Origin of the sequence: Sciscionella marina DSM 45152 (genome assembly GCF_000379465.1) — a bacterium.
In the GTDB taxonomy this organism is placed as follows: domain Bacteria; phylum Actinomycetota; class Actinomycetes; order Mycobacteriales; family Pseudonocardiaceae; genus Sciscionella; species Sciscionella marina.
Genome location: NZ_KB905403.1, coordinates 1 through 454,677 on the forward strand (window position 1 = coordinate 1; position 454,677 = coordinate 454,677).

Below are 454,677 nucleotides of genomic sequence, written 5' to 3' on the forward strand. Positions count from 1 at the left end.
CGGCCCAGCGCGCCCGCACACGATGATCTGGTGCGTCGGGAGTTCACCGCCCACGCGCCGAATCGCCTGTGGTTGACAGACATCTCCGAACACCCGAGCAACGAAGGCAAGGTCTACCTCTGCGCGGTCAAGGACGTGTGGTCCAACCGGATCGTCGGCTACTCTATCGCTGACCGCATNAGCGCCCAGCTCGCCCTCGACGCCCTGGAATCCGCCGTCGCCCGACGCGGCGGCACCGTCGCCGAGTGCACGCTGCACAGCGACCGAGGAGGTCAATTTCGCTCGCGCAAGCCGCAACAATCGCTGTGGCGCCACCAGATTCGCGGCTCGATGGGCCAGGTCGGCTCAGCCGGTGACAACGCGGCCATGGAGAGCTTCTTCAGCCTCCTGCAACGCAACGTTCTCGACCGCCGTAAGTGGACCAGCCGCCAGGAACTCCGGACCGCGATCGTGACCTGGATCGAGCGCACCTACCACCGGCGACGCAGACAAACCCGACTCAGCCGCCTGACCCCCATCGAATACGAAACCATCATGACCCAAACCGCCCCAACCACGGCCTAAACAACTGTCACAGAAACGTTCAGCAGCCCCGTCGGGATTGTCGGACGATGCGTGCTGCTCGCAGTGTCAGGCTTGCTCTATTTCGAGTCGAGTTTGCCCAGCGGTTCGGCGGTCGCCGCCAGGGCCGCCCGGAACTCGGGCCACGCACCGTCTTCGAGGCCCAGCGCGGTGCGCAGATATGCCAGCGTGGCGCGTTGCACGAGCGCGACGCGTTCGGGGTTTTCGTCGGTGGTGCGCGTGTCGTGGGCGCCCTGGATGCCGCCGAGCCCGTGTTCGGCACCGAAAAGGGTCAGCAGATCGGTGGCCCCCGGGGCGAGGCGGAAGCCGTCGGTGAACCAGTCCGGGCCGCGCACCGTCAGTGGGGACTGGTCGGCGTCACCGGCGACGATCAGACTGGAGGTCTTCATCTCGGCGAACTCAGGACTCATGAATGGGAAGTACTCGGCCGCCATCGGGCTCAGGTCGGGGCCGCCGGTACCAGGCAGACATAGCAGCACCGCAACCCTGACCCGAGGGTCGGCCATGCTCTCGCCGGGCGTGCCGTCGGCGTCGATGACCCGCGCACCCACGAGCGTGCTCGCAGTCTGCGCGCCCCACGAGTGGCCGGCGGCCGCGATACGGTCGCGGTCGATGCGCCCGGCCAGTCCGGGCACCTTGGTTTCGATGACGTCGAGCTGGTCGATGATCCGGGTCAGGTCGGCGGTGCGGATGCGCCAGACGCGCGGGGTGCGCGGGTCGTCGGGGGTGAGCCCGAGCGAATCGAGGTGAGTGGGCTGAATGACAACGAACCCACGAGCGGCCCAGTACCCGGCCAGCGGCACGTAGTCGTCCATGCCCAGGGTCATGCCGTGCGAGAATACGATGACCGGCAGGTCACGGCCCGTCGCGGGTGCGGTGACGCGCACCTGCAAGTCCTGCCCGCGATCAGGGGCCGCGAGCGAGACCGGCCTGACCGAGATGACGGGAATCGTTGTGTCGTTCATGTGATGAAGACCTTCCTGATAAAGATGTGCCAGGTCTCCGATCCGGGCCACGCGTCTGAGATCATGGACTGATCCGGATCGGTGTTCCACATCAGGATAGCGGAACATTGATCCGATTAACAGTGAGGAGGGAGGCACCGTCGAATGACGACTGCTGACACCACGCCATCCGGCAGGCGTAAGCGCTCCGACGCGCGTCGCAACCAGCAGACACTCCTGGATGCCGCCGCTACTGTGTTCGTCCGCGCGGGCGTCGACGCTCCGATACGGGACATCGCCGCGGAAGCGGGCGTCGGTATCGCCACCATGTACCGGCATTTTCCCACCCGCGCGGATCTGGTGGTTGCCGTCTTCCGGCACCAGGTCGACGCACTCGCGGCCACTACTGCCGCGGACGGAGAGTCTCCCGAGGACGCCCTGCGGAGCTGGGTGCACCGCTTCGCCGACTTCCTGGTCACCAAGCACGGTCTGGCCGAGGCGCTCCATTCCGATCAGGCGGGGTTCGAGAGTCTGCACTCCGAGTTCGTCGACCGCCTCCTGCCCGTTCTCGACCGGCTCCTGAAGGCGGCGGCCGCGACCGGACATACACGCGACGACATTCGGGCCTTCGACCTGATGCTCGGCATCGGCAACCTCTGCATAGGAGCAGACACCTTCCCCGATTACCAGGCACGCCGCATGATCGACCTGCTCCTCACCGGCCTCGCGCGAACCGACTAAAATTGAAGATGTGGAACATGGCGAGCGGGCAGGCATGGTTTCACTGGGGCGGTCCCGACGATCCTGCTAACCAGACACAACAGAGTGTGACCGATGCCAAGGCTGCGGGCTTGTATCCGGGACTGGGGCAGACTTTCGCGCAGATGCTGGCAGGGCCACAGGACTCCCCGGACGGGAACGCCGCAGCCGAGGCGGCTACGCCTCCTGAGCGTGGGACCGGGGAAGTCCTGATCCGGTACCCGTGGGAACGGCATCCGCACTGGCAAGCCAGCTGGCTGGCCGACCAGGGGCCCCGCAGCGATCATTTCGAGTCCGAATACTTCTGGGAAGTCCTGCACTGGGCTCTGGCCCGCACCCCACGGGTGTTCCTCATCGAATCCGACCAAGGCAAAACGCCCCTACCCGGTAGCGAGACCGAACACGCTGCTGATGGTTCCTGCGTGGTCGGTGAATGCCGCGTGCGCGAACACCTCGCCAACGATCACGCCGCTTCGCATCAAAACTATCTTCAACTCACCCAAGCCATCGATGACCTCGCCGAACGCATCCACGAACTCCGCGCCGAACAACGCGAGCACACCCTGCGGTTCGACGACATCGACACCCAACTCCGCTCTCTGACCCGCACGATCGAACAACTACACCCGAACCCAGCAGAAACCCAGCGCTCCGACCAACCCGGCAGTTGAACCGGTCCATCTTGTCGATCTCTTCATCGAAGGGGCCTGCCGACGGAGCTGCATGCCGCGTCCGCGAAGGCCGTCATGCTCGCCGAGGTGCTGCGTCTCCTGTACGGATCACAGGTTCCGAGCGGGATTCGGGCAACGCGGGGTGAGTGTGGTGGCGCAGCAGTACGCATGGATCGTCGGTAGTCAGCGTGTGGTGCATCTGGCGCCACGTTCGACAGCCCGTCCGGTGACCGCGCTGTGTGGCACCACGCTCTACGTGAGCACCACCTTGAGCGGCGCGCCTCAATCTCTGCGCGTCTGCACCAGCTGTCGCCGAGCGGCGCAATGACCCACGATTAAACACATCCTTCCTCAACAACGACGACGGGCACTGCCAAGCAGCCGCCGCCCACCGAGCGCCGCAAAATATCGATATATCCCCTTTTCTGGTCAAGGGAGTCTGGGATACCGCCGGATCCCCGGGAAGGCACCGTGTCCAGCACGGACGCAGTGTTGCGGGGGTTCCGTCTTAGGCGCAATCCGGAGCGGGCATCGCAGCGGCCGGACCGTTGGTACCCGAGATGCCAGGACCGTGTCAGCTATCCCCGGTCGTGGCGCGGTTGCTCTTGGTTTGGTCGCGGTTGATCAGGCGTAGGCGGTTGGGGTTGAAGCGGCGGCGTCCGCCGCGTTCGGTGGCGGGGTCCAGGAGTAGGCGCGAGGTGCCAAGGGCGCGTTCGAGCATGGCGCGTCGGGTGTCGGTGTCGCCTGCGTCCCACTGGGCGACGATCTTCTCGCGGGGTAGCGCGCGGACGGGTCCGTCGGGTGCGCCGCCTTCGGCGAGGAAGCTGGTCGCGTTCGGCTTCGAGGTTGGCCAGGGACTCGGCTAGGGGTGTGTTTCCTGTGTCGAAGGCGGTGATGGTGATCTCGCGGCGCCCGAGCCGATCCGAGAGTGCCTGTTGGATGCGCTGGCATTCGGCGATCTCGGCCTTCACCGCCTCCAGCCGTTCAGCGACCTGGGCGCGCGCGACCTCCACGGCGGCTGCGTGTCGGGGATCGGAGAGCCGTGCCGCCACCTGCATGCGCAACTCAGCGTCCACCGACCGTGCGTCGGCGGCGACACCGCCACAGCCGCCGCTGGCCTTGCGGCAGTGATACTGGCGCCGCTGCTGCCCGTCGGCATAGAAACCCGACTGCGTACGCCCGGAGAGCGGGCGCTTGCACACGCCACACCGCAGCACCCCCGACCCGGGATACACCCGACCGACCCGGGCGGCGGCCACGGCGGCGTCCGGCGAACTTCGCCTGCAACCGTTTGAACTCGTCCGGGTCCACGATCGGCTCGCCCGGCATCCGGCCCACCACCTGCCCGTTATGCACAATCAGCCCCGCATTGCGCGGCCGCAACAGCACCTGGCGCACCGCGACCGGGGTCCACGCCTTGCCCTCAGCCGTCAAGAGGCCTTCGCGGTTCCAGTCGGCGGCGATCACCGCCTGGAATACCCCCGCCAGCGCGTCCCGCGTCCCGTCCCGCAACGCCTGCCGCTCCCGGGCCACCAGCTCGGCGGGAACCTCCTCGCGTTCCTTGCGCGTGTCGCGGGTGCCGCGCTCCAGGCCGGGGAACCCGAAGCTACGGCCACCCGAGTGCGGGACTCCGCGTTCGCGCATCGTGGCGAACCGGCGCTGAATACGCCGCTGCGTGTCATCTGATGAGCGGGCCGCGTGGGCGACCTCGACCCGCAGAATGAACCGATCGTCCGGGTCTGACAAGTCCCGTGATCCTCGGGCTGAGTAGATCCGGTAGCCCTTGTCCGCCAGATCGATCAGGCGTTCCAGGTCTCGGGGTTGGCGGAACAAGCGGTCGGTATGCCACACCACGATCCCGTCCGAGGCACCCGACTCCACCCGCTCCAGCAGCCGCTCCCAGCCTTTACGGCGGGTACCGCGCTGCCACGCCGACACCCCATCATCCAACTGGACACCCAGCATGCCGCCAACCCGGTCGATCACACGCCGGTTATCCGAATGCTGGGTCTCAACCTTCTCCCACTCACCCGTCTCCGGAACCTGCGACAACCGACCATACGAATCCAACACCAACCGACCCGCACGGCCATCCTGCCCCTGCTGACCAGCGGTAACCTGCCCATCGTGACCCACAACAACCACCGTAGGTCACCAAATAAGAGTCCGCTAGAACCAACACAACCACGCACGAAGCCCGTTTTACGAGGTCAGCGGGGTTTCCTCGGTCTCACTGCTGGGCTCATCGGCCTGCTCGCTCGCGGGTGCCTCACGCTTCACGGAGTTGAGCAGCAGCTGCGCCACGTCGAGCACCTCGACGGATTCGGAGGCGAGCCCATCGGACTGCCGGGATGTCACCCCGTCGCTGAGCATGACCCGGCAGAACGGGCAGCCGGTCGCGATCTTCGAGGGTGCGGTGCCCAGTGCTTCGTCCACGCGCTCCACGTTGATGCGCTTGCCGATCTTCTCTTCCATCCACATGCGCGCCCCACCAGCGCCGCAGCACATCGACCGGTCACCGTGCCTGGGCATCTCGCGCAGGTTGGCTCCGGCCGCACCGGCGAGTTCGCGCGGTGCGTCGTAGACCTTGTTGTGCCGCCCCAGGTAGCAGGGGTCGTGGTAGGTGATGTCGGTGGCACTCCCGCCGACCGGCGCGATCGGCACCAGTTGCCGCTCTCGCACCAGGCGGTTGAGCAGCTGCGTGTGGTGTACGACCTCGTAGTGCCCGTCGAGCTGCGGGTACTCATTGGCCAGCGTGTTGAAGCAGTGCGCGCAGGTGACCACGATCTTGCGCTTGCCCGGCTCACGGTCCTCGAACACCGAGTTGAGCACTTCGACGTTCTGCATGGCCAGCTGCTGGAACACGAACTCGTTGCCTGCGCGCCGTGCCGGGTCTCCGGTGCAGGTTTCCTCCGGCCCGAGCACCACGTACTTGACGTCGGCCATGTGCAGCAGTTCCGCGACCGCGCGGGTGGTCTTCTTCGCGCGGTCCTCGAAAGCGCCCGCGCAGCCGACCCAGAACAGGTACTCCGCGTCCCCGAGGTCCCCGTCGAACACGGGCACCTCGAAGTCGAGGTCCTCGGTCCACTGCAGGCGGTCCTTGGCGTTCTGTCCCCAGGGATTGCCCTTGTTCTCCAGGTTCTTGAACATCCCGTTGAGCTCGCTCGGGAAGTTCGACTCGATCATGACCTGGTAGCGGCGCATATCCACGATGTGGTCGACGTGCTCGATGTCCACCGGGCACTGCTCGACGCAGGCGCCGCAGCTGGTGCACGACCAGAGCACCTCGGGGTCGATGACGTCGCCGACGAGCGATTTCTCGGACTCCGCGAGCGCGAGCACGTCGATGCCGGCGTGCGGGTCCTCACCGGTGAGCCCGACCTCGTCGCCGGCCATGTCCCGCTTGCCGCCCGCGAGCAGGTAAGGGGCCTTCGCGTAGGCGTGATCGCGCAGCTGTGTGATGACCAGCTTCGGGGACAGCGGCTTACCGGTATTCCATGCGGGGCATTGCGACTGGCAGCGCCCGCATTCGGTGCAGGTGGTGAAGTCGAGGAATCCCTTCCAGGAGAAGTCCTCGATCTGCCCGGCGCCGAACACGTCCTTGTCCGGGTCGGCCTCCTCGAAGTCGAGCGGTTTGCCGCCGCTCATCATCGGCTTGAGCGCGCCGAGCGCGACATCGCCGGAGTCCTCGCGCTTGAAGTAGATGTTGAAGAACGCGGAGAGCCGGTGCCACGCGACGCCCATGGTCAGGTTGCGGGAGACCACGGCGAGCCAGAGCATTCCGGAGGCAAGCTTGATCAGCGCCATCACCGAGACCAGCACCGGGCTCGGGGGCAGCACCGAGGACAGCGGCTTGGTCACGAAGCTCGACCACAGCGGCATGTCCTCGAGGCCGCTGGATTCCTTGAAGGCCTTCACGCCGAGCATGCCGAGACCTTCGATGATCACGACCGCTTCGACGAAGTAGGCGGCGCCGAAGTTGGACCCGGCGAACCGCGACTGCCGATCGGCCCGGCGCGGGTGGTTGAGCTGCCGGATCACGGCGAGCGCAACCCCGCCGACAATCGTGCCGAGCCCGAGTAGCTCGACGAGCAGGCTCCACACCGACCAAGCGCCGAGGTAGGGCCAATGCCAGGACGGAACGAACGCCTCGCCGTAGGCTTCGAAGACGAGCAGGACGCCGAGCAGGAAGCCCCACATCACCATCCAGTGCCATGGGGCGACATGCCGGAATTTACTCATCCGCGTGTGCGCGGCGAATTCCTTGATCAGAGTCTTCAGGCGGGGAATGAAGGGGCCGTTGCGCGTCGAGTCCGGCTGGCCGAGCCGGATGATGCGCACCATCCGCCAGGCGCCGGAAAAGAACATCGCCCACGCGACCAGGCTGATCGCCACGCCGGCAGAGCCGAGCGTGATCTGCCACGCACTCATGGTCCGGGCCTTTCGTCAGGAACCGTTGATCCGAGCACCTTAAAGCTCATTACCGATGAGTAACTGATCGGCATGCCCACCGTCCCGCGAATGTGGTGCATGCCTCCTGGATATTGGGACTATCGTTCAGGTAATTTGACGTGACCTGCGAGAGGAAGGTGGAGCGGAGTGAGTCCGCGTTCGGGAGCGCGCAGTGGAGTGGACGGCCGCAAGGTGCGGGGTGAGAAGCGGCGCGCCGAGATCATCGAAGCGACCCTGCGGGTCATCGAGCGGGACGGCGTCGCAGGGGTCACGCACCGGACCGTGGCGAGTGAAGCCGGGATCCCGACCGCGTCCACCACCTACCACTTCGCGACCCTCGACGAGCTGCTGATCGCCACCCTGCTCACCGGCGCCAAGGACATGGCGACCGAGGTCTACTGGATGATCGACCACGTGCGCTCGCACGGCAGGCGCGCGGCAGCCGAGATCGCGGCCCTGATCGCGCACGCGCTCGGCCCGCAACGTGGGCGGACCATGGCCGAATACGAGCTCTACCTCCTCGCTGCCCGGCGCCCCTCGCTCCGTCCCGCCGCACGACGCTGGCTCGACGTGCTCACCTCGATGGTGCGTCACGACGACGAGGTCGCCTTCCGCGTCTTCCTCGCGGCCATCGATGGGCTACTCATCCAGGGCCTCATCGACGACGAATCCCCCCGAGCCGCCGACCTCGAACCGGTCATAGCCGCCCTCCTCCGCTCAGCGGGCCAGTCTTCGTGAGTGGTTGTGTTGGTTAGAACCCGCACAATCACTCACGAATGCGTATGCGTCCCGTTGTGGACAGGAAGTGGTTATCCACAACTGAGGATTAGGGTGCTCGCCGTTTTATCGGGATCGCGCGATAGTGAGGTATGCCGAGCAATGAGCGCTGGTCCGAGGAGCGGTTGACGCCGCGTCGTCGGCAGGAATGGCGCGCGATGCTCGCTCGGCAGCATGGAGTCGTGCATGTGCGCCAGCTGCGTGAGTTCGCGATCACGAGGGGCGTGTTGCAGGCGAATCTGGATGCGCGGCGATGGCAACGGGTGGTCCGCGGCGTCTATGCGACATTCACCGGTCCGTTGACGCATTCGGCGAAGGTGGCCGCGGCGCTGCTCTATGGCGGGCCGACGGCGATGCTCAGCCATACGAGTGCGGCTGATCGTTGGCAAGGCAAAACGGAACAACGGCGGCCGGCCGAGGTCGAGATCACCGTCGCCTATGGACGTTCGGCGATCTCCCAGCTGCCCTTGGTCAAGGTGCACCGGTCGCGCGCGATCCGGCATATCGGCGCCGGTAATGATCCGGAGCGTACGAGGAGAGTGGACACGCTCACGGACCTCGCTGTGGCGGAACCGAGCGTGGCGGATGCCACCACGATGTTCATCGGCCTCGCCGGACGCTGGCCGGTGACCGTCCGCCAGCTGGGGAGAAACCTCGAGGTGCGGCCGCCCTATCGGTACCGCAAGGCATTGAACGGGGCGCTCAGGCTCGTTGCCAGCGGATTGATGTCCGAGTTGGAGCGCGAATACCTGGAGCTGGTCGAGCGCGCGCACGGCATACCGCCCGCGCGAAGGCAGCAACCGTTCCTCGTGGATGATCGGATTCTCTACGAGGACGCGACCTACGATCACCTGGGTGCTTTGCTGACCGTGCGCCTGGACAGCCGAACCTGGCACGCGATGCCGTGGGTGGCTTTTCGGGACCGGCGAAGAGACAACGCCGCCGAACTGGCCGGCCGGTCACGACTGACCTATGGGTGGAACGAAGTCCACACCGATCCCTGTGGGGTCGCCGAGGAAGTCATCAGCGTCCTTCGCCGCAGTGGAGTGCTCTTCCTTGCCCGCCGCTGCCCGCGGTGCACGGTGAACACCCGCGCCGAGGCCGGCTGACCCCGCCGAGGGCCACTGAATCCGGACGGTCACCTACTCTGTGCCCCGCTGATCCCTCGCTACCGCCTCCGGCCTCGCCTGGAGAACCCTTCGTGAGCGGATGTGCGGGTTCTAACCAACACAACCACTCACGAAGCACGGAAAATCCCAGGTCAGCCCTTGACGATGTAGGTCTCGAGTTGTTCGCGGTCGGTTTCGAGTTTGGCGATCATGTGTTTGACGACGTCCCCGATCGAGACGATTCCGGCGAGCTGCTCGTCGTCGATGACCGGGATGTGCCGGACGCGCCGCTCGGTCATGGTGACCATGACACTGTCGACGGTGTCCTTCGACGTACACGTCACGATCGGCGTCGCCATGATCTGGCTGACCGGCCAGTCGAGCACTCGTTCGCCACCGGCATGCAGATGTCGCACGATGTCGCGCTCGGATACGACACCGGACGGTTGCTGATCGGTGAGCACGACGACCGCGCCGATGTTGCGCTCGGCCAGTTCGGCCAGCAACTCGCGCACGGTGCTCCGCGATTCGACCGAGGCGACGTTTGACCCCTTACGTTGCAACACATCCGAGATGTACATAACACGCTCCCGACAAGCGCTCAGCGGTGTGATCTCGGTTACAGTGTGCAGCGTTATGGAGTGGACGTAAATCCCCCATATCGCCCTAATCCCGAGGGACGGCACAGGCCTGGGTGGAGAGGTCAGAGGTACAGGCCGGTCCCGTGGTCGGTCCGCTCGGTCGCGGTCGCGTGGACGTCGCGCTCGCGCATCACGAGGTAAGTTTTGGCCCCGATCTCGACCTCGAGCTGTTCCTCGGGGTTGAACAGCACCCGGTCGCCGACCTTGACGTTGCGCACGCTGTTGCCCACGCCGAGCACATCGCCCCACTCGAGCCGCTTGGCCATCTGGGCGGTCGCCGGAATCACGATCCCGCCGCCACTACGCCGCTCGCCTTCCTCGGGTGTGGTTCGCACGAGGAGGCGGTCGTGCAGCATCTGTATCTCGAGTTTCTGGTCGGCCACCTGCGGCATGGTATCGGTGCCCCGGTCCGGGCTTTCCGGGTCGGTACGGTCCAGCGTGCTAGGCATCGAGTCCTCCGAGGGGCAGCGCGAGGCGGTCGGTGCCGGTCGTGGTCACGGTGACCGGAACACCCCAGTCCTGTCTGGTCAGCTGGCAGGCAGGGTGTTCGATGGCCGGATCATCGGCGCAACTCGCGGCCTGCGCGACGACGTGCAGCACGCCCTCGCCGATGGTTTCGTCGATCACCAGTTCACGGGACAGGTCGGTGTTCGTGCCCTTCCCGGACACCAGCAACTCGGGTGGTGAGGCGGAGACCTCGACCCTGGTGGACGGTCCGTATCGAGTGTCGAGCCGCTGGCCCGGTGCCGCCGCGAAGATCACGTCGAGCCGGATCCGGCCGGGGCGTATTCCGGTCGCCGGCCTGCTGATCCGCATCGCCTCGCCGCGCACGAGTTGTTGGGCGACACCGGGTGCCACGGGCCGCTCGATGCGGTGCGCCGCGGACGCGACGGTCAGGATCGATTCCTCGACGAGGAGTACATCCGATGGCTCGGCAAGGTCTTCGGCGAGGGTCGATACCTCGTCCGTCGCGGGGTCGTACCGGCGCAGGGCACCGTTGTAGGTGTCGGCGATGGCGATCGAGGCGTCGCCGAGGACGCCGACACCGAGCGGATGCTGGAGTAGCGCCTCGGCAGCGGTGCCGTCCCGGTGTCCGAAGTCGAAGAGCCCGGTGCCGATCACGGTGTGCACCTGTCGATCGGTGTCGACGTAGCGCAGTGCGGAGGTTTCGGCGTCGGCCAGCCACAGCCGGTCAGCGGTAGCCGCGAGCCCGGACGGCTGGGCGAAATGCGCTTCGCCTGCCGGGCCGTCCTTCAGCCCTTCCACCGTGGTTCCCGCGAAGCGCCGCACCGTACCGGCGATCGGATCGAACACGCTCAGGGTGTGGTTGCCCGCCATCGCGATCACGACGCCGCCGGTGGGGTGCCACCAGGCCACGTCCCACGGGCTGCTCAGTTCGATGTCGGTGGCCGGGCCGTCGGTGGCGCCGGCACGCCATTGACTGCCGACCCCGGCCACGGTGCGCACGGTTCCCGTGTCGAGATCGAGTCCGCGCAGCAGGTGATTGGCGGTGTCGGTGATGACCACGTCATAGCCGACTTCCCGGGCGATTTCCGTTGGCAGTGGCGTGATCCCGGACGGCTCAGCGAACTGGGCGGGCTCGTCGGCGCTGCCGCGTTCCCCCGTTCCGAATCGGCGCAGCTCGGTCACCCCGTCCGCGTCTAGTTCCACGACCGCATGCCGCGCCGAATCGGTGACGAGCAGCGTGCCTCGCGGTGTGTTCGCTACTTTCGCGGGGAAGCGGAGCGTCGTTGCCGGTGGTGGCGGTGGCACATAGGGGCCGTCGCCGCGGTGCAGGGTTCCGGCGGCCTCGTGCGTGGCGAGCTGCGTTTCGAGCACCGCCCGCAGCGCCTCGGCGTGGCCCTCGCCCGCCGCGACATGCACCAGGTACCCCTCCGGGTCGATGAGGGCGAGGGTCGGCCAGGCGCGCACGGCGTATTGCTGCCATGTCGTGAGCTCGGGATCATCGAGAACGGGATGGTGGACTTCGTAGCGTTCGACCGCGGCGAGCAACGCGTCCGGGTCCGCCTCGTGTTCGAACTTCGGGGAGTGCACGCCGATGGTCACCAGCACGTCCGTGAATTCGGCCTCGAGTTCGCGCAGCTCATCGAGCACGTGCAGGCAGTTGATGCAGCAGAACGTCCAGAAATCGAGCAGAACGAACTTTCCCCGGAAATCGCGGAGCTCGTAGTTCTTCCCGCCGGTGTTCAGCCAGCCGCGTCCGCTCAGCTCCGGGGCCCGGCTTTTCGCACGTTCACTCGTGGTTCGCACGTCTATCGGCAACGCGCGTTCCAGCGTGCGTGTTCCTTCCGGCTGCCAGCCGGGAAAGCGGTCCAGGATGTGGAAAACCCCGCGGTGCTGTCAGGTCGGGGGTCCGACAGCATCACGGGGTCATCCAGTACATCGACGGAGCGTCGTGCTGCGTTACAACCTCGGCGAAATTCGCTTGAATTCGTGCGGTACCGCGGATTTTCGGGCAGTTCAGCGCATCCGCGCGTGCTGTGCGTGAGCGATGGTCGCCAGTTCGTGACGCATGCGGGCGCGGTCGATGCCCGCCTTTCTCGTCTTGTTCGTGCGGTTGCGCTCCTTGCGGGCACGAATCTTCGCGGTGATGTTCATGGGTGCGCTCCTCAGTTCTCGTCTGTCCCCTGCTGTCCAGTATGACGCAATCCGTACGCACGTGCCACTTATTCGATGGTAATTTGGCGCACGGGCCATTGATTATGCGGCTAATCAAGCTATTTGCAGCAGTTCATCCGGACACGTTCAGTCGCTAAGGCTACCTACCTATTTCTAGTGTTCATGCTAGATAACTGCAGACAGGGGTAGATCCACTCGTGCGTGGTTGTGTTGGTTCTAACCAACACTTCCACGCACGAAGCGGTGTTCGCGCAGGTCAGCGGGTTAGCAGGAAGCGGCCGAAGTGGGGGACGGTGAAGGCGATGTGGCCGCGTTCGGCGGAGTAGACGAGCCCCTTCTTGATGAGGCTGTCCCTGGCTGGGGAGAGGGAGTTGGCGCGCCGACCGAGATGCCGGGCGACTTCGGTGCTCGCCGCGCCCGCGTCTGCGCCTTTGGTGAGCTCGGCCATGGCGTGCAGGTATTCGCGTTCGGCGGGGGTGGCGCGTTCGTAGCGGGACCCGAAGAACCCGACGGCGAGCTCGGTTTCGGCTTCCGGGGCGGCCATCTGGACGTCTGTGACGGTGATCGGGTTCTGCGGTGCGGCGTCCCAGGCTGCTTTGCTGTAGGCCTGCACGAAGTAGGGGTACCCGCCGGATGTGTCGTAGAGGGCGTCGAGTGCCTCGGGCTCGATGTCGGCCTCTTCGCGTTCGATGGGGGCGAGTACCGCGCGGTCGGCGTCCTCGCGTTCGAGCCGGTCGATCCGTACGAAGCGGAAGAGGCGTTCGGAGTAGGACTTGGAGGCCGAGAGCACGGTCGGCAGGTGGGGCAGGCCCGCGCCGACCACGACGAGCGGCGCGCTGGACTGGGAGAGTTCGTGGCAGGCGGCGCACAAGGCGGAGACGTCCTCGGGGCGCACGTCCTGCATCTCGTCAATGAGCAGGGCCACCCCGCTGCCCACATCGGCGGCGAGCTCGGCGACATCGGTGAACAGTTCGACCAGGTCGATCTCGATGTCCCCGGAATCGGCGCGGCCGCTCGCGGCGGGTACGTCGATCCCCGGTTGCCATCGGTCCCGCAGTTTCGCGTCGCTCGGTGCGCTGCGCAGCGCGAATGCCTTGAGTACGGCGAGCGTGGCCTCGACCCGGTCCGGAGCACGATGGCGCACGGCGAGATCACGGATCGCGCGGTGCAACGCCGCGGAAAGGGGTCTGCGCAGTCCGGCGTCCGGGCGGGCCTCGACCTTGCCCGCGCCCCAGCCGTGCCGCATCGCCATCGAACGCAGCTCCGCGAGCAGCACTGTCTTGCCGACGCCGCGCAGGCCGGTGAGGACCAAGCTGCGTTCCGGTCGTCCTTTGGCGACCCGCTCCAGGACCACGTCGAACGCGGCGAGTTCACGGTCCCGGCCGGCCAGTTCGGGTGGGCGCTGTCCCGCTCCCGGAGCGAACGGATTGCGGACCGGATCCATATCGAGGACTGTATCGGGGTTTCTAGGATCGATCCAAGATTTTGGAATACGTGTCGAGAGTAGGTTCTCGGGAGGAAGCGGACTCATCGAGAACGGGACAGGTGGACTGAACATGCTTCGTCGGATCGCTCGACCACTGCTTGCCTGGGTCTTCGTCAGCGGCGGAATCGACACACTGCGGCACCCGGCTGGGCGGGTCGAGCTCGCGCGCCCACTGCTGGACAAGACCATCGGCGACCGCTCGCTCCCGGTACCGACCGACCCGGAGACGCTGGTCAAGATCGACGCGCTGGTCAAGACCGGGGCCGGGCTCGCGCTCGGATTCGGGAAATGCCCGCGGTTGGCGGCGCTGCTGCTCGCCGCGAGCCTGGTACCGACCACGCTCGCCGGTCACTCCTACTGGGAACACGATGACGAGGCCTCGCGGGCCACACATCGGATCCACTTCGACAAGAACCTGGCATTGCTCGGCGGGCTGCTCATCGCCGCTCTCGACAAGGGCGAAAACCGAAAGCGGCCTTCGTGAGTGGTTGTGTTGGTTAGAACCAACACAACCACTCACGACCGGGCAAAACCCCAGTTCAGGCTGGGTTTGTCGAGCTCGCCTTCTCGGGGAGAGGGGTGTCCTCGTCCACGTGGTAATCGTCGGCGGTGGTCTCGTCACCGCTGTCCTTGGCCCCGAACGCGCGGGCGATCAGGGTGACGAGGACGGCGACCACGAGGTTCGCGATGAGGGCGACGAAGCCGACGTAGATCTGTACCTGCGAACCTTCGAAGGGGTGCCAGCCGAAGATCGACAGGTGCCCGAGTGGGAGTGCGGAACCACCGAAGTGTCCGGTTCCGTTCGCCCGGGGGATGCCGTAGAGCATGATGATCCCCCAGCCCATGCCGACGATCCAGCCCGCGATCAGGCCGGCTTTGTGCAGCCAGCGGGTGAACAGGGCGATCGCGACCGCGGGCAGAGTCTGCAGGATGAGCACGCCGCCGATCAGCTGCAGGTCGATGGAGAACTGCGGGTCGATGAAGACCACGAAGGCCACGGCACCGAATTTCACGATCAGTGAGGCGAGCTTGGCCTGTTTGGCTTCCTGGGCCGGGGTGGCATTGCGGCGGAGGTAGGACTTGTAGATGTTGCGGGTCCACATGTTCGCCGCGCCGATGGACATCACCGCTGCGGGCACGAGCGCACCGATCCCGATCGCGGCGTAGGCGATTCCGGCGAACCAGGACGGGAACTGGGTGCCGAACAGGTTGGGCACCACGGTGTTCGTGTCCGGTTCACCGGTCGCGTTGTTGGTGATCGGGCTGGTGCCCGCGGCCAGCGCGATGAACCCGAGCAGGCACAGCAGGCCGAGCACGAAGGAGTACGCGGGAAGGGCGACCATGTTGCGTTTGATCACCCGGCGTCCCTTGGAGGCGAGCACGCCGGTCACCGAGTGCGGGTACAGGAACAGTGCCAGTGCTGAGCCGAATGCCAGGGTCGCGTACTGCAGCTGGTTGTTCCCGGTGAGCAGGATCGAGCCCTTCGGTTTGCCGGTCTTCGGGGAGATCTCACTCAGTTTCTGCTGCGAGATGTCGAAGATGTGGCCGAATCCGCCGAACTTGATGGGCAGGTAGATGACCGCCACGATGATCACGATGTAGATCAGTGCGTCCTTGACCACCGCGATCAGCGCGGGCGCGCGCAGTCCCGACTGGTAGGTGTAGAGCGCGAGGATCACGAACGCGATCAGTAGCGGCAGGTGCCCGAGCAGGCCCGAGGCGTTGATCCCCATCGTGCGCAGTACCGCTTCGAGCCCGGCGAGCTGCAGCGCGATGTAGGGCATGGTCGCGACGATCCCGGTGATCGCGATCAACAGCGCGAGGGTCGGCGAGTTGAACCGACCGCGCACGAAATCGGCCGGGGTGACGTAACCCTTCGCGCGGGAGACCGACCACAGGCGAAGTGCGGGAAGCAGCACGATCGGGTAGGCGATGATCGTGTACGGCAGGGCGTACATGCCCAGCGCCCCGCTGCCGAAGATCAACGCGGGCACCGCGACGAAGGTGTATGCGGTGTAGAGGTCCCCGCCGAGCAGGAACCAGGAGATCCAGGCGCCGAATCGGCGGCCGCCGAGTCCCCATTCGTCGATGTGGTCGAGCGAGGCGGACTTCCATCGTGCGGCGACGAAACCGAGCACGGTCACGAACGCGAACAACACGACGAAAACAACCAGTTCGACGATCTGTCCGCCGTTCACTTGCCGTCCTCCCCGGAATTCTCTTGCGTGTCCTGCTTCTTCGGCTTCTTGTCCCTGGTCGCCAGGTAGACGATGGCGACGCTGATGACACCGATGAACACGAACAGGAACTGGTGCCAGTAGAAGTACGGCATGCCGAACAGCCGGGGCCGATCCGCGTTGTACATCGGGGTGAAGAGGACGATCAGCGGAACCAGTAACACCAGGTTCCACCACGACAGACGCAGCCCGGAATGGCCGCGCCGCCTCGGCTCGGACGACATCGGTGACCTCCAGCGGTTCGCAAGTGCCGGAATCATATGAGGTACGTGTGAAACCCCAAAACTGTCCCCAGCTGTGGACAGTTCCGGTACCTAGCTGTGGATAACCCCGGTTTCGATACTCTCGGCAACCCCCGAATGGCCTAATCACCGCACTTCGCCAAGGGTTTGCCCGCTATTCACTTTCAGCTGAGTGATCCACAAGCGAGCCCTGGGACTGCTTGTGCGTGGTTGTGTTGGTTCTAACCAACACAACCACGCACGACCGCTTCGACCTGCGGGAACGGGTCAGATTTCGGTGGTGAGGCGTTCGCGGTGGATGGGTCCGTCGAGGGTGGACAGTCGGATGCCGCGGCCGCCCCAGCGCAGGGCGACGATCTCGGCCGCGATGGAGATGGCGGTCTCTTCCGGGGTGCGGGCGCCGAGATCGAGGCCGATCGGTGAGGAGAGCCGTTCGAGTTCGTGTTCGCCGAACCCGGCCGCGCGCAGCCGGTCGAGCCGTTCCTCGTGGGTGCGCCGGGAACCCATGGCGCCGACGTAGCCGACCTCGGCGCGCAGGGCGACTTCGAGCAAGGGCACGTCGAACTTGGGGTCGTGGGTGAGCACGGTGACGACGGTGCGCTCGTCGATCCGTCCTGCTTCGAGTTCGGCGTGCAGGTATCGGTGCGGCCAGTCGACGATGACCTGGTCGGCGTCCGGGAACCGGCTCGTGGTGGCGAAGATGGGCCGTGCGTCGCAGACGGTGACGTGGTACCCGAGGAAGGATCCGATCCGCACCATGGCGGCGGCGAAGTCGATCGCGCCGAACACGAGCATCCGCGGCGGCGGTTCGAAGGTGGCCACGAAAACGGTGCACCCTTCGCCGCGGCGCTGGCCGTCCGGCCCGTAGTGCAGGGAGCCGCTGCGCCCGCTTGCCAGGCGTCCGCGCGCGTCATCGGTGACCGCGTCGTCGAACCGGTCCCCGCCGAGGGTGCCGGTCCGCCGCCCCGGCCACACGAGCAGGTGCGCGCCGATCCGCGCCGGATCGGGGTGTTCGACGACGGTGGCGAGGGCGACCGGTTCGCCGGAACGGACCGATTCGGCGAGTTCGAGCACCCAGTCCCCGGCCGGCTCCACGAATACGTCGAGGATCCCGCCGCAGGTCAGCCCGACGGCGAACGCATCGTCATCGGAGACCCCGTACCGCTGCAGTACCGGCGCCGATTCGGTGATCACCTGCTGGGCGAGCTCGTAGACCGCGCCTTCGACGCAGCCACCGGAAACGCTGCCGCGCACGGTGCCGTCCTCGGCGACGAACATCGCCGCTCCGGGCGCACGTGGTGCCGAATGGAAGGTCGCGACCACGGTGCCGAGCCCGACCCGTTCCCCAGCGGCCACCCTGGTGGCCAGTTCTTCGAGTACGTCACGCATCGCGCACCTCTCGCAGCAACATCCGCAGTGTTTCCAGGCTATGCCCGGCAAGCAGGCGGTCGATGTGCCCGAGCGCGGCCGCGATCCCGGACTGCACCGGCTCGTAGCCTGCCCTTCCCGCATGCGGGTTCACCCAGAAAACCTTGTGTGCCAAGCGATGTAACCGGGCCATCTGCTCGCCGAGCCGATCGGTTTCACCGCGTTCCCAGCCGTCGGAGTAGACCACGACCACCGCGCCGCGCGCGAACCCTCGTTGCCCCCAGCGATCGCAGAACACTCGGAGTGACTCGCCGATCCGGGTTCCACCCGCCCAGTCCGGGACCGTCCGGGCAGCCGCGGCCAGGGCCAGCTCGGGATCCCGGGCGCGCAGGGCCGGGGTGAGCCTGGTCAGCCGGGTGCCGATGGTGAACGTTTCGGTGGCCGCGCGCTTGGTCACCACGTGCGCGAACCGCAGAAGCGCGTCGGCGTAGGGACGCATCGATCCGGAGATGTCCAGCAACAGCACGATTCTGCGCGGTCGCGGTGTGCTTGCCCGGTGGCGGAGGTGCACCGGTTCCCCACCACTGGCGAGCATTCCGCGCAGGGTCCGCCCCGGATCGAGTTCGCCGCGATGCGCGGGGCGGCGGCGCATGCTCGAACGCAGTGGTGGCCGCACATCCAGCTCGGCGAGCAGGGCGCGCACCCGTTCCCGTTCGGCTTCGGTGAGCTCGGCGAGATCGCGGTGGCGCAGTATCTCGGTGTCGTCCGCCGCGACCCGCAGCGACTCCCCCGGTTCGCCGCTCGCCGTTCTCCTGTCGAGCGCGGCGATTCGCGGGCGCGCCGGTTTCTCGGTCGCCGGCGTGGTCCCGGGATATCCCGCGCCGAACCAGGCCGCGAAAACCCGTGCGTACACCGGAAGATCATCCGGTTTCCCGCACAGAGTCGCGCGCCCGGCCGCGTAGAGCTGGCGAGGGTCCGCGATATCGATGTGCCCGATGGCCTCGGTGAACGCCATGGCCCGGTGCGGATCGGCGGGGACCCCGGCCGCGGCGAGCGCGTGCGTGAAACCGAGCAGTCCGGGAAGCGGTTCCATCAGCTCGCCAGCAGGTTTTCCAGACCGGCCGCCAGGACCCGGTCGGTGTCCTCGTGGTACTTCAGCACGGCGCCGAGGGTGCGCGCGGCGGTCTGCGCGTCGAGCACATCCCGGTCGAGAGCGAGCAGGGCACCCGCCCAGTCGATCGACTCGGCGACCCCGGGTGGTTTGAGCAGCTCCAGTTCCCGGAGACCGCGCACCGCCGTGGCGATCTGATGGGCGAGCGCGTCCCCGATTCCGGGCACCCGGCTGTGCAGGATCGCCACCTCGCGGGTCAGGTCCGGGTGCTCGAGCCAGTGGTAAAGACAGCGGCGTTTCAGCGCATCGTGCACCTCGCGGGTGCGGTTCGAGGTCAGCACGGTGATCGGCGGCTGCCGCGCGGTGATCTCGCCGAACTCGGGGATGCTGACCGAGGACTCGTCGAGTACCTGCAGCAGGAATGCCTCGAACTCGTCGTCGGCGCGGTCGATCTCGTCGACCAGCAGCACACACGGTGCGGTACGCAGCGCGCGCAGTAACGGCCGGTCGAGCAGGAATCGTTCGTCGTAGAGTGATTTCTCCGCCTGTTCGGCATCGAGGTGGCCGTCCGATGCGGCCTCGAGCGCGCGCAGGTGCAGCAGCTGACGCCCGAAATCCCAGTCGTAGAGTGCCTGCGCGGCATCGATTCCCTCGTGACACTGCAAGCGGATCAGGGAAAGGCCGAGCGCTTGGCCAAGTGCTTTGGCCAGCGAGGTCTTGCCGGTGCCCGGCTCACCCTCGCAGAACAGCGGCTTCCCCATCCGCATCGCGAGGAATGCCGTGGTCGCGAGCTCCGGGTCGGCGAGGTAACCGGTGGCCTCGAGGCTGCGGGCCAGTTCGTCCTGGCTCAGGGTGGGGCGCTCCACAGACCGAGCCTAACCCCGTCCTCGGGTGTGTCCAGGTCTTCGCCGTGACCGAACCCCGCGCACTCCACCAGGCGCACGGCCCGCTCCCGCAGCCAGGTCTTCGCCCCGTGCGCGCCCCGCAACGTGGCAGCCAATTCGGTGAGGTGATCGGCCCCGATGAGCACCGGATGTCCCGGTTTTCCCTGGTAACCGGCCCGTGCGAGGACCGAGCGGGTGGCCAGGGCGCCGACCTCGCGCACCGTCTGTGCGGTCACTCCCGGCAGGTCGACCAGGTGCACCAGAACCGCACAGGCCCGCTCGGGTACCGCGGCGAGACCCGCGCGCAGCGAAGCACCCATGCCCGTTTCCCAGTCCGGCGCGTGCACGGACCGCACCTCAGGCGGTAGCAGAGCGTGAACCTCAGAAGCCGACGCGCCGAGCACCACGAGCACCTGGGCGCACCCACCATCACGCAGTGTGCGTATCGCGCGGAGCACGAGCGGCTCGCCCCCTACCTCGACGAGCGCCTTCGGACCACCGAATCGGGTCCCCGCCCCCGCGGCCAGCAACAACCCGACGACCTGCGGTTTCTCCGTCACCCATCCCAGCCTAGCCGTGCTTGTGCGTGGTTGTGTTGGTTCTAACCAACACAACCACGCACAAGCGGTCGTGGCACGATGGGAGCATCATGTCTGGGCAGAATGAGTCGGGGCACCGGGACAGTGAGCACCGAGAGTCAGGGGCGGCGAGCACTCCGAAGGGTGAGCGGAGGCGGCAGCAACTGATCGAGGCGGCTTCCGCGCTGCTCGTGGAGGGCGGCTTCGATGCGGTCCGGCATCGTGCGGTGGCCGAGCGTGCGGGGTTGCCGCTGGCCTCGACCACCTACTACTTCGATTCGCTGGACGACCTGATCACCGCGGCGGTGGCGCATCAGGGCCGGACCGAGCTGGATCGCAGTGAGCGGCAGTGGCGGGATGTGCCCGAGGAGGAACGCACGGTCGAGGCCACGGTCCAGGTGCTGCTCGATCACCTGCTCGGGCACCGGCAGCCGGACCCGGAGGCGGATTACGAGGCGGTGCTCTCCCGTTACGAACGGCTGGTGGCCACCGGCCGCCGTCCGTTCCTCCGCCCGCTGATGCGTGAGATGGGTGAGCAGATGGACTCCCTGCTCTTCGATGTACTCAGCCGCTGCGGTTTCGCCACGGACCGGGCCGCGGTGGATCGGCTGGTCGCTCTCGTGGACGGCACGGTGGTCAACGCGCTGATCGAGGTGAACCCGAATCCGCGCGAGGCGGCGGCACAGGCGCTGCTCGCCGAGCTGCGGGGCTGAGGTTAGGCTCAACGGTTGTGATCGCGAATGTGCTGGCGAACCGGTATGCCTCGAATGAGATGACCACGGTGTGGTCGGCTGAGCACAAGGTGTTGCTCGAACGGGAACTATGGCTGGCGGTGTTGCGCGCGCAGTCCGAGCTCGGGGTCGCCGTTCCGGACGGGGCGCTCGCCGATTACGAGCGAGTGGCCGACCGGATCGATCTGGACTCGATCGCCGCGCGGGAACGGGTCACTCGCCACGATGTGAAAGCGCGCATCGAGGAGTTCAACGCGCTCGCCGGGCATGAGCATGTGCACAAGGGCATGACGTCTCGGGATCTGACCGAGAACGTGGAGCAACTCCAGGTCCGCCGCAGCCTGGAACTGGTGCGGGACAAGGTGATCGCGGTTCTCGGTAGGCTGACCGGGCTGGCCGCGGAGCACGCGGAACTGGTGCTGGTCGGGCGCTCGCACAACGTCGCGGCGCAGGCGACGACGCTCGGCAAGCGGTTCGCTACCGCGGCGGACGAGCTGCTCACCGGTTACTGCAGGCTCACCGAGCTGCTGGAGCGCTATCCGCTGCGTGGGGTGAAGGGCCCGGTCGGCACCACCCAGGACATGCTCGATCTGCTCGGCGACGAGGAGAACGTGGCCGAGCTCGAGCGCCGGATCGCCGGGCATCTCGGGTTCTCCGAGGTACTCACCAGCGTCGGCCAGGTGTACCCGCGCTCGCTGGACTTCGAGGTGCTTTCCGGCCTCGCCCAGCTCGCCGCGGCGCCGTCGAGCCTGGCGAAGACGATCAGGCTGATGGCCGGGCACGAGCTCGCCACCGAGGGGTTCCAGAAGGGGCAGGTCGGTTCCTCGGCCATGCCGCACAAGATGAACACCCGGTCCTGTGAGCGGGTCAACGGGCTGATGGTCGTACTGCGCGGATACCTTGCCATGACCGGGGAATTGTCCGGGGACACCTGGAACGAGGGGGATGTCTCCTGTTCGGTGGTGCGCAGGGTGGCGCTGCCGGACGCGTTCTTCGCCTTCGACGGGCTGCTGGAGACCTTCCTGACCGTGCTCGAGGAGTTCGGTGCCTACCCGGCGGTGATCGGCCGCGAACTGGACCGGTACTTCCCCTTCCTGGCGACCACGAAGGTGCTGATGGCCTCGGTGCGTGCCGGGGTCGGCCGGGAAACCGCGCACGAGGCGATCAAGGAGCACGCGGTCGCGGTCGCGCTCGCGATGCGCGAACAGGGCCAGGAGCGCAACGATCTCACCGAACGGCTCGCGGCCGATGACCGGATTCCCTTGGCACAGAACGAGATCGAGGAACTGTTCGCCGACCGGCTCGCGTTCACCGGGCTCGCCGCTCGCCAGGTCCAGTCCGTTGTGGACGGTGTGGAGGAGATCGTGAAGCAGCACCCGGAGGCGGCCGGGTACCGGCCGGCACCGATCCTGTGAGTGCGCGGATTTCCGGGCTTTACCGGTATATCGTGAAGGGCTGCGCCGCGGAACGGCTCGATACCGCCGAGGTGCGCACCGAGGGCCTTGCCGAGGACCGGCGGTTCATGCTCGTCGAACCGGATGGTTCGTTTCTGAGCCAGCGCAAGGCTTCCGGGCTCGCGGTGCTCGTTCCCCGGCTGCTCGGCGACCGGCTCCAGGTCAGCGCCCCGGACACCGAGCCGTTGGAGATTCCGGTTCGCTACACCGGATCGCGGCGTCCGGTGAGCCTGTTCAACCGCTGGTTCGGCGAGGGGATCGATCAGGGTGAGGAGGCGGCCACCTGGTTCGCGGACCGGATCGGGCGCGAATGCCGGCTGGTGCGCACCCCGGCGGACCTGAACCGGCCGGGCTGGGGCGATACCCCGGGCAAGGTCGGTTTCGCCGACGCGCACGCGATCCTCGCCTGCAGCACCGACTCGCTCGCCGAGCTGAACCGGCGGATCACCGAGAGCGAGGGCGAACCCGTTCCGATGAACCGGTTCCGGCCCAATATCGTGCTGGACGGTTTCGGTGCGCCGCACCGGGAGGACCGGGTGCGCAGCATGCGCCTTGGCGGCTGCGCGTTCGCGCACTCGGTGCGGGCGATCCGCTGTGCCGTGCCGACCGTGGAGCAGTCGACCGGCCGCCGCAGTGGCCCGGAACCGACGAAAACCCTTGCCACGTATCGCAAGGAACCCGAACTGCGCGGCGGGGTGAGCTTCGGAGTCAAGCTCGCCGTGGTCCGCACCGGAAAACTCTGTGTGGACGACGAGGTCACCGTGGATGACTGGCTGCCGGAGGGCTTCACGGCGGCCCTTCCCTGAGCCGTCCACGGGTATCCTCGCTCCCATGACGAATATCGAACGAGTCGGAGTGGTCGGTGCCGGGCTGATGGGCTCGGGGATCGCCGAGGTCAGTGCGCGCGCCGGGCTCGATGTGCTGGTGGCCGAGCAGTCCGCGCCCGCACTGGCGGCGGGCCGGGAGCGCATCGAGCAATCACTCGAGCGGGCGGTGCGCCGGGGCAAACTCGAGGCGGCCACGCGCGACGAGACGCTCGCCAGGCTCCGCTACACCACCGATTTCGCCGATTTCGCCGACCGGCAGTTCGTGGTCGAAGCGGTCGTGGAGGACGAACAGGCCAAGGTCGAGGTATTCGCCGAACTGGACAAGATCGTCCAGGACAAGGACGCCATTTTCGCCTCGAACACCTCCTCCATTCCGATCATGAAACTCGGTATGGCGACCACGCGTCCCGCCCAGGTGATCGGGGTGCACTTCTTCAACCCGGTTCCGGTGCTCAAGCTCGTCGAGCTCATTCCCTCGCTGCTCACGGGGGAGGAAACCGCGCAGCGCGCCTCGGCGTTTGCCGCGGAGACGCTCGGCAAGATCGTGGTCCGTTCGCAGGACCGCGCCGGATTCGTGGTGAACGCGCTGCTGATTCCCTACCTGCTCTCCGCGATCCGGATGTTCGAATCCGGGTTCGCCTCGGCGGACGACATCGACAACGGCATGGTGCAGGGGTGTTCGCACCCGATGGGTCCGCTCGCGCTCACCGATCTGATCGGGCTGGATACCACGAAGGCCGTCGCCGAATCCATGTACACGGAATTCAAGGAGCCGCTCTACTCCCCGCCCCCGCTGCTTTCCCGGATGGTCGACGCCGGGCTGCTCGGCAAGAAATCCGGGCGCGGTTTCTACGATTACGCGAGCTGACCTCATCTCGGCACCGGGCTGGCGGCCTTGAGGTTGCGCAGCACCGGTGCCGTTTCCAGGGTGCGGATGCCCTCGAGCGCGCCGACCCGGCCGATCAGGTAATCGTGCAGTTCCGCCGGATTCGCGCACAGTGCGGTGGCCATGAGGTTCGTCGGCCCGGTCGTCGCGATCACGCTGGCGAGTTCGGCATGGGTGGTCATGGACCTGGCCACCGCGTCCAGCCGCGCCGGATCCACGGCCAGCCACAGCAGCGCTTCGGTGCGCACCCCGAACAGCGCGTCGTCGATCTCCAGGTCGAAGTACACTGCGCGGTCGGCGCGGAGTTCGGTGAGCCTGCGCGCCACGGTGGCCTGGGACCATCCGGTGGCCTCGGCGAGCTCGACATAACTGGCCCGCCCATCCCGTTGCAGCGCGGTGAGCAGGGCGCTGTCCGATTCCTCCAGAGGGCGCGCGGTGCCCGGTTCGGGTTCGGGCCCGGCGAGCGCGCGCTGCTGGTGTTCGCTGAGCATCCTGGTGAATCCGCCCCAGGTGGTCGGCCCGCCGAGATACATGTGCAGCATGCAGTGCGCGCTCACCGCGGTAACGCTCGCGGTGCGCGGGATGTCGTGCAGCAGCATCGCGCGAGCCGTGTCCGCTTCGGGTGCGGCGTTGACGATCGCGAAGATCTCGGTGCCCCCGGAGGTCAGCTTGACCCACTGAGTATCGCTGCGGCGAACCAGTGATTCGGCGACCGGGCGCGCGTTCGCCGGTGCCACGGTCAGCCGGATCATCCACTGGGTGAGCCCGGCCCGGTCCGGGAACGGCATGCCGATCACCCGCAGCCCGGCCCGTTCGCGCAGCCTCCGGTAGCGGCGGGCCACGGTCTGCGTGGAGACACCGAGTACCTCGCCGATCCGTGCGTAGCTCGCCCGCCCGTCGATCCGCAGTGCGTGCACGAGGGCCGAATCCAGCTGATCGAGCATGTGAGAATCCTTCAGTAGATCGGGTTCCGCGTGGAATAATATGCCGAACTGATCGCTGTTCGCGTGCCGATCGCTCAACCGCTGCTTAGCGTCGGCCGCATGACGACGACCGCACCGCCGCGGACCCGGGCGGCAGCGCTCGCCACGTTGCTGCTCGCCGAGGCGATGAACCTGCTGGACACCACGATCGTGCAAGTCGCGGCGCCGGTCATGCGGGCCGGACTGCGCGGCGATGCCGGTGATATCCAGTGGTTCAGTGCCGCGTACACGCTCGCCTTCGCGGTGCTGCTGATCACCGGCGGGCGCCTCGGTGATATCGCGGGCCGCAGGCGGATCTTCCGACTCGGCGTCGCCGGTTTCGTGCTCGCCTCACTGATCTGCGCGCTCGCGGTCGGCCCGGGCATGCTGATCGCCGCGCGTGCCGTGCAGGGCGCGGGTGCGGCACTGGTCATTCCGCAGACGATCGGGCTGATCAAGGCCATGTACGCGGGCCCGGAACTGGGCAGGGCGTTCGGCGCGATCGGACCGGTGATGGCGCTGTCCGCGGTGTGCGGCCCGATCCTCGGTGGGGCGCTGACCAGTGCGAATCTGTTCGATACCGGCTGGCGTGCGGTGTTCCTGGTGAACATCCCGTTCGGGCTCGCGGTGCTCGCGTGTTCTCGGCTGCTTCCCGAGGACCGGGCGCCGCACCGGCCCCGGCTCGACCTGCCCGGCACCGTGCTGGTGACGGTCGGTTCCGGGCTGTTGATCTACCCGCTGATCGAGGGGACGGGCTGGGTGCTGCTCGTTCCCGGGGTGCTCGTGCTGCTCGGATTCGCGGCGAGCCAACGGAATCGCCGCGCACCGCTGGTCGAGCCCAGGCTGTTCGGGAACCGGCGGTTTCCGGCCGCGCTGCTCGGTTCGACGCTGTTCTTCGCGGCCATGCAGGGATTGATCCAGGTGATCGTGCTGCACCTGCAACTCGGCGAGCACGCGGGTTCGCTGGCCTCTGGGCTGAGCCTGCTGCCCTGGTCGCTCGCGATGGGTGCCGCTTCACTGCTCGCGGGCCGGTTGGTCGTCCGCTACGGGGACCGGGTCATGTTCGCCGGGCTGCTCGTGCTCGGTGCCGGGGTCGCCCTGGCGCTCACCGGGCCCGCCGTGCTGTTCACCGGGCTGGGTATCGCCGGGTTCGGGATCGGCCTGTTCACCGCCTCGTTCTTCAGTTCCGCGCTCGCGAAGGTGCGCCCGCAGGAGAACGGCTCGGCCGCCGGTCTGCTCAACGCGGTGCAGCAGTTCGGCGGGACACTCGGCGTCGCGGTGCTCGGCAGCGTGTTCTTTGCGGTCTTCGACGGGTCCGCGGGGTCCTCGCTCGGCGGGCTGCGCCTCGCGTTCGCGTCTGCGTGCGTGCTGGTGCTGGGTACCGCGCTGGCCGTCGGCCTTATGCGCGCACGCACTCGCTGAGCTTGCGCTCCGGGTCCGCGAGCAGGTCCGCGTCCATGGTGTGCTCCTTGGCGAACAGCATGCGGGCCTGCACGATCTCCTTGGGCAGCTTCGCGGCGAGCACCGCGGTCAACGCACCGTCGCGCAACCAGCACGCCGACCACTTCTCGCCCGCCGGATCACCGCGCAGCACCAGGGTGTCGTCATCGGAGTGCCTGCCGAGGTACTGCACCATGCGGCCGAACTGGCGGGACCAGAAGTAGGGCACATCGTCGTACTCGGCCTCGCCGCCGAGGATGTTCTCCGCGATGGTGCGCGGCGAGGCCTGTGCGTGTGTCCAGTGCTCGAGCAGCAGCGGGCCACCGTAGCGGCGGGAGGTGTACGCGGCGCAGTCTCCGGTCGCGTACACCTGTGGAAGACTCGTGCGCAGTCGTGCGTCCACCTCGATCGCCCCGCGTGCATCGCGGTCGATCGGGCTCTGTTCGAGCCAGCCGGTGTTCGGGACGACGCCGATACCGACGACCACGGTGTCCGCCGGAATCCGGGTGCCGTCCTCGAGCTCAACGGCATCCGCGGCGATCCCGCGGACCTTGGTGTCGAGCCGCAGCCGGACCCCGGCCTCCGCGTACCAGGGTTCGAATGCCGTGGCCAGTTCGCCGAAGCCACAGCTGGGCAGCACCGTCGAGGCGGCCTCGAGCACCTCGACCCGGCACCCGAGCGCGGCGGCGGTGCCCGCGACCTCGGCGCCGATCCAGCCAGCCCCCACCACGACCAGGCGATGCCCCTCGGTCAGCCGGGAGCGCAGCGCGCGGGCATCGTCCACCGTGCGAATGGTGAACACCGCGGCACCGTCCTCGGCGGGCAGTGTGCGTGGTTTTGCCCCGGTCGCGATGACCAGGTGATCGTAGGCGAGCGCGCCGTCCGTGGTGCGCACCTCGCCGTCCCCGAGCCCCGTCGCCGCGCGGCCGGTGCACAACCGCGCATCCAGCTCCGGCAGCGTCGTATCGTCCACCTCACCCGCGAGGAACTGCTTGGTCAGGGGTGGCCGGTCATACGGCGCGTGCGGTTCCTCCCCGAGCACCGTTATCGGACCCGCGAAGCCCCGATCACGCAGCGCCTTCACCGTGTGCACCCCGGCAAGCCCAGCACCGACCACAACCACACCGCCAGTCATGCCGCCGATCTTCGCACGGAATCGGACGTGCGTGATTGTGTTGGTTCTAACCAACATTTCCCCTCACGAGGGGTTGTTTTAGCTGGTCAGGGGTTTGGCGATTAGTTGTATGGTGCAGGTTTTCAGGTGGCGAGGACGAGCTTGCCGAAGGCGGAGCCCTCTTCGAGCATGCGGTGAGCGCGGCCGGCCTCGGGCATGGGCACGACCTCCTCGATGATCGGGCGCACCGAACCCTGCGCGATCAGCGGCCAGAGGTGTTCGAGCAGTTCATGGGTGAGCTCGGCCTTGTCGGCCAGCGGTCGCCCCCGCAGTCCGGCGGCGTGCACGGTGCCGCGCTTGCCGAGCAGCTTGGCGATGTCGAGTTCGCCGAGGCGCCCGCCTTGCATGCCGATGATCAGCAGCCGGCCGTCGGTGGCGAGCGCGGACAGGTTGTCCCCGAGGTACTTCGCGCCCATGTTGTCCAGGATGACGTCGGCGCCGTGGCCCTTGGTGGCCTCGCGCAGGACCTCGGTGAAGGACTGGGTGCGGTAGTTGATGGTGATATCGGCGCCCAGCTCGGCGCATCGAGTGAGCCGTTCGTCGGAGCCCGCGGTGCAGGCCACCCTCGCCCCGAGGGCACGGGCGAGCTGGATGGCGTGGGTGCCGATCCCACCGGCGCCACCGTGCACGAGGAACACTTCGCCCGCGCGCAGCTTGCCCGCGCGCGCCACCATCGACCAGACGGTGTACGCGACCTCGGGCAGTCCCGCAGCGCTGACCAGGTCGACTCCTTCGGGGACCGGGAGCAGCTGACCGGCGGGCACCGCGACCTTCTCGGCGTACCCGCCCCCGGCGAGCAACGCGCACACCGGGTCTCCGACCTGCCAGCCCTCGACGCCCGCGCCAAGCTCGGCGATCACCCCGGAGCACTCCAGCCCGATGATCTCCGAGGCTCCCGGAGGCGGTGGGTAATTCCCCTGGCGCTGCAACAGATCCGCTCGGTTCACCGCGCTCGCCGCCACTTCGACGAGCACCTCGCCATTGCCAGGGACCGGGTTCGGGGTCTGCGCCCATTCCAGGACCTCGGGTCCACCCGGCTCACGAACGCTGATCGCATGCATACCCCGACCGTATCCGTTCTGGCCGGTTTTCGTTCGGTACCCTCCCCAGTGGAAGCGTGGCAGAGCGGCCTAATGCACTCGCCTTGAAAGCGAGCGTCGGGTGATACCGACCGGGGGTTCGAATCCCCCCGCTTCCGCTCTCATCCTCGACCGCGGTGCCGGGCAAGGAACTCCCGGACCAGTTCTTCGGTGAACGCGCGCGGCACCGGTTGTCCGGTGACCAGGACGCGGTAGTAGATCGGCCCGAGCAGTTGATCGATCGCGCGATCCAGGTCGAGTTCCGCGGGTAGTTCCCCGCGGGATACCGCGCGCCGCAAGGGAAGGCGGTCTCGTTCGCGTTGCCGGGCGAGGTGTTCGGTGCGTAACCGCTCGGCGATCGCGGAGTCGTGCAGTGCCACCCCGGTCAGGGCGCGCAGCATGGCCCCGGCATCGGATTCGGCGAGGAATTCGGCGACCGCGGCGAGGTGCGCGGTCAGCTCCTGTTCGAGGTCACCGTGCTCGGCCGGGGTCAGGTGCTCGGCGAGATCATCACCGAGCGCGTCCAGCAGGATGTCCACTTTGGACGGCCACCAGCGGTAGATGGTCTGTTTCGCGACCCCGGCCCGGGTGGCGATGCCCTCGATGGTCAGTGCGGCGAACCCGACCTCGACGAGCAGGTCGTCGACCGCGGCGAGTACGGCCCGCCTGGCCTGTTCGCTGCGGCCGTACCGGTTCCCCGAGTGTTTGGCACCGGACGCGTCCTGCCGAGTCTCGCTGCTGGCCTGGTCTGTCATGGGCGAACCGGGGCGCTGCCCGTCCTCCTTGTCCGGATCTTCCGCTTGTCCGGGCGAGTGTACTCGGCACTAGACAAGACGCAACGTTGCGTCTATTCTAACCTTATGACGAACACACTACGTACTCCGAAGGTGCAGGCTGTACTCGAGCGGCTGTTCGAGGCGGCCGCTCATGATCGGTCAGTGGGTCAGGACCCCGCGGCCTCGGCGCTCGAGCAGGCCGAGGCGAACTCCGGGGTCTACATGCCGATCTCGGCAAGCGGCGGGGAACTGCTCTACAGCCTGGTGCGGGCGATCCGGCCGGGCACCATCGTGGAATTCGGTACCTCGTACGGGATTTCGACGCTGTACCTGGCCGCGGCCGTGCGGGACAACGGGATCGGCGCGGTGCTCAGTACCGAGCTGAGCGAGCGGAAGATCGACGCTGCCCGGGCGAACCTGGCCGAGGCGGGGCTCGACGGACAGGCCACGATCCTGGCCGGGGACGCGCGAGAGACCCTTTCCGGGGTCAGCGGGCCGATCGGACTGGTGTTACTGGACGGATGGAAGGACCTTTGCCTTCCGGTGCTGCGTGCGCTGGAACCCGAACTCGCCCCGGGCGCGCTGGTGATCGGCGATGACAGCAGTTTCGCTTCGATGGCCGACTATCTGCGGTATGTCCGCGCGCCGGAGAACGGCTATGTGAGCGTGCCGTTCCCGGTGGAGGACGGCATGGAGATCAGCTGTTTCACCGGGCGCTGACCGTCCACTAGGGATACTCGGCGCGTGCTTCTCTCGGCGACATGCCGAACCGGCGGTTGAACAGCCTGGTGAAGTGCGGCTGGCTGGTGAACCCGCAGTAGGCGGCGATGTTCCCGATGGTGCGCGGGTCCCCGGCGCGCAGCCGGGAGCGGGCCGCCTCGAGCCGGCGCGTGGTGATCCGGGCGGCGATGGTGTCTCCGTCCGTGGCGTTCCCTTCCGCGGCCAGCAGGCGGTTGAGGTGCCTTGCGGTGATCCCGGCGGCCCTGGCGACGTGCGCTGGGGTGAGCCGGTCGTCGGTGAGGTGGGCATCGATATAGGCGTTGGCGAGCAGGATGTGCGAGTTCGCGGTGGGCGAACCGAGCAGCGCACCGCCGAGTGCCCAGACGCGTTCGGCGAGCTCGGCAGCACTGATCGCGCCGGATTCGCCGAGCAGTTCGGCGCGTAGCCGCTGCACCAGGGCGCGTTCGGTCGTGGTGGTGCCGAGCTTCACGGGTTCGGTCAGCGCCGAGGGCAGGCACCGTTCGCGGAACGGGGCGGATGGCAGGTCGAGCAGGATTTTCTGCATGGTTCCGCCGAACCCGAACAGGTAGGGCTTCGCGGGGTCGTAGAGCAGCGCTTCCCCGCTGCCGACCGGGATGTGCCCACCGCCGTGGTAGAAGAAGGCGTTGCCGCGCACGATGATGCTCAGGAAGACCGAATCCGAGGGCAGCCTGCGCACATGGGCCGGGGTGCGCTCGATGACGTGTTCATTGCCGGTGATCTCGGCGATCCGCATCCCGCCGAGGTCGGTATTGGCCTGGTCGGCGCGCAGCCCGCGGGCGGCGAAGGCGGAGCAGCGCAGCCCGACGAGCGCGGCCGCGTTGTAGTTCTCCCAGTACTCGATGCGTTCGGCAGGCGGCACATCGGTGGTGGAGATACGTGTGGTGCTTGCTTCCTCGCATGCCCGCATGGTCGCTCCCGGCGTCCGTCCGTCAGTGAGGATAAGCGCTCACCGGCCGTTCCGGGAGGGGTCACATACTCGAATACCCACCGTCAACGGGCAGTGTCACACCCGTGATGTAGGTGGCCGATGAGGTGGCGAGAAAGGCGATCACTTCCGCGACATCCTCGGGTGTGCCCCAATGCCCGGCGGGGATGCGATCGAGCACGGACTGCCGGGCGACCGGGTCGGCGCGCAGTCCCGCCGAAAGCGGGGTGTTGATCCAGCCGGGGGCGACGGCGTTGACCCGGATCCCTTCGCGCGCGTACTCCACGGCGAGTGCGCGGGTGAGCGCGGCGATTCCGCCTTTGCTTGCCCCATAAGCGGGCCGGTCGGGCGCACCGAAATAGGTGTACATGGAGGCGAGGTTGACGATGCTGCCGCCGCGCACGGCGAGCAGTTGCCGTGCGGCACTCGCGGTGCGCATGGCGGCCGTGAGGTTCACCGCGAGTACGTGATCCCAGGAATCGGGCCGGTACTCCGCGCGATCCAGGCTCAGTCCCGCGCAGTTGACCAGCACGTCCAGCCGGGTGAGCCGGGCGAGGATGGCCGCGATCCCGGTCTCCTCGGTGACATCCTGTTCGTACACGCTGATCCGCGGCCCACGCGGTGCCTCGGGGCCGTGCGCGCCGAGCCCGACGGCGTGCACCTCGGCGCGGAGTTCGGCGAACAGTCGCGCGGTGGCCGCGCCGATTCCGGATGTGGCCCCGGTGATGAGCACGGTCGCCGAGCTGAACAGGCCGGGCTGAAAATTCATGGCCGCACCAGGATCTTGATTTCCTCGCGTGCGCCGAGCAGTCGCTCGAATCCCTTGTCCACCACCGATTCCAGTGGAATCACCGAGGTGATCAGGGGCGCGAGATCGAGCGCCCCGGCCGCGAGCAGCGCGATGAGTTCGCCGTGCGCGTTCCGATAGCCGACGCTGGTGGTGAGCTTCTGTTCGGCGTTGATCAGCGCGAGGGCGGGCAGGGCAAGGGAATCGGTGAGTCCGAGCAGCACGCATTCCCCGCCGGGTTGCAGTGTCGCCAGTGCGGTGTCGAACGCTGTTTGGCTGCCGACCGCCTCGAAGGCGAGCGGAACCGTTGTCCCATCGGGTTTTTCCAGGGTTCGGGTGAAGCCGAGCGTGGGTGCGACGGCCCGGCGGTTCGCAGACGGGTCCACGCCGATCACCTCCCGGGCCCCTGCCTTGCGGGCGAGCAGGCCGAGCAGCAACCCGATCGGGCCGAGGCCGACGATCAGGCAATCCGTTCCGGGAACCAGTCCGCTGCGGCGGATCGCGTGCAGTGCCACCGCAGCCGGTTCGAGCACGGCCGCCTGCGCGAGGTCGATGTGTGGTGGCAGCCGGTGCACCATGTACTCGGGAACGCAGGCGAATTCGGCGAGCCCACCATCGCCCATCAGACCGGCGAATCCGAAACCGGCGCAGATGTTGTACCGCCCGGAACGGCACTGCGCGCAGGTTCCACAGCGGTAGTGCGGTTCCACGGCAACCGGATCGCCCTCGGTCACGCCGCGCACGCCGTTCCCGGTCGCGGCGACGGTTCCGGAGAACTCGTGGCCGAGGGTGAGCGGGGCGGCCCTTCCGGAAACCGGATGGGCGTGCCTGACCGGGATGGCGTGTGGACCGTCGAGGTATCCGTGCAGATCGCTGCCGCAGATGCCGCAGTAGGCCACCTGGACGAGCACTTCGCCGTCCCCGGGCTCCGGGCGATCGAGTTCGACGAGGCGCACCGAGCGCGCGGCGAACCAGCGGGCCGCCCTCACCGGTGCACCACCCGAGGCGCGGTCTCGGTGAGCAAAGTGGACAGTGCCAGCACGATCAGCGCGGCACCCGAGGCGATGAACATGGTCAGGCGTACTCCGTAGGAATCGGCGAGCCCACCGGCGACGGTCGGCACCACGAACCCGCCGATCGCCTCGCCGAGCCCCATGATCAGGCCGAGCGCGGTGGCGACGAGGTGCCGCGGCACGGTCTCGGCCGGAATCGTCGCCATGTACAGGGTGAAACAGCCCATCCCGGTGAACGTGAGCACCAGCACCGGAAGCAGCACGTACGGCGAATCGAGGTAGATGATCGCGAGTGGGCACAGCACGGCGAGCGCGGTGAACAACAGCATGGCCGGTTTGCGGCCGAACCGGTCGGAAAACCCGGGAACGAGCGCGCCCCACAGCACCCAGGCGATGCCCATTCCCGTCGAAACCAGGCTCATCGTGGTCGGCGAGTAGCCCTTGACCTGAGTCAGGTACAGCGGGGCGAAGGTCTGCGTGGTGATGAACCAGGAGATGTAGAACACCGCGATCACCAGGCACAGCAACACGTTCCGCTCGCGCAGTACGATCCGGATACCGCCGCGCCGGTGTTCGGATCGTTCCGGGTCCAGTTTGCGGTTACGGACGAACCGGGCGATGAGCGCGAACATGATCGCGCCGGGGATGATCGTGAGGTAGAAGGCGGTCCGCCAGCCGTAGTGTTCGCCGATCCACACGGTGACGATCGGCGCTACGATCCCGCCGAGCAACCCGGCCGAGGATCCCTGCAACAGTCCCATGTTCAGCCCGCGGCGGCGGGGCGTGGATTCGGCGAGCATCAGCGGCTGGGCAAGCGGGAGCACTGCACCTTCCGAGGCGCCCATGAGCAGCCGGAAGATGAACAGGCCGAGGAATCCCGCCGCGAACCCGGAGAGCGCGGAGAACACCGTGAAGCAGGCGACCGCGCCGAGCAGGAGCGGCTTGCGCGAATCGAAGCGGTCGGAGAGGGCACCTATTCCGGCCCCGGTCACCGCCCAGGCGAGCGCCGGAATTCCGCCGAGCAACCCGATCTCGGTATTGTCGAGGTGCAGTTCGTCCTTGGCGAACGGGATGAGGAAATTCAGCGCGAGCCGGTCGAAGAACACGAATCCGAACGTGGTGAACAGGATCGCGAGCAGGCCGTTTTCATAGGTGGCGAACCGGGTCCGGGACATGGGGACTCAACGGAAGAGGGTGTCCACGTAATCCGCCCCGATACCGACTTTCGCGTAGTGCTCGCGGCACAGCGCGATGTAGTCGTGCACGTCGAAAAACCCTTCGGTGTCCCCGTTCTCGTCCAGCCAGACGAGTGGTCCGGCGACCACGAACATCGCCTTCATCGGTTCGCCGGAATCATAGGCGACCAGGGTGTGCCCCTCGCCCGGAGTTTCGTACACGAAACTGCCCGGTGTCGCGGTCCACGGTCGTTCCAGATAACCCCATTTACCGGAAATGGTGTAGGCGAACACCTCGCGCGGATGATAATGCCGGTTCACCAATCCCGCCGAGGTGGCGCGCAGAATATCCGACCACATGTTCTCCTTGATCGAGATCCACAGTGGCCGGGAGCCGACGGTTTCGGTGAACGGTACGTAGTAGTCGTCATCGTCGACGGGCGCGTACTGGTGAAACACCTCGGGAAGGGCGTCCGGTCGCATGGAGTTCTCGATCGGCTTGATGTTCCGCCAGAATTCCGTTGTCGCTTCTTCGGGCATGGCAGCTCCTCTCCTTGCTGGGCAACGCTAGGCCGCTGTCGCCGATGCGGTCTTGCTCCTGGCGGACATCCCCGTTGTCCGAACCGGACACGGCCCATACGCTGCCGGGTATGAGTGATCAGGTGAGCCGCTTCGGCGCCGTCGAGTTGGAGGACCTTCCCGAGGATCTGCGCGGGCGAATCGGCGCGATCGCGGAGAAATCGGGCTTCGTGCCGAACATCTTCCGCGCACTCGGGCGCCGCCCGGCCGAACTGCGTGCCTTCCTCGACTACCACGACGCGCTGATGGAGCGCACCGATGGACTGAGCAAGGCCGAGCGCGAACTGGTCGTGGTCGCCACTTCCGCGGCGAACCACTGCACCTACTGCATCGTGGCGCACGGGGCGATCCTGCGGGTGCGCACCAAGGACGGCGAGCTCGCGGACAAGGTCGCGGCGAACCCCTGGCAGGTGGAGCTGGACGAGCGTGGCCGGGCGATCGTGGACCTGGCGCTCGCCGTCGCACAGGATTCCGAACGATTCGGACAGGCCGACCTCGACCGGGCGCGAACGGCTGGGCTGACCGAGGACGAGATCTGGGACATCGGCGCGATCACCGCCCTGTTCGCCATGTCCAACCGGCTGGCCCATTTCACCGCGCTCGCCCCGAACCCCGAGTTCTACCTCATGGGACGCACCCCGCGAGGCGCCTGAACACTCGTCGTGGCCGGTACTCACCCTGCGAACAGGGATTGTGCGCGGTTGTGTTCGTTCTAACCAACATTTCCGCGCACGAAGTCAGGTTCGTGCTGGTGAGGGCGTTTCTGGGTAGGGTGCCGCCATGGATGAGCTGGCGGTCGCGCGGCGCGAGGTCGCGGTGTGGCGGAACCGGTTCAGGGCGTTGTTCGACCGCACCCCGGCGCCGACCGCGATCTGTTCGATACGCGGTGAGCTCACCTCGGTGAACCCGGCGTTCGCCAGGCTGTTCGGGGTGAGCCCGGGTCGGCTGCTGGCGCGGGAGATCACCACGCTGCTGCGCCCGGTAGCCGAACGCGAGTTCGTCCGGGTGGTCACCGAGCTCGAACGGGGCAAGCGCAGCAGGCGCGCGCTGCGGATGAGCTGGTCGGGTGCGGGGATCCGGCACACGGCCCGGGTGACGGTGCAGCCGGTGCACGACGAGGACGGCATTGCCCTGCTGGTCACGATCGATCCGGATTCGGCGGTCGACGATGCCGTTCCGGTGCTCTCCGACCGGGAGGCGCAGGTGTTGCGGGCGAGCGCGCAGGGCAAGACCTCGGCCGCGATCGCCACCGAGCTCGGCATGACGACCGACGGGGTGAGCTACTACCTGACCAGGCTGACTCGCCGCCTCGAGGTCGCGAACCGGGTCGCGCTGGTGGCCCGGGCGTACACCCTCGGCCTGCTCGACGCCGAGGAATGGCCGCCGCGCTGATGGGTGCTCAGCCGAGGTCGGCCAGGGCGGAGACCAGCCGGTAGACGTCGCCCGCGCTGGTGTAGTGGGCGAGTCCGAGCCGGACGGCCCCGCCGACCTCGCCGACGCCGAGGGCGCCGAACACCCCGGTGGTGCCCGGGTCGGCGAAGGCGTAGACGCCATGCCGGGCCAGATGCGCGACGGCGTCCTCGGCTTTCATGCCGTCCACGGTGAACGCGAGCACCGGAACCCGGTCGGTGGCGTTGCCGATGACGTGGATACCCGGCAGCGCGCGCAGCTCGATGAGCAGGGTGGCGAGCAGGTTCTCGTGGTAGGTGCGCACTGCCCGCATGGTGGCGCCGAGGCGTTCGCGCCGGCCACCGCGGTGCGCGTCGTCCATCCCCGCGAGGTGGTCGATGGAGGCGGTGAGCCCGGCGAGCAGGGAGTACGGGTAGGCGCCGACCTCGAGCCGTGCCGCACCGGAGGCGTCGGGCAACAGGGCGGCGGACGGGAGCCGGTCGAGCATGCCGGGGTCCGCGAAGGCGAGCGCCGCCAGCGGCGGGCCGCCCCAGGCACCCGCGGAGACGATGAGCACATCGGCGCCGAGCTCGCCGATGTCCAGTGGGGTGAACGGGGCCGCGGCGCAGGCGTCCACGACGAGCATCGCCGAGGAACGCTTGGCCAGTTCGGCGATCCACGGGATGTCCGGGCTGGTGCCGACGACCGGGGAGGCGGCGGTGACCGCGACGACCTTGGTGCTCGTCGAGATCAGTCGCTCGTATTGCCACGCGGGTAGTTCGCAGTTCTCGATGTCGATCTCGGCCCAGCGGACCCCGGCACCGGCACGCTGGGCGGTCCTGCGCCACGGTTCGATGTTGGTGGGATCGTCGAGCCGGGAGACGAGCACCTCGTCACCGAGTACCCAGGATTCGCCGGCCGCGTTCGCCAGCCGCTGGACGAGCTCGGCGGGGTTCGAACCGAGCACGATCCCTTCCGGTTTCGCGCCGACCAGATCGGCGATCGCCTCGCGCGCCTCGCGCAGGATGGTGGATGCGCGCTGAGAAGTCGGATATATCCCCATAGGCCCGGATCCGGGGGCGCGCAATGCCGTGGACACGGCGGCGGCGACGGTCTCCGGCACCTGCATCCCGGCCGGCGCGTCGAGGTATGCCCAGCCATCGCCCAGTGCGGGGAACAAACCACGAACCCGGGCGATGTCGAAGGCCATGTGCCTACCGTAGACAGGGGCGCAACCGTTGGCGGTTCGGGGACGGTCCGGCGGCTACAGTGGAAGCTATGACCGAATCCAAGGACGGCAAGGGTGGGGAAACGGTGATGGTGGTCGGCCCGGACGGAACACCGGTCGGCGCGGCCATGATGCCCGAAGCCGGCGAGGAGGCCGAGGGCGGTGTCGGCGACATGGTCGAACAACCGGCCAAGGTCATGCGGATCGGCACCATGATCAAGCAGCTGCTCGAGGAGGTGCGAGCGGCTCCGCTCGACGACGCGTCCCGGGCGCGGCTGCGCGAGATCCACACTCGCTCGATCCACGAGCTCGAAGAGGGGCTCGCGCCCGAACTGCGCGAGGAGCTGGAGCGGCTCTCGCTGCCGTTCACCGGCGAGGGCAACCCCTCGGACGCGGAGCTGCGGATCGCGCAGGCGCAGCTGGTCGGTTGGCTCGAGGGACTGTTCCACGGTATTCAGACCGCGTTGTTCGCCCAGCAGATGAGCGCACGGCAACAGCTAGAGCGGATGCGCAAGGGCCTGCCGCAGGGCTTCGGTGAGGACGAGGGCGAGACCGGTCACGGACACGGGCCCGGCCAGTACCTCTAGCACGCGAGTTCGAGCAGGACGAACCCGTCCTCGGCGCGGTACCGCCGGTATCCGGCGCGCGCGAACAGCGCGAGGGAGGCGGTGTTCCCGGTGCGCACTCTGGCCCGGATGGACCGCACCCGCCGCTGTTCGGTGAGATAGTCCTGGGCGGCCTGCAGTACCGGCCCGGCGCGCCCGTGCCCGCGCCTGTCCGGGGCGAGCGTGATGCTCAGTTCCCAGGTTTCCGGTTCTTCTAGATCGAAGCGGACCGTGCCGATCGGCGCGCCGTCCTGTTCGGCGATCAGCAGCATCCGGTCGGTCCGGGTGAGGCTCTGCTGTAGCCAGGCGCGGTGTTCCTGCTCGGTGACGACTCCGGTGTGCACCGAGGACCGGCGGGTGTCGGGGTCGTTGCGCAGTTCCAGCAGTAGCGCCGCGTCCTCGGCACGCGCGGGGCGGATCCGCATCAGGCGAACAGGTCCCAGGTGAGGATCTCGTCCGCCTCGATGTCCCGGCTCGCGATCTTGCCGACCAGCCGGTCCAATTCGTGTACCGCGATCCCGTAGCCGGGGCGCTTCACCGCGATATCCGCGCGGGCCAGCGGTTTCCCGGCCGCGATGTCACCGGCGGCGACCAGGCTGCGCCTGCCGAGCCGGAACAGTTCGTGCTCCGCCTCGGTCACCCGCTTCACCGAGGAACCGAGCGAGTCCTCGGCCTCCCGGATCGCGGTCACCATCGCCGTCAGCTCGTCCGGTTCGAGCGCGAACGGATGGTCGGGTCCGTCCTGGTCCCGGGAGAGCGTGTAGTGCTTCTCCACCACGCTGGCGCCGAGTGCTACCGCCACCACATCCGCGGTATGCCCCATCGTGTGGTCACTCCAGCCGATGGGGATGCCGAACGCCGAGGTCAGCGTGCCGATCGCGCGCAGGTTCAGATCCTCGAACCGCGGCGGATAGTTCACCGCGCAGTGCAGCAGCACGAGCTGACTCGCCCCGGCCGCGTTCGCCGTGTCCAGCGCCCGTTCGATATCGGTCAGCGAAGCCATTCCCGTGGAGATGATCAGCGGCTTCCCCGTGGCCGCGCACCGCTCGATCAGCGGTAGATGGTTCACCTCGTACGAAGCGATCTTGTACGCCGGGATATCCAGTCGCTCCAGCAGATCGACCGCCTTCTCCTCGAACGGCGTGGACAGGAAGTCGATCCCGGCCCGGCTCGCGTGCTCGGCCAGCTCGTCGTGCCATTCCCAGGGAATCTCGACCCGCTTGATCATCTCGAAAACCGATTCCTGATTCTCGAGCAGATCCGCATCCGTCAGGTACGACATCGTCGGCGTCTTGCGACTGTAAAGCCCCTCCGCCGTGTAGGTCTGGAACTTCACCGCGTCCGCGCCCGATTCCGCGGCCACGTCGATCAGCCGGAGAGCCGTGTCCAGATCCCGGTTGTGATTCGCCCCCGCCTCCGCGATCACATACGTCGGACGGCCCGGGCCCACCTCGCGCGAACCGATGCGGACCTGCTGATCACCATAGCTGCGTGCACCCACGAGCCCAGTCTCTCACGCCCGGGTTATGGCCCCTGTTCACTTCGCTGCTCCGGACTCCGAGCGTCTGCGTGGTTGTCCACAGCGGCGGCGGTTGTCCCCAGATTTTTCGCGCCCCGCCATTCGCTGCCGTGCACCGATATACTGGATGCGGGGTCGCCCCCCGGTGAGGGTGGGGGATGTCGGGGTGGGGATTTGTTCGCTTTTGGCTCAGTGGAGCCGTCTTTCGATGGTGTCCAGTATCCGGTCGGCGCCTGCGCCGTCTACGGTGTTCCGGGCACGGGCGGCGCGCTCGGCGAGGCCTGCCCGGTCGCTGAGGATTTCGGCGAGCGTTTCAGCGGGCAGCAGTTCGCCGGGGTGTCCGAGTCCGGTGGCGAGGCCGAGCTCGACGGCCCGTTGGTAACCGACTTCCTGGTTGTCGACAAGGCAGATTATTGCGAGTGGGGTGCCTATGCAGCAGCCTTCGAGCAGGGTGATGCCCGCGCCCGCGCAGACGAGATCGGCGGCGGCGAGCCGGACCGGCAGGTCGGGTGTCGGTGGGCGAACGCGCACCCAGTCCGGACAGTCGAGTTCGCCGAAAACGGTGCAGTGCAGGGGAAGTCCGCTGTCGGCGAGCCGGTCGAGCAGCTCGGCGACCACGGGGGCGGCCAGTGTCGAACCGCCAAGGGTGATCGCCACCTTGAGAGGTAAACCGGTCGGCTTAGATCCCCGCCGGGCACTGCGAACCTTACGGCGCACCAGGGCATATTCGGGGCCGCGCAACAGGATCGGGGAACCGTCCGCGGGGCGCGGGGACGATGCGAGGTTGGGATCCACGACGATGTCGGCGCGCCGTCGGCCGAATGTCCCGTCCTCGATGTTGACCACGAGCGCGGAACCGGGCGCAGGTGCGTCGGTGTAACTGTCCGCGAGCACGACATCGGGCTGGCCGAGCTGCCCGGAAGCGACACCGAGCGCGTCGAATTCGGTGCGCAGCCAGTCCACCCCGACCGGCGGTTCGATGCCGACGGTCCACCCGCGGGCCACGGCTTCCTCGGCGAGCGCGAGGCAGCGCACGAGATGGCCGACACCGATCCCGGGGCCACCGCGCGCGTGCAGCGCGAGCCGGACGCTCACCCCGCGGCCAGTGGCTTCTGCGGGACGACGGAGTTGCCTTGCGCGATGTCCGGGCGGGACCGGAGAAAGTCGACCACGGCGCGCACATCGCTCGACGAGCTGCCGAGTTCGTCGACGATCGCCTGCACCACGGCATAGTCCTCGGCGGTGTCGACGGTCACGCGCAGGTCCGAATCGTCTCGTCCGCCGTGCACGCCGGCGCACCGGTACCGTTCCGGTGCGTGATAGACGGCGGAAGTGACGTGGATCCGGTCGCTGCCGCTGGCCTCGACCGTGTTCAGCACCTCCGCGCGCACGAGTTCGGTGTCCAGCCCGCGCGGGTAGGTCCGGGTGAGCACATTGGACACGTAGTCGAGGCTCGGGTCGGAGCGCCACAGTGCGACGACCTGACCGATCAGGCGAGGATCCAGCAGTGGACAGTCGGCGGTCAACCGGACGACCGCGTCGCAGGGGAACTTCTCGATCGCGAGCCGGTAGCGCTCGAGCACGTCGTCCAGGGGGCCCCGGACGACCGGTGCGGCACAGGCATCGGCCTCGGCTGCCACGGCGTCGTCGTCCGCGCTGGTCGAGGTGGCCACTATCACCTCGGCGATTCCCGGGGCCCGCCGCGCGGCGTCGACCACCCAGCTCAGCACGCTCGCATTGCCAAGCGGCTCGAGCACCTTGCCCGGTAGCCGCGAGGACGACAGGCGTGCCTGAATGACAGCGTTGACCAGCATGGGTGCCATGATGACGTACGGAGGTCATCGCCAACGCGAAAGGGTGAGGTACGTGGGGCCGCTGCAAGGCGCAAGCATCCTGCTCACCGGGGGAACCGGTTCATTCGGGAAGGCGTTCATCACGTACGCGCTCGAACACCTCGACCCGCGCAGGCTGGTCGTCCTCTCCCGGGATGAGCTCAAACAGTACGAGGCGCGCCAGCAGTTCGGCGACGATCCCCGGCTGCGCTGGTTCATCGGTGACATCCGGGACCGGCGGCGGCTCGAACGCGCCATGCACGGGGTCGACTACGTGGTACACGCCGCCGCGCTGAAACAGGTCGACACCGGGGAATACAACCCGTTCGAATTCGTGCAGACGAATGTGACCGGTTCGCAGAATGTCATCGAAGCAGCGATCGACACCGGCGTGAAAAAGGTCGTCGCGCTTTCCACCGACAAGGCGTCGAGCCCGATCAATCTGTACGGGGCGACAAAACTGTGTGCCGACCGGATGTTCATCAGCGCGAACCACTACGCGGCCACGCATCCGACACGATTCGCTGTCGTGCGTTACGGCAACGTCATGGGTTCTCGGGGAAGCGTGATCCCCTTCTTCAAACGGATCGCCGCTGAGGGCAAGCCGCTTCCGGTGACACACAAGGAAATGACCCGCTTCTGGATCACTCTTCCACAGGCTGTTCAGTTCGTTGTGGACAGTTTCGGGATGATGCACGGTGGCGAGCTCTACGTCCCGCGCATTCCGAGTATGCGACTGCTGGATCTCGCGGAAACGATCGCGCCCGGCGCGGAGGTGACCGAGGTCGGTGTGCGCCCCGGCGAGAAACTGCACGAGGAAATGATCGCCCCGGACGATTCCCGGCGCACCCTGTTGCTCGAGGATCGGTATGTGGTGTGCCCGCATATCGCGGGATGGGGATACGAGCCGCCGCAGGACGGATCGCCCGTTCCGGAAGGATTCGCCTACCGCTCCGATACGAACGATCTGTGGCTCACGCATGAGGAATTGCGTGAACTGGTCGACAATGGCTGAATTCCTCCCCTATGGTCGGCAGTCCATTGTGGACTCCGATATCGAAGCGGTGCGTGCGGTACTCGAATCCGACTGGTTGACCACGGGCCCCGAGGTGACCGGTTTCGAGGCGGACCTGGCCGAGTGGACCGGTGGTGTGCCGACCGTGGCGGTGACCTCGGGAACGGCCGCGCTGCACGTCGCCTATGCGGCCGCGGGGATCGGCCCTGGGGATGAGGTGATCACCAGCCCGCTCACCTTCGTCGCCACCGCCGCCACCGCTGTCCAGCGCGGCGCACGGGTGCGGTTCGCCGATGTCAGCGCGGACACCGGGAACCTCGACCCCGAGGCGGTCGCGGCCGAGTGCGTGCCGTCCACCGCGGTCATCGCTGCCGTCGACTACGCCGGACACCCGGCACCGATGGATGAGCTGCGATCATCGGCGCGCAAGGCATCCGCGCTGTTGCTCGAGGATGCCGCGCACTCGATCGGCGCCGCGCTCGGGGGGCGACCGGTCGGTTCACTCTCCGACCTCACCACGTTCTCCTTCTTCCCCACCAAGAACCTCACGACCGCCGAAGGTGGCGCGGTGGCCGCCGCGGATCCGGAGCTGCTCGATCGTGCCCGCAGGTTCCGCAACCACGGACTGGTCCGGGATCCCGCGCAGCAGCGCTTCCCGGACGAAGGGCCGTGGCACCAGGAGGTGCACGAGTTCGGCCTGAACTACCGGCTGCCCGATGTGCTGTGCGCACTCGGACGCGCACAGTTACGGCGGCTCGCCGCGTTCAAGACCCGGCGCGCCGACATCCACGCCCGCTACACCGCGGCCTTCGCCGAAGTGGACGGGCTGCGTGTCCCGGCGTGCCGCGCGGGCGCCGACCCGGTCTGGCACCTTTACCCACTGCGGGTGCCCGCTGAACGACGGCGAGTGATCTTCGAGGCGCTGCGTGCCCAAGGGATCGGCGTGCAGGTCAACTACATCCCCGCGTACTGGCACCCGGTGTTCGCCGACCTCGGGTACCGCAGGGGATTGTGCCCGAACGCCGAGCGCTACTACGCCGAGGAAATTTCCCTCCCCCTGTTCCCGGACCTCACGGACAGCCAGGTCGACCGGGTCATCGAAGCCGTCCTCGCCCAGCTCTGACCGGCCCGCGATCGCTCGATCACTCGTGCGTGGTTGTGTTGGTTAGAACCAACACAACCACGCACGAGACCCTGTTCGACCAGGTCAGGAGCTTGCCGGTTAGCTGTATGATGCAGCTTTCAGGAGACTACCCAGGAGCCGAGAACGGGGCGCCACTGGCGGATGGTGCGCTCCTGGGAGACCCCGGCCTCGGTGTAGGGATCGTCGGCCAGCAGGATGGCGAGCTCGCTCTCGTCCGCGGCGGCATAGATCACCAGCGATCCGGTGTCGTCGTTCCAGGGCCCCGCAGCGAGCACGTTCCCGTCCTCGGTCTTGGCGTGCAGGTACTCGCGGTGCCGGTCGCGGGTGGCAAGCAGCACCTCGCGATCGGAGCTGTACACGGTTTGCACGGCGAAATACTGCATGGGGCAACTCATCCGTTCTACGTGGCGTCATCAACACGGGAAGTGCTTCACCGTAGTGGCGTAGTACGGTCTACCACCAGTGATGAGGAGGGGTTGTGAACGACGGGACCCAGTCGAGCATGCATAACGTGGAGAGCTCGGTCGAACAGACACTCGGACACTTGCGCGTGCTCGACACATCTGGGCAGCCCGCCGATGTTCCGCTCACCCTGGAAGACCTGTACAAGGCGCACCGGATGCGGTTGGTGCGGCTGGCGATTCTGCTCGTGGACGAACAGGCGACCGCCGAGGATGTGGTGCAGGAGGCGTTCACCGGGCTGCATCGCAACTGGCGTAATCTCCGAGACGCCCAGGCTGCGGTCGGCTATCTGCGCACGGCGGTGGTGAACGGTTCGCGCAGCGTGCTCCGGCGCCGCAAGACTGCCCGTGAGTACACGCCACCGCACCAGGTCAACGCCCGGTCCGCGGAATCACTGGCCATGCTCTCCGCCGAGCACCAGGCCGTGGTGCAGGCGCTCGGCACCCTTCCCCCGCGGCAACGCGAGGTGCTCGTGCTGCGCTACTACGGCGGGCTGTCCGAGGCGGAGATCGCCGAGGCGGCCGGAATCTCCAAGGGCACCGTGAAGTCCACGGCGAGCCGGGCCCTGGAAACGCTCCAGAAGGCCATGGGTTCCAAGTGATTCTGGGCGGCGCGAAGGTCGTCACTCCTGACGGGGTGCTCGACGATGGATGGGTACGTGTCGAGGGCGAACGGATCGCCGGGGTCGGCAGCGGGCCGGTCGACGGTGAATCACTCGGAGGCTATGTCGTCCCCGGATTCGTGGACATGCACTGCCATGGGGGTGGTGGCGCGGACTTCGCCGAGGCGACTCCCGAGCGGGTGGGCACCGCGGTCCGCACGCATCGGGCGCGTGGCACCACGAGCATGCTCGCCAGCCTGGTCTCCGCGCCGATCGAGGTGCTGACCGGCCAGCTCACCGCGCTCGCCCCGCTCGTGGAAGAGGGGCTGATCGCCGGGGTGCACCTGGAGGGCCCGTTCATCTCCGACAAGCGCCGCGGGGCCCACAATCCGGCCGCGCTGCGGGACCCGGAACCGGATGCGGTGCGCGCGCTGCTCGCGGCGGGCGGGTCCGCGCTGCGCATGCTGACCATCGCCCCGGAGCGCGCGGGCGCGATCGCCGCGATCGAACTGGCGGCCGCCGAGGGAGTCACCGTCGCCCTCGGGCACACCGATGCGGTCGAGGAGCAGGTGCGCGCCGGGATCGAGGCCGGGGCCAGGGTTGCCACCCACCTGTTCAACGGGATGCGCCCGCTGCACCATCGGGAACCGGGGCCCATCGGAGCACTGCTCGACGACGAACGGGTCGCCGTCGAACTCATCTGCGATCTGGTGCACCTCGCCCCGACCACCATTCACCTGTCCGCGACCCACGCCGGACGGGCGCGCACCGTGCTGATCACCGATGCGATGTCGGCGGCCGAGCTCGGCGACGGCGACTACGAGCTCGGCGGGCTGGCGGTCACCGTGACCGAGGGCGAACCCCGGCTCCCGGACGGTTCGCTGGCGGGCAGCGTGCTGACCATGGACCGCGCCTTCGCGAACTTCGTACGCTCGGGCATGCCGATCACCGAGGCGGTGCAGGCGAGCTCCACGCTGCCCGCGCAGTTGCTCGGCCTCGGCGAAGTGGGCGCGATCGCCCAGGGACGGCGCGCTGACCTGGTGCTGCTCGATGAGGACCTGCGACTGCGGCGAGTGCTCCACCGGGGTTCGTGGGTATAACCTCGGCACTACCGTGAGCGAGAAGACACCGGAACAGCTGCTTTCCGAGGCGCTGCGCGCCAAGGCCGTGCAAGCGCCAGGGCAGGCGCGTGCCGAGGAACAGGTCCCTGTCGAGGCGGCGACCAGCCAGGACAGCCTGTTCACCGACAACGACGCCAGTTTCGAACTGCTCTCCGGTCAGGACTACCGGCTCTCCCCCGAACTGTTCGGCGAGCAAACCCCCGAACCGGCGACGACCCCGGCAACCTCGGCAACCGCCGACCCCGCCCGGCCACGCCCGCGCCCCGAACCGCCGCCACTTTCCGCGCGCTGGATCCTCCTGCTCGCCCTGCTGCTCGGTGCCGCGGCCGGTGCCGTCGCCGGCCTGCTGACCCTACGCTGACCTGGCCAAACAGATGCTCGTGCGTGGTTGTGTTGGTTCTAACCAACACAACCACGCACGATGGGTTTGCTTGTGCGACGCGCTACGGTCGAGCTATGAGCATCACCGAGGCATTGGTCGCCGAACTGGGGCGGGACGCGGTACTGACGGATTCAGATGTGACCGCGGGGTACGCGCGGGACATGATGCCGCTGGCGGACAGTGGTTCGCCAGCGGTGGTCGTGTTCCCCTCTTCGGTGGAGCAGGTGCAGGCGGTGGTGCGGATCTGCGCGGCGAGCGGGGTGCCGATCGTGCCGCGCGGGGCGGGCAGTGGCCTCAGCGGTGCGGCGAATGCGATCGACGGCTGCGTGATGCTCGTGCTGACCCGGTTCACCGAGATCGAATCGATCGATGTGGACAACCGGACTGCGGTGGTGCAACCCGGGGTGGTGAATCTCGACCTGCGCACGGAGGTGGAGAAGAACGGGCTGTTCTATCCGCCGGATCCGTCCAGCTATGACTGGTGCACCGTCGGCGGCAACCTCTCCACGAACGCCGGCGGGCTCTGCTGTGTGAAGTACGGGGTGACCACGGATTCGGTGCTCGGCCTCGAAGTGGTGCTCGCGGACGGGACGCTGCTGCGCACCGGGCGGAACACGGTCAAGGGCGTTGCCGGATACGACCTGACCAAGCTGTTCATCGGCAGCGAGGGCACCCTCGGGGTGATCACCAAGGCCACCCTCGCGCTCCGGCCGCTCCCGCAGGCCCCGTGCACGTTCGTCGCCGGGTTCCCGAGTCCTGCGGCCGCGGGCGAAGCGGTGACCAAGGCGGTGCGCGCGGGCGCGGTTCCCTCGCTGCTCGAGATCATGGACGCGGCCTCCATCAAGGCCTCCGAGCAGTACCTCAACACCGATATCGGGGCGGCCGAATGCGCTGCGCTGCTGCTCGCCCAGTCCGATAGCGGTGGTGAGGCGGCGATGCGCGAACTGTCCGTGCTCGAGGGCATCGCCAAGGACTGCGGGGCCTCGATGATCTACTCCACCGACGACCTCGAGGAGGGCCGGATGCTGTTGCAGGCGCGCCGTGTGGTGCTGCTCGCGCTGGAGACCTACGGCTCCTGGCTCACCGATGACGTGTGTGTTCCGCGCACCAGGATCAGCGAGCTCATCACCGAATGCGAGCGAATCAGTGCGGAGGTCGGCCTGCGCGTCGCCGTGGTCGGACATGCCGGGGACGGCAACATGCACCCGACGATCGTGTACGACGCCGACTCGGAGGGTGAGCTCGAGCGCGCGCAGCGGGCCTTCGACGAGATCCTCGGGGTCGGCCTTTCGCTCGGCGGCACGATCACCGGTGAACACGGGGTCGGCAAGATCAAACGCGACTGGCTCGCCCGCGAGATCGGCCCGGCCGGCCTGCGCGTGCACCGCCAGATCAAGCAGGCGCTCGACCCGGGGAACCTGTTCAACCCGGGTTCGATGTTCGCCCTGCGCGACTAGGCGCGATCCTCCAGGCGGTGGGCTCCGCCGGTCGAGCTCACGGCTGCTTCGCGCTTTTTCCGGCGCCTGCTGAGCAGGTACTCGATCACGATCGGCAGGACCGAGACCAGCACGATCAGCACGAAGATCAGGTCGATGTTCCTGCCGATGAAGTCGATCTGGCCGAGGAAGTAGCCGAGCACCGTGATCCCCGCGGCCCACAGCACCCCGCCGATCGCGGTGTAGGTGAAGTAGGTCTTCGGGTCCATCCGGCCGATCCCGGCGATCCAGGTGATGAAGGTGCGCACGAACGGGACGAACCGGGCGAGCACCACCGCCTTCGGTCCGTGCTTCTCCAGGAACGCGTGCGTCTTGTCCACGTGTTCTCGTTTGAAGATCTTCGAGTCCGGCCGGTTGAACAGCCGTGGACCGCTCTTGTACCCGATGAAGTAGCCGAGCGCGTTCCCGATCAGCGCGGCGACCGTGACCGCGAGACACACCACCCACAGCGGGGTCTGAATGTGCCCGCTCGCGACGAACAACCCCACCGTGAACAGCAGGGAGTCGCCGGGCAGCACCGGGAAGATGCTGCTCTCGATGAAGATCACCAGGCACACCCCGATCACCACATAGGTGCCGAATGTGTGCAACCACCACACCGGGTCGAGGATGCCGATCGCCTGCGTGGCCGTGGTCTGCGCGTCGATCACGTGACCACGGTACAGGCGCACGGATTTTGCCCTTGTGAGTGGCAGGGTCCGTTGTGAGGGCTTGTGTTGGTTAGAACCAACACAAGCCCTCACAAGCACCTGTTCGTGCAGGTCGGAATGGGGTTGGCCGGGGTGGGGCCAGCGGCCGTAGGATGGCGCGGTGACCTCACGTGGTAGGCGATGAGCGGCGAGCTGACCAGGCGCAAACGTTCGCATATCGACGTTTGCCTCAACCATGAGGTGGCGTATACCCGGCGCGCGACCGGGTTCGAAGAGATCGAACTGCCCTACCGCGCGCTGCCCGAGACGGATCTCGCCGTCGTCGACACCGGGACGGAGTTCCTCGGTAAACCGCTGCGCGCCCCGGTGCTGATCGGCGCGATGACCGGGGGCGCGGAGCTGGCGGGCACGATCAACGCGAACCTGGCCGTCGCGGCGCACCGGCTGGGGATCGGGCTGATGCTCGGTTCGCAGCGGGTGATGCTGGAGGACCCGGAGGCGGCGCGCAGTTTCCAGGTGCGCGAGCACGCCCCGGACGCGCTGCTGATCGGCAATCTCGGGGTCGCCCAGCTCGCGAAGGGCTACGACGCGACGCAGCTGCGCAGGGCGGTCGCCGAAATCGGGGCCGATGCGCTCGCGCTGCACACGAACCCGCTGCAGGAGGCCAACCAGCCGGGCGGGGACACGAACTTCACCGGGCTCGCGCACGCGATCCGCACCGTGGTCGGCGAGGTGGAGTTTCCGGTGCTGCTCAAGGAGGTCGGGCACGGGATCTCGGCGGGGTGCGCCCGCTCGGTCGCGGACGCGGGGCTCGCGGCACTGGATGTCGCCGGGGCGGGCGGTACCTCCTGGGCGAAGGTGGAACAGCTGGCCGCGTACGGCACGGTGGTTTCCCCCGATCTCGCCGAGTGGGGTATCCCGACCGCGACCGCGCTGCGGGAGGTGCGGGCCGAACTGCCGGAGCTGCCGCTCGTGGCCTCGGGCGGGATCCGTTCCGGACTGGACGCGGCGAAGGCCATCGCTTCGGGTGCGCGGGTGGTCGCGGTGGCCTATCCGCTGCTGCATCCCGCCGTCGAGTCCGCCGATGCCGTGACGGCCTGGCTCGAACGGTTCATCACCGAGCTGCGGGTCGGCATGTTCTGCGCGGGGTGCCCGGATCTGGCCGCGCTCTCCGGGGTGATCCCCTGTGGTACACCCCAGGGGTAAATCGGGGGTTTCCCGGATCGCGCCGAGCACCGGCCGCCTCTAGCGTTGCTGACCAGAAAAGCTGGGTGAAGGAGTTGCGGTAATGCGGAGAATCGTGCTTGCGTGCGGGGGTCTGGCCCTGCTCGGCGTGGCGCTCGCACTGTTCCTGGGGAACCCGTCGAGCTGGTTCCACGGTTTCAACGTGGACAAGGTGACGCGGTCCAGTCAGGACCTCAGCGAACGGGTGGCACGGGTGGACCTGGATGTGCCGAGCGGGGACGTGCAGCTGCACGGAACGAATGACGGCAAGACCCGGATCGTCCGTGAGCTTCGGTACTGGGGCGACAAGCCGTCGGATCAGACCTACCGGCTCGACGGGGATGCGTTGCGGCTCGGGGGCTGCGGGGACAACTGCACCGTCGACTACCGGGTCTATCTGCCCCGGGGTGCGGCGGTCGGTGGTGGGCTCGGCAGCGGGAACATGCTCGCCAACGCGGTCGGCGATGTCCGGCTCGACAACAGCTCGGGTGATATGCGATTCACCGATGTGAAATCCGCGCAGCTGTCCGTGGGATCCGGGAATGTCACGGTGGCCAAGGACGCCGGGGCGGCGAACGTGCGGAGCAGCAGCGGCGAGGTCGAGCTGCGCGATATCGCGGGCCGCGCGGATGTGCACGCCGGTTCGGGGAACGTCACCGCGCGGGGGATGCGCGGCCCGGTCAAGATCGGGAACAGCAGCGGTGAGGTCGCCGTGCAGTCGGTCGCGGTGGCGAACGTGAATGTCGATGCGGGCAGCGGGAACGTGGACATCCGGGTGCCGAGCGCGCCGTATCAGGTGCACACCGAGGACAACGACCGCGCTCGGGTCGATGTGCCCGACACCGCTTCCGCGCCGAATACGATCACGGTGCGCAGCGGTTCCGGTGATGTCTCTGTCGCGAAGTCCTGAGGGACCGGATCGGTGGGAAGGCTGTCTTGCGCTACCAGGGAATAGCGGCGGCCGCCCTGGTCACCGCCGGGGTGCTCGGTTTCGTCTCGCCCGCGGATGCGGGGCAGCGAGCGGAATGGCGGAGCTGCCCGAGCCAGGCACATCCGGACCTGCAGTGCACCCGGGTCTCGGTACCGGTGGACTGGTCGAAACCGGACGGGGACAAGATTTCCCTTGCGGTGAACCGGATTCCGGCAGGTGGCCAGCGGAGCGGGGCGCTGCTGACGAACCCGGGAGGGCCCGGTGGTTCCGGGACCGCCTCGGTGGCCATGGGCATGTTCGACCAGCCCGAGTTCGCCGAGCTGCATCGCCGCTTCGACATTCTCGGCCTCGATCCGCGCGGTGTCGGTTCGAGTAAACCGGTGCCCGGTTGTTCGGCGGGATTCGGCGCGGCAGACCGGTTTCCGGTGACCGCGGCCGGATTCGACCGGCTGCGTGCCGTCAACCGCAGCGGTGCGGAATCCTGCGATCAGCGGCTGCTCGCGCAGATGGACACGACGAGCGTGGCGCGGGATATGGACGCGGTCCGCGCCGCACTGGGCGCGTCGCGGATCAACTATCTCGGCATCTCCTACGGTTCCGAGCTCGGCGCGAAGTACGCGGAGCTTTTCCCCGGCCGGGTGCGCACGATGGTGCTCGACGGGATCGTCGACCACGGCCGCTCGCTGCGTTCCGATGTACTCCTCGGCGCGCGGGCGCACGAACAGTCCTTCGACCGGTTCGCGCGCTGGTGCGCGGACAATTGCCGGACCAGGAATGTGCCCGTGGCCCTGCGAACGCTGACCGAACGGGCCGCGGCCGGGCAATTGCACGCGGGCAACCGCACGGTCGGCGAAGCGGCGGTACGCGAAGGGGTGTACAGCGGGCTCACCGTGCGCGCGGGCTGGCCGGCACTCGACAAGGCGCTCACCGCGGCCGGTTCCGGGGACGCCAGCGCGCTCGTCGGCGCCAACGGTTCCGCGGATCCCGCGTACGCCCAGCCGTATCGGGCCGTCGGCTGTCAGGACTTCGGTACGTTCCTGCGCGGTCCGGGAGATGTGCGGGCGATGCGCGCGGCCTTGCGTTCGATCGCGCCGAACACTTGGCGCTACAGCGAATGGTGGGACTGGGCGAGCGGCTGCGTCGGCTGGCCAGCCCCGATCAGCAATCCGCCGAGCCCCGCGCGCATCCACACCAGCGCGCCGATCCTGCTCGCCAACGGTTTGCATGATCCGGCCACCCCCTACGCCTTCGCTATGGGAGTGCGGGCTCGTATCGACAACAGCGCACTTCTCACCTATCACGGCGATGGCCACAGCCTCCTGCTCAATTCCGCGTGCGGCCGCGCCAAGGAGGCAAGGTATCTGGTCACCGGAACGCCGTCGGCGCGCGCGGACCAGTGCCCGCCTCATCGTGAACCGGTTGGCGCGCAACGGGAAAAGTCGGTCCGGTCGGAACAGCCCGCGGCGCAGGTCTTCGCGGGTCGCGGAGGAATTCAGCAGCGCGGATACAAGGGCGGGCGCAGGAGTGCCGGATGATCGGTGGATCCGGGCGGTCCGTGGAATGCGTGGCTCCCATTCTGCCCCGGATGGAATGCGACCGTCCGGTGCGGCAGTAGGTGAAAAAGATCGCCAAGGAACACATGGCGTCGCGGGAAAGGTGCCTCCGGCTCCGTGCCATCGCGAAACTCCGCGCGGCGAAATTGCGGTTCTTCGTATTCGATTTCGCCGAGGAATCGCACTGATTGTCGACCTGTCGATGCGGCAGGACCCGGGATCCGGGTGCTCCATCTCGTCTCGTATAGTGGGAGTTCTGTTGCAAAATATGGGATACGTGCATACTGTGCCGAAGCATGACGAGTGCTGAACAGGCATACGGGCAGGGCCATGCGGAGAGCGTGGTCCGCTCTCAACAATGGCGGACGGTGGAGAACTCGGCGGGCTATCTCGCGCCGGAACTGCGGCCCGGACTGAGCGTGCTCGATATCGGTTGTGGGCCCGGCACGATCACGGTGGATCTCGCGGAGCGGGTCGCTCCGGGCCGGGTGCTCGGGGTGGACCCTTCGGCCGCGGTGCTCGAGGAGGCGCGCGCGAACGCCGAGCAGGCGGGCCGGGGCAATGTGACCTTCGAGCAGGGCGATGTCTATGCCCTGGATATCCCGGACGACTCCGTCGACGTGGTGCACGCGCACCAGGTGCTGCTGCACCTGACGGATCCGGTCGCCGCGCTGCGCGAGATGCTGCGGATCGCGCGGCCGGGCGGGCTCGTCGCCGTCCGGGACACCGACTACGCGGGCGCGTTCTGGTGGCCCGCCGATGAGCGGCTGACTCGCTGGCAGCAGGTGTACCGATCGGTCGCCCAGGCGAATGGTGCCGAACCGGACGGCGGTCGGCATCTGCTGGCCTGGGCGAACGCCGCCGGGGCGAGTGAGGTACTGCCGAGCGCCTCGATCTGGTGTCATTCCACCCCGGCCGAACGCGCGTGGTGGGGCGGGATGTGGGCACAGCGCATCGTCGACTCGCGGATCGCCGAACAGGCCGTGGAAGGTGGGCACGCCACCCCGGCCGAGCTCGAGGAGATCTCCGCGGGCTGGCGGGAATGGGCCGCGCATCCGGACGGCTGGTTCGCCATTCCGCACGGCGAGATCCTGTGCCGGGTCGATGACTGAGGCCGGATACCAAGATGTGATCAGTTCGACGGGCGCCGCGTGCCGGGATACGGCGCCCCGTCCGCTGGCGGCGCCCGGAACCGGTATCCGCCCAGGGTGGCGGCCCGATGCGGCGGCGGTGCCCACGGTGACCGGGTGCCACGGTCGACTACGAAGCGCAGGTAACCGGTGACGACGGGCATATCGGACACGCCGTCGCTTGCGCTTCCCCCTTGCCGCGGGGCTTGCCATTCCGCGTGATTCTCCGATTCCCTTGTCCGGCCGATACGGCAGCACGCCGTAGCAGAGCCGGAAGGAGCCCGCCTTGGCGGACAGGGAGCTCGATGTCTTCGCGCAGTCGCCGCCGGACTGGGCCGTGCTTCCCGCGGCCGAGGTGATCAAGGGCGTCGTCGAGCCGGAGACCGGGATGCGCACCTGGCGCCGCCGCCCGAACAATCCACCGGTCGTCCGGGTCGCCGACCGGTATCTGACCGGGGTGCTCGACCTGCGCGCTATCGAGTTCCCCTATGTGCTCGAATTCGTCCGCTGCCGGTTCGAGAACGCACCCGACCTGCGCCAGTCGAAGCTGGCCGGCGCGGAGTTCCACGGTTGCCACCTGCCGGGCCTGGAAGCGCGGAATCTGCGCTGCGACAACGACATCGTGATCCTCGAGACCACTGTGGACGGCGCCCCGATCAATCTGACCGATGCCGCCATCGAGGGTTCGCTCACCCTGGAACACAGCACGCTGAACAACCCGGGAGGGCGCGCGCTCTACGGAAACCGGCTCACGATCTCCGGCGCGCTGCTCGCCTCGGGACTGACCGCGCGTGGCGAACTGCGCCTGCCGAGCCTGCGGGTCGGCGGCAATCTCACCCTGCGCGGCGCCGACCTGGTCAATCCGAACGGGCTCACGATCACGCTCAACGCCGCGAACGTGGACGGCAACCTGATCTGCGGCCAGATTTTTGATGCCCCGGAACCGAAACCGTTCACCTCGACCGGCCTGATGTTCTTCAGCAACGCGCAGGTGTCCGGCGCGTTCGTGCTGCGTGGTGCCATGCTGCGGCCGAAGACCGAGGACGCCGATCCACCGCCGAACGACGACCCCTACTACGACATCCGGGCCACCGTGGTCGCCGACCGCGTCCAGGTGCGCGGCAACGTGCTCTTCGATCTCGGCCTGCACAGCACCGGAACCATCCGGATGGTCAACGGGCGGATCGGTGGCTCGCTGCGCCTCGCCGGTGCCGAGTTCGACATGTCCGAGGGGCCCGGGACCCGGCTGCGGGCGCTCAACATCGACGGCGCGAGCATCGACGGCGATCTCAACGCGCGGCAGCTGACGGCGCACGGGCAGCTGCGCATGGTCGGGGTGACCGTGCACGGGCACGCCAACTTCGACCTGGCCAATGTGGACAATCCGGGCGACGATGTGCTGGAGGCCCGGCATCTCGTGGTCCGTGGCAACCTGGAATGCCAGGCGCTGCGGGTACGCGGAACCGTGTCCCTGCAGGGCGCGGACATCGCCGTGAAGTTCGATCTGCGCGGCGCGCACATCAGCGAGCCCGGCCACCACTCCCGGGACGGGCGCCCCAAACCCCTGCTCGACATGCGGGCCGCGCGCGTCGGCAGAGACCTGATTCTCGGTTCCTCCCTTGACCCGTGCGTGATCGAGGGCGGACTGCGCATCGACCGGTGCACCGTCGGCGGCACCGCGAACCTGGCCGGGGTCACCGTGGGCGCCGAATGCACCGAGGACCGGATAGCGCTCGACGCGACCGCGTTCACCGCACAGCAGCTGCTGCTCACCCTCGGCGCCCCGGCGCGCGGAGCAGTCCGGTTACGGCACGCCAGGTGCACCTCGCTCGAGGACAACGAGCACCTGTTCGACGCGCACGGCGGGGTGGACCTCGAGGACTTCCGCTTCGAGGCGTTCACCGATCCCGTGCACGTCGTCGACGACGAAGCGATCGAGCAGAGACTGGAATGGCTCGCCCGGTCCGGCGAGTACCGGCCAGGGCCGTACGACCAGCTGGCCAGCGTGCTTCGCGCCTCCGGTAACGATGAGCACGCCGCCACCGTCCTGTTCACCAAACAGCGGCGCCGATACGTGGCACTGGCCAGTGGTTATCAGCGGCTCAACTTCCTGCCGCTGATCTGGAGCTGGTTGCAGCGGGTCCTGCTCGGCTACGGCTACCGGCCGATGCGCGCGCTCGCCTGGCTCATCGGCCTGTTCGCCGCAGGGTGCCTGTGGTTCTCCCTCGCCGGGCCGCTGCACGAGGTCAACTCCGACGACCACCTCTCCTGGAACCCCGTCCTCTACACCCTGGACCTGCTCGTGCCCATCGTGGACTTCGGCAACAAGGGACGGTGGTACGTCGACGGCCCCTCCCAGGCATTCGCCGAGATCCTCACCGCGAGCGGGTGGATCCTCGCCACCACGGTCGCCGCCGCGCTCACCCGGATGCTCCGCCGCTCCAACTGACCGGCATATGGTTTCCGGCCCGTCCGGCAGGCAGGATGGAGGCGTGATCGGTGACCGATGGGGTGTGCGCGACGGCGAGGTCGCGCGTTCCTACCCGTGCGATGACTTCGTCACCGCTTCCGCCGTGCAAGCATGGCGAGGTGTGACCGTGGAGGCGCCTGCCGAACTGGTGTGGCCGTGGGTGGCGCAGATCAGGCTGGCGCCGTACTCGTATGACTGGTTCGACAACTTCGGCCGCCGCTCACCGCGCGAGCTGGTGGGCCTTCCGGAGCCCAGGGTCGGGGAACGGTTCACGGCCGCGGGCGGCCGGAAACTGGGCCGGATCGTTTCGGTGGAGCCGGGGAGACAGCTGACCGGCACCATCATCGGCGCCTTCATGTCCTATGTGGTCGTGCCGCAGGAGCACGGCACGACCCGTCTGTTGCTCAAGGTCGTCATTCAGACCAACCGCTTACTGGGGATCGGGCTCTCTGTTGGTGATCTGGTCATGGCCCGACGGCAGCTGCTGAACTTCAAACGACTCGCCGAGCAGCATCAGCAGTGAGCCGACCGCGCGGCCGCTCGTCCTGAACCGGTCAGGCGGCCGAGCGGGCGTGCGCGTCGAGCAGTACGGCGATCGCTTTGGTGACCTTCGTGGCGAACGGGACGTTCAGCGATTCGTCGGCCACGTGCATGTTGGAGTCCGGGCCGAGCGCGCCGGTCACCAGGAACTGCGCGGCCGGGTAGCGCTCCGCGAGCAGGCCCATGAACGGGATGGACCCGCCCATGCCGAGCGCGCGCCACGGGTCGTCGAAGATGTCCGTGGAGACCTCATCGAGTCCGGTGGACAGCCATCCGGCGAGGGTCGGGGCGTTCCAGCCGTCCGCGGCCTCCACCCCGGACAGTTCGACGTGCGCGCCGTAGGGCACGTCGGTGGTGAGCAGTTTGCGCACATCGGCGAGTGCCGCGGTGGAATCGGCGGTCGGCGGGAGCCGGAAGGACAGGCACAGCGTGGTCGAGGCGCGCAGCACGTTGCCCGCGTCCGCGGGTGCGGGCATGCCGTCGGCGCCGATGATCGACAGTGTCGGCCGCCAGGTGGTGTTGAGCGCGAGCTCGAGGTCGTCCTCGGTGACCGGGGAGACCCCGGGAGCCAGCGCGACACCGGCCTTTGCGTACCCCGGAATGTCCGCGACCATGTCCTGTACCTCGGCGAGCCGGTCGGCGGGAACCTGCACGTTCATCGCGTCGACGAGGCATTTCCCGGTCGCGGAGTTCTCCAGCCGGTCCAGCAGCACGCGCAGCACGCGCATGGAACTCGCGACCGCGCCGCTGGCCACCCCGGAGTGCTGTGCGGCGTCGAGCACCTTCGCGGTGACGTGCACCTGCAGCAGCCCGCGCAGCGAGGTGACCAGCCAGAGCCGCCGGTAGTCCGCACCGCCCGCGTCGAGGCAGATCACGAAGGCCACGGTGCCGAGCCGTTCGCTGAGGTGCTCCAGGTAGGCGGGCAGATCCGGGCTCCCGGACTCCTCACCGGTCTCCAGCAGCAGAACGCAGCGACCGTGTTCGCCGCCGTTACGCTGGATGGCCTCGATCGCAGCGGTGGCCGCGAAGCCGGAGTACCCGTCGTCCACGGCACCGCGGCCGAACAGCTGATCGCCCTTGCGTACCGGTTCCCAGGCGGAAAGCCCTTCGGACCAGCCGTCGAACGGAGGCTGCTTGTCCAGGTGGCCGTAGAGCAGCACGGTGCCCGCCTCCGCGGCCGCGGAACTCGACGCGGGAACATCCACGAGCAGCAGCGGTCCCCTGCCCGGCAGCGTCACGACCTCCACCTGGGCCTCGCGCAGCCCGCGCGCCTCGATCCAGGCCCGCATGTGCTCGACCGCGCGCCCGAGATGTCCGCTCTCCTCCCACTGGGCGTCGAAGGCGGACGATACGGCGGGAATCCTGACCAGTTCGGTCAGCCCGTCCATGACGGCGGTGTCCCACAGCTCGGAGACGGTCTTGCTCAGCTCGGCGCGATCCATGCACCCGATCTTGCCACTCGGCAGGCGAGCCGGTTGTGCGTGGTTGTGTTGGTTCTAACCAACACAACCACGCACAACCTCATGTTTGCCCAGGTCAGCCGATCGATGGGTGGCCGTTGAGCAGGTTCCAGTTCAGCGGGCGGACGAACATCTGCCGTCCCTTGCCGGTGTCGGCGTGGAACACGATGCGGTCCCCGAGCACGGTGGAGACGATGTCCTGGCCACCGGGATCGGGCAGGCGCATGCCGTAGGTGTTGCCGTCGAGCAGGGTTCCCGGTGCCTTGGTGTACGGGCCGTACGGGGATTTCGCGGTGGCGTAGTTGACGAAGTAGTGCCCGCTGTTGAACGGGGCCGCCGAGTAGAACAGGTAGTAGGTGAACCCGTGCTTGATCAGGGTCGGTGCCTCGATGACACCGCGTTCCTCGGGGCGGTCGGCGGCCAGGGCGGCGCGCGGTGTCCCGGTGACGCGCAATCCGTCCGCGGAGACCTCGGCGACGTAGATGCGCGCGTTCGTCCCGCCGGGCCCGGTCGAGGCTTTGTAGGCCAGGTAGTGCTTGCCGAGGAATTCGTCGAAGGTGGCCGGATCGATCTCCTCGAAGGCGCTCCTGGTGCACACGATGGGTTTCTGCACGGGTTTGAAGGGCCCGAGCGGGGTCCAGGAGGTGGCCGCGCCGATGCACTGGTGGTTGTCCGCCTTGTTGTTCGCGGCGAAGTACATGATGAAGGTGCCGTCCGCGCGCCGGGAGACATCGGGCGCCCACACGTTGTAGCTGCCGGTTCCCTGGTACCGGCCCACCCAGCCGGGCAGATTCGGCAGCGCGTCGCCCCGATCGGTCCACTGTCCGTCCATGGTGATCGAGGCCTGCCGCACCGGGACGTTGCGCACCCCGTCGGAGTAGCCGACGTTCGTGGAGTAGGCGTAGTAGGAGATGCCGTAGGAGAGCACATCGGGATCGGGGAACGCCGCGCCGATGGCGGGTTTCGGTGCGGTCGCGGCACTCGCGGTGACCGGAAGTACGAGCCCCGCGACGGCGAAGCAGGCGGCGAGGGCGATCTTGCGGGCGGACGATCTCGGTGGCACGGGAGCTCCCGGTTCGGCTCGGTGATTCACTGATTACTCGGTGATATCGCGGCGGTCGTTAACCGGAAAACCCCGGAATCCGTGTTCTGGGCGCGGTTTATCCCCGCTACGGGCGAGCCGGGGGACTCTCGGGCGATCGGTCCCACTGTGTATGGCGTCACACGGTCACGGATTTGCGATCCACGCCTCCATTCGAGTGACCGACGGGTCGCCATCACCAGCGGGAAACGGGCAACGCTTGGACTGTCAAGTATTGAATGTCCAAGCATTCGTGCAGCTCAGGCGACTTCTCGTGGTTGGAAAGAGACCGGCCGGCGTGCACACTGTGAGTGAAGTCATGTCAGGATGGAAGGCGACACCGCAGAACGCCGAGCCACCCCACGGCGTGGGCCACCGACCGTGGTCGCGCAGGGACGACTCGGTGCGGCAGGGCGGTCGCCACAAGTGACCGTCAAGCCTTGGCAGCAAAGGAGAACCACGCCATGCCACCACCCGAACCAACGCCAATGGTGCCGGGTTCGCGGACGGCAGCCCCGAGTCCTCACCAGGTCATTGAGGGACTGAAGGCCACGGATGATCCCCGTGCGCTCGAACTGCTCACTCCGGAAGGTGAACGGGTCGCCCATCCCGAATTCGACCCCTATCTCAGCGATATCGGGCCCGAGGAACTCAAGGGCTTCTACCGGGACATGGTGCTCGTGCGCCGTTATGACCGGGAGGGCAACGCACTGCAGCGGCAGGGGCAGCTGGGGATCTGGGTCCCGCTGCTCGGTCAGGAGGCCGCGCAGATCGGGGCGGGCCGCGCGCTGACGCCGAAGGACATGGCGTTCCCCTCGTACCGGGAACACGGTGTGGCCTGGTGCCGCGGCGTGGACCTGAAGGACCTGCTCGGCATCTTCCGGTGCAGTGACCACAGTTCCTGGGACTACCAGGAGAAGCGGTTCACCCCGTACACGATCGTCATCGGCAACCAGGTGCTCAACGCGGCCGGGTACGCCATGGGGCAGCGCTTCGACGGCAAGGTCGGCAACACCGACGAGGCCGAGAACGAGGCCACCATGGTGTTCTTCGGGGACGGCGCCACCAGCCAGGGCGATGTGCACGAGGGCTTCGTGTGGGCCTCGGTCTACGACGCTCCGCTGGTGTTCTTCTGCCAGAACAACCAGTGGGCGATCTCCGAGCCGACCGAGCGCCAGTCGCGGCTTCCGCTCTACAACCGGGCGCGCGGCTACGGCTTCCCCGGGGTCCGGGTGGACGGCAATGACGTGCTCGCCTGCCTCGCGGTCAGTCGCTGGGCGCTCGAACAGTGCCGCGCGGGCAACGGGCCGGTGCTCATCGAGGCGTTCACCTACCGCATGGACGCGCACACCACCACCGACGACCCGACCAGGTACCGGCTCTCCGATGAGCTCGAGACCTGGAAACTGAAGGACCCGATCGAGCGGGTGCGCGTGCATCTGGCGCGCAATGGCTTGGCGGACAACGAGTTCTTCGATTCGGTGCAGGCCGAGTCGGACGCGCTCGCCGAACAGATCCGCGAGCACTGCTTCGCGATGCCGCAGCCGGGCCCGGAACGGGTGTTCGCGAACGTGTACCACGATCCGCACCCGGTGCTCGACGCCCAGCGCGACGAGTACCTCGACTACCTCGCCGGGTTCGAAGAGGAAGGGGTGCACTGATGGCGGCACCGGTCATCTCGCGCGCGGCCGAGCAGAGCCCGAGCGCGACCCAGAAACTCACCATCGGCAAGGCGCTGAACCTCGGGCTGCGCACCGCGATGGAGAACGACCCGAAGGTCATCGTGATGGGCGAGGACGTCGGCAAACTCGGCGGCGTTTTCCGGATCACCGACGGACTGCAGAAGGACTTCGGGGAGCACCGGGTGCTCGACACGCCGCTCGCCGAGTCCGGGATCATCGGCACCGCGGTCGGGCTCGCGATCCGCGGTTACCGCCCGGTGTGCGAGATCCAGTTCGACGGGTTCATCTTCCCGGGATTCGACCAGATCGTCTCCCAGGTGGCGAAGGTGCATTTCCGCTCGGAGGGCAGGCTGCGCATGCCCATGGTGATCCGGGTGCCGTTCGGCGGCGGAATCGGCGCGGTCGAGCATCATTCCGAGTCCCCGGAGTCCTACTTCGCGCACACCGCGGGATTGCGCGTGGTCTCCTGCTCGAACGCGGTGGACGCGTACTGGATGCTGCAGCAGGCGATCCAGTGCGAGGATCCGGTGCTGTTCTTCGAGCCGAAGCGGTACTACCACTCGGGCGCGCTGCGTGCCGAGGTGGACACCGCGGTCACGCCCGCTCCCCTGTTCAGCTCGCAGGTGCTGCGCACGGGGAACTCCGCGACCCTGGTCGCCTACGGCCCCTCGGTGAAGGTGTGCCTGGACGCCGCGGCCGCCGCGGATGAGGACGGGACCTCGCTCGAGGTCATCGATCTGCGCACACTGTCCCCGCTGGACCTGGGCCCGGTTTTCGAATCGGTGCGCAAGACCGGCAGGCTGATCGCGGTCTCCGAGGCGCCCGCGAACTCCTCGCTCACCAGTGAGATCGCCATGCGCGTACAGCAGGAGTGCTTCTACTCCCTCGAGGCGCCGGTACTGCGGGTCACCGGGTTCGACACCCCGTACCCGCCGACCAAGCTCGAGGAGCACTTCCTGCCCGATCTCGACCGCGTGCTGCACGCCGTCGACCGCGCCCTGGCCTGGTGAAGGGGACCGAATGCCGAACTACAAACAGTTTCCCCTCGCCGATACCGCGGAGGGGCTGACCGAGGCCGACATCCTCAACTGGCACGTCAAGCCGGGCGATCGGGTTTCGGTGAACCAGATTGTCGTGGAGATCGAGACCGCGAAGGCCGCCGTCGAGCTGCCGATCCCGTGGGCGGGCCTGGTCACCGAGCTGCTCGTCGAACCGGGCCAGACGGTGGAGGTCGGCACCCCGATCCTCACCGTCGACCTCGATCCGGACGGTGCGGCCGCCCCCGAAACCCCGCAACCGGAACCGGAGCCCGCCGCCGAGGAGGAGATGAAGCCGCTGGTCGGGTACGGCTCGAAGACCGTGGTCGCGAAGCGGCGGGCACGCAAGGGCGCCGAACCGGTCGCTGCGGTGAACGCGGTGGCCGAACCGGCTCCGGCAGCTGAACCGGCCGGTGGCTATGTCCCGCTGGCCAAACCGCCGGTGCGCAAGCTCGCCAAGGACCTCGGCGTCGACCTGCGTGCCCTGCGCGGCACCGGGGAAGGCGGCGTCATCACCCGCGAGGATGTGCGCGGCTCGACCCCCGAGGCCCCCGCTGCGGCCAAACCGGTGACCAGCGGTGACCGGGAACGGCGGGTGCCGGTCAAGGGGGTGCGCAAGGCGACCGCGCAGGCCATGGTGTCCAGCGCGTTCACCGCCCCGCACGTCACCGAGTTCCTCAGCGTGGACGTCACCCCGATGATGGCCTTCCGCGAGCGGGTGACGAACCGGCCGGAGTTCCGCGAGGTCAAGCTCACCCCGTTGGCGTTCGCGGCGAAGGCGGTGTGCCTCGCGGCGCGGCGCACCCCCGATGTGAACGCGGTCTGGGACGAGGAAGCCCAGGAGATCGTCTACAAGGATTACGTGCACCTCGGGATCGCCGCGGCCACCCCGCGCGGTCTCATCGTGCCGAAGGTCCGGGACGCGGATTCGCTGTCGCTGGCCGAGCTGGCCGCCGCGATCGGCGAGCTCACCGCGACCGCGCGGGAGGGCAAGACACCGCCCGCGGACATGCGCAGCGGCACGTTCACCATCAGCAACGTCGGCGTGTTCGGGGTCGATTCCGGTACCCCGATCATCAACCCCGGCGAGTCCGCGATCCTCGCGCTCGGTGCGATCCGGGAGATGCCCTGGGTGGTGGACGGTGAGCTCGCCGTGCGCCAGGTCTGCCAGCTCTCCCTGTCCTTCGACCACCGCGTGATCGACGGTGAACAGGGTTCGCGATTCCTCGCCGACGTGGGTGCCGTGTTCGCCGACCCCGCCAACGCGATCACCTTCTAGAGGCCGAACCAGCTGTATCATACAGCTAATTTGAGGCATTATGATCTGCGAAAAGACCCCTCGTGAGTGGAAATGTTGGTTCTAACCAACACAACCACGCACGAGGGGTCTTCGCTGGCGCTCAGCCCCTCGTGCGTGACACGGCTGTGTCTTCGGTTCGCCTCGCAAGCTCGGCGAACGAGGGGTCTTGTGCGTTCGGGCGCCCGATCAGAAGGCCGCTTCGGGCACGTCCATGAGCGCGTTGTCGGCGTTGTCCACGATGGCGCGGCGCGCGGTCAGTTCGGGCAGCACGTTCTTCGCGAAGAACGAGGCCGCGGCGAGCTTGCCCTCGTAGAAGGAGCGGTCGCGGGCCGAGACCTCACCGCTGAGCTTGTCCTGGGCGATCGTGGCCTGGCGCAGCAGCAGCCAGCCGATGAGCAGGTCGCCGACCGACATGAGCAGCCGCACCGAGTTCTGCCCGACCTTGTAGGCCTCGGACCGGTTCTCCTGCGCGGCACCGAGGAAACCGAACAGGGTGCCGAGCATGCCCTGCACATCCTCGAGCGCGGTGCGCAGCAGCGCCCGCTCTTCCTTGAGCCGCCCGTTTCCGGTGTCGGCGTCGAGGAACGCGGTGATCTCGTTCGCGACGTGGGTCAGCGCCTTGCCGTTGTTCTTGACGATCTTGCGGAACAGGAAGTCCATGGACTGGATCGCCGTGGTGCCTTCGTAGAGCGAGTCGATCTTGGCGTCCCGGATGTACTGCTCGATCGGGTAGTCCTTGAGGTACCCGGACCCGCCGAGGGTCTGCAGGGAGTGGTTGAGCATCTCGTAGGCCCGCTCCGAGCCGACGCCCTTCACGATCGGCAGCAGCAGATCGTTGACCGCGGTGGCGAGCTCGACGTCCCCGTCGCCGTTCTGCATCTGGTCGGAGAAGGTTGCGGTGTACGTGTAGACCGCGCGCAGTCCTTCGGTGTACGCCTTCTGCAGCATCAGGATGCGGCGCACATCCGGGTGGTGGGTGATGCTCACCCGCGGCGCGGTCTTCGAGGTCTCGGTCATGTCGGCGCCCTGCACGCGCTCCTTGGCGTACTCGAGCGCGTTGAGGTAACCGGTGGACAGAGTACCGATCGCCTTGGTGCCGACCATCATCCGCGCGAACTCGATGACCTGGAACATCTGCGCGATGCCGTCGTGCACCTCGCCCATCAGCCAGCCCTTGGCGGGGGTGCCGTGCTGGCCGAAGGTCAGCTCACAGGTGGAGGAGCAGGCCAGCCCCATCTTCTCTTCCTCGTTGGTGACGAAGGCACCGTTGCGCTCGCCCAGTTCACCGGTCTGGCTGTCGAAGTGGAACTTCGGCACGAGGAACAGGGACAGTCCCTTGGTACCCGGCTTGGTCTCGATGCCCGGTCCCTCCGGACGGGCGAGCACCAGGTGCATGATGTTCTCGGTCATGTCCTGGTCGGCACAGGTGATGAAGCGCTTGACGCCGTCGATGTGCCAGGAGCCGTCCTCTTGCTTGGTCGCCTTGGTGCGGCCGGCGCCGACATCGGAACCCGCGTCCGGTTCGGTGAGCACCATGGTGGCGCCCCAGCCGCGCTCCACCATCAGCTCGGCCCAGTGGCGCTGTTCCTCGGTGCCGTTGTCGTGCACGACGCCGGCGAAGTTGGCCGCGCCGAGGTACATGAACACCGCGGGGTTTGCGCCGAGGAAGAGTTCGGCAGCGGCCCACTGCACCGAGGGCGGGATCCCGAAACCACCGAGCTCGCTCGGCAGTCCGAGGCGGTACCACTCGCCGTCGTGCGCGGCCTGGTACGAGCGCTTGAAGCATTCGGGAAGGGTCACCGAATGCGTCGCCGGATCGAATTTCGCACCCTCACGGTCGGACTCGGCGAACGAATCGGCGAGCGGTCCGACCGCGAGGTTGTTGACCTCGCTGAGCACGCCGCGCACCGTGTCCTCGTCGACCTGGTCGAACGCGCCCGTGCCGAGGCGCTCCTGAATGTTGAACACCTCGAACAGGTTGAATTCGAGGTCGCGCACGTTGCTCTTGTAGTGACCCATGTCGTCAACTCCCCTGGCCATGTTCCGACCGACCGCTATTACTCGCCGGTAACTTCAGGATATTACCCGAGGGTAAGTTCCGGCAAGCGGGCCAAGGGGTGCGCGCGATCACGTCACCCGGTGGGTCGACCGGATGACCTGGAAAAATCGGTTTTTCAGGCGCGTGCGGCACGCAGCGGGCGGGCCGGCGCGGGGACGGCGAGCCCGGTGGCGGTTCCCGGAGCGGTCCGCGCCGGGGCACTGGGCGGCTCGGGCTGCGTGCTGAGCACGGCGAGCCGGAACGCGATCGCGACCGCGTGCGCCCGGTCCCTGGCGTGCAGCTTGCGCAGGATGCTCTTCACGTGCGTGCGCACGGTCTCCACGGACACGAAGAGGGTTTTCGCGATCGCCTGGTTCTCCAGGCCGTCCGCGATGAGCTGCAGGACCTGGTGCTCGCGCCGGGAAAGCGGCTGACGGGAGCTCGGTGTGCGCCCGTTCGCCCCGCGCACGAGCGAGACCAGCGCCGGATCGAGGTAGCGGCGTTCGCTGTGTGCGCGCCGGACCGCCTCGACGATCTGGGTCGGCTCGGCCGCGCGTAGCACGATCCCGTGCACGCCTGCCGCGGTCGCGTCCGAGATATAGGGCGCGGCGCGGTGCGGATCGCGGACGAAGGACACGACCGTCAGCGTCGGAGCGGACGAGACGAGCAGCTTCGTCAGCTGCCCGCGTGGGTCGAGACCGGCGTCGATGAGTGCCACATCCGGGCCGAACCGTTCGACGAGCTTCGCTGCCGCATGCACATTGTGCGTCGCGCCGAGCCAGCGAAGGCCTGGTGCGTGATTGACCAGGTTCGCCATCCCATCGCGGAACAACGGAGTCTGGTCGATGAGCACGACGCCGAGCCCACGGTCGTGCGGTCGTTGTGCGCCGGGCTGGGTACCCGCACGCGATCCCGTCACGCGGAAGGGATTCGAATTAGCGCTGCCAGCCATCCGTCCTCCGATCGGTATTCCACCCGTGCGGGCGATCAAGTGTGCCGCAAACAGGTGTTGTTGACCTACGAGTAGGTATCAGCTCGGGTGACGGGACAATCTCCCCCTTTTGGGTTGTCCTACCCGCCCGTAACGGAAACCTCTGACTCCGAGCTTTCCATGCGGTCCGCAACTCATTGCATCACCGATATTACATGTGGTGCACATGAGACGAACGTTTGTGCATGATTCCGTAGTGCGTGGTTGTGTTGGTTAGAACCAACACAACCACGCACGACCAGTGTTGACCTGCGGATTTACGTGGGGCTTCGAGGCGCCTGGAGATCGCCTTTGATCTTCTTGCTGTTTCTAGGGTTCTTGCTAGATAGCTGAATAGGAAAGGAGAAATGGTCGGCCGTGAGGCGAAACGACCGACTGCCGCGGACGTTTGGTTGCGAGGGCAATAACCGAAGAAACCCTCAGAAGGGGGAGGCCGTTCGGCGCAACCCGTATAAGGGATATTTGAGGTTGCCTGACCTCCCTCGTACCGGTTACCGCTCGAGGATGGCCGTGATGCCCTGTCCGCCGGCCGCGCAGACCGAAATGAGGCCGCGTCCGGAGCCCTTTCCGGCGAGCAGTTTGGCCAGTGTCGCGACGATCCGGCCGCCGGTGGCCGCGAACGGGTGACCCGCGGCGAGCGAGGAGCCGTTCACGTTGAGCTTGGCCATGTCGATGGAGCCGAGCGCGGCGTCGCGGCCGAGCCTCTCCTTGCAGAAGCCAGGGTCTTCCCAGGCGGCGAGGGTGGACAGTACCTGGGACGCGAACGCCTCGTGCACCTCGTAGAAGTCGAAGTCCTGCAGTCCGAGCCCGGCGTTGTCCAGCATCTCCGGAACCGCGTACGCGGGCGCCATGAGCAGGCCCTCGTCCCCGTGTACGTAGTCGACGGCCGCGGTGCGCGCGAAGGTCAGCCGCGCGAGCACCGGAAGGTTGCGCTCGGCGGCCCATTCCTCGGTGGCCAGCAGCACGGTCGAGGCACCGTCGCAGAGCGGGGTGGAGTTCCCCGCGGTCATCGTGCCGTTCTCGCCGCCGAAGGTGGGCTTCAGCTTGGCCAGCTTCTCGGCGTTCGAATCGGGGCGCAGGTTCTGGTCGCGGGTGAGCTTCTGGAAGGGGGTGAGCAGATCGTCGAAGAAGCCCCGTTCGTAGGCGGCCGCGAGTTTCTGGTGCGAGGCCGCGGCGAGCTCGTCCTGCGCCTCGCGGGTGATGCTCCAGCGCTTCGCTGTGATCGCGGCGTGGTCTCCCATGGACAGCCCGGTGCGCGGCTCGGCGTTGCGCGGGAAATCGGGCACGACCTGGGTCGGGCGCAGCGCGGTGAGCAGCCGCAGCCGTTCCTGGACGGACTTCGCCGCGTTCAGCTTGACCAGGATGCGGCGCAGATCGTCGTTGAGTCCGAGCGGCGCGTCCGAGGTGGTGTCCACACCGCCTGCGATGGCCGAGTCGAGCTGGCCGAGCGCGATCTTGTTCGCCACGTTGACGATGGCCTGCAGGCCGGTGCCACAGGCCATCTGCACATCGGAGGCGGGCGTGTTCGGGGACAGCGTCGAACCGAGCACGCACTCGCGGATGAGGTTGAAGTCGCGGCTGTGCTTGAGCACTGCACCGCCCGCGACCTCGCCGATCCGTTCCCCCTGCAGATTGAAGCGGCTGACCAGTCCTTCGAGGGCCGCGGTGAACATGTCCTGATTGGACGCGCTCGCGTACGGCCCGTTTGAGCGAGCGAACGGAATTCGGTTACCACCGATCACGGCTACAGTACGGACCGTGCTCGGAGTCGGCTTCGCGGCCATCTGGTCCTCCTGGGTGTGACGAACCTGCTTGTTACTGTCGACAATAACCTACCCGTGAGTAGACTTGCCCCACTCGTACTTCGTGCGTGGTTGTGTCGACGCTGACCAACACAACCACGCACGACCGGGGCGGAGAGAGGTGCACATGGCGAAATCGACAGATCGGTACCAGTGGTTCGCGAACTCGGGACCGGGAAAACTGCTGGTCGGCAAGCTGGGCTTACCCGAGCCGACGCCGTTGCGCCGATATGAGCCCGGCCAGGCGCTGCTGACCGGGCCCGCGCTCGTCGCGGGTGACGGCAGGCTCGCGAAGCAGGTGACCGGGCAGCTGCGCGGCGCGGGCGCACACGTGCTCGAGGAACCGGGCAATGATCGCTACGGCGCGCTCGTGTTCGATGCGAGCGGGGTGAGCGGCCCGGAGGGGCTGCGCGAGATGTACGAGTTCTTCCACCCGGTGATCCGCTCGCTGGCACCGAACGCGCGGGTGCTGGTGCTCGGTACGCCACCCGAGTCGGTGAGCCAGGTGCCGGGCAAGGTCGCGCAGCGGGCCCTCGAGGGCTTCGTCCGCTCGGTCGGCAAGGAGCTCAAGCGCGGGGCGACGGCGCAACTGGTCTACGTGGCGCGCGGCGCCGAGGAGTCTGTCGAGTCGACGATTCGGTTCCTGCTCTCCGCGAAGTCGGCCTATGTGGACGCGCAGGTGGTGCGGGTCGGCACCAAGAACGGTGCGCCGGTCGAGCTCCCGGAGAACTGGGAGCGCCCGCTCGAGGGCAAGACCGCGGTCGTCACCGGGGCCTCGCGGGGTATCGGTGCCGCGATCGCGGAGGTGTTCGCCAGGGACGGGGCGCACGTGATCGGGGTCGACGTGCCCGCGCAGGGCGGTGACCTGGCGAAGACGATCAACAAGGTCGGTGGTTCGGCCCTGCAGCTGGACATCACCGCCGAGGACGCCGGGCAGAAACTGATCGAGTTCTGCGTGCAGCGCCGCGGCGGGCTGGACATCATCGTGCACAACGCGGGGATCACCCGGGACCGCACGCTGGGCAAGATGTCCGACGCCGAATGGGACTCCGCGCTCGCGGTGAACCTGATCAGCCAGCTGCGGATCAACGATGCCCTGCTCGCGAGCGAGGCGTTCGGCAACGGCGGCCGGATCATCGGGGTGTCCTCGATGGCCGGGATCGCGGGCAACTTCGGTCAGACCAACTACGCCACGACCAAGGCCGGGGTGATCGGCATGGTCGACGGGCTCTCCGGAAAGGTCGCGAAGGCAGGCGCCACGATCAACGCGGTCGCGCCGGGCTTCATCGAGACCAAGATGACCGCCGCGATGCCACTGTTCACCAGGGAGATCGGCAGGCGGCTCAACTCGCTGTCCCAGGGCGGGCATCCGGTCGACGTCGCCGAGACGATCGCCTGGTACGCGAACCCGGCCTCCGGCGCGGTGAACGGCAATGTCGTGCGCGTCTGCGGTCAGAACCTGCTCGGAGCGTGATCATGGCGACCAAGGAACTCGCGGCGGCACCGAAGCTGCCCGTGCTGTTCGGCAAGGCGGCGCTGACCGGGTTCACCCGCAAGGGCGGCGAGCTGCCGAGCACCGAGTACACCCGGCAAGGCGTGGCGATCGATCCGCAATCGCTTGCGGAGTACGACCACGTGTGCGGTTTCCGGCTCTCCGATGTGCTGCCCGCGACCTATCCGCACATGCTCACCTTTCCCATGGCGGCGAAGCTGATGTCCGATCCGGGCTTCCCGTTTCCGCTCGTCGGGCTGGTGCACGTGCGCAATGTGATCACGGTGCACCGGCCGCTGCTGATCGGTGACCGGCTGGATCTCGCGGTGCACGCGGCCGACCTGCGCGAACACCCGAAGGGGCAGCAGTTCGACCTGATCTCGCAAGCGTTTGCGGGCGGCGAGCTGGTGTGGGAGGACGTGTCCACCTACCTGCGGCGCGGCGGCGGGAGCGGTGGTGCGCGTGAGCCGAAGCGGGAATCCGCTCCGGCCGAACCGAAGGCGATCTGGCGGGTTCCCGAGGACATCGGCCGCCGGTACGCCGCGGTTTCCGGGGACGCGAACCCCATCCACCTGCACGCGCTGACTGCGCGGACGCTCGGGTACCGGAAGGCGATCGCGCACGGCATGTGGTCCAAGGCCCGTTGCCTCGCCGCGTTCGAAGGGCAGCTGCCCGGGGCCTACCGCGTGGACGTGAAGTTCCAGCTGCCGATGTTCCTGCCCGCGAAGGTCGCCTTCAGTGAGGCGCCCGAGGACACCGGGACCCGGTTCGCCTTGCACGATCTGCGCTCCGGGAAACCCCACCTCAGTGGCACGGTAACCCCGCTCTGAGCTGTGATTACCCATCTCGTGCGTGGTTGTGTTGGTTCTAACCAACACAACCACGCACGAGATCTCGGGAGCGATTTGGCCGGTTCGTTCGTTGACCGGATGTGGCCGTATTTCTGCTTGTCTATGTGGTGCTCGAACTGGCCGCGATCGCGGCGGTGAGCTGGGCGATCGGGTTCTGGTGGATGCTGCTCGCCCTGATCGTGGGCGCGCTGCTCGGTTCGTGGCTGGCCCGCCGGGAAGGGCGCAGGGCGTTCGCGGCGCTCGGCGCGGCGACCCGTTCGGGTGGCACGGGACACGAGGAGTTGACCGATGGCGTGCTGATCGCGATCGGCGGGGTGGCGATCATGCTGCCCGGTTTCCTCAGCGATCTGCTCGGCTTCGCGTTCCTGCTGCCACCGACCCGCAAGCTGCTGCGCGGGTACTGGCTGCGGCGGCTGGAGCGGCGCTCCCCCGGGTTGCGCACCGCGAGGATGCGGGGAACCGGGACCGTGGTGGATGGGGAGGTCGTGGACATGCCCGCGGACACTCCTGGCGAACGGAAGGACCGGCCCGCGGACGAGCACACGGTGATCGAGCTGCCGCCGAACTGACCCGGTCAGTCGGCCTTGGGCAGGTCGAACAGGCCCATCATCCCCGCCGCGAACGCGAGGTCGCCCTTGACCTTGAGCTTGCCGGTCACGAACAGCAGCGGGGCGGAGGCCTTGCCGGTGATCAGCTGGAGGAAGTCCGCGGGCGCGAGCGTGATGCTCACCCGCGGTGTCGCGCCCCGGCCCTGGGTATTCGGGCATTTCCTGACCGCACAGCTGCCGTTCTCGATGACCGTTTCGTACCTGTCGTAACCGCCCTCTCCGGATCCGCCGGTGAAGCGCCAGTGCACGACGGCCCGGGTGTCTGCCGCCCGATCGGCCCGCAGGTGTTCACCCATTCGGCGGAAAATCTCGTCGAGAATGACGGTGCGAAGGCGCGGCTTCCCGAGTACGTCGGCGAGCTGACCTTTACTTGCCCGGCCGATGAGCCTGGCAAAGGTGGCGGGCTGTACCTGGGTGACGTCCACGTTCCCACCCCCGGAGCTGAGCCGGTCGATGGCGAGCAGCAGCCGGGTGAGGTCGCCTTTGCCCAGCGTGTTGGGGTCGATGTTGGCCGCGACGGCCTCGGTGTCGAGCGCGGCGAGCTCCGGGCTCTCCGGCCCGAGCGTGTCCAGGAGATCGAGTAGCTGCTTCGTGCGCAGCGACGCGGGGTTCGCCAGCGCCTCGGCACGGTCGTTGTTCGCCATGCCAATAAACTTACTGTCGAGTAGGTACGGCTTTCAAGACGGTAAAGTACCGTGTTCACGCATCGGCCTGTGCAACTTGCGAGGGGTTGAGGAATGGAGCTGGTCAACGAGGAGGCTTCGGGGCGTCCGAAGCGGTTGCCGAGAGAGGTTCGGGAACGCCAGATCCTCGACGCCGCGGTGAGTGTGTTCTCCGTGCATGGCTACCACGCGGCTTCGATGGACGAGGTGTCCGCGACCGCGGGGATCTCGAAGCCGATGATCTACTCCTACCTCGGTTCGAAGGAGGACCTGTTCGCCGCGTGCATCCGCCGTGAACTCGACCGCCTGCTCGTGGCGATAGCGGACCGGGCCAAACCGGGACTGCCCGCCGATCAGCAGCTCTGGTACGGGGTGCTGGCCTTCTTCGAGTTCATCGGGGCGAACAAGGACTCCTGGTCGGTGCTGCACCGGCAGGCGAGTGAGCACGGTGGACCGTTCGCCGCAGAGCACCGCCTGCTGCGCACCAGGGCGATCGAGCTCGTCGCGGCACTGGTGATCAGTGCCGCCGGGCGTTCGGAGCACAGCGAGATCGGTGCGGCGGCACAGCGCACGGGTGAGTCGCTGGCGGCCGCCGTCGTCGGCGCGGGCGAGTCGCTCGCCGACTGGTGGCTGGACAATCCGCAGGAATCGGCGCGGCATCTGGCCGAGCGCATGATGAATGTCGTCTGGGCCGGGTTCGGGAACCTGATGGACGGCAAGGTGTGGGCGCCCCCGCCGGAGGCGGATGAGTGAGCTCAGGGCGTGGCGAAACCCGCTGGCTCATGGTTAGATGGCCTTGGTCGTATCGGATCGCCGTGCACGCCATGTGCGGGGGTCCGAAAATATTGTGGTAAGTCGTAGCTTTCCTCCAGATGTCAATTCGGAGAAGTCGCGGTTTGACACTCCGACCAGGAAGCCGTAACCCTCGGCTTCTTATTGTTTCGCCGGCATGTTGTGAGGAGACAACAGTGGCACAGGGCACCGTGAAGTGGTTCAACGCGGAAAAGGGCTACGGCTTCATTTCCCCGGAGGGCGGCGGCTCGGACGTATTCGTGCACTACTCGGAGATCCAGGGCAGCGGCTTCCGCACCCTCGAGGAGAACCAGCGCGTTGAGTTCGAGGTCGGTCAGGGCCAGAAGGGTCCGCAGGCGCAGAACGTTCGCGCCCTCTGATACCGAGACTTCGCATGATGAGAAACCCCCGGCGGATTCCGATCCGCCGGGGGTTTCTCGTGTGTGCCCTGCTGCTCGCCGGCACGGTGACCGCGGCGCCGTCCGCCATCGCGGCCGAATCGCCGAGTATCCAGCAGATCCACGGCACGACCTTCCGTTCTCCCTATGACGGGCAGCGAGTCGTGGGCGTCCGCGGCATTGTGACTTCGGTCACCACGAAGGGGAGCGCGCAAGGGTTCACCTTCGCGAACTCCGCCCGCGCCGCACGGTCGAGCTCCGCGCTGGTCGTTTTCACCGGTGCGCAGACCCCTCGGGTGCGCACCGGGGACGCGGTCAGCGTGTCCGGTACGGTCACCGACCATTTCGCCGATGCGGCCCCGGAACGTAGTCTCGATCTGCCGCTCACCGAGATCACCGCGGCCACGTGGACGGTGACCGGGAGCGGGCCGATTCCTCTCCCGGTGCTGCTCGATCACCGCACGGTCCCCCGTGCGTTCACCGCTTCGGCCGGTGGACGCAGCATCGAATACCACCGGCTGCGCCCCGATCGGTACGCGCTCGACTTCTACAAGGCGCACGAAAGCGAACTCGTCGCGGTGCGCGATGCGCGCGTGGTCGGGCCGACCAACTCGCACGGCGAATTGTGGGTGACCGCGCGCGAACGGGACAACCTGACCCCGCGCGGGGGTACCCGTTATGGGTCCTACGCGCGGCCCAACTCGGGGCGGCTGCTGGTGAGTCCGTTGCCGGGGACCGCACCCTTGCCCGCGGCCGATACCGGTGACCGGCTCGGTGGCCTGACGGTCGGCCCGCTCGGCTACTCCCAGTTCGGCGGTTACGAGCTGCGCGCGGCGCGGCTCGGGGTGTTGCGGCACGGCGGCCTGGCGCGGGAGACGACCCGGACACAGCGCCCGAACGAGCTCGCGGTCGCCACCTACAACGTGGAAAACCTTTCCCCGCAAGATGATCCGGCCAAGTTCGACCGGCTGGCCGAGGGGATCACCGGTAACCTCGCCGGACCGGACATCGTCTCGCTCGAGGAGATCCAGGACGACGACGGGCCGGCCGACGAGGGGGTCACCTCGGCCGGAGTCACCCTCGACAAGTTCACCGAGGCGATCGCGGCCGCCGGTGGACCGCACTACCGGTGGCGTCAGATCGATCCGGCCGATGGCGCCGATGGTGGCCAACCGGGCGGGAACATCCGCACTGTGTTCCTCTACAACCCCGCGCGAGTGTCCGTTGTGGACCGTCCGGGTGGCTCGGCGACCGAAGCCGTGCGGGTGCTCGGCGAACCCGGCAGGCCCGAGCTCTCGGCTTCTCCCGGCCGGATCGCGCCGCGTTCCCCGGCCTGGCTGGACAGCAGGAAGCCGCTCGCCGGCGAGTTCGTCTTCCGCGGTCATCGCGTGTTCGTCCTCGCCAATCACTTCAATTCCAAGGGCGGCGACCAGCCACTCGCCGGTCGATACCAACCACCCCAGCGGTCCTCTGAATCGCAACGGCTCGCCCAGGCCGAGCTCGTGCGCGGTTTCGTCGGTGAACTCGAGGCCAAGGATCCGCTCGCGAACATCGTCGTGCTCGGCGACCTGAACGACTACCAGTTCTCACCGGCCGCGCGCACCCTCACCGGCGGCGGCGCCCTGACCGATCTGGTCGATACGCTGCCACCCGCACAGCGGTATTCCTATGTGTATCAAGGGAATTCGCAGGTTCTCGATCACATCCTCACCAGTCCGGGCCTGGGCAGGCCGGATTACGACATCGTGCACCTCAACGCGGAATTCGCCGATCAGGTCTCCGACCACGATCCCCAGGTGGCCCGACTGCGGCCGCTGCGCTAAGCGCTCGTCGCCCTGCTGGGATCGATGAGCCGGAACGCCGCACCGGTCGGGTCGGCCACATCGGCGAGCCTGCCGTGCGGGCTGTCCGAAGCGGGGCTGAGCACGGTCCCGCCGAGCTCGGGTACCCGGGCCAATGCGCCGTCCACATCCTCGATGCCGAAGTAGTTCAGCCACCGCGAGGTGCCCGGATCGGGTTCCATGGTGCGCAGATCCGCCATGCCCGCCACGACGTTCTCGCCGATCCGCATGGTCGAGTAGCGGAACTCATCGCTGTCGGCCATCGACTCGAACACGCCCCCGAGGACCTGGGCGTAGAAGTCCGTGGACCGCTGGAAATCGGCGCTGTGGTACTCCGTCCACACCACCGACCGGTTTTCCGCCACCTTCTCGAAACCGTTGAAGTCACCCGGTTCCCAGAGCCCGAACGCCGCGCCGAGCGGATCGATGAGCACCGCCATCTTGCCCAGATCGCCGACCGGCATCGGTTCGACGGTCACCGTCGCCCCGTGCTCGCTCGCGGCCGCGGCGGACGCTCCGATGTCCGCGGTCGCGAAGTAGGTGCTCCAGGAATCCGGAATACCATCGCCGGGATCGTGCCCCATCAGACCGGCGACCTGAGCCCCGTCCGCGCGGGCGCTCGAGTACCCGCCGAACTCCGCGTTGTCCGGGTCCACCGCCCAGCCGAGCAGGCCCTCGTAGAACTGTCTCGCCTGTTGTTTGTCCGAGGTGAACAGGTCGACCCAACAGGGTGTCCCCGGTGCGAATACACGTTCGCTGATGGTCATCTTCTCGCTCCGTTGCGATACGCGCCCGGCTGCTCGCCGCCGGGCTGGTGTTTCGAAGATAGACCTGGGTGCCGACGAAAACCGGCCGGTGAAGCAAGGGATGACTTTGGTCCCCGGCCGGAAGGGCCCGGTGTTCGAGCACCGGGCCCTCGGCTCAGGGCGGAGGATGCGGGATTTGAACCCGCGAGGGTGTTAACCCAACACGCGTTCCAAGCGTGCGCCATAGGCCACTAGGCGAATCCTCCGCGAAGAAGTATACGCGCCGGGTTTCGTGAACCCGCATGGGCATCGACAGCCGATGGTGACTACACTCGACGGCGGACCTCGTGCGGCGTCCATCCTGTGAACCTCCCCAGGGCCGGAAGGCAGCAAGGATAAGCGGGCTCTGGCGGGTGCACGGGGTCCCCTTTTTCGCCTACACACAGGGGGCGCGGTGAACCGTCCAGCACGCCGGGATCCGAGCAAGCTGACCGAGGCCGATGGGTTCCGCGAGTTCGTCGCGGACGGTTGGGGCGCCGCCGACCGGACACCGAGCGTGCTCGACGGACAGTCCGCGGCGGCAGCCGAGCACCGGGCGCGCCTGTCCCACGAGTTCGCCGGGCAGCGGATCGCGGTCGCGGCCGGGCGCGCGCCGGTCCGGGCGAACGACACCGACTTCGACTTCCGGCCGGACTCGGACTTCGTGTGGCTCACCGGCTGCCGTGCCGAGGGGGCCGTGCTGGTCATGCACCCGAGCGGGGACCGCCACGACGCGGTGCTCTACCTGCGCGCCCCGGCGGGCCCGAGCGAGGCGGACTTCTTCGCCAGCGCCCGCGACGGCGAGCTGTGGATCGGCGCGGTCCCCGGGCTCGCCGAATGGGAGCAGGCACTCGGCATCACCTGCCGCCCCATCGAGGAGCTGGCGAACGCGCTGCGCGGCAACTACCCGCCGGTACTCGCGACCAGGGGCATCGAGCCGCTACTGGACGCGCTGGTGCTCGGGGACGGCGCGGAGCTGCGCAGGGTGCTCTCCGAACTGCGCCGGATCAAGGATGACTGGGAGATCGGCCAGCTACAGGCCGCTGTGGACGCGACCAGTCTCGCGTTCACGGATGTCGCCCGCGCGATTCCGGAGGCCTTGCGGCACGGTGGGGAGCGCTGGCTGCAGGGCACCTTCGATCGCAGGGCGCGCACCGAGGGGAACGGCGTCGGGTACGCCTCGATCGTCGCGGCCGGACCGCACGCGCCGGTGCTGCACTGGGTGCGCAACGACGGTGCGCTCACCGAGGACGCCGCGGTGCTGCTGGACGCCGGGGTGGAGATGAACTCCTTCTACACCGCCGATGTGACCCGCACCTTCCCCGTCTCAGGAACGTTCAGCGAGGCCCAGCGCAAGGTCTACGAGCTCGTGCACGAGGCGCACGTGGCCGCGATGGCCGAGGTGAAACCGGGTGCGGAGTACCGGGCGTTCCAGCGCAAGGCCATGGAGGTGCTCGCCACCGGGCTGCACGACTGGGGATTGCTTCCGGTCAGCGTCGCCGAATCGCTCGAGGCGAAGGGCCAGCAGCACCGCCGCTACATCGTGTGCGGGGTCGGCCACTTCCTCGGCATCGACGTGCACGACTGCGCCCGTTCCAGCGCCGAGGCGTACCACGACGGCACCCTCGAGGCCGGGATGGCGCTGACCGTGGAACCGGGGCTGTACTTCCACCCGAACGACCTCACCGTCCCCGAGGAACTGCGCGGGATCGGGGTGCGGATCGAAGACGATCTCGTGGTGACCGGGACCGGCAGCCGGGTGCTCTCCGACGGGCTGCCGATTACCGCGAACGGCATCGAGGACTGGGTCAGCGGGCTTCGGTAGGCTCGCTGACGTGGTTCTGGCTCTCTACCGTAAGTATCGCCCGGCAACCTTCGCCCAGGTTGTCGGTCAGGAGCACGTCACCGAACCGCTGCGGGCCTCGCTGCGTGCCGGGCGGATCAATCATGCCTACCTGTTCTCCGGCCCGCGCGGCTGCGGGAAGACCTCGAGCGCGCGCATCCTCGCCCGCTCGCTGAACTGTGTCGCGGGCCCGACCGACGAGCCGTGCGGGGAGTGCAATTCCTGTATCGCGCTCGCCCCGAACGGTCCCGGTTCGGTGGATGTGGTCGAGCTCGACGCGGCTTCGCACGGTGGTGTGGACGATGCGCGTGAACTGCGGGACAAGGCCTTCTACGCGCCCGCCGAATCGCGCTACCGGGTGTTCGTGGTCGACGAGGCGCACATGGTCACCACGCAGGGATTCAACGCCCTGCTCAAGATCGTCGAGGAACCGCCGGAACACCTGATCTTCATCTTCGCGACCACCGAACCGGACAAGGTGCTCCCGACGATCCGTTCGCGGACGCACCATTATCCGTTCCGGCTGATCCCGCCGAAGCCGATGCGGGCGCTGCTCGAGCAGAACTGCGCTGCCGAGGGAATCCCGGTCGAACCGGCCGTGTATCCGCTGGTGATCCGCGCGGGCGGGGGTTCGGCGCGAGACACCCAGTCGGTGCTCGACCAGTTACTCGCCGGGGCCGGTCCGGACGGGGTCACCTATGACCGTGCGGTCGCACTGCTCGGGGTCACCGATGTGACGCTGCTGGACTCGCTGGTCGACGGGCTCGCCGCGACCGACGGTTCGAGCGTGTTCGGGACCGTGGAACGGGTCGTCGAGGCAGGGCACGATCCGCGCCGGTTCGCCTCCGATCTGCTCGACCGGTTCCGCGATCTGCTACTGCTGCAGGCGGTGCCCGGTGCCGCGGAGCGTGGTCTCGTCGCGGTGCCCGAGGACCAGCTGGCCACCATGGACAAGCAGGCGCGTGACCTCGGGCAGGCGACCCTGACCAGGTACGCCGAGATCCTGCACACCGGGCTCACCGAGATGCGCGGAGCGACCGCGCCCCGGCTGCTACTCGAGCTGCTGTGTTCGCGGATGCTGCTGCCCTCCTCCAGTGACACGGAATCCGCTGTGCTGCAACGGGTCGAGCGCCTGGAGCGACGGGTAGCCGCCGGAGTTCCCGCCGCGGCGGCGCAGCCGGAACAGGCGCAGTCGGCGCAGGCACCGCAGGAGCGGCCCAAGTATCAGCGCCCGAGTGAGCGAGCGGCCGCGCCCGCTCCGGAAGCGGCTGCTGCTCCCACGGCACCGGAACCTCCGGCATCCGAACCCGCGGCACCGGAGCCCGCGCCCACCGAACCCGCGCTGTCCGAACCCGCGCCCACCGAACCCGCGGCACCCGAACCCGCCGTACCCGAACCCGCGGCACCGGAACCCGAGCCGGTGGCGGCGAGCGCCCCCGAACCCGCGGCCCCCGAACCCGCTCCGGAGCCGCAACCCGAACCCGCACCGGAACCGGAACCCGAGGCCGCGCGGGCGCCCGATCCGGAACCGGTTGCCGGTCAGGTTCCGCCGACGAGCACCGGGACCATGGACGCGGCCGGGGTGCGCAGCGTGTGGTCCGAGGTGACCTCCGCGCTCCGCGAGCGCAGCCGCCCCGTGCAGGCTATGCTCGCCGCGGCCACCGTGCAGTCCGTCGAGGGCAACACCATCGTGCTCGCCCATCCGGCCGCTCCGCTCGTGCGTCGCCTGTCCGAACCGCACAACGTGGAGGTCGTCGCCGCCGCGCTCACCGACGCGCTCGGGGGAACCTGGCAGGTGCGCTGGGTGCACGGCGACGCGGCGGCACCGGCCCCGCAGGCGGCGCCGCCGAAACAGAAGCCGAGCTTCGAACCGCCTAAACGCACCCAGCGCCGGGAACCCGACCCCGAACCCCCGCCACCGGAACCCGAGCCGGAACCGCCCGAGCCACCCGAACCGATGGACGACGAGTCCATGCTCGCCGAGGCCGCGCGCCCGATGACCGAGGAGGAACGGGCGAACCAGCGGACCCCGGAGGACGAGGCGATCGACCTGCTCACCGAACATCTCGGCGCGCGCAAGATCGGCGGGGACGAGTAACCGTTCAGATCGCGATGTGCAGCGTGCGCGAGAGCACGAGCCCGGCCGCGCCGAGGAGCGTGGCGTGGTCGTCGAGATTGGTGAACGCGACCTGAGGCGGCCCGGCCGGATGCGGCGGGATGCCGCGGTGCAGCTGGTGCTCGATGCGACCGCGCAGGGTTTCGCCCGCGGCCACGGCGTCCCCGTGCAGGATGAACAGTCCCGGGGCGAAGGTCTGATGGAGATTCGCCATGCCGATGGCGAGATTGCGGGCGTACTCGTCGAGAAGTTCGGCGGCATGTGGATGATCGCGTGCCGCGAGACGGGCGAGCGGTCCCGCGGTGAGGGTTGCGGCTCCGGGAAGCCCCTTTTCCAGGGCCTCGGCGCGTAGCCAAGTGTGCGTGGCGATGGTCTCCCAGCAGCCGATTCGCCCGCAGTGACAGGGTTTCCCGTGCAGATCGACGGTGGTGTGGCCGACCTCGCCGCCCGTTCCGCCCGGTCCGCGGTGCACGCTGCCGCCGATGACCAGGCCGACGCCGAGGGCCTCGCCGGTGTAGAGGGAGGCGAAACCGGCCCGGCCGCGCCCCTGGCCGAACCAGCGGTCGCCGAGCGCCTGTACCCGGGGATGCACGTCGATCCAGGTGGGCAGCTCCAGGGTGGTGCTGAGGTGTTCGGCGACGGGCAGGCCGTCGAGCGCGGGGGCGAGCGCGATGTGCACGATGCTGCCGCTGTCGGTGTCGACCATGCCGCCGATCGCGACCCCGATCCCCATCGGCTCCGCGCTGCCCGCCGCGCGGATCTCGGTGAGTGCTTCGGTGAGCGCCTCGAGTGCGGGCGCGCCACCGGAAACGTGCACGTCGTATTCCCGCCGGGTGCGGGCGAGCAGGGTGCCTCCTGCGCTGATGAGCGCGGCCTCCACGGTGCCGGGTAACAGGTGTGCGCTCGCGATCGGCGGGGCGTTCTCGGCGAACCAGAGTGGCCGCGAGGGTTTGCCGCCCGCTGCGCTGCTCGGCCGGCTGTCCCCCTCGGCGAGCAGCCCGTTGTCGATCAGCTGTGCGGTGATACTGCCGATCGTGGCGCGCGAGACCCCGGTCAGCCGGGCGAGTTCGGCGCGGGAGAGCGGGCCGGTGTCGTAGAGGGCCTGCATGATCCGTGCCCGGTTGACCTCACTGGCCAGCACGGGCGAGATCAACGGTGCCTCGGCTGCCATCCGACTCCTCGCCTCCTAGGGTTTGTTTCGGATTCAACATACAACGTAGTGAATTGGCTGGCCAGAGCCGTAGCCCAAGCACTATTGACCTAGGTTAGTTTAAAGAGTAAACATACTGAGATCCAAGGCAATGTGGCTGTAGCGAGGTGGCTGTGATGAGGTTCGGCATCGTCGGAAGCGGGATTCGTGGCCGGATGTACGCTCGTTCGCTGCGGGAGGCGCCCGGGGTCGGTGTGGTCGCGGTGTGCGACCTCGACCAGTCCAGTGCGCAGCAGCTCGGTGAGGAGTTCGGCGTGGCCGCGTTCACTGATCACCGGCAAATGCTCGCGGACACCGAACCGGACGCGGTGATCGTGGCGACCCCGGACTTCGCGCACCGGGATGTGGCGGTGGACAGTGCGAAGGCCGGTGCGCATCTGCTGATCGAGAAACCGCTCGCCACCACCCGCGAGGACATCCGCGCGATCCACGAGGCGGTGGCTGCGGCGGGCGTGCAGTGCCTGGTCGGATTCGAGAACCGGTGGAACCCGGCGATCCGCCGGTTGCGCGAGCTTTCCGCCGCCGGGAGGTTCGGCGAGGTGCTCACCCAGAACATCCTGTTGTCCAATACCTATTACGTGCCACGGGAAATGCTGTCCTGGGCGGCGAAATCCTCGCCCGCGTGGTTCCTGATGAGCCACACCGTGGATGCCGCGGCCTGGGTCGCGGACAAAGCGATCACCTCCGTGGTCGCCCGCGGCTCGCGGGGTCGGCTTGCCTCGCTCGGTATCGACACCTGGGATGTCATCCACGCGCTGCTGACTTTCGCCGATGGCACCACCGCGAACCTGACCTCGACCTGGGTGCTGCCCGATTCCGAACCGTCCATTGTGGACTTCAAGTATCAGGTCGTCGGCACCGAGGCCGCCGTCGATGTGGATCTGCAGGATCAGAGCGTGCGCCTGGCCGCCGAGGACTACAGCTGGCCGGGCCTGCTCGGCGGGGAACTCGACGGGCGGTTGCAGGGCCCACCCACCTGGATGGTCCAGTCCTTCGCCGCGCGGTTGCTGGACGGCGCTCCCGTCGGGCCGGGGATCGCCGACGGCGCAATGGTGACCGATGTCGTGCTCGCGATTCTCGAATCACTCGAAACCGGGGCGCCAACGCCGGTCACCCCGACCCTGTCCGGATCGGGCGCGGTGTCCCATGCCTGAGATGCTCGCCGGAAACCCCCGCACCACAACGCGTCTGGGTACCCGGGTCGCGCTCATCGCCGCAGTCATCGGCGTGATCTACGGCTACGACAGCGGTTCCATCGGTGGTGCGCTGGTCGTGCTCAAACAGCAGTACCAGCTGAACACGCTGTGGGTTTCGGTGATCACCTCGATCGTCGTGGTCGGCAGCCTGTTCGGCGCGGTCATCGGGCCACGCATGGCGAATTCGCTGGGCCGCAAGCACACCATGGTGGTGATCACCATCGGGTTCGCCCTGTTCGCCGCGCTCAGTGCGGTGCCATGGGGCATCGTGTGGCTGACCGTCGTGCGCCTGTTCCTCGGCATCACGATCGGACTGTCCACCGTGGTCGCCCCGATCTTCATCTCCGAATTCGCTCAGGAACACCAGCGCGGCAAACTCGGTACCTCATACCAGTTCTTCACCTCGGCGGGCGTGGTGATCTCGCTGCTCGTCGACTGGGGACTCGCGGACAGCGGTTCCTGGGAACTCATGCTCGGCCTCTCCGCGATCCCAGCGGTCGCCGTGCTCGCCGCGATCATCCGGTTCCCGGACAGCCCGCGATGGTATGCCATGCGGGGCCGGTACGAGGACGCGCTCGGTACCCTGCGCCGCATCGATCCGGATGTCGCCGAGCAGCGCCTCGCCGATATCCGCGCCGACCTTGCGGGCGGGGAAATCGGGCGGTTCCGGGAAATCTTCACCCGCCAATACGCGCGCGCCACCTTGTTCGTCATCGGTTTCGGTTTCTTCGTGCAGATCACCGGCACCAATACGATCCTGTACTACAGCCCGCTGATCTTCCAGCAGGCCGGAATCAGCAGTGCCTCGAACTCCATTCTGGTCTCCGCGATCGTGCAGGTGTTCTCCATTGTCGGCGTCGTGCTCTCTATGCTCGTCGTCGATCGATGGGGGCGCCGCAGGCCACTGTTGCTCGGCGGTGCGGGCATGATCATCGGGCACGCGGTGATGATGATCGTGTTCGCCAGCGGGCCTTCCGGGGCCATGGGATACGTCGCGGTCGGCGCGATCGGTTTGTTCTACGTCGGTTTCTACTTCGGAATCGGTTCGCTGATCTGGGTCTACTGCGGCGAGGCGTTTCCCGCCAAACTCCGCAGTGTCGGCGCCGCGGCCCTGCTGATCACCGACTTCATCGCCAACCTCATCGCCACCTTCGCCTTCCCCGGCATGCTCGACGCACTCGGTGGCGCCTGGGCGTTCGGTGTCTTCATGGTGCTCTCGGTCGCCGCGTGGATCTTCATGCACCGGATGGCCCCGGAGACCAAACACCGTACCCTGGAGGAAATTCGCGACTACTGGAACAACAACGGGCAGTGGCCGAGCGCCGTGCAGCGGTGAACCGGTTTACCGGAACAGCGCTCCGCTTCGGTTGGAACGATGCTCCAGGTGTGTCAGACTGGCCGTATGGCAACGCGGACGAGCCGGACGCAGCGGCGCGCCGAAGCGCTCTCGCGCGAACGCATCATCGATGCCGCCGTCGAACTGCTCGATTCGGCAGGTGATGGCGGACTGACCTTCCGGGCCCTGACCGAACGCCTCGCCACCGGGCCCGGAGCGATCTACTGGCATGTGGCGAACAAAGGCGAACTGCTCGAGGCCGCCACCGATGGGGTCATCACCGCCGCGCTGGCCGCGAAACCCGCTGAGCCGGCGGATTCACCGCAGGACCAGATCCGCGCCATCGCGCTCGGCCTGTTCGACGCCATCGACCGGCACCCGTGGCTGGCCCCCCAGCTCGCCACCCAGTTCTCCCGCAAACCATGGGGACCCGTCACCCCACGGATCTTCGAAAGCATCGGCAGGAAAGTCAGGGAACTCGGTGTGCCCAAGGAAAACTGGTTCACCGCGACATCCGGGCTCGTGCACTATATACTCGGTGCCGCCGGACAGAACGCCGCCAACGCCGCAAGCGTCCGCCGTCTCCGAACTGAGGCCGAACGCGCCGAATTCGTCGACGCCGTATCCAAGGCATGGGAAGAACTCGACCCCGAGGAATACCCCTTCACCCGGGCCGTCGCCGATCAAGCCCGCGAACACGACGACCGCGAACAGTTCCTAGCCGGAATCGATCTCGTGCTCGCCGGAATCACCGCTGTGCAGCTTCGGTAAAGCCGGGCTACGGGGTTCGTTGGTTGCTATTCAGCCATTCCAAGCCTTGCAACAGTGCGAAAAGCTCCGCGCTGCTTCGTGATTCGTCCGCGAGCAGGTCTGTCAGGGCAGCGCGATCGCGGGTCGAACAGAGCCGGAGGCCGGTTGCTTCCCGGTTGGTTTGCCAAACGTCGCCGTATTGACCCCAGAACTCCGGATCGTCGATCGCGGCGAGGGCGGTGAATTCGTAGTTGCCGTTGACGAGGGTGATCCCGAAGCCGGTGCGTGCGATATGCAGGGCATCGTGTTCGGTCAGCCAGCGCATCGGTTCGGGGAGGTGATTCGGGTGCGGTAGCTGCTCTTCGAACTCGCGCCGCACGGTCTCCTCGATCGCAAAATCGGCGCGCGGGTCGATCATCGGTCGGTGGAAACCATCCGGGACCACGAGCACATAGCTCGGCTCGGACCGGCGCCGGGCGAACGCATACAGCGTCGTCACCCTGCTCACGCACGGGCGACCGCCGAGATCGAGCGCGGTCGCCAAGTCCGGCAGCCATCGATCCCGCAGCGGCATATTCTCCTTGCACGTCACACTGTCCGCGAGCTCGGCCGCCAAGAGACCACTCGTGACCGCGTACTCCGTGAGACGAGATGCACCGAAAACCGCCCTGTCTTGGGTGTCGAGCACGATTCCTTCGGCAAGCCGCTCAATGACCGCCTGCGTCGCAGCATCATCCAACTCGATCCCGCGAACATCCTGCGGCGCAACGAACATCGCCTTGTCGGGCGGGCTGCTGAGCCATTCCGGCCGGGTCGTGATCGTGGTCGCGATACTCTTCCTGCCGAAACGAACCCGGTGGAGCGCATCGCCTCCATAGTACTCGCCGAGCGTTCGCACCATCGCCTCGCGGCTGATCCCCGCGCGGCGCGCGCTGCGTTCATGCACCGTCTGCACGTCCAGCCGCGACCACCGATCCGCGACCTTCGCTCGCGCCGTACCCGGTGTCCAACCGGCCTGGTCGTCGACCCACGCACAGGTCGACGCCAACCCGGACAACGGCCCTCCGGACCAGCTCACCCCGGCACCCCCGCCCTCGGGTGTGCGACGAATGCACGCCGATCGGAGAAAAACATGTCTAGACGATAACAGATCGAGCAATACGGCGCCCGCTTCTCTGGCATGCCCTGTTCGAGCTGCCTCAATGCACTCCTGCAACCGACGTTCGCCCCACTCACACCTGGAGTCTGAGCGCGTCTACTCTGTCGGCTCGGCCTGCTGTGCCGTCTACTTGGATAGGGTACTCAGCGCATCGTTGACCACGCGCGCCGTCTCCACGCTGCCTACGGTCTCCGCGTCAAGGGCGGACGGTATCTCTTCCGAGTCTTTGAGTACCGTGGCTGTCGCGTCCTCGTTGCCCCTCTTTTGCCTCACGCATCGACTCATGCGGCGGATCACGCTCTTGGCCTTGATCGCTCATCACGATCATCCCGTGTTAGGAACCCTTAGAGGCCGTCGGGCGCATCCACCGCGATCCCGACCGGGCAGCTCACCCCGGTTCCGCCGATGCCGCAGTACCCGTTCGGCACCTTGTGCAGGTACTGCTGGTGGTATTCCTCGGCGTAGTAGAACTGGGTCAGCGGCGCGATTTCGGTGCTGATCTCGCCCTTACCGGCGGCGCGCAGGGCTTCACCGTAGCGGGCGGCGCTGTGCTCGGCGGCGACGCGCTGTTCTTCGCTCGCGTAGTAGATGGCGGAACGGTATTGGGTGCCGATGTCGTTGCCCTGGCGCATGCCCTGGGTGGGGTCGTGGCTTTCCCAGAAGGTGCGCAGTAGTTCGGTGTAGTCGATGGATCCGGGCCGGTAGGCGACGAGTACGGCTTCGGTGTGGCCGGTGAGCCCGCTGCACACTTCTTCGTAGCTGGGGTTGGGGGTGTATCCGCCCGCGTACCCGACCGCGGTGGAGTAGACGCCGTCGAGGCGCCAGAAGATCCGTTCGGCGCCCCAGAAGCAGCCCATCCCGAATACGGCGGTGTGCACGCCTTCGGGAAACGGCGGGAGGATGCGCCGATCGGGGTGGACGGCGTGCGCCGACGGTATCCGCATGGGCTCGTCCCTGCCGGGCAGTGCCTCGGTTGCGGTTACAGTTTTGGTCTTGTCACGTCCGAACAGCGCCATACTTCAAGGTTAGGGGCAAGTGGGGTGAGCGTCGAGCGGTTGCGCGCGGTGTGGGAGGAGATGGGCACCCGTGACCCGCTGTGGGCGGTGTTCAGCGAACCGGACCGGCGCAACGGTGGCTGGGAGTTCGAGGAGTTCATGGCGACCGGGGTGCGCAATGCGGCGTGGCTGCACCGCAAGCTGGCGGACAACGGTCTTGAACTGGGTGAGCGGCTGCTCGATTTCGGCTGTGGGGTGGGCCGTCTTTCCTGTGCGCTGGCCGAACGTGGGCATCGGGTGACCGGGGTGGACATTTCGCGCAGCATGGTGGCGCTCGCGCGGCGCTACAACCGGGCCGGTGCGCGCGCGGAGTTCCACGCCTATGACGGGCGCACGCTCCCGTTCGAGGACGGCGCGTTCGATGGCGCGGTCAGTCTCGTGGTGCTCCAGCATCTCCCGCCGCCGATCCAGGTCACCGCGCTGGTGGAGATGCTGCGGGTGGTGGCTTCCGGCGGTCTGGTCGTGCTGCAGGTACCGGTCGCGCCCCGGGTGCCCGGCCCGCTCCCGGAGTCGGCGAGCCGCGCGCAGCTGCGGGTGCTCGCCGTCCCGGAACACATCTTGGCTGGTCAGACCGCGATGCTCCGGGTGGAGGTGACCAATCGGGGCGACGCCGTCTGGCCCGCGGGATGCGGGATCCTGCTCGGTAATCATTGGCGCAGCGGGCAGCGGATGCTCGTGCAGGACGATGGCCGCGCGGGTCTGACGCACGCGGTGGAACCGGGCGCGGCGACGGTGCTCGAACTCGAGGTCACCGCGCCGGAGCGGCCGGGGAATTACGTCCTGGAACTGGATCTGGTGCAGGAGCTGGTGCGCTGGTTCGCGGACGCGGGTTCCCCGGTGGCGCGGCTCGAGGTCGAGGTCACCGAGGGAGCCTCGGAACCGGTCGAGCGGCCCGCGGATCCCGACGGCGGGATCGAGATGCACCCGATGCCGGATTCCCTCGTGCGTGAACTGGTGCAACACTGCGGTGCACGAGTGCTGTGCGCGGTACAGGACAATTTCGCGGGCGAGCCGTGGCACAGCCGCACGTACCTCATCCGCCGATAAGAGCCGACAAGCGCCGATAAGACTGGGATCCGAGACGACGATGAGCTGGCAGGACGAGCTCGAGCAGCTGGACAACGAACTGGCCGAGGGCAAGATCGATGCCGGTGAGCACCGCCGCCGCGCGGACGATCTGCTCGCGGGCGCTTCCGGGCCGACCGCGGGCCCGGCAGCAGGCTGGCGTTCGCAGTCGCCGAGCCGCAATGCCGAACGGGACACCCAGCAGCTGCGCCCGCCGTGGGAACGCGGTCCGGCGGTCGGGAACGTGGAGGAGGAACCGGAGAAGAAGCCGGTACCGGAACAGACTCCACAGGAGTTGACCAACCCGATCCCGCCGGTTCCCACGGAGGAACCCAAGAAAGAGCCGACGTTCCCTCCGGTGCCCCAGCCCGCACCGCCCCAGGCCGTGCACCAGCAGCCCGCACCGCCCCAGGCCGTGCAGCAACCGCCGTGGCAGCGCCAGCAGAGACAGCCGTCCGCGCCGGTCCCCGAGCTGCCGGAACCGAAGCAGCCGCGCCGCAAACTCTCCCAGTCCGGCAAGCTCCTGCTCGCCGGTATCGGCGGGGTGCTCGTGCTCGCGCTCGTCGCCCTGCTCGTGTGGTTGCTGGCGTTCCGGAACGTTTCCGAGCCAGCGCCACAGCGCCAGGGACCGCCCCCGTCCCCGGCGAGTACCGAGGCAACCGGGCCCGCCGTGCTCCCCTCCGGGCTCGCCGCGCGCCTGCCGAAGCTGCCGGGGGTGCCGCTCAAGGCCCCGGACATGCAGCCGATCGATTCGATCGTGAAGGCCGGGTACTACACCGAACAGATCGCGCAGAACATCCAGAAGGCCGGTCCGCGCTCGATGTTGGTGCGCCAGTCGGTGCGGTCCGGAACGGAGCTCTATCTGCTCGCGGTCATCCCGGGCACCAGCCAGCGCAACTGCCAGCTCACGGCGGCCGGGCTCAACGACTTCCAGCGCTCGCTCGGGTTCACCGACACCCGCGACGGGTTGCTCGGCGCGAACACCAGCACGCTGAGCCTCTCGAACAAGCAGGGCGTCTACTACCGGGGCGCGTACTGCTCGGACCGGATGACCGTGCTCGTCGCCTCCGCCACCGCGAAACTGGACAAGGCGGACAGCCTCAAGTCCGGCTACGCGGGCTTCGGTAAGTCCGTGGCCAAGGCTTTGCCACCCAATTGAGCTGAGTCGGCCCGCTCGATCACTCGATCGTGGCGCGGTGCACAATGAGGCGACCACGCTCACGGATCTTTTCGCAAAGGGGGTCGCGATGACCTGGCAGGACGAGCTGCGCAGGTTAGAGGATGACCTGGTGAACGGCCGGGTTTCGGCTGAGGACTACCGCATCCGTCGCGACCAGCTGCTCAGCTCGGCGAACGCATCCCCGCCGCCGGACACCTCGATGGACAGCACCCAGTTCATCCCGCCGATCACGGACACCGGAGCGGACGCCACCCAGGTCGTCGGGCGCCGGCCGCAGCAGCAACAGCCGCAGCAACCCCAGCAACAATGGCAGCCCGGCCAGCAGCCGCAGGCCTACCAGCAGGGCTATCAACAGGGTTACCAGCAGCCGCAGCAGCCCCAGCAGGGCATGTTCGATCAGCCGCCGCAGGAGGACAACGATCCGCCGTGGGCAGGCGACGAGTTCCCGCCATTGGCCGCGGGCAGCTCCGAATGGGTCAAGCAGGGCCCGGAAACCGGTGAGCAGAACAAGGGTGCCCGTGGCAAGGTCATCGGTATCGTCGCCGGGGTCGTGCTGATCGTGGTGCTCGCCGTCGGCGCCTGGCTGCTGTTCGGCCAGGGTTCGGGCTCGCAGCCGCCGCAGGCGGGCGGGGACAAGAACAATTCCCAGGGTCAGGGCGGCGGGGAGCAGCCGAAGCCGAAACCGAAGCCCGATCAGCTCGGCCTGATCGATCCGCCCGGCCAGACCGAGGACCACGCGAACGTGAAAGACCTGCAGAGCCTTTCCGGCGCGAACTACCTCAATCCGCAGGAACAGCAGGCCTACACGAACGCGGTCGTCGGCAAGACCGTGTTCAAGGTCAGCCACCAGGGCGAGAACACCTTCGCGCTGATCGCGGCGAAGGCGAGCACCCCGCAGGGCGCGACCGAAGCGGTGAAGGAACTCAACGACGCCGAGCTGTCCAACGGCATGAAGAAGCTCGACGGTCAGCCGAAGGGTGTCGCCGCGGCACAGGTCCAGCCGAACAAGGCGGGCGAGAACAGCGAGATCCGCGCGCATTACGCGCACGGCACGGAGATCGTGCGGGTGCACGTCTACGGCCCGGATTTCGCTACCGTGCAGCAGCAGTTCACCAAGGTGCTGCAGGACCAGCTGAAGGCCGTTCCCGCCGATGGCTGAGGCGGCGCGGCGTACGGCGTGCACCGTCGTCGCGGCCAACTATCTGCCCGCGGCACGGGTGCTCGCCGCCAGCTATCTCGCTACCCACCCCGGTGACGAGTTCTGGATCACGGTCATCGACGCACCCGCCGAACGGGACGAGTACGAGGCGGGTGCGCGCATTCTCGGGCCCGCGGCCTTCGGTATCGAGGCAGGCGAATACCTGCGCATGGCGACCGCCTACTCGGTGACCGAACTGGCCACCGCGGTGAAGCCGTATCTGCTGCGGGTGCTGCTCGAACGCAGCACGGTCGCGGTGTTCCTGGACCCGGACATCACGGTGTACGCGCCGATGCCGGAACTCACCGAGCTCGCGATCGAACACGACCTGGTGCTGACCCCGCACGTGCTCGACCCGATGCCGCGCGACGGCAAGGAACCGGGCGAGGGTGTGATCATGGGGACCGGGATCTTCAACCTCGGTTTCCTCGCCTGCGGCCCGGGAGCGGGACCGTTCCTGGATTTCTGGGCGGAACGGCTGCGCACGGACGCGATCGCGGCGCCCGAGGAGCAGCTGTTCACCGATCAGCGCTGGGTCGACCAGGTGCCCGCGCTGTTCCGGCACACGGTGCTGCGCGATCCCGGTTTCAACCTCGCCTACTGGAACGCGCACGAGCGCGCGCTGGAAAAGGGCTTGGACGGCGCGATCCTGGTGAACGGCGCACCGCTGCGGTTCTTCCACTTCAGCGGGTACCGCCCGGAGCGGCCTTGGCAGCTGAGCTATCACTGCGCGCGCGAGCCGCGGGTGGTGCTCTCCGCGAACCCGATCCTGCGGGAGCTCTGCGATTCCTATGGCGCGGCGCTGAAAGCCAATGGCTACGCGGAAACCCTCGAGGCGATCCCCTATGGATTCGCGCGGCTGGCCGACGGCACCCCGATCACCTCGGTCATGCGCAGGCTGTTCCGCGGCGCGTGGATCGAGGCGGAGCGCCCGGATTCCGCGCGGCGCACCCGAACCGTGGAACCCGTGCCACCGCACGCATACGATGGCACCGACGCCTTCGCGCACTGGCTCGCCGGACCCGCGGACCGGGCACAGGAACGCAGCGGGCTGAACCGGCTGCTGATGTCGGTGTGGAGCGGGCGGGCCGATCTGCGCCGCGCCTTCCCGCGCCCCTACGCGCAGGACAACGCCGGATTCCGGTACTGGTGCGGACAATCCGGGGTGGCCGAGTTCGGCCTGCCTTCCTGGGCCCTTCCCGCGCACTCCGAACCGCGGACCGTCGCGGTGGACAAGCGGCCCGGGGTGAACATGCTCGGCTACCTCACCGCGGTACTCGGACTCGGGGAAATGGCGCGGTTGCTGCACGATGCGGTCGCCGCCTCGGGGATTCCGATCAGTTCGGTCGTCGAGGAGAAAGCGGTCTCCAACCGCACCGCGATGGCCCGCCCGGACACCGAGGGTGCGGCGCGTTACGGGGTGAGCCTGCTGTGCGTGAACGCCGACCAGACCCAGGTGATGGCCGAGGCGCACCCCGAGGTGTTCGCCGACCGCTACCGCATCGGGTTCTGGGCCTGGGAGCTCGAGGAGTTCCCGGAATGGCTGCATCCGGCCTTCGAACTGGTGGACGAGATCTGGACGGTCAGCGAGTTCTGCGCGCGGGCGATCCGTCAGCACACCACCCTGCCGGTAAAGGTCTTTCCCGCCCCGGTGCGCGAGATCGCGTCCGTCGAGCCGAAAACCAAGGAATACACCCAATTCCTGTTCGCCTTCGACTTCAACTCGGTCGGTGAGCGCAAAAACCCCTGGGGCGCGGTGGATGCGTTCCGGCGCGCCTTCGGGGACCGTGACGATGTGCGCTTGGTACTCAAGGCGATCAATCCGGACCTGCATCCGATCGCGGCGGAGCGGCTGCGGATGGCCGTGCTCGGGGACGAGCGGATCACACTGCTCGAACGCTACCTCTCCCCGGAGGACCTGCAGGCGCTGTACGCGGAGAGCGACGCCTATGTCTCGCTGCACCGCAGTGAGGGCTTCGGGCTCACCGTGGCACAGGCGATGGTCATGGGAATCCCTGTCGTGGCAACGGATTACTCCTCGACGACCGAGTTCGTGGATGACAAGACCGGGTGGCCGGTCCCCTATTCGCTGGTTCCGGTCGGCAAGGACTGCTTCCCGTACCACGAGGACGCACTGTGGGCGCAGCCGGACATCCGTGCCGCTGCCGAGGCGATGCGCCGGATCGTCGACGACCCGGCCGAGGCCGCGCGCCGGGCCCGGGCCGCGCGGGAGTACATGCTGCGCGAGCATTCCATGACCGCGGCCGCCACCTGGGTCGGCGAACAGCTGCACGCCGCGCACGCCGCCTGGCTGGCCGGGCGGGAGCCCGTGCCGGAGCCGGAACCGATCCCGGATCCCTTGGCACCTCTGGATTCCGCGAGCGCCGCGCTGGACTGGCGCGCCGAACCCGGGACGAGCGCGCGCAATCCGCTCGCCCCTGCCGTGCGCAAGGCGATGCTGCGGCTGCTCGATCACTACGATGTGCACCAGCGCGCCGTGCTCGGCGAACTCACCAGTGGTGGCCAGGAGACCGCGCGGCGGCTGCTGCAGCGCATCGAATGGCTCGAGGCGACGGTGGATTCCTTGCGTGCCAAGGCGGATGAGACCGGGGCGAACACCAACCGGCTGACCGCGCTCACCGATGAACTGCACACCGGCTACCGGGAACTGCGTGCCGAGACACCGGGGAACGTGGTGCGGATCGGCAATCTGGAACGCGATCTCGATGAGCTGCGCACCGGATTCGCGGGCAATGCCGAGGAAATCGGGGCCACCTTCGCCGATATCAACCGGCAGTTCGCCGAACGCGATGCGCGCTCGGACAACGACGAGTACCAGATCGCCGAACTCAACCGGCGGCTCACCGCGGCGGACGACGCCGCACGACTGCGCCACGCCCCGCTTCCGGACGGTACCGAGGTCGTGCGCTGTGACGCCGGTGATCTGCTCGTGCCACGGGATGCGGTGATCCTGCCGTGGTTGCGCTATCACCGCAGCTGGGAGACCGCCGAGGCGAAGCTGATGGCCGAGCTGATGGGCGAGGGTGCTTTCCTCGATATCGGCGCGCACGTCGGGTACCACAGCCTCGCGCTCGTGCGCGGGCGCGGAGCGGTGCGGCGCATCGTGGCCGTGGAGGCCGATCCGCTGAATGCCTTGCTGCTTCGGCGAAATCTCGCGGTGAACCTGCCCGGCGAGGCGGCGAACGCGGTCGAGGTACTGGAACTCGCCGCCTGGGACACCGAGGCGAGTGTGCGGATCGATCGCGTCGAGGCCGAGAACAGCGGCGACATCCGGGTGCACACCGGGGAAGGCGGCACCCGGGTTTCCGCGCTGCGCCTGGACGGGCAGCCCAGCGTGCTCGCCGGACGGGTCGACGTGATCAAGACCGATCTGCAGGGCAGGGACCACCGCGCCTTCGCCGGGCTCGCCGGGCTCGTCCAGCGCGATCGCCCGCATCTGGTCGTGGAGTTCAGTCCCGAGGCCATCGAGGAACTCGGCGATGATCCGCGCACCGCGCTGCACGGTTACCGGGAAGCGGGCTATGCGGCCATTCCGGTCACCGAGAACGGCCCGGAAACCCAAGCCGGTGACCCGGAGGTGCTCATCGCGCGCGCCCGGGCGAGCGAACCGGGGCTGCTCACCCTGTGGTTGCGGCCGAATTGAGCGTCCTGCGCAGCGGGGAACCTATTTCGGGTGCTGCTTGAGCATCTGCTCGAGTTTGTCGAGCTGTTTCGGGCGCAGCAGCGGGGCTTCCCCGGTCGCCATGCCGCGCTCGAGCATTTCGAGCACGACGACCTTGGAATTCACGATCATGTTCTGAATCTGCGTGAGCCCGCCGTCCATATCGTCATAGGCACCGAACGAGACATTGCTGAAGATGTTCGAGGCGTATTTGTCGAGCGGGAGGCTGAACGAGTCGCCGAGTACGACCGCTGGCTCGTCGATCATGCCCTTGGCCGGTCGGTTCCGCACGGTGGTCATGGAACGCAGGCTCGTGGGTTGTTCCGGTGTGCCACCGGAAACCCCGTCCGGGGTGAGCCGGTACTGTGGCCATGGCTCGGTCTGGTCGCTGCCGAGCAGCCGGGCGAGATCACCGGTGCGGGTCGTGGAGGTGACCTTTTCGGCCTTCCAGGTCTTGCTGACCCCGGGCTGGATCCGTTCGCAGACGGCACGCAGCGCGGCGATCGCGCTCATGTCCTCCCAGTGCGTGTCGTTCTTGAAATAGATCTCGTCCGGGTCCACCTTGCGCAGATCGGTGAGCGTTTTGCGGACGTCGAGAATATGGTCCTGTTTTTCGATCTCGGGCCAGAATTTGTCGCGGTACCCGGTCATGCATTTCTTGCCCGCGTACTGGTCCGGCAGGTACTGGTTCAGAATGGTCGATTTGTCCGGCGGGACGAGCACGACCGGGGTGCGCCCGGATTCGCGCAGGATCTTCTCGAAGCGGGCGACTGAGGCGATCACGTCGTTCATCGAGCGCACCGTCACGCATTTCATGCTGACGTCCATGCCGTAGTACAGCCAGCCGTCCTTGCCGCGGATCACCTCGGGGTACTGGTTGCGCTTGGCGGCGACCTCGGCCTCCGGGGTGACCGAGCTGGCGCCGCCTGTCGAGGGGCCGAAGGGGGAACCACCGGAACCCTCGCCCTTGGGGGGCAGCTCACCGAAGACGCCCTGGCTGATCGCGTCCTCGGCGCGCACCCCGCCCTCGCGCAGCGGAAGATTGTCCGTGGCCCACTTGTCCAGACCGGTGAACATGCCGAAGCCGCGGTCCGGACCGGGAAGGGCGGCCAGCTTGTGGTTCTCGAACTCGGTCGGGCGGATGCCGATCGCGTAGGCGATGGCGGGGAGTAACAGGAAGGCGACCACACAGATCAGCGCCACCCGCTGGGTACGCCCGTGCCGCGGCCGGTGCAGCGGATGCTCGGGCGGCAGCCACGACTCGTATACCGCGATCGGCATCGTCGTCTCGTCCGGAGCACCGTGGACGGGCCTGCGTCGACTCACCGGGACACCCTAAAACATCGCCTTCTGACCTGCGCAAATGGGTCTCGTGCGTGGTTGTGTTGGTTCTCACCGACATAAGCGCTCACAAGGCGCCTGACCCGGTGGCTTAGGCTTGGGCGCGTGCAGCACAGCTATTCGGGCAAGGTCCGTGACCTGTACACGGACGGTGACGATCTGATCATGGTCGCGAGCGATCGGGTGTCGATCTACGACGTGGTACTCCCGACGCCGATCCCGGACAAGGGCAAGCTGCTCAATCAGCTCGCCGCGTGGTGGTTCGGGCGGACCGAGCACATCGTGGGCAACCACGTGATCTCCACCGAGGATGTGCCCGAGGAGTTCCGTGGCCGGGCGGTGCGCTGCAAGCGGCTGGAGATGCTGCGGGTGGAATGCATCGTGCGCGGCTATCTGACCGGGCTCGGGCTGCGCGAGTATCAGCGCGACGGGGCGATCTCCGGGGTGCACCTCCCGGAAGGACTGGTCGAGGGTGATCAGCTGCCGGAGCCGATCTTCACCCCGACCACGAAGGCCGAGCAGGGCCACGACGAGTTCATCACCTTCGCGGATGTGGCCGACCAGATCGGCGCGGAGCTCGCGAACCGGCTGCGCGAGTACTCGATCCAGGTTTACACCGAGGGCGCCGCGTACGCGAAGGAGCGCGGGGTGCTGATCGCGGACACGAAGTTCGAGTTCGGGCTGGACGCGGACGGGAACGTACTGCTCGCCGACGAGATCCTGACTCCGGACTCCTCACGGTTCTGGAACGTGGACGAATGGCAGCCCGGCGGGCCGCAGCGCTCCTACGACAAGCAGCTGGTCCGTGACTGGGCCTCGGGAACGGGTTGGGACAAGACCGCCCCCGGACCGGAGATCCCCGCGGATATCGCCGAGTCCACCAGCGCGCGCTACCGCGAGGTCTACGAACGCGTCACCGGAACCGCCTGGAATCCCTAGTCGAGAATCGCCCGCACCAGCGGGACGAGCGCGGTGCTCGATTCCCGCGGGCGTACCGGGTCGACGCCGATGGCGAACAGCGATCCTGCGCCGTCCTCGGGTGCGTACCGGTATTCGCGCAAGGGTTCCGGCTCGGGCGCGTAGTAGAGGATCGCCCCGCACGGCCGTTCGGTGAGCCGGAAGTTCTCGAAATAGCCGAGGATCTTGTACAGCTCCTCGGTCGGCGGACCGGCCCGCCTGCGCAGTTTCGGGTCGATCAGGCTGATCCGGTCGCCGCGGCGCGCGACGATATCGGGCACCCCACCGAGCGCCCGCCCGGTCCCGGTGCGCAGCCAGCGTGCCGCGCGGCCGGGAATCGAACGCTGGAAGGACAGCTCGACCTCGCCGAGCAGATACGCGGGATCCCCGGTGCGCCAACCTTTTCCCGGTTCGGGCTCCGGGATCCGGAGCGTCCGCGCGAGCACCGTGGCGAGCAGCCGGAGGCACCACAGTTCGAACAGCTTGGTGTCGAAGCGTTCCCCGTAGAACGACCATTCGAGCTCGCCGGCGCTCGCGACCGGTTCCCCGCCGATGACCCGTTCGATCCAGTCGGCGAGTTCGGCATACGGTGCCCCGCTGGCGATCTCGCGCCGCCGCAGCCTGCGCCGCACGGTGCCGAGCAGTGTGCGCTCGCCGTGTTTGCGCCGCACCTTGGCTGCTTCGGGGACGCAGGCGGCGAATTCGGGCAGCCGCAGCAGCGAGCCGAGCGCGCGCATCGCGGAGCGGGCTGCCGCGTGTTCCGGTCCGGGTTCGGCGGCCGCACTGCTGGCGAGCGCGGTGCGCAGTTCGTTCGTCAACCACCGCGCGGCATAGGCGGCGAGGATGTTCTCCGGAGTGTGCGCGCTGCGGTGTACCTCGAGCACCGGGAAGCTGCCGTGTTCGCCGGTGCCGAGCTGGGCGAGATAACGGTTCACGTCGAGCTGCCCGGTGATCGCCCCGGCGCGGTCCAGGGTGCGCAGCCGGTAGCGGAAGCTACTGTCCGCGGCGATCCGGTCGAGCAGTTCACGCAACCGGTGCGCGGCGGCGAGCGCGACCCGCAGGCGCAGCCCGGCGAGCAGTTCGGTGAGCTCGGTGTCCCCGTCGCGTTCCCGGAGGCCGAGCGCGGCGCGCCGTTCGAGCGGCTGGGTACCGGATGCGAAGTACCGGCCGAGCAGACCCAGGCTGGCCCCGATCGCGGCCCTCCTGCCCTCCTCGCTCAGCGTGGCGCCCGGCTCGACGGTCACGGTGCGCCGATGAGGTGCCGGAGTTCGCGGGCCGCGGTGGCCAGTCGGTGCGCGGCGAACACCTCGAGGAAGGTGCTCGCCTGTTCATCGTCGATCCCGGCCATCTGCGGCACCATCCGATCCGCGATCGCCTCGTCCACCCCGGCCCACAGCTGAGCCCCGCTCGCCATGCGCAGCAGCACCACCCGCAGCACATCCACCACCTGCGCGGTGCCGACCGGCCAGCTCACCCCGTTCTCCGGATGGCGCAGGCGGTCCACGACGGACTGCAGCCGGGCCAGCCATTCGGTGTCCCCGGGGACCTCGAGTGCGTAGGTGCGCGCCAGCCATTCCTGAGCGTTCGCATAGGCCTGCCGGAATTCCTCGGTGACCGGTTGCTCCGCGGTTCCGGTCTCCTCGGGCACCCCGACCGTGACGAACTGGAACCGGCGGGTGAGCCCCTGCGAGATGCGGTTCACGAAGTAGGTGTCCAGGTCGTTCATGGACGCGATGATCCGGAACCGGGCGGGTATCCAGAGTTTGCGCGCCGCGGGCTCGGCCTCGAACCACAGCTCCACCGGGGTCTTGCGGAGATGGTCCGCATCGCAGCTGGCGAGCACGGTGAACAGAGAGCCGATCGCTTTGTCGATATCCGCCCGGTTGAACTCGTCGACCAGCAACCAGTTCGCCTGGGTTTCGCCGTCCGCGTGCTCCTGCTCCGCCTGCACCAATTCGGCGCAGCGCAGCGCCGCCGCCACGACGTGCCCGTGCGAGGCGCTGAATCCGCCACCGCTGTCCGGGCGCAGCCCGCCGACCACGTGGAACGGGGTCCAGTCGCTGGTCGCGGTCGATTCGCTGAGTTCGGCGCGGAATCCGGCGGCGAGCGCCCGTGCGAAGGTGGTCTTCCCGGTCCCCGGCGGCCCCTGCAGCACCAGGTGCCCGACGAGCAGCGCGTGCACACAGCGGCGCACGAGGTTGTCCGCGTCCGGAAGCACCACGTGTCCCCGGGCCAGTTCCTCGTGCACCCGTGCGGTCACCGTGTCCAGATCGGGGAACCGCAGCGCGGGTCCGACGACATCCCGGGTCCAGCCGTGATCGGGCGGCGGTGCCCAGTCGACGGCCGCCGCGGTGCGGGCGGCGGCCCCGGAAAGGCGCATCTCGAGCTGTTCAGTCATGCGGAATTCCCCATTCGGCGAGTTTCCCGGGCAGCGCGCGCGGTTCGGTCCGGGCTATCCGATAGGCCTCCATGCCCTGGCAGAACGCTCGCCGTCCGCCGGGGCGGGCCTTCGCGATCCGGTTCACGAACGTGGCGAGCAGCTTGTCGTGCTCTGTTCCCGCCCAGTGGTACCAGTCCTGTTCGCCGCCCAGCTCCCCGCCGGCCACCGCGATGAGCACGCGGAACGGGTTGTACCCGCTCGGATCGGACTGGTCGAGATAGGAGGGAAGGTAGAGGCTGAACACGTCCGCGAGCCAGTGTTCCGCGGGCCGGATGGCGGTGAGCTCGCACCAGAATCCGTACATGTCAAGGTATTCGCCGACGCCGAGCCGGGCGGCCTGGCCGAAAAGGGCCGCGCAGCGCGCGATCTCATCGTCCCGGGATTCGTTGTCCACGCCCAGTTCCCGCCAGCGCGCCAGGGTCGCCGAGCCCAGCGCGGTGAGCCGGTGGCTCGGGTATTCGCCGAACACCAGGTGCATGGCGCGCATATCGGCGACCGCCTGCACCCGGTCGGTGACCGTCAGGGCCTCGCCGCGTTCGGTCTGACCGAGCCAGGGCACCAGGCGCGCGCTGTTGCGCAGCGAGGTGCCGAACGGTTCGAGCCTGCGCCCCGCCCGTACCCGCGAACCTTGCACGATGTGCTCAAGCCAGTTGGCGAAGCCGTCGCGCAGCGCGTTTCGTGGTTCCACGTTCCTCGCCTTGCTTCTTCTCGGCGACCAGCAGCAGTTCGTGCACGGTGCGCGCGGTGTAGCCGCCGTAGCTGGCGTAGTTGCGCCGCGGCACCTCGAGCACCGAAAGGCTGCCCGGTTCGAACAGATCCCCGCTGAGCAGTTCGCTGAGCAGTTCCCTGCCGGTGTCGTTCGGTCCGGTGTCGAACGAGCTCCAGTGGTTGGCCCCGGTGAAATAGCTGATGACCACGGTCCGGCAGGCCGCGCGCTCGATGAGCTCGTGCATGTCCGCGATGAACCGTTTCGGTTTGCAGAACGTCGAGGTGAAATCGTCCTCCGGGTTCTGCCCGCGAACATAACGCACATTGGCGAAGTATTCGTCGACATCGTCCATTTCCGGGTACCGGCACAACACGTTCGGCAGGAAATAATAGGCGGTGTACTGCCGGAAATTGTATGGCGGATCGATGTAGAGCACCGAATGCCTGTCCACCTCTCCGATGAAATCGAGGGTGTCGCGTTCGACGCCGACCGTGTGCCCGCCGACCCCGCCCAGGTACGGATCGAGCGCGGGCGGATCGAAGCGCAGCGGCCGAAGCGCCCGGGAATCCCAGCGATCGCGCGGAAAGTCGTGGTACGTGCCCTGAGTATTGGAGACCTTTTCCACGGCTCGCATCAGGTTCGCCAGCAGCAGCGCGTAGGTCTGCCGGTCGATCAGGTCCGCGCGCTGCCAGGCCCGCAGCTGGTTCACCGCCAGATCGATGCGGTGCGCGTTCTCCGGGGTGAAGAACCGCCGATGGCCTTTCGCGCCGCGCGAACTCTCGTACGCGGAATTACTGCCGAGCTCGCAGTAGGTGTCGAAGAAATGCGTCTTGCGGTGCCGCGCGGGCAATTGTCCCGGCGTGAGGTTCGTCAGATGTGTCTGCACGGTGAGGTAGTTCTCGTAGCGGGCGCGCCATTCCGGTTCGCCGAGGAAGGCATAGCCGGGTTTGCCGGACAATTCCTTGACGATCCGGCGCGCCACCGGCAGGTATTCCTTCACCCGGCGGGCGGGCAGCAGCGCGTGCGCGTCCGTCTGCGGTGGTTCGGCGGGCAGCAGGTACGCCTCGGCGAGTACCGCGGAGAACAGGTTGATGTCGTTCGCGGTCACCCGGTAGCCGGCTTGTTTGAGCCCGAGCGAGACCGCGAGGCTTCCGGAGAAGGCGTCCACCACGTGTGCCCCGGGCTCGGCGTGCTGCTCCACGGTGGCCAGCAGCTCGGGCATGATGGCCTGCTTGCTCCCGAGGTATCTAGCAAGCACTGGCCCTCCCGAGCACAAGGTATTCCGGGTCGTTGCGGCCGGTGACCTCGGCGTCGGTCCGGTTGAACTGGCGGTAGCGCAGTTCCAGTGGCCGCACCGTCACGTTATCCGCCCCGAACACCTCCTCGACGCGCCGGACCAGTTCGGGCAGGGTCACCGAACGCGCGTTGCCGGTGGCCGGCCCGCCGCGGGTGGAGTAGCTGAGCAGCAGGTGCGCGCCCGCCTTCGCCGTGGTGCGGGCGAGTTCGCTGATCGCCCCCGGCGCTTTGGTGCGCGAGCAGTACGGCGAGAGGTACCGGCCCTCCGGGTAGAGGCCGCGGGTCACCTGCCCGTTTCTGCTCTGCAGCTTCGGCGGGACGGCGGTGACCAGGGTCTCCAGCAGGTGGTAGAAGCGGCTGTACTGCTGTGCGGTGTACGGCGGGTCCGCGTACACCACGCGCACCCCCCAGGAGCGCAGCTCGTCCGCGGTGACCTCCTCGACCCTGGCCTGGTGCGCGCGGTGTCCTTCGGCGCCCGTGGCGGCGACCTGCTCCAGGGTGCGTGCCGCCTCCAGGAATCGCGCGCCGATGTCCACGCTCCGGTCGGTGAGCGCTCGTTTCGCGTGGAACCCGAGGTTCTTGCCCTCGCGGATGCGGTGTGGCTGGGCGAAGTGCTTGCCCGGCGAGAACACGGCGGTGGAGGCGGCGTGGCACAGCGCGGTGCACAGGCAGGCGTGCGCCCAGCCGCCGGGTTCGGTGACCTCTCCGATCGCCGCGCGCAGTGCTTCCAGGGTCAGCGCCTGGCGCAGCCCGAAATAGGTGCCCGCGTAGGTGGCGCTCAGCAGCCCCGGTCCGGCGTGCTCGGCGTGTTCGGCCGCGGTGCCGATCCGGGTGAACAGGGCGGTGAGCGCGGTATCGGCGCCGGTGACCCGCCAGCGCTGGGGCAGCTCGGCGCCGATGCGCAGTAGTTCGGGCCCGTCCTGGGCGGCAAGCGCCGAGTCCTCCTTGGCGAGCCAGCCCCCGAACTCCCCCGGGATGCGGACCGCGGCGAGCACCTGATCGGCGAGCGCACCGATTCGCGTGTCCGGCGTCCTGCCGACGCCGAGTACCGCGGTCGCGAACAGCGAACTCGACGTGAGGGCGTCCCCGGCCACTACCCGGTTGCCGTGCTGCGCGAGCTCCTGGGCGACCACCGTGGAACCCGTGAACGGTTCCCAGACAGTGGTGGGCGCGCCCAGCTCCTCGACGGCCGCGGTGATGTGCCCGATCGTCCGCAGCTTGCTGCCGAGATACTGCACCGGCCGCCAAGCACCCACGCTGTCTCCTCCCGCACCGAGTCCGTGCCCACCCTATGGCCACCCACCGACAAAGCGAGGAACCGTCGCCGATTGGTTGCCGCGCCGACAGGGTGTTGCTAGCCTAGACATGTACGGATGATCGTCTGCTGGTGGAAACTTCAGCACCCGCGAACGCGGCACAGCCGGTTGACGTACGCTATAGAGCCGCCACCCACCGGGTAGGCGGCTCTAGCCGTTTCATGACAAGGGTGCATCGTCAGACCGTACGAGGTAAGCGCATTCGCTCCCGCTCCGCGCCGATAGACGATCGACTGTAGTTCGTGCAGATAACGCTGTTCGGTGTAACCGAACCTGTCGTGATTGAACGCCGCACCGGTGGCGGACGCGATGGCGTCAGCCAACTGCAATTGTTCTAGGCGGGATGGTTGGTCGAGGTGTCCGCCGTGCGGATCGAGGTGTGGCCAGGCGATCTGACATTCTTCCTCGGCACGCAATTCCGCCTCGTACGCTCGGAGGCTGGAGGTCTTGAACCGCACTATGTGCGCCAGCGTGTAGCGGAGTAGTCGGCCTCGCTCTCGGGCTATCCACGACAATCGCTCCAACAGGTATCGGAGCGTCAACAGGTAGGCGGGGTCCTCGTCGAGCAGCGGACCGTTCAGATGACGTTTGCAGACGATCACCGAGGACACTGTCAGCCAGGGTCGGGCGGCGAGTGTTTTCGCCAGATGCAACCGTTGTGAGTGTCCTTGAATGTTCTTCCAGTGCAGGGGGTCGCCAGGATTGCGCGCTCATGATGAAGTGGTCACTGGATGCCGGTGTGTGTGCCCGCTGCCCGGATTCGTCGATGAACGCGTGCAGTATCGGCAAAGACACATATCCAAGTTACGACACCTGATCGAGTGGGCGCGTCCGACAACCGGGCGAAAACACCTCTACCGAGCCGCGCTGGTCGAAACCCGATGAACCCAAGCCATGCTGACCCAACCCCAGAGAACCCAAGCCGTGCTGGTCAAACTCGACAGAACCACGCAGTCAAGTGAAGGAGTTCGCACCTTGGGGGTATGGAGGCTAGGCCCCCATAAACAATCACCAGCCGATGGTGGCCCACGTTTTCCGTGGGCACACCCCGGCCAATCGGGTGGGCGAGGGGGGAGTTGAACCCCCACGTCCTTTCGGACACACGGACCTGAACCGTGCGCGTCTGCCATTCCGCCACTCGCCCGAGCGACGGAGAAACAGTAGCACTAAGGGGGAACGCCGATGATCCCACCCCCACTCGGTTGGCCGGATCGTTAAAATCACGGATGGAGTGTCAGGTGAAGGGAGTGGGGCGTGGGGCGTGCGGACCGGTTCGAGAGACGGCTGGAGTCCGCCGTCGAGCAGGGCTTCGCGCGCGTGTTCGGCGGCAAGGTGGTTCCGACTGAGCTTCGGCAGCACCTTGAGCGTGAGGCGGAGAGTAAGGTGCAGCGGCTCGCGGGCGGCCACCTGCTCGCCCCGAACGTCTTCGCGGTCCAGCTCGGACCCGCCGACCACAAGCGCCTTGCGGGCGGTGACGAGGACGAACGACGGATCTGCATTGAGTTGGCCACGTATCTCGCGGAACATCTCGCGGAACGGGGCTATCAGACATACGGTGACGTCGTAGTCTCGATAGAGCGCTCCGAGACACTACACACCGGACAATTCCGTACGGAATCGTCCGTCGACCCCGACGCCGCGCCGCCGGGGGAACGGGCGGAACCATCCCGACGAGCAGAGGACCGATCCATGAGCCAGCCTCCCGGCCAGTATCCAGGCGACCCGTACGGTCAGCAGCCCGGCTATGACCCGTACGGGCAGCAGGGTCAGTACGGTTACGACCAGGGGTACGGTCAGCAGCCCGGCTACGACCCGTACGGCCAGCAGCAACCTCAGCAAGGTTACGACCAGGGCTACGGCCAGCAGCCCGGTTACGACCCGTACGGCGGCCAGCAGCCCCCGCAGGGCGGTTACGACCAGGGCTACGGCCAGCAGCCCCCGCAGGGCTATGACCCCTACGGCCAGCAGCCTCCCCAGGGCGGCGGGTACGACCCCTATGGTCAGCAACCCCCGCAAGGCGGGTTCGACCCGTACGGCCAGCCCCCGCAGGGCGGCTACGACCAGGGCTACGGCCAGCCGCCATCGGGACCGGTGCCGCAGCAGTACGGCACCCCGCCGGGTGGCCAGCCGGGGATGGACCCGAACCAGGCTTACGGCGCCCCGATGGGCGCCCCGCAGCAGCCGCCGGTGCAGCAGCAGCCCCCGATGCCCGGCGGCCGCCCGCTCGCGGCATCGGTGCAGCTCACTGACGGTACGAATCGCAGTCACGCACTGCGTCAGGGCAGCAATGTCGTCGGCCGCGGCCAGGACGCGGACTTCCGGCTCCCGGACACCGGGGTGTCCAGGCGGCACCTGGAGATCAACTGGAATGGGCAGAGTGCCACACTTGACGACCTGAACTCGACCAACGGGACGACGGTGAACGACACACCGGTCCAGCAGGGATGGCAGTTGCAGGACGGCGATGTGATCCGCATCGGGCACTCATCGATGGTGTTCCACGTGCAAGGGTGACCACTCGCCAGGAGCAAGGCACGGTGGTGCGCCGCCGTGTCACGGGAGAAACGGCCCAATGCGAGGCGGGTCGATGACGCGTCGCCCCGGGCCGCCGGGGACCGACGAGGCAGGAGCGGACGAGGCGCGTGCCAGAGCTGGTGATGCAGTTGACCAGGGTGGGCTTTTTAGTCCTGCTCTGGCTGTTCGTGCTTGCCGCGTTGCGTGTTGTACGTTCGGATCTGTACGCGGCCTCCGGTCTTCGGGTCTCGATCCCGAGTTTCCGGCGCGGCGGCGGGAAGAAGGACAAGACCGGCAAGCGGCCCGCGCGCTCGGCGCGGCACCTCGTGGTCACGCACGGCGCGCTCGCCGGAACCCGGATCTCCCTCGACGAGCGCCCGATCCTGATCGGCAGGGCGGACGACTCGACGCTGGTGCTCGACGACGACTACGCGTCGACCCGGCACGCCCGGCTATCCCTGCAGGGCAACGACTGGTATGTGGAAGACCTGGGCTCGACGAACGGCACTTACCTCGATCGGGCTAGAGTCACGGCACCGCTACGGGTGCCACTTGGCGTCCCGATCCGAATCGGCAAGACGGTGATCGAGCTGCGCTCATGACTCTGGTGCTGAACTACGTTGCCCGCAGTGACCGCGGCCTGGTGCGTTCCAATAACCAGGACTCGGTGTACGCGGGCCCACGACTGCTCGCTGTCGCGGACGGCATGGGTGGCCATGCCGCGGGCGAGGTGGCGAGCAAGGTGGTCATCGCCGCGCTCGCCCCGCTCGATGACGACGATCCGGGCGACGACCTGCTCGGTGAGCTTCGCGATGCCACCTTCGCCGGCAACGGCGCCATCTCCGAACTGGTCGCGAGCGATCCCGATATGGACGGGATGGGCACCACGCTGACCGCGGTGCTGTTCGCGGGCACCCGGCTGGGCCTGGTGCACGTCGGCGATTCGCGTGCCTACCTGTACCGCAACGGCCAGCTCACCCAGATCACGCACGACGACTCCTTCGTGCAGTCCCTCGTCGACGAGGGACGGATCACCGAGGACGAGGCGCAGAACCATCCGCAGCGCTCGCTGCTGCTGCGCGCGCTGACCGGGCACGAGGTCGAGCCGAACCTGACCATCCGCACCACGCAGGCCGGGGACCGGTATCTGCTGTGCTCGGACGGCCTTTCCGGGTTCGTCTCGCACGAGACGCTCACCGAGACCATCAAGATGCCGGATCCGCAGGAGTGCGCGGACCGGATGATCGAGCTCGCCCTGCGCGCGGGCGGCCCGGACAACGTCACCGTGATCATCGCCGATGTGGTCGATGTGGAGTTCGGCGAGGACGCACCGATCGTGGGTGGCGCCGCGGGTGACGGCACCGACGACGCACCGCCGCCGAACTCCTCGGCCGCGCGGGCACAGGCGATCACCGCACCGCGCCCCGAGCCGCAGCGGGTGGAGCCGGAGCCGGACGGCCCGGACCCAAAAGCGAAACGCCGTAAACGGTTTCGGCTGCTGGCGATACTGGTCGTGGTACTGCTCGTGCTTGGCGCCGGGGTGGTGCTGACCCGCTGGCTGGTGCTGCAGCAGTACTACGTGGGTGCGGATCCGCAGAGCGGGGAGATCTCGGTTTATCAGGGAGTGCGCGGGGAATTCCTCGGCATCTCGCTGCACCAGAAGGTCCAGGGCACCTGTGAGCAAGGCACGGGCAACTGCGAGCGCCGGTTCCTCAACGACTTCAAGCTCGGTGCCCGCGACCAGCTCCGGCAGGGTATTCCGGTGCAGGGCGGCCTGCAGGCGGCGCAGCGCAAGATCGTCGACCTCAATCAGGACCAGCTTCTCCCGGCGTGTAACCAGCCAGGCCAGCAGCCGGCCCCGGGAGGCGACGCGCAACACGGGCAACGGCCAGGTGTGGACTGTCGAAAGGGGCAATAGGTGTCGACCCCCTCTGGCCAGTCCGACCAGCCGAGCGTCGGTGATCTCGCCGCTGCTCCACCCAGCAAGGTGCCGACCAAACGCGGCGTAGAGCTGATGCTGCTCGTGTTCGCCACGGTCCTGGTGACCGGCGCGTTCATCCTCGTGCAGGGCAATCAGGCCCAGGAGCTCAAGCCGGAGATCCTGTTCTACGCGCTCGCCTACCTGGCGATGTTCGGGATCGCGCACGTGGTGGTGCGCAAGTTCGCGCCGTACGCGGATCCGCTGATCCTGCCCTGTGTCGCCCTGCTCAACGGGCTCGGGCTGGTGATGATCTACCGCATCGACCTGGCGAAGGCCGCGGCGGCCGAGCGTGCCGCGAGCGCGTTCTCCGGGTCCGCGCCGGGCCAGGTCATGTTCACCGCGATCGGGATCGTCCTGTTCTCGGTGTTCCTGTACTTCCTGCGGGATCACCGGATGCTGTCCCGCTACGGCTACACGCTCGGCCTCGTCGGGCTCGCGCTGCTGATCCTGCCCGGCATCCTGCCCGCGAGCATCTCCGGAGCGGGCGGGGCGAAGGTCTGGGTCCGGATCCCCGGGCTCATCGGGCTGCAGCCCGGTGAGTTCGCCAAGATCATGCTGTTCATCTTCTTCGCCTCGTTCCTGGTGGCGAAGCGGGACCTGTTCATGAACGCGGGCCGCACCTTCCTCGGACTCGAGCTGCCGAGGCTGCGCGATCTGGGTCCGCTGCTGTTCGCACTCGCCGCCTCGGTCGGAGTGCTCGCGCTGGAGAAGGACCTGGGTAACTCGCTGCTGATCTTCGGTGTGGTGCTGGTGCTGCTCTACATCGCGACCGAGCGGTTCGCCTGGGTACTGATCGGGCTGATCCCGTTCATCGCGGCCTGTGTGGTGGCGTTCAAGCTGCTCAACCACGTCCAGCAGCGGGTGACCAACTGGATCGACCCGTTCTCGAACTATTCCGGCGCCGGTGGCGGCTACCAGCTGGCCCAGTCGCTGTTCGGGCTCGGCACCGGGGGGATCTTCGGTACCGGGCTCGGCGCGGGCCGCCCGGAACTCGTGCCCGAGGCGAACAGTGACTTCATCGTCTCCGGTATCGGTGAGGAACTGGGCTTCATCGGGCTCGCCGCGCTGCTGCTGATCTATCTCGTGCTGACCATGCGCGGGATGCGCAGCGCGGTCGCCGTGCGGGACACCTTCGGCAAGCTGCTCGGCGGTGCGCTGGCCTTCTCGCTCGCCTGGCAGGTCTTCGTGGTCGTCGGCGGGGCCACCAAACTCATCCCGGAGACGGGACTGACCACACCGTTCATGTCGGCTGGAGGGTCTTCACTGCTGGCGAACTACATTCTCGTCGCCATCCTGTTGCGCATCTCGGACGCGGCACGGCGACCCAAGTCGACACCTTCGCGCCCGGGTGTGCAGAACACCCCGATCAGCCAGGCGCACACCGTCATGGTGGAGCGGCCCTCATGAACAAGTCGATCCGCCGCGTCGGCATGGCGATGCTCGTGATGGTGTTCCTGTTGCTGGCGAACGCCACGTACGTGCAGGTCATCAAGGCCGACGAGTACCGCAACGATTCGCGCAACCAGCGCACCCTGCTCGATGAGTACTCGCGCCCGCGCGGGATGATCCTGGACTCGAGCGGGAACGTGAAGATCGCCTCGGCCAAGGCGACCGAGGACCGGTACAAGTATCTGCGCACCTACGCGGACGGGCCGACGTATGCCCCGGTCACCGGCTTCTACTCGATGAACTACGGCTCGACCGGACTGGAGCGCTCGCAGAACACGATCCTGAACGGGACCGATGACCGGCTGTTCGTGCGGCGCCTCTCCGACCTGGTCACCGGGCGCAATCCGGCCGGGGGCAATGTGCAGACCACGATCGACGCGAAGGTGCAGAGCGCGCTGTACCACACGCTCGCCGATCGCGGCTACACCGGAGCGGCGGTCGCGATCAAGCCCTCCACCGGCGAGGTGCTCGGCATGGTGTCCACCCCGTCCTTCGACCCCAGTCCGTTCGCCTCGCACCTGACCAAGGACCAGACCCAGGCCTGGCAGAAGGACAGCACCGACAAGACGCAGCCGATGCTCAACCGGGCCTTGCGTGATCCGTTGCCGCCCGGTTCGACCTTCAAGCTGATCGACGCCGCGGCCGCGCTCGGTTCCGGGAAGTTCAACCCGGACAGCAAGTTGACCGCCGAGTCCAAGATCACCCTGCCCGGGACCTCGACGACGCTGGAGAACTACGGTGGTTCGCACTGCGGCAGCGGCGGGGACCAGGTCACCATGACCGAGGCGCTGGCCCGCTCGTGCAACACCGCGTTCGCCTCGCTGGCCGGGGCGGTCGGCAAGGACGCGCTGAGCGCGCAGGCCAAGAAGTTCGGGGTCGGGGAGAAACAGGATGTCTCCGGAATCTCGGCGACCCAGTCCACCCTCGGTGACATCCCCTCGAACGCGGCGCTGTATCAGACCGGGATCGGCCAGCGGGATGTGCAGTTCACCCCGTTGCAGAGCGCGGAGATCACCGCGGCCATCGCGAACAAGGGCGTCCGGATGCAGCCGCAGCTGGTCAAGAAGATCCTCGGCTCCGATCTGACCTCGATCTCCGACTACGACCCCCAGGAGCTCGGCGAGGCGACCAGCCCGGATGTGGCCGCCCAGATCATCGGCATGATGAAGCAGTCCGAGAAGATGTCGCACCTCTCCGACGGAGTCACGGACAAGTTCGACGTCGCCTCGAAGACCGGTACCGCCGAGCACGGCATCAACTCCAAAGCCACCGTTCCCTACGGCTGGTACACCGCCATGGCCCCGGCCAACAATCCACAGATCGCGGTCTCGGTGATGGTGAGCAACGGCAGCCCGTACGGCCAGAGCACCGTCGGCGCCAAGCTGGGCGGTCCGGTCGGGCACGCGGCGATCAAGGCGTACCTCGGGGGCGGATGATGCTCGCTGACGGTCAGTTGCTCGCCGATCGCTACCGGCTGACGAGGCGCATCGCCGTCGGCGGGATGGGCGAGGTCTGGGAGGCTCAGGACACCCGGCTCGACCGTAAGGTGGCGCTGAAGGTGCTCAAGGCGGAGCTGTCCGGGGACGCGGAGTTCGTGCACCGGTTCCGCACCGAGGCGCGTACCACGGCCTCGCTCAACCACAAGGGCGTCGCGGCGGTGCACGACTACGGCGAGACCGCGTCCACCGCCGGTGGCCCGGACGACACCGCCTACCTGGTGATGGAGCTCGTGGACGGCGAGCCGATGGCCGCGCTGCTGGCCAACTACGGACGCCTCTCGGTGGACTTCACCCTGGATGTGCTCGAGCAGTCCGCGCACGCGCTGCAGGCCGCGCACGAGAGTGGACTGGTGCACCGGGACGTGAAACCCGGCAACATCATGATCGCGAGCCGGCCCGGTGGGGAGATCTCGGTCAAGCTCACCGATTTCGGTATCGCGAAGGCCGCGCACGCCGCCCCGGTGACCCGGTCCGGGATGGTCATGGGCACCGCGCACTACATCGCCCCGGAACAGGCCACCGGTTCCGAGGCCAGCCCGGCATCGGATGTGTACTCGCTCGCCGTGTGCGGCTACGAATGCCTCGCCGGGCGGCGCCCGTTCCTGTCCGACCACGCGGTCACCGTGGCCATGCAGCACATCCGGGACGCCCCGCCGCCGCTGCCCCCGGACATTCCCGCGCAGGTACGGGCGCTGATCGAGATCGGCATGGCCAAGGACCCGAGGCAGCGGTACGCGAGCGGGGGCGAGTTCGCCGCGGCCATCGCGCTGGTGCGCACCGGCCAGATGCCTCCGCCCCCGCGCGGGTACCAGCAGCCGCAGACCGCGATGCTGCCCGGCCAGCCGATGCCGACCCAGGCGATGCCCGCGGGCGCGCAGTACCCGGCGACCGGGGCGGGCTACGCGCAGCCGCCCGCCCGGCGCGGTTCGAAAACCTGGGCCTGGGTGCTCGGCACGATCGCGCTGGTCGCGGTGGCGGTGCTGGCCGCCTTCCTGCTGTTCGGGAACAAGGGCTCGGGCAGCGGGGTCGTCGCCCCGTCGAACGCGCCGACGCCGACCCCGGATCGCACCACGAAGCCCGAGCGCACCACGACGCAGCAGCGCACCCACGAGACGCGGACCACAACGAGGACCGAAGAGGAAACGACGACACCCGATCGGACGACATCGGTTCAGGTGCCGAATGACCAGTTCAGGGGCTTTCCGGCGGGGGCGGCGGTCCATGAACTGCGCAAGGAGGGGCTCCGGGCGATGCGGGTCGCCAAGGGCGGGGGTTCGTCAGATCGTGGTGGTTGTCGCGTCACATCCATAATCCCGAACGGTGAGGTTCCGTCCGGTTCGCATGTCATCGTGTTGTGCGCACCCGGCGGGGACGAGGACGGCGAGCAATGAACAGATGCGAACGCAGCATTGAGGCGGGTATGACTGGAGGGCAGCAATGAGTACGCCGCAACTGCTTTCCGACCGCTACGAGCTCGCCGAGACGCTCGGTTATGGCGGCATGTCCGAGGTGCACCGCGGCCATGACGTGCGGCTCGGGCGTGAGGTCGCGGTGAAGATCCTGCGCGCCGACCTGGCGCGGGATCCGCAGTTCCAGGAGCGGTTCCGGCGCGAGGCGCAGAACGCGGCCGCGCTGAACCACCCGGCGATCGTCGCCGTGTACGACACCGGGGAGACCGAGACCGATTTCGGTCCGCTGCCCTACATCGTCATGGAGTACGTGGACGGGCGGACGCTGCGGGACATCGTCAAGGGCGACGGCCCGGTCGAGGGCAAACGCGCCATGGAGATCATGGCGGACGTCTCGGCCGCGCTCGATTTCTCCCACCGGCACGGGATCGTGCACCGGGACGTCAAACCGGCGAACGTGATGATCGCCAAGGGCGGCGCGGTCAAGGTCATGGACTTCGGCATCGCCAGGGCCCTTGCCGACGGGCAGGCCGCGATGACCCAGACCGCGGCCGTGATCGGCACCGCGCAGTACCTCTCCCCGGAGCAGGCGCGTGGCGAGGCCGTGGACGCCCGCTCGGATGTGTACTCCGCGGGCTGCGTGCTCTACGAACTGCTCACCGGGCAGCCGCCGTTCACCGGTGACTCGCCCGTGGCCGTGGCCTACCAGCACGTCCGGGAGGACCCGAACCCGCCGTCCTCGGTGTATCACGAGGTCACCCCGGAGCTGGACGCGATCGTGCTCAAGGCGCTCGCCAAGAACCCGGCCAACCGATACCAGACGGCCGCCGAGATGCGTTCCGACCTGGTCAAGGTGCTTTCCGGGAAGGCGCCGGACGCGCCGATGGTGCTGACCGACGCGGACCGCACCTCGATCATCGCCGGTGAGGGGGCCACCACGGCCATGGCCGCCGGGCAGACCGAGTTCTTCGACGACGCGCGGCCCTACGACGACGAGTACGACGACTACGACGAGGCCGCCGAGCTCGAGCGGCAGCGCAGGCGGCGCAAGGCCTGGAAACGGGTCGGCATCGTGGCACTGTGCCTGATCGTGCTCGCCGGTGCCGCCTGGCTGACCACCTACCTGCTCGGCGGGGACGACGGCAACAAGGTCGCCGTGCCCAACCTCGTCGGCCAGAAGCAGGAGGCCGCGGTCCGTCAGCTCAGCGAGAAGAACATGCAGTACACGCTCAGCGACGTGTTCTGCGAGGCGCAGCCCAACGGCGCACCCGGACCGTGCGGGCCCGACCAGATCGGCAGCGTGGTCAACACCGATCCGGCTGCGGGCGCCAAGATCGACCCGATCAGTACCAAGATCAAGGTCGGTATCGGGAGGGCCCCGCGCGAGGAGCAGGTGCCCCAGGTCAAGGGCGCGAGCCCGGACCAGGCGCGGCAGAAGCTCAACGGCACCGGGTTCCAGGTCGCCGATCAGACCCAGGAACGCGAGGTCGACGATGATTCGCTCGCGGGCAAGGTCGTGGCCACCGATCCGAAGGCGGGCAGCGATCTGACCCGCGGTTCCAAGGTCACCCTGATCATCGGGAAGCCCACGGAGAAGGTCAGCCTCTCCGACTTCACCGGCCAGCAGTACGACCTCGCGGCGAGCAACCTGCGCAATATGGGCCTGAACCCCTCACGCCAGGATCTGGACAGCGACCAGCCGGAAGGCACGGTGATCGGCCAGTCGCCGCGCAGCGGTCAGGTGCCGAAGGGGACCACGGTCACCCTGAAGGTGTCCAAGGGCAACCAGTTCACCATGCCCGACCTGACCGGCCAGACCCAGAGCGAGGCGCAGAGCACCCTGGCCGGGAAGCAGTGGCAGGGCAGCTTCAACGTGGTCGGCAAGCCGGTCACCGATCAGAACCAGGACGGCAAGATCCAGCAGTCCAACCCGTCCGCGGGCGCCAAGGCCAGCACCAGCGACACGATCACCATCGTGGTCGGCAAATACCAGGCGGGTGGCCAGCCCACCACCACGCCGACCCCGCCAGACGGCGGTGGTGGCGGCGGCGGGGGCGGTGGCTTCCCCTTCGGCGGCTGACCCCTCGGGCCGATTCGCCCAGCTGTAGAAAAGGTCGTGCGTGGTTGTGTTGGTTAGAACCAACACAACCACGCACGACCTTTCGTTTGTCCTGGTCAGCGCGGGGCCATGCGCAGCGAGCCGTCCATCCGGATGGTCTCGCCGTTGAGGTAGTCGTGCTCGATGATCGACTGGGCGAGCTGGGCGTACTCCTCCGGGCGGGCGAGCCGTTTCGGGAACGGGATTCCCTCGGCGAGCCCGGCGCGGAACTCCTCGGTGACCCCGGCGAGCATCGGGGTGTCCACGATTCCGGGCGCGATGGTCATGACCCGGATTCCCTGCTGGGCGAGGTCACGCGCGGCGGGGAGGGTGAGCCCGGCGATCCCGGCCTTGGAGGCGCTGTACGCGGCCTGGCCGATCTGCCCGTCGAAGGCGGCGATCGAGGCGGTGTTCACCACGACCCCGCGCTGCTCGTTCTCCAGCGTCTCGGTCTGCGCGATCGCGACCGCGGCAAGGCGCATCACGTTCACGGTGCCGATCAGGTTCACCTCGACGACCTTGCGGAACACGTCCAGGTCGTGCGGGCCCTTCTTGGACAGGATGCGGCCCGCGGTGCCGATGCCCGCGCAGTTGACCACGATCCGCAGCGGGGCAGCCGAGCCGGAGGCTGTGGCCACCGCGGCCTCGACCGAGCCCGGATCGGTGACATCCGCGGCCACGTAGGTCACGCCCTTGACCGCCTCGGCCTTGTCGATGCTCGCCTGCAGGTCGAGCGCGTACACCGTGGCACCGGCTTCGGCGAGCCGCGCTGCCGTGGCCGCGCCGAGCCCGGACGCACCGCCGGTGATCAGTGCCGCTGTCCCGTTGATCCGCACCTTGGTTCCTCCTCGTTCACACGAACAATCCGGGTGGAAGGTTACCGCCAGGTCCCCTCGTGAGTGGTTGTGTTGGTTCTAACCAACACTCGCGCTCACGACCAGGGAGGAGTGAGGGCCCACAGCACTGGCCGCATGCGGGCTAGGCTGGGCTGGGTGAACGTGATGGAGAAGCTCACCGCGAATCTGCCCGGTATCGAACGCATCGAGCGCGGGGATGTGGTCTCCGTCGTCCGCTTGCACGGGGTGATCAGTTCCACCCCCTCGCCATTGTCCCGGGGCGTGATCAACCTGAACGCCGCGGATTCGGCGATCAAGAAGGCCTTCGAGCACGACCGGCTCAAGGCGGTCGCGCTGGCGATCAACTCCCCCGGCGGGATGCCCACCCAGTCCGCGCTGGTCGCCGAACGCATCCGCGGGCTCGCGGACGAGAAGAACATCCCGGTGCTCGCCTTCTGCGAGGATCTCACCGCCTCGGGTGGGTACTGGATCGCCTGCGCCGCGGACGAGATCTACGCGCACCGCACCTCCATGGTCGGTTCGATCGGCGTGGTGAGCGCGGGCTTCGGGGTGCGCGCCCTCGCCGAGAAGATCGGGGTCGAGCGGCGGGTGCACACCGCGGGCGCGAGCAAGCACCGGCTGGACCCGTTCGACGAGGAGAAACCGGAAGACCTCGAGTGGCTGCGGGGGATCCAGTCGGCCCTGCACGAGCAGTTCGCCGACTGGGTCCGGGAGCGCAGGGGCGAGCGTCTCAGCACCGACCGGGACCTGTTCGACGGGGATGTCTGGGACGGGAAACGCGCGGCCGAACTGGGCATCACCGATGGAGTCGGCAGCCTGCGCGAGGTGATCGAGCGGCGCTATCCGGACGCGAAACTGGTGGTCGCCGAGCCGAGGAAACCGCTGCTGGCCAGGCTCGGAGTCGGTGGCCCCGCGGCCTCCGTGCTGCAGGCGGCCGAGCACCGGTTGGCCTGGACCCGGTTCGGTTTGTGATCAAGTTGGGGGTCACCGGTAGACAGCCGCCGCAAGACTCGGCAAGATTCCCGCTGAAGTGAGTACACGTGATGACAACCAGGGCATGCTCGTGCTTGCCGTGGACGATGAGCAACATGGCCTCGACGAACTACGGTTCCTCCTGAGCCAGCACCCGCGCGTGCGCAGGGTGCTGCTCGCCGGGGAGGCCGCCGAGGCGCTGCGGCTCATCTCCGGCGGGGACGAGGAGGTCGCCGCGCGCCGGGACGCCAAGCAGACCGCGGTGGACGCGGTGTTCGTCGATATCGACATGCCCGGGCTCTCCGGAACGGAGCTGGCACGGGTGCTCGCCGCGCTCAAACCCGGCCCGCCCGCGATCGTGTTCGTCACCGGATTCGGCCAGGAAGCGGTGACCGCCTTCGAACTCGGCGCGGTCGACTACGTGCTCAAACCGCTCAAGGCGGAACGGCTGGCCAAGGCCGTGGACCGAGTCTGGGCCGACCGGATGCACGTCACCGGTCCGCAACCGGGTGTCCCCGGGCTGCCGCAGGTCGAGGCCGAGGACTTGAACGACGAGGTCATCCCGGTCGAGCTCGCCGGGACCACCAAGCTGATCTCGCGCTCCTCGGTGCGCTGGGTGGAGGCCCAGGGCGACTATGCGCGGCTGCACACCACCGAGGGCTCGCACCTGGTGCGCATCCCGCTCGCCCAGCTCGAGGAACGCTGGGCCGAGGCGGGCTTCGTGCGCATCCACCGCTCCTATCTGGTCGCGCAGGGCCTGATCACCGAGCTGCGCATGGGCACATCGGGCTACACGGTCGTGCTCGGTGACGGTGAGCAGGAGCTCCCGGTCTCCCGCAGACACACCCGCGACCTCAAGGACCGGATCGTGCGCTCCCCGAAGAACGGCTGGGGTTCATGACTGCTGTGCTGTCCCGATGCGGTCTTTCCTGCGCGCCTCGCTCGCTGGGGCTCGCTGCGATGCGCAGAAAGGCCGCCTCTCATGACTGAGCATGGCCAGGGCCCGGCCGCCCCGCAGCGCATCCACCGCAAACGCGTGGTGCTCGCCGGCGGGAACAGCCCGGTGAGCGTGCTCCGCGCCCGCGGTGAGGTCGAACAACAGACGAGCATGGGTGAGCTGCTGGTCCGCAATCTGATCCGGGCCCAGCTGCGGGTCGCGCTCGGCCTCGCCGCGATCGTGACCGTGCTGTTCGGTGCGATCCCGCTCCTTTCGGTTTTCCTGCCCGCTTTCAATCACGCCACCCTGCTCGGGGTCCCGCTCCCCTGGTTGCTGCTCGGGGTACTGGCCTTTCCCGTGCTTTTCGCCGCCGGTTACGTGTACAACCGGATGGCCGAGCGCAATGAGCGCGATTTCGTGGACATGGTGGAGAACTGATCGGACCCAGCGGTGGAACTGAATCCATGGGCGATCGCTGGGATGGCCGCGGTCGGATTGTTCACCTTCTGGCTCGGGCACGCCTCCTCGCGCTCCGCGGTGAGCACCCCCGACTTCCTTGTCGCGCGGCGAGCGGTGCGGGCAAGGCGCAATGCGGCCGCGCTCGCCGGTGAGTATCTTTCCGCCGCCTCGTTCCTCGGCATCGCCGGGCTCGTGCTCTCCGATGGGGCCGGTGCGCTGTGGTACCCGGTCGGGTTCACCGCCGGTTTCCTCGCCGTGCTGCTGTTCGTCGCGGCCCCGTTGCGCCGTTCGGGCGCCTACACCTTGCCGGATTTCGCCGAGGCCAGGTTCGGTTCGCGGCGGCTGCGCGGGCTGTGCGCGGTGTTCGTGCTGCTGGTCTGCTATCTGTACCTGATCCCCCAGCTCCAGGGCGCCGGAATGGTGCTCTCCTATGTGCTCCCGGTCCCGACCTGGGTCGGCGCGATCGTGGTGATCGCGGTCGTCGTGGTGAACGTGCTCGGCGGCGGAATGCGCACCGCGACCCTGGTGCAGGCCGCGCAGTACTGGATCAAGCTGTTCGCGATCGCCGCGCCGACCTTCGTGCTGTGCCTGGTGTTCTTCATCGCCCGACCGGATCACGCCGAACGCCTGGATGCCGCGCGCACGCCGACGTTCACCGCGGACACCACCGTGCACGTGCAGACCACGGTGCGGATGACGGTCCAGGAGACCACCCCGGTCGCCGCTGAGGGCCGGATCGACAATGTCGCCGCGCACAGCGGAATGGTGCTCACCAAGGGGGTGCACACCGTCGACAAGGGCACCACACTTCGCTTCCCCGAGGGAACCTCGGTGCCCGCGGTCGGCAGCGCCAAATCGGCGAACAGCGACTGGTTGCGGTTCGGCGGCGGGCAGGACGCGGTCGAGGCCTACTCGCTGATGTTCGCGCTTTTCCTCGGCGCGGTCGGGCTGCCGCACGTGCTCGCCCGGTTCTACACGAGCCCGGACGGGCGGGCCGCGCGGCGCACCGTGCTGCACGTGCTTGCCCTGCTCGGCGCGTTCTACGTGTTCCCGACCGTGCTCGGTGCCCTTTCCCGGCTCTACGTTCCCGAGCTGATGGTCACCGGCCGCGCGGATGTCGCGGTACTCGATCTGCCCGGCGCGATGCTGTCCTCGATGACCGGCCAGATCCTGACCGGGGTGCTCGCCGCCGGTGCCTTCGCCGCGTTCCTTGCCACCTCGAGCGGGCTGCTGGTGAGTCTTTCCGGGGTGATCTCCACCGAGGTGCTCACCGGGCGGGTGCGTGATTTCCGCTGGGCGGCCGTGCTCTGCGGGATCATCCCACTGGCCGCGGCCATCGCGCTGCGCCCGAGCGAGATCACCGTGGGCGTGGGGATGGCCTTCGCGCTCGCCGCGTCCACCTTCGCCCCGCTGCTGCTGCTCGGCATCTGGTGGCGCAAGCTGACGGTGGCCGGTGCCGCGACCGGGATCGTGCTCGGCGGCATCCTCGTGCTCGGCGCGTTCACCCTGTCCATCGTGTCCGGCTACACCGGTGGCTGGGCACCCGCGCTCGTCCGCCAGCCCGCACTGCTCTCGGTGCCCGTGGTGTTCCTCGTGGTGCTGCTGGTCTCCCGGGCCACCAAGCAGCAGCCGCAGGCCGAGGTGAACGCGATCTTCCTGCGGTTGCACGCCCCCGATCCGCTCGGGCTCACCAGAGACCGAGACACCGAGCGGTTCGGGCCGCCGCGGGATCAGGGACGCAAACCGTTGCGCGGCGGCAGGCACCGGAGGCAGTAGCCGAGTCTGACTGCGTCCTCACCGGGCGCCATGGCACGATCGGGGGGTGGTAGCCGAGGTAGCAGTCTCCGAGATTCCCGCCGAACTCCCCGAAGGCGAGGTGCTGCTCGACGTCCGCGAGGACGACGAGTTCGCCGCAGGGCATGCGCCGCAGGCCGTGCACCTGCCGATGTCCGCGCTCCCGGACCGGGTCGCGGATGTGCCCGAGGCCGACCTCGTGTACGTGATCTGCCGTTCGGGAGGCCGGTCCGCGCAGGTCACCGCATATCTCAACGCACAGGGCCGCTCCTGCGTGAACGTGGCCGGCGGGATGCAGCACTGGGTGGCCGCCGGACGGGACATGACCAGCGACTCCGGCGAAGACCCCGCGGTGATCTGATGACCGCGGGAGCGAATCGGGTGCGCTGGGTCGCCAGCCCGCCACCGGGTGCCGGTCCCCGGCGTCCCGCGGTGCGGCGGCGGCCCTACACCGGTCCGCCCTCTTATCCGGCGACCCCGCGCTGGGGTTTCCCGCAGCTGGCCTGGCGCTGGCCGACGAGCGTTCCGGGCACCGCGCACGAACCGGCGACCGAGGAATCGGTGCGCGTCGCCGGGCGGCTGGCCACCCTGATGCTGCTGATCACCACGGTCACCGCGGCCCTGGCCACGATCGCCGAGCTGGTGCGTTACATCCTGCTCGTGGTCAGCCTGTCCGCCCCGGTGCCCGAGGGACTCGCCGCGTTCTCCGACACCTTCGTCATCTCGGCGGGCCTGGTCACCGTGGTGTTCGCCATCGCCTCCCTCTACCTCGTGCTCCGCTGGCTGCTGCCTGCGCGCGAGCTTGGGGAACGCGGACGCGTCTCGGCACGCGGTGACGGCTGGGCGCTGGCGTGCGTGCTCATCCCCGGATGGAACCTGATCGGTGCCTTCTACGTGCTCGCCGAACTGGAGCACGTCGCCTGCGAGCGCCCGCCCGGTAGCCGTCCGCGCCCGAGCACCGCGACCTGGATCTGGTGGGCCGCCTGGCTGGCCAGTGGCGTGTTGTTCGTGCTCACCCTCGTCTGGGGGTTGCGCGACTCCGTGCAGGCCATGGCCGACGGGGTGCTGCTGCACGCGGTGACCGACGCCGTCGCCCTGGTGCTCGCCTACCTCACCGCGCGCACCGTCACTCGCCTCACCGGGTTGCTCGCCCCGCTCACCGACGGCTCCAGCCCATACCGTCGGATACTCGCCGTGCACGGCGCACCCACCTCGCTGGAGCGCGCGCCCCGCCCCGCGACCTCCCCGCGCTGAACTGCGCAAACACGTGCTCGTGCGTGGTTGTGTTGGTTCTAACCAACACAACCACGCACGAGGTTTCTGGGTAGGCTCGACACTGTGCAGCCCTTCCTCGTCGCGCACCGTGGTGCCTCCGCCGACCGCCCGGAGCACACCCTCGCGGCCTATGAGCTCGCCGTGGAACAGGGCGCCGACGGGGTGGAATGCGATGTGCGGCTCACCAGGGACGGTCACCTGGTGTGCGTGCACGACCGGACGGTGAGCCGCACATCGGACGGGCGTGGTTCGGTCGGCGATCTCACCCTCGCCGAGCTGGCCGAGTTCGACTACGGCAGCTGGCATTCGCGGCCCGCCCCGCTGCTGACCCTGCGTGCCCTGCTGGAACTGGTCGCCGATACCGGGGTCCGGCTGTTCGCGGAGACCAAGCATCCCGCGCGGCACGGTTCCCGGGTCGAGGAGCGCCTGCTGGCCGAGCTCGGGGAGTTCGGGCTCGCCGATGGTAAGGCCACGGTGCTCTCGTTCTCCGGTACCGCGTTGCGCCGGATCGCCGCGCAGTCGGTGCACGTGCCGACCGTGCTGCTCACCGATCAGGTCACGGCGCGCCGGCCGCTGCCCAGGACGGCCACGATTGCGGGCCCCTCGGTCACCACCCTGCGCACCGATCCCGATTATGTGCGCCGCGCGGGCCGGGAGATCTACGCCTGGACCGCGGACGAGCCAGCGGACATCGCCCTGTGCGCGCGGCTCGGGGTCCGCTACCTGGCCACGAACGTCCCCGGCAAGGCGCGCGAAGCCCTCGGTTAGCCGGGCCTGCGCGCCCGGTGCCTGCGTACCGCGTCCCGGTTCGCGCAGACCGGCGAGCAGTATCGCTGCCGCCCGCCCCGGGTGAAGTCGGCGAACACCGCACGGCACTCCTCGAGGGCACAGCGCCCGAGCCGGTGCATGCCGCGACCGGTCAGATGCACCGCGGTCCCCACACTGATCAGCGCCTTCACCACGCCCGCCGCGCCGAGCCGGTCATCCCGGTAGTGGATGTGCCAGCCATCGCCGAGGTGATCGGTCAGCCGCGGATAGGAGGAGGACTCGGCGAGCAGGGTGTTCAGCAACCGGGCGCGCTCGGTGTCCTCCCTGGTGTCCACAACCTGCCGCCACCGCTCGAGGAACCGGCGCACCTCGTCCAGATCCGCCTGTCCGCACGGGCCGTTCAGGGCCACTCCGGCGCGGGCGCAGCGTTCGGACAGCTCGGTCGGATCGCGCGGCGGGGCGCCGATCAGGTCGACGGCCAGCCGCACCGGATCCTCGCCGTAAGGGTTCAATCGCACAGGACTATTACAGCACGATGGCGCTATGGCCGCCGTACACCGATGGATCACGATCTCGAGCCACCTCACCAGCCAAGGGTGGGTCCGCTACCAGCGATGTTGCTGCGGCCGCGCCCGCGTCCTGCTCGGCAGTGAACCCGTCGGCGGCTCGCGAAGCGCGTGCGGCTGGCGCTGATGGAGCTCACCCGATCGTCGTGAGTGCGTGTGTCGGTTAGAGCCAACACAACCGCGCACGAGCACGTCCCGGGAACACCGCGAACTGGTCGTTCGTTGGACCTAGCAGAAAGGTTGAGCCGTTCTGACTCAAGGTTGCTTGACGAACTGTTCGCAACAAGGCAGACTTGAGTTAGGTCCACTCACGTGGCGTAAGAGCCGCGCGTGCAGCAGCGGCCGACACCAGAGCAGAACAAGCTAGGAGGTAGTCCCATGGCGCGAGCGGTCGGTATCGACCTCGGCACGACCAACTCGGTCGTCTCCGTCCTCGAGGGCGGTGAGCCGACGGTCATCGCCAACTCCGAGGGTGCCCGTACCACCCCGTCGATCGTCGCCTTCGCCAAGAACGGCGAGGTGCTCACCGGACAGTCCGCGAAGAACCAGGCGGTCACCAACGTGGACCGGACCATCCGTTCGGTCAAGCGGCACATGGGCACCGACTGGCACACCGACGAGTTCGACGACAAGAAGTACACCGCGCAGGAAATCTCGGCGCGCGTGCTGATGAAGCTCAAGCGGGACGCGGAGTCCTACCTCGGCGAGGATGTGGACGACGCGGTGATCACCGTCCCCGCCTACTTCGAGGACGCCCAGCGTCAGGCCACCAAGGAAGCCGGGCAGATCGCCGGGCTGAACGTGCTGCGGATCGTGAACGAGCCGACCGCGGCCGCGCTGGCCTACGGCCTGGAGAAGGGCGAGAAGGAGCAGACCATCCTGGTCTTCGACCTCGGTGGCGGCACCTTCGACGTCTCCCTGCTCGAGGTGGGCGACGGCGTCGTCGAGGTCCGCGCGACCTCCGGTGACAACCACCTCGGTGGTGACGACTGGGACCAGCGCATCGTCGACTGGCTGGTGGACCGGTTCAAGAGCGCCAACGGCATGGACCTCACCAAGGACAAGATGGCGCTGCAGCGCATCCGGGAGGCCGCGGAGAAGGCGAAGATCGAGCTGTCCAGCTCCTCGAGCGCCAGCATCAACCTGCCCTACATCACCGTGGACGGGGACAAGAACCCGCTGTTCCTGGACGAGACGCTGTCCCGCGCGGAATTCCAGCGCATCACGAGCGACCTGCTGGACCGCACCAAGACCCCGTTCAACAACGTGATCCGGGACGCCGGGATCAAGATCGGCGACATCGACCACATCGTGCTCGTCGGCGGTTCCACCCGGATGCCCGCGGTCGCGGACCTGGTCAAGGAGCTCGCCGGTAAGGAGCCGAACAAGGGCGTCAACCCGGACGAGGTGGTCGCGGTCGGTGCCGCGCTGCAGGCCGGTGTGCTCAAGGGTGAGGTCAAGGACGTCCTGCTGCTGGACGTGACCCCGCTTTCCCTCGGTATCGAGACCAAGGGTGGCGTGATGACCAAGCTCATCGAGCGCAACACCACGATCCCGACCAAGAAGTCCGAGATCTTCTCCACCGCGGACGACAACCAGACCACGGTCGGCATCCAGGTCTTCCAGGGTGAGCGTGAGATCGCCGCCTACAATAAGAAGCTGGGCACCTTCGATCTGACCGGGATCCCGCCCGCACCGCGTGGCGTGCCGCAGGTCGAGGTCAGCTTCGACATCGACGCCAACGGCATCGTGCACGTGAACGCCAAGGACATGGCCACGGGCAAGGAACAGGGCATGCAGATCACCGGTGGCTCCGCCCTCGGGCAGGAGGACATCGACCGCATGGTCAAGGACGCCGAGGCGCACGCGGAGGAGGACAAGCAGCGCCGCGAGGAGGCCGAGGTCCGCAACCAGGCCGAGACGCTGGTCTACCAGACCGAGAAGTTCGTGAAGGACAACGACGAGAAGGTCCCGGACGAGGTCAAGACCAAGGTCAACGCCGCGATCGACGAGGCCAAGGAAGCCCTCAAGGGCGAGGACATCGAGCGCATCAAGGCCAGCGTGGAGAAGCTCGCGAGCGAGTCCCAGGCCATCGGCCAGTCCATGTACGCGGACTCGGGTGCCGAGGCCGCCGGTGGGGCCGAGGGCGCCGCATCCGGAGCCGAGGCCAAGGACGCCGGTGCCGAGGATGTCGTCGACGCCGAGATCGTCGATGAGGACGAGAAGAAGAAGTAACGATGGCGTCCGAGAACCAGCAGAACGAGGACGGCACGGCAGAGGAGCCTCGCGTGGTGGTCCGGGACCGGCGCAAGGTCGATCCCGAGACCGGCGAGGTGCGGCCGGCCGAGGAAGTGGCCGAGGCGGACGAGGTGCCGATCGAGGTGGAGATGCCGGAGGCCGGTGAAAGCGGGGCCGCGCCGCAGTCCGACACTGCCAAGCAGCTCGAGGAGCGGACCGCGGACCTGCAGCGCCTGCAGGCCGAGTACGCCAACTACCGGCGCAGGGTGGAACGCGACCGCGAGGTCTCGGCGGTGAACGCCAAGGCCGGACTGGTCGCCGAACTGCTCACCGTGGTGGACGACATCGAGCGGGCCGCCCAGCACGGCGACCTCACCGGTGCCTTCAAATCCGTCGCGGACAAGCTCACCGGAGTGCTGCAGCAGGCGGGCCTGGAATCGTTCGGTACCGAGAACGAGCCGTTCGACCCGAACGTGCACGAGGCCGTGCAGCACAACACCTCCGCCGAGGTGGCGGGGCCCACCGTGACCACGGTGCTGCGCCGCGGGTACAAGATCGGCGAGAAGGTGGTGCGCAACGCCATGGTCGCGGTGACCGACTACGAGGCGCCCGCGGGTGAGGAGTCCGCCGGTTCCGAGGAGTTCGCGGCACCCGAACAGCAGCAATGACCGCGGTAGCGGAAGGAGGGACACCACGATGACCGCACGGGACTGGATCGACAAGGATTTCTACGCCGAGCTCGGTGTTTCCTCCTCCGCCTCCGCGGACGAGATCAAGAAGTCGTACCGCAAGCTCGCCCGGGAGAACCATCCCGACGCCAATCCCGGCAACGCCTCGGCCGAGCAGAAGTTCAAGGCCGTCTCCGAGGCGTACGGGGTGCTCTCCGATCCGGAGAAGCGCAAGCAGTACGACGAGGCGCGTTCGATGTTCGGCTCCGGCGGCCGGTTCGCCGGTGGCGGCTTCGGCGGCCAGCAGGCGCCGGGCGGGTTCGACATCAGCGACCTGTTCGGCAACATGCAGACCGGGACCGGCGAGGCCGGCGGCGGACTCGGTGACATCCTCGGCGGGCTGTTCGGCCGGGGGCGCTCGGGTGCGAGCGCGGGTGCCGCCCGGCCACGGCGCGGCGAGGACGTGGAGACCGAGATCCGCATCGACTTCACCGAGTCGATCAAGGGCGCGACCGTGCCGCTGCGGCTCGCTTCCCCGGCCACCTGCGACACCTGTCACGGGAACGGGGCGAAGCCGGGCACGAACGCACACCAGTGCGCCACCTGCCACGGTTCCGGGCTGGTCTCCTCGAGTCAGGGCGCGTTCGCGTTCTCCGAACCCTGTCGTGACTGCCGGGGAACGGGGCGCATCATCGAGACCCCGTGCCCGGAATGCGGCGGCAGCGGGGTGTCCACGAAGACACGCACCCTGACCGTGCGGATTCCGCCCGGTGTCGAGGACCTGCAGCGGATCCGGCTCGCCGGGCAGGGCGAACCGGGCGCCAACAAGGGACCGAGCGGCGACCTGTTCGTCGTCGTGCACGTCTCGCCGCACAAGGTGTTCGGGCGCTCCGGCAACGATCTGACGATCACCGTCCCGGTCACCTATCCGGAGCTCGTGTTCGGCACCACGCTGACCGTGCCCACCCTGGACGGCAAGGTCAGCCTGAAGGTGCCCTCGGGCACCGCGTCCGGGCGCACCCTGCGCGCCAGGGGCAAGGGTGTGGCCCGCAGGGACGGTCGGACCGGTGACCTGCTCGTCACGCTGAAGGTGGCCGTCCCGGCTACCATCGATGCGAAGGCGCGCAAGGCTCTCGAGTCCTACGCCGAAGCCATCGCCGAGGACAACCCGCGCGCTGAACTGGACGCGATGCTGAACGGGGCTGACTGATGGACGCCGAGTTCGACCCGAGAATGGCACCCCCGGACGCCGACGCTCCGGTGTACGTCATCTCGGTCGCGGCGCAGCTCTCCGGTCTGCACGCGCAGACCCTGCGCTCCTACGACCGGCTGGGCCTGGTTTCGCCCGGCCGGTCGAGCGGGGGCGGGCGGCGGTACTCCGTGCGGGACATCGCCCTGCTGCGCGAGGTGCAGCGGCTCTCCCAGGAGCAGGGCGTCAATCTCGCGGGTATCAAGCGGATCATCGAGCTGGAGAACCAGGTCGATGCGCTGCGCGCCAAGATCACCGAGCTCACCGAGGAACTCGCCGCGACCCAGGCGGCAGCTTCCCAGGCGGCCGCGGCGATCCACCGTTCCTACCGCAACGAGATCGTGCCGGTGCGCGAGCAGAACACCTCGCTCGTGGTGTGGAATCCGCGCCGCCGTCCGCCGCGGCGCTGATCACCGGACCTGGTTGAGGAACGCCTTCGTGCGTTCCGTGCGCGGATTGTCCAGTACCTCGGCAGGCGGTCCCTGTTCGACGATCACCCCGCCGTCCATGAACACCACGCGGTCGGCGACCTCCCGCGCGAACCCGATCTCGTGCGTCACCACGACCATGGTCAGCCCGTCCTCGGCGAGTTTCTTCATGGTCTGCAACACTTCCCCGACCAGTTCCGGGTCGAGCGCGCTGGTCGGTTCGTCGAACAGCATCAGCTTCGGCCGCATGGCAAGCGCCCGGGCGATCGCGACCCGCTGCTGCTGACCACCGGAGAGCTGCTTCGGATAGGCGTCGGCTTTCTCCGCGAGCCCGACCCGGTCGAGCAGTTCCCTGGCGTGCCGCAGCGCATCGGCCTTGGCCGCACCGGCGACCCCGACCGGTGCCTCGATGATGTTGCCGAGCACGGTCAGATGCGGGAACAGGTTGAATTGCTGGAAAACCATGCCGATGTGGCGGCGCTGCGCGGTGATCCGCGAGGGGCGCAGATGATGCACCGTCCTGCCGTGCACCCGGTGGCCGATGAGCTCGCCCGCCACGTGGATCGAGCCGCCGTCGATGCTCTCCAGATGGTTGACACAGCGAAGAAATGTGGACTTGCCCGAACCCGAGGGGCCGAGGACGACGACCACCTCACCGGGGGCCACGTCGAGATCGATACCGCGCAGCACCTCGAGCGGGCCGAAGGATTTGCGCACCTGACTGGCGTGCACCATGGGCGTGGTCATGATCATTCGCTCCTCACCGGCTTGCGGCGGCGCAGCAGGGCGAACGCCAAGAATCCCTGTGGTGCCGCACGAGTGCTGCCCTTCGCGTAGTGCCGTTCGATGAACGACTGCCCGATGTAGAGCACCGAGGTGATGACCAGGTACCAGATACAGGCCACTAGCAGCAGCGGAATGGTCTGGAAGGTGCGGTTGTACACCGACTGCACGGTGTAGAGCAGATCCGCGAGCGCGATGACGCTCACCAGCGAGGTCGCCTTGGCCATGTTGATCACCTGGCTGCCGGTCGGCGGCACGATGAACCGCATCGCCTGGGGCAGCACGATCCGGCGCAGCGTGCGCCCGCGCCCCATGCCGAGCGCGGCGGCCGCTTCCTGTTGCCCGCCGTCGACCGTGATCAGCCCGCCGCGCACGATCTCGGCCATGTAGGCGATCTCGTTCAGCCCGAGCCCGAGGATCGCCGCGGTCATCGGGGTGATCACGGAGTTCGTCTCGAACTGCGCGAAGGCGGGACCGAACGGGATGCCGATCGAGAGCTGGGGCATCAGCGCGGACATGTTGTACCAGAACACCAGTTGCACCAGCAGCGGAGTGCCGCGGAAAAACCAGACATAGCCCGAGCACACCGCGCGCAGCAAGGGATTCTCGGAGAGCCTGCCGATCGCCACGAGCACGCCGCCGAGGATGCCGATGAACATCGCGATCACGGTGAGCTCGAGGGTCATCAGCAGGCCCTGCCCGATGATCTGCGCGTTCAGATAGCTCGCGACCACGCCCCATTCGAAGTTTTCGTTGGTCACCAGCATGTGCACGAGCTGGGCGAGCAGCACGAGCAGCACCACACTGGCCACCCAGCGCCAGGGATGGCGGACCTTGCGCGCGCCCGCGACGTCGATCTCGGTGCCCTCGATCGGTGGCGAATCGTGCAGCATCGTCATGATTTCCTCGCCAGATTGATCCCGGCCTTATCGAGGCCGTTGTGCGAAACCTTCCATGCGGAAAGGATTTTTCCGTAGGTACCGTTGCGGACGAGTTCGTTGATCGCCGCGGTCAGCACATCGCGCAGCGGGCCGTTCTTCGGTACCACCGCGCCCTGGTACAGGGTGTCGAAGCCGTTCGGTTTCCCGACTCCGGCCAGCTGCAGATCCTTGCCCGCCATGTTCACGAAATAGGTCAGCGGGGCCTGGGAGGAGAAGAACCCGTCCGCGCGATCGGCCTGCACGGCGAGCACCGCGCTCGGCTGGTCCTTGTAGGACTGGATGTCCGGGGCCGGTTTTCTCGCGCCTGCGCACCGCTTCACCTGTTCCCGCAACACATCCTCGGCCGAGCCACCGGACATCACGGCGATGCGCAGCCCGCAGGTGTCCTCGATCGAGCCGATGTGTTTCGGATTTCCCTTGCGCACCGCGAAAACCACGTATTCCTTGACCCAGTCCACGAAGTCGTTCTGCTTCTGCCGCTTGGGGAAGTCCCCGGTCGGGCCGAGCGTCAGGTCATAGCGGCCCGCCTTGATCCCGGTCAGCTGGCTCGGCAGGCCGTCCACGGTCACGTTCTCGATCCGGATCCCGAGCAGTTGCCCGAGCGAGGTCGCCAGATCGGCCGAGACCCCGCGCAGCGCCCGGCCGTCCGAACCGGCGATCGTATAGGGCGGGAAGGAACCGTTGTTCACCGCGATCAGCGAGCCACGCGCCTTGATCTTCGCGGGCAACCGGTCGTGCAACCGCTGATCGGTCTGCTGGCGCAGCACCGAGGCCGTGGTTCCGGTCGAGCCGTGCAGGAAACCCTCCACCTCGGGTGGATTGGCCCCGCAGGCGCTGACCGCGGCCAGCGCGGCGACCAGGACGAGAAGCAGACCCCGGTTCATGGCGCCGCGAGTTCCCGGACCGTCGGGTCGACCCGGAACCGCCGGTTCGCCAGCACCGGTAGGTTTTCCCGTGCCGTGGTAAGCAGTTCCGGATCCAGCTCGGCGAACAGCAGCCCCGGACGTGTTCCGAGCCTGGCCACCGCGGTGCCGAGCGGATCCACGACCAGGCTCGAACCGATGTTGCGCCGCCCGCATTCCCCAGCGCCGATCAGATAGCAGGTGTTGTCCAGCGCCCGCGCGGTCACCATGACCTCCCAATGCCATTCCTTGAGTGGGCCGCGCACCCACGCGGTCGGGCAGGCGATCGCCTGGGCGCCCGCGTCCACGAGCAGCCGGGCCAGCTCCGGGAACCGCACGTCGTAACAGGTCATCAGGCCGATCTTCCAGCCCGCGCAGTCGATGACCACCGGATCACCGGAACCCGGTGCCACCCGGTCGGATTCCCGTGCCCCGAACGCGTCGTAGAGATGCAGCTTGCGATAGGTGGCCAGCACCTCGCCGCCACGGATCGCGACCAGCGTGTTGTACACCTTGCCGTCGACGCCGGGCTCGTGCATGCCGAAAACCGTTGTCATGCCGGGGGTTTCCGCGGATCCCTCGCGCAGCGCGCTGACGTACGGCCCGTCCACCGGCTGCGCGGCGTCCCGGATCTTGCCCGGTTCATCGATGAACAGTGCCATCGAATCCTCGGGCAGCACAAGCAGATCGACCCCGGCCGCGCTCGCCTCGCGCAGATAACCCCGCGCCTGCCCGGCATTGGCCCGCCAGTCCTCCTCGACCGCGAACTGTCCGATCGCGACTCTCATGATGCTCCGTTCGTCAGCTGGTGGAAATCGGTGAACAAGGCCTCGGCGTCGACCGGTTCGGGCGCGATGCCCTGTCCGTTCAGTTCGGCGCAGAAGGCTTCTATCATCGCCTTGTTCTCGGCGAGCCCATAAGGCATCCAGTCCTCGCCGAACAGCAGCGCATCGTGGCGCAGCTGGTCGAGCAGCCACGGTGTGGTGTCGGCGAGCAGCCGCCGCCTGCTCCACCAGTGGTGCTTCGCCGCGTCGAAGGCCGCCGATACCGCGTCGAGCGCACCGGGAAACCCTTGCACCGCCTCGCGTTTGACGGTCAGCAGGTGGATACCGGGCACGAAACCGTTGCGCAGGAAGTATTCCTCCTCGGCACCCGGATAGCCCCGGTACAGGTGCCGGAACCGGGAGTCCGGGCCGAACATCTCCTCCGGCATGAACGGGGTGAAGATCGCGTCGAACCGGCCGTCGGCGAGCCCCGTGGTCAGCGAGTCGCCCTCGCCGAGCACATTCACGTTGTGCGGTAAGGAAAACGGGCCGATCCGGTCCTTTCCGGTCTCACCCGCGGTCAGCGGCCCGATCGTCCAGCGGATCGAGTCGAGCGGAACCCCGGCATCGCGCAACAGGGCGCGGGTCCAGGTGTTGCCGGAATCGACCCAGCCGGTCAGCCCGATGCGGGTGCCCGCGAGCTGCGCGGGCGAGGTGAGCCCGGAATCCGCGCGCACCAGCACGCAACGCTGCCGGAACCCGCGCATCACGAAGACCGGGAGCCCGATCAGCCGGTCGTCTCCGCCCGCGATGCCGAGTGCATAACGGCTGAACGAGGTCTCCCCGCCGTCGATATCGGGTTCATCGAGCACATTCGGGGTGACCGCACGCAAATCGAGATCGAGCTCGATGCCGTTTGCCCGCACCGCACCGGTGATCAGTGGCATCACGTGATCCCAGTCCCGGAGCGCGAGACGCAGACGGGTTGTCGCCAAGACCGGACTCCTCTGTCCAAGTGGGTGAATGGTCAGGGAGCTTATGTACGGGCTATTTTCCGCGCAATAGATCTTTTGTTACCGTACAAAACAATTCCGTCCGGAGAGGGAAATTCGAATGCCCACGGTGACCGCGGCATGGCTCGCCGCACACATCAGCAATGCCAGCGCGCGCGGAATCGCGGCCGCGGTCGCCGATCTGGTGCGCCAGGGCGATATCGAACCCGGCGCGAAACTGGCCCCGGTGCGGGCGCTGGCCACCGAGCTCGACGTCAGCCCGACCACGGTCGCCGAGGCCTGGGCGATCCTGCGCCGCCATCAGGTGCTGCGCACCCAGGGGCGCAACGGCACCGTGGTGACCGGTCCGCCCTCGGTGCCGCATCCGGTCCGCTACGAACGCATCGGGCACTTCGCCGGGCAGCTGCGCACCGATCTCTCCCTGGCCGCGCCCGATCCCGCGCTGCTGCCCGAGCTCGGCGCCGCGCTCGACAGCGCGCTCGGTGATTCCCGGTTCAACGCTTATCAGCGCGAACTGGTCACCCCCGCGCTCGACCGGGCCGCCCGCGCGCACTGGCCGTTCGAACCGCAGGCACTGATGGCGGTCGGCGGCGGCTATGAGGGAATCCTGCTCGCCTGCCAGACGCAGGTGATCGCGGGCGACCGGGTCGTGGTGGAGGAACCGACCGCGGCCCGGCTGCTGGATGTGCTCGATCTGCTCGGCGCCGAGGTACTGCCGGTCGGTTGCGATGCGGCGGGCCCGCGCCCGGACGAGCTCGCCGAGGCCATGCGCCGCAAACCGGCCGCCTTCCTCTATCAGCCGCGCTCGCTTTCGGTCTGCGGGCACGTGGTCACCGCCGCGCGGCGCGCCGAACTCGCCGAGATCCTCGAACCGGGCGGCACCGCGATCATCGAGGACGACGGCCTCGGTCCGCTCGCCGCCGCACCGCCGCACAGCCTCGGCGCGCTGCTGCCCGAGCGGACCGTGCTCATCAGGTCCTACTCCAAATCCCACGGGCCCGATCTGCGCATGGGCCTGGTCGGCGGTTCGAGCGAACTCATCGACAAGATGCGGGTGCTGCGCAGTTTCGGCACCGGCTGGACCAGCCGCATCCTGCAAGGCGCGCTCGCCGCGCTGCTCGAGGACCCCGCGGACGCGCGGCGCCTGAGCCACGCACGGGAGCGCTACACCGAACGCAGCGCCGCGCTACTGCGCGCGCTGGCCGAGCGGAACGTGCCCGCACAGGGCGCCGAAGGGTTCGTCGTCTGGGTACGGGTGCACGAGGAAACCGACGCGCTCGTCACCCTTGCCGCGCACGGGATCGCCGCCAGCCCCGGTTCGCGCTACTACAGTGGATCCCCGCAGCAGCCCGGTATCCGGATCGGGTGCGGGCGGCTCGATCCGGAAAGCGCGGAGTTCACCGAACTCGCCGACCTGCTCGCCCTCGCCGCGCGCGGGGGAACCTCCGGTTAGCGCAGGTGCGCGTAGTTGCCCGGATTGCGGTCCAGATAGGTGGCCAGATCCTGGGGTGGGCGGCCGGTCAGGTGCGCAACCGCCTCGCTGACCACGTGCATTTCCCCGGTCGCGATCGCCGCATAAGAACTCACCCAGCCGGCGAGCTCCCAATCGGCCGCACCGTAGGAAGCGCGCGAAGCATAGGCCTCCTCGCGGGTTTCGGCCACGTATTCGATGGTGCGCCCGGTGAACCGGCTCAGGATCGCCGCGGCCTCGGGGAAATCGATCGCGGCCGGGCCGGTCAGGTCGTAGGTGTGGCCATCGTGCACCTCCCCGTCGAGCAGCACCCGCGCCGCCGACTCGGCGATGTCCTCGTGCGCGATCGCGGCGACCTTCCCATCCCCGCCGGGGCCCCGGATCACCCCGTCCTCCCCGGTCATCCCCGCGAACATGGCCAGGTAGAAACTGTCCCGCAGAAAGGTGAAACGCAACCCGCTGGCGCGGATGTACTGCTCCGTGTGCCAGTGATCGCGTGCGAAGGTGAACGTGGCATCCGGTGCGGCGGCGAGAAAAGACAGGTACACCAACCGTTGCACGCCCGCCTCGGCGGCGGCGTCCACCGCCGCTTGGTGCTCGGCCACCCGGTCCGCGCTCTCGTGCGCCGAGACCAGGAACGCCGTGCGCGCCCCGTCGAAGGCGGCCCGCATCGTCGCCTTGTCCGCGAAGCTCGCCGGTTCCGTCCGTACCGCGCCCGCCAGCTCCGGCAACCGATCCGGCGACCTGCCGATCAGCCGCTGCCGCGCGCCCGCCGCCGAGAGCCGCGCGGCGAGCAACCGCCCCACCGTTCCGCTCGCCCCGGTCACCGCGATGATCTGCTCCGAAGTGCTCATGCGCCCCACAGTAACCGCGAGCAGGACAGCGCGCCGTCGGGTGCACAGCCTGCGCGGCACCGCTTGAGGGGTTATGGTCATCTGCCGTGGGACGGAAATATGAGCAGCAGCTGGCGCTCCCGATCGCGGCCGAGCAGCTCGGTCAGCTCGCCTATCAGGTACTCGGCGGACTGCCCAGGGTTCGGAGCAGCTGGGGCGAACCGGGTGCGGTGCACGCCAGGACGGGGACCGGCATGGCGAGCTGGGGAGAGAACGTCAGCGTCCACATCCGGCCGGTGAGCGGGGGATCGCAGCTGTTGATCACCAGCCAGTGCATGCTGCGCACGCAGTTCATCGATTACGGCCGCAATCGCCGGAATGTCGAGCTGATCGTCAACGAGCTGCTGGCCCGCTGTTCATGAGCCCGCTGTTCATGAGCCCGGTGGCATGAGGATCGACTTGGATTCGCAGAACGCGGCGAGTCCTTCCGGTCCGCCCTCCCTGCCGATTCCGGACTGTTTGTAGCCGCCGAACGGTGCGCAGGAATCGAAGGCGTACCAGTTGATGCCGTAGGTGCCGGTGCGCACGGCGCGGGCGATGTCCACCCCGTGCTCGACATCGTTCGTCCACACGGATCCGGCGAGGCCATAATCGGAATCATTGGCGATGGCGACCGCCTCGGTTTCGGTTTCGTAGTCGAGCACGGTGAGCACCGGGCCGAAGATCTCCTCCCTGGCGATCCGCATGGCGTTGTCCGCCTCGTCGAACACGGCGGGCTCGAGGTACCACCCGGGGCGTTCGGGCCGGTTTCCACCGGTGACCAGCCGGGCTCCTTCGGCGCGACCGGCGGCGAGGTAGGACTCGACGCGTTCGCGCTGTCGTTCGGAGATCAGCGGGCCGAGCTGGGTGCCCGGATCCTCCGGGTCCCCGATCGCCATGGCGTTCGCGGCCGCGGCGAGCGCCTCCACGAGCTCCGCGCGGCGGGATCGGGGCGCGAGGATCCGGCTCTGCGCGACGCAGGCCTGCCCGGAATTCATCAGCCCGGAGAACGCGATCATCGGGGCGATCGACGGGATGTCGGCGTCCTCGAGCACGATCGCGGCCGATTTCCCGCCGAGTTCGAGGCTGACCCTGGCCATCCGGTCCGCGCAGCCGCGCGCGATTTCCTTGCCGACGGCGGTGGATCCGGTGAAGCTGACCTTGTCCACCCCGGGATGCGCGGCGAGGTAAGCACTGGCTTCGGTGGCGGCGGGCAGTACGGAAAGCACGCCTTCGGGGAGCCCCGCTTCGGCACACAGTGCGCCGAGGGCGAGCGCGTCGAGCGGGGTTTCCGGGGCGGGTTTCAGGATCACCGGGCATCCGGCGAGCAGTGCCGGGGCGAGTTTGTTGATCGCGAGGAACAGCGGCACGTTCCATGCGGTGATCGCCGCGACCACGCCGACCGGTTCGCGGCGCACCAGGGTGCGGCCGAACCGGCCGGTCCGTTCGCTTTCCCAGTCGAATTCTCCGGCCGCGCCGCTGTAGTACTCGAGCACCGAATCCGATGGCAGGTGCTGCATCGTGCTGATCACGCCGTGCGGTGCACCGGTTTCCGCGGAGATCAGCGCGGTGAATTCGGCGGCCCGTTCGGTGAGCAGCCTGCGCAGTTCGGCGAGTACGGCGGCACGGTCCTCGGGCGCGGTTTTCGGCCAGGGTCCGGATTCCAGTGCTTCGCGGGCGACCGCGACCGCCCGGTCCACATCGGCTTTGTTCGCCGCGGGGCACGAACCGGACGGTTCCAGGGTGGCCGGTGAGGTGATGTGCAGACGTTCGCCGTTCGCCGGGGTTTCCCAGCGGCCACCGATGATCAGTTTCTCGTATTCAGTCATTGCGCTGCCATATCGTCGAATCCGTTGAATCCATAGCGAACGTTTCGGCCGATGATGCCGAGTTCGAACATCCCGGTCCCGGTTTCCTCGATTCCCGGCCCGCGCAGCTGGAACCGGGCGAGAATGTCGGCAGGGCACAGTGCCCTGGTCACCACATCGATTTCGCGGACGCTGCGCCGCAAACCCTGCACCGCGAGCTCGCCCTGCCACATCCCGTGCCGCCAGTCGGGTTCCAGGCCGTAGCCGGTGCCGACGCCGATGTAGTTGGCGAGCAAGGGGGTGCAGACCACGGTGAGTTCGGGACCCGATGGGCGGTGGAAGACCAGTTTCGCCTCGGTGATGTCCCGGCTGCCCGGGGCGAACGTCAGCTGGTGTTCGGGGCGGCCGAGCCAGACCGGTTCGCTGCCGTCGGCGGGAATGCGCGTCGCGTCCTCGACGGTGCGCCGTCCCTCGCTGTCCTCCTGGATGATGGTCACGATCGCGAACTCGGCGAACCGCATCACCGTGTAGATCCAGAAGAATCCACCGTGCGGGGTGTCCGCGCGCCGACCCGGTGGCTCAGCCTCGCCGACCGGGCGGACTCCCCAGGAACGGTCCCGGTTTCCGGACCACTGCCCGGGTTCGATGCGGTATTCGGTGCCCTGCACCTGGAGTTCCCCGCTCCAGTTCCCGGTCTGTGCGAACCGCTGGGTGTCGATGACCACGCGCTCGAGTTGCCGCTGGAACTGCCGGGATTCCAGGTGTGCCGGGAGATCGGCCTCGAAGGTGAGGTCGAACGCGAGGTCGTGTTCGCCGGGTTCGAGCACGACTCGCAGGGTGCGCAGGCCTTCGCGGACCTCGATGCGGAACGGCCCGACCGAGGTGTCCATGCGATCGGCGCCGAGCGCTTTCGAGGCCCGGACCACGATGTGCTCATCCGCGTGCCGCACCACCGCGAAGGCGTCGGTGACTCCGAGATTGGGGTACTGCCCGTGGCCGAGGATCAGAAAAGGGTCTTCGGCACCGCGATGGCAGTTGAAGTAGTAACGGTCATAGAAATTGCGATCGGATGTACCGACATGTCTTGCCACTTCGGCGATCTGGTGCAGTGGATAATCGTCGAGCGGGGAGAGCATCACACCAGCCTTTCTAGTTGTCGAGCCAATAACTTCCCTCGAGCATCTTTTCCAGCGCGGGCCGGTTCATCAGCAGGTCATCGGGATCCCGCGGAGCCTCGGCCTGGCCGAAGTGGATGGCCCGGTGCTGGATCCGCAACATGATGAGCGCGTTCCGCAGCGCCGCATAGCACAGGTAGAACTCGAGATCCCGCGGTTCGTGTCCGGTCATGTCCCGGTACCGCGCGCAAACCCGGTCGATGGTGAACAGTCCGGGAAGACCGGCCAGTCCGGCGGCCCTGGCGAGGTCCTCGAACCAGCGGTGGAAGAAGATCAGCCAGCCCAGGTCCAGTTCCGGTGGCGCGAGTGCGGTCATTTCCCAGTCGAGTACCGCCACCGGCCGGAAATCGTGGTACATGACGTTCCCGATCCGGGCGTCACCCCAGCACAGCACCGGATCACTCGGCTGTTCGGGCCAGAGCCGGGTGAGCCGGTCGAACAGGCGGCCGATGATCGGCGCGTCCGGTCCGCGTTCGGCGATCCAGCGATGATAGGCACGCTGCGCATCGATGTGCGCGGCGAGCAGCGATTTCCCCGGCACGCCACGGGTTTCTCCGCCCGGACCGGGTCCGCTGAGGCTCGATTCATTCAGGAAGGCGAACCGGCCGAGCGGATCGTGGATGCCGTGCAGTGCGGCGAGGATGTCCACGGTGTTCGTGGCCAGGCTCGCCTGTTGTTCCGCGCTCGCCTCGGTCACCCAGGACTCGAAGTTGTACGGCATCACATCGGGTGGCACCTCGCCGTACGCGCGGCGCATCACGAAGAACGGCGCGCCGAGCACTCCCGGGTCCTCCTCGAGCCACAGCACCTCGGGAACGGGAACATCGGAATGGGCACGCACCAGCCGCATCGTGTGGAACTGCTCGCCCATCGCGTAGCGGGGAAACACCGGCACCGCATCCACGACCGGGGCAACCCGCGCGACCAGTTCGGCGGGTTCCCGATCCGCTCCCCAGCGCGCCGTGAACAGTACAGTTTCGCTCGACATGCCAGCCGAGGCCGGAACGCCGACATCTTCGATGACCGGGTGTGCGTCCGGCGGAAGCTTCGCCGCGAGCCAGGTGGTCAGTGAACCGGTGAGTTCGCCGACGTCCGGCCGGGAAGAGGAAGGTCGGGCGAGCTCCGCATGTTCGGACATCAGGACACCACCACCCGGTCACCGAAGTTTATGAAACAGGTTCGCATCGTGGCCAATGAACCTGCCTGCTGATGTGACTTGTTTTGTAGAACAAGTTCTACCATCAAGGTGCCTGGCGTGGAACCCCTGAACGGTGGTCAGGCCGGTGGGCCGGCCGCGAGCTGGGCGGTGAGCAGTCGGCAGGCGGACTGGACGTGTTCCTCGGCGAAGCGGTTCAGATCCTTGGTGTTCCTGGCGCGCAGTAGGCCGATGAGCTCGCGGTGTTCGCCCGCGATGATGCCCCGGTAGTGCTCGTAGCCGAGCCGTGCGCGGGTGAGCTGGAAGAGCTGGACCTGCGCGCGGATGCCGTGCCACGCGGTGCTGAGCCTGCTGTTGCCCGCGATGCGGTAGAGGGTGTCGTGGAATTCGATGTCCAGGGCGGACAGGATGGCGGCGTCCGCTTCCTCGGCGACGGCGGTGGCCATCCGGTCCACGACGTAGTCGAGCTCGTCGAGCTCTTTCGGGCTCGCCTGGGTGGCGACGGTGAGCGCGGCGAGCCGTTCTAGCGCGCCGCGGACCGCGTAGACTTCCTCGACATCGGTCACGGTCACCTCGATGACCGTGGTGCCCCGATGCCAGCCGCTGTGCACCAGGCCCTCACGGATGAGCAGCCCCAGTCCCTCGCGCACGGCTCCCCTGCTCACCTCGAGCGCCGCTGCCAGTTCGACCTCGCGGAGCGCGGAACCGGGTTCGAATCGCCCTTCGAGGATGGCGCTGCGCACCTGCTCGGCCACCTCATCGGCGAGACCGCGTCGGCGCGCCTTGGGTATCTGGCTCATGTCCTGATGTTGACATTCGAACATGCGGACATGCAAGCTGACCGGGCACCCGATCGCGAAGGAGTCCGCAATGACCCGCCCTGGTTTCCACCTCGCCATCCCGGTCGACGATCTGGATCGGGCCCGCGAGTTCTACGGTTCGGTGCTCGGGCTCGAGCAGGGGCGGTCCGCGGACGCCTGGGTGGACTGGAACTTCTACGAACACCAGCTGGTGACCCATCGGGTGACCGGCACCGGTACCGCCACCGCGGGACACAACCCGGTCGACGGGCACGAGGTACCCGTCCCGCATTTCGGGCTGCTGCTCAGCATTCCGGACTTCCACACGCTCGCCGACCGGTTGCGCGGCGCGGGCACCGAGTTCGTGATCGAGCCGTACCTGCGCTTCGCGGGTGAACCGGGCGAACAGTGGACGATGTTCCTGCGCGATCCGGCGGGCAATGCGCTGGAGTTCAAGGCCTTCAAGGACGAGTCCCAGGTCTTCGCGGTATGAGCGGCACGAACGGCACGAGCGATGCGAACGGCACGAACCGCGGGGTGCTCGTCACCGGCGCCTCACGGGGTATCGGCCGGGCCGTGGCCGAGGCGTTCGCCCGCAACGGTGACCGGGTCGCCGTGCACTACGGCAGCAGGCGGACGGACGCGGAGCAGACCAGGGCCGCGCTCGCAGGCAGCGGGCACACCCTCGTCGGCGGGGAGCTCGGCGACCCGGAATCGGCCGAGCGGATCGCGCGCGAGGCGGACAGCGCCCTCGGCGGCATCGACGTGCTGGTGAACAACGCGGGCATCATGCGCGCGCATCCGGTCGCGGACAGTACCTATTCGCAGTGGCGCACGGCGTGGGAATCGACGCTCGGGGTGAACCTGTGCGCGGCGGCGAACCTCAGCTATCTGGTCGCGCGCGGACTCATCGAGCGGGGCGCGCCCGGCTGGATCGTGAACATCGGCTCGCGGGGCGCGTTTCGCGGCGAACCGGACAGTCCCGCATACGGCGCGAGCAAGGCCGCGCTGCACGCGCTCGGCCAATCGCTTGCGGTTTCCCTTGCACCGCACCGGATCTCGGTCACCTCGGTGGCGCCGGGGTTCGTAGCCACCGAAATGCTCGCCGACCGCTACGGCGGCGCGGACAGCGCGGGCAGCGAACGGATCAAGGCACAGAGTCCGTTCGGCAGGATCGCCGAGCCCGCGGAGATCGCCGCCGCGGTCACCTACCTCGCCTCCCCGGACGCGCTGTGGTCCTCCGGCGCGGTGCTCGACGTGAACGGCGCCTCGTATCTGCGTACCTGACGTGCGTGCACCGACCCCACCGGCACTGTGCGTGGGCAGCGGCGACTACCCTCGAGAGCCAATCCTCGTCGAGCCTGTGAGATGGAGCCTGCCGTGGCCAAACGAACCGCCGCGCCGACCACGACCACTGACGGCCCAGCCAAGCGCCAGCCCTGCCCGTGTGGTTCGGGCAAGCGCTATAAGGCGTGCCACGGCGCCCAGGGTGGCGCGCCGGTCGATGTGCACGTGCCGCGCCCGTTCGAAGGGCTCACCGGTGAGCCGGAACTGGTGGCACTGCGCGAATTCGTGCCCTCGGCGACCCTGGAACTGCCCGAGATCGACGGGCGCAGGGTGGTGCTCGGCACCGTGCTACCCGCCGCGGCCGCCGCGTTCGTGCGCAATGACGATGTCGCGCTCGTCGGCATGCAGACCCAGACCCGTTCCGGGGACCTCTCGCGCGATCTGGCCAAGGCGATCGACTGGGTGAGCAAGGCCAAGCCGGGTGACTCGCTGGCCACGGTCGGGCAGGCGACCGAGGCGGACACCACGCGGCTGCAGGACCTCATCCCGGCCGATTTCCCGGTGCACCCGCAGGTGCACGAGGACTTCGCCTGGTGGCTGCCCGAGGACACGGACCCACAGGGTGAGCTCGCCGCCTCCATCGAGCGCGCGAACGAGGCGATCATGCCGACCGAACGGCTCGGCGAACTCACCGGCGCGTACTGGGTCGCCGCGGGCGAGAAGGCGCACCTGCGCTGGGTGCGCAGCGAGGGCGAGGACGAACTGCTCGCGGCGATGGCCCGGCTGCACGCGCGCGGAGAACTCACCCTTGGCGAGGATTCCCGGTTCGCGGGATCGTTTCGCGCGCACGGACTGCTGGTGCCCGTCTGGGACCTGGATCCCGAGCCGCACTCCCGGGAATGGGAGCAGCCGGCCACGGAACTGGCCGCCCGGCTGACCGAGGCACTGGCGGACATCGGGTCGAACCCGCTCACCCCGGCCGAGCGGCGGGCGTTGCAGGGCTTGCGCGGCAGGCAGATCACCTTACGGTGAACCAATGATCGTGCATATCTGCGGCGCCGAGGAATGGGCGGAGGCCAAGCGTGCCGGGGCGGTGCGCGCGGCCTCGCTCGACGAGGTCGGGTTCACGCACTGTTCCGATCCGGGAACCGTGCATCTGCCGGCCAATCTGCTCTACCGGGGCCGCACCGACCTGGTGTTGCTGGAGATCGATCCGGCCGCGCTCGGCGCACCGGTCCGCTGGGAGCCCGCCGATCCACCGGTCCCGGGCGGGCCGTGGTTTCCGCATGTCTACGGGTCGATCGAGGCCGCGGCCGTGGTGGCGGTGCACGAGTTCCTACCCGGCTCCGATGGGGAGTTCAGCCCGCCGCCGACCTTGGCCCACCGGTAAAGGGCAACCTCGTGCGGCCGGAGTGCGTGTCTGTGTCATACGGTGGTCGACCGGCCACTGAGGCAGGAGTCGGACGGTGGTCGCAGCAATCCCCGTCGTGCGCGTCGCGGGCGCGAGGCTGGGGTGGTGCACGGTGAGCGACCGGCTCGCGCTCGGTGAGCACACCGAGGACTTCGGCGAGTTCGTCCGGGTCAACCTGCCCGGATTGCTGCGTTATGGGCACGCCCTCGCGGGAAACCCGCACGATGCGGCCGATCTGGTGCAGACCGTGCTCGAGAAGGTCGGCTCGCGGTGGACGCACGTGATGCACAAGACCGGGGACCCGCTGGCCTATGTACGCCGTTCCATGGCGAACGCGCACATCAGCCACTGGCGGCGTACCCGCAAAGAGAATCTGGTCGCCGAGATCCCGGACCAGCCCCGGGTGGAACCGGTCGATTCCTTCGACAACGAACCGTTGTGGCAGGCATTACGCGCACTGCCGCCGAGGCAACGTGCGGTCATCGTTCTGCGTTATTACGAGGAATTGTCCGAAGCGGAGATCGCGGAATCACTCGGCGTGAGCCGGGGAACCGTGAAGAGCCAGGCGAGCAAGGCGATGGACACCCTGCGCACCCGGCTCGACCAGGCGGCGGGAGGTGACCGGTAGTGGAGATCGATGACGAGCTGCGCAGGCTGTTCACCGACGAGCGGCTCACCCTTCCGGTCGGCGAGGGTGCTGAGCAGGCGATCGTCGCCGGTGCCGCGCGCAGGCGGAAACGGCGCGGGGTCGCCGGGGCGGCCGCGGGCGGGGCCGCGCTGGTCGGTGTGGTGTTCGCGGGGATCGCGCTCGCCGGATCCAGCGCACCGCACAAGGCCCCGCCCGCCGCGCCGATGAGCATCACGCCCACCAGCAGCTCGAGTTCTCCGGCGCCGAGCTCGACCCACCGGCCCGCCGCGCCACACCGGCTGCCCAAGACCACCCGTCCCGAGCTCACCAAGACAGCGCAGCCGCCGCCGCGCACCACGCAGCCCTCCACTCCGCCGACCTCGCCGGAAGAGACGACGTGGACCGCCAATCCGATTCCCACGCCGTTACCCCTCGACACGCTTCCGGAAGGCGGCTAGACGACCGGCAAACCGGATGGCCTGACCGTGGCAGTGGAAGTGTCTTGCCGGTGGACGTGCTCCTGGGCCACGGGGTTCACCGAACTCGGTGTCGGGCGAGTACGGGCGCAGACCATGGCGGTCGACACCGCATGACGCCGGGGCGAGCGGCCGGAGCAGGGATCATCACGAGACGCATTCCGGACGTGCATCGGCGGCGGGCCCCTTGCGGGGCCCGCCGCCGATCGGTGTTCGCGAGCAGTCGTTCGGGACTCGCTCGTCGGGACCAGCTTATTCGGCGCTGGCTTCTTCAGGACCTAGACGGACCCACCCGCGGCGCGGGGAGCCGAGGGGTCGGAGCCCTCGTCACCGACGGCCTCGCGGGCGAGGAAGTTCTCCACGTCGAACAGGTTTCCGTTCGCGCGCTTGATCACGTTCAGCAGGGTGTCCATCGAGGCGACTTCCTCGACCTGCTCGGCGAGGAACCACTGCAGGAACTGCTCGCCCTGATAGTCGTCCTCCGCGCGGGCCGCGCGGACGAGGGCGTTGATTTCCGTGGTGACTTCTTTTTCCTGTTCGAGCGCGAGCGCGACGAGTTCGTCCGCGGTGGAGAATTCGTTGCGCACCTCGTCGATGCCCTGGATCGTCGGCTTGTCGCCCTTGTCGAGCAAGTACTGGACGATCATCATCGCGTGGTTGCGCTCTTCGAGAGCCTGCCGGTAGAAGTGCTTCGCCAGCTGCGGGAGGTCCTTGTCGTCGAACCACACCGCGACGGCGATGTACTGCTGTGAGGCGGTCATCTCATTGCGCACCTGCGCGTCGAGCAGCTGGTGGAACTTCGAAACATGCGTCACTGATTGGGCCGGTGCTGTCATAGTTAGAACGGTACGCCAGGGCATTGAATTTGTCGTGCCGAAATCGACCATTTATCACTCGATTGTGTCACGAAAGGAAAGGCTTGAATTAATTTGTTTTGGCTACCCTTATTTTGTCAAGGCTTACCGAATTAAGGATAGCCTAACTTTATTGGCCCGCCCTTGGTTAGCTTATCCTGACCGTATCTCCGAACCGGTTATTCGCGCAATACGATGGGTCCCGTGCAGACACGGTTGATGGAACAGAACCCGCTTCCCGAGGCGATCAGCGGACGGCTTCGCGATCAGCTCGCCTTCATCATCGAGATCGACAAACTCAAAACGGTCCTGCGGCAGTCCCCGCTCGCGGCCGCCGCTCGGCGGGAGAACGACGCCGAGCATTCCTGGCATCTCGGCCTGATGGTGGTGCTGCTCGCCGAATACGCGAACGAGCCGATCGATATCGGGCACACCGTGCAGCTGGTGATCGTGCACGACCTCATCGAGATCTACGCCGGGGACACGCCGCTGCACATGGCCGACGATGGACAGCAGGAGCGGGAGCGCGCCGCGGCGGACGAGCTGTTCGCGATCCTGCCCGCGGACCAGGGGGCCGCGATCCGCGCGCTGTGGGACGAGTTCGAGGCGCGGGAGACCGCGGAGGCGCGGTTCGCCAAGGCGATGGACCGCTTCCAGCCGATCCTGCTCAACTGGATGGCCAAGGGCGGCACCTGGGAGGCGCACGGGGCGAGCGTGGACAAGGTGCTGGGGCGCACCGCCGCCATCGAGGACGGCGCTGCCGTTCTCGGGCAGGCACGGGAACAGATCTGTGCCGAGAGCGTGCGCCGGGGCTGGCTCGCCCCCGAGCCGGCGGATCCGTGATCCAGGAGGGCTCCGGAGCGGGCAGGGTGCGGGTTCCGCGACGGATCGGCCGTGCCGCATTACCCTGCACCGTATGACCTCCGGCGAAGCACAGTCCGATCCGGCCGGTGCGCGGCTCGATTTCTGGTCGTTCGTGGAGCTGGCGAATCGGCGGCTCGGTGCCGAGTTCGGGCCCGAGCACCGGCAGCTCGCCACCGAGGTGCTGTTGACCCTGAACCGGGCGTCCAACATCGTCACCTACGACCTCGAGTCCGCCGTACACCGTCCGCGGGGCCGGTCCTGGTCGGCCTTCCGGCTGTTGTTCGTGACCTGGCTCGCCGGTCCGCTCGAGGCCAAGCACGCCGCCGAGCTGACCGGGATGAGCAGGGCGGCCGTCTCGAACCTGGCCAAGCCGCTGGTCACCGAGAGGCTGCTGGACCGCGCCCAGGGTGAGCACGACGGGCGCTCGGTGCTGTTCTCGATCACCGAGGCCGGGCGCGCCGAAATGGTCGAGGTGTTCCGTGCGCAGAACGCCCGCGAGGTGGAGTGGTGCGATGTGCTCACCGAAGCGGAGCAGCGCATCCTGGTGATGTTGCTGAACAAGCTGATCACCAACCGCGACCAGTTCGACGTGCGCGGCCGCAACTGAGGGCCGGGTCTACTGTGGAGGCATGCGCAACGAATCCTCGAGTGCCGCCGAGTTGATCGTCCGCTGCCTCGAACGGGAGGGGGTCGAGGTCGTCTTCGGTATTCCCGGTGAGGAGAACATCCGGTTGACGAACGCGCTCGATCGCTCGGCCATCCGTTATGTGCTCACCAGGCACGAGCAGGCGGCCTCGTTCATGGCGGAGATCTATGGCAGGGTCACCGGGCGCGCGGGTGTGGTATCGGCCACTCTCGGGCCGGGTGCGATCAATCTGCAGCTCGGGGTCGCCGACGCGATGACGAACAGCACCCCGCTCGTGGCGATCTCCGCGCAGGTCGGCAAGGACCGCAACTACAAGGAATCGCACCAGTTCGTGGATCTGGTCAGCATGTTCGCGCCGATCACCAAGTGGTCGGGAAGCGTACCGGGCGCGGACGCGATCCCGGAGGTGTTCCGGCGTGCGTTCAAGACCGCCGAGACCGAACGGCCGGGTGCGGTCTATGTTGCGGTTCCTGAGGATGTGGACGCCGAACCGGCCGGTGAGGACCTGAAACCCTTGCCGCGCAATGTGGTGCACGCCGAGGCGCCCGCGCCGAACCAGATCGAGCGGGCCGTGGCGGTGCTGCGCGCGGCCAAGAACCCGATCGTGCTCGCCGGGCATGGCGCCGCGCGTAACGGGGCGAGCGCCGAATTGACGAAGTTCGCCGAAACCCTCGGTCTTCCGGTCGCGACGACCTTTCACGGCAAAGGGGTCATCGCCGACGACCACCCGAACGCGATCGGCACCATCGGGTTCATGCGCCGGGATTATGCGAATTTCGGTTTCGAGTCCGCGGATGTGATCATCGCGGTCGGGTACGAACTGCAGGAGTTCGATCCCAAGCGCATCAACCCGGACGGGGACAAGTCCATCATTCATGTGCACCGGTTCCCCGCCGAGGTGGACGCGCACTATTCCGTCGACGTGGGGATCATCGGGGACATCGGCGCCTCACTCGATGCCCTGGGATCCGCGCTCGCCGATGGGGCGCACCCGCCCGCGCCGAGCACCGCGGCGACCATGCTGCGTGAGGAGCTGGCGCGCGGCGAGCAGGACGACCGGTTTCCCCTTGCGCCGCAACGGGTTGTGGCGGACACGAGGGCCGCGCTCGGGCGTGCGGATGTCGTGCTCGTCGACACCGGGGCGCTGAAGATGTGGATGGCGCGGCTCTATCCGACCTACGCGCCGAACACCTGCCTGATCTCCAATGGGCTTTCCACCATGGGGTTCGCGCTGCCCGGTGCACTGGCCGTCCACCTGGCCCAGCCGGGAACCAAGGTCCTCGCCGCGGTCGGTGACGGGGCGTTTCTCATGCACTCCCAGGAGATCGAGACCGCGGTCCGGGAGAACATTCCGCTCACGGTGCTCGTCTGGGAGGACAACGGGTATGGGCTCATCGAGTGGAAGATGGATATGGAAACCGGCGAGCACAGCAATGTCGCGTTCACCAATCCGGATATCGTCACCTATGCGGCGAGTTTCGGCGCCACCGGTCATCGTATCGGTAGCGCCGGGGAACTCCTGCCGACCCTGCGGTCCACGCTCGACGAGCCGGGGGTCTCGATCATCGTCTGCCCGGTGGACTACCGGGAGAACCTGCGGCTCACCGAGCGGCTCGGGCACCTCGACGCGACCTTGTGAGCTTGCGCTGGTCACGTTCCAGCCAGAGTTCCGCGGAGATGAGCGAGAACAGTATGGTCAACACCATCGTGGCGGCGGGGATCGCTTGGCCGAGCGCGAACTCGTCGCCGTGGAAGGTAGTGTTCAGCTGCGGGGCGAGCACCATCCCGACCACCACGCCGATGACCCGGTTGACGATGATCGACATCGTCATCACGAAGCTGCGGATCATCCACCGCCGGTGCTGCACGAAGTTCCGGCGCCGGGCGCAGAGGAACCCGGCCGTCGTCGTGCCGAGCCACAGCACCGCCTGGGTCACATCGCCGATCGCGGTGATCGGGCCGAACGGACTCATCGCGCCGACGATCAGTGCGAGCACCCCGGCCGGGAGCGCCGCGGCCACATAGGTGCGGCCCGACCAGCGGTGCACCTTCGGGTAGGCGACGCGCAGCCGCGGCCACACCTGCAGACAGCAGGTCACCATCGCGACCGCGCCGAACAGCACATGCCCGACCAGGAACGGGTAGTGCAGCGGGAAAGTCGAGGGCACGCGGGACTGCGCCGGGTCGAACGTCAGATAGGGCGTCACGAACAGCAGCACGAACGCCGTGACGGCCAGCCCCAGCGGGCCCACCCAGGGCCTGCGCCACCAGCGCTGCCGCCCGGCCGGACTCGGTCGGGCAGGGGTCGTACGCTCCGCGGTAACAGTCATGTTTTCGACCGTATTTTTCCGGTGCCCGGTCAACCATGCGGTGCGCTGGTGAAAGCCCGGTATGGTTAGCCCCACCCTCGGGTCAGCCCGGTTCGGTGGGCTGTTCGCGGCGGGCCGGTTGTATGCGCGGTTATCCACAGCTCGCGCGGTTGTCCACAGATTTTCGTGAACGGTCCAGCGAGGCCCTGGTACCGATATACTGGATGCGGGGTCGCCCCCCGGTGAGGGTGGGGGCTGCGTGGGGCTGGAAGCTTCGTGGGGCTGGGGCTTCGGATAGTGGGGTAGAGCTCATCCACGGCCGGTAGAGGTAACCGCCGAAAACCGGTACCTTCATTGTGGTGCGCACGTTGCTGATCGACAATTATGATTCCTTCACCTACAATCTATTTCACTATCTCGCCTCGGTCAGCGAGCAGGAGCCGGTCGTCGTCAAGAATGATGAGCCGGGATGGCGTGCCGCGCTGCTCGCCGAATTCGACAATGTGGTGCTCTCCCCCGGCCCCGGAACGCCGGTACGCGAGGTGGACTTCGGTATCTGCGCGCCGGTCGTTCGGCAGTTCACCGGACCACTGCTGGGCATCTGCCTCGGGCACCAGGGCATCGCGGCCCTGCACGGTGGCAGCGTCGTCCCCGCCGCCGAACCACGGCACGGCCGCTGCTCGACCGTGTTCCACAACGGAAGCGAGCTGTTCGCGGGCATCCCTTCGGCGTTCACGGTCGTCCGCTATCACTCGCTGGTCGTGGACCGGCTCCCCGCGGAACTCGAAGCCACCGCGTGGACGGCGGACGGGACACTGATGGCGCTACGGCACCGTGAACGCCCGCAATGGGGAGTGCAATTCCACCCGGAATCGCTGTGCACCGAATACGGTGAGCGGTTGCTCGAAAATTTCCTGCGACAGGCGGAATCGCGAAAAACCGGAACCCGGACCGTGATCGACATGCGGTCGGAAAAACCGGAACGCGAATTCGAACTGCTCGTGGAAACAATGCACAACGCCTGCGCCGAGGAATACGCGTTCGAGCGGTTGTTCGCCGACAGTGCGCACGCATTCTGGTTGGACAGCAGCAAAACCGATACCGAACTCGGCCGGTTCTCGATCATGGGCGACGCGAGCGGGCCACTCGCACGCGTCGCGAGCGCGGACGTCGCCAGCGCGACGGTGACCGTCCACTCCGCACACGGAACGGAGGTGGCCTCCGGGTATCTCCTGGACTGGCTGGACCGCGACCTGCGCGGGATCCGGGTGCGCCGCCCGGAACTTCCCTTCGAGTTCGCGCTCGGCTGGATCGGCTATCTCGGCTATGAACTGAAGGCACAGTGCGGCGGCCGGGCCCGGCACCGCGCGCCGGACCCGGACGCGCACCTGGTGTTCGCCGACCGGGCGGTGGTGTTCGACAAGGAGACCGGGACGACGTACCTGCTCGCGCTCGCCGAGCCCGCAAACCCCGGCGGCACACGGCAATGGCTCGCCGAGACCCGGGCGAAACTGGCGAACACCGAGACCGGAAGGGCCACCCGGACCGTGCGCGTCGGAGAACTGCGCCTGCGCCACGACCGCGCCGGATACCTCGAGAAGATCGCCGAATGCCAGCGGCTGATCGGACAGGGCGAAACCTACGAGGTCTGCCTGACCAACATGATCGAAGCGGACGGTGACATCGACCCGCTCGCCGCCTACCGGGAACTGCGCGCCGCCAATCCCGCCCCGTTCGCGGCGCTGCTCGCCTTCGACGGGCTCACGGTACTGAGCACCTCCCCGGAACGGTTCCTCAAAGTAGGTGCGGACGGCGCGCTCGAAGCCAGGCCGATCAAGGGAACCCGCCCGCGCGGGAGGTCACCGGAAGAGGACGCGGAGCTGCGTGCGGACCTCGCGGACAACGAGAAAGACCGTGCGGAAAACCTGATGATCGTCGACCTGGTGCGCAATGATCTCGGCCGGTGTGCGGAAATCGGTTCGGTGGACGCGAGCGAGAGCTTCCGGGTGGAAAGCTATGCGACGGTGCACCAGCTGGTGAGCACTGTCCGGGCCAGGCTGCGCCCCGGTTGTTCGGCGGTCGACTGCGTGCGCGCGGCGTTTCCCGGCGGCTCGATGACCGGGGCGCCCAAGGTGCGCACCATGCGGATCATCGACGAACTCGAAGAGGGGTCGCGCGGGGTCTATTCCGGGGCGATCGGCTATTTCTCGCTTTCCGGGGCGGCGGATTTCAGCATCGCGATCCGCACCCTGGTGCATGCGAGGGGGCGGATCCGTTACGGGGTCGGCGGGGCGATCGTCGCGCTGTCCGAACCGGAAGCTGAGTTCGAGGAGACCGCGGTCAAGGCCGCACCGCTGCTCGGGCTGCTCGGTGCGGCCTTTCCCGGACGGGCGGATCAGCTCGCCAGGTGATCGGCGAGGCCGGTGATCCCCGCCGCGTAGATGGCACGGGTGAACGTCTTGTCCAGCTCCGGCTCGTCCGCGGCCTCGGCGTCGTAATGGCACCACCACTCGACGAAGGCCTCGTCCGTCGCGGTGACCGGCGCGACCCGCACGGTGGACCGGTAACGGCGCACCGCGAACGGGCTGTCCAGAATGTCGTAGGTCATCCGGCGATCGGTGTCGTCGAGACTGACCAACCGCTCGCGCACGGTTCCGCCGTCCGGGAGGGTGAGCAGGCGGACCGCACCGACGGTCGCCGCGCTCGCCCCCGTTTCGAGTTCGCTGCGCGCGATTCCGGGGTGCCAGGCGGGCATTCCGTTGAAGTCCCGCACGATTTCCCACACGGTGTCCGCGTTCGCCGGGACGATTCCACTCGCATACGGCCGGGGCATCAGTTGTCCTTCCCTCGCGCGCTCTTCTTGAACGCCCGTGTCTGTTCGGTGAGCGCTCGTTCGACAGGCAGCCGTTCCATGCTGCTCGCTCCGTAGAAGCCGTGGCAATACTCCGTCCGCGCCAACACGTATTCGGCGTCTTCGGGCTCGGCGATCGGCCCGCCGTGGCAGAGCACCAGCACGTCCTCGCGTATCGAACGGGCCGCCGCGGCCCACTCGTCGATCAGGGCGACGCAGTCGTCGAGAGTCTTCGCGGTCTCGGCGCCGATCGAACCACCGGTGGTCAGACCCATGTGGCAGACCAGGATGTCGGCCCCGGCCTCGGTCATCGCGCGGGCGTCCTCGACGGAGAACACGTACGGCGTGGTGAGCAGATCCTGCCGGTTGGCCTCGGCGATCATCGCGACCTCGTGCGCGTACCCCATGCCGGTCTCCTCCAGGTTCGCCCGGAACGTGCCGTCGATGAGGCCGACCGTGGGGAAATTCTGCACCCCGGAGAATCCGAGCCCGCCGAGTTCGGTGAGAAAATTCGCGATGTTCAGGAACGGATCGGTGCCGTTGACGCCCGCGAGCACCGGGGCGTGCCGCACGACGGGGAGCACCTCGGCGGCCATCTCGACGACGATCTCGTTGGCGTTCCCGTACGCGAGCAGGCCGGCGAGCGAGCCGCGCCCGGCCATGCGGTACCGGCCGGAGTTGTAGATGACGATCAGGTCGATCCCGCCCGCCTCCTCGCATTTCGCGGAAAGCCCGGTCCCCGCACCACCGCCGAGGATCGGTTCCCCGGCCGCGGCCATGGCGCGGAATTTCGCGAGCAGTTCGGCGCGGTCGGTGCGCGGCATGATCAGATCACCTCATCGAATAGTGCGAGCAGTTCCGTGGCGAATTCGGGGTCGTTGATGTGGTGCCGGGAGCGGATCACCCGGCGATCGGTGTTCTGCCGCACGGCGCGTTCGAGGGTGCCGAACAGTGCCGCATCGGCCTCGGGGTGGTGGAAGGGCTGGCCGGGCGCGTCCAGCGCGGAGACCCCGCCCGTCGGGAGCAGGAACCGGACCGGGCCGGAGCAGGCGTTGAGCTTGCCCGCGATGAACTCGGCGATCCGGGTGCACTCCTCGACATCGGTGCGCATCAGGGTGATCTGTGGATTGTGTGGATACAGTGTGCGCTCTGTATACATTGTGGGCACGGTATCCATAGCGCCGAAGTTGACCATGTCGAGTGCGCCGCAGGAGCCGACATAGGGCACCCCGGTCCTGGCGATCGCGTCCATCCGGGTCTCGCCCGCGCTGAGCACGCCACCCGCGATGTGGTCGCACACCTCGGTGGTGCTGATGTCCAGCACCCCGCCGATGAGCCGGTCGTCGACGAGTTTCTCCATGGCCATGCCGCCGGTCCCCGTCGCGTGGAACACCAGCGGATCGAAGCGTTCGGCCAGCGCCGTGCTCACCGCCTGCACGCAGGGAGTGGTCACGCCGAACATGGTCAGCCCGATCGCGGTGCGGTCATCGTGCACCGGGACCGGATGCAGGCAGGCCCCGGCGAGGGCGTGTGCCGCGTTGCCGAGTACTTGGCGGGAGATCCGGTTCAGCCCGGCCACATCGGTGACCGAATGCAGCATCGCGATATCGCTTCCCGCCACATAGGCGGAGACATCCCCGGAAGCGACCGTGGAGACCATGATCTTGGGCACGCCAACCGCGAGCGCGCGCATGGCGGGGGTGATCAGGGCGGTGCCACCCGATCCGCCGAGCCCGAGCACCCCACCGACCGGTTGGGCAGGCAGCCAGGCGGCGAGCGCCACCGCCATCTCGGCGACCGCGCTGCCCCGATCCCCGGTGAACACGGCATCCGGGCCGCCGGGGTGCGCCGCGGCTACCGTGCCGGGCTCGATGTGTGCACTGGATTCCGTGGATGCTTTGTATACAGTGGATGCAGCGGTGGTGGAGATGTCCACGGTGCACACCGGTACCCCGGCCGCGCGGACCAGCTCCGCGACGTAGTCGAGCTCGGTTCCCTTCGTGTCGAACGTCCCGATGATGTACGCCGTCGTCATATCGCCTCCCTGGGAACGTTTCGGCCGCGGCCGAATCTACTCGTTGCCATACTGCGCTGGTGGACGGGAAAGCGGAGCGGTTCGCCAGGATGCACGAGGAGCGCGCGGCCTTCGTGCTCGCCAACGCATGGGACGCGGGCAGCGCGATCATGCTGCACGCGGCGGGGTTCACCGCGCTCGGGACCACGAGCGGTGGGCTGGCGCTGCATCGGGGCCACCGGGACGCCGCGAACCTCGTCGGGCGCGCGGCCACCCTGGACAATCTGCGCGAGATCGTGGACGCGGTGCCCATCCCGGTCTCGGCAGATCTGGAGAACGGCTTCGGTGACCGGCCCGAGGAGGTGGCCGAGACCGTGGCGCTCGCCGCGCGGACCGGGGCGGCCGGTGGCTCGATCGAGGATGCCACCGGGCGCGCCGAGGACCCGCTGTACCCCTTCGGTCTCGCCGTCGAACGGGTCGCGGCGGCCGCGGAAACAGCCCGGGCGCACGGATTCGTGCTCACCGCGCGTGCAGAGAACTTTCTGCAGAGAAAATTCGGCATCGAGGAGACCATCGAACGCCTGCTCGCCTACCAGGAAGCGGGCGCCCACGTCGTCTACGCGCCCGGGCTGCCGGACACCGAGTCGATCGCCCAGGTCTGCGCGGCGGTCCGGGTCCCGGTGAACGTGCTCCCCGCGGGCGCAGCGGCACGCTGCACGGTCGCCGAGCTCGGCGCGCTCGGGGCGAGCCGGATCAGCCTCGGCTCGGCCCTTTCCCGTGCGGCCATGACGAGCGCATTCCGCGCGGCCCGCGGAATCCTGGAGACGGGTGAGCTCGCGCTGGACGCGTTCCCGATCGACGGCCTGCTCAGCGGCGGAACCGGTCAACCGCTCGCGTAATCCCGCTCGAGGCCGTCGAGCAGCCATTCCAGGGTGCGCGCGAAATCCTGTGGCGGTGGCGCGAGCCTGCCGGGGTCGTTCGCCCACGCGATGAAGTGCGGATGCACACCTTGCTCGGTGATCCGGTCGAGGTAGGGGCGGGCGAGATCGGCGAGCTGTCCCTCGCTCTGTACCCCGATCCGGGCCCGCATCGCCCGTTCCTCGAGCGCGGCGAGTCCGGTGCTGTACACCTGCCCGAACACGGTGCTGATGCAGCCCATCCTGGTCGCCGCGTCGAGCCCGAGTCCGTCGAGCTCGGCGAGGCAGTGGTCGTAGACCGCGAGTGCGTTGGGGCCGAGCGGCGGGCGGCTGAACGCGAGCCGGGCCCACCACGGATGCCTGCCGAGCGCCGCGCTCGCGGAATGCCCGAGCCCGCGCAGGCAGGTACGCCAACCCTGCCCGCGCGGTATCTCGAGTTGCCCGAACACCTCGTCGTTCATCAGGTCGGCGAGCCCGTCCTTGCTGCGCACATAGCGGTAAAGGGCCATCGGGCTGCGGGTGTCGATCCGGGTGGCGATCGCGCGCATGGTGACCTCGCCGCGCGGATCCTCGTCGGCGATCGCCATCGCGGCCGCCACGATCCGCTCCCGGGAGAGCTGCTCGCCGGCGCGGTCGGCGGGCTCGGTGAGCCAGATCAGCTCGCCGTCCCCTTGTGGTGTCGTCATTGACGGCATCGTAACTGGAATGTACAACGTACATCATGAATGTACAACGTACACAGACCGACGTGCTCGTGGTCGGTGGCGGACTGGTCGGGCTCACCGCGGCACTGGTACTGCGTCACCATGGGCTCGCGGTCACCCTGTTCGAACGCCGCACCGGAGCCTCCTCGCAGCCGAAGGCGCGCCGGGTGAACATGCGCACGATGGAGATCTTTCGCGAGCTCGGCCGCGCGGAACTGATCCGCGAAGCGGCGCGGGATCTGGCGGGCCATGACCGGATGGCCGCGGGCCGCACCCTCGCGGAGGCCGAGCTGCTTCCGTTGTGGCGCCCGGCGGACGACTCGGGAACCGCGATCGAACCCATTCTTGTGGAGCCAAGCCCCGAGCTGCCCTGCCTGATCGCGCAGGACCTGCTCGAACCGGTGCTGCGCGAGGCCGCGGTTCGGGACGGGGCGCGGGTGCGGTTCGGCACCGAGGTCGCCGGAGTCGTCCAGGACGCCGAATCGGTGACGGCCACGACCGATACCGGCGAACAGGTTCGGGCGCGCTATCTGATCGCGGCCGATGGCGCGCGCAGCCCGATTCGGGAGGCGCTGGGCATCACGCGCTCCGGGCAGGGCGTGCTCGGCGAGCCGAACGTGAACGTGTATTTCACCGCGGATCTGCGGGAGCTGGTGCGGGACAAGCCATTCAACCTCTGCCAGATCGAGCATCCGCAGGCCCGCGGCGGGCTCTGCTCGGTCGACGGGCGGTATCGCTGGGTGTTCATGGCCGCGGGCGGGGATACCGGGCGGGAGTGGCAGAGGGTGTTGGAGACCGCGATCGGCGCACCGCTTCCCGGCCTCGAGGTGCACAATGTCCTTGCCTGGCAAGCGGAAATGCGGGTGGCCGATCGGTATCGCGCGGGACGGGTCTTTCTGGCCGGGGATGCGGCGCACGTGATGCCGCCGTTCGCGGCGAGCGGGGCGAACACCGGGATCGCCGATGTGCACGATCTCGGCTGGCAGCTCGCCGCGGCCCTGCGCGGCAGGACCGGACCACTCGACGGTTACCACGCCGAACGGCATGCGGCGGGCTGGTTCACCGCCGAGCAGTCCAGCATCCGCACCGTCAACCTGCGCGACGGTGTACCGAGTGGTGAAGGGCTCGCGCATCCCTATGTCCTTGCCTGCGGCGGATTCCAGTATCCGCTTCCCGGGATCACCGAAACCGAGCCGATCACCGAATTCGCGCCCACCGGCCGGATCGGGACCCGGATTCCGCATCGCTGGCTCGCCGAGGGGCGCTCCACCCTCGACCTCGCCGGGCCGGACTGGGCCCTCGCGGTCGCGGGTTCGCCGATTCCCTGGCAGGACTGTGGTTTTCCGGTGCACCAGGCAGATGTCGATTTCCTCGAGCCCGGTGAGGCGGTGCTGCTGCGCCCGGACCAGGTCATCGCCTGGCGCGGTACCGATCCGCGACGGCTCACCGAACTTGCGGTCGCCGACGGTGTTTGCTTCACTACTGCGCAGTAATGCCCCCGCGATGAGGAGGCTCTTATGCGCCGGTTGCGGGCAGTCGCGCTCGGAATATCGTTCGCCTTACTCGGTTCGACGGCGGCCGCCGCGCCCAAAGTGCCGAGCGCGCCCGGGGTGGACACCAGCTATACGCAGATCACCGGCGCGGGCGGGGTGCGGCTCGGCGCGTTCGTGGTGACTCCGGAAAGCTCCGGCCCGCATCCGCTGATCGTCATGCCGGGCAGCTGGAGCGCGCCGAGCGCGGAGTATCTGCTCGGCGCGCAGCGGCTCGCGCGGTCCGGTGGGTACACGGTGATCAGCTATGCGGCACGCGGATTCGGCGACTCCGGAGGGCGGATCGAGGTCGCCGGTCCCGAGGATGTGACGGATGCGAGCTCGGTGATCGACTGGGCGGTGGAGCACCGCAGCATCGGCAGGATCGGGATGGCCGGGATCTCCTACGGTGCGGGCATCAGCCTGCTCACCGCGGCCGCGGACAAGCGGGTGCACGCGGTCGGCGCGCTGAGTGGCTGGGCGGATCTCGGGGAATCCTTGTATGCCGACAAGACCGTGAATGTGCAGGCGGCGGAGTCGTTGCTCGCGCTCGGTCGGCTCACCGGACGGCCCGGAACCGCGCTGAAGTTCATCGAGGACAACTACCGTAAGGGCGACCTGAACACGGCGCTCGAGCTCGCTCCGGAGCGCTCGGTCTCGACCAAGGTGGACCAGCTGGACAAGGGCAAACCGGCGATCCTGCTCGCGAACTCCTTCGAGGATGGGATTTTCCCGCCCGGGCAGTACGTGGACTTCTTCAACCGGCTGCACACCCCGAAGCGGCTGATGCTGCAGCCGGGCGAGCACGGAACCGGTGAAGCCACCGGCGCGCTCGGCCTGCCGAACGAGGTCTGGTCGAACCTGACCCGCTGGTTCGACCACTACCTGCGCGGGGCAGGCAACGGGATCGACACCGAGAGCCCCGTGCAACTCAAACCGGCCAAGCAGGACGCGTACCGCGGCTATGCCTCCTGGGCGGCGACGCAAGGTGCCCAGCACCGGCAATATCTGAGCGCCCAAGGGATCGGGGCGGCACCCGCGTCCTGGAGCGAACGCATCGAGGCGGGTGTGCCGTCCCCGGCGGACAGCGGCACCCTCATCCTCAGCGGCGCCCTGCTCGGCTACCTGAAGGCCCCGGTCACCGCGCCGATCCCCGCGGTGTCCCGGAACAACGCGGGAGTGTGGTCGGCTGCACCGGTCGCCACCGACACCCCGGTCACCGGAACACCGCGCCTCGCGGTCACCGCGACCCCGAGCACCAGGGACACGACGCTGTTCGCCTACCTCTACGACACCGACGCGCACGGCAACGGGCAGCTGATCACGCACGAACCCGTCACCATTCGCGGCGCCGAACCCGGTGCGCCGCAACGGATCGAGCTCGCGCTCGAGCCGATCTCCTGGACCGTCCCAGCCGGGCATCACCTCAGCCTCGTCGTGGACACCATGGACGGCCGGTACGCGAGCGCGGCCACCAAGGGCAGCACGGTCACGTTCGGTTCGAGCCCACAGCACCCGGCCACGCTCACCTACTGAGCAGATAGCGGCCGGTCAGCGAGTTCGCGCAGTCGGCCACCGCGCGCGGGGTTCCGGTCGCCACGACCGTTCCGCCCTGCGCACCCGCACCCGGCCCGAGGTCGATGATCCAGTCGGCGCGCGCGATCACATCCAGGTTGTGCTCGATGACGATGACACTGGAACCCGCATCGAGCAGCAGGGTGAACAGCGCGAGCAGGCGCGCGATATCGGCGCGGTGCAAACCGGTGGTCGGCTCGTCGAACACATAGCGCCGCGGTTGGCCGTCGAGTTCGTCGGCGATCGCCAGCCGCTGCGCCTCGCCCCCGGAGAAGGTGTTCAACGGCTGGCCGATCGGCAGATAGTCCAGCCCGACATCGGTCAGCCGCTCGGCGATCGCGCACACCTTGGGATCCGGGAACTGTTCGGTGATCTCGGCAGCCGTCAGCTCGTGCAACTCGCCGATGTTCTTGCCGTGCACCCGATAGCGCAGCACCTCCGCGGCGAATCGGCGGCCACCGCACTGTTCGCAGATGTTCGTGACGGGATCGAGGAAAGCCAGATCGGTGTAGACCACACCGAGGCCGGAACAGTTCGCACAGGCGCCCTTGGAGTTCGCCGAGAACAGCGCGGCTGAGACCCCGTGTTCGGCGGCGAAGATCGTGCGGATCCGGTCCAGCATTCCCGTGTAGCTGGCCATGTTCGACCGCCGGGAACGGTGCACGCCCAACTGGTCGACGAAGTTCGCTCCGGGCAGGTACTCGCGCAGCAGTGTGGATTTTCCGGAACCGGCCACCCCGGTGACCGCGGTGAGCACGCCGAGCGGGATGTCCACATCGATCGCGCGCAGATTGTGTTTCGCCGCCCCGCGAATGGCCACCCAGTCGAGCGGTTTCCGTGGTGAATCGTTGATTTCCGGGGCGCGCTGCAAGTGTTTCCCGGTCGGGCCAGTGGAATCGGTGAGCCCGGAAACCGGTCCCTGATACACCACCTGGCCGCCCGCGGATCCGTGCCCTGGCCCGATGTCCACCACATGGTCGGCTTGGGCGATGATGGCCGGATCGTGTTCTACGACGATGACGGTGTTCCCCTTGTCCCGCAGGGAACACAGCAGCTCACCGGCCGCGTGGATGTCGTGCGGATGCAGCCCGATGCTCGGCTCGTCGAAGATGCAGGTCATATCGGTGAGGCTGCTGCCGAGATGGCGCACCATCTTCACTCGCTGCGATTCGCCGCCGGACAGTGTCCCGGTCGCCCGGTCCATGCTCAGATAACCCAGTCCGATGGCGACGAGCCGGTCCACCTGCTCGATGGCCACCTCGAGAATCGGGGCGGCGACCGGGGATTCGATAGCGCGCAGGAACCGCGCGAGTTCGACCGCCTCGAGCCGGTAGCACTCGGCGAGGTTCATCCCGCCGACCCTGCTGGACAACGCGGCCGCGGACAGCCGGGCACCCTGGCACTGTTCGCACACCCCAAGGCGCACAACGGATTCGAAGGCGGCCCTGGTCTTCCCGGACAGCGATTCGGGATCCTTGGGCAACCAGATGCGTTCGAAGCGCTGCAGCAGGCCCTCGTACTTGGTCGGCACCGGACCGCCCTGACTGGGCAGCTGCACGGTGGCGTCCGCGCCGTACACGAACGCCTGCCATTCCTGTTCGGTGTAGCGCTCCAGCAGCTTGTCGTTGTCGAACAGCCCGGAATCGGCGAAGGTGCGCCACATCCAGCCGCCCACCCCGAAGGTCGGGAAAACGATCGCACCCTCGTTCAGCGAACGCGTCCGGTCCACGAGCCGGTCCAGATCCACGGTGCGCACCTCGCCGAGCCCCGAACAGCGCGGGCACATGCCTTCCGGATCGTTGAAGGAGAACAGGTTTGAGGCACCGAGGTACGGTTCACCCGCGCGGGACCACAACAGGCGCAGCAGCGCGGCGATATCGGTGATCGTGCCGACCGTGGAGCGCGAGTTCCCGGTGATCCGTTTCTGGTCGACCACGATCGCCGCGGACAGGTTCGTCAGCCGGTCCACGTCCGGACGGCCGTATTTCGGCAGCCGGTTGCGCACGAAGGTGCTGAAGGTCTCGCCGAGCTGACGCTGCGATTCGGCGGCGATCGTGTCGAAGACGAGCGAGGATTTGCCCGAACCGGAGACGCCGGTGACCACGGTGAGTTTCCGTTTCGGGATATCGACCGAGATATCGCGCAGGTTGTGCACCCGGGCCCCGCGTACCCGCAGGTATTCTGTCGTTTCGACCGCTGTCATGCCGGACACGCTATGCGGTCAACCGGCCAGTTTCCGGCCGCAATCGCGCGGAAAATCGTACGCCACAACGCGATCCTCTTCGGTTAATCTGCTCTGTGCTCGTTCACCGTCGAACGGAGTTGGGGATGACGACCAGGATCGCGCAGGACGCGGGCGTGACACGGCAGCAGTGGAAGTGGTCGGTACTCGCGGGGATGGCCTCCTATCTGGACGCGGGGTCCATCGTGGCACTCAGCGCGGGATTGACGCTGTATCAGGCGGAGCTGGGGCTTTCCTCGACCGCGGTCGGCGCGCTGGCCGCGATCGGGCCGAACGCGATCGGCGCGGCCATCGGCTCGGTGATCGGTGGCCGGCTCGGGGATCGCTTGGGACGCAAGCGGATCTACAAGTACGATCTGCTCGTCTACGCGGCGGGGATCGCCTGCATCGCGCTCGCGGTGAACCCGGCGATGTTGTTCGCGGGCACCTTCGTGGTGGGGCTCGCGGTCGGTGCCGATGTGCCGACCTCGCTGGCGCTTGTCGGGGAGTTCTCCCCATCGCGGGCGCGGGCGCGGCTCATCGGTCTGACCCAGATCGCCTGGTACAGCGGGCCGATCGTGGTGCTTGCGCTGTCCTATGCGCTTTCCGGGCTCGGGCTGCTCGGCGTGCGGATCGTGTTCGCCCAGCTGTTCGTGGCCGCGCTGATCACCTGGGCGCTGCGGCGCGGCATGTCGGAATCCGCGCGCTGGCAGGAAGCTTCGCGTGGCGGGGTCGCCCGGATCCGGGCGCTGTTTCGCGGCAAGACCCTGCGCGCGCTGTCCTGGACGAGCGTGATCTATCTGTTCTGGGGGCTGGCCGCGGGTACCTATGGGATCTTCACCCCGTACATGGTTTCTTCGCTCGGCGCGGGCAGTCAGGCGACCGGGGTGGCGTTGTCCGGGGCGGGGTTCCTGATCGGGCTGATCGCGATCGGCGCGCTGTTCATGCCGTTCGCCGACCGGGGGCACGTGATACGCCGCCGGTTGTGGCTGATCGGCAGCATCCTGCAGGTGGCCGCGTTCGTGCTGGTGCTCGTGCTGCCGTTCACGATCCCGGTGATCATCGCGAACATCCTGCTGTTCTACGTGGGCAGCGCGCTCGCCGGGGAAGCCTTCTACAAGGTGTTCAGCCAGGAGCTGTTCCGCACCGAACTCCGCGGCACCGCGCAGGGGTTCACCTTCGGCCTCGCCCGGCTGCTGCTCGGGGTGTGGAGCCTGTTCGTACCGGTACTCGGGTCCGGTGGATTCACCCCGGTGGCCGCCCTGTTGCTGGTTTTCCTGGTGATCTCCGGGATCGCGGGATTCGTGTTCATGCCGGACACGGCGGGGAAATCACTCGAGCGGATCGCCGAGGAACGGTCGGGTTAACCCAGCGTGCATTGACGAACGCGCTCCAGCACTCTAACCTACTCGCCGGTAACCAGCTCAGTGATGAGGTGATCGGCTTGTGGAAGAAGCTGCTCGCGGCCTGCACGGCCGCGGTCGCCGCGCTCGGCGTGTGTGCACTGCCTGCTGCGGCACAACAAGGCGATTTCTACACCCCACCGGATCCGGTGCCCGCGGGCCACAATGGCGATCTCCTCCGCAGCGAACCGATGAACACCCTGCCGCCGAGCGGGGCGAAAACCACGCGGCTGATGTACCACAGCACCGACGCCGCGGGGAAACCGATCGCGGTCACCGGAACGTATTTCGCGCCCAAAGCGCCGTGGAAGGGCAAGGGCGAGCGGCCACTCGTGGACCTCGCCGTCGGCACCATCGGCCAGGGGGATCAGTGTGCCCCCTCGAAGCTGTTCGAAAAGGGCATCAGCCTGGACGGACCGGGCGGGCCGATCGTGGAGTACGAGTGGCTGATGGTCGGCGCGATGCTCGCCAAGGGGTACGCCGTCGTGGTCACCGACTACGAAGGGCTCGGCACCCCGGGCACGCACACCTATGTGAACCGGGCGGATGAGGCGCACGCGGTGCTCGACGCGGCCCGCGCGGTGCAACGACTGCCGGAAAGCGGTATCGGCAAGGACAACCCGATCGGCATGTGGGGCTACTCGCAGGGCGGTGGCGCGGTGGCCGCGGCCGCGGAATCGGCGCGCGAGTACGCGCCGGAGCTGGCCATCAAGGGCACCTATGCCGGTGCGCCGCCCGCGGATCTGCGCGCGACGCTGAAGACCATCGACGGCACGATCCTCAGCGGTGCCATCGGCTACGCGCTGAACGGGTTCGAGGCGCAGTACCCGGAGATCAAACCCTTGGTGGACTCCGAAACCAACGCCAAGGGCAAGGAAATGCTCAATCGGGTCGGGCAGGAATGCGTTGTGGCCACCGGACTGAGCACCGGTTTCCAGAAGACCAAGGACTTCACGCGCACCGGGGAACCGCTGAGCGCGGTGCTCGACCGGTACCCGATCGCCAAGCAGATCCTGGACGAGCAGAAGATCGGCAACCGCGAACCGAACGCCCCGGTCATGCTGGCCTCCAACGTCAACGATGATCTGGTGCCCTATCCGCAGGTCGCGCAGCTCGCCAAGGACTGGAAGGCCAAGGGTGCCTCGGTGAAACTGGAGTCCGAACCGCTGCCGCCACTGTTCCCGGGCACCGCGCTCGGGCACATCGCCCCGTGGGTGATCGGTTCCCCGGTCGCGCTCGACTGGCTGGGCAAGCAGCTCACCGGATCAGGCGGGGCGGAGTAGCTCGCCGCGCAGGCTCCCGCGCATCGTGCGGACCGCGACCACCGCCCAGGCGAACACCAGGAACACGTACAGCACAAGGGAAGCGTCGGCGAACAGCCCGGCGCCGGTGCGGGCGGCCAGTGCGCTCGAGCCGGTGACACAGGTGCCGACCGGGAAGGTGAAGGCCCACCAGGTCAGCGCGAACGGCATACCGGAACGGAGGGTGCGGATCGTGACGGCGGCGGCGATCACCAGCCACAGCATGGCGAAGCCCCAGACCGGGATGCCGTAGAACCAGCCGAACACCTCGGCGGCCTTGCCATAGGGCGCGGGCAAGGCCGCCGGGGCTGCCTTGCCGAGCAGGTTCGCCGCGGTGACCGACTGGCCGAGCGGGCCGAGCACGATCCACATGGTCGGTACCGCCGTGGCCGCGGTCGTCTTGTGGTGCACCAGTTTCTGCCAGATCTGCGGGATCAGGCACAGGGTGGCGAACAGGCTGATGCCGAACATCGCGTAGCAGCCGAGCGTCATCGTGGTGCGCAGCCCCGGATCCGCGATGTGCGGGATGAGCGCAGCCCCGTTCGCCGCGGAGACCATCGGCGGGACCACCGGCATCAGCCAGCCGCCGAACGCGGCATCGGGCGCGATCCGGTGCGAGGTCATCATCTTGTACGGGATCCAGGCCGCGGTGAACAGGCCGAACACGGTGCCCGCGGTCCAGAGCACGTAGTCGATGGTCAGTCCAGCGGAAGTGCCGAGGATGCCGCTGCCGATCGAGAGCGCGCCCGCGCCGACGGTCATCAGCGCCATCGGCGGGGCGCCCCAGAACTGTGCGGCGACCGGATTCGCCGCATGCCCGCGCGCCCGGTCGGTGTGCCGCACCCAGTGCACGACGGTCGCGAACAGCAGCGCGAGCAGCATGACCGTGGCGAACACCCACACCACGGTCGCCGGAACCCGCAGGGCCGCATTCCAGTGCGGAAGCGTGGCCGCCGCGTTCGCCACGATCCCGGTGCCCATGATCGAGGCGTACCAATTGGGCCCGATATTGGCGAACAGTTCGCGTGGGCGACCGAGTTCACGGAACAGGACCGGTTCCGGCGGCGTGCGTTCGGCGAGAGAGGTCATGCGAGGCGGTCCTTCCGGAGCATCGCAGCGAGCGCCAGCGAGCGAATCTGCGAAGGCGCCGATCGAGTGAGGATACGAGGGAGCGCTAGCGACTGAGGCCCGGAGCGAGTGAGAAGTCGAGCCAACGTCGGAGCGCACGGAGGGCCGCATCGGGTCAACAGGGTCATGCTTCAAGGGTTGCCGCGTGGCGGGCACCCCGGTAGACGGTTCCGCACTCGACATCCATAATCTGTGGTTATGACTGAGCCACTTCCGCCACGGGTGGCGGACCTGACCGGATACGACCTCCTGTTGTCCCTGGCCAGGCTCGGCAGTATCGGGGCGGCGGCGCGCGCCCACGGGATCTCCCAGCCCGCGGCGAGTGCGCGGATCCGCCGGCTCGAGGCGCAGCTCGGGGTGCCGCTGGTGGAACGCACCGCGCGCGGTTCGAACCTGACCGCGCGCGGCGGGCTGGTCGTCGACTGGGCCCGGCCGGTGATCGCCGCGGCCGCCGATCTGGAGGCGGGAATCGCCGCGCTGCGCGATGAACACGACACCCACCTGCGGGTCGCGGCGAGCCTCACGGTGGCCGAGTACCTGTTGCCCGGCTGGCTGCTCCGGTTGCGTGCGCGGCATCCGGGCACCGCGGTCGCACTGGTCTCGGCGAACTCCTCCGGGGTGATCGAGGCGGTGCAGTCCGGTTCGGTGGAGCTCGGTTTCGTGGAGGGGCGCTCGGTGCCCTCCGGGCTGCGTTCGCGCACCGTGGCCCGCGATGAGCTGGTGCTGGTCGTGGCGCCCGGTCACCCGTGGGCACGGCGGCGCGGCGTGGAGGGTGCCCGGCTCGCCGCGACTGCGCTGGTCACCAGGGAACGCGGATCGGGAACCCGGGAGGTGCTGGCCGGGGCACTGCGCGCGGGCGGGGTGGACGCGCTCGCCGAACCGTTGCTCGAACTGTCCTCGACCACCGCGATCAAATCCTCGGTGGCCGCGGGGGCGGGTCCCGCGGTGCTGTCCGCCCGCACCGTCGCCGGTGAACTACAGGCGGGAACCTTGGTCCGGGTCCCCGTCGCCGGGGTGGACCTGACCCGCCCGCTGCGCGCGATCTGGCCCGCCGGGCAGACCCCGCGCGGTCCGGCGCGTGATCTGCTCGCGATCGCCGAACGGGAACGCTGATTCCGTTCGGTGGGCTGGTTCCGTTGTACCGGAAGGACATGTCCCGTCCGGCGCCGGAACTGGGCACCTCGCAGACCGCCATGCACGGCCGCTACCACCTCGAGCAGGTGCGCCCGCACGCTGTCCGCGCCCGGCACACTGGCCGGTCAACGCGGCGGCCAGGCGCGGCTCATGGCGCGGAACACCGGATCGAGCACTTCGGCGGGGCGCAGGAAGACGTCGACCCGCTCGATCGTGTTTCCGTCGAAGGTGAGGATTTCGCTTGCCTCGACCGTGGTTCCGTCGAGCTGCGCGTGCCAGAGCAGTGCGGCCCGTGGCGCCTCGCCGAGCACCGTGTCCACGGCGAGCCGTTCGAACACCGCTGTCCGCGCGCGGTAGACCTGCCCGATCGCCTCGGCTTCCCACGTGCTGAACGGGCTGCGGAACACGATGTCCGTACCGAGCATGGCGAGCAGCCGCTCGGTGTCGTTGGCGGCCAGTGCCCTGGCGTACTCGTGCGCGCTCATCGTGTTCTCCCGGCGAGTGTTTCGCTAGCCTGTCGCATGAGTGCCGCGATGATCCGAGCGGCGGGCTCTGCGGTGTGCACCAGCCCGGCCGACTGGCCCGCGTACATGGCGAGTGCCTCGAGCTCCCCGTGCGCGCCCGCGGTCGGGATCATGTCCGCGTAGCGCAGATGTTCGCGGCCCGCCCGATCCACCGCGACCACGGTCCCCGCGCCCGGCCGCTGTTCCCCTGCGGGGCATCCGGCGCGCCGCCATTCCGTGACGGTGGAATTGCGCAGGGCCCGGTGCGCCGCGGCGGGCCAGCCGCCGTCGAAACAGTGGGTGTGCACGGTATCGGTCACTGCTGCGGCGCGGATCCGTTCCCGGTACAGCGCATGGGTGTCCGCCTCGTGCGCGGTGAGGAACCGGGTGCCGAGCCAGCCTGCCTGCGCGCCGAGCATGAGTGCCGCGGCGAGTCCGCGACCGTCCCCGATCCCGCCCGCCGCGAGCACCGGCACCGCACCGGCCACGTCGGCCACGGCGGGGACCAGGGCCATGGTGCTCACTTCGCCGCGCACGTGCCCGCCCGCTTCCCAGCCCTGCGCCACGATCGCGTCGGCACCCGCGTCCACGGCGTGCCGTGCCTCCGCCACATCGCCGACCGTGTGCAGGTGCAGCGCCCCCGCGGCGTGCACGCGTTCGGTCAGTGGCGCCGGATCGCCCCAGAACGTGGAGATGACCGGAACCCCTTCGCCGAGGCAGACATCCAGCACCTCCTCGACCGGGAAGTCCAGCACCAGGTTCACCCCGAAGGTCCCGTCGGTCAGCTGCCGCACCCGCCGGATCCTGCGCCGCGCCTCGTTGCCGTTCACCCAGGTCAGGGCAAGCATGCCGAGTCCGCCCGCCGCGGTGACCGCCGCGGCCAGTTCCGGGGAGGCCGCCGAACCGATCGGGGCCTGCACGACCGGTTCCCGGATCCCGAGCAGTGCGCAGACCGGTGTATCGAGCTCACTCATGCGTATCACCGTGTTTCGGAAATCGAAGCAGCAGGCCGCGATGTTAGCGTGTCTGAATCCGAAGCAGCAACCGAGCGAGGTGTGATCCCTTCGGTGACGACGCCGCAGCCAGGCAAGCCGGTACGTGGATCCACGACCGGCCGCCCGCTCATGGCCGCGCTCGACCTGTTCGGCCGCCGCTGGGCGCTGCGCATCATCTGGGAGCTGCGCGAGGGTGAGCTCGGCTTCCGCCCATTGCAGGCGCGCTGTGACGGAATGTCCTCGAGCGTGCTGCGCCAGCGGCTTACCGAACTGCTCGAGGCCGGGCTGATCCATCAGCTACCGGACAGCCGCTACCGGCTCACCGAACTCGGCGATGCGGCCTATCAGGCGCTGTCCCCGCTCGTGGACTGGGCGGACCGCTGGGCGCGCGAGCTGTCCTAGTCGGTTTCGTGCGGGCCACTCCCGGGAAGTTCAGTCGGCTCGTCCTGGATCGATCGGTCCAAAATAAGGTAGGCTCGGGACATGACCGACACCGCGAACCGCTCTTGCGCCCAGAACCCGGTTTCCGGGTTACCACTGCACGAGCTTGCGGGATTCACCCACCGTTGGGTCGATGCGGGAGGCGTCCGGATTCATGCCGTGGAAGGCGGCCGTCCGGCTGGGCCCGCCGTCGTTCTGCTCGCCGGATTCCCGCAGACCTGGTGGGCCTGGCGCAAGGCGATGCCGGGACTCGTCGAGCGGTTCCGCGTCATCGCGATCGACCTGCCGGGGCAAGGCCACTCGGAACGCCCGCACGGCAGCTACGACACGCACACCGCCGCCGCGCACGTCCACGCCGCGGTGACCGCGCTCGACGTGCCGAGGTACTGGCTCGTCGCCCACGACATCGGAGCCTGGGTGGCCTTCTCGCTGGCCCTGAAATACGAGGACCACCTGCACGGTCTCGCCCTGCTCGACGCCGGGATCCCCGGAATCACCCTTCCGGACACCATCCCGACGGATCCCGATCGGGCCTGGAAGACCTGGCACTTCGCGTTCCACCTCGTGCCCGATCTCCCCGAGACGCTGCTCGCCGGTCGCGAAGGTGCCTACGTCGACTGGTTCCTGAAGGTCAAGGCACTGTCCCCGCATACCTTCGAGCAAGCCGAGATCGACCACTATGCCGCCGCGATCGCGGCCGAGGGAGGTCTGCGCGCGTCGCTCGCCTACTACCGGGATGCCGCGGAATCGGCGCGGGAGAATCATGATGCCCTCGCGCGAGGGCACCTGAGCGTCCCGGTCATGGGAATCTCCAGCTCCCATGGCTCGATCCCCGATATGGCCGCTTCGCTGTGCCCCTGGGCGGACAATGTGTCGGGCGCAGTCATCCCGGACGCCGGGCACTTCATTCCCGATGAGCAGCCCGGCGCACTCGTGGACGCGCTGACCGCGTTCATCGATCGCGAAGCCGTGGGGTAGCCAGGGCGGCCCACTGCCGGGGGGAATCGGTGACTCGAACTCTAATTCTCCAGCAGCCGGCGTGGACCCGGTCCGTGGTCGGCGAGGGTGTCGTAGGGATTGGCGAGCTTGCAGCTGCCGATGGAAAGGCAGCCGCAGCCGATGCATTCGGTGAACTCATCGCGCAGCTGCTGCAGCCGGTGAATGCGCTCGTCGATCTCGTTCTGGTACAGGCGGGTGACGCGTTTCCAGTCGGCGCGCGAGGGTGCGTGATCGTTGGGCAGCTGGGAAAGGTACTCGGCGATGCTCGCCAGCGGTACCCCGACGCGCTGGGCGATGCGGATGAACGCGATGCGGCGCAGGGTTTCCCGGGGATAGCGGCGCTGATTTCCGGAGGTTCGCCTGCTGTGGATCAGATTCTGCCGCTCGTAGAAATGCAGCGCGGAGATCGCCACCCCGCTGCGCTCCGAGACCTGGCCGACGCTGAGTTCCTTGGCGTCCCACGGAACCTGGTTCATCCGGCTCCCTCCTTCCTGAATAATACTTGAGGTTAGCCGATCGAAGCCGATGATGCCAAAGCATTGACCTGAACCTTTATTGAGGTTTTATCGTTCGCTGCGACAAGGTCGAGAGCGAGGAGTGCAGTCATGGAAACGTATCGGCTCGCGGTACTGATCGGCAGTGTGCGCGAGGGCAGGTTCGGCCCGGTCGTGGCGCGGTGGTTCGCGCAGCGGGCGGGCGCGCGCCCGGATGTGGAGGTGGACCTGATCGATCTCGCCGCGGGGCCCGTGCTCGCGGAGCGCATCGAGGCCGCCGATGCCGTCGTGGTGGTCACCCCGGAGTACAACCACGCCTATCCGGGCCCGCTCAAGGACGCGATCGACGCGGTTTTCCTACCGTGGCACGCGAAACCGGTCGGCTTCGTCAGCTACGGCGGCATCTCGGGCGGGCTGCGCGCGGTCGAAGGGCTGCGGCTGGTGTTCGCCGAACTGCATGCGATGACCGTCCGCGATTCGGTGAGCATCGCGGACGTCTACGCGCAGTTCGACGCGGACGGCGCCCCGGTGGAGCCGAAACCGCTGGAGGAGGCCGCGGAGGTGATGCTCGACCGGCTCGCGTGGTGGGCATTCACCCTGCGTGATGGTCGCAAAACAAGGGAGTTCAGCTAGGTTACTGTCTGGTAGGGTCGCCCTATGCGCGATGCAGGGCTGAACGAGCGGCTATTCAGCGCCGTTTACCCGATCGTGCTCGGCGCTGCGGAACGTGCCGGTCAGGGCCGGATCCGCGAGCAGCTCATCGGCCAGGCGAGCGGGCGGACGCTGGAGATCGGCGCCGGGAACGGGTTCAATCTGCCCTACTATCCGCCCGCGGTCAGCGAACTGACCGTCTCGGAGCCGAGCGCGCCGATGCGCAAGCGGTTGCAGCGCAGGCTCGCGGCCGACCCACCGGCGGCAGCGGCGTGGCGGATCCTGGACTCCCGCGCCGAGGAGCTGCCCTTCGCGGACGGCGATTTCGACACCGTGGTCGCCAGCTATGTGCTCTGCACGGTCCCGGATCCGCGTGCGGCACTCGCCGAGTTCGCCAGGGTGCTCGCGCCGGGTGGCAGGTACCTGTTCCTGGAACACGTGCACGCGGGGCCGGGCACGCTGCTCGGTCACCTGCAGGACGCCGTCGAGCGCCCGCACCGGTTCTTCGGCGCGGGCTGTCATCCGAACCGGCGCACCGAACGATCGCTCTTCGATTCCCCGCTGACGGTGGAACTTCTCGAACACGGCAGGATGCCGCTCGGTATGCCGACCGTGCGCCCCATCATTCTCGGCACGGCGTGCCGCGACTGACTTCGCCCAGGAGGTAACCATGCCTGCGACACACGAGGTGACCAACCAGGCCCCGCCGCTGCAGGGCCACGACGTGGCCGCGTACCGGCCGCTGCTCGACGGGGTGCGGGCGAACGGGGCCGGATGGGCGGAAGACGCGCTGCACGAACTGGGCACCCTCGCCGGGAGCGCGCAGGCCCAGGAATGGGGCCGGGTCGCGGAAAAGGTGCCACCGGTGCTGCACACGCACGACCGCTACGGGCACCGCATCGACGAGGTCGAGTACCACCCGTACTACCACGAGCTGATGGGCGTCTCGGTGCGCAATGGCCTGCACGCCGCGCCATGGCGGGAAGAGAAACCCGGCGCGCACGTGGCCCGCTCCGCGAAGATGTTCGTGTGGTGCCAGGCCGATGCTGGGCACCTGTGCCCGATCTCCATGACCTACGCCGCCATTCCCGCGCTGCGCACCGAGCCGGAACTGGCGCGGTCGTACGAGCCGCTGCTCACCAATCCGGTCTACGAGCCGGAACTGCGCGCACCGCTGGAGAAATCCGCGCTGATCGCGGGCATGTCGATGACCGAGAAGCAGGGCGGTTCAGATGTACGGGCGAACACCACGAAGGCGGTGCCCAACGCGGACGGGAGCTTCGCGCTCACCGGGCACAAATGGTTCACCTCCGCACCGAACTCGGATGTGTTCCTCACGCTCGCCGTGGCGCCGGGTGGGCTGAGCTGTTTCCTGGTACCGAAAATCCTGCCCGACGGCAGCCGCAACACCGTGCATCTGCAGCGGCTCAAGGACAAGCTGGGCAACAAGTCCAACGCCTCCTCGGAGATCGAGTACGACAACGCGCTCGGCTGGCCGATCGGGGAACAGGGCCGCGGGGTGGCCACCATCATCAAGATGGTGAACATGACCCGGCTGGACTGCCTGACCTGTTCGGCTTCGGCGATGCGGCTCGGGCTCTCCCAGGCACTGCACCACGCGCGGTACCGCAGCGCCTTCGGCGGCCTGCTCATCGATGCCCCGCTGATGCGCAATGTGCTCGCGGATCTGGCGATCGAGGCGGAGGCCGCGACCCTGGTGACGATGCGGCTGGCGGGCGCGGTGGACCGGGCAGGCGCCGATGAACACGAGGCGGCGCTGCGCCGGATCGGGATCGCGATCAGCAAGTACTGGGTGTGCAAACGCGCGCCGGTGCACGCGGGCGAGGCGCTGGAATGCCTCGGTGGCAACGGTTATGTCGAGGAATCCGGGATGCCACGGCTGTACCGGGAGGCCCCGCTGACCTCGATCTGGGAAGGCTCGGGGAATGTGGCCGCGCTCGATGCGCTGCGTGCCATGGCGCGCCAGCCGGCGACCGTGGAGGCGTATTTCGCCGAGGTGGACAAGGCTTCGGGGGTGGACGCGCGCCTGGACGACGCGATCGCCGTACTGCGCAAGGAACTCTCCGATTTCGAGGACGTGGAATACCGGGCGCGCCGGGTCGTGGAACTGATGGCGCTGGTCCTGCAGGGCGCCGAACTGCACCGAACCGGAGACGCCGCGGTCGCGGACGCGTTCTGCGCGACCCGGCTCGGCGGCGACTGGGGCGGCGCCTTCGGCACGCTGCCGAGCGCCGCGAACACCGACGCGATTCTCTCCCGCGCCACGATCTGAGCGCGTCAGGGCTTCATGTCCTGCCGTGCTGAGACATTGGCGAAGTACCTTCGCGAGACATCGGCGAAGTACCTTCGCGAGACATCGGCGAAGTACCTCCGCGAAACACTGGCGCGGTGCCTTCGCGAAACACTGGCGGAATACCTTCGCGTGCCGGATCGGCGTCTCGTCGCGAAGGCGCGCGATCACCACGGCCGGCGCTCCGGCTCGATCCTCCGCCTTGTCGATCTCGGGCGCGGGTGTGCCCCGCAGGACGATCCGACTTCCGCTCGCGACGGGCGAGAGCTCCCAGGCGCACCCTCGAGTGTGCTAGCCTCGGTGTCGTGATCACCGGGTCGGCCATGGGCCACACACGGATTGGATTCCCGGTCACTTCGTGACCGTGGCGCGGGCGAGAGGCCCGCCGCCCCTCCTTTTCTCGCATTCGATGCACGGCATGCGAAAGGAGGTGAATACATGTCCCACGCGAATGATGCCGGGCAAGCGTGGCGGGAATTTCTCGCCACGTACGAGGTCGGTTCGGTGCTGGACGCGACCATTGCCTCGGTCGTGCCGTTCGGCGCTTTTCTCGAGATCGCACCGGGAGTGCACGGCTTGCTGCACGCGGTCGAGTCCGATACCGAGTCGGTCGTCGGCCAGCGGCGCCGGGTGCAGATTCTGGCGATCGACGCCGGGCAGCAGCGCTGTAGCCTCGCTCCGGCGTGAGTGACAGGTCGGGTGGGGACAGAAAGCGGCTGCCCCCACCCGACCCGTTCAGCCTACTGCGGTCCGGATCACTGTGTTTACCGCCCGGATGCGCCTAGGGTGACAGGGAACAGCATCCGTGGAGGTGGCAGTGGCTTTGTTCGCTTCGGTCGACGAGGTCTCGGCGCGGCTCGCCGAGACCGGGTACCTTGCCTCCGGTGAGGTGGCCACGGCGGTGTTCCTCGCCGACCGGCTCGGGAAACCACTGTTGATCGAGGGCCCCGCCGGGGTGGGCAAGACCGAGCTGGCGAAGGCGGTCAGCGCGGCGAGCGCGGCCGAGCTCATCCGGTTGCAGTGCTATGAGGGTATCGACGAGGCGCGGGCCCTGTACGAATGGAACCACGCGAAACAGCTGCTGCGGATCACCGCGGGGCGCGGGGAGAGCTGGGAACAGGCCCGCGCCGATGTGTTCGGCGAGGAGTTCCTGCTGCCCCGCCCGCTGCTCTCCGCGATCCGCAGCGAACACCAGACGGTGCTGCTAATCGACGAGACGGACAAGGCCGACCTCGAGGTGGAGGGCCTGCTGCTCGAGGTGCTCAGCGATTTCCAGGTCACCGTCCCGGAATTGGGCACGATCAGCGCCCGGCACGTGCCTTTCGTGGTACTCACCTCGAACGGAACACGGGAACTGTCCGAGGCGTTGCGCCGCCGCTGCCTTTTCCTGCACCTGGATTTCCCGGACGAGGAACTGGAACGGCGGATCCTGCGCTCCCGGGTGCCCGCTCTGGAGGAAAGCCTTGCCGCCGCGGTGGTCGAGATGATCAATGCCTTGCGCGGTATGGGATTGCGCAAACCGCCTTCGGTTTCGGAGACCGTGGACTGGGCGCGCACCCTGCTCGAACTCGGCGCGCGCACCCTCGATGAGTCGGTGGTCGCGGACAGCATGGGGGTATTGCTCAAGCACCGCACCGATATCGAGATCGCCCACGAGAAACTGCAGCTACCCGGATGAGTACCGGTACCCGGCTCGTGGAGTTCGTCCGGGCCCTGCGTGAACACGGAATCACCGCGGGGCCGAGCGAGACGATCGATGCGGGCCGGGTACTCGAAGTGCTCGGCCTGGCCGACCGGGAACGGATGCGAGCCGGGCTTGCGGCCGCGCTGCTACGCCGCGGTGGCCAGCGCGCGGTGTTCGACCAGGTATTCGATCTGTACTTCCCGCTGGGTATCGGTGCCCCGGACGCGCACGCGGAAACCCTTGGACAGTACCGGGAACAGCTCGCCGAAGCGCTGGCCTCCGGTGCCGCGAGCGAGCTCACCGAGGCCGCCCGCACCGGGGTGGAACTGTTCGGCGCGGTGGACTCGGATGGCGGATTCTCCGCGCACCAGACACTCGAGGCGATCCAGCCGCAGACCCTGGTCGCGCAGGTCGCCGAGGCCGTGGCATCCGGGGGATTCGCCGAACGGCTCGCCCGCGACACCGCGCGCAGGCGGGTGGCCGAATTCCGCGAACGGGTGCGCACCGAGGCGCGCAGGCGCATCGCGGAATCCCGTGGGCGGGAACGCATTCACCGGCATGCGGTGACGCCCTCGGCCGAATCGGCCGAACTGCTCGCCCTCAACGCGGAACGGCTCGCCGCGCTGCGCCGCACCATCGGCCCGCTCGGCCGCAAGCTCGCCACCCGGCTCGCGGCCCGGCGCACCCACGCCCGGCGCGGCGAGATCGATCTGCGCCGCACCCTGCGCCGCTCGCTGTCCACCGGCGGGGTGCCGATGCGGCCCGCCTACCGGAAACCGCGCCCGAACAGGCCGGAAATCGTGCTGCTCTGCGATATGTCCGGCTCGGTTGCCAATTTCGCCACGTTCACCCTGCTGCTGGTGCAGGCGATGCGCGACCAGTTCTCCCGGGTGCGGATTTTCGCGTTCGTGGACAAGACCTGGGAGGTCACCGAACTGTTCGAGGCCACGGATCCGGATCCGGCGCGGATCGCCGAGCGGGTGCGGTCCAGGGTCGCCCCGGTCGCCTCGCTCGCGCACAGCGATTACGGGCGGGCACTCGGCACGTTCCTGGACTGGTACGGGGACGCGATCTCGGCGAAGACCTCGGTACTCGTGCTCGGCGATGCCCGCACCAACTACGGCTCCCCGAACGTGGCCGACTACGGCGCGATCGTGGCGACGGCACGCGCGGTGCACTGGCTCAATCCGGAAGCCGAATCCCGTTGGGACACCGGCGATTCGGCCGCCGGCGCCTATCACGCGCTCGCCCCGATGCACGAGTGCAGCACGATCGCCGCACTGACCGAACTCGTCGGCCGGATCCTTCCGGTCTGAAAAACAGCTTGCCGAGCCCGGTAGACTCACACCGTTCGTGCCGAGTAGCGAAAGACCTGTCGGAGGTGGGGTCGATGACCGCGCGCACTGCCGTCGCGGGGCGATCTTCCGGCTTCACGTCCCGGCCGAGGGCCTGACTCGCAGGTTCCACGCTGCCGCGCACCCGTGCCGCGGCTGCGCTCACACGAACACGTAAGGAATCCTTTCCATCATGGCAATTCGTCATATCTGGACCACGCGCGCCGAAACCAGCGCCGACATCCCGGTGATCCGGGAGATCGATCTGGCGGCCTTCGACACCGCGGAAGAGGCCGAGCTGGTCGACGCGTTGCGGGCGGACCCGGCGTGGATCGACGGGCTGTCGCTGATCGCGGACGATCAGGACGGCAATCCGGCCGGGCACGCCCTGCTGACTCGCTGCCACATCGGGGAGGTCCCGGCCCTGGGCCTCGGACCGGTCGCCGTGTGGCCCGAACAGCAGAACACCGGTGCCGGAAGCGCGGCGATACGGGCCGCGCTGCGGGCGGCCACCGAGGCCGGTGAACACTTCGTCATCGTGCTCGGGCACCCGAACTACTATCCGCGGTTCGGGTTCACCCGCGCGGCATCGCACGGGATCGGTATCCCGATCGAGGTTCCGGAAGAGTCGCTGATGGCGCTCTCCCTTGACGAACGGTTCCCGCTGCCGAGCGGCACCATCCGGTACGCGGCACCGTTCGGTATCTGAGCCGGGGCACCGTGCAGGACCACGCCCTGCACGGTGCTCATCGGGCCTGTTCGTCGAGGTAGCGGATCAGCTTGCCGTGGAAGGTGCCGATCAGCTGACGGAACGCGGCGCGGATGAGCGGCCCCGATGCGGGAATCAGTTCCTCGAACTGGATCTGCCAGCGCACATCCGTGCCGTCATCGGCTTCGGTGAAGGTGAGCTCGCCCGCGTAGTTGCGCATCGGCGCGGGAGTCACGAGCGTATAGCCGATCCGCCGGTGCGGTTCGAAGGCGGTGATCCGCTCCTTGACCGGGAGCGGACCGCCGGGGAAGGCACCCATGGCGCGCACGGCGCCGACCCCGCGTTCGTCCGGGTTGCCCGTGCGGGTGAGTTTGGTGGCTCGCACGACCGGTTTACCCCACTTGGTCCAATCCTCCGCGTTCGCCACCGCGTCGAAGGCCGCCTGCTGCGAGGCCTTGGTGTGCGCGGTGAATTCGAAGGAGAACAGGTCGGCCATTGGTCACCTCGCGGGGTCGGTTCCGTACCTCTCCCATCTCATACCGTCGGTATGCGAGCCGTCAACTCCTCGCTCACCCGCCGAGCGTATGCATCAGTCCCGTGGCCCCTTCGGCGCCGGCCCGGACGAACATCGGGGTGACTCCGGACGGGGCCGGGTAGTCGTGCAGTGTCCGCCCACCGGGCACGAAGCGGTGCCGGTTCGGGTCGTACCAGAGGTCGCGCGGCAGCACGACGTCCCGGTGGTCGCCCTTGGTGATCATCGGCGCGGCGAGCAGCGCGGGCCCGAGCATCCACTCATCGTCGATCGTGTCGAAGCGGTGATCCTTGGCGAAGTCGAAGAACACCGGCCGCATGATCGGGCTCCCGTCCCGCACGGCGCGATCGACCTGCGCCCGGATGTAGGGTGCGATCTTTTCGTGCAGCCGCACCGCTTTCGCGTACTCATTCGCGGTCTGCGGCGGGTACTTCACCGGCTTCCCGGTCGTCGTGTCCACAGTGGACACCGGTGAGGTCGAGGAGTACATGAGCGGCATCAGCGCGGCCGCCTGGGCCCAGCGCACGAGCAGATCCCCGGATGGCGGCGGCAGGCTGTTCGAACCGCCGATCATGTCGGTTTCCACGAAGGGATAACCGTTGGTGGAGATCGCCATCGAGCGGCGCAGCGTGGTGCGCAGCCCGTCCCAGTTCGCGTCCGCATCCACCGCGCGGGTGACGAAACCGTAGCGCTGGTTTCCCCAGTGGGTGCGGATTCCCGCGCCCTGTTGGTCGAACTCGTCGGTCATGTCCGCACCGATGCGCTGATAATCGCGCGGGGTCAGATTGTTCGAGGTGGCACAGGAATCATCGAAGAACCGGGTGTCGAATTTGAATCCGTCCACGCGATAGTCCTGCATGAGTTTGCGCAGCTTGCCGGTGTACCAGTCGCGCGCCTTCTTGTTGGCGAGGTCGATGATCCCGGCCTTGCCGTTCCACCATTTCACCGTGCATGCCTTGTTCGGATCGTCCTTGGCGCGCACCAGATAACCGTGATCGCGCGCGTAGGCGTAGTTCTTCGAATCCAGGTTGACCCAGAACGTGGTCCACAGCCCGAACTTGTACCCCATGCCGTGGATCTGCTCGACCATCTTCTTCGGATCCGGGAAGGTGCGCGAATCGAAGGTCATGTTGCCGTAGTTGGACTCCCACTTGTCGTCCAGCTGAATGGTGTGCCCGTCGACCTCGGCCGCGCGCAGCTGCTTGGTCCAGTCGAGTACCTTGCGCTGATCGATATCGCGGTAGTACTGCGCCCAGGAATTCCACAACGGTTTCGCGTATTCGAACGGTTTCGCATCGGATTTCTCCGGCTTGCCGACCTCGCGCAGATAGGCGTCGTACACCGCGCGCCGGTCGCGCTCCAGGAAAACCGTGCTGGTGAAATCCTTGGTGTTGGTGACCGTGAGATCACCGCGGCCGTTCGCGAACTTCACGCGCATCGGCTGCGGGGTGCGCACGTAGACCCCGACCGATTTCGAGGTGTACCAGTACGGTTCCTGCATGACATAGCTCGACGGCGAGAAGTCCTTTTCGTCGACCTTCCCCGCGGAGTACGGATATGGCTGCGCGGTCCCCTCGCTGGTCTCCCCACCGCCGTACCAATGACCGGAGGGGGCGAGCTCGAAGTGGGTTCCCCGCTCGCCGACTCCCGCTCCGAGCACCGACCAGGCGAGCTCCACCCGGTCGGATCCGGGGGTGATGTCCAGTCGGACCGTCTTGCCCGCGGTGGAATCCGCCTCGGCGAGGATGTGCCCGTTTTCGCGGTGCACCGAGCGCACCCGGGTGGCCACCGCGCCGTTGCCGAAGGTGAACGCGTCCCGCGCGGTGCGCAGTACCGGTTCGCCGTGCCGGGAGACGGTGAGCCCGAGCCGTTCCGGGGCGATCCGCAGCTGGTAGCCGGCGAATCCGTAGACGAATCCGCCCGGGCTCGCCGAGGCAGGCAGTGCGGTGGCGGCCAGCAGCGCGGCGAGCGCGCAACAGACCAGGGACCAGCGTCGCATCACGACCTCCGGTTCTGCATAAAGATGATCGGTTCGACAGTGAATCGGTCAGAAACAAACAAACCCTGCCGGGTGTGGCGCTGTCAAGGGTTCGGCGCAGACTCGAGCTGTGACCGAACCATCGACCGAACCCGGCACCGAGCGGCTCCGCGCCGCGCTGCGCCGGGTGCTCCCCGCGGACCGCATCCTCACCGACCCCGACACGATCCGGCGCTACTGCCACGATGAGGCCGAATGGGCCCCGCACGGGCAACCGCTGGCGGTGGTGCGCCCGCGCACGGCCGAACAGGCCCAGACCGTGGTGCGGTTCGCCATCGAGCACCGGGTGCCCGTGGTGCCGCGCGGCGCGGGGACAGGTCTCTCCGGTGGCGCGAACGCGATCGAGGGCGGGATGGTGCTCGTCTTCGACGCGATGACCGCGATCCGGGAGATCGACCCGGCCGAACGGCTCGCGGTCGTGGAACCCGGCGTGGTCAACGAGGATCTGCGCACCGCCTGCGCGGAACACGGGTTGTGGTATCCGCCGGATCCGGCCAGCTCGCCATGGTCGACCATCGGCGGCAACGTGGCCACCAACGCGGGCGGGGTGTGCTGCGTGAAGTACGGGGTCACCCGGGACTACGTGCTCGGCATGCAGATCGTGGACGGGCGGGGCGAACTGGTCCGGCTCGGCAGGCGCACCGCGAAAGGCGTGGCCGGATACGACCTGTGCGGGCTGCTGGTCGGTTCGGAGGGCACCCTCGGTGTGCTGACCGAGCTCACCGTGAAGCTGCTGCCCGCGCGGGCACCCGAACGCACCATCGCGGGCTCCTTCGATTCGGTCGTGACCGCGGGCGCGGCCGTGGCCAGGGTCGCCGAGGCCGGGATCGTGCCCTCGGCGCTGGAGCTCGTCGACCGGCACTGTCTGCGCGCGGTGGACGAGTGGAAGAACATGGGCCTCGCGGTGGACGCGGATGTGCTGCTGCTCGGCCGTTCCGATGAGGAGAGCCCGCGGCAGGCCGAGGTGATCCGGGACTGCTTCGAGGCGGCGGGCGCGAACTGGGCCGCGGTGTCCACCGACGAGTACGAGGCCGAGGCACTGTTCCAGGCGCGGCGGCTGGCCTATCCCGCGCTCGAACGGCTCGGCCCGGTGCTCACCGAGGACGTGTGCGTGCCCAAGGGGAAGGTGCCCGAGATGCTCGCCCGCATCGAACGAGCGGGCATCGAGCACGAAACGCACATCGCGAACATCGCGCATGCCGGGGACGGGAACCTGCACCCGCTGTTGATCACCCAGCCCGGCGATGAGGCGGCCAGGGTCCGGGCACAGGCCGCGTTCGCCGACATCCTCGAGGCCGCGCTCGACCTCGGCGGCACGGTCACCGGGGAACACGGGGTCGGTCTGCTCAAGGCGCCGGGACTGCGCGCGGAGCTGAGCGAACCCGCGCTGGAGATGCATCGCCAGGTCAGGAAGGCCCTCGACCCGTTCGGCATCCTCAATCCCGGCAAGGTATTCGGTCAGTGATCTATTCACTTCGTCCCGTGCATGGCTATGGGCGCGCCGACATGGGATGATGCCCACGGAGTTGGGAACCTTGGAGGAATAAGGGAGACCGGACGAGGCTCTGGGGAGAGGCCGCGTCGGGAGAGGGCGATGGTTCAGCAGCGCGAGTTTTCCGAGCGGGCGGGATGGAGAACTCATGCCGAGCGCGTACACGGACGGGGTTACCGTCGCTACTCGCTGTTCGTGCTCGCTCTCGGAGTCCTCGGCGCGCTCGCCCAGTGGCTCACCACCGAGGTGCACTGGAGCACCGGCCAGATCCTGCCCGCGCTGCTGATCACCGCGGGGTTCCTGCTCGCCGAGGCATGCACCACCGACATCAACGTGGGCCGGATCGACTACACGATCTCGCTCACCGCGATCCCGATCGTGATCGGCCTGTACACCCTGCCGTTCCCGATCGTGCTCGCCGCGCACCTGGTCTCCGGGCTCGCCATTCAGCTGGGCCGCAGAGCGTTCACCCACGTCCTCTACAACGCCGGGGTGCTGTGCGTGGAGATCGCGCTGCCGTTCCTGTTGTTCCGGCTGCTGTCCCCGGTGCAGGCAGTTCCCGGCTGGGTGGTCGTGGTGCTCGCCGTGCTCGCCTCCTCGCTGGCCAGCACCGGGCTCGGGCTCGGCGCGCTGCAGACGGCCGGCGCGGGCCTCGGCATGCGGCAGGTCGCCAGCCTCGGCGCGCGCACGGTGGTCGTGGAGATCGTGGCCACCATGCTGACCGTCGCGTTCTACGGAGTGGTCCGCGATGTGGCCTGGGGCTGGCTGTTCGTGGTGCTGCTCGCCGGCGCGATGCTCGCCATGTTCTTCGCCTACGGGCAGCTGTTCCGGGAACAACGCGATCTCGGCGCGCTGGCCAACATCAGCCTCGAGGTGGCGCGCAAACGTGGCGCCGGACCGGGGCCGTTCGAAGCGGACGGCAGGCAGGAGATCGACGCGCAGTGGGCCCGGGTCGGCGAGCAGATCCGCGATCAGATCGGCGCGGACCGCATCGTGCTGCACCTGGTCGAGGACGACAACGAGGCGGTGCGCACCGTGATCGCCGGGCGCGCCCTTCCCGAAGGCTGCCAGCCCGAGGAGTTCTGGCGGGAGGACCCGCTGCTGCAGCTGCCCGGCACCGAGGTGCGCTATCACCGCCGCCGGGACGCCGCCGAGGAGGTCGCGGCCGCGCTGCGCGGCAGGGGCGCGCACGAGGCGCTGGTGGTGCCGCTGCGCAACTCGGCCCGGCTGCTCGGCGCGGTCGAGGCGCACGACAAGGCCAGCAGGTGGCGCGGGTTCGGCAGGGCCGACATCCGGTTGCTGCGCACCATCGCCAACCACCTCTCCACCGCGACCGACAACCAGCGGCTCGTCGCACGGCTGCGGCACGACGCGTACCACGATCCGCAGACCGGGCTGCTCAACCGGCCGGGCTTCCTCGCGGCCGCCGGGGAACAGGTCGGCGAGGGCGCGATCGTGCTGCGCGCCGATCTGGACGTGCTCTCCGGGGTCTCCGACGCGCTCGGTCAGGTGTGGGGGGACCGGATGGTGGTCACCGCGGGTCAGCGGCTGCGTGATCAGCTCGGCCCGGAGGTGCCGCTGGCCCGGATCGAAGGCGGCCAGTTCGCGGTGCTGCTGGACGGTTCGCGGCCACCCGAGGAGATCGCCGAACGGCTGCGTTCCGCGCTCACCGCGACCTACACCTTCGGCAAGCTCTCCGTGGAAGCGGAGGCTTACCTCGGATTCGCCAAGGTGCTCGAATCCTCCGGCGAGGAAACCGATGTCACCACGCTGCTGCAGCGCGCCGATGTCGCCCTGCGAACCGCGCGCAGCAGCGCCGAATCGGTCCGGGAACACTCGCCGAGCATGGGCAGCGTCTTCCTGCGGCGCTTCCAGCTGGTGACCCAGTTCCGCCAGGCGGTGGACCGCGGCGAAGTGCTCGCCTACTACCAGCCGAAGGTGGCGCTCGGCAGCAAGCAGCTGCTCGGCTTCGAGGCCCTGGTGCGCTGGCGGCATCCGGAGTTCGGCCAGCTCTCCCCGGACGAGTTCGTGCCCGCGGTGGAAGCGACCGGGCTCATCGACGTGCTCACCGCCTTCGTCAGCGAGGAGGCGATCAAACGCATCCGGGCCTGGCTGGACAACGGGCTGCGAATGGGTGTCTCGGTGAATCTCGCGGTGCGCAGCCTCGGCGACGACACCCTCCCCGAACAGGTGGCCGAGGCACTGGAACGGCACGGGGTGCCCGCCGAACTGCTCACCTTCGAGATCACCGAGTCCGGTGTGATGGCCAATCCGGAGCGGGCCCTTCCGGTGCTGCGGCGGCTGCATGCGCTCGGTGTGGTGCTCGCACTCGACGACTTCGGCACCGGGTACTCCTCGCTCGCCTATCTGCGCCAGCTCCCGGTGGACGAGGTGAAGATCGACAAGAGCTTCGTGCAGGGCATGGGGACCGACCTGGGAGATCTCGCCGTGGTGCGCTCCATCGTGGAACTCGGGCACTCCCTCGGCCTGCACGTGGTCGCCGAGGGTGTAGAGGACGACCTGTCCAGGGAGGCCCTGCTCGGCATGGACTGTGACGTGGCCCAGGGCTACCTGATCTCGCGTCCGCTGCCCGAGGACAAGCTCGAGCCGTGGATCCGCGCACGCACCCTTCGTGAACCGGGCGAATGCGGCGCTGCCCGGCTCACCCTGCTTTCGTGACCCCCGCCGCGCGAGCCCCGGAACGCCCATGTACTCTTTTGGAGGCTCGCGGGCAAGCGGCGAGCATGCCCCTTTAGCTCAGTCGGCAGAGCGTCTCCATGGTAAGGAGAAGGTCTACGGTTCGATTCCGTAAAGGGGCTCGACGGTGGGCGATGTGTGCTCACGGATTGCGTGGGCCTTGCCGTCTCGCTGATAACTGTGGGGGCGCAGCCCCCACGCCCCGGCCCGAGGGGACTTCGTCCCCCGGACCCCCTGGGTGGGTGGCCGAGTCGGGTGCAGCGGGTAAGCTTGGCAGGGTTCAGGCTCGCTTGGCGGTGTAGCTCAGTTGGCAGAGCAAACGGCTCATAATCGTTGTGTCGCCGGTTCAAGTCCGGCCACCGCTACTGAACCGACCCGATAGGCACAGAAGACGAAAGGCTTGACCCGTGGCTGCCTCTACCGACGTGCGACCGAAGATCACGATGGCGTGCGAGGAGTGCAAGCACCGCAACTACATCACCAAGAAGAACCGGCGCAACAACCCGGACCGTCTTGAGATGAAGAAGTTCTGCCCGAACTGCGGCGCGCACCGTACGCACAAAGAGACTCGCTGAGACTCGCTGACGAGGACGACGCGCGGTGGCGCTCGACCCGAACTTCATCGGCAGGCATTATCCGGCCCGGGAAACCTACGAGGTCGGCCGGGAGAAGATCGCCGAGTTCGCTGCGGCGATCGGGGACACCAACCCGATCTACCTGGACCCCGCCGCCGCGGCGGCTGCCGGGCACCCGGATGTGATCGCCCCGCCGACTTTCCTCACGATCGTCAACCTGCGCGCGATCAATGTGATCGTCGGCGACCCGGAACTCGGGCTCGACTACGGGCGCATGGTGCACGGCGACCAGAGCTTCGATCACCGGCGCCCGGTACACGCGGGCGACCGGATCGCGGTCAGCGTGACCATCGAGGACATCATGGCCCGTGCGGGCAACGACTTCATCACCATGCGCGCCGAGGTACACGACGAGGCCTCCGAACTCGTGTGCGTGTGCCGTGCGCAACTCGTCGTACGGGGTGACGAAGCATGAGTGCCGAGCCGAGGAGCACGGGAGCATCGCAACGAGCCCTGGCGAGCGAGGAGCGGACCGGGCGAGGAGGCGAGGCATGAGTACCGTCACGAAGGGCGAGGAATTCGGCCCGCTCGAGGTCACGGTCACCCGTGCGAATCTGGTGCGCTACGCGGGCGCCTCGCTCGACTTCAACCCCATCCACTGGAACGAGCGGTTCGCGCACGAGGTCGGGCTCCCCGACGTGATCGCGCACGGCATGCTCACCATGGCCTTCGCCGGCAGCCTGGTCACCGACTGGGCAGGAGACCCGGGCAAGGTCCTCGAATACGGGGTGCGGTTCACCAGGCCGGTCCCGGTCCCCGACGACGCCGACGGCGCCACCGTGACCTTCACCGGCAAGGTCAGCGAGGTGAGCGAAGGCAGCCCGGCCATCGCCAAGGTGCTGATCACGGCCAAATGCCAGGGCCAGACCGTGCTCGGCAAGGCCGTGGCCAGGGTCGCCGTTGACTGAACCGGTGGCCGTCGTCACCGGTGCCTCCCGGGGAATCGGCGCGGCCACCGCACGCATCCTCGCCGGGAACGGTTACCACGTGGTGGTCAACTACGCGGCCGATGAAGCGGGCGCGCGCTCGGTCGCCGAGGAAATCGGTGGCACCCCGCTGCGCGCCGATGTCGCGGACCCCGGACAAACCGAAGCCCTGTTCGCCGGTGCCGCGGAACTCGGCCCGCTGACCGCGCTGGTCAACAATGCGGGCATCACCGGAAACCACATCGGCCCGCTGCACACCCATGAACCCGAGGCCGTGCGCCGGATGCTCGAGGTCAACGTGACCGGCGTGTTCCTGTGCTGCCGCGCGGCGCTGCCCTGGATGACCGGCGGGGCCATCGTGAACGTCTCCTCGACCGCGGCGTTCCGCGGATCCCCCGGCGAATGGGTTCCCTACGCGGCCAGCAAGGCCGCGGTCAACACCATGACCACCGGACTGGCCACCGAGGTCGCCGAACGCGGCATCCGGGTCAATGCCGTCGCGGCCGGGCTCGTGGAAACCGGGCTGCACGCCGCGGCCGGGGAACCGGGCCGGATCGGGCGGGTCGCGCCCAAGATCCCCATGGGCCGCGCGGGCACCCCCGAGGAGATCGCCGAATCCATTGCCTGGCTGCTCTCCCCGGCCGCCTCCTTCGTCACCGGTGCCGTCCTCCCGGTGAGCGGCGGTTTCTAGGCCGTTCTCGATAGGATGCGGCCCATGAACTCCTACTGGCGCGTCGTCCTTCCACCACCGGCTGCCTGACCGGCAGCCGTTCGCCGACCCGGTGCGTCCGGGTACGGCCATCGCGTGCTGCCGACTCCCGGGTCAATGCAGCGGCGATTCAAGGGACGCAACACATGTCAGGACAGGAGTATCGATCAGGGCTGGCCACGACCAGGGGTGCGGTGTTCGTGCTCGGCGCGGCCGGCCTCTGGGGAACAACGGGAACGGCGGCCAGCTTCGCGCCACGGGCCGCGTCGGGGGTCTCGATCGGCGCGGCCACCATGGGCATCGGTGGCCTCGTGCTGCTCGCCCTCGCCGGGCGCACGGCGCTGCGACCGCTGCGGGCCGGGCGTGCCCCGGTGGTCACCGCACTGCTCGGGGCGGCGAACGCGGCGATCTATCCGCTCGCCTTCTACACCTCGATGAGCCTCGCCGGGGTCGCCGTGGGCACCGTGGTGACCATCGGGTCCTCCCCGGTGTTCGCGGCCCTGCTCGAACGGTTCCTGGACAGTGCCCGCCTCGACCGGACCTGGCTGCTGGCCACCGCGGTCAGCGCGATCGGGGTGGCCGCGCTCGTGCTCGGCGGAGAAGGACCAGGCGCGGGCACGCAACCGGTGCCCGGGGTGCTGCTCGGGCTGGTGAGCGGGGCGAGCTACGCGGGGTACACGTTCGCGGCCGGGCGGCTGATCGGCGCGGGGCACTCCTCCCGGGCCGTGGTCGGGCTGCTGTTCGGGCTCGCCACGTTCGTGCTCATCCCGGTGTTCGCGGCGACCGGCGCGCCCCTGCTGCGGGGCAGTGGCCTCGTGGTGACCGCCTACCTGGCCCTGGTCCCGATGTCGGTGGCCTACGTGCTCTACGGTGCCGGGTTGCGGCAGCTGCGGGTGACCGCGGTCGCCACGCTCACCCTGTTCGAGCCCGGGGTGGCCGCCGTGCTCAGCGTGCTCGTCGTGGGTGAACGGCTCGGCGTGCTCGCCTGGATCGGCGCCGCGCTGATCGGGATCGGGCTCGCGCTCACCACCCTGCGTGGGCGCTGAACCCGATCGCCCGGCGCAGAATCAGGCCCCGGCGTGCTCGGCGAGCCGGCCGGCCAGGGCCCGCACCAGCTTGCGGAGGGCCTCGGGGCCCTCGATCACGAACGGCCGGTCGAGCGCGGCGAGCAAGGGCGGTATCCATTCGAGCCGTTGGGCCCGGATCCGGGCTCGCAACCAGGGAGTATCGGGATCCAGCTCTTCCAGGGTGGCGATGGACGGCGGGAAAACGGCACGGATCTGTTCGGGTGTCGCGCGCATCCGCACGGACACCTCGTGCTGGTGCGGTGCCTCGGCGATCGCGGTCAGCACCCGCTGGGCCGGATCGAATCCGTCCGGTACCGCGAAGGTTCCCGCGCGCATCGCGACGCCGCTGATCCGGTCGACGCGGAAGGTGCGCACCTGCTCGCTGGCGGAGTCGAAACCGGTCAGATACCACCGCCCGGAGTGGGTCACGATCCCGTAGGGATGCACGACGCGTTCGCTGGCCCCACCGTGCCCGGCGATGTAGCCGAGATCGACCGGGCGGCGATTCCGGGCCGCCTCCGCGACGGTGAGCAGGACCTCGGCCTCCGCGGTGCGCGCCGAGCGGGCGGGCGCGGTGAAATCGGCGATCTCCAGCAGCGCGTCGAGCCTGCGGCCGAGCGCTTCGGGCAGCACCCGGCGGACCTTCGCGACCGCGCTCTCGGCGGCCGCGGCCGAGGTGCCGAGCAGCCCGGCGCGCCGGCCCGCGACCAGGCCGAGCAGCGCGGCGAGTGCCTCCTCGTCGGTGAGCATCAGCGGAGGCATCCGGTAGCCCGGGGAAAGGCGGTACCCGCCGTACCGCCCGCGCACCGAGCGAACCGGGATGTCCAGCTCGAGGAGGTGCGCGATGTAGCGGCGGACGGTGCGCTCGTCCACGTCGAGCCGCCCGGCCAGCTCGGCGATGGTCCAGGTGCCTCCGCGCTGCAGGATCTCCAGCAAGGCCAGTACACGGGCGATCGGCCGAGTCACGGACGGAAGTTTCCCAATACCGGGCGGATCCTGTCCAGTATCGCTTCTAATGTGGCGGATGTCCACGGAGGGACGGGTGCAGAACCGCCCTCCAATACAGATTGGATCCACCGTGCAGCTTGCCTCTGTCCGCGTCATCACCAACGACGTCAACCGGCTCGTGCAGTTCTACGAGCAGGTGACCGGCCTCGAGGCGCGGCGGCCCGCCGAGCAGTTCGCCGAGTTCGCAGGCCAGTCGTGCACCTTGGCCATCGGCAGCGCCGAGACGATGACGCTGTTCGGTGCCGGGGCGGCCGTCCCCGAATCGAACCGGACCGCGATCCTCGAATTCCTCGTCGAGGACGTCGACCGGGAATACGTTCGGCTGACCGGCCTGGAACTCGCCCCCGAAATCGTGCAGCAGCCGACCACGATGCCGTGGGGGAACCGCTCCCTGCTGTTCCGCGACCCCGACGGCAACCTGGTCAACTACTTCACGCCGGTCAGCGAGGACGCCCGCGCACGGCTCGCCCGCTGACCGCGCGAAACTACTCGGCTTCCCGGAGGAATTCACCCATGCGCTGCACGCCGGTGACCATGTCCTCGGCGTCGAGCGCGTAGGAGAGCCGGAAGTAGCCGGGTGTCCCGAAGGCCTCACCGGGCACCACGGCGACCTCGGCGTGCTCGAGCACCAGGGCGGCGAGCTCGACCGAGTTCTGCGGGCGCTGGCCGCGTAGCTCCTTGCCGATCAGGCCCTTGACGCTCGGGTACGCGTAGAAGGCGCCCTGCGGGGTGGGGCATTCCACGCCGGGGATGTCGCCCAGCAGCGGCACGATCTCGCGGCGCCGCGCGTCGAAGGCGGCGTGCATCTCGTGCACCGCGTCGAGCGGTCCGGCCACCGCGGCCAGGGCGGCGCGCTGGGCCACGTTGGAGACGTTCCCGCACAGGTGCGACTGGAAGTTGGACAGCGCCTTGATGATGTCGTCCGGGCCGATCACCCAGCCGACCCGCCAGCCGGTCATCGCGTAGGTCTTGGCCACCCCGTTGAGTACCAGGGTCCGGTCGGCGATCTCCGGAACGACCACGGGCAGCGAGGGGGCCTCGGCGCCGTCGTAGAGCAGGTGCTCGTAGATCTCGTCGGTGACCACCCAGATGTCGTGCTCGGCGGCCCAGCGCCCGATGGCCTCGACCTGGTCGCGCGGGTACACGGCACCGGAGGGGTTCGACGGGGAGTTGAACAGCAGCACCTTGGTGCGCGGGGTACGGGCGGCCTCCAGCTGCTCGACACCGACAAGGTAACCGGTCGACTCGTCCGCGGTGACCTGCACCGGAACCCCGCCCGCGAGGGTGATCGCCTCCGGATAGGTGGTCCAGTACGGCGCGGGGAGCAGCACCTCGTCACCCGGGTCGCAGAGCGCGGCGAAGGCGCTGTACACCGCCTGCTTCCCGCCGTTGGTGACCAGGACCTGGGAGGCCTCCACGGCGTACCCGGAGTCGCGCCGGGTCTTCTCCGCGATCGCCTCGCGCAGTTCGGGAAGGCCCGCCGCGCCGGTGTAGCCGTGGTTGGCGCGCTGCCCGCAGGCCTCGCGCGCGGCCTCGACGATGTAGCCGGGTGTCGGGAAATCCGGCTGGCCCGCGCCGAACCCGATGACCGGGCGCCCCTGCGCCTTGAGTGCCTTCGCCTTCGCGTCGACGGCGAGGGTCGCGGACTCGGCGATCCCGCCGATGCGCGCGGAGAGACGGGCTGATGCGGGGGCTGATGCGCTTGCGGTCATACCCCGATTCTCGCAGAACCGGGTGGCCGGATTCACACCAGGTCGAGGGGGTGGTGCCGGGATGACAAACCCGGTCGAGTACCCGGCCGTGGTCGTGCCGTACACTGCAATTCTCGGGTGACCTGATACCCGCGTATCAGGGCGCACGAAGGGGCGTAGCTCAATTGGCAGAGCAGCGGTCTCCAAAACCGCAGGTTGCAGGTTCAAGTCCTGTCGCCCCTGCGCACAACGTTGCCGGACGAACCGAGAAACCCCATTGTCGAGCGGAGGGACGCCGTGACCGAGGACGAAGGCGACGCGGGTCGCGAGCGCGAGAAGCGCGACGACTCCGAGGCGTCCCAGCCGTCCCGTCCGACGACCGCGGCGGATCGCAGGGAACGTCGCCGCGCCGCCGCTCGGGAAGCCGGCGAGACCGGGAAACCGGCAAGGCCGAGTGCGAAGCGCTCCGAACGGGACACCACGCGCCCGGCGCAGAGTGGTTCCACAACCGAAAAGAAGGGGCGCCCGACTCCGACCAGGGACGGCGAGGTCAAGGCGGACAAGCCGTCGGTGTTCAAGCGGCTCGGCCGGTTCCTCCGGGAGGTCGTCGCCGAACTGCGCAAGGTCATCTGGCCGACGCGCAAGCAGATGATCACCTACTTCACGGTCGTGCTGGTGTTCGTCGTCGTGATGACCGCGTTCATCTTCGGCCTCGACTACGGCCTGACGAAGGGCATCTTCTACATCTTCGGTTGAGGCGCTTGGACATATCGATGAAGGGAAGCGAGACCGACCGTGACCGCTGAGAACAGCACAGCCGACGCTGAGGACGTCGTGGACGCCGAAGTGCAGGCGGCGCAGGACGACAGCGCGCCGGTCGAAGCCGATGCGGCGCAGCAGGACGGTGAGCAGGACGCTCCCGAAGAGGACGACGCTCCCGTGCAGGACGCTGCCCGAGCTGCCCAGGACGAACCGGCCGAAGCCGAGGCCGCGGAAGCCGACTCGGACGAGGAAAGCGACCCCGTCGAGGAACTGCGCGCCGCCCTGCGCACCGCACCCGGTGAGTGGTACGTCGTGCACTCCTACGCCGGTTACGAGAACAAGGTGAAGACCAACCTCGAGACCCGTACCCAGACCCTGGACATGGAGGACTACATCTTCCAGGTCGAGGTACCCACCGAGGAAGTAACCGAGATCAAGAACGGCCAGCGCAAGCAGGTGCAGCGCAAGGTCCTTCCCGGATACATCCTGGTGCGCATGGACCTCACCGACGAGTCCTGGTCCGCGGTGCGCAACACCCCCGGTGTCACCGGCTTCATCGGTGCCACCTCGCGCCCCTCCCCGCTGTCGATCAACGAGGTGCTGAAGTTCCTCGCGCCCGCGGTGGAGAAGGAGAAGCCGAAGCAGACCGGCGAGCAGGCGAGCAAGAGCACGGGCACCGAGGCAGCCGCGTCCGCGTCCGTCGAGGTCGACTTCGAGGTCGGCGAATCGGTCACCGTCATGGACGGGCCGTTCGCGACGCTGCCCGCGACGATCAGCGAGATCAACGCGGAGAGCCAGAAGCTCAAGGTGCTCGTTTCGATCTTCGGCCGGGAAACTCCGGTCGAGTTGACCTTCAACCAGGTGTCGAAGGTCTAGCGGACGCCCCAGGCGGCGACCGGCGTCGTTCTCGCCTCCTCGCGTACCAAACCCACGTACGCCACGGAGGCTGCGGCCTTGCCGGTCATCCACCTGGATGCGCCCGCTACTATGGGAAAATCGGAAATTCGTGGGAGGGCCACGCGCTGGCCCGGACCACAGCTGCTTCCTGAAGGAGGAACAGTCATGGCAAAGCGCAGCAAGGCGTACCGCGCGGCGGATGAGCTCATCGATCGCGACCGGCTCTACACCCCGCTCGAGGCGGTGGGCCTCGCCAAGGAAACCTCGAAGGTCAAGCAGGACGCCACCGTCGAGGTCGCCATGCGGCTCGGGGTGGACCCGCGCAAGGCGGACCAGATGGTGCGCGGCACGGTCAACCTGCCGAACGGCACCGGCAAGACCGCCAGGGTGATCGTCTTCGCGACCGGTGACAAGGCCGCCGAGGCCGAGGCCGCGGGCGCCGATGTGGTCGGCTCGGACGAGCTGATCGAGCGGATCCAGGGCGGCTGGCTCGAGTTCGACGCCGCGATCGCCACCCCGGACCAGATGGCCAAGGTCGGCCGTATCGCGCGGGTGCTCGGTCCGCGTGGCCTGATGCCGAACCCGAAGACCGGCACCGTGACCCCCGCGGTCACCAAGGCGGTGCAGGACATCAAGGGCGGCAAGATCAACTTCCGGGTGGACAAGCAGGCGAACCTGCACCTGATCATCGGGAAGTCCTCCTTCGAGCCGGAGAAGCTCGTGGAGAACTACGCGGCCGCGCTCGACGAGGTGCTGCGGAACAAGCCGTCGGCGGCGAAGGGCCGGTACCTGAAGAAGGTCACCTTCACCACCACGATGGGCCCGGGTATCCCGGTCGACCCGAACCGCACCCGCAACCTGCTCACCGACGAGGCCTCGGCCTGATCGGTCTGACGTAAACGAGTCCGGTACCTCCCACCGCGGGGAGGTACCGGACTCTTCTCGTTCGACTGGCAGGGCGTTTGCGGAGTAGCTCAGCCGCAGTGCGAGGGGGCCACCTCGGTGATGAGCCACTTGTTCTCGTGCACCACCGACAGCGTGAAGGTGCCCAGCTTCGGTCCCCCGCTGACCGGGAAGGAGCACGAGTCGATGGTGGTGCTGGTGGCCTGGTTCGGGGTTTCCGGCAGCCCCTTCAGGCTGACCTGCCGGTAGCTGTCCGGGTCCGGAACGGTGATCCGGCCGAGCGCTTGCGCGCAGTCCGGAGCCCCGTGCTGCTGGGCGAATTTCTGCGCGGCCTGGTCGTTGAACATCAGGCAGGCGTGCTTGCCGAGCTCGGCGGCCGAACCCGGGGAGGCCGCGGCCATCCCGACCTCGCGGTAGAGCTCGGCCACGGCGTCCTTCGGTGAGTCGACGCCGACCTTGACCTGCTGCTGGGGCCGGGCGAGCGGGAACTTGGCCTGGGGGCTGTCCTCGTCCCCGCCCCCGCCGAAGTAGTGGTCGATGGCCCAGCCGGCGATCGCGATCACCACGATGAGCCCGACCACCCAGCGGACCGGGGCGCTGCGCAGGATGCGCTTCCACAACGGCGGATTGGTGGCCCGTTCGACGCGCTGCTGGGACTGCTGCAGCGCGGTGAGCTGTTCGCGGACCAGGGCGAGCTCGTTCTGCACCCCCGTCTGAACCGGTTGGCTCGCTTGACCAGGCTGGCTTGGCTGTCCCGGCTGCCCGGTGAACCGGGCGCCCTGGTCCTGCTGGGGGAACGGGGCGGGATACCCGGGGTCGTACGGTACCGGGGGCGGGGCCTGCTGCGGCGGGTACTGCTGCTCCTGCCAGGCCTTCCACTGGCGGAACGCGGCGAGCTCGGCCTCGGTCGGCTGGGGTTGCGCCGCAGGCGGCTGCCCTGCCGGATACGGGGCCGCGCCGGACTCTGGGCCGGGCCCTGGGTCGAACTCCGCGCCGGGTTCCTTGTCGGTCACGGCTCCCATGATGCCGCTATCACCAGGGGTGCGCACCAGCCCCCTCAGGTGATGGCGTATCCTTGACTGGTTCCACCAGAGACCGCTGGTTTTCCCCGGATGGGGAACGAAGGCCCGGAACAGGATCGGGCGGCCCGCGCAGGAGGACGAGGCAGACGCGTTCGTGCTGGATGTCGTTCCGCAGTGCGCGCCGGTTCTGTGTCAGACGCAGAGCTTCAGGCCCCGTGTTTCCGCGCCGGGGCGTTTTCGATTCTTCCTCCTCCGGGTTACTCGTCAGGCCGACACCTGAACCAGTACGGCCAAACCTATGAGAGGAGGCGCCATGGCGAAGCCCGAGAAGGTGGCGGCGGTTGCCGAGATCGCGGGCAAGTTCCGTGACTCGACCGCGGCCGTGATCACCGAGTATCGCGGGCTCTCCATGTCGCAGCTCACCAGCCTTCGCCGGGAACTCGGCGAAGGCGCCAGCTACCGAGTCGCGAAGAACACCCTCGTGAAGTGGGCGGCGGCGGATGCGGGCATCAAGGGTCTCGACGACCTGTTCGTCGGCCCGACCGCGATCGCCTTCATCACCGGGGAACCGGTCGAGGCGGCCAAGGCGATCAAGAAGTTCGCCAAGGCCAACGACGCGCTCTCGATCAAGGGCGGCTACATGGACGGCCGCCCGCTGACCGCGGGTGAAGTCAACGAGCTCGCCGACCTCGAGTCGCGCGATGTGCTGCTCGGCAAGCTGGCAGGCGCCATGAAGGGCAACCTCACCAAGGCCGCGGGGCTGTTCAACGCCCCGGCCTCGCAGGTCGCCCGCCTTGCCGCCGCGCTGCAGGAGAAAAAAGAAGCCGCTTAAGACCGAACCGGTCGCCAAGCACAGAGGCGAAACGGTCGCCAAGTAACAAAGGAGAACGCCATCATGGCGAAGCTGAGCAACGACGAGCTGCTCGACGCGTTCAAGGAGATGACGCTGCTCGAGCTGTCCGAATTCGTCAAGCAGTTCGAAGAGACCTTCGACGTCACCGCGGCCGCCCCGGTTGCCGCCGTGGCCGCCGCCGGCCCCGCCGGTGGTGCTGAGGAAGCCGTCGAGGAGAAGGACGAGTTCGACGTCATCCTCGAGGGCGCCGGCGACAAGAAGATCCAGGTCATCAAGGTCGTCCGGGAGATCGTCTCCGGGCTGGGCCTCAAGGAGGCCAAGGAGCTCGTCGAGGGCGTGCCGAAGCCGCTGCTGGAGAAGGCGAAGAAGGACGACGCCGAGGCTGCCAAGGCCAAGCTGGAAGAGGCCGGCGCGGCTGTCAGCGTCAAGTGAGCACTGCGTAGTTCTGCTACGTGCACGGGGCGGGTATCCACTGGGTACCCGCCCCGTTTGTGTATGCACGAGATTACGAACCGGACACGGGCGTGCTTCCGAGCCAGCGAGGCAGTAGGGTTCGTGACTCACCAGTAACTTATCCCGAGCCGGCTCGTTGCATCGTTGTGGCGAGGAATGCGGTCTAGGAGGAGGTCCCATGGGCGTTGAGGTACAGGTCGAGAACCTGACCAAGTCGTTCGGGAAGCAGAACATTTGGCGTGACCTGACCTTCACCCTTCCGCCTGGCGAGGTTTCGGCACTCCTCGGGCCTTCGGGTACCGGGAAGTCGGTGTTCCTGAAATCGATGATCGGCCTGCTCAAGCCCGAAAGCGGGCACTGCATGGTCGCCGGGGTGGACACGGTGCGGTGCTCGGAGCGCGAGCTCTACGAGATCCGCAAGAAGTTCGGCGTGCTCTTCCAGGACGGCGCACTGTTCGGCTCGATGAACCTCTACGACAACGTGGCCTTCCCGCTGCGCGAGCACACCAGAAAATCCGAGACCGAGGTCCGGCGGATCGTGCTGGAGAAGCTCGAGATGACCGGTCTGTCCGGGGCGGAGGGCAAACTCCCCGGTGAGATTTCCGGTGGTATGCGTAAACGTGCCGGACTGGCCCGCGCGCTGGTGCTCGATCCGGAGATCATCCTGGTCGACGAGCCGGACTCGGGTCTCGATCCGGTCCGCACGACCTACATCAGCCAGCTGTTCCTGGACGTTAACGCGCAGATCGACGCGACCTTCCTGATCGTCACGCACAACATCAACCTGGCCCGCACGGTCCCGGACAACATCGGCATGCTGTTCCGCAAGGAGCTGGTCATGTTCGGGCCCCGCGAATTGCTGCTGACCAGTGAGGAACCCGCGGTGAAGCAGTTCCTCAACGGCCGGATGATCGGCCCGATCGGAATGAGCGAGGAAAAGGACTCCGCGACCATGGCCGCCGAGCAGGCGATGATCGACGCCGGGCACCATCCGGGCGGGGTAGAGGACATCTCCGGGGTGCCGCCGCAGATGATGCCCTCGCCGGGTGTTCCGCAGCGCCAGGGCGAAGTGCGGCGCAAGGACCGGGTCATGCAGCTGCTGCACACCCTGCCCGAGCAGGCGCAGCGCTCGATCATCGACAGCCTCAGCGATGAGGAACGCACCCGTTACGGTGTGCGGGAACGGGTGGTCGCGGGAACCGGAGCACGGGGCGGGGACACCAACGAGTTCCCCACCCAGGAGCAGGGCACCGTCTCCGGTCAGCTGGCCGAGAACCAGGTCGCGGAACTGCCGACGAGCCGGTGGCGACCGACGCCTGGGCGGCGCCGCAAGCCACGTCCCGGCCCACCGCAGCAGTGAGCGCTCGCAGGATCACGGGCGGAACGGGGCGGTAACAGGGGTATGGCTACCAAATCGGAAGCGAGGTTTCCTGGCGCGGGCGCACTGCGGCAGACCGGAAGCTTGTTCGCGCTCGGTCTCGATGTGGCGGTGCTGCTTTTCAAGCGGCCGTTCCAGCTGCGCGAGTTCGTCCAGCAGTGCTGGTTCATCGCGAGCGTGACGATCCTGCCGACCGCGCTGGTCACGATCCCGTTCGGCGCGGTGATCGCGCTGCAGCTCGGCTCGCTGACCCGCCAGCTCGGCGCGCAGTCGTTCACCGGAGCGGCCAGCGTGCTCGCGATCGTGCAACAGGCCTCTCCCCTGGTCACCGCGCTGCTCGTGGCCGGTGCCGGTGGTTCGGCGATCTGCGCGGACATCGGTGCCCGCACCATCCGCGAGGAGATCGACGCGATGGAGGTGCTCGGCGTCTCCGCGGTGCAGCGGCTCGTCGTGCCCCGGGTGCTTGCCTCGATGCTGATCGCGATCCTGCTCAACGGGCTGGTCAGCGTGGTCGGTGTGGCCGGTGGGTACACCTTCAACGTGCTGCTCCAGCACGGCACCCCGGGCGCGTACCTGGCCAGCTTCAACGCGCTGGCCCAGATGCCCGACCTCTACATCGGCGAGTTCAAGGCGCTGCTGTTCGGGTTCATCGCCGGGGTGGTCGCCGCCTACCGTGGCCTGCATCCGCCGCCCGGGCCGAAGGGTGTCGGGGACGCGGTGAACCAGTCGGTCGTGGTGACCTTCCTGCTGCTGTTCCTCGTCAACGGTGTGCTTACGCTTGTGTACCTGCAGATCGTCCCGACGAAGCTGAGTTAGGAGGTGAACAGTCCGTGAGCGAGCTTGCGAGCGAACGAAAAGACACAGCGTGCCCACGAGCTGGCACACCGAGCCTCAGCGAGGTGAGCCTGTGAGTGCCCTGACCAACTTCGGCCGCAGCGCGCGTAATGTCGCCGGTGCGCCGTTACGGCTGCTCGATTCGCTCGGCGAGCAGATGTCGTTCTACCTGCGCGCGCTGGCCTGGACCCCGCGCGCGCTCAAGCGTTACACCAAGGAAGTGCTCCGGCTGCTCGCCGAGGTCAGCTTCGGTTCCGGGGCCCTCGCGCTGATCGCGGGCACGGTCGGCGTGATGATCGGGCTGACCCTGTTCACCGGGATCGTCGTCGGACTGCAGGGCTACACCGCGCTGAACCAGATCGGTACCGCGGCGTTCACCGGCTTCATGTCGGCGTACTTCAACACCCGCGAGATCGCCCCGCTGGCCGCCGGGCTCGCGCTCTCGGCCACGGTCGGTGCCGGGTTCACCGCCCAGCTCGGCGCGATGCGCATCTCCGAGGAGGTCGACGCGCTCGAGGTGATGGGTGTTCCCTCGCTGCCGTATCTGGTGACCACCCGTATCCTCGCGGGCTTCGTGGCTGTTATCCCGTTGTACGTGATCGGCCTGATGACCTCGTACATCGCCGCCCGGCTGATCACGATCACCGTGTACGGACAGTCAGGTGGTACCTATGACCACTACTTCAACCTGTTCCTGCCACCGGAGGATGTGCTGTGGTCCTTCGGCAAGGTACTCGTGTTCAGTGTGGTGATCATCTTGACGCACTGTTACTACGGCTACACGGCGAGTGGTGGACCGGCCGGGGTCGGCGTCGCGGTCGGTAAGGCCGTGCGCACCACGATCGTCAACGTCACCCTGCTGGACTTCTTCCTCTCGCTCGCGATCTGGGGCGCGACCACGACCGTGAGGATCGCGAATTGACCGGGGTCCTGGCAAGTGTGCGCAAGAAACTACTCGGGTTGCTGCTCGTCGTGTTGATCTTCGCGTTCTTCGCGCTGACGATCGCGTTCTACAACAAGGCGTTCACCCCGGTGGTCAGCGTCAGCCTGCGCACCGACACCATCGGCAGCCAGATGCAGCCCGAGGCCGACGTGAAGGCGCACGGCACGGTGATCGGCGAGGTCACCGCGATCAAGGCGGACTTCGGCGGCGCGGACCTCGAACTGGCCATCAAACCCGAGTACGCCAAGCAGATCCCGGCCGACGCGACCGCGCAGCTGCTGCCCAAATCGCTGTTCGGGGAGCAGTACGTGAACCTCGGCTACGCGCCGGGGGACAACGGCCCGGTGCTCGCCGACGGGGGCCGTATCGCGCAGAACAAGAGCGCCGGAGCGGTCGAGGTCGAGCAGGCGCTGAACAACTTCCTCCCGGTGCTCAAGGCGGTCGAACCGGAGAAGCTCTCCGCGACCCTGGCCGCGGTCTCCACCGCCCTGCAGGGCCGCGGTGAACAGCTCGGCCAGACGATCACCCAGGTCAACGAGTACGTCAAGCGGCTCAACCCGCAGCTGCCCGCGCTCACCGACGACATCAGCAAGCTGGTCAAGGTCTCGAACACGTACAACGACGTGCTCCCGGTCGCCACCGACGCGCTGACCAATCTGCGCACCACGACCAACACCCTCGCCCAGCAGCGGGGCAACCTGGACAACCTGTACAGCACGGTCTCGGGAACCTCGGCGAACCTGCAGAACTTCCTCGCGGCCAATGAGCACAACCTGATCGGGGTCGGGAAGAGCCTGCGCCCCACGCTCGAGACCATGCAGAAGTACGCCCCGCAGGTGCCCTGCTTCTTCCGCAGCCTCGCCCGGCTGGTGCCCAAGGCGGACAAGGCCTTCGGTAAGGGAACCGACAAGCCGGGGCTGCACGCGAACCTGCAGATCAACGTGAACCGGGGGCCGTACAAGGCAGGCCTGGACACGCCACGCTACGACGACACCCGTGGCCCGCGCTGCTACGACATCAGCCCGCGCCCGGACCCGTTCCCGCAGATGCCCCCGGAGGGCGCGATCAAGGACGGTGCCTCGCAGCCGCCCGCTCCGCGGACCCAGAGTGACGGCATGCTGCCGCCGGATCAGGCGGCGAAGCTGGTCACCACCCCGCAGTCGGCGTCATCGGACTCCTACGGCCCGCCGAACTCCAAAGCCGAGCAGGACCTGGTCACCTCGCTGACCGCGCCCGCGCTCGGGATACCGGCCGCCCAGGTTCCGCGCTGGTCGACCCTGCTGATCGGGCCGCTGATGCGCGGTGCCACCGTCGACTATCCGGGGGCGGGTGCGAAATGAGGGGACTGCTCGCTCCGCTGATCAAACTGCTCGCGTTCGTGCTCGTCACGGTGCTCGCGACCGGGCTGCTCGCGCTGACCATCGCCAACGCGAACTTCTCCGCGTCGAGCGACTACCGCGCCCGGTTCTCCGATGTCACCTCGCTCAACGCGGGTGACGATGTGCGCATCGCCGGGGTGAAGGTCGGCGAGGTCAGCTCCATCAAGATCGTGGACAAGGACTCCGCCGAGATCGGGTTCAGCGTGGACAAGTCCGTGCGCATCCCGGCATCGGTGCACGCGGCGGTCCGCTACCGGAACCTGGTCGGGCAGCGCTATGTAGAGCTCGACCAAGGGACCGGGGACGCGAACGCCACGCTCAACCCCGGGGACGTCATTCCCATGGATCGCACCCGCCCCGCGGTCGACCTGACCAAGCTGTTCAACGGGTTCTCCCCGCTGTTCCAGGCGCTGAACCCGCAGGATGTGAACAAGCTGTCCAGCGAGATCGTGCAGGTGCTGCAGGGCGAGGGCAGCACGGTCAACGGTCTGCTGGCCACCACCGCCTCGCTGACCTCCAAGATCGCGGACAAGGACGCCGTGATCGGGAAGGTGATCACCAACCTGAACTCGGCGCTGACCACGCTGAACGCGCACGCCCCGCAGTTCACCGACCTGGTGGACACGGTGCAGCAGCTGATCAGCGGGCTCGACGAGGACCGGAAACCGATCGGGGACGCCGTGGACACCCTCGGCGGTCTGGCGGACACGGTCTCCGGATTCGTCGGTGATCTGCGTGACCCGGTGAAAAAGGACGTGCAGCAACTGGGCCGGTTCGCGGACAACCTCAATGCGCACCAGCCGCAGGTGGAGCATTTCCTGCAGTACCTCCCGGACAAGGTCGCGACGATCTCCCGCGCGGGCAGTTACGGTTCCTGGTTCCAGTTCTATTCCTGCACCACGAACCTCGACGTGCGGGTTCCCGGCCTGATGCCGAAACCGGTGAGCCTGCCGATCGGTAACTCGACCCAGGCGAGGTGCAAGCAGTGAAATCCTTCTCCTCGCGCAATCCCATTCCGATCGGGATCACCAGCCTCGTGGTGATCGTGCTGCTGGTGGCCGCCGCGCTGAACTCGGACAACCTGCCGCTGATCGGCGGCGGCACGACCTACACCGCGAACGTGCGGGAAGCCGCGGGGCTGGACTCCGGGGCGACCGTACGCATCGGCGGGGTCAAGGCGGGCAAGGTTTCCGACGTCCGCCTCGACGGGGACCATGTGCGCGTCGATTTCCGGATCAAGGACGCGTTCATCGGGGACAAGAGCGAGGTCGCGATCAAACTGCAGACCCTGCTCGGGCAGAAATACCTCGACGTGGAATCGCGCGGTTCGAAGGCGCGCAATCCCGGCGACCCCATGGGAGAGAACACCGCCGAGTCGATCTACTACGACGTGCAGGACGCGTTCAACGGGCTCGCCGACCGGGTTTCCGACATCAACACCGATCAGCTGGCGAACAGCCTGGAGACGCTGTCCGACACGTTCAAGGACACCCCGGCCAATGTTCGCTCCTCGCTGGACGGGTTGTCCCGAATCTCCAAGACGATCTCCTCGCGGGATGCCCAGCTGCAACAGTTGCTGAACAACACCAAGCAGATCTCGTCCACCCTGGCCAGCCGTAATCAGCAGGTGGAGAAGATCCTCGGGGACGGTAGCTCGCTGCTTTCCGAGATACAGCAACGTAAGCAGGCCATCGACACACTGCTGAAAATGGCCCAGCAGCTGTCGAAACAGGTCGACGGACTGATCGACGAGAACGACGCGCAACTCAAGCCGGTGCTGGACAAGCTCAATCAGTTCACCGGCATGCTCGAACACAATCAGCAGAGCCTCGCGCGCGGTATTCAGAACCTGGCCCCGTTCGTCCGGGTGTTCAACAACGCGCTCGGCAACGGCCGCTGGTTCGACGCCTACATCTGCGGCCTGATCCTTCCCCCGTCCCTTCCCGGGGTGAACGGCGCCGACTGTTCCTGGCCACACGAGGGGGACAAATGACGGCGAGCACGAAACTGCGGCTCGATCTCGCGCGCGGGATCGCGATCGGCTGCGTCGTCGCCCTGCTGCTCACCGCCGCGCTGTGGTGGGCCTTCTCGGCGGCGGCGGGCACCAAGGTCACCGCCTACTTCGCGAACGGGATCGGCGTCTATCCCGGCGGCACCGTGCGGGTGCTCGGTGTCCCGGTCGGTTCGATCGACGAGGTCACCCCGCAGGACAACCGGGTCAAGGTGCAGATGACCGTCGAGGACGGGGTGACCCTGCCCGCGAATCCGACGGCCGTGGTGATCCTGCCCTCGGTGGTCAGCGACCGCTACATCCAGCTGCCCCCGTTCCACGGTGGCGCCAAGGCCGGGAAGAACACGATCATCGGGCTGAACCGGACGCGTACCCCGACCGAGATCGACGATGCCTACCGCACCCTCGACAAGTTGTCCCAGACCCTGGGTCCCAATGGTGCCAACAAGAACGGCGCGCTCTCCGATGTGCTCAACACCGGGGCGGCGAACCTCGCGGGCAACGGACAGAACATCGCCCAGACCCTGCAGGGCCTGTCCAAGGCGGCCGAGACCCTGAACAACAGCAAGGGCGATCTGTTCGGCACGGTGCAGGAGCTCGCCAAGTTCACCACCATGCTGCAGCAGAACGACGCCCAGGTGCAGGACTTCTCCAAGCGAGTCACCGATGTCTCCGGGTTTCTCGACGATGAACGCGGGGAGCTCACCGCGGCGGTCAAGGATCTCGGCCCGACCCTGGCCAAGGTCAAGGAGTTCGTCGGCAAGAACCGTGGCGGCATCAAGTCCAATGTGGACAATCTGACCAAGGTCAGCAAGACCATCGCGGACAATCGGGGTCCGCTCGCCGAGACCCTCGACCTCGCCCCGCTCGCCCTGGACAACCTGTACGGCGCCTACAACGCGTCCTCGGGAACCCTGGACGCGCGGCCCGCGCTGCAGGAGCTGACCGATCCACCGCTGACCATGCTGTGCACGATGATCAAGAACTTCGACCACAGCAAGCTGCCCCAGGACCTCGGCAAGGCCTGCCAGTCGGTCGCGGACATCGTGCAGGGCATCATCCCGCTGCCGCCGCTGTCCAGCGTGATCACCGCGCTGCGCCAGGGCAAACTCCCGCAGCTGCCCAAGCCCGCGCTGAACGCCCTCGAGTCGGCCAGCCAGAACGAGGCGCCGAAGGGAGGCAAGTGATGACCGCGTCGAACTCTCGCGAGGATCCCCGCGAGGATCCCAGCATCGCGGCCTTCTCCGCCCGGCGTGCCGAACGGGCCCGCAGGCACACCGAACGGGTGCGCGCCCGGACCGCGGCGGCCGCCTCCGTGACACCGCCCGTGTCGAGCCGGAAGGCCAGGCGCACCAAGCGATTCGTCACCGCCGCCGCGATCGGGGCCTCGGTCAGCCTCGCGCTTACCGGATGCGGGCTGTCCAACGGCCTCTATGATGTGCCGCTTCCCGGCGGGGCGGACCTCGGCAGCGATCCGCTGACCCTGCACGTGCGGATGAACAACGTCTACGACCTCGTGCCCCAGGCCGCGGTGAAGATCCACAACGTCACCGTCGGCAAGGTCACCGACATCGCGCTGGCCAACAAGCAGTCCGGTAAGTGGCAGGCCGATGTCACCATCGAGACCAACCGTGGGCAGACCAAGCTGCCGGAGAACGCCATGGGGCAGCTGCGCCAGACGAGCCTGCTCGGCGAGAAGTTCGTGGAACTGGTCGACCCGCCGGACGGCGCGCACGGCCGGCTCGCGAACAACGCGAAGCTGCAGGAGGACCCGAACTTCAACCACGTCGAGGTCGAGCAGATCTTCGGTGCCCTTTCCCTGCTGCTCAACAACGGCGGGCTGCCGCAGATCCGCACCATCTCCAATGAACTCAGCAATGCGATGAGCGGGCGGGAAGGCGATATCAAGGGCCTGCTGCGCAATCTCACCAACCTGGTGTCCACTTTGGACAGTCATTCCGGGGACATCCTCAAGGCACTGGACAACGCGCAGAAGTTGTCGGGAACTCTGGATGCGCAGAAGGACCGGCTCACCGGGGCGATCGACAACCTGACCCCAGGCCTGAAGACCCTGCGCGACCAGCGCACCCAGCTGGTGGGCATGCTCAAGGCGATGCAACGGCTCTCCGGGGTCACCGTCGACACGATCGACAAGACCCGCACCGACATGATCGCCGACCTCAAGGCGCTCGAACCCAGCCTGCGCAAGCTCGCGGACACCGGGGACAATCTGGCGAACTCGCTGCCGTTGCTGGCCACCATTCCGTTCGGGGACTACGCGGCCAAGACCTTCCGCGGCGACTACGACAACCTGTACGCGAACATCGACCTCGACCTCGGCCACCTCATCCAGAACATGGGCCGTTCCCGGCAGAACTTCCTGACCCAGACCGGGCTCTTTCCGCCGGGAACACCCGGGATCAACGACCAGAACCCGCCGCAACCGGGACAACCGGACGCGGGCACCGGATCCGGGACGTACCCGAACGATCCGGACTACGGCAAGCCACCGCAACAGGTGCAGGGTCAGCAGCCACAACAAGAGGTCGGCCCGAACGCGCCGAGCGAGGGCAGCGGCAGTGGCGGCGGTCTCGGCGGCATCTTCGGAACCCTCTCCGGTGGAGGTGCCTTTTAGATGATCACCAGAACCACCAAGATCAAACTGATCGTGTTCGTGATCGTGGCCATTCTCGGGGTCGGCTACGCGACCTGGCGCTACGCGGGCGGGGACCGGGTCATCGGGAACACCACCTACACGGTCCCGATGAAACTCGGGGACACCAGCGGGATCTTCACCAATGCCGAGGTGACCTATCGCGGGGTGAAGGTCGGCCGGGTCGGCGAGGTGCGGCTGACCAAGACCGGGCTCGATGTGGACCTGGTCGTGGATCGCAGTGCGCCGCCCATTCCTGCCGAGGTGACCGGGACGATCGCCGACCGTTCCGCGGTCGGCGAGCAGTACGTGGACCTGAAACCCAAGCAGGGAGTCAGTTCCACGGGCCGAACCCTGGAAAACGAGCCGGAGGACAAGCGGACCATCGCCGCGGCGGACACCTCGGCCCCGTTGCCCACGCAGGACCTGATCAACGATGTGAACGGGCTGTCCACCTCGGTGCCGCTGGACTCGCTGCGCACCGTGGTCGACGAGGCGTACACGGCGTTCGGCGGCACCGGGCCGGATCTGCAGCGGTTGCTCGACGATTCGCAGAAGTTCATCTCGACCGCGCAGGACAACCTGCCCGCCACGCAGCAGTTGCTGGACACCAGCAGGACCGTGCTGGGCACCCAGATCAAGGAAGGCTCGAACCTCAAGCAGTTCGCGGGCGATCTGCGCGGGGTCTCCGCCTCGCTCAAGGGATCTGATGCCGACATCCGTTCGCTGATCGACAAAACCCCACCCGCGGCCCAGCAGGTCAACGGTCTGGTCAATGACAATGCGCAGAACTTCCCGAAGCTTCTCCCGCAGCTGTGGACCACATCCGAGGTGCTCCGTACCCGCAACAAGGGCCTGGAGCAGACCTTCGTCGTGTACCCGATGCTGGCCGGTGCGGGTGACACGATCCTCGATGCGAACGGGAACGCGAACCTCGGTTTCGCGCTGAACCTGATGAACCCGGCACCGTGTGTGCGCGGGTACGAGTCCACGAAGAAGCGGCCCGCCGCGGACACGAATCCCTTGCCGCAGAACAAACAGGCCTACTGTGCCGAGCCGAGCGGGAGCCCGATCAACGTGCGCGGCTCGGTGAACGCGCCGTACGCGGGTAAACCGGTCGAGGTCAAGCCGGTGCAGGCGCAGCAGCAGCCCAAGGACTCCCCGGCCGGTCTGCTCGGGATCACCCCGCTCGGGCCGGGTCCGCAGGACCTGCCGAAGGCCCTGGACTTGGATTGACATACGTGCACGTGACAACGGCCGACTAGCATGGAGCGATGATGACGAGCAGTACCGGAATACGGGCACGCGCACGCAATCCGTACCTGATCGGTTCCGTCGTGCTGCTGGTGATCGCGCTCGGCTTCGCCATCTACTTCGGACTGGCCTGGATCCGGGCGAGCACCAGTCAGGACACGCAGTACGCGACCGCGCGCGAGGATGTGCTCCGGGTCGGCGGGCAGACCGCGATCAACGTGACCACCATCGACTACCGCCGTCTCGACCAGCTCAAGGGTGAACTGGAGAATTCGACCACCGGGGATCTGCACGAGCAGGTCGGCAAGACCATCGACAAATACAAGAAGCAGATGGGCGATACGAAACTCATCACCCGCAGCGATCTGGTGGAAAGCGCCGTGGTCAATCTGGACACGCACGCGAATACCGCCAGCATCCTCGCGGTGGTGAATTCGACGAACGAAACCCAGCAATCGGGCGACAAGAACTCTGATGACAAGAACAAGGCCGCCCCGAAATCCCAGCGGTTGCCCGTTACGGTCAATCTGACCCGGGCCGATGGGAATGCGCCGTGGAAGGCCAGTTCGGTCAGCGGCGCACCGGTCATGACCGGAGATTCAGGCAACTGAGCAAGGTCTGACAAGGGCAGCGTTCGAGGAGACCAGTGCTCGGGAAAGGATGAACGTGGCACAACCGCCCCGCCGCCAACAACCGCAGCCGGGTCCGCGCCGTAAGGTCGCGGGCCGGGCGAACATGCAGTCCCGCGGTTCGTCCTCCTCGGCCGGGCTGCGCAGGCCTTCGCCGAAACCGCGCCCGGAACCCGAAGAGACCACGCCCGAGGAAGCCGTAACCGAGGAAGCCGTAACCGAAGAGACCGCGCCCGAGGAAACCGTAGCCGAAGAAGCCGCGCCCGAAGCCGCGGCGCCGGCCGAGACCGAACCGCAAACCGAACAGACGGAACAGGCCGAACAAACCGAACAGACCGAGCCGGAGATCGCCGAGCCCATCGAGGAGGCGGGCAAACCGAAACCGGTCGGCAGCAAGGCACGCCGCGGAACCGAGACCATTTCCTACCCGCCGCAGTCGGAGATGTCCGGCGCGGAGACGAAGAGCGAGCCCGCGGACCCGGCCGAGGCGCAGGACAAGCCGGTGCGGCTGCGCGGCGCGGCCATCATCACCGTGATCGCCGTACTGCTCGGTGGATTCGCCGTGTTCGCGGGGATCGCGGGCGCCAACGCGGGCGCGAACCTCGGCGACAACACCGCGATCGTGGACAACAAGACGACCACCCAGGTCAAGCAGCAGGCCACGAACGCACTGAACACCATGTTCAGCTTCGACTACAAGAACCCGGACAAGACCAAGAACGAGGCCAAGTCACTGATCCTCGGCAAGGTCAGCAGCCAGTACGACCAGCTGATGCAGGTGCTGCGGGACAACGGCGCGAAGAATCAGCTCTCGCTGTCCTCCGCGGTGCTTTCCATTGGTGTGCAACGGATCGAGGGAAACCGTTCGCGGGTGCTCGCGCTCATGTCGCAGACCTACTCCAAGGGTGGGGGCAAGGGCGGCCAGCAGATCCCGACGCTGGGCATGATCCGCGCGGACCTGGAGTTCACGAACAACGCCTGGAAGGTCAGCGGACTGAAGATGCTGTCCTCCTGAGCCGGTGCTCTCCGGCGAGGCACTGCGCTGGGCGCTCGACGCCGTAGCCGACGGGTCCGAGGTGGTCTCCGCGGCGGGATTGCGGCAGGGAGCCAACCCGTGGCTGCTGCGGTTCGAACCGGCAGGCCGACTCGAAGCGGCCGTGCTACGCCTCGGTGACCCCGCCGATCCCGAACACCGCCGCCGGTTCGGCACCGAAGTGGCGGCGCTGCGGCTCGCCGGTCGGCACCGGTTACCCGCTGCGCGGCTGATCGCCGCCGACCTGGACGGCAGCTCGGCGGGTGCGCTCGCGATCCTGACCACGGTGCTGCCCGGGCACAGCCGGATTCCGCGAGTCGCCTCCGCCGAGCGGCTGCGTCGCCTCGGTGCCACGGCGGCCGCGCTGGGCTCGGTCCCGTTGCGACCCGGGGCCGAACTCCCCCTGCGGACCCGCTCCATCGCGGACGTCGACTTCGCGGCGCGGCGTCATGCCCAGGGCAGTACGGCGCTGCTCGATGCCGCCCAGGAACGACTGGAACAGCTGGCGGAGCCCGTCGGCCCGACGGTTTTCGTGCACGGCGATCTGTGGCACGGCAACACCCTGTGGTCCGGCGATCGGCTCACCGGCCTCGTCGACTGGGACTGCGCGGGTGCCGGGCCGCCGGGAGTCGATCTCGGCGGGGCGCGATTCGACGCGGCCCTGAACTTCGGGCTCCCCGCGGCCGAGCAGGTGCTGCACGGCTGGCAACAGGCCACCGGCAGGCGGGCACACCGGTTCGCCTACTGGGATCTCGTTGCGGCGTGCTGCACCCTCGCCGATATGGCGTACATCGTCCCCGTCGTCCACGATCAAGGCCGGACCGATCTCGACGCGGAAACCCTCGGCGGGCGCCGGGACGCGTTCCTCGAGGCCGCCCTGGCCGGGTGATCAACTCCGCACGTCGACCGGGGGCAGAACGGTGACATCGATCGGCGTCGCGAGCAGCTCCGGGAGCTGGGCCCGGTAGTCCTTGTAGTGCGCGGACGTGCGGTGTGGCAGCACCCTGTGGTCCGGGGATCGGCTCACCGGCCGTATCTCCTTGCCAAGCGGCATCTGGACGAGAACGACCGGCGTGGGGTCGTGAACCTGTGGTTCACGACCCCACGCCGGGTATCCGTGTTCAGCGATTCGTGCTCAGCGGGGAAGGGGTTGTCCCTTTGTCTCCGGGCCCACGAACCAGATCAGGCCGAGCGCGATCACGTAGGACGCCACACCGATCGCCGTCGCTGCCGTCGAGATGCTCCCGAGCAGGCTGATGAGCAGACCGGCGGTGAGTGTGACGAATGAGCCTGCGATCCGGGCAGAGTTGAACACCGCCGAGATCGCGGTCGCCCGTCCCACTGTGGGGAACAGTTCCGGCATGTAGATCGGCATCCACGCGAACTGCCCCAGGATGAAGAACCCGGCGACGCCTGCGGCGACGAGGGCGATCCCCGGCGTCGAAACGGCGAAGAAGAAGATCGGCAGGATCAACGCCGAGCCCGCGTAGTAGACGAGCATGGTGGGTTTGCGGCCCCAGGTGTCGGCAAGGTAGCCCAACAGTAGGTACCCCGGCACGGATGCGGCATTGAACACCAGGCCGCCGTTCGCGGACCATGCGCTGGCGGGCAGTCCCGTGTTCTTCGCGAGTTGGCCGATGTACTGCGGGATCCAGGCCGACACGCTGTAGAGGCCGATGACCGACACCACGGTGATCAGGAGAAGTCGCAGCGCCCGCCGGCGCAGGTGCGGCCGGCTGAACACCGACGTGAACGGAGACCGCAAAAGCTCTCGGTCCGCCGGCCCGACCTGTCCACCGCCTGCCGCGGTGGCCTTGGCATTGCGCCTGCGTTCGCGGATCTCTGTCCACATCTCCGGGTCGTGGACGGTCCGGCGCACGTAGAGCACGATCAGTGCGGGCAGGGCGCCGATGAGGAACAGATACCGCCAGGCCGCGGAACCCAGCGGCTGAAGGAGAAACCAGGCCAGGGCCGCGAGTATGGCGCCGACCCCGAACCCGGACTGCAGTACGGCGGCTGCCCGTCCGCGGGAGCGGTCGGGCCACAGCTCGCCGATGAGGGCCGTCGCGCTGCCCCACTCGGCGCCAAGGCCCATCCCGGTGACGAAGCGCAAGGCCAGCAGCCACCAGTAGTCGGGCGCGATCGCGGTCAGGCCGGTGAACACCGCATACCAGAGGATCGAGATCATCAGGATGCGGCGGCGCCCGAGGTAGTCGGCTGCGAAGCCGGCGACGATCCCGCCCAGGGCCCACCCCAGAAGGGTCGCGGCCACCAGCGCGCCGACGTAGGCGGGAAGTCGTTCGAGTTGGCCGCTGGTCCCCAGGTCGGTGACGGCCGCCGAACCAGCGAGGACGAGTGCGTACGTCTCGAACCCGTCGAACATCCATCCGAGCCACGACGCCACGAGTGCGCGGCGGCTGGTCCTGTCGATGCTGCGCAGGGTCGTGGTTCGATCGCGGGTGCCGAGCGGCGGTACGCCGCTCTCCAGGTCGGACACGGTGCTCTCCTTTGCTCTCCGTTGAGCTGAAGACTCGACGTCCGGGTGCTCAGTCGAGCACGTCGACCGGGGCGAGAACGGTCACGTTGATCGGCGCCGCGAGCAAGTCCGGGAGCTGGGCCCGGTAGTTCTTGTAGTGCGTGGACGCGCGATGTGCCTCCAAGGCAGACGAATCCTCGTAGCACTCGAGAAGGACGAACTCCGCACCGTCCTCCTGAGTGGTGAACAGGTTGTAGGAGTGGCAGCCCGCCTCGGCGCGGGTCGGAGCCACCATCCCCTCCAGCAGTGCCTGCAGTCGGCCGGAGGTCTCGGGCGTCGGGGTGAAGCGGGCGATCACGGTCACGGGGCTCTCGTCGGCCATGGTGTCTCCAGTCGGTTGGGTGGGGCGCCTCTTGCGTCCCTCTGGGTAATACGTTATAAAACGTCTTATGCATCATGTCAAGACCGAGTCGCAGGCGGCCCACCCGGCGCCTGCTCTCACAGGCATGTCGCGGCGCGGCGGGCCACCTCCGCCGGGTTCAATACGACTTATGACATCCCCTGAAGACTTCGGACCGCGCCTCGACCTGACGGACGCCGACCTGCGGATCCAGCGCGGTCGAACCTCGGCCACGGCACAGCTGGCCGAACAGATCAAGGCGTTGATCGTCAAACAGCAACTGCCACCGGGCGCACGGCTGCCCACCGAGAAGGAGTTGATCGCGGAGTCCGGTCTGAGCCGGATCACCGTCCGCGCCGCGGTGGGCGCCCTCGAGCGTCAGGGCTGGGTCGTGCGCAAGCAAGGGCTGGGCACGTTCGTGTCCGAACCGCTGGACCAGGAGCTGTCGTCCGGGGTCCGCACGATCACGGAGGTGCTGCTCGATCGCGGTGTCACGCCGCAGATCGAGGTCATGAGCTTCGGAGTCGAGCCCGCATCGGCGTACGTCGCGCGGACGCTCGGGGAGCGTGAGGTGCTCACCATCCGCCGCCGCTACGGCGACGGTGAGCAGCCCGTGGCGTTGGTGACGATCCACCTCCCGACCTGGGTGCGCGAGGCCGCCGAGCCGTTGCGTTCGGCCGAACCGGCCACCGAGACCACCTACACGATGTGGGAGCAGCGGCTGGGCACGCGCATCGCGGAGGCCCGGCACGAGATCCACGCCGCAGGCGCGTCCGCGGATGTCGCGGTGGCGCTGGGCGTCGACGAGGGCGCACCGGTCCTCGTCCTCGATCGCGTCAGCTTCGACCACGACAACCGGCCCCTGGAGGTCGTGGTCTTCCACTACCGACCGGATCGCTACGGATTCTCGGTGACGCTTCCCCGTGTCATCGCGGACGGGACGGTCGGCATGACAGAGAGAACAGAAAGGTTGCAACAATGACCGACGCCGAACCCGGCACACCGAAGCCCACTCGCGGGGGCGGCCCGCACGTCGGCCTGATCCTCGCCCTCACCATCCGCGGCCTGTCCGTGGGCAACTATCCGGACATGACCCGCGTCGCGCAGACGGCGGAGTCCCACGGGTTCGACTCGGCGTGGCTGTGCGACCACTTCCTGACGCTGAGCCCCGACGACTATGTCCGCGACGCCGGGATCACCGACGGGGCGAACGGGGACGCGCCTGCGGTGGAGGGGCCGTCGTCGATCCCGCTCCTGGAGTGCTGGACGGCGCTGTCCGCGCTGTCGCGCGACACGACCTCGTTGCGTCTGGGCACCAGCGTGCTGTGTAACTCGTACCGCTATCCCGCCGTCCTCGCCAAGATGGCTGCGACCCTCGACGTGATCTCGGGCGGGCGCGTGGACCTGGGGCTGGGGGCGGGCTGGTTCCAGCAGGAGTTCGAGGCGTACGGGATCCCGTTCCCCTCGACCGGCGACCGTGTCTCGGCGCTCGCCGAGTCGCTGCAGGTGATGCGCAGCGTCTGGACCGAGACCAACCCCCGGTTCAGCGGCGAGTTCTACACGATCGACGGTGCGATCTGCGACCCGCCGCCCGTCCAGCAGCCGCACCCGCCGCTGTGGATCGGTGGCGAGGGGCCGCGGGTCGGCCGCATCGCGGTCCGGCACGCGAACGGCGTCAACGTCCGATGGTGGCCCGCCGAGAAGTGCGCGCAGCGCCGGGCGCTGCTCGACCGCGAGTGCGAGGCGATCGACCGTGATCCCTCGACCTTCGAGCTGTCGGTGACGACATTGCTCGCACCCACCGAGTCGCCCGAGGTCCAGCGACAGCTGCGCGCGCGGTTCAAGTCGATCCCGGACAGCGGCCTGATCACCGGCTCCGCCCAGGCCTGTCTCGAGCAGATCAGCGAGTACCAGTCCGCTGGGATCAACCATTTTCTGTTCACGATCCCCGACGTGGCCGACTCCGACTATCTCGACATGGTGGGCGAGCAGATCCTTCCGCACCTCGGCACCGCCCAGCCCGCCTGACCTCCGCACACACCCGCCGAAAGTGAGCCGCACCATGACCTCCGATGTGACCTCCCGGTCGACCGAGACCGCCGGTGCCCAGTACCTCCGTCCAACCGAGTACATCGACTCCGACCATCCGACCGTCGTCGAGACCGCACGCCGGATCACCGAAGGCGCCACGACCGAGGTCGAGCGTCTGGGCCGCATCTACCACCACGTCCGTGATCTGCCCTACGACATCCTGGCCTCGTTCCGCTACCTCGCGAAGGGGCAGACAGCGGCCAGCGACGTCCTCGAGAACGGCGTCGCGTTCTGCATGGGCAAGGCCAGTTCCTTCACCGCGCTGGCCCGCGCCGCCGACATCCCGGCGCGCGTCGCCTTCCAGGCGCTGGACGCGCCGGAGATGGAGTTCCTGTCCCCGGAGGTGCGCGTGCTGTGGGGTGGGCCGGTCGGTCGCCCGCTGCCGTGGCATTCGCTCGGCGAGGCCTTCGTCGAGGGCCGGTGGGTCAAGCTCGACGCCACGATCGACGCGCCCACCGCCGCCGAGCTCGGCAAGCCTTACACGGTCGAGTTCGACGGCCGGACCGACATTCCCACCGTCGAGGGACCGGTGCTGCGGGAGAACGGCAGCTACGCCGACTACCCCGCCGAGGTCGCGGACTGGTATCTGCGCCTGGCCCGCGAGGTGCTCGACGCGCTCGAATCGAGGGCGGCGCATGACCGCGTGGCCGCCGACGACGTGCTGTGGAGCGGGCCGGATCCCGAGCGCGTCCGCCGTCAGGCCGTCGCCTGATTTCCCTGCCTGACCTTCCCACCGCGTTCCCCCGCACCGACTCGAGAAGGACGTCACGATGTCCGTTCGTCAGATCACCTCCGTCAACCCCGCGACCGAAGAAGTCCTGGGTCGCTTCGACCCGCACACCCCGGACCAGATCGAGGCGGCCCTCGCCAGGGCCGCGGCCGCGGCCGCCCAGTGGCGGTCGGTTCCGATCGAGGTCCGCGCCCAGCACTTGCACCGCGCCGCCGCCATCATGCGCGCCGACCGGGACAGGCTCGCCGCGCTGATCACCGGGGAGATGGGCAAGCCGATCGCCGAGGCGGAAGCCGAGGTCGAGAAGTCCGCCTGGTGCTGCGAGTACTACGCCGAGCACGGTCCGGCGATGCTCGCCCCCGAGTCCGTCGAGACCGCTGCCACACGCAGTCACATCGCCTATGACCCGCTGGGTCTGGTGCTTGCCGTGATGCCGTGGAATTTCCCGCTCTGGCAGGTGTTCCGGTTCGCGCCGCCTGCGCTGCTCGCGGGCAACGGCGCCGTGCTGAAGCACGCGTCGAACGTTCCGCGTTGCGCCCTCGCGATCGCCGAGATCTGGGAGCAGGCGGGCTGCCCGGCCGGGCTGTTCACCACACTGCTGGCCGGCCCGGACGCCGTGCCGGACCTCATCGCCGACGACCGCATCCACGCCCTGACCCTCACCGGCTCCACCGAGGTCGGCGCCCAGGTCGCGGCCATGGCCGCTGCGCGACTCAAGCCCCAGGTGCTCGAGCTCGGTGGCTCCGACCCGTTCATCGTGCTCGCGGACGCCGACATCCCCGCCGCCGCGGCCGCCGCCGTCTCGGCCCGGACACTCAACGCCGGGCAGAGCTGCATCTCGGGCAAGCGCTTCATCGTCGAGGACGCGGTCGCCGCGGAGTTCACCGAGGCGTTCGCCGCGGGGGTCGCCGCGCTCACCGTCGGCGATCCGATCGATCGCGATGTGCGGATCGGACCGTTGGCGAGGGCGAGCATCCGCGCGGACGTGCTCGACCAGGTGCGCCGCAGCGTTTCGGCGGGCGCCAGGATCGTCACCGGCGGCACGGTGCCGGAGGGGCCGGGCTTCTACTACCGGCCCGCCGTCCTCGACACGGTCACCCCGGAGATGGCCGTCGCGGCCGAGGAGACCTTCGGTCCGGTCGCCGCGGTCATCCGGGCAAGGCACGCATCCGACGCGGTCCACATCGCCAACGCCACCGAGTTCGGTCTCGGTGCGGCCCTGTGGACCTCGGACCTCGATCGCGCGAACCACCTCGTGCCCCGCATCGACGCGGGTGCCGTGTTCGTCAACGGGATGGTCGCGTCCGACCCGCGTCTGCCCTTCGGCGGAGTCAAGCGCAGTGGCTATGGGCGTGAGCTCGGTGTGTTCGGAATCCGGCAGTTCACCAATGTCAAGAGCGTCTGGTTCGGGCCGGCGCAGAACGGCCAAGACCACCCGCTCAGCGAATGAACCGCCAAGCCGAGAACGAAGGAGCTCCCATGGCATCCCCTCAGCCCGCGCCCCAGCTCGACGAGTCGTCCCAGCGCGCCGGAACCGTCGCCATCGTCGGCGGTACCGGCGCCCTCGGGCTCGGACTCGCGACACGGTGGGCGCACGCCGGAATCGACGTCCGTATCGGTTCGCGCCGTCCGGACGCCGCACACGCCGCCGCCGCGCAGCTGCCGGGCGCGTCCGGCGGGGAGAACGCCGCAGTGGTCGACGGTGCGCCGGTCGTGGTCATCGCGGTTCCGTTCAGCGCGCACGTCGAGACGGTGCGGTCGATCGCCGAGGTCATGCGGCCGGGTCAGCTGCTGATCGACACGACCGCCCCGATGGTGCCGGCCCGCCGCGGGCTTCGCCCCATCACCGTGTGGGCGGGTTCGGCCGCGGAACAAGCCCAGGATCTGCTCCCGGCCGGGGTGTCCGTCGTCTCCGCGATGCAGACGGTCAGCGCCGCGACCTTGCGGGACCTCGACCAGGTCCTCGACGAGGACGTGCTGATCTGCGGCGACAAGGCCGCCGACAAGGCAGTGGCCGCCGCGCTCATCGAGCGCATCCGAGGTCTGCGCGCGGTCGACTGCGGCCCGCTGGACATCAGCGGTGTCAGTGAGCGGATCACCGCACTGTTGGTCGGCGTCAATCGCCGGTACAAGACACATGCCGGCGTCCGCCTCACGGGATTGCCTGTGCCGCCGACGTGCGCAGGGCTCGGCCGTCCCGCGTGATCGCCCCAGCCCAGCGGAGCCGCACGCACACTCGGTACGACGAGCTCGCGTTGATCTTCCGCGGCGGGCCGGTCACGGCAACCCTCACCTGGCTCCGCGCCTGAGGAGGCAGCCCTAGATGGGCCGCGTGGTGGTCAGGATCAGCTCCGCCGTGCGCAGATCGGTGACCAGGCGGTTGAACAGCCTCGCGTGCGCCGCCGCGATGATGCTGCCCACCTTGTCCGCGCCCGCGGCCACCGCGATGGTGCGGGGCACCGCCCGCAACTGGGCGGGGCTGATCCGCACCATGCGATCGCTGCCGGGGAAGACGACCTCCTCCCCAGCGGGGCCGAAGAAGTTCAGGCAGATGTCCCCGACCGCGGTCTGCAGGCTCCCCGCATCCATCGGAATGGCCGCGGACATGGAACTGCGGGAGCTCGGCGGCGCACCGATCCCGATCAGTGCGACCTTCGCCCGGCCCCACATCTCGGTGACCTGGCAGAACTCGGGATCCTGGGCCAGGGTGGCGCGCATGACCTTGGACGGCATCGCCTGGGCGAACAGGAAATGCGGCCGGGCCCCGGCCTGTTCGGCGATGGCGCGCACGATCTCGTTGGTCTGGTGCCACGGTTCTGGTTCGGATACCCCGCCGACGGTCGGTGCCACCTCGATACCGGGCAGCGCGGGCAGGGTGGTCCGGCTGAGTTCGTAGACGGTCTGGCCGGAGGAGACCAGCAGCACCTCCCCGGGAGACAGCGCGGCCTCGCGCAGCGCGGCGCCGACCGGTTCGGCGAGCGCGCTGATCGGCCCGTGCCCGAACGGGGCAAGCCAGACCCGTTCGATGCCCAGCGCCTCGGCCAGTAGTTCCGGGTCGGGTTCCACGGCGGGGGACCCCGGCTCGTGCACGGTGATCCGGACCATGCCGATCCGCCGCGCTTCGGCCAGCAGCCTGCTGACCGTCGGCCGGGAGACCGCGAGCCGCTCGGCGACGCGGGCCTGGCTCAGCTCCTCGAGGTAGTACAGCCGCGCGGCCTGATGCATCAGCCGTAGGTCACGGTGTGTGTGCTGATCGGAACCCATAGCGCCGTCCTCCCGGCCGTGCCGTGAACATATGTTCAAACCTGAACGGATGTGTTGACGGATGTTCAGCCCATGGTGATGCTAGGTGCGGCAGAAGTCCAGAGGGTTCGCACGAGACCAGCGCGACCCGTGCCAATGGAGGTACCAGGTGTCGGACATCCCGGATCGGATGCGAGCGGTCGTGGTGCACGGTCCGCAGGATTACCGCCTCGAGGAGGTGGACGTGCCGCGCCCCGGTGAGGACGACCTGCTGCTGCGGGTCGAAGCCGTCGGCGTGTGCGCGAGCGATCTGAAGTGCTACCACGGGGCGGCGAAATTCTGGGGGGATGAGCACCGCCCGGCATGGGCGCAGACCGGCCGCACGCCGGGCCATGAGTTCGTCGGGACCGTGGTCGGCGGCAGCGAGCGGGCGCGAAGCAGGCACCGGGCCGAGGTCGGCGACCGCATCGTGTGCGAGCAGATCGTGCCGTGCGAGGAATGCCGCTACTGCCGCACCGGCAAGTACTGGATGTGCGGACCGCACGACATGTTCGGCTTCCGCAACTACGACGGGGCGATGGCCGAGTACATGCTGGTGCCGCCCAAGGCCCGGGTGCACAAGGTGTCCAAGGAGCTCGCCCCGGCACATGCCGCGTTCGCCGAACCGCTTTCCTGCGCGCTGCACGCGGTCGAGCGGGCGAACATCCAGTTCGGTGATGTGGTCGTGGTCGCGGGATGCGGGCCGATCGGACTCGGGCTGATTGCCGGTGCCCGCCAGAAGAATCCGCTGACCCTGATCGCGCTCGATCTGGACGACGACAAGCTGGAACTCGGCCGCAAGTGCGGGGCCGACCTGACGATCAACATCCGCAGCGAGGACGCGGTCGCCAAGATCAAGGAACTGACCGAGGGCTACGGCGCTGATGTGTATCTGGAGGGCACCGGGCATCCCTCCGCGGTCGGCCAGGGGCTCGACCTGTTGCGCAAGCTGGGCACCTATGTGGAGTACTCGGTGTTCGGTTCGGATGTCAGCGTGGACTGGTCGATCATCTCCGATGACAAGGAACTCGATGTGCTCGGCGCGCACCTCGGCCCGCACTGCTGGCCGGCCGCGATCAAGCTCATCGAGGACGGCAAGATCCCGGTCGAGGACATCTGCACCCATCAGTTCGGGCTCGAGGAATTCCAGCAGGCACTCGATCTGGTCGGGGACACAGCCGGTTCCTCGGTCAAGGTGAGCATCCTGCCCGGCGGGACGGCGGTGCGGTGATGAGCAGCCTCGACACCGCGGGCACCCGCGAGACCTTCCTGGACCGCATCGGCATCCCGCACAAGCTGCGCTGGGGATTCCTTGCCGTGCTCGTCTTCATGACCGGGAACGGCACCGAGTCCAACTTCATCTCGCCGCACATCAGCGCGGTGTTGCACAGCCCGGAAGCCACCGTCGCGGTGATCATCTCGATGTACAGCGTCGCGGTGCTGGTCGGCAGCTACCTGTCCGGGGCGCTCGCCGATCTGTGGGGACCGCGGCGGGTGATGGTGCTCGGCTTCGTGATCTGGGTCGTGTTCGAGGTGCTGTTCCTGCTCAGCCTTTCGCTCGCGAACTTCCCGCTGGTGTTCATCACCTACTTCCTGCGCGGTTTCGGATTCCCGTTCTTCGCGTTCGGGTTCCTGGTCTGGGTGAACATCACCACCCCGGTCGCGCGCAACGGCACCGCGGTCGGCTGGTTCTACGTGATGTTCACCGGCGGGCTGCCGACCCTGGGCTCGCTGTTCGCGCTGGGCATGATCCCGGCCTTCGGCGGCAGCACCGGCGGGGAGACCGGTGCGATGATCAGCTCCACGGTTCTGGTGCTGATCGGGTTCCTGATCATGCTGTTCGGGGTGCGTGATCCCCGTGGCAGGCAACGGATCGCGCCCGAGGGCGAGTCCAGCCTGCAGGTCATCACCGCGGGGTTGCGGCTGACCGTGCGCCAGCCCAAGATCCTGATGGGTTTCCTGGTGCGGCTGATCAACACCGCCCCCGAGTTCGGGATGTTCATCATCCTGCCCACGGTGATCGCCGATGAGCTCGGCTGGGGGCAGGCGCGCTGGCTGACCATGACGGTTCTGGTGTATGCCACCAACATCCTGGTGAACGCGGTGTTCGGCGCGGTCGGAGATCGCTGGGGCTGGCGGCGCACCGTGCAGTGGTTCGGAGTGTTCGGTTCCGCGGTCGGATTGCTGCTCTGGTGGTACGTCCCGCACATGGTTCCGGCCGGATCCACCTGGGGCTTCTGGCTTTCCACCGCCGCGGGCTGTGTGTTCGGCTGCCTGCTCGCCGGGTTCGTGCCGATGGGCGCGATCATGCCCGCGCTCGCGCCGCAGCACAAAGGCGCGGCGATGGCCATGTACACCACGGCAGCGGGCGGGGCGAGCTTCCTCGGTTCCGGTGTGGTGGCGCTGGTGCTGGCCATCGGGCTCGGCAACACCGGTGTGGTGTGGGCGTTCGTGCTGCTCTACGCCGCGGCCTTCGTGATGGTGTCGTTCCTGAACGTGCGCACCGATACCGCGCCGAAGAACCCGGCGCTGGCCACGAGCGGAACGGACTGAGGCGATGTTCGACCTGAGTGGACGGGTCGCGCTGGTGACCGGTGCCGCCTCGGGCATCGGCCGCCAGGTCGCCGAAACCCTCGCCGAGCGCGGGGCCACCGTGGCCGGTGCGGACCTGAAAGCCGAGTTCCCGGCCGCTTGTGCTTCCACGCACCGCCTCGAGGTGACCGATCCGGAATCGGTGCGCGCGGTGACCGCGGAGGTGCTGGCGCAGCACGGCACGATCGACATTCTGGTCAACTCGGCGGGCGTGGCACGGCTCGCGCCCGCCGCCGAGGTCACGGTCGCGGACTGGGACTTGACCATCGCGGTCAACCTCACCGGTACCTTCCTGATGTGCCAGGCGGTCGGCGCGGCGATGGCGCGACGCGGCTATGGGCGGATCGTGAATCTGGCCTCCCAGGCGGCAAGTGTGGCGTTGGACAGACACGTCGCCTACTGCGCGAGCAAGGCGGGGGTGAACGGGATGACCCGCACACTGGCCCTCGAATGGGGACCGAGCGGGATCACCGTGAACACCGTCTCGCCGACCGTGGTGCTCACCGAGCTCGGCCGCGCGGCCTGGGACAACCCGGCGGGCGAGGCGCATCGCGCGGAGATCCCGGCCGGGCGGTTCGCCGAACCCGAGGAGATCGCCGCCGCGGTGACCTACCTCGCCTCGGCGGAAGCGGCGATGGTCAACGGCACCGAACTGCGGGTGGACGGCGGGTTCACGATCCGCTGAGCCGACCCGCGCTCAGCACTTTCCGAGGCACTCAGCACTTTCCGAGGGTGTCCTCGAGGGATTTCTTCTCCTCGGGCTTCACGGTCAGCTTGTACTGGTGCTTGATCGCCACGAAGCTGGCCGCGTAGTCACAGCGGTAACCGGCATCGGACGGCATCCACTCGTCCGGGGTCTTGTCGCTCTTCTCCTCGTTCGAGCTCCCGGAGACCGCGATCAGCTGCGGGTCCTTGAGATCGTTCGCGAAGGCCTGGCGCTGGTCCTGGGACCACTTCGCGGCCCCGGTGCGCCAGGCGTCGGCGAGCGGGACGATGTGGTCGATCTGCACCTCGGAAGCCTTGCTCTCCTTCTGCCCGTCGTAGGCGCTGGTCCAGGTGCCCGAGGTCGGGTAGCAGTCGCTGCCCACCTTGACGTTCTCCCCGTCGCGCTTGAGCACGTCCTCGCGGGTGTTGCAGTTGCCCTCCTGGGCGATCCAATGCGGGAACTTCTCCCGGGAGTAGCCGTCCATGGAGCCGTCCGCGGCCACGGTGAGGGTGCCGAGGTAACCGCGGGCGGTCCCGGCGTCCGGGATTCCGGGCGGGGTGGCCGATGCGGGCACGGCGAGCCCGAACAGGCTGATGCCCGCCGCCGCGGTTAGTGAAATGGTGGCGGTACGTAAGCGAAGTTTCGTCATCTTTTGACGATCGCGCACCAATGTGACGTGCGCAATACTTTCGGGTGACTCACCGACGAACGTAGGGGGTCAGCACGCGGTCACCAGCCGTAGATCCTCGGTGTGCCGATACCAGGACCAGCGTTCGAGCGGCCTCGGATGCGGCTGACCGTCGGTGACCGGCCGGCACGGGGCGCAACCGAACTGCACCGCTCGCCCGGTCGCGGAGCGGGTCCTGCGAAACCGCCTGTGCACGGTGACTTTCACGCCTTCGCCGCCGGGGCGCACCAGCACGGTGCCCGCGTCCCGGTAGAGCACCGCCGCGCTGTCGCAGTACACCGTGGCGCCGGTCACCTGCGCGCTCGCCGAACCGACGACGACCCCGCCGTGATCGTCGCGGATCAGCGGAATGCCGGTCACCGCGGCGGTGCGCACCGTGTCCGGATGGGCGCGAACCGCGACCTCGGATTCGCCGGACGGCAGGTAGGCGACCGCGATCTGCTGGAGTTTTCCCTTGCGCAGCAGGCGAATCGCGACCGCGGCGAGATCGGCGTCGGTGCCGCGCACCACGAGGCGTTCCACGTCCAGCGCCGGATCGATGTCCTCTTTTCCGGACAGTGGCCCGGACAGTTCCGCCGTTCGCATCATTGACACGAGAAGAGAGAGTACGCTTGTCGACCGGTACAGCTTGGTTTCGCAAATCGATCAATATCAATGGGAGTTTGACATGCCTGCCATCGTGCTCATCGGCGCCCAGTGGGGTGACGAAGGTAAGGGCAAGGCCACCGACCTGCTCGGCGACCAGGTGCAGTGGGTCGTGCGTTATCAGGGCGGTAACAATGCAGGGCACACGGTCGTGCTCCCGGACGGTCAGAACTTCGCGCTCAAGCTGATCCCCTCGGGCATTCTCACCGAGGGGGTGACGAACGTGATCGGCAACGGTGTCGTCGTGGATCCGGGGGCCCTGCTCGACGAGCTGCGCGGCCTCGAGGAGAAGGGCGTGGACACCAGCAGGCTGCTGCTCTCCGCGGACGCGCACCTGATCATGCCGTACCACATCGCCATCGACAAAGTCACCGAGCGCTACCTGGGCAGCCGCAAGATCGGCACCACGGGCCGCGGGATCGGGCCCTGTTACCAGGACAAGGTCGCCCGCGTCGGGGTGCGCGTGCAGGACCTGCTGGACGAGAAGATCCTGCGCCAGAAGGTGGAATCGGCGCTCGAGGTGAAGAACCAGATCCTGGTCAAGGTGTACAACCGCAAGGCACTGGACCCGGCCCAGGTCGCGGACGAGGTGCTCGCGCAGGGTGAGCAGTTCGCCAAGCGCATCGCGGACACCAGGCTCGAGCTGAACAAGGCCCTCGAGGCGGGCGAGACCATGCTGCTCGAGGGTTCCCAGGGCACCCTCCTGGATGTCGACCACGGCACCTACCCCTTCGTCACCTCGTCCAACCCGACTTCCGGTGGGGCGAGCGCCGGTTCGGGCATCGGGCCGGGCCGGATCAGCGCCGTGCTGGGCATCCTGAAGGCGTACACCACCCGGGTCGGTTCCGGGCCGTTCCCGACCGAGCTGACCGACGAGATGGGCGAGCACCTGCGCAAGGTCGGCGGGGAGGTCGGCGTGAACACCGGGCGCGACCGGCGCACCGGCTGGTTCGACGCGGTGATCGCGCGCTACGCGACCCGGGTCAACGGCATCACCGACTACTTCCTCACCAAGCTGGATGTGCTCTCCGGACTGGAATCGGTGCCGATCTGCGTCGGCTACGAAGTGGACGGTTTCCACACCGAGGACATGCCGATGACCCAGACCGATGTGCATCACGCGGTTCCGGTCTACGAGCAGCTGCCCGGTTGGTGGGAGGACATCAGCGAGTGCCGCCGGTTCGAGGATCTGCCGAAGAACGCGCAGGCGTACGTGCACCGGATCGAGGAACTGTCCGGGGCGCAGGTTTCCGCGATCGGTGTGGGTCCGGGGCGTGACCAGACGATCACCCGGCACGACATCATTCGATGAATTGATTCGCAACTCGCGTGTTTCCGTCCCCGAGATAATCCCTTCCTGTGGACGAAACATGCGTCCGATTGACACCATGTGCGGCGCGCTGGTGCGATCGGTTCCGTGATTTCCCGAGAATTTCCCGAAAACGGAGACCCGTTCGGCGGTGACCGGTGATGGCGAGCGTCACCGCCGTCGCCGATCAGGTGCGCCCGCAACGCAACCGGCCGGGCCGCACCCGTCGCCGCGCCCGGATTCCCTTGCTGCGCTTGGCAAGCCCGGTGGCGATCGTGCTCATCTGGCAGCTGGCCAGCAGCACCGGACTGCTGCCGAGCCGGTTGCTCGCCTCCCCGATCGCCGTGGTGCGCGCGGCGGGCGAGCTCATCGCGAACGGGGAACTGACCTCGGCGCTGGGGATCTCGGTGGTGCGCGCGTTCCTCGGTTTCCTGATCGGCGCGGCGCTCGGCGGTCTGTTCGGTACCCTCGCCGGGCTCACCAAGGTCGGTGATATCGGCATCGATCCACCCATGCAGGCGCTGCGGACCCTGCCGCATCTGGGCATGATCCCGTTGTTCATCACCTGGTTCGGGGTCGGCGAGGCACCCAAGATCGCGATCGTCGCCTTCGGGGTCGCGCTGCCGATCTATCTGCACGTGTACGCCGGAATCCGCGGTGTGGACCGGAAGCTGCTCGAGGCCACCCGGGTGCTCGGTTTCTCTCGTGTACAGCGGCTGCGCCATGTGGTGTTCCCGGCCTCGACCGAACACGTCATGGTCGGGCTGCGGCTGGCCTTCGCGAGTGCATGGCTCTCGCTGATCGTGGGTGAGCAGATCGCCGCGGACACCGGGATCGGCTACCTGATCAACAATGCGCGCGATTTCCTGCGCATCGATGTGATCCTGGTCGGGCTCGCGGTGTACGCGATTCTCGGCCTGCTCACCGATGCCGGGGTGCGGCTGATCGAGCGGAGGGTGCTGCGATGGCGGTGACAGTACGTGGACTGCGTAAGACCTTCGGCGAGCGCGCCGTCCTCGATGGCGTGGATCTGACCGTGGCGCGCGGGGAATTCGTTGCCCTGCTGGGGAAAAGCGGATCGGGCAAGTCCACCCTGCTGCGGGTGCTCGCCGGGCTGGACGGGGCGGTCGAGGGAATCGCGGATGTGGCGGGCAGCGTCTCGGCGGCCTTCCAGGAACCGCGACTGCTTCCCTGGCGCAAGGTGTGGCGCAATGTGGTGCTGGGCACGCAGTGCTCCCGCGAGCAGGCGGTGCGCGCGCTCGCCGAGGTACACCTCGAGGACCGCGCGGATGCTTGGCCGGGCACCCTTTCCGGGGGCGAGGCACAACGGGTTTCCCTTGCCAGGGCGCTGATCCGGGAACCCTCGGTGCTGCTGCTGGACGAGCCGTTCGGTGCGCTGGACGCGCTCACCAGGCTGGCCATGGGCGGGCTCGTGCAGGAGTTGTGGCGCAAGCACGGTCAATCGGTACTGCTGGTCACCCACGATGTGGGGGAGGCGCTCACCCTCGCCGACCGGGTGCTCGTGCTCGAGGACGGGCGGATCTCCGCCGAGCACCGTGTGGATCTCCCCCGGCCGCGCGCCGAACGCGAACTGCTCGCCCTGCGGGACACCCTGCTCGCCGAACTCGGGGTGGAGCAGCATGCGCTGGCTTAGCTGTGTCGCGCTGCTCCTGCTGCTCGCCGGGTGTGCCACGAATACCGAGGAACGTGGGCTCGTGCTGCAGGTCGGTGACCAAAAAGGACAGACGAAGTCGCTGCTCGCCGCTTCGGGACTGCTGCGTACGCTGCCGTTCCGGATACAGTTCTCCACTTTCACCTCCGGCCCGCCCGAGGTCGAGGCGGCGAATGCCGGCGCGATCGACACCGCCTCGGTCGGGAACACTCCGGCATTGATCGCGGCCGCGGCGAACGCAGACGTGTCCATGGTCGCCGCCGCGCAGGGAGCACCGAGCGGGGACACCATCCTGGTACCACGGAACTCCCCGATCCGGGACCTGAAATCCTTGCGCGGCAAGACGATCGGCGTGGCGAACAGCACCTCGGCACACGGGCACCTGCTGGCGCAGCTGCGCCGGGCCGGGATGACCAAAGACGACGTGCACATCGCCTATCTGCAACCGGCAGACGCCTTCGCCGCCTTCAGCCAGGGCGATCTGGATGCGTGGGCGATCTGGGATCCCTACACCTCGCAGGCGCAGATCCGCGAGCACGCGCGCGTTCTCCTCGACGGGACCGGAGTGGCGAACGCGCTGAACTTCCAGGTGACGAGCCGGAAAGCGCTCGCCGATCCGCGCAAGGCCGAGGCGATCCGCGCACTGGTGGTCGCGACCGCCAAGGCGCAGCGCTGGTCCCAGAGCCATCCCGAGCAGTGGGCCCGTGCCTACGCCCACGACACCGGGCTGCCATTGGCGGTCGCCCGCCTCGACGTTTCGCGTGGCGTGCAGCTTCCGGTCCCGCTCACCGGCGCAACCGTGCGTTCCGAGCAACAGCTCATGGATGTGTTCGTGGCCAACAATTCCATCCCGCAGGGCATTCGGTTCGGCGATTTCGTCGACGACCGCTACGACAAGGATCTGCAACCATTCCAGGAGAAAGGCATCCGGCAATGAGCATCGAACTGCACTGGTTCCTTCCCACCCATGGGGACGGCCGGTTCATCGCGGAGCGCCCGCACGTCTCCCCGATCGCGGCGGCGAGCCCGCGCCAGCCGGACATCGACTACCTCACCCAGGTCGCGCAGGCCGCCGAACACCTCGGGTTCACCGGAATGCTCACCCCGACCGGGTCCTGGTGCCAGGACGCCTGGCTGACCACCGCGGCCCTGCTCGCGCGCACCAAGCGGATCAAGTTCCTCGTCGCGTTCCGTCCCGGAGTGCTCAGCCCGACTCTCGCCGCCCAGATGGCCGCCACTTATCAGCAGATCTCCGGTGGCCGCCTGCTGCTGAACATCGTGACCGGCGGGGAATCGGTCGAACAGCGCCGGTTCGGCGACCACCTCGACCACGACCAGCGCTACGCGCGCACCGACGAATTCCTCAGCGTGCTGCGCGCCGCCTGGTCCGGAACACCGGCCGATTTCCACGGCGAGCACTACGAGATCGAGGGGGCGCGCACCTACTCCGTTCCGGACCCCGAGCCGCCGATCTACTTCGGCGGGTCTTCCCCCGCCGCGCTTCCGGTCGCCGCCAAGCACGCCGATGTGTACCTCACCTGGGGCGAACCGCCCGCCGCCGTCGCCGAGAAGGTCGCCACAGTGCGCGCCATCGGCGAGAAGTACGGGCGGCGCCTGCGGTTCGGTATCCGGCTGCACACCATCTCCCGGGACCGCTCCGAACAGGCCTGGGCCGTGGCACAGGACCTGTACGACGCCTTCGACCCCGCCGATGTGGCACAGGCCCAGGAATCCTTCGCCCGCAGCGAATCCGTCGGGCAGCAGCGGATGGCCGCGCTGCACGGTGGCGATCTGGGCGACGACGCCCGCTCCCTCGAGATCTACCCCGGACTGTGGTCCGGAGTCGGTCTCGTGCGCGGCGGCGCCGGAACCGCACTCGTCGGCAGCCACGCCGAGGTCGCCGACCTCATCGAGCAGTACACCGAGGTCGGGATCGAGGAATTCGTGCTCTCCGGGTATCCGCACCTCGAGGAGGCGTACTGGTTCGGTGAGGGAGTTCGCCCGGAACTGGCGCGGCGCGGGCTGGTGGGTACCGGTTCCGAGCCGGAGCGCCCGAACCTGCGCGTGGCGGCACTGTAATTCGTCTTTCCCGAATGGTTTGCGCCTCTGCTGCCGGTCGGCCGACGGGAACCGGAACGGTCCGGCGAGCGGGCTAGCACGCCACACCCGGTGCACCGAGGAACGGACAGTCGTCATCGGTACGACCACCGGGATGGCGTCGCGCTTTTCCGCAGCTGCGGGACTTCCCCTGTGGTAGGGATAATCGCATGGGAACCGCATACCCTCCGTCACGGCTGCCCCAGTGTCACCTGTGCGGCGGCCAGCAGATCGGAAACCTCGGTGTGGTCAGCCAGCACCACGTCGGAATACACCCGAACAGCCGGAGTCTGTGGGCGCAACCGTTGTCCGCCCTCAACGCGTTCGTGTGCCTGGGATGCGGACACACGACGCTCTACGCCGCCGAACTCCCGAAGGTCCGGGAAGAAGCCGCGAAGCATCCCGACCGGTTCATGTGGTGAACGCACGACACCACGACCCGGCGTGCAGCCGCCTGCCTGAGGCCTGATCCGGCTGCTCAGCCCACCGGCTCCGGTTCGGTTTCCTTCGCCGATTCCTCCTCCAGCAACGTCCGCTCATCGAACGGCTGCGCACCGCCGAGCACCGAGGTCATCCGATCCCGGTCGATCTCGTGGGTCCAAGTCCCGATGATCACCGTGGCGATGGCATTGCCCGCGAAGTTGGTGAGGGCGCGGGCTTCGGACATGAACCGGTCGATGCCGACGATGAAGCCGACCCCGTCGACAAGGTCGGGCCGATGGGACTGCAAGCCACCGGCCAGGGTGGCCAGGCCCGCCCCGGTGACTCCGGCGGCGCCCTTGGAGGCGATGACCATGAACAGCAGCAGGCCGATCTGCTCGCCGAGCGCCAGCGGTTTGTCGAGTGCTTCGGCGACGAAGATGGAGGCCATGGTGAGGTAGATGGCGGTCCCGTCCAGGTTGAAGGAGTACCCGGTGGGCACGGTGATCCCGACGACGGGTTTGCTCACCCCGAGGTGCTCCATCTTGGCGATCAGCCTCGGCAGCGCGGCCTCGGAAGAAGATGTGGACAGGATGAGCAGGAATTCCCTTGCCAGGTAACGGAAAAGCCGGAACACGTTCACCCTGGCGACGGTCCACAGCACGGTGCCGAGCACGCCGAACACGAACACGAGGCAGGTGAGGTAGAAGCCGACCATGATCACCGCGAGGCTGCCGATCGCCTTCCATCCGGTGGCACCGACCACGGCCGCGATGGCGCCGAACGCGCCGACCGGCGCGGCCCACATGATCATCGACATGATGCGGAAGACCAGGCGCTGAATGTGCTCGATACCCCGCCGGATCGGTTCCCCGCGTGTGCCGAGTTTCTGCAGTGCGAATCCGGCGAGCAGGGCGACGAGCAGGGTCTGCAGCACCTGTCCCTCGGTGAGCGCGGAGAACAGCGATTTCGGGATGATGCCGAGCAGGAATTCGGTTGTTCCCTCACCGCCCTCGATCTGTTCGCGCCCGGAGCTGGCGATGTCCTTGGTCAGGTGCAGCCCGTTCCCCGGTTCGAGCACGTTGCCGACCAGCAGCCCGATCACGAGCGCGATCGCGGACATCACGAGGAAATAGCCGATCGCCATTCCGCCGACCTTGCCGACCTTCGCCGCCCGCGCGACCGAACCGACGCCGAGCGTGATCGTGCAGAAGATGATCGGCGAAATCATCATCTTCACCAGATCCACGAATCCGGTGCCGAGTGGTTTGAGATCCTTTCCGAACGCGGGAAAGATCAGCCCGACCGCAACACCGAGCGCGACCGCCACGATCACCGCGATATACAGATAATGCGTGCGGTCCAGCTTTTTGGCTACCCCAGCCGATTTCGGCACCGTTGCCTCCAGTGATAGATGAAACGCCGGGGGAACTATTGGCCACCCGGCGCGGTGCCGTCACGATTGTGTTCATATCGTTCACGGATGCGGATGAGTGTCGCCAGACAACTGCTCCTGCTGCAGGTGGTGGTCGTGGTACTGCTCGTCGCCGCGGGATCGGTGCTCTCCGTGCTCGATGCGCGACGGGCCGCGCAGGACCGGGCGCGCGAGGTGGTACGCACCGTCGCCGAATCGCTCGCCGATCTGCCCGGCTTCCCCGCGGACACGAAAGCGCTGCAGCCGCTCGCCGAACAGGTGCGCGCGGACACCGGGGTCGACTTCATCACGATGATGCGCCCCGACGGGGTGCGCTACACCCATCCGAACCCGGGCCTGATCGGGAAACGGTTCCTCGGGAATACCGCGCCAGCACTCGCCGGGCACACGTTCACCGAGACCTACACCGGAACACTCGGCCCTTCGATGCGCGCGGTCGCACCGGTGTTCGACCGGCAGCATCGCGTGCGCGCCCTGGTCGCGGTCGGCATCACGATCCGCGAGGTCACCCAGGAACTCCGCGACCGGTTGCCGGTGCTGCTCGGGGTGGCCGCGGTGGTGCTGGTGGCCGGGCTGGCGGGCAGCTACCTGGTCAGCAGGCGGTTGCGGCGCCAGACCCGCGGGCTCGCCCCGGACGAGCTGACCCGGATGTTCGACTACTACGAGGGCGTGCTGCACGCGGTCACCGAGGGGCTGGTGCTGTTCGACCGCGAGGGCAGGCTCGCGCTGTGCAATGACGCGGCGCGCGCCCTCCTCGAGCTCGACGGCGATCCGCGCGGACGCGCCGCGGCGGAGCTCGGGTTCGCCGGAGAACTGGCCAGCGCCGTGGTCTCCGCCGAACCGCGCACCGACGAGGTCCACGTGACCGATGGCGGGGTGCTCGTGGTCAACGTGGCCCCGGTGCACGCGCGCGGGCGCCGCCTCGGCACCGTGGTCACCCTGCGCGATCACACCGAACTGCAGGCACTGACCGGGGAACTCGACGCGGTGCGCGGATTCGCCGAATCCCTGCGCGCCCAGGCCCACGAATCGGCGAACCGGCTGCATGCGGTGGTCTCCCTGGTCGAGCTCGGCCGCCCGGAGCGAGCAGTCGAGCTGGCCACCGAGGAGCTGGCCACCGCGCAGCAGCTCACCGACCGGGTCGTCGGCGCGGTCACCGAACCCGTGCTCGCCGCCCTGCTGCTCGGCAAATCGGCGGAGGCGAACGAACGCGGGGTGGAACTGAGCGTCACCGAGGACACCGAGGTCGGCGAGGGTCTGCTGGAACCGCGCGAACTGATCACCGTGCTCGGTAACCTGATCGACAACGCCATCGACGCGGCCATCGAGAACGCCGCGGCGGCCCGGCCGCGGGTGGAGGTGACCGTGCGCGTGTACGAGGGCGAACTGCTGCTGCGGGTCGCCGACAGTGGGCCGGGAGTCGAGGCCGGGCAGCTGCCGCAGCTGTTCCGCCGCGGCTGGACCACGAAGTCCGGTGGCCGCGGCCTCGGGCTCGCGCTCGTCGGCCAGGTGGCGCGCCGCAGGGGTGGATCGGTCGAGGTGCACGGTGCGGAGTTCAGCGTGCGGATTCCCGTGGAGCGGCCATGATCGCGGTGCTCATCGTGGAGGACGAACGCGAGGTGGCGCGGGCGCACGAGGACTACGTGGCGCGGGTGCCCGGATTCACCGTCGCGGGCGTGGTGCACTCCGGGGCCGAGGCGCTGCGGTTCTGCGCGCGCGAACCCGTGGAGCTTGTGCTGCTCGATTTCTACCTGCCCGATATGCACGGCCTCGCCGTCTGCCGCGCGCTGCGCGGGGTGGATGTCATCGCGGTGACCTCGGCGCGCGATCTGGCCGTGGTGAAGGACGCGGTGTCCTCCGGGGTGGTGCAGTATCTGCTCAAACCGTTCGCTTTCGCCACACTGCGGGAGAAACTGACCCGCTACGCGCGGTTTCGGGAACAGGCGGCGCGCAGCGGTGAGGTCAGCGATCAGGCCGAGCTCGACGGGATGTTCGCCGCCCTGCGCGCCCCGGACCATCACGCCCTGCCCAAGGGAATGAGCCGGAGCACCCTGGACGCGGTGCGCGCGGTACTCGGCACCGCCGAACAGGGGCTCTCCGCCGCCGCGGTCGCCGAGGCCATCGGTGCCACCCGGGTCACCGCCCGCCGTTACCTGGAATACCTCGCGGACAACGGGATCGCGCGCCGGGCACCGCACTATGGTCAGGTCGGGCGGCCGGAGGTCCACTTCTTTTCGATCGACTAGAGTTTTACAGTTGGTTCCCGTGGTTGACTCCGTTTCCCGTTTCGACGGCTTCGCCGAGGAATACGACCGCGTCCGGCCGAGGCCGCCCGCCGCGCTGTTCGAACTGCTGCGCCAGTACACCGGCCGGGAAGCCCCGGCCGTGGTGGACCTCGGCGCGGGAACCGGACTGTCCACCGAGCCGTGGCAGGGAATCGCCGGGCAGCTCTCTGCCGTGGAACCGAATGCCGAGATGGCCGCGATCGCGCGCGCCAGGGTTCCGGGGCTGAGCATCGCCGACGGGACCGCCGAACACACCGGGCTGCCGGACGCGTGCGCCGATCTGGTCACCGCGAGCCAGGCGCTGCACTGGTTCGACGCCGAACGGGCGCTGCCCGAGGTCGCCCGGATCCTCAGACCCGGCGGGGTGTTCGCGGCCTACGACTGCGACTGGCCGCCGGCCGTGCACCCCGAGGTGGACGCGGCCTATCTGGAGTTCGAGCGTAAGCACCACGCGGCGCAGATCGAGCTGAACCTGTTGCCGCGCAAGGCGAACAAACACGAGCACGCGGAGCGGATGCGGGACAGTGGCCGGTTCCGGCTGGTCCGCGAGATCGCACTGCACGCCCAGGATTCCGGGGACGCCGCGCGGTTGTGTGCGGTCGCGGAAAGCCAGGGTGGCACGGTCGCGCTGCGCAGGGCGGGTGTCGGCGACGAGGGCATCGGCATGGATGTGCTCGCCGCGACGGCCCGGCGACACCTGGCGGAACCGCGAACCTGGTGGTGGACCTACCGAATCCGCATCGGCGTGGTCTAGGAGCTGTTCGGCAGGGCTCGCGCAGCGGTGCGGGCTGCGGGGCGGGTGACAGGCGGCTCCGCCGCTGAAAACCTGGTCTAACGGTCCAGCGCCGCCTCGTCCTCGTCCAGTTCGCGCTGCACCCGGCGGAACACCTCGTCGTCGATATCGCCGTTGTCCCGCGCCTCGATGAAGGTCGAGCGCTCCACCTTGATCATCTCCCGGCGGATCCGGCGGAACTTCGACATCGGGGTCTCCTCGTCCTGACGGCCGAGCTGTTCCCACACCCCGTTCGCACGCAGTTCGGCGTTGGCGCGCAGCCGGTCGATCAGTTTGGTGTGTTTCCCGGTCTTGTCGAGCTCGTCGAGCCGGTCGATGGACCGCCTGGCCGCGGTGTGCCGGATCTGGGCCTCGGCGAGCCGGTCCTCGTGTTCCTCGTTGCCCTCCACACCGAGGCGGTTGATCAGCCAGGGCAGGGTCAGTCCTTGCAGCGCCAGGGTTCCCACTGTCACCACGAAGGCGCACAGCAGGATCACCCCGCGCTGATCGGCCGCCATCGCGATGGGCAGTCCGACCGCGGGGGCGAGCGAGACCACCCCGCGCATGCCCGCCCAGGACAAGACGGTCACATGTCTCCAGTTCGGGCGCGGGTCGTTACGGCGCACCAGTAGTCGCGGAATGAAGGTGACCGGGAACAGCCAGGCGATGCGCACCAGGATCGTCACGAGGAGCAGGGCGAGCGCGACGAGGAACACCGAGACGGACACCCCGGTCGCTTCGACGGCGTTCCGCAGCTGCAGGCCGATCAGCGCGAACACCATCGATTCGAGCAGCATCTTCACCGCGTCCCACACCGCGGCGTCCTGCAACCGGGTGGCATAGCCCGCCTTGGTGGAGTTGTGCCCGAGGTAGAGCCCGGCCGAGACCACCGCGAGCACGCCCGAGGTCTCCAGGTCCTCCGCGATCAGATAGGCGCCGAACGGCACGAGCAGGCCCATCGCGCTCTCCAGGATCGGGTCCCCGATCCGCATCCGCACCTGGTGCACCAGGTAACCGATGATCAGCCCGATCACGATGCCGCCTGCCGTGGCGAGCGCGAACATCCACAGTCCCCTGCCGAACGAGAACCCGGTGCCGATCGCCGCGGCCACCGCGACCTTGTAGGTGGTCAGCGCGGTCGCGTCATTGCCGAGGCTTTCCCCGGAGAGCAGGGTCATCAGCTTGCGCGGCAGCCCGAGGCGGCGCCCGATCGCGGTGGCCGCGACCGCGTCCGGCGGAGCCACGATCGCGCCGAGCACCAGGGCCGCGGGCAGCGAGAGTGAGGGAAGCAGCCAGTAGGCGGTCAGCCCCACCGCGGCCGCGGTCACCAGCACCAGTCCCACCGCGAGCAGCGCGATCGGGCGGATGTTCGCGCGCAGATTCACATAGGAGGACTCCAGCGAGGCCGAGTACAGCAGCGGCGGCAGGATCAGCGCCAGGGTGAGCTCGGGGTCGATGTCGAAGGCGGGCAGCCCGGGGATGAACGAGACCGCGAGCCCGGCGGCGAGCAGCACCAGCGGGCCGGGGATCTTATAGCGCCGTGATGCGGCCGTCACCACGAGTGAACCGGCCAACAGCAGCAGCATCTCCACCCCGGACATGGGTTCTCCTCCTCGTACAGCGGCCTAGACTGAGCTCATGAGTTGTGTGCACGTGCAGGCGCTCCCCGAGCTGCGCATCGATGCCGGGCAAGGATGCGCCGATTGCCTCACGCTAGGTGAAGATACCTGGGCACACCTGCGCGCCTGCTTAACCTGTGGCCATGTGGCGTGCTGCGATTCCAGCGAGCACCAGCACGCGAGCGCGCACCACGCGGTCACCGGGCATCCGGTGATGCGTTCGGTGGAGCCCGGGGAGAGCTGGCGCTGGTGCTACGTGGACGCGCGCCTGGTGTAACCCATGTCCTAGGCTGGCCCCGTGCGCGTTCTGGTGATCGGGGCCGGTGCTCGCGAGCACGCCCTCTTACTCGCGATGTCCCATGACCCCACGGTGACCGCCCTGGCCTGTGCCCCGGGCAATGCGGGTACCGCGGCCGTCGCCGAGCAGCCGGCGATCGCCGATCCGAACGATGCGGCCGCGGTGGTGGAGCTCGCCCGCGGCTGGTCGGCCGATCTGGTCGTGATCGGGCCGGAGGCTCCGCTCGTCGCCGGGGTCGCGGACGCGGTGCGCGCCGCGGGCATCGCCTGCTTCGGCCCCTCCGGATCCGCGGCACGCATCGAGGGTTCCAAAGCCTTCGCCAAGGACGTCATGCACGCGGCCGGGGTGCCCACCGCGCGCAGTGAGACGGTGGACAACCCCGCGCGGCTGGACAAGGCACTCGCCGGGTTCGGCCCGACCTATGTGGTCAAGGACGACGGGCTCGCCGCGGGCAAGGGGGTCGTGGTCACCGAGGACATCGAGGAGGCGCGGGCGCACGCGCTGACCTTGCTCGACGGCGGCCACCCGGTGATCCTCGAGTCCTTTGTGGACGGTCCGGAGGTTTCGCTGTTCTGCCTCGTCGACGGGGAGACCGTGGTCCCGCTGCTGCCCGCGCAGGACTTCAAGCGCGTCGGGGACGGCGGGGTCGGCCCGAACACCGGCGGAATGGGCGCCTATGCACCGCTGCCCTGGGCCGAACCCGGGCTCGCCGACACGATCGTGCGGACCATCGTGGAACCCACCGTTCGCGAACTCGCCGCGCGCGGGGTCCCGTTCAGCGGGCTGCTCTACGCCGGGCTCGCGCTCAGTTCGGACGGTCCACAGGTCATCGAGTTCAACGCGCGTTTCGGGGATCCGGAGACCGAGGCCGTGCTCGCCCTGCTGCGCAGCCCCCTGGCCGGGGTCCTGCACGCGACCGCGACCGGACGGCTCGCCGGACTTCCGCCACTCGAATGGGCGGAAGGGACCGCGGTCACCGTCGTGCTGGCCGCAGAGGGCTACCCGGGCACCCCAGGCATCGGGGACCCGATCACCGGGGCCGAGGCCGAGGGCGTGCTGCATGCGGGTACCCGCCGCCGCGAGGACGGGGCCATCGTCTCCTCGGGTGGCCGGGTCCTCGCCGTCGTCGGTGCCGGGGATGACCTCGACGCCGCGCGCGCCCAGGCCTATCAGCGCATCGAGGGTGTGCACCTGACCGGCGGGCACTACCGCACGGACATCGCCGAGAGTGCGGCCCTGAGCTCTCATCCGTAGCGGGCCCCTTGCAGGAACCCCGGCGGATTCCGCCGCGTCGAACAACCGGTACGGCTGCCCGCTCCTTGGTAGCCTGCTGATTGGTACGCAAGCTCGGGGCAGGGGAAGGTACCGTCGATGGCCGATACGCACACCGCCGACCCGCTGCAGCGCGCGCTCGCCGCCGTCGAGAGCGCCGAGCTGCGGGCCACGGCGAGTACCGAACGGGCATTGGCGCCGAGCGGGATGCGCGATATCAAGGTCGACAAGGACAACGTCCTGCAGGTCGCCAAGGTCGTTCAGCAGGTGCTGGACAGCGAGGGGCGCAAGATCCGGGACCTGCTCGGCGAGATCGGGATCCTGGCCCCGGGCGATGACCTGGTCAGCAAGGGGATGGCGGAAGCCTGGGACAAACGGCTGCGAACCGACCCGGACTCGCACGTGAACCGCATTCAGGGTTACCTGGACAGCCTGGCGCGACTGGTGGACAGGTTGACCGAGGCCGCGCGCGGCTACGGGTTCAACGAGGAGGAGATCGCGGGAGCCCTGAACAAAGTGGGCAGGCAGTGAACGCCGATATCCCGGACTATCGCTGGGCTGGCTGGTCCAACGCGGAACTCGCGCGCGAGATCCGGGCGATGCGCTCCGGAAAGGGCGTCGATTCGCTTTCCCTGGCCATCGGCAACCTGTTCGAGGCCGCGCAGGCGATGGCCGCCGTCGAGGACAGACTGCGCACCCAGCTCGGCAGGCTCGGGGTCGCCTGGGGATCGGGGCTCGCCGCGCACGAGGCCGGTGCCACGCTGAGCGGGGCCGCCGAAGACGCGAACCAGGGAACCGCCCGCACCGAGTCGATGCGCGCCGGGCTGGACCAGACCACCGAGTCCTTCGTGCACACCAGGAACAGCATGCCGGATCCGGATGAGCTGGACGGCCCCGCCGAGAAGGGGATGCAGACGATCGTGACCGGGTCCGGGGACTGGACGCGGGCCGCGCAGACATCGCATGAAGCGCGGCAGCGCGCGGTCGACGGGCTGACCGGGTACACGGACGCGAGCCGGACCTCGGTCGCGCAGTCCGAGTCCGCGGACGATCGCGAGCCCCGGCATCAGGTGGACGGCTCGGGCTTCGACGCGGCGGCGGCCGTCGCGGGCATCGGCGGTGGCGCGGCCGGGGTCGCCGGGCTGCAGGGGTGCGGGGAGCAGGTCGTGTACGGGAACGACAGAGGGGTGACCCAGCCGCCGGCCGGACGCGAGGAAACCGACGAGGACCACGTGCGCAGATTCGCCGTCGAGGACACCGACCTGTTCACCGAGGAACGCCCGGTCGCGCCTCCGGTGCTCGAGGGGCCGGGCGAGCAAGACCAGAAGGACGAGCGTGCCTGACTCCGTCGTGCTCTCCCCGCTCGAGTTCGATGTGGCCTGGGAACTGGAGGGGCACCGCGAACCGCGCCCGGCGATCCGGGTGCCGAGCCCGGGCCGCTATGAATCCGAACGGGCCGAACTCGTGCGGTCCGCGCTCGCCTCGCTCGGTGCGCGCGGGCTGGCCCGCCGTGGCCGGATCGACGGAGACCTCGCCGACCGGCTGGCCCTGCTCGCGAACTATCGCCTCGCCGTGGACACCTGGGTGTACGCCGAGCGGTGGATCACCGCGCTCGCCGTGACGAATCGGCACACCGCCCAGCTGGCCGTGGTGGACTCCGATGAGGTGTGGCTGATCCCGGCGCGGGAGAACGCGCTGGTCGAGGCCGCGGTATCGGTGGCGGGCAGCGCCCCGCAGGGTGCGGGCTCCTCGGTGAGCGTTCCCGAGGATCTGCTGGTGCGGGTGGACGCGGAGACCGGTGGTGATCCGGAGGCGATGATCACCAAACTGGAGCGGGACGGCGTGCGGTTGAACTCGGCACAGACCATCGCGCAGATGGCCGGGGACATCTCGGTGCGTGGCCAGTTCGGTGCCGAGCGCCGGGCCGCGGACGGCGGGTTACGGCGCGCGAACCGGGTCGTCGGGTTCCACGACAACCCGTCTGGGCGTTTTGCCCAGATCACCGGTCGAGCCAAGGACGGCACCACCTGGTTGACCATGACCCCGGCCGACAACGAAAAACTCCTCATGTGCGTTTGCGAATTGCTGGATGAGCTGTGAGCAGGCGAATTCGGGCTTAGAGTATTAGCGAAACCGGGCGAACGTCGGGGAACCAGTGCCGCCCCGCCCACGTCCGAGGAGAAGACTTCGAAGCACCAGTAAGGGGGCCGAGCGCCATGGTGGACAAGTACTTCGACAAGGCCGAGTTCGAGACGATGCGGCAGTCGATCGCCAAGTTGAAGACGGAATACGAGAAGGTCGGGGACGCCCCGGACGCTCGCATGCAGCGGCTCGACCACAAGGCGTTCGGCGAGGACGAGCACTCCGGAACCACCGGCAAGGCGGTCACCGATCATCTCGGCGGGGTCAAGGAGAGCTACGGAACCGCGCGGAACCGGCTGCACGAGGTCGAACAGGCGCTCGACGGCATCTACCAGGCGCACCTGGAAGCCGAGAAGGTCAACAAGGACAACCTCACTCCAAAAGACTGACGGGGAGCAGAACAGATGCCTCAGATGGCGGATGCGGAGATCCCTGGTGCCGAGGACATCAAGGCCCAGGTGCAGAAATGGCGCGGGGTGAACACGGCCGAGTTCAAGGATGTGCAGGGCAGCCTGGAGACGGCGGCCGAGCAGGCGGGGAACTCGCACAAGCAGCTGCAGGGCACGATCAGCAGCCTCGAATCGGCGTGGCAGGGCAAGGACGCGGACTCCTACAAGGGGTACATGCAGACCTTCTCGAACGCCTCGAAAGCGGCGCATGAGCTGCTCAACCAGGGCGTGGAGAGTGTCCGGTCCGCCGTCAAAGAGCTCGACGACGCCAAGGGCGAGATGGACGCCGCGATGAACCAGGTGGAGAGCTCCTACAAGCAGAAGCTCTCCACCGAGGAGACCGAGGCGGCCAAGCACCCCGACCAGAACGGCGGCAAGCCGACCGAGGCGAAGAAGGCCGAGCTCGGCAAGGCGGCCGCGGACGAGAACCGGGACAAGATCACCCAGGCCGAGCACAAGGCCCAGGGCGCGATGAAGAAGCTGTCCACCGAGCTCTCCAAGCAGACCTCCACCATGAAGGACACCTACAACAACGTGCCCAGCCCCGGCGGGAGCGGCGGTTCCTCGCTGAAGACCTCCTCGGTCAGCGGCGGCAGCGGGTACAGCGGGTTCTCCGGTGGCGGCGGCTCCGGCGGAGGAGGCGGCGGTGGCGGCGGTGGCGGCGATATGGGCTCCTCGGGTGGCCCGCCCGCCGGTGGCCCGCCACCGGGCAACGTGCAGCAGTGGATCGACAAGGCGATCGAGGAGCTGCGCAAGGCGGGCGTCAACGTGTCCGATGCGGACAAGAAGATCATCTGGCAGATCATCGAGAAGGAATCCGGCGGCAACCCGCACGCGATCAACAACTGGGACTCGAACGCGGCGAAGGGCACCCCCTCGAAGGGGCTCATGCAGTGCATCGACCCCACGTTCCAGTCGAACAAGCTGCCCGGACACGGCGACATCTACAACCCGGTGGACAACATCTGCGCCGGGGTCAAGTACTCGATCAGCCGCTACGGTTCGCTGTCCAGTGTTCCCGGCGTCAAGGCGATGGCGCACGGTGGCGGTTACGTCGGCTACTGATGTGACAGGCTTGGGTTCTCCGCGAGTGTGAAGGAGCCAGGCCATTGTTGCGAGTCGCCGAACGGGCCGCCGTCGCGCCGTTCCATGTCATGGAGGTGCTCTCCGCGGCCGGTGAGCGTCAGCGCGAGCGCGGTGACGTCGTCTCGCTCGCCGCGGGACAGCCATCGATCCCCGCGCCCGCGGTGGTGCGGGAGACGGCCGCGCGCGCGGTGACCGAGTACCGCCTCGGTTACACCGAACAGCTCGGCATCCCGGAGCTGCGTGCCGGGATCGCCGGGCACTACCGGCACGCCTACGGGCTGACCGTCGAAGCCGAGGACGTCGTGGTGACCACCGGTTCGTCCGGCGCGTTCACCATGGCCTTCCTCGCCGCCTTCGACGCGGGCGACCGGGTCGCCCTGCCCAACCCCGGTTATCCCTGCTACCGCAACATTCTGGGCGCGCTCGGCTGCGAGGTCGTGGACCTGCCGTGCGGGGCGGAACAGGATTACGTGCCGACCCCCGAACTGCTCGACCGGCAGCAGGACCTGGCCGGGCTCGTGGTGGCCGGTCCGGCCAACCCGACCGGGACGGTGCTCGGCGCGGAGCGGCTCGCCGAACTCGCCGAGTACTGCCGGGACCGCGGGATCCAGCTCATCTCCGACGAGATCTACCACGGGATCACCTATGGCGCGGACTCCGACTGTGCCTGGCGCACCTCCCGCGAGGCGATCGTGGTGAACTCCTTCTCCAAATACTGGGCGATGACCGGATGGCGCATCGGGTGGATGCTCGTGCCCGCGCGACTGCGCCGCGCCGTGGACACCCTGGTCGGCAACTTCTCCATCTGCGCGCCCGTGCACTCCCAGCTGGCCGCCGTCGCCGCCTTCGAGCCCTCCGCGTATGCCGAGGCCGACGAGGCCGTGCGCGGATACGCGGGGAACCGGAAGATCCTGCTCGACGGCCTCGGCGAACTCGGGCTCGACCGGTTCGCGCCCGCCGAGGGGGCCTTCTATGTCTATGTCGACATATCGTCATTGACCACGGATTCGGTCGACTGGTGCCGCAGGCTGCTGGCCGAGACCGGGGTCGCCGTGGTGCCCGGAGTGGACTTCGATCCGGAGCGCGGGAACGAATTCGTCCGTCTTTCGTTCGCAGGTACGAGCACGGAAATCACCGAAGGCCTCGGCCGTATCGGAGAGTGGCTGTCAGTGCACTCACCGGGACAGCGCTCCGGGTTCTCCGGGTGAAGTTCAGGGTCATACCGGTGGTGGGCCCGATCCGGCTCGTGGAGACTGGACGGCAGCAATGGCTGCGAAGTTTCGGAGATTGAAGGTTGACATGGTGCTGAAGGTGCTCGGCGGGATCCTCGTCGTCTGGGTCGGGTTCATGGTGCTCGGCGCGGTCGTCAAAGGCCTGTTCTGGCTGGTCGTCGTCGGAGCGGTGCTGTTCGCGGGTACTGCTGCCTATGGCTACATCAAGAACAAGTCCCGCAAGCAGATCCATTAGGGACCTTGCCTGGGGCGTGATCAAGCGGTCGACGCTCCCCGCCGCCCCGAAAAGGTGACGAACCGCCGGGTAGCGACTACGGTCGGTCCCGCGGTCCGAGCACGCGGACCGGGAGCGTGAAGGGAGCAATCATGGAATTCGGAGACCTCGCGAACAAGGCCAAGGAGTTCGCCGGAGAGCACGGCGACAAGGTCGAGCAGGGCCTGGACAAGGCAGGCGAATTCGCGAAAGAGAAGTTCGGTCACGAGGAGCAGATCGACAAGGGCATGGACAAAGCCCGTGACTTCCTCGGTGGCCAGGGCGAAAAGGGCGGAGAAAAGGGCGGCGAGCAGCGCTGAACCCGGCCACGCTTCAGGCCGGGTTCGCGGTGTTCTTGCGGACCCGGCTTGCGGCCACCGTCCCGCGCCGCTCCAGGTAGCGGGACAGGTAACCGAGCGGGATGGTGAGCACCAGGTAGCACAGCCCCGCGACGATCACCGAGGTCAGGGATTTGAACTCGGTGAGCCCGACCTGGCCCCACTTGGTGAGCTCGTACTCGTCGATGGTGAGCCCGAGTGCGTAGACGAGCGAGGAGTCCTTGGCGAGCAGGATGAGCTCGTTGGTCAGCGGGGGAAGCACGATCCGGAACGCCTGGGGGATGATCACCGTGCGGTAGGCCTGCGGGCGGGTCATGCCGAGCGAATCGGCGGCCTCGACCTGGCCCTGCGGCACCCCGGTGATCCCCGCGCGGATGGTCTCGGAAGTGTAGGCGGCACCGACGAGGCCGAGCGCGAGCATGACCGCGAACCAGTTGTCGTAGCGGGCGTTGAACGCGATCGGCACCCCGTAGCCGAGCGCGATGAACACGAGCAGGGTCGGCACCCCGCGGAAGACCTCCACGTAGGCGGTCGCGAGCCAGCGATACGGGGCGACCTGGGACATCCGCATCAGCGCGATGATCAGCCCGAGCGGGAAACCGAAGGCGAACCCGAGCACCGTGTAGAAGATCGTGTTGACCAGCGCGGTGGACAGCACCCCGGGGAACTGCCCGGCGATCGCGACCGGGTCGAAGAACGTGACGCCGATCTGGCGCCAGTCCGCGAGCAGTGCGAGCACGAGAATCGCCGCGAGCAGCACGAGGTATTGCACGGCGCGGATCGCGCGTGCCCGTGGCGTTTTGGGAGCGCTCATTCTCAGGTGAACCATTTCTTGTAGAGGCGCGCGTAAGTGCCGTCGGCGTAGGCTTTCCGCAGCACCCGGTCGATTTCCGTGCGCATCACGGTATTGCCTTTGCGCACACCGAACCCGAGTTTTTCCCCGGTGTCGAACTGCGCGGTGGCGACCAGTCCGGGGTTCTGTTTGGCAAAGTCCAGCAGCGGCCCGTTGTCCTGCATCGCGCAGGCGACCTTCCCGGTCTTGACCCCGGTGAATTCCACCGTCATCTCATCGAACTGCACCACTTGCAGCGGATTACCGTGCGCGGCGTTCCATTTCCGGGTGTACTCCTCCCCCGTGGTGCCGACGAGAACGCCGATCTGCTTGCCGCGCAACGCATCCATGCTGTCGGCCGGTTCGGTCGCCCGGCACAGCAAGGCCTGTTTCGCGTCGAAGTACGGGATCGAGAAGTCCATGTTCTGCGCGCGCACCTTGGTGATCGTCATCCCGCCGGTGCCGATATCGCACTGGTTCGAGTTGTACGCGGTCCCGGACTGGATACCTTCGAAGGAGGTGTCGATGATCTTCTGCGGCAGCCCGAGATCGCGGGCGACCAGATCGATCAGGTCCACGTCGAAACCGACGATCTCCCCGTGCCTGACCGACTGGAACGGCGCGAAGGACAGGTGCGTGCACACGGTGAGCTGGCCGGGCGCCACGAGCGGGACTCCCTTGGGACCCTTGATATTCGCCGCCCGCGCGCAACCGGCGAGCAGCAGCACGGCGGCGAACAGCACGAGGAGGCGCTTCATAGCACCTTCGCGAGGAAGGACTGGGTGCGCTCGTGCTGCGGATTGCTGATCACATCGCGGGGTTTGCCCTTCTCCACGACGACCCCGCCGTCCATGAACACCAGCGAATCGCCGACCTCGCGGGCGAATCCCATCTCGTGGGTGACCAGCACCATGGTCATCCCGTCCTCGGCGAGCCCGCGCATCACGGCCAGCACCTCGCCGACGAGTTCCGGGTCGAGCGCGGAGGTCGGTTCGTCGAAGAGCATCAGTTTCGGTTTCATGGCCAGGGCTCGCGCGATGGCCACTCGCTGCTGTTGCCCGCCGGAGAGCTGGTTCGGGTAGGCATCGGCCTTGTCCGCGAGCCCGACCCTGGTGAGCAGGTCCTCACCCTGCTGCTTGGCCTCCGCCTTCGGTATCCCTTTCACCTGGACCGGGGCCTCGATGACATTGCCGAGCGCGGTCATGTGCGGGAACAGGTTGAACCGCTGGAACACCATGCCGATCTCGCGGCGCTTCTCGGCGACCTCGTGCTCGCGCAGTTCGTGCAGTTTGTCCCCATGCTGGCGGTAACCGACGAGTTCCCCGTCCACCCACAGCTTGCCCGCGTTGACCTTCTCCAGGTGGTTGATGCAGCGCAGGAACGTGGACTTGCCCGAGCCCGAAGGCCCGATCACGCACATCACCTCCCGTGGGGCCACCTCGAGGTCGATGCCCTTGAGGACTTCGAGGCGGCCGTAGTGCTTGCACACGCCCTCGGCGCGCACCATCGGTTCCTGCGTGGGCTGCTCACTCATCGCGCTGCCTTCCTGAACGAGAACATCCGTTCGGCGAATCCCGGCTGCGTGGCGATTCCGCTCACGCCACGCGAGTACCGCTTCTCGATGCGGGACTGGAAAATGCTCAGAATCGAGGTGAGCAGCAGATACCAGATGGCCGCCGCGATCAGCAGCGGAATCTGCTTGAGGTTGTCCGCGTAGATCTGTTGCGCCGCGGTCATCAGTTCGAAGTAGCCGATCACCACGACCAGCGATGTGGTCTTGAGCATGGCGATCGTCTCGTTCCCGGTCGGCGGCAGGATCACCCGCATCGCCTGGGGCAACACGATGCGCCGCAAGGTCTTCCCCTGCCGCATACCCAGTGCCGAGGCGGCTTCGCGCTGCCCCTCGTCCACCGAGGAGATCCCGCCGCGCACGATCTCGGCCATGTAGGCGGCCTCGTTGAGCCCGAGCCCGAGCAGCGCGGCGACGAACGGGGCGATCAGCGTATTGGTGTCCACGCTGAACGTTCCCCAGCCGATGCGCGGGTAGAGCAGGCTGAAGAAGTTCCAGAAGATCAGCTGGGTGATCAGCGGGGTGCCGCGGAAGAACCAGATGTACACCGCGGCCGCGCCGGAGACCAGCGGGCTGCGGGAAAGTCGCATGATCGCCAGGATGATCCCGCCGACCACCCCGATCACCATGGACAGCACCGTGAGCACGAGGGTGTTGCGCAGCCCGGTGAGAATCCGGAAATCGAAGAGATAGCGCCACACCGTCGGCCATTCGAAATTCCGGTTGGTGACGATGCTGTAGATGACGCCGATCGCGATGAGCGCGATGACGACCCCGCCGATCCAGCGGCCGGGCCTGCGCACCGGAACCGCCTTGATCGGATCCTGCTGCTCTGTCGTCATGAGTAATCCGTAACCTTCGGGTTCACTTCGGCCTTCTTGATCGCGCCTTCGTCGAGGCCCCATTTCTCGAGGATCTTGCGATAGGTTCCGTCGTCCATGAGCGATTGCAGGCTCGCCTGGACCGCTTTCGCCAGGCCCGTATCGTCCTTCGGAACGGCCACGCCGTACGGGGCGTTCGCATAGGATTTGCCGACCTGTTCGAGCTTGCCCTCGGACTGTTTGATCGCGTAGGCGACGACGGGGGAATCGGCGAGTGCGCCCTGCACACGTTTCGCGGAAAGCGCGAGGTTCACATCGGTCTGCGCCTGGAACTGCAGGATGTTCGTCTGCGGCTTGTGTTCGACCGTGCAGCGTTTGTTGCGCGCGTTGAGGTCGTCGATCTGGGTGGTGCCCTTCTGCACGGCGATCGTGGTGCCGCACAGATCATTCTCGTTCAGCCGGTTCGGATTGCCCTTGAGCGTGCCGAGCGAGGTGCCCGCGATGTAGTAGGAGACGAGATTGACCTCGGCGAGCCGGTCGGCGCTGATGCTGAACGAGGAGATCGCCGCCTCGTATTTGTGTGCCTTGATGCCACCGAGTAGCCCGTCGAAGCTGGAGTTCTGGAATTCCGCCTCGAGGCCGAGCCGTTTCGCCATGGCGCGCCCGATGTCCACATCCATCCCGACCAGGGCCCCGGAATCCCGGAACTCGTTGGGCGGGTAGGTCTGGTCGTTCGCGATCAGCAGCTTTCCGTCCTCGGCGTCCTTGGCCGGGACGAGGCTCGCCAGCTTCGCATCCTTGCTCACCGGAGGGAGCACGGTCTTCGTGGAATGCCCGGTCGGTTCCCCGGTTCCCCCGATACCGCAGGAGGTCAGCGTGAGCGCGACGACCACGAACGGTAAACATCGGGTGACTAGTCGGCTGGTTCCTCGCGAAGACACGGGCGAATCCTGCCACCTCCAAGCGGGTGATGGGGAGAGGCAGAAGGCGTGTTCTTCGCGTTCCGCATCTGCGGACCTGCTCCCGCGCGCGATATTCGCAGACGCGGAGCATGTTGTGTCCGAACTCCGAGGGGGGCAGGCTTGGGGTGGCTGTGGTCCCGATCACTACTCCCACCACCAGGAGGGCCAATGCGCATCACGATGACCGTCGACGGAACGTCCTATACCGACGATGTCGAGCCTCGAACGCTGCTTGTCCAGCATCTTCGGGAAAACCTCGGCAAGGTGGGCACCGTCATCGGCTGTGACACCAGCAATTGCGGTGCGTGCACCGTGCATTTGAACGGTCGCTCTGTGAAGTCGTGTTCGGTGCTCGCGGTGCAGGCCGACGGCGCCGAGATCACCACCATCGAGGGGCTCGAACGGGACGGTCAGCCGCATCCGGTGCAGCAGGCCTTTCACGAGAACCACGCGCTGCAGTGCGGATTCTGCACGCCGGGGATGATCATGCAGTCTATCGATCTGCTCGGCGACACCCCGGATCCGAGCGAGGAACAGGTGCGTGAAGGCCTCGAAGGCAATCTCTGCCGCTGCACCGGCTACCAGAACATCGTCAAAGCCGTGCGTGCCGCGGCCGGTGAGCTGGGGGCGAAGCGATGACCGAGACGGTTGACCGTGAACTCGGTAAGGCCCGCACCCGCAAGGAAGATGCGCGGCTGATCAGCGGCCGCACCAGGTGGACGGACAACATCACGCTGCCCGGGATGCTGCACATGGCCATCCTGCGCAGCCCGGTCGCGCGCGCCGGGATCGGCAAGATCGACACCGATCAGGCCCGGGCGAGCTCCGGGGTGGTCGCCGTGTTCACCGGCGCGGATCTCGCCGCCGAACAGGGCTCGCTGCCGTGCGCCTGGCCGATCACCGAGGACCAGAAATCCCCGAACGCGCCCTCGATCGCGGACACCACGGTGAACTTCGCCGGTGAGGCGGTCGCGGTCGTGGTCGCCCGCAGCGCGGCCGAGGCGCGGGACGCGGTGGACCTCATCGATGTCGACTATGAGGATCTGCCCGTGGTGCTCGATCTGGAGACCGCGGCCGGTGACGAGGAGGTCATCTATCCGGAGCTGGGCACGAACTGCAGCGCGAACTGGGTCTTCGACTCGGCGCAGGCCGGTTCCGGTGGTGATGTGGAGGACGCGATCCGAGACGCGGATGTGGTGGTGCGCCGCAAATTCCGCCAGCAGCGGCTGATTCCCGCGTTCATGGAGCCGCGTTCGGTGCTCGTGGACCCGACCGGACCGCAGACCACGATGTACTCGGCCACTCAGGTACCGCACATCCTGCGCCTGATGCTCGCGATGAGCCTCGGCGTCCCCGAGCACAAGATCCGCGTGATCGCCCCGGATGTGGGCGGTGGCTTCGGCGGCAAGCTCCAGGTCACCCCGGAGGAATTCCTCACCTTCCTGATCGGGCGCAGGCTCGGCAAACCGGTGAAATACACCGAAACGCGCACCGAATCGCTGCTCGCCGCGCACCACGGCCGGGACCAGATCCAGCGCCTGACCCTCGCCGCGCGCGGTGACGGCACGATCACCGGGCTCAAGGTGGAACTGCTCGCGGATATGGGCGCCTGTCTGCGGTTGGTCACCCCCGGTGTGCCCATTCTCGGCGCGTTCATGTTCAACGCGATCTACAAGATCCCCGCATACCACTTCTCCTGCACGAATGTGTTCACCAACAAGGTGCCCACGGATGCCTATCGCGGGGCGGGCCGCCCGGAGGCCACCTTCGGGATCGAGCGCATGATGGACGAGCTCGCCGTGGAAATCGGCGTGGATCCGCTCGAGATCCGGGAGAAGAACTGGATCAAACACGAGGAATTCCCGTACACCACCGTTTCCACGCTCACCTACGATTCCGGCAACTACGAGGCGGCGACCGCGCGGGCCACGGAACTGTTCGGTTATCCGGAACTGCGCGCCGAACAGGCCCGCAGGAGGGAAAACGGGGACCCGGTTCAGCTGGGTATCGGCGTCTCCACGTTCACCGAGATGTGCGGGCTCGCCCCGTCCCGGGTGCTCGGCTCGCTCAACTACAGCGCGGGCGGCTGGGAACACGCCGAGGTGCGCATGCTGCCGACCGGAAAGGTCGAGGTGGTCACCGGCTCCTCGCCACACGGGCAGGGGCACGACACGGCGTGGTCGCAGATCGTCGCCGACCGGCTCGGGGTGCCCTTCGAGGATGTCGAGGTGCTGCACGGGGACACCCAGATCTCCCAGCGCGGCATGGACACCTACGGTTCGCGTTCCCTTGTGGTCGGCGGGATCGCACTGGTCAAGGCGCTGGACAAGGTGATCGAGAAGGCCCGCCCGATCGCCGCGCATCTGCTCGAGGCCGCCGAGGACGATCTGGAGTTCACCGCGGGATCCTTCGGGGTGCGCGGGACGGGTGCGGCCGGGGTCACGATCGCCGATATCGCGCTCGCGGTATTCGCCGCGCACGATCTGCCGGACGGGGCCGAACCCAATCTCGACTCCGAGGCCAGTTATGACCCGGAGAACTTCTCCTTCCCGCACGGCACCCACCTGTGCGCGACCGAGGTGGACACCGAGACCGGCGCGGTGCGCATCCGCTCGTATGTGTGCGTGGACGACATCGGCAAGGTGGTCAACCCGCTCATCGCCGAGGGACAGGTGCACGGCGGGCTCGCCCAGGGCATCGCGCAGGCGCTCTACGAGGAGGCGGTGCACGACGAGTTCGGCACCCTGACCACGGCCTCGCTCGCGGACTATCTGGTGCCCTCGGCGATGGACCTGCCACGGTTCACCACGGACATGACCGAGACCCCGGCGACCTCGAATCCCTTGGGCGTCAAGGGAGTCGGCGAAGCGGGCACGATCGCGTCCACCCCGGCCGTGGTGAACGCGGTCCTCGACGCGGTACGCCAGTTCGGGGTGCGCGATATCGAGATGCCCTGTACCCCGCAACGGGTCTGGCAGGCGATCCAGGGAGGTTCGAAGTGATTCCCGCACCCTTCGACTACGCCGCACCGTCCACTGTGGAGGAAGCGGTCACCGTGCTCGCCGATGCGGGTGAGGATGCCAAGGTGCTCGGCGGCGGGCAGAGCCTTATGCCGGTGCTGCGGATGCGCCTCGCCGCCCCGACCACGGTGGTCGACCTCGGCCGGATTCCCGAACTGCGCGGGATCCGCGAGGAGGCCGATGCGCTCGTGATCGGTGCCATGACCACCCACGACGAGGTGTGCCGGGCCGAATCGGTGCGCGCGCACGCCGCCCTGCTCGCCGAGGCGACGCACACCGTGGCCGATCCGCAGATCCGGCACCGGGGCACCTTCGGCGGTTCGCTGGCCCACGCGGACCCCGCGGGCGATCTGCTCGCGCCCGCGCTCGCCCTGGACGCGAGCATGACGATCGCCGGACCGGCCGGGCGGCGCACCGTGCCCGCGGCCGAGTTCTTCGTGGACTTCTTCACGACCGCGCTCGCCGAGAACGAGGTCCTCGTCGAGGTCCGGGTGCCCAAGCACACCGGATGGCAGGCGCACTACGAGAAGTTCAACCGGGTCGCCCAGGCCTGGTCCACCGTCGCGGTCGGGGCCGCGCTGCGCATGGAAGGCGGTGCCATCGCCGAGGCGAAGGTGGGACTGACCAATATGGACACCGTTCCGGTACGCGCGCGTACGGTGGAGGCGGCCCTGATCGGCCGCCCCGTGACGGCCGAGGCGATCCGGGAGGCCGCGCGCGATGCCGCCGCCGGAGCGAACCCCGGTACCGATGCCAACGCCGATGCGGCCTATCGCACCCAGCTGGCCAGGGTGCTCACCGCACGCGCGGTGACCGCGGCCGCGCGAACCTAGGAGGAATGCTTGCGGTTAAGCCATGAATTCTCCGTTCCCGCCCCCATCGACGTGGTGTGGGCCGCGCTGCTCGATCCGGAGCGGGTCGCCCCCTGCATGCCCGGCGCCACGCTCGAAGCGGTGGAGGGTAACGAGTTCCGCGGCACGGTCAAGGTCAAACTGGGACCGGTTTCCCTGCTGTACAAGGGAACCGGGAAGTTCGAGCAGACCGACGAGGCCGCGCGCACCGTGGTCATCGCGGCCAGCGGGAAAGACTCCCGCGGGAACGGCACGGCCGCGGCCACGGTCACCGTGACACTGAGCGAATCCGGCTCGGGAACCAGCGGCGCGGTGGAGACCGAGCTCAACATCACCGGCAAACCCGCCCAGTTCGGCCGCGGCATGATCGCCGAGGTCAGCGGGAAGATCCTGGCCTCCTTCGCCGAATGCCTCGCGGACAAGCTCGCCACGTTGGAGGCAACCACCGAACAGGAGGAGCCGCAACCGGCAGCGTCATCGGAAGAGCCCGCGCCGCAACCGAAACCGCAGAGCGAGGCCATCGACCTGATGGACTACGCGGGTGGCACGGTCGCCAAGAGCGCGCTTCCCGTAGCGCTCGGGGCCGTGCTGCTCGCGGTGCTGTTCTCCGTGCTGCGCCGCAAACGGGCGCGGCGCGGGCGCGAACAACTCACCGGGTGATGCCGATCGCGGCGATATAGATCGCCGCGGGATTGCCGAGTGGCCAGTCCGGGAGCGGATCGATCGTGTCGACCTGCACGAAACCGCGGCGCTCCCAGAACGCACGTGTCGCCACATAGGGTGGGTATCCGGCGCACGCATCGAGGGTCTTGACCTCCAGCACGCGGAGCCCGCCCGCGCTCAGTTCGCGCACGATGTGCTCGAGCAGCCGGGTGCCCACTCCGTTACCCCGCAGCGGTCCGGCGACGGCCAGCCACAGAATCTCCGCCGCCTGCACCGAACGCCGGTCTACGATGACGAAACCCCCGAGCCCGACGCCATCCTCGGCGACCCAGGCCGGGTGTTCCCGGAGTTCGGTGGCGATCTTGTCCGGGACGTCTTCGGTGAAGTATTCGGGCAGTCCCCGCACGATCGCGACGCAGTCGTCGGTGTCGGCGGGCACGGCCCGGCGGACGGTGCGCACCACGCGATGCTCGCAGGCGCCGCGCCCGGTGCGCAATCGGGTTTCTACAGCCTGCGGTACTGCTGCACCTTGTTCCGGTCGCGCACCGCGATGCCGTTGTCCTGCAAGCGATCCCGCAGCACCTCGGCCTTCACCGTATTGTCCGCCTTCAACGCTGATCTGCGCTCCCGCAACAGCGAGTGCGCCGCATCCTCGAGATCGGGGTGGCCGTCGAGCCAGGCGCGGTACTCCGCCTCGTGTGGATCAGCGGTCAGCAACTGTGGATAACCGCGGGCCCGTAACCGTTCTGCGAGCACGTTCGTGGACAGATCTGTTGCTGGGGAACGGAAAACCTCCCGCCCGTCACGCGCGATGAGCACGAGATCCTTGCCGTCCAAGAGGATCGTGCCGATCTTGGCGCGCGCGATGAACCGTTCCTCGCCCTCGCGCGCGGTGTGCAGCCCCTCCTCGGTGATGGTGACGGTCAGCGCCTCGCGCTTGGCGATCTCGGCGAGCACGATCCCGCCGGCCAGCCCGAGCACCGTCAGCAGTGGGACCAGCCACACCGTGGGAATGTTCGCGGCGACGCGCAGGGCGGCGGGCGCGGAGGAGAACACCGACACGATCCAGTGCACCACTGGTTTGAGCACGAAACCGATGCCGAGGCCGACCGGGAGGCCGATGATCCGGAAGAACCACAGCCAGCCCTGCGGAATGCTCACCCGGTCCTGTCCGGAAAGTGTCGTGCTCATGGTTCGTCTCCCGAGCTCGTGCTGCTTCCGAGAAAGCGTGCGATGATCAGTTTCAGCATGGGTACCGGATCGGTTTTCACATCCGGATCCGCGTTCAGGTACGCGGCGTCGATGATCGACCGGATCCAGGTGGCCGCCTCGCCCGCGTCGAGTTCGGCGTCCACGGAACCGGCGGCCGCGGCTTTCTCGATCAGTTCGGTGAACCCGGCGTGCACGATCGCCTCGTTCGCCATGACCACCCTGGCCAGTTCCGGGTCGTCGTCGATCACCCGGAGTAGTTCCACGAGCAAGCCGTGCGCCAGGTCCTCACGGGCCGGTTTGGCGAGCGTTTCGACGATGTCCAGGATCGAGACGAGCGGATCGGTGGTGTCGGCATGCCCGGCGAACAGAGCCTCGCTGTCCGGGATGTCCTGTTCGAAGATGGCCCGGAAGATGGCGTGCTTGTCCTTGAAGTAGTAGAAGAGGCTGCCGGTGCTGATCCCGGCGGCCCGCGCGATCGAGGCGGTCGTGGTCTTGGTGAACCCGCGCTTGGCGAACAGCTCGGCCGCCGTCTCGACCACCAGGGCGCGCCGCTCCCGATGTCTCGCCTCGTCCACCGTGCGTGCCATGCCCGAATAATAGACTGACTGGTCGAACTATGAAAAATGCCCTGCTCACCAGCTGTGCTGACGCGGGTGCGTTCAGGCGGAGGCGGTGCCCTCGATGGTGAGTTCCCCGGGGAGACAGATCCGGCAGAAGTCCACCCCGAACGGGGTCAGCGCGATGCTGCGGCGCACCGTGCGAGCCGCCCTCCCGGCCTCGCGCATCGCCTCGGTGACCGTCGGCTGCACCTCGACCACTTGGTACCGGCCGGCGTCCACGGGCTCTTTCCAGAACCAGATGAGGCCGAGCCGTTCGAGGTTGTTGAGATAGGCGGGAACTTTATCGGTTTGTCGACATCCGGCGAGTTCACCGATCATCGAGAGCCCGTAGGCGACCTGGCTTGAGCCGACGCCGAACGGCCGTCCGGTGCGCACGTCGATCGCCGGCTGGGCGCCATCGGTGGCGAGCACCCGCAATATCCGTGCCTCGTCCGGGGCGAGCTCGTCGATGATCCGGGCATAGGCCGGGTGCACGTACTCCGCGGACTCGCTGAAGCTCACATCGGCCGAGCGCTGCAGCAGGGCCGCACCCTTGGCGCGCAGGGCCGAGCCGTTCACGTAGCCGGGGCGTGCGCCCGCGGGCAGGTTGTCCGCGGGGAGCCCGAGCGCGGTCCGGGAGACGGCGCGCAGCTGCTCACCGGCGCCCTGGGCCAGTTCGGCCGGGGACTGGCCCTCGATCGCGGCGCGCACGACCGCCACCCCGACCGTCGCCGAGGCCCCGGCCAGCTTGCCCGCCGTGCGCAGCAGCTCGTTCGCCGAGTTCCGCGCCCGCTCACTCGCGTCCTGTACGAAGTTCATGACGCGCCAAGGATAGCCGTACCGGACAACGCCGCTACACACCGAATATCGCGAGGTGCACGAGCCCGGCGGCGAAACCGAGCACCGCGCCGTGCACGAAGAGTAGCCATTCGTCCTGTTTGATCGCCGAGCGCAGCAGCTCGTTGAAGTCCGAGAGGTCGAGCTGGTGCATCCGCGTCGCCACGAACCGCCGGATCTTGCCCGACTGCGAGCGGTTGAGCGCGTCGTCGGAGAACACGAGGGGCGCGAACTCGCTGGCCTCCTCGGCCATGCTGGACCGGATCCTGCGGAACCTGGTCGGCCCGATCGCCGCCTCGGCCGCGGCGCGCGCGGGCCCGATCGCGTCGTCGATGGCCGGGCGCAGGGCGCTGGCGAGCAGGGCGCGGGTGCGATCCGAGCGCGGTCCGTGCAGCAGCTCGTCGCCGACATTACGCAGCGTGATGACATCCTCGGCGATCGTCTTCGCGTACTCCTCGGAGATCTCCGCCTTGCGCTTGATGAACAGGCCCTGGCGCCAGGGCACCAGCCGGTTCGGATAGACCGGCTCGAAGATCATCATGATGCCGACGTAGTTGGCGATATAGCCGATGATCACGCCGCCGATCGGCAGCACCCACCAGTACGGGAGCGCGTGCACCACGGCCACGAGCGCGAAGCCCATAGGAAAACCGAAATAGAACCCGAAATTCTGCATGAATCGCAGCTCTTTACGGCCCATGTTCCGGAAAATGTCGTTCAACAGCGCAGGATGTTCGGACAGATAACGGATCACCATGAGCTTCGCGTCCACCAGCTGCTCGATGTTGTCCCCGATGTCCTTGGTGAGCCTTTTGAGGATCTTGGGCAGTCGCTGGTCCACCCTGCGGTACACCGCGACCCGCACCACCGGGGGCAGATCGCGCCACAGTTGCGGCTCCTCCTGCTCCATGATGCGGTTGACAACATCGCGGATTTCCGCTCGTGCCACCGTGATGAGGTGTTCGGCGATCGTGTCCGGTTCGAGTTCGCGGTAGAAATCCCGGATCCCGCCCACCTTGGCCAGGCTCTTGTCCACCGCGATACTCGCCATTTTGGCCGCGCGGGAGGGCACGATGCCCTGCCAGCCGAACCGGCCCTCCTGATCGATCGCCGGGATCACCTGTACCCGGCGCGGCAGGAACGGGTACAGCAGGCGCAGCCCGGGCATCCGGACGCCGTGGAAGCGCAGCGGGGCGAACAGCATCAGCACCCCGGACCAGTTGGTGACGTACCCGATCACCCCGGTGAACAGCGGAATCGAGATCAGGTCGGTGAGCAGCTTCTGGTCCACCACGCCTCCCCGAGAGGTTCCGCCGAACGAGTTGCGTCACTCTAGCCCAGGTCACCCAGCCGACTACCTGGTGTGGGATCCGGTTACGCACAGCATCTAGCGCGAGGCGAGGCACAGCAGTTATCGTTGTTGTATCGGATACGTGTCATTTCCCACGAGCTTGCGAAGACATATTTCGATAACGCCAGGTTCACATTATCGTTGTCTTGCCCGGTGATCCCGGGGACCGCAACGCGAGCGGTGGCGCCGGCGCCCATCTGGGGCTTGCCGGATCACGCAACAACACGCACGATGGTGTGCTGATCGCGGCCATTCGATGAGGCATGACCGCGCGCAGGGGCATGCCCTGACCGGGCCTCTACCTGCGCAACCATCCCGACTGACCATCGCGGGTAACCCGGCTTTCGTTAGCCGGGACGCCGCGTATGAGCCCTAGGAGGCGGCCAGCCGTGACCCGCCAAGTAACCGGTCTTTACGACCCGCAGAATGAGCATGACGCGTGTGGTGTTGCTTTCGTCGCCGATATGACCGGCAGGCGAACCCATGACATCGTGCGCAAGGCACTGACCGCCTTGTGCAATCTAGAGCACCGCGGTGCGCGTGGTGCCGAAGCCGATACCGGTGATGGCGCCGGAATCATGCTGCAAATTCCGGATGATTTCTTCCGCGAAACAGTGGATTTCGAACTGCCGAGTGCGGGCGGTTACGCGGCGGGCACGGTTTTCCTGCCCGCGGACGCGGATCGGCGGGCGCGGGCGATCGAGACGATCGAGCGGATCCTGGCCGAGGAGAACGCCCGTTTGCTCGGCTGGCGGGAACTGCCCATCGACACCGATCACGTCGGCCCCACGGCCAAGACCGTGATGCCGCATTTCGCCCAGTTGTTCCTCGCCGCGCGCCAGCCGGAGGTGGTCGGCCTTCCGCTTGAGCGGCTGGCCTACGTGGTGCGCAAACGCGCCGAGCACGCGCTGGCCGAGGACAAGGTCTATTTCCCCAGCCTTTCCGGGCGGACCATCATCTACAAGGGCATGCTCACCGAGCCTCAGGTCGAGCGGTTCTTCCCGGATCTGCGCGATGAGCGGGTGACGAGCGCGATCGGGCTGGTGCACTCGCGGTTCTCCACGAACACCTTCCCGTCCTGGCCGCTCGCGCACCCGTACCGGTTCGTCGCGCACAACGGGGAGATCAACACCTTGCGCGGCAACAAGAACTGGATGAACGCGCGCGAATCCATGCTCGAGACCGAGCTGATTCCCGGTGAGCTGGAGCGGATCTTCCCGATCATCACCCCGGACGCCTCGGACTCGGCGACCTTCGACGAGGTGCTCGAGCTGCTGCACCTCGGCGGGCGTTCGCTGCCGCACGCCGTGCTGATGATGATCCCGGAGGCGTGGGAGAACCACGAGGAGATGGATCCCGCGCGCAAGGCTTTCTACGAGTTCCACTCCACCCTGATGGAGCCCTGGGACGGGCCCGCGCTGGTGAGTTTCACCGACGGAACACAGATCGGCGCGGTGCTCGACCGCAACGGGCTGCGCCCGGCGCGTTACTGGGTCACCGACGACGATCTTGTCGTACTCGCCAGTGAGGTCGGCGTGCTCGACATCGCCCCGGAAAAGGTGGTGCGCAAGGGCCGCCTGGAGCCGGGCCGGATGTTCCTGGTGGACACCGGACAGGGCCGGATCGTCGAGGACGGGGAGATCAAGGGCGAGCTCGCCCGTGCAAACCCGTATTACCAGTGGGTGAAGGGCGGACTGCTGCACCTGACCGAGCTGCCCGAGCGGGAGCGCGAGGTGCCACAGCACGCCACGCTGGTGCGCAGGCAGCAGTCTTTCGGCTACACCGAGGAAGAACTCGAGACCCTGCTCGAACCCATGGCGCGCACCGGCGCGGAACCGATCGGCTCGATGGGCAACGATTCCCCGCTCGCGCCGTTCTCCTCCGGATCGCGGCAGATTTTCGATTACTTCACGCAGTTGTTCGCTCAGGTGACCAATCCGCCGCTGGATGCCATCCGCGAGGAACTGGTCACCGCGCTCGGCAGCCAGATCGGTGCCGAGCCGAACCTGCTGGACGCGAGCGCGGATTCGTGTCACCGCATCGTGCTTCCCTTCCCGGTGCTCGACAACGACGAGCTCGCGAAACTGGTGCACATCAACGATGACGGCAAACGGCCGGAATACCAGTCGGTCACGGTGCTCGGCCGGTACGAGGCCAGCGGCGGCGGTACCGCGCTGCGCAGGCGCCTCGACGAGATCTGCACCGAGGTCTCCGAGGCCATCGAGGACGGCGCGAAGCTGATCATCCTCTCCGATCGCGGGGTGGACGAGAAGTACGCAGCCATCCCCTCGCTGCTGCTCACCGGTGCCGTGCACCACCACCTGGTCCGGGAGAAGACCCGCACCCAGGTCGGGCTGATCGTGGAGTCCGGGGACGCCCGCGAGGTGCACCACATCGCGCTGCTGATCGGTTACGGGGTCGCCGCGGTGAACCCGTACATCGCGATGGCCACCGTGGAGGATCTCGCCCGCCGGGACCTGGTTCCGGGCGTGGATGTCAAGCAGGCGCCGCGAAACCTGATCAAGGCGCTCGGCAAGGGCGTGCGCAAGACGATGTCCAAGATGGGTGTCTCCACAGTCGCTTCCTATGCGGGGGCCCAGATCTTCGAGGCGATCGGGCTCGGCGAGGAGGTCATCGAGCACTGCTTCAAGGGCACCACCTCGCGGCTCGGCGGAATCGGCTTCGACGAGCTCGCGGAGGAGGTCGCGATCCGGCACCGCAGGGCCTTCCCCGCGGACGGATTCCAGGCCAACCACCGTGAACTCGAGACCGGCGGCGACTACCAGTGGCGCCGCGAGGGCGAGCCGCACTTGTTCAATCCGAAGACCGTTTTCAAGCTGCAGCACTCCACCCGCAGCGGGAAATACGAGGTTTTCAAGGAATACACCGATGCGGTCGACGACCAGGCCCGCGAACTGAAGACACTGCGCGGACTGTTCGAGTTCGAATCCGACCGGGAACCGATTCCGGTCGAGGAGGTCGAACCGGTCTCCGAGATCGTGAAACGGTTCGCCACCGGAGCCATCTCCTACGGGTCCATTTCCATGGAGATGCACCAGACGCTGGCGATCGCGATGAACCGGCTCGGCGGGAAGTCGAACACCGGGGAAGGCGGCGAGGACCCGGAGCGGCTCTACGATCCGGAGCGGCGCTCCGCGGTGAAACAGGTCGCCTCCGGCCGGTTCGGGGTCACCAGCGAATACCTGGTGAACTCCGACGACATCCAGATCAAGATGGCCCAGGGCGCGAAACCCGGTGAGGGCGGCCAGCTTCCGGGCAACAAGGTCTACCCGTGGATCGCGCGCACCAGGCACTCCACGCCCGGTGTCGGGCTCATTTCCCCGCCGCCGCACCACGACATTTACTCGATCGAGGACCTCGCGCAGCTCATTCACGACCTGAAGAACGCGAACCCGAACGCGCGCATTCACGTGAAACTGGTCAGCGAGGTCGGTGTCGGCACGGTGGCCGCCGGTGTTTCCAAGGCACACGCGGATGTGGTGCTCATTTCCGGGCACGACGGCGGAACCGGCGCCTCACCGCTGTCCTCCATCAAGCACGCGGGCGGTCCCTGGGAGCTCGGCCTCGCCGAAACCCAGCAGACCCTGCTGGCGAACCGGTTGCGGGACCGGATCGTGGTGCAGACCGACGGGCAGCTCAAGACCGGGCGCGATGTGGTGATCGCCGCACTGCTCGGTGCCGAGGAGTTCGGTTTCGCCACCGCGCCGCTGGTGGTCTCCGGCTGCATCATGATGCGGGTGTGCCACCTGGACACCTGCCCGGTCGGGGTCGCCACGCAGAACCCGAAGCTGCGCGAGAAGTTCTCCGGAAAGGCCGACTACGTGGTGAACTTCTTCGAGTTCATCGCGCAGGAGGTGCGGGAAATCCTTGCCTCCCTTGGGTTCCGCTCCATCGAGGAAGCAGTCGGGCATGCCGAGGTGCTGAACAAGAACGCCGCGTTCGAGCACTGGAAAGCGTCCGGGATGGACCTCTCCCCGATCTTCGCGATCCCGGACATTGCCCCCGAGGGCAGGCGTAACCAGCAGACTCTGCAGGACCACGGGCTCGACCGCGCGCTGGACAACACCCTGATCCAGCTCGCCGAGGGCGCACTGGCCAGCGGGGACAAGGTGCGCCTCGAACTGCCGGTGCGCAACGTGAACCGCACCGTCGGCACCATGCTCGGTTCCGAACTGACCCGCCGCTGGGGTGGTGTCGGTCTGCCGGACAACACGATCGACATCACCTTCGGCGGAACCGCGGGGCAGTCGTTCGGCGCGTTCGTGCCGAACGGCATCACGATGCGCCTGTTCGGCGACGGGAACGACTACGTCGGCAAAGGGCTCTCCGGTGGCCGGATCATCGTGCGCCCGGACAAGCTGGCGAACTTCGCCGCCGAGGAGCACACCATCGCGGGCAATGTGATCGGCTACGGCGCGACCGGTGGGGAGATCTTCCTGCGCGGCCGGGTCGGCGAACGGTTCTGCGTGCGCAATTCCGGGGCCACCGCGGTGGTCGAGGGCGTCGGTGATCACGGCTGCGAATACATGACCGGTGGCCGGGTGGTCGTGCTCGGCGGGATCGGGCGGAACTTCGCGGCCGGAATGTCCGGCGGAATCGCCTATGTGCTCGATCTTCCCGCGCACCGGGTGAATCCGGAAATGGTCGACATCGAACCGCTCGACGACAACGACGTCGAATTCCTGCGGGAGACCATCAGCAAGCACGCCGGCGAAACGGATTCCTCGGTCGCTTACCGCCTGCTCAAGGATTTCGAGACGGAGGTGCGGCGCTTCGGCAAGGTCATGCCGAAGGACTACAAGCGAGTGCTGCAAGCGCAGGCCAGTGCGGAAGCCGAGGGCCGCGACGTGAATGAGGCGATCATGGAGGCAAGCCATGGCTGACCCCAAGGGTTTTCTGACCACGACTCGGGAGACACCGAAAACACGCCCGGTCGATCTGCGGCTGCTCGACTACCGCGAGGTCTACGAGGATTTCGCCACGAGCAAGCTGGCCAAGCAGGCCGGGCGCTGCATGGACTGCGGCATTCCGTTCTGCCACGAGGGTTGCCCGCTCGGCAATCTGATCCCCGAGTGGAACACGCTCGTCTGGCGGGACGACTGGAAGGACGCGATCGAACGGCTGCACGCGACGAACAATTTCCCGGAGTTCACCGGGACGTTGTGCCCCGCGCCGTGCGAGACCGCCTGTGTGCTCGGCATCAACGATGATCCGGTCACCATCAAGCGGGTGGAGATCTCGATCATCGACCGCGCGTGGGAGGAAGGGTTCGTCAACCCCGAACCGCCTACGACGAAGACCGGGAAAACGGTGGCGGTCGTGGGATCCGGGCCTTCGGGACTCGCGACCGCCCAACAGCTGACCCGTGCGGGCCACGAGGTCACCGTGCTCGAGCGGGCGGACGCGATCGGCGGGCTGCTGCGCTACGGCATCCCGGCGTTCAAGATGGAAAAGCACCGGCTCGACCGGCGGCTGGACCAGATGCGCGCCGAGGGAACGAAATTCCGGGTCAACGTCGACGTCGGAGTGGACATCACCGCCGAGCAGCTGCGCGCGGACTACGACGCGGTGGTGCTCGCCGGTGGCGCGACCGCCTGGCGTGACCTGCCCGCATCCGGGCGCGAGGCCACGGGCATCTACCAGGCCATGGAGTACCTGCCGCCGGCGAACCGGGTCGCGGCAGGGGAACTCGAGGCCACCCCGATCAGCGCCGAGGGCAAGGACGTGATCATCATCGGCGGCGGGGACACCGGCGCCGACTGTCTCGGCACCGCGCACCGGCAGGGCGCGAAATCGGTGACCCAGCTGGAGATCATGCCCGAGCCGCCGCAGTCGCGCCCGGACAGCCAGCCCTGGCCCACCTATCCGATGCTCTACCGGGTCACCTCGGCGCACGAGGAAGGCGGGGAACGGCTGTACTCGGTGAACACTCAGGAATTCGTGTCCGATGCGGACGGCAACCTGAGTGCGCTCAAGATCGTCGAGGTGACACGGGAGGACGGGAAGTTCGTCCCCGTGGAAGGCAGCGAGCGGGACCTGCCCGCACAGCTGGTGTTGCTCGCCATGGGATTCGTCGGACCGCAGCAGGAAGGCCTGCTCACCGAGCTCGGTGTGGATCTCGACCAGCGCGGCAATGTCGCGCGGGACGAGAATTTCCGCACCAGCCTCGACAACGTGTTCGTCGCCGGAGACATGGGACGCGGACAGTCGTTGATCGTGTGGGCCATCGCCGAGGGCCGTTCCGCGGCCGCCGGAGTCGATGCGTACCTCACCGGTCGCGAGGTGCTGCCCGCGCCCATTGCGCCGACGGACCGCCCGATCGCCTGATCCCGCTCCGCCTCGGGATCAGTCGCGGTTCGCGCCTGCCGGCCACAGCGTCGTGGCCGGCAGGCGCGAATTCGTATCGTTCACCAGCCGATCGCGGCCCCGTCCTTGCGGTGATCGGAGGCGGCCCGGTAGATCCCGTTGACCGGACCGCCCGGGCCGGTGGACGCGGGCCAGTCGCCGGCCTTTTCCGGGGTGAAGTGGATGGCCTGGTACCCGCCGGTGTTCCCACTGGTCGGCTCGGTCGCCTTGTGCCCCTTGCGTTTCAGCTCGGCGCCCACGGTGTCGTCGAGCTCGCGCTCCAGTTCGAGGCTGTCGTCGAACTGGTTGTGGTAGAACCGCGCGGCATCGGTGGCGGCCTGCGGGTTCAGCCCGAGGTTGATCATGAAGACCATTTCCAGGGCCTGCGCCTGCGCCTGTTCGCTGCCGCCCATGTTCCCGAAGGACAGCACGGGATGTCCGTCGCGGGTGACGAACGCGGGCATCAGCGTGTGGTACGGGCGTTTGCGCGGGGCGACGATGTTCGGCGACTCCGGGTCCAGGTTGAACAGCGCTCCCCTGTTCTGCAGCGGAAAACCGTAGCCCGGGATGCCGACACCGGAACCGAAACTGTCGAAATTGCTGTAGATGAACGAGGTCATGTTGCCCCACCGATCGGCCGCGGTGAGATAGACCGTTCCGGAATTGATCGCGCCGGGGACCTTCGGCGGGGTGGCGCGCGCCGGGTCGATCCGGCGGCAGAGCTCGGCACCGTGCCGATCGGAGAGCAGCATGTCGAAGGGGACATGGGTGAACCGCGGGTCGCCGTTGTACCGGTTGAGATCGTCATAGGCGAGCTTCTTCGCCTCGATGATCAAGTGCCAGAACATCGGTGACCGCGGCCCGAGCCGGGCGAGGTCGTAGCCGAGAACGGGTGCGAACTGTTTGATGATGTTCAGCATGATCAGCGCGGCGAATCCCTGGTTCGGCGCGGGCAGCTGGTGCATCCGGTAACCGTGGTATTCCACCGAGATCGGCTCGACCCATTCGGCCCGGAATTCGGCGAGATCCGCGCGATTCATCGCCCCGCCGACCCGCTTGCTCTTGGCGACGACGGCTTCGGCGATCGCCCCGCGGTAGAAGCCGTCCCGGCCTTCGCGCTGCAGCAGCCGGTACGCGTTCGCGAGCTCCCGATTGCGGAAGATCCCGTACAGCGGCGGGACATTCCCGTCCACGAGGAAGGCGTGTGCCGCATCCGGATCCTTGCGCAGCAGCTCCACCGCACCCGACCAGCTGTCGTGGATCCGTTCGGTGAGCCCGAATCCCTGCTCGGCGAGCTCGACAGCGGGCGCGAGCAGGGTATCGAAACCCCGGTTCCCGAACCGCTTCCGCAACTGGTCCCAGCCCTCGACCGCGCCGGGGACGGTCGCCGAGTCGATCCCCGTGTCGGGCATCCCGTACTTCGCGGTGTGGCCGCGGCGGGCGAAATACTCGGGTGTCCACGCCGAAGGCGCCCAGCCCGCCGAGTTCAGCCCGTAGACCCGGCGGTCCGCCGCGTGGTAGTGCAGCGCGAAGCTGTCCCCGCCGATGCTCGCGCTCACCTCTTCGACGAGGCCGAGTACCGCCGCGGTGGCCACGGCCGCGTCCGCCGAGGTACCGCCCTCGGCGAGTACCCGCACCCCGGCCTGAGCGGCGAGTGGCTGGCTGGTCGCCACGATTCCGTTGCGGGCGAGCACTTCCGCCCGGGTCTGGTTGTTCCATCCGGCGGGCCGGTCGCCGCTCGGTGCCTCGATCCGCACCCCAGGTACCGGGTTTCGCGGATTCGGTGCGCCGAACGGGGCCGGGCTGAGCGTGGTCCCGGATGTGCGTGCGGGAGCAGGATTCGCGGCGACGCTCGGTGTGCTGCCGATGGCGGTGAGCGCCGCCCCCGCGGCGCCCGCCTTGACGATCGTACGTCGGGATGGCCTGGCGACGTTGCCCATTGTTCTCGAGTCCTCTCGATTGCCGAGTGCCCGAACACATTTAACGCACGGCAACCAAGAGGGGCAAGGTCAGTGACGGTCAGTGCGGGGCTGCGGGGCTGCGGGGGNGAGGGGCGCACGCAGGGTAATGGCGCGCCGCACGCTATGTGTCCCCGCCGAGGGGGCCGGAGTCTCGAATCGCCCAAACCGCGCGCACTAGGGAAACTGTCGGTGCAGATAATCGGCGAGTGCGGCGATCGCATCGGGATTGCGCGGGCTCTCCACCAGCGCCGCATAGGGCAGCGCGAAGAACCGCTTGTTCTTGATCGCGGGTACCGCGGCGATCGTGGGATACCCGAGCAGGAATCGGCGCTTGTCCTCGGCGGTGTGCTGCTGACCGGAGTCGTAGTCGTTGATGAGCACCACATCGGGTTCGCGCTCGGCGACGGGTTCCCACTGGTAGCGCACCCAGGTGTCCGGGCTGTCCGCGAAGATGTTGCGCCCGCCCGCTTTCTCGATGATCTCGTTCGCCGCGGCGTACCGGCCAGCGCTGGTCGGCGCGTCGGTACCGGAGTCGTAGAGGAACACCTTCGGCTGTGGCCGGTTCTTCGGGATCCGGGCCTGCGCCTCGGCGACCTTCTGCTGATACCCGGTGATGAGCCGATTCGCCCGGTCTTGCACCTTGAACAGTTTCCCGAGGTTCCGGATATCGGTGTAGAGGGCCTGCAAGGGCGCCATGATGCCGCGATGCGAGCCGTTCCGGCAGGATTCGCTGAGCAGGTAGCTCTTGATGCCCTGCTTCGCCAGTGTTTCCGGGGTCACCCCACTGGCCTGGCTGAACCCGTAGGACCAGCCGGCGAACACCAGATCGGCGTTCACCCCCTGCGCGGTCTCGGTGTTGAGTTTCTTGCCGAGTTTGCGGGTCTTCGCGAAATCGGCACGCCACGGCGAGGTCTCCAGTCCGCGGGCGTCCTCGTTCATGGTGTATCCGGCGAGCCGGTCGCGCAGGCCGAGGGCGAACATGATCTCGGTGATCCCGATGTCATTGGTCACCACGCGTTGCGGGGTGCGGTCGAAGGTCGTCTGCTTGCCGCAGTTGGTGATGGTGACCGGGGCGGCCGGGGAACTCGGCGCGGCCGATTCGATCGTGGCCCCGCAGCCGGCGAGCAGCAGACCCGCGCACGCGGCCGCGGTGATCCGGGCGATTCTCATGGGTTCTCCTCGATGGTGGAATACAGCAGCTGGGGCGTCCCGGTTCGCGGATGGTCGACGAGGTCCGCGCGCACCCCGAATATCTCGGCGATGAGCTCGGGGCGCAGTACCTCCGCCGGGGTTCCCGAGGCGGCGAGCGCACCGGAACGCAGCACGTAGAGGCGATCACAGTAGTGCGCCGCGAGGTTCAGGTCGTGCAGGGCGAGCAGCACGGTGACCCCGGCGGCGCGCACCGTATCGAGCACTTCGAGCTGATGGCGCACGTCCAGGTGGTTGGTCGGCTCGTCCAGCACGAGCACCCGCGGCCGCTGAGCCAGTGCCCGGGCGATGAGCACCCGCTGGCGTTCCCCGCCGGAGAGGGTCTGGAATCCGCGGGTGGCCAGGTGTTCGGCGCGCACCGTGCGCAGTGCCTCGGCGCAGTGCCGCTCGTCCTCTCCGGTCTCACGGGCGAACGGCTTCTGGTGCGGGATCCGGCCCATCGCGACGATCTCGGTGACCGTGAAGTCGTGGGTCACACTGGATTCCTGGGTGAGCGCGGCAAGCCGGCGTGCGGACTCCTTCGGATGCAGCGACTCCAGCTCGTCCCCGCCGAGCAGTACGGTGCCCGTCGCCGGGCGCAGCGCGCGGTAGGCACAGCGCAGGGTGGTGGACTTGCCGCTGCCGTTCGGCCCGACGAGGCCGACGATCTCGCCCTCGCCAGCGTGCAGGGTGAGCCCGTGCAGGATCGCGGGAACGGTGACCGAGTCCAGTTCGAGGTGCATCACTGACCTCCGAACTGGTAGCTGCGGCGGCGGAGCAGGAGCAGGAAGGACGGCACCCCGAGGACCGCGGTCAGCACGCCGAGCGGCAGCTCCTCCGGCGCGGCCAGGGTTCTCGAGGCCACGTCCACCCAGATCAGGAAGCAGGCACCGGCGAGCGGGGCGATGGCGAGCACCTTGCGGTGATCGGCCCCGGTGACCATGCGCACCAGGTGCGGGAGCATCAGCCCGACGAATCCGATCGCCCCGCTGACCGCGACGAGCACCCCGGTGAGCAGCGCGCAGACCACGAACAGCCGCACCCGCAGTCTGCCCGCCGGTACGCCGAGCGTCGCCGCGGTCTCGTCGCCCATGGCCAGTGCGTTGAGCCCGCGCCCGCACAGCCACAGGTAGCCGCTGCCGAGCAGCACCGCGATCGCGGCGATCGGCAGCGAGCCCCAGTTCGCCCCGGCGAGGCTGCCCATCAGCCAGAACAGTACGTCTCGCGCGGCATCGGCGCTCGGCGCGCGGAACACGATCAGCGTGGTGATCGCGGAGAACCCGTAGGCGAGCGCGGTCCCGCACAGCACCAGCCGCAGCGGGGTGAGCCCGTGCCGGGTGCGCGCCACCAGATAGACGATCGCGCTCGCGAGCAGCGCGCCGAGAAAGGCCGCGGTGGACAGCGCGTACAGGCCGAGCCCGGCGAGCAGGCCGAAGATCGAGACCGCGGCGGCACCGACAGAGGCACCGGAGGAGATACCGAGCACGAAGGGATCGGCGAGCGGGTTGCGCACCACGGCCTGGATGGCGACCCCGACCACCGAGAGGCCAGCGCCGACCACCGCGGCGAGCAGGGTGCGTGGCAGGCGGGTCTGCATGACGATGTTGTCCGCCCCGGCGAGGCTGTTCGGCAGACTGCCACCGAATGTTTCGCCCGCCAGAATGTGCAGTACGTCACCGAATGATAAGGACGCTGCCCCGAATGTGGTTCCGCACACAACGGAAATGACGAGTGCCGGGATAAGGAAAAGTGCGATGGCACACGTTCGATATCGCATATTGCTCCATTTCCGCAGACCTCGACGGGTTGGAGCCGAGCACGCTCGATGCGGGTATTCGGGCTTGTCCCAAGGGTTTTGGGGCCTACCGTTGCGGGTCAGCGCCGGAGTTCGACCGGACTTCCCCCGCATCGCGCGGTGGTCAGCGATCGGCGATGTTACACGGTTTCGACGGGTGAGTGAGGTCACCACGCTCAGCGGTTACGAACCCGAAATATTTATCGGGTACGTGACGATCTACTAGGTGTACGGACCAATTCAAGACGGCAGTCGGATGCTTGGTCAGGCCTCGGCGAGAGCGGTTGTCCGGCCGACCCGACGTGACGTGTGAGACGAGGAGGAAGCAATGGCAGCGGTTTGGGTATCTTTCGCGATCGAGGGCGGCGCGGCAGTTGCTGTTTCGGCGACACTGGCGAAGTGGGCACGTAAGGGCTTCACTCTTCGCGGTGCGCGTCACCCGCAGAACTGAGCTCGAGAAAACGGTGCCCCCGGATCGCGTGATCCGGGGGCACCGTCGTATCCGGGCGGGTTACTTCGAGCCCGCGGGGTTCAGCTCGGAATCGAGCTGCCCCTCGTTGTTGATCTTGTCCATCGGCACGCCCTTGGTCTCCGGCATGAACAGGATCGCCGGGAGAGCCACGAGCGCGGAGAGCATGATGTAGAAGGCCGGGATCTCGTTCACCCCGGTCGCCTTGATCAGTGCCTCCACGAGCAGCGGGGCGGTACCGGCGAACACCGCCGTCGAGACGTTGTAGCTGATCGCGAACGCGCCATAGCGAACCCTGGTCGGGAACATGGCGGGGAAGGTCGAGCCGATGACCGCGAGGATCAGCACCAGCAGCAGACCCAGGATGCCGAAGCCGACTCCGAGCAACAGCATCGATTTCTGCTGCATCAGCCAGAATGCCGGATAGCTGAGCACCACCAGCCCGATGGCCGCGGTGATCAGGATCGGCCTGCGCCCGATGCGGTCGGAGAACGCGCCGATGAAGCCGATCACGGCCATCTGGCAGAGCTCCACGATGATGATCACCCAGGACGAACCGTCCGCGGAGAAGCCGAGGTGATCCTGCATGTACGAGGGCATGTAGGTCAGCAGCAGGTAGTCGGCGATGTTCAGCATGAACACGATGCAGAACAGCTTGACCAGCATCCGCCAGTTGTTCTGGAAGATCTCGCGCAGCGGTGCCTTCTCGGAGCGCTGCCCGGCGGCCTCCAGCCTGCGGAACTCCGGGGTGTCCTCGAGCCGCGAGCGCAGGTAGAGCCCGATCAGCCCGAGTGGGACCGAGACGAAGAACGGAATACGCCAGCCCCAGTCGAGCATCGCGTCCTTGCCGACGATGCCGAGCATGGCGAACACCACGATCTGGCCGAGCACGTATCCGGTCAGGGTGCCGAACTCGAGGAAGCTGCCCCAGAACCCGCGGCGCTTGGTCGGGGCGTACTCCGCGATGAAGGTCGCCGCCCCGCCGTACTCACCGCCGGTGGAGAACCCCTGGATCAGGCGCAGCAACAGCAGCAGGATCGGTGCCAGTATGCCCACGCTGTACCCGTCACTGGAGTAGGAGGGCAGCGCGCCCACCAGACCGGTACAGCCGGCCATCAGGACGATGGTGATGGACAGGACCCGGCGGCGGCCGAGCTTGTCACCGAGCGGGCCCCAGAACAGACCGCCGAACGGCCGGACGATGAATCCCGCGGCCAGGGTCATCAGTGAGTAGAGCAGCGCGTTGGTGCCCTCACCGGGAAAGAAGTGGGTGCCGACGGCGGTGGTGACCATCCCGGCGGTGAAGACACTGTAGTCGTACCACTCGGTCGCGTTCCCCATCGCCGATGCCCAGACCGCTCTGCGTACGGTCCGTTCGTCCACCCCAGGTTGTGCGGTGCCCCCCGTAGCGTCAGCTGTCGTCATACTCGCCCCTGATCGTCTTGGTAGCTGCGTTGCTGCCGACTGACCCTAGGGGAACGTTCGCCCGATCGCACTACCAACGCATTTCGGATTGTCAACTTTCTACAACTTCGCTGACCTGGGGTCAGTGCCTGTTCGCGGAGGGTCGACGATCGTCAGTTCCGGAACATTCCGGCGACCAGTTCCAGGGAGCGGAGGCGGTCCTTCTGGTAGTACAACGAGTTGGTCACCATCAGCTCGTCCGCTCGTGTCGCCTCGAGCAGCTCCGCGATTCCATCACGCACGGTAGCAGGTGACCCGATGATCTGTGTCGACATCCGTTCCTGGATGAACGCGTGGTCCGTCTCCGTGTAGGGGTACGCGTCCGTCTCCTCCGGGGTTGGCAGCTTGCCGGGGTTGCCTTGGCGCAGCCGGAGGAACTGCAGCGCGCCCGGCCGGGCCATCTCCTGCGCGTATCCATCGTCATCGGCGCAGAACACCGCGGCCGCGACCATCGCGTGTGGACGTTCCAGCTCCGGGGAGGGGCGGAAATTCTCCCGGTACAGCTTCAGCGCGGGCAGCGTGTTCGCCGCGCTGAAGTGGTGCGCGAAGGCGAACGGGATCCCGAGCAGCCCGGCGACCTGCGCGGAGTAGCCACTCGAGCCGAGCAGCCACAGCGGCGGCCGGTTACCGGGGGCCGGGACCGCGGTGATCCCGTCCGATTCGGCCTCGAAGAAGTCGATGAGCTGGCGCAGCTGCTGCGGGAAGTCCTCCGCGGAGAGCCCGGCCGCGGACCGGCGCAGCGCCGCCGCGGTCGCCGGATCGGTGCCCGGCGCGCGCCCGATCCCGAGGTCGATGCGGTCCGGATGCATCGCGGTGAGCAGGCCGAACTGCTCGGCGACGACCAGCGGCGGGTGGTTGGGCAGCATCACTCCACCGGAGCCGACCCGGATGCGCTCGGTCGCGTCCGCCAGGTGCCCGATCAGCACCGAGGGGGCCGAGCTCGCGATGCCCGGCATGTTGTGGTGCTCGGCGACCCAGTATCGGGTGAACCCGAGCCGCTCGGCGTGCCGGATCGCTTCGGTCGAGTTGGTGATTGCCTCGCTCGCGGTCGAACCGCTCGTCACGGGGGCGAGGTCGAGTACCGAGAGGGGAATGGAAAACGGTGCATGCACGGCCGTTCCAACGCCCGCGCACGCACCGCGAATTCCTGTCCGTATGGCTCTTTCTAGCCGCCGCTGCCGACCGCGGACTTCTTCTGCCACTGATCCCAGGGGATCGCCCAGTCGTAGAAGTCCCCGTCCGCGCTGCCGAGCTTCGCGTTCGAGCCGGTGATCTCGACCGGGTCACCGATCTGCGCGAAGTCGTAGTACTGCTTCGCGCGGGTGTTGCTCAGGTTCACGCAGCCGTGCGAGACGTTGGTGGACCCCTGTGCCCAGGTCGACTCGGGCAGCGCGTGGATGAACTCGCCGTTGTTCGAGATCCGCACCGCCCAGTGCACGGGCAGGTCCTCGTAGCCGCCACGCGGGTTGTTCATCAGGTAGGTCGAGTGCTTGGACATCACGACGTGGGTGCCGCTGCGGGTGTTGCGCCAGAGCACCGAGTCCAGCCCGTAGCTCGCCGGGTAGTCCTCGATCATCTTGCCGTCCTTGAACACCTGCATGCGGTGGGTGTCCGTGTCGCCCTTGACGATCTGCGAGGAGCCGATCTTGAACGCGCTCGACACGTCGTCCGAGCCGAACTTGCCGTTGCCCATGTCGAGGCCGTAGAGCTTGGCGCTGACCTTCACCGTGGTGCCCGGCTCCCAGTAGCCCTTCGGCCGCCAGTGCACCGAGGAACCGTCCAGCCAGGCCCAGGAGCCCTCGGTGTTGTTCGAGGTCTCCACCTTGAGCGCCTTCTCCACATCCGCGCGCTTGCTCTGCGGGATCAGGTTCTGGCCGAAGTCGATCTTGATGGGCATCGCGATGCCGTAGGTCTGGTCGTCGCCGGTGTTGATGTGCCCGCTGACCGTGCTCGTCGGATCGATCGTGGAGAAGGAACCCTTGACCGGGCTCTGCCGACCGTCGCTGGAGACCATGTTGCCCGACCACGTGTAGGTCTTGCCGTAGCCGAGTGGCTCGGTCGTGGTCCAGGTGCGGTTCTGCGCGTCCGGCTCCCCCTTGACCTTCGCCCCGCTCGAGGAGTTCAGTGCCACATCCGCGAGCGAACCGTTCTGCACGCTGAGCTTGATCGGCTGCGTCGGGTTGATCAGCTTCGAACCGTCGCCGGGTTCCTGCTTGAGCTGCACCTGCTTCGCGACTGGGACCGGCGCCTGTCCTTCGTCCTTGCCCCCGGCGTCCGTACTCCCTTGGCCGCCGCTGCAGGCCGCGAGTGCCACGGCGGTGGTAGCGGTGAACGCGATCGCGAGCAGCCGCCTGTGCGTCCTGCCGCCGCGCCGCGTCACGTGCCGCGTCGTGCGCTCGACTCCCATTCCTTGTCCCTTCCCCAAAAAACCCGAATTGCCCGACTTTGATTGTGACGTTTGGCGACACGCTGCCGTTCGCACATAATACTGTGATAACCATCACGAACGGTTATGCGGGGTCGCCAGGGACTGCCCCAGGCAAGTGAGTCCCGCCTGGATGGCGTGACTTGCGGTCACTCTACCCAGGGGGAGAGACGAAAACGGACGTCGTTATCGAGGCGTGCTCTTACTGGCCGAGCTGCTGATCGGCTTCCCAGGCGAGCCGCTCCTGTGTCCACTCCTGGATCAGTTCGCGCGGGGAGATTCCGCGCAGCTGCGCCAGCTCGTGCAGTTGCCCGTCCGCGATCGGGTTCAGCCGCACCCGGTAGGACAGCGGCTTGCCGAACTGATCACCGCTGGCCGTGGTGTCCGCCTCCGGATTCGGGGCGAGCGCGGCGAGATACGACTCGAGCTCGTGATCGGGCGCGGAAGGGGTCGGTTCGGGGTCGACGGGGCGGTGTTTCGAAGTCCGGTTCGCCCGTCCGAGAGGAAGTGCCACGCGCACACCATAACGGTTTCGTCTCGGCGGGGTTCGCGGCTCACCGGTCCGGACATGGAGAACCCCCGCGCCAGGGGGAGGAACGCGGGGGTCGGAGGGGATCTCCACAGGTGCTGACCGGGGGGTGTGTCAGCAAGTGAATTGTGACACGTGAACGCGTAAGACGGCAGTATGTTGACGCAACGAAAATTCTTGCCCTGAGCCCATTCTTGTTGGGTTGAAACTGACTCGGGCGATTCGACCCGGCGTAGTCGTGCGATTCACTCGCCAGGGGGCTGCACCGTTTACCTGGGAAGGTTAGCCTCGCGGCAGACAGCGAAGGCGGGAGGGTGGCATGGAACGCTTCGCCGGATCATCCGAGGTGCGTAGATTCCTCGCACAACAAGACGACGCGATCGGTCGGCAGAACGCCGCGAGTGGCGGTGGCGTGCCGGCGCAGCGGACCGGGGGCGAACCCGCCCGGGTCTCCGAGCAGGACGTGCACCGCGCGCGGCTCGCCGTGGCGCGCGGTTCCCAGGACGCCGAGGACTGCAAGCTCCTGCTCGACATGCTCGGTCTGACACCGGGTGACCAGGGCATCGCACCTGTTCGCGAATGATCGCGTACCCCGCTGACGACGCTCACGCGGGGATGGCCTAAGCTCTAATCTGCTCGCGGCGCACACCGCCGGGAGCTGGGTCGGTAGGTCCAAGACCCGCCGGGCTCCCATCGTCCAGTGGCCTAGGACTCCGCCCTTTCACGGCGGCAACACGGGTTCGAATCCCGTTGGGAGTACGCTGTGTAAAGGCAGTATGCTGAATTGAATATTCTGGCCCTGTGGCGCAGTTGGTTAGCGCGTCGCCCTGTCACGGCGAAGGTCGCGGGTTCGAGTCCCGTCAGGGTCGCTTCGAATCGGATGGGTGGAGTGTGCTCATGGAGTGCATTCGCCTTTGACCGATTCGAAGATGTTTGTCCGGGGGCGACCCCCGGACGCCCGCGGGGCGGGCTCCTTCTGTTGACTGCGCGGTCGCTCTGGGCGGTGACCAGCAGTAGTAGGGGCTTGCTCCTGGGTTCGGCCAGGTAGCTCAGTTGGTACGAGCGTCCGCCTGAAAAGCGGAAGGTCGGCGGTTCGAACCCGCCCCTGGCCACCGTGTTCGCAACCGCTCCGGCGCTGGTCGGGGCGGTTTTTTCGTGTCTGGTGGTGTCAGTGGGACCGGTCGATCCAGGCGTGGAGCAGGCGCGGGTCGGGGGTGAATCCATTGCGGGTGTAGGCCGGGACCGCCCGTTCGCTGGAGTGCACCGTGACGCGTTCGAGCACGCGCTCGCGTCCGAGATCTTGGACCGTCGACATGAGCTGTGCCCCGGTCCCGCTGTTGCGGTGTTCGGGGACGTAGACGCACTGCATGTCCCCCGAGACGTGGTCGAGCGATCTCGCGGGCTCGGTACCCGCGCGATGATCACCAGCCAGGCCATTCCGATGATCGTGTTCTCGCGTACGGGGACCAGACACTGATGTGCTGCCGCGTGTTTGCGTGCCCAGGTCGTGAGCAGGTGAACGAACTCGTCGTGCGCAGTGACCGGTGTTCCTTCTCGTTCCAGGAGCCAAAGCCAGCGAAGCTCGGCCACCACCGGTAGTTCGTCGTCTCGGGCGGGCCGGATCACGGTCTTGTTCATGGGCGCCACTCTGGACTGCGCCGTGAACCGTTGGGCCTCGATCGCCCCGATGGGTTCAGCTCAGCGGGCGCGCCCGCGTGACCTCGTACTCGGTCACCGAGGCGGAGCGGATCGCCGCGCTCTGTTCCTCGCTGGGACCGCCGTCCCGGAACGCTTCGACGGCGGCCTGCGTCTCCCAGCGTTCGAATATGTCGATGCGGCCGTCGTCCACCAGATCCGCGGTGATGGCGAAGTCGAGGCATCCGGGTGCGCGGCGTGCCTGTTCGACGATGTGCGCGCAGTCCGCGAGATAGGACTCGCGGTCTCCCGGGGCGACGACGATGTGCCCGGCGACGATCACCATGTGCTGCTCCTCCGCTGGTTCGAACCGGCCGTTACGGAGCAGGACTCGCGGCGACGGCCGAACTCATCGGCCACAGCACTATTCGGCACAGCACTACTCGTCGGCTGGGGCGTTCAGCCACCGAGTGTTTTGCTCCATTCGGTGTATTCGGCGAGCACGTCTTCGTGCACCTGGACGCCGAGACCGGGTCCCTGTGGCACGGACATGTGCCCGTTCTCGACGGTCCTCGGTTCGGTGATGTCGCGTGCGTAGTACCGGCTGCTCGCGGAGAGGTCGTTGGCGAGGGTGAAGCCAGGCAGCGAGGCCAGTGCCGCATTGCCCGCCCTGCCGAGCCCGGTTTCGGCCATACCGCCGCACCAGACCCGCACCCCGCTGGCGAGCGCGGTGTCGTGGATACGGCGTGCCTCGAGGTAGCCGCCGACCCTGCCGGGCTTGATGTTGATGATCGAGCAGGCGCCGAGCCTGATCGCGGTGGCCGCGGTACCCGCGGAGACGATCGACTCGTCGAGGCAGATCGGGGTTTCGATGCGCCTGGCCAGTTCGGCGTGGCCGAGGAAGTCCTCGGGCTCGTACGGCTGTTCGATCAGTACGAGGCCGAATTCGTCGAGCGCGGCCAGATGCCGTTCGTCGCCGGGACGGTAGGCGGTGTTGGCGTCGACCTGCAGGGCGAGTTCGGTCCCGAAGCGTTTCCGTACGGCACGGATCGGTTCGATGTCCCAGCCCGGCTGGATCTTGAGTTTGATCCGCCGGTATCCGGCATCGACGTGCCCGTCCACCTCGTCGAGCAGGTCGTCGGTGTTCTCGGCGATGCTGACCGAGACCCCGGAAGGCACGCACGTGCGCACCCCGCCGAGGTATTCGCCGAAGGAGATGCCCAGGGCGCGCAGGCGCGCGTCGAGCACCGCCATCTCCAACGCCGATTTGGCCATCGGGTGCCCGCGGAAGTCCGCGAGCAGCGGTGCGACCTGTGCCGGGGTCAGCTGCCCGGCCTCGGCGAGCCGGGGCGCCAGGCAGCGTTCGATGACGTCGGCGGCACCGCCGAGGTATTCCGGCGAGTACGTCGGTTCGTTCTCGGCGACGCACTCACCCCAGCCCTCGACGCCGTCGATGCGCATCCGTATCAGGAGCGTGTGGTGGGTCGACTGCGTTCCCCGCGAGGTGCGGAACGCGCTTACCCGCGGGATCGCGATCTTGCGCAGTTCGAGGCTTTCGAGCTTCACTCGGACATTCCTTCCGTGAGGATTCGGGCGAAGAATTCGCGCACGGCGGGCAGCATGGCGGAACCCTTGTGCCCGGCGCCGGGTACCACACCGCGTTCGACATCGACCCCGTGCGAGGTCAGATTCCGTTCCAGAGCGAGCAATCGCTCCTGCCGGTCGGCGCCCGCCCGGTTGGCCTCCGGCATCCAGTGCCTGCTGGTCTCCGGTACCCACACCTCTTCGCCCCCGTGGTCCTGCTCGCCGATCACGGTGAGCACCCGGACCCGGCGCAAGGCGGCCGGATCCACTGCTTTTCCGAAGCGCCCGGCGATATCGCGGGTGCCGACCCACCAGTCGCGCTGCTCGTCGAGCAGGGTGACCGCGCCGGGTGCGCCGATGGAGACCGCGGCCAGCCGTTCGGCGTGCAGCAGCAGGAATCGGTGCGCGAACTGCGCGCCGCCGGAGAATCCGTGCAGCAGCAGCGGTCCCGGTTCGATGCCGTACCGTCCGGCGAATTCCTCGACCATCCGGATCAGCAGCAAATCGAACCGGATCCCGTGGAATTCCAGGCGTTTGTAGTTGTCCACGTCATCGGGATCCACGATGCCGCAAGGGAAAAGCGGGGCGAGCACCACGCAGCCGTGCTCTTCGGCGAACTCGGCGAAGGCGTCCCGGTAAACTGTCGGCTGGCGCAGGGTCCCGTGCACCACCAGCACGATCGGGACCGGTCCGGACTGTCCGGCCAGGCGTGGCGGCACATAGGTGTAGTAGCTGAACCGCTGATCGGCCCGCAGTGCCCAGCCGGGCGCCTTGCCGTACAGGTAGTGCGCGAAGCGGGCCTCGACCCGTGGACCGGTCACGGCTGATCCTGGTGCGCGGTGATCATCGGGCGGGCCGTCTCGGTGCTGTTCACGTTCACCTTGCGGTACCAGTGCAGCCCGCCGGATTCGGGGAATTCCACGGTGATCGTGTCGTGGAACGGGGATTCCACGAAGTACCAGTCGAGCACCAGGACCCGCGGTTCGCGCCAGTGCGCCGCGCCGAGCACGCGCATCCACCGAGGCTGATAGGAGTGGTGCAGCCGCCAGCAGGTGACCGTGGTCTCCGATTCCACCCATGTGGACAGTCCACAGTGGACATGGTGGCTGCCGCGCGGATCGGTGAGCGTCACGGTCAGTACGCCGTCGGATTCGGTGAAGGCGATCGTGCGCAGTTCGTCCTCGTTCGGCTCACAGGTGAACCGGGTGTTCGCGAGTATCGGTTCCGGATCGGCCGAACGCAGCACCGGTTCCTGGTTGTCTTCGGTCAGTGCGGCGGCCAGCCGGGTGTCGCTCGCCGTGGACGGGGGGTTCTCGAACGCGGGAAGCAGATATTCCTGCACCAGCCCGGAAAGGTAGCGGTGCAGACCGTGGGTGATGCTGCCGGTCGTGGTGATCACCGCGTCGTGCTGCGGGAACACGAACACGTCCTGGCCGAACATCCCGGAGGCGCGGGAGCCGCCCTGTTCGGTCAGCCAGATCTGGTAGCCGTAGCCCTCGCGCTCGTCCCCGCCGTCGCCGGGAACGAACTCGGCACCGTTCCAGCTACCGGCATTGGCCTGGGCCACGTGCCAGAAGGTGGCCTCGTCCACCCAGCCTTCGGGCAGGATCCGCTCGCCGTTCCACATTCCGTCGCGCAGATGCAGTACGCCCCACTTCAGGAAGTCGATACTGCGCAGGCTCAGCCCGTTGCCCCCGGAACAGATCCCTTCCGGATCGGTGTCCCAGCTGTGGCCGGAGAATCCGAGCGGTTCGAACAGCCGCGGGGCGAGGTATTCGGCGACACTGGATCCGCTGGCCCGCTGCACGATCGCCGAGAGCATATGCGAGCTGGCGCTGGAGTAGGTGAACGCCTTGCCCGGTCCGGTCTCGACATCCCGGGAGAGGAAATCGGTGACCCAGCTGGTTTCCAGCAGTCGCCAGGTCTTCCCGGAAAGGCCGACGCGGTGCCCGGTGCGCATGGTGAGCAGGTCGGCGACGGTGATCGCGCGCAGATTTTTCCCCGCGGTTTCCGGAACCTTCTCGGGAAAGAACGAGACCAGGGTGTCCTCGAGCCGGATGTGCCCTTCGGCGAGCGCGAACCCGATCGCGGTCCCGACGAAGGACTTCGTCGCGGAATGCAGCGTGTGCGGGAGATCGGCGCGGTAAGGCCACCAGTAGTGCTCGAGCGCGAGCTTGCCGCCCCGGTAGATCAGCAGGCTGTCCAAGGACATCTCGCGCCGTTCGAGTTCGGCGAGGAAACCGAGCACGGAACCGCCGTCGACGCCCGCCTCGGACGGTGCCGCGTACTGGAAGGTCACGAATACTCCTATGCGTGCTTGCCGACCCGGGAGGTGAGCCGTTCGGCGACCCGGGAAAGGACGATGTTGACGATGATGTAGAACAGCCCGACGCCGATGAAGGACTGGATGAAGTTGCCGGTGAACTCGCTGAGGATCTTGCCGTTGTTCAGCAGTTCGCTGAGCCCGACCACATAGCCGAGACTGGATTCCTTGATGGTGCGCACCATCTGCGTGATGAGCGCCGGGGTCAGCGCCCGCGTCGCCTGTGGCAGCACGATCAGGCCCATGACCTCGCGGTGCCGCAGCCCGATCGCCTTGCCCGCCTCACTCTGTCCGCTGCCGATGGACAGGATCCCGGCGCGCACGATCTCCGCGAAGATCGCCGAGGCATGTGCCACGATCGCGAGCACCAGCTGCCAGAAGGTCGGCAGCCGCAGGCCGAGCATCGGCATGGCGAACATGATGAAGAACAGGATCAGCAACAGCGGCATGGCGCGGAAGAACTCGATGAGCCCGGCGCAGGGCAATCGCAGCCAGCGGGAGCGGCTGATCCTGCCGAGCGCGAGCAGCACCCCGAGGATCACCGAGAGGGCCGTGGAAACCAGGCCGACGACCAGGGTCAGCCCGAGCCCGGTCGCCAGGAAACCCAGATAGTCGCCGTCCACCAGGATCGCCCAGCGGTCCGGATCCAGCTGTCCGGAGGCACCGAGGGCGATGAGCATCCCGGTGACCACGGCGAGCAGGACAACCGTCGCGATGATCGACACCGTCCGCAGGCGGGCGCGCGCCCGCGGGCCGAGCTGATCGAACAGGGCGTCGTCCGCCGTGCCGGTCTTCGCAGTGCTGTTCATCGCAGTACCCGCGCTTTCCGCTCGAGCAGCCGGACACCGAGGCTGACGAGCAGGTTGATGGCCAGATATCCGCAGGCCGCGGTCAGGAAGGCGAGCACCGGCTGGGCGGTGTCCAGATTGAACGATCGCGTTTCCAGGGTGAGCTCGGAGATCCCGACCGCGGCACCGAGCGCCGAACCGAGCGCGGTGTTGATCAGGATGGTGCCCAGTGGCTGCACCATGGCGCGCAATGCCTGGGGCAGCAGCACATCGGTGAGCACCCGCCGGAACGGCAGGCCGATGGCGCGCGCCGCCTCGATCTGGCCGCGGTCCACGATGCGGATCCCGGAGCAGACCGTTTCGCAGACATAGGCGCCGAAATAGCCGCCGAGGCCGAGTACGAAGCACCAGAACAGCGGGAGCAGCAGCCCGGCGTCCGGGAGCCCGAAGATCAGCAGCACCACGATCAGCAGCAGTGGCGAGTTACGCACCACGTCGACGTAGAGCCTGCCCGCGATGCGCAGCGGGCGCACCGGGCTGATCCGGAACACCGCGAGCACGATGCCGATGACGAAGGCGATCGGGAATGCGGTCACGGTGACCAGAACGGTTTCACCGAATCCCGCGAGCAGGTCTTCGCCGTATGAGCCGAACACGCAAGCCTCCTTCAGGAACCGGGAACCGAGCCGACGCGGGGTGGATGGGGTACGGGGCCGGGAGTCAGCACACCGACCGTGCACTCCCAGAGCTTGCGCCAGGTCCCGTCGGCCATGATCCGGTGCAGGAATTCGACGACCACCGACTTGAATGCCGGATCGTCCTTGGGTGTGCCGATCCCGAACGGACTGGAACCGAACGCGATATCGGTCATCCGCAGTTCCTTGTCGATCACGGATTTCCCGAGCAGCAGCGCGGTGTTCGCCGACCAGGCGACGACCCGTCCCTGGCGCACCGCGGACGCGTTCTGCGAGGATTGTTCGAACAGCACCGGGATGGCGTGCGGAACCTCCTTGCGCAGGGATTCCTCGGCGGCGCCCGGTTGCACGGCGACCCTGCGGCCGTCGAGATCGCTCAGCCGCCGGATATCCCGGTTGTCCGCGGCGACGAGCACGCCGGAATGCGCCACGTAGTAAGGACCAGCGAAGTTCACCAGCCGCGCGCGGTTCTCCTTGATGGTGTAGGTGCCGATGGCCACATCGACGGAATGGTTGCCGAGCATGGCTTCGCGGGTGTCCGAACCACCGGTCACCGTGTCTACCTCGGGCTTGCCGAGCAGGTACTTGGCGAGCAGTTGCGCGATACCCGCGTCGAATCCGGTGACCGCACCGGTTTTCACGTTCTCCAGCGCGAAACCGGGATTGGTCAGCGAACCGGATTGGCGCAGGTAGCCCCGTTGCCTGATCTCGTCGATGGTCGGGGTGCGCGGCAGCCGTCCGGCGACCGGGCCGTGGGCGATGGCGCCGGACTGGTCGATCGTGGCATAGCGCGGATTGCCCGCGGTGCGCTCGGTTTCGCTGCCGCTACACGAGGCCAGCAGCGGCAGCGCCCCGAGAGCGAACAGGGCGCTGCGCCGGTTGGGATAACGCGTGCTCACGAGGCGGGCCTGGTTTCGGTGTGCTCGAGAACCCTGGACAGGAAATCCCTGGCACGCTCGGTCTTCGGGTGCGCGAAGAAGTCCGCGGGGTTCCCGGACTCGGCGATGCGGCCATCGGCCATGAACACCACGCGGTCGGCGACCCGGCGCGCGAAACCCATTTCGTGGGTCACCACGACCATGGTCCTGCCCTCGGCGGCGAGTCCGGTGATGACGTCGAGCACCTCGTGCACCATCTCCGGATCGAGCGCGCTGGTCGGCTCGTCGAACAGCAACACGCGCGGGTCCATCGCCAAGGCCCGCGCGATCGCCGCGCGCTGTTGCTGTCCACCGGAAAGCCGCGCCGGGGGTTTGTCCGCGTGCTCGACGACCCCCACCCTGGCCAGCAGTTCCCCGGCACGCCGGTTCGCGTCCTGCTTGCTGCGCCTGCGGACCCGGATCGGGCCGAGCGTGACGTTCTCGCGCACCGTCTTGTGCGCGAACAGGTTGAACGACTGGAAGACCATGCCGATATCGGCACGCAGTTCGGCGAGCGCGTTGCCTTCCTCGGGCAGGGTCTTCCCGTCGAACTCGATCGTGCCCTCGTCGATCGGCTCGAGGCGGTTGATGCAGCGGCACAGGGTGGATTTGCCGGAGCCGGACGGCCCGATCACCACCACCACTTCGCCGGGTGCGATGTCCAGATCGATCCCGTCGAGCACCTTGGTCTCGCCGAAGGACTTGCCGACTCCGTTGAGTCGCACGAGTGGCTGTGTGTCAGTGGTGGTCATCGCCATCGATTCCCATCAGGTCCGGGGAGTGTGGGGAGAACTGTGTCGTGAGAACTACGGATTGTTTTGCAACTGGGGTCCTTGCTACAAGCACTGTAGTGGCAACTACGATACTGTCAATAGTTGTCGTGTAGACTTTCAAGCGATGGACGAGATCTCGTTCGCCGAACGGGTGGACAACCACCGTGCTGCGCTTTCCCCTGCGGAGCTGCGGGTCGTCGAGTACCTGCGGGAACACGCGCACGACGCGCTCTTCGCGACCGCCGAGCAGCTGGGCAGGCTCACCGAGACCAGTGATGCGACGGTCGTGCGTACCGCGCGCACCCTCGGTTACAACGGACTGCCCGAGCTCAAACAGCAGGTCGGCCGTTCACTGGTCGACGAGGTCCGTCCCTCGGTGCGGCTGCGCAGGCGCATCGAGCACACCGGCGAGGATCATGATTCGACGCTGCGTTATGTGTTCGCCGAGGCAATCGAGCGGTTGCAGGAGACGCTGCGCCTGGTCGGCGAGGAGGATGTGGCCGCGGCGGTGGAACGGCTCACCGCGGCAGCCGAGACCTTCGCCTTCGGGGTCGGTGTTTCGGCGCTGTCCGCGCGGTACCTGGCCAAACGCCTCAACCGGCTCGGCCTGCGCGCGCACGACATCTCCGGTTCCGGTTTCCTGCTCGCCGACGAACTGCTCACGATCACCGGGGACGCCTGCATCGTGTTGTACGCGCCCGGCAGGATGCTGACCGAATGCGAGGTGCTGCTGCGCCGTGCCGAAACGGTGGGCGCCTCGGTCGTACTGGTCACCGATTCGCTCGAGGCGCGGCTGCGCGAACGCGTCGGCGCCTGCCTGCAGGCCGTGCACGCGCCGAGCGGCAGCACCGGCGAATGCCTCGCGGCGATGACGGTCACCGATGCCGTCCTGCTCGCCGTGGCCGGACGCGATGAGGCGCGCGCCGAACGGACCTCCGAGCTGCTGACCGGGCTCCGTGAGCAGCTGGCCCCGGGCGCCAAGGACACCAAGCGCAGACAGCGCTGAATACTCGACTGGCCCAGCCTGGTGCGCGGCTGGGCCAGTCGGGTTCGTGTTCGGCGAATCAGGAGTTCTTGGCGGCGACGACCCGGTAGGCGTTGGAGAATCCGCGGTCCTTGAACAGTTTCATCACCGCCCGGTCCACCACGACGGACAGCACGAACAGCGGGATGGCGGCGATGATCGCCGCGGAGCGCAGCAGCTTCCTTGCCCGCGAGGGGGTGGGGATCCAGGGCGCGTTCTCGCCGGTACGGGTGGCGTTGTTCAGCACCAGCCACAGGGACAGCGGCAGATCGTCGCAGCTGCGGGATTCGTCGCGCTGTTCGACGACCACGGTGGCCCCGAGTTCGGCGAGCGCGGTGCGCAGGTTTCCGATCGAGACGAAGTTCAGGTGCTGCGGCTGCATCCACGGCAGCCACCAGCGACCCAGGAACCGGTTCCACCGGCATTCCGGATCGGGTACCTCGATGACGAGGTGCCCGCCGGGACGCAGCATTCGCAGCGCGGACTTCAGGTGCGCGCGCGGATCGGAGGTGTGTTCGAGGTAGTGGAACATGCTCACCGCGTCGTAGCTGTCGGCGAGCTGTTCGGACAGTTCGGTGATGTCCCCGCAGTAGCCCTTCTCGACCCGGCCTGCTTCCTCGGCCAGTTTGACGCCGTCGCTCAGGTCGAGGCCGTCGAATCGGGTTTGCGGGAACAGTTCCTTCGCGACCTGTGGGAAATGCCCGTGCCCGGTGCCGACATCCAGCCAGGTTTTGGGATCCATGACGGTTTTTCCCGCCTCGGCGCGGGACCGGTAACCCTTTTTGTTCTGTTCGAACACCGAGCCCATGTCCTGCTCGCCGAGGCCGTCGTAAAAGTCGCGGTAGTAGAACTCGAGGCCGGCATCGTTGAGCATCGGATTCTGGAAGATGTGCCCGCATGCCGTGCAGCGGTCCAGGTTGAACCTGCCCGGTTTGAGCTGGACCACGTCGTTGGAACGCACGTGCCTGCGCAGTCGGCTGGATTCGCACCACGGGCAGGTTTCCCTGCGTGGCTCGAAGAATCGCTCGGTGCCGTCCGCGAGGTCAGCACGGTACACCGGCCGCCGTTCTTCAACCATGGCCGCGTGTTCGGCTTTTTTCGAAGTCATAACGTTATCCTTCCGGTTACCTTGGCGGGGACTTCCGCCAGTTCTGCTGCTGCGGTGGGCGCTCCGCCCGCGGCCTGAAATGAGTCCCGGATGCGCAGCGCACTGTCTCGATAGGACGGTTCGGTGAGTACCTCGTCGATGGCCGCGCCGATCCGCTCGGCTCCGGATCTGGCGAACCGCAGACGTACCCCGGCCCCGGCCTCGACGACCTGTTTGGTGACGACGGGCTGATCGTCCCGGATCGGTGCGAGCGCGAGCGGTAGCCCGTGCCACAGCGTTTCGCACACCGTGTTGTGTCCCGCGTGGCAGACCACCGCGTCCACCTGCGGCAGCACGGAAAGCTGGGGAACGTGCCCGCGGACGAGCACGTGCGGCGGCTGCGGGCCGAGCACGCCGCCCGGGTCCACGATCACCGCCCGGATATCGCGCTCGGCCAGCGCCGTGGCGCACCGGGAGAGGAAGTCCCCGCCCGCGTCCACATTGGCTGTACCCAACGTGACGAGTACCGCGGGACGCTCGTCTTTCCAGGTATGCCAGGGAAAATCCGCGTCCGCGGGGCGCTCGGCGATGGACGGTCCGACGAACCGGACCGTCGGCTGGGGTTCGTGTTCCGGGCCGAGCAATGCCCGGGTCGTGAACGCGAGGACCAGTGTCGGGGAGAACTGCGGATCGATGACCCGCGTGGCATGGCCGAACCGTGCCCACAGCCCGTCGAGCTGATCGCGTACCCAGGCTTCGATCTTGGGCAGGCCGATCAACGGGTCGTCGAACGCGGCGGATGTGGTCGCCGAGGTCACCCACGGAATGCCGAGCTGCTCGGCGACCAGCGCACCGGCGAAGGCCTGCTGGTCCACCACGAGCACATCGGGACCGAATTCCTCGACGGCCGCGAGCACACCGGGAACCATGGCTTCGCCGAGTGGAATGAGGAAACCCTCCCACAGGTAGCGGAGCGCTTCCACGTGCCGGACCTGTGGCGGGCGCCGCCCCAGTACGACCTCGGTGCTGCAGTCGTAGATCGGATGACGGTCCCCGGCCAGGGTGCGCACCATCTCCGCATCGCCGACCCAGGCCACCTCGTGCCCCGCTTCGGCGAGACAACCGGCTACGCCGACGGTCGGATTGATGTGCCCGACCAGTGGGGGCACCACGAAAAGAAACCGGCTCATCGCTCTCGTTCCCTGCGGGAGCTCGGCGCTTCGCGGTGGCGCTGTGCCGACAATTCGCTCGCAGGCTCGCTCATCGCGTGTGCTCCCCTTCTGATTCCGGCGCGCCCACCGCACTGTGCTGCGGCCGGTGCCGGTTGATCCACGGCACCATCAGTTCGCGTACCGACTGCGGTGCCTCGGCGAGCACCGAGTGATCCCTGCCCTCGATGATCGCCACCTTGCAGGAGGGAAGTAACCGGGGCAGCCAATCGGCCACCTGGACCAGATCCGATTCACTGCCGAAGATGGCCAGGACCGGGCAACCGATCGCGGCGAGTTCCGCTTCGCCGAGCAGCGGACCGCGCGGGATCTCGCTGGCCATCGTGGTGGCGGTGAAGATCTTGCCCGCGGCCACGCTGCGCCGGGCGGTGTGCGCGCCGCGATTCTCGCTGATCCAGTTCAGCACATCGGGATGCAGCAGGTGATCGGTCGCATTGCCGAGCAGTTCGCGCAGTTTCACCGACCAGGCCCCGGTCGCGGGCTCCGATTCGATGACGACCAGGCTGGCGACCCGTTCCGGATAGCGGTGCGCGAAGCTGAACGCGACCGTGCCCCCGAAACAGTTGCCGACCAGGTGCACGGGTCCGGTGATCGCCAGCTCGTCCAGCAGCCCGGCGAGGTCCGCGACGGTGTCCCCCAGGGTGTAGCCCTGTGCCGGGCGCTCGCTTTTGCCGTGACCGCGCAGATCGTAGGTCACCACATGGAAACCCGCGGACGCGGCGGGCGCACCGAGCGTGAAGTAGAAGCTGGCCAGGCTGTCCCAGCCGAGGCCGTGGATGAACACCACGGTCGGCTGCTCCGGCTCGGTGGATTTCGCGGCCAGCCGTTGCACGTGCAGGCGGGCACCGTTGGCGGTGACGAACGGCATCGGTCAGTGCTCCTCGCCACCGAGCCGGCGCACGATGTAGGTGACCAGATCGCCGACGGTCAGTGCGATGATCGCCTCGAGGTCGAGCTCGGCGGCGAACTCGGCGAAGTTCACCTTGTCCCCGTACCGTTCGGTGAGCAGGTTGCCGAGCATCACCAGGTCGATGCTCTCCATGCCGAGGTCCTCGTGGAAGGTGTCCGCCATACCGACCTCGGTCGCGGTGAGCTCCATATCCTCCAGCACCTGCGCCAGCATGTCCGCGATCTCGGCGAGCACCTCTTGTTCGTCGGCCACCGTGGCCAGTTCGCTCTCGGTCATGACGTCCTGCCTTTCAGATGTGCTGTTCATGCCTCGTCGGTGGTCCAGGTGACCAGGTAGTCGCGGTCCGCGCGCCAGGGATCGGTCACCCGCGCGTATTCCGGGTGTTCCGCCGTGAATCGGGTCTCGGCCACGGATTCGGTGACCGGCTCGATGCCGATCCCGCGATCGCTGCCCGCCGGACCGGCGATGGCCACGGCGACCTCCCCACTGTGTGCCGCGCGGACATCCAGTTGGGGGAGCGGATCACGGCAGACCCCGTGCACCACGGCCTGGCCGTCCGCGTGCTCGCGCACCCCGATCTCGGCGGGGTACAACGGCCCCCATCCGTTGTCCCACAACCAGATGCGTGCCGCGTCCTTGATCGCGATCCGGTGCAGCAGCCAGGCGCGCCGTTCCCGCGGTGGCAGGCTGTCGTACTCCTCGCGCTCGCCGAGGCCGAGATGGTTGCGCAGCACGAGTTCGCGGCTGGCCAGATCCGTCCAGTGCTCGGAAAGCAGCACCCAGCCACCGTTCTGGCGCCGGGAAAGCGTGTTGCGTTCGGGCCACCGTTCCACGACGACCGTCTGCGGTGAGTTGTCGAACCGCCGATCGGTCCAGTCGCCGAACTCCGCCCACACCCGGCCGTCGATGGACAGCTGCGCTTCGGCGACCACGGTGGTGTCGGTGACGGCGGTGATCCGGACCGTGCAGTGCAGCCGTTTCCCGGGCTGGGGATGCGGGCCGTGGAACCGGATCCGGCTCAACCGTGCGGGAAAGACCGAGGCGCGGCTGGGCAGGGTGGCCACCACCCAGTAGCCGAGCACCTGGCCGACATTGTCCAGCAGGGCGCCGGGTGCCTCCGGCGTGAGCAGTACCGCCCGGGCATGCCGTGCACCGATCGCGAGCAGTTCCACGACCCCCTGGAACCGGGGCCCGTGGAACATCCACCGCCTGGTGTAGAGCTCGGCCGCGGTCATCTCCGGGGCGCGCTCCTCGGCCGGTTTCGGCCAGGCGGCCGGGGATTCCGCGGGGTGCCGTTCGGCGAGTTCGGCCACCAGGCTCGCGTGCTCGCCGATCCGCACCTCCATCAGGTTGTCCCCGACGGGGCGGCCGGTCACCGGGAGCTCGGTGGCGGGAATGGCCGTGATCCACCGGTTCAGCACGACATCGCGCAGGCCGATCACCACGCGGCCGGGCGCGGCCTGCTCGACGAGCCGCATCAGGTGCTGGATCATCGTGGTGGCGGGCAGCACCGGGAACTGGTCGGCGAGTTCGGGCCAGTCCGCGCGCTGCCGGAAGAAGCAGTGATCGAGCAGGTACGGCATGCCCTCGACGGACACCCGCAGCTGCGTGCTGAATTCCCGGAGCGTGGCCGGGGAGGTGTGCTGTCGCGCCGCCAGCACGGTGCCGACGGTGTCCGCGGTCTCGTGCAGCAGGGCCCGGAATTCCGCCGCCATCGGGGAGCTGGCGGCCACAGCGTCCAATGCGGACGAATCGGACAGTCCGCTGGTGCGCGGGGTACTGAGCAGCGAACGCAGCGAGTCCCGGGTGGGGGTGTCCAGGGCGACCGTGGGGCTGCCGAGGTTCAGCCGCATCGAGTGCCGTGGCCCGGTGCCCGCGGATTCCAGTGCTGCCACGGTGTCCGGGCCACCGGCTGCCCATACCGCGGCGGCCACCCTGCGCAGCTGGGCCATCCCGGTCCGGCGTCCGGAGCTCGCCGCGACCGCGAGGTGTTCGCAGTCCTGCAGGGTGTCCGTGACCAGCGAGGTGAGCTGCCCGGTCCCGGCCTGCACGAACACCCGGTATCCCGCCTGGTACATCGCGGTGATCAGCTGCCGGAACCGGACCGGTTCGAGCAGGTGTCGGACGAACAGTTCGCGCACCGCGTCGGCGGATTCCGGATACGGTTCCGCGGTGGTCGCCGACCAGATCGGCACGCTCGGCCGGTGCAGTTCCAGGCGGTCGGCGTTCTCCCGGATCGGGCCGAGATAGGGCGCCAGCATCGGGGTGTGGAAACCCGAACGGAACGGCAGCACCTGGCACATCACCTGGTGTGCGCGGAATTCCGTCACGAAGGCGTCCACCTCCGCGGCCGGTCCGCACACCATCGACTGGTTGGGCGCGTTGTCGTGGGACAGCGTGATGCCCGGGTGTTCGGCGAGCGCTTCGCGTACCCGTTCGGCCGAGGTTCCGATCGCCGCGAAGGCCACATCGGGCATCCTCAGCGAGTCGGGATCATAGGTGTCGAGGAATTCGTCGATGGCCTCCGCGCGGTGCAGTCCGCTCGCGGTCATCGCGGTCCATTCACCGATGCTGTGCCCGGCAACCCCGTCCGGGGTGATCCCGATCTTGCGCAGCACGCCGTCCAGCGAGCGGCCGAGCTGGGCCACCGCATGTCCGTGCCGCCCGGTGTTCCCGACCAGCGAGCCGCCCGTGTCGAAGGTGAACCCGAAGCGGCGCGCCACATCCTCGACGTTCGGCGTGAACTCCGCTTCCAGCCCGGGGAACAGATAGGCCAGTTTCCCGCCGTCACCGAGCAGCGGCGCGGGATAGAACCAGACATCGTTGCGGCCGCGCCAGGAACGGGTATCGCCGGCCCGGCCGAGCAGCTTGCGGGCCAGTGCGAGCCGTTTCTTCGTCGGGTCCACAATGGACAACCTGCTCGGACCGGATCCGGTTGCCGTGCCACGGATCTCGGCGTCCTCGCGGTCGAGCACCCCGGCGAGCGCGTGCGGATCCGGCGCGGCGAGCCGCAGCACCTGCTCCGGTTCGGTGACCGTGATGCGTGCCCGTGCCGCGGCGTGCGCGTGTTCCTCGAGCACCACGTGTGCGTTGATACCGCCGAAACCGAAGGCGTTCACCGCGGCCCTGCGTGGTCCGTCCGCGTCCCAGGGCCGGGCGGTTTCGGTCGGCCGGAACCGGGTTTCGGCCAGCTGTGGGTGCGGATCGGTGCAGTGCAGGGTGGGCGGCAGCGTCCGATGGTGCACGGCGAGGGCGGCTTTGATCAGTCCCGCGATCCCCGCGGCGGGCATGGTGTGCCCGATCATCGACTTCACCGAACCGATCACCGCGGGCTCGCCCGCGCCGAACACGGTGGCGAGCGTGGCCAGCTCGGTGCCGTCCCCGGCCGGGGTCGCGGTGCCGTGTGCCTCGAGCAGTCCGACCGAATCGGGCTCGGCGGGGTCCAGTCCGGCGCGCTCCCATGCCTGGCGCACCGCCCGCACCTGACCGCCGTGGTCCGGATTGAGCAGACTCGATCCCTTGCCGTCGCTGGAAACCCCGCTTCCCCGGAGCACCGCGTAGATCCGGTCGCCGTCCCGTTCGGCGTCGGCGAGCCGCTTGAGCGCTACGACCCCGGTGCCCTCGCCGATGAGGATGCCGTCCGCGTCCCGGTGGAACGGGCGGATCCGTTCGCTGCGGGACAGTGCCCCGAGTTGGGCGAACACGCTCCAGAAGGTGATGTCGTGGCAGTGATGCATGCCGCCGGCGAGCACCAGATCGCAGCGGCCACTGTGCAGCTCGCCGATCGCCTGGTCCACGGCGACCAGGGAGGACGCGCAGGCGGCGTCCACGGTGTACGCGGGGCCACCGAGATCCAGCCGGTTCGCGAGCCGGGACGCGGCGAGGTTGGGTATCAGCCCGATCGCCGATTCGGGTTGGTTCGATCCCAGTTGCGTGCTGAATGCCCCGCGCACCTTGTCGAGCTGGGCGGGGCTCAGTTCGGGAAGCAGTTCGCCGAGGGTGTGCACCAGCTGACCGGCGATGCGCACCCGCTGGTTGTACCGGGCCATGCTGGGGCCGATGTAGCCGCCGCGGCCGAGAACCACGCCGATCCGGTCTCGCTCGGGCAGCCGCTCCGCACCGCCGCTGTCCTCGATCGCCTGCGCCGCGACGTGTAGCGCGATGAGCTGATCGGGTTCGGTATCGGCGACCGAGTTCGGCATGATCCCGAACCTGGTCAGGTCCACCTCGGCGTGTTCGTCGATGAACCCGCCGCGGCGGCAGTAGACCAGTTCGGCCGCGTCCTCCGGGTGATCGCGCTTGGTGGTGTCCCAGCGACCGACGGGGACCTCGGTGATCGCGTCCACCCCGGCGCACAGGTTGGCCCAGTAGGAGTCCAGGTTTCCGGACCCCGGGAAGAGCGCTGCCATACCGACGATGGCCACACCGGTCATTCCCGGCTCACCAACCCGAAGCGGTGTACACCACCGCGTTGTTGCCCTGCTCGCCCCAGGCCAGCTCGCGCAGCAGCGCGAGCACGCCCTCCTCGGGGTCGATCAGCCGGATACCGCGCCTGTCGTACTCGCGCATCAGCTCTCGCGTGACCATGCCGTCGTGGTTCCCGGTGGCCGCCCACGGTCCCCAGTGGACGGTCAGCGCACGGTTCCCGGTGCGTGCCGCCCAGTTCGCGCCGATCGTCTCCAGGGCGTCATTGGCGGCTGCGTAGTCGGCCTGGCCACGGTTGCCGTACACCGCGGCGATGCTGCCGAAGAACACGGTGAACGAAGGCTTGGTGTCCAGACTGGTCAGCTCGTCGAGCAGGGCCCGCGCGCCGCCGACCTTGGTGTCGTACACCCGGCTGAAGGATTCGAGGTCCTTCTCCGCGATCAGCCGGTCGGCGAGCACCCCGGCGGCGTGCACCACGCCATCCAGCCTGCCGTGTTCCGCGTGCACCTGCTTGACCAGGCTGGCCACCGCGTTGCCGTCCCGGACATCCAGGGTGTGGTACTCGGCATCGGAACCGAGCGCGCGGAGTTCGGCGAGGGTACCGGAAACCTCGCGCTGAGCCAGGATTCTGGACACCTCGCGCTCGACATCGGCCGGGCTGCGTACCCCGGTTCGGATCACCGCGCTGCGCAGTTCGGCCGGGGTGGTCGCGGCGGCGATCGCGGGATCCTCGGGACCGTCCGGCGGCGGGGTGCGCCCGGCGAGGTGGATCCGGCACTGGCTGCTCACGGCGAGCAGACCGGCGAACCGGGCGGTGATCCCGCGGCCGCCACCGAACAGCAGTACGACCGAATCCTGGTCGAGCCCGATCGCCCGCGCCTCGCTGACCCCGGTGCCCGCGGGCCCGGATCCGTTGGTGGCCAGGGCACCGAGCGAGGCCTCGACCGGTTCGAGGCCGTACCGATCCGATCCCGAGCGCCGCACGACCGGGGCCGGTTCGGGGCGGCACAGCTCGTCTGCCACGGAAGCGGCCAGCTCCGCCGGTGCCGTCTCCGGATCGAGCTCCACCAGGCGTGCCAGGGTGTCCGGGTATTCGCGCGCCACGGTACGGAAGAAGCCACGTAGCCCGGCCGAGTGCCCGGCGCCGCCATCCGGGCCGAGTGCGATCAGCCACCGGGCACCGTTGCCCAACGCGGTGCGGTACAGCGGAAACGCCTCGGGGAGCGCCTCGGTGTCCACATCGGACAGGTGACCGGCGTGGATCAGTCCGTCGACGTGTTCGCTTGGTTCCTGGTCCGCGGCGCCCCGCAGCAGCTCGGCGCCGTGACGGGCAAGTTCGCTGCCGAGCGCTTCGGCGAGCCGGTCCTCACCCACGAACAGGAACCGCTTGTCCGGCAAGGAATCCGGCGCACCGGTCGCGGCGGTCAGTGGTACCTGACGCAGCTCGAATCTGCGCGGGGCCTCACCTGTGACCGGCTCCGGGGCTTCCTCGGTGACGGGCTCCGCGGTTTCCGGTTCGCCGTCGAGCCGTTCGGTGAGCCAGGATGTGATGGCCGCGATGCTGCGCGCCTTGGTGAGTTCTTCCATCTGCTCATCGGCCAGGGTGCCCTGGATGCCGAGCCGGGTGCCGATCTCTCCGGCGATCTCGGCGCGCTTGATGGAGTCGATGGAGAGGTCCGCTTCCAGATCGAGCTCGGGTTCGATCATCTCGGCTGGGTAGCCGGTGCGGTCCGCGATGACGCCGAGGACCACGGCGGGAATGTCGGCGGCCGGTTGTGGTTCGGTGTGCTGTTCGGCAGCGGTTTTCGTTGCCGCCGGGGCCGGAATGCTCTCCACCGTGGGCAGTTCCGGGTTCGGTGCGGGGACGGCGTCGAGAGTGGGCCGGGGTGCGGCGGTTCCTGCGGCGGGGCCGAGATAACTCAGCAGGACATCCCGTTGCGCGTTGACCATTTCCCTACTGCTGCGCAGGAATTCGGCTATCAGCGCTTCCGGATCGCCTGGACTGCCGTTGGAGGGGCGGGATGAAAACACGGTGTTCTCCTGTATACGGCGTGCGGGAGCCAGTGCACCGGCCGGAATCTCCCCGGAGGCGTTGCGCACCAGCTGGCCGTTGACTGTCCACTGTGGATTTTTGGTTCGGGTGGCCGTTTCCGGGTCCACCGCGCCGCGACCGTCCACCAGCCACGCGGTGCGCGGTTCGGCTCCGGCAACGGCGAGCTGGGCGAGCGCGAACAGCAGGTCGGTGATGTCCCCGCGGCGGCCCGGCTGGGTCGTGATCATCCGGTGTGGACGGTCCTTGAGGATCTTGGCCACGAACCCGCTGAGCACCGCTCCGGGCCCGGTTTCGACGAACACCCGCACCCCGGCCGTGTACATCGACTCGATCTGCTCGACGAACCGCACCGGATTGGCCAGTTGCGCGGCCAGTTCGGCGCGGATCGATTCCGGCCGATCGGGGTAGGTCTTGGCGGTTCGGTTGGCGTACACCGGAATCTCGGGCTCATGTACCGGCTCCCCGGCGAGCGTCGCGGCGAAGATCCGTTCGCTCTCGGCGACGAGCGGGCTGTGGAACGCGCAGGCGACCGGGATCCGTTTGGCGCCGAGCCCGCTTTCCCGGAATCGGTGCACCGCCTGCTCGATCGCCTCGGCCGGTCCGGAGATCACGGTCTGTTCCGGGGCGTTGTGGTTGGCCACCACGACCTGCTCGGTGAGCCCGAACTCGGCCAGTGACAGCGCGACCTTCTGGTGCGCCGCGGAGACCGCGGCCATCGCGCCCGGTTCGTCGCCGACCGAGTCCAGGATGGCCTCGGCGCGCCGTTTGCTCAGTGCCACCAGGGATTCCGGCTCGATCGCGCCCGCCGCGGTGAGCGCGACCAGTTCACCGTAGCTGTGCCCGGCGACGACCGAAGGCGTGACCCCGGCCCGGCCGAGCAGTTCGTGCACCGCCAGCCCGGTGATCCCGAGCACCGGCTGCGCAACCCTGGTATCGGTGATCCGTTCCGTCTGCGCGGCACGCCCTTCGGCATCGAAGGCGGTCGCCGGGTGCAGCAGGTCCGCCAGCTCCTCGCCGAGTTCCAGATAGTGGTGCAGCTCGGGGAACGCGACGAACAGCGCGGCGAGCATGCCGACCCGTTGACTGCCCTGCCCGGGGAAGAGGAAGGCCAGTTCGCCCTCGGGTTGCCGGTCTTCGGCGCGGAACAGGCCGGCGGCCGGATCGTGTTCCCCGGCCAGCGCGCGGTGCAGTAGCTCGGTGAGGTTGCCGGGATCGGTGGCGACCACGGCGATCCGCACCGGTGCGGTCTGCGCGTCGGTGCGCAGTGCGGTGTTCAGCGCGAAATCCCGGAGCCGCCCGGTTTCGTCGGCCGCCAGCAGATCCAGCAGCTGCCGCACCGAGCGCTGCGCTGCCTCCTCGCTCGCACCACGGAACACGAACAGCTCGGCGGGCCAGTCCGGCAGCGCGTGCGAGGGCGGCGGTCCCTCGTGACCGCGCAGTACGACGTGGAAGTTGGTGCCACCGAACCCGAACGCGCTGATCCCGGCGACCCGCTCGCTCGGCGCGGTCGCCCACGGACGCGCCTCGGTGTGGAAGGCGAACGGGCTTTGCTCCGGATTCCAGGACGGGTTGGGTTCGCTGAGGTTCAGCGTCGGCGGGCGGATTCCGGTGTGCAACGCGAGTGCAGTCTTGACCAGACCGGCCAGGCCTGCCGCACATTTGGTGTGCCCGATCTGCGATTTCACCGAGCCGAGCACACAACCACCCGGCCGGGCACCCGCCTCGGTGAACATCTCGGTCAGGGTGGCCAGTTCGGTGCGGTCACCGACCACGGTCCCGGTGCCGTGCGCTTCGATCAGCTCGACCTCGGACGGGGCGATGCCCGCGTTGCGGTAGGCGCGCTCCAATGCGGCGCGTTGCCCTTCCGGCCGGGGCGCGGTCAGGCCGAGGGATTTGCCATCGCTTGCCCCGCCGACCCCCTTGATCACGGCGTAGACCCGGTCGCCGTCGCGCTCGGCATCGGCGAGCCGTTTCAGCACGAGGCAGGCCACACCCTCGCCGAGCGCGATGCCGTCGGCGGACTGGTCGAAGGTGCGCGATCTCCCGGTCGGGGACAGTGCCTGCACCGAGGAGAACAGCAGATAGTCGTTGATGCCGTTGTGCAGATCCGCGCCACCGCACAGCACCATGTCGCTGCTGTGCGTGGCGAGCTCCTTGCAGGCGATGTCCACGGCGGCAAGGGAAGACGCACAGGCCGCGTCCACCGTGTAGTTGGTGCCGCCGAGATCGAGCCGGTTCGCGATGCGCCCAGCGATCACATTGGCCAGCGCCCCGGGAAAGGAATCCTCGGTCAGCTCCGGCAGTTGCCCGGCCAGCTCCTCCGGCAGCTCGCCGAGATAGGCGGGCAACACGGTGCGCAGCACGGATGCGTTGGACAGATCGCTGCCCGACTCGGCACCGAACAGCACCGAGGTCCGTGCCCGGTCGAACACGCGGTCGGCGTAACCCGCATCGGCGAGCGCCCTGCGCGCCGACTCCAGCGCGAGCAGCTGCACCGGCTCGATGCTGCCGAGTGCCGAGGGCGGAATCCCATAGCTGAGCGGATCGAACGGGATCTCCGGCAGGAATCCGCCCCATTTCGAGGATGTGGTGCCGGGTTCGCCGTTCTCGGAGTAGTAGATCCGCGGATCCCAGCGTTCCCCCGGAACCTCGGTGATCGAGTCCACGCCGCGCAGCACATTGGACCAGAAAGTGTCCAGATCCGGCGCGCCGGGCAGCATCGCCGCCATCCCGACCACGGCGATGTCCACCGGCTCGGGTACGGCGGATTCGGCCGTACCGCCGAGCGTTTCCCGCAGCCGCGCCGCGCGCTCGCCGAGGAACGCGGCCGCCCGCTCGGTCACCGTGCCGTGCAGTTCGGCGATCGTGGTCACCCCCGCGCGCAGCCTGGCGACTTCGCCCGCCATGAAAAGGCCCTCGCCGCGTTGGCGTGCTTCGCCGACCTCGACGAGTTGTTCGCCGCGGCGTTCGATTCCCTTGCTGGCGATCCGCAGCCGCCCGACGTTCAACTGTTCCAGCCGCTCCCACAGTTCGCGGCCGGTGACCCCGTTTCCCCGCAGTTCGTCTTCGGTTGCGTGGAAGTCCTCGGTGAACGGGCCGCTGACGCATCTGGTCGCGTGGCCGGGCGCGGTTTCCAGCAGGTCGGTCCGCTCCGCGCCGAGCACCTGCTGCTGGAACAGCGGCCGGATCGCGCCGTGTGCCACGGCTTCCTCGGTGAACAGATAGGCGGTGCCCATCAGCACTCCGACCGCGACCCCCCGCGCGGCCAGTGGTGCGGTCAGCGCGGCCACCATCGCCGCGGACCGCTCGTCGTGAATACCGCCGGCGAACAGTACCTGGAGTTCACTCGCCTGCTGCCCGTTGTGCTCCAGGAATTCCTCGAGCACCGCGAGCTGCGCTTCCCACAGGGTGAAGCTGTTCTTCGGCCCGATGTGCCCGCCGCACTCGGCGCCCTCGAAGACGAACTTGCGCGCGCCCGCGGCGAGGAACTGGCTCAGCAGTCCGGGCGAGGGCACGTGCAGGAAGGTGGCGATGCCCGCGTCCTCGATCGCGGCCGCCTGGGTCGGCCGCCCGCCCGCGATGATCACGTGGCTCGGCCGCTGCTCCCGGATGACCTCGAGCTGCGCGGTCCGCGTCCGCTCGTCGGCGAAGCCGAGAATGCCGACGCCCCAAGGCCGATCGCCCACCTGTTCCCGGGTGCGCCGCAGGATCGCGCGGGACTGTTCGGCGGTGGAAAGAGCGAGCGCGATGCACGGCAGCCCGCCCTGGGCGGCGACCGAGGCGGCGAAATCCGCCTCATCGCTGACCCTGGTCATCGGGCCCTGCACGACCGGAAGCCGGGTGCCGAGTGCCCGGCTCAGCGCCGAACCGGGGCGCAGCGCGTCGGCCGAACCCGGGTGCGCCGCTTCCTCGATCGCCGTGCGGACCGCCCGGATGGCGTTGCCGATGTCCTGGTGTCGGCGGGCGAATCCGGCGGCAAGACAACCGTCCTGGCCGACGGCGATCGGTTCCCCGACCGCCTGACTGTGCAGCACCTGTCTGCCGTTCTCGGCCACCGGTTCCGAACCGTCCATGGTGCGCAGTGCCTTGGCCACCGCGACCGGTAGCCGCACCTCGGCGAGCAGTGCGAGCTGGCTGTCCAGGACCACCCCGGCGGCGCCACCGAGCACCGCGGCGGCCGCGGTGTGCGGACCGATACCGCCCGCCGCCCACACTCCGACGGCAACCCGCTCGTCCGCGAGCAGTTGCTGGAGCAGGACGAAGGTGCTGAGTTCGCCCGCCCTGCCGCCGCTTTCGCTTCCCCGTGCGATGAGCCCGTCCGCGCCGGATTCGACGGCCGCCACCGCTTCGTCCAGGCTGACCACTTCGACCAGGACCCGCCTGCCGGTCAACTCCTCGGTGCGCCAGCTCGCATCGGCGGTGAGTACGACCGTGTCCACGCTTTTCGCGTCGCACAATGCGGTGAATTCGTCCACCGAAAGAGTGCAGTCGCCCGAGACGCGCACGCCGATCGCGCCTGGCGCCCAGCGCATCGCCTGCGCGAGTGCCCGCCTGGAACGCCGGCCACTCGCGCCGAGATCGAGCACCCCCAGCTCGCCCGCTGCGCACACCGCTGCCACAAATCGCGGATCCGGTAGCCCGAACGGGCAAATACCAATGACGAACCCACCCTTTGAGGATATGCCTGGCAAAGAAGTCTCCCCGTTTCATCGATCGCAGTTGACGACGCTACCAGTCAACGTGACGCGGAAAGCGGACTCTACCACCATTGTTTGATGGATACGACACGATCGTCTGTCTCCCCAAAAGCCGTGTAGACAGCAACCATTGCAAGGGGAAAAAGGATCGATGAACAATACACCGATAGTGTGACGTCGATCGGTCTGCCGAATTTTCCATTCTGCCTTGTTGGTAAATGAGTGGGCGTGCTTCAGAGCTCAAGCATCCTGGCTCTGGTGGCACGAATGTGCTTCGATAGCTGAGTGTGAGGGAAACTCTTCGGTACTCACTCCAAAGTGTCGCGTCGTCGACGAGTGGGGCTTTCGGAATGCCGGTTCGGTGTCCCGAATCGAAATGCACAGAGTTTCACTGGTCGTTCTACTAGTCGTTGCGTGCAGCCGGTTCGGCCGGACTTTGCCTGGCATTATTGGCACCGATGTCTGACACACAAGAACTGATTCGGGCCCGCTTGGCTCGCACTGTCCCTTGGGGACGGTGACGGCGCGGTTCGGTTGTACGAACACGATGCCGATGACGCGGTGCTGCGACAGTAGCTCCGCCTGGGGGTCACCGGTCCAGGGTTCGGACGAGCCATTCGATCATGCTCGGCCAGACCTCGGCCGCCTTGGACACCGCGCAGTGCCCGGTGTCCGGGACCAGGTCGACCTCGGTCTCGCGGCGACCGGTGAACACCAGCGTGTCGTGCTGCGGAACGTGCACGTCGTCGGCCCCGTTGAGCACCAGCATCGGCGCGTTGCGGTCCTGGTCGAGCAATGAACGCAGGGAGAACTCCGGCAGGTGCCTGCCGAGCTCGGCATCGGTGGGACGATGCGCGAAACCGAGCGCGTTGCCGAGGATGTCGGACATGCCGAACACCGTCTCCCGGCCCCGGGTGAAGGCCGCTTCGACCGGTCCGCCGAGGTCGATGGCCGCGTCGACCTGGCCGGTGAGACCGGAGCGCGCCGAGTAGTAGCCGCCCATCGAGATACCCAGGTGTGCGACCGTTCCGTTGCCGAGTGCACGGGCGTGCGCGATCAGACCGTCGACGATCTCGGCTCCGCCATCGGGGGTCATGGGCACCTCGGATTCCCCGGTGCCGGCGATGTCGAAGGCCAGCACCCGGACCCGGGCCCGCTGGGCGAACCGGACCAGCACGTTGTGCACATCCATCTTCCAGCTGTCCACTCCACCACTGGCGAGCAACACCGGCGCATCGGCTGCGAGGCCGGGCGTGGCGAGCAGGTGCACGGGAACGGCAGTGCTGCGACCCCGGTAGGGCAGGTCAAGGACCTCTCGGTGGAAGTCGACGGGGAAACCCGGTGCGGCCAGGCGGTACTGCTCGACCTGATCGGCGAGGGCGGCGCGCTTGCGGTCATCGGCGAGCGTGGGGAATTTCGCCCAGCCGTAGGCGAGCGCGGCCAGGTCATGCCGTGCGGCATCGGCGTATCCCGCGGCGAGCCGCGACCATTCGTGCACCCAGCCGCCCGCCGTATCGGCCCACATATCGGTGATCGTGGCGCGCACCGCGTCCACCCCGGCTGCCGGTAGCCCGGTCGCGAGCATTTGCGGGTACCGCTCCGCGAACAGTTCTTCCGGGTCCTGCGGCCACCGGTAGGACATAGCGCGCTCCTCATTAACGCAACTTTCCTGCGATAGTGACGCTACGCCGGGTTCACCGATAAAGCAAGAAACCTGCGTTAGGGTGCCGGGGTGAGCGATGACGAACCCCGCACGCGTCCCGGAGGGCGTGCCGCACGCGTGCGCAGTGCCGTGCACGAGGCCACCCGCGCGGCGATCCGGGAACACGGCCCCGAGCAGCTGAGCATCGGGGATGTCGCGGCGCGGGCCGGGGTGCACGAGACCTCGGTCTACCGCCGGTGGCGCACCAAGGAGAACCTGATCGTGGACACCCTGCTGGCCTCCAGCAGTGAGCACGTGCCGGTCCCGGACACCGGTTCGATCCGCGCCGACCTCATCGCGTTCGCCGATTCCGTGGCCGACTACCTGAGCACCCCGCTGTCCGTCGCGGCACTGCGCGCGACCGCCGCGATGACCGAAGCTGTGCTGACCAAAGACGTGGTGTCCGCGCAGTTCTGGGCCTCGCGCTACGAACTGGCGCAGGTCATGATCGAACGCGGAATCGCCCGGGGTGAGCTACCCGAGGGCGCGGACCCGCGCACCGCCCTGGAAATGCTGATCGCGCCGCTGCATTTCCGGGTGTTGATCGCCAAGGAACCGCTGCCCGATCGCCTGCCCGAGCAGCTCGCCGATCTGGTGCTGGACGGGCTGCGCGCCCGCTGACTCGTTATCCGGTCAGATCGCCCTCGCGTTCGTTGAGTTCCGCGTAGCGGCGCAGTTTGTCCTCGTCCACGGTGACCCCGAGTCCCGGCCCCTCGGGGACGTGCAAGGCACCGGATTCGAAGCGCAGCGGCTCCACGATGTCGTCGGCGTGCAGGTAGTACATGGAATCGATGGCGGTGGACAGCACGGGGGTGCTCGCGACCACGGCGAGGTGGGCGGCGGTGGCGATGCCGAGTTCCCCGCCGCTGTGCAGGTTCATGCCGAGCCCGAAGGTCTCGCAGTGCGCGGCGAGGGCTTTGGTGGCCGCGATCCCGCCCCATTTGTAGACATCGCCGTGGATCACGTCGACGGCGCGCATCCGCACGGCGGGGGCGAAATCCTCGAAGCGCACGACGCACATGTTGGTGCACAACGGAATCCGGACTTTCTCGTGCACCTGGCTCATGCCCTCGATGCCGACGCAGGGGTCTTCGAGGTATTCGAGATCGAGCTCTTCGAGCGCGCGCCCGGCGCGGACGGTGTCGGGCACGGACCAGGCGGCGTTGGGGTCGACGCGCAGCAGGCTCCCGGGCAGCTGCTCCCGCAGTGCGCGCAGGATCTCGACATCGCCGTGCGCATCGGTGGTCCCCTTGAGCTTGACGGCAGTGAACCCGCCCTCGGCGACGACCCGTTCGGCGTGCTGGGCGATGGCGTGCGGGGAGGAACCGTCGGCCCGGGTGATCAGCGCGGTGATCGGCACCGATTCGCGGACCGGCCCGCCGAGCAGGTTCAGCAGGGACTGCCCGCTTGCCTTGCCGATCACGTCCCAGCAGGCGACGTCGATGGCGGCGATCGCGGCGTACCCGAGATAGCCGTGGAAGAACGGCACCATGTGCTGTTTGCGGTGGAAGGCCTCGAGCGCGAAGGGTGAGGTGCCGCGCAGGTCTTCGGCGAACCGGCGGACGAGGGCGGCGACCGGGCGGCCCCACATGGTCTCGCCCCAGCCCTCGATCCCGGAGTCGGTGCGGATCCGCACGATGGTCCGGGTCTCGCCGGTCTTGGTCTCGAAGGAACTGGTGAACGGGTTGGTCAGCGGCAGGTTGACGACCCACACGTCGACATCGGTGATCTGCACGGGCTACTCCTGGGCGGTGGCGTGGTGGAAGGCGCGGATGGCTTCGGCGAGTGCGGTCGCCCGCTCGGCGAGCAAGCGCGCACCGGTCTCCGGATCGGCGCCGCTCGGATCGTCGGTCTGCCCGCCGACCCTGGCCCATTCGCCGTGCCGTTCCACGGTGAGCCCGGGATAGGGCGGCCGGTCGAACAGGGCGGGCGGGTCGACCGGGGTGCGCCGGGGAACGGGGGACCGCACGAGTTCGGGGTGTGCGGCGAGCAGCAGGCTGGTCTCGAATTCGCCCGCGTGACCGGGATGGTGCGGGGATTCGCCGAGCGACCAGTAGGAGCAGGCACCGACGGCGACCTCGGCGCGCAGGGCGAACCGTTTGACCGCGAGCCGCATGATCTCCTCGTTCCCGCCGTGCCCGTTGACCAGCAGGATGCGCCGGAATCCGCTCTCGGCAAGGGAATCGAGCAGATCGGCGAGCACCGCGGACAGGGTGGGCGCGGACAGCGAGATCGCGGCGGCGAACAGGTGATGCGGGCTGTGCCCGAACGGCAGCGCCGGGGCGCGCACCACCTGTGGATCGGCCGCACCGAGCAGGTCGAGGGCGCGGTCCACGCAGGCGGTGGCGAGCATGGTGTCGGTGCCCATCGGCAGCGCTTCGGCATGCTGCTCCTGGGAACCGATCGGACACAGGGCGATACCGCCCGCATCCGCGGCGGCACGCACCTCGCGCCAGGTCATGGTGGTCAGACTGGGCACGGTCGACTCCTTTTCGTAGCGTGGCATGGTGGTCCGATGCATGTGGTCACCGCACCCGAGCCCGCGCCATGGCTCGGTGCCGTGGAACTGGTGCCCGGCCAGGTCACCGCGGCCCTGCTGCACCGGTCCGGGGAACTGGAGCGCACCGCGCGGGCGAGTTTCGGGGCGCGGGCTGGCGTCGCGGAGATCGAGGACGCGCTCTACCGGGTGGGCGCGGAGTGTTTCGGCGGGCACCGGCTGCTCGGCATCGGGGTCGCCGCGGCCGGGCTGGTGGACGCCGAGGCGGGAGTGTTGCTCGAGGTGCACGATGTTCCCGCGCTGCACGGGTATCCGGTGGTCGCGAAGCTCTCCGATCGGTTCGGTGCGCCCGCCGCCGTGGAACACCGGGCCCGGCTGCAGGTGCTCGGCGACCGGTGGTTCGGCGCCGGGCGCGGGCGGGCCACCTTCGCCTCGGTGTCCACCGGAACGGTGCTCGGGGCCGGGGTGCTCTACGAGGGCCGGGTGCTCGCCCCGCAGGGTGGGCGCAGCGGGGCGCACATGACGGTCGCGGCGAGCGGGCTGGAGTGCACCTGCGGGAAACGCGGCTGCTGGAAGACGCTGGCCACCACGAGTTGGCTCACCACGGCCGCGTCCGCGCGCGGGTTCCGCGGTGATCCGGTCGAGTTGCTGCGGGCCCCCGGTGAGTTCCAGTCCACTGTGGACGAATACGCGGACAATATCGCGCTCGGCCTGGTGAACATCCAGCAGTTGTTCGCCCCCGGCTTGTTCATCGTGCACGGCGAGGCGGTTGCCGGGGGTGAACCGTTCCGTGCGCGGATCGAGGCACGGTTGTGCGCCGGACTGGTCGCGACCGCCGAGCGCCCGAGCGTGGTGTTCGGCGAATACGAGCACAGCGCCCTGCTCGGCGGGGCCGGACTGGTGCTGGCCGGGCATTAGCACGGGGCTCTCCGGCTTCTCCGGCGTGGATCCAGTCCGGGGACGGCGGCGAGCAGCTCGGCGGTGTAGGGATGCTCGGGCGCGCCGAACACCTGCGCCGCGCTGCCCAGTTCCACCAGCTCGCCCGCGCGCAGTACCGCGACCCGGTCGGCGATCCGGCGCACCACGGCGAGGTTGTGCGAGACGAAAACGTAGGTGAGCGCGTGCTCGGATTGCAGGCGCGCCAACAGGTCCAGGATGCGTGCCTGTACCGAGACATCGAGTGCGCTCGTCGGTTCGTCGAGCACCACGAGTTCGGGTTCGAGCGCGATCGCGCGGGCGATGGAGATGCGCTGCCGTTGACCCCCGGAGAATTCGTGCGGGTACCGGTCCTGCATGGCGGCCTCGAGCCCGACCGATTCCAGTAGCTCGCCGACCCGCTCGCGCACCTGTCCGCGCGCCCGCCTACCGCGCAGTCCCGGTTCGTGGGTGACGAGCGGTTCGGCGACGATATCGGTGACCCGCATGCGCGGATTCATGCTGGAGTACGGATCCTGCAGCACCACCTGCATCCGCCTGCGCAGAGATCGCAGTTCCGCGGGGGCCACGGTGGCGAGGTCCTTGCCCGCGAAGTGCACCGTTCCCCGGCTCGGTTCCAGCAGCGCGAGCAACAGCCTGGTCAGGGTCGTCTTGCCGGAACCCGATTCCCCCACGATGGCCAGGGTTTCCCCACTGTGCACGGTAAGATCGACGTCGGAGAGCACGGTGTCGGCGCCGAAGTCCTTGCCCAGCCCGGTTATCTGCACCAGTTCGGTCACGGGGAGACCTCCAGGCGTGGTGTCGCGGCCAGTAGCCGGCGGGTGTACTCGTCTTCCGGCTCCTCGAACACCCGCTCGGTGGCCCCGGATTCGACCACCACGCCGTCGCGGCAGACCACGACCCGGTCGGCGAGCTCGGCGACCACCCCGAGATCGTGGGTGATCAGCAGGATCGCCATGCCGTGATTGGCGCGCAGTTCGGCGAGCAGATCGAGGATCCGGGCCTGCACGGTCACATCCAGTGCGGTGGTCGGTTCGTCCGCGATGAGCAGGCGGGGCCGCCCGACGAGCGCCATCGCGATCATCACCCGCTGCCGCAGCCCGCCGGAGAGCTCGTGCGGGTATTTGCGGGCGCGCTGTTCGGGTTTGTCGATGCCCGCCTCGGCCAGCGCTTCGGGGACCGCGGCCAGTGCCTCGGTTCGGCTCGCGCCCTTGTGTTTGCGCAGCACCTCGGCGACCTGGGCGTCCACCCGTTTCACCGGATTCAGACTGGTCATCGGGTCCTGGAAGACCATCGCGATCTCGTTGCCGCGCACCGTGCGCAGTTCGCGTTCCTCGAGGTCCAGCAGCGAGCGCCCGTCGAACTCGATGGACCCGCCCGCGTACACGCACGGCGGCTGCGGGTTCAGCCGCAGCACCGAGAGCGCGGTCGCGGACTTGCCGCTGCCCGATTCCCCGACCACGGCGACGATCTCGCCCGCGCCGACGTGGATGTCGATGCCGCGCACCGCGTGCACGACGCCGTCGGCGAGCTGGAAATCCACCCGCAGGTTCTCGATGTTCAGCAAGGGATTCATCGGCGGTAGGCCTTCGGGTCGGCGACATCGCGCAGTACATCCCCGGCGATGTTGATGGCAAGGGCGGTCAGCATCAGCGCGCAACCGGGGAACACCGCGATCCACCAGGAGGTGCCGAGATAGAGCTGTCCGTCGGAGAGCATCGAGCCCCAGGTGACCGTGGTCTTCGGGACGCCGAGGCCGAGATAGCTCAGCGAGGACTCGGCCACGATCGCGGAGGCTACGTGCAGGGTGCCGATGGTGGCGAGCGGGGCGAGCACATTGGGCAGTAGATGGCGGCGCATGATGGTGCCCGAACGCACCCCGATCGCGCGGGCCTCGGTGACGAAATCCCTGGAGCGCAAGGAAAGCACCTCAGAGCGCACCACGCGTGCGTAGTTCACCCAGCCGGTGAAGCCGAGCACCAGGATCACGTACCACAGCCCGGATCCGAGGAAACCGACGATGGCCAGCGCGAGCAGGATCGAGGGGAAAGCGAGCTGGATATCGGCGATCCGCATCAGCACCCTGTCCACCCAGCCGCCGCGGAATCCGGCGATGAGCCCGATCAGCGCTCCGAGGATGCCCGCGAGCAGTGCCGCGCTGCAGCCGACGAGCAGGGAGACCCGGGAGCCGTAGATCAGCCGGGAGGTCAGATCCCGGCCGAGCTGGTCGGTACCGAGGAAATGCCCCGCCGTTCCGGGCGGTTGTAAGCGGGACAACAGATCCTGGGCGTTCGGATCGTAGGGCGCGAGCAGCGGAGCGAACACGGCGGCGAGCACGAACAGGGCAAGCAGGATCAGCGCGGCAAGGGCGAGTTTGTTCCGCACCAGCGCGCGCAGCGTGGCGTGCGAGGTTCCGGCGGTCTTGGCGGTCACGGCGGTCATGCTCGACTCCTCACGCACTGCGCTCCCCGGGCCGCGGGCGGCCCTGCGATGCTCGCCCGATCGTCGTCTTCGCGGATCATGCGCGCACCCGCACTCTCGGATCGAGGAAGGTGTAGGAGAGGTCGACGAGCAGGTTCACCACCACGAAGGTGGCCGCGAAGAACAGCACGGTCGCCTGCACGAGCGGGAAATCCCGGTTCGAGATGGCTTCCACGGTCAGCCTGCCGACCCCTGGCCAGGAGAACACCTGCTCGGTCAGGATCGCCCCGCCGAGCAGGCTGCCCACTTCGAGGCCGATCACGGTGACCACGGGAAGGGCGGCGTTGCGCAGCCCGTGACCGAGCACCACCCCGAGTTCGCCGAGCCCTTTCGCCCGCGCGGTACGCATATAGTCCGCGCCGAGCACATCGATCAGCGAGGACCGCAACAGCCGGGCGATCATCGCGACCGAGTAGATGGCCAGCGTGACCGAGGGCAGCACCAGGTGTTCGATGCCGCCGTACCCGGACGCGGGGAGCACCTGCAGTCCGACGGCGAACACCAGGATGAGCAGGATTCCCGCCCAGAACGGCGGAGTGGACTGTCCGATGAGGACTCCGGTCATCACCCCGGTGTCCGAACTCTTGCCCCGGCGCAGCGCGGCGAGGGTACCCGCCGGGATCGCGAGCACCAGCGCGATCACCAGCGCGGCCGCGGCGAGTTCCACGGTCGCGGGGAGCCGTTCGGCGAGCACCGAGCTCACCGGCTGGTCGTAGAACAGCGAATTGCCGAAGTCGAACCGGAGGATCCCGCCGAGATAGTGCAGATATTGCAGGAACAGCGGGCGATCCAGGCCGAGGCTGGCGCGCAGGCTCGCCTCCTGCGCCACGGTGGCATCCGGAGGCAGCAGCACCTTCACCGGATCACCGGAGATGCGGACCAGGAAGAACACCACGGTGGCCACGCAGAACAACACGAGCAGTGCGCCGCCGATCTTGCCCGCGATGGTGCGCAACAGGTTCATCCGGTGACCTCCGCGCTGTCCATGTCCAGCACCCCGACCGCGTTGGGCCGCCAGCGTGGCCGGTCGTTGCGGGCGAGGATGTTGTCCAGCTGGAACAGGAAAACGAACGGTGCCTCGGTGTGCAGCAGCCACTGCAGTTCGGTGAACGCGCGCATCCTGGCCCGGGGATCGACCGCGCTTTCCTCGATGTCGATCAGCCGGTCCGCACGCGGATCGTGCCAGCGGCTCTGCCTGCGGTCGTGGCGAATGTTGGACTGCACAAGGCTTTCCGCGTCCCCGGTCCAGCCGGTGTTCTTGGCGAGGTAGATCGGGCCGAGGGCACCGGAATTGCTGGAGGTGAGCCTGCTCTTGTAGGTGCTCGGATCGAGCACGGTGACCTTGGCGCGTACCCCGGCGTGCGCGAGCAGGCCCGCGATCGCCTCGGCCACCTGGGAATCCGCATTGGACGCGGTGAGCCTGGTGTCCAGTCCGTTCGGGTACCCGGCCTCGGCGAGCAATTGCCTGGCGCGCCGGATATCCCTGGTGTAGGCGGGAATCGCGGGATCGAACCCGTTGGCCTCGCGCGGGAACATGGTCGGTACCTCGCGTGCTTTCCCGTCCAGCACGGCCTTCACCAACAGCGGCACATCGACCGCGTGATTGAGCGCCTGGCGCACCCGGCGGTCGGCGAGCGGGCCCTCGCGGGTGTTCAACGAGAGATAGTAGGTGGGCATACCGGGGAAGTTCTCGATCCGCACCCCGCCGTATCCGGCGAGCTGGCGGGCCGCGTCCGGGGTGAGCTGGGTGACCATGTCCACCTCATCGCTCTGCAGCGCGGCGAGCGCGGATGCCGGATTGGGCATCGGCTTGAACACCAGCTCGGCCAGTTTCGGGCGGCCCGACCAATGTCCGGGAAACGCGCGCATCCGCAGTTCGTGATCGCGCTGCCAGGACACGAAGCGGAACGGTCCGGTGCCGACAGGATCGCGCGCGAACCGCTCCGGCCCGACCTCGTCCAGGTAGCGTGGCGGCACGGCGACCCCGCCGAACAGCGAGACCTTCGCGGGCAGGATCGGATCGTGCTTGCTGGTGTGCACATCCACGGTGAGCGGGTCCACCACGGTCGCGCCGTCCACATAGCGCAGCTCCACGATCGGTGAATGCGTCGCGGGATCGCGCAACCGGTCGAGGCTGTATTGCACGGCGTGCGCATCGCAGGGTTCGCCGTTGTGGAACCGTACCCCGGGGCGCAGGTGGAACCGCCAGGTCTGCTCGTCGAGCACCGACCAGGAGGTCGCCAGCCCGGGACCGAGCCGATTGTCGGTGCCCCTCGTGGTGAGCGTGTCGAACATGTTGATCAGCACGTTCATCGAGGGCATGTCGCCCTGTTTCTGCGGGTCGAGAGTCTTGGCCTCGTCCGGCTGGGACACCCGCAGCACCCGGCTACGCGGCTCGGCTGCGCTCACCCCGCAGGCGCCGAGCAGCGGGGCCAGCGTGGCGAGACCGCCGAGGCGCAGTGCGTCGCGCCTGGACTGCCGCCGAGCGGTCACCGCGGTACCTCCCGTCTTTGGGACATATTCAATCTACCGACATAGCGTTTCGTCAGATGGAACGCTGGTTGGTTAAGCTAGGCGGCATGCGAAGGGCTGTCAACAACCCCGATGACGGGCAACCGGTCCGCGGATCGGTGGACAAGGCGCTCGACCTGCTCGCCGCGCTCGCTTCCGGGGACGGCCCGCACCGGCTCGCCGAACTCGCGCGAGAGACCGGGATCGCCAAACCGACCGTGCACCGGATGCTGCGCACCATGGCCGAATCCGGCTTCGCGGTCGGCACCGAGGGTGGCGCTTATCACGTCGGCCCGCGCTTTCTCGGGATGGCGGCGGCCGCGCTCGCGGGGAGCAGGGGCAACCAGTTCGCCCGGCCGGTGCTCGAGGAACTGCAGCGGCGCACCGGGCACACCGTGCACTACGCGGTGCGGCACGGCGGCGAGGCGATCTACGTGGACAAGGTGGAGCCAGCCCAGTCGTACCGGATGACCTCGCGGGTCGGTGGCCAGATTCCGCTGTACTGCACCGCGGTCGGGCGCGCGATCCTGGCGCGGCTGCCGGAGCGCGAGCGCGCCGAGGTCCTCGGCACGGCACCGCTTCCCGCGCGCACCGAGTACACGCTGACCGACCCGGACGCGATCCGGGCCGCGCTCGCCGAATGGGACGAGCGCGGATTCCTCACCGAGGATCGGCAGAACGAACCGGATATCCGCTGTGTCGCCGCCCCGGTCATCGATGGGCTCGGCGCCGTCATCGGCGCGATCAGCGTGTCCGGACTGGTGTTCACCCTGGACGAGGAGAGTATCGAGGTGTATGGCCCCATGGTGCGCGCCGCCGCCGACGAGGTCTCCGCGACCCTTGGCGGGCAGGGGCCACGGTTGAGCTCGGTGCGCTCATGAGCGAGCTCGCGAGCCTGCTGCGGGAAGGGGCCGAGCAGCGGGTGTACTCCGCGGCCGCCTGGTCGGTCGGGAACGGGGAACGGGCCATCGACCGCGGTTCGCTCGGACATCGCGCACACGGCGGGATTCCGGTGGACGGCACCGAGAACTGGGACCTGGCCTCGGTCACCAAACCCATCGTCGGCCTCGCGGTCATGGCGCTCGTCGAGCGAGGGGTGCTCGGACTCGAGGACACCCTCGGCAGCCATCTTCCCGGGTACACCGGCGGCGACAAGGCGGAGCTGACCGTGCGCCAGCTGCTTGCGCACAGCTCCGGGTTACCCGGCGGGGTGCGGTTGTTCGCCGACCATCCCAGCAGGGAGGGGTTCCTCGACGCGCTGCGTGATCTTCCGCTGTGCCGCCGGCCGGGTACCGGGGTCGAGTACTCCTCGCAGGGGTTCATGCTGCTCGGTTTTCTCGCCGAGGCCGCGTCCGGACGGCGCCTCGACCATCTTGTCGAGGACTACGTCTGTGCACCGCTGGGCATGGACGCCACCCGGTTCGGCCCGGTCGCCGAGGCCGTCGCGACCGAGTACTGCCACTGGCGCGAGCGGATGGTGATCGGCGAGGTGCACGACGAGAACGCCGTGGTGCTCGGCGGGATCTGCGGGCACGCCGGACTGTTCGGTACCCTGGACGACCTCGAACGGCTCGGCATGGCGCTGGTCCGCGGTGGTGGCGAACTACTCGGCGCCGACACCTTCGCCGAAATGACCGCCTGCCACACCGAAACGCTGAACCTGCGCCGATGCCTCGGCTGGCAAGGATTCGACCAGGACTGTCCACTGGGGACGGTATTCGGACGGGATTCCTATGGGCACACCGGATTCACCGGCACGAGCATCTGGGTGGATCCCGCGCTGGGCCGGTATTTCGTGCTGCTGACCAATCGCGTGCACCCGAGCAGGGAACCATCCGGTATCGAGGTGTTGCGCCGGCGGTTCCACGAACACGCGGTCGGTTTGTAGGTTCGATCCGGCTCTGGGTGGTCATTTCGTGCTATCGAGAATTCAGGAACACTGGGATTGATGAAGATTCGCTTATCGAGGCGATCTGTGTGTGATCGGTAGCGGAAACGCTGAGGTGAGCTGTTCACGGCAGAGTCGGTGCTCGAAGTGCTAAGGCTGGCGCGGAATGTGTCGCGCGGCCGATCGATCGACACCATGGAATCCGCGATCTTTCTCCGTGAACGTATGCCTGGATTTTTGGAATGCAACAAACTCAAGCCGGAATCACCACGCCAACCGGACGTACCTACCGAAGCAGCCACGATGCGAGCCGCGAATCAGCTTTCGTCGAGGAACGAATCCAGGTAAGTCCAGGTCGTCTCCGCCGCCGTGCGACCGGTGAGCACACCCAGATGCCCGCCCGGTGCGGTGTGCAGGCGCACCTCGGGGGCGTTCGGCAGGACCCGCACCACGTGGTGGGTGGCCGCTTCCGGGGCGAGCACATCGGAATCGCCCGCGATGTTCATGACCGGCACTCGCACATCGGAGAGGTGCACGGTGCGCGTCGGCCCCTCGACCCGTCCGGTGGCGAGTTCGTTGGCGCGCACCAGACGGTGATAAGCCTGCGCGATGGCCCGGCCGGGGTAGCCGTACATATTGCGCATCATGTCGTCCACGGCCTCGATATGGGCGAGCGCGTCACGGTCGGCGCTGTATTTGAACACGGTCAACGGTTTGCGCAGATATGTGGAGAGCGCGGTGGTCTTGAACGCGAGGCTGACGAGGTTCGCGGGCACGGTGCCGAGGGTGCGCAGCGCGGTACCGACGACCTGTCCCCCGGTGACCTTGCCGAGCAGCCGCAGCGGATCGGCAAGCCGCACCTTGGACAGGTCGACCGGGCTGGCGATCATCGCGACCGCGCTCACCGGAAGTTCGGCGAAGGCCGCGGTGGTCAACAGACTGAACAATCCGCCGAGGCACCAGCCGACCAGCTGCACCGGTTCGCCGCCGCGGTCCTCGGACACGGCGCGGATCGCGGCGGGGAGCACATCCCGGATCCAGAACTCGAGGCCGTGCGCGCGGTCCTCGAACGCCATCGGGCCGTAGTCCACGAGGTAGGTCGGCCGCCCGGAGAGCACCAGATGTTCGGCGAGCGAGCAGCCCCTGCGCAGGTCCATGCAGACCGCGGGCGCGCCGAGCGGGGGAACCAGCAGCACCGGTGGCCCCTCGACCGGCACCTGCTCGGTGTAACGATGCACCGTCTGCTTGGGGCCTTCGGCGATGATCGTGGACGGAGTGCGCCTGGTGTCCGCGAGCCCGCCCCGAACGAGGAAATCGAACAGATTCGTGCCCGAGGCGAGGACATCCTCGATCAGCGGCACGGCAGCACTCCCTAGGTCGTCGCCTGGACCTTACCTGTTTCCCGGCGCTGGATCCCACGCAGTGCCGAGCGCACATTGGACAGTTCGGTGCGGATACCGGCCAGCTGCTCGCTTTCCGGCATCGCGGGGAACTCCGCGCGGTCCCCCGGCCGGTCCACCAGCCTGGTCAGCGCGGTCATGGCCCGGACAAGGCGCTGCACGTCCTCGGGATCGGGCAGCGCGGCTCCGTGCTGGATCTCCACGGCACACCGGGTCACCGCATCGGTCGCGCGCTCGAGCCCGACCACCGCCGGCCACCACGCGGCGACCTGGCGACCCGCCTTCGAGGGTTCGGCGAGCAGTCGCTGGAATTCGGCGCGCAGATCGGAAAGCGCACGGTAGGCCCGCCTGCGCAACACCGCCGAGCCCTGCGGAACCCCGGTCAGCGCGCGCTCCAGATAGGTGGAAAGCGCCCGGATCACCTCGGTCATCCGCCCACCCAGGCGCGGGCTCCTGCTGCCCGGCCAGAGCAGGTAACCGAACACGAGCACGATCGCGCAGCCGACCACGGTGTGGATCAGCCGCGCCCACAGGGTTCCCCAGCTGTCGCCGTGCAGCAGGTCCTGCTGCACGAGCACGAGCGGGGTGACGAAGGTGGAGAACATCCCGTAGTTGCGCACCTGGCCGATCGGCAGCATCGCCGCGATCACCAGCACGAGCAGCACGAGCAGCCAGCCCGGCGGTGCCCACAGCACCACGAGCGAACCGAGCGCCGCGCCGACCACCGTTCCCCCACCGCGCTGCACCGCGCGGGCGAACACCGAGCCGAAGTCCGGTTTCAGCACGATCGCCGTGGTGAGGGCGAGCCAGTAGGACCGCTCCAGCCCGATCAGGTGGCCGAGGCTTTCGGCGAGCGCGAGGCAGAGCGCGAGCCGCACCGCGAACAGCCAGGTCTCCCGGCCAGGGCTGAGGCGGTCGATCAGCCAGGCCCGCGCGGTCCGCCGATCCCGTGCCTGGCGCTTGTCCGCATCGGCCCCGTGCACCAGCTGCTTGCGTACGTTCGTGATCCCGGTCTGCAGCGCCCGCACCAGGCGCGCGTGGTTGTCCGGCAGTCGGGTGTCCGCGGCCGCGCGGTCCTCGTCGATCGCGTCCGCGAGCTCGTGCACCGCGTCGATCACCGCGCGCGGTGGGCGATGCCTGGCATGCAGCAGGGCAACGCTCGCCTCGGTGATCGTGGTCGCCGAGGTGAGCAGCACGAGCAGCCTGCGGTAGGCGCGGTCCCTGCCGTGCAGCCGCGAGCGCACCGTCAGCAGTGCGTCGTAGGCGGTGTTCATCGCGGCGGTGAGTTCCTGGCGGGCCGGATGCGCCTGTTCGGTGCCGATCGCGCCGAGCAGTTTCGCCGCGCCCCGGTACACCGCGGCGACCATGGCCCGTTCCGGGGCGACCGGGTGCACCGGCCAGGCCCCGATGGTCAGCAGCAGCACCCAGGCCGCTCCGACCGCGAAGCAGCCGGTGACCACGAAGGGATTCGTGCCGAGCGGGGCCTGGGCGGTGCCGACGATGCCGAACACCAGGAACTGCAGCCCGGCCAGCGAGGAGATATCGCTGCCGTCCGAGGCGATCGCGGACACGATCCCGAGCAGGCAGACCAGGAGCACCGTCCACCAGCCGGACCCGCCGAGCGAGCTGCCGAGCAGGATCCCGACCGTCGCCGAGCCGGAGACCGCGCACAGTCGCCGCGCCCGGTACCGATAGGAGCCGGGAGCCATGGCCATGGTCGCGGACAGTGCACCGCTGGAGGTGAGCATGCCGAGCTGGAGCTGCCCGAGCAGCAGGCCGAGCGCGATGGGCGCGGCGATGCCGACCGCGGCCCGCACCGAACGCTTCACATCGATGCCGGCCCGTTTCGGTTTGAGCAGCTGGACAAGCCAGTGCGCCGGGATGCCGTCACTGCTCTGCACGGCTATAACCTTAGAGCACGCCCGAGAGCTCCGTGTCCTGCTGCGCTGCGCGCATGGCGAAGTGCCTTCGCGTGCCACCTCGCGGCGTTGTTCTCCTCCCGCTTGGCTTAGAGCACGGTCTGCTTGATGAACTCCAGGGTCTGCGGCCAGGAGCGCTCGTAGGCGACCAGGTTGACCGGATTCTCGTGCCGGGTGTTGTTGGAGAAACCGTGCTCCGCCAGCGGATAGAGGTGGGTGATCGTGTCCGCCTCGGTGCGTGATTCGAGCCCCTCACGCAGCCGTTCGAAACTCTCCCGCGGGACCAGCGTGTCCTGGCCCGGATAGTGCACCATCGCCGGGGCGCCGATCCGGCGCGCCTCGGTGAACGGGTCCAGGCTGTGGTTCGGCGCGGGCTCCAGCGGCACGGTCGGGTGGTAGGCGATCACGTTCGCCACTCGCTGATCCGCCGCGCCGAGCAGCAGGGCGAACCGCCCGCCGAGGCAGTAGCCGATCACCCCGACCTTGCGCAGCCCGAGCTCGCCGAACAGGTACTCGAGCAGGGCGCGCTGCTCACCGATCGCGGTCGCGTCGTCCAGCTGGGCGAGCATCGCGAACAGGTCCTCGTGCGTGTGGGTGTCACTGCTGGCCCCGTGGAACACATCCCAGCACAGTGTGGTGACCCCGGCGTTCGCGATGTCCTCGGCGAAGGTGCGGACTCGGGCGCCGATGCCGTCGATCATCGGGAGCAACAGCATGCCCCCGCGCGAGTCGCCTTCGGGTTGGGCCAGATGGGCGTTCAGTTCACCGATTCGTACCTGCGAGGCGTTCACCACGTCGAGCTCCTTCCTGCTGTCCGCCTTGATACCACGGGGTCGACCATCCTGGATGCGTCCGTACACCTTGGCCTGGCGCGGCCGCGATCCACCAGTTGCTGCCCGCCGGGTTCTTCGCCGAGGCCGCCTCGGTGGATTCCACCGTGGGCAAACCGGTGCCGGGGAAGGGGTTCGCTGACCGGCGAGGCGCTCCGTGATCCGGTTCGCGCCCTGTGGTGTCCGGCTAGTGCACCTGCTCCCCGGTCGCGCGCCGCCACCGGGTGAACCCGCCGTCCAGCGGGCGCGCGTGGTATCCGCGCTCGCGCAGCAGCCGCGCCGCGTTCGGGGAAACCACGCAGTACGGACCACCGCAGTAGGCCACGATCTCCAGATCGGGAGAAAGCGTGCCGAGCCGCTCGCGCAACCGGTCGAACGGCATGGAGAGCGCGCCGGGAATGTGCCCGGCCGCGTATTCCCGCTCACTGCGTACATCCAGCACCAGTACCCCGGGATCGTCCAGGCGTGCGGCCAGTTCCGCAGTGTCCACCGGGCGCATCTCCTCCGGATCACCGAGCTGTTCGGCGACCGCGCCGCGCAGATCCGCCAGCCGCGCCTCCGCGAATCGTTGCACCGTGTCGAGGAAACCCGGGACCGAATCGTCCGCGAGCCGGTAGTACACCCGCTTGCCCTCCTTGCGCGCCGCGACCAGGTTCGCCGCGCGCAGCTGCTGCAACTGCGCGGAGGTGTTCTTCACTGCGATCCCCGATTCCTCGGCGATCTCCTCCACCGTGCGCTCCCGGTCATCGAGCAGATCGAGCAGCCGCAGCCGGACGGAGTTCGCGATCGCCTTACCGATGCGGGCGAGCTGGGCATAGATCGGTTCCTCGGGAAACTCAGCCATCGATATCCACCGTGCCACGGAGGAATTCGAGATAGCGCCGCGCCGAGTCGGCCAGGACCTTCTTCGCGTTCGCCCGGATCGCCGGGGACCACCAGCCGCCGTAGATGCGCTCGAACGAATACGGTTCCAGGGTGTCCACGATCGCGCGCACGCCGCCTTCGGGAAGCGGTAGATGGTTCGGCGCGCTCCAGATGAACGAGACCCGGTCCTCGCCGGGTGTCACGAACAACGTGTCCCCGCACAGCAGCACGCCCGCGCCGTCGGCTCCCGTCCAGTGCAGCACCGCGCTTCCCGGGAAATGCCCGCCGGTGCGCACCAGGTGCACACCGGGCAACGGGGAAAGCGTGTCCGACCACGGGCGCAGCGAGGGAATCGGGCGCTGGATCCAGCGCGTGTCCGACGCCGGGAGCAGTGCCTCCGCCTCGAACTCCCGCGCCCAGTCCGCCATCGCCCCGTACATGTGCGGGTGACTCGAACTCACCGCCCGCAGACCACCGGCCTCCCGGACCGCCGCGATCGCCTGCTCGTCCAGGAACGCCGGCGGATCCCACAGCAGATTGCCCTGCTCCGTGCGGACCAGCACCCCGCGTTGGCCGACCCCGATGCCCGGGGTGACCCCGATCCCGGTCAGCCTCGGCTCCAGCTCCGCGATTTCCGTGGCATAGCCCGCATCCGCCAGTTCCGCCATGGTCGTCCAGCGCTGACCGGACGGCGGAACCCATTGCCGCTCATCCGTGCACACCACACAGGTATCCGGCGGGCGCTCACTCTCGGGATGGTGCGCGCCGCAGGTGGGGCAGATCCAGACCGGCATGGCCGCCTCCAAGCAACATTCCAACGATCTTTAGATTAAACGATCGTTAGATCGAAGGCAAGGGACCGCGCTGCTCGTCGAAGGGGCTGAACAAGCAGCAGGCCCACGCGCGGCGGATGATCCGGCGAGTGGGCCTGCGGGTGGGTCGTTCGGCGTCAGTGCAGCGCGAGCGCCCGGCGCAGGGTGGAGAACATATCGGTCTGGTTGGTCAGCCCGGTGATGTTGGCCGCCTGCGGTCCGTACCCGGCGACCCGCACCTGGGTGCCGGTGTGCTCCTGCGATTCACCAGGGGTGTTGGTGGCGTAGTTGATCGTCATCGGCGCCCCCTCCTTGGTGATCAGGGTTGCCGTTTGCCCCGGGCTCTTGGCGTCGTTCGGGATGATCTGACTGCTGTGCCCGTGGTCGGCGGTGGCGAGGACCAGGGTGTCCTTGTGGCTGCGCGCGTACGCCATGCCCGCGGCGACCGCATCGTCGAAGCCGACGGTTTCGCCGATCTGGCCGCACGGATCGGCGGCGTGGTCGCGCTTGTCGATGCTCGCGCCCTCGACCTGGAGGAAGAAGCCCTTCTTGTTCTCCAGGTTGCCGATCGCCTGACGAGTCATGTCCGCGAGGCTCGGCTGTCCGGCTGGCAGCTTCTTGTTCGGCTCGCACTTGCTGGGCTTCGTGCCGCCGACCTTCGCGGCCGGGCCGGTCCACTGCTGCTCGAGATCGTTCTTGGCGAACAGGCCGAGCACCGGCTTGTTCTTGGGTGCCTTCTCGAGTTCCTTGCCGGTGTTCGCGGTCTGGTATCCGGCCGCCTTGGCCTGGTCGAGCACGGTCTTGCCGTTGAACTTTCCGGCCTTGACCTGCTGGCCGAAGTACTCGGAGCCGCCGCCGAGCAGTACATCGGGGCGGGTCTGGACGAGCTGCTCGGCGATCGAACCGGCGCCGCCGTTCTCCTTGGCGTTGGCCGCGCACTTCTTGCTCGTCTCGTTCGGTCCCTTGCAGTCCCGGTCCACCACGTGCGAGCCGAGCACCGCGGGGGTGGCGTCCTGCACCTCGGCGGTGGTCACGTCCCCGGTCCGGTAACCGTTGCGCTTGGCCAGTTCCAGCACACTCGGCTGTGGATTCCCGTACGCGTCAACGGAAATCGCACCGTTGTAGGTCTTCTGGCCGGTCGCCCAACCGGTACCGGACGCGGCGGAATCGGTGACATAGTCCGGAGTGGACGGATCGTTGCGCTGCACCGAATAGGTCGTGTAGGAACCGGTGAGCGGTAGCCCGTCCATGTTCAGCCTGCCCGCGGCCCCGCGTGCGTAGTTGCGCGCGCTGGTGATCTCCGAATCCCCCATCCCGTCGCCGAGGAACAGGATCACGTTCTTCGCTTTACCGCCCTGGATCGCCTGCCGCACCTCGCTGGTCCGGTCCCCGGTCGATGCCTTGAGCTGTGGTCCGCTCGCACCGGTCTGCGCGATTGCGACCGGGGCGCCGACCGCGACCGCGAATCCGACCGCCGCCACGGCTACCCACCTTCGGCGAATCGACACTGTCATCAAAACCTCCGCTATCAGGTTGTTCTTCGCGCCGAAGCATCTATCGCGTATCTGTGCTGAATCGGACACTTCGATGGCCGATGCGCCACCTGCCGGTGAACAGCACGCGAAAACACCAGGTCGAGCCGCACGCACACGGTCGGTCACGAAACCGCGCGCGAGTAGTCGCGGCATTCCGAATTCGACCGTTCGGATGTCGCAGGGAGCGGGGAATCGCGGTCGGCCTGCCGGGATCCATCCGAACCGCGGCGCGAACCGGTCCGGAAAAACACTGCTCCAGATTTGCTCCACGACACCACAGGAGAAAGCGGAGCGAAGATCATCCGGTTTCCCGGGCGGAACGAATCGACCGGCTGATCGCCACAGCCTGCCGCACGCCGCCAGGCAGCGTCGTGAACAGGGGGTACAGGAGTTCGATCGGGGTCCTGCCGGATCAGGCCCGAACCATGAACGAAAACCAGGGCGTTTCCGGAGAATCGGGAACGCCCTGGTCATAACCGGAGCCGCCTGGGGGAATCGAACCCCCGACCTACGCATTACGAGTGCGTCGCTCTGGCCGACTGAGCTAAGGCGGCAGCAACGGTCAGTGTACTCATATGATCGCCGTCACTTCTGTGGCCCCTGCTCGTTGTTCCGAACGTGACGCGGGGTGCGTCGATGTCGCCCTGTGCACGCGGAGGAGGATTACTGCAGATGAGGGGACGCTTGCCGAGAGCTCTGTCGGTGCCGGCGGTGGTGCTGGTGTGCTCGCTGACGGCATTGCCCGCGGCGGCCGATGTGTCGATCCCGACGACTCCGGTACCGCACCCGGTGGATCCGGGCGACCCGCCGGTAGTGGGCACGCAGGGGCCGCAACCGCTGGGCCACGCGGTCGGGGATGCCGGCTCGGCGGTCGGTGATCTGCAGGTGCTCCCCGGTCTGGTGGATACGACGACGATCATGCCGGGCATGGGTGATCAGCTGCCGAAGCAACCGCTGCTGGAGGGGGGCCTCGGCACTTCGAGTGCGCAGGTGAACTCGGAGGCGTATCTGAACTATGAGCGTTCGATCGCGGAGTCTTCCCCGCTGGGCTTCGCGTTCGGGGGGAATTCGCCGCGGCTGCCGGGCGCGCTGAGTCAGACCGCGCTCCCGGACAATCCGCAGGCGGTGCACGGTGGTCTGCAGCTGCCGAAGAATCCGCTGTTGAACGTGGGTCTGTTGCAGGGCTCGGCGAATGCGCGCTATTCGCCGACACTCGGCCCGTGCACGGACGGCCCGATCTCGGATTCCTCGACCTCGGTGGCGAATCTGTCCGCGGTGAACCTGAATCTGCCGGGCAGCTCGGGTCCGCTCTCGGATGTGTTGAACCCGGGCAAGCTGGCGGCGCTGCCGGATCAGGTGCGTAAGGCGGTGAGCACGGACCCGGCGAAGGGCGGCATCGACCCGAAGCAGGCGCTGTCCGCGCTGACCCCGAAGGCGAGTCAGGGCAACCAGCTCGAGCAGGGTGACTCGGGGATCTCGCTGATCAGCGCGCCGAATCTGATCAGCTCGCGGTCTCAGGTGAAGCTGGTGGACATGCCGGGCACGAAGAACAAGGCGGTCCGCTCGGCGACGACCTTCCAGTTCGCCGATGTGACCCTGTTCAAGGGCCTGCCGATCCAGACCCAGATCAAGGTCGCCAGCCAGCCGAAGCTGACGGTGACCTCGACGGGCAAGAAGGACACCTCGAAGGTGGAGTACACGGCCCCGATGCTGGAGGTGCATCTGCCGTTCCTGCCGCCGATCAAGGTGGACGCGCGGCACCCCTTCCAGGCTCCGCTCTCGCTCCCATTGCCGAGCCTGATCCCGCCGAACGTGAAGCAGGAGTTCACCCAGAAGTTCGGGATGAACCTCGATGAGATGCGCAATGTCCCGGTGCTCGGTGAAGCGGCGAAATTCCTCGACGACAAGGGCGGCAACGGGTTCTCCCTGGATCTCGGCCTGCTGCGGCTCAAGGTCGGGGATTTCAAGCAGAACGGTCAGGCGCAGACCAAGGGCAAGGGCGGGGCGCCGTTCTCCGGGTACCAGCTCGGCGCGAGCGCGAACATGGCCAGCCTGGACATCCTCCCGCTCGATCTGCTCAAGCTGAAGGACGGCCCGAAGTCGCTGGCCACGGCGACGCTCGGGAAGCAGGTGGCTCGCGCCTACGCGCCGACCAACGGGGTGGAGTGCGGTACCACGAATCCCGGTGGCGGGGCGGCGAAACCGAGCGGTGGTGTGCCCGCCAAACCGAAACCGCAGGCCAAGCAGCTCGCCTACACCAATGGTGCCTATGAATCGGTGCCGCTGTTCTGGACGGGCACCGGGCTGCTGCTCGCGGGCGCGGTGCTGATGGCCGCGCTGCCGCGCAGGAGGGCCCGGCGCTGACTGTCTGACCGGGCTCGGGGGCCTCGCGAGGAAGCGCCCGAGAACCCGCCGCGGTGCACGCGGCATTGATGGAGGAAAACGGCTTCGCCGCCGGAGAGAGTCTCGTCCAGGTGCTAGCTGCCGGTGATCCGCTGCCAGAGGCTGGGCTTCGGGCTGAACTCGGGGTCCGCCTCGGCGAGCGCGGAACGGACCTCGCCGATGCTCGGGTTGACCATGGCCCGCTCCCCGATGACCACGGTGGGCACGGTCTCGTTGCCGTCCGCGACCGCGCGCACCTGAGCGGCGGCCTCGGGGTCCTCCCAGATGTTGTGTTCCTCGACCGGTACGCCGAGCCCGCGGATCTTCGGGGTGAGCATCATGCAGAACGGGCAGCCGGGCCGCCAGTAGTACTGAATGGTCACGTGCGGATCATCCTCTCTGCAGGGTGGTGAGCATCGCCTCGACGGCGATCCGCGGTTTGACATTGAGTTCGATGGCTTCCCGGCAGTCGAGGATGGCCTCGATCCTGCGCAGTGCGCTCGCCGCGCTCAGCTGCCCGGCCAGGGTCGCGGAGTCCCGGGCACGGTCGGGATGGTTGAGCGTGACGTGCGCGCCGGTGGCCTTGGTGGCGAGCACATCCCGGTAGAACCCGGCGAGGTCGACGAGCGCGAGGTCGAGGCTGTCCCGCTGGGCCCGGGTGGCGCGGGATTTCTGCCGTTTCTCCAGGTCGCGTTCGGCGCTTTTGGCGGATCGTTCGGCGGCCGCGGTGCCCTTTCCGGAACCACCCGCGCCCATGGCGGTGCGCAGTGCGGCCTTTTCGGCGTCGTCGCGGGCCGCGCTCATGCTGCTGGCCTCGGACTCGGCGGCGCCGACGAGCTGGTCGACGCAGGCGAACACATCGGCCGGCCTGCGCAGTGAGCCGGGGATGCGCAGCACGGATTCCCGCCGTTCGCGGACTTCGGGATCCTTCGCGAGCCGCCGTGCCCGCCCGATGTGCCCGCCGCACACCGAACCGGCCCAGCTCGCGGTCTCCGGGTCGATGCCGTCCCGGTTGGTGAGCACCTCGGCGATGGCCTCGGCGGGCGGGGTGCGCAGGTTGATCACCCGGCACCGGGAACGGATGGTCACCGAGACGTCGTCGGGATGGTCGGAGGGGGCGCACAGCAGGAACACGGTGCGGTCCGGCGGTTCCTCGACGGCCTTGAGCAGGGCGTTCGCCGCGCCCTCGGTGAGCCGGTCGGCATCGGAGATGATCACCACCTGCCAGTGCCCCGCCGAGGGCCGCCGGGCGGCGAGCTGCACCAGCGAGCGCATCTGGGCGACCGGGATGGACAGTCCCTCCGGTTCCACGATGTGCACATCGGCGTGGGTTCCGGCGATCGCGGTATGGCAGCCGGAGCATTCCCCGCAGCCCTCGCCCTCGGTGCACTGCAGTGCGGCGGCGAAGGACCGGGCGACCACCGAGCGCCCCGATCCCGGTGGGCCGGTGAACAGCCAGGCATGGGTCATACCACCGGTGCCGCCCGCCGCCGCGCTCGCGGCCGCGGACAGTTCCGCGACGGCCTCGGTCTGCCCGACGAGATCAACCCAGACGCCGGTCCGGTTCGTCACTGCCCTCGCTCCTCCCACGTCCGTCTTCTTCAGTTGTACCAAGGAGCGCCGCGAGCCTGCCGGTGATCTCCGCGATGAGCGCATCCGGCTCCTGATCGGCGTCCACCACCACGTACCGGTCCGGGTCGGCGGCGGCCAGTTCGGCGACGGTCGTGGAGACCCGCCATGGGCTCTCCGGATCGGTCTCCGTGGCGTTGTCCAGCAGCACGGTGATGTCCGGGCGCAGCCGTTCGGTCGCCCAGTCGGTGAGCGCGTCCAGTTCGCGTTCTCCGGTCTCGGCGAACCGCACGGTGACCACGGCCGCGCCCTGCTGCAGCGCGGGCCGGATCTCCCGGTCGCCCGCCTCCGCGCGGACCGCCGCGGCCAGCAGCGCCCGTGCCTTGGGTGAGTGCAGCTGGGCGGTCTCGGCGATGGTGCCGGCACGCTGCTCGTGGTCCCCGACGAACACGGTGGTCATGCCTCGCGCGCGCAACCACTCGGCGATGCGCGTGGCCTGCTCGGTCACCAGCGCGTCCCCGCCGCCCTCGACGGTCAGCAGCAGCCCGCTGGTGCGTGCCCCGCGCCCGCGCACCATGCGCACCAGGTTCGCCAGGATGGATTCGGTGGACCGGTCGCCCATCTGCCGATAGGCGATCACCCCGGACAGCGCGGCGAGCAGCCCGGCGCCACCGAGCACCGGACGGGTGCCGTCCATGATCATCTCCCGGCCGAACAACTCGATCCGGTGCTGCTGGGTGAGCCCGACCAGGATCGGGGATGCCACCGTTGAGCCGAAGAGCATGACCTTCATCAGCGACTGGTAGACCGAGTTGACCCGGCCGCGCACCTCGTCCTCGACCTGCGCGCCGATGATCGTGATCCCGGTGAGGAAGGCGATTCCGGCCGCCGCGCCCACGATGTACACCGTGATCAGCGACATCACCAGGTGCGGGGAGATCGCGGACGCGGCAAGGGCGAGCCCGGCGACCACGATCGCCACCCCGAACAGCCGGTTGTGCGTCATCCGGTGCGCGATCCGCGGGGCGAGCACCATCCCGGTGGCCAGCCCGCAGAACAGGGTCACGAACAGCACCCCGAGCACCGACTCCCCGGAGAGCAGGCTCTGCGCGTACTGCCGCGCGGTCCCGATCACCGCGCCCGCCGCGGCGAAGGCACCGATCATGCCCAGCAGCAGACCGCGGATCAGCGGGGTGGCCCCGGCGATGCGCAGCCCCTCGCGCAGCATCCGGAGGAAACCCTCGCCGTCGCCGACGCGTTCGCGCTTTCCGGTGCGCCCGGAGATCTCCGGGATGCGGGTGCGGATGATGATCGCGCTCACCGCGTAGCAGCAGCCGCTGATCATCACGATCAGTCCGCTGATCTCCATCGGCGACTGGCCGACTCGCAGGGAGGTGTAGATCCCGGAGAGCACGGCGTAGAGCAGGGCACCGGTGAGCACCGCGCAGCCGTAGGTGACCACGAGCCCGACCTGGTTCGCCGTTTCGATCTGGGCGCGCCGGCGCATCAGGTTCGGCACGCTGGAGTCCTTGGCGGGTACCCAGAGCATGGCCATGCAGCCGACCAGGAAGTTCGCCCCGAACAACCACCACACCGTGCCGACAAGCGGAATCGAGACGAACAGGGCACACCGCACCAGATCGGTGACCACCATGACGGTGCGCCGGTCGAATCGGTCCGCGAGTACCCCGCCGATCGGGGCGAAGATCAGCCCGGGCGCCAGGTTGGTGAGTACCACCCCGGCGAACGCGAAGTTCTGCGCGAAGTAGCCGTGCAGCAGCTGGCTGGCCAGCCCGGAGAGGGCGAGGAACCCCAGCCAGTCCCCGACGCTGCACAGATAGGAGGAGGCGAGCAGCCTGCGGAACGGTTTGATGGCGAGTACGCTGCGCACCCGCCTGCTCGTGGATGTCGCTTCCACCGCGGTCAGGCTCACTCGAAGAGCGCTTTGATCTTGTCGTAGAAGTTGAACAGGATGATGATCACGAAGATGATCAGCGGGATGATGCAGCCCGCCGCGCCGGACTTCTTCTTCTGTTGCTGGTTCCGCTGCTGTTGCGGACCGCGCTGCTGCGGGCGCCGTTGTTGCTGCGGCTGCGCGGCCCTGGTCTGGGGCCGGGCGGGCCTGCGCGGGCGCGGCTTTTCCGTCTCTTCGGCCTGCTCGGCAGGGGCGAACACCGGCCCCGCCTGCTCGGCCTCTTCACGCGCCCTGCGCTTCTGCTCGGCGAGCTTGGCCTCCACGGTCGCCTGCAGGGACTTCGGGTCGGGTACCTCGGTGTCGGTGTACCGGCCGTAGGGATCCTCGCGCGTGTCCTGGTACTCGTTGCTGGTGACCAGCCCGGCCAACGGGTCGACGAAACGCAGACCGGGCGGTGGCGAAGCAGTACCGTCCGGTCCGAACGGGGAGTCGTAGTCCTCGGCCACGTGCGGGTCCGTCACGAATCCAAGCCTAACGCCAGTCCGGCTCAGGAGCTGGACTTCGAGGAGGTCGCCTTGGATTTCGACGTCTTCGCGGTGGACTTGGCCGCCGTGGACTTGCCCGTGCTCGATTTGCTCGTGCCCGACTTGGTGGTTGTCGACTTCTTCGCGGTGGAGCGCTTCTTGGGCGCGGGGCCCTTGGCGCGCTTCTCCGCGAGCAGTTCGGCGGCGCGTTCCGCGGTGAAGTCCTCCACCGTGTCCGAACGGCGCAGCGAGGCGTTGTACTCGCCGTCGGTGACGTAGGGGCCGAACCTGCCGTCCTTGACCACCATGGGCTTACCGGTCGCCGGGTCCTCGCCGAGCTCCTTGAGCGGTGGTTTCGCCGCCGCCTGGCGACCGCGGCGCTTGGGCTCGGCGTAGATCTTCTTCGCCTCCTCGAGGGTGACGGTGAAGATCTGCTCCTCATCGGTGAGCGAGCGCGAGTCGGTGCCCCGCTTCAGGTACGGGCCGTAGCGGCCGTTCTGCGCGGTGACCTCCTCGCCGGTGTCCGGATCGGTACCGACGACACGGGGCAGGGAGAGCAGTTTCAGTGCCTCGTCCAGGGTCACCGTGGACACGCTCATCGACTTGAACAGCGATCCGGTGCGCGGTTTCGGCTTCGCGGCCTTCTTGGTGCCCTTCTTGGGCGCCCCGGAAGAGGACTCGGCGGGCTCAGCCGGTTCGGGCAGGATCTCGGTCACGTACGGACCGAACCGGCCCTCCTTGGCCACGACCTCGTGCCCGGTGACCGGATCGGTGCCCAGCGAGCGCCCCTCCATCGGGGTGGCGAAAAGCTTCTCGGCGATCTCGGTGGTCAGCTCGTCGGGGGCGAGGTCATCGGTGAGGTTCGCCCGCTGCGCGTTGCCGTCCTCCCCGTCCCGCTCCAGGTAGGCGCCGTACCGGCCGACCCGGACGTAGATGGTGCGCCCGGCCTCGTCGGTGAGCATCGGGATGGAGTTGATCTCCCGGGCGTCGATGTCCTCGACCCCGGTACCCACCAGCTTCTTCAGTCCTCCGGAGCGGCTGATCGAACCGGCGGGGCCGTTCTCACCGCCGAAGTAGAAGGAGTTCAGCCAGTTCACGCCGCGTTGTGAGCCGGTCGCGATGGTGTCCAGCTCGTCTTCCATGGCCGCGGTGAAGTCGTAGTCCACCAGCCGCTCGAAGTGCCGTTCGAGCAGCGCGACCACGGAGAAGGCGACCCAGCTCGGCACGAGCGCGGAACCCTTCTTCCACACGTAACCGCGGTCCTGGATGGTCTTGATGATGCTCGCGTAGGTCGAGGGCCGCCCGATCCCGAGCTCCTGGAGCTTGCCGACCAGGCTCGGCTCGCTGTAGCGGGCCGGTGGGTTGGTGCTGTGCCCGTCCGGGGTGAGCTCGGTCGCGGTGATCGCGGCGCCCTCGGTGAGCTGGGGCAGCCGGGACTGCTTGTCGTCGGCCTCGCCGCCCGTCTCGGTGTCCACCGATTCCACGTAGGCCTTGAGGAAGCCGGGGAAGGTGATGGTTCGCCCGGAAGCGGCGAAGGTGCACTCCTCGCCGGTGCTCGCGGTTCCGGTGATGCGCACCGAGGTGGTATTCCCGCGCGCGTCGGACATCTGCGAGGCGATGGTGCGCTGCCAGATCAGCTCGTAGAGGCGGAACTCGTCCGGGGAGAGCTCCTTGGCGACCTGACCGGGAGTGCGGAACGCCTCGCCCGCGGGGCGGATCGCCTCGTGCGCCTCCTGCGCGTTCTTCACCTTCTTGGCATACTGGCGCGGGGAGTTCGGCACGTAGTCCTTGCCGTAGAGCTCCAGCGCCTGGGAGCGGGCCGCGGTCAGCGCCGTCTCCGAGAGGTTCGTGGAGTCGGTACGCATATAGGTGATGTAGCCGTTCTCGTACAGCCGCTGCGCGATCGACATGGTGCGATCACTGGAGAACCGCAGCTTGCGACCGGCCTCCTGCTGCAGGGTGGAGGTCATGAACGGCGCGTACGGCTTGCGGGTGTACGGCTTCGACTCGACGCTGGAGACCTGCAGCGCGGCCCCGGTGAGCGCTTCGGCGAGCGCCCGCGCGCCCGCCTCGTCGAGGACCCTGGCCTCGCCCTTGAGCTGGCCGCGCTCGTCGAAGTCCCGCCCGGTGGCGAGCTTCTGCCCGTCGATGGAGACCAGCCGGGCCCCGAAGTTGCGCGGCTCGGCCTCGGCGCCCGCGTCGAGCTGCGCGGCGATGTCCCAGTAGTTGGCCGAGACGAACGCGATCCGCTCGCGTTCGCGCTGCACCACGATGCGGGTGGCCACGGACTGCACCCGGCCCGCCGAAAGCTTCGGCATGACCTTCTTCCACAGCACGGGGGAGACCTCGTAGCCGTAGAGCCGGTCCAGGATGCGGCGGGTCTCCTGCGCGTCGACCAGGTCGTTGTCCAGTTCGCGGGTGTTCTCCGCGGCCGCGCGGATGGCGCCCTCGGTGACCTCGTGGAACACCATGCGGCGGACCGGGATCTTGGGCTTGAGCGTCTCCAGCAGGTGCCAGGCGATCGCCTCGCCCTCGCGGTCGGGGTCGGTGGCGAGGTAGAGCTCGTCGGCCTCTTTGAGCAGTCCCTTGAGCTCGGTGACCTTGGACTTCTTGTCCGGGGTGACGATGTAGAGCGGTGCGAAGTCGTTGTCCACGTCGACCCCGAGCCGCGCCCAGGACTCGCCCTTGTACTTGGCGGGCACGTCTGCGGCACCGCGTGGCAGATCCCGGATGTGACCCGCGGACGAGTCCACGATGTACCCGTTGCCGAGATACGGGGCGATCTTGCGCGCCTTCGTCGGTGACTCGACGATCACGAGTCGCCGGGTACCGGCCTCGCTCTTGGTCCCTGCCACAGCTCCCCTGCTTTCCGTATGGTCCTCCGGCACGCCAGTGTGCACCCGGTCCAGTCGAACACGCGGAGCCGACCTCGTTCGGACGACCCGGTGTGTCACCGATTCGGGTTGCCCCTCGGTGCCGCGTCGCCCCAGTCAGCTGATGCCACCGCGACACAGTAAACGTCCCGTTCATGGATGCTACCCACGTTTCGTGGCAGCGCTCACTCGCGTTAACGGCGTTCGTCAAGCACAGCCCTGCGGAGCCGTGAGCAAGATCACAGCAAACCAGGCTCGAATTAACCGTGAAGAGTGAACGAACGACGCACGGTGCCGGACAGAGCATGATAAGTGCACCCCATGCGTAGATCAGGAGGCTTTTTCATGCTGAAACGCCTGCTCGCCACGGCGACCGCGGTGCTGGCCGGTACCGGCTGCACGCTCGCCCTCGCCGTTCCCGCGGGTGCCGCGACCGACCCGAGCGCCGCGCCCGACTTCCACGCCACGCTGAAACTGTCCAACTGCTCGGGCGGGCTGGTGCGCATGCCCGGGGCCAAGGGCGGGGACAAGGCGCTGGCCATCTCCAACGGGCACTGCTACGACATCGATGCGCTCAAACCGGGGGTCGCGCTCGTCAACAAGCCCGATGCCCGGAGTTTCGGGCTGCTCGACGCCTCGGGTGCGCAGAAAGCGACGCTGAAGGCCACCACCCTGGTGTACGCCACCATGACCGATACCGATGTCTCGCTGTACGCGCTGGACAAGACCTACGATCAGATCAAGTCCCAGACCGGGATCGAGCCGCTGAACCTGTCCGCGAGTCAGGCCGAGCAGGGTGACCCGATCACCGTGGCCTCCGGATACTTCACCGAGAAGTGGGACTGCTCGGTGGATGGGTTCGTGCCCCAGCTCAAGGAAGCGGACTGGACCTGGAAGAACTCCATTCGCTACACCAAGGAGTGCACCACCAAGCACGGCACCTCGGGCTCGCCGATCATCGCCGCGGACGGCACGAGCATGGTCGGGATCAACAACACCGGCAATGACGACGGGCAGCGCTGCACCCTGAACAACCCGTGCGAGGTGGACGCCCAGGGCAACGTCACGGTGCACAAGGGGCAGAACTACGGCCAGCAGACCGATGCGCTGCCCGGATGCTTCGAGGGCTCCAAGCTGAACCTGTCGAAGCAGGGCTGCACGCTGACCAAACCGCACACCAGCTGACTCAGGGGATCGCCTCGAGCGCCGGTTGGCGAACCCTGGCCAGTTCGGCGGGGCTGTGCGCGTTGACCACGGTGATCTCGCGGTGCGTGGCCAGCTCGCGCAGCCGGGCCTGGTTGGCCAACCGGGTGCTGCGGTCGGTCTGCACCCGTGACTCGAACAAGCCGAGCGCGGGTGGGCAGTGCGGCCGTCCGGCCAGCTCGCCGGGGTGGAAATAGGCGTCCCCGGCGTGCAGCAGCCAGCCGTTCGCGGTGCGCACGGCTACCCCGGTGTGTCCTCGGGTGTGTCCGGCGAGCGGCACGAGCACCACCTCGGCCGGTATCTCGGAAAGGGGGCGTGTCGCCGCGAATCCGTACCAGGGCTCTCCGGTCGGTTCATGTGGCTGCCACTTCGGGCCGTGTGCGAACTGGACGTGCCGATAGCGCGGTCCGCTTATCTCGCGCAGCTCTTGGGCGTTCGCGTGCACCGTGGCGTGCGGGAAGTCGGCGAGCCCGCCCGCATGGTCCAGGTCGAGGTGGGTCAGCACGATGTGGCGCACGTCCTCGGGTTCATGGCCGAGCGCGCGCACCTGGTGCACTGCCGTCTCGGTCATGGTGGTGCGCACACCCACGGTGTGGACGAAGGATCGGCCCAGCCATGCGGCCGGGCGCTCGACCGCGCCGGTGCCCATTCCGGTCTCCACGAGCACCAGCTCGGATCCGGCCTCGATGAGCAGGCAGTGGCAGACCATCTCGGCCCGCCGCAGCAGGCCGGGTTCTCCGTCGATCAGCTTGCCGCCGAGCGGGCGCATCGTGCCGCAGTTCAGGTGGTGGACTCGCATGCCCTCGTCTCCTCGTCCAGGACGGCGCGCAGGTGCGCGCCGACGGTGTGCAGCGGTGTCAGATCGTGGTTGGTCTTGGCGAGCAGCAGTGCGCCCTCGATCGAGGTGAGCACCACGGTGGCGAGCTCGGCGGCCCGTTGGGCAGGCAGGCCGCTCGCGGTCAGCTGTCCTTCGATCGATTCCAGCCAGCCCGCGTAGCTCTGGGCGCAGGCCTGCCGGATCTGCTTGTTGCCGCCCGCGTCGAGTGCGATGGTGGCCAGCGGGCAGCCGTGCTCGAATCCGGATCCGCGCAGGTTCTCGCCGAGGGCTCCGGCCACGGCCGCGACCGCCTCGCCGGGACTCCGGTGTGCCGCGAGGATTCCTTGCAGTCCCTCGCGCAGTCGTTCCCCGGACAGTTGCACGGCTTCGACCGCGAGCTGTTCCTTGCCGCCGGGGAAGTGGAAGTACAGCGAACCCTTCGGTGCACCACCGGCACTGGTCAGCTGGTTCAGCCCGGTGGCGTGATAACCCCGGCTGCCGAACAGCTCGGCCGCGCTCTCCAGCATCCGCTCTCTACTGCCGCTCATGGCCCGACCGTACGCGAAATATGACGACCGGTCTAGTTAGATATGGCAAAACCGGATGCGTCCGCGCCGCAGCGGACGTAATCTGCACGGCATGGACAACCTCCGCTGAACAACGCGCCGAAACGGACGTCTTCGCGGAGGTTTGTCATGTCTACGAATGCTGTCGTGTGTTCCCGGCTGGGGTTCGCCTGGCCGGACGGGACCCGGGTGTTGCACGAGCTCGACGCCGCCTTCGGCGCCGGGCGTACCGGCCTGCTCGGGGAGAACGGTTCCGGGAAGTCCACCCTGCTGCGGTTGATCGCCGGGCAGCTGACGCCGACCTCGGGCTCGGTGCACTCCGATGGCGAGGTCGGCCGGCTGCCCCAGGAACCGCACCCCGCGGCCACGCTCGCCGAACTGCTCGGCATCGCCGGGAAACGCGCGGCGCTGCAGGCGGTCGAGCGCGGTGACGCTGGGGCGCTCGCGGAGCTCGGTGAGGACTGGGAGGTCGAGGAGCGCGCCGCGGCGATGCTGCACGAGTTCGGGGTGCCCGCCGAGCTGGACCGGACCGTGGCCACCCTCTCCGGTGGGGAAACGGTGCTCGCCGGGATCGCGGGCCTGCTGCTGCGCCGTCCCGCGATCACGCTGCTCGACGAGCCGACCAACAACCTGGACCGGGAGGCGCGGGAGCGGCTCTATGCCGCGGTCGCCGAGTGGCCCGGGGTGCTGCTGGTGGTCAGTCACGACCGGGAACTGCTCGAACGGGTGGACCGGATCGCCGAACTGCGCGCGGGGCGGCTGCGCACCTTCGCCGGGACGTTCACCGACTACCAAGCGGCCGTCGAGGCCGAGCAGGAGGCCGCGCAGCGCAGGGTGCGCGATGCCAAAGCAGCGGTGCACCGGGAGAAACGCCAGCTCATCGAGGCCCGCACCAAGCTGGCGCGGCGTGTTCGGTATGCCCATACCGATTTCGCGAACAAGCGCAGGCCGAAGGTGATCATGAAACTGCGCGCCCAGGAAGCGCAGGTGTCCGCGGGCAAGCACCGGATCATGCAGGAGGGCAAGCTCGCCGATGCCGAATCCGAGCTCGACCGCGCGGAGTCCGGGGTACGCGCGCAGGAGCGCATCCGCGTGGACCTGCCGGAGACACGGGTGCCCAGTGGGCAGATCGTGTTCCGGCACGGCGGGCTGCTGGTGCGCGGACCGGAACGGATCGCGGTGCTCGGTCCGAACGGTTCCGGGAAGACCAGCCTGCTGCGCGCGATCCTCGCCGCCGGTGTTCCGGTGCCTGCCGGGTACCTGGCGCAGCGGCTGGAGCTGCCCGAGGCGCAGGTGTCGAGTGGGCAGAGCGTGCTGGACACCCTGCGGCGCGCGGCCCCGGAGCTGAGTCCGCGGCAGGCGCGCGCTGGTCTGGCCCGGTTCCACCTGCGCGGGGACACGGTGGAACTGCCCGCGGCCGCGCTCTCCGGTGGGCAACGGTTCCGGCTGGCCATGGCCTGTCTGCTGCTCACCGCGCCCGCGCCCCGGTTACTGCTGCTCGACGAGCCGACCAACAACCTGGATCTGGCCAGTGTGGAGCAGCTGACCGAGGCGCTGGCCGGGTTTCGCGGCGCCCTGCTCGTGGCCGGTCACGACGAGGCGTTCCTCGAGGACATCGGGGTGACAAGGCGATGGTGCGTGCGCGCGGGCCGGGTCAGCGATTCGGGCTGAGCGCGCCGATCAGCTCGCGGAACCGTTCGAGTCGCCGCCTGCCCTGCACCAGCAGCGCCGGATCGCCGTCCTGCTGGTGCACCGGGCGGCTGCCGACGCCGAGCTCACGCAGCGCGGCCGCGAGCGGGTCATGGGTCTGCGGGGCCTCGGGGTCCAGGGTGAGCCGGTAGCCGCGCTCGGTCTCCGCGCCCGCGGCCAGCGCCCACAGCCGCAGCGCGGCCCCGTCCAGCCGGAACTGTTCGGGGACGGACTTCTGCGCGCCCTCGCACCAGCTGGCCGCGAGGGTGGCCAGATCGGTGCGAAACGGGGTGCGCAAACGTTTGTCTCCATCGTTCGCGCTCGTCACTCCGCGGGCCGCGAACTCGGCGCGCAGTGCGGAGAGCCGCCAGCGCTGATCCACCGGGACCGACAACCGGCCCGCCGTGCCCTTGCCGAACAGCTCCGCGGTGCCCGCCCCACACAGCACCCCGGCCAGATCGGCGGGCCGCGGTGGGTTGGCCTCCGCGGAGAACAACGACATCTGCACGCGGGCAGCTTAGAACATACGTTCGATCAGTCAACCACTGTCCGGGGGGTCACCAGGGGATCGAGCCCTCTTCATCGAAGAATCCGCCGCGCGGTCCGCCGTCCGACAGGGTGGCGAGCCGGATCGCGATCGCGGTTCCCTGTTCGGGGGTGCGGGATGCGGCGAATCCGGTGAACTCGGTGGCCACATAGCCTGGGCAGCCGGTATTCACCAGGATGTTCGTCTCGGCGAGGCGGCGGGCGTACTGCGCCGTGATGCTGTTGAGCATCGTCTTCGATGGCGCGTACGCGGCCAGCTGCGGGCCGGTATGCAGGCCCAGTGCGCCCATGTTGCTGGACATGTTGACGATGCGCGGGGATTCGGCCCTGTGCAGCAGCGGGAGCATCGCGTTCGTCACCCGGACGACCCCGAACACGTTCGTGTCCAGGACGGTGCGCAGGACGTCGAGGTCCAGCGTGGTCGGGTCCTGCGCGCCGTTGTCCGCCCGGCCTCCGATGCCCGCGTTGTTGACCAGCACATCGAGCCGCCCGGTCGTCTGCTCGATGTTTGCCGCGGCCGCTTCGGCGCTGTCCTCGGAGGTGACATCGAGAGCTCACCCTCGTCGAGGTCAGCGAGGTTCCGGGGCTGCCGATCGCGCGCTGGCCCCGGCTGGACGGTTCCTATCCGGACGGGCCGGGCCCGGAGGTGCGCACCCAGTCACAGCTCGCCCAGCTCGTGGCGCTCGGCAGGACGCTGCTGGTGATTCCCGCCTCCAGCCGGGGCTGGCAGTGGCCCGAACACGTCGCGGTGCCCGTCGTAGACGCCCCGGAAGTCACCACGGTGCTCGCCTGGCAGCCGAGCAGCCGCGCCCCGGAGCTCGCCGCGCTGGTCCGCGCCGCGAGCCAACTCAGTTCGAAACCAGCACAGCTCAGTCCGGGGACGGCAGGTGGGCAAGGGTGAAGTCGCGGACCGCCTCGATGTGTGCCACGGTCAGTTCCTGTGCGGATATCGCGTCGCGGTTGTCGATGGCCGCGGCGATGTGTTCGCACTCGTCGGCGATCCGGGTGAGCATTCGCGGATCGTTCTGCAGTGCCCGCCAGGTGATGCCGCGCGGTACCTTGCGGTAGAGGGCATCGGAGATCCCTTGTAGCTGGCTGTTGCCCGCCGCCTCGAAGATCGTCCGGTGGAAGCTCCCGTAGGAGCGCTGCCATTGCGCGGCCGCGGCCTCGGGGTCCCCGCCGTCCCGGATCATCCGCACGAGCTCGCGGAGCTCGGCGACCGAGTCCCGCAGTCGCCGCAGCTGCGCCTCGGTGATCCGTTCCGCGGCGAGTGCGACGGCGCGCCCTTCCAGCAGCTCGCGTACCTCGACCACTTCCATGATCTCCCGGTACGAGGGGACACGGACCCGGAATCCGCGGTTGGGCACCCGTTCCAGCACGCCGATCGCCTCGAGCCGGTTCAGCGCGAGGCTCACCGGGGTCCGGCTCACGTTGTGCTCCGCGGCCACCTTGGCCTGGCGGATCCAGCCGCCGAGCGGGATCTCCCCGTTGGCGATCCGATCGCCGAGCGAGATTGTCAGCTCTTCGACGACCTGCGGGGTGTGGCCGCTTTCCGCCAATGCCGCCTCCCAAATCGCCGCTCGTCCGGGTGCCGGACCGAGATCACATCATCGATAGTCGAACACGGGCAAGATTTCATGCACACTGAAGTTGATTGCATGCAATTTATCGAGAGGAGTGATCGCCATGGCCATCTTGATCAGTGGGGCCAGCATCGCGGGCCTGAGCGCGGCGCAGCGGTTCGCCGCGCTCGGCGCCGAGGTCACCGTCGTGGAGCGGGCACCGAGCTTGCGCAGGCACGGGGCGCCGATCGATGTGCGGGGCGATGCCCTGGATGTGGCGGCCAGGATGGGCATCCGGGACGCCCTGGTCGCGCACGAGACCGGTGCGGCTCAGCGGACGGCGTTCACCCATCTCGTGGATGCGGAAGGGGTCCGGGTCGGCACACTGCCCACCGAGCTCCCGCAACTGAGCTCGGATGATCTGGAGCTGTTCCGCGAGGACCTCATCGACATCCTGTACGGATCCGTCGACCCCAAGGTCACCTTCGTGTTCGAGGACTCCATCCAGGAGCTGACCGACACCGGTGCGGCGGTGCAGGTCCGGTTCGCCAGCGGCCGCACGGGCAGCTACGAACTGCTGATCGGGGCGGACGGAATCCACTCCACCACGCGGCGGCTGTTGTTCGGGCCGGAGCGGCGGTACCGGCGTCATCTCGGCGTGTACTACGGAATCCTCTCCTTCCCGGACGAACTCGGTGCCGATGGCGAGACCTATGTGTACAGCGAGCCCGGCCGCTCTGCCCTCATCAGTGACTACGCGAGGTGGACGGGCGGCGGTTTCACTTTCCTGTCCCCGGAAATCCCGCACGACTACCACGATGTGGAGCAGCAGCGCCAGATCGTGCTGGACGCCTACTCCGAGGTGCGCGGGTGGAAAATTCCCGAAATGCTCGAGGCGCTGAAGAACTCCGGGGACTTCTACTTCGATTCGGCCAGCCAGATCCACATGGACGGCTGGTCCCGAGGGCGCGTGGTGCTGCTCGGCGACTCGGCCTTCGCGCCATCGTTCTTCTCCGGCCAGGGAACCCCGCTGGCCATGATCGGCGCGGACATCCTGGCCGCCGAATGGGCGAGCTGTGAGGGCGATCTGGAGAAGGCGTTCGGCCGCTACGAGGAAGCGATGCGCCCGCTGGTGTCCGTCGCGCAGGACGGGGTCCCCGAGGCGCGCGACCGGGTCGTCCCGGCCAGCTGGGAAGCGATCGAGGAGCGCAACCGGCAGTGGCCGCCCAAGCTCGACTGACCCCAGTGGTGCGGCGCCGGAACGGGTGCCGGGCGCAGCCGCAGTCCGTCCTGGCGCGGCGCCCGGGTCAGGCACGATTCCGGGACACGAACCAGCCGGGCGACCACAGCCGCAGCGTTGTCCCGGCCGCCTTTCCGGTGTGTTCCGGATACGGCAGATCGGTATCGCGCGCCACGCGCCCGTCGCGCTCGGCACGGATCCGGTGGCGGGCCTCGTGATCGCGGGTCAGCAGGTACAGCGCCGAGGTCGCCATCCGGCGCATTTCCGGGGAAACGGCGATGATCTGGCCAGCGGACCAGGAATCCAGCACTCCTCGTTCCGCGTGCTGCGCCGCTCGGCGGCCTCGGGGAAGCGCAACACTCCCGGTTCCGGCGCGCTCCCGCGGAACGCCCGGTCGTCCAGCATCCGGGTGGCCAGCCCCGGGTCGCGCAGCAGCGGCACCAGGTGATCGAGGGCCGGGACCGCGGTGGGAATGCCCGACTGCCCGGGCGTGGCGGCGCCTCCTTCGCAGGATCGCCTCGGCCGTGCCCGCATCGCGCCGCCGGGGTGACCGCGCGTTCTGCTCGGGGGAACAGGTACGGGGATGCCTATATTGGACGGCGATGACGGAGGAAATGTATTCGGTCGAGCAGGTCGCGGAACGCCTCGGCCTGCATGTGCGCACCGTGCGCGCCTACATCCGCTCGGGCAAACTCGCGGCGGTGCGCATCGGCAAGCAGTACCGGATCGCGCGCGCCGACCTCGAGGCACTGACCGGCCGGACCGGTGCGCGACCGGATTCCTCGATCGAGGTGTCCAGCATCGTGCAGATCGAGGGTGTGGACACCGGTGCCGCGGACCGCATCGGCACCCTCGTGCTCACCGCGGTGAACACCGGGCGCGGGCAGGGCGATCCGCTGCAGGTGCAGACGGTGCATGATCCCGAGCGGGAGCGGCTGAAGATCGTGTTGTTCGGTGCTCCGGCGGCGAGCGCCGAAGTGCTCCGGCTGATCGACGAGGTGCTCCCCGGGATACTCCGGGACTGACCGGTATTCCGGGGAGCGGTGCCGCGTGGTTCAGCGGTTTCGGGCTCAGAAGCCGACGATGACGATCTTGCGATCCCGGGCGCCGTCCGTGATCCCGTTCGCGAAGTTGGCGTCCGCCTTGGCGAGCTCCTGCTGGTTCGGATAACTGTTGGTGCAGCTCGGACCGGGGCCGCCGCCGGACATCAGTTCCGAACACGGACCCTGATAGTCGTCCGGAAGGCCGAGATCGTGCCCGGTCTCGTGCGCGGTGATGCGCGTCTGGTCGTACTGCTGGGCCTGCTGGTTGTCGATGTAGATATCACCGTTGCCGTGCCCGTTTCCGGTGTAGAACGAACCCTGCTGGAAATTCCCTTCGTGGTAGTTCAGCATCGCGCCGCCCGAGGATTCGGAGAAACGCACATTGTGCAGCGCGCCCCAGTGCGAGACACCTTCGCGGATCACCGAGGCGTAACTCGGTGCGGCGGAAACGTTGTAGGTTACGGTCACCTGCTCGACCGATGGCGTGGCCGCGGAAGCCATCGGCGCGCCGACGGACACCGGAATCGTGACCGCCGCGATCGTCGCGGCAGTGAACGCGGTTCTGCGAAAACGCATGATTGTCACTCCAGAATGTTCGATAAATCAGTCCGTGTGAAGACCGAGAATATTGATACGAAGGGTGACCATCAACTCACTTTCGTCGGTTGAATCGCATTAACAATTGACGAGTCGGTGCAATTCTTGATCACATCTCAGTTCTCGCCGGAGAATCGTTCCCATGCGGATTGGCGGGTCATTTCCAGCGCCCCGCCGATCTGCGACCAGGTCCCGCCGAGTTCGCGCGCCTTGCCGACCCAGACTCGCAGATTGCGCTCGGCCTGCGCGCCCGCGGCGGCCACCGCGCCGAGATTGCCGAGCACCGTCTCCAGTGGCAGCTCGGCATCCCACGGGGCGACCGGCTCGGATTCGCTCGGCGCGCCCGCGATGACCTGCGCTGCCGCGGTGACGCAGCCCGAACAGATGAACACCCCCGGCCCGGCGACCAGACGGTCCACCTCGCTGTCGGGTTTCCGGCAGAACGAACAGTCGGCGATATGCGTCATCAGGCACCTCCAAAGCGTGTCAGGGAATCCCTGACGTTGTCAGGGTGAACCTGACACATGCTCGAAGGCGTGCGCTGGCAGGGGGCCGGGGGTGAGCACGCCGGTCATGAACAGTGCGCACAGGGCGAGGCGGGTTCCTGCGGTCCTTCGCATGAACCGATTCCTTGGCATGGAACACTCCTGTCGAGTGTGGGCCGGACCTGGCGATGGCGGGAACTCTACGGCCGGTCCGCCGCGGCGACCATGAGCGGAACCGGTCAACCATCCCTCCGTGGTGAGGTGTCCGGGCACGATCAGCCGAGCAGCCCGCGCTCGTAGGCCACGGCGACCGCGGCGGCGCGATCACCGACCCCGAGCTTGGCGTAGATATTGAGCAGATGGGTCTTGATGGTGGCCTCGGTGATGAACAGCCGCGCCGCCGCCTCGCGGTTGGTGTTGCCCCGCGCGATCAGGCCGAGGACCTCGCGTTCGCGCGCGGAAAGTGGTCCGCTCTCCGGGGTCCGCACCCGGTTCATCAGCCGGGCGGCCACCGAGGGGGACAGCACCGATTCCCCCGCGGCCGCGGCCCGGACCGCGCGCAGCAGCTCCTCGCGCGGCGCGTCCTTGAGCAGATAACCGGTCGCGCCCGCCTCGATCGCGGGAAGCACATCGTTGTCGGTGTCGTAGGTGGTGAGCACCAGCACCCGGACCGGGACGCGGGCGCGCGTGAGTTCGGCGATCGCGGTGATCCCATCGGTTCCCGGCATGCGCAGGTCCATCAGCACCACATCGGGGTGCAGCGTGCTGGCCAGCCGCACCGCTTCGGCGCCGTCGGCGGCCATGCCGAGCACGGTGAACCCGGGATCGCGGTCGAACATGCTGCTCAATCCATCCCGCACGACCGGATGATCGTCGGCGATCAGCAGGGTGATGGCTGTCTTCACGACCGCTCCTCTGCGCTTGCCGGGACCCGGGCGGAGATCCCGGTCCCGCTGCCCGGCATCGATTCCACCTGCAGTGTGCCGCGGACTCCCTCGATCCGCTGGCGCATCCCGGAAAGGCCGAAGCCGGTACCCCCGGTCCGGGTGCCCGGTTCGAAACCGCAGCCGTCGTCGAGCACGTCCACGGCGACCTCCTCGGCGAAATACGACAGGGTGACCCCGACCCGGTTCGCCCGCGCGTGCTTGGCCACGTTCGCCAGCGCTTCCTGGGTCACCCGCAGCAGCGCGGTCTCGGTATCGGTATCGAGCGTTCGCGCGGTGCCCGTCGTGGTGAGTTCGGCCGGTATCCCATTGCGGACCGACCAGCGTTCGGTGACCTCGGCGAGCGCGTCGTCCAGCCGCGCGGTGCGCAGTGGTTCCGGGCGCAGCGCGTGCACCGAACGCCGTGCCTCGGCGAGGCTTTCCCGTGCCAGGCCGGTCGCCGATGCGAGGTGGCGGCGCCACTCCCGCTGGTTCTCCGGCACCTGTTCGGCGGCCTGCAGCTGGGCGATGATCCCGGTGAGCCCTTGGGCGAGCGTGTCGTGGATTTCCCGTGCCATGCGCCGGCGTTCGTCGTGCACTCCCGCTTCGCGGGCCTTGTCGAGCAGTTGCTCGTGCAGCCGTTGGTTCTCCGCGAGGGTGGCCTCGAGCTGGATGTTGGCCTCGTGCACGTCCTCGAGTGCCTTCTCCCGTTCCGCGCTGCGCCGCGCACCGAGCCAGACCAGCCAGGCGAACACGCACATCGGCACCACGTTCACCAGGAGCACGGCGAAAAAGCTCAGCATGCCCAGCGTGGTGCTCTTGTCGATCTCGGTGGCCTGCGCGGTCCCGGCGATCAGCGCGACCGCGGCGATCATCGGAAGCTGCCACGGCCACGGAATCAGGCGGAACGAGTAGATGTACGCGGCGGGCACGAACGCACCGAACCACGGATCCCGGACCACGAGCGCCACCATGATCACGAGCAGGCCGAACACGAACACCGTCATCAGGACCGGGCGCAGCCGCCATGCGGGGCGCAGGGTGAACAGGACGAGCATCCACAGCGCGGCCAGCCCGCACAGCCCGAGGTCCACGGCGAGCGAGCCCGGGACGCCGTGCTTCTCGGCCACGGTGAACCCGGTGAGCCCGGCGAGCAGCACCCACGGCAGCACCGTGATCACGGGATGCCGGTGCTCCTCCCAAGATCGCATCGCGGCACTCCTCCCCGAACCCGGCTACCCCGGCCAATGTAGTTCAGGCGTGGGCGAAGAGCCCGCGCACGCGCTGGCCGTTGACCAGGACGACCACGCCGAGCAGCAACAGCCCGCAGATCCCCTGTTCGATCCGCACCCACAGCGGGAGAAAGCCCGGCAGCGCGACGAGCACCACGATCGCGACCACCATGACCGCCGAGGAGATGCGCCATCGCAGATAGGACTTCGCCGAACCACGGCTCGCGCCGACCGCGAAACTCAGCATCAGTGCCCCGGTCAGCACCACGATGATCGTGCGAATCCACACCGCATCGGTGACCAGTGCCGGGCTGTCCCGCAGTACGACGGCCGCGATCACGGTGAGCACGCTGAGCGCGAGATAGGCGCCCACCAGTGCCTTCGGCAGGCGCAGTTCACGGTGAATCTCGGTCATGCCATCGATTCTGCTGCCCGGCCCGGGCGCGCGCATCGACCGACTCCCTGGTTTCCCGGCTCCACCGATCGGTGGAGTGGGCGGGGAAATCCGCTGGTCTGGGGACAAGCCGCTGGCTACCGTGATCCCATGATCTACGAGCACCCACTCGCTTATCTACTGGGGCTCGAGGGAATCGCCCTGTTGCGTTCCTTCGGCGGGGAATACGGCAAGGAATTCACCGAAGCCAGGATCGCCGAGGTCCGGAAACTGCTCGCCGATGAGCGGCTGGCCGATTCCGCGGTTCCGGTAGAGCGGGTCGATTCCAACTCCGGTTACCGGGTCTGGTCGCGAACCTACGATGCGAAACCGAATACACTCTTCGATTTCGAGGAACCCATCGTGCGCGGATTCCTCGCCGGGCGGGAACCGGGAACCGCGCTGGATGCGGCCTGTGGCACCGGTCGTTACGCCGAACACCTCGCCGGTCTCGGGCATCGGGTCATCGGGGTGGACAGCTCGGCGGAAATGCTCGAGCACGCGCGGAACCGGGTCCCGGGCGCGGAATTTCACCTCGGTTCGGTGACCGGGATTCCCCTCGGGGACGATTCCGTGGACACCGTGGTGTGCGCGCTCGCCTTGGTGCACATTCCGGAGCTCGAACCAGTGTTCGCGGAATTCGCGCGGGTGCTCCGCAAAGGTGGCCGGCTCATCATTTCCGATCTGCATCAGGAATCGGTGTTTCGCGTTCTGGTGCCCCAGGTGCGCGATGAGCAGGGTTCCCGCGGCCGATTGCCCGCGCACCGCCATCTGACCGGAGACTATCTGCGCGCCGCGCTCGCACCGGGGTTCCGGGTGCTCGACTGTGCGGAACCGCGCGGCTATCCGGAGCCCGCCCCGGAGGCGGCGACCGGGCTCGGCCCGTGGGAACTGTGGCCCTGGAGCCTCGCCGGGCTCGTCCGGGAGGCCGCGAGCGCGGCACGGTACGGCAGCCCAGTGACCGTGGTCTGGCACTTCGAGCTGACGGGGTGACCGTCGAAATAGGTGGTCACAGTTCTGGGATCTGCGTAGTTCCCCGGTTCATACGCGGACCGCTCCGGGTGTGTGCCCCGGCGATCTCGGTAGTTTCTCCGATGCTGGGCGGTGCTGACCCTGCTTACGATCACTGATGGTGACGACTGGCAGGGGAGGACTGTGATGGCTGAACCGGGCTCGTCGAGGACTGTGGCGGCCGAGGATGCCGTCGACCGGTTGTCCTCGGCGGCGTCGGCGCTCGAGCAACGGACCAAGCAGATGCGTGCCGAGGCGGAATCGGGACACCTGCGCATCGATCTCGAGGACGGCCGCGCGCTGCACCGGACGCTTTCCGCGCAGATGGACCGGATCAACGACTGGATCGAGCGGGGGAAACAGCTCGCCGCACCACTTCCCTTCGGTGCGCAGTGGGTCGGCGAGGCGATGTCCGGGAAGTTCTCCGGCCGCGCCGACGGCACGGAGACCGCGCTCGTCGCGGTGCTCGCCCAGTACCGGGACGCGGTCGGGGACGCGGTGGCCGCGCTGCAGGCGGTGCTCGACGGCTACGCGGGAGCCGAGGATCACAACCGCGCGATGCTGAACAAGGTGCCGAACGTGGGTGAACAGGCATGACCGATCCCGAGGGCAATCAGGGCTTCTGGGGTCACCTGCTCGACTCGATCGTGGTCGGCCCCGACCGGGTGGTCGACCAGCAGGGCAACTGGGCTGCGATGTCGCACACCGAGCTGTACAACGGCGTGCACCAGAACAGCGATCCGCAGCAGGCCTACGACCGCGCGGTGGAGTGGGAGAAGCTCGGCAACGAGATCACCGACCACATGGACTCGCTCTCCTCGACCGTGCGCAAGCACACCGAGAACTGGAAGGGTTCCTCGGCGGAATCGGCCCGGTTCGCGATCGACGAGCTGATCAACTGGGGCAACCAGGCCGCGCGCACCTCGGTCGCGATGGCCAAACCGGTTCGGAAACAGGCCGAGATCGTGGCCACCGCGCGCGCGAAGATGCCCGAGCCGGTCAACGTGAACTACGAGCAGCTCGCCCAGCCCTTCGGCGGTGGCGGGATCGGTGATCTCGCCGGTGGGCTGACCGATATGCACGCGAAGGTGCAGCAGGCGAACGCCGCGCACCAGCGGGCGGTCGACGTCATGAGCACCATGGAGGAAAGCTCCAAGCACGTCGATTCCACGGTGCCGCAGTACATCCCGCCGCGCCCGGTGGTGCACAAGGAGGCGCGGCAGGCGGGCACCCCGCTCGCCACGCAGTCCGCGCCGCCGAACACCGGGCCCGCCGCTCCCACCCCGCAACAGCACGGCGGCCCGGCCGCGCCCGCGGCACATCAGCCACCGGCCGGACCGGGCGCGGAACCGAATCCGAATCCGAACCAGGCCACCGATCCGAACCCGCAGCCGCAACAGGGCAGCGGTCCACAGGGCACCACGACCACCTCGGGAACGCCGGCGACCGGTGGGGCACCGCCTCCCGGCGCGCCACCGGCCGGACCCGGCCCACAGCAACCCAATCCGGCATCGCGGCCGTCCTTCGGCGGTCCGGGGCCGATGCTGCCCGGACCAGGAGGAACCCGCCCCAGCGGCGGTCCCCGTCCCGGGACGCCCGGCAACGGACCGCGCCCGGGTTCCGGTCCCCGGCCGGGGTACGGTCCGCGTCCCGGCGAACCGGGCTCCGGTCCACGCCCCGGATACGGTCCGCGTCCGGGCTCTGGTCCCCGGACCGGGTACGGACCCCGGCCGGACAGTTCCGGAACCGGGCCCGGTACCTCGGAAACCGGTCCGGGTTCGCGCGGTGGTGCGTCCCGGCCGGGTGGCCGTCCCGGCGCGGTGCCACCGGGCGAGGAAGGGGCACGCACGGCGAATGCTCCGCGTGAGGGAGCGGCGCGGGGCGGTTCCGCCGCGAACGGTGGCGCGCGGGAGGCACTCGAACCCGGGCAGCGGACCGGGGCGCGCGGCGGTGGTGTCGCGGAACCCGGCGGTCAGGCGAATTCCACGCAGGGCGGCGGTTCGGGCAAGGGCACCGGGGCCGGTGCGCCCGGTACCGGCGGTGCGCGCGGCGAACGGGACGCCGAGCACAAGCGCAAGGGGTACCTGCAGGAAGAGGACGATGTGTTCGCGGTACCCGAAGCCGATCGGTTGCCGCCTCCGGTGATCGGCGGAACCCCCAAGAAGAAGCGCCCACCGGCGCCGAATGCCTGATCGGTAAAGGAGTTCCTGGTGCCTCGCGGTGTGGAGTACGTGCTCTCCTTCCTCGAATACGACTACGTGTGCGAAGAGCTCGGAATCGCGGAAATGCCCTATCCGGTCGAACTGGCGCGCCACGGCAAGACCATGGCCGAGCGCGCCGAACTGTTCGAACAGGCCAGGGAATCCCTTGTGGGCAAAGGTTTCGCCGATCCGGACGGGATCGACGGCACGCTGGCCGGACTGCTCTCCGAGGTCTCCTCGGCGCGCCATCTGGTGGATGTGCTCGCCTTCGACGGCAGCGTGGTGCGCGCGGTCGCCGCGCACGACGGGGACCGCTGCCTGCTGGTGATGATCGACGCGGGCGAGGTGATCGTCCGCTCGATCGATCTGCCGCTCGGCACCGTGCTGCTGTCCCTTTTCCCGGAGACCCCGGCCGGTCCGGGACAGAGTTTCCCGGTGCCGTTGCGGGCTTTCCTGGAGATCGCCGAGGCCGAGTCCGGGGACGCACCACCGGATCCGTTCGCCATGGGCCAGGAGGACGAGGCGACGCGGATACTGCAGCGCTACGGTCTTTCCGCGATGGACGCGGTGCGGGTCTGCGCCATCGCCGAGGAACGGGTCCGCGGCGGGCAGTTCGGGGTGTCCACCCGGCTGCCCCGGCGCGGCACGCTGAGCAGAGAGGGCATGGTGCTCTCGTTCTTCGACACGAAATCCGGTCGCTATCTGATGATCAACGACGGGGAATGGGTGAGCATCACTCCGGCCGATGCGAACCGTATCGCGCGCCGGATCGAAGAAGCCGTGGCCGAAGCCGCCTGAGAACCGAAGCCTGAGACCCAGAGGAGTCAATCCGTGGAAGACAACTGGAGCAAGGATTTCACCGCGCGCATGCAGGATCTGCAGAAGCGCTCGGAAACCTTGACCGAGAACCTCGGCTCGGCCAGTGGCCGGGCCAGCTCGCCGGACGGTTCGGTGCGCGTGGAGGTCGGCGCGAGCGGTGCGCTGCACAGCATCGAGTTCGTCAAGGATGTCAGCGAACACACCCCGACCCAGCTCAGCGCGCTCGTGATGAGGACGGTGCACACGGCCCAGCGCCAGGCCGCGGAACAGGCCACCCAGGCGATGACCGAGTTCGGTATCGAGGGTGAGGCCATGGCGCGGTTCGTGAGTTACCAGCCCCCGCTGGACGATGAGGAACTCGCCGAACTCAACGAGGGCAACGCCGATTTCGGGGTGAACACCGAGGTCGAGGCCGAGGAGGCGACACCGCCCCCGGCCGCTGCCGCCCCCGCACGGCGGCGCGTCGTCGAGGACGACGAGGACGAGGAAGACAACGCGCCATGGTGAACCGGGCACACGAAAAGCCTTGTGGGATAACCGATCGGGGAGGCCGGAATGGCTAAGGGCGGCGGCGCCACCGCGCAGCACAACAGCAAGATCGACGAGGTCAAGCAGGGCGCGCGTGGTGAGGGCCCGGACGTCGTCGGTCAGGTGATCGACGATGTCTCCCAGGTCGCCGATATCGCCTCCTCGATGGCCGATCCACTCGGCTCGGTGCTCAGTGCCGGGGTCGGCTGGCTGCTCGACCACATCAGCTTCCTCAAGGAGCCCATGGACAAACTGCTCGGTGACGCGAACGCCGTGCAGTCCAGCGTGGACCAGCTCAACCAGCTCTCCCAGCAGCTCGGTGAGCTCGCGGAGACCCATGACTCGGATGTCGGCGATGTGCGCTCGCAGTGGTCCGGGGATGCCTCCGAGGCGTTCGGGTCGAGCATGGACCAGTTCGGCGAGGAACTGCGTACGCTGAGCAACGCGGTCGAGGCCTGTGGTTCGGTCACCTCCATCTCCGGTGGTCTGGTCGCCGCGATGCACGACATCGTCAAGGAAGCGATCAGCAGCCTGATCTCGCAGCTGATCGAGGGCGCGATCGCGGCAGCGGCGGCGATGCCGATCACCTTCGGTGCCTCCGAGGCGATCTACATCGGAGTCGCGGTCGGCAGGGCGGCGGCCAAGGCTGCCGAGCTCGCCGCGAAGATCGCCAAGCTCGCCGCGGCACTCGCGCGGATGGCGGAGCGGCTGGAGACCCTGGTCTCGATCGTGCAGGAGCTGGCCAGCGCCACGGAACGGTTCAACAGCAGTGACTCCGAGCCGGACCTGAACGGCGGCCCCGGCGGCGAGTCCGGCACCAGCTATCAGGGTTTCCAGGGCGGCGACGGTTCCGTGCAGCTACAGGACGGTGGGGGACCGCCCGTGGACAACACCTACCAAGGCTTCCAGGGCGGGGACGCCCAGGATGTCGCCTTCCAGAACGGCGGCGGCCCGGGCGCCCAGTACGGCTATCAGGGTTTCCAGGGTGGCGGTGGTCAGGATCCGGCGCTGCAGAACGGCGGCGGCCCGGGCGCCCAGTACGGCTACCAGGGTTTCCAAGGCGGTGGCGGTGGCGGTGGTCAGGATCCCGCGCCGCAGGACGGCGGCGCCCCGGTGGGTGGCCCCGCTTATCAGGGCTTTCAGGGCGGCGGCGGCGGTGCGCCGGTGCCACCGCAGAACCCGGGCGCACCGGCGACCGAGTACGGCTACCAAGGCTTCCAGGGCGGCGGCGATCAGGGCGCGCCTCCTCCCGGTGTGCAGGGCACTCCAGGTGGCGGGCAGCAGTACCAGTACGCCGGATTCGGCCAGGGGCAAGGTGATCCCGCCGGACCGCCGCCCGGGATGCAGCCACCACCGGCAGCCCCACCGCAGTCCCCCGATGCACCGCCGAACCTCGGCAACGGACCGCAACAGGGCGTTTCGGCGCAGGGGTACGTGCCGAACATTCCGGACACCCCGACCCCGCAGGGCGTGAATATCCCGCCGACCGGTCCGGGCCAGTCACCCGGCGGTTCGAACCCGCCGACCCCACCACCTCCGCCCCCGATGCCGCCGATGGGTGGACCTGGTGGCGGTGGTCCCGGCGGTGGTGGTCCCGCAGCCGGCCGTCCGCAGAAGCCGGCGCCCTACGAGCCGGTGATCCCGGAAGCTCCGGAACCGCCCAAGCCGCCGATCGCTCCTCCCCCGCAGGACTCTGGCCCGGCTGAGCCGTTGAAGCCGTCGGTGTCCGACCATGGCCCGGCTCAGCCGTCGCAGCCCTACACCCCGCACATTCCGGATGCGCCGGAGCCGAAGCTGCCACACATCCCGACGGGGCCCGGTCCGGTGATGCCGTCCGACCACAACCCGCTGCACAATCCGGCCGAGGGTGGCCACGGTCCGGTGGTGCATCCCAGCCACCCCGCCACCTCGCCGACACATATCGACCCGTTGAAGCCGGAGCTTTCGCCGACACATATCGACTCGCTGAAGCCGGAGCTTTCGCCGACGCATTCCGACCCGTTGAAGCAGGGGCTTTCCCCCACGCATCTCGATCCGGCGCAGCACACGATGCCCTCGGCGCAGAGCTTTGACGGTGGCAGCACCGGTGGAGGCGCGGCCGGCGGCGGAGCCGGTGGCGGGAGCGCGCCGACCGGCCAGCAGGTCGACGCGCAGACCCCGGGCCAGGGACCGGTCAGCGGGGCCGGCCCGACACCGGCGCAGGGCATGCCGAGCCAGGGTGGTGCCCCGGGAGCCGGTGGTCCCGGCGGTGGTTCCGGTGGCGGTCAGACCGGCGGTGCCCCGATGGGCGGCGGCGGAATGGGCGGCGGCGCAGGTGGTGGCCAGGGCGGGGACAAGGAGCACAAGGGCAACAAGCTGATGCCGCGCAGCTCCGACCTGTTCGCCGCCGAGGACGAGCATCTGCCGCCGCCGGTGATCGGGGAACGTCCGCCGAAGAAGAAGCAGCAGGGCTAGCAGGGAGGTCGGCATGGCGAGATCGCACGGCGGGTCTTCACACGGCAGTTCGGGACACGGCAGTTCCGGACGCGGGAGCTCGGGACACGGTGGTTCCGGCAACGGGCGCAAGGGCGGTGGCTCGCACGGCAGCTCCGGACACGGCGGTTCCGGTGTAGGCAAGCCGGGTAAGGGGAAGGGCTACTCGGCCCAGCCCCAGGGCCTGCACAACATGTCCTCGAAGCTGTCCAATCTCGGGTCCACATTGGACAATGTGGCGGGCAAAGTGAGCTCGGCAGGTCCGGGGCACGGTGCTTTCGGTGTCGTCGGGCAGAGCTTCGGCGGCAAGATCACCACCGTGCTCGAATCGACCGGTCAGCGGATCACCGGCATCTCGAAGTCCGCGCACGGGGCGAGCCGCAAGGTCAAGCGGGTCGCGGAATCCCTGCAGGAGAACGAGGAACACAACAAACGGTTGTTCCAAGGGCTGGACAAGAACGGCGGCTCGGGCTCGCGCGGGGTGGACCCGAAATACCACCGGCAGGGCGGCGGGCATTTGCGTCCGCCGGGTGCGATCAGACCGCCGCAGGAACACACCCAGTACACCCCGCCGCCGGGGATCGCGAACGCGCATGCCGGGCCCACCAGCGAGGAACTCAGCGCGATCGGCAAACACTGGAACCGGCAGAACTGGTTGCAGGCCGCGAACAAGACCCAGGCCTACGATTCGCTCGAGGACCTTCCGTTGAAGACGACCTCGGCGCTGAATCAGCACGGGATCAGCCTGCGCCCCGGCTGGTGGGGGCATGACCCGGTGATCCAGGCCCATGGACACAAGCTGACCTCGTACGACGGGTTCGTCGGACGGGTCAGCGGCAAACCCGACGGTGGTCGCCAGGACGCGCAGCACCTGCACGAGTGGGCAAACGGGCGGCGCCAGTTCCGCGACCTGCCACCGCATCTGAAGGACATGGCGGCGATCACCCATGTCGCGGAGAACGGCCGCGGCTATACCGCCGATGTCGTGAATTTCAACCACGAAATGGGGCGAATCGCCCAGATGAACCCACAACAGGCGGCCCAGCGCTGGCGTGAGATGGGCGAGTGGTTCCCGCCGAAGCACACCGCCAAGACGGACGGGGAGTACCTGCCACCGCCCTCGCCGTGACAGAGGTCAAACCCGGCCCACCCGGGGGTGACTTTCTCGGTAAAGTGAGCGTTGCGAAACAACGCCCATCCACGGAGTGAGAGCATGCCCGTTTCCGGCAGGGAGGTCCCCGAGCCTGCCGGACGCATCGCCAAGCGCGCCGAGCTGCGGGCGTTCGCCGAGGGGAACTGGCCGGACACACCGCTGCTGATCACCGGTGAAGCGGGCATCGGCAAGACCACGCTGCTCGACGAGACGGTGGCGCACGCGCGCTCGCTCGGGCGCACCGTGCTGCGCACCTCGGCGGCCGCCCCGGAATCGGGCATGGCCTACGGCAGCCTCAACGATCTGCTCGGCGAGGTGGTCGACGAGGAACTGCTCGCCACCCTGCCGGAGCTCCAGCGCGCCGCGGCCGAGGTGGTGTTCCTGCGCAGCAGCGCGCCGGCCGAACCGCGCCAGCTCGCCGTGGTCACCGGGATCGCGATGCTGCTGCGTGAACTGGCCGCCCGCGGCCCGCTGCTGCTCGCCATCGACGATGTGCACTGGATGGACGCCGAATCGGTGCTCGCGCTCGGCTACGGGCTGCGCCGGATCAGCGAGGCACCGGTCGCGCTGCTCGGCACCGGTCTGGTGTACCCGGCCCCGTTCGGCGCACACGTCGCCGCGCTCCCGTTCAGCTGGGCGCGCCGGGTGGAACTGACCGGTCTCGGCGCGCAGGAGTTCGGGAACCTGTTGCGGGACAACGGAATCGAACTGGACGGCGCGGACACCGACCGGTTGCGCGCCGAAACCGGGGGCAATCCCGGATGGGCGCTGGAGATGCGCGAACCGGGTACGCTGCCGCGCTCGATCACCACCAAGGTGCGCACCTGGCTCGGCGGGCTCAGTGAACCCGCGCGGGAGGTGCTCGCCACGACCGCCGCGTTCGGGCGGGCCCGGGCGGATCAGGTGCGGCGCGCGCTGGACGGTGACCGCGAACCGCAGCAGGCGATCGATGCGGCGAGCACCGAACTGGCCATCGTGGAGCGGGACGGGGAACTGCTGCCGAGCCACCCGATGCTGGGCAGTGCCGCACTGGTGGAACTGGCCCCGGGAGCGCGGCGGCAGCTGCACGCGCGCCTGGCCACTGTGGTCGAGGAGCCGGTCGAGCAGGCGCGGCATCTGCAGCTGTCCGCCGAACCCGGGGCGGACGAGCGCACCGCGGACGCGCTGATGGGCGTGGCGCGGCGGGCGCGGGCGCGCGGGGAGATCGGGGTCGCCGCCCGCATCGCCGAACGCGCGCTCGCCCATGTCCCCGCGCACCTGCAGACCGCGGTGTGGCTGATGGAAACCGCGGCCATGCAGTTCTCCATCGGCGCGTTCAACCGGGTGTGCGAGCTGCTGGCGGCGGTGGAGTTCACCGAACTGCCCATCGGCCTGCTCGATCGCGGGTTGCCGCTGCTCATCGAGGCGACCACGCTGATCAGGGGAAACCAGATCACCGCCGAGGTGATCGGGGAGCTGCGTGCGGCCATGCGCGAGGATCCGCTGCGGCTCGCCGTTGTCGACGGGATCGGCGCGGACCCGGACTTCTTCCCCGGCCAGTCCCGGACCATGGCCGAACACGCGGTCTCGGTGCTCGATTCCACCGGGCTCGCCGATACCGCGCTGTACCGGGCGCTCGGCGAACTCGTGGAGCAGCGGGTGCGCCGCGGACTGGAGCCCGATCCGGAGATCGCCGAGCGGCACGAACAGGTGCGCAAAGGGCTGCTCGCCGCCGGATACGGGGAGCACGCGACCACCGTGCGCACCGCGTACTGCCTGCGGGTCGGGCTCGATCCGGTGCGCTCGAGGGACGCCTTCCGCGCCCGGCTCGCCACCGCGACCGAGCGCGGGGAGGACTACCTCGCCGCGCAGTACCGGGTGCAGCTGGCCGCGAACGAGCTCGTGCTCGGGGACACCGAGCGGGCCGCCGAACTGCTCCGCGCACTCGACACCCGCCCGTTCGGGGACGGCACCCCACCGGTACTGCTCGCCGCCAAGGGACGGCTGCTGATCACCCAGGGCCGGATCGCCGCGCTGCACGGCTATCTCGCCGAACAGGCCGGTTCCGGGCACGGCGACCAGCACTACCGCCAGGTGTATGCGCACACCCTCACCGGAATGGCCGCCAACCGGGAACTGCGCTGGGCCGATGCCACCGAAGCGCTCGCCGCCGCGGCGCGCCTGGTGCCGTGGCTCGGCAAACTCGACCCGATCACCGAGCTCGCCATCGACACCGAGTTCACCGAGGCGCTCATCGGGGCCGGGCGGTTCGCCGAGGCCGGAAAGTTCGCCGAACGGGTCGTGCTCCCCGGGGTGCGCGCCCGGCTGCACGGCATGCTGCGTGCCGCCGAAGGGGACCTCGAAGCGGCCGAAAAACTGCTCACCGAATCCATCGCCGAGCTGCGGGACAGCCCGTTCCGCCCCGCCTACGGGCGCAGCCTGCTCGAACTCGGCAGGGTGCGCAGGCGCAAACGGGCCCGCCGGTCCGCGCGGGAAACCCTGAAGCGAGCCACCGGGCTGCTCACCGAGATCGGCGATGTCCCGCTCATCAGGCAGGGCGAGGCCGAACTCGCCAGGCTCGCCTCGGTGCGCGATTCCCGGGAGCTCACCGCGGCCGAACGCCGGGTCGCCGAGCTCGTGGTGACCGGGGCGAGCAACCGGGAGGTCGCCGCCGCGCTGTTCGTCTCGGTGCGCACCGTGGAAAGCCATGTGCAGGCGGTGTACCGCAAACTCGGGGTGCATTCGCGCACCCAGCTCGCGGTGCGGCTGCTGCCGAACGCGGTCCCCGAACCGCGGGCCAACTGACTCAGTCCAGGCAGAACTCGTTGCCTTCGACGTCCTGCATCGCGATGCAGGACTCCTCGACACCATCGGCGGGCAGCAGGTACAGGCGCGTCGCGCCGAGCGCGACCAGCCGCGCGCATTCGGCCTCGAGGGTGGTGAGGCGTTCCTCGCCGACGAGCCCGGTTCCGGCCCGCACGTCGAGGTGCACCCGGTTCTTGGCGACCTTGCCTTCGGGAACGCGCTGGAAGAACAGGCGCGGACCGGCGCCGGTGGGATCCACGCAGGCGAACGCGGAATCCTGCTGTTCGAGTGGCAGCGAGCGGTTGAACTCGTCCCAGTCGGCGAAGCCTTCCGGGGGTGGCGGCACGACGTATCCCAGCACCTCGCACCAGAACCGGGCGACGCGCTCGGGCTCCGCGCAGTCGAAGGTGATTTGGACCTGTTTGACCGATGTCACCGACCCACCATAAGCACCCGCGCTCGCCGATACCTAGTGGTTTTTCCGCTAGAGCGCCAGGCCGACCCCGGTCAGCACCGACCACGCGAGCATGGCCAGCCCGGTGTCCTTGAGCACCGGGATCAGCGCGGGCCCCTCGGTGCCCGAGGCAACGGTGCGCACGCCGCGCGCCACCAGGACCGCGGAGAGCAGGCCGAGCAGCACGAAGGGGTGCCACGGCGCGAGTACCACGCTGATCACCAGCGGCGCGACGACCACGATCACATAGGCGATCCGGGTGCGCTCGGCGCCGAGCCGGACCGCGAGGGTGACCTTGCCGGAATCCGGGTCGCTGTGTACATCGCGCAGGTTGTTGGCGATGAGCACGCCCGCGGAGAAGGAACCGACCGCGACCGCGCACAGGATGGCGGGCCAGCTGATCCGCCCGGCCTGCACGTACTGGGTGCCGAGCACCGCGACGAGGCCGAAGAACAGGAACACGGCCGGTTCACCGAAGCCCGCGTAACCGTAGGGGTGCGAGCCGCCGGTGTAGAACCAGGCGGCGAGGATGCACACCGCGCCGACCGCGAGCAGCCACCACTGCCCGGTGCCGAACACCAGCACCAGCCCGGCGATCGCGGCGACCCCGAAACTGGTGAACGCCGCCGCGCGCACCGTGTTCGCGCTCGCCGCACCGGAACCGACCAGCCGCAGCGGGCCGACCCGCTCATCATCGGTTCCGCGCACCCCGTCGGAGTAGTCGTTCGCGAAGTTGACCCCGACGATCAGCGCGAGCGAGACGATCAGCGCGCACAAGGCCGCCCACCACTGGAAACCGCCGATACCGAGTGCGGCCCCGGTGCCCACGAGCACCGGGGCGATCGCGTTCGGCAGGGTGCGCAGCCGCGCACCCTCAACCCACTGCGCCGTTGTTGCCATACTGCCCATTCTGCTCTACGGCGCGGCGGCCGGTTCAGTGGTGCTGGCTGGCGAGCAGCCGGTTGTTCCGCTCGATCTGCGGCAGCGATCTCGGCGCCGTTGCGCTCACCCGTTGTGTCGCGGGGAACCCGTTCTGTGCGGTGTGCGCCGGTTTGCCCGCGGTGAACAGCCAGGTGTCGAGCAGCTGCTCGACCGGCTTTCCGGAGATCCGCTCGGCGAGCGCGGTGAACTGCGGGATCGTGCCGGTGCTGTACCGCAGTTTCGCGGTCCAGGCGTGCAGGAGCGCGAAGAACGCCTTGTCCCCGAGCACATTGCGCAGCGCCTGCACGGCCATCGCGCCCCGGTCGTAGACGGCAAAGCTGTCGAACTGGTTGTCCGGACCCGGGTTCCCGGGCAGAATGTCCCACTTCTTGTCGCCTGCCGGGGTTCCCGCGTACAGCGAGTCCATCAGCTGCTGGGCGGTTCCCTCACCGGCATGCTCGGACCACAGCCACGAAGCGTAGGTGGCGAAGCCCTCGTTGAGCCAGATATTGCGCCAGTCGTGCACCGAGGTGGAATCCCCGAACCACTGGTGCGCGTTCTCGTGCGCGATCAGGCCGAGGTTCGAACCTTTCGCGAAATTCTTCACCCCGTAAATGGGCCGGGTCTGGGTTTCCAGGGAGAAGCTCAGCTGACTGGAAACCACCCCGCCCTGGGCCTCGAACGGGTACTTGCCGAAATTCCGCGCCTCGAAATCGAGCACCTCGGGAGTGCGCTGCACACTCGCCTTGGCCGCGTTCAGCGAATCGCCGAGGGTTTTCTGGTACGCCGCGATGAACGGCAGTCCGTCCGGGGTCGTCCCCTTGTCGATCTCGTATTTCCCGATCGCCAACAGGGTCAGATAGGGGGCCTGTGGTTTGGGCTGGCGCCAGCTGTACCGGGTGGTGTCCGCGGTCGGGTCGGACTCACCGACCAGATCTCCGTTGCTGATCGCCTGCAGTCCTTTGGGAACCGCGACGGAGATGTCGTAGCTCGCCTTGTCCCGCGGATGGTCGTTGACCGGGTACCAGAAAGCGGCCATGTGCGGTTCCTGCGCGGCCAGCGCCCCGTCCGGGCCGGCCACCCAGTCTTTTTCCCCGTTGATCGACACCTGCGAGGGCACGCCGTGATAGCGCACCACCACGGTGACCTGTTTCCCTTCCGGCAGATCGGTCTTCGGAGTGATGCGCAGTTTCGCGTTCTTCTTGGCGAATTCCGCTTTCGCGTTGTCCACGAGCACCGAATCGGTGTGCAGCCCGAAATCGAGGGAGAACGAGGAGAGATCCTTGGTCGGGGTCAGCAGAATGGTCGCCGTCCCGGAGAGCTGGTCCCCCTTGGGCTGGTAATTCAATCGGAGATCGTAATGCCCGACGTCGTAACCGGTGTTGCCGTCGTTCGGATAGTACGAGTCGCCGATGCTCGACCCGCCCGGTGAACCCGCGGCGGCCGCGGTACCGGCGAACAATGCGACCGCGCAAACGGCGCCGATCGTGGTCGCCGCGGCTCTTCCTGCCTTGAACATGAACCCTCCATTCATTATGGAGAGCACGCTAGTCAGCACGGACGGTTTCGAACAGCGCCGTTCGGCGGGCATCGCAGTATCTGGGAGCCCTTGCTATTCACACCGAGCTATTCACACAGTGCGGCGGCCACGCTCGCGCGCAGCCGGGCCCGCTCGGCGCGCAACCGCTCGCGATCGGTGCGCACTTCGATCACCCGCAGCCCGGGGGCGGGGCGCACGGCCTCGGCGAACGTGGCGCGGTCTTGCGCGATGGTGTGGCGCACCCCGTATCCGGCGCACAGTGCGCCGATATCGGCCCGGTGCGCGGTACCGAACACGCGCTCGAAGGACTCGGCGTACTCGGGCTGGCCCTGTTCGAGCAGGCCGAAGATCCCGCCGCCGTCGTCGTTGTTGACCACGATCGTCAGATCCGGCTCGGGTTCACCGGGCGCGCGCTGCAGCCCGTTCACATCGTGCAGGAAGGTCAGGTCGCCGAGGAAGGCGTAACCGGGGACCGCGCGCCCGCGTTTGGCGGCGACCGCGAGGCTGGCCCCGATGGCCGTGGACACGTTCCCGTCGATCCCGGCCAGTCCGCGGTTCGCCAGCACGGTCAGGTCGCCCCGGCGCTCGGCGACCAGGTCGACATCCCGGATCGCGTTGGAGGAACCGAGGAACATGGTCGCCGGGGAGGGCAGCGCGGCGAGCAGATCGAGTGCCACGTGCGCCCCGCTCGGCCAAGTGCAATTTGCCAGCCAGGATTTGATGACCTCGGTGACGCGGGAGTTCTCCTTGCGCCACTGCGCACTCCACTGGCCGCCGGCGCGCACATCCACCTCGGCCTCGGTGAGCTCGGCGATCGCGGACGGGTCGAGGTGCTCGGTGGCCGATTCGGCGAGGTACTGCGCGTCCGCCCACTGTTCCGGCGTGCACACCAGGTGCACCGGCAGGCCGGACCCCAGCAGCCGGTTCACCCCGCGGGACAGCGTGGACCGCCCGACGAGCACGATCGCCTCCGGCTGCAGCTTCGCGGGCAGCTCGTCCACGCTGTTGAGGATCAGCGAGGCCGAGGAGATGGCGTACCGCGGCCCCACCCCGGGCGGTTCGACCAGCAGCGGCCAGTCCATCCGGCGGGCCACCTCGCCCGCGGCCGAAGCGGCATGCCATGGCGCGTCCCCGACGATCACGAGCGTCTTGCTTGGCAGGGCGCGCAGCAGCTCGGTGCCCCCCGAATCGGGTGCCCCACGGGTGGTGATCGCGGTCCACGGCACTCCTTCCGCGCGGCCCTCGAGGGATCCCGGCCAGTCCCCCTCTTCGGGGACCAGCGGCTCGCGGAACGGAATGTTCAGATGCAATGGACCGGTCGCCCCGGCAAGAGTTCGACACAGTATTCCGCGCCACACCTTGTTCTGCCCGGATTTGTGTTCGGCGAGCGGAAAATCCACCGTTCGTACGTGCGGGGCGAAAAGTCCGTGCTGCTGGGTGGTCTGGTTCGCCCCGCTGCCGACGAGCTCGGCGGGGCGGTCGGCGGTGAGCAGCACCAGTGGTTCCCTGGAGTGCGCCGCTTCCAGGACCGCGGGGTGCAGATTGGCGAGTGCGGTACCGGATGTGCAGGTCAGCGCCACTCGCCCGGTGCGAACCGGTCCGTGCCCGAACCCGCGGGAGAGGCCGAGCGCGAGGAAGCCCGCGCTGCGCTCGTCGATGCGCACGTGCAGCCGGATCCGGCCGGCCCGCTCCGCGTCGTGCAGTGCGAAGGAGAGCGGGGCATTACGGGAGCCGGGACACAGTACGACGTCACCGATTCCGCAGCGGATCAGTTCGTCGACGATGACTCGTGCCTGCGCCGTCGACGGGTTCAGACTCATGGTTCTATCCTCCCAGTCATGGAGGTCTCCGAGCTGTTCGACCCGTCACGCTGGGCGCCAGTCGACAATTTCGCATTCACCGATATCACCTATCACCGCACTGTCGAGCCTGGAGTGGCCCGCATCGCGTTCAACCGGCCCGAGGTGCGCAATGCTTTCCGCCCGCACACGGTCGACGAGCTGTACACCGCACTCGAACACGCCCGCACCTCCGCCGACGTCGGTTGTGTGCTGCTCACCGGGAACGGGCCATCCCCGCGGGACGGGGGCTGGGCCTTCTGTTCCGGCGGTGACCAGCGTATCCGTGGTCGCACCGGTTATCAGTACGCCTCCGGGGAGACCGCGGACACCGTGGACAAGGCCCGCGCCGGGCGGCTGCACATCCTGGAATGCCAGCGGCTGATCCGGTTCATGCCCAAGGTGGTGATCGCCGTCGTACCCGGATGGGCAGCGGGCGGCGGGCATTCGCTGCATGTGGTAGCGGATCTGACCATCGCCTCCGAGGAACACGCGCGATTCAAACAGACCGATGCCGATGTGGGCTCTTTTGACGGCGGATTCGGTTCCGCCTATCTTGCCCGTCAGGTGGGGCAGAAATTCGCCCGCGAGATTTTCTTCCTCGGCCGGGAGTACACCGCGCGGCAGGCACACGAAATGGGTGCGGTGAACGTCGTCGTCCCGCATGCGGAATTGGAGCGCACGGCGCTGGAGTGGGCGCGCGAGGTGAACGGGAAATCCCCGACCGCGCAACGCATGCTGAAATACGCGTTCAACGCGATCGACGACGGGCTCGTCGGCCAGCAGCTGTTCGCCGGTGAGACGACGCGGCTTGCCTACATGACCGACGAGGCGGTCGAGGGGCGGGATGCCTTCCTGGAGAAGCGCTCGCCCGACTGGTCGGCATTCCCGTACTACTACTGAGCCCTACGACTATTTGCGAGAGAACTGTGCGCGAGATCGTTCTCGATGGGTCGCCCGAACCCGTGCTCGAACTGACCGAGGCCCTGCATGCCGCGCTGAACGATGGGGAAACCGTGCTCCCGCTCGCGGGCACCGATCCCAGCTGCGCCGCACTGCGCGCGGCCATGGCACCCGAGGACCCCGTCGAACCGGAAACCGCGGTCCTGATCGCCACTTCCGGATCGACCGGTGAACCCAAGGGGGTGCTGCTCTCCGCCGCGGCGTTGCGGGCCTCCGCCACCGCGACCCACGAGCGTCTCGGCGGGGAGGGGCACTGGCTGCTCGCCACCCCCGCCTGCTACATCGGCGGGGTGCAGGTGCTCGTGCGCGCCCTCCTTTCCGACACCGAACCGGGGATCGTGGAGACCCGCGGTGGCTTCGTTCCGGAGGCGTTCACCGCCGCTGCCGCGGGAGTGCTCAACGAGCCGGGACGGCACTACACCGCGCTGGTGCCCACCCAACTGGCCAAACTGCTCGAGGACGAGGTTGCCTGCGAGGCGCTGCGCGGGTTCGACACGATCGTGCTCGGTGGCGCGGCGACCTCCGCGGGCCTGCGCGCCAGGGCCGCCGACGCCGGGGTGCGGGTGGTCGCCGCCTACGGCATGAGCGAGACCGCGAGCGGTTGCGTCTACGACGGGATTCCGCTCGACGGCGTGCAGGTGCGCCTCGCCGAGGAAGGCGATGGGATCGGGGTGATCGAGGTGTCCGGGAGCGTGCTCGCGCACGGCTACCGGCGCGCGCCCGAGCGCACTGCGGAGTCCTTTGTGGACGGATGGTTCCGGACCGGGGATCTCGGCCGGTTCGACGGTGAACGGCTCGAAGTGCTCGGCCGCGCCGACGACATGATCAACTCTGGCGGGGTCAAACTCGCCCCCGCGCTCATCGAACGGGTGCTGCTCGCCCAGCCCTCGGTCGCCCAGGCCTGCGTCCTCGGGATGCCCGATGAACACTGGGGAGAGGCCGTCGTCGCCGCGATCGTGCCCGCCGGCGGGGTCGGCGGGCCCGACGAGGCCGCGCTCGCCGCCGCCGTGCGTGCCGAACTCGGCAAGGCCGCGGTGCCGAAACGCTTCGAGCGACTGCCGACCTTCCCGATGCGCGGCCCTGGAAAGGTCGACCGTGGCGCGGTTCGTGAGGCCATGGGCGAAAGCTGAGTGGGTGCCCGTTGGCGCCGTGCTGCCGGAACGTGAATCCTCGGGCAGTTCCGCGTTACTCCATCGAGACGATTCTTGGTGCTGTCTCTGGGAAATCCTGGTGCCATTCGGTATTATAGACGTCATGAACGCGGGGAAGTGTTCGGCGGTGTTGTCGAACAGGGAGTTGTTTGACCATGCCGACGGCGGACTCACCACCGAAGACAACATGGTGCTGCTGTGCGCTTATCATCACACCCTGATCCACAACACCGAATGGCAAGTCAACATCCACAACGGGCTGGCTTGAATCGACCCCGTCCGAATTCATCCCACCCGACTACCGGCGATCCTCGCTCCCATCCATTGGGACACAGCACAAGGAGAATTCATGCCCGACCGCTCTTTTCGTTTCGGTGTGAACCTGGGCATCTGCGAGTCGCGCGCGAAGTGGCAGGACAAGGCCAGGCACGCGGAAAGCCTCGGTTACGACGTGCTCGCGGTACCCGACCATCTGGGTTTGCTTGCCCCGTTTCCCGCGCTGGCCGCGGCCGCCGAGGTCACCACGGCACGGCTGGGCACATACGTGCTGAACACCTGCTTCTACCGGCCCGCGCTGCTCGCCAGGGAGGTCGCCACCACTGATCTGCTCGCCGACGGACGCCTCGAACTCGGTCTCGGCGCGGGCTACGTCAAGGAGGAATTCGAGGCCGCGGGGCTCCCCTTCGTCAGCGGCGGTGAGCGCCTGAACCAGTTGCGGGACACCGTGGACCAGATGCGCAGCCTGTTCGCCGATGGCCACCGGCCACCGGCCATGCAGCAACCGATGCCGCCGATCATGGTCGCCGGTTCGGGGCCCCGGATGCTGCGGTACGCCGCCGAACACGCCGATATCGTCGGCATCGCGTTCTCCTTTCCCCGGAACGAGAACGACACCGGGACCGCCAGGCTGGCCGAACAGGCAGAACTCGTGCACACCACCGCTGCCACCCAGGCGGCCGATCCCGAACTGAACCTGCTCGTCGTGGGTGTCTACCCGGACGTGTCGACCGCCGACTTGTCCCTCCCGCGTCAGCTCGCCCCCGACCTGCCCGAGGAGCAGATCCGGACACTGCCCGGTGTGCTCGGCGGCAGTCCGGCGACGATCGCGGACACCCTGCGCGAGTACCGGGAACGCTACGGGCTCACGTACTTCACCGCGTCCGAATTCCACATGGAGGCCTTCGCCGAGGTCATCGCGCGGCTGCGGTGAACCGCGGAACTCAGCCTTCGAGCGCGGAGCGGACCGGGCGGAACTTGGCCGCCGCCTCGGCGGCCTCGTTGTCCGGCTCCGAATCCGCGACAATGCCGCCGCCCGCGTACAGCCGTGCGGTGGAACCGGAGAGCTGGGCGCAGCGCAGCGCGATACCGAACTCCCCGTCCCCGTGCGCATCGAGCCAGCCGACCGGGCCCGCGTACCGGCCACGGTCCATGCCCTCGAGTTCCGCGATCGCGCGCACCGCGGCGGCGGTCGGGGTGCCGCCGACCGCCGCGGTCGGGTGCACCTTCGCGGTCAATTCGAGCAGTGAGGTCTCGGCCCGCAGTGTGCCGTGCACCTCGGTGGCCAGGTGCGCGACATTGGGCAGCCGCAGCACGGAGGGGCCGTCGGGAACGTCGAGCCGGGAACAGTACGGCTCGAGGCAGGCGACCAGGGATTCGATGCCATAGCGGTGTTCGCCGAGGTTCTTCGCGGAAGCGAGCAGTTCACTGGCGAGCTGGTCGAAATCGGTGACCCCGGCGCGCGGCCAGACCGTCCCGGCAAGCAACCGCGCGGAAACGACCTCCCCGGTACGGCGCAGCAGCAGTTCCGGGGTGGCCCCGATCAGCCCGTCCACCGCATAGGTCCAGCAGGTGGGGTAGTTCGTGGCGAGCCTGCCGAGCAGACCGCGCTCGTCAAGCGGTTCGTCGGCGTGCGCGAGCAGATCGTGCGCGAGCACCACCTTGTCCAGCTCACCGGCGCGGATCCGTTGCACCGCACGCTGAACCGCCTTCTTGTAACCCTCGACGGTGAGCCGGCTGTCCGCGTAGCGCACCCCAGCGGGCACGCGGACGGGTTCGGTGCCGAACTCCTCCGGTTCGCCGACCGTGGTCATCCAGCTCATCCCGTCCCGGCGTCCGAAAAGCACTTTCGGCACCACGAGTACCGAATCGCCGGGATCATCGGCGAACGCGAAACTGGCGAAGGCGACCGGACCGGTTCCCGGGATGCCGAGCTCATCGCGCACCTCGAGGCCCTCGGTGAACTCCGCGAACCGTTCCCGGGCCGCGGCGAAACGGTGCTCCCCTGACAGGCGGAACCGGGCCGCGACTCCCCAGCCGACCAGGCCGTCCGCGCCGCGCACCCAGGCGCAGCCCCCTCGCGCCGCGGGCAACAGATCGAGCAGGGCGCCGGGGTCGGCGACGGGGCGCGTGGTCACGGTCAACACGAACGCACGGTACCCTGCGGCGATGGCGGGCGGACGGGGCACGAAGGCGACAAGTGAGTGAGGACACGAGTGAGCGCCAGCGAACGAGGCCCGCAGCGAGCGCAGGAGCCGAGCGTCGGTTCCGTGGCGACAAGTGAGTGAGGACACGAGTGAGCGCCAGCGAACGGGCGATACCGGCCTGGTTCCGCCGTGTCGACCGGGCCAGGGCCGCCAAGATCACCGCGCGGATACTGCTCGTGCTCGCCATCGCGTTCTCCGCGCTGACCGTGCTCACCTTCTTCGCCGCGATGCGCGATGACTACTCCATCGGCAAGCGAACCGGCAAGGCCGATGCGGATGTGCTCAGCGTCAGCTACCGGCGCACGATCATCCGGTTCACCACCCCCGACGGCCAGGTGCACGTCCCGGTGACCGGGGTGCTCTATCCGCGCAAGCTCGAACCGGGCAACCGGGTGCGGGTGGAGTACGACAAGGTGAACCCCGAACTGGTGCGGGTGGCGGGCCGGGACTGGCGGCTCGCGCTGCTGCCCACGGGGACCACGCTGCTGGTGACCTGGGTGATCGCCGGACCCTGCCTGTGGCTGCTGCGCCGGACGCGGCCCTCACCCGAGGCGGGCGCGCAGCCACCAGCCGAGGATCTGGTCGGTGACTCCGGGCGCGGCGACGAGTAATCCGTCCGCGGGCAGCGCGATACTGGCTCCGGACGGGTCGAGTACTTCGGCACCCGCTTCGGCGGCGAGGGCGAGCGCGGCGGCGACCTCGGCCCGCTGATATCCGTGCAGCACGGTGGCCGCGGCGTGGCCGAGCGCGACCTCGGTGACCGCGAGTGCCGCCGAACCGAGCACCCGGACCCGCGCGTGCGCCCGGGCGGCGAACCCGCAGAACGCGGTCATCCCCGGCCACTCCTGACCCGCGAGCAGTTCGGTGCACACGATGGTGCCCGCGGCATCGGCCCGGTCGGCGAGGGTGAACGCGACCCCGTTGGCCCGCGCCCCGCGACCGCGTGCGGCCGCGTAGATCTGTGCCCGGTAGGGATCGGCGACCACACCGACCACCGGACCGTCCGCGTCCAGCAGTGCGAGGCTGTACGCGCACCACGGCAGCCCGGCCAGATAGTTGGCGGTGCCGTCGACCGCGGCGAGTTCCCAGCGCACCGCGTCCCGCACCGGGGCATCCGCGGTGGCGACCGGGATCCCGGGGAATTCCGCGGCCAGCACCCGGCGGGTGTGCCGTTCCAGGGTTCGGCCGGTGTCGGTGACCCAGTCGAACGGCGGGCTGGCCCCGCGTCCGGCGGTCGCGGTGATGACATCGGTCGCGTCGTTGGCGAGCCGTCCGGCGATCTCGAGCGCGCGCGAGACGACCACCTGATCTGCGGGCCGCGCTGGCAGGACGGACATGCCGTTCATGGTGCGCGCGCACGGTGTCGGCCAACCGACCGGAAAGTAAACCGGCCGCGAAAGTTCAGCGCACCGTGGCGAGGACGATCTCGGCAGCCGGAGCGTGCGCGTGGGCCGGCCCGGCGATCAGCGAGGCGGCGAGCGCGGCGACCGCGAACGCGGCGAAAAGCGATCTGCGCAGTTTCGTCATGAGTGCCTCCCTTCACTCCCTTGGACGCACCGGACCGCGCTTCGGTTCGGGCCGAGATCAGTCTGTGTCCAGCATCGACGCGCATGGTGATCGATGCTTGACCCTCGATCACTTCCAGAGCGGCAGGGTTTCCCAGTCGTCTGGGGTGCCCAGGGCGCCGATGATCATTCCGGCGTCCTTCGGGAAGGTGCGCACAACGGCGGGGAGGATGCGCATGTTCGTTCCGGTTGTGTGTGAACCGAGGTACTGTAGGAGGGTGGGCATCGCGAAGGTGGTGCTCTTCGCTGAACCGATCGCGTCGAGAGAGTCGACTTTCCCCTTCAGCGGGAGCTTTGGCGTCAACGAGTAGTACCGGTTGAAGAACCGTCCGTGATGTGCGCAGACGTTGCGTACCACGTTCAGGGCTTTGAACCATGACTTCAGTTGCGCCGCATTGAGCTGGAAGCGTGCCGCGACATCCGCACGTACCTGGGGTGGCGCGAAGCTGTAGAGGTAGGAAAGGCCACCCCAGTCGAGGACGTCGGTCGCGACCCAAACCGGGATGACGCCCTGACGGTTTTCCCGGTGATGGACGACGAAGTCGTCACGTGATTCCCGCACCTTGCGGTCGAGTTTGTCGAGCCAGCGTGGATAGTCTTCGGCGCGGTCGATCGACAGGAGTCCAGGTTTGCGGTGAACCATCGGGTCGATGGCGCCGAGGGCGTAGGCAAGCAGTGCGCGAAGGTAGGTTTCGACGTGCTGGATAGCCACGAACGTTGCTGAACGCAAGCGGTTGTCGAACTCCCACAGTGCTTGCACCCATGTGATGGAAGTTCCGAGACGGAACTGGTCACTCAGCACACCGTCTGCGTCTCGCACCCGGAACGGGTACCAGTAGCCGCTGAGCGTGTAGTAGCCCGTGCGCTGCAGAAGCGCCAACGCCGCGGTTGCATTGTCGATCAGCATGCCGCGTTTTTTGAGCAGTTCGAGTTGCTTCGGGTAAGTCAGATGTGGTTTCGGCTCCATTGCCAACGGTTCATTCCCCAGAGAAAAGTAAAGACCGGCCCTGGACCCCGAAGGGCGGAACCGGTCGTGTTAAGCCAAGGTTACCACACGACGTGAGAGCCACGCTCTTAGCAAGTTCACATCCCCGTAGGTCATAGTGGAACTCGTGCGCATCGCGATCGTTTCCGAGAGTTTCCTCCCGCACGTGAACGGGGTGACGAACTCGGTCAAGCGCATCACCCGGTACCTGCATCGGCGCGGGGACGAGGTGTTGATCATAGCCCCGGACGACGGGCCGGTCAGCTATGACGGCGCGCGGGTGGTGCGGGTGCCCGCGGTGGATTTCCCGCTGATCGATTCGCTCCCGGTCGGCTGGCCGACCATGCGGATGCACCGCTTGCTGCATGATTTCGCGCCCGATGTGGTGCACCTCGCCTCACCGTTCTTCCTCGGCTGGCGGGCGGCCTCGGTGGCGCGCAGGCTGGATATCCCGGTGCTGGCGGTGTACCAGACGGATGTCGCGGGCTATGCCCCGATGTACAACCTCGGCTTCCTGACCGGGCCCGCCTGGGTGTGGATCCGCAAGACGCACCGGCTGGCCGCGCGCACCCTCGCCCCGTCCACGGCCACCGCGCGCACCCTGCGGGAGAACGGGGTGCCGCGGGTGGAGCTGTGGCCGCGCGGGGTCGACCAGGAGACCTTCCATCCACGGCATCGCAGCGCCGGACTGCGCTCCCGGCTCGCCCCGAACGGGGAGCTGCTCGTCGGCTTCGTCGGCCGCCTGGCCAGGGAGAAGGCCGCGCAGCGGCTGGCCCCGCTCGCCGGGGTGCCCGGTGTTCGGCTGGTGCTCATCGGTGACGGTCCGGACCGCGCGAAACTGGAGCGCCAGCTGCCCGGCGCGGTGTTCCTCGGCCAGCTCACCGGTCCCGAACTGGCCACGGCATACGCGAGCCTGGATGTGTTCGTGCACACCGGCATCCACGAGACCTTCTGCCAGACCGTGCAGGAAGCGTTCGCCTCCGGGGTGCCCGCGATCGCCCCGGACATCGGCGGGCCGCGCGACCTGATCGAGCACGGCGTCACCGGGTACCTGCTCGACGACGAGGAATTCGCCAGCCAGCTGCCCAAGGTGGTGCACGAGCTCACCGACGCACGAGTGCGCGCGGGATTCGCCGAACGGGCCCGCGCCTCGGTGCGTCCCCGCACCTGGGACGCGGTGTGCGCGCGCCTTGTCGAGCACTACACGGAGATCACCCGATGACCGTACCGGCCCGATGCGGCCTTTCTTCTGCGCCTCGGGCCGCGGGCGGCCCTGCGATGCTCGGAAAGGACCGCCTCTCATGACCCTGATCGCGCAGCTGGCCAACTTCTACGGTCCCCGGTCCGGTGGCCTGCGCACCGCGCTGAACCACCTCGGTCCGGGTTATCGCGCGCAGGGCCACGAGGTGGTGCTCATCGTGCCCGGGCCGGTGCGCTCGGACGAGTACCTGCCCAGCGGGGTCCGCCGGATCACCATTCCCGCGCCGATGATCCCGGGGACCGGCGGTTATCGCGCGGTCGACCCGATGCGGGTGCGCTCCGTGCTCGAGCGGCTGCGCCCGGACGCGATCGAGGTCTCCGACCGGCTCACCCTGCGCGGACTCGGGAAATGGGCCGCGCGCAGGGGAATCCCGAGTGTGTTCATCTCGCATGAACGCCTCGACCGGTTGCTCGGCCAGGTGCTGCCCTCCGCCGCCGCGCGCCCGCTCGCCGACCGGCTCAACGCGCGGATGGCGGCGAGCTACGACACCGTGGTGTGCACCACCGCGTTCGCCCGCGAGGAGTTCGACCGGATCGCCGCGCCGAACGTGCGCCAGGTCCCGCTCGGGGTCGACCTGGCCATGTTCGCTCCCGGCAACCGGGACCAGCGGTTGCGCGCCGAACTCGCGGGCGGCGCCGAGACCCTGCTACTGCACTGCGGGCGGCTCTCCCCGGAGAAACACGTGGACCGCAGCATCGACACGGCCGCGGCACTGCTCGATGCCGGGGCGGATGTCCGGCTGGTGATCGCCGGGGACGGCCGCTCCCGTTCCGCGCTCGAACGCAGGGCGGGCGGGCTGCCGATCGATTTCCTCGGGTTCGTGGACGATCGCCGGACCGTGGCGAAACTGCTCGCCAGCGCCGATGTCTCGCTCGCCCCCGGACCGCACGAGACCTTCGGGCTCGCCGCGCTCGAAGCGCTCGCGAGCGGGACCCCGGTCGTCGTGTCCCGGTCCAGCGCGCTCTCCGAGATCGTGCGGCCCGGCTGCGGGGCGGCGGTCCCCGACGCGCCCGATGCCTTCGCCGCCGCGGTGCGTGCACTGCTCGAGTCCCCCGAACCGGCCCGGCGCACCGCGGCGCGCACCAGGGCGGAACAGTTCACCTGGCCGAACGCGGTCACCGGCATGCTCGGCGCGCTGGACCTGGCCTGAATACTCGCGAACGGGTGAACGGGCTCGCCGGGGCCTGCCGATCACTACAGCGAGTTAAGCTTTCTGTATGTCCCGAGCGAGCCTTGACAAGGAACCGCACGAAGTAGCGGCGATGTTCGACGAGGTCGCGCCCCGCTACGACCGGATGAACACGATCATGGCGCTCGGGCTCGACAAGCGCTGGCGTTCGGCGACCCGCAAGGCGATCCAGTCGAAACACGGGGAACGGGTGCTCGATCTCGCGGCGGGCACGGCGGTCTCCACGATGGAGTACGCGCGCAGTGGGGCGTGGTGCCTGGCCGCCGACTTCTCGCTGGGGATGCTGCGTTCGGGTGCCCGGCGGCCGGTGCCGAAGGTGGCGGCGGACGCGCTGGCGCTGCCGTTCGCGGACGACTCCTTCGACGTGGTGACGGTGTCGTTCGGGCTGCGCAATTTCACCGACACCGCGGCGGCCGCGCGGGAGATGCTGCGGGTGACCAAACCCGGTGGCCGGGCGGTGATCTGCGAGTTCAGCACCCCGCCGAACGCCGCGATCCGCTGGGCCTATTTCGGTGTCGCGCTGCGGCTCATCCCGGTGATCGCGCGGATGGCCTCCTCGAACCCGGCGGCGTACACCTACCTTCCGGAGTCGATCCGGGCCTGGCCGCGGCAACGAGAACTGGCCCGGATCTTCGCCGAGGCGGGCTGGTCGGAGCTGGAGTGGCGGAATCTCACCTTCGGGGTGGTGGCACTGCATCGAGCGGTGAAGCCGAACGGCTGAGCGGGCACGTACACTCGATCGAGCGGGCCGACGGGAACCGAATCGAGGAGTATGGATGAGCACGCCAAGCCGCCGGAAGGCGAACGAGGACGCTGAGGTCATCGTCGTCGGCGCCGGGCCAGCAGGTTCCACGGCGGCGACCTATCTCGCCCGGGCGGGCCTGGATGTGCTGCTGCTCGAGAAGACGGAGTTCCCGCGGGAAAAGGTGTGCGGGGACGGGCTGACCCCGCGCGGGGTCAAGCAGCTGATCGACCTCGGTATCGACACCCGGGAGGAAGCGGGCTGGCTGCACAACCGCGGTCTCCGGGTGGTGACCGCGCACCACAACATGGAACTCGACTGGCCGGAGCTGTCGAACTTCCCGCCCTACGGGGTCACCCGCACCCGCCGCGATTTCGACGAACTGCTCGCCACGACCGCGCAGCGCGCCGGTGCCCGGCTGATCGAGCGCACCACGGTGACCGGTGCGGTCACCGATGACCGGACCGGCCGGGTGGTCGGCGTGCAGGCGAAGACCGGCCCGGACAAGGCCGAGGTCACTTATCGTGCGCCGCTGGTGCTGGGCTGTGACGGGGTTTCCGCGCGGCTGGCGCTCTCGATGGGCATCGGCAAGCGGGAGGACCGGCCCATCGGGGTCGGTGTGCGCCGTTACTACTCCAGCCCGCGGTCCAAGGACGACTACATCGAATCGCACCTCGAGCTGTGGGACCGTTCCGATCCGGCGAACCCGATCCTGTTGCCGGGCTACGGCTGGATCTTCCCGATGGGCGACGGCACCGCGAACGTCGGGCTCGGCATCCTGTCCACCACGAAGGCCTTCGGCAACACCGACTACCGCGCCTTGCTGCGCACTTGGCTGGACGGCACCCCCGAGGAATGGGGCCTGCGCGAGGAGAACGCCACCGGCAAGGTGCTCGGCGCCGGGCTGCCCATGGGCTTCTCCCGCACCCCGCACTACGCGAACGGGATGCTGCTCGTCGGGGACGCGGGCGGAATGGTGAACCCGTTCAACGGCGAGGGAATCGGCTACGCCATGGAGTCCGCGAGGATCGCCGCGGAGCACGTGGTGCAGGCGATGGCGCGCGCCGAAGGTCCCGCCCGGGAACGTGCGCTGCACGGATACCCGAAGGCCATCCGTGAGGCGCTCGGCTCCTACTACACGCTGGGCAACATCTTCTCCAAGATGATCGGGAACCCGACCATCATGCGGCTGGCCACCCGGCACGGGATGCCGCGCGAACGCCTGATGCGGCTCGTGCTCAAGCTGCTCGCCGGGCTCTACGAACCGCGCGACGGCGATATCAACGACCGGGTCATCGCGCTCGCCACCAAGCTCGCCCCCGCGGCTCGCTGACCTAACCTCCCGCACCCCCACACGCCCCTCGTGCCCAGCACGAGGGGCTTTTCGATCTCTTCCGCAAGATCATCATCACGTGGCGTGGATCACGCGTGCCGGATGAGTGTGGGGGGTGGCGTACGAGAGTGGGGTAGGTCATACACTAGGGGTGTCTTGTGAAACAGTTCACAGAGCTCTAGGCGAGCTTGTGAATAGTTTCACAAGCCTGAGTGTCCGGTCTCGAAGAGGAGGCGAGCGTGGAATACGTCCCGATCCTGCTGCTGTTCGTGCTCGGCTTCGGGTTCGCGGTCTTCTCCGTCACGATCGCCGAGGTCACCGGTCCGCGCCGGTTCAACAAGGCGAAGCAGGAAGGCTACGAGTGCGGCATCGAGCCCTCTCCGCAGCCGGTCGTGGGCGGCGGGCGGATGCCGGTCGCGTACTACCTCACGGCGATGCTGTTCATCCTGTTCGACATCGAGATGGTGTTCCTCTATCCGTTCGCGGTCACCGCGGACGCGCTCGGCGTGTTCGGCCTGGTGGAGATCGTGCTGTTCATCGCGACCGTGGCATTCGCCTACGCCTACGTGTGGCGAAGGGGAGGCCTGGACTGGAACTGACCCGGTTCCCGAACCGACTCCAAACCACCACCACTGGAGGACATCATGGGGCTGGAAGAGAAGCTCCCGAACGGGATTCTGCTCGCCAGTGTGGAGAAACTCGTCAACTGGACGCGGAAGAGCTCGATGTGGCCCGCGCAGTTCGGTCTCGCCTGCTGCGCGATGGAGATGATGGCGACCGGGGCGACGCCGTACGATCTCGCCCGGTTCGGCATGGAACGGTTCGCCGCGACCCCGCGTCAGGCGGACGTGATGGTCGTCGCCGGGCGGGTGACCAACAAGATGGCCCCGGTGCTGCGCCAGGTCTACGACCAGATGTCGGACCCGAAGTGGGTCATCTCCATGGGGGTCTGCGCCTCCAGCGGCGGGATGTTCAACAACTACGCGATCGTGCAAGGCGTCGACCACGTGGTGCCGGTGGACATCTACCTTCCCGGCTGTCCACCGCGCCCGGAGATGCTGCTCGACGCGATCCTCAAGCTGCACGCGAAGATCATGGACGAACCGCTCGGGCCCGCGCGGGCGCGCGACAAGCTGGAGAGCGGTAAGACGACGCCGATGATCCCGTCCTCGGTGAAATACGCGAAGGACCCGGACAAGCTCGCCGGGCCGCGCGATCCGAACGGTGCCTCCGGCGGGATTCCGCTCGTCGAAGGAGGAAAGCGATGAGTGAGCTCGGACCGCGCGATTCCGGTACGGGCGAGCCCGGTTCCTCGGCCGAGCGGCCCGCCGAGCACGCCACGGATGCCAATCAGCCCGCCGAGACCGAACGGCCCGCGGTCGGCAAGGCGCGCAAGGGAATGTTCAACGTCTCCGGTTCCGGGGACACCTCGGGATTCGGCGGGCTCGCGGTTCCGCAGGCGACCGTGCCACCGGCGGAACGGCCCTACGGCGGCTGGTTCGACGAACTCGCCGACGAGCTGTACGCGGCGATGCGCGAGCGCGATATCCCCGCCGAGGCGATCAGCCAGGTGACCGTGGACCGCGAGGAGATCACCTTCTTCGTGCGCGCCCAGCATTTGCTGGCCCTGTGCTGGGCGCTGCGCGACGACCCCGGGCTGCGCTTCGAACTGTGCAGTTCGGTGTCCGGCGTGGACTATGGCCCGGAGGTTCCCGAGCGGCTGCATTCGGTGTACCACCTGACTTCGATGACCTACCGGCGCCGGATCCGGCTCGATGTGCCGCTGCCGGTGGAGGATCCGCACGTGCCCTCGGTCGTCGCGCCATACCCGACCGCGGACTGGCAGGAGCGGGAAACCTACGACATGTTCGGGATCGTCTACGACGGGCACCCCGGGCTGACCCGGATCCTCATGCCGGACGACTGGGAAGGCCACCCACAGCGCAAGGATTACCCGCTCGGCGGCATTCCCGTGGAATACAAGGGCACCGAGATCCCGCCGCCGGACCAGCGGAGGTCGTACTCATGAGTGACGAAGCACGCTTTTCAGCTGAGGAGCCGTCATGACGACCGATTTCGATTTCGACAAGGTCACAGAGGAAAGCGAGTACGCCGCATCCCGCGACACCACCGAGGGCCGCGTCTACTCGGTGACCTCGGACGACTGGGATGTGGAATCCGATGGTGCCGGGGACGAGCGGATCGTCATCAACCTCGGCCCCTCGCATCCCTCCACGCACGGCGTGCTGCGGCTGGTCGTGGAACTGGAGGGTGAGACGGTCACCCAGCTGCGGCTGGTCGTCGGCTACCTGCACACCGGGATCGAGAAAAGCTGCGAATTCCGCACCTGGACCCAGGCGGTCACCTTCCTCACCCGCGCCGACTACCTGTCCCCGATCGCGAACGAGACCGGGTACAGCCTCGCGGTGGAGCGCCTGCTCGGGGTCACGATTCCGCGGCGGGCCCAGCTGATCCGGATCCTGCTGCTCGAACTGAACCGGATCTCCTCGCATTTCCTCTCCCTGGCCACCGGCGGCATGGACATGGGGTCCACCACCGCGATGAGCTACGGCCAGCGCGAGCGCGACGAAGCGCTGAAGATGCTGGAGTTCATCACCGGACTGCGGATGAACCACGCCTTCGTCCGGCCCGGCGGGGTCGCCCAGGATCTGCCGGAAGGATATGAGCAGCGGATCGGTGAATTCCTCGAACTGATGGACCGCCGCCTTCCCGGCTACGACCAGCTCCTCACCGGGCAACCGATCTGGCGGGCCCGGCTGCGCAACGTCGGGGTGCTCCCGGTGGACGCGTGCATCGCGCTCGGGGTGACCGGACCGATCCTGCGTTCCGCGGGCCTGGCCTGGGATCTGCGCAAGACCGAGCCCTACCTCGGCTACGAGGAGTTCGACTTCGAGGTCCCCACCTCGAACGACGCGGATTGTTTCGCGCGGTATCTGCTGCGGCTGGACGAGATCCGCGAATCCTGCCGGATCATCAAGCAGGTACTCGGAAAACTCGAACCGGGGCCGATCGTGGTGGACGATCCCAAGATCGCCTGGCCCGCGCAGCTGTCCATCGGCTCGGACGGGATGGGCAACTCGCTCGAACACGTCAAGAAAATCATGGGCCAGTCCATGGAATCCCTGATCCACCACTTCAAGCTCGTCACCGAGGGCTTCACCGTCCCGCCGGGGCAGGTGTACCAGGCGCTGGAGGCCCCGCGTGGCGAGGTCGGGTTCCACGTGGTCTCCGACGGCGGGACCCGGCCGATGCGGGTGCACGTGCGCGATCCCAGTTTCGTGAACCTGCAAGGAACTCCGGCCATGTCGGAGGGCGGACTGCTCTCCGACGCGGTGGCCGCACTCGCTTCCATCGACCCGGTACTGGGAGGCGTTGACCGATGACTCGCGAAGGCGACGATCGAACGAGCATCGAGGGGCGAAGCCCTGCGGAGCGGGGTGTTGAGGAGCTGAGCCGATGACACACGCAGCGCAGGAGACTTTCGGCGAGGAGACGGTCCGCGAGGCCGCCGAGATCATCGCGCGCTACCCGCAATCGCGCTCGGCCCTGCTGCCGATGCTGCACCTGGTGCAGTCGGTGCAGGGCTTCGTCTCCCCGGAGGGGATGCGGTTCTGCGCCGAACAGTTGGAGCTCTCCGAGGCCGAGGTTGCCGCGGTGGCCACGTTCTACACCATGTACAAACGCTCCCCGTGCGGACAGCACCTGGTCAGCGTGTGCACCAACACCCTGTGCGCGGCGATGGGCGGGGACGCGATCTACGCGAAGCTGCGCGAAAAGCTCGGCCTCGGCGAACGGCTCGAGGGCAATGAGGAAACCGCCGGTGAACCAGGGGAACCCGGCTCGTTGACCCTGGAACATGCCGAATGCCTCGCCGCCTGCGATCTGGCCCCCGTGCTCCAGGTCGACTACGAGTACTTCGACAAGCAGACCCCGGAATCCGCGGCGGAACTCGTGGACCGGCTGCGCGCCGGCGAGGCCCCGGCCCCGAGCAGGGGGCCGGGACTGCGCGGTTTCCGGTCCGCCGAACGCCAGCTCGCGGGGTTCTTCGACGGTGAAGCCGCGCTCGAGTCCGTTGTGGACGGATCGTCGCAGGCGGTGGAAACCCTGCGGGGCGCCCAGATCGCGGCCGAACACGGCTGGGTGGCACCGGAAGCGGAGGACGTCCCGATTCCCGAGGTCGAGGAGGGCGCGAAATGACCGAGCCGGTAACGGATCCGCTGACCCCGGTGCTCACCAAACGCTGGACCGAGCCGGATGCCTGGAGCATCGAGACCTATCGCCGCCTCGGCGGGTACACCGCGCTGCCCAAGGCACTGCGCGCGAGCCCGGAACAACTCGTCGCGCTGGTCAAGGATTCCGGGCTGCGCGGCCGTGGCGGCGCCGGATTCCCCGCGGGCGTGAAGTGGTCCTTCATGCCCAAGGACGAGGACAAACCGCATTACCTCGTGGTGAACGCGGACGAAGGAGAACCGGGGACCTGCAAGGACATCCCGCTGATGATGGCCGATCCGCACTCGCTCATCGAGGGCTGTGTGATCGCCGCCTACGCGATGCGTTCGCACAGGTGCTTCATCTACGTCCGCGGCGAGGCGCTGCACTGTTACCGGCGGCTGCACAACGCCGTCCGCGAGGCGCACGCCGCCGGCTTCCTCGGCGAGAACGTGCTCGGCACCGGATTCGACATCGAGATCACCGTGCACGCGGGCGCGGGTGCCTATATCTGCGGTGAGGAGACCGCGCTGCTCGACTCGCTGGAAGGGCGGCGCGGGCAGCCGCGGCTCAAGCCACCGTTCCCCGCGGCCGCCGGGCTCTACGCGCAGCCGACCACGGTGAACAACGTGGAGACCATCGCCAGCGTGCCGTTCATCGTGAACGCCGGATCGGCCTGGTTCAAGCGGATGGGCCGGGAGAAATCCCCGGGGCCGAAGATCTTCTCGCTTTCCGGGCACGTGGAGAAACCCGGGCAGTACGAGGCCCCGATGGGCACCACGCTGCGCCAGCTGCTCGACCTCGCGGGCGGCATGAAAGACGGGATCCCGCTGAAGTTCTGGACTCCCGGCGGATCCTCCACGCCGATGTTCACCGCCGAACACCTCGATGTGCCACTCGATTTCGAGGGCGCGGTCGAGGCGGGTTCGATCCTGGGCACCACCGCACTGCAGATCTTCAACGAGACGGTTTCCGTGCCGTGGGCGGTGATGAAGTGGACCCAGTTCTACGAACACGAGTCCTGCGGGAAGTGCACACCCTGCCGGGAAGGCACGTTCTGGCTGGCGAAGGTGCTCGAACGCATGGTGGACGGGCACGGCACCGAAGAGGACATCGACACCATGCTCGATGTGTGCGACAACATCTTCGGCCGTTCCTTCTGCGCGCTCGGGGACGGCGCGGTCTCCCCGATCCAGAGTGGGATCAAGTACTTCCGGGACGAATTCCTCGCCCTGTGCGAGCAGAACAAGGCCGAACGTGAACTTGCGGGAGCGCGCGCATGACCACCGTCGAGGAAACCACGCAGACCCCGGTGCCCGAAGGCCATGTCCGGCTGACCATCGACGGGCGCGAGGTCATCGCCCCCAAGGGGGAGCTGATCATCCGGACCGCGGAGCGTGAGGGCATCGAGATCCCGCGGTTCTGCGATCATCCGCTGCTCGATCCGGCCGCCGCATGCCGGCAGTGCCTCGTCGAGGTGGAGATGAACGGGCGCGCCATGCCCAAACCGCAACCGGCCTGTGCCATCACCATTTCCGATGGCATGGTGGTGCACACCCAGCACGGCTCCGAGGTGGCCCGCAAGGCCCAAGAAGGCGTGATGGAGCTGCTGCTGATCAACCATCCGCTCGACTGCCCGATCTGCGACAAGGGCGGGGAATGCCCGCTGCAGAACCAGGCGCTGCGCCATGGCCGCGCCGAATCCCGGTTCCGGGACCAGAAACGGACCTTCACCAAACCGATCGAGGTCTCCAAGCAGGTGCTGCTGGACCGCGAGCGCTGCGTGCTCTGCCAGCGCTGCACCCGGTTCTCCGCGGAGATCGCCGGGGACCCGTTCATCGAACTGCTCGAACGCGGGGCACATCAGCAGATCGGCACCGCGAAGACCGCGGATGCCGAAGGCTGGGGCGCGGTCACCCCGCAGGGCCAGCCTTACCAGTCCTACTTCTCCGGGAACGCCATCCAGATCTGCCCGGTCGGTGCGCTCACCAGCGCCGCGTACCGGTTCCGTTCCCGGCCCTTCGACCTGGTCTCCGCGCCGAGCGTGTGCGAGCACTGCTCGAGCGGCTGCGCCGAGCGCACCGATTTCCGCCGGGGCAAGGTGATGCGCAAGCTCGCCGGTGAGGACCCGGAGGTGAACGAGGAGTGGATCTGCGACAAGGGCCGGTTCGCTTTCCGTTATGTCACCGCGGATGACCGGATCACCCGTCCGCTGGTGCGGGAGAACGGAAAACTGCGCGAGGCCTCCTGGACCGAGGCGCTGCGGATCGCCGCGGACCGGCTGGCCGAGGCGCGGGACAACGGCGGGGTCGGGGTGCTCCCCGGTGGCAGGCTGACCGTGGAGGACGCCTACGCCTACGCCAAGTTCGCGCGGATCTCTTTGCACACCAACGATATCGACTTCCGTGCCCGACCGCATTCCGCGGAGGAACTGGATTTCCTGACCACGAACGTGCTCGGCACCACCCCGGAGGACGGGGTGACGTTCACCGGGCTCGAGCGGGCGAACACGGTGCTGTGCGTCGCGCTCGAGCCCGAGGAGGAGGCCCCCGCGGTCTTCCTGCGGCTGCGCAAGGCCGCCCGCAAGGCGGGGACCAAGGTCGTGCACATCGGGCAGTTCAGCACTCCCGCGGTGGACAAAACCTTCGGCACCCTGCTCGCCTGCATTCCGGGCGAGGAGACCAATGCAGTACTGGGCCTGCGTGAGCACGCTGCCGATGTGTACGCCCAGCTCGGCGAGGGCGGGGTGATCCTGCTCGGGGAGCGCGCCGCCGAAGTGCCCGGGCTGCTGTCCACGGTTGCCGGACTCGCCAGGGAAACTGGGGCGCAGCTGGCGTGGATCCCGCGCAGGGCCGGGGAACGGGGTGCACTCGAGGCGGGTGCCCTACCCACCCTGCTGCCCGGTGGGCGCCGGGTGGACGACACCGAGGCCCGCGCCGAGGTGGCGGCCGCCTGGGGGCTCGAAGCGCTTCCCGAGCTCGCAGGTAAAGACGCCAGCGCGATCCTGACCGCAGCGGCGAACGGGAAACTGCATGGGCTGGTGCTCGGCGGTGTGGACCCGGACGACCTGCCGAATCCGGAACTCGCCCGGGAAGCCCTGGCGCGCGCGGAGTTCGTGGTGAGCCTGGAACTGCGGCGCACCGCGGTCACCGAGTACGCGGATGTGGTGCTCCCGGTCGCCGCGGCCGTGGAGAAATCCGGTACCTATCTGAACTGGGAGGGCAGGCCGCGCCCCTTCGACATCGCCATCGAGAACACCGGGATCCTCTCCGACTGCCGGGTGCTGGACACCCTCGCCGTGGAGATGGACACCGACCTGTTCACCCAGACCCCACAGGCCGCGCTCGCCGATCTGGACCGGCTCGGCACCGTGGAGCCACCGGTCGCACAACCCGGCTGGACGATCGAGTTCGAGGGCGAGGGGCCACCGAAATCCCCGCTGCGCCATGGGAAGGCGCGGCTGGCCACCTGGCATCGCCTGCTGGACAACGGATCCCTGCAGGACAACGAACCGCATCTGGCCCAGACCGCGCGGGAGACCGTGGTCAAGCTCTCCACGGCCACCGCTCAGGGGATCGGCGTGGGTGCGGGAGATCCGGTCGTGGTCAGCACCCACCAGGGAAGGATCGAGCTACCCGCCGAGATCGCGGACCTGCCGGACGGTGTGGTGTGGCTGCCCGCGAACTCGGGCCCGAGTACGGTGCGGGCCAGCCTCGGCGTCGGCCACGGTGACCTCGTCGATGTGCGTGCGGGAGGCGGCGAATGAGCGAGTTTACGAGCGAATCATCGATACAGCGCGTGCGCGAAGCGCCGAGCTCCGCCAAGGAGGGAGTGCGATGAGCGCGCGGGAACTGATCGCGAACGACCCGACCTGGCTCTCCCTGGTCAAGGCGGTGCTGGTCTTCGCGCTGCTGCTGGTGATCACGATCCTGCTCATCTGGTTCGAGCGCCGGGTGCTCGGCCGGATGCAGCAACGGCCCGGACCGAACCGGGTCGGCCCCTTCGGGCTGCTGCAGACGGTCGCGGACGCGCTCAAACTCGCGTTCAAAGAGGACATTCGCCCGAAGCTCGCGGACAACTGGGTCTACTTCCTCGCGCCCGCGATCTCCGCGGGTGCCGCTTTTCTCGCGTTCTCGGTGATTCCGCTCGGCGGCCAGGTGAACCTGTTCGGGTACCAGACATCCCTGCAGCTGGCCGATATGCCGGTGAGCCTGCTCGTGGTGCTCGCCTGTTCCTCGGTCGGCGTGTACGGGATCGTGCTCGGCGGCTGGTCCTCGGGTTCTCCGTATCCACTGCTCGGCGCACTGCGCAGCGCGGCACAGGTGATCTCCTACGAGATCGCGATGGGGCTCTCCTTCGTCGCGGTGATCCTGTTCGCCGGCTCACTGTCCACAGGGGACATCGTGGACGCACAGGGCCAGGGTGGGGTCTGGTACGCCTTCCTGCTTCCGGTCAGCTTCGTGATCTATGTGATCTCCATGGTCGGCGAGACCAACCGGGCACCGTTCGACCTCGCGGAGGCGGAATCCGAGCTCATCGGCGGGTATCACACCGAATATTCGTCGATCAAGTTCGCGATGTTCTTCCTCGGCGAGTACGTCAACATGGTCACCGTCTCCGCCGTCGCGACCACCCTGTTCCTCGGCGGCTGGCACGCCCCCTTCTGGCTCGGCGGGGTCGGCGGCGGGGTGCTGAACACCGGGTGGTGGCCGCTGCTGTGGTTCCTGCTCAAGGTCGTGTTCATGCTGTTCATCTTCGTGTGGCTGCGCGGTGCGCTGCCGCGGATGCGCTACGACCAGTTCATGAAGCTCGGCTGGAAGGTGCTCGTCCCGGTCAATCTGGTGTGGATCGTGGCCGTGGTCGCGGTGCGGACCATGCGCAACACCGGGGTCGGCACCGCTCAACTGCTCACCATCATCGGCATCGTGGTGGTCGTGGTGCTCGCGATCGTGCTGCTGTTGCCGAACCGGCCGGCCGCCTCCGATGTGGAGGAAGTGCCGGTGACCGGCGGCGACCATCCGCTGCCACCACTGGATCTCGAGGTTCCGAAGGTGCCCAAGCGCAAACCCGTGGCCGCGGCTCCGGCACCGGAGCTCAGCGCCGAGGAGGAAGGAGTTCCCGATGGGCGTGCTTGACCCACTGAAGGGTTTCGGTATCACGTTCGCCACCATGTTCCGCAAGGTGGCCACCGAACAGTACCCGGAGGACTACCGGCCGACCGAGCAGCGGTATCACGGCCGCCATCAGCTCAACCGGCACCCGGACGGGCTGGAGAAGTGCGTCGGCTGCGAGCTGTGCGCCTGGGCCTGTCCCGCGGACGCGATCTTCGTCGAGGGCGGCGACAACACCGAGGAACAGCGCTACTCGCCCGGTGAGCGCTACGGCGCCGACTACCAGATCAACTACCTGCGCTGCATCGGCTGCGGCCTGTGCATCGAGGCCTGTCCGACGCGCTCGCTGACCATGACGAACTTCTACGAGCTCGCCAACGACGACCGGCAGAACCTCATCTACACCAAGGAACAGCTGATGGCCCCGCTGCTGCCCGGGATGGAGCAGCCCCCGCACCCGATGCGGCTCGGCGAGGACGAGCAGGACTACTACGTGAACGGGCCCGAGCTGGCGCGCAAGGCTCAGGAGGAGGCACCGTGACCGAGCTTGCGAGGTCACGATCAGGCACGGCACCGTCGGTCGCGGGGCCGGCGAGCGCTAGCGAGGAGGCACCGTGACCGTCAGCGTCTACGAAGAGATCGCGTTCTGGATACTCGGTCCGCTCTCCCTCGCCGGGGCGCTCGGCATGCTGTTCTCCCGCAGCGCGGTGCATTCGGCGCTGTGGCTGGTGCTCACGATGCTTTCCCTCGGGGTGCTCTACATGGTGCAGGACGCACCGTTCCTCGGGATCGTGCAGATCATCGTCTACACCGGCGCGATCATGATGTTGTTCCTGTTCGTGCTCATGCTCGCCGGCCGGGAATCCTCCGACTCCGTGGTGGAAGTCCTTCGCGGGCAACGGATCTGGGCCTCGTTGCTGGGGATCGGGCTCGCCGGGCTGGTCGTGGCCGGGGTGGCCCGATCACTCGGCGACGTGACACCGGCCGGACTGGACAATCCCGCGGCGAACGGCTCCGGCGGACCGGGGAACGTCGCCAATATCGGGCAGAGCCTCTTCACCAGGTATCTGTTCCCCTTCGAACTCACCTCCGCGCTGCTGATCACCGCCGCGATCGGCGCGATGGTGCTGGCCTACACCCGCAAACAGGCCAAGGGCGGGAAAAACCGGCAGCGGGAAATGGTCAACATGCGCTTCCGGGAGAACACGCGGCCGGGCGCGCTGCCCGGACCCGGCGTCTTCGCCACCGCAGATTCCGTTGCCACACCGGCCTTGCTGCCGGACGGCTCGATCGCCAAGGAATCGCTTTCCCGGATCATCGAGACCACACCGGTCACCCAGATCGAGGAGGACGAGGCGCTCGCCGACCGGCATCCGGACGCGCACGCGCTCACCGGGGCAGCCCGTGACGGCGACGATGGAGCGAGCATCGTAGCGAGCCCCGCGAGCGAGGAGCGCAGCGAATGAGGAGCCGAACCATGGTGGCCGACAAGGAGAGGGGCGGCAAGGGATGACACCGACCTACTATCTGGTGCTCTCCGGGGTGCTTTTCACCATCGGAACGATCGGCGTCCTGGTGCGGCGCAACGCGATCGTCGTGTTCATGTGCATCGAGCTCATGCTCAACGCGGTCAACCTCACCCTGGTGACCTTCTCCCGCATCAACGGCGGGCTGGACGGTCAGATCATGGCCTTCTTCGTGATGGTCGTCGCCGCGGCCGAGGTGGTCGTCGGGCTCGCGATCATCACCTCGATATTCCGGACGCGGCGTTCGGCCTCGGTCGACGATTCGAACCTGCTGAAGTACTGAAGGAGCAGCCGCAGAAATGAGCATCGCCGCATCAGAAACGGTGCAGCAGGCGAGCGGCACCATGTCGCTCGCGTGGCTGCTGTTCGCGCTGCCCGCGTTCGGCGCGCTCGTGTTGTTGCTCGGTGGGCGCAGGACGAACTCCTGGGGACACATTCTCGGTGTGCTCACCGTGGTCGCCGCGTTCGCGGTCGGGCTGGTGCTGTTCTTCACCAGCCTGGGCGCACCGCCGGACCAGCGCACCCTGAACCTGCACCTGTTCGACTGGATCGACGTCGGTTCACTGCAGGTGGAGTTCGGCATGCGGCTGGATCCGCTCTCCATGGTGTTCGTGCTGCTGATCACCGGGGTCGGCGCGCTGATCCACATCTATTCGATCGGGTACATGGACGACGACCGGGACCGGCGGCGGTTCTTCGGCTACCTGAACCTGTTCGTGTTCTCGATGCTGATCCTGGTGCTCGGCAACAGCTTCATCACCCTCTACCTCGGCTGGGAAGGTGTCGGGCTCGCCTCCTACCTGCTCATCGGGTGGTATTCGGATCGCCGTTCCGCGGCCACCGCCTCGAAGAAGGCCTTTCTGATGAACCGGGTCGGGGATGTCGGCCTCGCGATCGCGATCTTCCTGCTGTGGGCCAACCTCGGCAGCACGCAGTACACCGAGGTCTTCGCCCGCGCCGGTCAGCTCTCCCCGGGAACGGCCACCGCGATCGCGCTGCTGTTGCTGCTCGGTGCCTGCGGGAAGTCCGGCCAGTTCCCGCTGCAGGCCTGGCTTCCGGACGCGATGGAGGGCCCGACCCCGGTTTCGGCGCTGATCCACGCGGCAACCATGGTCACCGCGGGCGTGTATCTGGTTGCGCGCTCGAACCCGATCTTCGACCTCACCGAGACCGGTCGGCTCGTGGTCACCCTCATCGGGGCGTTCACCTTGCTGCTCGGTTGCATCGTGGGTTGTGCCTATGACGACATCAAGAAAGTGCTCGCCTATTCCACGGTTTCCCAGATCGGTTACATGATGCTCGGTGTCGGGCTCGGGCCGTTCGGCTACGCGCTCGGCATCATCCACCTGCTCGCCCACGGTTTCTTCAAGGCGGGGCTCTTCCTCGGCGCGGGTTCGATCATGCACGCCATGAACGACGAGGTGGACATGCGCAAGTTCGGTGGCCTGTGGCGGAAGCTGCCGATCACCTTCGTCACCTTCGGGCTCGGCTATCTCGCGCTCATCGGTTTCCCGTTCCTTTCCGGGTACTACACCAAGGACGCGATCATCGAGGCGGCCTTCGGCGCGGGTGGCTGGCGCGGCTGGGTGTTCGGTCTCGCCGGTGCGATCGGTGCCGCGCTCACCGCCTTCTACATGACCCGGCTGATGCTGATGACCTTCTTCGGCAAGTCGCGGTGGAAGGAACTGCGTTCCGCGGACGACCGGGAATTCCACCCGCACGAGGCGAAACCGGTGATGTGGGTGCCGATGGTGCTGCTCGCGATCGGCTCGCTCGGCGCGGGCGCGTTCTTCGTGCTCGGCGACCGCGTGGTGAACTACCTCTCGCCGACACTGGGCCGGTTGTCCACCGCGGAATCCCATCCGATTCCCGAACTGCTGATCACCATCGGAACCCTGGTGCTCGCCGCGATCGGGGTGCTCGTCGCCTGGCTGATCTTCGGCCGTGCCAAGGACATTCCGGCGCAGCGCCCGGAGAACGTGTCCGGGATCGTGCGCGCGGCACGCAAGGATCTGTACGGGAACGCGCTCAACGAAGCCCTCATCGCGCGGCCGGGTATCTGGCTCGACCGGTTCCTCGTCTGGCTGGACAACAAAGGCGTGGACGGACTGGTCAACGGGACGGCCGCGCTGTTCGGCGGTAGTTCCGGGCGATTACGCAGGCTGCAAACCGGTTTCGTGCGCTCCTACGCGCTTTCCATGCTCGCCGGAGGGGTAATTCTCATCGGTGCGCTCTTGATGGTGAGGTACGCATGATCCAGTCCTCCTCCCAGCATTCCTGGCTGCTCATCGCGCTGCTGCTGATTCCGCTCGCGGGCAGCCTGATCGTCGCGCTCCTGCGGGACCAGCGGGCCGCGAAGTTCACCGCGTTCGGGATATCGCTGGTGGAATTCGCGCTCGCCGCCTGCATGTGGGGCTCCTTCCACGGGGACGGGGCGCGGATCCAGATGGCCTTCTCGGTGCCCTGGATTCCGGACTTCGACATCAACATCGCCTTCGGGATCGACGGGATCGCGATGGTGATGGTGCTGATGATCGCGGTGCTCTCGCCGATCGTGATCGGTGGCTCGTGGACCGAGAAACTCGCCGAGGGCCGCAGTCACTCGGGCTTCTTCTCGCTGCTGCTGTTGATGGAGGCATTGACCATCGGGGTGTTCGCCACCACCGATGTGTTCGTCTTCTACGTGCTCTTCGAGATCATGCTGATCCCGATGTACTTCCTGATCGGGCGGTTCGGCGGGAACAACCGGCAGTACGCGGCGGTGAAGTTCTTCCTCTATTCCTTCCTCGGCGGGCTGCTCATGCTCGGTGGCGCGATCGGGGCCTATGTCTACGCGGAATCCGCGACCGGGCAGGGCACCTTCGACTGGATGAAGCTGACCTCGATCGTCTCGCACGCCCCGTTGCACGTGCAGGTGTGGATCTTCCTCGGCTTCTTCGCCGCGTTCGCGATCAAGGCCCCGCTCGTCCCGCTGCACACCTGGCTGCCGGACGCGACCCGGGAGGCACCGGTCGCGGCGGGCGTGATGCTGGTCGGCGTGCTCGACAAGGTCGGGGTGTTCGGGTTCCTGCGCTACTCGATCCCGCTCACCCCGGAGGCGTCGAAAACCCTGGCCCCGCTGGTGCTCACGCTCGCGGTGATCGGGGTGCTCTACGGTTCGCTGCTCGCCGCGGGACAAAGCGATATGAAACGGTTCATCGCCTATGTTTCGGTGGCCCACTTCGGATTCATCGCGCTCGGCGTGTTCGCGTTCACCCAGCAGTCCGGGGTCGGCTCGGTGACCTACATGGTGAATCACTCGATCTCCACGGGCATGTTCCTGATCGTGATCGGCATGCTCGCCGCACGCGGGAAATCCGCACGCATCGCGGACTACGGCGGGCTCGCGAAGGTCACCCCGCTGCTCGCCGGTGCCTTCTTCATCGCGGGACTGACCACGCTCTCGCTGCCCGGGACGAACTCGTTCATCTCCGAATTCCTGGTGCTGCTCGGGGCCTATCCGAGCCAGCCCGCGTTCACGATCTTCGCCGCGGTCGGCATGGTGCTCGCCGCGCTGTACGTGCTCTGGCTCTACCAGCGGGTGTTCACCGGAGAAGTCCGCGGGGACGCGCTGGTCGGGCTCTCCGGCGGACCGGGTGCCGCCATGCGCCCGGATGTGGGCGCGCGCAAGGGATTCGGTGACCTCGGTATCCGGGAGCGCTGGGTGCTGGCCCCGCTGCTCGTGCTCGTGATCGGGCTCGGTTTCTACCCGCAACCGCTGCTGGACAAGGTAGGGCCCGCGGTGGCCGATACATTGAGTTCTGTTGGGGTGCAAGGAAAATGAGAGACCTCATGGCTGCCGTGCTGGCCCGATGCGACCTTCCCTGCGCCCCTTGCTCGTCAGGGCTCGCCGCGCTGCTCGGAAAGGACCGCCTCTCATGACTACGCCAGCATCGCTGCCGGATATCGACTACGCGGGCGTTGCGCCCGTCCTGATCATCCTCGGTGCCGCGTGCATCGGTGTGCTGCTCGAGGCGTTCGTGCCGCGCAGCCAGCGCTGGGCGGTCCAGGTGGTGCTGTCCCTGCTGGCGATCGTGGTCGCCGCGATCGCGCTCGGGGCGTATCTGTACACCGGACCACAGAACACCTCGACCTTCGCCGGAAGCATCGCGCTGGACCGGCCCGCGCTGTTCCTGTGGGGCACCCTGCTCGCGCTCGGACTCGGCTCGATCCTGCTCATCGCGGATCGCGTGGTGGAACCGGGAGGTGCGTTCGTCGCACAGGCGGGGATCCGGCCGGGAACCATGCTCGACAAGGAACAGGCGAACCGGTCGAGCATGCAGACCGAGGTGTTCCCGCTGGCGCTGTTCTCCCTGGCCGGGATGATGATCTTCTGCTCGGCCAACGATCTGCTCTCCATGTTCGTCGCGCTCGAGGTGCTTTCCCTCCCGCTGTACCTGATGTGCGGGCTCGCCAGGCGGCGCAGGCTGCTCTCCCAGGAGGCCGCGGTGAAGTACTTCCTGCTCGGCGCGTTCGCCTCCGCCTTCTTCCTCTACGGGGTCGCGCTGCTCTACGGCTACGCGAACTCGGTGAAACTGGCCGATATCGCGAACGCGGCCGGGGGCACGAACCGCTCGGACGCGCTGCTGTTCCTCGGTATGGGGCTGCTGCTGATCGGCCTGCTGTTCAAGGGTTCCGTCGGGCCGTTCCACACCTGGACCCCGGACGTCTACCAGGGCGCGCCGACCCCGATGACCGCGTTCATGGGCGCGTGCACCAAGGTGGCCGCCTTCGGCGCGATCCTGCGGGTGCTGATGGTGGCCTTCGGCTCGACGCACTGGGAATGGCAGACGATCATGTGGGTCGTCGCGGGCATCTCCATGCTGCTCGGCGCGATACTCGGGATCACCCAGACCGATGTGAAGCGGATGATCGCCTATTCCTCGGTGGCGCACGCGGGATTCCTGCTCGTGGGTGTGCTCGCGCTGGACGGGAGCGGAATCCGGGCCACGCTGTTCTACCTGATCTCCTACGGGTTCACCACGATCGCCGCGTTCGGCGTGGTCAGCCTGGTACGCGACGGCACCGGTGAGTCCACCAGCCTGTCCTCCTGGGCCGGGCTCGGGAAACGGTCCCCGCTGCTCGCCGGGATCTTTACCTTCCTGCTGCTCGCCCTCGCCGGGATCCCCTTGACGAGTGGCTTCGTGAGCAAGTTCGTGGTGTTCGCCGCGGGCATGAGCGCGGGCATCACCCCGCTGGTGGTGCTCGGCCTGATCGCGAGCACCATCGCCGCCTTCTTCTACCTGCGGGTGATCGTGCTCATGTATTTCTCCGAACCCGCCGCGGACGGGCCCACGGTGACCTTGCCTGGCATGTACACGACGGCGGCGATTACGCTTGGCACGCTCGTGACCCTGCTGCTCGGCGTGTACCCCTCGTTCATGCTCGACTGGGCGGGTACCGGTGGTTTCGTCGTGTGACGCGCCTCCCATCTCAGGGGTGTGTAGCGGCACATCGGTTGGCGCGAGCAATTTTGTCCTGAATGATCGGGATAAGAGGTGCTGACTAGTAAGGATGACGCGCGACGATGACCACCCCGGACGATCGGCTGCCGCTCGACGAGATCGACCCCGATCTCGCCGCTTCGATTCGGCGGGGGCTGGTCCGTATCGAGGAGACCCTGCACGAGGCCGTGGCCAGCGAGGTCGAGTTGCTCACCGAATCGGCGCGCCATCTCGCCGACGCCGGGGGTAAGCGGATCCGCCCGCTGCTCACCCTGCTCGGGGCGCAGTTCGGCGAACCGGCCCGCGAGGACGTCTACACCGCGGCCGCCGCCGTCGAACTGGTGCACCTGGCGACGCTGTACCACGACGACGTGGTGGACGAGGCCGAGATCCGCAGGGGCGCCGCCTCGGCGAACGCGCGCTGGGACAACACGGTGGCCATCCTCACCGGGGACTTCTTGTTCGCGAAGGCCTCGCTGCTGGTCTCCGATCTCGGCACGGACGCGGCGCGGATCATCGCGGAGACCTTCTCCGAACTGGTCACCGGCGAGCTGCGGGAGACCATCGGGCCGGAGAAGGGGGAGGACCAGACCGCGCACTACCTCTCGGTCATCGGGCAGAAGACGGGTTCGCTGATCGCCACCGCGGGCCGGTTCGGCGGCATGTGTTCGGGCGCCGAGGGCAAGCATGTCGAAGCCCTTCGGGAGTACGGCGAGGTCATCGGTGCCGCCTTCCAGATCTCCGACGACATCATCGACATCCTCTCGCCATCGGCCGAGTCCGGGAAGATCCCCGGCACCGACCTGCGCGAGGGCGTGCACACCCTGCCGATGCTGTACGCGCTGGCCGCCGGGGACACCGATCCGCGGCTGGCCGAGCTGCTCTCCGGGCCGATCACCGAGGACGCCGCCGTCGAGGAGGCGCTCGAGCTGCTGCGCAGCAGCTCCGGGATCCGGCGGGCGCAGGAGACCCTGCAGAACTACTCACAGCGAGCACTCGACGTGCTCGAACTGCTTCCCGATGTGCCTGCCCGTGCCGCGCTGCGCTGGATATCGCATTACGTAGTGGAACGGACGTCCTGAAAATGGCCGCCCGGGGCCCGGTATTCGATATCCATTACCCTCGGCCGGACGCAATTAGTACTCGTATTCCGATGGTGAAGCGGTGAGCAGGCGTGATGCGTAAGCCGGGAGAATTCGCCGGGAAAAACTGCCGGAATAGACGGTTGTCCAGGCTGTTCGCGGTGGGTATTCGGCGCCGGCCCACCTCTTAATACCGTCAGTGTGCTTGCCGATAGGGCTGATACCCCGATCGTGGTGACGCATGTGGTGGGGCACACTTGCTTATTCAGGCTGGAGGTACTTGCGAGATGTCCTGGGAGATCTTTGTGCAGGTATGGCTGTTCACCATTGTCGGATTCGTCGTCGGCGTCGTGCTCACCTGGCTGATCGGGGTACTGCCGCTGCGCAAGAAGCTCGCGCGGCGCACCGAGGAAGCCAACCGGGAGGCCCGGCGGCGCGCATCGGAGCAGAGCCAGGCCGCGCCACCCAAGGTGAGCAGGCCGTCGACCGCGCGCTCCGAGGGCGTGGCCACGCTCGCCGCGCCCGCGGTCGAGGAGGAAACGCCGCGCCCCGCCGAGCCGACGCGCACCGCTGAACCGGTCGAGACGCCGCGCCCGGCCACCAGGCAGCCGATCGCCGAGGAGCGCCCGGAGGAGCAGACGGTCGTCCTCGAGGCCTTCGATTTCGGTGGCCCCGATTCGCGCACCCAGACGCGGGACCTGGCCGACGAGGAAGAGGACGAGGAGCCCTGGCGCCCCGAGGTGCGGATCGATCCGAACGACCGGCTCTCGGACCAGCTGGCCAAGCGGGACCCGCAGCCGGAACCGCTGGACCCGGAGCAGCGACCGGGCGAAGCGGGCCTGTTCGAGCCCGCGGGTGCCGAGCCGTCGAGCGTCCAGCCTTCGGTCTTCGAACCCGCGGCGGCCCCGGAGCCCGAGCCGGAGGCGCACCCCGAGTCCGCGGGCAGTTCCGCGATGACCTGGCTGCGGCCCGGCGAGTTCGAGCAGGCGCGGCCCGGAGAGTCCAGCCAGGGCCAGTCGTTCAGCTTCCTGGACGAGCCGCGTGAGCCCGTCACCGGGTTCCCCGAGCCCTTCCCGGCCCAGCAGCGGACGGAACCCGCCGCGGAGCCCGTTCAGGACGACGCGCCCGACCTGCCCCGGCGCACCCCCGGAGCGGCCGCCGCGGCGGCCGACGGCGGGCCGCTTGCCGCCGCCTCGTCCACTGCGGGCGGTGGCTCGCTGTTCGACCCCTCGGCCGAACCCGGCGGAGAATCCGCGGGCAGTGCCCCGGTCGGCCCGTTCGGTCCCGGATCCGCCCTGCCCCGCCCGGACGGTTCCGCGCCCGCACCCGAGTTCCGGGTGAAGGCGCGCACCTCGTCCATGGTGTTCCACACCGAGCAGTCCCCGTTCTTCGACCGGCTGCTGCCGCAGGTGTGGTTCCGCGATGTGGATGACGCGGCGCGGGCCGGATTCACCAGCTGGGACCGCCCGAACTGAGCTGAGTCAGCGGACGGCCTGGCGGGTCAGATCAGCGGGATCGAAGGTGCACGGGAATGGCCCCTTGATCGCGTGCTCCGTGTCCCCCAGGCAAGCGGCGACCTGTTCGTAGCTCCCCCCGCCGAGCCGTTGCACGTGCAGGCATGGTTTCGGGTCCAGTTCCAAGCGCCAGTACCAGGGAATCTCGGACTCGGCGTAGAGATCGGGCTTGATCGCCCTATCGGCGGGCTTACTCCCCGGAGAGACGATCTCCACAACGAGTAAGAGGTCTTCGGGGGCGAAGTATGTCGGATCTTTCCCCGCGGCGGCCCGGTCGACGACGGCGATGTCCGGAATGGTCAGCCGTTCGTCTGGATGACGCACGTTGATCGCTTCGATGACTTCGACGTCTGCACCTGCCGCATTCGCTGCGGCTTCGAGGACGTTCGCGAGGCGGCGCGCGGCGCGTTGATGCTTTGTGCCCGGTGATGGGCTCACGGTGAGGACGCCGGGGGTGAGGATTTCGTGGCGGTTCCCGTTTTCCGGGAGTGCCTCGACATCGGCGGTCGTCCACGGGCCCGCGTGGCTCAGGGAATCGGCTGCGACGCTCATCGCGCCTCCCTTCCAGGTCACCCGCTATGGTACGCGGCGCGCAGCTCAGCGCTCTATGCTGAGTGCGCCGGAGGGGCAGATGTTGACCGCTTCCTCGACGGCGCCCTCGTCCCCGGCGTCCGGGGTCTCGTTGAGCACGATGACCGTGCCGTCGTCCTCGCTCTGGTCGAAGTACTTCTCCGCGGTCAGCACGCACTGCCCGGCGCCGATGCAGACTTCGGTGTTGGCGATGATCTTCATGTGGTGGGTATGCCTTTCGTGTGAAGGTCTCTTGTCTACCAGGCGACGGGCAGTTCGTGCACGCCATAGATCGCCATATCGGAGCGCAGCGGAACCTCTTCGGGTGCCACGGCGAGCCGCAGCGTTCCGAACCGGTCGAGCAGGGCGCGGAACCCGACGGTCATCTCGGAGCGGGCCAGCTGCTGGCCGAGACACTGGTGGATGCCGTGGCCGAACGCGAGGTGGTGGGTGCGGGCCCGGCTGACGTCCAGCTCGCCGGGGTTCTCGGTGAGCGCGCCGTCCCGGTTCGCGGCAGCGAGGGACAGCCCGACCGTCTCCCCCGCGCGGACGAGGTCGTCCCCGATGCTGAGATCCTCGGTGGCCACCCGGGGCACGAGTGAGGAGATGACCGTCAGGTAGCGCAGCAGTTCCTCCACGGCGGTCGGCATCAGCCCGGGGTAGGCGCGCAGGATGTGCAGCTGCTCGGGATGGCAGAGCAAGGCGAAGGTGCCGAGGCCGAGCATGTTCGCCGTGGTCTCGTGGCCCGCGGCGAGCAGCAGGAACGAGATGTTCACCAGCTCTTCGTCGGTGAGCCCGGACTGGGCGATGAGCCCGCTGAGGATGTCGTCGGTGGGAGCCCCGTGCTTGTCCCGCACGAGCTCGTGCAGGAACTTGCGCACCGCTACCGTGGTCCGCTCGATCTCGTCCACATCGGTGTCCCGGCGCAGCAGGGTCTTGGTGGCGTGCTGGAACTCCGTGCGCCGGGCGTAGGGCACCCCGAGCAGTTCGCAGATCACCAGCGAGGGCACGGGCATCGCGAAGTGCGCGACCAGATCGGCGGGCTGAGCACTCGCCGCGAGCTCATCGAGCTGATCCGAGACGATCTCGGCGATCCTGGTCTCCAGGGCGCGCATCCGGCGCAGGGTGAACTGGCTGGTCAGCAGCTTGCGGTACTGGCCGTGTTCCGGTGGATCCATGCCGATGAAGGAACCGGGCGGGGTGCCCTCCCCGCGCCGCTCACGCAGTTCCCGCAGCCGCCGGGCACGCTCCGGATTGTCCGCGGTCACCGCGCCGGTGCGGTCCGAGCTGAACCGCGGATCCGCGAGTACCGCCCGGACCTCGGCGTGCCCGGTCACCACCCAGCTGCGGGTGCCGTCCTCCAGGTGCACCGCCTGCACGGGCGGGAAGGTGAGCAGTTCACGCGGTGGATCGAAGAAAGTCTCGCGCTGTACTGGGAAAGTCGAAACACTCATGGCACCTCCAGTGGCCGCGAGATCCGTCTCCTCCACCGTAGCGATAATCTTGCATACACTGCAATATTATTGAAAGGTAAACTGCCTCCCATGACCCAGCAAGGGTTGCGGGAACGGAAGAAGCAGGCCACCCGCACCACGATCGCCGAGCACGCGTGGCGGCTCGCGCTCGAACACGGCATGGACGGCATCACCGTGGACGGGATCGCCCGCGCCGCAGGGGTTTCCCCGCGCACGTTCTTCAACTACTTCGCGACCAAGGAAGCCGCGATCGTCGCGCTGGTGCAGGTCTCCACCAGACAGGCGGTCGAGCAACTGCGGGAGCGCCCGGCGCACGAATCGCTCGAGCAGGCCTTCGACGCGGTACTCGAAGGAACGGCGGGCGAGGCCTCGATGCTCGGGGTCGCCGAGATGCTCGGCGCGAATCCGGGGCTGCTGCCGCACCTGCACGCCGCACTCGAACAGCCGGGCCTGCTGATGCGCGAGGTGATCGCCGAACGCACCGGCACCAAGCCGGACGAACTGTACCCGGCGGTCGCCGCGGCCGCCCTCGCCGCCGCCTACCGGGTGGCGATGCGGTACGAGGGGCCGCGGCAGCGCACCGTGCTGCGGGCCGCGATGCGCCAGCTCATGCACGGCATCGCGGAACCGCTCGATTAGCTGACCGTCCAGGTGTCGTTGCCGCGCAACAGCTGCTGCAGATCACCCGGGTGCTTGGTCATCGCCGTCTGGACCTGCTCGCGGGCGAGGTCGTCGTAGCTCGGCGCCTGCACATTGCGGAAGATCCCGGTGACCGTGTGCGCGAGATCGGAACCGGTGAGCCGGGAGAGCGCGAACGCCTGGGCGGGATCGGCCGCGGCCGGGTTGTGCGTGACGACCTGTTCCACGCCGACCTCGGCCAGCTTGCGCACGGTGAGCCCGCCGGTCTCCGGATCGCGCACCACGCCGTACTCGAGCTCGCCGTCGGAGGACTCGGGACCGAAGATGACCGGTTCACCCTCGCGCAGCGGGATGATCCGGCGCTCGGCCTCGTCCCGGTCCTTGAGCATGTCGAAGGCGCCGTCGTTGAAGATCGGGCAGTTCTGGTAGATCTCCACCAGTGCCGAACCACGGTGGTTGGCGGCCGCGGTGAGGACCTCGGTCAGCCCCTTCTTGTCCGAGTCGAGTGCCCGGCCGACGAAGCTGGCCTCCGCGCCGAGTGCGAGCGAGACCGGGTTGAACGGGGTGTCCAGCGAGCCCATCGGGGTGGACTTGGTGACCTTCCCGGTCTCCGAGGTCGGCGAGTACTGGCCCTTGGTGAGCCCGTAGATGCGGTTGTTGAACAGCAAAATCTTGATGTTCACGTTGCGCCGCAAGGCATGCACGAGGTGGTTGCCGCCGATGGACAGCGCGTCCCCGTCCCCGGTGACCACCCAGACCGAGAGATCGGGGCGGCCGACGGCGAGCCCGGTCGCGATCGCGGGCGCGCGGCCGTGGATGGAGTGCATCCCGTAGGTGTTCATGTAGTACGGGAACCGCGAGGAGCAGCCGATCCCGGAGATGAACACGATGTTCTCGGGTTTGAGCCCGAGCGTGGGCAGGAAAGACTGCATGGTGTTGAGCACGATGTAGTCGCCGCAGCCGGGACACCAGCGAACTTCCTGGTCCGACTTGTAGTCCTTGGCTTTCTGCGGTTCTTCGGTGCTCGGCACGAGGTCGAGCCCACCAAGCTGCGGTAGCCCCAGATCCGTCGCTGTCACGATGCCTCCTCGAAGGGAAAACGTGCCTCGTCGGTCATGCGATCTCCCCTATGTGGTCGGTGAACACCTGCTCGAGTTCCTCTGCCTTGAACGGCAGCCCGGCTACCTTCGTGTACGAGCGCACATCGACCAGATACTTGCCGCGCAGCAGCAGGGCGAGCTGGCCGCCGTTCATCTCCGGAACGAGCACGCGTTCGTAGCGGCGAAGGACATCCCCGAGGTTGGCGGGGAAGGGGTTCAGGTTGCGCAGGTGCGCGCTCGCGACCGGCATGCCCTTGGCGCGCACCCTTCGGGCGGCCGCGCCGATCGGGCCGTAGGTGGATCCCCAGCCGAGCACGAGCATCTTCGCCTCGCCGCCGGATGGGTCGTCCACGGTCAGGTCCGGCACCTCGATACCGTCCACTTTGGACTGACGGATGCGGACCATCGCGTCGTGGTTGTCCGGGTCGTAGGAGATCGAACCCTTGCCCTCCTGTTTCTCCAGGCCGCCGATGCGGTGCTGTAGACCGGGTGTCCCGGGAACCGCCCACGGCCGGGCCAGGGTTTCCGGATCGCGCAGATAGGGCCAGAACTCCCCGGAATCGTCTGGCGCGTTGGGCTCGTTCGCGTACTGCACGGAAAGATCGGGCAGCTTCTCCACATCCGGGATCAGCCACGGTTCCGAGCCGTTCGCGATCGAGCCGTCGGAAAGCAGGATCACCGGGGTGCGGTAGTGCAGCGCGATCCGGGTCGCTTCGAGCGCCGCGTCGAAGCAGTCGGAGGGCGTTGCCGGGGCGACGATCGGGACCGGGGATTCGCCGTTGCGGCCGAACATCGCCTGCAACAGGTCGGCCTGCTCGGTCTTGGTCGGCAGCCCGGTCGATGGCCCGCCGCGCTGCACGTCGATCACCACCAGCGGCAGCTCGGTCATCACCGCGAGGCCGATGGTCTCGGATTTGAGCGCCACACCGGGGCCGGAGGTCGTGGTCATGCCGAGCCCGCCACCGAAAGCGTGCCCGAGCGCGGCGCCGATCCCGGCGATCTCGTCCTCGGCCTGGAAGGTGGTGACGTTGAAGTTCTTGTGCTTGGACAGCTCGTGCAGGATGTCCGAGGCCGGGGTGATCGGGTAGGTGCCGAGCAGCACCGGCAGCTTGGACAGTTCGGCCGAGGCGACCACTCCGTAGGCGAGCGCGGTGTTCCCGGTGATCTGCCGGTAGGTGCCCGGCGCCAGCTTGGCGGGGGCGACCTCGTAGGTGACCGCGAAGGCCTCGGTGGTCTCGCCGTAGTTCCAGCCGGCGCGGAAGGCCAGGATGTTCGCTTCGGCGATGTCCGGCTTCTTGGCGAACTTGTCGCGCAGGAACTGCTCGGTGCTCTCGGTGGGACGGTGGTACATCCAGGAGAGCAGACCGAGGGCGAACATGTTCTTGCAGCGCTCGGCGTCCTTCTTGCCGAGGCCGGTCTCGGCGAGCGCGCCCTGGGTGATCGTGCCCATGGCGACCTCGTAGACCTGGAAGTTCTCCAGCGAACCGTCTTCGAGCGGGTTCGCGGCATAGCCGACCTTGGTCAGGTTGCGCTTGTTGAACTCGTCGGTGTTGACGATGATGATCCCGCTCTTGGGCACATCGGCGAGGTTCGCCTTGAGCGCGGCCGGGTTCATCGCGACGAGCACATCCGGGCGGTCGCCCGGGGTGAGGATGTCGTAGTCCGCGAAGTGCAGCTGGAAGCTGGACACGCCGGGCAGCGTGCCCTGTGGGGCGCGGATCTCCGCCGGGAAGTTCGGCAAGGTCGCGAGGTCATTGCCGAAGGAGGCGGCCTCGGATGTGAACCGGTCCCCGGTCAGCTGCATGCCGTCTCCGGAGTCACCGGCGAACCGGATCACGACCCGGTTCAGTTTGGTGCTCGAACTGTCGCCGACCTTCTCGTCGACCTCGCTCAGGCTCATCGCTTACCCGTACCTTCTCTCCACGCTCGGGCCGCTGCTCAGGGTTGCCAACCCTTTGCTTGCGCACCGTCGATGCTAACCGTCTTCGCTCGAGGCGCACCGAGTGCACATGGTGCTCCCACTTCGCAGGAAAACGCATCGTGTGCTGCATCATCGCGCAACCACCCGCAGGGCCTGCCGTGACTGCTACCAAGCGCATGTCAGTACCGCTGCATCGATTGTGTCGTACAAGCACCCATGTGTCGGAGATCACGCCGCGCGTGTTTCGTGGTACGGAACTTCAGTTAGCTCGAGGTTCAACCTCCCGCGGTTTCGAATTCCATCCGGTCGACCACATCCGGGTCGGTGATGTCCAAACCGTCCGCCATGGCCTTCTGATAACGCACGATGCTGTCCGCATCGATCGCCGTACTGTCCACTCCGGCCTTCCAGTACGCGCGCGCCTGCATGTCCTGGCGGTCCACGGCACACTCGTCGAGGGTGAAGCGGCGCAGTTCGCGCACCACCGCCGCCTCGGCGGCCAGCCACGCCTGGGTGCGCCCCTGCGGCGCGGCGACCGAGCGCACCAGTTCGACGAGCGCCTGGCGGGGTTGCCCGGTCAGCCAGTGCACGCTGGTGTGCTCGCGTTCGGGGAGCAGCGCCTTGTCCGATTCCTCCGCGGTGGAAAGGCAGACCAGCGCGGGCACATCCGGGGGCAATGCTTCGACGATCGCGGCGACCGCGGGCAGGGCGCTCGCATCCCCGACGATGAGGTGCCGGTCCACCGGGGCCGCCGAGGTGAACTCATGGCGCATTCCGGCGAGCCCGACGACCTCGCCCGGTCCGGTGCGCTCCAGCCAGGCCATTCCCGGTCCACCGTGATGCTCGGCGACGTCGAACTCGATCCGGTTGCGTTCCGGGTCGAAGCTGCGCACCGTGTAGGCGCGCGGCAGTGGCTGTTCTGGCTGCTCGGCGCCCGGGAGCATCAGCTTGAACGCGTCCGCCGGCCAGATGTCCCGATACTGCGCCAGTCCCGAACCGTGCACCGCCACCCGGCGGAATCCCCGGGAAATCGGCCATACGCGCTCGACCTCGACCTCGCAGCTGAACGGGCCCTGGCCGTGCTGGGTGATCCGGCGGATCTCCTGCCTGATCGAGGTCATCGCGCACTCCTGAGTGTGTTAGCTTAGCCTAAACTAACACAGTCAGCGATGGCTGATCTTCGCCCGCATGGCCGCCAGGCGCTCGGCGAACGCGGGCGAGTTCAGCGATTCCACCTGCGGGGCCAGCTCGACGTCCACCGCACCGGCGTGCGCGTCCAGCGCGGCCGTCGTGCGCATGCTCGCCTTGGTGGCGAGCACCAGTTCCCGTGGCGCCTGGGTGGCCGGTTCGGCGAACTCCACCGCGGCGGCGACCGGGTCCTCGGCAGCCGAATGGGCGAGACCGGCACGCACCGCGGCCTCCGCGTCCAGGATCTGGCCGAACAGCACCATCGCGCGGGCCGTCTGGGGACCGACAGCTTGCTGCAGCATCCAGGTCATCCCACCGCCCGGGTGAATGCCGAGCCGCAGGAATCGCGCGTCGAACCGTGCCTTCGGGCCCGCGATGCGCACATCGGCGGCCAGCGCGAGATTCAGGCCCGCGCCCACCGCAGCCCCGTTCACCGCGGCGATCGTGGGCAGGCGGCACTCGGCGACCGCGAGGAACCCCGCATAGACCGCGCGCAGCCCGCGCTCCTGTTCGGCCGCCGCACTCGCATCGGTGAGCGCGGCGAGATCCGCCCCCGCGCAGAACGCCGGGCCCGCGCCGGTGATCACCAGCGCGTGCACCGAATCATCGGCCTCGCAGCGGGTCACGGCCTCCGCGAGCTCGGCGGAAAGGTCTGTGGTCAGGGCATTGCGGCGGTCCGGGTCGTGCACGGTGAGCACGGCGACGCCCCCGGTGTGTTCGGTGCGGATCTCAGCGCGAGTCTCAGCCATGACAGGCGAGATTACCGCTCCGGCATCGGCGGGCGCTCCAGCAGCGTGGACAGCACCACCGTGGAAACCGTGGTGTCCACGATCTCCAGTGCGCGCACCTGCTCCAGCACGTTCTCCAGATGGTGCATGCTCGCCGCGCGCAGATGCACGATCGCGTCCGCCGAACCGGTCACCGTGTACGCCGCGACCACCTCCGGGAACGGTTCCAGCGCGCCCCGGATGCGCGCCGGGGTGATGTTGCCCCGGCAGTGCACCTCGATGAATGCCTCGGTGCCCCGCCCGATCGCCTCCGGATTGACCACCGCGGTGAACCCGCGCAGCACGCCGAGCTCCAGCAGCCGGTCCACCCGCCGCTTCACCGCGGGCGCCGAGAGCGCCACCTCCTTGCCGATCTCCGCATAGCTGGCGCGCGCATCGCTCACCAATGCCGAAATGATTCGCTGATCTGTGGCGTCCATGCGCAACATTCTGCCTGTCTGTCCGCAACATCGCGACATTGTTCGATGGTCGCCACGCACATAGATTTGGTGTTATGACGATCTTGGAGTCCCCCGGCGGCCAGCTCATCGCCGAACGCGTACCCACCGTGCGCAGCTACCTGATGTGCCCCCCGGAGTTCTTCACCGTCGAATACTCCATCAACCCCTGGATGGACCCCACCGCAGGCGTCGACACCGAGCTCGCCATGCGGCAGTGGACCCGGCTCGCCGACACCTACGAACGCCTCGGTCACCACGTGCATCGCATCCTGCCCCAGCCAGGACTGCCCGACATGGTCTTCGCCGCCAACTCCGGGACCGTCATCGGCGGCAAAGTCCTCGGTTCTCGATTCCGGGCGCCGCAACGAGCCGCCGAAGCCGAACACTTCCGCCGCTGGTTCCTCGAAAACGGCTACACCGACGTCGTCATGCCCACCGCCGTCAACGAAGCCGAGGGCGACTTCGCCTGGACCGGGAGCCTGCTGCTCGCCGGGACCGGATTCCGCACCGACGAGCGCGCACACGGCGAAGCACAGGAAGTGCTGGGTGTGCCGATTGTTTCCCTGCGTCTGATCGACCCCAGCTACTACCACCTCGACACCGCCCTGTTCGTGCTCAACGAAGGGCCCGAAGCCAACATCGCCTACTACCCCGAAGCCTTCTCCCCCGGCTCACGGCAAGTACTGCTCCGCCTCTTCCCCGACGCCGTCATCGCCACCGGTGCGGATGCCGCGTGCCTCGGCCTCAACGGAGTCAGCGACGGATACCACGTCGTCCTGCCCGCCGAAGCCACCGCACTCGCCGAACAATTGCGCGCCCGCGGTTATGCGCCGCTGCACGTGGACATCTCGGAACTGCGCAAGTCCGGCGGTGGCCCCAAATGCTGCACCATGGAATTGCGGGATTGAGTCAGTCACTATCGGTAGTTGCCTGCTCGGCTGGTGGATGGGCAGATTCGTTGTGCCACAACGGTTCTGACGTGGTTTCCGAACAAAATCGTCTGTGACGATCTGTGTCCGTGGCAAGCTGGCCGGGACCGTTCGCGGAATCACCACGGAATGACTCGAGGGCTCCCGGCGGCCGGGCGGATGCTCTGTTCACTTCGCACGTGAACCACCAGACCCACAACACGGCGACCGGTCACACCAGACGGGACGTTCGCGATGTAATCCAAGCGGGCAAGCGGGGTCGGGTCGGCCCGCCAGCGGCCAATGAATCACGGTGCAGGCCAAGCGGACAGCCTTGTGCCTACGAGTCGGCTGTGCCCACTGCCTCGGCTACGGCAATGAGATTCACGTAGTCCCGGAGATGAGCAATCTGCCCGCCGCGCACAGTCAGCACGACGATGTTAGGCAGGGTGAAGGCGCGGCCTGCTCGATCCTTTCCGATGGCCTCCTGCTCCACGACAATCGTGTTCGGCTCAGTCGTGTCGAGGATCGATAACGTGTGATACCGCTCGTACTTCAGCGGGAGATCGCGCCAGCTACCAATGACAAACTCGAGAATCGCTTCTCGCCCCTCCAGCCGGGAGGGCACACCAGGTCTCGTGAACGGAAACTCGTGCACCGCATCGACCGCATACAGGCGCGCCATGTCATCGGCAGACCGAGTTATCGCGGCCTGCCGATGAAGCTCCAGTACATGGCGAGCACTACCGCTGGCCAGGGGTTCATCCATGGTCGGCAACGCTACTCCGACCTGGCCAAGAAAGCCCGGCGGTCGATGTCGCGATTGACCTGGCAAGCCCTTCACGGGGGACCGTCTTACCTCGCGGCGGCCGCATCAAGGGCGCGGTTCGGCGTCGCTGTGCGATGAGCCGGCTCTCACCCCTGGCCCAACCACCGCGAGGCGAAGCGGGTGGCAGCGGCGAAAGGGGTGGAAGGATGCTGTTGTCGGCATACAATTTGGAGCCATGGCGGAGACGATTCAGGGGTGTGTTCTTGCGGCTCGCAGAGGTGACGTGGTTTTTGCGAGTGCGTCCGGTGTGGCGGATTCCTACAGCGGGGAGTCCTGTACTCCAGATACCCGATTTCAGCTTGCTTCGGTAAGTAAGCAGTTCACGGCGGCGGCTGTCTTAGCGTTGGTGGATAGGCATGAATTGCAGCTGGATGATCCGGTATCTCGTTGGCTTTCACATTGCCCTTCAGCATGGCGAGACATGACGGTACATCACTTGTTGTGTCACGGATCCGGTTTGGGGCATTGGGAAGACTATCCGAATATCGACCTTTACCAACCGTTACCAGGCGGCGAGTTCATCGAGATACTTGGTCAGCGTTCATTGTGTTGTCGGCCCGGTCATGCGTTCCGGTACAGCAGTCCCGGTTATGTCCTGCTCGCGCGGATTGTGGAACGCGTCGGCGAGCTGCCATATCGCGAATTTCTGCAACAATCGCTTTTCCTGCCACTCGGTATGGATCGCACGTTCGTCGGCACTCCTGACGTCCGGACGGATATCGCTCGCGGTCATGATGGTGCAAAGCTGACCTCTTCCTACGAACTCGATACCGTTGGTATGGGAGCTGGAGATGCCTGGTCGACGGTGTCGGACCTGCTCCGCTGGGATGAAGCGCTTCGTAACGGCGATGTGCTGAGTGCCGACTCGCGCGCAGCGATGTTTCATAAGCACATCGACTGCGGCGAGCGTCTGCCAGAAACCGGCTACGGCTACGGTTGGTGCCTCGGGCCGCTAGTCGACCGGCCGGCGAGATGGCATGACGGCGACAACGCCGGATTCAAGGCTATGAATGCCTGGTTCCCCGGGCTGGACCTGCACTGTGCCGTTCTCAGCAATCAAGAGGCAACAGATGTCGAAGCGATGCGCAAGGTCCTTGAAAAGATCCTTGCCAGTATCCCAGACTGAGCGACAAGGTCCGATTGGTGTCTCCGCGGCGGGTGGGGACACTGTGCGCCTCCTGCCACCATGGGGCGAAGCGACTGGCAAAGCGGAAGAAGGACGCCGAGGTGCGGAACCATCGCCGAATAGGGAGCTTGTCAGATCCCCGAACGCCGCCGTCTTGCCCGGTCATGCGGACGACGCGTGGAATCGATGAGTGCTGCACCATGGAATTGCGCGGCTAGTTCGGAAGTCGGTGGGATTCGTTGAGCCGTACTACTCGTAGACGATGCCCGCTTCGGTAAGCCGTTGCTCGGTGCGGTCCACGGCCGCGGTGAGTTCGGAAGGCGCTGCGCGGATGAAGAAAGTCACGAGGTCGGTCGGACCGTATCGGGTTTGAATTTCGCTCAACCGCCGGTCAATCGTGGTCACCGTGCCGTTCGGCGCGGTGACCATATCGGCCCACCACAGGGCATCGCGCGGCGGTGTCTTCTCGTCGGTGAATTCGGCCAGATCACCGCCGAGGTCGCGGAGTTCGCTCTCGCGGTACGCGCAGGAGTGATGGGCCACCAGGTGCATGAGCCGCGTCGGCGCACCAGTGGCGGCCAGGTAGCGGGCACCATGGTCGGTGCGCGCAGCGGACGAGCAAGATGGTCCTTGGCGCAGGTGCCTGATGGGGTGAGGTGTTTGTGGTGCACGCCGCCGACCTCGGCGCGCTGCGATCACCACTCAGGGCTCATTTCAAAAGGCGCTCTGACAGGTCACCGGCACGCTTGCCATGACCGACCGGTCGGTCCTATGGTCGAAGTAGTCGATTGAAGGATGTTGGCGTTGGAACGTCCGGGTGCCGATGCGCCGTTCGAGGCCAAGTTGACGTACTACCGCCCGATCCGGCCGAGTCGAGGCGTTCGCGTTCCCCATCGGTTTGGGGCTTCTACGGTGGCGTTGTCCCCGCCCCTGGTGTTCGCGAAGTCCCGGGCCGATGAGATGGGCGAGTTGCTTGTCCGAGCCGCGGGGCGCCGGGAGCGTGAGCGGTCGGGATCCGTTGGCGGGGATGGCGGGTCCCCGGGATCCGGGTGGCGGTCATGACGGCAGGTGCGGCGAAGGCAGCGCGGTCGGTGTTCACGGTGCCGACGGCGCTGGGTGAGATAGCGGTGCACCTGCGGGAACACCCCGTCGCGGAGCAGGGTGCCGTGCTGCTGTTACACGCCAACCCGGGAGACAGTCGAGACTTCGACGCGGTCGTGGAGGATCTGGTTCGGGAGTGGACCGTCGTAACGCTCGACTGGCCGGGCTACGGTGGCTCCACCGTGACCGAGCCGGACCGGGTGACCGCGGACGGGCTCGTCGAGGTGGCCGAAGATGTCCTGGATGTCCTGGCTGAACGTGGGATCGTGCGGCTCTCGGTTCTCGGCAACAGTGTCGGCGGCTACGTGGCGGCCAGGCTGGCACAACGGCGCCCGGCGGTGATCACCGGTGTCGTACTGGTGGATCCCGGTGGCTTCACCCCGCACAACCCCCTGACCCGGTTCTTCTGCCGGCACGTGATGGGCCGTCCGCGCTTGGCGCGGGCGTTGGTCACTCCGCTCATGCGAGCCAATCTGGGCCGCCTGCGCACCCCCAGCGCTCGCGCCAGCTACGCCCGCGCCCGTGCGATCCGGCGGGATCGGCGGCGGCTGGCGGTCCATTGCGCGATATGGCGGAGTTTCTCCGACCCACGGTTCGATCTCACCGACAGTGCCCTGAGCGCGCCCGCGCTACTGGTGTGGGGACGGCGAGATCCGGTGTTGCCCGCCGCGATCGATGGCCGGCGTGCGCGGCGGGCACTGCCCGACGCGCAGTCGGTGCTGCTGGCCACCAGTCACGAGCCGTTCAATGAGCGGCCGCACGATTTCCTGGAGCACGTCTTGCCTTTCCTGCGTCAGCACACGATGAACACCGCAGGAGTCGATGATGAGGTCGGCTGAGTCCGGTCGCCGATCTCTGCTGGAGGCCGGCCAGCGACTGCTGGCCGGCGAAGACCTTTCCCGGCTGTCGGTCAACGCCATCGTCGCCGAAGCCAAGATGGCCAAGGGGAGCTTCTACCAGCATTGGTCTACTCGCACCGACTACCTCGTCGCCCTGCACATGGCCTTTCACGACCAGCTCACCGCCGCGGCCGACGCCGCGATCGAGGCCTTGCCGGCAGGATTGGACCGGCTGGCGGCCGGGATGACCGCCTATCTCGATGGGTGCCTGAACCACCCCGCCACCAAGGCGCTGCTCGTGCAAGCGCGCACCGACGCTGCGCTCGGCCCGCATATCGCCGCGCGCAACGACCAGTTCGCGCGCATCGCCGTCGCCGACCTGGAAGCCCTCGGCTGGCACCGGGCCGGGCCCGTCGCGACCCTGTTCGTCGCCGCCGTCGCCGAGATCGCCCTGCATGAACTCGGCACCGGTCAGCCACACCACGATCTGCGCACGGCCGCGCTCCGGCTCGCCGCACACGATCCCCGCACCGGTACCCGAGAGACATGATCGGTACGGGGATGCCTCGCCGAAACGGTCGCCGTTCCGGCAGCAGGAAGGATCGTCCGCGCAGTATTGCGATGAAAGCGCCCTTGGGTGAATTCCCTGAAGAAATCGATGACGGAAATCGACGTACTCGAGTTCGGTGAGGAGCACTACGAAATAACAAGAGAACGGGAATGGTGCACGGTCACGGAACTGCCGGTCCTGTGTTCACCTGCTCGCAGGTCGGCAGGCCTTGCGTCCGCGGTCGGCGTGAGTAACCTCTGCTGTCATGCCCACTTCTCTGTTCGCGTGAATCCCGGTCAGCGACCACGCGGTCGCGGTTGCCTGGTATGAGCGGTTTTTCGGGCGGCCGGTATCGTTCGCGGCGACCGAGACCGAATCGGTGCGGGAGCTCGGCGAGAACAGCTGGGTGTACGTCGTGGAGGATCCGGCGCACGCGGGCCATGCGATGAATACGGTGCTGGTGGATGATCTCGAGGCGGTGGTCTCCGGGATTGCCGAACACGGTATCGATCCGGAGCAGCGGGACACCTACGACGAGGGTATGCGTAAGGTGATCTTCCGGGATCCGGACGGTAATGAGTTCGGCTACGGCGGCCGGTAACGAAATGCATTGAGGGCTCCCGGATGGTGCGCTCCGGAAGCCCTCTCGCGAGAGCCTACCTGGACTCGTCGGAATCCGCATCTTTTCTGCGATGTGATCCGCGCCGAATCAACCGGGGCTGGACCGGCCGTGTCGCCAGTACCCGAAGAAGGCGATATCGGCTTTGGGGATACCGCGTTCGTTGACCAGGTGGCGGCGCAGTCCGGTCGGCAGTTTCGCCTCGCCCGCGGCCCAGGTGTAGAAGGGTTCCGCGGGCAGCTGGGCGTTTCGCACGGTTTGGAGTGCGAGTTCTCCGGGCAGGGCATCCGCACGGTCGCGGGCGAGCCAGTGCACGCGAACTCCTTCGGGGGTACGGAAATCGTGCTGGATATCGGCGGTTTCCGGGACTTCGAGGAATACCTCGGCGGTGAGTGTGGTGGGAGCGTTCTCGAGGATGGCCAGGATCGCGGGTACGGCGCTCTCTTCGCCGACGAGCAGCTGCCAGGATGCCCTGGCCGGCGGCAGGTAGGTCACGCCCATGTCGAAGATGCCAGCGGGATCGCCGGGCTTGGCGTGCTGTGCCCAGGTGGATGCGGGAGCCTCGCCGTGCAGTGCGAAGTCGATGTCGATTTCGCCGCGTTCGGGGCGCGCTCGCCGGATCGTGTAGTTGCGCACCCAGGGGCGACGTGTCTTGGGCATCATGAGCAGCTGCGCCATCCATGCTTCGTTGGACAGCGTCGGCATGGTCAGCCGGTCCTGTCCTTCGCGGGGGAAGAACAGGCGCACGGTCTGGTCCTCGCCCGAGGGTTTGAACTGCTCGAGTTCGGGGCCGCCGAGGGTGATGGTGGTGAAGTTGGCGCTCAACCGGGTGTTGGCGAGCACTTCGAGGGTGATCATCTTCCGGGTGTCGGGCATCCGCACTTTGGGTAGCATCACATCGCCCCTTCCACGGCGTATCCGCAGTTCATAAGGCTATTATGAGCAATAACTTGTGTTCAACGCTACTCGCTTTCGCACGGCGCAGCCGGAGGTGTCATGACGGCGGACAGCAGGCGGCTTCAACCACGTAAACGGCCGCGTCAGGTCCGGGCGGAGCTCACCAGGCAGCGCATTCTCATCGCGGCTGCTCACGTTTTCGCTGAGCACGGCTACGCCGCGGGCACCACCAACCGCATCGCCGAGCAGGCGCGGATCTCGATCGGCTCGCTGTATCAGTACTACCCGAACAAGGACGCGATCCTGAGCGAGTTGCTGTTCCGTCATCTGGACGCCGCGGCCACCGAGGGGCCGGGTCTGGAGGAGGCTTCGCTCGAGGGGATCATCCGGAACCTGGTGCGCGCGGCGATCGAGAACCACCGGGATGATCCGCAGCTGCTTCGGGTGCTGATCGAGCAGGCTCCCCGGTCGCCCGAACTGCTGGAGAAGATCGATCAGTACGAGCGTTCCCGGGCCGCCTATATCCGGGAACTGCTCGGCAATCATCCGGATGTCCGGGTCGAGGACACCGAGACCGCTACCCGGCTCGTGGTGTCCACGATCGAGCTCGTCGTGCACAAGGTGGTCGCGGCGCCCGACCCCATCGATATCGGCCGGTTCGAGGAGGAACTGGTCGCCATGCTCACCCGCTATCTCACTTGGTGAGGTTCACCGTTGCCAGTCGGCGAAATCCTGCTGGGTGTCGAAATAGTAGGTGAGGGTCAGGATGCCCATGGTGGCTTCGGTCGCTTCGCCCCGCAGCCCGGTCAGCTCTCCGGTGCCGGAGTGCGGCACCACGGTGCCGAAGGTGCTCTGGGCCCCGTTGTCGGCCAGGCCACCGTGCTGGATGACGAAGGTGCCGCCGCGGCCGTCGAGGGTTGCGCGGATGAGTTCGGAGGCCACGTAACCGCTGCCCAGGTTGCCCTGGGCGGTGAGCACCTCGACCAGTCCGGTGCCCTCGAGGCCGTTTCGTTGAACTCCGCCACGATAGTTCTTGCGGATCGTGATTCTGGTGAGTCTCGGGCCGTCCTCGGGCTCGTGGTAGGGGACTTCGTCCCAGTTTTCGATATCGAACTCGGCCTGAATGGTCTGTGGTGTGGTGAAGTCCGTCATGACTACAGAGTGTGCCATTCCGGGCTGCCGGTTCAGTAGTACTCGTTCGGAGAAACGCCGAGCTCACCGGATGCACCTCGCCGAGCAGTTCGAGTGCCCGGAAACGGTGACACAGCAGCATTCGGTGCCGAACGGGAGCGCGATGGTGTCGATGGCGAATTCGCGCGGCCGCCCGTGGACGAGATATTGCTCGGAACGGACACCGAGACGAGGCACGCAGGCGCGCGATTCGGCTCAGGCGGTCCGGGTCAGGATCTGTGCGGCGACAAGGTCCGGTTCGCGCAGCGGGAAGAAGTGGTCGCGTCCGGGAAGGACTTCGACCTGACAGTCCGGGATCAGGGTGGCGCGTTCATGCGCGAGAGTCGCCGGGCACAGGGCGCTGTGTTCGGCGATGACCACCCGGGACGGGACGGTGATGGCGCGCAGTTCCTCGTCGGTGAACGGAACCGGCGCGCAGGCCCCGGGAAGGAAAACGGTGTTGGCACGCAGCACGAAGGAGAAACCGGGATCCGGTTCGCGCAGTGGCCCGATCCGCCCGCGTATCGGTTCCGGGAGGAAGGCGAACGGAAGCATGCCCAGCAGCCAGGTGTAGAAACGCGCGCCGAGCGGGGCGAACACCGGCGAGTCGAGCAGGGTGAGGCTGCGCACCCGCTCCGGATAGCGCACCGCGAACGCCGCCGCGATCCAGCCGCCGCGCGAGGTACCGGCGAGATCGGCGCGCTCGATGCCGAGTGTTTCGAGGGTCTCGGCGAACCAGCGCACGGTGCTCGAAACGTCCGGCATCGGGGCGGTCTGGCGGCTCATGCCGAGTTCGCCGATCGGGTCGAGCACGTGGATCCGGTGCCGCGCACCGAGTTCGGCCACGGTTGCGGCGTAAGAAAGGGAGGTTCCGTTGGCCCCGGGTAGCAGTATGAGCGGGGAGCCGTCCGCGCTTCCGCAGCTGCGTACCCGGGTGGGGCCGAATTCCGTGGCCACCTCGAGCTCTTCGCAGGGGATCGGCCACCGCGCGGCCGCCTCCGCGTACCGGTGCTCAAACCAGCGCCGCGCCGCGCCGGTCAGGAAACCGTTCATGGCCACAATGCTCGCAAGGCGGACCGGTCGAAAGCGATGGCTTCCTCGAGTTCCTCGGCGACATCCAGCAGCACCGTCTCGTTCCCCGGGGCGGCGACGAGTTGCACCCCGACCGGGAGACCTTCGGCCAGTCCGCACGGCAGGCTCACCGCGGCGGCACCGGCCACGTTGAACGGCACGGAGAACGGATAGGCGCCCCACAGTGGGTCGACCTCGACCCCGCCGATCGACCGCGGCCGCTGTCCGTGCGGGAAGGCCGGAACCGCGACCGAGGGAGTGACCAGCAGATCGACCTCGCCGAACAGTTCGGCGAACCGGGAGCGGTAGGCCCGCAGCGCGCGCTCGGCCTCGGCCACCGCCGCGGGTTCCAGGCGGGCCGCGCCGCGCAGGGTGGCCAGTTCGTAGCGGGTGAGCCGATCGTCGAAGGTGCCGAGCAGATGCCCGCGCTCCCGGTGTTCCTCGGCGAGCACGAGCGGGCCGAAGATCTCGGCCCAGCCCTCGATGGGCAGCGGGCTCTCCAGGAACTCGTGGCCCTGCTGTTCGAGCAGTGTCACCGCCCCGTGCACCGCCTTCGCCACGCCTTCGTGCACCGGCCTTCCCTGTGGTGCCGGGAAAACCGCGATCCGCTTCCGGCCGGTGGCGCTGCGCGGATAGACCCGGCTGGCGAGCACACCGAGCAGCAGTCGCGCATCCGCGACGCTCGCGGTGATCGGACCGGGCCCGGAAAACGGGGTCATGGCACGGAAACCGTCCTCATCGACGCACAGTCCCTGGCTGGGCTTCACCCCGACGAGGCCACAGAACGCCGAGGGGATGCGCACCGAGCCGCCGCCGTCGCTGCCGATGCTCGCCGTGGCCAGGCCCGCGGCGACCGAGACCGCGCTGCCGCCGCTGGAACCACCCGGGGTGCGTTCGGTGTCCCAGGGGTTCGCTGCTTCCGGGCCGAGCAGATTCTCCGAGGTGGCCGACTGGCCGAATTCCGCCATGTTCGTTTTCCCGGTGATGACCGCGCCCGCTTCCCGCAGGCGGCGCACCACTCCGGAATCGGTGAGCGCGCGGGCATCCTTGTGCAGTAACGAACCGAGCCCGGTCGGTGCACCGGCCAGATGGAAACAGTCCTTGACCGAGAGCGGGACGCCGAGCAGTTCCCCGGTCTCGCCGCGCCGGTACGCCTCGGTGGCCGCGCGGGCCTGCTCGGTGGCGATTTCCCCGGTGCGGCAGGCGTACGCGCGCAGTTGCGGTTCGAGGCGATCGGTCCGTTCGGCGAGGGTGCGCAGGTATTCGGCAGGGCTCAGCTCCCCGGTGCGGAACGCGGTGGTGAGCGCGGTGGTCGAGGAGAAGGTCACCCGTTCATGCTGTCGGGACCGGCCGGACACGTCAACCTTGCCGGGCGGCAAGGAACTGGTCGATTTCCGCTCGTTCCGGTGCGGTGGCCGGACCGGTGCGCGAAACAGCGATGGCCGCGGCCGCGTTCGCCCTGCGTGCCGCGGTTCCCAGCCCGGTACCGCGCAGCAATTCGGCCGCGAGCACCCCGCAGTGCGCGTCCCCCGCGCCGTTGGTGTCCACAGCGGCCACCGGGAATCCGGGGACCCGGGCGGTCGCGGCGCCGCGCCGGATCGTGCAGCCGGCCGCGCCGTCCCGGATGAGCAGGGTGCAATCGGGGAATTCGCGCATCGAATCGATCAGCGGGGCCGATTCCTCCGCGTTGCAGCTCAGGATATCCACTGTGGACAGTACGGCGCGCAGGGTTTCGGGTGGAATGTCCGGGGTGAGTGGTCCGGGATCGAACAGCGTCCGCGCGGATCCATTACGTGGCAACCAATCCAGCAGGGTGTCCCGATTGGACTCGTGCAGCAGGCTGTATCCGCTGACATAGACCAGATCCGCCGGGCTCGCGGTGATCCCGTCCAGCGCGCCCGGCCCGAGCCCACCCTCCGCGCCGGTCCCGGTCACGAAGGTGCGCTCCCCATCGGGTTCGACGAGCGCCACACACACTCCGGTATCGGTTTCGGTGCTCGCGGCGCGCGCGACCGCGATGCCCTCGGCCCGCAGTGCCGCGCGCACCTGCTCCCCGAACCGTCCGCCGCCGTGCGCGCCCGTGTACAGCACATCCGCGCCGGACCGGGCCGCGGCCGCCATCACGTTGAACCCGCCGCCGACCAGGAGTTCGGTGCTCTCGGCGAGCAGATCACCGCCGCGCGGCGGCAGCGCGGGCACACGCAGCACCAGATCCACCACCACCTGCCCGGTGTGCAGCAGCCGCCCGTTCATCGGCGCTTCCACCCGAGCAGCGCGTACAGCCCGGCGGCGACGGCGAAGGCGATCACCCAGCCGAGCCCGTTCTCCCCGGGCCAGGTGTGCGCGAAGGGGCCGGTGAACCACTGATCGGTGGTGAACAGATAACCGGCGAGGATGCCCGCCGCCCAGGACAGCACCGCACGGGGTGCGCAACCCGCGCGATACCAATAGCCGCTCGTGCGGCCGGTGTCCATCAGGGCCGCGGCGTCATAGTGCTTGCGCCGCACCATGTCCATGGTGAACACGCCGACCCAGGCCGTGCTCGGCACCGCGAGCAGCGTGATGAACGTGACGAACGGCTGATAGAAGCTGTGCGCGAGCAGCATCAGATAGATCGCGCCGAGGAAGGTGACGACCACATCCACGATCACCGCGTACACCCGCTTGATCCGGATGCCGAGGGTGAGCGTGGTCAGCCCGGCGGAGTACACCGAGAGGTGATTGGAAAGCAACAGCCCGCCGAACGCCGCGATCAGATAGGGCGCGGCCATCCAGGTGGGGAGCATGGCGCGGATCGCGGCCACCGGATCGCTCGCGTTCGCCAGGCCCGGGTCCCCCGCGGAGAGCAGGCTGCCCAGCGAGATCAGCAGTACGAGGGGAATCCCGGCACCGGCTGCGGCCGAGGCGACCAGTGCCCCGGTGCGCGCGCTCCTGGACTGGTAACGGGACATGTCGGCGGCCGCGTTCACCCAGCCGATCCCGGTTCCCGCCGCGATGGTGCCGATTCCCGCAATCATCGCGCCGATCGAGGCGGGCCGCGCCGAACCGACCGCGTGCCAGTCGATCGTGGCGATCAGGTTCACCGCGACCACGATGTTCAGCGCGCCGAAGATCCAGGTGGCGATCCGCTGCACGGAAAGCAGTACCCGGTGCCCGAGTCCGGAGACGATCACGGTGAGCCCGATGAACACCGTGATGCAGCAGATCGTCAGTGCCGGGGCGGACTTCGCCTCGGCCGGGGTGCCGAACACGATGGCGCACAGGGAAAGCAGCGCGAAGGCCGCGGTCGTGGTGTTCACCGTTTCCCAGCCGAGCCGGGAAAGCAGCGAGACCAGGGTCGGGCCCGCGTTGCCGCGTACCCCGAAAACCGCGCGGGACAACGTCAGTCCCGGTGCCCCGCCGCGCCGCCCGGCGACGGATACCGCGCCGACGATGGCGAAGGAACCGACCGCGCCGAGCACCGCGACGATCGCGGACTGCCAGAAGGTCAGCCGCTGGATGCCGACGAGGGTCGCACCGAGCGGCAGGCCGAGAATGGAGACGTTCGCCGCGAACCACACCCAGAACAGCTGCATCGGCCGTCCGGTGCGCTCGCTGTCCGGGACCGGCTCGATCCCTCGGGTCTCGAGCGCGCCACCCGGCTCAGCGGCGGTCTCGGCGACGCTCATCCGCCTCCTCTCGCACCTTGAGCAGTCCGGTGACCAGTGGTTCCAGTTCCAGGTCGTTCACCTCGCGCACCGTTTCCACGAGTTCGCGGGGCAGCCCGGCGACACCGTGTCGCGCGCCGAGTATCGCACCGCAGATGGCGGCGATCGTGTCGGTGTCCCCGCCGAGCTGTGCGGCAAGGCACAGCGCCTGCTGCGGTTCCTCACCCCGCGCCTCGGCGAGCGCGAACGCGGCGATCACCGATTCCTGCGCGGCAACGGATGTGCCGACCAGTTCGGCGATCGTCTCGACGAGTTCGGCGGTTCCCATGCCGCGCACCAGTTTCCGCACCCAGTGGAGGCGCGCCGCGATGTCCGCGCCCGCCCTCCACACGCCGAGTCCCGCGCCGTGGGTCGCCGCGAGTTCCGCGCTGTCCAGTGCCGCTTTCGGTTCGGTGCCCTCGATCGAGGAGGAGACCGCGGTGGCCACGGCGGCCGCCGCGGCGATCCCGATGTTCGTGTTGTGCGTGACCCTGCTGGTGGCCACGACCGCGTCGAGCATCGGAGCGAGCCGGGGCGGGGTGGCGATCGCGACCGGGGTGATGCGCATGGCCGCGCCGTTCGTAGTGCCGAACCGCCCGGTCTCCTCCGGTCCGACGCCCGCGTTCAGTTCCTCGAGCGCGCGTTTGGTGGACGGGCCGAGCAGATCGGCCGATCCGCGCCGGATCATCTCGGATTCCCAGTCCAGCAAGGCTTTCGCGAACACGGTCGGATCGATCTGGCCACCGCCGTCGATGAGCAGGCGGGCCAGCAGCACGGCCTGTTCGGTGTCATCGGTAATCGATCCGGCGGGCAGGCCGGGCGCGATCGGCTGCTCGGGCCGTGCCGGGAGCAGGGTGTCCACGGTGCCGTAGAGCTCCGCGATCCGTTGCCGGGAAAGGGATTGCGTCGGCATGCCGAGTGCGTCCCCGAGTGCGAGCCCATAAAAGGCGCCGAGCGCCCGCTCATAGCTGTTCATCTGTTTCCGAAGGTGAGGTGGAACTGGAATCTGTGCGGGTCGAGCAGGCTCGTCACGTGTTCCACGAACCGGCCGTTCACCATGGTGCTGCACCGCACCGACTGGAGGAAGACCTCACCGGGGGCGCGCTCGAGCAGTTGCGCGGATTCCTCGTCCAGTGGCGCGGTGTCGATCCACTGCTCGCCCATGTCCGCGCGCAGTCCTGCCTCCGCGAGGCTCGCGGTCAGCGAATCCCCGCGCAGTCCGCGTTCGGGCAGTTCGGCGAGCGCGCCCTGCGCGGGTACCAGGGAGTGCTCGAGGGACACCGGCCCGTCCCCCTGCTCCCGGCGCAACCTGCGCACCGCGATGAATTCCTGGATACCGAATCTTTCGGTCAACGAGGCATCGGTGACCCGTTCGATGCCGAGCAGTTCGGTGCTGATGCTGAAGCCCGAATCGGCGAGCGCGGTGGCCCAGCCGAGGTCCTGGTCGAGCGGCACGCCGTCGAAGGCGACGAAGGAGCCCACCCCCATCTCGGTGGCGATCAGCCTGCGGCGTTTGAGCTCGTCGAGCGCACCACGCACGGTCCCCCTGCTCACCGAGTAGCGCTGCGCGAGCTGGTGTTCGCCCGGCAGCTGGTCGCCCTTGCTGAGGCGGCCGGAGTGGATCTGGTCGGTGAGATCGGCGATCAGCCGATTTCGTTTCCCGAACAGCCCTTGTTCACGCCTGTCCATACTTGTACTTTAGGTCGCGGCGCTGTGGCCTGTCCAACTGAGGCTACGGTTGTCACATGGGAAAACGTGAATCCGTTTACGCTGGTGCTCGGGCGCATTATCTGTCCCCGAAACGGCGTGATCCCGTCAAGCGGTCGGCCGAGGAACCGCTTTCCCGCGCATTACTGCGCGAGGCGGTCGCCGGACTGGGGCACCAGGGGCCGGTCCGGGTACTCGATCTGGGCTGTGGCACCGGGGACGGGCTCGATCTGCTCTCCGAGGTACCGCACGCGGTGCAGTACACCGGGCTGGACAGCGATGCCGACATGGTGCACACCGCCGCCGAGCTGCATCCGGACGCGCGGTTCGTGCGCGGGGATCTGCGCGGGCCGCTGCCCGAAGGTGAATTCGAGCTGTACATGTCCTCCGGGGTGCCCTATTCGCATCTGCCGGCCGAACAGATCGAACAGGCGCTGCGGGGAATCTTCGAACACATCCGGGAAACCGGGAAACCGGCCGCGCTCGTCGCCGATGTGCTCGGGCGGTACTCGATCGAATGGCTGCCGAACTGGGGCCACACCCGCTGGGACTACGCGATGACCTTCTTCGAGGGGGAGAGCGCGCCCGCCGGGGAACCGATGACCTTCCTCGCGGGCGAGGATTTCGCGGCGCTGGTGCGGAACGCGGCGAGCTCGGCCGGGGTGCGGCTCGCGGACACCCGGTTCACCGACCGTTCGGTGCTGCTGGGCAGGCACACCGCGACGCGCACCTTCAACCCGCACATCCCGCCATACCGGAAACTGGTCAACGAACTGCACAGTGACGTCGAGACGGGGGGCAAGGAGACCGGCGGATTCGAGCGGTTGCTCTTCGATCCGCCGCAGACGGGGGCGCCACCGGCGGTGCTCGAACATTTCGCGGAGCTCGCGTCCCGGTGGAACGGCATCGTGCGCGCGGCCATCGATCAGGAGCAGCCGGGAACCGCGCTCGCCGAGGAACTGCTGCGCTGTGAACGGGAAAATCGCTCCGGGCTCGGGGTGGGGCACTCACTGATCGCCAGCGTGCGCGTACTCCCGTGACTCCCGTGGCACCGGTGGCATCCAGTACCGGCCTACGCCCCGCTCGGCGTCCGCACCGCGCACGTACCTGGCCTGCGCGCGGTGGGGGCCTTGTGGGGCGTGGACCTCGTGGAGACCGCGCTCGGTATCGAGCTTCCGGACACGGTGCACCAGCTGCCGGAATTCGGCGTACTGTGCGGTGCGGCGGCCGAACATATCGGCTTGTTCAAGGATGTGCACTCCTGTGCGAAGGAGCGCGTATTCGGCTATACGCACGATTCGGTGCTGTTACACGAAAAACATTCCGGAATGACCATGCGCGGACACCCGCACCGGAATCGCCGGTCTGCCCGCGATCATGCGCGGCGATTTCGACTGGCATTTCGAGGTCGGCCGGTACAGTGGCCAGGACGTGGTCGAGCAAGGGCGGCCGACCACATGGACGAGTTGTCCACCGCTACATTCCCGTCGGGTGCCAGACCGTTTTCGCCTCGGTGAGGGCGCGCAGCCGCTTGATGTCCGGGCGCCGGGTCCAGTCCGGTTCGCTCGCCGGGGCGGGCAGGACTCGTTTGACCGTCTCGGCGGCGGCGCGTTCGAGTTCGCCCGCCTGATCGGCGGGGGCGCCGCACAGATCGAGCGCGTTCACATCGGCGTGCGCGGCCAGGTGCCCGGCGAGCTCGCCCGTGTCCCCGGTGAGCACATTGACCACCCCGCCCGGCACATCGGAGGTGGCCAGTACTTCGGAGAGGGTGATCGCGGGAAGCGGGCGCGCGGAACTGGTCAGCACCACCGCGGTGTTGCCCGCGGCGAGTACCGGGGCGAGCACGCTCACCAGTCCGAGCAGTGCGGAGTGCTGCGGGGCGAACACCCCGACGACGCCGGTCGGTTCGGGCACGGTGAAGGAGAAATACGGTCCGGCGACCGGATTCGCGGCACCGAGCACCGTCGCGATCTTGTCCGTCCAGCCCGCGTACCACACCCAGCGATCGATCGCGGTGTCCACAATGGACGCTGCGTTCGATGCGCCCTCCGAATCGCGCACCGCGGACACGAACTGTTCCCTGCGGCCCTCCAGCATCTCCGCGACCCGGTAGAGCACCTGGCCGCGGTTGTACGCGGTGACCCCGGACCAGCCAGGGAACGCCTTGCGCGCGGCCGAAACGGCGTCCCGCACATCCTTGCGCGAGGCCTGCGCGGCGTTCGCGAGGAACCGGTCCTGGGCGTCGGTGACCGCGTAGGTGCGGCCGGATTCCGAACGCGGGAAGGACCCGCCGAGGTAGAGCTTGTAGGTCTTCGCCACGGTCACCCGATCAGACATCGAGGTATGCCTCCAGCCCGGTGCGCCCGCCCTCGCGGCCGAACCCGGATTCCTGATAGCCGCCGAACGGGGCGGCCGGATCGAAACGGTTGAAGGTGTTCGCCCAGACCACACCGGCCCGCATCCGCTGCGCGGCCCAGAGAATCCGGGATCCCTTCTCGGTCCAGATCCCCGCGGAGAGACCGTACGGGGTGTTGTTCGCCTTCGCGACCGCCTCGTCCGGGGTGCGGAAGCTCAGTACCGAGAGCACCGGTCCGAAGATCTCCTCGCGAGCGATCCGCATCGACTGGGAAACCTGGGAGAACACCGTCGGCGCGAAGAAGAAACCCTTGTCCGGCAAGGGACACGGGCTCGTCCAGCGGTCCGCACCTTCGACCTCCCCGCTGCTGGTCAGCTCGCGGATCCTGGCCAGCTGCTCGGCGGAGTTGATCGCCCCGACATCGGTGTTCTTGTCCAGCGGGTCACCGATGCGCAGCCGCCCGATCCTGGTGCGCAGCTTGCCGAGCACCTCATCGGCGACCGATTCCTGCACCAGCAACCGGGATCCGGCGCAGCACACGTGGCCCTGGTTGAAGAAGATCCCGTTCACGATGCCCTCGACCGCCTGATCGATCGGGGCATCCTCGAACACGATGTTCGCCGCCTTGCCGCCCAATTCGAGGGTGAGCTTGCGGCCGGTCCCGGCCAGGGTGCGCTGAATCTGTTTGCCCACCTCGGTGGAACCGGTGAACGCGACCTTGTCCACGCCCGCGTGCCCGACCAGTTCGGCGCCGATATCGCCCGCCCCGGGCAGGATGTTCACCACTCCGGGCGGGAGTCCGGCCTCCGCGCAGATCTCGGCGAACACCAGCGCGGTCAGCGGGGTGGTCTCGGCGGGCTTGAGCACCACGGTGTTCCCGCAGGCGAGCGCGGGCGCGATCTTCCAGGCCGCCATGAGCAGCGGGAAATTCCACGGGATCACCTGGGCAGCGACCCCGAGCGGGCGCGGATCGGGGCCGAAACCCGCGTAGTCGAGTTTGTCGGCCCAGCCCGCGTGGTAGAAGAAATGCGCTGCCGCGGTGGGGATGTCGGAATCCCGGGATTCCTTGATCGGCTTACCGTTGTCCAGGGTTTCCAGTACGGCGAGTTCCCGGGAACGTTCGGCGATCATCCGCGCGATGCGGAAGATGTACTTGGCGCGTTCGGCGCCCGGCATCGGACCCCAGACCTTGTCCTGGGCCCGCCGCGCCGCCGCGACCGCCGTGTCCACATCGGACGGTGCGGCGGTGGAAACATCGGCCAGTACTTCCTCGGTGGCCGGGTTGATCGATTTCAGCCCGGGACCGGCTCCCTCGACGAATTCCCCGTCCAGGAACATCCGGTACTCCGATTTGAGCCGCGCGATGTCCCGGTTCTCCGGTGCGGGCGCGTATTCCCATTCCATGCTCATATGTCGGCTCGGTTCCTCACTCGCTCCGCTCCTCGCTCGCTGCGATGCTCACTCGATCGTCACCTTCGCTAGTCCACCGTCACATAGTCGGGGCCGCTGTAGTGCCCGTCGAACTGGGTGCGCCGCTGCATGAGCAGATCGTTGAGCAGGCTGGAGGCACCGAAGCGGAACAGGGCGGGATCGAGCCACTGCTCCCCGGCGACCTCGCGCACCGCGACCAGGTAGCGGATCGCGGTCTTGGTGTCCCGGATCCCGCCCGCCGGCTTCACCCCGCGCAGCTGCCCGGTGAGCGCGTGCCAGTCGGCGACCGCCTGCAACAGCACGTGGGTGACCGGCAGGGTCGCCGCGGGCGAGACCTTGCCGGTGGAGGTCTTCACGAAATCCGCCCCGGCCAGCAGCGCCAGCCAGGACGCGCGGCGCGCATTGTCGTAGGTGGCCAGCTCGCCGGTCTCCAGGATCACCTTCAGATGTGCCGTCCCGCAGGCCCGCTTCACCTCGCGGATCTCCTCGAACACCAGCCCGTAGTTCCCGGAGAGGAAGGCGCCGCGGTCGATCACCATGTCCACCTCGCTCGCGCCGGCCTCCACCGCCGTGGCCACATCGGCGAGCTTGACCGCCCGCGCCGCGCGGCCCGCGGGAAACGCCGTGGCCACCGAGGCCACGCCGACGCCGGTGCCCTCGAGTTCGCCGACCGCGAGCCCGGCGAGATCCGGGTACACGCAGACCGCGCCCACGCTCGGCACCTCCGGATAGTCCGGATCCGGGCGGCGCGCCTTCGCGCACAGGGTGCGCACCTTGCCCGCGGTGTCCGCGCCCTCCAGCGTCGTCAGGTCCACCATCGAGATGGCCAGGTCGATCGCGGTGCGCTTGCTCGCCTTCTTGATGCTTCGGGTGGCCAAGCCCGCGGCGCGCTGCTCGAGCCCGACCGCGTCCACCCCGGGAAGCCCGTGCAGGAACCTGGTCAGGCTCGCCTCGTCCCGGGTGATGTCTTCCAGAGCTGTCACCGAACCTCCTCGCCGATGCTCGTCGGTCCAGTGACCGGCAGTGCTGTGCCCGATGGTGACCTCGCAAGCCCGGTCACGTTTCGAGCTCGTCCCGGTCGCGCTCGCGGCGTTTCGGACGCTTCACTTCCACCCCGCCCATGAACGCGAGCCCGGTGATCTTCACCGTCGGGCGGCCGTCGCCCGCGTCCGGCTCGTGGATCTTGTTGTCGAAGGCCCCCATGAACCCGATCCCGTTGACGTGCACGTTCACATCCTCGGGCACCCGCACCTCGATCCCGCCCATGAACGCGACACAGGTGATCGTGGTGTGCGCCGCGGAGAACTTCGCCTGGGACAGGTCCAGCTCCCCGCCGCCCATGAACGCCACCGCCGTGTGGGTCGGCGGAACCGTCCATGCCCCCTTGCGCTCGAAGCCGCTCAGCACGCCGACCGAGACCTGCGAACCGGGTGTGCCCCCGCTCCGGTCCGGCAGCGCGGGCTGATGCTGCGCGGCCAGCGGGGACTCGATCGGCAGATCCGCGGTAACCGGGGTCAGCTCCCCGATGGTCTTCGCCTGGTACACCGTGGCCAGTCGTTCGTCCAGTTCGGAAACGTCGATCCGGCCGTCCGCCATCGCCTTGTGCAGTGCCTGCGCGACCTTCTCCCGGTCCGCGTCCGAGGCACGCATCCCGTTCGGCTCGCGTTTCTCCAGTTCATCCGCCACGTGCCCAGGGTAGTACGTGGGGCCAGGCCACGGACCCGTTCGGGTCAGAGAGACCGCGCCATGCGCGGTCAGCTCAGTGAGGCGCTCGCCGACCGCAGCTCTGCAAGGGCCGCGAGGAGGTGCTCGGCGAGTTCCCCACCGATGCCACGGTCAGCCTCGGACCACTCGGCGTATCCGCGTTTGAAGGCGAGGAGGCCCAGCTCGCTTGCGAGGGCAGCGATCGGATCGGGCGTCCCGCGAGCGACAAGGGCTGCCGTCATCGCGGCCGCGAGGCTGACGCTCTTGAGGGCGTCCCGCTGTTGAAGTTCGGTGCTGGCAGCGACGGCTGCCTTCAGGCGAGGGGCGAGTTCGCGGCTCTCGGGCCCCATCGCGGTCGAGGCGCGCTCGAGGCCGGCGGCGACCGCCTCGAGTGGGCCGGCATCAGCGGGCGCCTCGGCGATCCCCTCGGTCAGCAGCCGGCTCAGCGTCTCCTGTCCGGCCACCAGCAGCTCGCGCTTGTCGGGGAAGTGCCGGAAGAAGGTGCTTTTCGTGACCCCGGCGCGCTCGGCGATCTGGGTGACCGTAGTGGCGTCGTAGCCCTGCTCGGTGAACAGATCGACGGCGGCGGTGACAAGGCGTTCGCGCGCTCCCGGTTCCCAGCGGCCCATGGGGCCATCATAAGCGACGGGACTTTTGTGCCGTCGCTTGCTATTGTGACGGGATAAAAGTCCCATCACTTGAGGGGGAACTCCATGCACGTCTTCGTCACCGGCGGCACCGGTCTGATCGGGTCCACCGTCGTCGCCGAACTGCTCGGCAATGGCCACACCGTCCTCGCGCTCGTCCGTTCCGATGCTTCCGCGGCGGCTGCCGAGGCGGCAGGTGCCGAGCCGCTCCGGGGAGCCCTCGCCGATCTGGATGTCCTGCGTTCCGGCGCCGCCGCGGCCGATGGGGTGCTCCACCTGGCCTTCGGTAACGACTTCAGCAGCGCCGATGCCCTGGCCAAGGTGGTCGCGGAGGAAAGCGCGGCCATCGCGGCCCTCGGCGAGGAACTCGTCGGCAGCGACCGCCCCTTCGTCACCGTCTCCGGCACTCCCGCCGTGCCGGGTCGCGTGTCCACCGAGGCGGACCCGGCGATGACCGACGGGCCGGTCGGTGGCCGTGGGCGCGCGGTGACGGCGGCCCTCGGTCTGGCTGCACGCGGGGTTCGGAGCACCGCTGTACGGCTGCCGCGCACGGTGCACAACCAGGGTGCGGGCGGGTTCGCCGGAGTGCTGACCAACATCGCACGCCAGAGCGGAGTGTCCGGTTATCCAGGCGACGGCACCCAGCGTTGGCCCGCGGTGCACGCGCTCGACGCCGCGGTCCTGTTCCGGCTCGCCCTGGAGCGGGCGGAAGCCGGTACTTCCTGGCACGCGGTGGCTGATGAGGGCGATACGGTTCGGGACATCGCCGCGGCCATCGGCCGGCAGCTGGGCCTGCCGGTCGAATCGGTGCCCGAGCAGACCTACGGCCCCCTCGGGCCGATCTTCGCGATCGATCAGCCCTCGTCCGGCGCCCACACTCGGCAGGCACTCGGCTGGCGGCCGAAGCAGCCGAGCCTGTTGGAGGACCTGGCGAACGTCCGAGCCTGACCAGGTTTCGGCGCGCCGTGTCCTGGCAGTCGCTCGGTCGGAGGGGAGGAGATCCGGTCAGCGCTCGAAAAATGCCTGGTCACCGGGCACTCCGACGCGCTCGGTCGGGCGTCGGCGGTAGAGCAGGAGCTCGGTGATCGGGCCGTGCAGGCCGACGGGCGCGGGCCCGCCCCTCGCGCACGGGGTCCGGAGCTGCGTTCCAGCCGAAACGGATAGGTGATCAATTCGAGCCATTTCTCCAGTGCCCCGGCGGCGACCTTTGTTGCGGGGGTGAACGGGTGCCCGAGGGCGAGCAGTGCGTCGGCGCCGTGGATCAGGATCTCGAAGGCCATGCGACGGGCGACGAACGCGGCGGTCCTGAGCGGTCCGGGAATGGGGACCCACACCGGGCTTTCCGGTCCTGCCTCCAGCAGGGGTTTTCGGTGAGCCACTCCGCGTCTTCGGCCAGCCAGGGATCGAGCGCCGCGACGTCCTCGTGTACGAACGCGGTGAGGTCGCGTTACGCGAAGTCGTCCTCGGACAGCGATTCTCGTGCCCTGATGCGCACGGTGCCTCCACCCAGGTGTGCCACGCCGAGATGCCGGATCAGCTGGCCGGGCTTCCACCCGAGGGAGGTGGTCACCGGAACGGCCGGTTCCGCGCCGCGCGCACCCGTTCGGTCTGCACCCCGGTCTGCGCGCCGTACTCGGTGAACTCCCTCAGCTGACCGGTTCGGTGGCGCCGTGCCGCCAGAGCCGGGCGTAGGAGCCGTCCGTGTCGAGCAGTTCGGTGTGCGTGCCGCGCTCGATGATCCGCCCGCCGTCGAGCACCAGGATCTGATCCGCGCGTGCCGCGGTGGCCAGCCGGTGCGCGACGATGACCGTGGTGCGCCGGTTGGCGAGGCGTTCGCTGGCCTCGAGCACGGTGGCTTCGGTGCTCGGATCGAGTGCCGCGGTGGCCTCGTCGAGCAGCAGCAGATCGGGATCCACGAGCTCGGCGCGGGCGAGCGCGATGAGCTGACGCTGCCCGGCGGAGAGCCCCTGTCCGCGTTCGCCGACGACATGGGTGAACCCGCCGCGCAGCGAGGCGATCATGTTCAGCGCCCCGACCGCGCGGGCGGCGCGCTCGACCTCCACATCGCCGGCCGAGGGGCGGCCGTAGCGGATGTTGTCCGCGATGGTTCCGGTGAACAGGTGCGCCTCCTGTGGGACGACGCCGAGCCTGCCGCGGTACCCGGACAGTTCATAGTCGCCGACCGGGACCCCGTCCACGAGCACCGCTCCCTCGGTCGGGTCGTAGAACCGCGCGAGCAGTTTGACCAGGGTGGATTTCCCCGCACCCGTGGCGCCGACGAGGGCGACGCTGTTCCCGGCCGGGATGTCCACCCGCACATCCGCGAGCGCGGGTTCGGGCGCCTCGGTGTAGGTGTAGCCGAGGTCCCGGCAGGAAACCTCGCCGCGCAGCTTGGCGGGCACCTCGACCGGATGTTCGGTCTCGCGCAGCGAACTCGGGGTGCCCAGCAGCTCCCCGATGCGGCGCAATCCGACCGCGGCCTGCTGGTACCCGTCGAACACATTGGACAGCTGCTGGATCGGCGCGAAGAACTGGCCGAGGTAGAGCAGGAAGGCCACGAGCACCCCGGGCGCGAGCCCGCCACCGGCCACCCAGGTGGCGCCGAAGCCGAGCACCAGTGCCTGGGCGAACTCCGAGAGGAAGGTGACGAACGGGAAGTACAGCGCGATGTAGCGCTGGGCGCGCAGCCGGGTGCGCCGGTAGGAGTCGGACAGCGAGATGAAGTGTTCGGCCGAGCGTTCCTCACGGGTGTTCGCCTGTGCCACTCGCATTCCGGAGACGTTCTCCTGCAGATCCGCGTTGACCTCGCTGATCTTCTCCCGGGCCTTGGTGTACGCGGCCGAGGAATAGTGCCGGAACACCGCGGTGGCGATGATCAGCACCGGCAGCACGGACAGCGCGATCAGGGCCAGCGCGGGATCGATCACCAGCATCGCCACCGCCATGCCGAGCACGGTGACCAGGCTGACCACCGCGGTGACCAGACCGGTCTGCACGAAGGTGGACAGCGCGTCCACATCGGTGGTCATCCTGGTCATGATCCGGCCGCCGAGCTCGCGCTCGTAGAAGTCGAGGCCGAGCCGCTGCAGATGCGCGTAGCTGCGCACCCGGAGCCCGTAGAGCACGGATTCCCCGGACCGTGCGGTGATCACGGTCTGCATGCGCAGCACGATCCAGTCCACGATCACGATCCCCGCGGCGATCCCGGCCATGGCGAGCACCACCGAGGGCACGCGCGCGCTGACCCCGGAGTCGATCCCGGTGCGCACGAGCAGCGGGACCACGATGGTGGCCAGCGCGTCCAGCGCGACCAGGCCGAGCGCGACGAACAGCATGACCCGGACCGGTCCGAGCAGCGCGCGCAGCGAGAACCTCGGGAACGGGACGAGCGGATCGTCCTTGGTGCGCGGTTTCTCGGTCGCCGGGGGCAGCGCCTCCACCGCGTCGAGCAGTTCCGGGGTCGGGGTGAACATCTCGCCGGTCGTGGTGCGCTGCGCGGCCTCCGATTCCCCGGAACTCCGCGCCGCCTGCTGCCACAGCGCGGGCGTGTAGTCGCCATCGGCCTGGTCGAGTTCGCCGACCGGTTCCTCGATGCTGTCGGTGTCCCCGGAGAGCAGCGCGGTGTACAGCGGGCAGCGCTCGGTCAGTTCGTCCTCGGTGCCGATGTCCACCAGCCTGCCCTCGTCGAGCACCGCGATCCGGTCCGCGAGGTGCAGTGTGGAGCGGCGGTGCGCGATCAGGATCGTGGTGCGCTGCGCGGTGACCTGGCGCAGCGTTTCGTGGATGGCCGCCTCGGTCGCCGTGTCCACCGCGGAGGTGGCGTCGTCCAGCACGAGCACCCGGGGATCGGAGAGCAGCGCGCGGGCCAGTGCGATGCGCTGGCGCTGCCCGCCGGACAGGGTGAGCCCGCGCTCGCCGACCGTGGTGTCGTAGCCCTCGGGGAGTGCTTCGATGAACCCGTCCGCCTCGGCGGCCTGGGCGGCGGCGCGCACCTGCTCATCGGTCGCGTCCGGGCGCCCGTAGGCGATGTTGTCCCGCACCGAGGTGGAGAACAGGAACGCGTCCTCGAACACCACGCCGATCGTGCTGCGCAGCGAGGCCAGCCGCAGCGAGCGGATGTCGTGGCCCGCCACGGTGATCGCCCCGTCCTGCACCTCGTAGAACCGGGGAAGCAGCAGCGAGACCGTGGATTTCCCGGAACCCGAGGTGCCGATGAGCGCGACCGTCTCGCCGGGCTCCACCGCAAGGCTCACCCCGTCGAGCACCGGTTCCTCGCGGCTGTACCCGAACCGCACCGTGTCCAGCTGCACGCGCACCGGACCCCCGGGCACATCCACGGCCTCCGGATCGTCGGTGATCTCCGGCTGCGAGTCCACCAGGTCGTAGACGCGTTCCGCGGCCGAGCGCACCAGCTGGCCCATCACCACGAGCCCGGCGAGCAACCGTGCCGGGCCGACGAGGGTGGCAAGGTAGCTGGAGAACGCGAGGAAGGTGCCGAGGCTGATCTCCCCGCGCAGGGCCAGGATCCCGCCGAGCGCAAGCACCGCCACCTGGCCGAGCGCGGGCAGCGCGGACAGGGTGGCGGTCGGCACCGACTGGAGCTTGGCCGCGCGCATGCGTTCGGCGAACAACACGCCCGCCCGTTCGCGCATGCTCCGGGTCTCGCGCCGTTCCTGGCCGAAGCCCTTCACCACACGCACCCCGGTCACCGTCTCCTCGACGTGCTGGGCGATCTCGGCCGCGCGCTGCTGAGCCGACCAGGTGGCGGGGAACAGCCGTTTGCGCGAACGCCCGGCCACGATCGCCAGCGCGGGCACGATGACCAGCGCGATCACCGTCAGCAGCGGGGAGAGGTAGAGCATCGCCACCAGCGAGGCGAGGGTGAGCGCCACCGTGCCGATGGACAGCGGGGCCATGGAAAGCAGGCCCTGCACCAGCTGCAGATCGCTGTTCGCCCTGGAGACCACCTGGCCGGTGCGCAACTGGTCCTGCTTGGCCCCGTCCAGGCGCTGCACGCTGGTGAACACCGAGCGGCGCAGCGAGTGCTGGACGTCGAGCGCGAGCTTGCCCGCGAAGTACCGGCGCACATAGGCGGCGACGAACCGGATCGCGGCGAGCACGAGCAGGGCGAGCACGAGCACCGGCATATTGCCGGTGTGCCCGGCGACCGCGTCGTCGATGCCGACCTTCGTCAGGAGTGGGCCCGCTGCCTCCAGTCCGGTGCCGAATACGGCGGAGACGAGGACGAGGACGGCGAGGCCGCGATGGGCGAAGCACTCCGCGGCCAGTCTGCGGATCCAGCCGCGGCGTGCTGTGGTGGTGGTTGAGTCGGGCACCGAACCAGGTTACGTCGGTCCACCGACAGAAGCCGCCGAATTACGATACGTCCCTGCGCTGCGACGTCGGCGGAGTACCTCCGCGTTGCAGCGCACCTCGGAGTCGCTTGCTAGGACACGTCCCTGCGCTGCGCCACGAACCAGCCGAGACCGGCGAAGATCAGCGTCCACACCAGGAAGATGAGCGCCTCGATCCACCAGCTGTAGGTGCCGCCCGCACCCGCGGCGAACCGCATCACCTCGGTCATCCCCTCGGACAGCCGCGGTGGCAGATCGGTGATCCGCGAGGTGACGTCATCGGCCGCGATACTGGACACGATCCCGCTGCCGGACTGGTTGATCAGGAACCCGGGCACGTGATCGCCGATCCGCACGACCGCCAGGTTGAGCAGGTTCTCCGCGAGCAGCGTGTAGAGCAGCAGCACGAGCGTGGTCGCGATGACGTTGCCGAGCAGCGCGCCGACCCCGACCCCGAGCAGGGTCCACAGCATGGTGGACAGGATCCCGGCGCCCACGATGCCGAGCCACACTCCGGGGCTGGGCAGGAACTGGGTGTGCCCGCCGGTGACCGAGCCGAGCCAGATGCCGAGGCTGGAGATCCCGGTGACCACCACGCCGTAGGCCGCACCGACCACCGCGTAGAAACCGAACTTCGCGGTCAGCACGGAGACCCGGCTGGGCGCGGTCAGGTACGAGGTGGTCATCGTGCGCCGCTGGACCTCGTTCGCCATGGCGAGCCCGCCGAGCACGATCGGGAAGATCGTGGAGATGTTGATCGCGCGGGCGAGCGCGAAGGAGGCGAACGGCAGATCCGGAATGTCCGCGCTCACCCCGAGCGAACGGGTGCCCTCGACGACGCGATCGGTGATGAAGCTGACGAACGAGGTGGCGATCCACGACCAGCCGAGCGCGAGCAGCACGGTCGGGATGAGCAGTCCCCACCACACGCTGGTCGTGGTGAACTTGCGCAGTTCGGCCTTCGGCAGGGTGGGCGCGAACAGTTTCACCTTCGGCGCGCCTGCCGGTGGGTATGCCTGCTGCTGGTAGTAAGTCATCAGCGGTATCCGCCCTGGTTCGGTGGGTAGCCTTGCTGTTGGTAGTAGCCCTGCTGCGGCTGCTGCGGGCCCCAGCCCGGTGGCGGGGGTGCCGCGAACTGGCCACTGGTGAGCTGGAAGAACAGCTGCTCCAGGCTGGTCCGCTGCTCTTCCATGCCGTAGGTGGCCACGCCGATCTTGGCCGCGATATCGCCGACCTGCTGGATCCCCGCGGCCACCGAGATGCGTCCGTCCTGGGTGGCCTGCAGGTCGGTGAAGCCTTCCGCGCGCAGGGCGTCGGCGAGCCGCGCGTTATCCGCGGCCCGGACCAGCACCCGGCTGCGCTGCTGCCCGCGCAACTGCGCGAGCGGCCCGTTGAACATGGTCTGGCCGCGGGAGATGATCACCGCGTGGTCGATGAGCTGTTCGACCTCGGCGAGGATGTGGCTGGAGATCAGCACGGTGCGCCCGCCACGCGCGTACGCCTGCAGGAAGGACCGCAGCCAGGCGATGCCCTCCGGGTCGAGCCCGTTCGCCGGTTCGTCGAGCACCAGCACCTGCGGATCGCCGAGCAGGGCCGTCGCCAGGGCGAGCCGCTGTTTCATACCGAGCGAGAAGGTGCCCGCCATCCGGTCCGCGGCCACCCCGAGCCCGACGAGCCCGAGTACCTCCTCGGCGCGGTGATCGGGGATCCCCATCGCCGCGGTGTACACCAGCAGATGGTTGCGCGCGGTGCGTTTGGGGTGGAAGCCCTGCGCGTCGAGTACCGCGCCGACCACCCTGCCCGGCTCCTCGAGCTGTTCGAAACCGACCCCGTTGATGGTCGAGATCCCCTGCGAGGGACGGACGAGGCCGAGGATCATGCGCAGGGTCGTCGTCTTCCCGGAACCGTTCGGTCCGAGGAACCCGGTCACCGAACCGGGCTCGACGGCGAAGCTCAGGTTCGAGACAGCCGTGACCGGGCCGAACTGCTTGCTGAGGCCGGAAACCACGATCCGGCCGCTGCGGTCGTGCACGCTAAGCACTCCGTTCTTCCGTGCTGCTCGTTGTGCGCCGGTCCGTTCTATGCGCCTGCGCCCGATCATCCAACAGCGCCGATCTTGCCCGAGTGTGGGGGCGCCGTGGGCCGGAAAACAGCCAAGTGACGGAAGCCACCACCCCCCGGTTGGCGTAACGCTTAGGTCTGGCTTAAGCTTGGTGGTGCGACCCGCTCCCGGCGACCCCCAGGCTGGTAGAGCGGGTCGCCCTTTTGTTTCAGGTTATTTCACGTGATTCCTGTCCGGCCCGCGCGCTACCTTGTCCGCATGCGCGCACTGTTCGTGACCTCTCCCGGCCTCGGCCACAATTTTCCGCTCGTACCGACCGCGTGGGCGTTGCGCTCCGCGGGCCACGAGGTGCTGTTCGCCGCCGGTGGGGCCGCGGACCGGGTCGCCGCCGCCGGGCTGCCCGCGGTGGACACCGCGGAGGGGGTGAACTTCGCGGAGGTGTTCGGCGGGTACGCGCCACCACCGGACGCGACGCCCCTGGACATCGCGGGCGGACTGTTCGCGCGGGTGAGCGCGGAGGTCGTGGACAGCGCCGTCGAGCTCGGCCGCCGCTGGCACCCCGATCTGGTCGTGTACTCCGGGATGCAGGGCGCCGGACCGTTGCTCGCCGCGGTGCTCGGGGTGCCCGCGGTGAACCACGAGTTCTCCTTCGCCCCGCTCCCGGCCGCGCTGCGAGTACGCATCGCGGAGGGGCTGGGTGACGCCTACTCCCGGTACGGCGTGCGTTATGCCGAGCCCGCGCTGACCGTGGCGATCACGGCGGCCAGCCTCGAACCGGAACCCCGGGAGGTCGCGCGGATACGTCCGGTCGCGTACAACGGCGGCGCGCGGTTGCCCGAGTGGCTGCTCGAACCGCCGGAGCGTCCGCGCATCGCCGTCACCCTCGGCTCGGTGTTGCCCGCGATGGCCGGGCTCGGCGCGCTCGACGGGCTGCTCACCGCGATGGGTTCGGTGGACGCCGAGTTCGTGCTCGCCCTGGACGGCGCGGAGGTCGGCGGGCTGCCGCCGAACGCCCGCGCGGTCGACTGGCTCCCGCTCAACCAGCTGCTGCCCAGCTGCGCGGCCGCGGTCCACCACGGTGGTTCGGGTACGACTCTCGCGGTGCTCGATGCCGGATTGCCCTCGGTGATCATTCCGCAGGGCGCCGACCAGTTCCGGAACGCCGAACTACTGGACGGCTGCGGTGCCGCGCTGGTGGCCGAGGGGGACAAGGTGGACGCCGCCCTGCTGAACCGCCTGCTCAGCGAGGAACCCCTTCGTGCGGGGGCCGGGCGGCTGGCCGCGGAACTGCATGCGCAGCCCGCGCCGAGCACCCTCGTCGACCAGTTCGCGAACCTGCTCTGAGAGAACTGTCGTGACAGGGCCTGCGCGGCTGTACCGCTGAGGAAACGACCTGACTCACCGAAAGCCATCGACGAGGAGAACTCCCTTGCGTCTGCTGTTCACGTCCGCGCCCGGGATCGGGCATGCCTACCCGCTGGTGTCCTCGGCATGGGCGGCCCGCGCGGCCGGTCACGAGGTCACGTTCGCCGTTTACGGGGTCACCGATCAGCTCGCCGCCGCCGGGCTGCCCGTGGTGGACAGCGCGCCCGGGGTGGTGCCGTTCCAGCAGTTCCAGTCGTTCTTCGCGCGCTATCCGGAGCTGCGCGTGCCGGTCGACAAGCGCACCGGTGACCAGGATGCGGTCCCGGGCAAGCTGTTCGGGCACGTGAGCGAACCCGCCGTGGCGCGCACCGTGGCGTTCGCGAAGCGCTGGCGCCCGGATGTGATCGTGCACGAGACGGCCGAGGGGGCGGGACCGCTCGCGGCCGCATGCCTCGGGGTGCCCGCGGTGTGCCACGCGATCTCGGCGGACAATGCCGGGCGCGCGTACCCGCTCGCGGTCGCCGAGGCGCTCGGGGAACGCTATGCCGAATACGGCGCGGAGCAGCGGACTCCCGACGCCTGTCTCGATCTGATGCCGCCGCGGCTGCTCGCCGATCCCGATCCCGGCTGGGAGTTTCGCTATCTGCCGTACAACGGCGGGGCGGTGCTTCCGGAATGGCTGGAGGAGGATCCGGGCCGCCCGCGGATCCTGGTCACGCTCGGCTCGGTGCTTCCCGAACTGTCCGGGGTTTCCGGTCTCGGCCAGGTGGTGCGGGCCGCGCACGAGGTCGATGCCGAGTTCGTGTTCGCGCTCGGGAACACCGATCTCGCCGAACTCGGTCCGCTGCCGGACAACGTGCGGCAGGTGCCTTGGGTACCGCTCTCCCGGGTACTGGACGGCTGTTCGCTCGCCATCCATCACGGCGGGGCGGGCACCACGTGCACCACGCTGGCCGCCGGGGTTCCGCAGCTGGTGCTGCCGCACGGGATGGACCATCACGTGAACGCGAACCTGGTGACCAAGGCCGGTTCCGGGGCAGTGCTCGAACAGGACCGGCTCGGGGAGATCACCGGGCAACGGGTGCGCGAATTGCTCGGTGACGAATCGCTGCGCGGTGCGGCGCGCGATTTCGCGAAAGAGCTCGCCGGGCTGCGACCGCTCGGCGAGCTCCCCGCGTTGTTGGAAACGCTCTAGACGACGGTGGCCAGCTCGGTGTGCGCGAGGCCGTGCGCCTCGGCGACCGGGCCGTTGGTCAGCTTGCCGTCGTGGGTGTTCAGGCCGAGCGCGAGCGCCGGATCCGCGGCCAGCGCGGAGTGCCAGCCCTTGTCGGCGATCGAGACCGCGTACGGCAGCGTGACGTTGGTCAGCGCGTAGGTGGAGGTGTTCGGCACGGCGCCGGGCATGTTGGCCACGCAGTAGAACACCGTGTCGTGCACCGCGAAGGTCGGGTCGTCGTGCGTGGTGGCCCGCGAGTCGGCGAAGCAGCCGCCCTGGTCGATGGCGATGTCCACCAGGACAGCGCCCGGCTTCATCCGGCTGACGAGTTCGTTCGAGACCAGCTTCGGGGCCTTCGCGCCCGGCACCAGCACCGCGCCGATGACCATGTCCGCGCTGGTGACCGCCTCGGCAAGGTGCAGCGCGTTCGAGCTGAGGGTCTTGAGCTGCGGGTGGGTCTCGTCGATCTGGCGCAGCCGGTCCACGTTGGTGTCCAGCACGGTCACGTCCGCGCCCATGCCCGCGGCGATGCGCGCGGCGTTCAGCCCGGAGACGCCGCCGCCGATCACGACGACCTTGGCCGGGAGCACGCCGGGGACCCCGCCGGGTAGCACACCGCGCCCGCCGGAGGGCTTCATCAGCGAGTACGCGCCGACCTGCGGGGCGAGCCGGCCGGCCACCTCGGACATCGGGGCGAGCAGCGGAAGCGAGCGGTTCGGCAGCTGCACGGTCTCGTAGGCGATCGCGGTGGTGCCCGAGGCCAGCAGCGCCTCGGTGAGCGCCTTGTCCGCGGCCAGATGCAGGTAGGTGAACAGGGTCTGCCCGGAACGCAGCCGCGGGTACTCCTCGGCGATGGGCTCCTTGACCTTGAGCACCAGCTCGCCCTCGGCCCACACGTCCTCGGCGGTCTGCAGGATCTTGGCGCCCGCGGCGAGGTAGTCCTCGTCCGCGATGGCCGAACCGATACCGGCGTCGGTCTCCACGAACACCTCGTGGCCGTGCTCGGTCAGCTCATGCGCACCGGCCGGCGTGAGCGCCACCCGGTACTCGTTGTTCTTGATCTCCTTGGGGACCGCGATCTTCATAGCAGCTCCATCTCACTGTGCGTACGTGCTCCCCCGTGCCACGTACCACAATGCTGCCCCATTTGGCCCATGTCATCGTGCCCTTGAGACCAAATCGCGCGGATTGCTTTGTCTCATCAGCACAATTTATACCCAGCGTAGTGTCACTAGCTGTACAAGCAGCGCCATCCGGATATCGGGCTCCTCCAGGCTCACTCCGGTCAGTTCGACGATCCTGCGGATCCGGTACCGCAGGGTGTTCGGATGGATCCGCAGCTCCTCGGCCGCCGCGCGCGGATCGCCCGGATGGCGCAGCCACGCGTAGAGGGTGTCCACATAGCAACTGGTGCCGTCCTCATCGGCCTTGCGCAGCACCGGAATCGGGCCCAGTTCGGCGACCCCGGCGGAACCGGCGGCCGCGGCGGCACGGTGCAGCGCGAGCACCGTCCACGCCTGCTCATAGGCGGCGCTGTGGCCCTCGAGCAGCCCGGCGCGCAACAACAGCAGCGTCTCGTCGGCCTCGGCCCGCGAGGCGGCGAGTGCCCCGATCTCGGTCGCGGAACCCGCCGCGACCAGTGGCGGCATGTCGTGCGCGGTCAGGGTTTCCGCGAACTTCGGCCAGCTGTCCTTGCCCACGACCGCGTACAGCACACCGTCCAGTTCGGCGACCGCGCGCAGCCGGGAGAACCCGGTCGTGATGCGGTCGAACAGCGCCAGCCGCACCCCTTCCGCGTCCACCTCACCGGATGGCGCGCGCCCCGCGGCGTCGATCGCCACCACGCGGTGCGGTGCATCGGGCAGGCCCAGTTCGGCGACCGCGAGCCGGGGTGAACCGGTGCCGTCGAGTAGCCCGCGCAGCGTCTCGGCGAACCGGCGGCGTTGCGCATCGGTGCGCGCACGGCGGCGCAGCAGGTGCAGCGCGACGACCGGGCCCGCGTCCGCGAAGGCCGCGGAGCGCTCATCGGAAACCCGTTCCCGCACCACCGCCCACATCGAACCGAGCAGTTCGCCGCCCATCCGGATGGGCACGATCAGCCGCGGCAGCGTGCCATCGGCCTGCGCGGGCACGAAGATCGCCGGGCTGCCCTTGGAGAGCTGGCGGAACACGCCCTTCGAACGGAACTTCGCCAGCACCTCGTCCGGCTGGCGCCGCCCCATGATCGTGGAAACCCGCGCCGGGTCGGTGATGTCCTGGCGCGCCGAATAGGCGAGTACCCGGGAGTTCGCGTCCTCGATCGTCACCGGCGCGTCCACCATCGCGGCCACCGCGTCGGCCAGCCGGAACAGATCACCGAGCGCGCCCGATGCCGGATCGTCCCCCTCGTCGTTCTCGGACTCCGCCGCGTCGAGCACCGTGCGCAGCAACCACACCAGCTGAGCCCATGCGGTCTGCCCGTGCACCTCGATCAGCGCGACCCCCGCCGAACGCGCCGCCCGCTGCACACTCGAAGCGATCGGCGGTTTCAGTACTACTCCGGCCGCCTTGTGTTCGCCCGCCATCTGGATGAGGGTCGTGGCTTCCTTCGCGGTGTTCGCGGCGACCCCGAGTAACAGGTCACCCGCCGCCGCGTGCCGTCCGGGCTCGGCGATCACGACATCGGTGACCGCGACCGCCTCGTCCGGGACGACGACGGCGTGCAGCAGTGTCGGCCCGACCCGGTCCACGACGCCCTGCACGGTGGTCATGGGGGAACTGTATGCCTGGCTGGTTCGCTCTCGGGGGCGCGGCTGCTTGTCGTTTGTTGCACCTGTTGCATATAATGCACTTATTGCGCTTGGAGGTGTGATGGTTCAGCGAAGCGGGATGCCTACCCTTCCTGGGGAGGGCGATGCGGAGGCCGCACGGGCGGCTCTCGTTCGCGTCCGAGATGCGCTGTCCGAGCACGGTGACAGCGAGGACGTCGTCAGGGTACGGGTGGAGGACGAACCGGATCCGGTGACGATTCCACGTCCGGCGATGGATCTGCTCGTCCGTGTGCTCGCCGCGATGTCCGCTGGACAGGCGGTCAATGTCATGCCCGCGCACGCCGAGCTCACCACACGGCAGGCCGCGGATCTACTCAACGTTTCCCGGCCGTTTCTGATCGGACTGCTCGAATCCGGCGAGATCCAGTTCCGAAAAGTGGGGACGCATCGCCGGGTGTATGTTGAATCGTTGCTCGATTACCAGCGCCGGGATGGCGCGCAGCGGCTCGACGCGGCGGATGAGCTGAGCAAACTTTCGCAAGACATGGATCTGCTGTAAATGCCGTTCGTTGTCGTGTACGACGCCAACGTGCTATATCCATCCACCCTGCGTGACCTGCTCATCCGGGTCGCGATCGCGGGGCTGGTGCAGGCCAAGTGGACCGAGCAGATCCTTGACGAGACCTTCGGCAATCTCGCGGTGAACCGTCCGGACCTCGACCCGCACCGCCTTGCCCGCACGCGCGAACTCATGGGTAAGGCGGTGCGGGATTGTCTGGTTACCGGATACGAGCCGTTGATCGAGGCCATCACGCTCCCGGATCCCGGCGACCGGCATGTGCTCGCCGCCGCAGTGAAAGCACATGCGGAGGTCGTGGTCACCTTCAACGGAAAGGATTTCCCGGCCGATTGTCTTGCACCGTGGGGTGTGGAAACCAAGCACCCGGATGATTTCCTGCTCGATCAGTTCCATCTGGATGCTGTCGCCGTGCATCTGGCCGTGCAGGCGATCGCGAGCACTCGGCGACAGCCGCCCGAGGATATCGCCGACGTGCTCGATCACCTGGAATCAAATGGTGCGGTGCGGACGGCGGCGGTCCTGCGGCGCTGAGGACTACTGCTGCTGGCGTTTCAGGTTCGCCACGATCTCGTCGATCTTCTCCAGGATCAGCGGCTCGGCCGATTCGCTGGTCACGCCGTGCTCGTTGAGCAGCGCCGCGGCCGGTCCGCCCGCGGCCAGCACCCCGAGCAGCAGGTGTTCGGTGCCGACGTAGTTGTGGTTGAGCTTGAGCGCGACCTTGACGGTCTCGTCGATGACGCGGCGGCCCATTTCGGCGTAGACGAGCCGTAGCGGCGGGGTCTCGGCGTCCCGCGGGAACCGCTGTACGAGCTGTTCGAGCACGGTGTCCAGGGATCCGCTGAGCTGATCGACGATGAGGGCGGCGACGCCTTCCCTGATGGACAGGGTGCCGTGCAGCAGGTGTTCGCCGGTGATGGAGGCGCCGTTGTGGGTCCGTGCCACATCCTGGGATTGGACGAGTGCCTGGCGGGCGCGATCGGTGAACCGTTCGTACATCCGGAAGGTGTCCCGCTGCTGGGCGGCCTGTTTGGAGACGCCGATGGCTTCGCCGATCTGGGCCCAGGACGCGCCGGTGTCCCGCGCCCTGGCGACGAAGTGTCCGACGAGCTGATCACCGAGGTCGGCGAGGGATTGGGCACGCCGCTGGGCCTCGCCGACCCGTTCGAGTTCGGTGGCGCTGGGGGTCTGTGTTTCGAGTTCGTCGATGAGTTGGTGCAGTTGGATGTTCGCCATGCCGTCAACGATAGATTGACGTCACTGGACCGTCAAGGACGAGTTGACGCTGAGGTCGACTCTTTCCCGGTGCCTGGACCTGAGTTGTCGCCCTCGGGCGTCGCGATTAGCTTCGCTGGGCATGGAGCTCGACATTCCGGTCATCGATCTCGCGGAGATCGAGAGCCGTCGTGCGGAATTGGCGCGTGCCGCCGAGGAGATCGGGTTTTTCCAGTTGACCGGTCACGGGATCGCGCAGTCGGAGATCGACCGGATCCTTGCCGTGACCAAGGAATTCTTCGCCCTCCCCGAGCAGGACCGACTGGCGATCAGCAATCTGGGCTCGCCGCATTTCCGCGGGTACACGAGGCTGGGTACGGAACACACGAACGGGCGAGCCGACTCGCGGGAACAACTCGATATCGCCGAAGAGCTCCCGGCGCGCGCGCCTGCCGAGGGAGAACCCGCCTATCACTGGTTGCGCGGACCGAATCGCTGGCCGCCCGCGCTCCCGGAGCTGCGCCCGATCGTGCTCGGTTGGCTGGAGAAACTGCGCCCGGTGGCCGATCGCCTGCTCGACGAGTTCGTGGTCGCGCTCGGTGGTCCGCGCGGTTTCTTCGCCGATGCCTTCGCCGAGGACCCGCACGTGCACCTCAAACTGATCCGCTATCCGGGACTCGGTGCGGCGGCCAACGAACAGGGTGTCGGTACCCACAAGGACTACGGCTTCCTGACCCTGCTGCTCTCCGACGGTGTCCCTGGGCTGCGGGTGCAACCGCGCGCCGGGCAGGAGATCGCCGTCGAACCGCGGCCCGGCGCGTTCATCGTGAACCTCGGGGAACTGCTCGAGGTGGCCTCGCGCGGCAGGCTGATCGCCACCCCGCACCGGGTCGTGGCTACCGGATCGGAACGGTATTCGGTGGCTTTCTTCTACAATCCGAGCCTCGATTACCGGGTGCGGCAATTACCGGCCGAATTCGTCGCGGACGCCCCGGGATTCACCGCCGATCCGGACAATCCCCTATTCGACGTGTACGGAAACAACGCCATGAAAGGCTGGCTGCGCGCCCATCCCGAGGTCGCGAACCGGCACCACAAGGAGCTCGTAGAGCGCACTGAGGAGAAACTGTCATGACCGAAGCACCGAATTGGTCGTTCGAGACGAAGCAGATCCACTCCGGGGCGGAACCGGATCCGACGACGGGTGCGCGGGCGACCCCGATCTACCAGACCACCTCCTATGTCTTCCGCGATTCACAGCACGGCGCGGACCTGTTCAGCCTCGCGGAACCGGGGAACATCTACACCAGGATCAACAACCCGACCCAGGAAGTGCTCGAGCAGCGCGTCGCCGCGCTCGAGGGCGGGGTCGCCGGGCTGGCGTTCGCCTCCGGATCGGCCGCGACCACCGCTGCGGTGCTCAACCTCGCCAATTCCGGTGACCACATCGTGTCCAGCCCGGCGCTCTACGGCGGGACCTACAACCTCTTCCATTACACCCTGCCGAAACTGGGTATCGAGGTCAGTTTCGTCTCCGATCAGGACGACCTCGATTCCTGGCGTTCCGCGGTACGGGAGAACACCAAACTGTTCTTCGCCGAAACCCTGGCCAATCCGGGAAGCAATGTGCTCGATATCCGGGCGGTCGCCGATATCGCGCACGATTCCGGAGTCCCGCTCATCGTGGACAACACGGTTCCGACGCCGTATCTGCTCCGCCCGATCGAGCACGGCGCGGATGTGGTGCTGCATTCGGCGACGAAATACCTCGGCGGGCACGGCACCACGGTGGCCGGGCTGCTGGTGGACGCGGGAACCTTCGATTTCGGTGCCGATCCGCAGCGGTTCCCCGGTTTCACCGAACCGGATCCGAGTTATCACGGCCTCAAGTTCTGGGAGGCGCTCGGCCCGGGCGCCTATGCGGCGAAGGCGCGCGTGCAGCTGCTCCGGGACACTGGTGCCGCGATCTCCCCGTTGAACAGTTTCCTCATCCTGCAAGGGATCGAAACGCTTTCCCTGCGGATCGAGCGGCACGTGGCCAATGCGCAGGCGCTCGCCGAATGGCTGGAGTCCCGCAGCGAGGTGGAGCGGGTGTACTACGCGGGCCTGCCGTCGAGCCCGTATCACGGTGCCGCACAGAAATACCTGCCTCGCGGAGCGGGTGCGGTGCTGTCCTTCGATCTGCGCGGCGGGGCCGAAGCGGGCCGGAAGTTCGTGGACGGCACCGAACTGCACAGCCAGCTGGTGAACATCGGGGATGTGCGCAGCCTCATCGTGCACCCCGCGTCCACCACGCACAGCCAGCTCTCCGAGACCGAGCAGCTCTCCAGTGGGGTCACTCCCGGGCTGGTGCGGCTCGCCGTAGGGTTGGAGGGAATCGAGGACCTCAAGGGGGATCTCGAATCCGGGTTCCGTGCGGCGAAGACGACGGTCGATTGAGCATCGTAGGGCCGCCCGCGGCCCGCGGAGCACAGCGAGTGAGGAGTCGAGCCATGGTGCGGCAGGAGACGAGTGAGTGAGGTGACCATCAGCGGGGGCTGGCGGGAGGGAGACCCCACCGGGCGGCGGAAGTTCTTCACCGCCCGGTGGGGTCTGCTCACCGAGTCCGGGGCGGCGTTCCCGGAGTACACCCTCGCCTATGAGACCTGGGGAACGCTGAATCCCGAGCGGGACAACGCGATCCTGATCGAGCACGCGCTCACCGGGGACAGTCACGTCGCCGGTGCGCAGGGCCCTGGGCACCCCTCGCCGGGCTGGTGGAACGGCCTTGTCGGGGAGGGAAAGGCCATCGATACCCGGCGGTACTTCGTGGTGGCACCGAACGTGCTCGGTGGCTGCCAGGGCTCCACCGGCCCGGCCACCCCGCGCCCGGACGGCTGGCCATGGGGCGGCCGGTTTCCCGCGCTGACGGTGCGCGATCAGGTCGCCGCCGAGCTCGAACTCACCGAACACCTCGGCGTCACCCGCTGGGCGGCTGTGATCGGCGGTTCCATGGGCGGGATGCGCGCACTGGAATGGGCCGTGATGTACCCGGACCGGGTCGCCAAACTCATCCCGCTGGCCACGGTCGCGGCCGCCTCGGCGGACCAGATCGCCTGGAGCAGCACCCAGATCCGGACGATAGAAGGGGATCCGCGCTGGAACGGCGGGGACTATTACCACATCGAGCAGGGGCCGACGGAGGGACTCGGCGCCGCGCGGCGCATGGCGCAGTTGAGCTATCGCAGCGCGCTGGAGTTCGACGATCGGTTCGGCCGCTCGTTCCAGGACGGAGAAAACCCTTACAACGGCGGAAGATTCGCGATCGAGTCCTATTTGGACCATCACGCGGGCAAGCTCATGCACCGTTTCGACGCGGGCAGCTACGTCGTGCTCAGCCGCAGCATGAACGGACACGACATCGGCCGCGCGCGCGGTGGCCTGGAGCGCGCGCTCGGCTCGATCAGCGCGGAAACCCTGGCCGTCGGGGTCAGCTCGGACCGGCTCTATCCGCTCGAGCAGCAGCGCCGGATCGCGGAAACGGTGCCGAAAGCGCGTCCGCTGCTGGTGCTCGATTCACCGCACGGGCACGACGGTTTCCTGATCGAGACCGAACAACTCGCCCAACCGCTCGCCGAATTTCTGAGCGGCTGAGCAAGAGGTCATTTCACAAAGACACCACCTGCTGCGCGGGGCCAGCGCAGCGCAGGCACGGCGCGCATTGTCGTCAATCACCGCAGAAACCCACTGCGGCCCAATCCTCCGCCGCGCGGCTCACCCACTGCCTCGGGCGCGGGTGTCCCGCTGGGACACAGTCCCGCTCGCGACGGCGGCCATGATGAAACGACCTCTACCACCTGAACCTCACGAAGCGCGCGTACCCAGGGTGAGAACCCTTCCCTGTTCGGCGTTGTTGCCACACACTGGCAACTGCAAGAGCGTGCTGTTCTGAGGAGGTTCGGGTGACGGACACGCTGCGGCTGGGCCGGGAAGGCAAGCTCGCGATGCTCGGGATGACCGCGTTCATCCTGTTGTTGCACGTGCTCGGCTGGGGCTCGCTGGTGTTTCTGGTGGCACCGCAGCATTTCACGCTTGCGGGCAGCCAGGTGTTCGGTATCGGGCTCGGGGTCACCGCTTATCTGCTCGGGATGCGGCACGCGTTCGACGCGGATCACATCGCCGCGATCGACAACACCACGCGCAAACTCATGGCCGAGAAGAAACGCCCCGTTTCGGTGGGTTTCTGGTTCTCGCTCGGGCATTCCTCGGTGGTGTTCGGGCTGTGTGTGCTGCTCAGCTTCGGGATCAGGGCACTCGCCGGACAGGTGACGAACGAGGCATCGACCCTGCAGGCGGTGGCCGGGGTGATCGGCACCGTGGTCTCCGGGGTGTTCCTGATGCTGATCGGGCTGCTCAATCTGGTGGCACTGCGCCATATCGTGCGGGTGTTCCGCGGATTGCGCTCCGGGAACTACGACGAGCACGAACTGGAACAGCGGCTGGCTAGCCGCGGATTCATGAACCGACTGCTCGGCCCGGTCGCCCGTTCGATCCGCAAACCGTGGCAGATGTACCCGCTCGGACTGCTGTTCGGACTCGGTTTCGATACCGCGACCGAGATCAGCCTGCTGGTGCTCGCCGGTGGGGCAGCGGCGTTTTCCCTTCCGTGGTACGCGATTCTCACCCTCCCGCTGTTGTTCGCCGCGGGGATGAGCCTGCTGGACACCATCGACGGGTGTTTCATGAACTTCGCCTACGGCTGGGCGTTCGCGACCCCGGTGCGCAAGGTGTACTACAACATGACCGTCACCGCGCTCTCGGTCGCGGTGGCGCTGGTGGTCGGGCTGGTCGAACTGATCGGCCTGCTCGCCGAGAAACTGGATGTGAATTCCGGGCCGCTCGCCTGGATTGCGAATCTCGACCTGGATTACGTCGGTTTCGCCATCGTCGGGATTTTCGTGCTCACCTGGGCGATCGCGCTCGCGGTGTGGCGGATCGGGAAGGTCGAGCAGCGGATGGGCACCCCGAGTGGTTCAGTCGCCCGCAGCGAGTGACTCGATCGCGCCGAGGGCCATCGCGGTGAGCAGTTCGGCCATCCGTCCGCGGCCGAGCAGCCTGCTGTGCGGGGTGGAGTTGATCAGCCCGAACACCGCGTGCGCGGCCGCGCGGGCGGTGAGCTCACCGGTCTCCGGGATCGTGGCGCGGATCGCCTCGACCCACAGTTCCACGTAGCGGCGCTGCTGGGCGCGCACCCGCTTGCGGTCGGATTCGGTCAGGTGGGCCAGATTGCGCTCCTGGACCACGATCAGCGCGGGATTGTCGAGCGCGAAGTCCACGTGGAAGGCGATCAGTTCGCGCAACGGGTCCTCGGCCGCGCGCCGCTGCTGCCCGCCTGCCCAGAGCCGGTCGCTGATCGCGGTGAGCATTTCCGAGAGCATCGCGTCCTTGCTGCGGAAATGCCGATAGAGCGCGGGACCGGAAATGCCGACCGCCGCGCCGATGTCGTCGATACCGACACCGTGGTAGCCGTGTGTGGCGAACAGCCCGGCCGCGGCGTCGAGGATCTGCTCGCGCCGCGCCGGTCTCGCCGTGTCCTCCGCCAGCGTCACACGAACTCCTTTCTCCACAGTCAGGTTAGCTGCTGTTAACAACGCGCGGTAGCCGTTGTGCCGGGTTCTGCGTCCATTCGGTGCATTTTGTGGCGACGATCTCGCTTCCGGGGTCCGCGAGTGCTACAAGTTCTGTGACCGCCCACAGCTGTCCACAGCACAGAACAAGGGGGCTCTCATGCGGAAACTGCTCGGTCTCGCCGGGGCATGCGCGCTCGGAATCGGACTGCTCGGCGCGATGCCGGCGAATGCGACGCAGGCCACGAACTATGTCGCGCTCGGCGACTCGTACTCGGCCGGGGTCGGTTCCGGGGACTACGACCCTGCTTCGGGGAACTGCAAGCGCAGCGCGAACGCCTACCCGAAGTTGTGGGCGGCGGCGAACAAACCGGCCTCGTTCAGCTTCGCCGCCTGCCTCGGCGCCAAGACCGGGGATGTGGTTTCCGGACAGCTTTCCGCGCTCAGTTCGGCGACGAGCCTGGTCTCGATCAACATCGGCGGCAACGACGCGGGGTTCACCCCGACCCTGACCTCCTGCATCAGCGGTGGTGACGCGGGCTGCAAGACGGCGACCGACAAGGCGATCGACTACGTGCACACGACACTGCCCGGTCAGCTCGACACCACGTACCAGAAGATCAAGGCGGCAGCGCCGAACGCCAAGCTGGTCGTGCTCGGCTATCCGGAGCTGTACAAGATCGGCGGTTCCTGCTCGGCCGGTCTCTCGGACACCTCGCGCGGTTATATCGACAACGCCGCCGATGAGCTCGACACGCAGCTGGCTGCGCGCGCCAAGGCCGCCGGGGCCACCTTCGTGGATGTGCGCTCGGCCTTCTCCGCGCACCGGATCTGCACCGCCGATCCGTGGCTGCACAGCACCACCTGGCCGGTCGACGAGTCCTATCACCCGAACCCGAAGGGGCAGTCCGAGGGCTATCTGCCCGCGTTCAGTGCGGCGGGCAAGGCGGCCGCCGCGGTCTAGGACACGTGCACTGGACGCGCCTGTTAGTAAGCGTTAACCTCTAGGCAGGGTTAACGGCGACTAACGAGGAGCAAGATGGACGCGCCCGTGCTGCAGAGCAAGGCCGATCCGGCATCGGCGGCGTTCACGAGTAATGCCGAGGCGCATGCCGCGCTGCGCACCGAGCTCGAAGACCGGCTGGCGACAGCACGGTTCGGGGGTTCGGCCAAGTCACGCGAGCGGCATGTGGCGCGCGGGAAATTGCTGCCCCGCGACCGGGTCGACGCGCTGGTCGATCCCGGCTCCCCGTTCCTCGAGCTGTCCACGCTCGCGGCCGACGGCATGTACTCCGATGAGGCGCCCGCCGCGGGGATCATCACCGGGATCGGCAGGGTGCACGGCCGGGAATGCGTGATCGTGGCCAACGATGCCACGGTCAAGGGCGGAACGTACTACCCGATGACGGTGAAAAAGCATCTGCGCGCCCAGGAAGTGGCGCTGCACAACAACCTGCCGTGTATCTATCTGGTCGACTCGGGCGGTGCCTTTCTGCCGCGCCAGGACGAGGTGTTCCCGGACCGGGAACATTTCGGGCGGATCTTCTACAACCAGGCGACCATGTCCGCGCACCGCATCCCGCAGATCGCCGCGGTGCTCGGATCCTGCACGGCAGGTGGCGCCTATGTGCCCGCGATGAGCGACGAGGCGGTGATCGTGCGCGAGCAGGGCACGATCTTCCTCGGCGGCCCGCCCCTGGTGAAGGCGGCGACCGGGGAAGTGGTCACCGCGGAGGAACTGGGCGGCGGCGAGCTGCACTCGGGTACCTCCGGGGTGACCGATCACCTCGCCGAGGACGACGCGCACGCGCTGCAGCTGGTGCGCCGGATCGTGTCCACACTCGGTCCGCGGGTGGCCCCGCCCTGGGAGCGCGCCGAGCCGGAACCGCCCGTCTACCCGGCCGATGAGCTCTACGGTGTGGTGCCGGCGGATTCGCGCACTCCCTACGATGTGCGCGAGGTGATCGCCAGGATCGTGGATGGTTCCCGGTTCGCGGAGTTCAAGCAGAACTACGGCACCACCCTGGTGACCGGTTTCGCGCGGATCCACGGCCATCCGGTGGGGATCGTGGCGAACAACGGAGTGCTGTTCTCCGAGTCCGCGATGAAGGGCGCGCATTTCATCGAACTGTGCGATCAGCGCAGGATTCCCCTGGTTTTCCTGCAGAACATCACCGGGTTCATGGTGGGGAAGCAGTACGAATCGGGCGGGATCGCCAAGCACGGCGCGAAAATGGTCACCGCGGTCGCCTGCGCGCGGGTGCCGAAGTTCACCGTGATCATCGGCGGTTCCTTCGGTGCGGGGAACTACTCCATGTGCGGGCGCGCCTATTCACCGAGGTTCCTGTGGATGTGGCCGAACGCGCGGATCTCGGTCATGGGCGGGGAGCAGGCGGCATCGGTGCTCGCCACGGTGCGCCGGGAACAGCTCGGCGATGACTGGAGCGCGGAGGCGGAAGAGGAATTCAAGGACCCGATCCGTGAGCAGTACGAGGCGCAGGGAAATCCCTACTACTCCACCGCGCGGATCTGGGACGACGGGGTCATCGATCCCGCCGACACCCGCATGGTGCTCGGACTGGGGCTCGCCTCGGCGGCCAATGCCGAGCTCGAACCCATTTCCAACGGCGTCTTCCGGATGTGAGCGATGTTCGAAACGGTACTGATCGCCAACCGCGGTGAGATCGCGGTCCGGATCGCGAAGACCCTGCGGCGCATGGGAATTCGCTCGGTCGCGGTGTACTCCGATGCGGACGCGGACGCGCGGCACGTGCGCGCGGCGGACAGCGCGGTGCGCATCGGGCCCGCCGAGGCCGCGCGGAGCTATCTGTCCATTCCGGGCATTCTCGAAGCCGCCCGTGCGAGTGGCGCGCAGGCGATCCACCCCGGGTACGGATTCCTCAGCGAGAACACCGAATTCGCCGCTACCTGCGCGCGCGAGGGGATCGTGTTCATCGGCCCGCCGTCGAGTGCGATCGAGGCGATGGGCGACAAGATCCGTGCCAAGCAGACGGTGACCGCGGCCGGTGTTCCCGTCGTGCCCGGGCGGACCGAATCGGGAATGAGCGACGCGGAGCTGATCGAGGCGGCCGCGGAGGTCGGATTTCCGGTGCTGCTCAAGCCATCCGCGGGTGGTGGGGGCAAGGGCATGCGCCAGGTCACCGAGGCCGGGGAACTGCCCGAGGCGATCGCCTCCGCGCGCCGGGAGGCGGCCGCCGCATTCGGGGACGACACGCTGCTGATCGAGCGGTTCGTGCGCAATCCGCGGCACATCGAGATCCAGGTGCTCGCCGATTCCCTCGGCAACACGATCCACCTCGGTGAGCGGGAATGCTCGCTGCAGCGCCGCCACCAGAAGATCGTGGAGGAGTGCCCCTCGGTGCTGCTCGACGCGGCCACGCGGGAACGGATGGGCGCCGCCGCGGTCGATGCGGCCGCCGCGGTGGGCTATGTCGGCGCGGGCACGGTGGAGTTCATCGTGTCCGGGGACCGGCCGGAGGAGTTCTTCTTCATGGAGATGAACACCCGCCTGCAGGTCGAGCATCCGGTCACCGAACTGGTCACCGGGGTGGACCTGGTGGAACAGCAACTGCGCGCCGCGGCCGGGCTTCCGCTCTCGGTGACCGAACCGGTCTTCGACGGGCATGCCGTCGAGGTGCGGGTGTACGCGGAAACCGTGTCGGAACTGGGTTTCCTGCCTTCCGGGGGAACCGTGCACGCGCTCGCCGAACCCGCGCAGGTAAGGGTGGACTCCGGGATCGAGCGCGGGGACAGCGTCACCAGCCACTACGACCCGATGCTCGCCAAGTACATCGCGCACGCCCCGAGTCGGGACGAGGCGATCGGGAAACTGCGCACCGCGCTCGGTGAGACCGTGCTGCTCGGGGTGCCCAACAACATCGCCTTTCTGCGCGCCCTGCTCGCCGACCCGCAGGTGCGCGCCGGTGAACTCGACACCGGACTGGTGGAGCGGAATCTCGAGCGTTACCTGGAAACCGAGCCGCCGGAGCACGTGCTCGTCGCCGCGGCCATGGAACGCGCACTGTGGCAGGAGGCGAACGCGGGCACCGATCCATGGGCGACGCCCGGTGGCTGGCGGATCGGGGAACACGCCTGGACCCGTTGGCAGCTCGCGGTTCCCGGCGGGGAACCACTCGCGATCGCGCTGCGCGGGCGCGCCGGACGGGCCGAGGTCGCGATCGGGGAGGCCGAACCGGTCACCGCGAGCGCGCGCCGGGCCGAGGGTGCGCTGGTCGTGGAATTCGCCGGGGTGCGCCGGGTCTACGCCGAGGCGCGCACCGGGGATTCACTGTGGCTCGCCCACGAGGGCGCGTGCTGGCAGCTCACCGAGATCGAGCGGCTCGCGGCGAACCGAAAAGAGGCCGGGGCGCGTGGTGGACCGGTGGTCTCCCCGATGCCCGGCACCGTACTGCTCGTCAAGGCCGCGCTCGGGGAAACGGTGCGCGCCGGTGCGCCCATTGCGGTCGTGGAGGCGATGAAGATGGAGCACACCATCACGTCCGGGGTGCACGGAGTGGTGACCGAATTGCCTGCCGAGGTCGGGAAATCCGTGGCACTCGGCGAAGTTCTCGCGGTAATCGAGGTGAGTTGAATGATCGACTTCGAACTTGGTGAAGAGCACGAGGCGCTGCGCAAGACCGTCGAGGAGTTCGCGCAGGCCGAGGTGGCCCCGGTGATCGGGGACTTCTACGAACGCGACGAGTTCCCGTACGAGATCGTCGGGAAAATGGGCCGGATGGGTCTGTTCGGACTCCCGGTGAGCGAGGAATACGGTGGCATGGGCGGGGATTACTTCGCGCTGTGCCTCGCGCTCGAGGAGCTCGCCCGGGTGGACTCCTCGGTGGCGGTCACCGTGGAAGCCGGGGTCTCGCTCGGGATCATGCCGCTCTACCGGTACGGCACCGAGGAGCAGAAACGCCGCTGGCTGCCCGAACTGACCGCGGGAACGAAACTCGGCGCGTTCGGGCTCACCGAACCGGACGGCGGCTCCGATGCCGGGGCCACCCGCACCACCGCCGTGCTGGACAACGGGGAATGGGTGCTCAACGGGTCCAAGGCGTTCATCACCAACTCCGGAACCGATATCACCGCACTGGTCACCGCGACCGCGGTCACCGGGAAAAAACCCGATGGTGGCAAGGAAATCTCCACCATCCTGGTGCCGAGCGGGACCCCGGGGCTCACTGTCGAGAAGAAGTACTCGAAGGTCGGCTGGAACGCCTCGGACACCCACCCGCTTTCCTTCGACGACTGCCGGGTCCCCGCCGAGAACCTGCTCGGTGAACGCGGCCGCGGATATGCCCAGTTCCTGTCCATTCTGGACGAGGGCCGGATCGCGATCGCCGCGCTCTCCACCGGTCTCGCGCAGGGCTGCGTGGACGAAAGCCTGCGCTATGTGCGCGAACGCAGTACCTTCGGCAAGACCATCGGTGGGTATCAGGCGATCCAGTTCAAGCTCGCCGATATGGAACTGCGCACGCACAACGCGCGGCTGGCCTACTACGCCGCGGCCGGGAAGATGTTGCGCGGCAAGCCGTTCAAGAAGGAGGCGGCGATCGCCAAGCTCACCGCCTCCAACGCCGCCATGGACAATGCCCGGGATGCCACCCAGATCTTCGGCGGTTACGGCTTCATGAACGAGTTCCCGGTCGGCCGGTTCTACCGGGACGCGAAGATCCTGGAGATCGGCGAGGGAACCTCCGAGGTGCAGCGGATGCTCATCGCGCGGGAGCTCGGCCTGCACTGAGCCGGGCGGTGCCCACCCCGAGCAGGGCGATGATCGTGAACCCGGCGAACAGACAGCGGGCCGCGGTGGTCAGCTCCGGACCGCCGATGTCGACCAGCAGTACGGCGATCGCGGCACCGGTCGCGGTGGCCATCGTGAGCACCGTCGCGACCGCTGCCGCCGCCTGTTGTGCCTCGGCCGGACTCTCCGCGAGCGACATGGCCCGCGCGGTCAGGTGCGGCATCGCGATGCCGATCCCGGCGCCCGCCACCAGAAGCGCGACCAGCCAGGCCAGGACGAGCACGGCCGAGGCGTTCGGGGCGAACAGCAGCGTCAGCGCAGCCAGTCCGACCGTCAGCACCGCCGGACCGGCCAGGATCAGCACGGAGACCGCACGCCCCCGTGCGGAGGCGCTGCCGATCTGGGTGAGCGCCCAGCCGAGCGACAGCGCGGCGCCGTAGAATCCGGCGGCCACCGGCGGCAGCTGCCCCAGCCGTTGCCCGAACAGCGGCAGGAACGTCTCGACCGCCACCGCCGAGGCCAGCACCGCGATCGTCAGGTACACCCACCGCATGGCCGAGCCACGCCGGTAGGTGGACACCGGAAGCACGCGGACCGTATGCCTGCTCTCCACCAGGACGAAGCCGATCAGCAGGACCGCGGCCGCGAACACGAGTGCGAGCCGGACCGTCCAGGACTCGGTCAGACCGGCCACGCTCAGTGCGCCGGTCGCCGCCACCACGGATACCAGTGACCACACCGGTATCCGGAGTTCACCTTGCGCCGGAACCCCGTCCGGATGGAGCACCCGCACGGCGATACCCCCGAGCAGCACCGCGCAGATCGCCAGCGCGGCGAACGCCCAGCGCCAGGCACCGGCCTGGGCCATGGCGCCACCGACCGCGGGTCCGACGAAGTTCCCCACCCCGAACATCGCCGAGATCACCGCGGTACCGCGGGACCACAGCGCGGACGGCAGACTCGCCTGGATCAACGCGAATCCCAGCCCGCTGAGCAGACCGGCGCCGAGACCCTGCAGCCCGCGACCGGCCAGCATGAGCGGCATCGCCGGGGCCAGCGCGCACACCACCGAGCCCGCCGCGAACACCCCGAATCCCGTGGCATAGGCCGGCCGGGCACCGATCCGGCGCAGCACCGTGGCCGTCAGCATCGCCGCGATGACCTGACCGGCCAGGAAAACCGTCATGTTCCAGGCGTAAAGCTCCCCGCCGCCGATCTGCTCCACCGCGGTGGGCAGCAGGCTCGCCGCCAGATAGATGCTCACCGCACCGACGAACACCCCGCCGGCCAACACGACCACCGTGGCGCCGTACGACCGCAGCTCCCGCCACGTCCCGGCATTCTCATCGGTTATCACTGTTCTCCTCGACTCTCGGCAATACGTTCGCTGAGCACATTGCCGGAGCGCGGGACCGCGGTGCGGAAGTCGACACGCGATGATTCGGCTCACAGTTTCGCCGGAGCGGCTCAGGTGCTCGCGGTGAACCGCCAGAACGGCCGCACGGCAACGGCGGCGAGCAACACCAGGATCAGGCACAGTACCGCGCCGCCGGACCAGGCGAAGGTCAGACCGGTGGCCGAGGCCATCGCTCCGGCGCGCAGATCGCCGAGGCGCGGGCCACCGGCGACCACGACGGTGAACACCCCCTGGAGGCGGCCGCGCATGCGGTCCGGTGCGAAGGTCTGCAGGATGGTCTGCCGGTAGACCGAACTGACCAGATCGGCCGCGCCCGCACAGCACAACAGCAGGACGGCGATCCACAGCTGGTGCACCATCCCGGCGATCGCGATGGCCGCCGCCCAGGCGAGGACCGCGAGGGTGAGCGCGCGGCCCTGGCGGCGGATCCTGCCGAGCCAGCCACTGAACACGCCGACCACGATGGCACCGATGGCGATCGCGGAGTACAGCAGCCCGGCGCCACCGTGGAACCGGACGGCGGCGGCCTCCGGGAACAGGGCGGTGGGCATCGCCAGCACCATCGCGGCGATGTCCACCGCGAAGGACATCCACAGCACCGGGTAGCGGCCGATGAAGCGCAGCCCCTCCCACACCATCCGCATTCCCGCGCGCCGTTCGCCGGTACCGGTCGCGGGGATCGTGGGCAGCCGGATCGCCGCGTAGAGCAGCGCGGTGAACAGCACGGCATCGGTTCCATAGGCCAGCGCGAACCCGTGCGGAAGTCCGGTGAGCGCCCCGGCGATCAGCGGTCCGGCGATCTGGCCGATATTGCCCGCGGTGAAGTTCAGCGTGTTCGCGGCCGGGACCAGCTCCGTGGGAACGATTCGAGGAATGATCGCGCCGCGCGCCGCGGAGGAGATGGCGAAACCGGCGGACTGGACGGCGAGCAGCCCGAACAGCAGCTCGACGGAGCCGATCCCGAGTAGTGCCTGAGCCAGCAGTCCGACCGTCACCACCCAGATCACGGCCGAGGCCCACAGGTGCAGCATCCGCCGGTCGACCCGGTCGGCGATCGCCCCGCCGTACAGACCGAAGAACACCAGCGGGACGAAGCCGGCGAGCCCGGTGAGGCCGACGTACAGCGAGGAGCCGGAAAGGTGGTACACCTGCATCGGCACGGCGACCTCGGTGACCTGGGTGCCGAGAAAGGACAACGCCTGACCGGAGAGCAGTCGCCGGTAGGCCCGGATGCGCAGCGGCCGGGTGTCGAGAGCGGCGCCACGCAACCGCCCGAGCAGGCGAGTTTTCGGGGACGAGTCACGCTCGGGGACGCGGGCGGGGGAGGCCATCCGGTCACCCTTCCATCCGAAAGCAAGGCAAGGCTTTCCTTATCTCGCCGACTTCTTTCGGAAAACCGCCAATCGGCTGGTTGGTCCCGATCGACCGCTCTGCCGCGTCCCGCCGTCCGGCTAGACTGGGGGCCGATGTCGGAAAACGGACAGGCGTCGCTGGTCACCACCGCGCATCGGCATGTCGCGGGCGAGGTGATCGAGCGCCACGCGCATCCGTTCCATCAGCTGATCTACGTCAGCAGCGGTGTCCTCGCGGTGCGGACGGACGCGACCGCGTGGGTGGCTTCGCGAAGCCGCGCGATGTGGGTTCCGGCGCAAACCCCGCACCAGCACCGAGTCCACGGTTCCAGTCTCGTGTACACGATCGGCTTCGCATCGGCCGATGCGCCGTTGCCGACCGCGGCACCGGCCATCGTCTCGGTCGGCCCGTTGCTACGGGAACTGCTCATCGCGGGCAGCGCGCCCGAACTTCCGGAGGACGAACGGGAACGGATCCGGGCGGTCCTGTGTGACCGGCTGCGGCACTCCGCGCTGCAGCCCTTGCTGCTGCCCGTCCCCTGCGACCGGCGCCTCGCGCGGGCCTGCGAGCTGGTGACCGAGGATCTGGCCCGGCCGCGCGGGATCGCCTGGCTCGCCCGGCGAAGCGGGGTCAGCGAACGCACCCTCACCCGGTTGTTCCGCACCGAATTCGGGCTGACCTACCCTCAGTGGCGAACCAGCGTCCGGATCTTCCACGCGATGATCGGCCTCGCCGAGGGAGCCACGGTCACCGAGGCCGGGCAACGCTGTGGCTGGGCGACCACCAGTGCGTTCGTGGATGTCTTCACGCGCACGCTCGGCCAGACACCGGGCAAATACCGCAGTGCGGTCACCGGGGAACGCGGCTGAGCGCCCATCCGGGCCCGCCGGAACCGGATGGGTGCTCCTGCTCAGGTGAACGAGGGGCGCAGCGGCATGCGCGAGTGTTCCCCGTCCAGCTTCACGCCGAGGATCTGGTGCAGCTGGATCATGTTGCGGTCGAAGCCCATCCGGGAGGCGGCCATGTAGAGCCGCCACACCCGCGCGGTCGCGATGCCGACCTCGTGCACGGCGGCCCGCCAGTTCTCCTCGAGGTTGGCGCACCAGTCGCGCAGGGTCAGCGCGTAGTGCTCGCGCAGGTTCTCGGAGTGCCGGATCTCGAAGCCCGCCGCGTTCATGGTGGAGGCGAGCCAGCCGGGCCCTTCGAGTTCGCCGTCCGGGAAGACGTACCCGTTGATGAACGGCCCGGTCTCGGCGGCCATGGAGTCGTCGGGGCGGGTGATGCAGTGATTCAGCATCCGCCCGCCGGGCACGAGTTTGGCGTACAGGGACCGGAAGTAGCCGGGGATCTCGGCCATCCCGATGTGTTCGGTGAGCCCGATCGAGGAGATGGCGTCGAACTCGGTCTCCGGGATGTCGCGGTAGTCCGAGTGCCGGATCTCGGCGAGATGGTCGAGCCCGGCCTCCTTGATGGCGCGCTGGCCCCATTCGGCCTGCTGCTTGGACAGGGTGACCCCGATGGCGCGCACGCCGTACTCGCGCGCCGCGTGCAGCACCATGCCGCCCCAGCCACAGCCGACATCGAGCAGCCGCATGCCCTCGCGCAGCCCGACTTTCTTCGCGACCAGGTCGTGCTTGTTGAACTGGGCCTGTTCGAGGCTGTCGTGCTCGGCGCCGTAGACCGCGCAGGTGTAGGCCATGGAGGGGCCGAGCACGTAGCGGTAGAAGGTGTTCGAGACGTCGTAGTGGTGGTGGATGGCGTTCGCGTCCCGGTTTTTCGAATGCCGTCGCCCACGCACAGTGGACTCCTGCGGCGGCGGCTGCACCGGCCACCAGAACCGGGCAGCGGCCAGCTTGGCGAACACCTTGAGCCGCAGCTCCCGCGGAATATCGGCCATGCTCAGCTTCGGCATCAGGGAAAGGCCGGTGTGCATGTCCCCGACCACGTCGATGGTGCCCGCCACGTACGCACGGGCCACGCCGAGCTGGCCGGGTGCCGAGGCGAAGTAGGACAGCGCGAGCGGAGAGTTGATCTCCAGTCGCACCGGCGCGTTCCGGTCTCCGGTGCTACTTCCGTCATAGGCGCGCACTTCGACGGGAAAATCCGAGCCGGTGATACGCGAGAAAACATCAGCGATCCGCATTGCGTACTATCCTCCGAGAACACATTTCGTGTACAGATCTTTGGCCCTTGACTGAGGGTCGTACTTCTTCTTCGCCTTTTCGTAGGCGGCACCGTTGTAGAGTTTCCAGAATTCCTCTTCGGTGTAGAAAGATTCCGAGTAGAGCGATTTGTGCCCGCCGAGCTCGGTGACCTTGTGTTCGATCAGCCGGTTGAAATGCCCCTCCTGCTCCCACCCGGTGAGTGGGACGGTCGCCCAGAACCCCACATTGACGTACAGCTTGTCCGCTTCCATCGGGTACAGCGGCCAGGTGCGTTCCCCGCGCAGTTTCAGCGGGCACAACCAGACCGGGGAAATGCCGATCTCGGTGTGGAAGAAATCGAGGAACTCGGCCAGTCGCTCGACCGGGATCTCCACATCCTGGATCACCGGCTCGCGCTGTGGTTTGCCGACCAGTTTCGCGCCCTTGGAACTGAACCCGTATTTGCGATCGAGCGCGACGGCTTTCCGGTAGACATCCGAGCGCCGTTTCGCGCGCGGCCAGAACCGGCGCACCAGTGGGTGCTGCGCGCCGAGTGCCCGGGAGCACCAGAACCAGTCCACATCCCAGCGCCACAGGTAGTCGCGCACCGTCAGGTTGTCCACCGGGCGCTCGCGCAGCGATTTGTAGTACACCCGCTGGCCCGCGTAGTCGCTGGTGCCACCGGGTGCCTCGGATACGAAGCTGCCCAGGGTCAGGTAGCACTCCTCGCGGCTGAACACGGTGCCGTCGATGAAGTCCACCCCGATCCCGCGCCAGCTCCGTTCGGCGCAGATCTGCTCGATCGCGGTCACCGCCTCGCTCGCCGAACCGAATCGCTCGTGGCGCAGCCGGACATACGGGGAAACCGGCTGCAGCTCGATGCGCAATCGCAATGCGTAACCGAGTGTTCCGTAGGAATTCGGGAAGGTGGTGAACAAATCGGGGTTCTGCTCGGCGGAAGCGGTGACGATTTCGCCGTTCGTGCAGAGAATGTCCATTTCCAGTACGGATTCGTGCGGCAAACCGTGCTGGAAGGATGTCGATTCGATACCGAGTCCCGCCACCGCCCCGCCGAGGGTGATCGTTTTCAGTTGCGGCACCACGAGTGGCATCAGCCCGTACTGCAGGGTCGCGTCGACCAGGTGCTCGTAGGTGGTCATCCCGCCGACCTCCGCGGTCCTCGTGACCGGGTCGACGCCGAATACCTGGTCGAACGCGGCGACATCCAGGCGCGGTCCGCCGCTGTCCCGGAACCGGAACAGGTTCGATGTGGCTTTGCCCAACCGGACGGGGGTACCCGGGGGAAAGGCGGTGTACTGGGCACGCAGATCGCGTACGGCGGAGGAGTAGTCTGGCAGGCGGCCGGAGTCGGACATGAGGTCGATGTTAACTGCGTGATCACGCTCACGGCTTGATCCCCGCGATTAGGGCGAACCGCAGCAACGTCGGCCGCCCCGATGCGTCACCAATAACAGGGGAGTGAGGGCGAAGGGATTGAATCGGTCGATGACGAAGAACCGACGGCGGAATCGTGCGCGGCTCGGTATGGTCGCGCTCGCTGGTGCGGGCACACTGCTGCTCGCCGCATGCAGTGGTGGTTCGGGCAGCGGTGGCAGCGGTGGCGGTGGCGACGATACGCAGGACGCCACGATCGCGATCACGCCGGCGGCCAGTGCGCAGCTGAGTCCGAACGCGCCGATCAACGTGAAGGTCGCGAACGGCAAACTCACGAATATCGCCGTGACCAATGACAAAGGCAAAGCGGTCAAAGGGGAATTTTCTCCGGACAAGACCTCGTGGCACACCACGGAAGACCTCGGCTACGGGGCGACGTACAACGTGGACGCGAAGGCGAACGGGGACGGTAAGAACACCGACAAGAAATCGACCGTGCACACGATCGATCCGAAGACGACCGCCTATCCCGCGCTGATCCCGCCGCCCGGTTCGAACAACAGCATCGGCGTCGGGCTCCCGCTCGTCGTGCAGTTCGACCACAAGATCACCGACAAGGCCGCGGCCGAGAAGGCGCTGCAGGTCACCTCCACACCCAATCAGGAGGGCGCCTGGCACTGGATCGACGACAAGCAGGTCGACTACCGGCCCAAGGAGTTCTGGAAGCCGGGCACCAAGATCCACCTGCATGTCGGCATCTACGGGGTGAACCTCGGTGACGGGGTGTACGGCAAGGCCGACCGCGACCTCGACCTGACGGTGCACGACTCGTGGATCGCCAAGGCGGACGCGAACGGCGAGAAGATGGCCATCGAGCACAATGGCCAGACGGTCAAGACGATGCCGGTCTCGATGGGTAAGGACGCCACGCCCACGCACAGCGGGGCGCATGTGGTCTCCTCGAAGTCGCGCTCGTACCAGATGAATTCCTGCAGCTACGGCGTCTGCGGTGGGCCGGGCAGCTACAACACGACCGAGTACTACGCGGAGCGGATCTCCAACGACGGCGAGTTCGTGCACGAGAACCCGGACTCGGTGGGTTCCCAGGGCAGTTCGAACGTCTCACACGGTTGTATCAACCTGAACCAGTCGAACGCCTCCTGGTTCTTCGATCACTTCGGAGTGGGCGATGTCGTCGAGGTCGCCAATGGTGGCAAGCAGCTGCCGGTGTACGACCTCTACGGGGACTGGTCACTGCCCTGGGACCAGTGGCTCAAGGGCAGCGCGCTGCACAAGAACTGAGCAACCCGAACCGAGAACCGCCCCCGGCCGTGTGCCGGGGGCGGTTTTTCAGTGCTGCACCGAACGGCGCAGGAAGGCCCGGTTCCAGCCGGGCCGCGTTCGGTCGCTCGGGGTCCACATCGGCAGGTGCTCAGGACTGGTCTTCGGTCACGGAACCATACCGCCCGGCAACCGAGCGATATTTACATGCAGGATGGATTGCTTGTAGGTTCGTTCGCAGGTTCGAGGCGAGGAGGCCCGATGGCGAAGCAGCCGAGGAGTCTGAGCGGAAAAGTCGTCGTCATCACCGGCGGCGGGCGCGGAATCGGCGCCGCGACGGTGAGTGCCCTGGTCGCGCACGGTGCCAAGGTGGTCATCGGGGACATCGACCAGGCGAGCGCCGAGGAGACCGCGCAGCGCCTGGATAAGGAGCCGATCGCGCTGCAGGTCGACGTGACCGATCCGGAGGCGTTCACCGCGTTCCTGGACGAGGCGCAGCGCCGGGCCGGACCGATCGATGTGCTGATCAACAACGCGGGCATCATGCCGCTCGGCCCCGCGGACGAGGAACCGACCGGAACCGCGCGCAAACAGCTGGAGATCAACCTGTTCGCGGTCATCCACGGCACCAAGGAGGCGATGCGCCGGATGAAGGCGCGCCGCCGCGGCCACATCGTGAACATCGCCTCGATCGCGGGGGTCGGCGGGTTCCCCGGCGGGGCAACCTACTGCGCGACCAAGCACGGGGTCGTCGGCTTCTCCGATGCCGTGGCCAGGGAACTGCGCGGCACCGGGGTGGACATCGCGGTGGTGCTGCCGGGCATCGTGCGCACCGAACTGGCCAGTGGGCTCGGCGAGGCGAAGCTGGTGAAATCCGTGGCCCCCGAGGAAGTGGCCGCCGCGATCGTGCGGGTGCTGCAGTTCCCGCGGTTCGACGTTTTCGTCCCCGGATTCGCCGGTGCGCTGCTGAAGCTGCCGAGGGCGCTGCCGCGCGGGTTCACCGACTGGATGGCCCGCGCCCTCAAGGCCGATCAGCTGCTGGCCGGCGGTGCGCATTCGGCCGAGCGCACCGCCTACGAGCAGCGGGTCAGGGGTTGACCTCGCTGCCCCACTGCTCGGGTGGCGTGCCGTGTTTCCGGAAATGCTCGATGCCGACCCGGATGAACAGCGCCCGCGCGCGCAGGGCGAGCCTGCCGTCCGGGGCGTCCAGCCTGCCGAGCGCGCTGGTGTAGAGCTTGCGCCCGGCGGTCCCGTCCACCCGGGCGTCGATGAACAGCACGCTGCCGACCGGGACCGGGTGCAGGAAGTCGGTCTCCAGTTTCCCGGTGACCGCCGGGTAGCTGACCAGTCCGCACACCGCGCCGAGCGTTTCGTCGAACGCCGCGGTGAGCACCCCGCCGTGCGCGAGCCCCGGAGCGCCCTGATGGGCCTCGCTGACCTTGAATTCGGCGCGCACCGTTGCTCCCTCACCCGCGGTGGTGCGCAGGTGCAACCCGCCCGGTGTGCCGCTCCCGCAGCCGAAACAGTCCCGGTAGTGCTCGCCGAGCAGCTGCCCGGGCGCCGGTGCCTTCGGGCGTCGCGTGGCGGGTTCGACCTCGACGGGCGGCCACGATTTCCCAGTACTCACCCCGACGAGGTTAGGTCGGGTTCCCCGATTTGTCCGTACCACGTGGGCGGACTCGCAGTGCCGCCTCGTATTCCGGCCACAGCGCGAGCAACTGCGCCCTGCCCTCGGTGCTCAGGCCCCGTTCGCCGAGCCAGCCCTTGGCGCGCAGCGTCTCGTCCAGCGGGGTTTCCCGCCCGGCGCCCGCCGCGGTCAGCGCCTCGAACTCGGCGGGTGCGGCGTGGCCGAGGGAACCGAGCCGGGCAGCGAGCGCGGCCCGCACCGGTTCCGGGAACACCGCCTGTGCGCAACGCTGCGGCAGCGAGACGGCCAGCATCCGCTCGCGCAGCGCGGCAAGGGCCACCCCGGCGGCGACCCCCACGTTCAGCGATTCCACCTCGGTGGCCATCGGAATGCGCACCACGTGGTCCGCGCGCTCCAGCACGGCCTCGCTGACCCCCGCGGTCTCGTTGCCGAGCACCACGGCGAGCGGGCCACCGGAAAGCGGGGTGAGCGCGGGAACGGTGCGCCCGGCCGGTGCGGTCACCGCGATCTCGAAACCCAAGGTGTGCAAGGAATCCAGCGCGGTAGTGGGATCCGGGTAGCGGTGCAGGCCCGCCCGCAGCACCGCGGCGCGGGAGGCCTCCAGCGCCCGCCTGCTCGTCGGGTCGGTGCGCTCCTCGGTCAGCACGATATCGGTTGCGCCGAGCCCGCACGCGGTGCGCACGATGGTGCCGAGGTTGCCCGGATCGGCGATGTCCTCGGCGACGAGGGCGAGCTCGCCGAACTCTCCGGACCGCGCGCCCAGCTCGGCGACGGCGAGCGCGGTCACCGGTTTCTGGCTGCGCAGGGCCTGTTTGAGCACGCCGGGGGTGACCTCGTGCACCGGGCAGTCGGGTTCCCGGTCCAGTGCGCGCCCGGCGAGCAGCACGAATTCCAGCGCGGCACCCGCTTCGATGGCCTGTTCGACGAGCAGTTCGCCTTCGAGCACGCATTTGTTCGCCGCGCGCCGGGCCGTCGCGGTGCCCAGTTCCCGCACGGCGGCGATGCGGGGATCCTTCACCGAGCTGATGATCGCCATTCGTGCAAGGTAACCTCTCGCCGCGTGGGGCATTACTTCAGTCAGCGACCGGTTGCGCGGTCCCGTCCGGGCGTGGTCCCGGTGCGCGCGGGTGAGCTGGACTTCGAGCTCGGCACCGATGCCGGGGTGTTCGCCAAGGACCACCTCGACAAGGGCACCGCGGTGCTGCTGGACGAGATGCCCTGGCCGGACACCGATGGCACGGTGCTCGATCTCGGCTGCGGATACGGGCCCATCGCCTGCGCGCTCGCGCTGCACCGGCCCGGTTCGCGGGTGTACGGCATCGATACGAACGAGCGGGCACTCGAACTGACCAGGGCGAACGCCGAACGGCTCGGCGCCGCGAACCTGACCGCGTGTGCCCCGGACGAGATGCCCGATGCGCTGCGCTTCGACTACCTGTACTCGAACCCACCGGTGCGTATCGGCAAGGCCGCGCTGCACGAGCTACTGCTGCGCTGGCTTTCCCGGCTCACCGAGGACGGGCGCGCCTACTTGGTGGTGCAGCGCAACCTCGGTTCGGATTCGCTGGCCGCGTGGCTCGTCGCGCAGGGGTATCCGACCGGACGGCTCGCCTCGCACCGGGGGTTCCGCGTGCTCGAGGTGACCGCGCGAACCTCAGAACCGCAGCAGGGGTAGTTCGGCGGACAGATCCGCGCGGTGCCCGGAGGCCCGCACCGCGCCCTGTTCCATGGCTTCCGCCCAGCCCAGCAGGCCACAGACCAGCAGCAGCCAGCTGCGCGGATCGGTTTCCACGGTGTTCGGCGGGGTGCCGCGGGTGTGCCGGGGTCCCTCGATGCACTGCACCGCGGCGAACGGCGGCACCCGCACCTCGACGGTGTGCCCGGGAGCGAGCTGTTCGAGCAGCCGCAGACTGAGCCGGACCGCAGGCGCGAGGACCGTACGGGCGGGAGGCTCGGCCTCCCCGCGAAGCCACGGAAGGACCTCGCCGACCGCCGCACGGGCCTGCGCCGGGTCTACGCGTTTCCGGCTCAGTAGTCCTCACCGATGACCGGCGGGGCGACCTTGATCTCGTCGTCGCCGAACACGTTGTCCGCCGAGACCAGGAAGGAGTTCTGCTCGTGCACCTGGTCGCCGCCGCTGCCGCCGAAGCCGCCCGCGCCACCGGCCCCACCGGCACCGCCCGCACCCGCGGGTGGCATCCCGGCCGGGTTCTGCATGTCCGAGCCGTAGGAGCCATAGGAACCGTAGCCGCCCGGCTGCTGGTGCTGCACCGGAGCGCCGCCGGAGGCTCCGCCGCCGTGCTGCTGGTTGCTCGCCTGCACGGTCGCCCCGGTGTGCCCGCCCGCGCTCGGCTTGTCCTGGCCGAGCGGGTCGAAGCCCTCCGAATTGGGTGAGTTCCCGCTGAGACCGCGGTTGGCGAGGTAGGGATTACCGCCCTTGGTGGTGTCCCCACCGCTCATGCCCGCGCCGCCCGCGCCCATGCCCGGGGACATCGGGGCACCGGCCGGGGTGTTGTTCTGCGGGGCCGAGGACGGGGTGGTGTTCGCCGCGGACGCGTTGGTCGCCCCGGTCGTGGCACCCGGCCGGGAACCGGAGGAACGCTCCTCGTCCTTGCCGCCGCGACCGCCGAAGGCCGCACCGGTGAACCCGCCGGGGGCGAGTTTCGGGGCGAGCTGGCCACCGAGCGCGCCGAGTGCCGCGCTCGCGCCCAGCGTTCCCGCGGCGCTCTCGTTGTAGCTGGCCGCGGCCGGGGCTGCCGGGGCCGAGCTCGGCAGGTGCGGTTGCGGTGCACCAGAACCGGACATTCCGGTCGGCGTGGAGCCGTAGCCCGCGGTCTCGGTGTTGAACCGCGGCGTCTGGTCCTGGCCGCCGGTCTGCTGGAAATTCGCCCTGTTGTGGCCGCCGGAGAACGTGGCGCCACCGGAGATGAGCTGGTTACCGACCTCGAGCACGATGTTCGGCGGGTTGTAGAAGTTCGCCATGGTTCCCGCGTTGTGCTCGCTGGCCGCTTGGTACTCGTTCATCACCTGCACGGCGCGCTCCGAGGCGTCCCCTGCCGCGCGCTCGACCTTCTCCAGATCCTTGCCGTGCAGCGCGATCGCGGCCGCCGGGTTGACCGGCTTGCCCTGCCCGGGAGGCACGGCGCCCTCGGCGGGCCAGGACATGGCGCCACCGTCGGTCTTGGGCACCGGCTCGGGCATCTTGGCGCGCGCGGTCGAGACGTGGTCGGCCTGGTCCTGCGCGGTCTGGCGCATGACATCGGCCGAGGCCTGCGCGGCGTCCGCCCACTGCCGCAGCGGGGTCATGCCCTTGTGCGCGGTCTCTCCCGCGCTGCCCTCCCAGTTGGCACCGATCTTGTTGAGCGAGTCGTTGAGCCGGCCGCTGATGTCCACCAGCGAACGCTTGAGGCCCTCCCAGTACTCCAGCTGCGGGGTGGCCGCGCGGGCGCCCTCGCCGCTGTTGATCCAGTTGTACAGCGTCTCGTGGTTCTGTCCGCGCCAGCGCATGTCCGTCATTACTGGCCACCCCCTTCGCGTGCGTGCTTGTGCCACATCGCCGCGTTGTCGTCCTCGGAATTGCGGTAAGTGCGCTCGGTGCGCTGCAGCCCTTCGACCACATTGCTGAGCTGGCGCGCGTAGTTGAGCAGCACGTTCTCCGCGTTGAACTCCTCGGTGCCGCCCTTGGTGCGGTTGTTGACCGCGTGCGCGGTCTCGGCGCTCACCGGGTCCCCCGCCCAGGGCTGCTGGTGGGCGGACTGGATGCGGCGCAATTGCTGCTGCACGCCATCGAGCGCCTCACTGAATGCCTGCTTGGCCGCCCCGATCGAAGCCGGATCGACGTGCAGCCGCTGCGACCCACCCGGCTGCCCGGTGTTCCCACCTGGTGTAGACACTGCGCCTCCCTGCTCGCGTATCGATGCGACGATCGTAGCTGCGACGTATGACGCGGTGGTCCGGTTCCCGGAGATACGATCGCCCCACTTGAGCCACTTCACCATACAAAATCACGCGCAGCCACACAGCGGAGCCGTCGAAAAATCTCCGCGCGCGCGTGCGAGGGACCGGGCGAAACGCCACTGCCGGGCGCCCCGGGGTGTCCCGAGCCCGGGGATAGGGTCCGGATGTGACTGCTGACCAGCGAAGCGCCCCCGGGCCGATCGAGGACTACGCGCTGCTCTCCGATATGCGCACCGCCGCGCTCGTCGGCAAGGACGGCTCGATCGACTGGCTGTGTCTTCCCCGCTTCGATTCCCCCTCGGTGTTCTCCAGGCTGCTCGGCGACGAATCGCACGGGCACTGGCGGATCGCGCCGACCGCGCAGGTCACCAAGGTGGAGCGGCGGTACCGGGACACCACGATGGTGCTCGAGACCGACTTCCACACCGAGGAGGGTGTGGTGCGGCTGGTCGACGCCATGCAGCCGCACCAGACCGACACCGACGACGCGCCCGCCGTGGTGCGCACCGTGATCGGGATCTCCGGTGAAGTCACCCTCGAGATGCGCTGGGTGCTTCGGTTCGCCTACGGGGACTCGATCCCCTGGGTGCGCCGGGTGCGCGCGGAGGACGGGGAGTACATCCTCGCGGTCGCCGGTCCGAGCGCGGTCACCCTGCACGGGGATCTGTTGCCCTATCGGGTCGACTCGGAGCGCGCGCACGGGGCGGAGTTCACCCTCGACGAGGGCGAGCAGCTGTCCTGGGCGCTGTCCTACTGCCCGGATCCCGAGGTGCACCAGCCGGTGATCGATCCGGCGGTCGAGGTGGACAACACCGAGCGATGGTGGCGGGACTGGGCGGGCGGGCTGCGCTACGAGGGCCCGCACCGGGAGGCCGTGCGTCGTTCGCTGCTCACCCTCAAGGCGCTGACCTACGCGCCGACCGGGGGCATCGTGGCCGCGCCGACCACCTCGCTGCCCGAGACCATCGGCGGGGAGCGCAACTGGGACTACCGGTACTGCTGGCTGCGCGATGCCACGCTGACCCTGCTCGCGCTGGACAACTTCGGCCGTTCGGGAGAGGCGTTCGCCTGGCGGCGGTGGCTGCACAGGGCACTGGCGGGGGATGCGAGCGATCTGCAGATCATGTATAGCATCGACGGTTCGAGGCACCTGTTCGAACAGGAGCTCGACTGGTTGCCCGGCTATCACGGTTCGGCGCCGGTACGGGTGGGCAACGGGGCGTTCCGGCAGCAGCAGCTGGATGTGTTCGGCGAGGTCATGGACGCGCTGCAGCTGGCGCGCGAGCGCGGGCTGGAGGAGACCCCGGAGTCCTGGGCGATGCAGCGCGGGCTGATGCGCCACCTGGAGACGATTTGGCAGCAGCCGGACAAGTCGCTGTGGGAGGTACGCGGCGAGGACCGGTACTTCGTCTATTCGCGGGTGATGATCTGGGTGGCCTTCGACCGGGCGGTGCGCGCCTGCGAATCGGGCCTTCCCGGGCCGGTGCAGCGCTGGCGGGAGATGCGCGAAGCGATGCACGCCGAGGTGCTCGAGCACGGGTACAACACCGAGCTCGGCACGTTCACCCAGTATTACGGCGGAACGACGGTGGACGCGGCGACATTGCGGCTGTCCTCGGTCGGGTTCCTTCCCGGCGACGATGAGCGCATGCTCGGCACCATCGACGCGGTCGGCCGGGAACTCGCGCACGGCGACCTCGTGGATCGGTACACCACCGGTGACCAGCAGGGACTGGACGGGCTCTCCGGCAAGGAGGGCGCCTTCCTGATGTGCTCCTTCTGGTACGTGGACGCGCTGGCCCTCGCCGGGCGCCGGGAGCAGGCCGAGGCGATGTTCGAGCGGCTGCTCGGGCTGGCCAATGACGTCGGCCTGCTCGCCGAGGAGTACGACGCGGAGCAGCAGCGGTTCATCGGGAACTTCCCGCAGGCGTTCTCCCACCTCGCCCTGGTGAACAGCGCGGCGACGCTGTGGGGCGACGGCGTGCACCGCAGGCATCACCGGGACCGTACGCGGGCGGAATGACTCTGTGCGCTAGTACTCACTGTATGAGTTCCCTGCGAAGTACCGCGTGTCGCCGCCCGATCAGATGAACTCTGCGTAGTACCATGCGCAACTTTGACCACAAGTGTTTACAACGGCCACATCGGTCACGCACACTTGCCGCGTGACCGGTTTGCGTGAAAGCTTCGACGGCTCCGTGTATCGACGGGGGCGTGGGGATTCGCGATCGGAACCGTGGATTTTCGCGCAATTAAGCGTGCGGAATTGTTCACTTCGGGCTCCGTTTTCGCAAACAGGCAAACCGTTCCGAAGATTATTGCCCCACGGGTCGGGCGCGCATATCATACGGCTCTCGCCATGAATTAACGGAAAATCACGGTTTGTGGTGAGTGCCTTGCATCCGCCTACTGGCGGTGACCGGGGCGAATCTGAAAAGCGAGGGCACAGAAAGGCATGATCATGAAGATCAGACCAAGACTCATCGCGGCGGGTGCGGCAGGAGTGTGCGCCGCGGCCTTGGCACTTCCTATTACTCAGGCTGGTGCCGAACCGGCGAACACACTCCCGGCGAACGGTATGCAGAACCCGGATGATCATTCGATGGGTTCGCAGATCCGGAAGCACGAGGGCCGGCCCGCCGCGCGCACGTTCTCCGCACTCGACAAGGCCGCGTCGAATCTGCAGGCGGGCGTGCAGGGCATCGATGTCTCCGGGCATCAGGGCAATGTGGACTGGAACGCGCAGTGGAATGCGGGTAAACGGTTCGCCTGGGTGAAGGCGACCGAGGGCACCGGTTACACCAGTCCGTACTTCGCCCAGCAGTACAACGGTTCGTACAGCAAGGGATTCATCAGGGGCGCGTATCACTTCGCACTGCCGAACAAGTCCTCCGGCGCCGTACAGGCGAACTACTTCCTTGCGCACGGCGGAGGGTGGAGCGGCGACGGGAAGACCCTTCCCGGCGCGCTCGACATGGAGTACAACCCGTACGGCGCCACCTGTTACGGGTTGAGCAAGTCCTCGATGACCAGCTGGATCAAGGACTTCTCCGACACCTACAAGGCCAAGACGAACAAGTATCCGGCGATCTACACCTCGACGAACTGGTGGAACCAGTGCGTCTCCGGAGACTTCTCGAAGACGAATCCACTGTGGGTGGCACGATACAGCTCGAGCGTCGGCGCGCTGCCGCCGAACTGGACCAGCTACACCGTATGGCAGTATTCCTCATCGCCGATCGATCAGGACGTATTCAACGGTTCCTATGATCGGCTGAAGGTATTCGCCACGAATCACGACTGAAGCCGGAGTCGCATAGTGCCGAATTCCCCGCCATGAGCCGTCTTCGTGGCGGGGAATTCGGATTTCAGTAAGGACAGCAAAACTGTCAACTGTGAAACTGTAAACTCTCAAGAAGGGGTCGGCAGAATCATGAAGTCGGGGAAACACGGAAAACAGATCCGGGCGGCGAGCGCGACGGCCGGGGTCGTGGCCGCGGCCTTGTGTCTCGGTGGCACGCTCCCGGCGGGCGCGGAAACCGAATCGGTGCAGAACCATTCGATGGGCGATTCCATTCGCGCCGAGCAGGGCAAGGCACCGAAGACCTTTTCCGCGATCGACAAACGCGCGGCGCGCCTGGCCGATACGGTGCGCGGGGTCGACGTGGCCAGCCACCAGGGCACTGTGGACTGGGCCGCGCAGTGGAACGCCGGTAAACGGTTCACCTGGGTGAAGGCGACCGAGGGCACCGGATACACGAACCCCTACTTCGGCCAGCAGTACAACGGCTCCTACGACAAGGGCTTCATCCGCGGCGCCTACCACTTCGCGCACCCGGACTCCACCTCCGGCGCGGAGCAGGCCAACTACTTCCTCGCGCACGGTGGCGGATGGACCGGAGACGGCAAGACCCTTCCCGGCGCGCTCGACATGGAAAGCGTGCAGGGCAAGCCGGCCTGCTACGGGCTGAGCAAGTCCGCGATGGGAGCCTGGATCAAGGACTTCTCCGATACCTACAAGGCCAAGACGAACAAGTATCCGGCGATCTACACCTCCGCGAACTGGTGGAGCCAGTGCGTGGACGGGGACTTCGCGAAGAGCAACCCGCTGTGGGTCGCGCGCTATGCCGCCGATCCCGGCCAGCTGCCCGGGACCTGGGGCGGCTATTCGGTGTGGCAGTACAACGATTCACCGATCGATCAGAACGTGTTCAACGGTTCCATGGATCAGCTCACCAAGTTCGCCACCGCTGCGGACTAGGCGAACTCGGGCAGACGAGCTGCCAGTTCATCGGGTGCGGGCATGGCCGCGACCTCCGCGGCCATGGTCCGGGCAGCCGCTGCCACCGCCGGTGTGGTGAGCAGGTGCCGTGCGGCCTCGGTGATCGTGCCCGGTTCGGTGAGTATCGTGCCGAGACCGAGCGCGTGCACGGTTTCGGCATTGGTGAACTGGTCGGCGCCCTGCGGGAGTACCAGTTGCGGGATGCCCGCGGCGAAGGCACCGAGCATGGTTCCGCTGCCGCCGTGATGCACGGCGAGCGAACTGGCCCGCAGCACGGCGTCCTGGGACACCCACGTTTCCAGGCGCACGTTGTCCGGGACGGCGCCGAGCGTCGCGGGATCGACCGCGGGCCCGGTGGCGACGAGTACCTCGGCGTCCAAAGTGGATAGCCCGGCGATGGCGGTGCGTAGCACTTCGACATCGCCGAACGCGGTGCCGAACGTGAGATAGAGCAGCGGGTGCCCGGTCCGGACGACCGGCTCGTGCCATTCACCGGGGCGCAACGGAATCCGGTCGGTGGTGGCGAGGGCTTCGGGTGCCTGCGCGGATTCCGGGCAGATATCGATGAACGGATCGGTGGCCTGCGGAGGTTCCCCGATACCGATTTCGGCGGCGAGCGCGCGTGAGTTCCGCTGGATCTCGGCGCCGAGGTCGGACGGGGAGACTCGGCCGAAGCCATGCCGCATGCCGGGAATACCGGCGAGTTTCGCGGCGAATCCGCCGCCGATGTTGCCCTGCTCGTACACGACGAGATCGGGGCGCTCGCGCTCGAGAATCGGGGTGAGGTCGGCGAGGAATCGGCGCGGCATGGCGTCCCCGAACACGGCGCCGAGGACCGGCCGCATCCCGTCCCCGCTCGGTGGCCGCCGGGGCACCGAGCCGGTCGCGGCGGCGAACGCCTCCTGGATGCTCCCACCGGCAGGCATCGTGCGCAGTCCGGCCTTCTCCGGTGCGGCCAAGAAGTCCGCATCGGTGGCGAACAGCACCTCATGCCCGGCCGAGCGAGCCGCCCCGGCGAGTGGAAGCAGCGGGCGCACGTGACCGTGGCCGGGAGCAGAGGTGAACAGCACTCGCATGCGTGCTCCTCGCTCGTGCCCTAGTCGAACAGCCGCGGCAGGGTGGCGTTCCAGGTCTCGGCGAGCTCGGTGAGGCTGAACTCGGCGACCCCCTGGATCTCCAGGCTTCCCGACTCCGCGTCGACCACCCCGGTCTTGCGCCAGGGCAACCCGCGCGCGGTGCACATCTCGGTGAACCGCAGTTCCTCGGAGCGCGGCACGGCGACCACGGCCCGGCCCGCGGATTCGGCGAACAGCTGCACGAACGGGTCCTGGTCCGGGTCGAGCAGCACCCGGGCCCCGGTCTGGCCGATCAGGGCCATCTCGATGACGGCCTGGATCAGCCCGCCGTCGGCCACATCGTGTGCCGCGGAGATCATCCCGTCCCGGGAACCGGCGACCAGGATCTCCCCGAGCAGCTTCTCCCACGCGAGATCGGCCTTGGGCGGGAGACCGCCCAGGTGGCCGTGCGCGACCCTGGCCCATTCGGAGCCGTCGAACTCGTCCCGGGTCTCGCCGAGCAGCAGCAGGGTTTCCCCGGTCTCGGTGCCGATCCCGGCCGGGATGCGCCGGTCCACATCGTCGATCACGCCGAGCACCGCGACCACCGGGGTGGGCAGGATCGCGGTCGAGCCGGTCTGGTTGTAGAAGCTGACGTTGCCGCCGGTGACCGGGATACCGAGTTCGGCGCACCCGTCGGCGATCCCGCGCACCGCCTCGCGGAACTGCCACATGACACCCGGATCCTCCGGGGAACCGAAGTTGAGGCAGTCGGAGACCGCGAGCGGGGTGGCCCCGCCACAGGCCACATTGCGGTAGGCCTCGGCGAGTGCGAGCCGAGCGCCCTCGTACGGATCGAGCGCCACGAAGCGGGAATTGCAGTCGGTGGCCACCGAGATTCCGCGGCCGGTCTGCTCGTCCACCCGCACCATGCCGGAATCCGCGGGCTGGGCGAGCACCGTGCCGCCGCGCACATAGCGGTCGTACTGGTCGGTGACCCAGCGCTTGGCCGCGAGGTTCGGCGCGGCGAGCATTTCCAGCACCGTCCTGCGCAGGTCATCCGGCCGGGCGAGGCTCGCGGATGTGTTGGCCTGCAAGGCGTCCTGGCTTTCCGGGCGCTGTACCGGCCGCTGGTAGACCGGTCCGTCGTGCGCCACGGTGCGCGGTGGCACATCCACCACGGTCTCCCCGTGCCAGGTGATGACCAGGTTGTCGCCGTCGGTGACCGCACCGATCTCGGTCGCGGTGACATCCCATTTCGCGCACACCGCCAGGAAGGCGTCCACGTGTTCCGGGGCGACGACCGCGCACATCCGTTCCTGGGATTCGCTGGAGAGCACCTCGGCCGGAGTCATGTCCTTGGCGCGCAACGGAACCCGGTCGAGTTCCACGCGCATCCCGCCGTCACCCGCGGAGGCGAGCTCACTGGTCGCGCAGGAGAGCCCGGCCCCGCCGAGGTCCTGGATGCCGACCACGATTCCCGCCCGGATCACCTCGAGGCAGCACTCGATGAGCACCTTCTCCGTGAACGGGTCGCCGACCTGCACGCTCGGCAGTTTCTTGCGCCCGCCGGAGGTCTCGTCCCCCTCGAAGGTCTCCGAGGCGAGCACCGAGACCCCGCCGATCCCGTCCAGGCCGGTGCGCGCCCCGAACAGGATCACCTTGTTCCCGGTGCCGCTGGCATGCGCCAGGTGCAGGTCCTCGCTGCGCATCGCACCCACACACAGGGCGTTGACCAGCGGGTTCCCGTTGTAGGACGAGTCGAAGACGAGCTCACCGCCCACGTTCGGCAGGCCGAGGCAGTTGCCGTAGTGCCCGATGCCGTCGACCACCCCGCGCACCACGCGCCTGGTGTCCTCGGCCTCCGCGGCACCGAACCGCAGCGGGTCCGCGACCGCGATCGGGCGCGCGCCCATGGCCATGATGTCCCGCACGATCCCGCCGACCCCGGTCGCCGCGCCCTGATGCGGTTCGACGTACGAGGGGTGGTTGTGCGATTCGACCTTGAACGTGACCGCCCAGCCGTCGCCGATATCGACGACGCCCGCGTTCTCCCCGATTCCGGCGAGCAGACGTGTTCGCATTTCCTCGGTCGTGGTCTCCCCGAAATACTTCAGGTGCACCTTGGAGGATTTGTAGGAGCAGTGCTCGGACCACATCACCGAATACATCGCCAGTTCGGCCTCGGTCGGGCGGCGGCCGAGTATTTCCCGGATGCGGGCGTACTCGTCGTCCTTGAGACCGAGCTCGGCGTATGGCTGGTCGAGTTCCGGGGTCTTCGCGGCCTCGGCCGTCGTGTCGATCATGCGTTCACGCGCCAATTGTCCGGCTCCTCGCTCGCTCCGCTCCTCCCTCGTTCCTCCGTCGATGCTCACTCGTTCGTCACCTTCACCAAAGAGTCGAGTGCGGAATAGAACATGCCGAGTCCGTCGTCGCTCGGGCCGGTCAGCGGATCGATCGCGTGTTCCGGATGGGGCATGAGGCCGAGAACGCGTCCGTTCGCCGAGCAGATTCCGGCGATATCGGCGCGCGAACCGTTAGGGTTCTCCTCGATATAACGGAAAACGATCCGGTTCTCGGCCTCGAGCGCGGCGATCGTTTCCTTGTCGGCCTGGTAATTGCCCTCACCGTGCTTGATCGGAACCAGGATCTCCGCGCCCGGCTCGTAGCGGGTGCTCCACGCGGTGCGGGTGTTCTCCACCCGCAGCCACTGGTCCCGGCACACGTAGTGCAGCCCCGCGTTGCGGGTGAGCGCCCCGGGAAGCAGCCCGGCCTCGCACAGGATCTGGAAACCGTTGCAGATGCCGAGCACCGGCATCCCGCCCGCGGCCGCCTCCAGCACCGGCCCCATCACCGGGGCGAACCGGGCGATCGCGCCGCAGCGCAGGTAGTCGCCGTAGGAGAACCCGCCGGGGACCACGACCGCGTCCACCCCGTGTAGCTCGGCGTCCCCGTGCCAGAGCGGGACCGCCTCGGCTTCGCAGCGGCGCACCGCGCGCACCACGTCCCCGTCGTCGAGCGAGCCGGGGAAGGTGATGACCCCGATCCTCATGACCCGACCCTGCGCACCGTGAACTCTTCGATCACCGTGTTCGCCAGGAACTCTTCGGCGATCCGGTGCAGCGCCGCATCGTCGACGGAGTCGTCGACATCCAGTTCGAAACGCTTGCCCTGACGTACCTCGCCGATACCGGTGAACCCGAGGCGAGGCAGCGCCTTCGCGACGGCCTGCCCTTGCGGGTCGAGGATCTCCGGCTTCGGCATGACCTCGACGACGACTCGTGCCACGTGCGTGCTCCAGATGGTGTGGGGTTGGCGTGACGGCTTCATCGTAGCCGTTCGCTTCCGGCGAACTCGGGGCGCTGTCCTGGGAGGTAGGACCGCGTGGCGCGGCTCACCGAGCGTGTGCGCCCGGCGCCGATCGGGAGCGCCCGGCCCCGGCCGGGCTCGCACCGCGCACGGTTTCCGAACGGCTCGGCGCGCTCATCGCCGCCGGGCTTGTGGACCCGGCGCGGTGCGGGACGCGAGTAAGCTGTTCGCGGAGCGCGCTGGGTGAGGCGTTTGTCGATTCGATCTAGCACAGTGCGTGGCGATAATGCTTGCCAGACAAGGAGAAAATCGATGCGATTTGTCCATTATGGACATGCTTGTGTTCTGGTGGAGACGGAACGGGCCAGGCTGCTTTTCGATCCGGGCGCGTTCTCGACGGGGTACGCCGGGCTCACCGATCTGGACGCGGTCCTGATCACCCACGAGCACTTCGATCACCTCGACACGGAGGCGCTTCCGGCGCTGCTCGAGGGGAACCCGCGGGCGCGGCTGGTGGTGGACGCCGGGGCGGCGAAGCTCGTGGAGGGCCTGGAGTTCACGGTGGCGCGCCCGGGTGACGAGCTCACCCTCGGCGGGGCGAAGGTGCGGGCCACCGGTGGGCAGCACGCGATCATTCACGAGGACATTCCGGTCATTTCGAACACCGGTTTCCTCGTGGAGGACGGCGGTTTCTATCATCCCGGCGACTCGCTTTTCGTTCCGCCACAGGAGATCGACGTGCTCGGGGTGCCGATTTCCGGACCGTGGCTGAAAACCTCCGAAGCGATCGGATTCGCGCGGGTGGCCAAGCCGCGGGTGGCGGTGCCGATCCACGAGGCGGTGCACGCGAATCCCGCGATGTTCCACGGCATGATCGGCAATCTGCTCCCGGAGGAGACCGCGTTCACCGTGCTCGAGCAGGGGCAGCAGACCGCTCTCTAGCGAATCCCGCGTAGGTCAGCGCCCTCGCGCCCCTGGCGAGTGCGCTGTCCACGGCCCGCAGCACCGGGGTGATCTCGGTGCCCGCGGGCACATCGAGGCGCACCAGCCCGCCGCGCCGTGCGGTCCGGTCGATGTGCGCGTGCAGTGCGATGCCGGGTTCGCGGACCCGGCCACGGATGACCGTCAGCTTCTGTAGATCTCCGCTGTGCAGATCTCCGCTGTGCAGACCGATCAGGTCGGTGCGTCGCGCGCACACCAGATATTCGTTGCGCCGCAAGGCGACCAGGGTTCCCATGGAGGCGTGCCAGCCTGGCGCGGCGAAGGCATGGCTGCGCAGCCCGGCCGCGTCCATCGCCCGCCGTGCGGCCAGTAGCCGCAGCCCTGCCTCGTGCGCGGGGAGGGTCGCGAACCGGACCTCCGGGCGGGTCACGATCGCGTCGCCGAGTTCCGCGCGCTCCGCGAGCCAGTCGCGCACCTTCCGTACCCGCAGCGGGTCGACGAGCAGCGAGGCGGGCACCCCGCGAGCGTGCAGTGCGTCGAGGAAGTTCGCGCACCAGCGCTGTCCCTGGTGCGTGATATCGGAGACCGAGACCACCAGCCGGGTGTCCATACCTCGAGTACAGCCGCGTTCGGTGACCAGCTCATGACGGCCCGGCGACCGCGCCTCGACTCTTGTCCGAAGACTCTCACTCGAACATCGGTGCTGTGATCCAGTTCATAGATCGTTACGGAAACAAGAAACTTGAGTCGTGCGTTGTCAAGGGTGTATCCAGTCGGCAGGAGCCGCTGGTCAGCGAGAGGAGAAGACCATGTTGCTGCGTACCGAACCCTTCCGTGAGCTCGACCGCCTGTTCTTCAATGGGCAGGGCAATGCCGGACGGAACAACGGCTGGACGAGCCGCACCGGAAGCCTCGCCATGGACGCCTACGCCAAGGACGGCGAGTACGTGCTCAGCTTCGACCTTCCCGGGGTCGCCGAGGACGCGATCGAGGTGAAGGTGGAGCGCAATGTGCTCACCGTGAAGGCCGAGCGCACTCCCGAGTACGGCGAGGACGCCAAGGTGCAGATCGCCGAGCGCCGCCGCGGCACCCAGTCCCGCCAGGTGTTCCTCGGCGAGACCCTGGACACCGACGACATCACCGCCGACTACCAGGCCGGCGTGCTCACTCTGCGCATTCCGATCGTGGAGCAGGCCAAGGCGCGCACGATCGCGGTCAACGGGGCGAAGGAGCTCGCCAACTAAGAGCTCGCGAACCGAGCGAGTGAAGGTCCGTACGAAAAGTGCCTCCCGGTATCGGGAGGCACTTTTTCATTGCCGGGGCTTTATTGCGGCGGTGTGATCAGTGCCGCGGTGAGCAGGCGGGGGAGCACCTGGGTGATGAACGGGCTTTCCATCGGGGTGAGCTCGCCCTCGAACATCACCCGCTCTGCGGCCGTCTCGTACAGCGTCGCGAGCACCGAGGCCACGTCCTCCACCGGCATGGTCAGCTCCACCCCGACTTTGGTGAACAGGGTGGCCAGTACCTCGGAGAGCTGGCTGTCCAGCTGGTTCATCATGTCCCGGAACCCGGCGCGCAGCTGCGGATCACGCAGCGCGATCGCCTTGAACTCGATGGTCATCAGGTGCCAGCTCTTGTCGGTCACGAGCGGTTCCAGATAGACGGCGCTGACCCGGCCGATCGCCGCGCGCAGCGAGGTCAGATCGCGCAGCTCGGCGTCCCCGAGCACCTCGGCGAGCGTGCTGCGCAGATTGTCCACCTGGGTGCGCATGTGCTCGTCGAAGACGGCGAGGAACAGGTCTTCCTTGCTGCCGAAGTTGGAGTAGAAGGCGCCCCTGGTGAATCCGGCGCGTTCACAGATCAGCTCGATGGGGGCGTCCCGGATACTGTGTTCGGTGAACACCTCATAGGCGGCGTCCATCAGCCGCCGCCGGGTTTCCGCGCGTCTGCGGGTACCCCCACCGGGTGAGGTCTTCGCCCGCGGGGCCCCGGGATCGGCAAGCTGGTCGCCAGCACCTCGAACTGTCATAACTCCAGCGCCTCCCGGCCCGTCCTGCCCACGTGACTCAACACATACAGCGTTCAATACACTGTGCATCTAGGATACGTCATGTATCGAGTGGTGTCGCGGCCTGAGTTGACACAGTCGAGACCGCGCATCGTTCATCGTGGTGAACAGCTTCGAGCACAGCCGGGAGCCAAAACATTGTCTTCGTTCCTGTACCGCCTTGGTCGTGCCGCCGCGCGCGCTCGCTGGTTCGTGCTCGCCGCCTGGCTCGTGGTGCTCATCCTGGTCGGCGGGTCCTACATGCTGTTCAACAAGGGCACCGAGGACAACTTCACCATTCCCGGCTCCTCCGCCCAGGACGCGCTCGACCACTTGAACCGGGTGTTCCCGCAGGTGAGCGGTTCGCAGGGACAGGCGATCGTGGTCGTGCCCAAGGGTATGGACATCCACGACCCGGCGGTCAGGACCGCGGTGTCCACCGCCACCGAACGGATGGCCAAGGTCGATCAGGTCACCATGGCCGGGAACCCGTTCGACAAGAACTCCAAGGGGCAGATCGCCAAGGACAACCAGGCGGCGCTGATCCAGATGCAGATCAACGCGCAGCCGCAGAACATCCACCAGCAGACCAAGGACGAGCTGTCGAATATCTCGCATGACCTCGCGCGCCAGATAGGCCACGAGGCCAAGGTGCAGCTCGGCGGGAACGCGTTCAACAACCCGCTTCCCCAGCTGGGCATCACCGAGGTGCTCGGTGTCATCATCGCGCTGATCGTGCTGCTGCTGATGTTCCGCTCGTTCATCGCGGCGGGGATGCCGTTGCTCACCGCGCTGATCGGGGTGGGGATCGGCGTCGGGCTGACCTATGCCGCGACCGCGGTGATCGAGATCAACTCCACCGCCCCGCTGCTGGGCATCATGCTCGGGCTCGCGGTCGGGATCGACTATGCCCTGTTCATCCTGTCCCGACATCGAGATCAGCTCGGCGAGGGACTGGAGGTGCGCGAGTCGATCGGCAGGGCGACCGCGACCGCCGGATCCGCGGTCATCTTCGCGGGCACCACGGTGATGATCGCGCTCATCGGGCTGTTCGTGGCGGGAATCCCGTTCCTGACCGTGATGGGCATGGCCGCGGCCTTCTCGGTCGCGGTGGCGGTACTGGTCGCGGTGACGCTCATTCCCGCGCTGCTGGCCTTCGCCGGGGAGAAACTGCGCCCGCGTTCGGCTCGCCCGCGCAACCACGGCAACACCAAACCGCGCCGTCAGCCCAGGCACCGCATCGCGCGCGGCTGGGTGAAGGCGGTGACCAAGGTCCCCGCGCTGACCGTGGTGCTGGTGATCGCCGGGCTCGGGGTGTGCGCCCTGCCCGCGAGCGATCTCACGCTCAGCCTGCCGAACAACGGCCAGGAACCGGTCGGCACCGCGCCGCGCGATTCCTGGGACACCATCTCCGAGCATTTCGGCCCCGGGTTCAACGCCCCGCTGATGGTGACCGCGAACATCGTCGGCAGCCACGATCCGATCG

At 68.1% G+C, this 454,677-nt stretch carries 425 protein-coding genes, 10 tRNA genes, 1 other RNA gene, 1 pseudogene and 1 riboswitch (1 of these 438 only partly in view); of the genes and pseudogenes, 235 read left to right on the top strand and 202 right to left on the bottom strand.

Going from position 1 to position 454,677, the window contains the following annotated elements:
• On the top strand, positions 1–564 hold a 564-nt coding region (locus A37U_RS0124635), incomplete at its 5' end, for an IS3 family transposase (protein WP_020499338.1).
• A 77-nt stretch (positions 565–641) separates the two neighbouring features.
• On the opposite strand, the gene A37U_RS0124640 is transcribed toward A37U_RS0124635, so the two are convergent.
• Positions 642–1,547: an alpha/beta hydrolase family protein gene (locus tag A37U_RS0124640; RefSeq protein WP_020499339.1), complete on the bottom strand. Its 906-nt coding sequence runs from the start codon at positions 1,545–1,547 to the stop codon at positions 642–644.
• A 144-nt stretch (positions 1,548–1,691) separates the two neighbouring features.
• Between A37U_RS0124640 and A37U_RS0124650 the strand changes: the two genes are divergently transcribed.
• On the top strand, positions 1,692–2,267 hold the full coding sequence (locus A37U_RS0124650) for a TetR/AcrR family transcriptional regulator (RefSeq protein WP_026197563.1): 576 nt from the start codon (positions 1,692–1,694) through the stop codon (positions 2,265–2,267).
• Between the two features lie 86 nt (positions 2,268–2,353).
• A complete protein-coding gene (locus tag A37U_RS0124655) occupies positions 2,354–2,956 on the top strand; it encodes a hypothetical protein (RefSeq protein ID WP_020499342.1) in 603 nt (200 codons plus the stop codon).
• Positions 2,957–4,021: 1,065 nt separating this feature from the next.
• On the opposite strand, the gene A37U_RS48540 is transcribed toward A37U_RS0124655, so the two are convergent.
• Positions 4,022–5,101 carry a recombinase family protein gene (locus A37U_RS48540; protein WP_338055056.1) on the bottom strand — a complete coding sequence of 360 codons (1,080 nt, stop codon included), beginning with the start codon at positions 5,099–5,101 and terminating at the stop codon, positions 4,022–4,024.
• A gap of 57 nt (positions 5,102–5,158) precedes the next feature.
• Positions 5,159–7,387, bottom strand: a complete 2,229-nt coding sequence (locus A37U_RS0124670) for a (Fe-S)-binding protein (protein WP_020499344.1) — start codon at positions 7,385–7,387, stop codon at positions 5,159–5,161.
• A gap of 168 nt (positions 7,388–7,555) precedes the next feature.
• Between A37U_RS0124670 and A37U_RS0124675 the strand changes: the two genes are divergently transcribed.
• Positions 7,556–8,146 carry a TetR/AcrR family transcriptional regulator gene (locus tag A37U_RS0124675; protein ID WP_231644904.1) on the top strand — a complete coding sequence of 197 codons (591 nt, stop codon included), beginning with the start codon at positions 7,556–7,558 and terminating at the stop codon, positions 8,144–8,146.
• Between the two features lie 131 nt (positions 8,147–8,277).
• On the top strand, positions 8,278–9,294 hold the full coding sequence (locus A37U_RS0124680) for a hypothetical protein (RefSeq protein ID WP_026197565.1): 1,017 nt from the start codon (positions 8,278–8,280) through the stop codon (positions 9,292–9,294).
• 152 nt (positions 9,295–9,446) lie between these two features.
• Here the strand turns inward: A37U_RS0124680 and A37U_RS0124685 are convergent, their stop codons facing one another.
• The 5 genes from A37U_RS0124685 to A37U_RS0124705 all read right to left on the bottom strand — a co-directional run bounded on the left by A37U_RS0124685 (position 9,447) and on the right by A37U_RS0124705 (position 14,019).
• A complete protein-coding gene (locus A37U_RS0124685) occupies positions 9,447–9,875 on the bottom strand; it encodes a CBS domain-containing protein (protein WP_020499347.1) in 429 nt (142 codons plus the stop codon).
• Between the two features lie 122 nt (positions 9,876–9,997).
• On the bottom strand, positions 9,998–10,327 hold the full coding sequence (locus A37U_RS0124690) for a GroES family chaperonin (protein ID WP_026197566.1): 330 nt from the start codon (positions 10,325–10,327) through the stop codon (positions 9,998–10,000).
• A gap of 49 nt (positions 10,328–10,376) precedes the next feature.
• Complete coding sequence (locus tag A37U_RS0124695) at positions 10,377–12,206, bottom strand: NHL domain-containing thioredoxin family protein (RefSeq protein WP_020499349.1); 1,830 nt, start codon at positions 12,204–12,206, stop codon at positions 10,377–10,379.
• 210 nt (positions 12,207–12,416) lie between these two features.
• Positions 12,417–12,554, bottom strand: coding sequence for a hypothetical protein (locus tag A37U_RS51885; protein ID WP_020499350.1), 138 nt, complete (start codon positions 12,552–12,554; stop codon positions 12,417–12,419).
• Between the two features lie 277 nt (positions 12,555–12,831).
• Positions 12,832–14,019 carry an ATP-binding protein gene (locus A37U_RS0124705; protein WP_020499351.1) on the bottom strand — a complete coding sequence of 396 codons (1,188 nt, stop codon included), beginning with the start codon at positions 14,017–14,019 and terminating at the stop codon, positions 12,832–12,834.
• A gap of 112 nt (positions 14,020–14,131) precedes the next feature.
• Between A37U_RS0124705 and A37U_RS45195 the strand changes: the two genes are divergently transcribed.
• Complete coding sequence (locus tag A37U_RS45195; RefSeq protein ID WP_020499352.1) at positions 14,132–14,545, top strand: DoxX family membrane protein; 414 nt, start codon at positions 14,132–14,134, stop codon at positions 14,543–14,545.
• 55 nt (positions 14,546–14,600) lie between these two features.
• On the opposite strand, the gene mctP is transcribed toward A37U_RS45195, so the two are convergent.
• From mctP to A37U_RS0124740, 6 genes are all read right to left on the bottom strand, one after another.
• A complete protein-coding gene (gene mctP, locus A37U_RS0124715) occupies positions 14,601–16,259 on the bottom strand; it encodes a monocarboxylate uptake permease MctP (protein WP_020499353.1) in 1,659 nt (552 codons plus the stop codon).
• Complete coding sequence (locus A37U_RS0124720; protein ID WP_020499354.1) at positions 16,256–16,522, bottom strand: DUF3311 domain-containing protein; 267 nt, start codon at positions 16,520–16,522, stop codon at positions 16,256–16,258. The genes mctP and A37U_RS0124720 overlap by 4 nt, the downstream gene beginning before the upstream one ends.
• 285 nt (positions 16,523–16,807) lie before the next feature.
• Positions 16,808–17,929: an XdhC family protein gene (locus A37U_RS0124725; RefSeq protein ID WP_020499355.1), complete on the bottom strand. Its 1,122-nt coding sequence runs from the start codon at positions 17,927–17,929 to the stop codon at positions 16,808–16,810.
• On the bottom strand, positions 17,922–19,001 hold the full coding sequence (locus A37U_RS0124730; protein ID WP_020499356.1) for a vWA domain-containing protein: 1,080 nt from the start codon (positions 18,999–19,001) through the stop codon (positions 17,922–17,924). The genes A37U_RS0124725 and A37U_RS0124730 overlap by 8 nt, the downstream gene beginning before the upstream one ends.
• On the bottom strand, positions 19,001–19,885 hold the full coding sequence (locus A37U_RS0124735; protein ID WP_020499357.1) for an AAA family ATPase: 885 nt from the start codon (positions 19,883–19,885) through the stop codon (positions 19,001–19,003). Before A37U_RS0124735 ends, A37U_RS0124730 begins: the two co-directional genes overlap by 1 nt.
• Complete coding sequence (locus A37U_RS0124740; RefSeq protein ID WP_020499358.1) at positions 19,867–20,463, bottom strand: nucleotidyltransferase family protein; 597 nt, start codon at positions 20,461–20,463, stop codon at positions 19,867–19,869. Before A37U_RS0124740 ends, A37U_RS0124735 begins: the two co-directional genes overlap by 19 nt.
• Before the next feature lie 89 nt (positions 20,464–20,552).
• Between A37U_RS0124740 and A37U_RS0124745 the strand changes: the two genes are divergently transcribed.
• From A37U_RS0124745 to A37U_RS0124760, 4 genes are read left to right on the top strand one after another with little or no spacing between them, the layout of a single operon-like run.
• Positions 20,553–21,194: a TetR/AcrR family transcriptional regulator gene (locus tag A37U_RS0124745; RefSeq protein WP_020499359.1), complete on the top strand. Its 642-nt coding sequence runs from the start codon at positions 20,553–20,555 to the stop codon at positions 21,192–21,194.
• Positions 21,195–21,211: 17 nt separating this feature from the next.
• Positions 21,212–22,627: an adenylosuccinate lyase gene (gene purB / locus A37U_RS0124750; protein WP_020499360.1), complete on the top strand. Its 1,416-nt coding sequence runs from the start codon at positions 21,212–21,214 to the stop codon at positions 22,625–22,627.
• Positions 22,624–23,472, top strand: a complete 849-nt coding sequence (locus tag A37U_RS0124755; RefSeq protein ID WP_020499361.1) for an MOSC domain-containing protein — start codon at positions 22,624–22,626, stop codon at positions 23,470–23,472. The genes purB and A37U_RS0124755 overlap by 4 nt, the downstream gene beginning before the upstream one ends.
• A 25-nt stretch (positions 23,473–23,497) precedes the next feature.
• Positions 23,498–24,361: a 3-hydroxybutyryl-CoA dehydrogenase gene (locus A37U_RS0124760; RefSeq protein ID WP_026197567.1), complete on the top strand. Its 864-nt coding sequence runs from the start codon at positions 23,498–23,500 to the stop codon at positions 24,359–24,361.
• 2 nt (positions 24,362–24,363) lie between these two features.
• Here A37U_RS0124760 and A37U_RS0124765 read toward each other — a convergent pair whose 3' ends face one another.
• On the bottom strand, positions 24,364–25,323 hold the full coding sequence (locus tag A37U_RS0124765) for an Lrp/AsnC family transcriptional regulator (protein ID WP_020499363.1): 960 nt from the start codon (positions 25,321–25,323) through the stop codon (positions 24,364–24,366).
• 99 nt (positions 25,324–25,422) lie between these two features.
• On the opposite strand from A37U_RS0124765, the gene A37U_RS0124770 reads away from it, so the two are divergent.
• Positions 25,423–26,763 carry an MFS transporter gene (locus A37U_RS0124770; protein ID WP_020499364.1) on the top strand — a complete coding sequence of 447 codons (1,341 nt, stop codon included), beginning with the start codon at positions 25,423–25,425 and terminating at the stop codon, positions 26,761–26,763.
• On the opposite strand, the gene A37U_RS0124775 is transcribed toward A37U_RS0124770, so the two are convergent.
• A complete protein-coding gene (locus A37U_RS0124775) occupies positions 26,741–27,916 on the bottom strand; it encodes an NAD(P)/FAD-dependent oxidoreductase (RefSeq protein ID WP_020499365.1) in 1,176 nt (391 codons plus the stop codon). The genes A37U_RS0124770 and A37U_RS0124775 overlap by 23 nt on opposite strands.
• Positions 27,917–28,038: 122 nt before the next feature.
• On the bottom strand, positions 28,039–29,016 hold the full coding sequence (locus A37U_RS0124780; RefSeq protein ID WP_020499366.1) for an NAD(P)H-quinone oxidoreductase: 978 nt from the start codon (positions 29,014–29,016) through the stop codon (positions 28,039–28,041).
• Between the two features lie 50 nt (positions 29,017–29,066).
• Here A37U_RS0124780 and A37U_RS0124785 point away from each other — a divergent pair.
• Positions 29,067–29,153, top strand: a tRNA-Ser gene (locus A37U_RS0124785).
• 3 nt (positions 29,154–29,156) lie between these two features.
• Here the strand turns inward: A37U_RS0124785 and A37U_RS0124790 are convergent.
• Positions 29,157–29,789 (bottom strand): TetR/AcrR family transcriptional regulator, encoded by a 633-nt coding sequence (locus tag A37U_RS0124790; protein ID WP_020499367.1) that lies wholly within the window; start codon positions 29,787–29,789, stop codon positions 29,157–29,159.
• 105 nt (positions 29,790–29,894) lie between these two features.
• Here A37U_RS0124790 and A37U_RS0124795 point away from each other — a divergent pair, with 105 nt between their 5' ends.
• Positions 29,895–30,530: an O-methyltransferase gene (locus A37U_RS0124795; RefSeq protein WP_020499368.1), complete on the top strand. Its 636-nt coding sequence runs from the start codon at positions 29,895–29,897 to the stop codon at positions 30,528–30,530.
• Between the two features lie 7 nt (positions 30,531–30,537).
• Here the strand turns inward: A37U_RS0124795 and A37U_RS0124800 are convergent, their stop codons facing one another.
• The 5 genes from A37U_RS0124800 to A37U_RS0124820 form a co-directional block, all read right to left on the bottom strand.
• The gene (locus A37U_RS0124800) at positions 30,538–31,479 is read right to left on the bottom strand and encodes a helix-turn-helix domain-containing protein (protein ID WP_020499369.1); all 942 of its coding nucleotides are present in this window, start codon (positions 31,477–31,479) and stop codon (positions 30,538–30,540) included.
• A gap of 61 nt (positions 31,480–31,540) precedes the next feature.
• A complete protein-coding gene (locus A37U_RS0124805; RefSeq protein ID WP_020499370.1) occupies positions 31,541–32,266 on the bottom strand; it encodes an SDR family NAD(P)-dependent oxidoreductase in 726 nt (241 codons plus the stop codon).
• Positions 32,263–33,273 carry an alcohol dehydrogenase catalytic domain-containing protein gene (locus A37U_RS0124810; RefSeq protein WP_020499371.1) on the bottom strand — a complete coding sequence of 337 codons (1,011 nt, stop codon included), beginning with the start codon at positions 33,271–33,273 and terminating at the stop codon, positions 32,263–32,265. Before A37U_RS0124810 ends, A37U_RS0124805 begins: the two co-directional genes overlap by 4 nt.
• Positions 33,270–34,472, bottom strand: a complete 1,203-nt coding sequence (locus A37U_RS0124815; protein WP_020499372.1) for an MFS transporter — start codon at positions 34,470–34,472, stop codon at positions 33,270–33,272. The genes A37U_RS0124810 and A37U_RS0124815 overlap by 4 nt, the downstream gene beginning before the upstream one ends.
• A gap of 6 nt (positions 34,473–34,478) precedes the next feature.
• The gene (locus A37U_RS0124820; RefSeq protein WP_020499373.1) at positions 34,479–35,012 is read right to left on the bottom strand and encodes a 2,4'-dihydroxyacetophenone dioxygenase family protein; all 534 of its coding nucleotides are present in this window, start codon (positions 35,010–35,012) and stop codon (positions 34,479–34,481) included.
• 110 nt (positions 35,013–35,122) lie between these two features.
• Here A37U_RS0124820 and A37U_RS0124825 point away from each other — a divergent pair, with 110 nt between their 5' ends.
• Positions 35,123–35,704 (top strand): peroxidase-related enzyme, encoded by a 582-nt coding sequence (locus A37U_RS0124825; RefSeq protein ID WP_020499374.1) that lies wholly within the window; start codon positions 35,123–35,125, stop codon positions 35,702–35,704.
• A gap of 127 nt (positions 35,705–35,831) precedes the next feature.
• The gene (locus A37U_RS0124830) at positions 35,832–36,443 is read left to right on the top strand and encodes a helix-turn-helix transcriptional regulator (protein WP_020499375.1); all 612 of its coding nucleotides are present in this window, start codon (positions 35,832–35,834) and stop codon (positions 36,441–36,443) included.
• Between the two features lie 7 nt (positions 36,444–36,450).
• Here A37U_RS0124830 and A37U_RS0124835 read toward each other — a convergent pair whose 3' ends face one another.
• Positions 36,451–37,650 carry a cysteine desulfurase-like protein gene (locus A37U_RS0124835; protein ID WP_020499376.1) on the bottom strand — a complete coding sequence of 400 codons (1,200 nt, stop codon included), beginning with the start codon at positions 37,648–37,650 and terminating at the stop codon, positions 36,451–36,453.
• A gap of 68 nt (positions 37,651–37,718) precedes the next feature.
• On the opposite strand from A37U_RS0124835, the gene A37U_RS0124840 reads away from it, so the two are divergent.
• Positions 37,719–38,255, top strand: coding sequence for a bacterial proteasome activator family protein (locus A37U_RS0124840; protein WP_020499377.1), 537 nt, complete (start codon positions 37,719–37,721; stop codon positions 38,253–38,255).
• Here A37U_RS0124840 and A37U_RS45200 read toward each other — a convergent pair.
• The 4 genes from A37U_RS45200 to A37U_RS0124860 all read right to left on the bottom strand — a co-directional run bounded on the left by A37U_RS45200 (position 38,252) and on the right by A37U_RS0124860 (position 41,615).
• The gene (locus tag A37U_RS45200) at positions 38,252–38,698 is read right to left on the bottom strand and encodes a GNAT family N-acetyltransferase (protein ID WP_020499378.1); all 447 of its coding nucleotides are present in this window, start codon (positions 38,696–38,698) and stop codon (positions 38,252–38,254) included. The two genes, A37U_RS0124840 and A37U_RS45200, sit on opposite strands and share 4 nt — an antisense overlap.
• A complete protein-coding gene (gene pseI, locus A37U_RS0124850; protein WP_020499379.1) occupies positions 38,698–39,774 on the bottom strand; it encodes a pseudaminic acid synthase in 1,077 nt (358 codons plus the stop codon). The genes A37U_RS45200 and pseI overlap by 1 nt, the downstream gene beginning before the upstream one ends.
• Before the next feature lie 207 nt (positions 39,775–39,981).
• Positions 39,982–40,887 (bottom strand): hypothetical protein, encoded by a 906-nt coding sequence (locus A37U_RS0124855; RefSeq protein WP_020499380.1) that lies wholly within the window; start codon positions 40,885–40,887, stop codon positions 39,982–39,984.
• A complete protein-coding gene (locus A37U_RS0124860; protein WP_020499381.1) occupies positions 40,884–41,615 on the bottom strand; it encodes a cytidylyltransferase domain-containing protein in 732 nt (243 codons plus the stop codon). Before A37U_RS0124860 ends, A37U_RS0124855 begins: the two co-directional genes overlap by 4 nt.
• A 1-nt stretch (position 41,616) precedes the next feature.
• Here A37U_RS0124860 and pseB point away from each other — a divergent pair, with 1 nt between their 5' ends.
• Together pseB and A37U_RS0124870 are read left to right on the top strand one after the other, a co-directional pair.
• Positions 41,617–42,639, top strand: a complete 1,023-nt coding sequence (gene pseB, locus A37U_RS0124865; protein ID WP_051111738.1) for a UDP-N-acetylglucosamine 4,6-dehydratase (inverting) — start codon at positions 41,617–41,619, stop codon at positions 42,637–42,639.
• Positions 42,632–43,762 (top strand): DegT/DnrJ/EryC1/StrS family aminotransferase, encoded by a 1,131-nt coding sequence (locus A37U_RS0124870; RefSeq protein ID WP_020499383.1) that lies wholly within the window; start codon positions 42,632–42,634, stop codon positions 43,760–43,762. Before pseB ends, A37U_RS0124870 begins: the two co-directional genes overlap by 8 nt.
• Positions 43,763–43,881: 119 nt before the next feature.
• Here the strand turns inward: A37U_RS0124870 and A37U_RS0124875 are convergent, their stop codons facing one another.
• Positions 43,882–44,166, bottom strand: coding sequence for a YciI family protein (locus A37U_RS0124875; protein WP_020499384.1), 285 nt, complete (start codon positions 44,164–44,166; stop codon positions 43,882–43,884).
• Positions 44,167–44,285: 119 nt separating this feature from the next.
• Here A37U_RS0124875 and A37U_RS0124880 point away from each other — a divergent pair, with 119 nt between their 5' ends.
• The 4 genes from A37U_RS0124880 (at position 44,286) to A37U_RS0124895 (ending at position 47,806) form a co-directional block, all read left to right on the top strand.
• Positions 44,286–44,846, top strand: coding sequence for a SigE family RNA polymerase sigma factor (locus A37U_RS0124880; protein WP_031470201.1), 561 nt, complete (start codon positions 44,286–44,288; stop codon positions 44,844–44,846).
• Complete coding sequence (gene nagA / locus A37U_RS0124885) at positions 44,843–45,946, top strand: N-acetylglucosamine-6-phosphate deacetylase (RefSeq protein WP_020499386.1); 1,104 nt, start codon at positions 44,843–44,845, stop codon at positions 45,944–45,946. Before A37U_RS0124880 ends, nagA begins: the two co-directional genes overlap by 4 nt.
• 13 nt (positions 45,947–45,959) lie before the next feature.
• Positions 45,960–46,328, top strand: coding sequence for a hypothetical protein (locus A37U_RS0124890; protein ID WP_020499387.1), 369 nt, complete (start codon positions 45,960–45,962; stop codon positions 46,326–46,328).
• Between the two features lie 95 nt (positions 46,329–46,423).
• Positions 46,424–47,806 (top strand): FAD-binding oxidoreductase, encoded by a 1,383-nt coding sequence (locus tag A37U_RS0124895; protein ID WP_020499388.1) that lies wholly within the window; start codon positions 46,424–46,426, stop codon positions 47,804–47,806.
• Here A37U_RS0124895 and A37U_RS0124900 read toward each other — a convergent pair.
• The gene (locus A37U_RS0124900) at positions 47,803–48,495 is read right to left on the bottom strand and encodes a DedA family protein (RefSeq protein WP_020499389.1); all 693 of its coding nucleotides are present in this window, start codon (positions 48,493–48,495) and stop codon (positions 47,803–47,805) included. The genes A37U_RS0124895 and A37U_RS0124900 overlap by 4 nt on opposite strands.
• 180 nt (positions 48,496–48,675) lie before the next feature.
• On the opposite strand from A37U_RS0124900, the gene fni reads away from it, so the two are divergent.
• From fni to A37U_RS0124935, 6 genes are all read left to right on the top strand, one after another.
• Entirely contained in the window at positions 48,676–49,701 is a 1,026-nt protein-coding gene (gene fni / locus A37U_RS0124905) for a type 2 isopentenyl-diphosphate Delta-isomerase (protein WP_020499390.1), read from the top strand.
• Positions 49,702–49,783: 82 nt separating this feature from the next.
• Positions 49,784–50,629: a DUF4097 family beta strand repeat-containing protein gene (locus tag A37U_RS0124910; RefSeq protein ID WP_020499391.1), complete on the top strand. Its 846-nt coding sequence runs from the start codon at positions 49,784–49,786 to the stop codon at positions 50,627–50,629.
• Between the two features lie 26 nt (positions 50,630–50,655).
• Positions 50,656–52,185, top strand: coding sequence for an alpha/beta hydrolase (locus A37U_RS45205; RefSeq protein WP_020499392.1), 1,530 nt, complete (start codon positions 50,656–50,658; stop codon positions 52,183–52,185).
• A 314-nt stretch (positions 52,186–52,499) separates the two neighbouring features.
• Positions 52,500–53,315 (top strand): class I SAM-dependent methyltransferase, encoded by an 816-nt coding sequence (locus A37U_RS0124925; protein WP_026197573.1) that lies wholly within the window; start codon positions 52,500–52,502, stop codon positions 53,313–53,315.
• A gap of 304 nt (positions 53,316–53,619) precedes the next feature.
• Positions 53,620–55,782 carry a translocation/assembly module TamB domain-containing protein gene (locus A37U_RS0124930; protein WP_020499395.1) on the top strand — a complete coding sequence of 721 codons (2,163 nt, stop codon included), beginning with the start codon at positions 53,620–53,622 and terminating at the stop codon, positions 55,780–55,782.
• Positions 55,783–55,825: 43 nt separating this feature from the next.
• A complete protein-coding gene (locus A37U_RS0124935; RefSeq protein ID WP_020499396.1) occupies positions 55,826–56,326 on the top strand; it encodes a hypothetical protein in 501 nt (166 codons plus the stop codon).
• Between the two features lie 31 nt (positions 56,327–56,357).
• On the opposite strand, the gene A37U_RS0124940 is transcribed toward A37U_RS0124935, so the two are convergent.
• A complete protein-coding gene (locus A37U_RS0124940) occupies positions 56,358–57,785 on the bottom strand; it encodes a M20/M25/M40 family metallo-hydrolase (RefSeq protein WP_020499397.1) in 1,428 nt (475 codons plus the stop codon).
• A gap of 94 nt (positions 57,786–57,879) precedes the next feature.
• Complete coding sequence (locus tag A37U_RS45210; RefSeq protein ID WP_020499398.1) at positions 57,880–58,866, bottom strand: glycoside hydrolase family 43 protein; 987 nt, start codon at positions 58,864–58,866, stop codon at positions 57,880–57,882.
• A 482-nt stretch (positions 58,867–59,348) separates the two neighbouring features.
• Here A37U_RS45210 and pdhA point away from each other — a divergent pair, with 482 nt between their 5' ends.
• From pdhA to A37U_RS0124960, 3 genes are read left to right on the top strand one after another with little or no spacing between them, the layout of a single operon-like run.
• Positions 59,349–60,545, top strand: coding sequence for a pyruvate dehydrogenase (acetyl-transferring) E1 component subunit alpha (gene pdhA / locus A37U_RS0124950; RefSeq protein WP_026197574.1), 1,197 nt, complete (start codon positions 59,349–59,351; stop codon positions 60,543–60,545).
• On the top strand, positions 60,545–61,576 hold the full coding sequence (locus A37U_RS0124955; RefSeq protein WP_020499400.1) for an alpha-ketoacid dehydrogenase subunit beta: 1,032 nt from the start codon (positions 60,545–60,547) through the stop codon (positions 61,574–61,576). The genes pdhA and A37U_RS0124955 overlap by 1 nt, the downstream gene beginning before the upstream one ends.
• Before the next feature lie 10 nt (positions 61,577–61,586).
• Positions 61,587–62,882, top strand: coding sequence for a dihydrolipoamide acetyltransferase family protein (locus A37U_RS0124960; protein ID WP_020499401.1), 1,296 nt, complete (start codon positions 61,587–61,589; stop codon positions 62,880–62,882).
• A 207-nt stretch (positions 62,883–63,089) separates the two neighbouring features.
• Here the strand turns inward: A37U_RS0124960 and A37U_RS0124965 are convergent, their stop codons facing one another.
• From A37U_RS0124965 to A37U_RS0124975, 3 genes are all read right to left on the bottom strand, one after another.
• Positions 63,090–64,922 (bottom strand): acyl-CoA dehydrogenase, encoded by a 1,833-nt coding sequence (locus A37U_RS0124965; protein WP_020499402.1) that lies wholly within the window; start codon positions 64,920–64,922, stop codon positions 63,090–63,092.
• Between the two features lie 155 nt (positions 64,923–65,077).
• On the bottom strand, positions 65,078–65,860 hold the full coding sequence (locus tag A37U_RS0124970) for a response regulator transcription factor (RefSeq protein ID WP_020499403.1): 783 nt from the start codon (positions 65,858–65,860) through the stop codon (positions 65,078–65,080).
• Positions 65,861–66,423: 563 nt separating this feature from the next.
• Positions 66,424–67,716, bottom strand: a complete 1,293-nt coding sequence (locus tag A37U_RS0124975) for an acetyl-CoA C-acetyltransferase (protein WP_020499404.1) — start codon at positions 67,714–67,716, stop codon at positions 66,424–66,426.
• Between the two features lie 145 nt (positions 67,717–67,861).
• On the opposite strand from A37U_RS0124975, the gene A37U_RS0124980 reads away from it, so the two are divergent.
• From A37U_RS0124980 to A37U_RS0124990, 3 genes are all read left to right on the top strand, one after another.
• Positions 67,862–69,208, top strand: a complete 1,347-nt coding sequence (locus tag A37U_RS0124980; protein ID WP_020499405.1) for a 3-oxoacyl-ACP reductase — start codon at positions 67,862–67,864, stop codon at positions 69,206–69,208.
• 2 nt (positions 69,209–69,210) lie between these two features.
• Complete coding sequence (locus tag A37U_RS0124985; RefSeq protein ID WP_026197575.1) at positions 69,211–70,056, top strand: MaoC/PaaZ C-terminal domain-containing protein; 846 nt, start codon at positions 69,211–69,213, stop codon at positions 70,054–70,056.
• Positions 70,057–70,157: 101 nt separating this feature from the next.
• The gene (locus tag A37U_RS0124990; protein WP_020499407.1) at positions 70,158–70,646 is read left to right on the top strand and encodes an FxsA family protein; all 489 of its coding nucleotides are present in this window, start codon (positions 70,158–70,160) and stop codon (positions 70,644–70,646) included.
• A gap of 5 nt (positions 70,647–70,651) precedes the next feature.
• On the opposite strand, the gene A37U_RS0124995 is transcribed toward A37U_RS0124990, so the two are convergent.
• A complete protein-coding gene (locus A37U_RS0124995; protein ID WP_020499408.1) occupies positions 70,652–71,329 on the bottom strand; it encodes an SCP2 sterol-binding domain-containing protein in 678 nt (225 codons plus the stop codon).
• A 93-nt stretch (positions 71,330–71,422) separates the two neighbouring features.
• Between A37U_RS0124995 and A37U_RS0125000 the strand changes: the two genes are divergently transcribed.
• From A37U_RS0125000 to A37U_RS0125010, 3 genes are all read left to right on the top strand, one after another.
• Positions 71,423–72,100, top strand: coding sequence for a TetR/AcrR family transcriptional regulator (locus A37U_RS0125000; protein ID WP_020499409.1), 678 nt, complete (start codon positions 71,423–71,425; stop codon positions 72,098–72,100).
• A 215-nt stretch (positions 72,101–72,315) separates the two neighbouring features.
• Positions 72,316–72,519 carry a cold-shock protein gene (locus A37U_RS0125005; RefSeq protein ID WP_020499410.1) on the top strand — a complete coding sequence of 68 codons (204 nt, stop codon included), beginning with the start codon at positions 72,316–72,318 and terminating at the stop codon, positions 72,517–72,519.
• Positions 72,520–72,533: 14 nt separating this feature from the next.
• A complete protein-coding gene (locus tag A37U_RS0125010) occupies positions 72,534–74,360 on the top strand; it encodes an endonuclease/exonuclease/phosphatase family protein (RefSeq protein ID WP_020499411.1) in 1,827 nt (608 codons plus the stop codon).
• Here the strand turns inward: A37U_RS0125010 and A37U_RS0125015 are convergent.
• Both A37U_RS0125015 and A37U_RS0125020 read right to left on the bottom strand, forming a co-directional pair.
• Positions 74,357–75,145 carry a VOC family protein gene (locus A37U_RS0125015; protein WP_020499412.1) on the bottom strand — a complete coding sequence of 263 codons (789 nt, stop codon included), beginning with the start codon at positions 75,143–75,145 and terminating at the stop codon, positions 74,357–74,359. The genes A37U_RS0125010 and A37U_RS0125015 overlap by 4 nt on opposite strands.
• Before the next feature lie 160 nt (positions 75,146–75,305).
• Positions 75,306–75,390, bottom strand: a tRNA-Ser gene (locus A37U_RS0125020).
• A 71-nt stretch (positions 75,391–75,461) separates the two neighbouring features.
• On the opposite strand from A37U_RS0125020, the gene ffs reads away from it, so the two are divergent.
• The 3 genes from ffs to A37U_RS0125030 all read left to right on the top strand — a co-directional run bounded on the left by ffs (position 75,462) and on the right by A37U_RS0125030 (position 79,104).
• An RNA gene (gene ffs / locus A37U_RS49175) (signal recognition particle sRNA small type) lies at positions 75,462–75,556 on the top strand.
• 22 nt (positions 75,557–75,578) lie between these two features.
• On the top strand, positions 75,579–76,988 hold the full coding sequence (locus A37U_RS0125025; RefSeq protein ID WP_020499413.1) for an aminopeptidase P family protein: 1,410 nt from the start codon (positions 75,579–75,581) through the stop codon (positions 76,986–76,988).
• 10 nt (positions 76,989–76,998) lie between these two features.
• Complete coding sequence (locus tag A37U_RS0125030; protein WP_020499414.1) at positions 76,999–79,104, top strand: DNA polymerase III subunit gamma and tau; 2,106 nt, start codon at positions 76,999–77,001, stop codon at positions 79,102–79,104.
• A 4-nt stretch (positions 79,105–79,108) separates the two neighbouring features.
• On the opposite strand, the gene A37U_RS0125035 is transcribed toward A37U_RS0125030, so the two are convergent.
• Complete coding sequence (locus A37U_RS0125035) at positions 79,109–80,293, bottom strand: ROK family transcriptional regulator (RefSeq protein ID WP_020499415.1); 1,185 nt, start codon at positions 80,291–80,293, stop codon at positions 79,109–79,111.
• Between the two features lie 155 nt (positions 80,294–80,448).
• On the opposite strand from A37U_RS0125035, the gene A37U_RS45215 reads away from it, so the two are divergent.
• From A37U_RS45215 to A37U_RS0125050, 3 genes are all read left to right on the top strand, one after another.
• The gene (locus A37U_RS45215; protein WP_020499416.1) at positions 80,449–81,486 is read left to right on the top strand and encodes a Gfo/Idh/MocA family protein; all 1,038 of its coding nucleotides are present in this window, start codon (positions 80,449–80,451) and stop codon (positions 81,484–81,486) included.
• The gene (locus A37U_RS0125045) at positions 81,479–82,864 is read left to right on the top strand and encodes a sugar porter family MFS transporter (protein ID WP_020499417.1); all 1,386 of its coding nucleotides are present in this window, start codon (positions 81,479–81,481) and stop codon (positions 82,862–82,864) included. The genes A37U_RS45215 and A37U_RS0125045 overlap by 8 nt, the downstream gene beginning before the upstream one ends.
• Positions 82,865–82,930: 66 nt before the next feature.
• The gene (locus A37U_RS0125050) at positions 82,931–83,635 is read left to right on the top strand and encodes a TetR/AcrR family transcriptional regulator (protein WP_020499418.1); all 705 of its coding nucleotides are present in this window, start codon (positions 82,931–82,933) and stop codon (positions 83,633–83,635) included.
• A 7-nt stretch (positions 83,636–83,642) separates the two neighbouring features.
• Here A37U_RS0125050 and A37U_RS0125055 read toward each other — a convergent pair whose 3' ends face one another.
• On the bottom strand, positions 83,643–84,671 hold the full coding sequence (locus A37U_RS0125055; RefSeq protein WP_020499419.1) for a hypothetical protein: 1,029 nt from the start codon (positions 84,669–84,671) through the stop codon (positions 83,643–83,645).
• A gap of 446 nt (positions 84,672–85,117) precedes the next feature.
• Complete coding sequence (msrA, locus tag A37U_RS0125065) at positions 85,118–85,789, bottom strand: peptide-methionine (S)-S-oxide reductase MsrA (RefSeq protein ID WP_020499421.1); 672 nt, start codon at positions 85,787–85,789, stop codon at positions 85,118–85,120.
• Between the two features lie 24 nt (positions 85,790–85,813).
• On the opposite strand from msrA, the gene A37U_RS48545 reads away from it, so the two are divergent.
• From A37U_RS48545 to A37U_RS0125085, 4 genes are all read left to right on the top strand, one after another.
• Complete coding sequence (locus A37U_RS48545) at positions 85,814–86,875, top strand: methyltransferase domain-containing protein (RefSeq protein WP_020499422.1); 1,062 nt, start codon at positions 85,814–85,816, stop codon at positions 86,873–86,875.
• Positions 86,876–86,915: 40 nt separating this feature from the next.
• Positions 86,916–88,052, top strand: coding sequence for a hypothetical protein (locus A37U_RS0125075; RefSeq protein ID WP_020499423.1), 1,137 nt, complete (start codon positions 86,916–86,918; stop codon positions 88,050–88,052).
• An 88-nt stretch (positions 88,053–88,140) separates the two neighbouring features.
• Complete coding sequence (locus A37U_RS45225) at positions 88,141–89,232, top strand: hypothetical protein (RefSeq protein WP_157183016.1); 1,092 nt, start codon at positions 88,141–88,143, stop codon at positions 89,230–89,232.
• Positions 89,225–92,935 (top strand): FkbM family methyltransferase, encoded by a 3,711-nt coding sequence (locus A37U_RS0125085; protein ID WP_020499425.1) that lies wholly within the window; start codon positions 89,225–89,227, stop codon positions 92,933–92,935. Before A37U_RS45225 ends, A37U_RS0125085 begins: the two co-directional genes overlap by 8 nt.
• Before the next feature lie 21 nt (positions 92,936–92,956).
• Here A37U_RS0125085 and A37U_RS45230 read toward each other — a convergent pair whose 3' ends face one another.
• A complete protein-coding gene (locus A37U_RS45230; RefSeq protein ID WP_157183017.1) occupies positions 92,957–94,279 on the bottom strand; it encodes an alginate O-acetyltransferase AlgX-related protein in 1,323 nt (440 codons plus the stop codon).
• Between the two features lie 120 nt (positions 94,280–94,399).
• On the opposite strand from A37U_RS45230, the gene A37U_RS0125095 reads away from it, so the two are divergent.
• Positions 94,400–95,233, top strand: coding sequence for a phosphoribosylaminoimidazolesuccinocarboxamide synthase (locus A37U_RS0125095; protein ID WP_020499427.1), 834 nt, complete (start codon positions 94,400–94,402; stop codon positions 95,231–95,233).
• Here the strand turns inward: A37U_RS0125095 and A37U_RS0125100 are convergent.
• The 7 genes from A37U_RS0125100 to A37U_RS0125130 all read right to left on the bottom strand — a co-directional run bounded on the left by A37U_RS0125100 (position 95,230) and on the right by A37U_RS0125130 (position 102,156).
• The gene (locus A37U_RS0125100; protein WP_020499428.1) at positions 95,230–96,495 is read right to left on the bottom strand and encodes a hypothetical protein; all 1,266 of its coding nucleotides are present in this window, start codon (positions 96,493–96,495) and stop codon (positions 95,230–95,232) included. The two genes, A37U_RS0125095 and A37U_RS0125100, sit on opposite strands and share 4 nt — an antisense overlap.
• The gene (locus A37U_RS45235) at positions 96,492–97,649 is read right to left on the bottom strand and encodes an AAA family ATPase (protein ID WP_020499429.1); all 1,158 of its coding nucleotides are present in this window, start codon (positions 97,647–97,649) and stop codon (positions 96,492–96,494) included. Before A37U_RS45235 ends, A37U_RS0125100 begins: the two co-directional genes overlap by 4 nt.
• Positions 97,642–98,379 (bottom strand): hypothetical protein, encoded by a 738-nt coding sequence (locus A37U_RS0125110; RefSeq protein WP_020499430.1) that lies wholly within the window; start codon positions 98,377–98,379, stop codon positions 97,642–97,644. The genes A37U_RS45235 and A37U_RS0125110 overlap by 8 nt, the downstream gene beginning before the upstream one ends.
• The gene (locus A37U_RS0125115) at positions 98,333–99,658 is read right to left on the bottom strand and encodes a DNA adenine methylase (protein WP_276142381.1); all 1,326 of its coding nucleotides are present in this window, start codon (positions 99,656–99,658) and stop codon (positions 98,333–98,335) included. The genes A37U_RS0125110 and A37U_RS0125115 overlap by 47 nt, the downstream gene beginning before the upstream one ends.
• Complete coding sequence (locus tag A37U_RS0125120) at positions 99,648–100,952, bottom strand: DNA adenine methylase (protein ID WP_026197579.1); 1,305 nt, start codon at positions 100,950–100,952, stop codon at positions 99,648–99,650. Before A37U_RS0125120 ends, A37U_RS0125115 begins: the two co-directional genes overlap by 11 nt.
• A gap of 140 nt (positions 100,953–101,092) precedes the next feature.
• Positions 101,093–101,623: a hypothetical protein gene (locus tag A37U_RS0125125; RefSeq protein WP_020499433.1), complete on the bottom strand. Its 531-nt coding sequence runs from the start codon at positions 101,621–101,623 to the stop codon at positions 101,093–101,095.
• 450 nt (positions 101,624–102,073) lie between these two features.
• Positions 102,074–102,156 (bottom strand) — tRNA-Leu (locus A37U_RS0125130).
• A 110-nt stretch (positions 102,157–102,266) separates the two neighbouring features.
• Here A37U_RS0125130 and A37U_RS0125135 point away from each other — a divergent pair.
• From A37U_RS0125135 to pknB, 7 genes are all read left to right on the top strand, one after another.
• The gene (locus tag A37U_RS0125135) at positions 102,267–103,526 is read left to right on the top strand and encodes a DUF3662 and FHA domain-containing protein (protein ID WP_020499434.1); all 1,260 of its coding nucleotides are present in this window, start codon (positions 102,267–102,269) and stop codon (positions 103,524–103,526) included.
• A gap of 128 nt (positions 103,527–103,654) precedes the next feature.
• A complete protein-coding gene (locus A37U_RS0125140; protein ID WP_020499435.1) occupies positions 103,655–104,128 on the top strand; it encodes an FHA domain-containing protein FhaB/FipA in 474 nt (157 codons plus the stop codon).
• Positions 104,125–105,444 carry a PP2C family protein-serine/threonine phosphatase gene (locus tag A37U_RS0125145; protein WP_020499436.1) on the top strand — a complete coding sequence of 440 codons (1,320 nt, stop codon included), beginning with the start codon at positions 104,125–104,127 and terminating at the stop codon, positions 105,442–105,444. Before A37U_RS0125140 ends, A37U_RS0125145 begins: the two co-directional genes overlap by 4 nt.
• Positions 105,445–106,914, top strand: coding sequence for an FtsW/RodA/SpoVE family cell cycle protein (locus tag A37U_RS0125150; protein ID WP_020499437.1), 1,470 nt, complete (start codon positions 105,445–105,447; stop codon positions 106,912–106,914).
• A complete protein-coding gene (locus tag A37U_RS0125155) occupies positions 106,911–108,392 on the top strand; it encodes a peptidoglycan D,D-transpeptidase FtsI family protein (protein WP_020499438.1) in 1,482 nt (493 codons plus the stop codon). Before A37U_RS0125150 ends, A37U_RS0125155 begins: the two co-directional genes overlap by 4 nt.
• Positions 108,392–109,846 (top strand): serine/threonine-protein kinase, encoded by a 1,455-nt coding sequence (locus tag A37U_RS54480; RefSeq protein WP_020499439.1) that lies wholly within the window; start codon positions 108,392–108,394, stop codon positions 109,844–109,846. Before A37U_RS0125155 ends, A37U_RS54480 begins: the two co-directional genes overlap by 1 nt.
• Before the next feature lie 109 nt (positions 109,847–109,955).
• Positions 109,956–111,944 carry a Stk1 family PASTA domain-containing Ser/Thr kinase gene (pknB, locus tag A37U_RS45245; RefSeq protein ID WP_420806263.1) on the top strand — a complete coding sequence of 663 codons (1,989 nt, stop codon included), beginning with the start codon at positions 109,956–109,958 and terminating at the stop codon, positions 111,942–111,944.
• A gap of 95 nt (positions 111,945–112,039) precedes the next feature.
• Here pknB and A37U_RS0125170 read toward each other — a convergent pair whose 3' ends face one another.
• Positions 112,040–112,798: an SDR family NAD(P)-dependent oxidoreductase gene (locus tag A37U_RS0125170; RefSeq protein ID WP_020499441.1), complete on the bottom strand. Its 759-nt coding sequence runs from the start codon at positions 112,796–112,798 to the stop codon at positions 112,040–112,042.
• Positions 112,799–112,954: 156 nt separating this feature from the next.
• On the opposite strand from A37U_RS0125170, the gene A37U_RS0125175 reads away from it, so the two are divergent.
• The 7 genes from A37U_RS0125175 to A37U_RS0125205 all read left to right on the top strand — a co-directional run bounded on the left by A37U_RS0125175 (position 112,955) and on the right by A37U_RS0125205 (position 119,024).
• Positions 112,955–113,791, top strand: coding sequence for a S49 family peptidase (locus A37U_RS0125175; protein ID WP_026197580.1), 837 nt, complete (start codon positions 112,955–112,957; stop codon positions 113,789–113,791).
• An 85-nt stretch (positions 113,792–113,876) separates the two neighbouring features.
• Complete coding sequence (locus A37U_RS0125180; protein ID WP_020499443.1) at positions 113,877–114,692, top strand: LytR/AlgR family response regulator transcription factor; 816 nt, start codon at positions 113,877–113,879, stop codon at positions 114,690–114,692.
• Between the two features lie 81 nt (positions 114,693–114,773).
• Positions 114,774–115,166, top strand: a complete 393-nt coding sequence (locus A37U_RS0125185; protein WP_020499444.1) for a DUF485 domain-containing protein — start codon at positions 114,774–114,776, stop codon at positions 115,164–115,166.
• 12 nt (positions 115,167–115,178) lie between these two features.
• On the top strand, positions 115,179–116,963 hold the full coding sequence (locus tag A37U_RS0125190; protein ID WP_020499445.1) for a sodium/solute symporter: 1,785 nt from the start codon (positions 115,179–115,181) through the stop codon (positions 116,961–116,963).
• 46 nt (positions 116,964–117,009) lie between these two features.
• A complete protein-coding gene (locus A37U_RS0125195; protein ID WP_020499446.1) occupies positions 117,010–117,342 on the top strand; it encodes a rhodanese-like domain-containing protein in 333 nt (110 codons plus the stop codon).
• Complete coding sequence (locus A37U_RS0125200) at positions 117,342–118,235, top strand: DUF4328 domain-containing protein (RefSeq protein WP_020499447.1); 894 nt, start codon at positions 117,342–117,344, stop codon at positions 118,233–118,235. The genes A37U_RS0125195 and A37U_RS0125200 overlap by 1 nt, the downstream gene beginning before the upstream one ends.
• An 84-nt stretch (positions 118,236–118,319) precedes the next feature.
• Complete coding sequence (locus A37U_RS0125205) at positions 118,320–119,024, top strand: glycerophosphodiester phosphodiesterase family protein (protein WP_020499448.1); 705 nt, start codon at positions 118,320–118,322, stop codon at positions 119,022–119,024.
• Here the strand turns inward: A37U_RS0125205 and A37U_RS0125210 are convergent.
• On the bottom strand, positions 119,021–119,542 hold the full coding sequence (locus A37U_RS0125210; RefSeq protein ID WP_020499449.1) for a CGNR zinc finger domain-containing protein: 522 nt from the start codon (positions 119,540–119,542) through the stop codon (positions 119,021–119,023). The two genes, A37U_RS0125205 and A37U_RS0125210, sit on opposite strands and share 4 nt — an antisense overlap.
• Positions 119,543–119,968: 426 nt before the next feature.
• On the opposite strand from A37U_RS0125210, the gene dnaK reads away from it, so the two are divergent.
• From dnaK to A37U_RS0125230, 4 genes are read left to right on the top strand one after another with little or no spacing between them, the layout of a single operon-like run.
• Complete coding sequence (gene dnaK, locus A37U_RS0125215; protein ID WP_020499450.1) at positions 119,969–121,825, top strand: molecular chaperone DnaK; 1,857 nt, start codon at positions 119,969–119,971, stop codon at positions 121,823–121,825.
• A 2-nt stretch (positions 121,826–121,827) separates the two neighbouring features.
• A complete protein-coding gene (grpE, locus tag A37U_RS0125220) occupies positions 121,828–122,496 on the top strand; it encodes a nucleotide exchange factor GrpE (RefSeq protein ID WP_020499451.1) in 669 nt (222 codons plus the stop codon).
• 28 nt (positions 122,497–122,524) lie between these two features.
• Positions 122,525–123,706, top strand: coding sequence for a molecular chaperone DnaJ (gene dnaJ, locus A37U_RS0125225; RefSeq protein WP_020499452.1), 1,182 nt, complete (start codon positions 122,525–122,527; stop codon positions 123,704–123,706).
• Positions 123,706–124,155, top strand: a complete 450-nt coding sequence (locus A37U_RS0125230; RefSeq protein ID WP_020499453.1) for a heat shock protein transcriptional repressor HspR — start codon at positions 123,706–123,708, stop codon at positions 124,153–124,155. Before dnaJ ends, A37U_RS0125230 begins: the two co-directional genes overlap by 1 nt.
• On the opposite strand, the gene A37U_RS0125235 is transcribed toward A37U_RS0125230, so the two are convergent.
• From A37U_RS0125235 to A37U_RS0125255, 5 genes are read right to left on the bottom strand one after another with little or no spacing between them, the layout of a single operon-like run.
• A complete protein-coding gene (locus A37U_RS0125235) occupies positions 124,156–124,926 on the bottom strand; it encodes an amino acid ABC transporter ATP-binding protein (RefSeq protein WP_020499454.1) in 771 nt (256 codons plus the stop codon).
• Positions 124,923–125,855, bottom strand: a complete 933-nt coding sequence (locus A37U_RS0125240; RefSeq protein ID WP_020499455.1) for an amino acid ABC transporter permease — start codon at positions 125,853–125,855, stop codon at positions 124,923–124,925. Before A37U_RS0125240 ends, A37U_RS0125235 begins: the two co-directional genes overlap by 4 nt.
• Entirely contained in the window at positions 125,852–126,781 is a 930-nt protein-coding gene (locus tag A37U_RS45250; protein WP_020499456.1) for an ABC transporter substrate-binding protein, read from the bottom strand. The genes A37U_RS0125240 and A37U_RS45250 overlap by 4 nt, the downstream gene beginning before the upstream one ends.
• The gene (locus A37U_RS0125250; RefSeq protein ID WP_020499457.1) at positions 126,778–127,587 is read right to left on the bottom strand and encodes a nitrilase-related carbon-nitrogen hydrolase; all 810 of its coding nucleotides are present in this window, start codon (positions 127,585–127,587) and stop codon (positions 126,778–126,780) included. Before A37U_RS0125250 ends, A37U_RS45250 begins: the two co-directional genes overlap by 4 nt.
• Positions 127,584–128,558: a periplasmic binding family protein gene (locus tag A37U_RS0125255; RefSeq protein WP_020499458.1), complete on the bottom strand. Its 975-nt coding sequence runs from the start codon at positions 128,556–128,558 to the stop codon at positions 127,584–127,586. Before A37U_RS0125255 ends, A37U_RS0125250 begins: the two co-directional genes overlap by 4 nt.
• A 118-nt stretch (positions 128,559–128,676) precedes the next feature.
• On the opposite strand from A37U_RS0125255, the gene A37U_RS0125260 reads away from it, so the two are divergent.
• Positions 128,677–130,029 (top strand): aminotransferase-like domain-containing protein, encoded by a 1,353-nt coding sequence (locus A37U_RS0125260; RefSeq protein WP_020499459.1) that lies wholly within the window; start codon positions 128,677–128,679, stop codon positions 130,027–130,029.
• On the opposite strand, the gene A37U_RS0125265 is transcribed toward A37U_RS0125260, so the two are convergent.
• Positions 130,026–130,901: an SDR family oxidoreductase gene (locus tag A37U_RS0125265; protein WP_020499460.1), complete on the bottom strand. Its 876-nt coding sequence runs from the start codon at positions 130,899–130,901 to the stop codon at positions 130,026–130,028. The genes A37U_RS0125260 and A37U_RS0125265 overlap by 4 nt on opposite strands.
• An 86-nt stretch (positions 130,902–130,987) precedes the next feature.
• Between A37U_RS0125265 and A37U_RS0125270 the strand changes: the two genes are divergently transcribed.
• Positions 130,988–131,302 carry a hypothetical protein gene (locus A37U_RS0125270; protein ID WP_020499461.1) on the top strand — a complete coding sequence of 105 codons (315 nt, stop codon included), beginning with the start codon at positions 130,988–130,990 and terminating at the stop codon, positions 131,300–131,302.
• A gap of 9 nt (positions 131,303–131,311) precedes the next feature.
• Here A37U_RS0125270 and A37U_RS0125275 read toward each other — a convergent pair whose 3' ends face one another.
• The 4 genes from A37U_RS0125275 to A37U_RS0125290 all read right to left on the bottom strand — a co-directional run bounded on the left by A37U_RS0125275 (position 131,312) and on the right by A37U_RS0125290 (position 135,858).
• Positions 131,312–132,748: an aldehyde dehydrogenase gene (locus tag A37U_RS0125275; RefSeq protein ID WP_020499462.1), complete on the bottom strand. Its 1,437-nt coding sequence runs from the start codon at positions 132,746–132,748 to the stop codon at positions 131,312–131,314.
• Entirely contained in the window at positions 132,745–133,863 is a 1,119-nt protein-coding gene (locus tag A37U_RS0125280) for an Rv3169 family protein (RefSeq protein ID WP_020499463.1), read from the bottom strand. The genes A37U_RS0125275 and A37U_RS0125280 overlap by 4 nt, the downstream gene beginning before the upstream one ends.
• Before the next feature lie 13 nt (positions 133,864–133,876).
• Complete coding sequence (locus tag A37U_RS0125285; RefSeq protein ID WP_020499464.1) at positions 133,877–135,040, bottom strand: phosphotransferase family protein; 1,164 nt, start codon at positions 135,038–135,040, stop codon at positions 133,877–133,879.
• Positions 135,041–135,177: 137 nt separating this feature from the next.
• Positions 135,178–135,858 (bottom strand): GntR family transcriptional regulator, encoded by a 681-nt coding sequence (locus A37U_RS0125290; protein WP_020499465.1) that lies wholly within the window; start codon positions 135,856–135,858, stop codon positions 135,178–135,180.
• Positions 135,859–135,928: 70 nt separating this feature from the next.
• Here A37U_RS0125290 and A37U_RS0125295 point away from each other — a divergent pair, with 70 nt between their 5' ends.
• From A37U_RS0125295 to A37U_RS48550, 6 genes are all read left to right on the top strand, one after another.
• Entirely contained in the window at positions 135,929–136,351 is a 423-nt protein-coding gene (locus A37U_RS0125295) for a VOC family protein (protein ID WP_020499466.1), read from the top strand.
• Complete coding sequence (locus tag A37U_RS0125300) at positions 136,348–137,145, top strand: SDR family NAD(P)-dependent oxidoreductase (RefSeq protein ID WP_020499467.1); 798 nt, start codon at positions 136,348–136,350, stop codon at positions 137,143–137,145. The genes A37U_RS0125295 and A37U_RS0125300 overlap by 4 nt, the downstream gene beginning before the upstream one ends.
• A gap of 93 nt (positions 137,146–137,238) precedes the next feature.
• Positions 137,239–138,177, top strand: a complete 939-nt coding sequence (locus A37U_RS0125305) for a DUF5926 family protein (protein WP_020499468.1) — start codon at positions 137,239–137,241, stop codon at positions 138,175–138,177.
• Between the two features lie 4 nt (positions 138,178–138,181).
• Positions 138,182–138,535 (top strand): DUF952 domain-containing protein, encoded by a 354-nt coding sequence (locus A37U_RS0125310; protein WP_020499469.1) that lies wholly within the window; start codon positions 138,182–138,184, stop codon positions 138,533–138,535.
• A gap of 133 nt (positions 138,536–138,668) precedes the next feature.
• Positions 138,669–139,184, top strand: coding sequence for a SigE family RNA polymerase sigma factor (locus tag A37U_RS0125315; RefSeq protein WP_026197586.1), 516 nt, complete (start codon positions 138,669–138,671; stop codon positions 139,182–139,184).
• Positions 139,184–139,642 carry a hypothetical protein gene (locus A37U_RS48550; protein WP_020499471.1) on the top strand — a complete coding sequence of 153 codons (459 nt, stop codon included), beginning with the start codon at positions 139,184–139,186 and terminating at the stop codon, positions 139,640–139,642. The genes A37U_RS0125315 and A37U_RS48550 overlap by 1 nt, the downstream gene beginning before the upstream one ends.
• A 296-nt stretch (positions 139,643–139,938) precedes the next feature.
• Here the strand turns inward: A37U_RS48550 and A37U_RS0125325 are convergent, their stop codons facing one another.
• Positions 139,939–140,496 carry a ferritin gene (locus tag A37U_RS0125325; protein WP_026197587.1) on the bottom strand — a complete coding sequence of 186 codons (558 nt, stop codon included), beginning with the start codon at positions 140,494–140,496 and terminating at the stop codon, positions 139,939–139,941.
• A gap of 213 nt (positions 140,497–140,709) precedes the next feature.
• Here A37U_RS0125325 and A37U_RS0125330 point away from each other — a divergent pair, with 213 nt between their 5' ends.
• The 3 genes from A37U_RS0125330 (at position 140,710) to A37U_RS0125340 (ending at position 143,663) form a co-directional block, all read left to right on the top strand.
• Positions 140,710–141,357, top strand: a complete 648-nt coding sequence (locus A37U_RS0125330) for an HD domain-containing protein (RefSeq protein WP_026197588.1) — start codon at positions 140,710–140,712, stop codon at positions 141,355–141,357.
• Between the two features lie 73 nt (positions 141,358–141,430).
• Entirely contained in the window at positions 141,431–141,985 is a 555-nt protein-coding gene (locus A37U_RS0125335; protein ID WP_020499474.1) for a MarR family winged helix-turn-helix transcriptional regulator, read from the top strand.
• A 22-nt stretch (positions 141,986–142,007) separates the two neighbouring features.
• A complete protein-coding gene (locus A37U_RS0125340) occupies positions 142,008–143,663 on the top strand; it encodes an acetolactate synthase large subunit (protein WP_020499475.1) in 1,656 nt (551 codons plus the stop codon).
• On the opposite strand, the gene A37U_RS0125345 is transcribed toward A37U_RS0125340, so the two are convergent.
• On the bottom strand, positions 143,626–144,354 hold the full coding sequence (locus A37U_RS0125345) for a DUF2306 domain-containing protein (protein WP_040588750.1): 729 nt from the start codon (positions 144,352–144,354) through the stop codon (positions 143,626–143,628). The two genes, A37U_RS0125340 and A37U_RS0125345, sit on opposite strands and share 38 nt — an antisense overlap.
• 338 nt (positions 144,355–144,692) lie before the next feature.
• On the opposite strand from A37U_RS0125345, the gene pabB reads away from it, so the two are divergent.
• A complete protein-coding gene (gene pabB, locus A37U_RS0125350) occupies positions 144,693–146,744 on the top strand; it encodes an aminodeoxychorismate synthase component I (protein WP_026197590.1) in 2,052 nt (683 codons plus the stop codon).
• On the opposite strand, the gene A37U_RS0125355 is transcribed toward pabB, so the two are convergent.
• From A37U_RS0125355 to A37U_RS0125365, 3 genes are read right to left on the bottom strand one after another with little or no spacing between them, the layout of a single operon-like run.
• Positions 146,729–147,166: an SRPBCC family protein gene (locus tag A37U_RS0125355; RefSeq protein ID WP_020499478.1), complete on the bottom strand. Its 438-nt coding sequence runs from the start codon at positions 147,164–147,166 to the stop codon at positions 146,729–146,731. The genes pabB and A37U_RS0125355 overlap by 16 nt on opposite strands.
• Positions 147,166–148,008, bottom strand: coding sequence for a phosphoenolpyruvate hydrolase family protein (locus A37U_RS0125360; RefSeq protein WP_020499479.1), 843 nt, complete (start codon positions 148,006–148,008; stop codon positions 147,166–147,168). Before A37U_RS0125360 ends, A37U_RS0125355 begins: the two co-directional genes overlap by 1 nt.
• A gap of 2 nt (positions 148,009–148,010) precedes the next feature.
• Positions 148,011–149,219, bottom strand: a complete 1,209-nt coding sequence (locus tag A37U_RS0125365; RefSeq protein ID WP_020499480.1) for a Tm-1-like ATP-binding domain-containing protein — start codon at positions 149,217–149,219, stop codon at positions 148,011–148,013.
• Positions 149,220–149,278: 59 nt separating this feature from the next.
• Here A37U_RS0125365 and A37U_RS45260 point away from each other — a divergent pair, with 59 nt between their 5' ends.
• The gene (locus tag A37U_RS45260; RefSeq protein WP_020499481.1) at positions 149,279–150,097 is read left to right on the top strand and encodes an isocitrate lyase/PEP mutase family protein; all 819 of its coding nucleotides are present in this window, start codon (positions 149,279–149,281) and stop codon (positions 150,095–150,097) included.
• On the opposite strand, the gene A37U_RS0125375 is transcribed toward A37U_RS45260, so the two are convergent.
• On the bottom strand, positions 150,082–150,801 hold the full coding sequence (locus A37U_RS0125375; RefSeq protein ID WP_020499482.1) for a TetR/AcrR family transcriptional regulator C-terminal domain-containing protein: 720 nt from the start codon (positions 150,799–150,801) through the stop codon (positions 150,082–150,084). The two genes, A37U_RS45260 and A37U_RS0125375, sit on opposite strands and share 16 nt — an antisense overlap.
• Before the next feature lie 35 nt (positions 150,802–150,836).
• Between A37U_RS0125375 and A37U_RS45265 the strand changes: the two genes are divergently transcribed.
• Together A37U_RS45265 and A37U_RS0125385 are read left to right on the top strand one after the other, a co-directional pair.
• A complete protein-coding gene (locus A37U_RS45265) occupies positions 150,837–152,312 on the top strand; it encodes an FAD-dependent oxidoreductase (RefSeq protein WP_020499483.1) in 1,476 nt (491 codons plus the stop codon).
• Positions 152,313–152,336: 24 nt separating this feature from the next.
• The gene (locus tag A37U_RS0125385; RefSeq protein ID WP_020499484.1) at positions 152,337–153,884 is read left to right on the top strand and encodes a CocE/NonD family hydrolase; all 1,548 of its coding nucleotides are present in this window, start codon (positions 152,337–152,339) and stop codon (positions 153,882–153,884) included.
• Here the strand turns inward: A37U_RS0125385 and A37U_RS0125390 are convergent.
• Entirely contained in the window at positions 153,874–156,126 is a 2,253-nt protein-coding gene (locus tag A37U_RS0125390) for an excinuclease ABC subunit UvrA (RefSeq protein WP_020499485.1), read from the bottom strand. The two genes, A37U_RS0125385 and A37U_RS0125390, sit on opposite strands and share 11 nt — an antisense overlap.
• Before the next feature lie 125 nt (positions 156,127–156,251).
• Here A37U_RS0125390 and A37U_RS0125395 point away from each other — a divergent pair, with 125 nt between their 5' ends.
• Positions 156,252–157,511, top strand: coding sequence for an MFS transporter (locus A37U_RS0125395; protein WP_020499486.1), 1,260 nt, complete (start codon positions 156,252–156,254; stop codon positions 157,509–157,511).
• 11 nt (positions 157,512–157,522) lie between these two features.
• Complete coding sequence (locus A37U_RS0125400; protein WP_020499487.1) at positions 157,523–158,830, top strand: lipase family protein; 1,308 nt, start codon at positions 157,523–157,525, stop codon at positions 158,828–158,830.
• Here A37U_RS0125400 and A37U_RS0125405 read toward each other — a convergent pair.
• On the bottom strand, positions 158,813–159,937 hold the full coding sequence (locus A37U_RS0125405; RefSeq protein ID WP_020499488.1) for a TDT family transporter: 1,125 nt from the start codon (positions 159,935–159,937) through the stop codon (positions 158,813–158,815). The genes A37U_RS0125400 and A37U_RS0125405 overlap by 18 nt on opposite strands.
• A gap of 237 nt (positions 159,938–160,174) precedes the next feature.
• Between A37U_RS0125405 and A37U_RS0125410 the strand changes: the two genes are divergently transcribed.
• A complete protein-coding gene (locus A37U_RS0125410) occupies positions 160,175–161,089 on the top strand; it encodes a LysR family transcriptional regulator (RefSeq protein ID WP_040588753.1) in 915 nt (304 codons plus the stop codon).
• Between the two features lie 146 nt (positions 161,090–161,235).
• Here the strand turns inward: A37U_RS0125410 and A37U_RS0125415 are convergent, their stop codons facing one another.
• Together A37U_RS0125415 and A37U_RS0125420 are read right to left on the bottom strand one after the other, a co-directional pair.
• Complete coding sequence (locus A37U_RS0125415) at positions 161,236–161,595, bottom strand: nuclear transport factor 2-like protein (RefSeq protein ID WP_020499490.1); 360 nt, start codon at positions 161,593–161,595, stop codon at positions 161,236–161,238.
• A complete protein-coding gene (locus tag A37U_RS0125420; protein ID WP_020499491.1) occupies positions 161,592–162,587 on the bottom strand; it encodes an NAD(P)H-dependent flavin oxidoreductase in 996 nt (331 codons plus the stop codon). The genes A37U_RS0125415 and A37U_RS0125420 overlap by 4 nt, the downstream gene beginning before the upstream one ends.
• Positions 162,588–162,680: 93 nt before the next feature.
• Between A37U_RS0125420 and A37U_RS0125430 the strand changes: the two genes are divergently transcribed.
• Together A37U_RS0125430 and A37U_RS0125435 are read left to right on the top strand one after the other, a co-directional pair.
• Positions 162,681–163,010, top strand: a complete 330-nt coding sequence (locus A37U_RS0125430) for a winged helix-turn-helix transcriptional regulator (protein ID WP_240437673.1) — start codon at positions 162,681–162,683, stop codon at positions 163,008–163,010.
• Between the two features lie 81 nt (positions 163,011–163,091).
• On the top strand, positions 163,092–164,027 hold the full coding sequence (locus A37U_RS0125435) for an alpha/beta fold hydrolase (RefSeq protein ID WP_020499493.1): 936 nt from the start codon (positions 163,092–163,094) through the stop codon (positions 164,025–164,027).
• Positions 164,028–164,068: 41 nt separating this feature from the next.
• On the opposite strand, the gene soxR is transcribed toward A37U_RS0125435, so the two are convergent.
• Complete coding sequence (gene soxR / locus A37U_RS0125440; RefSeq protein ID WP_020499494.1) at positions 164,069–164,524, bottom strand: redox-sensitive transcriptional activator SoxR; 456 nt, start codon at positions 164,522–164,524, stop codon at positions 164,069–164,071.
• A 129-nt stretch (positions 164,525–164,653) separates the two neighbouring features.
• Here soxR and A37U_RS0125445 point away from each other — a divergent pair, with 129 nt between their 5' ends.
• The 7 genes from A37U_RS0125445 to A37U_RS0125475 all read left to right on the top strand — a co-directional run bounded on the left by A37U_RS0125445 (position 164,654) and on the right by A37U_RS0125475 (position 171,231).
• A complete protein-coding gene (locus A37U_RS0125445) occupies positions 164,654–165,175 on the top strand; it encodes an NADPH-dependent FMN reductase (RefSeq protein ID WP_020499495.1) in 522 nt (173 codons plus the stop codon).
• 24 nt (positions 165,176–165,199) lie between these two features.
• The gene (locus A37U_RS0125450; RefSeq protein WP_020499496.1) at positions 165,200–165,844 is read left to right on the top strand and encodes a class I SAM-dependent methyltransferase; all 645 of its coding nucleotides are present in this window, start codon (positions 165,200–165,202) and stop codon (positions 165,842–165,844) included.
• A 19-nt stretch (positions 165,845–165,863) separates the two neighbouring features.
• The gene (locus A37U_RS0125455) at positions 165,864–167,486 is read left to right on the top strand and encodes an acyl-CoA dehydrogenase family protein (protein ID WP_020499497.1); all 1,623 of its coding nucleotides are present in this window, start codon (positions 165,864–165,866) and stop codon (positions 167,484–167,486) included.
• A 456-nt stretch (positions 167,487–167,942) separates the two neighbouring features.
• Positions 167,943–168,191 carry a S1 RNA-binding domain-containing protein gene (locus A37U_RS0125460; protein WP_020499498.1) on the top strand — a complete coding sequence of 83 codons (249 nt, stop codon included), beginning with the start codon at positions 167,943–167,945 and terminating at the stop codon, positions 168,189–168,191.
• A gap of 124 nt (positions 168,192–168,315) precedes the next feature.
• On the top strand, positions 168,316–169,182 hold the full coding sequence (locus tag A37U_RS0125465) for an AAA family ATPase (protein ID WP_205623016.1): 867 nt from the start codon (positions 168,316–168,318) through the stop codon (positions 169,180–169,182).
• On the top strand, positions 169,179–170,504 hold the full coding sequence (locus A37U_RS0125470; RefSeq protein ID WP_020499500.1) for a vWA domain-containing protein: 1,326 nt from the start codon (positions 169,179–169,181) through the stop codon (positions 170,502–170,504). The genes A37U_RS0125465 and A37U_RS0125470 overlap by 4 nt, the downstream gene beginning before the upstream one ends.
• 211 nt (positions 170,505–170,715) lie before the next feature.
• Positions 170,716–171,231: a GNAT family N-acetyltransferase gene (locus tag A37U_RS0125475; protein WP_020499501.1), complete on the top strand. Its 516-nt coding sequence runs from the start codon at positions 170,716–170,718 to the stop codon at positions 171,229–171,231.
• 37 nt (positions 171,232–171,268) lie between these two features.
• Here the strand turns inward: A37U_RS0125475 and A37U_RS0125480 are convergent, their stop codons facing one another.
• Together A37U_RS0125480 and A37U_RS0125485 are read right to left on the bottom strand one after the other, a co-directional pair.
• Positions 171,269–171,727 (bottom strand): SRPBCC family protein, encoded by a 459-nt coding sequence (locus tag A37U_RS0125480; RefSeq protein ID WP_020499502.1) that lies wholly within the window; start codon positions 171,725–171,727, stop codon positions 171,269–171,271.
• Positions 171,728–171,800: 73 nt separating this feature from the next.
• The gene (locus A37U_RS0125485; RefSeq protein ID WP_020499503.1) at positions 171,801–173,762 is read right to left on the bottom strand and encodes a glycoside hydrolase family 31 protein; all 1,962 of its coding nucleotides are present in this window, start codon (positions 173,760–173,762) and stop codon (positions 171,801–171,803) included.
• A gap of 109 nt (positions 173,763–173,871) precedes the next feature.
• Here A37U_RS0125485 and A37U_RS0125490 point away from each other — a divergent pair, with 109 nt between their 5' ends.
• The 9 genes from A37U_RS0125490 (at position 173,872) to A37U_RS45270 (ending at position 181,306) form a co-directional block, all read left to right on the top strand.
• A complete protein-coding gene (locus tag A37U_RS0125490; protein ID WP_020499504.1) occupies positions 173,872–175,266 on the top strand; it encodes an FAD-binding oxidoreductase in 1,395 nt (464 codons plus the stop codon).
• A gap of 129 nt (positions 175,267–175,395) precedes the next feature.
• Positions 175,396–177,972, top strand: coding sequence for a putative bifunctional diguanylate cyclase/phosphodiesterase (locus A37U_RS0125495; RefSeq protein ID WP_020499505.1), 2,577 nt, complete (start codon positions 175,396–175,398; stop codon positions 177,970–177,972).
• A gap of 67 nt (positions 177,973–178,039) precedes the next feature.
• Positions 178,040–178,112: transfer RNA gene (locus A37U_RS0125500), tRNA-Thr, on the top strand.
• Positions 178,113–178,282: 170 nt separating this feature from the next.
• Positions 178,283–178,355 (top strand) — tRNA-Met (locus A37U_RS0125505).
• 42 nt (positions 178,356–178,397) lie between these two features.
• On the top strand, positions 178,398–178,565 hold the full coding sequence (rpmG, locus tag A37U_RS0125510; RefSeq protein ID WP_026197594.1) for a 50S ribosomal protein L33: 168 nt from the start codon (positions 178,398–178,400) through the stop codon (positions 178,563–178,565).
• A 25-nt stretch (positions 178,566–178,590) separates the two neighbouring features.
• Entirely contained in the window at positions 178,591–179,040 is a 450-nt protein-coding gene (locus A37U_RS0125515) for an FAS1-like dehydratase domain-containing protein (RefSeq protein ID WP_020499507.1), read from the top strand.
• 76 nt (positions 179,041–179,116) lie between these two features.
• Positions 179,117–179,533 carry a MaoC family dehydratase gene (locus tag A37U_RS0125520; protein WP_020499508.1) on the top strand — a complete coding sequence of 139 codons (417 nt, stop codon included), beginning with the start codon at positions 179,117–179,119 and terminating at the stop codon, positions 179,531–179,533.
• Complete coding sequence (locus A37U_RS0125525; RefSeq protein ID WP_205623017.1) at positions 179,526–180,242, top strand: SDR family oxidoreductase; 717 nt, start codon at positions 179,526–179,528, stop codon at positions 180,240–180,242. Before A37U_RS0125520 ends, A37U_RS0125525 begins: the two co-directional genes overlap by 8 nt.
• Positions 180,243–180,406: 164 nt before the next feature.
• Positions 180,407–181,306, top strand: a complete 900-nt coding sequence (locus A37U_RS45270; RefSeq protein WP_051111730.1) for a DMT family transporter — start codon at positions 180,407–180,409, stop codon at positions 181,304–181,306.
• A 21-nt stretch (positions 181,307–181,327) separates the two neighbouring features.
• Here A37U_RS45270 and A37U_RS0125535 read toward each other — a convergent pair whose 3' ends face one another.
• Complete coding sequence (locus A37U_RS0125535; protein WP_020499511.1) at positions 181,328–182,293, bottom strand: helix-turn-helix transcriptional regulator; 966 nt, start codon at positions 182,291–182,293, stop codon at positions 181,328–181,330.
• 112 nt (positions 182,294–182,405) lie between these two features.
• On the opposite strand from A37U_RS0125535, the gene A37U_RS0125540 reads away from it, so the two are divergent.
• Entirely contained in the window at positions 182,406–182,810 is a 405-nt protein-coding gene (locus A37U_RS0125540; RefSeq protein WP_026197595.1) for a VOC family protein, read from the top strand.
• A gap of 10 nt (positions 182,811–182,820) precedes the next feature.
• Here A37U_RS0125540 and A37U_RS0125545 read toward each other — a convergent pair whose 3' ends face one another.
• The gene (locus A37U_RS0125545; RefSeq protein ID WP_026197596.1) at positions 182,821–184,047 is read right to left on the bottom strand and encodes a pyridoxal phosphate-dependent aminotransferase; all 1,227 of its coding nucleotides are present in this window, start codon (positions 184,045–184,047) and stop codon (positions 182,821–182,823) included.
• A 149-nt stretch (positions 184,048–184,196) separates the two neighbouring features.
• Between A37U_RS0125545 and A37U_RS0125550 the strand changes: the two genes are divergently transcribed.
• From A37U_RS0125550 to rplA, 4 genes are all read left to right on the top strand, one after another.
• A tRNA-Trp gene (locus tag A37U_RS0125550) sits at positions 184,197–184,269 on the top strand.
• 54 nt (positions 184,270–184,323) lie between these two features.
• Positions 184,324–184,782: a preprotein translocase subunit SecE gene (secE, locus tag A37U_RS0125555; RefSeq protein WP_020499514.1), complete on the top strand. Its 459-nt coding sequence runs from the start codon at positions 184,324–184,326 to the stop codon at positions 184,780–184,782.
• A gap of 39 nt (positions 184,783–184,821) precedes the next feature.
• Positions 184,822–185,664 (top strand): transcription termination/antitermination protein NusG, encoded by an 843-nt coding sequence (nusG, locus tag A37U_RS0125560; RefSeq protein WP_020499515.1) that lies wholly within the window; start codon positions 184,822–184,824, stop codon positions 185,662–185,664.
• Positions 185,665–185,850: 186 nt separating this feature from the next.
• Entirely contained in the window at positions 185,851–186,570 is a 720-nt protein-coding gene (gene rplA, locus A37U_RS0125565; RefSeq protein WP_020499516.1) for a 50S ribosomal protein L1, read from the top strand.
• Positions 186,571–186,659: 89 nt separating this feature from the next.
• Here the strand turns inward: rplA and A37U_RS0125570 are convergent, their stop codons facing one another.
• A complete protein-coding gene (locus A37U_RS0125570; protein ID WP_157183019.1) occupies positions 186,660–187,601 on the bottom strand; it encodes a hypothetical protein in 942 nt (313 codons plus the stop codon).
• 322 nt (positions 187,602–187,923) lie between these two features.
• On the opposite strand from A37U_RS0125570, the gene rplJ reads away from it, so the two are divergent.
• The 14 genes from rplJ (at position 187,924) to A37U_RS0125640 (ending at position 201,919) form a co-directional block, all read left to right on the top strand.
• A complete protein-coding gene (rplJ, locus tag A37U_RS0125575) occupies positions 187,924–188,442 on the top strand; it encodes a 50S ribosomal protein L10 (protein WP_020499518.1) in 519 nt (172 codons plus the stop codon).
• 63 nt (positions 188,443–188,505) lie between these two features.
• Positions 188,506–188,895, top strand: coding sequence for a 50S ribosomal protein L7/L12 (rplL, locus tag A37U_RS0125580; RefSeq protein ID WP_020499519.1), 390 nt, complete (start codon positions 188,506–188,508; stop codon positions 188,893–188,895).
• A gap of 199 nt (positions 188,896–189,094) precedes the next feature.
• Positions 189,095–190,276 (top strand): ABC transporter ATP-binding protein, encoded by a 1,182-nt coding sequence (locus A37U_RS0125585; RefSeq protein WP_020499520.1) that lies wholly within the window; start codon positions 189,095–189,097, stop codon positions 190,274–190,276.
• Positions 190,277–190,318: 42 nt separating this feature from the next.
• On the top strand, positions 190,319–191,110 hold the full coding sequence (locus tag A37U_RS0125590; RefSeq protein ID WP_020499521.1) for an MlaE family ABC transporter permease: 792 nt from the start codon (positions 190,319–190,321) through the stop codon (positions 191,108–191,110).
• Between the two features lie 175 nt (positions 191,111–191,285).
• Positions 191,286–192,050 carry an MlaE family ABC transporter permease gene (locus A37U_RS0125595; protein WP_083933871.1) on the top strand — a complete coding sequence of 255 codons (765 nt, stop codon included), beginning with the start codon at positions 191,286–191,288 and terminating at the stop codon, positions 192,048–192,050.
• Entirely contained in the window at positions 192,047–193,411 is a 1,365-nt protein-coding gene (locus tag A37U_RS0125600) for an MCE family protein (protein ID WP_020499523.1), read from the top strand. Before A37U_RS0125595 ends, A37U_RS0125600 begins: the two co-directional genes overlap by 4 nt.
• Positions 193,408–194,439, top strand: a complete 1,032-nt coding sequence (locus A37U_RS0125605; RefSeq protein ID WP_020499524.1) for an MCE family protein — start codon at positions 193,408–193,410, stop codon at positions 194,437–194,439. The genes A37U_RS0125600 and A37U_RS0125605 overlap by 4 nt, the downstream gene beginning before the upstream one ends.
• The gene (locus tag A37U_RS0125610) at positions 194,436–195,443 is read left to right on the top strand and encodes an MCE family protein (protein ID WP_020499525.1); all 1,008 of its coding nucleotides are present in this window, start codon (positions 194,436–194,438) and stop codon (positions 195,441–195,443) included. Before A37U_RS0125605 ends, A37U_RS0125610 begins: the two co-directional genes overlap by 4 nt.
• Complete coding sequence (locus A37U_RS0125615) at positions 195,440–196,648, top strand: MCE family protein (RefSeq protein WP_020499526.1); 1,209 nt, start codon at positions 195,440–195,442, stop codon at positions 196,646–196,648. The genes A37U_RS0125610 and A37U_RS0125615 overlap by 4 nt, the downstream gene beginning before the upstream one ends.
• Positions 196,648–198,096 carry an MCE family protein gene (locus A37U_RS0125620; RefSeq protein ID WP_020499527.1) on the top strand — a complete coding sequence of 483 codons (1,449 nt, stop codon included), beginning with the start codon at positions 196,648–196,650 and terminating at the stop codon, positions 198,094–198,096. Before A37U_RS0125615 ends, A37U_RS0125620 begins: the two co-directional genes overlap by 1 nt.
• On the top strand, positions 198,097–199,350 hold the full coding sequence (locus tag A37U_RS0125625) for an MCE family protein (protein WP_020499528.1): 1,254 nt from the start codon (positions 198,097–198,099) through the stop codon (positions 199,348–199,350).
• A 38-nt stretch (positions 199,351–199,388) separates the two neighbouring features.
• Positions 199,389–199,979, top strand: a complete 591-nt coding sequence (locus A37U_RS0125630) for a hypothetical protein (protein ID WP_020499529.1) — start codon at positions 199,389–199,391, stop codon at positions 199,977–199,979.
• Between the two features lie 55 nt (positions 199,980–200,034).
• Positions 200,035–201,012, top strand: a complete 978-nt coding sequence (locus A37U_RS0125635) for a hypothetical protein (RefSeq protein ID WP_157183020.1) — start codon at positions 200,035–200,037, stop codon at positions 201,010–201,012.
• Between the two features lie 4 nt (positions 201,013–201,016).
• Positions 201,017–201,919, top strand: coding sequence for an aminoglycoside phosphotransferase family protein (locus A37U_RS0125640; protein WP_020499531.1), 903 nt, complete (start codon positions 201,017–201,019; stop codon positions 201,917–201,919).
• Here the strand turns inward: A37U_RS0125640 and A37U_RS51890 are convergent, their stop codons facing one another.
• The 3 genes from A37U_RS51890 to A37U_RS0125655 all read right to left on the bottom strand — a co-directional run bounded on the left by A37U_RS51890 (position 201,920) and on the right by A37U_RS0125655 (position 203,888).
• Complete coding sequence (locus tag A37U_RS51890; protein ID WP_205623018.1) at positions 201,920–202,057, bottom strand: hypothetical protein; 138 nt, start codon at positions 202,055–202,057, stop codon at positions 201,920–201,922.
• Between the two features lie 108 nt (positions 202,058–202,165).
• Positions 202,166–203,527: an MFS transporter gene (locus tag A37U_RS0125650; RefSeq protein WP_020499533.1), complete on the bottom strand. Its 1,362-nt coding sequence runs from the start codon at positions 203,525–203,527 to the stop codon at positions 202,166–202,168.
• A gap of 49 nt (positions 203,528–203,576) precedes the next feature.
• Complete coding sequence (locus A37U_RS0125655; protein WP_020499534.1) at positions 203,577–203,888, bottom strand: putative quinol monooxygenase; 312 nt, start codon at positions 203,886–203,888, stop codon at positions 203,577–203,579.
• A 169-nt stretch (positions 203,889–204,057) separates the two neighbouring features.
• Between A37U_RS0125655 and A37U_RS0125660 the strand changes: the two genes are divergently transcribed.
• The 5 genes from A37U_RS0125660 to npdG are packed head-to-tail and all read left to right on the top strand — an operon-like array spanning position 204,058 to position 208,932.
• Positions 204,058–204,888: an Rv0792c family HTH-type transcriptional regulator gene (locus A37U_RS0125660; RefSeq protein WP_020499535.1), complete on the top strand. Its 831-nt coding sequence runs from the start codon at positions 204,058–204,060 to the stop codon at positions 204,886–204,888.
• Positions 204,885–205,934, top strand: a complete 1,050-nt coding sequence (locus A37U_RS0125665) for a TIGR03619 family F420-dependent LLM class oxidoreductase (protein WP_020499536.1) — start codon at positions 204,885–204,887, stop codon at positions 205,932–205,934. Before A37U_RS0125660 ends, A37U_RS0125665 begins: the two co-directional genes overlap by 4 nt.
• Before the next feature lie 34 nt (positions 205,935–205,968).
• Entirely contained in the window at positions 205,969–206,709 is a 741-nt protein-coding gene (locus A37U_RS0125670; protein WP_020499537.1) for a transglutaminase-like domain-containing protein, read from the top strand.
• A 58-nt stretch (positions 206,710–206,767) separates the two neighbouring features.
• Positions 206,768–208,177, top strand: a complete 1,410-nt coding sequence (locus A37U_RS0125675; protein WP_020499538.1) for an NAD-dependent succinate-semialdehyde dehydrogenase — start codon at positions 206,768–206,770, stop codon at positions 208,175–208,177.
• A gap of 29 nt (positions 208,178–208,206) precedes the next feature.
• Positions 208,207–208,932 carry an NADPH-dependent F420 reductase gene (gene npdG, locus A37U_RS0125680; RefSeq protein ID WP_020499539.1) on the top strand — a complete coding sequence of 242 codons (726 nt, stop codon included), beginning with the start codon at positions 208,207–208,209 and terminating at the stop codon, positions 208,930–208,932.
• 114 nt (positions 208,933–209,046) lie between these two features.
• Here the strand turns inward: npdG and A37U_RS0125690 are convergent, their stop codons facing one another.
• A complete protein-coding gene (locus tag A37U_RS0125690; RefSeq protein ID WP_020499541.1) occupies positions 209,047–209,991 on the bottom strand; it encodes a sugar-binding transcriptional regulator in 945 nt (314 codons plus the stop codon).
• A gap of 148 nt (positions 209,992–210,139) precedes the next feature.
• Between A37U_RS0125690 and A37U_RS0125695 the strand changes: the two genes are divergently transcribed.
• The 3 genes from A37U_RS0125695 to A37U_RS0125705 are packed head-to-tail and all read left to right on the top strand — an operon-like array spanning position 210,140 to position 213,286.
• Entirely contained in the window at positions 210,140–211,240 is a 1,101-nt protein-coding gene (locus A37U_RS0125695; RefSeq protein ID WP_020499542.1) for an alcohol dehydrogenase catalytic domain-containing protein, read from the top strand.
• Complete coding sequence (locus tag A37U_RS45275; protein WP_020499543.1) at positions 211,240–212,562, top strand: RbtT/DalT/CsbX family MFS transporter; 1,323 nt, start codon at positions 211,240–211,242, stop codon at positions 212,560–212,562. The genes A37U_RS0125695 and A37U_RS45275 overlap by 1 nt, the downstream gene beginning before the upstream one ends.
• Positions 212,563–212,566: 4 nt before the next feature.
• Positions 212,567–213,286, top strand: a complete 720-nt coding sequence (locus A37U_RS0125705) for a GolD/DthD family dehydrogenase (RefSeq protein ID WP_020499544.1) — start codon at positions 212,567–212,569, stop codon at positions 213,284–213,286.
• A 31-nt stretch (positions 213,287–213,317) separates the two neighbouring features.
• On the opposite strand, the gene A37U_RS0125710 is transcribed toward A37U_RS0125705, so the two are convergent.
• Entirely contained in the window at positions 213,318–213,956 is a 639-nt protein-coding gene (locus tag A37U_RS0125710) for an HNH endonuclease family protein (protein ID WP_020499545.1), read from the bottom strand.
• 69 nt (positions 213,957–214,025) lie between these two features.
• Positions 214,026–214,589, bottom strand: coding sequence for a hypothetical protein (locus A37U_RS45280; protein ID WP_157183022.1), 564 nt, complete (start codon positions 214,587–214,589; stop codon positions 214,026–214,028).
• A 73-nt stretch (positions 214,590–214,662) separates the two neighbouring features.
• Here A37U_RS45280 and A37U_RS0125720 point away from each other — a divergent pair, with 73 nt between their 5' ends.
• The 6 genes from A37U_RS0125720 to A37U_RS51895 all read left to right on the top strand — a co-directional run bounded on the left by A37U_RS0125720 (position 214,663) and on the right by A37U_RS51895 (position 220,140).
• Positions 214,663–215,952: an adenylosuccinate synthase gene (locus tag A37U_RS0125720; protein WP_020499547.1), complete on the top strand. Its 1,290-nt coding sequence runs from the start codon at positions 214,663–214,665 to the stop codon at positions 215,950–215,952.
• A 158-nt stretch (positions 215,953–216,110) separates the two neighbouring features.
• On the top strand, positions 216,111–216,923 hold the full coding sequence (locus tag A37U_RS0125725) for an ABC transporter permease (RefSeq protein ID WP_020499548.1): 813 nt from the start codon (positions 216,111–216,113) through the stop codon (positions 216,921–216,923).
• Positions 216,914–217,603 (top strand): ABC transporter ATP-binding protein, encoded by a 690-nt coding sequence (locus A37U_RS0125730; RefSeq protein ID WP_020499549.1) that lies wholly within the window; start codon positions 216,914–216,916, stop codon positions 217,601–217,603. Before A37U_RS0125725 ends, A37U_RS0125730 begins: the two co-directional genes overlap by 10 nt.
• Entirely contained in the window at positions 217,590–218,558 is a 969-nt protein-coding gene (locus tag A37U_RS0125735; RefSeq protein ID WP_020499550.1) for an ABC transporter substrate-binding protein, read from the top strand. The genes A37U_RS0125730 and A37U_RS0125735 overlap by 14 nt, the downstream gene beginning before the upstream one ends.
• Positions 218,555–219,700, top strand: a complete 1,146-nt coding sequence (locus tag A37U_RS0125740) for an LLM class flavin-dependent oxidoreductase (protein ID WP_020499551.1) — start codon at positions 218,555–218,557, stop codon at positions 219,698–219,700. The genes A37U_RS0125735 and A37U_RS0125740 overlap by 4 nt, the downstream gene beginning before the upstream one ends.
• Positions 219,701–219,888: 188 nt before the next feature.
• The gene (locus tag A37U_RS51895; protein WP_157183023.1) at positions 219,889–220,140 is read left to right on the top strand and encodes a hypothetical protein; all 252 of its coding nucleotides are present in this window, start codon (positions 219,889–219,891) and stop codon (positions 220,138–220,140) included.
• 56 nt (positions 220,141–220,196) lie between these two features.
• On the opposite strand, the gene A37U_RS0125755 is transcribed toward A37U_RS51895, so the two are convergent.
• Positions 220,197–221,534, bottom strand: a complete 1,338-nt coding sequence (locus A37U_RS0125755) for a C4-dicarboxylate transporter DctA (RefSeq protein WP_020499553.1) — start codon at positions 221,532–221,534, stop codon at positions 220,197–220,199.
• A gap of 93 nt (positions 221,535–221,627) precedes the next feature.
• On the opposite strand from A37U_RS0125755, the gene A37U_RS0125760 reads away from it, so the two are divergent.
• From A37U_RS0125760 to A37U_RS0125770, 3 genes are read left to right on the top strand one after another with little or no spacing between them, the layout of a single operon-like run.
• Positions 221,628–223,160 (top strand): ATP-binding protein, encoded by a 1,533-nt coding sequence (locus A37U_RS0125760; protein ID WP_020499554.1) that lies wholly within the window; start codon positions 221,628–221,630, stop codon positions 223,158–223,160.
• Positions 223,157–223,819: a response regulator gene (locus A37U_RS0125765; RefSeq protein WP_020499555.1), complete on the top strand. Its 663-nt coding sequence runs from the start codon at positions 223,157–223,159 to the stop codon at positions 223,817–223,819. Before A37U_RS0125760 ends, A37U_RS0125765 begins: the two co-directional genes overlap by 4 nt.
• 19 nt (positions 223,820–223,838) lie before the next feature.
• Positions 223,839–224,612 carry a class I SAM-dependent methyltransferase gene (locus A37U_RS0125770; RefSeq protein ID WP_020499556.1) on the top strand — a complete coding sequence of 258 codons (774 nt, stop codon included), beginning with the start codon at positions 223,839–223,841 and terminating at the stop codon, positions 224,610–224,612.
• A gap of 77 nt (positions 224,613–224,689) precedes the next feature.
• Here the strand turns inward: A37U_RS0125770 and A37U_RS0125775 are convergent, their stop codons facing one another.
• Positions 224,690–226,231: a Na+/H+ antiporter gene (locus A37U_RS0125775; protein ID WP_020499557.1), complete on the bottom strand. Its 1,542-nt coding sequence runs from the start codon at positions 226,229–226,231 to the stop codon at positions 224,690–224,692.
• A gap of 37 nt (positions 226,232–226,268) precedes the next feature.
• Between A37U_RS0125775 and A37U_RS45285 the strand changes: the two genes are divergently transcribed.
• From A37U_RS45285 to A37U_RS0125825, 10 genes are all read left to right on the top strand, one after another.
• Positions 226,269–226,526, top strand: a complete 258-nt coding sequence (locus tag A37U_RS45285; RefSeq protein ID WP_040588757.1) for a UBP-type zinc finger domain-containing protein — start codon at positions 226,269–226,271, stop codon at positions 226,524–226,526.
• A 21-nt stretch (positions 226,527–226,547) separates the two neighbouring features.
• Positions 226,548–227,801 carry a phosphoribosylamine--glycine ligase gene (gene purD, locus A37U_RS0125785; RefSeq protein ID WP_020499559.1) on the top strand — a complete coding sequence of 418 codons (1,254 nt, stop codon included), beginning with the start codon at positions 226,548–226,550 and terminating at the stop codon, positions 227,799–227,801.
• A gap of 117 nt (positions 227,802–227,918) precedes the next feature.
• The gene (locus A37U_RS0125790; RefSeq protein WP_020499560.1) at positions 227,919–228,350 is read left to right on the top strand and encodes a hypothetical protein; all 432 of its coding nucleotides are present in this window, start codon (positions 227,919–227,921) and stop codon (positions 228,348–228,350) included.
• A complete protein-coding gene (locus A37U_RS0125795) occupies positions 228,347–229,162 on the top strand; it encodes a hypothetical protein (protein ID WP_026197602.1) in 816 nt (271 codons plus the stop codon). The genes A37U_RS0125790 and A37U_RS0125795 overlap by 4 nt, the downstream gene beginning before the upstream one ends.
• Positions 229,155–229,919 carry an ESX secretion-associated protein EspG gene (locus A37U_RS0125800; protein WP_020499561.1) on the top strand — a complete coding sequence of 255 codons (765 nt, stop codon included), beginning with the start codon at positions 229,155–229,157 and terminating at the stop codon, positions 229,917–229,919. Before A37U_RS0125795 ends, A37U_RS0125800 begins: the two co-directional genes overlap by 8 nt.
• A gap of 116 nt (positions 229,920–230,035) precedes the next feature.
• Positions 230,036–230,350 carry a hypothetical protein gene (locus A37U_RS0125805; protein WP_020499562.1) on the top strand — a complete coding sequence of 105 codons (315 nt, stop codon included), beginning with the start codon at positions 230,036–230,038 and terminating at the stop codon, positions 230,348–230,350.
• Between the two features lie 15 nt (positions 230,351–230,365).
• Complete coding sequence (locus tag A37U_RS48555) at positions 230,366–231,475, top strand: transglycosylase SLT domain-containing protein (RefSeq protein WP_083933835.1); 1,110 nt, start codon at positions 230,366–230,368, stop codon at positions 231,473–231,475.
• A gap of 44 nt (positions 231,476–231,519) precedes the next feature.
• On the top strand, positions 231,520–232,704 hold the full coding sequence (locus A37U_RS0125815) for a pyridoxal phosphate-dependent aminotransferase (protein WP_020499564.1): 1,185 nt from the start codon (positions 231,520–231,522) through the stop codon (positions 232,702–232,704).
• A 91-nt stretch (positions 232,705–232,795) separates the two neighbouring features.
• Positions 232,796–232,963 (top strand): hypothetical protein, encoded by a 168-nt coding sequence (locus A37U_RS52695; protein WP_020499565.1) that lies wholly within the window; start codon positions 232,796–232,798, stop codon positions 232,961–232,963.
• Between the two features lie 131 nt (positions 232,964–233,094).
• Positions 233,095–233,301, top strand: a complete 207-nt coding sequence (locus A37U_RS0125825; protein WP_020499566.1) for an antitoxin — start codon at positions 233,095–233,097, stop codon at positions 233,299–233,301.
• A 13-nt stretch (positions 233,302–233,314) separates the two neighbouring features.
• Here the strand turns inward: A37U_RS0125825 and A37U_RS0125830 are convergent, their stop codons facing one another.
• From A37U_RS0125830 to A37U_RS0125850, 5 genes are read right to left on the bottom strand one after another with little or no spacing between them, the layout of a single operon-like run.
• Positions 233,315–234,133, bottom strand: a complete 819-nt coding sequence (locus A37U_RS0125830; RefSeq protein ID WP_020499567.1) for an amino acid ABC transporter permease — start codon at positions 234,131–234,133, stop codon at positions 233,315–233,317.
• Positions 234,134–234,135: 2 nt separating this feature from the next.
• Positions 234,136–234,909, bottom strand: a complete 774-nt coding sequence (locus A37U_RS0125835) for an ABC transporter substrate-binding protein (RefSeq protein WP_020499568.1) — start codon at positions 234,907–234,909, stop codon at positions 234,136–234,138.
• The gene (locus A37U_RS0125840; protein WP_157183050.1) at positions 234,906–235,658 is read right to left on the bottom strand and encodes an amino acid ABC transporter ATP-binding protein; all 753 of its coding nucleotides are present in this window, start codon (positions 235,656–235,658) and stop codon (positions 234,906–234,908) included. The genes A37U_RS0125835 and A37U_RS0125840 overlap by 4 nt, the downstream gene beginning before the upstream one ends.
• A 23-nt stretch (positions 235,659–235,681) precedes the next feature.
• On the bottom strand, positions 235,682–236,563 hold the full coding sequence (locus A37U_RS0125845; protein WP_020499570.1) for an amino acid ABC transporter permease: 882 nt from the start codon (positions 236,561–236,563) through the stop codon (positions 235,682–235,684).
• On the bottom strand, positions 236,560–237,435 hold the full coding sequence (locus tag A37U_RS0125850) for an ABC transporter substrate-binding protein (protein WP_020499571.1): 876 nt from the start codon (positions 237,433–237,435) through the stop codon (positions 236,560–236,562). The genes A37U_RS0125845 and A37U_RS0125850 overlap by 4 nt, the downstream gene beginning before the upstream one ends.
• Before the next feature lie 237 nt (positions 237,436–237,672).
• Here A37U_RS0125850 and A37U_RS0125855 point away from each other — a divergent pair, with 237 nt between their 5' ends.
• Genes A37U_RS0125855 through A37U_RS0125870 form a run of 4 tightly spaced genes read left to right on the top strand, consistent with a single transcriptional unit; the run spans position 237,673 to position 242,035 of the window.
• Positions 237,673–238,143 carry a (2Fe-2S)-binding protein gene (locus A37U_RS0125855; protein WP_020499572.1) on the top strand — a complete coding sequence of 157 codons (471 nt, stop codon included), beginning with the start codon at positions 237,673–237,675 and terminating at the stop codon, positions 238,141–238,143.
• Positions 238,140–240,506 carry a xanthine dehydrogenase family protein molybdopterin-binding subunit gene (locus A37U_RS0125860; RefSeq protein WP_020499573.1) on the top strand — a complete coding sequence of 789 codons (2,367 nt, stop codon included), beginning with the start codon at positions 238,140–238,142 and terminating at the stop codon, positions 240,504–240,506. The genes A37U_RS0125855 and A37U_RS0125860 overlap by 4 nt, the downstream gene beginning before the upstream one ends.
• Positions 240,503–241,357, top strand: a complete 855-nt coding sequence (locus A37U_RS0125865) for an FAD binding domain-containing protein (protein WP_020499574.1) — start codon at positions 240,503–240,505, stop codon at positions 241,355–241,357. The genes A37U_RS0125860 and A37U_RS0125865 overlap by 4 nt, the downstream gene beginning before the upstream one ends.
• Before the next feature lie 9 nt (positions 241,358–241,366).
• Positions 241,367–242,035, top strand: coding sequence for an SRPBCC family protein (locus A37U_RS0125870; protein ID WP_026197603.1), 669 nt, complete (start codon positions 241,367–241,369; stop codon positions 242,033–242,035).
• Here the strand turns inward: A37U_RS0125870 and A37U_RS48560 are convergent.
• The 5 genes from A37U_RS48560 to A37U_RS0125895 form a co-directional block, all read right to left on the bottom strand.
• Positions 242,025–242,498: a GNAT family N-acetyltransferase gene (locus A37U_RS48560; protein ID WP_063712834.1), complete on the bottom strand. Its 474-nt coding sequence runs from the start codon at positions 242,496–242,498 to the stop codon at positions 242,025–242,027. The two genes, A37U_RS0125870 and A37U_RS48560, sit on opposite strands and share 11 nt — an antisense overlap.
• Before the next feature lie 44 nt (positions 242,499–242,542).
• Positions 242,543–243,229 (bottom strand): YqeB family protein, encoded by a 687-nt coding sequence (locus A37U_RS51900; RefSeq protein WP_020499577.1) that lies wholly within the window; start codon positions 243,227–243,229, stop codon positions 242,543–242,545.
• Positions 243,226–243,837, bottom strand: a complete 612-nt coding sequence (locus A37U_RS0125885) for a TetR/AcrR family transcriptional regulator (RefSeq protein WP_020499578.1) — start codon at positions 243,835–243,837, stop codon at positions 243,226–243,228. Before A37U_RS0125885 ends, A37U_RS51900 begins: the two co-directional genes overlap by 4 nt.
• A 72-nt stretch (positions 243,838–243,909) precedes the next feature.
• Entirely contained in the window at positions 243,910–244,668 is a 759-nt protein-coding gene (locus tag A37U_RS0125890) for an Abi-alpha family protein (protein ID WP_020499579.1), read from the bottom strand.
• Between the two features lie 34 nt (positions 244,669–244,702).
• Entirely contained in the window at positions 244,703–245,977 is a 1,275-nt protein-coding gene (locus tag A37U_RS0125895) for a DUF445 domain-containing protein (protein ID WP_040588818.1), read from the bottom strand.
• Positions 245,978–246,402: 425 nt separating this feature from the next.
• On the opposite strand from A37U_RS0125895, the gene gltB reads away from it, so the two are divergent.
• Positions 246,403–250,941, top strand: coding sequence for a glutamate synthase large subunit (gene gltB, locus A37U_RS0125900; protein WP_026197605.1), 4,539 nt, complete (start codon positions 246,403–246,405; stop codon positions 250,939–250,941).
• Complete coding sequence (locus tag A37U_RS0125905; RefSeq protein ID WP_020499582.1) at positions 250,934–252,385, top strand: glutamate synthase subunit beta; 1,452 nt, start codon at positions 250,934–250,936, stop codon at positions 252,383–252,385. Before gltB ends, A37U_RS0125905 begins: the two co-directional genes overlap by 8 nt.
• 80 nt (positions 252,386–252,465) lie before the next feature.
• Here the strand turns inward: A37U_RS0125905 and A37U_RS0125910 are convergent, their stop codons facing one another.
• The 8 genes from A37U_RS0125910 to A37U_RS0125945 form a co-directional block, all read right to left on the bottom strand.
• On the bottom strand, positions 252,466–254,343 hold the full coding sequence (locus tag A37U_RS0125910; protein WP_020499583.1) for a gamma-glutamyltransferase family protein: 1,878 nt from the start codon (positions 254,341–254,343) through the stop codon (positions 252,466–252,468).
• A gap of 195 nt (positions 254,344–254,538) precedes the next feature.
• Complete coding sequence (locus A37U_RS0125915; RefSeq protein WP_020499584.1) at positions 254,539–255,534, bottom strand: ABC transporter substrate-binding protein; 996 nt, start codon at positions 255,532–255,534, stop codon at positions 254,539–254,541.
• On the bottom strand, positions 255,531–256,295 hold the full coding sequence (locus tag A37U_RS0125920; RefSeq protein WP_020499585.1) for an ABC transporter ATP-binding protein: 765 nt from the start codon (positions 256,293–256,295) through the stop codon (positions 255,531–255,533). Before A37U_RS0125920 ends, A37U_RS0125915 begins: the two co-directional genes overlap by 4 nt.
• A complete protein-coding gene (locus A37U_RS0125925; protein ID WP_020499586.1) occupies positions 256,295–257,329 on the bottom strand; it encodes a FecCD family ABC transporter permease in 1,035 nt (344 codons plus the stop codon). The genes A37U_RS0125920 and A37U_RS0125925 overlap by 1 nt, the downstream gene beginning before the upstream one ends.
• Positions 257,330–257,362: 33 nt before the next feature.
• A riboswitch (cobalamin riboswitch) is annotated at positions 257,363–257,491 on the bottom strand.
• Between the two features lie 367 nt (positions 257,492–257,858).
• A complete protein-coding gene (locus A37U_RS0125930; protein WP_040588758.1) occupies positions 257,859–259,199 on the bottom strand; it encodes an MFS transporter in 1,341 nt (446 codons plus the stop codon).
• Positions 259,200–259,393: 194 nt separating this feature from the next.
• Positions 259,394–260,392, bottom strand: coding sequence for an LLM class flavin-dependent oxidoreductase (locus A37U_RS0125935; protein ID WP_020499588.1), 999 nt, complete (start codon positions 260,390–260,392; stop codon positions 259,394–259,396).
• Between the two features lie 53 nt (positions 260,393–260,445).
• Positions 260,446–261,687, bottom strand: coding sequence for a L,D-transpeptidase (locus A37U_RS0125940; RefSeq protein WP_157183025.1), 1,242 nt, complete (start codon positions 261,685–261,687; stop codon positions 260,446–260,448).
• Positions 261,688–261,907: 220 nt separating this feature from the next.
• The gene (locus A37U_RS0125945; RefSeq protein WP_026197607.1) at positions 261,908–262,219 is read right to left on the bottom strand and encodes a hypothetical protein; all 312 of its coding nucleotides are present in this window, start codon (positions 262,217–262,219) and stop codon (positions 261,908–261,910) included.
• Between the two features lie 334 nt (positions 262,220–262,553).
• On the opposite strand from A37U_RS0125945, the gene A37U_RS0125950 reads away from it, so the two are divergent.
• The 4 genes from A37U_RS0125950 to A37U_RS0125965 all read left to right on the top strand — a co-directional run bounded on the left by A37U_RS0125950 (position 262,554) and on the right by A37U_RS0125965 (position 263,346).
• Complete coding sequence (locus A37U_RS0125950; RefSeq protein ID WP_020499591.1) at positions 262,554–262,817, top strand: hypothetical protein; 264 nt, start codon at positions 262,554–262,556, stop codon at positions 262,815–262,817.
• A gap of 103 nt (positions 262,818–262,920) precedes the next feature.
• Positions 262,921–262,993 (top strand) — tRNA-Glu (locus tag A37U_RS0125955).
• A gap of 36 nt (positions 262,994–263,029) precedes the next feature.
• Positions 263,030–263,103, top strand: a tRNA-Asp gene (locus A37U_RS0125960).
• A gap of 169 nt (positions 263,104–263,272) precedes the next feature.
• Positions 263,273–263,346 (top strand) — tRNA-Phe (locus A37U_RS0125965).
• Positions 263,347–263,402: 56 nt separating this feature from the next.
• Here the strand turns inward: A37U_RS0125965 and A37U_RS53900 are convergent.
• From A37U_RS53900 to A37U_RS0126010, 9 genes are all read right to left on the bottom strand, one after another.
• Positions 263,403–263,549 carry a hypothetical protein gene (locus A37U_RS53900; protein WP_240437674.1) on the bottom strand — a complete coding sequence of 49 codons (147 nt, stop codon included), beginning with the start codon at positions 263,547–263,549 and terminating at the stop codon, positions 263,403–263,405.
• Between the two features lie 378 nt (positions 263,550–263,927).
• Positions 263,928–264,215 carry a putative quinol monooxygenase gene (locus tag A37U_RS0125975; protein WP_020499593.1) on the bottom strand — a complete coding sequence of 96 codons (288 nt, stop codon included), beginning with the start codon at positions 264,213–264,215 and terminating at the stop codon, positions 263,928–263,930.
• Positions 264,216–264,328: 113 nt separating this feature from the next.
• Positions 264,329–265,435: an o-succinylbenzoate synthase gene (gene menC, locus A37U_RS0125980; protein ID WP_020499594.1), complete on the bottom strand. Its 1,107-nt coding sequence runs from the start codon at positions 265,433–265,435 to the stop codon at positions 264,329–264,331.
• The gene (locus tag A37U_RS45310) at positions 265,432–266,274 is read right to left on the bottom strand and encodes an alpha/beta hydrolase family protein (protein WP_020499595.1); all 843 of its coding nucleotides are present in this window, start codon (positions 266,272–266,274) and stop codon (positions 265,432–265,434) included. Before A37U_RS45310 ends, menC begins: the two co-directional genes overlap by 4 nt.
• Positions 266,271–267,752 carry a serine hydrolase domain-containing protein gene (locus tag A37U_RS0125990; RefSeq protein ID WP_020499596.1) on the bottom strand — a complete coding sequence of 494 codons (1,482 nt, stop codon included), beginning with the start codon at positions 267,750–267,752 and terminating at the stop codon, positions 266,271–266,273. The genes A37U_RS45310 and A37U_RS0125990 overlap by 4 nt, the downstream gene beginning before the upstream one ends.
• Positions 267,753–267,760: 8 nt before the next feature.
• Positions 267,761–268,585, bottom strand: a complete 825-nt coding sequence (locus A37U_RS0125995) for an amino acid ABC transporter permease (RefSeq protein ID WP_020499597.1) — start codon at positions 268,583–268,585, stop codon at positions 267,761–267,763.
• On the bottom strand, positions 268,582–269,220 hold the full coding sequence (locus A37U_RS0126000; RefSeq protein WP_020499598.1) for an amino acid ABC transporter permease: 639 nt from the start codon (positions 269,218–269,220) through the stop codon (positions 268,582–268,584). The genes A37U_RS0125995 and A37U_RS0126000 overlap by 4 nt, the downstream gene beginning before the upstream one ends.
• 11 nt (positions 269,221–269,231) lie before the next feature.
• Positions 269,232–270,158, bottom strand: a complete 927-nt coding sequence (locus A37U_RS0126005; RefSeq protein ID WP_020499599.1) for a transporter substrate-binding domain-containing protein — start codon at positions 270,156–270,158, stop codon at positions 269,232–269,234.
• Positions 270,155–270,928 carry an amino acid ABC transporter ATP-binding protein gene (locus A37U_RS0126010; RefSeq protein ID WP_020499600.1) on the bottom strand — a complete coding sequence of 258 codons (774 nt, stop codon included), beginning with the start codon at positions 270,926–270,928 and terminating at the stop codon, positions 270,155–270,157. Before A37U_RS0126010 ends, A37U_RS0126005 begins: the two co-directional genes overlap by 4 nt.
• Before the next feature lie 145 nt (positions 270,929–271,073).
• Between A37U_RS0126010 and A37U_RS45315 the strand changes: the two genes are divergently transcribed.
• Positions 271,074–271,955 (top strand): MurR/RpiR family transcriptional regulator, encoded by an 882-nt coding sequence (locus A37U_RS45315; protein WP_020499601.1) that lies wholly within the window; start codon positions 271,074–271,076, stop codon positions 271,953–271,955.
• Positions 271,956–272,013: 58 nt separating this feature from the next.
• Here A37U_RS45315 and A37U_RS0126020 read toward each other — a convergent pair whose 3' ends face one another.
• The 7 genes from A37U_RS0126020 to A37U_RS0126050 form a co-directional block, all read right to left on the bottom strand.
• The gene (locus A37U_RS0126020) at positions 272,014–273,081 is read right to left on the bottom strand and encodes a class I SAM-dependent methyltransferase (protein ID WP_020499602.1); all 1,068 of its coding nucleotides are present in this window, start codon (positions 273,079–273,081) and stop codon (positions 272,014–272,016) included.
• Positions 273,078–274,250, bottom strand: a complete 1,173-nt coding sequence (locus A37U_RS0126025; RefSeq protein WP_020499603.1) for a glycosyltransferase — start codon at positions 274,248–274,250, stop codon at positions 273,078–273,080. The genes A37U_RS0126020 and A37U_RS0126025 overlap by 4 nt, the downstream gene beginning before the upstream one ends.
• 70 nt (positions 274,251–274,320) lie before the next feature.
• A complete protein-coding gene (locus tag A37U_RS0126030) occupies positions 274,321–275,157 on the bottom strand; it encodes an alpha/beta fold hydrolase (RefSeq protein ID WP_020499604.1) in 837 nt (278 codons plus the stop codon).
• A gap of 3 nt (positions 275,158–275,160) precedes the next feature.
• Positions 275,161–275,475 carry an acyl carrier protein gene (locus tag A37U_RS0126035; protein ID WP_020499605.1) on the bottom strand — a complete coding sequence of 105 codons (315 nt, stop codon included), beginning with the start codon at positions 275,473–275,475 and terminating at the stop codon, positions 275,161–275,163.
• A 26-nt stretch (positions 275,476–275,501) separates the two neighbouring features.
• Positions 275,502–279,632 carry a type I polyketide synthase gene (locus tag A37U_RS45320; protein WP_020499606.1) on the bottom strand — a complete coding sequence of 1,377 codons (4,131 nt, stop codon included), beginning with the start codon at positions 279,630–279,632 and terminating at the stop codon, positions 275,502–275,504.
• Between the two features lie 7 nt (positions 279,633–279,639).
• Positions 279,640–286,296, bottom strand: a complete 6,657-nt coding sequence (locus A37U_RS0126045; RefSeq protein ID WP_020499607.1) for a type I polyketide synthase — start codon at positions 286,294–286,296, stop codon at positions 279,640–279,642.
• A gap of 667 nt (positions 286,297–286,963) precedes the next feature.
• Positions 286,964–288,016, bottom strand: coding sequence for an alpha/beta fold hydrolase (locus A37U_RS0126050; RefSeq protein WP_020499608.1), 1,053 nt, complete (start codon positions 288,014–288,016; stop codon positions 286,964–286,966).
• 90 nt (positions 288,017–288,106) lie between these two features.
• Between A37U_RS0126050 and A37U_RS0126055 the strand changes: the two genes are divergently transcribed.
• A complete protein-coding gene (locus A37U_RS0126055) occupies positions 288,107–288,697 on the top strand; it encodes a TetR/AcrR family transcriptional regulator (RefSeq protein WP_026197613.1) in 591 nt (196 codons plus the stop codon).
• 4 nt (positions 288,698–288,701) lie between these two features.
• Here A37U_RS0126055 and A37U_RS0126060 read toward each other — a convergent pair whose 3' ends face one another.
• Both A37U_RS0126060 and A37U_RS0126065 read right to left on the bottom strand, forming a co-directional pair.
• Positions 288,702–289,811: a mandelate racemase/muconate lactonizing enzyme family protein gene (locus A37U_RS0126060; protein WP_020499610.1), complete on the bottom strand. Its 1,110-nt coding sequence runs from the start codon at positions 289,809–289,811 to the stop codon at positions 288,702–288,704.
• 3 nt (positions 289,812–289,814) lie between these two features.
• Entirely contained in the window at positions 289,815–290,555 is a 741-nt protein-coding gene (locus tag A37U_RS0126065; RefSeq protein WP_026197614.1) for a creatininase family protein, read from the bottom strand.
• Positions 290,556–290,591: 36 nt separating this feature from the next.
• Here A37U_RS0126065 and A37U_RS0126070 point away from each other — a divergent pair, with 36 nt between their 5' ends.
• A complete protein-coding gene (locus A37U_RS0126070) occupies positions 290,592–291,491 on the top strand; it encodes an ROK family protein (RefSeq protein WP_020499612.1) in 900 nt (299 codons plus the stop codon).
• On the opposite strand, the gene A37U_RS53090 is transcribed toward A37U_RS0126070, so the two are convergent.
• The 5 genes from A37U_RS53090 to A37U_RS0126095 form a co-directional block, all read right to left on the bottom strand.
• Positions 291,488–292,288, bottom strand: a complete 801-nt coding sequence (locus tag A37U_RS53090) for an ATP-binding cassette domain-containing protein (protein WP_020499613.1) — start codon at positions 292,286–292,288, stop codon at positions 291,488–291,490. The two genes, A37U_RS0126070 and A37U_RS53090, sit on opposite strands and share 4 nt — an antisense overlap.
• Positions 292,285–293,085, bottom strand: a complete 801-nt coding sequence (locus A37U_RS53095) for an ATP-binding cassette domain-containing protein (protein ID WP_020499614.1) — start codon at positions 293,083–293,085, stop codon at positions 292,285–292,287. The genes A37U_RS53090 and A37U_RS53095 overlap by 4 nt, the downstream gene beginning before the upstream one ends.
• A complete protein-coding gene (locus A37U_RS0126085) occupies positions 293,082–293,951 on the bottom strand; it encodes an ABC transporter permease (RefSeq protein ID WP_020499615.1) in 870 nt (289 codons plus the stop codon). The genes A37U_RS53095 and A37U_RS0126085 overlap by 4 nt, the downstream gene beginning before the upstream one ends.
• Positions 293,952–294,027: 76 nt before the next feature.
• Positions 294,028–294,954 carry an ABC transporter permease gene (locus A37U_RS0126090; RefSeq protein WP_020499616.1) on the bottom strand — a complete coding sequence of 309 codons (927 nt, stop codon included), beginning with the start codon at positions 294,952–294,954 and terminating at the stop codon, positions 294,028–294,030.
• On the bottom strand, positions 294,951–296,483 hold the full coding sequence (locus A37U_RS0126095; RefSeq protein ID WP_020499617.1) for an ABC transporter substrate-binding protein: 1,533 nt from the start codon (positions 296,481–296,483) through the stop codon (positions 294,951–294,953). The genes A37U_RS0126090 and A37U_RS0126095 overlap by 4 nt, the downstream gene beginning before the upstream one ends.
• Before the next feature lie 86 nt (positions 296,484–296,569).
• Here A37U_RS0126095 and A37U_RS0126100 point away from each other — a divergent pair, with 86 nt between their 5' ends.
• Both A37U_RS0126100 and A37U_RS0126105 read left to right on the top strand, forming a co-directional pair.
• Positions 296,570–297,382, top strand: coding sequence for an IclR family transcriptional regulator (locus A37U_RS0126100; protein WP_020499618.1), 813 nt, complete (start codon positions 296,570–296,572; stop codon positions 297,380–297,382).
• Entirely contained in the window at positions 297,379–298,389 is a 1,011-nt protein-coding gene (locus A37U_RS0126105) for a serine hydrolase domain-containing protein (protein ID WP_020499619.1), read from the top strand. The genes A37U_RS0126100 and A37U_RS0126105 overlap by 4 nt, the downstream gene beginning before the upstream one ends.
• A gap of 317 nt (positions 298,390–298,706) precedes the next feature.
• On the opposite strand, the gene A37U_RS0126110 is transcribed toward A37U_RS0126105, so the two are convergent.
• The 7 genes from A37U_RS0126110 to A37U_RS0126145 form a co-directional block, all read right to left on the bottom strand.
• Positions 298,707–299,750: an alpha/beta fold hydrolase gene (locus A37U_RS0126110; RefSeq protein ID WP_020499620.1), complete on the bottom strand. Its 1,044-nt coding sequence runs from the start codon at positions 299,748–299,750 to the stop codon at positions 298,707–298,709.
• Between the two features lie 11 nt (positions 299,751–299,761).
• Positions 299,762–301,690 (bottom strand): FUSC family protein, encoded by a 1,929-nt coding sequence (locus A37U_RS45330; RefSeq protein ID WP_020499621.1) that lies wholly within the window; start codon positions 301,688–301,690, stop codon positions 299,762–299,764.
• A 107-nt stretch (positions 301,691–301,797) separates the two neighbouring features.
• On the bottom strand, positions 301,798–302,502 hold the full coding sequence (locus A37U_RS0126120; protein WP_026197615.1) for a dienelactone hydrolase family protein: 705 nt from the start codon (positions 302,500–302,502) through the stop codon (positions 301,798–301,800).
• 223 nt (positions 302,503–302,725) lie between these two features.
• Positions 302,726–303,382 (bottom strand): ArsR/SmtB family transcription factor, encoded by a 657-nt coding sequence (locus A37U_RS0126130; protein ID WP_020499624.1) that lies wholly within the window; start codon positions 303,380–303,382, stop codon positions 302,726–302,728.
• Positions 303,375–304,196 (bottom strand): MBL fold metallo-hydrolase, encoded by an 822-nt coding sequence (locus tag A37U_RS0126135; RefSeq protein WP_040588825.1) that lies wholly within the window; start codon positions 304,194–304,196, stop codon positions 303,375–303,377. Before A37U_RS0126135 ends, A37U_RS0126130 begins: the two co-directional genes overlap by 8 nt.
• Before the next feature lie 155 nt (positions 304,197–304,351).
• Positions 304,352–305,695: an alkaline phosphatase gene (phoA, locus tag A37U_RS0126140; RefSeq protein WP_020499626.1), complete on the bottom strand. Its 1,344-nt coding sequence runs from the start codon at positions 305,693–305,695 to the stop codon at positions 304,352–304,354.
• A gap of 534 nt (positions 305,696–306,229) precedes the next feature.
• Positions 306,230–306,303 (bottom strand) — tRNA-Thr (locus A37U_RS0126145).
• 130 nt (positions 306,304–306,433) lie between these two features.
• Between A37U_RS0126145 and A37U_RS45335 the strand changes: the two genes are divergently transcribed.
• Positions 306,434–308,113: a hypothetical protein gene (locus tag A37U_RS45335; protein WP_040588761.1), complete on the top strand. Its 1,680-nt coding sequence runs from the start codon at positions 306,434–306,436 to the stop codon at positions 308,111–308,113.
• Positions 308,114–308,226: 113 nt separating this feature from the next.
• Here A37U_RS45335 and A37U_RS0126155 read toward each other — a convergent pair whose 3' ends face one another.
• The 5 genes from A37U_RS0126155 to topA are packed head-to-tail and all read right to left on the bottom strand — an operon-like array spanning position 308,227 to position 314,994.
• Positions 308,227–308,514 carry a glutaredoxin family protein gene (locus A37U_RS0126155; RefSeq protein ID WP_020499628.1) on the bottom strand — a complete coding sequence of 96 codons (288 nt, stop codon included), beginning with the start codon at positions 308,512–308,514 and terminating at the stop codon, positions 308,227–308,229.
• Between the two features lie 7 nt (positions 308,515–308,521).
• A complete protein-coding gene (locus A37U_RS0126160) occupies positions 308,522–309,703 on the bottom strand; it encodes a DNA polymerase III subunit delta' (protein ID WP_020499629.1) in 1,182 nt (393 codons plus the stop codon).
• On the bottom strand, positions 309,675–311,618 hold the full coding sequence (locus A37U_RS0126165) for an MFS transporter (protein ID WP_157183026.1): 1,944 nt from the start codon (positions 311,616–311,618) through the stop codon (positions 309,675–309,677). The genes A37U_RS0126160 and A37U_RS0126165 overlap by 29 nt, the downstream gene beginning before the upstream one ends.
• Positions 311,619–311,629: 11 nt before the next feature.
• Complete coding sequence (locus A37U_RS0126170; RefSeq protein ID WP_020499631.1) at positions 311,630–312,136, bottom strand: hypothetical protein; 507 nt, start codon at positions 312,134–312,136, stop codon at positions 311,630–311,632.
• 26 nt (positions 312,137–312,162) lie between these two features.
• The gene (topA, locus tag A37U_RS0126175; RefSeq protein WP_020499632.1) at positions 312,163–314,994 is read right to left on the bottom strand and encodes a type I DNA topoisomerase; all 2,832 of its coding nucleotides are present in this window, start codon (positions 314,992–314,994) and stop codon (positions 312,163–312,165) included.
• 363 nt (positions 314,995–315,357) lie between these two features.
• On the opposite strand from topA, the gene A37U_RS0126180 reads away from it, so the two are divergent.
• Positions 315,358–316,197 (top strand): S1 family peptidase, encoded by an 840-nt coding sequence (locus tag A37U_RS0126180; protein ID WP_020499633.1) that lies wholly within the window; start codon positions 315,358–315,360, stop codon positions 316,195–316,197.
• 1 nt (position 316,198) lies between these two features.
• On the opposite strand, the gene A37U_RS0126185 is transcribed toward A37U_RS0126180, so the two are convergent.
• Both A37U_RS0126185 and A37U_RS0126190 read right to left on the bottom strand, forming a co-directional pair.
• Positions 316,199–317,014, bottom strand: coding sequence for an MBL fold metallo-hydrolase (locus A37U_RS0126185; RefSeq protein WP_020499634.1), 816 nt, complete (start codon positions 317,012–317,014; stop codon positions 316,199–316,201).
• A complete protein-coding gene (locus tag A37U_RS0126190; protein ID WP_026197618.1) occupies positions 316,996–317,580 on the bottom strand; it encodes a TetR/AcrR family transcriptional regulator in 585 nt (194 codons plus the stop codon). Before A37U_RS0126190 ends, A37U_RS0126185 begins: the two co-directional genes overlap by 19 nt.
• A gap of 147 nt (positions 317,581–317,727) precedes the next feature.
• Here A37U_RS0126190 and A37U_RS0126195 point away from each other — a divergent pair, with 147 nt between their 5' ends.
• Entirely contained in the window at positions 317,728–319,269 is a 1,542-nt protein-coding gene (locus tag A37U_RS0126195; protein ID WP_026197619.1) for an ABC-F family ATP-binding cassette domain-containing protein, read from the top strand.
• Here A37U_RS0126195 and A37U_RS0126200 read toward each other — a convergent pair.
• Both A37U_RS0126200 and A37U_RS45340 read right to left on the bottom strand, forming a co-directional pair.
• A complete protein-coding gene (locus tag A37U_RS0126200) occupies positions 319,253–319,789 on the bottom strand; it encodes a hypothetical protein (protein ID WP_020499637.1) in 537 nt (178 codons plus the stop codon). The two genes, A37U_RS0126195 and A37U_RS0126200, sit on opposite strands and share 17 nt — an antisense overlap.
• Positions 319,790–319,844: 55 nt before the next feature.
• Positions 319,845–320,387, bottom strand: a pseudogene (locus tag A37U_RS45340) (SDR family NAD(P)-dependent oxidoreductase); the annotation flags it as partial.
• A gap of 92 nt (positions 320,388–320,479) precedes the next feature.
• Here A37U_RS45340 and A37U_RS0126210 point away from each other — a divergent pair.
• The gene (locus A37U_RS0126210; protein ID WP_020499639.1) at positions 320,480–320,734 is read left to right on the top strand and encodes a type 2 periplasmic-binding domain-containing protein; all 255 of its coding nucleotides are present in this window, start codon (positions 320,480–320,482) and stop codon (positions 320,732–320,734) included.
• Here the strand turns inward: A37U_RS0126210 and A37U_RS48565 are convergent.
• Positions 320,703–321,392, bottom strand: a complete 690-nt coding sequence (locus A37U_RS48565; RefSeq protein ID WP_020499640.1) for a GntR family transcriptional regulator — start codon at positions 321,390–321,392, stop codon at positions 320,703–320,705. The genes A37U_RS0126210 and A37U_RS48565 overlap by 32 nt on opposite strands.
• A 127-nt stretch (positions 321,393–321,519) precedes the next feature.
• Here A37U_RS48565 and A37U_RS0126220 point away from each other — a divergent pair, with 127 nt between their 5' ends.
• Positions 321,520–322,635, top strand: coding sequence for an FAD-dependent monooxygenase (locus A37U_RS0126220; RefSeq protein WP_026197620.1), 1,116 nt, complete (start codon positions 321,520–321,522; stop codon positions 322,633–322,635).
• Between the two features lie 67 nt (positions 322,636–322,702).
• Here A37U_RS0126220 and A37U_RS0126225 read toward each other — a convergent pair whose 3' ends face one another.
• Entirely contained in the window at positions 322,703–322,945 is a 243-nt protein-coding gene (locus tag A37U_RS0126225) for a hypothetical protein (RefSeq protein ID WP_020499642.1), read from the bottom strand.
• A 292-nt stretch (positions 322,946–323,237) separates the two neighbouring features.
• On the opposite strand from A37U_RS0126225, the gene A37U_RS0126230 reads away from it, so the two are divergent.
• On the top strand, positions 323,238–323,660 hold the full coding sequence (locus tag A37U_RS0126230; RefSeq protein ID WP_026197621.1) for a helix-turn-helix domain-containing protein: 423 nt from the start codon (positions 323,238–323,240) through the stop codon (positions 323,658–323,660).
• A 45-nt stretch (positions 323,661–323,705) separates the two neighbouring features.
• Here A37U_RS0126230 and A37U_RS0126235 read toward each other — a convergent pair whose 3' ends face one another.
• The 5 genes from A37U_RS0126235 to A37U_RS0126255 all read right to left on the bottom strand — a co-directional run bounded on the left by A37U_RS0126235 (position 323,706) and on the right by A37U_RS0126255 (position 327,330).
• Positions 323,706–324,254: a snapalysin family zinc-dependent metalloprotease gene (locus A37U_RS0126235; protein WP_020499644.1), complete on the bottom strand. Its 549-nt coding sequence runs from the start codon at positions 324,252–324,254 to the stop codon at positions 323,706–323,708.
• 137 nt (positions 324,255–324,391) lie between these two features.
• Positions 324,392–324,742: a ClpX C4-type zinc finger protein gene (locus A37U_RS0126240; RefSeq protein ID WP_020499645.1), complete on the bottom strand. Its 351-nt coding sequence runs from the start codon at positions 324,740–324,742 to the stop codon at positions 324,392–324,394.
• Between the two features lie 293 nt (positions 324,743–325,035).
• Positions 325,036–325,665: a response regulator gene (locus A37U_RS0126245; RefSeq protein ID WP_020499646.1), complete on the bottom strand. Its 630-nt coding sequence runs from the start codon at positions 325,663–325,665 to the stop codon at positions 325,036–325,038.
• A complete protein-coding gene (locus tag A37U_RS0126250; protein WP_020499647.1) occupies positions 325,662–326,894 on the bottom strand; it encodes a sensor histidine kinase in 1,233 nt (410 codons plus the stop codon). The genes A37U_RS0126245 and A37U_RS0126250 overlap by 4 nt, the downstream gene beginning before the upstream one ends.
• Positions 326,895–326,937: 43 nt before the next feature.
• On the bottom strand, positions 326,938–327,330 hold the full coding sequence (locus A37U_RS0126255; RefSeq protein WP_020499648.1) for a hypothetical protein: 393 nt from the start codon (positions 327,328–327,330) through the stop codon (positions 326,938–326,940).
• 129 nt (positions 327,331–327,459) lie between these two features.
• On the opposite strand from A37U_RS0126255, the gene A37U_RS0126260 reads away from it, so the two are divergent.
• From A37U_RS0126260 to A37U_RS0126295, 8 genes are all read left to right on the top strand, one after another.
• The gene (locus tag A37U_RS0126260) at positions 327,460–328,341 is read left to right on the top strand and encodes a class I SAM-dependent methyltransferase (RefSeq protein WP_020499649.1); all 882 of its coding nucleotides are present in this window, start codon (positions 327,460–327,462) and stop codon (positions 328,339–328,341) included.
• Between the two features lie 165 nt (positions 328,342–328,506).
• A complete protein-coding gene (locus A37U_RS48570; protein ID WP_157183027.1) occupies positions 328,507–328,956 on the top strand; it encodes a hypothetical protein in 450 nt (149 codons plus the stop codon).
• On the top strand, positions 328,953–330,551 hold the full coding sequence (locus A37U_RS0126270) for a PPE domain-containing protein (protein WP_020499651.1): 1,599 nt from the start codon (positions 328,953–328,955) through the stop codon (positions 330,549–330,551). Before A37U_RS48570 ends, A37U_RS0126270 begins: the two co-directional genes overlap by 4 nt.
• A gap of 18 nt (positions 330,552–330,569) precedes the next feature.
• Positions 330,570–331,358 carry an ESX secretion-associated protein EspG gene (locus A37U_RS0126275; RefSeq protein ID WP_157183028.1) on the top strand — a complete coding sequence of 263 codons (789 nt, stop codon included), beginning with the start codon at positions 330,570–330,572 and terminating at the stop codon, positions 331,356–331,358.
• A 33-nt stretch (positions 331,359–331,391) separates the two neighbouring features.
• A complete protein-coding gene (locus tag A37U_RS0126280; protein ID WP_020499653.1) occupies positions 331,392–331,886 on the top strand; it encodes a YbaB/EbfC family nucleoid-associated protein in 495 nt (164 codons plus the stop codon).
• Positions 331,887–331,934: 48 nt separating this feature from the next.
• The gene (locus tag A37U_RS54485; RefSeq protein WP_026197622.1) at positions 331,935–334,361 is read left to right on the top strand and encodes a WXG100 family type VII secretion target; all 2,427 of its coding nucleotides are present in this window, start codon (positions 331,935–331,937) and stop codon (positions 334,359–334,361) included.
• Positions 334,362–334,374: 13 nt separating this feature from the next.
• Positions 334,375–335,508 carry a hypothetical protein gene (locus tag A37U_RS0126290; RefSeq protein ID WP_020499654.1) on the top strand — a complete coding sequence of 378 codons (1,134 nt, stop codon included), beginning with the start codon at positions 334,375–334,377 and terminating at the stop codon, positions 335,506–335,508.
• An 84-nt stretch (positions 335,509–335,592) separates the two neighbouring features.
• A complete protein-coding gene (locus tag A37U_RS0126295) occupies positions 335,593–338,316 on the top strand; it encodes a helix-turn-helix transcriptional regulator (RefSeq protein WP_020499655.1) in 2,724 nt (907 codons plus the stop codon).
• Position 338,317: 1 nt separating this feature from the next.
• On the opposite strand, the gene A37U_RS0126300 is transcribed toward A37U_RS0126295, so the two are convergent.
• The 4 genes from A37U_RS0126300 to menD all read right to left on the bottom strand — a co-directional run bounded on the left by A37U_RS0126300 (position 338,318) and on the right by menD (position 343,051).
• Positions 338,318–338,752, bottom strand: coding sequence for a VOC family protein (locus A37U_RS0126300; RefSeq protein ID WP_020499656.1), 435 nt, complete (start codon positions 338,750–338,752; stop codon positions 338,318–338,320).
• Between the two features lie 48 nt (positions 338,753–338,800).
• The gene (locus tag A37U_RS0126305) at positions 338,801–339,670 is read right to left on the bottom strand and encodes a 1,4-dihydroxy-2-naphthoate polyprenyltransferase (protein WP_020499657.1); all 870 of its coding nucleotides are present in this window, start codon (positions 339,668–339,670) and stop codon (positions 338,801–338,803) included.
• 34 nt (positions 339,671–339,704) lie between these two features.
• Positions 339,705–341,210, bottom strand: coding sequence for a M1 family metallopeptidase (locus A37U_RS0126310; RefSeq protein ID WP_020499658.1), 1,506 nt, complete (start codon positions 341,208–341,210; stop codon positions 339,705–339,707).
• Between the two features lie 107 nt (positions 341,211–341,317).
• A complete protein-coding gene (gene menD, locus A37U_RS0126315; protein WP_020499659.1) occupies positions 341,318–343,051 on the bottom strand; it encodes a 2-succinyl-5-enolpyruvyl-6-hydroxy-3-cyclohexene-1-carboxylic-acid synthase in 1,734 nt (577 codons plus the stop codon).
• 18 nt (positions 343,052–343,069) lie between these two features.
• Here menD and A37U_RS0126320 point away from each other — a divergent pair, with 18 nt between their 5' ends.
• The 4 genes from A37U_RS0126320 (at position 343,070) to A37U_RS0126335 (ending at position 346,393) form a co-directional block, all read left to right on the top strand.
• The gene (locus tag A37U_RS0126320; RefSeq protein ID WP_020499660.1) at positions 343,070–343,972 is read left to right on the top strand and encodes a 1,4-dihydroxy-2-naphthoyl-CoA synthase; all 903 of its coding nucleotides are present in this window, start codon (positions 343,070–343,072) and stop codon (positions 343,970–343,972) included.
• A 26-nt stretch (positions 343,973–343,998) separates the two neighbouring features.
• Positions 343,999–345,162 carry an o-succinylbenzoate--CoA ligase gene (gene menE / locus A37U_RS0126325; protein ID WP_020499661.1) on the top strand — a complete coding sequence of 388 codons (1,164 nt, stop codon included), beginning with the start codon at positions 343,999–344,001 and terminating at the stop codon, positions 345,160–345,162.
• 124 nt (positions 345,163–345,286) lie between these two features.
• The gene (locus A37U_RS51905; RefSeq protein ID WP_020499662.1) at positions 345,287–345,451 is read left to right on the top strand and encodes a hypothetical protein; all 165 of its coding nucleotides are present in this window, start codon (positions 345,287–345,289) and stop codon (positions 345,449–345,451) included.
• Positions 345,452–345,532: 81 nt separating this feature from the next.
• Positions 345,533–346,393: a TIGR03621 family F420-dependent LLM class oxidoreductase gene (locus tag A37U_RS0126335; protein WP_020499663.1), complete on the top strand. Its 861-nt coding sequence runs from the start codon at positions 345,533–345,535 to the stop codon at positions 346,391–346,393.
• Between the two features lie 10 nt (positions 346,394–346,403).
• On the opposite strand, the gene A37U_RS0126340 is transcribed toward A37U_RS0126335, so the two are convergent.
• Positions 346,404–347,606, bottom strand: a complete 1,203-nt coding sequence (locus A37U_RS0126340) for an isochorismate synthase (protein ID WP_020499664.1) — start codon at positions 347,604–347,606, stop codon at positions 346,404–346,406.
• 149 nt (positions 347,607–347,755) lie between these two features.
• Here A37U_RS0126340 and A37U_RS45360 point away from each other — a divergent pair, with 149 nt between their 5' ends.
• Complete coding sequence (locus tag A37U_RS45360) at positions 347,756–348,277, top strand: DUF3592 domain-containing protein (protein WP_020499665.1); 522 nt, start codon at positions 347,756–347,758, stop codon at positions 348,275–348,277.
• Here A37U_RS45360 and A37U_RS0126350 read toward each other — a convergent pair.
• The 3 genes from A37U_RS0126350 to A37U_RS0126360 all read right to left on the bottom strand — a co-directional run bounded on the left by A37U_RS0126350 (position 348,209) and on the right by A37U_RS0126360 (position 350,198).
• Positions 348,209–349,012 (bottom strand): inositol monophosphatase family protein, encoded by an 804-nt coding sequence (locus tag A37U_RS0126350; protein WP_020499666.1) that lies wholly within the window; start codon positions 349,010–349,012, stop codon positions 348,209–348,211. The two genes, A37U_RS45360 and A37U_RS0126350, sit on opposite strands and share 69 nt — an antisense overlap.
• A 55-nt stretch (positions 349,013–349,067) precedes the next feature.
• A complete protein-coding gene (locus A37U_RS54490; RefSeq protein WP_020499667.1) occupies positions 349,068–349,193 on the bottom strand; it encodes a hypothetical protein in 126 nt (41 codons plus the stop codon).
• A gap of 108 nt (positions 349,194–349,301) precedes the next feature.
• A complete protein-coding gene (locus A37U_RS0126360) occupies positions 349,302–350,198 on the bottom strand; it encodes an Abi family protein (protein WP_020499668.1) in 897 nt (298 codons plus the stop codon).
• Positions 350,199–350,343: 145 nt separating this feature from the next.
• Here A37U_RS0126360 and A37U_RS0126365 point away from each other — a divergent pair, with 145 nt between their 5' ends.
• From A37U_RS0126365 to A37U_RS0126460, 20 genes are all read left to right on the top strand, one after another.
• Positions 350,344–351,438 (top strand): glycosyltransferase family 4 protein, encoded by a 1,095-nt coding sequence (locus A37U_RS0126365; protein WP_205623019.1) that lies wholly within the window; start codon positions 350,344–350,346, stop codon positions 351,436–351,438.
• Positions 351,439–351,517: 79 nt separating this feature from the next.
• Positions 351,518–352,627 carry a glycosyltransferase gene (locus A37U_RS0126370; RefSeq protein WP_020499670.1) on the top strand — a complete coding sequence of 370 codons (1,110 nt, stop codon included), beginning with the start codon at positions 351,518–351,520 and terminating at the stop codon, positions 352,625–352,627.
• Positions 352,628–352,694: 67 nt separating this feature from the next.
• Complete coding sequence (locus A37U_RS0126375) at positions 352,695–353,387, top strand: demethylmenaquinone methyltransferase (protein WP_026197626.1); 693 nt, start codon at positions 352,695–352,697, stop codon at positions 353,385–353,387.
• Positions 353,388–353,442: 55 nt separating this feature from the next.
• Positions 353,443–354,741, top strand: a complete 1,299-nt coding sequence (locus A37U_RS0126380) for a geranylgeranyl reductase family protein (RefSeq protein WP_020499672.1) — start codon at positions 353,443–353,445, stop codon at positions 354,739–354,741.
• 212 nt (positions 354,742–354,953) lie between these two features.
• Complete coding sequence (locus tag A37U_RS0126385) at positions 354,954–355,340, top strand: NADH-quinone oxidoreductase subunit A (protein ID WP_026197627.1); 387 nt, start codon at positions 354,954–354,956, stop codon at positions 355,338–355,340.
• 45 nt (positions 355,341–355,385) lie between these two features.
• Positions 355,386–356,009 (top strand): NADH-quinone oxidoreductase subunit NuoB, encoded by a 624-nt coding sequence (locus A37U_RS0126390; protein ID WP_020499674.1) that lies wholly within the window; start codon positions 355,386–355,388, stop codon positions 356,007–356,009.
• The gene (locus A37U_RS0126395) at positions 356,006–356,770 is read left to right on the top strand and encodes an NADH-quinone oxidoreductase subunit C (protein WP_020499675.1); all 765 of its coding nucleotides are present in this window, start codon (positions 356,006–356,008) and stop codon (positions 356,768–356,770) included. The genes A37U_RS0126390 and A37U_RS0126395 overlap by 4 nt, the downstream gene beginning before the upstream one ends.
• 34 nt (positions 356,771–356,804) lie before the next feature.
• Positions 356,805–358,145, top strand: coding sequence for an NADH-quinone oxidoreductase subunit D (locus tag A37U_RS0126400; RefSeq protein WP_020499676.1), 1,341 nt, complete (start codon positions 356,805–356,807; stop codon positions 358,143–358,145).
• 73 nt (positions 358,146–358,218) lie between these two features.
• On the top strand, positions 358,219–358,959 hold the full coding sequence (gene nuoE, locus A37U_RS0126405; protein ID WP_020499677.1) for an NADH-quinone oxidoreductase subunit NuoE: 741 nt from the start codon (positions 358,219–358,221) through the stop codon (positions 358,957–358,959).
• The gene (nuoF, locus tag A37U_RS0126410; RefSeq protein WP_020499678.1) at positions 358,956–360,254 is read left to right on the top strand and encodes an NADH-quinone oxidoreductase subunit NuoF; all 1,299 of its coding nucleotides are present in this window, start codon (positions 358,956–358,958) and stop codon (positions 360,252–360,254) included. The genes nuoE and nuoF overlap by 4 nt, the downstream gene beginning before the upstream one ends.
• The gene (locus tag A37U_RS0126415) at positions 360,251–362,737 is read left to right on the top strand and encodes an NADH-quinone oxidoreductase subunit G (protein WP_020499679.1); all 2,487 of its coding nucleotides are present in this window, start codon (positions 360,251–360,253) and stop codon (positions 362,735–362,737) included. The genes nuoF and A37U_RS0126415 overlap by 4 nt, the downstream gene beginning before the upstream one ends.
• A 70-nt stretch (positions 362,738–362,807) precedes the next feature.
• A complete protein-coding gene (nuoH, locus tag A37U_RS45365) occupies positions 362,808–364,106 on the top strand; it encodes an NADH-quinone oxidoreductase subunit NuoH (RefSeq protein WP_020499680.1) in 1,299 nt (432 codons plus the stop codon).
• Entirely contained in the window at positions 364,093–364,623 is a 531-nt protein-coding gene (gene nuoI / locus A37U_RS0126425) for an NADH-quinone oxidoreductase subunit NuoI (RefSeq protein WP_020499681.1), read from the top strand. The genes nuoH and nuoI overlap by 14 nt, the downstream gene beginning before the upstream one ends.
• Positions 364,624–364,696: 73 nt before the next feature.
• The gene (locus A37U_RS0126430; protein WP_020499682.1) at positions 364,697–365,548 is read left to right on the top strand and encodes an NADH-quinone oxidoreductase subunit J; all 852 of its coding nucleotides are present in this window, start codon (positions 364,697–364,699) and stop codon (positions 365,546–365,548) included.
• A gap of 43 nt (positions 365,549–365,591) precedes the next feature.
• Positions 365,592–365,891, top strand: coding sequence for an NADH-quinone oxidoreductase subunit NuoK (nuoK, locus tag A37U_RS0126435; RefSeq protein WP_020499683.1), 300 nt, complete (start codon positions 365,592–365,594; stop codon positions 365,889–365,891).
• Between the two features lie 16 nt (positions 365,892–365,907).
• The gene (gene nuoL, locus A37U_RS0126440) at positions 365,908–367,863 is read left to right on the top strand and encodes an NADH-quinone oxidoreductase subunit L (RefSeq protein ID WP_020499684.1); all 1,956 of its coding nucleotides are present in this window, start codon (positions 365,908–365,910) and stop codon (positions 367,861–367,863) included.
• Complete coding sequence (locus A37U_RS0126445) at positions 367,860–369,431, top strand: NADH-quinone oxidoreductase subunit M (RefSeq protein ID WP_020499685.1); 1,572 nt, start codon at positions 367,860–367,862, stop codon at positions 369,429–369,431. Before nuoL ends, A37U_RS0126445 begins: the two co-directional genes overlap by 4 nt.
• A gap of 94 nt (positions 369,432–369,525) precedes the next feature.
• The gene (gene nuoN / locus A37U_RS0126450; RefSeq protein WP_020499686.1) at positions 369,526–371,067 is read left to right on the top strand and encodes an NADH-quinone oxidoreductase subunit NuoN; all 1,542 of its coding nucleotides are present in this window, start codon (positions 369,526–369,528) and stop codon (positions 371,065–371,067) included.
• Between the two features lie 107 nt (positions 371,068–371,174).
• The gene (locus A37U_RS0126455) at positions 371,175–372,173 is read left to right on the top strand and encodes a polyprenyl synthetase family protein (RefSeq protein ID WP_020499687.1); all 999 of its coding nucleotides are present in this window, start codon (positions 371,175–371,177) and stop codon (positions 372,171–372,173) included.
• Positions 372,174–372,460: 287 nt separating this feature from the next.
• A complete protein-coding gene (locus A37U_RS0126460) occupies positions 372,461–373,648 on the top strand; it encodes a sunset domain-containing protein (RefSeq protein WP_020499688.1) in 1,188 nt (395 codons plus the stop codon).
• A 6-nt stretch (positions 373,649–373,654) separates the two neighbouring features.
• Here the strand turns inward: A37U_RS0126460 and A37U_RS0126465 are convergent, their stop codons facing one another.
• From A37U_RS0126465 to A37U_RS0126475, 3 genes are read right to left on the bottom strand one after another with little or no spacing between them, the layout of a single operon-like run.
• On the bottom strand, positions 373,655–374,239 hold the full coding sequence (locus A37U_RS0126465; RefSeq protein ID WP_020499689.1) for a Uma2 family endonuclease: 585 nt from the start codon (positions 374,237–374,239) through the stop codon (positions 373,655–373,657).
• Positions 374,240–374,284: 45 nt separating this feature from the next.
• A complete protein-coding gene (locus A37U_RS0126470) occupies positions 374,285–374,479 on the bottom strand; it encodes a ferredoxin (RefSeq protein WP_020499690.1) in 195 nt (64 codons plus the stop codon).
• Positions 374,480–374,514: 35 nt separating this feature from the next.
• Positions 374,515–375,711 carry a cytochrome P450 gene (locus A37U_RS0126475; RefSeq protein WP_020499691.1) on the bottom strand — a complete coding sequence of 399 codons (1,197 nt, stop codon included), beginning with the start codon at positions 375,709–375,711 and terminating at the stop codon, positions 374,515–374,517.
• A gap of 90 nt (positions 375,712–375,801) precedes the next feature.
• Here A37U_RS0126475 and A37U_RS45370 point away from each other — a divergent pair, with 90 nt between their 5' ends.
• The gene (locus A37U_RS45370; protein ID WP_020499692.1) at positions 375,802–376,371 is read left to right on the top strand and encodes a TetR/AcrR family transcriptional regulator; all 570 of its coding nucleotides are present in this window, start codon (positions 375,802–375,804) and stop codon (positions 376,369–376,371) included.
• Here A37U_RS45370 and A37U_RS0126485 read toward each other — a convergent pair.
• The 5 genes from A37U_RS0126485 to A37U_RS0126505 form a co-directional block, all read right to left on the bottom strand.
• Positions 376,368–377,450, bottom strand: a complete 1,083-nt coding sequence (locus A37U_RS0126485; RefSeq protein WP_020499693.1) for a 2-oxoacid:ferredoxin oxidoreductase subunit beta — start codon at positions 377,448–377,450, stop codon at positions 376,368–376,370. The two genes, A37U_RS45370 and A37U_RS0126485, sit on opposite strands and share 4 nt — an antisense overlap.
• Before the next feature lie 34 nt (positions 377,451–377,484).
• Entirely contained in the window at positions 377,485–379,371 is a 1,887-nt protein-coding gene (locus A37U_RS0126490; protein WP_020499694.1) for a 2-oxoacid:acceptor oxidoreductase subunit alpha, read from the bottom strand.
• Positions 379,372–379,667: 296 nt separating this feature from the next.
• Positions 379,668–380,513: a siderophore-interacting protein gene (locus tag A37U_RS0126495; protein ID WP_020499695.1), complete on the bottom strand. Its 846-nt coding sequence runs from the start codon at positions 380,511–380,513 to the stop codon at positions 379,668–379,670.
• A 42-nt stretch (positions 380,514–380,555) separates the two neighbouring features.
• Positions 380,556–381,329, bottom strand: coding sequence for an enoyl-CoA hydratase (locus tag A37U_RS0126500; protein WP_020499696.1), 774 nt, complete (start codon positions 381,327–381,329; stop codon positions 380,556–380,558).
• Between the two features lie 11 nt (positions 381,330–381,340).
• Positions 381,341–381,787, bottom strand: coding sequence for an Lrp/AsnC family transcriptional regulator (locus A37U_RS0126505; RefSeq protein WP_040588837.1), 447 nt, complete (start codon positions 381,785–381,787; stop codon positions 381,341–381,343).
• Between the two features lie 74 nt (positions 381,788–381,861).
• Here A37U_RS0126505 and ddaH point away from each other — a divergent pair, with 74 nt between their 5' ends.
• Complete coding sequence (ddaH, locus tag A37U_RS0126510) at positions 381,862–382,716, top strand: dimethylargininase (RefSeq protein ID WP_020499698.1); 855 nt, start codon at positions 381,862–381,864, stop codon at positions 382,714–382,716.
• A 340-nt stretch (positions 382,717–383,056) separates the two neighbouring features.
• On the opposite strand, the gene A37U_RS0126515 is transcribed toward ddaH, so the two are convergent.
• Complete coding sequence (locus A37U_RS0126515; RefSeq protein ID WP_040588765.1) at positions 383,057–383,485, bottom strand: nuclear transport factor 2 family protein; 429 nt, start codon at positions 383,483–383,485, stop codon at positions 383,057–383,059.
• 235 nt (positions 383,486–383,720) lie between these two features.
• Here A37U_RS0126515 and A37U_RS49185 point away from each other — a divergent pair, with 235 nt between their 5' ends.
• Complete coding sequence (locus tag A37U_RS49185; RefSeq protein ID WP_083933845.1) at positions 383,721–384,671, top strand: serine hydrolase domain-containing protein; 951 nt, start codon at positions 383,721–383,723, stop codon at positions 384,669–384,671.
• 249 nt (positions 384,672–384,920) lie between these two features.
• Here A37U_RS49185 and A37U_RS45380 read toward each other — a convergent pair whose 3' ends face one another.
• Positions 384,921–385,223: a hypothetical protein gene (locus A37U_RS45380; protein ID WP_020499702.1), complete on the bottom strand. Its 303-nt coding sequence runs from the start codon at positions 385,221–385,223 to the stop codon at positions 384,921–384,923.
• A 506-nt stretch (positions 385,224–385,729) separates the two neighbouring features.
• Here A37U_RS45380 and A37U_RS0126530 point away from each other — a divergent pair.
• The 3 genes from A37U_RS0126530 (at position 385,730) to A37U_RS45390 (ending at position 387,762) form a co-directional block, all read left to right on the top strand.
• The gene (locus tag A37U_RS0126530; RefSeq protein WP_020499703.1) at positions 385,730–386,611 is read left to right on the top strand and encodes an alpha/beta fold hydrolase; all 882 of its coding nucleotides are present in this window, start codon (positions 385,730–385,732) and stop codon (positions 386,609–386,611) included.
• Positions 386,598–387,161, top strand: coding sequence for a TetR/AcrR family transcriptional regulator (locus A37U_RS45385; protein WP_020499704.1), 564 nt, complete (start codon positions 386,598–386,600; stop codon positions 387,159–387,161). The genes A37U_RS0126530 and A37U_RS45385 overlap by 14 nt, the downstream gene beginning before the upstream one ends.
• Positions 387,162–387,450: 289 nt before the next feature.
• Complete coding sequence (locus A37U_RS45390; protein WP_240437689.1) at positions 387,451–387,762, top strand: VOC family protein; 312 nt, start codon at positions 387,451–387,453, stop codon at positions 387,760–387,762.
• 108 nt (positions 387,763–387,870) lie between these two features.
• Here A37U_RS45390 and A37U_RS0126545 read toward each other — a convergent pair whose 3' ends face one another.
• Complete coding sequence (locus A37U_RS0126545) at positions 387,871–388,656, bottom strand: siderophore-interacting protein (protein WP_020499706.1); 786 nt, start codon at positions 388,654–388,656, stop codon at positions 387,871–387,873.
• Between the two features lie 120 nt (positions 388,657–388,776).
• On the opposite strand from A37U_RS0126545, the gene A37U_RS0126550 reads away from it, so the two are divergent.
• Positions 388,777–389,382 carry a TetR/AcrR family transcriptional regulator gene (locus A37U_RS0126550; protein WP_020499707.1) on the top strand — a complete coding sequence of 202 codons (606 nt, stop codon included), beginning with the start codon at positions 388,777–388,779 and terminating at the stop codon, positions 389,380–389,382.
• A 3-nt stretch (positions 389,383–389,385) separates the two neighbouring features.
• Here the strand turns inward: A37U_RS0126550 and A37U_RS0126555 are convergent, their stop codons facing one another.
• From A37U_RS0126555 to A37U_RS0126590, 7 genes are all read right to left on the bottom strand, one after another.
• A complete protein-coding gene (locus tag A37U_RS0126555; protein ID WP_020499708.1) occupies positions 389,386–389,829 on the bottom strand; it encodes a DUF3224 domain-containing protein in 444 nt (147 codons plus the stop codon).
• 234 nt (positions 389,830–390,063) lie between these two features.
• Positions 390,064–390,900, bottom strand: coding sequence for an alpha/beta fold hydrolase (locus A37U_RS45395; protein ID WP_020499710.1), 837 nt, complete (start codon positions 390,898–390,900; stop codon positions 390,064–390,066).
• Positions 390,897–392,246: an amidase gene (locus A37U_RS0126570; protein ID WP_157183029.1), complete on the bottom strand. Its 1,350-nt coding sequence runs from the start codon at positions 392,244–392,246 to the stop codon at positions 390,897–390,899. The genes A37U_RS45395 and A37U_RS0126570 overlap by 4 nt, the downstream gene beginning before the upstream one ends.
• 31 nt (positions 392,247–392,277) lie before the next feature.
• Entirely contained in the window at positions 392,278–393,171 is an 894-nt protein-coding gene (locus A37U_RS0126575; RefSeq protein ID WP_020499712.1) for a PfkB family carbohydrate kinase, read from the bottom strand.
• Positions 393,168–394,586 carry a purine-cytosine permease family protein gene (locus A37U_RS0126580; protein ID WP_020499713.1) on the bottom strand — a complete coding sequence of 473 codons (1,419 nt, stop codon included), beginning with the start codon at positions 394,584–394,586 and terminating at the stop codon, positions 393,168–393,170. Before A37U_RS0126580 ends, A37U_RS0126575 begins: the two co-directional genes overlap by 4 nt.
• Positions 394,561–395,580 (bottom strand): ADP-ribosylglycohydrolase family protein, encoded by a 1,020-nt coding sequence (locus A37U_RS0126585; RefSeq protein WP_020499714.1) that lies wholly within the window; start codon positions 395,578–395,580, stop codon positions 394,561–394,563. Before A37U_RS0126585 ends, A37U_RS0126580 begins: the two co-directional genes overlap by 26 nt.
• The gene (locus A37U_RS0126590) at positions 395,577–396,293 is read right to left on the bottom strand and encodes a GntR family transcriptional regulator (protein ID WP_020499715.1); all 717 of its coding nucleotides are present in this window, start codon (positions 396,291–396,293) and stop codon (positions 395,577–395,579) included. The genes A37U_RS0126585 and A37U_RS0126590 overlap by 4 nt, the downstream gene beginning before the upstream one ends.
• 56 nt (positions 396,294–396,349) lie before the next feature.
• Between A37U_RS0126590 and A37U_RS48590 the strand changes: the two genes are divergently transcribed.
• Both A37U_RS48590 and A37U_RS55035 read left to right on the top strand, forming a co-directional pair.
• The gene (locus A37U_RS48590; protein WP_020499716.1) at positions 396,350–397,351 is read left to right on the top strand and encodes a class I SAM-dependent methyltransferase; all 1,002 of its coding nucleotides are present in this window, start codon (positions 396,350–396,352) and stop codon (positions 397,349–397,351) included.
• Positions 397,352–397,432: 81 nt separating this feature from the next.
• Positions 397,433–397,828, top strand: coding sequence for a terpene synthase family protein (locus A37U_RS55035; RefSeq protein WP_420806261.1), 396 nt, complete (start codon positions 397,433–397,435; stop codon positions 397,826–397,828).
• Here A37U_RS55035 and A37U_RS0126605 read toward each other — a convergent pair.
• The 5 genes from A37U_RS0126605 to A37U_RS0126625 all read right to left on the bottom strand — a co-directional run bounded on the left by A37U_RS0126605 (position 397,788) and on the right by A37U_RS0126625 (position 402,431).
• On the bottom strand, positions 397,788–398,648 hold the full coding sequence (locus tag A37U_RS0126605; protein ID WP_026197632.1) for an aldehyde dehydrogenase family protein: 861 nt from the start codon (positions 398,646–398,648) through the stop codon (positions 397,788–397,790). The genes A37U_RS55035 and A37U_RS0126605 overlap by 41 nt on opposite strands.
• The gene (locus A37U_RS0126610; protein WP_020499719.1) at positions 398,641–400,077 is read right to left on the bottom strand and encodes an aldehyde dehydrogenase family protein; all 1,437 of its coding nucleotides are present in this window, start codon (positions 400,075–400,077) and stop codon (positions 398,641–398,643) included. Before A37U_RS0126610 ends, A37U_RS0126605 begins: the two co-directional genes overlap by 8 nt.
• Before the next feature lie 68 nt (positions 400,078–400,145).
• Entirely contained in the window at positions 400,146–401,081 is a 936-nt protein-coding gene (gene deoC / locus A37U_RS0126615; RefSeq protein ID WP_020499720.1) for a deoxyribose-phosphate aldolase, read from the bottom strand.
• Positions 401,082–401,154: 73 nt separating this feature from the next.
• Positions 401,155–401,784, bottom strand: coding sequence for a DUF1707 SHOCT-like domain-containing protein (locus A37U_RS0126620; RefSeq protein WP_020499721.1), 630 nt, complete (start codon positions 401,782–401,784; stop codon positions 401,155–401,157).
• Between the two features lie 68 nt (positions 401,785–401,852).
• Positions 401,853–402,431 carry a TetR/AcrR family transcriptional regulator gene (locus A37U_RS0126625; RefSeq protein ID WP_020499722.1) on the bottom strand — a complete coding sequence of 193 codons (579 nt, stop codon included), beginning with the start codon at positions 402,429–402,431 and terminating at the stop codon, positions 401,853–401,855.
• An 84-nt stretch (positions 402,432–402,515) separates the two neighbouring features.
• Here A37U_RS0126625 and A37U_RS0126630 point away from each other — a divergent pair, with 84 nt between their 5' ends.
• Positions 402,516–403,397 (top strand): SDR family oxidoreductase, encoded by an 882-nt coding sequence (locus tag A37U_RS0126630; RefSeq protein ID WP_020499723.1) that lies wholly within the window; start codon positions 402,516–402,518, stop codon positions 403,395–403,397.
• Positions 403,398–403,872: 475 nt separating this feature from the next.
• On the top strand, positions 403,873–404,103 hold the full coding sequence (locus tag A37U_RS0126635; RefSeq protein WP_020499724.1) for a hypothetical protein: 231 nt from the start codon (positions 403,873–403,875) through the stop codon (positions 404,101–404,103).
• Here the strand turns inward: A37U_RS0126635 and A37U_RS0126640 are convergent.
• The 3 genes from A37U_RS0126640 to A37U_RS45405 all read right to left on the bottom strand — a co-directional run bounded on the left by A37U_RS0126640 (position 404,096) and on the right by A37U_RS45405 (position 409,835).
• Complete coding sequence (locus A37U_RS0126640) at positions 404,096–407,785, bottom strand: ABC transporter ATP-binding protein (protein ID WP_020499725.1); 3,690 nt, start codon at positions 407,783–407,785, stop codon at positions 404,096–404,098. The two genes, A37U_RS0126635 and A37U_RS0126640, sit on opposite strands and share 8 nt — an antisense overlap.
• A 110-nt stretch (positions 407,786–407,895) precedes the next feature.
• Positions 407,896–408,840 carry an ABC transporter permease gene (locus A37U_RS0126645; protein ID WP_020499726.1) on the bottom strand — a complete coding sequence of 315 codons (945 nt, stop codon included), beginning with the start codon at positions 408,838–408,840 and terminating at the stop codon, positions 407,896–407,898.
• Positions 408,840–409,835, bottom strand: a complete 996-nt coding sequence (locus tag A37U_RS45405) for an ATP-binding cassette domain-containing protein (RefSeq protein ID WP_020499727.1) — start codon at positions 409,833–409,835, stop codon at positions 408,840–408,842. The genes A37U_RS0126645 and A37U_RS45405 overlap by 1 nt, the downstream gene beginning before the upstream one ends.
• A 288-nt stretch (positions 409,836–410,123) precedes the next feature.
• Between A37U_RS45405 and A37U_RS0126655 the strand changes: the two genes are divergently transcribed.
• Positions 410,124–411,209, top strand: a complete 1,086-nt coding sequence (locus A37U_RS0126655) for a nucleotide disphospho-sugar-binding domain-containing protein (protein WP_020499728.1) — start codon at positions 410,124–410,126, stop codon at positions 411,207–411,209.
• An 85-nt stretch (positions 411,210–411,294) separates the two neighbouring features.
• Positions 411,295–412,425 (top strand): nucleotide disphospho-sugar-binding domain-containing protein, encoded by a 1,131-nt coding sequence (locus tag A37U_RS0126660; RefSeq protein WP_020499729.1) that lies wholly within the window; start codon positions 411,295–411,297, stop codon positions 412,423–412,425.
• On the opposite strand, the gene ald is transcribed toward A37U_RS0126660, so the two are convergent.
• Together ald and A37U_RS0126670 are read right to left on the bottom strand one after the other, a co-directional pair.
• Positions 412,422–413,531: an alanine dehydrogenase gene (ald, locus tag A37U_RS0126665; protein WP_020499730.1), complete on the bottom strand. Its 1,110-nt coding sequence runs from the start codon at positions 413,529–413,531 to the stop codon at positions 412,422–412,424. The genes A37U_RS0126660 and ald overlap by 4 nt on opposite strands.
• 126 nt (positions 413,532–413,657) lie before the next feature.
• Entirely contained in the window at positions 413,658–415,196 is a 1,539-nt protein-coding gene (locus A37U_RS0126670) for a PucR family transcriptional regulator (RefSeq protein WP_020499731.1), read from the bottom strand.
• A 229-nt stretch (positions 415,197–415,425) separates the two neighbouring features.
• Here A37U_RS0126670 and A37U_RS0126675 point away from each other — a divergent pair, with 229 nt between their 5' ends.
• Both A37U_RS0126675 and A37U_RS0126680 read left to right on the top strand, forming a co-directional pair.
• Positions 415,426–415,755, top strand: a complete 330-nt coding sequence (locus A37U_RS0126675) for a helix-turn-helix domain-containing protein (protein WP_205623020.1) — start codon at positions 415,426–415,428, stop codon at positions 415,753–415,755.
• Positions 415,756–416,307 carry a PIN domain-containing protein gene (locus A37U_RS0126680; protein ID WP_020499733.1) on the top strand — a complete coding sequence of 184 codons (552 nt, stop codon included), beginning with the start codon at positions 415,756–415,758 and terminating at the stop codon, positions 416,305–416,307.
• Positions 416,308–416,310: 3 nt separating this feature from the next.
• Here the strand turns inward: A37U_RS0126680 and A37U_RS45410 are convergent, their stop codons facing one another.
• The gene (locus tag A37U_RS45410) at positions 416,311–417,009 is read right to left on the bottom strand and encodes a Clp protease N-terminal domain-containing protein (protein ID WP_020499734.1); all 699 of its coding nucleotides are present in this window, start codon (positions 417,007–417,009) and stop codon (positions 416,311–416,313) included.
• 121 nt (positions 417,010–417,130) lie between these two features.
• On the opposite strand from A37U_RS45410, the gene A37U_RS0126690 reads away from it, so the two are divergent.
• From A37U_RS0126690 to nicT, 4 genes are all read left to right on the top strand, one after another.
• Positions 417,131–418,123 carry an isopenicillin N synthase family dioxygenase gene (locus tag A37U_RS0126690; protein ID WP_020499735.1) on the top strand — a complete coding sequence of 331 codons (993 nt, stop codon included), beginning with the start codon at positions 417,131–417,133 and terminating at the stop codon, positions 418,121–418,123.
• Entirely contained in the window at positions 418,120–419,427 is a 1,308-nt protein-coding gene (locus A37U_RS0126695) for a bifunctional o-acetylhomoserine/o-acetylserine sulfhydrylase (protein WP_020499736.1), read from the top strand. The genes A37U_RS0126690 and A37U_RS0126695 overlap by 4 nt, the downstream gene beginning before the upstream one ends.
• Positions 419,428–419,499: 72 nt before the next feature.
• Positions 419,500–420,621, top strand: a complete 1,122-nt coding sequence (gene metX / locus A37U_RS0126700) for a homoserine O-acetyltransferase MetX (RefSeq protein WP_020499737.1) — start codon at positions 419,500–419,502, stop codon at positions 420,619–420,621.
• A gap of 308 nt (positions 420,622–420,929) precedes the next feature.
• On the top strand, positions 420,930–422,021 hold the full coding sequence (gene nicT / locus A37U_RS45415) for a Nickel transporter NicT (RefSeq protein ID WP_020499738.1): 1,092 nt from the start codon (positions 420,930–420,932) through the stop codon (positions 422,019–422,021).
• Here the strand turns inward: nicT and A37U_RS0126710 are convergent.
• Positions 422,001–422,576: an SACE_7040 family transcriptional regulator gene (locus A37U_RS0126710; RefSeq protein ID WP_020499739.1), complete on the bottom strand. Its 576-nt coding sequence runs from the start codon at positions 422,574–422,576 to the stop codon at positions 422,001–422,003. The genes nicT and A37U_RS0126710 overlap by 21 nt on opposite strands.
• Before the next feature lie 178 nt (positions 422,577–422,754).
• On the opposite strand from A37U_RS0126710, the gene A37U_RS0126715 reads away from it, so the two are divergent.
• The 4 genes from A37U_RS0126715 (at position 422,755) to A37U_RS0126730 (ending at position 428,361) form a co-directional block, all read left to right on the top strand.
• Positions 422,755–423,558, top strand: a complete 804-nt coding sequence (locus tag A37U_RS0126715; protein WP_020499740.1) for an SGNH/GDSL hydrolase family protein — start codon at positions 422,755–422,757, stop codon at positions 423,556–423,558.
• A gap of 75 nt (positions 423,559–423,633) precedes the next feature.
• The gene (locus tag A37U_RS0126720; RefSeq protein ID WP_020499741.1) at positions 423,634–425,238 is read left to right on the top strand and encodes a carboxyl transferase domain-containing protein; all 1,605 of its coding nucleotides are present in this window, start codon (positions 423,634–423,636) and stop codon (positions 425,236–425,238) included.
• A gap of 3 nt (positions 425,239–425,241) precedes the next feature.
• Entirely contained in the window at positions 425,242–427,206 is a 1,965-nt protein-coding gene (locus tag A37U_RS0126725; RefSeq protein ID WP_020499742.1) for an ATP-binding protein, read from the top strand.
• Positions 427,207–428,361 (top strand): acyl-CoA dehydrogenase family protein, encoded by a 1,155-nt coding sequence (locus A37U_RS0126730; protein ID WP_020499743.1) that lies wholly within the window; start codon positions 427,207–427,209, stop codon positions 428,359–428,361.
• Here A37U_RS0126730 and A37U_RS0126735 read toward each other — a convergent pair.
• On the bottom strand, positions 428,333–429,718 hold the full coding sequence (locus A37U_RS0126735; RefSeq protein WP_020499744.1) for an MFS transporter: 1,386 nt from the start codon (positions 429,716–429,718) through the stop codon (positions 428,333–428,335). The genes A37U_RS0126730 and A37U_RS0126735 overlap by 29 nt on opposite strands.
• A 110-nt stretch (positions 429,719–429,828) precedes the next feature.
• Positions 429,829–431,109, bottom strand: coding sequence for an MFS transporter (locus A37U_RS0126740; protein WP_020499745.1), 1,281 nt, complete (start codon positions 431,107–431,109; stop codon positions 429,829–429,831).
• 135 nt (positions 431,110–431,244) lie between these two features.
• Between A37U_RS0126740 and A37U_RS0126745 the strand changes: the two genes are divergently transcribed.
• Entirely contained in the window at positions 431,245–432,000 is a 756-nt protein-coding gene (locus A37U_RS0126745) for an AraC family transcriptional regulator (protein ID WP_020499746.1), read from the top strand.
• 41 nt (positions 432,001–432,041) lie between these two features.
• On the opposite strand, the gene A37U_RS0126750 is transcribed toward A37U_RS0126745, so the two are convergent.
• Positions 432,042–433,274, bottom strand: a complete 1,233-nt coding sequence (locus tag A37U_RS0126750; RefSeq protein ID WP_020499747.1) for an SAM-dependent methyltransferase — start codon at positions 433,272–433,274, stop codon at positions 432,042–432,044.
• Positions 433,275–433,280: 6 nt separating this feature from the next.
• Positions 433,281–434,651 carry an FAD-binding oxidoreductase gene (locus A37U_RS0126755; protein ID WP_020499748.1) on the bottom strand — a complete coding sequence of 457 codons (1,371 nt, stop codon included), beginning with the start codon at positions 434,649–434,651 and terminating at the stop codon, positions 433,281–433,283.
• Positions 434,652–434,781: 130 nt separating this feature from the next.
• Here A37U_RS0126755 and A37U_RS0126760 point away from each other — a divergent pair, with 130 nt between their 5' ends.
• Positions 434,782–435,972, top strand: coding sequence for a L,D-transpeptidase (locus tag A37U_RS0126760; RefSeq protein ID WP_240437675.1), 1,191 nt, complete (start codon positions 434,782–434,784; stop codon positions 435,970–435,972).
• A 240-nt stretch (positions 435,973–436,212) separates the two neighbouring features.
• Entirely contained in the window at positions 436,213–437,049 is an 837-nt protein-coding gene (locus A37U_RS0126765) for an SDR family oxidoreductase (protein WP_020499750.1), read from the top strand.
• Here the strand turns inward: A37U_RS0126765 and A37U_RS0126770 are convergent.
• The gene (locus A37U_RS0126770; RefSeq protein ID WP_020499751.1) at positions 437,039–437,578 is read right to left on the bottom strand and encodes a PaaI family thioesterase; all 540 of its coding nucleotides are present in this window, start codon (positions 437,576–437,578) and stop codon (positions 437,039–437,041) included. The two genes, A37U_RS0126765 and A37U_RS0126770, sit on opposite strands and share 11 nt — an antisense overlap.
• A gap of 10 nt (positions 437,579–437,588) precedes the next feature.
• Complete coding sequence (locus tag A37U_RS48595) at positions 437,589–438,635, bottom strand: TrmH family RNA methyltransferase (protein WP_020499752.1); 1,047 nt, start codon at positions 438,633–438,635, stop codon at positions 437,589–437,591.
• A 24-nt stretch (positions 438,636–438,659) separates the two neighbouring features.
• Between A37U_RS48595 and A37U_RS0126780 the strand changes: the two genes are divergently transcribed.
• Complete coding sequence (locus A37U_RS0126780) at positions 438,660–439,274, top strand: class I SAM-dependent methyltransferase (RefSeq protein WP_026197636.1); 615 nt, start codon at positions 438,660–438,662, stop codon at positions 439,272–439,274.
• Here the strand turns inward: A37U_RS0126780 and A37U_RS0126785 are convergent.
• The 3 genes from A37U_RS0126785 to A37U_RS0126800 are packed head-to-tail and all read right to left on the bottom strand — an operon-like array spanning position 439,254 to position 441,492.
• Complete coding sequence (locus A37U_RS0126785; RefSeq protein ID WP_026197637.1) at positions 439,254–439,631, bottom strand: sterol carrier family protein; 378 nt, start codon at positions 439,629–439,631, stop codon at positions 439,254–439,256. The genes A37U_RS0126780 and A37U_RS0126785 overlap by 21 nt on opposite strands.
• A complete protein-coding gene (locus tag A37U_RS51910) occupies positions 439,628–441,115 on the bottom strand; it encodes a PPE domain-containing protein (RefSeq protein WP_020499756.1) in 1,488 nt (495 codons plus the stop codon). The genes A37U_RS0126785 and A37U_RS51910 overlap by 4 nt, the downstream gene beginning before the upstream one ends.
• Positions 441,115–441,492 (bottom strand): hypothetical protein, encoded by a 378-nt coding sequence (locus A37U_RS0126800; RefSeq protein ID WP_020499757.1) that lies wholly within the window; start codon positions 441,490–441,492, stop codon positions 441,115–441,117. Before A37U_RS0126800 ends, A37U_RS51910 begins: the two co-directional genes overlap by 1 nt.
• Before the next feature lie 230 nt (positions 441,493–441,722).
• Here A37U_RS0126800 and A37U_RS45425 point away from each other — a divergent pair, with 230 nt between their 5' ends.
• The 3 genes from A37U_RS45425 (at position 441,723) to A37U_RS0126815 (ending at position 445,817) form a co-directional block, all read left to right on the top strand.
• Positions 441,723–443,579, top strand: a complete 1,857-nt coding sequence (locus A37U_RS45425) for a glycoside hydrolase family 15 protein (protein ID WP_020499758.1) — start codon at positions 441,723–441,725, stop codon at positions 443,577–443,579.
• Between the two features lie 432 nt (positions 443,580–444,011).
• On the top strand, positions 444,012–444,860 hold the full coding sequence (locus A37U_RS0126810; protein WP_157183030.1) for a lysozyme: 849 nt from the start codon (positions 444,012–444,014) through the stop codon (positions 444,858–444,860).
• A 129-nt stretch (positions 444,861–444,989) separates the two neighbouring features.
• Positions 444,990–445,817 (top strand): lysozyme, encoded by an 828-nt coding sequence (locus tag A37U_RS0126815; protein WP_020499760.1) that lies wholly within the window; start codon positions 444,990–444,992, stop codon positions 445,815–445,817.
• On the opposite strand, the gene A37U_RS0126820 is transcribed toward A37U_RS0126815, so the two are convergent.
• The 4 genes from A37U_RS0126820 to purS form a co-directional block, all read right to left on the bottom strand.
• Entirely contained in the window at positions 445,814–446,914 is a 1,101-nt protein-coding gene (locus A37U_RS0126820) for a glycosyltransferase (RefSeq protein ID WP_020499761.1), read from the bottom strand. The two genes, A37U_RS0126815 and A37U_RS0126820, sit on opposite strands and share 4 nt — an antisense overlap.
• Before the next feature lie 20 nt (positions 446,915–446,934).
• On the bottom strand, positions 446,935–449,199 hold the full coding sequence (gene purL / locus A37U_RS0126825) for a phosphoribosylformylglycinamidine synthase subunit PurL (protein ID WP_020499762.1): 2,265 nt from the start codon (positions 449,197–449,199) through the stop codon (positions 446,935–446,937).
• A gap of 65 nt (positions 449,200–449,264) precedes the next feature.
• Complete coding sequence (purQ, locus tag A37U_RS0126830) at positions 449,265–449,945, bottom strand: phosphoribosylformylglycinamidine synthase subunit PurQ (protein WP_020499763.1); 681 nt, start codon at positions 449,943–449,945, stop codon at positions 449,265–449,267.
• On the bottom strand, positions 449,942–450,181 hold the full coding sequence (purS, locus tag A37U_RS0126835) for a phosphoribosylformylglycinamidine synthase subunit PurS (RefSeq protein WP_020499764.1): 240 nt from the start codon (positions 450,179–450,181) through the stop codon (positions 449,942–449,944). The genes purQ and purS overlap by 4 nt, the downstream gene beginning before the upstream one ends.
• 333 nt (positions 450,182–450,514) lie before the next feature.
• On the opposite strand from purS, the gene A37U_RS0126840 reads away from it, so the two are divergent.
• Positions 450,515–451,144 (top strand): MBL fold metallo-hydrolase, encoded by a 630-nt coding sequence (locus tag A37U_RS0126840; protein ID WP_026197638.1) that lies wholly within the window; start codon positions 450,515–450,517, stop codon positions 451,142–451,144.
• Here the strand turns inward: A37U_RS0126840 and A37U_RS45430 are convergent.
• Positions 451,107–451,754 carry a hypothetical protein gene (locus A37U_RS45430; protein ID WP_020499766.1) on the bottom strand — a complete coding sequence of 216 codons (648 nt, stop codon included), beginning with the start codon at positions 451,752–451,754 and terminating at the stop codon, positions 451,107–451,109. The two genes, A37U_RS0126840 and A37U_RS45430, sit on opposite strands and share 38 nt — an antisense overlap.
• A gap of 199 nt (positions 451,755–451,953) precedes the next feature.
• Between A37U_RS45430 and A37U_RS0126850 the strand changes: the two genes are divergently transcribed.
• Complete coding sequence (locus A37U_RS0126850; RefSeq protein ID WP_020499767.1) at positions 451,954–452,388, top strand: Hsp20/alpha crystallin family protein; 435 nt, start codon at positions 451,954–451,956, stop codon at positions 452,386–452,388.
• 80 nt (positions 452,389–452,468) lie between these two features.
• On the opposite strand, the gene A37U_RS45435 is transcribed toward A37U_RS0126850, so the two are convergent.
• A complete protein-coding gene (locus A37U_RS45435; protein WP_040588771.1) occupies positions 452,469–453,173 on the bottom strand; it encodes a TetR/AcrR family transcriptional regulator in 705 nt (234 codons plus the stop codon).
• A gap of 177 nt (positions 453,174–453,350) precedes the next feature.
• On the opposite strand from A37U_RS45435, the gene A37U_RS45440 reads away from it, so the two are divergent.
• A protein-coding gene (locus tag A37U_RS45440) for an MMPL family transporter (protein WP_083933851.1) crosses the window boundary here: on the top strand, positions 453,351–454,677 show its start. 1,457 nt of this gene lie beyond the right edge of the window; only the first 1,327 of its 2,784 coding nucleotides appear in the window; its start codon is at positions 453,351–453,353; its stop codon lies beyond the right edge, outside the window.

Excerpts from the sequence above, each read along its gene's own strand:
- A37U_RS0125325 (WP_026197587.1), bottom strand. The coding sequence starts at position 140,496 with ATGACAGCACCGGCCCAATCAGTGACGCATGTTTCGAAGTTCCACCAG.
- A37U_RS0126025 (WP_020499603.1), bottom strand. The coding sequence starts at position 274,250 with ATGAGCCGGTTTCTTTTCGTGGTGCCCCCACTGGTCGGGCACATCAAT.
- A37U_RS0126310 (WP_020499658.1), bottom strand. The coding sequence starts at position 341,210 with ATGTTCAAGGCAGGAAGAGCCGCGGCGACCACGATCGGCGCCGTTTGC.
- A37U_RS0124940 (WP_020499397.1), bottom strand. The coding sequence starts at position 57,785 with ATGGATCGCGCCGAGCTGAGCAAGACCGTCTCCGAGCTGTGGGACACC.
- A37U_RS0125940 (WP_157183025.1), bottom strand. The coding sequence starts at position 261,687 with ATGGGAGTCGAGCGCACGACGCGGCACGTGACGCGGCGCGGCGGCAGG.
- A37U_RS0125840 (WP_157183050.1), bottom strand. The coding sequence starts at position 235,658 with ATGGTGCGCGCCGAGGGCGTGTGCAAGCACTACGGCCGCCTCGAAGTC.
- A37U_RS49185 (WP_083933845.1), top strand. The coding sequence starts at position 383,721 with ATGGCGGAGACGATTCAGGGGTGTGTTCTTGCGGCTCGCAGAGGTGAC.
- A37U_RS45430 (WP_020499766.1), bottom strand. The coding sequence starts at position 451,754 with ATGGACACCCGGCTGGTGGTCTCGGTCTCCGATATCACGCACCAGGGA.
- A37U_RS0124760 (WP_026197567.1), top strand. The coding sequence starts at position 23,498 with ATGACGAATATCGAACGAGTCGGAGTGGTCGGTGCCGGGCTGATGGGC.
- A37U_RS0126390 (WP_020499674.1), top strand. The coding sequence starts at position 355,386 with ATGGGGCTGGAAGAGAAGCTCCCGAACGGGATTCTGCTCGCCAGTGTG.
- A37U_RS0124640 (WP_020499339.1), bottom strand. The coding sequence starts at position 1,547 with ATGAACGACACAACGATTCCCGTCATCTCGGTCAGGCCGGTCTCGCTC.
- A37U_RS0125355 (WP_020499478.1), bottom strand. The coding sequence starts at position 147,166 with ATGCCCCGGCCGTATGCGAGTGGAATCGTCCCGGCGAACGCGGACACC.
- A37U_RS51905 (WP_020499662.1), top strand. The coding sequence starts at position 345,287 with ATGAACGCGGGGAAGTGTTCGGCGGTGTTGTCGAACAGGGAGTTGTTT.
- A37U_RS0125855 (WP_020499572.1), top strand. The coding sequence starts at position 237,673 with ATGCGCATCACGATGACCGTCGACGGAACGTCCTATACCGACGATGTC.
- A37U_RS0125290 (WP_020499465.1), bottom strand. The coding sequence starts at position 135,858 with ATGAGCCAGATACCCAAGGCGCGCCGACGCGGTCTCGCCGATGAGGTG.
- pdhA (WP_026197574.1), top strand. The coding sequence starts at position 59,349 with ATGCCACCACCCGAACCAACGCCAATGGTGCCGGGTTCGCGGACGGCA.
- A37U_RS0126090 (WP_020499616.1), bottom strand. The coding sequence starts at position 294,954 with ATGAACCTGTTGCGCACCATCGCGGGCAAGATCGGCGGCGCACTGCTC.
- A37U_RS0126360 (WP_020499668.1), bottom strand. The coding sequence starts at position 350,198 with ATGGAGCCGAAACCACATCTGACTTACCCGAAGCAACTCGAACTGCTC.
- A37U_RS0124805 (WP_020499370.1), bottom strand. The coding sequence starts at position 32,266 with ATGAATTTTCAGCCCGGCCTGTTCAGCTCGGCGACCGTGCTCATCACC.
- A37U_RS0125375 (WP_020499482.1), bottom strand. The coding sequence starts at position 150,801 with ATGACGACACCACAAGGGGACGGCGAGCTGATCTGGCTCACCGAGCCC.
- A37U_RS0126295 (WP_020499655.1), top strand. The coding sequence starts at position 335,593 with ATGCCCGTTTCCGGCAGGGAGGTCCCCGAGCCTGCCGGACGCATCGCC.
- A37U_RS45320 (WP_020499606.1), bottom strand. The coding sequence starts at position 279,632 with ATGACCGGTGTGGCCATCGTCGGTATGGCAGCGCTCTTCCCGGGGTCC.
- A37U_RS51900 (WP_020499577.1), bottom strand. The coding sequence starts at position 243,229 with ATGAGCACGACACTTTCCGGACAGGACCGGGTGAGCATTCCGCAGGGC.
- A37U_RS0126760 (WP_240437675.1), top strand. The coding sequence starts at position 434,782 with ATGACGAAGAACCGACGGCGGAATCGTGCGCGGCTCGGTATGGTCGCG.
- A37U_RS0126810 (WP_157183030.1), top strand. The coding sequence starts at position 444,012 with ATGATCATGAAGATCAGACCAAGACTCATCGCGGCGGGTGCGGCAGGA.
- A37U_RS0126445 (WP_020499685.1), top strand. The coding sequence starts at position 367,860 with ATGATCCAGTCCTCCTCCCAGCATTCCTGGCTGCTCATCGCGCTGCTG.
- grpE (WP_020499451.1), top strand. The coding sequence starts at position 121,828 with ATGGCGTCCGAGAACCAGCAGAACGAGGACGGCACGGCAGAGGAGCCT.
- npdG (WP_020499539.1), top strand. The coding sequence starts at position 208,207 with ATGGCATCCCCTCAGCCCGCGCCCCAGCTCGACGAGTCGTCCCAGCGC.
- msrA (WP_020499421.1), bottom strand. The coding sequence starts at position 85,789 with ATGGCGCTGTTCGGACGTGACAAGACCAAAACTGTAACCGCAACCGAG.
- A37U_RS0126020 (WP_020499602.1), bottom strand. The coding sequence starts at position 273,081 with ATGACTTCGAAAAAAGCCGAACACGCGGCCATGGTTGAAGAACGGCGG.
- A37U_RS45410 (WP_020499734.1), bottom strand. The coding sequence starts at position 417,009 with ATGGCGAACATCCAACTGCACCAACTCATCGACGAACTCGAAACACAG.
- A37U_RS0126105 (WP_020499619.1), top strand. The coding sequence starts at position 297,379 with ATGAGCGAGCTCGCGAGCCTGCTGCGGGAAGGGGCCGAGCAGCGGGTG.
- A37U_RS0125280 (WP_020499463.1), bottom strand. The coding sequence starts at position 133,863 with ATGCTCTCCCCGCTCGACGATTATCCACTGCACCAGATCGCCGAAGTG.
- A37U_RS0126680 (WP_020499733.1), top strand. The coding sequence starts at position 415,756 with ATGCCGTTCGTTGTCGTGTACGACGCCAACGTGCTATATCCATCCACC.
- A37U_RS0126515 (WP_040588765.1), bottom strand. The coding sequence starts at position 383,485 with ATGGATGAACCCCTGGCCAGCGGTAGTGCTCGCCATGTACTGGAGCTT.
- A37U_RS0126555 (WP_020499708.1), bottom strand. The coding sequence starts at position 389,829 with ATGACGGACTTCACCACACCACAGACCATTCAGGCCGAGTTCGATATC.
- A37U_RS0126630 (WP_020499723.1), top strand. The coding sequence starts at position 402,516 with ATGCACGTCTTCGTCACCGGCGGCACCGGTCTGATCGGGTCCACCGTC.
- A37U_RS0125705 (WP_020499544.1), top strand. The coding sequence starts at position 212,567 with ATGTTCGACCTGAGTGGACGGGTCGCGCTGGTGACCGGTGCCGCCTCG.
- A37U_RS0125890 (WP_020499579.1), bottom strand. The coding sequence starts at position 244,668 with ATGAACTTCGTACAGGACGCGAGTGAGCGGGCGCGGAACTCGGCGAAC.
- A37U_RS0126370 (WP_020499670.1), top strand. The coding sequence starts at position 351,518 with ATGACCCTGATCGCGCAGCTGGCCAACTTCTACGGTCCCCGGTCCGGT.
- A37U_RS0124705 (WP_020499351.1), bottom strand. The coding sequence starts at position 14,019 with ATGGATCCGGTCCGCAATCCGTTCGCTCCGGGAGCGGGACAGCGCCCA.
- A37U_RS0126530 (WP_020499703.1), top strand. The coding sequence starts at position 385,730 with ATGACGGCAGGTGCGGCGAAGGCAGCGCGGTCGGTGTTCACGGTGCCG.
- A37U_RS0124925 (WP_026197573.1), top strand. The coding sequence starts at position 52,500 with ATGACGAGTGCTGAACAGGCATACGGGCAGGGCCATGCGGAGAGCGTG.
- A37U_RS0124975 (WP_020499404.1), bottom strand. The coding sequence starts at position 67,716 with ATGGCCGCGAAGCCGACTCCGAGCACGGTCCGTACTGTAGCCGTGATC.
- A37U_RS0125010 (WP_020499411.1), top strand. The coding sequence starts at position 72,534 with ATGATGAGAAACCCCCGGCGGATTCCGATCCGCCGGGGGTTTCTCGTG.
- A37U_RS0125615 (WP_020499526.1), top strand. The coding sequence starts at position 195,440 with ATGACGGCGAGCACGAAACTGCGGCTCGATCTCGCGCGCGGGATCGCG.
- A37U_RS0125905 (WP_020499582.1), top strand. The coding sequence starts at position 250,934 with ATGGCTGACCCCAAGGGTTTTCTGACCACGACTCGGGAGACACCGAAA.
- A37U_RS0125035 (WP_020499415.1), bottom strand. The coding sequence starts at position 80,293 with ATGGCAGCCGAGGCACCGTTGATCTCGCCCGTGCTGGCCAGTGAGGTC.
- A37U_RS54485 (WP_026197622.1), top strand. The coding sequence starts at position 331,935 with ATGGCTAAGGGCGGCGGCGCCACCGCGCAGCACAACAGCAAGATCGAC.
- A37U_RS0124830 (WP_020499375.1), top strand. The coding sequence starts at position 35,832 with ATGGATGAGCTGGCGGTCGCGCGGCGCGAGGTCGCGGTGTGGCGGAAC.
- A37U_RS0126085 (WP_020499615.1), bottom strand. The coding sequence starts at position 293,951 with ATGACCGCCGTGACCGCCAAGACCGCCGGAACCTCGCACGCCACGCTG.
- A37U_RS54490 (WP_020499667.1), bottom strand. The coding sequence starts at position 349,193 with ATGACGAAACTGCGCAGATCGCTTTTCGCCGCGTTCGCGGTCGCCGCG.
- A37U_RS0126200 (WP_020499637.1), bottom strand. The coding sequence starts at position 319,789 with ATGTCGTTGTTCTCCGCGGAGGCCAACCCACCGCGGCCCGCCGATCTG.
- A37U_RS0126255 (WP_020499648.1), bottom strand. The coding sequence starts at position 327,330 with ATGACCGAGATTCACCGTGAACTGCGCCTGCCGAAGGCACTGGTGGGC.
- A37U_RS0124765 (WP_020499363.1), bottom strand. The coding sequence starts at position 25,323 with ATGCTCGATCAGCTGGATTCGGCCCTCGTGCACGCACTGCGGATCGAC.
- soxR (WP_020499494.1), bottom strand. The coding sequence starts at position 164,524 with ATGAACCAGGTTCCGTGGGACGCCAAGGAACTCAGCGTCGGCCAGGTC.
- nuoN (WP_020499686.1), top strand. The coding sequence starts at position 369,526 with ATGACTACGCCAGCATCGCTGCCGGATATCGACTACGCGGGCGTTGCG.
- A37U_RS0124980 (WP_020499405.1), top strand. The coding sequence starts at position 67,862 with ATGGCGAAATCGACAGATCGGTACCAGTGGTTCGCGAACTCGGGACCG.
- A37U_RS0124825 (WP_020499374.1), top strand. The coding sequence starts at position 35,123 with ATGAGTGATCAGGTGAGCCGCTTCGGCGCCGTCGAGTTGGAGGACCTT.
- pseB (WP_051111738.1), top strand. The coding sequence starts at position 41,617 with ATGACGTACGGAGGTCATCGCCAACGCGAAAGGGTGAGGTACGTGGGG.
- A37U_RS45435 (WP_040588771.1), bottom strand. The coding sequence starts at position 453,173 with ATGACAGTTCGAGGTGCTGGCGACCAGCTTGCCGATCCCGGGGCCCCG.
- A37U_RS0126695 (WP_020499736.1), top strand. The coding sequence starts at position 418,120 with ATGACCGAAGCACCGAATTGGTCGTTCGAGACGAAGCAGATCCACTCC.
- A37U_RS0126250 (WP_020499647.1), bottom strand. The coding sequence starts at position 326,894 with ATGCGATCTTGGGAGGAGCACCGGCATCCCGTGATCACGGTGCTGCCG.
- A37U_RS0125740 (WP_020499551.1), top strand. The coding sequence starts at position 218,555 with ATGAGCATCGAACTGCACTGGTTCCTTCCCACCCATGGGGACGGCCGG.
- nuoH (WP_020499680.1), top strand. The coding sequence starts at position 362,808 with ATGAGCGCGCGGGAACTGATCGCGAACGACCCGACCTGGCTCTCCCTG.
- A37U_RS0126035 (WP_020499605.1), bottom strand. The coding sequence starts at position 275,475 with ATGACCGAGAGCGAACTGGCCACGGTGGCCGACGAACAAGAGGTGCTC.
- A37U_RS0126460 (WP_020499688.1), top strand. The coding sequence starts at position 372,461 with ATGTCCTGGGAGATCTTTGTGCAGGTATGGCTGTTCACCATTGTCGGA.
- A37U_RS0124985 (WP_026197575.1), top strand. The coding sequence starts at position 69,211 with ATGGCGACCAAGGAACTCGCGGCGGCACCGAAGCTGCCCGTGCTGTTC.
- A37U_RS0126505 (WP_040588837.1), bottom strand. The coding sequence starts at position 381,787 with ATGGACGCCACAGATCAGCGAATCATTTCGGCATTGGTGAGCGATGCG.
- A37U_RS0124745 (WP_020499359.1), top strand. The coding sequence starts at position 20,553 with ATGTCTGGGCAGAATGAGTCGGGGCACCGGGACAGTGAGCACCGAGAG.
- A37U_RS0125185 (WP_020499444.1), top strand. The coding sequence starts at position 114,774 with ATGACTGAGCATGGCCAGGGCCCGGCCGCCCCGCAGCGCATCCACCGC.
- A37U_RS0126290 (WP_020499654.1), top strand. The coding sequence starts at position 334,375 with ATGGCGAGATCGCACGGCGGGTCTTCACACGGCAGTTCGGGACACGGC.
- A37U_RS0124800 (WP_020499369.1), bottom strand. The coding sequence starts at position 31,479 with ATGCGGGCATGCGAGGAAGCAAGCACCACACGTATCTCCACCACCGAT.
- menD (WP_020499659.1), bottom strand. The coding sequence starts at position 343,051 with ATGAGTCTGAACCCGTCGACGGCGCAGGCACGAGTCATCGTCGACGAA.
- A37U_RS0125725 (WP_020499548.1), top strand. The coding sequence starts at position 216,111 with ATGGCGAGCGTCACCGCCGTCGCCGATCAGGTGCGCCCGCAACGCAAC.
- A37U_RS0125015 (WP_020499412.1), bottom strand. The coding sequence starts at position 75,145 with ATGACCATCAGCGAACGTGTATTCGCACCGGGGACACCCTGTTGGGTC.
- A37U_RS0125625 (WP_020499528.1), top strand. The coding sequence starts at position 198,097 with ATGATCACCAGAACCACCAAGATCAAACTGATCGTGTTCGTGATCGTG.
- A37U_RS0125260 (WP_020499459.1), top strand. The coding sequence starts at position 128,677 with ATGCCCACGGTGACCGCGGCATGGCTCGCCGCACACATCAGCAATGCC.
- A37U_RS0125845 (WP_020499570.1), bottom strand. The coding sequence starts at position 236,563 with ATGACGACAGAGCAGCAGGATCCGATCAAGGCGGTTCCGGTGCGCAGG.
- A37U_RS0125275 (WP_020499462.1), bottom strand. The coding sequence starts at position 132,748 with ATGACTGAATACGAGAAACTGATCATCGGTGGCCGCTGGGAAACCCCG.
- dnaK (WP_020499450.1), top strand. The coding sequence starts at position 119,969 with ATGGCGCGAGCGGTCGGTATCGACCTCGGCACGACCAACTCGGTCGTC.
- A37U_RS0126350 (WP_020499666.1), bottom strand. The coding sequence starts at position 349,012 with ATGAACGGCATGTCCGTCCTGCCAGCGCGGCCCGCAGATCAGGTGGTC.
- A37U_RS0125655 (WP_020499534.1), bottom strand. The coding sequence starts at position 203,888 with ATGGCCGACGAGAGCCCCGTGACCGTGATCGCCCGCTTCACCCCGACG.
- A37U_RS0124820 (WP_020499373.1), bottom strand. The coding sequence starts at position 35,012 with ATGCCCGAAGAAGCGACAACGGAATTCTGGCGGAACATCAAGCCGATC.
- A37U_RS45265 (WP_020499483.1), top strand. The coding sequence starts at position 150,837 with ATGAATGTACAACGTACACAGACCGACGTGCTCGTGGTCGGTGGCGGA.
- A37U_RS0126720 (WP_020499741.1), top strand. The coding sequence starts at position 423,634 with ATGGACGCGCCCGTGCTGCAGAGCAAGGCCGATCCGGCATCGGCGGCG.
- A37U_RS45275 (WP_020499543.1), top strand. The coding sequence starts at position 211,240 with ATGAGCAGCCTCGACACCGCGGGCACCCGCGAGACCTTCCTGGACCGC.
- A37U_RS0126495 (WP_020499695.1), bottom strand. The coding sequence starts at position 380,513 with ATGACCTCGATCAGGCAGGAGATCCGCCGGATCACCCAGCACGGCCAG.
- A37U_RS0125995 (WP_020499597.1), bottom strand. The coding sequence starts at position 268,585 with ATGAACAGCACTGCGAAGACCGGCACGGCGGACGACGCCCTGTTCGAT.
- A37U_RS0125915 (WP_020499584.1), bottom strand. The coding sequence starts at position 255,534 with ATGAGAATCGCCCGGATCACCGCGGCCGCGTGCGCGGGTCTGCTGCTC.
- A37U_RS45315 (WP_020499601.1), top strand. The coding sequence starts at position 271,074 with ATGGACGAGATCTCGTTCGCCGAACGGGTGGACAACCACCGTGCTGCG.
- A37U_RS0125145 (WP_020499436.1), top strand. The coding sequence starts at position 104,125 with ATGACTCTGGTGCTGAACTACGTTGCCCGCAGTGACCGCGGCCTGGTG.
- A37U_RS0125520 (WP_020499508.1), top strand. The coding sequence starts at position 179,117 with ATGAGTACCGTCACGAAGGGCGAGGAATTCGGCCCGCTCGAGGTCACG.
- A37U_RS0124685 (WP_020499347.1), bottom strand. The coding sequence starts at position 9,875 with ATGTACATCTCGGATGTGTTGCAACGTAAGGGGTCAAACGTCGCCTCG.
- A37U_RS0126195 (WP_026197619.1), top strand. The coding sequence starts at position 317,728 with ATGTCTACGAATGCTGTCGTGTGTTCCCGGCTGGGGTTCGCCTGGCCG.
- A37U_RS0126305 (WP_020499657.1), bottom strand. The coding sequence starts at position 339,670 with ATGGCAACAACGGCGCAGTGGGTTGAGGGTGCGCGGCTGCGCACCCTG.
- ald (WP_020499730.1), bottom strand. The coding sequence starts at position 413,531 with ATGAAGATCGCGGTCCCCAAGGAGATCAAGAACAACGAGTACCGGGTG.
- A37U_RS51910 (WP_020499756.1), bottom strand. The coding sequence starts at position 441,115 with ATGACGGACATGCGCTGGCGCGGACAGAACCACGAGACGCTGTACAAC.
- A37U_RS0126475 (WP_020499691.1), bottom strand. The coding sequence starts at position 375,711 with ATGAGTGTTTCGACTTTCCCAGTACAGCGCGAGACTTTCTTCGATCCA.
- A37U_RS0125265 (WP_020499460.1), bottom strand. The coding sequence starts at position 130,901 with ATGAGCACTTCGGAGCAGATCATCGCGGTGACCGGGGCGAGCGGAACG.
- A37U_RS0125155 (WP_020499438.1), top strand. The coding sequence starts at position 106,911 with ATGAACAAGTCGATCCGCCGCGTCGGCATGGCGATGCTCGTGATGGTG.
- A37U_RS0124960 (WP_020499401.1), top strand. The coding sequence starts at position 61,587 with ATGCCGAACTACAAACAGTTTCCCCTCGCCGATACCGCGGAGGGGCTG.
- gltB (WP_026197605.1), top strand. The coding sequence starts at position 246,403 with ATGAGCCCTAGGAGGCGGCCAGCCGTGACCCGCCAAGTAACCGGTCTT.
- A37U_RS0124720 (WP_020499354.1), bottom strand. The coding sequence starts at position 16,522 with ATGTCGTCCGAGCCGAGGCGGCGCGGCCATTCCGGGCTGCGTCTGTCG.
- A37U_RS0126545 (WP_020499706.1), bottom strand. The coding sequence starts at position 388,656 with ATGCCCGACACCCGGAAGATGATCACCCTCGAAGTGCTCGCCAACACC.
- A37U_RS0126415 (WP_020499679.1), top strand. The coding sequence starts at position 360,251 with ATGACCACCGTCGAGGAAACCACGCAGACCCCGGTGCCCGAAGGCCAT.
- A37U_RS0125385 (WP_020499484.1), top strand. The coding sequence starts at position 152,337 with ATGCGCCGGTTGCGGGCAGTCGCGCTCGGAATATCGTTCGCCTTACTC.
- A37U_RS0124965 (WP_020499402.1), bottom strand. The coding sequence starts at position 64,922 with ATGGGTCACTACAAGAGCAACGTGCGCGACCTCGAATTCAACCTGTTC.
- A37U_RS0126655 (WP_020499728.1), top strand. The coding sequence starts at position 410,124 with ATGCGCGCACTGTTCGTGACCTCTCCCGGCCTCGGCCACAATTTTCCG.
- A37U_RS0125455 (WP_020499497.1), top strand. The coding sequence starts at position 165,864 with ATGCCTGCGACACACGAGGTGACCAACCAGGCCCCGCCGCTGCAGGGC.
- rplA (WP_020499516.1), top strand. The coding sequence starts at position 185,851 with ATGGCAAAGCGCAGCAAGGCGTACCGCGCGGCGGATGAGCTCATCGAT.
- A37U_RS0124670 (WP_020499344.1), bottom strand. The coding sequence starts at position 7,387 with ATGAGTGCGTGGCAGATCACGCTCGGCTCTGCCGGCGTGGCGATCAGC.
- A37U_RS0124795 (WP_020499368.1), top strand. The coding sequence starts at position 29,895 with ATGACGAACACACTACGTACTCCGAAGGTGCAGGCTGTACTCGAGCGG.
- A37U_RS0125365 (WP_020499480.1), bottom strand. The coding sequence starts at position 149,219 with ATGACGACGGCGTACATCATCGGGACGTTCGACACGAAGGGAACCGAG.
- A37U_RS52695 (WP_020499565.1), top strand. The coding sequence starts at position 232,796 with ATGGTGCTGAAGGTGCTCGGCGGGATCCTCGTCGTCTGGGTCGGGTTC.
- A37U_RS0125595 (WP_083933871.1), top strand. The coding sequence starts at position 191,286 with ATGTCGTTCTACCTGCGCGCGCTGGCCTGGACCCCGCGCGCGCTCAAG.
- A37U_RS0125545 (WP_026197596.1), bottom strand. The coding sequence starts at position 184,047 with ATGACCGCAAGCGCATCAGCCCCCGCATCAGCCCGTCTCTCCGCGCGC.
- A37U_RS0126240 (WP_020499645.1), bottom strand. The coding sequence starts at position 324,742 with ATGACGCATATCGCCGACTGTTCGTTCTGCCGGAAACCCGACAGCGAG.
- A37U_RS0126455 (WP_020499687.1), top strand. The coding sequence starts at position 371,175 with ATGACCACCCCGGACGATCGGCTGCCGCTCGACGAGATCGACCCCGAT.
- A37U_RS0125180 (WP_020499443.1), top strand. The coding sequence starts at position 113,877 with ATGCTCGTGCTTGCCGTGGACGATGAGCAACATGGCCTCGACGAACTA.
- A37U_RS0125660 (WP_020499535.1), top strand. The coding sequence starts at position 204,058 with ATGACATCCCCTGAAGACTTCGGACCGCGCCTCGACCTGACGGACGCC.
- nuoI (WP_020499681.1), top strand. The coding sequence starts at position 364,093 with ATGGGCGTGCTTGACCCACTGAAGGGTTTCGGTATCACGTTCGCCACC.
- A37U_RS0124955 (WP_020499400.1), top strand. The coding sequence starts at position 60,545 with ATGGCGGCACCGGTCATCTCGCGCGCGGCCGAGCAGAGCCCGAGCGCG.
- A37U_RS0124690 (WP_026197566.1), bottom strand. The coding sequence starts at position 10,327 with ATGCCGCAGGTGGCCGACCAGAAACTCGAGATACAGATGCTGCACGAC.
- A37U_RS0125605 (WP_020499524.1), top strand. The coding sequence starts at position 193,408 with ATGAGGGGACTGCTCGCTCCGCTGATCAAACTGCTCGCGTTCGTGCTC.
- A37U_RS0126010 (WP_020499600.1), bottom strand. The coding sequence starts at position 270,928 with ATGACCACCACTGACACACAGCCACTCGTGCGACTCAACGGAGTCGGC.
- A37U_RS0126725 (WP_020499742.1), top strand. The coding sequence starts at position 425,242 with ATGTTCGAAACGGTACTGATCGCCAACCGCGGTGAGATCGCGGTCCGG.
- A37U_RS45235 (WP_020499429.1), bottom strand. The coding sequence starts at position 97,649 with ATGACTGAACAGCTCGAGATGCGCCTTTCCGGGGCCGCCGCCCGCACC.
- A37U_RS0126745 (WP_020499746.1), top strand. The coding sequence starts at position 431,245 with ATGTCGGAAAACGGACAGGCGTCGCTGGTCACCACCGCGCATCGGCAT.
- A37U_RS0125235 (WP_020499454.1), bottom strand. The coding sequence starts at position 124,926 with ATGATCATGACCACGCCCATGGTGCACGCCAGTCAGGTGCGCAAATCC.
- A37U_RS0125000 (WP_020499409.1), top strand. The coding sequence starts at position 71,423 with ATGGAGCTGGTCAACGAGGAGGCTTCGGGGCGTCCGAAGCGGTTGCCG.
- A37U_RS0126130 (WP_020499624.1), bottom strand. The coding sequence starts at position 303,382 with ATGGCTGAGTTTCCCGAGGAACCGATCTATGCCCAGCTCGCCCGCATC.
- A37U_RS0126840 (WP_026197638.1), top strand. The coding sequence starts at position 450,515 with ATGCGATTTGTCCATTATGGACATGCTTGTGTTCTGGTGGAGACGGAA.
- A37U_RS0125805 (WP_020499562.1), top strand. The coding sequence starts at position 230,036 with ATGGTGGACAAGTACTTCGACAAGGCCGAGTTCGAGACGATGCGGCAG.
- A37U_RS0124775 (WP_020499365.1), bottom strand. The coding sequence starts at position 27,916 with ATGACTGGCGGTGTGGTTGTGGTCGGTGCTGGGCTTGCCGGGGTGCAC.
- A37U_RS0125300 (WP_020499467.1), top strand. The coding sequence starts at position 136,348 with ATGAGCGGCACGAACGGCACGAGCGATGCGAACGGCACGAACCGCGGG.
- A37U_RS0125585 (WP_020499520.1), top strand. The coding sequence starts at position 189,095 with ATGGGCGTTGAGGTACAGGTCGAGAACCTGACCAAGTCGTTCGGGAAG.
- A37U_RS0126750 (WP_020499747.1), bottom strand. The coding sequence starts at position 433,274 with ATGCGGATCGCTGATGTTTTCTCGCGTATCACCGGCTCGGATTTTCCC.
- A37U_RS0124725 (WP_020499355.1), bottom strand. The coding sequence starts at position 17,929 with ATGCGTGACGTACTCGAAGAACTGGCCACCAGGGTGGCCGCTGGGGAA.
- A37U_RS0125045 (WP_020499417.1), top strand. The coding sequence starts at position 81,479 with ATGCCTGAGATGCTCGCCGGAAACCCCCGCACCACAACGCGTCTGGGT.
- A37U_RS48555 (WP_083933835.1), top strand. The coding sequence starts at position 230,366 with ATGCCTCAGATGGCGGATGCGGAGATCCCTGGTGCCGAGGACATCAAG.
- A37U_RS0125765 (WP_020499555.1), top strand. The coding sequence starts at position 223,157 with ATGATCGCGGTGCTCATCGTGGAGGACGAACGCGAGGTGGCGCGGGCG.
- A37U_RS0126050 (WP_020499608.1), bottom strand. The coding sequence starts at position 288,016 with ATGTCCTACCGGTGGCCGCAGGACCCGGAAGAACTGTTCGCGGAGCGG.
- A37U_RS0126030 (WP_020499604.1), bottom strand. The coding sequence starts at position 275,157 with ATGCCGTTCGTCACCGCCAACGGTGCCCGCCTGCACGTGCAACGGCTG.
- A37U_RS0124780 (WP_020499366.1), bottom strand. The coding sequence starts at position 29,016 with ATGCATGCGATCAGCGTTCGTGAGCCGGGTGGACCCGAGGTCCTGGAA.
- A37U_RS0125295 (WP_020499466.1), top strand. The coding sequence starts at position 135,929 with ATGACCCGCCCTGGTTTCCACCTCGCCATCCCGGTCGACGATCTGGAT.
- A37U_RS0125335 (WP_020499474.1), top strand. The coding sequence starts at position 141,431 with ATGACCTCCGGCGAAGCACAGTCCGATCCGGCCGGTGCGCGGCTCGAT.
- nuoL (WP_020499684.1), top strand. The coding sequence starts at position 365,908 with ATGAGCATCGCCGCATCAGAAACGGTGCAGCAGGCGAGCGGCACCATG.
- A37U_RS0124770 (WP_020499364.1), top strand. The coding sequence starts at position 25,423 with ATGACGACGACCGCACCGCCGCGGACCCGGGCGGCAGCGCTCGCCACG.
- dnaJ (WP_020499452.1), top strand. The coding sequence starts at position 122,525 with ATGACCGCACGGGACTGGATCGACAAGGATTTCTACGCCGAGCTCGGT.
- A37U_RS0126220 (WP_026197620.1), top strand. The coding sequence starts at position 321,520 with ATGGCCATCTTGATCAGTGGGGCCAGCATCGCGGGCCTGAGCGCGGCG.
- A37U_RS0124790 (WP_020499367.1), bottom strand. The coding sequence starts at position 29,789 with ATGACAGACCAGGCCAGCAGCGAGACTCGGCAGGACGCGTCCGGTGCC.
- A37U_RS0125480 (WP_020499502.1), bottom strand. The coding sequence starts at position 171,727 with ATGGCCGACCTGTTCTCCTTCGAATTCACCGCGCACACCAAGGCCTCG.
- A37U_RS0126580 (WP_020499713.1), bottom strand. The coding sequence starts at position 394,586 with ATGAGCGTCGCCGAGACCGCCGCTGAGCCGGGTGGCGCGCTCGAGACC.
- fni (WP_020499390.1), top strand. The coding sequence starts at position 48,676 with ATGAGCGGCGAGCTGACCAGGCGCAAACGTTCGCATATCGACGTTTGC.
- A37U_RS0126730 (WP_020499743.1), top strand. The coding sequence starts at position 427,207 with ATGATCGACTTCGAACTTGGTGAAGAGCACGAGGCGCTGCGCAAGACC.
- A37U_RS53900 (WP_240437674.1), bottom strand. The coding sequence starts at position 263,549 with ATGTCGACGGTCCAAGATCTCGGACGCGAGCGCGTGCTCGAACGCGTC.
- A37U_RS0125825 (WP_020499566.1), top strand. The coding sequence starts at position 233,095 with ATGGAATTCGGAGACCTCGCGAACAAGGCCAAGGAGTTCGCCGGAGAG.
- A37U_RS0125445 (WP_020499495.1), top strand. The coding sequence starts at position 164,654 with ATGGAAACGTATCGGCTCGCGGTACTGATCGGCAGTGTGCGCGAGGGC.
- A37U_RS0125760 (WP_020499554.1), top strand. The coding sequence starts at position 221,628 with ATGAGTGTCGCCAGACAACTGCTCCTGCTGCAGGTGGTGGTCGTGGTA.
- purQ (WP_020499763.1), bottom strand. The coding sequence starts at position 449,945 with ATGAGGATCGGGGTCATCACCTTCCCCGGCTCGCTCGACGACGGGGAC.
- A37U_RS0126820 (WP_020499761.1), bottom strand. The coding sequence starts at position 446,914 with ATGCGAGTGCTGTTCACCTCTGCTCCCGGCCACGGTCACGTGCGCCCG.
- A37U_RS0125470 (WP_020499500.1), top strand. The coding sequence starts at position 169,179 with ATGAGTACCGGTACCCGGCTCGTGGAGTTCGTCCGGGCCCTGCGTGAA.
- A37U_RS0124840 (WP_020499377.1), top strand. The coding sequence starts at position 37,719 with ATGACCGAATCCAAGGACGGCAAGGGTGGGGAAACGGTGATGGTGGTC.
- A37U_RS0125620 (WP_020499527.1), top strand. The coding sequence starts at position 196,648 with ATGACCGCGTCGAACTCTCGCGAGGATCCCCGCGAGGATCCCAGCATC.
- A37U_RS0126625 (WP_020499722.1), bottom strand. The coding sequence starts at position 402,431 with ATGGGCCGCTGGGAACCGGGAGCGCGCGAACGCCTTGTCACCGCCGCC.
- A37U_RS0125630 (WP_020499529.1), top strand. The coding sequence starts at position 199,389 with ATGATGACGAGCAGTACCGGAATACGGGCACGCGCACGCAATCCGTAC.
- A37U_RS0125925 (WP_020499586.1), bottom strand. The coding sequence starts at position 257,329 with ATGCGATATCGAACGTGTGCCATCGCACTTTTCCTTATCCCGGCACTC.
- A37U_RS45200 (WP_020499378.1), bottom strand. The coding sequence starts at position 38,698 with ATGCGGATCCGCCCCGCGCGTGCCGAGGACGCGGCGCTACTGCTGGAA.
- A37U_RS0126230 (WP_026197621.1), top strand. The coding sequence starts at position 323,238 with ATGACGGAGGAAATGTATTCGGTCGAGCAGGTCGCGGAACGCCTCGGC.
- A37U_RS0126260 (WP_020499649.1), top strand. The coding sequence starts at position 327,460 with ATGATCTACGAGCACCCACTCGCTTATCTACTGGGGCTCGAGGGAATC.
- A37U_RS0124870 (WP_020499383.1), top strand. The coding sequence starts at position 42,632 with ATGGCTGAATTCCTCCCCTATGGTCGGCAGTCCATTGTGGACTCCGAT.
- A37U_RS45195 (WP_020499352.1), top strand. The coding sequence starts at position 14,132 with ATGCTTCGTCGGATCGCTCGACCACTGCTTGCCTGGGTCTTCGTCAGC.
- A37U_RS0126715 (WP_020499740.1), top strand. The coding sequence starts at position 422,755 with ATGCGGAAACTGCTCGGTCTCGCCGGGGCATGCGCGCTCGGAATCGGA.
- A37U_RS0124910 (WP_020499391.1), top strand. The coding sequence starts at position 49,784 with ATGCGGAGAATCGTGCTTGCGTGCGGGGGTCTGGCCCTGCTCGGCGTG.
- A37U_RS0125920 (WP_020499585.1), bottom strand. The coding sequence starts at position 256,295 with ATGCACCTCGAACTGGACTCGGTCACCGTTCCCGCGATCCTGCACGGG.
- A37U_RS0125730 (WP_020499549.1), top strand. The coding sequence starts at position 216,914 with ATGGCGGTGACAGTACGTGGACTGCGTAAGACCTTCGGCGAGCGCGCC.
- A37U_RS0126610 (WP_020499719.1), bottom strand. The coding sequence starts at position 400,077 with ATGAGCATGGAATGGGAATACGCGCCCGCACCGGAGAACCGGGACATC.
- A37U_RS0124680 (WP_026197565.1), top strand. The coding sequence starts at position 8,278 with ATGCCGAGCAATGAGCGCTGGTCCGAGGAGCGGTTGACGCCGCGTCGT.
- A37U_RS0126765 (WP_020499750.1), top strand. The coding sequence starts at position 436,213 with ATGGCGAAGCAGCCGAGGAGTCTGAGCGGAAAAGTCGTCGTCATCACC.
- A37U_RS0125450 (WP_020499496.1), top strand. The coding sequence starts at position 165,200 with ATGCGCGATGCAGGGCTGAACGAGCGGCTATTCAGCGCCGTTTACCCG.
- A37U_RS0125720 (WP_020499547.1), top strand. The coding sequence starts at position 214,663 with ATGCCTGCCATCGTGCTCATCGGCGCCCAGTGGGGTGACGAAGGTAAG.
- A37U_RS0126380 (WP_020499672.1), top strand. The coding sequence starts at position 353,443 with ATGAGCACGCCAAGCCGCCGGAAGGCGAACGAGGACGCTGAGGTCATC.
- A37U_RS0126135 (WP_040588825.1), bottom strand. The coding sequence starts at position 304,196 with ATGCCGGTCTGGATCTGCCCCACCTGCGGCGCGCACCATCCCGAGAGT.
- A37U_RS45380 (WP_020499702.1), bottom strand. The coding sequence starts at position 385,223 with ATGCACCTGGTGGCCCATCACTCCTGCGCGTACCGCGAGAGCGAACTC.
- A37U_RS0126645 (WP_020499726.1), bottom strand. The coding sequence starts at position 408,840 with ATGACTTACTACCAGCAGCAGGCATACCCACCGGCAGGCGCGCCGAAG.
- A37U_RS0125240 (WP_020499455.1), bottom strand. The coding sequence starts at position 125,855 with ATGACGATGCTGCACGATTCGCCACCGATCGAGGGCACCGAGATCGAC.
- A37U_RS45395 (WP_020499710.1), bottom strand. The coding sequence starts at position 390,900 with ATGAACGGTTTCCTGACCGGCGCGGCGCGGCGCTGGTTTGAGCACCGG.
- A37U_RS0125860 (WP_020499573.1), top strand. The coding sequence starts at position 238,140 with ATGACCGAGACGGTTGACCGTGAACTCGGTAAGGCCCGCACCCGCAAG.
- A37U_RS0125075 (WP_020499423.1), top strand. The coding sequence starts at position 86,916 with ATGAGCTGGCAGGACGAGCTCGAGCAGCTGGACAACGAACTGGCCGAG.
- A37U_RS0125250 (WP_020499457.1), bottom strand. The coding sequence starts at position 127,587 with ATGAGAGTCGCGATCGGACAGTTCGCGGTCGAGGAGGACTGGCGGGCC.
- A37U_RS51885 (WP_020499350.1), bottom strand. The coding sequence starts at position 12,554 with ATGAACATCACCGCGAAGATTCGTGCCCGCAAGGAGCGCAACCGCACG.
- A37U_RS0126755 (WP_020499748.1), bottom strand. The coding sequence starts at position 434,651 with ATGTCCGACTCCGGCCGCCTGCCAGACTACTCCTCCGCCGTACGCGAT.
- A37U_RS53095 (WP_020499614.1), bottom strand. The coding sequence starts at position 293,085 with ATGAATCCCTTGCTGAACATCGAGAACCTGCGGGTGGATTTCCAGCTC.
- A37U_RS0126590 (WP_020499715.1), bottom strand. The coding sequence starts at position 396,293 with ATGGACAGGCGTGAACAAGGGCTGTTCGGGAAACGAAATCGGCTGATC.
- A37U_RS0126740 (WP_020499745.1), bottom strand. The coding sequence starts at position 431,109 with ATGGCCTCCCCCGCCCGCGTCCCCGAGCGTGACTCGTCCCCGAAAACT.
- A37U_RS0124650 (WP_026197563.1), top strand. The coding sequence starts at position 1,692 with ATGACGACTGCTGACACCACGCCATCCGGCAGGCGTAAGCGCTCCGAC.
- A37U_RS0126490 (WP_020499694.1), bottom strand. The coding sequence starts at position 379,371 with ATGAGCCTGAGCGAGGTCGACGAGAAGGTCGGCGACAGTTCGAGCACC.
- A37U_RS45215 (WP_020499416.1), top strand. The coding sequence starts at position 80,449 with ATGAGGTTCGGCATCGTCGGAAGCGGGATTCGTGGCCGGATGTACGCT.
- A37U_RS0124860 (WP_020499381.1), bottom strand. The coding sequence starts at position 41,615 with ATGGCACCCATGCTGGTCAACGCTGTCATTCAGGCACGCCTGTCGTCC.
- A37U_RS0126605 (WP_026197632.1), bottom strand. The coding sequence starts at position 398,648 with ATGTCTGATCGGGTGACCGTGGCGAAGACCTACAAGCTCTACCTCGGC.
- A37U_RS0125665 (WP_020499536.1), top strand. The coding sequence starts at position 204,885 with ATGACCGACGCCGAACCCGGCACACCGAAGCCCACTCGCGGGGGCGGC.
- A37U_RS0125710 (WP_020499545.1), bottom strand. The coding sequence starts at position 213,956 with ATGACGAAACTTCGCTTACGTACCGCCACCATTTCACTAACCGCGGCG.
- A37U_RS0125495 (WP_020499505.1), top strand. The coding sequence starts at position 175,396 with ATGGTTCAGCAGCGCGAGTTTTCCGAGCGGGCGGGATGGAGAACTCAT.
- A37U_RS0126500 (WP_020499696.1), bottom strand. The coding sequence starts at position 381,329 with ATGGCTGAGACTCGCGCTGAGATCCGCACCGAACACACCGGGGGCGTC.
- A37U_RS45370 (WP_020499692.1), top strand. The coding sequence starts at position 375,802 with ATGACCCAGCAAGGGTTGCGGGAACGGAAGAAGCAGGCCACCCGCACC.
- A37U_RS0125975 (WP_020499593.1), bottom strand. The coding sequence starts at position 264,215 with ATGGTGATCGTCGCCGGGCACATCGTCGTCGCCCCGGGAGACCGCGAG.
- A37U_RS0125735 (WP_020499550.1), top strand. The coding sequence starts at position 217,590 with ATGCGCTGGCTTAGCTGTGTCGCGCTGCTCCTGCTGCTCGCCGGGTGT.
- A37U_RS0125345 (WP_040588750.1), bottom strand. The coding sequence starts at position 144,354 with ATGACTGTTACCGCGGAGCGTACGACCCCTGCCCGACCGAGTCCGGCC.
- A37U_RS0125330 (WP_026197588.1), top strand. The coding sequence starts at position 140,710 with ATGGGTCCCGTGCAGACACGGTTGATGGAACAGAACCCGCTTCCCGAG.
- nuoF (WP_020499678.1), top strand. The coding sequence starts at position 358,956 with ATGACCGAGCCGGTAACGGATCCGCTGACCCCGGTGCTCACCAAACGC.
- A37U_RS45225 (WP_157183016.1), top strand. The coding sequence starts at position 88,141 with ATGACCTGGCAGGACGAGCTGCGCAGGTTAGAGGATGACCTGGTGAAC.
- A37U_RS0124895 (WP_020499388.1), top strand. The coding sequence starts at position 46,424 with ATGAGCATCACCGAGGCATTGGTCGCCGAACTGGGGCGGGACGCGGTA.
- A37U_RS54480 (WP_020499439.1), top strand. The coding sequence starts at position 108,392 with ATGCTCGCTGACGGTCAGTTGCTCGCCGATCGCTACCGGCTGACGAGG.
- A37U_RS48570 (WP_157183027.1), top strand. The coding sequence starts at position 328,507 with ATGGCTGAACCGGGCTCGTCGAGGACTGTGGCGGCCGAGGATGCCGTC.
- A37U_RS0124880 (WP_031470201.1), top strand. The coding sequence starts at position 44,286 with ATGCATAACGTGGAGAGCTCGGTCGAACAGACACTCGGACACTTGCGC.
- ddaH (WP_020499698.1), top strand. The coding sequence starts at position 381,862 with ATGACGATCTTGGAGTCCCCCGGCGGCCAGCTCATCGCCGAACGCGTA.
- A37U_RS0125790 (WP_020499560.1), top strand. The coding sequence starts at position 227,919 with ATGGCCGATACGCACACCGCCGACCCGCTGCAGCGCGCGCTCGCCGCC.
- A37U_RS0126235 (WP_020499644.1), bottom strand. The coding sequence starts at position 324,254 with ATGCGTTTTCGCAGAACCGCGTTCACTGCCGCGACGATCGCGGCGGTC.
- A37U_RS0126400 (WP_020499676.1), top strand. The coding sequence starts at position 356,805 with ATGACGACCGATTTCGATTTCGACAAGGTCACAGAGGAAAGCGAGTAC.
- A37U_RS0126690 (WP_020499735.1), top strand. The coding sequence starts at position 417,131 with ATGGAGCTCGACATTCCGGTCATCGATCTCGCGGAGATCGAGAGCCGT.
- A37U_RS0126395 (WP_020499675.1), top strand. The coding sequence starts at position 356,006 with ATGAGTGAGCTCGGACCGCGCGATTCCGGTACGGGCGAGCCCGGTTCC.
- A37U_RS45250 (WP_020499456.1), bottom strand. The coding sequence starts at position 126,781 with ATGAACCGGGGTCTGCTTCTCGTCCTGGTCGCCGCGCTGGCCGCGGTC.
- A37U_RS0125435 (WP_020499493.1), top strand. The coding sequence starts at position 163,092 with ATGACCGACACCGCGAACCGCTCTTGCGCCCAGAACCCGGTTTCCGGG.
- A37U_RS0126270 (WP_020499651.1), top strand. The coding sequence starts at position 328,953 with ATGACCGATCCCGAGGGCAATCAGGGCTTCTGGGGTCACCTGCTCGAC.
- nuoE (WP_020499677.1), top strand. The coding sequence starts at position 358,219 with ATGACACACGCAGCGCAGGAGACTTTCGGCGAGGAGACGGTCCGCGAG.
- A37U_RS0125690 (WP_020499541.1), bottom strand. The coding sequence starts at position 209,991 with ATGGGTTCCGATCAGCACACACACCGTGACCTACGGCTGATGCATCAG.
- A37U_RS51895 (WP_157183023.1), top strand. The coding sequence starts at position 219,889 with ATGGGAACCGCATACCCTCCGTCACGGCTGCCCCAGTGTCACCTGTGC.
- A37U_RS0126670 (WP_020499731.1), bottom strand. The coding sequence starts at position 415,196 with ATGACCACCGTGCAGGGCGTCGTGGACCGGGTCGGGCCGACACTGCTG.
- A37U_RS48590 (WP_020499716.1), top strand. The coding sequence starts at position 396,350 with ATGGGAAAACGTGAATCCGTTTACGCTGGTGCTCGGGCGCATTATCTG.
- A37U_RS0125410 (WP_040588753.1), top strand. The coding sequence starts at position 160,175 with ATGACTGAGCCACTTCCGCCACGGGTGGCGGACCTGACCGGATACGAC.
- A37U_RS0125340 (WP_020499475.1), top strand. The coding sequence starts at position 142,008 with ATGCGCAACGAATCCTCGAGTGCCGCCGAGTTGATCGTCCGCTGCCTC.
- A37U_RS0125830 (WP_020499567.1), bottom strand. The coding sequence starts at position 234,133 with ATGAGCGCTCCCAAAACGCCACGGGCACGCGCGATCCGCGCCGTGCAA.
- A37U_RS0125910 (WP_020499583.1), bottom strand. The coding sequence starts at position 254,343 with ATGGGCAACGTCGCCAGGCCATCCCGACGTACGATCGTCAAGGCGGGC.
- nuoK (WP_020499683.1), top strand. The coding sequence starts at position 365,592 with ATGACACCGACCTACTATCTGGTGCTCTCCGGGGTGCTTTTCACCATC.
- A37U_RS0125230 (WP_020499453.1), top strand. The coding sequence starts at position 123,706 with ATGGACGCCGAGTTCGACCCGAGAATGGCACCCCCGGACGCCGACGCT.
- A37U_RS45285 (WP_040588757.1), top strand. The coding sequence starts at position 226,269 with ATGAGTTGTGTGCACGTGCAGGCGCTCCCCGAGCTGCGCATCGATGCC.
- A37U_RS0126585 (WP_020499714.1), bottom strand. The coding sequence starts at position 395,580 with ATGAACAGCTATGAGCGGGCGCTCGGCGCCTTTTATGGGCTCGCACTC.
- A37U_RS0124815 (WP_020499372.1), bottom strand. The coding sequence starts at position 34,472 with ATGTCCCGGACCCGGTTCGCCACCTATGAAAACGGCCTGCTCGCGATC.
- A37U_RS0124875 (WP_020499384.1), bottom strand. The coding sequence starts at position 44,166 with ATGCAGTATTTCGCCGTGCAAACCGTGTACAGCTCCGATCGCGAGGTG.
- A37U_RS0126465 (WP_020499689.1), bottom strand. The coding sequence starts at position 374,239 with ATGAGCGTCGCAGCCGATTCCCTGAGCCACGCGGGCCCGTGGACGACC.
- A37U_RS0125395 (WP_020499486.1), top strand. The coding sequence starts at position 156,252 with ATGACGACCAGGATCGCGCAGGACGCGGGCGTGACACGGCAGCAGTGG.
- A37U_RS0126180 (WP_020499633.1), top strand. The coding sequence starts at position 315,358 with ATGCTGAAACGCCTGCTCGCCACGGCGACCGCGGTGCTGGCCGGTACC.
- A37U_RS0124995 (WP_020499408.1), bottom strand. The coding sequence starts at position 71,329 with ATGGCGAACAACGACCGTGCCGAGGCGCTGGCGAACCCCGCGTCGCTG.
- A37U_RS0125670 (WP_020499537.1), top strand. The coding sequence starts at position 205,969 with ATGACCTCCGATGTGACCTCCCGGTCGACCGAGACCGCCGGTGCCCAG.
- A37U_RS0126550 (WP_020499707.1), top strand. The coding sequence starts at position 388,777 with ATGACGGCGGACAGCAGGCGGCTTCAACCACGTAAACGGCCGCGTCAG.
- rplJ (WP_020499518.1), top strand. The coding sequence starts at position 187,924 with ATGGCGAAGCCCGAGAAGGTGGCGGCGGTTGCCGAGATCGCGGGCAAG.
- A37U_RS45270 (WP_051111730.1), top strand. The coding sequence starts at position 180,407 with ATGTCAGGACAGGAGTATCGATCAGGGCTGGCCACGACCAGGGGTGCG.
- A37U_RS0125485 (WP_020499503.1), bottom strand. The coding sequence starts at position 173,762 with ATGCGACGCTGGTCCCTGGTCTGTTGCGCGCTCGCCGCGCTGCTGGCC.
- A37U_RS0126815 (WP_020499760.1), top strand. The coding sequence starts at position 444,990 with ATGAAGTCGGGGAAACACGGAAAACAGATCCGGGCGGCGAGCGCGACG.
- rplL (WP_020499519.1), top strand. The coding sequence starts at position 188,506 with ATGGCGAAGCTGAGCAACGACGAGCTGCTCGACGCGTTCAAGGAGATG.
- A37U_RS0125475 (WP_020499501.1), top strand. The coding sequence starts at position 170,716 with ATGGCAATTCGTCATATCTGGACCACGCGCGCCGAAACCAGCGCCGAC.
- A37U_RS0126470 (WP_020499690.1), bottom strand. The coding sequence starts at position 374,479 with ATGAAGATCATCGCCAACACCGAAGTCTGCATCGGCGCCGGGCAGTGC.
- A37U_RS0125590 (WP_020499521.1), top strand. The coding sequence starts at position 190,319 with ATGGCTACCAAATCGGAAGCGAGGTTTCCTGGCGCGGGCGCACTGCGG.
- A37U_RS0125885 (WP_020499578.1), bottom strand. The coding sequence starts at position 243,837 with ATGGCACGCACGGTGGACGAGGCGAGACATCGGGAGCGGCGCGCCCTG.
- A37U_RS0126850 (WP_020499767.1), top strand. The coding sequence starts at position 451,954 with ATGTTGCTGCGTACCGAACCCTTCCGTGAGCTCGACCGCCTGTTCTTC.
- A37U_RS0126375 (WP_026197626.1), top strand. The coding sequence starts at position 352,695 with ATGTCCCGAGCGAGCCTTGACAAGGAACCGCACGAAGTAGCGGCGATG.
- A37U_RS48595 (WP_020499752.1), bottom strand. The coding sequence starts at position 438,635 with ATGGCGATCATCAGCTCGGTGAAGGATCCCCGCATCGCCGCCGTGCGG.
- A37U_RS0125390 (WP_020499485.1), bottom strand. The coding sequence starts at position 156,126 with ATGACAGCGGTCGAAACGACAGAATACCTGCGGGTACGCGGGGCCCGG.
- A37U_RS0125050 (WP_020499418.1), top strand. The coding sequence starts at position 82,931 with ATGGCAACGCGGACGAGCCGGACGCAGCGGCGCGCCGAAGCGCTCTCG.
- A37U_RS0125835 (WP_020499568.1), bottom strand. The coding sequence starts at position 234,909 with ATGAAGCGCCTCCTCGTGCTGTTCGCCGCCGTGCTGCTGCTCGCCGGT.
- A37U_RS0125415 (WP_020499490.1), bottom strand. The coding sequence starts at position 161,595 with ATGAGCGCGCACGAGTACGCCAGGGCACTGGCCGCCAACGACACCGAG.
- A37U_RS0125285 (WP_020499464.1), bottom strand. The coding sequence starts at position 135,040 with ATGTCCGAACATGCGGAGCTCGCCCGACCTTCCTCTTCCCGGCCGGAC.
- A37U_RS0125420 (WP_020499491.1), bottom strand. The coding sequence starts at position 162,587 with ATGAGTGAGCTCGATACACCGGTCTGCGCACTGCTCGGGATCCGGGAA.
- A37U_RS0126575 (WP_020499712.1), bottom strand. The coding sequence starts at position 393,171 with ATGAACGGGCGGCTGCTGCACACCGGGCAGGTGGTGGTGGATCTGGTG.
- A37U_RS0124730 (WP_020499356.1), bottom strand. The coding sequence starts at position 19,001 with ATGGAACCGCTTCCCGGACTGCTCGGTTTCACGCACGCGCTCGCCGCG.
- A37U_RS0125405 (WP_020499488.1), bottom strand. The coding sequence starts at position 159,937 with ATGACCTCTCTCGCCGAACGCACGCCGCCGGAACCGGTCCTGTTCCGT.
- A37U_RS0126320 (WP_020499660.1), top strand. The coding sequence starts at position 343,070 with ATGGAGGTCTCCGAGCTGTTCGACCCGTCACGCTGGGCGCCAGTCGAC.
- A37U_RS0125200 (WP_020499447.1), top strand. The coding sequence starts at position 117,342 with ATGACCGCGGGAGCGAATCGGGTGCGCTGGGTCGCCAGCCCGCCACCG.
- A37U_RS45385 (WP_020499704.1), top strand. The coding sequence starts at position 386,598 with ATGAGGTCGGCTGAGTCCGGTCGCCGATCTCTGCTGGAGGCCGGCCAG.
- A37U_RS0125310 (WP_020499469.1), top strand. The coding sequence starts at position 138,182 with ATGATCGTGCATATCTGCGGCGCCGAGGAATGGGCGGAGGCCAAGCGT.
- A37U_RS0125360 (WP_020499479.1), bottom strand. The coding sequence starts at position 148,008 with ATGCCGCGCACCGACCGCGCCGAACTGCTCGCGAAATTCCGCGCCATG.
- purL (WP_020499762.1), bottom strand. The coding sequence starts at position 449,199 with ATGATCGACACGACGGCCGAGGCCGCGAAGACCCCGGAACTCGACCAG.
- A37U_RS0125085 (WP_020499425.1), top strand. The coding sequence starts at position 89,225 with ATGGCTGAGGCGGCGCGGCGTACGGCGTGCACCGTCGTCGCGGCCAAC.
- A37U_RS0126185 (WP_020499634.1), bottom strand. The coding sequence starts at position 317,014 with ATGCGAGTCCACCACCTGAACTGCGGCACGATGCGCCCGCTCGGCGGC.
- A37U_RS0126070 (WP_020499612.1), top strand. The coding sequence starts at position 290,592 with ATGCATGTGGTCACCGCACCCGAGCCCGCGCCATGGCTCGGTGCCGTG.
- A37U_RS0125775 (WP_020499557.1), bottom strand. The coding sequence starts at position 226,231 with ATGTCCGGGGTGGAGATGCTGCTGCTGTTGGCCGGTTCACTCGTGGTG.
- A37U_RS0124835 (WP_020499376.1), bottom strand. The coding sequence starts at position 37,650 with ATGGCCTTCGACATCGCCCGGGTTCGTGGTTTGTTCCCCGCACTGGGC.
- A37U_RS0125950 (WP_020499591.1), top strand. The coding sequence starts at position 262,554 with ATGGAACGCTTCGCCGGATCATCCGAGGTGCGTAGATTCCTCGCACAA.
- A37U_RS0125460 (WP_020499498.1), top strand. The coding sequence starts at position 167,943 with ATGTCCCACGCGAATGATGCCGGGCAAGCGTGGCGGGAATTTCTCGCC.
- A37U_RS0126100 (WP_020499618.1), top strand. The coding sequence starts at position 296,570 with ATGCGAAGGGCTGTCAACAACCCCGATGACGGGCAACCGGTCCGCGGA.
- pknB (WP_420806263.1), top strand. The coding sequence starts at position 109,956 with ATGTCCGAGGTGCACCGCGGCCATGACGTGCGGCTCGGGCGTGAGGTC.
- A37U_RS0126190 (WP_026197618.1), bottom strand. The coding sequence starts at position 317,580 with ATGAGCGGCAGTAGAGAGCGGATGCTGGAGAGCGCGGCCGAGCTGTTC.
- A37U_RS0125675 (WP_020499538.1), top strand. The coding sequence starts at position 206,768 with ATGTCCGTTCGTCAGATCACCTCCGTCAACCCCGCGACCGAAGAAGTC.
- A37U_RS0126335 (WP_020499663.1), top strand. The coding sequence starts at position 345,533 with ATGCCCGACCGCTCTTTTCGTTTCGGTGTGAACCTGGGCATCTGCGAG.